The organism is Roseburia sp. 499, assembly GCF_001940225.2.
Taxonomy (GTDB): domain Bacteria; phylum Bacillota; class Clostridia; order Lachnospirales; family Lachnospiraceae; genus Petralouisia.
In genome coordinates, this window is sequence record NZ_CP135164.1 from 1 (window position 1) to 461,373 (window position 461,373).

Annotated in this window: 477 protein-coding genes, 2 tRNA genes, 12 pseudogenes, 2 riboswitches and 2 other annotated features (1 of these 495 only partly in view); of the genes and pseudogenes, 415 read left to right on the forward strand and 76 right to left on the reverse strand. The window is 38.3% G+C overall.

Annotated elements, in window-relative coordinates:
- Positions 1–54 precede the first annotated feature (54 nt).
- Genes prfH through BIV20_RS00020 form a run of 4 tightly spaced genes read right to left on the reverse strand, consistent with a single transcriptional unit; the run spans position 55 to position 2,556 of the window.
- Positions 55–645, reverse strand: coding sequence for a peptide chain release factor H (prfH, locus tag BIV20_RS00005; protein WP_075721719.1), 591 nt, complete (start codon positions 643–645; stop codon positions 55–57).
- A complete protein-coding gene (locus tag BIV20_RS00010) occupies positions 629–1,213 on the reverse strand; it encodes an SF0329 family protein (protein WP_075721718.1) in 585 nt (194 codons plus the stop codon). The genes prfH and BIV20_RS00010 overlap by 17 nt, the downstream gene beginning before the upstream one ends.
- Entirely contained in the window at positions 1,213–1,401 is a 189-nt protein-coding gene (locus BIV20_RS00015) for a hypothetical protein (protein ID WP_075721717.1), read from the reverse strand. The genes BIV20_RS00010 and BIV20_RS00015 overlap by 1 nt, the downstream gene beginning before the upstream one ends.
- Before the next feature lie 24 nt (positions 1,402–1,425).
- The gene (locus tag BIV20_RS00020) at positions 1,426–2,556 is read right to left on the reverse strand and encodes an RtcB family protein (RefSeq protein ID WP_075721716.1); all 1,131 of its coding nucleotides are present in this window, start codon (positions 2,554–2,556) and stop codon (positions 1,426–1,428) included.
- 449 nt (positions 2,557–3,005) lie between these two features.
- Here BIV20_RS00020 and BIV20_RS00025 point away from each other — a divergent pair, with 449 nt between their 5' ends.
- The 19 genes and pseudogenes from BIV20_RS00025 to BIV20_RS00115 all read left to right on the forward strand — a co-directional run.
- Positions 3,006–3,272 (forward strand): DUF6462 family protein, encoded by a 267-nt coding sequence (locus tag BIV20_RS00025; protein WP_075721715.1) that lies wholly within the window; start codon positions 3,006–3,008, stop codon positions 3,270–3,272.
- Positions 3,273–3,361: 89 nt separating this feature from the next.
- The gene (locus BIV20_RS00030; RefSeq protein WP_075721714.1) at positions 3,362–3,544 is read left to right on the forward strand and encodes a hypothetical protein; all 183 of its coding nucleotides are present in this window, start codon (positions 3,362–3,364) and stop codon (positions 3,542–3,544) included.
- Positions 3,545–3,586: 42 nt separating this feature from the next.
- Positions 3,587–4,828 carry a site-specific integrase gene (locus BIV20_RS00035; protein ID WP_075721713.1) on the forward strand — a complete coding sequence of 414 codons (1,242 nt, stop codon included), beginning with the start codon at positions 3,587–3,589 and terminating at the stop codon, positions 4,826–4,828.
- Between the two features lie 476 nt (positions 4,829–5,304).
- Positions 5,305–5,694 carry a hypothetical protein gene (locus tag BIV20_RS00040; protein WP_242939869.1) on the forward strand — a complete coding sequence of 130 codons (390 nt, stop codon included), beginning with the start codon at positions 5,305–5,307 and terminating at the stop codon, positions 5,692–5,694.
- A 1-nt stretch (position 5,695) separates the two neighbouring features.
- The gene (locus BIV20_RS00045; RefSeq protein ID WP_083655274.1) at positions 5,696–6,334 is read left to right on the forward strand and encodes a hypothetical protein; all 639 of its coding nucleotides are present in this window, start codon (positions 5,696–5,698) and stop codon (positions 6,332–6,334) included.
- Positions 6,335–6,349: 15 nt separating this feature from the next.
- Positions 6,350–7,081 (forward strand): AlkZ-related protein, encoded by a 732-nt coding sequence (locus BIV20_RS00050; RefSeq protein ID WP_075721712.1) that lies wholly within the window; start codon positions 6,350–6,352, stop codon positions 7,079–7,081.
- Between the two features lie 572 nt (positions 7,082–7,653).
- Positions 7,654–7,971, forward strand: a pseudogene (locus tag BIV20_RS16655) (pyridoxamine 5'-phosphate oxidase family protein); the annotation flags it as partial.
- Positions 7,971–8,351, forward strand: coding sequence for a DUF4186 domain-containing protein (locus BIV20_RS00060; protein WP_075721711.1), 381 nt, complete (start codon positions 7,971–7,973; stop codon positions 8,349–8,351). The pseudogene BIV20_RS16655 and the gene BIV20_RS00060, both read left to right, overlap by 1 nt.
- The gene (locus tag BIV20_RS00065) at positions 8,348–8,719 is read left to right on the forward strand and encodes a VOC family protein (RefSeq protein WP_075721710.1); all 372 of its coding nucleotides are present in this window, start codon (positions 8,348–8,350) and stop codon (positions 8,717–8,719) included. The genes BIV20_RS00060 and BIV20_RS00065 overlap by 4 nt, the downstream gene beginning before the upstream one ends.
- 21 nt (positions 8,720–8,740) lie before the next feature.
- Positions 8,741–9,199, forward strand: coding sequence for a YaiI/YqxD family protein (locus BIV20_RS00070; RefSeq protein ID WP_075721709.1), 459 nt, complete (start codon positions 8,741–8,743; stop codon positions 9,197–9,199).
- Between the two features lies 1 nt (position 9,200).
- Entirely contained in the window at positions 9,201–9,419 is a 219-nt protein-coding gene (locus BIV20_RS00075) for an aspartate dehydrogenase (protein WP_075721708.1), read from the forward strand.
- Positions 9,420–9,422: 3 nt separating this feature from the next.
- A pseudogene (locus tag BIV20_RS00080) lies at positions 9,423–9,665 on the forward strand (macro domain-containing protein); the annotation flags it as partial.
- A gap of 54 nt (positions 9,666–9,719) precedes the next feature.
- Positions 9,720–10,094 (forward strand): TnpV protein, encoded by a 375-nt coding sequence (locus tag BIV20_RS00085; RefSeq protein ID WP_001129922.1) that lies wholly within the window; start codon positions 9,720–9,722, stop codon positions 10,092–10,094.
- A 366-nt stretch (positions 10,095–10,460) separates the two neighbouring features.
- Complete coding sequence (tet(O), locus tag BIV20_RS00090; protein ID WP_075721707.1) at positions 10,461–12,380, forward strand: tetracycline resistance ribosomal protection protein Tet(O); 1,920 nt, start codon at positions 10,461–10,463, stop codon at positions 12,378–12,380.
- 54 nt (positions 12,381–12,434) lie between these two features.
- A complete protein-coding gene (locus BIV20_RS00095; RefSeq protein WP_004614788.1) occupies positions 12,435–12,605 on the forward strand; it encodes a cysteine-rich KTR domain-containing protein in 171 nt (56 codons plus the stop codon).
- Between the two features lie 490 nt (positions 12,606–13,095).
- Positions 13,096–13,605, forward strand: coding sequence for a sigma-70 family RNA polymerase sigma factor (locus BIV20_RS00100; protein WP_105116765.1), 510 nt, complete (start codon positions 13,096–13,098; stop codon positions 13,603–13,605).
- Between the two features lie 94 nt (positions 13,606–13,699).
- Positions 13,700–14,125: a sigma-70 family RNA polymerase sigma factor gene (locus BIV20_RS00105; RefSeq protein ID WP_000323895.1), complete on the forward strand. Its 426-nt coding sequence runs from the start codon at positions 13,700–13,702 to the stop codon at positions 14,123–14,125.
- A gap of 83 nt (positions 14,126–14,208) precedes the next feature.
- Positions 14,209–14,364 (forward strand): annotated as a pseudogene (locus BIV20_RS00110) (sigma-70 family RNA polymerase sigma factor); the annotation flags it as partial.
- 2 nt (positions 14,365–14,366) lie between these two features.
- A pseudogene (locus tag BIV20_RS00115) lies at positions 14,367–14,492 on the forward strand (helix-turn-helix domain-containing protein); the annotation flags it as partial.
- A gap of 80 nt (positions 14,493–14,572) precedes the next feature.
- On the opposite strand, the gene BIV20_RS00120 reads toward BIV20_RS00115, so the two are convergent.
- Positions 14,573–15,793 (reverse strand): MFS transporter, encoded by a 1,221-nt coding sequence (locus BIV20_RS00120; protein ID WP_002584949.1) that lies wholly within the window; start codon positions 15,791–15,793, stop codon positions 14,573–14,575.
- Between the two features lie 1,188 nt (positions 15,794–16,981).
- Between BIV20_RS00120 and BIV20_RS00125 the strand changes: the two genes are divergently transcribed.
- From BIV20_RS00125 to BIV20_RS00375, 52 genes and pseudogenes are all read left to right on the forward strand, one after another.
- On the forward strand, positions 16,982–17,878 hold the full coding sequence (locus tag BIV20_RS00125; RefSeq protein WP_330554365.1) for a site-specific integrase: 897 nt from the start codon (positions 16,982–16,984) through the stop codon (positions 17,876–17,878).
- A 918-nt stretch (positions 17,879–18,796) separates the two neighbouring features.
- On the forward strand, positions 18,797–19,132 hold the full coding sequence (locus tag BIV20_RS00130; RefSeq protein ID WP_075721704.1) for a hypothetical protein: 336 nt from the start codon (positions 18,797–18,799) through the stop codon (positions 19,130–19,132).
- 13 nt (positions 19,133–19,145) lie between these two features.
- On the forward strand, positions 19,146–19,316 hold the full coding sequence (locus tag BIV20_RS00135) for a hypothetical protein (RefSeq protein ID WP_192848891.1): 171 nt from the start codon (positions 19,146–19,148) through the stop codon (positions 19,314–19,316).
- A gap of 186 nt (positions 19,317–19,502) precedes the next feature.
- Positions 19,503–19,805: a replication initiator protein A gene (locus BIV20_RS00140; protein WP_075721703.1), complete on the forward strand. Its 303-nt coding sequence runs from the start codon at positions 19,503–19,505 to the stop codon at positions 19,803–19,805.
- 14 nt (positions 19,806–19,819) lie between these two features.
- A complete protein-coding gene (locus BIV20_RS00145) occupies positions 19,820–20,833 on the forward strand; it encodes a DUF6017 domain-containing protein (RefSeq protein ID WP_075721734.1) in 1,014 nt (337 codons plus the stop codon).
- Positions 20,834–21,038: 205 nt separating this feature from the next.
- The gene (locus BIV20_RS00150; protein ID WP_242939872.1) at positions 21,039–21,815 is read left to right on the forward strand and encodes a type IV toxin-antitoxin system AbiEi family antitoxin domain-containing protein; all 777 of its coding nucleotides are present in this window, start codon (positions 21,039–21,041) and stop codon (positions 21,813–21,815) included.
- Positions 21,802–22,743, forward strand: coding sequence for a nucleotidyl transferase AbiEii/AbiGii toxin family protein (locus BIV20_RS00155; RefSeq protein ID WP_075721701.1), 942 nt, complete (start codon positions 21,802–21,804; stop codon positions 22,741–22,743). The genes BIV20_RS00150 and BIV20_RS00155 overlap by 14 nt, the downstream gene beginning before the upstream one ends.
- Before the next feature lie 7 nt (positions 22,744–22,750).
- A complete protein-coding gene (locus BIV20_RS00160; RefSeq protein WP_075721700.1) occupies positions 22,751–23,263 on the forward strand; it encodes a DUF6933 domain-containing protein in 513 nt (170 codons plus the stop codon).
- A gap of 139 nt (positions 23,264–23,402) precedes the next feature.
- A complete protein-coding gene (locus BIV20_RS00165; RefSeq protein ID WP_242939868.1) occupies positions 23,403–23,978 on the forward strand; it encodes a GNAT family N-acetyltransferase in 576 nt (191 codons plus the stop codon).
- A 294-nt stretch (positions 23,979–24,272) separates the two neighbouring features.
- Positions 24,273–24,605 carry a helix-turn-helix domain-containing protein gene (locus tag BIV20_RS00170; RefSeq protein WP_158024947.1) on the forward strand — a complete coding sequence of 111 codons (333 nt, stop codon included), beginning with the start codon at positions 24,273–24,275 and terminating at the stop codon, positions 24,603–24,605.
- The gene (locus tag BIV20_RS00175) at positions 24,606–25,904 is read left to right on the forward strand and encodes a type II toxin-antitoxin system HipA family toxin (RefSeq protein WP_075721698.1); all 1,299 of its coding nucleotides are present in this window, start codon (positions 24,606–24,608) and stop codon (positions 25,902–25,904) included. It abuts the gene before it with no gap.
- Positions 25,905–26,120: 216 nt separating this feature from the next.
- Positions 26,121–26,417, forward strand: a complete 297-nt coding sequence (locus BIV20_RS00180; RefSeq protein ID WP_075721697.1) for a hypothetical protein — start codon at positions 26,121–26,123, stop codon at positions 26,415–26,417.
- A gap of 27 nt (positions 26,418–26,444) precedes the next feature.
- Positions 26,445–27,257, forward strand: coding sequence for a type II toxin-antitoxin system PemK/MazF family toxin (locus BIV20_RS00185; RefSeq protein ID WP_075721696.1), 813 nt, complete (start codon positions 26,445–26,447; stop codon positions 27,255–27,257).
- Positions 27,258–27,393: 136 nt separating this feature from the next.
- The gene (locus tag BIV20_RS00190; protein WP_202817017.1) at positions 27,394–27,993 is read left to right on the forward strand and encodes a type IV toxin-antitoxin system AbiEi family antitoxin domain-containing protein; all 600 of its coding nucleotides are present in this window, start codon (positions 27,394–27,396) and stop codon (positions 27,991–27,993) included.
- Complete coding sequence (locus BIV20_RS00195; RefSeq protein ID WP_083655270.1) at positions 27,984–28,895, forward strand: nucleotidyl transferase AbiEii/AbiGii toxin family protein; 912 nt, start codon at positions 27,984–27,986, stop codon at positions 28,893–28,895. The genes BIV20_RS00190 and BIV20_RS00195 overlap by 10 nt, the downstream gene beginning before the upstream one ends.
- Positions 28,896–29,069: 174 nt before the next feature.
- Positions 29,070–30,062, forward strand: coding sequence for a helix-turn-helix transcriptional regulator (locus BIV20_RS00200; protein ID WP_075721694.1), 993 nt, complete (start codon positions 29,070–29,072; stop codon positions 30,060–30,062).
- Positions 30,063–30,127: 65 nt separating this feature from the next.
- Positions 30,128–30,355 (forward strand): hypothetical protein, encoded by a 228-nt coding sequence (locus BIV20_RS00205; RefSeq protein ID WP_075721693.1) that lies wholly within the window; start codon positions 30,128–30,130, stop codon positions 30,353–30,355.
- A 237-nt stretch (positions 30,356–30,592) separates the two neighbouring features.
- A pseudogene (locus tag BIV20_RS00210) lies at positions 30,593–31,003 on the forward strand (peptide deformylase).
- 52 nt (positions 31,004–31,055) lie between these two features.
- The gene (locus tag BIV20_RS00215) at positions 31,056–31,397 is read left to right on the forward strand and encodes an arsenate reductase family protein (RefSeq protein ID WP_075721692.1); all 342 of its coding nucleotides are present in this window, start codon (positions 31,056–31,058) and stop codon (positions 31,395–31,397) included.
- A gap of 130 nt (positions 31,398–31,527) precedes the next feature.
- Positions 31,528–31,854, forward strand: coding sequence for an HIRAN domain-containing protein (locus BIV20_RS00220; protein ID WP_075721691.1), 327 nt, complete (start codon positions 31,528–31,530; stop codon positions 31,852–31,854).
- Positions 31,855–31,863: 9 nt separating this feature from the next.
- On the forward strand, positions 31,864–32,433 hold the full coding sequence (locus BIV20_RS00225; RefSeq protein WP_075721690.1) for a hypothetical protein: 570 nt from the start codon (positions 31,864–31,866) through the stop codon (positions 32,431–32,433).
- Positions 32,434–32,445: 12 nt separating this feature from the next.
- Entirely contained in the window at positions 32,446–32,802 is a 357-nt protein-coding gene (locus tag BIV20_RS00230; RefSeq protein ID WP_075721689.1) for a hypothetical protein, read from the forward strand.
- A gap of 106 nt (positions 32,803–32,908) precedes the next feature.
- Complete coding sequence (locus BIV20_RS00235) at positions 32,909–33,442, forward strand: cysteine hydrolase family protein (protein WP_075721688.1); 534 nt, start codon at positions 32,909–32,911, stop codon at positions 33,440–33,442.
- 50 nt (positions 33,443–33,492) lie between these two features.
- A complete protein-coding gene (locus BIV20_RS00240) occupies positions 33,493–33,867 on the forward strand; it encodes a hypothetical protein (RefSeq protein WP_330554366.1) in 375 nt (124 codons plus the stop codon).
- A 124-nt stretch (positions 33,868–33,991) separates the two neighbouring features.
- Positions 33,992–34,216, forward strand: a complete 225-nt coding sequence (locus BIV20_RS00245) for a DUF3791 domain-containing protein (protein WP_075721687.1) — start codon at positions 33,992–33,994, stop codon at positions 34,214–34,216.
- Entirely contained in the window at positions 34,209–34,352 is a 144-nt protein-coding gene (locus BIV20_RS16660) for a DUF3990 domain-containing protein (RefSeq protein ID WP_278335696.1), read from the forward strand. The genes BIV20_RS00245 and BIV20_RS16660 overlap by 8 nt, the downstream gene beginning before the upstream one ends.
- Before the next feature lie 7 nt (positions 34,353–34,359).
- Positions 34,360–34,698 (forward strand): DUF3990 domain-containing protein, encoded by a 339-nt coding sequence (locus BIV20_RS00250; protein ID WP_278335695.1) that lies wholly within the window; start codon positions 34,360–34,362, stop codon positions 34,696–34,698.
- Positions 34,683–34,931, forward strand: coding sequence for a hypothetical protein (locus BIV20_RS00255; protein WP_075721686.1), 249 nt, complete (start codon positions 34,683–34,685; stop codon positions 34,929–34,931). Before BIV20_RS00250 ends, BIV20_RS00255 begins: the two co-directional genes overlap by 16 nt.
- A gap of 107 nt (positions 34,932–35,038) precedes the next feature.
- A complete protein-coding gene (locus BIV20_RS00260) occupies positions 35,039–35,194 on the forward strand; it encodes a hypothetical protein (protein ID WP_158024946.1) in 156 nt (51 codons plus the stop codon).
- The gene (locus BIV20_RS00265) at positions 35,187–35,315 is read left to right on the forward strand and encodes a hypothetical protein (RefSeq protein ID WP_278335694.1); all 129 of its coding nucleotides are present in this window, start codon (positions 35,187–35,189) and stop codon (positions 35,313–35,315) included. The genes BIV20_RS00260 and BIV20_RS00265 overlap by 8 nt, the downstream gene beginning before the upstream one ends.
- Before the next feature lie 162 nt (positions 35,316–35,477).
- Positions 35,478–36,608, forward strand: coding sequence for a GGDEF domain-containing protein (locus tag BIV20_RS00270; protein ID WP_075721685.1), 1,131 nt, complete (start codon positions 35,478–35,480; stop codon positions 36,606–36,608).
- A gap of 249 nt (positions 36,609–36,857) precedes the next feature.
- A complete protein-coding gene (locus BIV20_RS00275; RefSeq protein WP_075721684.1) occupies positions 36,858–38,420 on the forward strand; it encodes a FapA family protein in 1,563 nt (520 codons plus the stop codon).
- A gap of 28 nt (positions 38,421–38,448) precedes the next feature.
- Entirely contained in the window at positions 38,449–41,481 is a 3,033-nt protein-coding gene (locus BIV20_RS00280) for a response regulator (protein WP_075721683.1), read from the forward strand.
- 42 nt (positions 41,482–41,523) lie between these two features.
- Positions 41,524–43,179 carry a two-component system response regulator gene (locus BIV20_RS00285; RefSeq protein ID WP_075721682.1) on the forward strand — a complete coding sequence of 552 codons (1,656 nt, stop codon included), beginning with the start codon at positions 41,524–41,526 and terminating at the stop codon, positions 43,177–43,179.
- Between the two features lie 149 nt (positions 43,180–43,328).
- On the forward strand, positions 43,329–43,880 hold the full coding sequence (locus BIV20_RS00290) for a YARHG domain-containing protein (RefSeq protein ID WP_075721681.1): 552 nt from the start codon (positions 43,329–43,331) through the stop codon (positions 43,878–43,880).
- A gap of 14 nt (positions 43,881–43,894) precedes the next feature.
- Positions 43,895–45,154 (forward strand): zinc-ribbon domain-containing protein, encoded by a 1,260-nt coding sequence (locus tag BIV20_RS00295; protein ID WP_075721680.1) that lies wholly within the window; start codon positions 43,895–43,897, stop codon positions 45,152–45,154.
- A gap of 14 nt (positions 45,155–45,168) precedes the next feature.
- On the forward strand, positions 45,169–46,005 hold the full coding sequence (locus BIV20_RS00300; RefSeq protein ID WP_075721679.1) for a hypothetical protein: 837 nt from the start codon (positions 45,169–45,171) through the stop codon (positions 46,003–46,005).
- A gap of 147 nt (positions 46,006–46,152) precedes the next feature.
- The gene (gene flgM / locus BIV20_RS00305; RefSeq protein ID WP_075721678.1) at positions 46,153–46,437 is read left to right on the forward strand and encodes a flagellar biosynthesis anti-sigma factor FlgM; all 285 of its coding nucleotides are present in this window, start codon (positions 46,153–46,155) and stop codon (positions 46,435–46,437) included.
- A 15-nt stretch (positions 46,438–46,452) separates the two neighbouring features.
- Entirely contained in the window at positions 46,453–46,965 is a 513-nt protein-coding gene (locus tag BIV20_RS00310; protein WP_242939867.1) for a flagellar protein FlgN, read from the forward strand.
- A 14-nt stretch (positions 46,966–46,979) separates the two neighbouring features.
- Positions 46,980–48,680, forward strand: coding sequence for a flagellar hook-associated protein FlgK (gene flgK / locus BIV20_RS00315; protein ID WP_075721676.1), 1,701 nt, complete (start codon positions 46,980–46,982; stop codon positions 48,678–48,680).
- A gap of 17 nt (positions 48,681–48,697) precedes the next feature.
- Entirely contained in the window at positions 48,698–50,530 is a 1,833-nt protein-coding gene (gene flgK / locus BIV20_RS00320) for a flagellar hook-associated protein FlgK (RefSeq protein WP_075721675.1), read from the forward strand.
- A 12-nt stretch (positions 50,531–50,542) separates the two neighbouring features.
- Positions 50,543–52,078 (forward strand): flagellin N-terminal helical domain-containing protein, encoded by a 1,536-nt coding sequence (locus tag BIV20_RS00325; RefSeq protein WP_075721674.1) that lies wholly within the window; start codon positions 50,543–50,545, stop codon positions 52,076–52,078.
- An 18-nt stretch (positions 52,079–52,096) separates the two neighbouring features.
- Complete coding sequence (gene fliW / locus BIV20_RS00330; RefSeq protein WP_075721673.1) at positions 52,097–52,561, forward strand: flagellar assembly protein FliW; 465 nt, start codon at positions 52,097–52,099, stop codon at positions 52,559–52,561.
- Between the two features lies 1 nt (position 52,562).
- Positions 52,563–52,778 carry a carbon storage regulator CsrA gene (gene csrA / locus BIV20_RS00335; protein WP_075721672.1) on the forward strand — a complete coding sequence of 72 codons (216 nt, stop codon included), beginning with the start codon at positions 52,563–52,565 and terminating at the stop codon, positions 52,776–52,778.
- A 108-nt stretch (positions 52,779–52,886) separates the two neighbouring features.
- Positions 52,887–53,303: a flagellar protein FlaG gene (locus tag BIV20_RS00340; protein WP_075721671.1), complete on the forward strand. Its 417-nt coding sequence runs from the start codon at positions 52,887–52,889 to the stop codon at positions 53,301–53,303.
- 11 nt (positions 53,304–53,314) lie between these two features.
- The gene (fliD, locus tag BIV20_RS00345; RefSeq protein ID WP_075721670.1) at positions 53,315–55,606 is read left to right on the forward strand and encodes a flagellar filament capping protein FliD; all 2,292 of its coding nucleotides are present in this window, start codon (positions 53,315–53,317) and stop codon (positions 55,604–55,606) included.
- A 24-nt stretch (positions 55,607–55,630) separates the two neighbouring features.
- On the forward strand, positions 55,631–56,005 hold the full coding sequence (fliS, locus tag BIV20_RS00350; protein ID WP_075721669.1) for a flagellar export chaperone FliS: 375 nt from the start codon (positions 55,631–55,633) through the stop codon (positions 56,003–56,005).
- 106 nt (positions 56,006–56,111) lie between these two features.
- Entirely contained in the window at positions 56,112–56,591 is a 480-nt protein-coding gene (gene flgN, locus BIV20_RS00355; RefSeq protein ID WP_075721668.1) for a flagellar export chaperone FlgN, read from the forward strand.
- A gap of 23 nt (positions 56,592–56,614) precedes the next feature.
- Positions 56,615–57,523: a flagellin gene (locus tag BIV20_RS00360; RefSeq protein ID WP_075721667.1), complete on the forward strand. Its 909-nt coding sequence runs from the start codon at positions 56,615–56,617 to the stop codon at positions 57,521–57,523.
- Positions 57,483–58,289: a flagellin gene (locus tag BIV20_RS16730; RefSeq protein ID WP_242939866.1), complete on the forward strand. Its 807-nt coding sequence runs from the start codon at positions 57,483–57,485 to the stop codon at positions 58,287–58,289. The genes BIV20_RS00360 and BIV20_RS16730 overlap by 41 nt, the downstream gene beginning before the upstream one ends.
- Before the next feature lie 189 nt (positions 58,290–58,478).
- Entirely contained in the window at positions 58,479–59,291 is an 813-nt protein-coding gene (locus tag BIV20_RS00370) for a flagellin N-terminal helical domain-containing protein (protein WP_075721665.1), read from the forward strand.
- 92 nt (positions 59,292–59,383) lie between these two features.
- Positions 59,384–60,583 (forward strand): glycosyltransferase family protein, encoded by a 1,200-nt coding sequence (locus tag BIV20_RS00375; protein ID WP_075721664.1) that lies wholly within the window; start codon positions 59,384–59,386, stop codon positions 60,581–60,583.
- On the opposite strand, the gene BIV20_RS00380 is transcribed toward BIV20_RS00375, so the two are convergent.
- From BIV20_RS00380 to BIV20_RS00390, 3 genes are read right to left on the reverse strand one after another with little or no spacing between them, the layout of a single operon-like run.
- Complete coding sequence (locus BIV20_RS00380; protein ID WP_075721663.1) at positions 60,562–61,728, reverse strand: glycosyltransferase family protein; 1,167 nt, start codon at positions 61,726–61,728, stop codon at positions 60,562–60,564. The two genes, BIV20_RS00375 and BIV20_RS00380, sit on opposite strands and share 22 nt — an antisense overlap.
- A gap of 18 nt (positions 61,729–61,746) precedes the next feature.
- Positions 61,747–62,925: a CgeB family protein gene (locus BIV20_RS00385; RefSeq protein ID WP_075721662.1), complete on the reverse strand. Its 1,179-nt coding sequence runs from the start codon at positions 62,923–62,925 to the stop codon at positions 61,747–61,749.
- Position 62,926: 1 nt separating this feature from the next.
- Complete coding sequence (locus tag BIV20_RS00390; protein WP_075721661.1) at positions 62,927–64,099, reverse strand: CgeB family protein; 1,173 nt, start codon at positions 64,097–64,099, stop codon at positions 62,927–62,929.
- Between the two features lie 104 nt (positions 64,100–64,203).
- On the opposite strand from BIV20_RS00390, the gene BIV20_RS00395 reads away from it, so the two are divergent.
- From BIV20_RS00395 to BIV20_RS00540, 30 genes are all read left to right on the forward strand, one after another.
- Positions 64,204–64,911, forward strand: a complete 708-nt coding sequence (locus tag BIV20_RS00395; RefSeq protein WP_075721660.1) for a hypothetical protein — start codon at positions 64,204–64,206, stop codon at positions 64,909–64,911.
- Positions 64,901–66,373: a glycosyltransferase gene (locus tag BIV20_RS00400; RefSeq protein WP_083655266.1), complete on the forward strand. Its 1,473-nt coding sequence runs from the start codon at positions 64,901–64,903 to the stop codon at positions 66,371–66,373. The genes BIV20_RS00395 and BIV20_RS00400 overlap by 11 nt, the downstream gene beginning before the upstream one ends.
- Before the next feature lie 16 nt (positions 66,374–66,389).
- A complete protein-coding gene (locus BIV20_RS00405) occupies positions 66,390–67,421 on the forward strand; it encodes a glycosyltransferase family 2 protein (RefSeq protein WP_075721659.1) in 1,032 nt (343 codons plus the stop codon).
- 19 nt (positions 67,422–67,440) lie between these two features.
- Positions 67,441–69,030, forward strand: coding sequence for a glycosyltransferase (locus BIV20_RS00410; protein ID WP_083655264.1), 1,590 nt, complete (start codon positions 67,441–67,443; stop codon positions 69,028–69,030).
- The gene (locus BIV20_RS00415) at positions 69,031–70,626 is read left to right on the forward strand and encodes a methyltransferase (RefSeq protein ID WP_075721658.1); all 1,596 of its coding nucleotides are present in this window, start codon (positions 69,031–69,033) and stop codon (positions 70,624–70,626) included. It abuts the gene before it with no gap.
- A gap of 16 nt (positions 70,627–70,642) precedes the next feature.
- The gene (locus tag BIV20_RS00420; RefSeq protein WP_075721657.1) at positions 70,643–71,530 is read left to right on the forward strand and encodes a glycosyltransferase family 2 protein; all 888 of its coding nucleotides are present in this window, start codon (positions 70,643–70,645) and stop codon (positions 71,528–71,530) included.
- Between the two features lies 1 nt (position 71,531).
- Positions 71,532–72,638, forward strand: coding sequence for an FkbM family methyltransferase (locus tag BIV20_RS00425; RefSeq protein WP_075721656.1), 1,107 nt, complete (start codon positions 71,532–71,534; stop codon positions 72,636–72,638).
- Between the two features lie 12 nt (positions 72,639–72,650).
- A complete protein-coding gene (locus BIV20_RS00430; protein WP_075721655.1) occupies positions 72,651–73,694 on the forward strand; it encodes a polysaccharide biosynthesis protein in 1,044 nt (347 codons plus the stop codon).
- A gap of 1 nt (position 73,695) precedes the next feature.
- Positions 73,696–74,559 (forward strand): SDR family oxidoreductase, encoded by an 864-nt coding sequence (locus BIV20_RS00435; protein ID WP_075721654.1) that lies wholly within the window; start codon positions 73,696–73,698, stop codon positions 74,557–74,559.
- A gap of 17 nt (positions 74,560–74,576) precedes the next feature.
- Positions 74,577–75,701: a non-hydrolyzing UDP-N-acetylglucosamine 2-epimerase gene (gene wecB, locus BIV20_RS00440; RefSeq protein ID WP_075721653.1), complete on the forward strand. Its 1,125-nt coding sequence runs from the start codon at positions 74,577–74,579 to the stop codon at positions 75,699–75,701.
- 92 nt (positions 75,702–75,793) lie between these two features.
- Positions 75,794–76,141 (forward strand): hypothetical protein, encoded by a 348-nt coding sequence (locus BIV20_RS00445; RefSeq protein WP_075721652.1) that lies wholly within the window; start codon positions 75,794–75,796, stop codon positions 76,139–76,141.
- Between the two features lie 78 nt (positions 76,142–76,219).
- Positions 76,220–77,572, forward strand: coding sequence for a bifunctional glycosyltransferase/class I SAM-dependent methyltransferase (locus tag BIV20_RS00450; protein WP_075721651.1), 1,353 nt, complete (start codon positions 76,220–76,222; stop codon positions 77,570–77,572).
- Positions 77,573–77,608: 36 nt separating this feature from the next.
- On the forward strand, positions 77,609–78,640 hold the full coding sequence (locus BIV20_RS00455) for a GT-D fold domain-containing glycosyltransferase (RefSeq protein WP_083655262.1): 1,032 nt from the start codon (positions 77,609–77,611) through the stop codon (positions 78,638–78,640).
- A 26-nt stretch (positions 78,641–78,666) separates the two neighbouring features.
- The gene (gene rfbF, locus BIV20_RS00460; RefSeq protein WP_075721650.1) at positions 78,667–79,449 is read left to right on the forward strand and encodes a glucose-1-phosphate cytidylyltransferase; all 783 of its coding nucleotides are present in this window, start codon (positions 78,667–78,669) and stop codon (positions 79,447–79,449) included.
- A 25-nt stretch (positions 79,450–79,474) separates the two neighbouring features.
- Positions 79,475–80,497 carry a radical SAM/SPASM domain-containing protein gene (locus BIV20_RS00465; protein WP_075721649.1) on the forward strand — a complete coding sequence of 341 codons (1,023 nt, stop codon included), beginning with the start codon at positions 79,475–79,477 and terminating at the stop codon, positions 80,495–80,497.
- Positions 80,485–81,675 carry a hypothetical protein gene (locus BIV20_RS00470; protein ID WP_075721648.1) on the forward strand — a complete coding sequence of 397 codons (1,191 nt, stop codon included), beginning with the start codon at positions 80,485–80,487 and terminating at the stop codon, positions 81,673–81,675. The genes BIV20_RS00465 and BIV20_RS00470 overlap by 13 nt, the downstream gene beginning before the upstream one ends.
- A 12-nt stretch (positions 81,676–81,687) precedes the next feature.
- Complete coding sequence (locus BIV20_RS00475; RefSeq protein WP_075721647.1) at positions 81,688–82,902, forward strand: hypothetical protein; 1,215 nt, start codon at positions 81,688–81,690, stop codon at positions 82,900–82,902.
- Positions 82,903–82,931: 29 nt separating this feature from the next.
- Complete coding sequence (locus tag BIV20_RS00480) at positions 82,932–83,888, forward strand: glycosyltransferase family 2 protein (RefSeq protein ID WP_075721646.1); 957 nt, start codon at positions 82,932–82,934, stop codon at positions 83,886–83,888.
- Complete coding sequence (locus BIV20_RS00485) at positions 83,885–85,423, forward strand: glycosyltransferase family 2 protein (RefSeq protein WP_075721645.1); 1,539 nt, start codon at positions 83,885–83,887, stop codon at positions 85,421–85,423. Before BIV20_RS00480 ends, BIV20_RS00485 begins: the two co-directional genes overlap by 4 nt.
- A 47-nt stretch (positions 85,424–85,470) precedes the next feature.
- The gene (locus tag BIV20_RS00490) at positions 85,471–86,679 is read left to right on the forward strand and encodes a hypothetical protein (protein WP_143524566.1); all 1,209 of its coding nucleotides are present in this window, start codon (positions 85,471–85,473) and stop codon (positions 86,677–86,679) included.
- 151 nt (positions 86,680–86,830) lie between these two features.
- Positions 86,831–87,055, forward strand: coding sequence for a phosphopantetheine-binding protein (locus tag BIV20_RS00495; protein ID WP_075721643.1), 225 nt, complete (start codon positions 86,831–86,833; stop codon positions 87,053–87,055).
- Positions 87,056–87,065: 10 nt separating this feature from the next.
- The gene (locus BIV20_RS00500) at positions 87,066–88,589 is read left to right on the forward strand and encodes an amino acid adenylation domain-containing protein (protein ID WP_075721642.1); all 1,524 of its coding nucleotides are present in this window, start codon (positions 87,066–87,068) and stop codon (positions 88,587–88,589) included.
- A 25-nt stretch (positions 88,590–88,614) separates the two neighbouring features.
- Positions 88,615–90,180: a glycosyltransferase family protein gene (locus tag BIV20_RS00505; RefSeq protein WP_075721641.1), complete on the forward strand. Its 1,566-nt coding sequence runs from the start codon at positions 88,615–88,617 to the stop codon at positions 90,178–90,180.
- On the forward strand, positions 90,152–91,303 hold the full coding sequence (locus tag BIV20_RS00510; RefSeq protein ID WP_075721640.1) for a glycosyltransferase family protein: 1,152 nt from the start codon (positions 90,152–90,154) through the stop codon (positions 91,301–91,303). Before BIV20_RS00505 ends, BIV20_RS00510 begins: the two co-directional genes overlap by 29 nt.
- A 23-nt stretch (positions 91,304–91,326) precedes the next feature.
- The gene (locus BIV20_RS00515; protein WP_158024945.1) at positions 91,327–93,054 is read left to right on the forward strand and encodes a bifunctional glycosyltransferase family 2 protein/class I SAM-dependent methyltransferase; all 1,728 of its coding nucleotides are present in this window, start codon (positions 91,327–91,329) and stop codon (positions 93,052–93,054) included.
- 6 nt (positions 93,055–93,060) lie between these two features.
- Complete coding sequence (locus tag BIV20_RS00520) at positions 93,061–93,528, forward strand: hypothetical protein (RefSeq protein WP_075721639.1); 468 nt, start codon at positions 93,061–93,063, stop codon at positions 93,526–93,528.
- Positions 93,529–93,539: 11 nt separating this feature from the next.
- Entirely contained in the window at positions 93,540–95,114 is a 1,575-nt protein-coding gene (locus tag BIV20_RS00525; protein ID WP_075721638.1) for a DUF4422 domain-containing protein, read from the forward strand.
- The gene (locus BIV20_RS00530; protein WP_075721637.1) at positions 95,111–96,496 is read left to right on the forward strand and encodes a glycosyltransferase; all 1,386 of its coding nucleotides are present in this window, start codon (positions 95,111–95,113) and stop codon (positions 96,494–96,496) included. The genes BIV20_RS00525 and BIV20_RS00530 overlap by 4 nt, the downstream gene beginning before the upstream one ends.
- Position 96,497: 1 nt before the next feature.
- Positions 96,498–97,550, forward strand: a complete 1,053-nt coding sequence (locus BIV20_RS00535; protein WP_075721636.1) for a glycosyltransferase family 4 protein — start codon at positions 96,498–96,500, stop codon at positions 97,548–97,550.
- A gap of 27 nt (positions 97,551–97,577) precedes the next feature.
- Positions 97,578–98,687, forward strand: coding sequence for a glycosyltransferase (locus BIV20_RS00540; protein WP_075721635.1), 1,110 nt, complete (start codon positions 97,578–97,580; stop codon positions 98,685–98,687).
- 39 nt (positions 98,688–98,726) lie between these two features.
- On the opposite strand, the gene fliD (BIV20_RS00545) is transcribed toward BIV20_RS00540, so the two are convergent.
- Positions 98,727–100,022 carry a flagellar filament capping protein FliD gene (gene fliD, locus BIV20_RS00545; RefSeq protein ID WP_075721634.1) on the reverse strand — a complete coding sequence of 432 codons (1,296 nt, stop codon included), beginning with the start codon at positions 100,020–100,022 and terminating at the stop codon, positions 98,727–98,729.
- A 352-nt stretch (positions 100,023–100,374) separates the two neighbouring features.
- Here fliD (BIV20_RS00545) and rpmG point away from each other — a divergent pair, with 352 nt between their 5' ends.
- From rpmG to nrdG, 23 genes are all read left to right on the forward strand, one after another.
- Positions 100,375–100,524 (forward strand): 50S ribosomal protein L33, encoded by a 150-nt coding sequence (rpmG, locus tag BIV20_RS00550; protein WP_075721633.1) that lies wholly within the window; start codon positions 100,375–100,377, stop codon positions 100,522–100,524.
- A 26-nt stretch (positions 100,525–100,550) separates the two neighbouring features.
- Positions 100,551–100,760: a preprotein translocase subunit SecE gene (gene secE, locus BIV20_RS00555; protein ID WP_075721632.1), complete on the forward strand. Its 210-nt coding sequence runs from the start codon at positions 100,551–100,553 to the stop codon at positions 100,758–100,760.
- Positions 100,761–100,776: 16 nt separating this feature from the next.
- On the forward strand, positions 100,777–101,292 hold the full coding sequence (nusG, locus tag BIV20_RS00560) for a transcription termination/antitermination protein NusG (RefSeq protein ID WP_075721631.1): 516 nt from the start codon (positions 100,777–100,779) through the stop codon (positions 101,290–101,292).
- Positions 101,293–101,322: 30 nt separating this feature from the next.
- Positions 101,323–101,748, forward strand: coding sequence for a 50S ribosomal protein L11 (rplK, locus tag BIV20_RS00565; protein WP_075721630.1), 426 nt, complete (start codon positions 101,323–101,325; stop codon positions 101,746–101,748).
- Between the two features lie 194 nt (positions 101,749–101,942).
- The gene (gene rplA / locus BIV20_RS00570; protein ID WP_075721629.1) at positions 101,943–102,635 is read left to right on the forward strand and encodes a 50S ribosomal protein L1; all 693 of its coding nucleotides are present in this window, start codon (positions 101,943–101,945) and stop codon (positions 102,633–102,635) included.
- 33 nt (positions 102,636–102,668) lie between these two features.
- Positions 102,669–102,811: a sequence feature (ribosomal protein L10 leader region), on the forward strand.
- A gap of 57 nt (positions 102,812–102,868) precedes the next feature.
- The gene (gene rplJ, locus BIV20_RS00575; RefSeq protein WP_075721628.1) at positions 102,869–103,456 is read left to right on the forward strand and encodes a 50S ribosomal protein L10; all 588 of its coding nucleotides are present in this window, start codon (positions 102,869–102,871) and stop codon (positions 103,454–103,456) included.
- Positions 103,457–103,489: 33 nt separating this feature from the next.
- A complete protein-coding gene (rplL, locus tag BIV20_RS00580; RefSeq protein ID WP_075721627.1) occupies positions 103,490–103,867 on the forward strand; it encodes a 50S ribosomal protein L7/L12 in 378 nt (125 codons plus the stop codon).
- A gap of 247 nt (positions 103,868–104,114) precedes the next feature.
- The gene (locus tag BIV20_RS00585) at positions 104,115–104,666 is read left to right on the forward strand and encodes a sigma-70 family RNA polymerase sigma factor (protein ID WP_075721626.1); all 552 of its coding nucleotides are present in this window, start codon (positions 104,115–104,117) and stop codon (positions 104,664–104,666) included.
- A 2-nt stretch (positions 104,667–104,668) separates the two neighbouring features.
- Complete coding sequence (locus BIV20_RS00590; protein ID WP_075721625.1) at positions 104,669–105,832, forward strand: DUF4179 domain-containing protein; 1,164 nt, start codon at positions 104,669–104,671, stop codon at positions 105,830–105,832.
- Positions 105,833–105,864: 32 nt separating this feature from the next.
- Positions 105,865–106,116, forward strand: coding sequence for a S26 family signal peptidase (locus BIV20_RS00595; protein ID WP_242939865.1), 252 nt, complete (start codon positions 105,865–105,867; stop codon positions 106,114–106,116).
- A 274-nt stretch (positions 106,117–106,390) separates the two neighbouring features.
- Entirely contained in the window at positions 106,391–110,245 is a 3,855-nt protein-coding gene (gene rpoB, locus BIV20_RS00600) for a DNA-directed RNA polymerase subunit beta (protein ID WP_075721624.1), read from the forward strand.
- 21 nt (positions 110,246–110,266) lie between these two features.
- Positions 110,267–113,914, forward strand: a complete 3,648-nt coding sequence (gene rpoC / locus BIV20_RS00605) for a DNA-directed RNA polymerase subunit beta' (protein WP_075721623.1) — start codon at positions 110,267–110,269, stop codon at positions 113,912–113,914.
- Positions 113,915–114,210: 296 nt separating this feature from the next.
- Entirely contained in the window at positions 114,211–114,633 is a 423-nt protein-coding gene (gene rpsL, locus BIV20_RS00610; RefSeq protein WP_075721622.1) for a 30S ribosomal protein S12, read from the forward strand.
- A gap of 193 nt (positions 114,634–114,826) precedes the next feature.
- Positions 114,827–115,297, forward strand: coding sequence for a 30S ribosomal protein S7 (gene rpsG / locus BIV20_RS00615; protein WP_207649256.1), 471 nt, complete (start codon positions 114,827–114,829; stop codon positions 115,295–115,297).
- Positions 115,298–115,343: 46 nt separating this feature from the next.
- Positions 115,344–117,461 (forward strand): elongation factor G, encoded by a 2,118-nt coding sequence (gene fusA / locus BIV20_RS00620; protein WP_075721620.1) that lies wholly within the window; start codon positions 115,344–115,346, stop codon positions 117,459–117,461.
- A 157-nt stretch (positions 117,462–117,618) separates the two neighbouring features.
- Positions 117,619–118,806 carry an elongation factor Tu gene (gene tuf / locus BIV20_RS00625; RefSeq protein WP_075721619.1) on the forward strand — a complete coding sequence of 396 codons (1,188 nt, stop codon included), beginning with the start codon at positions 117,619–117,621 and terminating at the stop codon, positions 118,804–118,806.
- Between the two features lie 157 nt (positions 118,807–118,963).
- A complete protein-coding gene (locus tag BIV20_RS00630; protein ID WP_075721618.1) occupies positions 118,964–119,218 on the forward strand; it encodes a DUF6465 family protein in 255 nt (84 codons plus the stop codon).
- 41 nt (positions 119,219–119,259) lie between these two features.
- The gene (locus BIV20_RS00635) at positions 119,260–120,036 is read left to right on the forward strand and encodes a ParA family protein (protein WP_075721617.1); all 777 of its coding nucleotides are present in this window, start codon (positions 119,260–119,262) and stop codon (positions 120,034–120,036) included.
- 145 nt (positions 120,037–120,181) lie between these two features.
- Complete coding sequence (gene fabF, locus BIV20_RS00640) at positions 120,182–121,408, forward strand: beta-ketoacyl-ACP synthase II (protein ID WP_330554371.1); 1,227 nt, start codon at positions 120,182–120,184, stop codon at positions 121,406–121,408.
- 226 nt (positions 121,409–121,634) lie between these two features.
- Positions 121,635–122,897 carry an extracellular solute-binding protein gene (locus tag BIV20_RS00645; RefSeq protein ID WP_075721615.1) on the forward strand — a complete coding sequence of 421 codons (1,263 nt, stop codon included), beginning with the start codon at positions 121,635–121,637 and terminating at the stop codon, positions 122,895–122,897.
- Positions 122,898–122,917: 20 nt separating this feature from the next.
- On the forward strand, positions 122,918–124,651 hold the full coding sequence (locus tag BIV20_RS00650) for a methyl-accepting chemotaxis protein (protein ID WP_075721614.1): 1,734 nt from the start codon (positions 122,918–122,920) through the stop codon (positions 124,649–124,651).
- A gap of 218 nt (positions 124,652–124,869) precedes the next feature.
- On the forward strand, positions 124,870–127,032 hold the full coding sequence (gene nrdD / locus BIV20_RS00655) for an anaerobic ribonucleoside-triphosphate reductase (RefSeq protein ID WP_075721613.1): 2,163 nt from the start codon (positions 124,870–124,872) through the stop codon (positions 127,030–127,032).
- Between the two features lie 11 nt (positions 127,033–127,043).
- Positions 127,044–127,577 carry an anaerobic ribonucleoside-triphosphate reductase activating protein gene (gene nrdG, locus BIV20_RS00660; protein ID WP_075721612.1) on the forward strand — a complete coding sequence of 178 codons (534 nt, stop codon included), beginning with the start codon at positions 127,044–127,046 and terminating at the stop codon, positions 127,575–127,577.
- Here nrdG and BIV20_RS00665 read toward each other — a convergent pair.
- Entirely contained in the window at positions 127,546–128,271 is a 726-nt protein-coding gene (locus BIV20_RS00665) for a helix-turn-helix domain-containing protein (RefSeq protein WP_075721611.1), read from the reverse strand. The two genes, nrdG and BIV20_RS00665, sit on opposite strands and share 32 nt — an antisense overlap.
- A gap of 153 nt (positions 128,272–128,424) precedes the next feature.
- Here BIV20_RS00665 and BIV20_RS00670 point away from each other — a divergent pair.
- Both BIV20_RS00670 and BIV20_RS00675 read left to right on the forward strand, forming a co-directional pair.
- Positions 128,425–129,137 (forward strand): annotated as a pseudogene (locus BIV20_RS00670) (PLP-dependent cysteine synthase family protein); the annotation flags it as partial.
- Positions 129,138–129,198: 61 nt separating this feature from the next.
- On the forward strand, positions 129,199–130,680 hold the full coding sequence (locus BIV20_RS00675) for a L,D-transpeptidase family protein (RefSeq protein WP_075721609.1): 1,482 nt from the start codon (positions 129,199–129,201) through the stop codon (positions 130,678–130,680).
- Between the two features lie 66 nt (positions 130,681–130,746).
- On the opposite strand, the gene BIV20_RS00680 is transcribed toward BIV20_RS00675, so the two are convergent.
- Positions 130,747–131,607, reverse strand: a complete 861-nt coding sequence (locus tag BIV20_RS00680) for a class I SAM-dependent methyltransferase (RefSeq protein WP_075721608.1) — start codon at positions 131,605–131,607, stop codon at positions 130,747–130,749.
- A 139-nt stretch (positions 131,608–131,746) separates the two neighbouring features.
- Between BIV20_RS00680 and lgt the strand changes: the two genes are divergently transcribed.
- The 7 genes from lgt (at position 131,747) to BIV20_RS00715 (ending at position 136,516) form a co-directional block, all read left to right on the forward strand.
- Positions 131,747–132,496, forward strand: a complete 750-nt coding sequence (gene lgt, locus BIV20_RS00685; RefSeq protein ID WP_075721607.1) for a prolipoprotein diacylglyceryl transferase — start codon at positions 131,747–131,749, stop codon at positions 132,494–132,496.
- 74 nt (positions 132,497–132,570) lie between these two features.
- Complete coding sequence (locus BIV20_RS00690) at positions 132,571–133,617, forward strand: type II secretion system F family protein (protein WP_075721726.1); 1,047 nt, start codon at positions 132,571–132,573, stop codon at positions 133,615–133,617.
- Between the two features lie 17 nt (positions 133,618–133,634).
- Positions 133,635–133,976 (forward strand): hypothetical protein, encoded by a 342-nt coding sequence (locus BIV20_RS00695; RefSeq protein WP_075721606.1) that lies wholly within the window; start codon positions 133,635–133,637, stop codon positions 133,974–133,976.
- A gap of 23 nt (positions 133,977–133,999) precedes the next feature.
- Positions 134,000–134,482 (forward strand): DUF4860 domain-containing protein, encoded by a 483-nt coding sequence (locus BIV20_RS00700; protein WP_075721605.1) that lies wholly within the window; start codon positions 134,000–134,002, stop codon positions 134,480–134,482.
- 11 nt (positions 134,483–134,493) lie between these two features.
- The gene (locus tag BIV20_RS00705; protein ID WP_075721604.1) at positions 134,494–134,937 is read left to right on the forward strand and encodes a type IV pilus modification PilV family protein; all 444 of its coding nucleotides are present in this window, start codon (positions 134,494–134,496) and stop codon (positions 134,935–134,937) included.
- Positions 134,934–135,437, forward strand: a complete 504-nt coding sequence (locus BIV20_RS00710; protein WP_075721603.1) for a hypothetical protein — start codon at positions 134,934–134,936, stop codon at positions 135,435–135,437. Before BIV20_RS00705 ends, BIV20_RS00710 begins: the two co-directional genes overlap by 4 nt.
- Before the next feature lie 23 nt (positions 135,438–135,460).
- Positions 135,461–136,516 carry a type IV pilus twitching motility protein PilT gene (locus BIV20_RS00715; protein WP_075721602.1) on the forward strand — a complete coding sequence of 352 codons (1,056 nt, stop codon included), beginning with the start codon at positions 135,461–135,463 and terminating at the stop codon, positions 136,514–136,516.
- Between the two features lie 9 nt (positions 136,517–136,525).
- On the opposite strand, the gene BIV20_RS00720 is transcribed toward BIV20_RS00715, so the two are convergent.
- Genes BIV20_RS00720 through BIV20_RS00735 form a run of 4 tightly spaced genes read right to left on the reverse strand, consistent with a single transcriptional unit; the run spans position 136,526 to position 139,320 of the window.
- Positions 136,526–137,506 carry a transglutaminase-like domain-containing protein gene (locus BIV20_RS00720; protein WP_075721601.1) on the reverse strand — a complete coding sequence of 327 codons (981 nt, stop codon included), beginning with the start codon at positions 137,504–137,506 and terminating at the stop codon, positions 136,526–136,528.
- A 5-nt stretch (positions 137,507–137,511) separates the two neighbouring features.
- Positions 137,512–138,003, reverse strand: a complete 492-nt coding sequence (locus BIV20_RS00725) for a hypothetical protein (protein ID WP_075721600.1) — start codon at positions 138,001–138,003, stop codon at positions 137,512–137,514.
- Positions 138,004–138,016: 13 nt separating this feature from the next.
- Positions 138,017–138,577, reverse strand: coding sequence for an RNA polymerase sigma factor (locus BIV20_RS00730; protein WP_075721599.1), 561 nt, complete (start codon positions 138,575–138,577; stop codon positions 138,017–138,019).
- 35 nt (positions 138,578–138,612) lie between these two features.
- Complete coding sequence (locus BIV20_RS00735; RefSeq protein WP_075721598.1) at positions 138,613–139,320, reverse strand: GGDEF domain-containing protein; 708 nt, start codon at positions 139,318–139,320, stop codon at positions 138,613–138,615.
- 156 nt (positions 139,321–139,476) lie between these two features.
- On the opposite strand from BIV20_RS00735, the gene BIV20_RS00740 reads away from it, so the two are divergent.
- The 3 genes from BIV20_RS00740 (at position 139,477) to BIV20_RS00750 (ending at position 143,485) form a co-directional block, all read left to right on the forward strand.
- Complete coding sequence (locus BIV20_RS00740; protein WP_075721597.1) at positions 139,477–139,815, forward strand: hypothetical protein; 339 nt, start codon at positions 139,477–139,479, stop codon at positions 139,813–139,815.
- Between the two features lie 105 nt (positions 139,816–139,920).
- Positions 139,921–140,235, forward strand: a complete 315-nt coding sequence (locus BIV20_RS00745) for a hypothetical protein (RefSeq protein ID WP_075721725.1) — start codon at positions 139,921–139,923, stop codon at positions 140,233–140,235.
- Positions 140,236–140,317: 82 nt separating this feature from the next.
- The gene (locus BIV20_RS00750) at positions 140,318–143,485 is read left to right on the forward strand and encodes a hypothetical protein (protein ID WP_075721596.1); all 3,168 of its coding nucleotides are present in this window, start codon (positions 140,318–140,320) and stop codon (positions 143,483–143,485) included.
- Between the two features lie 91 nt (positions 143,486–143,576).
- On the opposite strand, the gene BIV20_RS00755 is transcribed toward BIV20_RS00750, so the two are convergent.
- Positions 143,577–144,056 carry a hypothetical protein gene (locus BIV20_RS00755; RefSeq protein WP_075721595.1) on the reverse strand — a complete coding sequence of 160 codons (480 nt, stop codon included), beginning with the start codon at positions 144,054–144,056 and terminating at the stop codon, positions 143,577–143,579.
- A 775-nt stretch (positions 144,057–144,831) separates the two neighbouring features.
- Between BIV20_RS00755 and rpsJ the strand changes: the two genes are divergently transcribed.
- The 35 genes from rpsJ (at position 144,832) to BIV20_RS00930 (ending at position 164,302) form a co-directional block, all read left to right on the forward strand.
- Complete coding sequence (gene rpsJ / locus BIV20_RS00760; RefSeq protein WP_075721594.1) at positions 144,832–145,149, forward strand: 30S ribosomal protein S10; 318 nt, start codon at positions 144,832–144,834, stop codon at positions 145,147–145,149.
- A gap of 144 nt (positions 145,150–145,293) precedes the next feature.
- The gene (gene rplC, locus BIV20_RS00765; RefSeq protein ID WP_075721593.1) at positions 145,294–145,977 is read left to right on the forward strand and encodes a 50S ribosomal protein L3; all 684 of its coding nucleotides are present in this window, start codon (positions 145,294–145,296) and stop codon (positions 145,975–145,977) included.
- A gap of 28 nt (positions 145,978–146,005) precedes the next feature.
- Positions 146,006–146,626 carry a 50S ribosomal protein L4 gene (rplD, locus tag BIV20_RS00770; RefSeq protein WP_075721592.1) on the forward strand — a complete coding sequence of 207 codons (621 nt, stop codon included), beginning with the start codon at positions 146,006–146,008 and terminating at the stop codon, positions 146,624–146,626.
- A complete protein-coding gene (gene rplW / locus BIV20_RS00775; RefSeq protein WP_075721591.1) occupies positions 146,626–146,925 on the forward strand; it encodes a 50S ribosomal protein L23 in 300 nt (99 codons plus the stop codon). The genes rplD and rplW overlap by 1 nt, the downstream gene beginning before the upstream one ends.
- A gap of 115 nt (positions 146,926–147,040) precedes the next feature.
- Positions 147,041–147,886, forward strand: coding sequence for a 50S ribosomal protein L2 (gene rplB, locus BIV20_RS00780; RefSeq protein ID WP_075721590.1), 846 nt, complete (start codon positions 147,041–147,043; stop codon positions 147,884–147,886).
- A gap of 13 nt (positions 147,887–147,899) precedes the next feature.
- Positions 147,900–148,181, forward strand: a complete 282-nt coding sequence (rpsS, locus tag BIV20_RS00785; protein ID WP_075721589.1) for a 30S ribosomal protein S19 — start codon at positions 147,900–147,902, stop codon at positions 148,179–148,181.
- Positions 148,182–148,210: 29 nt separating this feature from the next.
- Positions 148,211–148,597 (forward strand): 50S ribosomal protein L22, encoded by a 387-nt coding sequence (rplV, locus tag BIV20_RS00790; RefSeq protein WP_075721588.1) that lies wholly within the window; start codon positions 148,211–148,213, stop codon positions 148,595–148,597.
- 10 nt (positions 148,598–148,607) lie between these two features.
- Positions 148,608–149,264, forward strand: coding sequence for a 30S ribosomal protein S3 (gene rpsC / locus BIV20_RS00795; protein ID WP_075721587.1), 657 nt, complete (start codon positions 148,608–148,610; stop codon positions 149,262–149,264).
- Positions 149,264–149,701: a 50S ribosomal protein L16 gene (gene rplP, locus BIV20_RS00800; protein ID WP_075721586.1), complete on the forward strand. Its 438-nt coding sequence runs from the start codon at positions 149,264–149,266 to the stop codon at positions 149,699–149,701. The genes rpsC and rplP overlap by 1 nt, the downstream gene beginning before the upstream one ends.
- Entirely contained in the window at positions 149,691–149,897 is a 207-nt protein-coding gene (gene rpmC, locus BIV20_RS00805) for a 50S ribosomal protein L29 (protein ID WP_075721585.1), read from the forward strand. The genes rplP and rpmC overlap by 11 nt, the downstream gene beginning before the upstream one ends.
- Positions 149,898–149,926: 29 nt before the next feature.
- Positions 149,927–150,184, forward strand: coding sequence for a 30S ribosomal protein S17 (gene rpsQ / locus BIV20_RS00810; protein WP_075721584.1), 258 nt, complete (start codon positions 149,927–149,929; stop codon positions 150,182–150,184).
- A 14-nt stretch (positions 150,185–150,198) separates the two neighbouring features.
- Complete coding sequence (gene rplN, locus BIV20_RS00815; protein ID WP_075721583.1) at positions 150,199–150,567, forward strand: 50S ribosomal protein L14; 369 nt, start codon at positions 150,199–150,201, stop codon at positions 150,565–150,567.
- Between the two features lie 11 nt (positions 150,568–150,578).
- Positions 150,579–150,890, forward strand: coding sequence for a 50S ribosomal protein L24 (gene rplX, locus BIV20_RS00820; protein WP_075721582.1), 312 nt, complete (start codon positions 150,579–150,581; stop codon positions 150,888–150,890).
- Between the two features lie 23 nt (positions 150,891–150,913).
- Positions 150,914–151,456, forward strand: a complete 543-nt coding sequence (gene rplE / locus BIV20_RS00825; protein ID WP_075721581.1) for a 50S ribosomal protein L5 — start codon at positions 150,914–150,916, stop codon at positions 151,454–151,456.
- A gap of 18 nt (positions 151,457–151,474) precedes the next feature.
- On the forward strand, positions 151,475–151,660 hold the full coding sequence (locus tag BIV20_RS00830; RefSeq protein WP_075721580.1) for a type Z 30S ribosomal protein S14: 186 nt from the start codon (positions 151,475–151,477) through the stop codon (positions 151,658–151,660).
- Positions 151,661–151,686: 26 nt separating this feature from the next.
- The gene (gene rpsH, locus BIV20_RS00835) at positions 151,687–152,088 is read left to right on the forward strand and encodes a 30S ribosomal protein S8 (protein WP_075721579.1); all 402 of its coding nucleotides are present in this window, start codon (positions 151,687–151,689) and stop codon (positions 152,086–152,088) included.
- Positions 152,089–152,245: 157 nt separating this feature from the next.
- On the forward strand, positions 152,246–152,785 hold the full coding sequence (gene rplF, locus BIV20_RS00840) for a 50S ribosomal protein L6 (RefSeq protein WP_075721578.1): 540 nt from the start codon (positions 152,246–152,248) through the stop codon (positions 152,783–152,785).
- A gap of 17 nt (positions 152,786–152,802) precedes the next feature.
- Positions 152,803–153,171 (forward strand): 50S ribosomal protein L18, encoded by a 369-nt coding sequence (rplR, locus tag BIV20_RS00845; RefSeq protein WP_075721577.1) that lies wholly within the window; start codon positions 152,803–152,805, stop codon positions 153,169–153,171.
- Between the two features lie 17 nt (positions 153,172–153,188).
- The gene (gene rpsE, locus BIV20_RS00850; protein ID WP_075721576.1) at positions 153,189–153,698 is read left to right on the forward strand and encodes a 30S ribosomal protein S5; all 510 of its coding nucleotides are present in this window, start codon (positions 153,189–153,191) and stop codon (positions 153,696–153,698) included.
- A 14-nt stretch (positions 153,699–153,712) separates the two neighbouring features.
- A complete protein-coding gene (gene rpmD, locus BIV20_RS00855; protein ID WP_075721575.1) occupies positions 153,713–153,895 on the forward strand; it encodes a 50S ribosomal protein L30 in 183 nt (60 codons plus the stop codon).
- 23 nt (positions 153,896–153,918) lie between these two features.
- Positions 153,919–154,359 (forward strand): 50S ribosomal protein L15, encoded by a 441-nt coding sequence (gene rplO, locus BIV20_RS00860; protein ID WP_075721574.1) that lies wholly within the window; start codon positions 153,919–153,921, stop codon positions 154,357–154,359.
- Positions 154,359–155,678 carry a preprotein translocase subunit SecY gene (gene secY, locus BIV20_RS00865; protein ID WP_075721573.1) on the forward strand — a complete coding sequence of 440 codons (1,320 nt, stop codon included), beginning with the start codon at positions 154,359–154,361 and terminating at the stop codon, positions 155,676–155,678. The genes rplO and secY overlap by 1 nt, the downstream gene beginning before the upstream one ends.
- A 91-nt stretch (positions 155,679–155,769) precedes the next feature.
- Complete coding sequence (locus tag BIV20_RS00870) at positions 155,770–156,414, forward strand: adenylate kinase (protein ID WP_075721572.1); 645 nt, start codon at positions 155,770–155,772, stop codon at positions 156,412–156,414.
- A gap of 3 nt (positions 156,415–156,417) precedes the next feature.
- Positions 156,418–157,188: a type I methionyl aminopeptidase gene (map, locus tag BIV20_RS00875; RefSeq protein ID WP_075721571.1), complete on the forward strand. Its 771-nt coding sequence runs from the start codon at positions 156,418–156,420 to the stop codon at positions 157,186–157,188.
- Positions 157,189–157,208: 20 nt separating this feature from the next.
- Positions 157,209–157,493 carry a hypothetical protein gene (locus BIV20_RS00880; protein WP_075721570.1) on the forward strand — a complete coding sequence of 95 codons (285 nt, stop codon included), beginning with the start codon at positions 157,209–157,211 and terminating at the stop codon, positions 157,491–157,493.
- Positions 157,475–157,693, forward strand: a complete 219-nt coding sequence (gene infA, locus BIV20_RS00885; RefSeq protein WP_016213352.1) for a translation initiation factor IF-1 — start codon at positions 157,475–157,477, stop codon at positions 157,691–157,693. Before BIV20_RS00880 ends, infA begins: the two co-directional genes overlap by 19 nt.
- 157 nt (positions 157,694–157,850) lie before the next feature.
- Positions 157,851–157,964 (forward strand): 50S ribosomal protein L36, encoded by a 114-nt coding sequence (gene rpmJ, locus BIV20_RS00890; protein ID WP_005339020.1) that lies wholly within the window; start codon positions 157,851–157,853, stop codon positions 157,962–157,964.
- Positions 157,965–158,387: 423 nt separating this feature from the next.
- Positions 158,388–158,756 (forward strand): 30S ribosomal protein S13, encoded by a 369-nt coding sequence (gene rpsM, locus BIV20_RS00895; protein WP_075721569.1) that lies wholly within the window; start codon positions 158,388–158,390, stop codon positions 158,754–158,756.
- Positions 158,757–158,798: 42 nt separating this feature from the next.
- Positions 158,799–159,194, forward strand: a complete 396-nt coding sequence (rpsK, locus tag BIV20_RS00900; RefSeq protein ID WP_075721568.1) for a 30S ribosomal protein S11 — start codon at positions 158,799–158,801, stop codon at positions 159,192–159,194.
- A gap of 19 nt (positions 159,195–159,213) precedes the next feature.
- The gene (gene rpsD / locus BIV20_RS00905) at positions 159,214–159,807 is read left to right on the forward strand and encodes a 30S ribosomal protein S4 (RefSeq protein WP_075721567.1); all 594 of its coding nucleotides are present in this window, start codon (positions 159,214–159,216) and stop codon (positions 159,805–159,807) included.
- 41 nt (positions 159,808–159,848) lie between these two features.
- Entirely contained in the window at positions 159,849–160,808 is a 960-nt protein-coding gene (locus BIV20_RS00910) for a DNA-directed RNA polymerase subunit alpha (protein WP_075721566.1), read from the forward strand.
- A gap of 144 nt (positions 160,809–160,952) precedes the next feature.
- Complete coding sequence (locus BIV20_RS00915; RefSeq protein ID WP_075721565.1) at positions 160,953–161,489, forward strand: bL17 family ribosomal protein; 537 nt, start codon at positions 160,953–160,955, stop codon at positions 161,487–161,489.
- Positions 161,490–161,673: 184 nt separating this feature from the next.
- Complete coding sequence (locus tag BIV20_RS00920) at positions 161,674–162,060, forward strand: hypothetical protein (protein WP_075721564.1); 387 nt, start codon at positions 161,674–161,676, stop codon at positions 162,058–162,060.
- Positions 162,061–162,152: 92 nt separating this feature from the next.
- Complete coding sequence (locus BIV20_RS00925; protein WP_158024944.1) at positions 162,153–162,305, forward strand: hypothetical protein; 153 nt, start codon at positions 162,153–162,155, stop codon at positions 162,303–162,305.
- The gene (locus BIV20_RS00930) at positions 162,302–164,302 is read left to right on the forward strand and encodes an RNA polymerase sigma factor (protein ID WP_075721563.1); all 2,001 of its coding nucleotides are present in this window, start codon (positions 162,302–162,304) and stop codon (positions 164,300–164,302) included. Before BIV20_RS00925 ends, BIV20_RS00930 begins: the two co-directional genes overlap by 4 nt.
- An 81-nt stretch (positions 164,303–164,383) precedes the next feature.
- Here the strand turns inward: BIV20_RS00930 and BIV20_RS00935 are convergent, their stop codons facing one another.
- Positions 164,384–164,578: a hypothetical protein gene (locus BIV20_RS00935; protein WP_075721562.1), complete on the reverse strand. Its 195-nt coding sequence runs from the start codon at positions 164,576–164,578 to the stop codon at positions 164,384–164,386.
- Positions 164,579–164,762: 184 nt separating this feature from the next.
- Here BIV20_RS00935 and BIV20_RS00940 point away from each other — a divergent pair, with 184 nt between their 5' ends.
- The gene (locus tag BIV20_RS00940; protein ID WP_143524565.1) at positions 164,763–165,587 is read left to right on the forward strand and encodes a hypothetical protein; all 825 of its coding nucleotides are present in this window, start codon (positions 164,763–164,765) and stop codon (positions 165,585–165,587) included.
- Positions 165,588–165,672: 85 nt separating this feature from the next.
- Here BIV20_RS00940 and BIV20_RS00945 read toward each other — a convergent pair whose 3' ends face one another.
- The 3 genes from BIV20_RS00945 to BIV20_RS00955 are packed head-to-tail and all read right to left on the reverse strand — an operon-like array spanning position 165,673 to position 170,162.
- Positions 165,673–167,073 (reverse strand): sensor histidine kinase, encoded by a 1,401-nt coding sequence (locus tag BIV20_RS00945; RefSeq protein ID WP_075721560.1) that lies wholly within the window; start codon positions 167,071–167,073, stop codon positions 165,673–165,675.
- Positions 167,074–167,772 (reverse strand): response regulator transcription factor, encoded by a 699-nt coding sequence (locus tag BIV20_RS00950; RefSeq protein ID WP_075721559.1) that lies wholly within the window; start codon positions 167,770–167,772, stop codon positions 167,074–167,076.
- Positions 167,773–167,783: 11 nt separating this feature from the next.
- Positions 167,784–170,162: an endonuclease MutS2 gene (locus BIV20_RS00955; RefSeq protein ID WP_075721558.1), complete on the reverse strand. Its 2,379-nt coding sequence runs from the start codon at positions 170,160–170,162 to the stop codon at positions 167,784–167,786.
- 122 nt (positions 170,163–170,284) lie between these two features.
- On the opposite strand from BIV20_RS00955, the gene BIV20_RS00960 reads away from it, so the two are divergent.
- From BIV20_RS00960 to BIV20_RS00975, 4 genes are all read left to right on the forward strand, one after another.
- Entirely contained in the window at positions 170,285–171,616 is a 1,332-nt protein-coding gene (locus BIV20_RS00960; protein ID WP_242939864.1) for a S1C family serine protease, read from the forward strand.
- A 38-nt stretch (positions 171,617–171,654) separates the two neighbouring features.
- Positions 171,655–172,605: a 3'-5' exoribonuclease YhaM family protein gene (locus BIV20_RS00965; RefSeq protein WP_075721557.1), complete on the forward strand. Its 951-nt coding sequence runs from the start codon at positions 171,655–171,657 to the stop codon at positions 172,603–172,605.
- 101 nt (positions 172,606–172,706) lie between these two features.
- Positions 172,707–174,146, forward strand: coding sequence for a 23S rRNA (uracil(1939)-C(5))-methyltransferase RlmD (rlmD, locus tag BIV20_RS00970; RefSeq protein ID WP_075721556.1), 1,440 nt, complete (start codon positions 172,707–172,709; stop codon positions 174,144–174,146).
- Positions 174,147–174,416: 270 nt separating this feature from the next.
- Complete coding sequence (locus tag BIV20_RS00975; protein ID WP_075721555.1) at positions 174,417–175,982, forward strand: hypothetical protein; 1,566 nt, start codon at positions 174,417–174,419, stop codon at positions 175,980–175,982.
- Positions 175,983–176,036: 54 nt separating this feature from the next.
- Here the strand turns inward: BIV20_RS00975 and BIV20_RS00980 are convergent, their stop codons facing one another.
- From BIV20_RS00980 to BIV20_RS00990, 3 genes are read right to left on the reverse strand one after another with little or no spacing between them, the layout of a single operon-like run.
- Positions 176,037–177,602 (reverse strand): recombinase family protein, encoded by a 1,566-nt coding sequence (locus BIV20_RS00980; RefSeq protein ID WP_075721554.1) that lies wholly within the window; start codon positions 177,600–177,602, stop codon positions 176,037–176,039.
- The gene (locus tag BIV20_RS00985; RefSeq protein ID WP_075721553.1) at positions 177,602–178,018 is read right to left on the reverse strand and encodes an integrase; all 417 of its coding nucleotides are present in this window, start codon (positions 178,016–178,018) and stop codon (positions 177,602–177,604) included. The genes BIV20_RS00980 and BIV20_RS00985 overlap by 1 nt, the downstream gene beginning before the upstream one ends.
- Positions 178,018–178,671 (reverse strand): zinc ribbon domain-containing protein, encoded by a 654-nt coding sequence (locus tag BIV20_RS00990; protein WP_083655255.1) that lies wholly within the window; start codon positions 178,669–178,671, stop codon positions 178,018–178,020. The genes BIV20_RS00985 and BIV20_RS00990 overlap by 1 nt, the downstream gene beginning before the upstream one ends.
- A 73-nt stretch (positions 178,672–178,744) precedes the next feature.
- On the opposite strand from BIV20_RS00990, the gene BIV20_RS00995 reads away from it, so the two are divergent.
- The 13 genes from BIV20_RS00995 (at position 178,745) to BIV20_RS01055 (ending at position 192,101) form a co-directional block, all read left to right on the forward strand.
- Entirely contained in the window at positions 178,745–179,185 is a 441-nt protein-coding gene (locus tag BIV20_RS00995; protein ID WP_330554376.1) for a hypothetical protein, read from the forward strand.
- Positions 179,186–179,629: 444 nt separating this feature from the next.
- A complete protein-coding gene (locus tag BIV20_RS01000) occupies positions 179,630–179,866 on the forward strand; it encodes a winged helix-turn-helix domain-containing protein (RefSeq protein ID WP_242939863.1) in 237 nt (78 codons plus the stop codon).
- 212 nt (positions 179,867–180,078) lie between these two features.
- The gene (locus BIV20_RS01005) at positions 180,079–181,272 is read left to right on the forward strand and encodes a MerR family transcriptional regulator (RefSeq protein WP_075721550.1); all 1,194 of its coding nucleotides are present in this window, start codon (positions 180,079–180,081) and stop codon (positions 181,270–181,272) included.
- 98 nt (positions 181,273–181,370) lie between these two features.
- The gene (locus BIV20_RS01010) at positions 181,371–182,360 is read left to right on the forward strand and encodes a helix-turn-helix domain-containing protein (RefSeq protein ID WP_075721549.1); all 990 of its coding nucleotides are present in this window, start codon (positions 181,371–181,373) and stop codon (positions 182,358–182,360) included.
- A 5-nt stretch (positions 182,361–182,365) separates the two neighbouring features.
- Entirely contained in the window at positions 182,366–182,791 is a 426-nt protein-coding gene (locus tag BIV20_RS01015; RefSeq protein ID WP_075721548.1) for an NYN domain-containing protein, read from the forward strand.
- A gap of 359 nt (positions 182,792–183,150) precedes the next feature.
- A complete protein-coding gene (locus tag BIV20_RS01020; protein ID WP_075721547.1) occupies positions 183,151–183,360 on the forward strand; it encodes a helix-turn-helix domain-containing protein in 210 nt (69 codons plus the stop codon).
- Between the two features lie 25 nt (positions 183,361–183,385).
- The gene (locus BIV20_RS01025; RefSeq protein WP_075721546.1) at positions 183,386–183,940 is read left to right on the forward strand and encodes a hypothetical protein; all 555 of its coding nucleotides are present in this window, start codon (positions 183,386–183,388) and stop codon (positions 183,938–183,940) included.
- A 66-nt stretch (positions 183,941–184,006) separates the two neighbouring features.
- On the forward strand, positions 184,007–184,936 hold the full coding sequence (locus tag BIV20_RS01030; protein WP_075721545.1) for a lysozyme inhibitor LprI family protein: 930 nt from the start codon (positions 184,007–184,009) through the stop codon (positions 184,934–184,936).
- Between the two features lie 154 nt (positions 184,937–185,090).
- Entirely contained in the window at positions 185,091–187,016 is a 1,926-nt protein-coding gene (locus BIV20_RS01035; protein WP_075721544.1) for a methyl-accepting chemotaxis protein, read from the forward strand.
- Between the two features lie 129 nt (positions 187,017–187,145).
- On the forward strand, positions 187,146–188,315 hold the full coding sequence (locus BIV20_RS01040; protein ID WP_075721543.1) for an MFS transporter: 1,170 nt from the start codon (positions 187,146–187,148) through the stop codon (positions 188,313–188,315).
- A gap of 365 nt (positions 188,316–188,680) precedes the next feature.
- The gene (locus BIV20_RS01045; RefSeq protein ID WP_075721542.1) at positions 188,681–189,886 is read left to right on the forward strand and encodes a DUF6070 family protein; all 1,206 of its coding nucleotides are present in this window, start codon (positions 188,681–188,683) and stop codon (positions 189,884–189,886) included.
- On the forward strand, positions 189,867–190,589 hold the full coding sequence (locus tag BIV20_RS01050) for a DUF6070 family protein (protein WP_075721541.1): 723 nt from the start codon (positions 189,867–189,869) through the stop codon (positions 190,587–190,589). Before BIV20_RS01045 ends, BIV20_RS01050 begins: the two co-directional genes overlap by 20 nt.
- Positions 190,590–190,616: 27 nt before the next feature.
- Positions 190,617–192,101 carry a WD40/YVTN/BNR-like repeat-containing protein gene (locus BIV20_RS01055; RefSeq protein WP_075721540.1) on the forward strand — a complete coding sequence of 495 codons (1,485 nt, stop codon included), beginning with the start codon at positions 190,617–190,619 and terminating at the stop codon, positions 192,099–192,101.
- A 1-nt stretch (position 192,102) separates the two neighbouring features.
- Here BIV20_RS01055 and BIV20_RS01060 read toward each other — a convergent pair whose 3' ends face one another.
- Both BIV20_RS01060 and BIV20_RS01065 read right to left on the reverse strand, forming a co-directional pair.
- Positions 192,103–193,893, reverse strand: coding sequence for a BlaR1 family beta-lactam sensor/signal transducer (locus tag BIV20_RS01060; RefSeq protein WP_075721539.1), 1,791 nt, complete (start codon positions 193,891–193,893; stop codon positions 192,103–192,105).
- Position 193,894: 1 nt separating this feature from the next.
- Entirely contained in the window at positions 193,895–194,281 is a 387-nt protein-coding gene (locus BIV20_RS01065; RefSeq protein WP_075721538.1) for a BlaI/MecI/CopY family transcriptional regulator, read from the reverse strand.
- A gap of 197 nt (positions 194,282–194,478) precedes the next feature.
- Between BIV20_RS01065 and rbr the strand changes: the two genes are divergently transcribed.
- The 19 genes and pseudogenes from rbr (at position 194,479) to BIV20_RS01160 (ending at position 208,907) form a co-directional block, all read left to right on the forward strand.
- Positions 194,479–196,557 carry a rubrerythrin gene (rbr, locus tag BIV20_RS01070; protein WP_075721537.1) on the forward strand — a complete coding sequence of 693 codons (2,079 nt, stop codon included), beginning with the start codon at positions 194,479–194,481 and terminating at the stop codon, positions 196,555–196,557.
- Between the two features lie 160 nt (positions 196,558–196,717).
- Positions 196,718–196,803: riboswitch (NiCo riboswitch) on the forward strand.
- Between the two features lie 190 nt (positions 196,804–196,993).
- Positions 196,994–197,908: a cation diffusion facilitator family transporter gene (locus BIV20_RS01075; protein WP_075721536.1), complete on the forward strand. Its 915-nt coding sequence runs from the start codon at positions 196,994–196,996 to the stop codon at positions 197,906–197,908.
- Positions 197,909–197,922: 14 nt separating this feature from the next.
- On the forward strand, positions 197,923–198,132 hold the full coding sequence (locus tag BIV20_RS01080) for a hypothetical protein (RefSeq protein ID WP_075721535.1): 210 nt from the start codon (positions 197,923–197,925) through the stop codon (positions 198,130–198,132).
- A 248-nt stretch (positions 198,133–198,380) separates the two neighbouring features.
- Positions 198,381–198,896: a MarR family winged helix-turn-helix transcriptional regulator gene (locus BIV20_RS01085; RefSeq protein ID WP_075721534.1), complete on the forward strand. Its 516-nt coding sequence runs from the start codon at positions 198,381–198,383 to the stop codon at positions 198,894–198,896.
- Complete coding sequence (locus tag BIV20_RS01090) at positions 198,883–200,205, forward strand: citrate/2-methylcitrate synthase (RefSeq protein ID WP_075721722.1); 1,323 nt, start codon at positions 198,883–198,885, stop codon at positions 200,203–200,205. The genes BIV20_RS01085 and BIV20_RS01090 overlap by 14 nt, the downstream gene beginning before the upstream one ends.
- 140 nt (positions 200,206–200,345) lie before the next feature.
- Positions 200,346–200,699 carry a cupin domain-containing protein gene (locus tag BIV20_RS01095; protein ID WP_330554379.1) on the forward strand — a complete coding sequence of 118 codons (354 nt, stop codon included), beginning with the start codon at positions 200,346–200,348 and terminating at the stop codon, positions 200,697–200,699.
- Between the two features lie 160 nt (positions 200,700–200,859).
- A complete protein-coding gene (locus BIV20_RS01100; RefSeq protein WP_075721532.1) occupies positions 200,860–201,330 on the forward strand; it encodes a zinc ribbon domain-containing protein in 471 nt (156 codons plus the stop codon).
- Between the two features lie 47 nt (positions 201,331–201,377).
- The gene (locus tag BIV20_RS01105) at positions 201,378–201,794 is read left to right on the forward strand and encodes a hypothetical protein (RefSeq protein ID WP_075721531.1); all 417 of its coding nucleotides are present in this window, start codon (positions 201,378–201,380) and stop codon (positions 201,792–201,794) included.
- Between the two features lie 167 nt (positions 201,795–201,961).
- The gene (locus BIV20_RS01110; protein ID WP_075721530.1) at positions 201,962–203,083 is read left to right on the forward strand and encodes a helix-turn-helix domain-containing protein; all 1,122 of its coding nucleotides are present in this window, start codon (positions 201,962–201,964) and stop codon (positions 203,081–203,083) included.
- Positions 203,080–203,280, forward strand: coding sequence for a PLDc N-terminal domain-containing protein (locus tag BIV20_RS01115; RefSeq protein ID WP_075721529.1), 201 nt, complete (start codon positions 203,080–203,082; stop codon positions 203,278–203,280). The genes BIV20_RS01110 and BIV20_RS01115 overlap by 4 nt, the downstream gene beginning before the upstream one ends.
- Entirely contained in the window at positions 203,281–204,186 is a 906-nt protein-coding gene (locus tag BIV20_RS01120) for an ABC transporter ATP-binding protein (protein WP_075721528.1), read from the forward strand.
- Positions 204,183–204,953, forward strand: coding sequence for an ABC transporter permease subunit (locus BIV20_RS01125; protein WP_075721527.1), 771 nt, complete (start codon positions 204,183–204,185; stop codon positions 204,951–204,953). The genes BIV20_RS01120 and BIV20_RS01125 overlap by 4 nt, the downstream gene beginning before the upstream one ends.
- Before the next feature lie 72 nt (positions 204,954–205,025).
- Positions 205,026–205,226: a hypothetical protein gene (locus tag BIV20_RS01130; protein WP_143524564.1), complete on the forward strand. Its 201-nt coding sequence runs from the start codon at positions 205,026–205,028 to the stop codon at positions 205,224–205,226.
- A complete protein-coding gene (locus BIV20_RS01135) occupies positions 205,216–205,860 on the forward strand; it encodes an ABC transporter transmembrane domain-containing protein (protein ID WP_075721525.1) in 645 nt (214 codons plus the stop codon). Before BIV20_RS01130 ends, BIV20_RS01135 begins: the two co-directional genes overlap by 11 nt.
- Positions 205,838–206,152, forward strand: coding sequence for a hypothetical protein (locus tag BIV20_RS01140; RefSeq protein WP_278335697.1), 315 nt, complete (start codon positions 205,838–205,840; stop codon positions 206,150–206,152). The genes BIV20_RS01135 and BIV20_RS01140 overlap by 23 nt, the downstream gene beginning before the upstream one ends.
- A pseudogene (locus tag BIV20_RS01145) lies at positions 206,112–206,426 on the forward strand (ATP-binding cassette domain-containing protein); the annotation flags it as partial. The gene BIV20_RS01140 and the pseudogene BIV20_RS01145, both read left to right, overlap by 41 nt.
- A 90-nt stretch (positions 206,427–206,516) precedes the next feature.
- A complete protein-coding gene (locus BIV20_RS01150; protein ID WP_143524563.1) occupies positions 206,517–206,933 on the forward strand; it encodes a PD-(D/E)XK nuclease family transposase in 417 nt (138 codons plus the stop codon).
- 129 nt (positions 206,934–207,062) lie between these two features.
- Positions 207,063–207,449 (forward strand): hypothetical protein, encoded by a 387-nt coding sequence (locus tag BIV20_RS01155; protein ID WP_143524562.1) that lies wholly within the window; start codon positions 207,063–207,065, stop codon positions 207,447–207,449.
- A gap of 324 nt (positions 207,450–207,773) precedes the next feature.
- Positions 207,774–208,907: a SusF/SusE family outer membrane protein gene (locus BIV20_RS01160; protein ID WP_075721523.1), complete on the forward strand. Its 1,134-nt coding sequence runs from the start codon at positions 207,774–207,776 to the stop codon at positions 208,905–208,907.
- A 2-nt stretch (positions 208,908–208,909) separates the two neighbouring features.
- Here the strand turns inward: BIV20_RS01160 and BIV20_RS01165 are convergent, their stop codons facing one another.
- Positions 208,910–209,707: a LacI family DNA-binding transcriptional regulator gene (locus BIV20_RS01165; RefSeq protein ID WP_075721522.1), complete on the reverse strand. Its 798-nt coding sequence runs from the start codon at positions 209,705–209,707 to the stop codon at positions 208,910–208,912.
- Positions 209,708–209,801: 94 nt separating this feature from the next.
- Here BIV20_RS01165 and BIV20_RS01170 point away from each other — a divergent pair, with 94 nt between their 5' ends.
- The 10 genes from BIV20_RS01170 (at position 209,802) to BIV20_RS01215 (ending at position 220,877) form a co-directional block, all read left to right on the forward strand.
- Positions 209,802–211,484 (forward strand): glycoside hydrolase family 13 protein, encoded by a 1,683-nt coding sequence (locus BIV20_RS01170; protein ID WP_075721521.1) that lies wholly within the window; start codon positions 209,802–209,804, stop codon positions 211,482–211,484.
- A gap of 22 nt (positions 211,485–211,506) precedes the next feature.
- On the forward strand, positions 211,507–212,967 hold the full coding sequence (locus BIV20_RS01175) for a sugar ABC transporter substrate-binding protein (RefSeq protein ID WP_075721520.1): 1,461 nt from the start codon (positions 211,507–211,509) through the stop codon (positions 212,965–212,967).
- Between the two features lie 12 nt (positions 212,968–212,979).
- Entirely contained in the window at positions 212,980–214,278 is a 1,299-nt protein-coding gene (locus tag BIV20_RS01180; protein WP_075721519.1) for a carbohydrate ABC transporter permease, read from the forward strand.
- A complete protein-coding gene (locus tag BIV20_RS01185; RefSeq protein ID WP_075721518.1) occupies positions 214,275–215,114 on the forward strand; it encodes a sugar ABC transporter permease in 840 nt (279 codons plus the stop codon). The genes BIV20_RS01180 and BIV20_RS01185 overlap by 4 nt, the downstream gene beginning before the upstream one ends.
- Positions 215,115–215,444: 330 nt before the next feature.
- A complete protein-coding gene (locus BIV20_RS01190; RefSeq protein WP_075721517.1) occupies positions 215,445–215,870 on the forward strand; it encodes a hypothetical protein in 426 nt (141 codons plus the stop codon).
- On the forward strand, positions 215,867–216,172 hold the full coding sequence (locus BIV20_RS01195; protein ID WP_075721516.1) for a hypothetical protein: 306 nt from the start codon (positions 215,867–215,869) through the stop codon (positions 216,170–216,172). The genes BIV20_RS01190 and BIV20_RS01195 overlap by 4 nt, the downstream gene beginning before the upstream one ends.
- Before the next feature lie 13 nt (positions 216,173–216,185).
- Positions 216,186–216,461 (forward strand): hypothetical protein, encoded by a 276-nt coding sequence (locus BIV20_RS01200; RefSeq protein WP_075721515.1) that lies wholly within the window; start codon positions 216,186–216,188, stop codon positions 216,459–216,461.
- 11 nt (positions 216,462–216,472) lie between these two features.
- Positions 216,473–218,080 (forward strand): hypothetical protein, encoded by a 1,608-nt coding sequence (locus BIV20_RS01205; protein WP_075721514.1) that lies wholly within the window; start codon positions 216,473–216,475, stop codon positions 218,078–218,080.
- A gap of 12 nt (positions 218,081–218,092) precedes the next feature.
- Positions 218,093–218,611 carry a hypothetical protein gene (locus BIV20_RS01210; protein ID WP_075721513.1) on the forward strand — a complete coding sequence of 173 codons (519 nt, stop codon included), beginning with the start codon at positions 218,093–218,095 and terminating at the stop codon, positions 218,609–218,611.
- A 391-nt stretch (positions 218,612–219,002) separates the two neighbouring features.
- Complete coding sequence (locus tag BIV20_RS01215) at positions 219,003–220,877, forward strand: EAL domain-containing protein (protein ID WP_075721512.1); 1,875 nt, start codon at positions 219,003–219,005, stop codon at positions 220,875–220,877.
- Positions 220,878–220,897: 20 nt separating this feature from the next.
- Here BIV20_RS01215 and thiT read toward each other — a convergent pair whose 3' ends face one another.
- Positions 220,898–221,443 (reverse strand): energy-coupled thiamine transporter ThiT, encoded by a 546-nt coding sequence (gene thiT / locus BIV20_RS01220; RefSeq protein WP_075721511.1) that lies wholly within the window; start codon positions 221,441–221,443, stop codon positions 220,898–220,900.
- Between the two features lie 178 nt (positions 221,444–221,621).
- Between thiT and gdhA the strand changes: the two genes are divergently transcribed.
- From gdhA to BIV20_RS01250, 5 genes and pseudogenes are all read left to right on the forward strand, one after another.
- Positions 221,622–222,956, forward strand: coding sequence for an NADP-specific glutamate dehydrogenase (gdhA, locus tag BIV20_RS01225; protein ID WP_075721510.1), 1,335 nt, complete (start codon positions 221,622–221,624; stop codon positions 222,954–222,956).
- Between the two features lie 267 nt (positions 222,957–223,223).
- A complete protein-coding gene (locus BIV20_RS01230) occupies positions 223,224–223,916 on the forward strand; it encodes a helix-turn-helix domain-containing protein (RefSeq protein WP_075721509.1) in 693 nt (230 codons plus the stop codon).
- A 32-nt stretch (positions 223,917–223,948) separates the two neighbouring features.
- Positions 223,949–224,392: a GNAT family N-acetyltransferase gene (locus BIV20_RS01235; protein ID WP_075721508.1), complete on the forward strand. Its 444-nt coding sequence runs from the start codon at positions 223,949–223,951 to the stop codon at positions 224,390–224,392.
- Between the two features lie 340 nt (positions 224,393–224,732).
- A pseudogene (locus BIV20_RS01245) lies at positions 224,733–226,661 on the forward strand (endonuclease MutS2).
- On the forward strand, positions 226,645–227,628 hold the full coding sequence (locus BIV20_RS01250; RefSeq protein ID WP_075721507.1) for a helix-turn-helix transcriptional regulator: 984 nt from the start codon (positions 226,645–226,647) through the stop codon (positions 227,626–227,628). Before BIV20_RS01245 ends, BIV20_RS01250 begins: the two are co-directional and overlap by 17 nt.
- Positions 227,629–227,660: 32 nt before the next feature.
- Here BIV20_RS01250 and BIV20_RS01255 read toward each other — a convergent pair whose 3' ends face one another.
- Together BIV20_RS01255 and BIV20_RS01260 are read right to left on the reverse strand one after the other, a co-directional pair.
- Positions 227,661–228,101, reverse strand: coding sequence for a 4Fe-4S double cluster binding domain-containing protein (locus BIV20_RS01255; protein ID WP_075721506.1), 441 nt, complete (start codon positions 228,099–228,101; stop codon positions 227,661–227,663).
- Between the two features lie 18 nt (positions 228,102–228,119).
- Positions 228,120–228,635 (reverse strand): GNAT family N-acetyltransferase, encoded by a 516-nt coding sequence (locus BIV20_RS01260; protein WP_075721505.1) that lies wholly within the window; start codon positions 228,633–228,635, stop codon positions 228,120–228,122.
- A gap of 312 nt (positions 228,636–228,947) precedes the next feature.
- On the opposite strand from BIV20_RS01260, the pseudogene BIV20_RS01265 reads away from it, so the two are divergent.
- Positions 228,948–229,186, forward strand: a pseudogene (locus BIV20_RS01265) (DUF6061 family protein).
- 176 nt (positions 229,187–229,362) lie between these two features.
- On the opposite strand, the gene BIV20_RS01270 reads toward BIV20_RS01265, so the two are convergent.
- From BIV20_RS01270 to BIV20_RS01310, 9 genes and pseudogenes are all read right to left on the reverse strand, one after another.
- Positions 229,363–231,171 carry an ABC transporter permease gene (locus tag BIV20_RS01270; protein ID WP_075721504.1) on the reverse strand — a complete coding sequence of 603 codons (1,809 nt, stop codon included), beginning with the start codon at positions 231,169–231,171 and terminating at the stop codon, positions 229,363–229,365.
- A complete protein-coding gene (locus BIV20_RS01275; RefSeq protein ID WP_075721503.1) occupies positions 231,168–231,851 on the reverse strand; it encodes an ABC transporter ATP-binding protein in 684 nt (227 codons plus the stop codon). Before BIV20_RS01275 ends, BIV20_RS01270 begins: the two co-directional genes overlap by 4 nt.
- A 106-nt stretch (positions 231,852–231,957) precedes the next feature.
- A complete protein-coding gene (locus tag BIV20_RS01280) occupies positions 231,958–232,995 on the reverse strand; it encodes a sensor histidine kinase (protein WP_075721502.1) in 1,038 nt (345 codons plus the stop codon).
- A gap of 8 nt (positions 232,996–233,003) precedes the next feature.
- Complete coding sequence (locus BIV20_RS01285; protein ID WP_075721501.1) at positions 233,004–233,690, reverse strand: response regulator transcription factor; 687 nt, start codon at positions 233,688–233,690, stop codon at positions 233,004–233,006.
- Positions 233,691–233,692: 2 nt separating this feature from the next.
- A pseudogene (locus BIV20_RS01290) lies at positions 233,693–234,550 on the reverse strand (nucleotidyl transferase AbiEii/AbiGii toxin family protein).
- Entirely contained in the window at positions 234,551–235,144 is a 594-nt protein-coding gene (locus BIV20_RS01295; protein WP_075721500.1) for a type IV toxin-antitoxin system AbiEi family antitoxin domain-containing protein, read from the reverse strand. It lies immediately after the preceding pseudogene.
- An 82-nt stretch (positions 235,145–235,226) separates the two neighbouring features.
- The gene (locus BIV20_RS01300; RefSeq protein WP_242939862.1) at positions 235,227–236,063 is read right to left on the reverse strand and encodes a DUF6040 family protein; all 837 of its coding nucleotides are present in this window, start codon (positions 236,061–236,063) and stop codon (positions 235,227–235,229) included.
- A gap of 179 nt (positions 236,064–236,242) precedes the next feature.
- Positions 236,243–236,473, reverse strand: a complete 231-nt coding sequence (locus BIV20_RS01305) for a hypothetical protein (protein WP_330554382.1) — start codon at positions 236,471–236,473, stop codon at positions 236,243–236,245.
- 20 nt (positions 236,474–236,493) lie between these two features.
- Positions 236,494–237,462 carry a polysaccharide deacetylase family protein gene (locus BIV20_RS01310; RefSeq protein ID WP_075721499.1) on the reverse strand — a complete coding sequence of 323 codons (969 nt, stop codon included), beginning with the start codon at positions 237,460–237,462 and terminating at the stop codon, positions 236,494–236,496.
- Between the two features lie 140 nt (positions 237,463–237,602).
- Here BIV20_RS01310 and BIV20_RS01315 point away from each other — a divergent pair, with 140 nt between their 5' ends.
- From BIV20_RS01315 to BIV20_RS01325, 3 genes are read left to right on the forward strand one after another with little or no spacing between them, the layout of a single operon-like run.
- Entirely contained in the window at positions 237,603–238,649 is a 1,047-nt protein-coding gene (locus BIV20_RS01315) for a metallophosphoesterase family protein (RefSeq protein ID WP_075721498.1), read from the forward strand.
- A 19-nt stretch (positions 238,650–238,668) separates the two neighbouring features.
- Positions 238,669–240,303 carry an ATP-binding protein gene (locus BIV20_RS01320; protein ID WP_075721497.1) on the forward strand — a complete coding sequence of 545 codons (1,635 nt, stop codon included), beginning with the start codon at positions 238,669–238,671 and terminating at the stop codon, positions 240,301–240,303.
- 14 nt (positions 240,304–240,317) lie between these two features.
- On the forward strand, positions 240,318–242,378 hold the full coding sequence (locus BIV20_RS01325; RefSeq protein WP_075721496.1) for a transglycosylase domain-containing protein: 2,061 nt from the start codon (positions 240,318–240,320) through the stop codon (positions 242,376–242,378).
- Between the two features lie 62 nt (positions 242,379–242,440).
- Here the strand turns inward: BIV20_RS01325 and BIV20_RS01330 are convergent, their stop codons facing one another.
- From BIV20_RS01330 to BIV20_RS01345, 4 genes are all read right to left on the reverse strand, one after another.
- Positions 242,441–245,200 (reverse strand): ABC transporter permease, encoded by a 2,760-nt coding sequence (locus tag BIV20_RS01330; RefSeq protein WP_075721495.1) that lies wholly within the window; start codon positions 245,198–245,200, stop codon positions 242,441–242,443.
- Entirely contained in the window at positions 245,197–245,880 is a 684-nt protein-coding gene (locus tag BIV20_RS01335) for an ABC transporter ATP-binding protein (protein ID WP_075721494.1), read from the reverse strand. Before BIV20_RS01335 ends, BIV20_RS01330 begins: the two co-directional genes overlap by 4 nt.
- A gap of 102 nt (positions 245,881–245,982) precedes the next feature.
- A complete protein-coding gene (locus BIV20_RS01340; RefSeq protein ID WP_242939861.1) occupies positions 245,983–246,984 on the reverse strand; it encodes a sensor histidine kinase in 1,002 nt (333 codons plus the stop codon).
- A 5-nt stretch (positions 246,985–246,989) separates the two neighbouring features.
- Positions 246,990–247,667, reverse strand: coding sequence for a response regulator transcription factor (locus BIV20_RS01345; RefSeq protein WP_075721492.1), 678 nt, complete (start codon positions 247,665–247,667; stop codon positions 246,990–246,992).
- A 158-nt stretch (positions 247,668–247,825) separates the two neighbouring features.
- On the opposite strand from BIV20_RS01345, the gene BIV20_RS01350 reads away from it, so the two are divergent.
- Complete coding sequence (locus BIV20_RS01350) at positions 247,826–248,770, forward strand: ROK family glucokinase (protein WP_075721491.1); 945 nt, start codon at positions 247,826–247,828, stop codon at positions 248,768–248,770.
- 474 nt (positions 248,771–249,244) lie between these two features.
- On the opposite strand, the gene BIV20_RS01355 is transcribed toward BIV20_RS01350, so the two are convergent.
- From BIV20_RS01355 to BIV20_RS01365, 3 genes are all read right to left on the reverse strand, one after another.
- A complete protein-coding gene (locus tag BIV20_RS01355) occupies positions 249,245–250,279 on the reverse strand; it encodes a hypothetical protein (RefSeq protein WP_075721490.1) in 1,035 nt (344 codons plus the stop codon).
- Positions 250,280–250,453: 174 nt separating this feature from the next.
- The gene (locus BIV20_RS01360) at positions 250,454–250,744 is read right to left on the reverse strand and encodes a chorismate mutase (protein ID WP_075721489.1); all 291 of its coding nucleotides are present in this window, start codon (positions 250,742–250,744) and stop codon (positions 250,454–250,456) included.
- Positions 250,745–251,006: 262 nt separating this feature from the next.
- The gene (locus tag BIV20_RS01365) at positions 251,007–252,212 is read right to left on the reverse strand and encodes a PDDEXK nuclease domain-containing protein (RefSeq protein WP_075721488.1); all 1,206 of its coding nucleotides are present in this window, start codon (positions 252,210–252,212) and stop codon (positions 251,007–251,009) included.
- A 202-nt stretch (positions 252,213–252,414) separates the two neighbouring features.
- Here BIV20_RS01365 and BIV20_RS01370 point away from each other — a divergent pair.
- Positions 252,415–252,488: transfer RNA gene (locus BIV20_RS01370), tRNA-Pro, on the forward strand.
- 56 nt (positions 252,489–252,544) lie between these two features.
- On the opposite strand, the gene BIV20_RS01375 is transcribed toward BIV20_RS01370, so the two are convergent.
- Positions 252,545–253,111 (reverse strand): TetR/AcrR family transcriptional regulator, encoded by a 567-nt coding sequence (locus tag BIV20_RS01375; RefSeq protein WP_075721487.1) that lies wholly within the window; start codon positions 253,109–253,111, stop codon positions 252,545–252,547.
- A gap of 154 nt (positions 253,112–253,265) precedes the next feature.
- On the opposite strand from BIV20_RS01375, the gene BIV20_RS01380 reads away from it, so the two are divergent.
- Both BIV20_RS01380 and BIV20_RS01385 read left to right on the forward strand, forming a co-directional pair.
- Positions 253,266–253,778 carry an HXXEE domain-containing protein gene (locus BIV20_RS01380; protein ID WP_075721486.1) on the forward strand — a complete coding sequence of 171 codons (513 nt, stop codon included), beginning with the start codon at positions 253,266–253,268 and terminating at the stop codon, positions 253,776–253,778.
- 3 nt (positions 253,779–253,781) lie between these two features.
- Positions 253,782–254,216, forward strand: a complete 435-nt coding sequence (locus BIV20_RS01385) for a flavodoxin family protein (protein WP_075721485.1) — start codon at positions 253,782–253,784, stop codon at positions 254,214–254,216.
- 41 nt (positions 254,217–254,257) lie between these two features.
- On the opposite strand, the gene BIV20_RS01390 is transcribed toward BIV20_RS01385, so the two are convergent.
- Positions 254,258–254,737, reverse strand: a complete 480-nt coding sequence (locus tag BIV20_RS01390; protein WP_075721484.1) for a hypothetical protein — start codon at positions 254,735–254,737, stop codon at positions 254,258–254,260.
- A gap of 177 nt (positions 254,738–254,914) precedes the next feature.
- Here BIV20_RS01390 and BIV20_RS01395 point away from each other — a divergent pair, with 177 nt between their 5' ends.
- The 10 genes from BIV20_RS01395 (at position 254,915) to BIV20_RS01440 (ending at position 265,199) form a co-directional block, all read left to right on the forward strand.
- Positions 254,915–255,214 (forward strand): hypothetical protein, encoded by a 300-nt coding sequence (locus BIV20_RS01395; RefSeq protein ID WP_143524561.1) that lies wholly within the window; start codon positions 254,915–254,917, stop codon positions 255,212–255,214.
- Positions 255,215–255,267: 53 nt separating this feature from the next.
- On the forward strand, positions 255,268–255,870 hold the full coding sequence (locus tag BIV20_RS01400) for an HNH endonuclease domain-containing protein (protein ID WP_075721482.1): 603 nt from the start codon (positions 255,268–255,270) through the stop codon (positions 255,868–255,870).
- A gap of 192 nt (positions 255,871–256,062) precedes the next feature.
- Positions 256,063–256,194, forward strand: coding sequence for a hypothetical protein (locus BIV20_RS01405; RefSeq protein ID WP_278335688.1), 132 nt, complete (start codon positions 256,063–256,065; stop codon positions 256,192–256,194).
- Positions 256,195–256,258: 64 nt separating this feature from the next.
- Positions 256,259–257,197, forward strand: coding sequence for a hypothetical protein (locus tag BIV20_RS01410; RefSeq protein ID WP_075721481.1), 939 nt, complete (start codon positions 256,259–256,261; stop codon positions 257,195–257,197).
- On the forward strand, positions 257,194–259,224 hold the full coding sequence (locus BIV20_RS01415) for an McrB family protein (RefSeq protein ID WP_075721480.1): 2,031 nt from the start codon (positions 257,194–257,196) through the stop codon (positions 259,222–259,224). Before BIV20_RS01410 ends, BIV20_RS01415 begins: the two co-directional genes overlap by 4 nt.
- A complete protein-coding gene (locus BIV20_RS01420; RefSeq protein WP_075721479.1) occupies positions 259,208–261,010 on the forward strand; it encodes a nuclease domain-containing protein in 1,803 nt (600 codons plus the stop codon). The genes BIV20_RS01415 and BIV20_RS01420 overlap by 17 nt, the downstream gene beginning before the upstream one ends.
- 82 nt (positions 261,011–261,092) lie before the next feature.
- Positions 261,093–261,680, forward strand: coding sequence for a class I SAM-dependent methyltransferase (locus BIV20_RS01425; RefSeq protein WP_242939860.1), 588 nt, complete (start codon positions 261,093–261,095; stop codon positions 261,678–261,680).
- Positions 261,650–264,133 carry a DEAD/DEAH box helicase family protein gene (locus BIV20_RS01430; RefSeq protein ID WP_075721477.1) on the forward strand — a complete coding sequence of 828 codons (2,484 nt, stop codon included), beginning with the start codon at positions 261,650–261,652 and terminating at the stop codon, positions 264,131–264,133. The genes BIV20_RS01425 and BIV20_RS01430 overlap by 31 nt, the downstream gene beginning before the upstream one ends.
- Positions 264,134–264,255: 122 nt before the next feature.
- Positions 264,256–264,678, forward strand: coding sequence for a helix-turn-helix transcriptional regulator (locus tag BIV20_RS01435; RefSeq protein ID WP_075721476.1), 423 nt, complete (start codon positions 264,256–264,258; stop codon positions 264,676–264,678).
- A 17-nt stretch (positions 264,679–264,695) separates the two neighbouring features.
- Entirely contained in the window at positions 264,696–265,199 is a 504-nt protein-coding gene (locus tag BIV20_RS01440) for a leucine-rich repeat protein (protein WP_075721475.1), read from the forward strand.
- A gap of 5 nt (positions 265,200–265,204) precedes the next feature.
- On the opposite strand, the gene BIV20_RS01445 is transcribed toward BIV20_RS01440, so the two are convergent.
- Positions 265,205–265,486 carry an ArsR/SmtB family transcription factor gene (locus BIV20_RS01445; protein ID WP_075721474.1) on the reverse strand — a complete coding sequence of 94 codons (282 nt, stop codon included), beginning with the start codon at positions 265,484–265,486 and terminating at the stop codon, positions 265,205–265,207.
- 164 nt (positions 265,487–265,650) lie between these two features.
- On the opposite strand from BIV20_RS01445, the gene BIV20_RS01450 reads away from it, so the two are divergent.
- The 3 genes from BIV20_RS01450 to BIV20_RS01460 are packed head-to-tail and all read left to right on the forward strand — an operon-like array spanning position 265,651 to position 268,732.
- Positions 265,651–267,393, forward strand: coding sequence for a B12-binding domain-containing radical SAM protein (locus tag BIV20_RS01450; RefSeq protein WP_075721473.1), 1,743 nt, complete (start codon positions 265,651–265,653; stop codon positions 267,391–267,393).
- Positions 267,390–268,022 (forward strand): endonuclease III, encoded by a 633-nt coding sequence (nth, locus tag BIV20_RS01455; protein ID WP_075721472.1) that lies wholly within the window; start codon positions 267,390–267,392, stop codon positions 268,020–268,022. Before BIV20_RS01450 ends, nth begins: the two co-directional genes overlap by 4 nt.
- Positions 268,016–268,732, forward strand: coding sequence for a 3'-5' exonuclease (locus tag BIV20_RS01460; protein WP_075721471.1), 717 nt, complete (start codon positions 268,016–268,018; stop codon positions 268,730–268,732). The genes nth and BIV20_RS01460 overlap by 7 nt, the downstream gene beginning before the upstream one ends.
- On the opposite strand, the gene BIV20_RS01465 is transcribed toward BIV20_RS01460, so the two are convergent.
- Positions 268,729–269,328, reverse strand: a complete 600-nt coding sequence (locus BIV20_RS01465; RefSeq protein ID WP_075721470.1) for a hypothetical protein — start codon at positions 269,326–269,328, stop codon at positions 268,729–268,731. The two genes, BIV20_RS01460 and BIV20_RS01465, sit on opposite strands and share 4 nt — an antisense overlap.
- Positions 269,329–269,635: 307 nt before the next feature.
- Between BIV20_RS01465 and BIV20_RS01470 the strand changes: the two genes are divergently transcribed.
- The 12 genes from BIV20_RS01470 to rpsI all read left to right on the forward strand — a co-directional run bounded on the left by BIV20_RS01470 (position 269,636) and on the right by rpsI (position 280,217).
- Entirely contained in the window at positions 269,636–271,225 is a 1,590-nt protein-coding gene (locus BIV20_RS01470; RefSeq protein ID WP_075721469.1) for a VanW family protein, read from the forward strand.
- A 72-nt stretch (positions 271,226–271,297) separates the two neighbouring features.
- A complete protein-coding gene (locus BIV20_RS01475; RefSeq protein ID WP_330554388.1) occupies positions 271,298–272,281 on the forward strand; it encodes an AIR synthase family protein in 984 nt (327 codons plus the stop codon).
- 43 nt (positions 272,282–272,324) lie between these two features.
- Positions 272,325–272,807 carry an Lrp/AsnC family transcriptional regulator gene (locus BIV20_RS01480; RefSeq protein WP_075721467.1) on the forward strand — a complete coding sequence of 161 codons (483 nt, stop codon included), beginning with the start codon at positions 272,325–272,327 and terminating at the stop codon, positions 272,805–272,807.
- On the forward strand, positions 272,804–273,976 hold the full coding sequence (locus BIV20_RS01485; RefSeq protein ID WP_075721454.1) for an aminotransferase class I/II-fold pyridoxal phosphate-dependent enzyme: 1,173 nt from the start codon (positions 272,804–272,806) through the stop codon (positions 273,974–273,976). Before BIV20_RS01480 ends, BIV20_RS01485 begins: the two co-directional genes overlap by 4 nt.
- Positions 273,977–273,997: 21 nt before the next feature.
- Positions 273,998–274,501 carry a tRNA (uridine(34)/cytosine(34)/5-carboxymethylaminomethyluridine(34)-2'-O)-methyltransferase TrmL gene (gene trmL, locus BIV20_RS01490; RefSeq protein WP_075721453.1) on the forward strand — a complete coding sequence of 168 codons (504 nt, stop codon included), beginning with the start codon at positions 273,998–274,000 and terminating at the stop codon, positions 274,499–274,501.
- Positions 274,502–274,510: 9 nt separating this feature from the next.
- Positions 274,511–275,362, forward strand: coding sequence for an energy-coupling factor transporter ATPase (locus BIV20_RS01495; protein WP_075721452.1), 852 nt, complete (start codon positions 274,511–274,513; stop codon positions 275,360–275,362).
- Positions 275,347–276,198 carry an energy-coupling factor transporter ATPase gene (locus BIV20_RS01500; RefSeq protein WP_075721451.1) on the forward strand — a complete coding sequence of 284 codons (852 nt, stop codon included), beginning with the start codon at positions 275,347–275,349 and terminating at the stop codon, positions 276,196–276,198. The genes BIV20_RS01495 and BIV20_RS01500 overlap by 16 nt, the downstream gene beginning before the upstream one ends.
- A 9-nt stretch (positions 276,199–276,207) precedes the next feature.
- Positions 276,208–277,008: an energy-coupling factor transporter transmembrane component T family protein gene (locus BIV20_RS01505; RefSeq protein ID WP_075721450.1), complete on the forward strand. Its 801-nt coding sequence runs from the start codon at positions 276,208–276,210 to the stop codon at positions 277,006–277,008.
- 48 nt (positions 277,009–277,056) lie between these two features.
- Positions 277,057–277,815 (forward strand): tRNA pseudouridine(38-40) synthase TruA, encoded by a 759-nt coding sequence (gene truA, locus BIV20_RS01510; protein ID WP_075721449.1) that lies wholly within the window; start codon positions 277,057–277,059, stop codon positions 277,813–277,815.
- On the forward strand, positions 277,812–279,131 hold the full coding sequence (locus tag BIV20_RS01515) for a hypothetical protein (RefSeq protein ID WP_075721448.1): 1,320 nt from the start codon (positions 277,812–277,814) through the stop codon (positions 279,129–279,131). The genes truA and BIV20_RS01515 overlap by 4 nt, the downstream gene beginning before the upstream one ends.
- 247 nt (positions 279,132–279,378) lie before the next feature.
- Positions 279,379–279,807: a 50S ribosomal protein L13 gene (gene rplM, locus BIV20_RS01520; protein ID WP_075721447.1), complete on the forward strand. Its 429-nt coding sequence runs from the start codon at positions 279,379–279,381 to the stop codon at positions 279,805–279,807.
- A 17-nt stretch (positions 279,808–279,824) separates the two neighbouring features.
- The gene (gene rpsI / locus BIV20_RS01525) at positions 279,825–280,217 is read left to right on the forward strand and encodes a 30S ribosomal protein S9 (protein WP_075721446.1); all 393 of its coding nucleotides are present in this window, start codon (positions 279,825–279,827) and stop codon (positions 280,215–280,217) included.
- A gap of 230 nt (positions 280,218–280,447) precedes the next feature.
- On the opposite strand, the gene BIV20_RS01530 is transcribed toward rpsI, so the two are convergent.
- Together BIV20_RS01530 and BIV20_RS01535 are read right to left on the reverse strand one after the other, a co-directional pair.
- Entirely contained in the window at positions 280,448–281,503 is a 1,056-nt protein-coding gene (locus BIV20_RS01530; RefSeq protein WP_075721445.1) for a tyrosine-type recombinase/integrase, read from the reverse strand.
- Between the two features lie 57 nt (positions 281,504–281,560).
- A complete protein-coding gene (locus tag BIV20_RS01535) occupies positions 281,561–281,992 on the reverse strand; it encodes a helix-turn-helix domain-containing protein (protein WP_075721444.1) in 432 nt (143 codons plus the stop codon).
- A gap of 150 nt (positions 281,993–282,142) precedes the next feature.
- Here BIV20_RS01535 and BIV20_RS01540 point away from each other — a divergent pair, with 150 nt between their 5' ends.
- From BIV20_RS01540 to BIV20_RS01570, 7 genes are all read left to right on the forward strand, one after another.
- Entirely contained in the window at positions 282,143–282,379 is a 237-nt protein-coding gene (locus BIV20_RS01540) for a hypothetical protein (protein WP_014078576.1), read from the forward strand.
- A 14-nt stretch (positions 282,380–282,393) separates the two neighbouring features.
- Entirely contained in the window at positions 282,394–283,389 is a 996-nt protein-coding gene (locus BIV20_RS01545) for an AAA family ATPase (RefSeq protein WP_075721443.1), read from the forward strand.
- Between the two features lie 258 nt (positions 283,390–283,647).
- A complete protein-coding gene (locus tag BIV20_RS01550; protein ID WP_075721442.1) occupies positions 283,648–285,084 on the forward strand; it encodes a plasmid recombination protein in 1,437 nt (478 codons plus the stop codon).
- 284 nt (positions 285,085–285,368) lie between these two features.
- Positions 285,369–286,253: a HindIII family type II restriction endonuclease gene (locus tag BIV20_RS01555; RefSeq protein ID WP_075721441.1), complete on the forward strand. Its 885-nt coding sequence runs from the start codon at positions 285,369–285,371 to the stop codon at positions 286,251–286,253.
- A gap of 11 nt (positions 286,254–286,264) precedes the next feature.
- A complete protein-coding gene (locus tag BIV20_RS01560) occupies positions 286,265–287,167 on the forward strand; it encodes a DNA-methyltransferase (protein WP_075721440.1) in 903 nt (300 codons plus the stop codon).
- Entirely contained in the window at positions 287,160–287,381 is a 222-nt protein-coding gene (locus BIV20_RS01565; protein ID WP_075721439.1) for a hypothetical protein, read from the forward strand. Before BIV20_RS01560 ends, BIV20_RS01565 begins: the two co-directional genes overlap by 8 nt.
- 43 nt (positions 287,382–287,424) lie before the next feature.
- Complete coding sequence (locus tag BIV20_RS01570) at positions 287,425–288,312, forward strand: SIR2 family protein (protein WP_075721438.1); 888 nt, start codon at positions 287,425–287,427, stop codon at positions 288,310–288,312.
- Positions 288,313–288,359: 47 nt separating this feature from the next.
- Here BIV20_RS01570 and BIV20_RS01575 read toward each other — a convergent pair whose 3' ends face one another.
- Positions 288,360–289,232, reverse strand: a complete 873-nt coding sequence (locus BIV20_RS01575) for an IS3 family transposase (RefSeq protein WP_075721300.1) — start codon at positions 289,230–289,232, stop codon at positions 288,360–288,362.
- Positions 289,183–289,530 (reverse strand): transposase, encoded by a 348-nt coding sequence (locus BIV20_RS01580; protein ID WP_075721299.1) that lies wholly within the window; start codon positions 289,528–289,530, stop codon positions 289,183–289,185. The genes BIV20_RS01575 and BIV20_RS01580 overlap by 50 nt, the downstream gene beginning before the upstream one ends.
- Positions 289,531–289,705: 175 nt before the next feature.
- Between BIV20_RS01580 and BIV20_RS01585 the strand changes: the two genes are divergently transcribed.
- On the forward strand, positions 289,706–290,308 hold the full coding sequence (locus BIV20_RS01585; protein ID WP_075721437.1) for a hypothetical protein: 603 nt from the start codon (positions 289,706–289,708) through the stop codon (positions 290,306–290,308).
- Positions 290,309–290,344: 36 nt separating this feature from the next.
- Here BIV20_RS01585 and BIV20_RS01590 read toward each other — a convergent pair whose 3' ends face one another.
- Entirely contained in the window at positions 290,345–290,686 is a 342-nt protein-coding gene (locus tag BIV20_RS01590) for a DUF6061 family protein (protein WP_242939857.1), read from the reverse strand.
- A 196-nt stretch (positions 290,687–290,882) separates the two neighbouring features.
- On the opposite strand from BIV20_RS01590, the gene BIV20_RS01595 reads away from it, so the two are divergent.
- The 20 genes and pseudogenes from BIV20_RS01595 to BIV20_RS01690 all read left to right on the forward strand — a co-directional run bounded on the left by BIV20_RS01595 (position 290,883) and on the right by BIV20_RS01690 (position 305,522).
- Positions 290,883–291,143: a DUF4160 domain-containing protein gene (locus BIV20_RS01595; protein ID WP_075721432.1), complete on the forward strand. Its 261-nt coding sequence runs from the start codon at positions 290,883–290,885 to the stop codon at positions 291,141–291,143.
- A 13-nt stretch (positions 291,144–291,156) separates the two neighbouring features.
- Entirely contained in the window at positions 291,157–291,432 is a 276-nt protein-coding gene (locus tag BIV20_RS01600) for a DUF2442 domain-containing protein (RefSeq protein WP_075721436.1), read from the forward strand.
- Between the two features lie 191 nt (positions 291,433–291,623).
- A complete protein-coding gene (locus BIV20_RS01605) occupies positions 291,624–292,109 on the forward strand; it encodes an NUDIX domain-containing protein (RefSeq protein ID WP_075721435.1) in 486 nt (161 codons plus the stop codon).
- Positions 292,110–292,382: 273 nt separating this feature from the next.
- Positions 292,383–293,389 (forward strand): annotated as a pseudogene (locus tag BIV20_RS01610) (transposase).
- 134 nt (positions 293,390–293,523) lie between these two features.
- On the forward strand, positions 293,524–293,679 hold the full coding sequence (locus tag BIV20_RS01615) for a hypothetical protein (protein WP_192848889.1): 156 nt from the start codon (positions 293,524–293,526) through the stop codon (positions 293,677–293,679).
- A 310-nt stretch (positions 293,680–293,989) separates the two neighbouring features.
- Entirely contained in the window at positions 293,990–295,363 is a 1,374-nt protein-coding gene (locus BIV20_RS01620; protein ID WP_242939811.1) for an IS1380 family transposase, read from the forward strand.
- Between the two features lie 372 nt (positions 295,364–295,735).
- Positions 295,736–295,966 (forward strand): hypothetical protein, encoded by a 231-nt coding sequence (locus BIV20_RS01625; RefSeq protein WP_075721434.1) that lies wholly within the window; start codon positions 295,736–295,738, stop codon positions 295,964–295,966.
- Complete coding sequence (locus BIV20_RS01630) at positions 295,902–296,507, forward strand: zeta toxin family protein (RefSeq protein WP_242939856.1); 606 nt, start codon at positions 295,902–295,904, stop codon at positions 296,505–296,507. The genes BIV20_RS01625 and BIV20_RS01630 overlap by 65 nt, the downstream gene beginning before the upstream one ends.
- A 275-nt stretch (positions 296,508–296,782) precedes the next feature.
- Positions 296,783–297,043 (forward strand): DUF4160 domain-containing protein, encoded by a 261-nt coding sequence (locus BIV20_RS01635; protein WP_075721432.1) that lies wholly within the window; start codon positions 296,783–296,785, stop codon positions 297,041–297,043.
- A gap of 12 nt (positions 297,044–297,055) precedes the next feature.
- Positions 297,056–297,331: a DUF2442 domain-containing protein gene (locus tag BIV20_RS01640; RefSeq protein WP_075721431.1), complete on the forward strand. Its 276-nt coding sequence runs from the start codon at positions 297,056–297,058 to the stop codon at positions 297,329–297,331.
- Between the two features lie 136 nt (positions 297,332–297,467).
- The gene (locus tag BIV20_RS01645) at positions 297,468–297,971 is read left to right on the forward strand and encodes a YkgJ family cysteine cluster protein (protein ID WP_075721430.1); all 504 of its coding nucleotides are present in this window, start codon (positions 297,468–297,470) and stop codon (positions 297,969–297,971) included.
- Positions 297,972–298,151: 180 nt separating this feature from the next.
- The gene (locus BIV20_RS01650) at positions 298,152–298,853 is read left to right on the forward strand and encodes a helix-turn-helix domain-containing protein (protein ID WP_075721429.1); all 702 of its coding nucleotides are present in this window, start codon (positions 298,152–298,154) and stop codon (positions 298,851–298,853) included.
- A gap of 164 nt (positions 298,854–299,017) precedes the next feature.
- Positions 299,018–300,736, forward strand: a complete 1,719-nt coding sequence (locus tag BIV20_RS01655; protein WP_075721428.1) for a S41 family peptidase — start codon at positions 299,018–299,020, stop codon at positions 300,734–300,736.
- A gap of 110 nt (positions 300,737–300,846) precedes the next feature.
- Complete coding sequence (locus BIV20_RS01660) at positions 300,847–301,782, forward strand: L-lactate dehydrogenase (protein WP_075721427.1); 936 nt, start codon at positions 300,847–300,849, stop codon at positions 301,780–301,782.
- A gap of 25 nt (positions 301,783–301,807) precedes the next feature.
- A complete protein-coding gene (locus BIV20_RS01665) occupies positions 301,808–302,890 on the forward strand; it encodes a GNAT family N-acetyltransferase (protein WP_075721426.1) in 1,083 nt (360 codons plus the stop codon).
- 21 nt (positions 302,891–302,911) lie between these two features.
- Entirely contained in the window at positions 302,912–303,370 is a 459-nt protein-coding gene (locus tag BIV20_RS01670) for a subtilin biosynthesis sensor protein SpaK (RefSeq protein ID WP_075721425.1), read from the forward strand.
- Between the two features lie 44 nt (positions 303,371–303,414).
- Positions 303,415–303,732 (forward strand): cupin domain-containing protein, encoded by a 318-nt coding sequence (locus BIV20_RS01675; RefSeq protein WP_202817016.1) that lies wholly within the window; start codon positions 303,415–303,417, stop codon positions 303,730–303,732.
- Between the two features lie 86 nt (positions 303,733–303,818).
- Positions 303,819–304,277 carry a MarR family winged helix-turn-helix transcriptional regulator gene (locus BIV20_RS01680; RefSeq protein WP_075721423.1) on the forward strand — a complete coding sequence of 153 codons (459 nt, stop codon included), beginning with the start codon at positions 303,819–303,821 and terminating at the stop codon, positions 304,275–304,277.
- Entirely contained in the window at positions 304,274–304,867 is a 594-nt protein-coding gene (locus BIV20_RS01685) for a cytidylate kinase-like family protein (RefSeq protein WP_075721422.1), read from the forward strand. The genes BIV20_RS01680 and BIV20_RS01685 overlap by 4 nt, the downstream gene beginning before the upstream one ends.
- A 7-nt stretch (positions 304,868–304,874) precedes the next feature.
- The gene (locus BIV20_RS01690) at positions 304,875–305,522 is read left to right on the forward strand and encodes an HAD family hydrolase (RefSeq protein ID WP_075721421.1); all 648 of its coding nucleotides are present in this window, start codon (positions 304,875–304,877) and stop codon (positions 305,520–305,522) included.
- Positions 305,523–305,599: 77 nt separating this feature from the next.
- Here BIV20_RS01690 and BIV20_RS01695 read toward each other — a convergent pair whose 3' ends face one another.
- A complete protein-coding gene (locus BIV20_RS01695) occupies positions 305,600–306,772 on the reverse strand; it encodes a PucR family transcriptional regulator (RefSeq protein WP_075721420.1) in 1,173 nt (390 codons plus the stop codon).
- A gap of 183 nt (positions 306,773–306,955) precedes the next feature.
- On the opposite strand from BIV20_RS01695, the gene BIV20_RS01700 reads away from it, so the two are divergent.
- The 10 genes from BIV20_RS01700 to BIV20_RS01745 all read left to right on the forward strand — a co-directional run bounded on the left by BIV20_RS01700 (position 306,956) and on the right by BIV20_RS01745 (position 318,292).
- Positions 306,956–308,326: an aminotransferase class III-fold pyridoxal phosphate-dependent enzyme gene (locus BIV20_RS01700; protein WP_278335686.1), complete on the forward strand. Its 1,371-nt coding sequence runs from the start codon at positions 306,956–306,958 to the stop codon at positions 308,324–308,326.
- A 29-nt stretch (positions 308,327–308,355) separates the two neighbouring features.
- Positions 308,356–309,510 (forward strand): iron-containing alcohol dehydrogenase, encoded by a 1,155-nt coding sequence (locus tag BIV20_RS01705; protein ID WP_075721418.1) that lies wholly within the window; start codon positions 308,356–308,358, stop codon positions 309,508–309,510.
- 173 nt (positions 309,511–309,683) lie between these two features.
- Complete coding sequence (locus BIV20_RS01710; protein ID WP_075721417.1) at positions 309,684–310,475, forward strand: ABC transporter ATP-binding protein; 792 nt, start codon at positions 309,684–309,686, stop codon at positions 310,473–310,475.
- On the forward strand, positions 310,475–311,317 hold the full coding sequence (locus BIV20_RS01715) for an ABC transporter permease (RefSeq protein WP_075721416.1): 843 nt from the start codon (positions 310,475–310,477) through the stop codon (positions 311,315–311,317). The genes BIV20_RS01710 and BIV20_RS01715 overlap by 1 nt, the downstream gene beginning before the upstream one ends.
- A 2-nt stretch (positions 311,318–311,319) precedes the next feature.
- Positions 311,320–312,162, forward strand: a complete 843-nt coding sequence (locus BIV20_RS01720) for an ABC transporter permease (RefSeq protein WP_075721415.1) — start codon at positions 311,320–311,322, stop codon at positions 312,160–312,162.
- Positions 312,163–312,218: 56 nt separating this feature from the next.
- Positions 312,219–313,379: an ABC transporter substrate-binding protein gene (locus BIV20_RS01725; RefSeq protein ID WP_075721414.1), complete on the forward strand. Its 1,161-nt coding sequence runs from the start codon at positions 312,219–312,221 to the stop codon at positions 313,377–313,379.
- A gap of 84 nt (positions 313,380–313,463) precedes the next feature.
- On the forward strand, positions 313,464–314,831 hold the full coding sequence (gene hydA / locus BIV20_RS01730; RefSeq protein WP_075721413.1) for a dihydropyrimidinase: 1,368 nt from the start codon (positions 313,464–313,466) through the stop codon (positions 314,829–314,831).
- A gap of 19 nt (positions 314,832–314,850) precedes the next feature.
- The gene (gene preA, locus BIV20_RS01735; RefSeq protein WP_075721412.1) at positions 314,851–316,347 is read left to right on the forward strand and encodes an NAD-dependent dihydropyrimidine dehydrogenase subunit PreA; all 1,497 of its coding nucleotides are present in this window, start codon (positions 314,851–314,853) and stop codon (positions 316,345–316,347) included.
- A 20-nt stretch (positions 316,348–316,367) separates the two neighbouring features.
- The gene (locus tag BIV20_RS01740) at positions 316,368–317,630 is read left to right on the forward strand and encodes a Zn-dependent hydrolase (RefSeq protein ID WP_075721411.1); all 1,263 of its coding nucleotides are present in this window, start codon (positions 316,368–316,370) and stop codon (positions 317,628–317,630) included.
- 32 nt (positions 317,631–317,662) lie between these two features.
- The gene (locus BIV20_RS01745) at positions 317,663–318,292 is read left to right on the forward strand and encodes a cytidylate kinase-like family protein (protein ID WP_075721410.1); all 630 of its coding nucleotides are present in this window, start codon (positions 317,663–317,665) and stop codon (positions 318,290–318,292) included.
- Between the two features lie 98 nt (positions 318,293–318,390).
- Here BIV20_RS01745 and BIV20_RS01750 read toward each other — a convergent pair whose 3' ends face one another.
- Entirely contained in the window at positions 318,391–319,425 is a 1,035-nt protein-coding gene (locus tag BIV20_RS01750) for a PD-(D/E)XK nuclease family transposase (protein WP_083655245.1), read from the reverse strand.
- A 268-nt stretch (positions 319,426–319,693) separates the two neighbouring features.
- Here BIV20_RS01750 and BIV20_RS01755 point away from each other — a divergent pair, with 268 nt between their 5' ends.
- Complete coding sequence (locus tag BIV20_RS01755) at positions 319,694–320,083, forward strand: hypothetical protein (protein WP_158024943.1); 390 nt, start codon at positions 319,694–319,696, stop codon at positions 320,081–320,083.
- Here the strand turns inward: BIV20_RS01755 and BIV20_RS01760 are convergent.
- Positions 320,040–321,092: a LacI family DNA-binding transcriptional regulator gene (locus BIV20_RS01760; RefSeq protein ID WP_075721408.1), complete on the reverse strand. Its 1,053-nt coding sequence runs from the start codon at positions 321,090–321,092 to the stop codon at positions 320,040–320,042. The genes BIV20_RS01755 and BIV20_RS01760 overlap by 44 nt on opposite strands.
- Positions 321,093–321,271: 179 nt before the next feature.
- Here BIV20_RS01760 and BIV20_RS01765 point away from each other — a divergent pair, with 179 nt between their 5' ends.
- The 4 genes from BIV20_RS01765 to BIV20_RS01780 are packed head-to-tail and all read left to right on the forward strand — an operon-like array spanning position 321,272 to position 326,041.
- Entirely contained in the window at positions 321,272–322,531 is a 1,260-nt protein-coding gene (locus tag BIV20_RS01765; RefSeq protein WP_075721407.1) for an extracellular solute-binding protein, read from the forward strand.
- A 13-nt stretch (positions 322,532–322,544) separates the two neighbouring features.
- Positions 322,545–323,432 (forward strand): carbohydrate ABC transporter permease, encoded by an 888-nt coding sequence (locus BIV20_RS01770; RefSeq protein WP_075721406.1) that lies wholly within the window; start codon positions 322,545–322,547, stop codon positions 323,430–323,432.
- On the forward strand, positions 323,429–324,274 hold the full coding sequence (locus tag BIV20_RS01775) for a sugar ABC transporter permease (RefSeq protein ID WP_075721405.1): 846 nt from the start codon (positions 323,429–323,431) through the stop codon (positions 324,272–324,274). The genes BIV20_RS01770 and BIV20_RS01775 overlap by 4 nt, the downstream gene beginning before the upstream one ends.
- Before the next feature lie 12 nt (positions 324,275–324,286).
- Positions 324,287–326,041 carry a glycoside hydrolase family 13 protein gene (locus BIV20_RS01780; protein WP_075721404.1) on the forward strand — a complete coding sequence of 585 codons (1,755 nt, stop codon included), beginning with the start codon at positions 324,287–324,289 and terminating at the stop codon, positions 326,039–326,041.
- Here BIV20_RS01780 and BIV20_RS01785 read toward each other — a convergent pair.
- From BIV20_RS01785 to BIV20_RS01800, 4 genes are all read right to left on the reverse strand, one after another.
- The gene (locus tag BIV20_RS01785; protein ID WP_075721403.1) at positions 326,034–327,347 is read right to left on the reverse strand and encodes a GGDEF domain-containing protein; all 1,314 of its coding nucleotides are present in this window, start codon (positions 327,345–327,347) and stop codon (positions 326,034–326,036) included. The genes BIV20_RS01780 and BIV20_RS01785 overlap by 8 nt on opposite strands.
- 74 nt (positions 327,348–327,421) lie before the next feature.
- Positions 327,422–328,342, reverse strand: coding sequence for a glycosyltransferase family 2 protein (locus tag BIV20_RS01790; protein ID WP_075721402.1), 921 nt, complete (start codon positions 328,340–328,342; stop codon positions 327,422–327,424).
- Positions 328,335–328,733 (reverse strand): GtrA family protein, encoded by a 399-nt coding sequence (locus BIV20_RS01795; protein WP_075721401.1) that lies wholly within the window; start codon positions 328,731–328,733, stop codon positions 328,335–328,337. The genes BIV20_RS01790 and BIV20_RS01795 overlap by 8 nt, the downstream gene beginning before the upstream one ends.
- A complete protein-coding gene (locus BIV20_RS01800; RefSeq protein ID WP_075721400.1) occupies positions 328,730–331,207 on the reverse strand; it encodes a YfhO family protein in 2,478 nt (825 codons plus the stop codon). The genes BIV20_RS01795 and BIV20_RS01800 overlap by 4 nt, the downstream gene beginning before the upstream one ends.
- 186 nt (positions 331,208–331,393) lie before the next feature.
- On the opposite strand from BIV20_RS01800, the gene BIV20_RS01805 reads away from it, so the two are divergent.
- Positions 331,394–332,104, forward strand: coding sequence for a response regulator transcription factor (locus BIV20_RS01805; protein ID WP_075721399.1), 711 nt, complete (start codon positions 331,394–331,396; stop codon positions 332,102–332,104).
- Complete coding sequence (locus BIV20_RS01810; RefSeq protein WP_075721398.1) at positions 332,097–333,419, forward strand: HAMP domain-containing sensor histidine kinase; 1,323 nt, start codon at positions 332,097–332,099, stop codon at positions 333,417–333,419. The genes BIV20_RS01805 and BIV20_RS01810 overlap by 8 nt, the downstream gene beginning before the upstream one ends.
- 6 nt (positions 333,420–333,425) lie before the next feature.
- Here the strand turns inward: BIV20_RS01810 and greA are convergent, their stop codons facing one another.
- The 5 genes from greA to ymfI form a co-directional block, all read right to left on the reverse strand.
- On the reverse strand, positions 333,426–333,929 hold the full coding sequence (greA, locus tag BIV20_RS01815) for a transcription elongation factor GreA (RefSeq protein ID WP_075721397.1): 504 nt from the start codon (positions 333,927–333,929) through the stop codon (positions 333,426–333,428).
- Between the two features lie 19 nt (positions 333,930–333,948).
- Positions 333,949–334,278, reverse strand: a complete 330-nt coding sequence (locus BIV20_RS01820; RefSeq protein WP_075721396.1) for a metal-sensing transcriptional repressor — start codon at positions 334,276–334,278, stop codon at positions 333,949–333,951.
- An 82-nt stretch (positions 334,279–334,360) separates the two neighbouring features.
- Positions 334,361–334,726, reverse strand: coding sequence for a helix-turn-helix domain-containing protein (locus tag BIV20_RS01825; protein ID WP_075721395.1), 366 nt, complete (start codon positions 334,724–334,726; stop codon positions 334,361–334,363).
- Positions 334,727–334,835: 109 nt separating this feature from the next.
- Positions 334,836–335,192, reverse strand: coding sequence for a helix-turn-helix domain-containing protein (locus BIV20_RS01830; protein ID WP_075721394.1), 357 nt, complete (start codon positions 335,190–335,192; stop codon positions 334,836–334,838).
- A 137-nt stretch (positions 335,193–335,329) separates the two neighbouring features.
- Entirely contained in the window at positions 335,330–336,064 is a 735-nt protein-coding gene (gene ymfI / locus BIV20_RS01835; RefSeq protein ID WP_075721393.1) for an elongation factor P 5-aminopentanone reductase, read from the reverse strand.
- A gap of 155 nt (positions 336,065–336,219) precedes the next feature.
- Between ymfI and hpf the strand changes: the two genes are divergently transcribed.
- The 4 genes from hpf to BIV20_RS01855 all read left to right on the forward strand — a co-directional run bounded on the left by hpf (position 336,220) and on the right by BIV20_RS01855 (position 340,571).
- Positions 336,220–336,747 (forward strand): ribosome hibernation-promoting factor, HPF/YfiA family, encoded by a 528-nt coding sequence (hpf, locus tag BIV20_RS01840; protein ID WP_075721392.1) that lies wholly within the window; start codon positions 336,220–336,222, stop codon positions 336,745–336,747.
- Between the two features lie 214 nt (positions 336,748–336,961).
- Positions 336,962–338,014, forward strand: coding sequence for a D-alanine--D-alanine ligase family protein (locus tag BIV20_RS01845; protein WP_075721391.1), 1,053 nt, complete (start codon positions 336,962–336,964; stop codon positions 338,012–338,014).
- 20 nt (positions 338,015–338,034) lie between these two features.
- Positions 338,035–339,423, forward strand: coding sequence for a UDP-N-acetylmuramoyl-tripeptide--D-alanyl-D-alanine ligase (locus BIV20_RS01850; protein ID WP_075721390.1), 1,389 nt, complete (start codon positions 338,035–338,037; stop codon positions 339,421–339,423).
- Positions 339,424–339,527: 104 nt separating this feature from the next.
- Positions 339,528–340,571, forward strand: a complete 1,044-nt coding sequence (locus BIV20_RS01855) for a branched-chain amino acid aminotransferase (protein WP_278335684.1) — start codon at positions 339,528–339,530, stop codon at positions 340,569–340,571.
- 74 nt (positions 340,572–340,645) lie between these two features.
- On the opposite strand, the gene BIV20_RS01860 is transcribed toward BIV20_RS01855, so the two are convergent.
- Positions 340,646–341,383, reverse strand: a complete 738-nt coding sequence (locus BIV20_RS01860) for a lysophospholipid acyltransferase family protein (RefSeq protein WP_075721388.1) — start codon at positions 341,381–341,383, stop codon at positions 340,646–340,648.
- A 129-nt stretch (positions 341,384–341,512) separates the two neighbouring features.
- Between BIV20_RS01860 and BIV20_RS01865 the strand changes: the two genes are divergently transcribed.
- From BIV20_RS01865 to BIV20_RS02035, 35 genes are all read left to right on the forward strand, one after another.
- Positions 341,513–341,938: a protease complex subunit PrcB family protein gene (locus tag BIV20_RS01865; protein WP_242939854.1), complete on the forward strand. Its 426-nt coding sequence runs from the start codon at positions 341,513–341,515 to the stop codon at positions 341,936–341,938.
- Between the two features lie 65 nt (positions 341,939–342,003).
- Positions 342,004–342,294, forward strand: a binding site (T-box leader).
- Between the two features lie 185 nt (positions 342,295–342,479).
- Positions 342,480–343,892: an anthranilate synthase component I gene (trpE, locus tag BIV20_RS01870; RefSeq protein WP_075721386.1), complete on the forward strand. Its 1,413-nt coding sequence runs from the start codon at positions 342,480–342,482 to the stop codon at positions 343,890–343,892.
- A gap of 12 nt (positions 343,893–343,904) precedes the next feature.
- A complete protein-coding gene (locus BIV20_RS01875; RefSeq protein ID WP_075721385.1) occupies positions 343,905–344,474 on the forward strand; it encodes an anthranilate synthase component II in 570 nt (189 codons plus the stop codon).
- 2 nt (positions 344,475–344,476) lie between these two features.
- Positions 344,477–345,250, forward strand: a complete 774-nt coding sequence (gene trpC, locus BIV20_RS01880; protein WP_075721384.1) for an indole-3-glycerol phosphate synthase TrpC — start codon at positions 344,477–344,479, stop codon at positions 345,248–345,250.
- 9 nt (positions 345,251–345,259) lie between these two features.
- Positions 345,260–345,898, forward strand: a complete 639-nt coding sequence (locus BIV20_RS01885; RefSeq protein WP_075721383.1) for a phosphoribosylanthranilate isomerase — start codon at positions 345,260–345,262, stop codon at positions 345,896–345,898.
- The gene (gene trpB / locus BIV20_RS01890; RefSeq protein ID WP_075721464.1) at positions 345,891–347,075 is read left to right on the forward strand and encodes a tryptophan synthase subunit beta; all 1,185 of its coding nucleotides are present in this window, start codon (positions 345,891–345,893) and stop codon (positions 347,073–347,075) included. Before BIV20_RS01885 ends, trpB begins: the two co-directional genes overlap by 8 nt.
- Positions 347,076–347,097: 22 nt before the next feature.
- A complete protein-coding gene (gene trpA, locus BIV20_RS01895) occupies positions 347,098–347,895 on the forward strand; it encodes a tryptophan synthase subunit alpha (protein ID WP_075721382.1) in 798 nt (265 codons plus the stop codon).
- Between the two features lie 19 nt (positions 347,896–347,914).
- Entirely contained in the window at positions 347,915–348,928 is a 1,014-nt protein-coding gene (gene trpD / locus BIV20_RS01900; protein ID WP_075721463.1) for an anthranilate phosphoribosyltransferase, read from the forward strand.
- 151 nt (positions 348,929–349,079) lie between these two features.
- On the forward strand, positions 349,080–349,718 hold the full coding sequence (locus tag BIV20_RS01905) for a TetR/AcrR family transcriptional regulator (RefSeq protein WP_083655243.1): 639 nt from the start codon (positions 349,080–349,082) through the stop codon (positions 349,716–349,718).
- 263 nt (positions 349,719–349,981) lie between these two features.
- Positions 349,982–350,275 carry a TIGR04197 family type VII secretion effector gene (locus BIV20_RS01910; protein WP_075721380.1) on the forward strand — a complete coding sequence of 98 codons (294 nt, stop codon included), beginning with the start codon at positions 349,982–349,984 and terminating at the stop codon, positions 350,273–350,275.
- Positions 350,276–350,532: 257 nt separating this feature from the next.
- Positions 350,533–352,395 (forward strand): hypothetical protein, encoded by a 1,863-nt coding sequence (locus BIV20_RS01915; RefSeq protein WP_075721379.1) that lies wholly within the window; start codon positions 350,533–350,535, stop codon positions 352,393–352,395.
- Positions 352,392–353,213, forward strand: a complete 822-nt coding sequence (locus BIV20_RS01920) for a leucine-rich repeat domain-containing protein (RefSeq protein WP_075721378.1) — start codon at positions 352,392–352,394, stop codon at positions 353,211–353,213. The genes BIV20_RS01915 and BIV20_RS01920 overlap by 4 nt, the downstream gene beginning before the upstream one ends.
- A 16-nt stretch (positions 353,214–353,229) precedes the next feature.
- On the forward strand, positions 353,230–354,018 hold the full coding sequence (locus BIV20_RS01925) for a hypothetical protein (protein ID WP_075721377.1): 789 nt from the start codon (positions 353,230–353,232) through the stop codon (positions 354,016–354,018).
- On the forward strand, positions 354,009–354,482 hold the full coding sequence (locus BIV20_RS01930) for a hypothetical protein (RefSeq protein ID WP_075721376.1): 474 nt from the start codon (positions 354,009–354,011) through the stop codon (positions 354,480–354,482). Before BIV20_RS01925 ends, BIV20_RS01930 begins: the two co-directional genes overlap by 10 nt.
- 108 nt (positions 354,483–354,590) lie before the next feature.
- Positions 354,591–355,418, forward strand: a complete 828-nt coding sequence (locus BIV20_RS01935) for a leucine-rich repeat domain-containing protein (protein WP_075721375.1) — start codon at positions 354,591–354,593, stop codon at positions 355,416–355,418.
- Between the two features lie 42 nt (positions 355,419–355,460).
- Complete coding sequence (locus tag BIV20_RS01940) at positions 355,461–356,561, forward strand: leucine-rich repeat domain-containing protein (RefSeq protein ID WP_075721374.1); 1,101 nt, start codon at positions 355,461–355,463, stop codon at positions 356,559–356,561.
- An 11-nt stretch (positions 356,562–356,572) separates the two neighbouring features.
- Positions 356,573–357,952, forward strand: a complete 1,380-nt coding sequence (locus BIV20_RS01945; protein ID WP_075721373.1) for a hypothetical protein — start codon at positions 356,573–356,575, stop codon at positions 357,950–357,952.
- Between the two features lie 90 nt (positions 357,953–358,042).
- Entirely contained in the window at positions 358,043–359,248 is a 1,206-nt protein-coding gene (locus BIV20_RS01950; protein WP_075721372.1) for a class I SAM-dependent rRNA methyltransferase, read from the forward strand.
- A 4-nt stretch (positions 359,249–359,252) separates the two neighbouring features.
- Positions 359,253–361,091 (forward strand): ABC-F family ATP-binding cassette domain-containing protein, encoded by a 1,839-nt coding sequence (locus BIV20_RS01955; protein WP_075721371.1) that lies wholly within the window; start codon positions 359,253–359,255, stop codon positions 361,089–361,091.
- Positions 361,092–361,120: 29 nt separating this feature from the next.
- On the forward strand, positions 361,121–361,612 hold the full coding sequence (gene ybaK, locus BIV20_RS01960; protein WP_075721370.1) for a Cys-tRNA(Pro) deacylase: 492 nt from the start codon (positions 361,121–361,123) through the stop codon (positions 361,610–361,612).
- A 111-nt stretch (positions 361,613–361,723) separates the two neighbouring features.
- On the forward strand, positions 361,724–362,617 hold the full coding sequence (locus BIV20_RS01965) for a DegV family protein (protein ID WP_075721369.1): 894 nt from the start codon (positions 361,724–361,726) through the stop codon (positions 362,615–362,617).
- A 14-nt stretch (positions 362,618–362,631) separates the two neighbouring features.
- A complete protein-coding gene (trkA, locus tag BIV20_RS01970) occupies positions 362,632–363,987 on the forward strand; it encodes a Trk system potassium transporter TrkA (protein WP_075721368.1) in 1,356 nt (451 codons plus the stop codon).
- Positions 363,988–364,011: 24 nt separating this feature from the next.
- On the forward strand, positions 364,012–365,451 hold the full coding sequence (locus BIV20_RS01975; RefSeq protein ID WP_075721367.1) for a TrkH family potassium uptake protein: 1,440 nt from the start codon (positions 364,012–364,014) through the stop codon (positions 365,449–365,451).
- A gap of 19 nt (positions 365,452–365,470) precedes the next feature.
- Positions 365,471–365,701: a hypothetical protein gene (locus tag BIV20_RS01980; protein WP_075721366.1), complete on the forward strand. Its 231-nt coding sequence runs from the start codon at positions 365,471–365,473 to the stop codon at positions 365,699–365,701.
- A gap of 10 nt (positions 365,702–365,711) precedes the next feature.
- On the forward strand, positions 365,712–365,957 hold the full coding sequence (locus BIV20_RS01985; protein ID WP_075721365.1) for a TM1266 family iron-only hydrogenase system putative regulator: 246 nt from the start codon (positions 365,712–365,714) through the stop codon (positions 365,955–365,957).
- Positions 365,958–365,966: 9 nt separating this feature from the next.
- Positions 365,967–367,175, forward strand: coding sequence for a [FeFe] hydrogenase H-cluster maturation GTPase HydF (gene hydF / locus BIV20_RS01990; RefSeq protein ID WP_075721364.1), 1,209 nt, complete (start codon positions 365,967–365,969; stop codon positions 367,173–367,175).
- Between the two features lie 12 nt (positions 367,176–367,187).
- Positions 367,188–368,477: a lyase family protein gene (locus BIV20_RS01995; protein ID WP_075721363.1), complete on the forward strand. Its 1,290-nt coding sequence runs from the start codon at positions 367,188–367,190 to the stop codon at positions 368,475–368,477.
- On the forward strand, positions 368,465–370,132 hold the full coding sequence (locus tag BIV20_RS02000; protein WP_075721362.1) for a SulP family inorganic anion transporter: 1,668 nt from the start codon (positions 368,465–368,467) through the stop codon (positions 370,130–370,132). The genes BIV20_RS01995 and BIV20_RS02000 overlap by 13 nt, the downstream gene beginning before the upstream one ends.
- Positions 370,133–370,159: 27 nt before the next feature.
- On the forward strand, positions 370,160–370,849 hold the full coding sequence (vanR, locus tag BIV20_RS02005) for a VanR-ABDEGLN family response regulator transcription factor (RefSeq protein ID WP_075721361.1): 690 nt from the start codon (positions 370,160–370,162) through the stop codon (positions 370,847–370,849).
- Positions 370,839–371,927 carry a sensor histidine kinase gene (locus BIV20_RS02010; RefSeq protein ID WP_075721360.1) on the forward strand — a complete coding sequence of 363 codons (1,089 nt, stop codon included), beginning with the start codon at positions 370,839–370,841 and terminating at the stop codon, positions 371,925–371,927. Before vanR ends, BIV20_RS02010 begins: the two co-directional genes overlap by 11 nt.
- A gap of 102 nt (positions 371,928–372,029) precedes the next feature.
- Positions 372,030–372,866, forward strand: coding sequence for a C39 family peptidase (locus BIV20_RS02015; RefSeq protein ID WP_083655241.1), 837 nt, complete (start codon positions 372,030–372,032; stop codon positions 372,864–372,866).
- 44 nt (positions 372,867–372,910) lie between these two features.
- A complete protein-coding gene (locus tag BIV20_RS02020) occupies positions 372,911–373,549 on the forward strand; it encodes an HAD family hydrolase (RefSeq protein ID WP_075721359.1) in 639 nt (212 codons plus the stop codon).
- An 11-nt stretch (positions 373,550–373,560) separates the two neighbouring features.
- Complete coding sequence (locus BIV20_RS02025) at positions 373,561–374,166, forward strand: anthranilate synthase component II (RefSeq protein WP_075721358.1); 606 nt, start codon at positions 373,561–373,563, stop codon at positions 374,164–374,166.
- Positions 374,151–375,518 (forward strand): aminodeoxychorismate synthase component I, encoded by a 1,368-nt coding sequence (gene pabB, locus BIV20_RS02030; protein WP_075721357.1) that lies wholly within the window; start codon positions 374,151–374,153, stop codon positions 375,516–375,518. Before BIV20_RS02025 ends, pabB begins: the two co-directional genes overlap by 16 nt.
- A 14-nt stretch (positions 375,519–375,532) precedes the next feature.
- Entirely contained in the window at positions 375,533–376,276 is a 744-nt protein-coding gene (locus BIV20_RS02035; protein WP_075721356.1) for an aminotransferase class IV, read from the forward strand.
- A 48-nt stretch (positions 376,277–376,324) separates the two neighbouring features.
- Here BIV20_RS02035 and BIV20_RS02040 read toward each other — a convergent pair whose 3' ends face one another.
- A complete protein-coding gene (locus BIV20_RS02040; protein ID WP_075721355.1) occupies positions 376,325–377,929 on the reverse strand; it encodes a CTP synthase in 1,605 nt (534 codons plus the stop codon).
- A 245-nt stretch (positions 377,930–378,174) separates the two neighbouring features.
- Here BIV20_RS02040 and ftsH point away from each other — a divergent pair, with 245 nt between their 5' ends.
- The 12 genes from ftsH to BIV20_RS02100 all read left to right on the forward strand — a co-directional run bounded on the left by ftsH (position 378,175) and on the right by BIV20_RS02100 (position 395,176).
- Positions 378,175–380,391, forward strand: a complete 2,217-nt coding sequence (ftsH, locus tag BIV20_RS02045) for an ATP-dependent zinc metalloprotease FtsH (RefSeq protein WP_075721354.1) — start codon at positions 378,175–378,177, stop codon at positions 380,389–380,391.
- A complete protein-coding gene (uvrC, locus tag BIV20_RS02050; protein ID WP_075721353.1) occupies positions 380,391–382,259 on the forward strand; it encodes an excinuclease ABC subunit UvrC in 1,869 nt (622 codons plus the stop codon). The genes ftsH and uvrC overlap by 1 nt, the downstream gene beginning before the upstream one ends.
- Before the next feature lie 79 nt (positions 382,260–382,338).
- On the forward strand, positions 382,339–383,274 hold the full coding sequence (gene hprK / locus BIV20_RS02055) for an HPr(Ser) kinase/phosphatase (RefSeq protein ID WP_075721352.1): 936 nt from the start codon (positions 382,339–382,341) through the stop codon (positions 383,272–383,274).
- Positions 383,275–383,310: 36 nt separating this feature from the next.
- Positions 383,311–384,705, forward strand: a complete 1,395-nt coding sequence (locus BIV20_RS02060) for an aminopeptidase (protein ID WP_075721351.1) — start codon at positions 383,311–383,313, stop codon at positions 384,703–384,705.
- Position 384,706: 1 nt separating this feature from the next.
- A complete protein-coding gene (gene murB, locus BIV20_RS02065; protein ID WP_075721350.1) occupies positions 384,707–385,615 on the forward strand; it encodes a UDP-N-acetylmuramate dehydrogenase in 909 nt (302 codons plus the stop codon).
- 13 nt (positions 385,616–385,628) lie between these two features.
- Entirely contained in the window at positions 385,629–386,504 is an 876-nt protein-coding gene (gene rapZ / locus BIV20_RS02070) for an RNase adapter RapZ (RefSeq protein WP_075721349.1), read from the forward strand.
- A 2-nt stretch (positions 386,505–386,506) separates the two neighbouring features.
- Positions 386,507–387,451 carry a DNA-binding protein WhiA gene (gene whiA / locus BIV20_RS02075; RefSeq protein WP_075721348.1) on the forward strand — a complete coding sequence of 315 codons (945 nt, stop codon included), beginning with the start codon at positions 386,507–386,509 and terminating at the stop codon, positions 387,449–387,451.
- Between the two features lie 18 nt (positions 387,452–387,469).
- Positions 387,470–388,426, forward strand: a complete 957-nt coding sequence (locus BIV20_RS02080; protein WP_075721347.1) for a diacylglycerol/lipid kinase family protein — start codon at positions 387,470–387,472, stop codon at positions 388,424–388,426.
- Positions 388,427–388,556: 130 nt separating this feature from the next.
- Positions 388,557–389,423 (forward strand): class II fructose-1,6-bisphosphate aldolase, encoded by an 867-nt coding sequence (gene fba, locus BIV20_RS02085; protein ID WP_075721346.1) that lies wholly within the window; start codon positions 388,557–388,559, stop codon positions 389,421–389,423.
- A 357-nt stretch (positions 389,424–389,780) separates the two neighbouring features.
- Positions 389,781–391,895, forward strand: coding sequence for a glutamine synthetase III family protein (locus BIV20_RS02090; protein WP_075721461.1), 2,115 nt, complete (start codon positions 389,781–389,783; stop codon positions 391,893–391,895).
- A gap of 343 nt (positions 391,896–392,238) precedes the next feature.
- Entirely contained in the window at positions 392,239–393,990 is a 1,752-nt protein-coding gene (locus BIV20_RS02095; RefSeq protein WP_075721345.1) for an ammonium transporter, read from the forward strand.
- Positions 393,991–394,138: 148 nt separating this feature from the next.
- Positions 394,139–395,176, forward strand: coding sequence for a response regulator (locus BIV20_RS02100; protein WP_075721344.1), 1,038 nt, complete (start codon positions 394,139–394,141; stop codon positions 395,174–395,176).
- Positions 395,177–395,220: 44 nt separating this feature from the next.
- Here the strand turns inward: BIV20_RS02100 and BIV20_RS02105 are convergent, their stop codons facing one another.
- Entirely contained in the window at positions 395,221–397,881 is a 2,661-nt protein-coding gene (locus BIV20_RS02105; RefSeq protein ID WP_075721343.1) for a transglycosylase domain-containing protein, read from the reverse strand.
- Between the two features lie 153 nt (positions 397,882–398,034).
- Here BIV20_RS02105 and BIV20_RS02110 point away from each other — a divergent pair, with 153 nt between their 5' ends.
- The 24 genes from BIV20_RS02110 to BIV20_RS02225 all read left to right on the forward strand — a co-directional run bounded on the left by BIV20_RS02110 (position 398,035) and on the right by BIV20_RS02225 (position 423,256).
- Positions 398,035–398,688, forward strand: coding sequence for a YigZ family protein (locus tag BIV20_RS02110; protein WP_075721342.1), 654 nt, complete (start codon positions 398,035–398,037; stop codon positions 398,686–398,688).
- A 69-nt stretch (positions 398,689–398,757) separates the two neighbouring features.
- Positions 398,758–398,829, forward strand: a tRNA-Gln gene (locus BIV20_RS02115).
- Positions 398,830–398,885: 56 nt separating this feature from the next.
- Positions 398,886–399,596, forward strand: coding sequence for an acyl-[acyl-carrier-protein] thioesterase (locus BIV20_RS02120; protein WP_075721341.1), 711 nt, complete (start codon positions 398,886–398,888; stop codon positions 399,594–399,596).
- On the forward strand, positions 399,596–400,429 hold the full coding sequence (locus BIV20_RS02125; RefSeq protein ID WP_075721460.1) for a CvfB family protein: 834 nt from the start codon (positions 399,596–399,598) through the stop codon (positions 400,427–400,429). Before BIV20_RS02120 ends, BIV20_RS02125 begins: the two co-directional genes overlap by 1 nt.
- A gap of 9 nt (positions 400,430–400,438) precedes the next feature.
- Entirely contained in the window at positions 400,439–401,359 is a 921-nt protein-coding gene (locus BIV20_RS02130) for a CPBP family intramembrane glutamic endopeptidase (protein WP_075721340.1), read from the forward strand.
- Positions 401,360–401,382: 23 nt separating this feature from the next.
- Positions 401,383–402,303, forward strand: a complete 921-nt coding sequence (trxB, locus tag BIV20_RS02135) for a thioredoxin-disulfide reductase (RefSeq protein WP_075721339.1) — start codon at positions 401,383–401,385, stop codon at positions 402,301–402,303.
- Between the two features lie 156 nt (positions 402,304–402,459).
- Entirely contained in the window at positions 402,460–403,665 is a 1,206-nt protein-coding gene (locus BIV20_RS02140) for a C40 family peptidase (protein WP_075721338.1), read from the forward strand.
- Positions 403,666–404,311: 646 nt separating this feature from the next.
- Positions 404,312–404,986 (forward strand): WecB/TagA/CpsF family glycosyltransferase, encoded by a 675-nt coding sequence (locus tag BIV20_RS02145; RefSeq protein WP_075721337.1) that lies wholly within the window; start codon positions 404,312–404,314, stop codon positions 404,984–404,986.
- A 10-nt stretch (positions 404,987–404,996) separates the two neighbouring features.
- Positions 404,997–405,878, forward strand: a complete 882-nt coding sequence (locus tag BIV20_RS02150) for a YitT family protein (RefSeq protein WP_075721336.1) — start codon at positions 404,997–404,999, stop codon at positions 405,876–405,878.
- 242 nt (positions 405,879–406,120) lie between these two features.
- Entirely contained in the window at positions 406,121–407,209 is a 1,089-nt protein-coding gene (locus BIV20_RS02155; protein WP_075721459.1) for a PucR family transcriptional regulator, read from the forward strand.
- An 18-nt stretch (positions 407,210–407,227) separates the two neighbouring features.
- The gene (ftsE, locus tag BIV20_RS02160) at positions 407,228–407,911 is read left to right on the forward strand and encodes a cell division ATP-binding protein FtsE (RefSeq protein ID WP_075721335.1); all 684 of its coding nucleotides are present in this window, start codon (positions 407,228–407,230) and stop codon (positions 407,909–407,911) included.
- On the forward strand, positions 407,901–408,809 hold the full coding sequence (gene ftsX, locus BIV20_RS02165; protein ID WP_075721334.1) for a permease-like cell division protein FtsX: 909 nt from the start codon (positions 407,901–407,903) through the stop codon (positions 408,807–408,809). The genes ftsE and ftsX overlap by 11 nt, the downstream gene beginning before the upstream one ends.
- Before the next feature lie 65 nt (positions 408,810–408,874).
- Positions 408,875–410,185, forward strand: a complete 1,311-nt coding sequence (locus BIV20_RS02170) for a murein hydrolase activator EnvC family protein (RefSeq protein WP_075721333.1) — start codon at positions 408,875–408,877, stop codon at positions 410,183–410,185.
- 26 nt (positions 410,186–410,211) lie between these two features.
- The gene (locus BIV20_RS02175; protein ID WP_075721332.1) at positions 410,212–411,474 is read left to right on the forward strand and encodes a S41 family peptidase; all 1,263 of its coding nucleotides are present in this window, start codon (positions 410,212–410,214) and stop codon (positions 411,472–411,474) included.
- Positions 411,475–411,966: 492 nt separating this feature from the next.
- Positions 411,967–413,664: a carbon starvation CstA family protein gene (locus BIV20_RS02180; RefSeq protein ID WP_075721331.1), complete on the forward strand. Its 1,698-nt coding sequence runs from the start codon at positions 411,967–411,969 to the stop codon at positions 413,662–413,664.
- Between the two features lie 161 nt (positions 413,665–413,825).
- Entirely contained in the window at positions 413,826–415,346 is a 1,521-nt protein-coding gene (locus tag BIV20_RS02185; protein WP_075721330.1) for a methyl-accepting chemotaxis protein, read from the forward strand.
- A 123-nt stretch (positions 415,347–415,469) separates the two neighbouring features.
- Positions 415,470–416,792, forward strand: coding sequence for a transposase family protein (locus BIV20_RS02190; RefSeq protein WP_075719895.1), 1,323 nt, complete (start codon positions 415,470–415,472; stop codon positions 416,790–416,792).
- A 251-nt stretch (positions 416,793–417,043) separates the two neighbouring features.
- Positions 417,044–417,143, forward strand: a riboswitch (TPP riboswitch).
- A gap of 91 nt (positions 417,144–417,234) precedes the next feature.
- Complete coding sequence (thiC, locus tag BIV20_RS02195) at positions 417,235–418,539, forward strand: phosphomethylpyrimidine synthase ThiC (RefSeq protein ID WP_075721329.1); 1,305 nt, start codon at positions 417,235–417,237, stop codon at positions 418,537–418,539.
- 9 nt (positions 418,540–418,548) lie between these two features.
- Positions 418,549–419,055, forward strand: a complete 507-nt coding sequence (gene thiW, locus BIV20_RS02200; RefSeq protein ID WP_075721328.1) for an energy coupling factor transporter S component ThiW — start codon at positions 418,549–418,551, stop codon at positions 419,053–419,055.
- 13 nt (positions 419,056–419,068) lie between these two features.
- Complete coding sequence (locus BIV20_RS02205) at positions 419,069–419,848, forward strand: hydroxyethylthiazole kinase (protein WP_075721327.1); 780 nt, start codon at positions 419,069–419,071, stop codon at positions 419,846–419,848.
- On the forward strand, positions 419,845–420,447 hold the full coding sequence (gene thiE / locus BIV20_RS02210; protein WP_075721326.1) for a thiamine phosphate synthase: 603 nt from the start codon (positions 419,845–419,847) through the stop codon (positions 420,445–420,447). The genes BIV20_RS02205 and thiE overlap by 4 nt, the downstream gene beginning before the upstream one ends.
- Before the next feature lie 11 nt (positions 420,448–420,458).
- On the forward strand, positions 420,459–421,244 hold the full coding sequence (gene thiD / locus BIV20_RS02215; protein WP_075721325.1) for a bifunctional hydroxymethylpyrimidine kinase/phosphomethylpyrimidine kinase: 786 nt from the start codon (positions 420,459–420,461) through the stop codon (positions 421,242–421,244).
- Between the two features lie 101 nt (positions 421,245–421,345).
- Positions 421,346–422,167, forward strand: coding sequence for an RsiV family protein (locus BIV20_RS02220; protein WP_075721324.1), 822 nt, complete (start codon positions 421,346–421,348; stop codon positions 422,165–422,167).
- Positions 422,168–422,215: 48 nt separating this feature from the next.
- Positions 422,216–423,256: an NUDIX domain-containing protein gene (locus tag BIV20_RS02225; RefSeq protein ID WP_075721323.1), complete on the forward strand. Its 1,041-nt coding sequence runs from the start codon at positions 422,216–422,218 to the stop codon at positions 423,254–423,256.
- Here the strand turns inward: BIV20_RS02225 and BIV20_RS02230 are convergent.
- A complete protein-coding gene (locus BIV20_RS02230) occupies positions 423,240–423,740 on the reverse strand; it encodes a DNA-deoxyinosine glycosylase (protein WP_075721322.1) in 501 nt (166 codons plus the stop codon). The genes BIV20_RS02225 and BIV20_RS02230 overlap by 17 nt on opposite strands.
- Positions 423,741–423,936: 196 nt before the next feature.
- Here BIV20_RS02230 and BIV20_RS02235 point away from each other — a divergent pair, with 196 nt between their 5' ends.
- The 10 genes from BIV20_RS02235 (at position 423,937) to BIV20_RS02280 (ending at position 429,801) form a co-directional block, all read left to right on the forward strand.
- The gene (locus BIV20_RS02235) at positions 423,937–424,509 is read left to right on the forward strand and encodes a PIN domain-containing protein (RefSeq protein WP_242939853.1); all 573 of its coding nucleotides are present in this window, start codon (positions 423,937–423,939) and stop codon (positions 424,507–424,509) included.
- A gap of 36 nt (positions 424,510–424,545) precedes the next feature.
- Positions 424,546–424,785 (forward strand): purine biosynthesis protein PurH, encoded by a 240-nt coding sequence (locus BIV20_RS02240; RefSeq protein ID WP_075721320.1) that lies wholly within the window; start codon positions 424,546–424,548, stop codon positions 424,783–424,785.
- 73 nt (positions 424,786–424,858) lie between these two features.
- On the forward strand, positions 424,859–425,455 hold the full coding sequence (locus BIV20_RS02245) for a hypothetical protein (RefSeq protein WP_075721319.1): 597 nt from the start codon (positions 424,859–424,861) through the stop codon (positions 425,453–425,455).
- A gap of 208 nt (positions 425,456–425,663) precedes the next feature.
- Positions 425,664–426,575 carry a hypothetical protein gene (locus tag BIV20_RS02250; RefSeq protein WP_075721458.1) on the forward strand — a complete coding sequence of 304 codons (912 nt, stop codon included), beginning with the start codon at positions 425,664–425,666 and terminating at the stop codon, positions 426,573–426,575.
- 51 nt (positions 426,576–426,626) lie between these two features.
- Positions 426,627–427,019, forward strand: a complete 393-nt coding sequence (locus tag BIV20_RS02255; RefSeq protein WP_075721318.1) for a hypothetical protein — start codon at positions 426,627–426,629, stop codon at positions 427,017–427,019.
- A 51-nt stretch (positions 427,020–427,070) separates the two neighbouring features.
- On the forward strand, positions 427,071–427,832 hold the full coding sequence (locus tag BIV20_RS02260; protein WP_075721317.1) for a 3'-5' exonuclease: 762 nt from the start codon (positions 427,071–427,073) through the stop codon (positions 427,830–427,832).
- Between the two features lies 1 nt (position 427,833).
- Positions 427,834–428,253 carry a ribosomal maturation YjgA family protein gene (locus BIV20_RS02265; RefSeq protein WP_075721316.1) on the forward strand — a complete coding sequence of 140 codons (420 nt, stop codon included), beginning with the start codon at positions 427,834–427,836 and terminating at the stop codon, positions 428,251–428,253.
- Positions 428,254–428,256: 3 nt separating this feature from the next.
- Positions 428,257–428,616 (forward strand): YccF domain-containing protein, encoded by a 360-nt coding sequence (locus BIV20_RS02270; RefSeq protein ID WP_075721315.1) that lies wholly within the window; start codon positions 428,257–428,259, stop codon positions 428,614–428,616.
- A gap of 152 nt (positions 428,617–428,768) precedes the next feature.
- Positions 428,769–429,014 (forward strand): hypothetical protein, encoded by a 246-nt coding sequence (locus BIV20_RS02275; RefSeq protein ID WP_075721314.1) that lies wholly within the window; start codon positions 428,769–428,771, stop codon positions 429,012–429,014.
- A gap of 262 nt (positions 429,015–429,276) precedes the next feature.
- Positions 429,277–429,801, forward strand: coding sequence for a nitroreductase (locus BIV20_RS02280; protein WP_075721313.1), 525 nt, complete (start codon positions 429,277–429,279; stop codon positions 429,799–429,801).
- Between the two features lie 14 nt (positions 429,802–429,815).
- Here the strand turns inward: BIV20_RS02280 and BIV20_RS02285 are convergent, their stop codons facing one another.
- Positions 429,816–430,988, reverse strand: a complete 1,173-nt coding sequence (locus tag BIV20_RS02285; protein WP_075721312.1) for a CapA family protein — start codon at positions 430,986–430,988, stop codon at positions 429,816–429,818.
- Between the two features lie 166 nt (positions 430,989–431,154).
- On the opposite strand from BIV20_RS02285, the gene BIV20_RS02290 reads away from it, so the two are divergent.
- The 8 genes from BIV20_RS02290 to BIV20_RS02325 all read left to right on the forward strand — a co-directional run bounded on the left by BIV20_RS02290 (position 431,155) and on the right by BIV20_RS02325 (position 437,126).
- Positions 431,155–431,775: a TetR/AcrR family transcriptional regulator gene (locus BIV20_RS02290; RefSeq protein WP_075721311.1), complete on the forward strand. Its 621-nt coding sequence runs from the start codon at positions 431,155–431,157 to the stop codon at positions 431,773–431,775.
- A 13-nt stretch (positions 431,776–431,788) separates the two neighbouring features.
- The gene (locus BIV20_RS02295; protein WP_075721456.1) at positions 431,789–432,640 is read left to right on the forward strand and encodes an ABC transporter ATP-binding protein; all 852 of its coding nucleotides are present in this window, start codon (positions 431,789–431,791) and stop codon (positions 432,638–432,640) included.
- A complete protein-coding gene (locus BIV20_RS02300) occupies positions 432,634–433,326 on the forward strand; it encodes a fluoroquinolone export ABC transporter permease subunit (RefSeq protein WP_083655240.1) in 693 nt (230 codons plus the stop codon). Before BIV20_RS02295 ends, BIV20_RS02300 begins: the two co-directional genes overlap by 7 nt.
- Positions 433,323–434,042: a hypothetical protein gene (locus BIV20_RS02305; RefSeq protein WP_083655239.1), complete on the forward strand. Its 720-nt coding sequence runs from the start codon at positions 433,323–433,325 to the stop codon at positions 434,040–434,042. Before BIV20_RS02300 ends, BIV20_RS02305 begins: the two co-directional genes overlap by 4 nt.
- A 12-nt stretch (positions 434,043–434,054) precedes the next feature.
- Positions 434,055–434,879 (forward strand): amidohydrolase family protein, encoded by an 825-nt coding sequence (locus BIV20_RS02310; protein ID WP_075721310.1) that lies wholly within the window; start codon positions 434,055–434,057, stop codon positions 434,877–434,879.
- A gap of 65 nt (positions 434,880–434,944) precedes the next feature.
- Positions 434,945–435,376, forward strand: coding sequence for a MarR family winged helix-turn-helix transcriptional regulator (locus BIV20_RS02315; protein WP_075721309.1), 432 nt, complete (start codon positions 434,945–434,947; stop codon positions 435,374–435,376).
- Between the two features lies 1 nt (position 435,377).
- Positions 435,378–436,412: a saccharopine dehydrogenase family protein gene (locus BIV20_RS02320; RefSeq protein ID WP_075721308.1), complete on the forward strand. Its 1,035-nt coding sequence runs from the start codon at positions 435,378–435,380 to the stop codon at positions 436,410–436,412.
- Positions 436,413–436,424: 12 nt separating this feature from the next.
- Positions 436,425–437,126, forward strand: coding sequence for a flavodoxin family protein (locus tag BIV20_RS02325; RefSeq protein WP_075721307.1), 702 nt, complete (start codon positions 436,425–436,427; stop codon positions 437,124–437,126).
- A gap of 12 nt (positions 437,127–437,138) precedes the next feature.
- Here the strand turns inward: BIV20_RS02325 and BIV20_RS02330 are convergent, their stop codons facing one another.
- Complete coding sequence (locus BIV20_RS02330; RefSeq protein WP_075721306.1) at positions 437,139–438,224, reverse strand: M23 family metallopeptidase; 1,086 nt, start codon at positions 438,222–438,224, stop codon at positions 437,139–437,141.
- A 138-nt stretch (positions 438,225–438,362) separates the two neighbouring features.
- Between BIV20_RS02330 and BIV20_RS02335 the strand changes: the two genes are divergently transcribed.
- From BIV20_RS02335 to BIV20_RS02350, 4 genes and pseudogenes are all read left to right on the forward strand, one after another.
- Complete coding sequence (locus BIV20_RS02335) at positions 438,363–440,555, forward strand: DNA topoisomerase III (RefSeq protein ID WP_075721305.1); 2,193 nt, start codon at positions 438,363–438,365, stop codon at positions 440,553–440,555.
- A 68-nt stretch (positions 440,556–440,623) separates the two neighbouring features.
- A pseudogene (locus BIV20_RS02340) lies at positions 440,624–440,749 on the forward strand (sporulation transcriptional regulator SpoIIID); the annotation flags it as partial.
- A 158-nt stretch (positions 440,750–440,907) separates the two neighbouring features.
- Positions 440,908–442,524, forward strand: a complete 1,617-nt coding sequence (locus BIV20_RS02345; RefSeq protein ID WP_075721303.1) for an AbiH family protein — start codon at positions 440,908–440,910, stop codon at positions 442,522–442,524.
- Between the two features lie 253 nt (positions 442,525–442,777).
- Positions 442,778–442,993, forward strand: coding sequence for a GNAT family N-acetyltransferase (locus BIV20_RS02350; RefSeq protein ID WP_075721302.1), 216 nt, complete (start codon positions 442,778–442,780; stop codon positions 442,991–442,993).
- 115 nt (positions 442,994–443,108) lie between these two features.
- On the opposite strand, the gene BIV20_RS02355 is transcribed toward BIV20_RS02350, so the two are convergent.
- Both BIV20_RS02355 and BIV20_RS02360 read right to left on the reverse strand, forming a co-directional pair.
- A complete protein-coding gene (locus BIV20_RS02355) occupies positions 443,109–444,014 on the reverse strand; it encodes an IS3 family transposase (protein WP_075718286.1) in 906 nt (301 codons plus the stop codon).
- Positions 444,011–444,304, reverse strand: a complete 294-nt coding sequence (locus tag BIV20_RS02360; RefSeq protein WP_075720726.1) for a transposase — start codon at positions 444,302–444,304, stop codon at positions 444,011–444,013. Before BIV20_RS02360 ends, BIV20_RS02355 begins: the two co-directional genes overlap by 4 nt.
- A gap of 101 nt (positions 444,305–444,405) precedes the next feature.
- Between BIV20_RS02360 and BIV20_RS02365 the strand changes: the two genes are divergently transcribed.
- The gene (locus BIV20_RS02365; protein ID WP_075721301.1) at positions 444,406–444,732 is read left to right on the forward strand and encodes a hypothetical protein; all 327 of its coding nucleotides are present in this window, start codon (positions 444,406–444,408) and stop codon (positions 444,730–444,732) included.
- 66 nt (positions 444,733–444,798) lie between these two features.
- Here BIV20_RS02365 and BIV20_RS02370 read toward each other — a convergent pair whose 3' ends face one another.
- Both BIV20_RS02370 and BIV20_RS02375 read right to left on the reverse strand, forming a co-directional pair.
- Entirely contained in the window at positions 444,799–445,671 is an 873-nt protein-coding gene (locus BIV20_RS02370; RefSeq protein WP_075721300.1) for an IS3 family transposase, read from the reverse strand.
- Entirely contained in the window at positions 445,622–445,969 is a 348-nt protein-coding gene (locus tag BIV20_RS02375) for a transposase (RefSeq protein ID WP_075721299.1), read from the reverse strand. Before BIV20_RS02375 ends, BIV20_RS02370 begins: the two co-directional genes overlap by 50 nt.
- A gap of 105 nt (positions 445,970–446,074) precedes the next feature.
- On the opposite strand from BIV20_RS02375, the gene BIV20_RS02380 reads away from it, so the two are divergent.
- The 16 genes from BIV20_RS02380 to BIV20_RS02455 form a co-directional block, all read left to right on the forward strand.
- Positions 446,075–446,380, forward strand: coding sequence for a hypothetical protein (locus BIV20_RS02380; RefSeq protein ID WP_143524557.1), 306 nt, complete (start codon positions 446,075–446,077; stop codon positions 446,378–446,380).
- 12 nt (positions 446,381–446,392) lie between these two features.
- Positions 446,393–447,628 carry an AAA family ATPase gene (locus tag BIV20_RS02385; protein ID WP_075721297.1) on the forward strand — a complete coding sequence of 412 codons (1,236 nt, stop codon included), beginning with the start codon at positions 446,393–446,395 and terminating at the stop codon, positions 447,626–447,628.
- Positions 447,629–448,196: 568 nt separating this feature from the next.
- Entirely contained in the window at positions 448,197–448,421 is a 225-nt protein-coding gene (locus BIV20_RS02390) for a hypothetical protein (protein ID WP_075721296.1), read from the forward strand.
- Positions 448,422–448,562: 141 nt separating this feature from the next.
- Positions 448,563–449,786, forward strand: coding sequence for an AAA family ATPase (locus BIV20_RS02395; protein WP_075721295.1), 1,224 nt, complete (start codon positions 448,563–448,565; stop codon positions 449,784–449,786).
- Entirely contained in the window at positions 449,779–450,480 is a 702-nt protein-coding gene (locus BIV20_RS02400) for an RloB family protein (RefSeq protein WP_075721294.1), read from the forward strand. The genes BIV20_RS02395 and BIV20_RS02400 overlap by 8 nt, the downstream gene beginning before the upstream one ends.
- A 15-nt stretch (positions 450,481–450,495) precedes the next feature.
- Complete coding sequence (locus tag BIV20_RS02405; protein WP_075721293.1) at positions 450,496–451,527, forward strand: SIR2 family protein; 1,032 nt, start codon at positions 450,496–450,498, stop codon at positions 451,525–451,527.
- Complete coding sequence (locus BIV20_RS02410) at positions 451,527–453,269, forward strand: ATP-binding protein (RefSeq protein ID WP_075721292.1); 1,743 nt, start codon at positions 451,527–451,529, stop codon at positions 453,267–453,269. Before BIV20_RS02405 ends, BIV20_RS02410 begins: the two co-directional genes overlap by 1 nt.
- A 133-nt stretch (positions 453,270–453,402) precedes the next feature.
- Positions 453,403–454,689: an IS110 family transposase gene (locus tag BIV20_RS02415; RefSeq protein ID WP_075718156.1), complete on the forward strand. Its 1,287-nt coding sequence runs from the start codon at positions 453,403–453,405 to the stop codon at positions 454,687–454,689.
- Between the two features lie 531 nt (positions 454,690–455,220).
- On the forward strand, positions 455,221–455,523 hold the full coding sequence (locus BIV20_RS02420; RefSeq protein ID WP_075722041.1) for a hypothetical protein: 303 nt from the start codon (positions 455,221–455,223) through the stop codon (positions 455,521–455,523).
- A gap of 21 nt (positions 455,524–455,544) precedes the next feature.
- Positions 455,545–455,775: a colicin E3/pyocin S6 family cytotoxin gene (locus BIV20_RS02425; protein ID WP_075722040.1), complete on the forward strand. Its 231-nt coding sequence runs from the start codon at positions 455,545–455,547 to the stop codon at positions 455,773–455,775.
- The gene (locus tag BIV20_RS02430) at positions 455,768–456,070 is read left to right on the forward strand and encodes a hypothetical protein (RefSeq protein WP_075722039.1); all 303 of its coding nucleotides are present in this window, start codon (positions 455,768–455,770) and stop codon (positions 456,068–456,070) included. The genes BIV20_RS02425 and BIV20_RS02430 overlap by 8 nt, the downstream gene beginning before the upstream one ends.
- The gene (locus tag BIV20_RS02435; RefSeq protein WP_075722038.1) at positions 456,060–457,085 is read left to right on the forward strand and encodes an ImmA/IrrE family metallo-endopeptidase; all 1,026 of its coding nucleotides are present in this window, start codon (positions 456,060–456,062) and stop codon (positions 457,083–457,085) included. The genes BIV20_RS02430 and BIV20_RS02435 overlap by 11 nt, the downstream gene beginning before the upstream one ends.
- Positions 457,086–457,207: 122 nt before the next feature.
- Entirely contained in the window at positions 457,208–457,594 is a 387-nt protein-coding gene (locus BIV20_RS02440) for a hypothetical protein (RefSeq protein ID WP_075718093.1), read from the forward strand.
- A complete protein-coding gene (tnpB, locus tag BIV20_RS02445; protein WP_075720361.1) occupies positions 457,584–457,946 on the forward strand; it encodes an IS66 family insertion sequence element accessory protein TnpB in 363 nt (120 codons plus the stop codon). The genes BIV20_RS02440 and tnpB overlap by 11 nt, the downstream gene beginning before the upstream one ends.
- A 280-nt stretch (positions 457,947–458,226) precedes the next feature.
- Positions 458,227–459,831 carry an IS66 family transposase gene (gene tnpC / locus BIV20_RS02450; RefSeq protein WP_075720359.1) on the forward strand — a complete coding sequence of 535 codons (1,605 nt, stop codon included), beginning with the start codon at positions 458,227–458,229 and terminating at the stop codon, positions 459,829–459,831.
- Positions 459,832–460,289: 458 nt separating this feature from the next.
- Positions 460,290–461,373, forward strand: the 5' portion of a protein-coding gene (locus BIV20_RS02455; RefSeq protein ID WP_075722036.1) for a recombinase family protein. Its footprint extends 488 nt past the window's final position; the window shows 1,084 of its 1,572 coding nt (coding positions 1–1,084); the start codon lies at positions 460,290–460,292; its stop codon lies beyond the right edge, outside the window.

Here is a 461,373-nt window from a genome sequence, read left to right on the forward strand (position 1 = left end):
AGAGGACGGCGGCTAGTCACCGCCTCCTACTCTATTAGTGAGTTACGCTGTTGCTTAAGCTTTCAGTTTGAAAGCCTTGCCTTCGTAGGTTCTGATAGGATTGCCTCTGACAATTCTGGTATGTTCCCTCCAGGCTGAATTAATCTGCAGTTTAACCTGTTCAGTCTGTTTGTCTTTAAGAAGGGCAGCGAGCTTTTCAAGGGCATCTTTCTTATTCAGTAGCTGGCTTCTTTCAGCAGTAGAAGTGATTGTAATACCGGTAGGAATATGGATAATTCTTACACCAGTTTCAACTTTATTTACGTTCTGACCACCTTTACCTCCACAGTGGAATCGTTCAAAGCGGATGTTCTGATCGGTGCATACTACTTCCTGCTCTGGTATGATGCTGACATCTACAAACCAGTTTTTTCGTTTATGATGAGGTCTAAAGGGACTCTGGCAAATCCACTGTACAGTCCCTTCGAGATGGCTTAAATCTTCTTCCGTCTCAAACATGATGGAAGTGCAGCTGTCGCTGAATCTTGATTTGTGTGAACTGATTTCTTTAATATCTGGGTATTCTTTTTTTAGGCATTCGAATAATTTGCAGACTGCAAGTTCGCATTCTGCAGGTCCCTGGCCTGAACTAATTTGTACTATCATTCTTTTGTATCCTTTCGGTTTTAAGTAATGTTTGTGAGTCGATGGTAGGAATAAGTCCTTCAGCACCGGCTCTTAAGTAAATATATTTCTTAATCCATAATGGTTCATTCTCAATATTATCGAGAAGTTTCTTGATGCTGCGTTTGCCAATTCTTCTGTCCATAATTGCAAGCATACGATAGAAGTAATCATCGCCATTAATTGCATCGTGAATATTTATCTCGTTGATATATATATGGATTCTTGGCATGAGCTTATAGATGTCTACCATACCAGTTTCTCTTATAGCATATAATCCAGCGTCACGGTCTTTGGCATAGTATTCTTGCCAGTATTCATCACCAGATAGATCATAATTCATATGCTCATTCATATATTCTCCTGCAGCGCTGTAGAACATTGGATTTGAGGCAAACCAGGTCTTTTTATCAACATGGATATAGAATACCGGCATTTCAGTACACCATTTATATGGGGTGGATGTGTAGACCATGAAATTGTAATTGACTCTGTTTTTAAGGCAATCTGTAAGTCGGTCATTAAGAGCCTTTCTTGTTTTGCTCCACATTATGCGTAACGTTCCTTTCGATTGATTTGCTCGTTATACTGTTTCTTTTTATTTATGTATCTCACTTTAGCACGAGGGTAGTATTTATCGCAGTGCTGACGGTATCCTGACTGGCATGCTTCTCTGCCTTTCTGACCTTCTCCAAATGCTACATAGTAATTATAAGGTGTTTCTCTGTAATGCGCCATGATTAATACCTTCTTTCGTTCTGTTTAGTTGCCACTGGCCTTGAAGTTATAAATAGGCTTGATGACTTTTTCGATTGTTACCGTATCTGTAATGACTTCCGCAATAGCATCAATGTTTCTGTATGCAAAAGGGGCTTCATCTAAAGTGTCCCTGCTGATGCAGGAAGAGTAGATTCCTTTCATGGAACTTTTGAAGCTTGATACTGTAAAGCTTGTTTTGACATCTTCGCGTTTCATGATTCTTCCGGCTCCATGAGGAGCAGAGTAGTTCCAGTCGGGATTTCCTTTGCCTGTACCAAGAATTACACCATCACGCATATTAATCGGGATAATTACCGGTTCACCTTCTCTTGCAGAAATAGCTCCTTTTCTAATAATTGGATTCGCATAGGAAAAGTCTACATAATTGTGGATACAGCTATATGAATCGAGCATTTTCCACTTCATGCCTTTTACGATTTCATCGACCATTATTTCTCTGTTAAGAGTTGCAAAATCTTGTACAATAGCAAGATCACGAAGATAATCATCCATGAGTGTTTTTTCAAGATATGTAAGCTCATAGGGGATATCAATCCCTTGTTCTTTTAAAGACTTTTGACCTACTTGAAGATAATGCTCAGTAACTTCATAGCCTAAGTGTCTGCTTCCTGAGTGGATAATGAGATAAGTATTATTTTTATCATCCTGGTCAAGCTCGATGAAGTGATTACCGCCTCCAAGAGTTCCGAGGCTAAGCAGGGCCTTTTTTTCATTGATGTGCTTGTAGCAACGAAGAGTAGTGAAGTCGAAATCTAAAGCTTTATGATACGCTTTGTTTCTAGTTTCAAATCCGGAGGGGACATTTTCTCTGATAACGGTATCAAGTCTCTGAAATTCTTTGACTTTACCTTTTACCTTGGCAAGTGTCATCCCACATCCGATATCTACCCCAATTACATTAGGAAGAACTCTTTTACCGAGAGTGGATGTAAAGCCAATAGTACCGACTTTCCCAGGGTGAACATCCGGCATCACTCTGATTTGACAGCCTTCATAGGCTTTGTTGTCGCATAAATTCTGAAGCTGAGCGATGGCATAGTCATCGATACTATGTTCAGTTGTATTTGTGTTGAAAATTGTTGCAGAGGTATAGACCCCATTGATTGTTCTCATAATGAATTCCTTTCTGAAATGAGGTGCTGCCGAAAAATAGGCACAAAAAGAACACCTCAAAGATAAGAGGTGCCGGAATCCAAAACAATCAGGGATTAGAAATATAGATTAGTCCCTATATGTACAAGCGGACAACCGGACCTCTGTTATTAGCTGTTAAATTGTTTGATAATGAGTTAGTGTGTTTCATGATTGTCCTCCTTTCGTGATAGGTGTTAAAAAGTTACATTGTTGAGAGTATACCACAGATTTAATGAAAATGCACTAAACTTGTGGTTCACTTTATATGCATATTATATCGGCAGAGAATGACAGAATATGACACTCTGAAAAGAAATTAAAAAAAGTGCGAAAAATTTTGTTCTATTTCTGTAATCACGATTTTCAGGCTCCAAGTACATATTAGAAGGTTGAGTAGACCTTACTAATTATGGAAAGGAGCTTTTTGTATGACAGAGCAGAAGAAACAGAATCTCTCTGATCCGAAGGTGCGTAAAAGATTTGTTACTTACAAGGAAGCAACAGAACTTTACAGTATGGGTCTTACAAGAGTTCAGGAGCATGCGAAGGTAGCCGGAGCAACTTACAAGATGGGAAATAAAGTGCTTGTAAATACAGATATCTTTGAAGCATACCTTGAACAGTTTAGAATACCTGGAGATTATGAGGGGATGGCAAAGAAATATATTCCGGATTTGGCTGGTTTATACCGATAAAAATTTTCAATTAAATGTTAAACAAATGTTGAACATTTAATTGAAATGGTATATAATATGGTTATGATGATTCGGAGGTGAATGAGCTTATGGCTAATAAAGATGGCAGACCGCCAGTAGAGAATCCGAAGCAGAGTGTTCTTGGCGTTCGTGTTACTCTTGAAGACCATGAGCGAATCAAGAAGTATGCAGCGGAACATCATAAAACCATATCGCAGGTTGTACTTGATGGTTTAGACCTTCTTTACAATAAGGAAGAGACCGAAAAGTAAACCGGAAGAATTTCTTTCCTTTCCTAGAAAGGAGAGATTAGAATGGCAAAAGCAAAAGTCAAACAGAGGAAGGACAACAAAGGCAGAGTTCTTCAGAAGGGAGAGAGCCAAAGAAAATTAGATGGGATGTACATATACACATATGTTGATCCCTATGGAAAACGTTGTTACGCATATTCCAAAGATCTTTTTACACTTAGAGAGAAAGAACAAGACTTAATGCGTGCGCAGATGGATGGATTGGATTATTATGTTGGAGGTCATGCAACGATCAATATGGCATTCGACAGATATATGAGCACTAAGTATAATCTTAGAGCTACAACAAGATCTAATTACATTTATATGTACGACAGATTTGTTCGAGATGAATTCGGTAATAAGTTTTTGGCTGATGTAAAGTATACGGATGTTAAGCTTTTCTATTATCATTTGTTGAATGATAAGGATATTGCAGTCAATACGTTGGAGACTATCCATACAGTAATACATCCAATATTCGATATGGCAGTCAGGGATGATATTATCAGAAGGAATCCATCTGATGGTGTGATGGCGGAAATCAAGAAGAATAGTAAAAAGAATAAGGGTATCAGACATGCCCTTACAGTAGAACAGCAGAAGGCTTTTATGGAAGCTGTGAAGACATTTCCAGAGTATTATCACTGGTATCCGCTATTTGCAACATTACTTGGAACTGGAATGAGAATTGGAGAATGCACAGGTCTTACATGGAAAGACATTGATTTTAAAAAACGTAGTATTAGCGTGAATCATTCAGCAACCTATTATATGAGAAATGGCACTGCATGTTTTGGTATTTCAGCACCGAAGACAGAAGCTGGTGTGAGACATATTCCAATGATGGGCGCTGTATATGATGCTTTGCAGAATGAATATGAGAGACAGAAAAGAGACGGTTTCTGTACCTATGAGTTGGATGGATATACAGGGTTTGTTTTTTCAAACAAGTTGAATTCACTCCATAATCCTCATTGTGTGAATCTGGCAATCAGAAGAATTTACGAAGCATATAATGCGAAGGAAATTATTGATGCCAAGAGAGAGCATAGAGAACCAGTAATTATTCCTCATTTCTCATGCCATGTATTAAGACATACATTTTGTTCTCGTCTTTGCGAGAGTGATATGAATGTGAAGGTCATTCAGGAAATCATGGGACACAAAAACATTGAGACAACGTTAGACATTTACACAGAAGTTAATTTTAACAAGAAGCAGGAATCGTTAGAAGAGTTAGCCAATAAGATAGACTTCTTCTAACATGAATATCATACAAATGGGAAGGAAAGTTCTCCGTTTGTAGAGGTTCAAAGTTACTACAACAAATCACCCCTAAGTACAACGTGTACTACAACAAAACAGTATTTTTATATGAAGTATTATGGGGGCAGATGAAGAGGTGGGAAATTCCTGAAAACCTTGAAATAAAGCGAGATAAGGGGATATGAAGAAGTACTAGAGAGTATTTCCTACGATGAAGTCTATTGATAAGTAAGAATGCAGGAAAATCAAGGGTTTCAGCATTTGGATGTAATAAAATATATAGTTGGTCAATGGGTTTTGACCAAGATTTGACCAATTTTTGGCATAGTCAAAAAAAGCGTGTAAAATGCTAATAACTAGATTGCCTAGTTCCAAATTTAAAAAAGTATTACTTTCGAGGACATTTTCTAAAGAAATTTAGAAGGTGTCCTCTTTTTTGCGTCATAAGATCAATTTTAGAAAGGATGGTTAATATGGAACACACGAAAGCTTATAAGGAGTTTAAAAAGCAGAATAAATATGGTAAGGCAGATGGTATCACATTTAAGCGAGACATATGGACAGAAATGTTTGAAGCTGCTAAAGCGGAAAAGCAGAATGACCAGTCAGAGCTTGTACCATTCTGGTGTTTCGGAAAAAATCAGAGTGTTAAAATAGAAAGGCTTGTGCCAATGTATCCTATGAGTAAGGATGAGGTTAATTATGAAAGGCTGATAAAGATTCTGTCTCTTTACCGGCTTACATTAGGGCAGGCAAGGCAGGAAGAACTTCTGGAGTATTTATTCAAGGAGTTCAAGGACACAAGTGGATTGAAGAAATTGTTTATCGACTTGAGTCCATTTTCAAAGGGAAAAGAAGGTTGATATGATGAGAATACTTTTTTGTAACATAGCGTGGATGAAGGAGTATCGAGGAAATGAAGATGGAAAAGATACTCCGTTAAATGGTGGAAGCTATGTTGATGAGACAGGAGATGCACATGAAAAATATAATTTTACACCGGTGAATATGGAGGGCAAGGAGGGCTTATATTGTCTGGGGTTTTTCGAGACAAAATCACATAATGGTAAAGATGTAAATCAAATGCGGATTGAGAATATTGCAGGTTGTGAACTATTAAAAAAAGAAGAATCAGTAGATGATGTGCTTGTTGTTTATTGTGCAAAGCATCCGGCACATAAGTTTACGACGGTCGTGGGATGGTATAAACATGCTACAGTTTTCAGACATTATCAAGAGGCAGTGTTTGCTCCAGAAGATATACAATATTACAATGCAATTGCAAACTCATCTGATTGTGTCTTACTTCCTGCAGGGATTAGATCAAGAAAGGTACAATGGGAAGTCCCAAGAAAATCAAATGGTTGGGCTTATGGATTTGGACGGGCAAATGTGTGGTATGCAAGTGAAGAAGATAGCAGGTTACAAGATTATCTTACGAGATTAGTAAAACAGATTGATGAATATGATGGCGAAAATTGGATTGACAAGTACGCTGAGTAATGAGGTACACATATTATGGGAAACGAATCAGGTGAATGGATTATGCATGGCATGAATTGGGACAACCCGGATTGCATCCATTCTGTAGATGAAGCAATCAAGTATATAAATGAATTTGGCTTTTTACCATTATTTAAGAATGACATAGATGGGTTTTCACTTGAAGAAAGAACTGTTCCAGAGTACTGGTGGAGTGATAATCCGGAGATTGATCCATGGATGTGGCGGGCTATTATAGCAAGGCGGCATGATATCGTCTATGGAAAGTTCTTTGATAAGAAGGCAGGATTTATATCAAAAAATTGGTTTCCTGTATTTGCTAATTATCGCCGGGATGGATATGATTTTGATGCATTATATGATGATGGAAAAGCGCCTAATAAGCATAAAAAGATAATGGTCAATTTTATGGAAGATAATGCTGATTCAGAGATTTATTCAAATGAATTGAAAAAACAAGCTGGATTTGGTAAGGATGGAGAAAAGGGATTTGATGGTGCAATAACGAATCTTATGATGCAGACATATCTGTGCAACTGCGATTTTAAGAAGAGAGTGAATAAAAGAGGTATTGAATATGGATGGGATGTGGCAGTGTATTCATCTATTGAGCATATCTATGGATACGATTATGTGACTTCCTGCTACAAGGATAATCCACAGGATTCATGGAAGCAGATTGTAGATTATATGCATGAGATGTATCCGGAGGCAACGGATAAGCAGATAAGGAAAGTGTTAAAATAAAACAGTGAATTTTTGAGGTGAATATACATAAAATGAATGTAAAAAAATCCGCAGCTTATTGCAAGCTGATAGAAAATGTAAAAAACAAATATCGTAAAAATCCTATATACACAAAGAACCTGACACTTGGCTGGTGCGATTTACGTCAGGGAGAAGATTTGTGTCAGGAAATTAACCTATGGACATATTGGCAAGGGAGAGATTACGCCAAGAAGACACCACATATTAAGTATATGCTGATAGGTCAGGATTTTGGACCGCCTGAAAAGGAAGAGATAAAGGGTACGATTGCAAATGTCCGTAAGATGAATGATGGCGTAGATGTGATGTTCCATGAAAATGTAGATTTGGAAGCAAGGGATTCACAGACGGATAAAAATATTGTCAGATACTTTGAACTGCTTGGTAAAAATGAAATTGACAAGAAAAAATATCCAGATTTGTTTTTCTGCAATTGTAATTTGGGCTATCGCAGAGATAAGTATTCTGGAAATATGACCAGAAAGATATTGGCAAATGATGCAGCCGAAATAAAATCACTGATTGACATTATAGAGCCAGAAAACATAATCTGTAGACCTTTTGGAACAGCACACATTTTTGAAGGAAAGCTGTATATTCAGACTGGAAAGGTAAAAGATGTTTCAAAGCAGATTCACGCAAACCCGAAGGTAGAAATCTGTGCATTTAAAAATGGCGAGTGGCTTCGTGTAGCCGGAGAACTTGTAGAAGATGACAGAAGAGAAGCAAGACAGTCTATGCTCGATGCTTATCCATCTTTACAGAATATGTACTCAGCAGATGATGGAAATACAGAGGTGTTCTATTTTAAAAATGCGACAGCTACATTTTCATCATTTACACATGAGCCGGAAGTAGTGAAGTTTTAATGACTAAGGATGAATGGTACAGGCAGTTATTTGAGCGGTTGGATAATTCCAAGTTCCGAAGCAGTTTTCACTTGAAACAGAAAGATATTGATTACATAAATGAGAAGGGACTTGATACCATCAGACAACACGCTGCGGACTTTATTGCAAAGAGGGAAGCTCCGGCATATATAGCAAATGATGGCAAACAGACACCAATGCGTGGACATCCAGTATTTATTGCCCAGCACGCAACAGCAACATGCTGCAGGGAGTGCATCCGAAAGTGGCATAAAATGCAGCCGGGCAAGGAACTAAGTCAGGTGCAGCAGGATTATCTTGTAGATGTAATTATGACATGGATTCAAAAAGAAATGGAGAGGCAGGAATATATAATATGAGTTTAAAAAATGTATTGATCGTTGTTGATAACATTGACGAATCAATTGATTTTTATGAAGAACTGTTTGGACTGCGTGTGATTACAAGGCTGGAAGGTAATGTAATAATGTCTGAGGGGCTTGTGTTGCAGGATGTAGATGTATGGTATGACAGTACAAAAATACCTACAACTCCACATAACAATATGACGGAACTTTATTTTGAAGATAATGATATAGAAGGTATTATTAAAAAATTGGAGTCTGGCAAGTATGTTGTAAGTTATGTTACGGAGTTAACGGAACTTGAAGGTGGACAGAAGCTTGTGAGATTTTATGATCCATCAGGAAATCTTATAGAAGTACGAACACCAGTTAATTACAGCTGAAGAAAGCAGATTTGAGGTAAAATGCAGATATTTGTAGATGCAGATGCATGTCCGGTAGTAGATATTGTAGAAGAAATAGCAGAGAAATATAATATTCCAACCACCTTGCTGTGTGATACGAATCATATTTTGTATTCTGATTACAGCGAGGTGATTGTGGTAGGTGCAGGAGCAGATGCGGTAGATTATAAGCTGATCAGCATTTGCCATAAAGGGGATATTGTAGTATCGCAGGATTATGGTGTAGCTGCTATGGCACTTGGAAAAGGTGCATATGCTATTCACCAATCCGGCAAGTGGTACACGAATGAGAATATTGACCAGATGCTTATGGAGCGGCATCTTAACAAAAAGGCAAGACGCAGCTCTCACAAGAATCACATAAAGGGAGCAAGGAAGCGTACAGAAGATGATGATGTACGCTTTGCGCAGTCATTTGAAAAACTTATATTGATGGCAAAGTCAAAAGAAGGTGCTTAGAGTGGGACTTTTTAAGAAAAAGACAGTTACAAAGTTATATGATAAAGAAAATAAGAAACCGGTAATCAAGGCGAGCATATGTAATGGCGAGCAGGTTGCTGGATTTAAGGATATTCATACTGGTAAGATAGAAGAGGTTATGCTGATCAAGAATCAGGCAGACCTTGATGCATTCAAGAAAATGTATGGAATAGATGATGACATAGAGAAGGAATATTAAACAATGTATTTGATTAAGACGATAAAAGGTGATATTACAAAGGCAACAGATGTGCAGGCAATCGTAAATGCAGCAAACAATTCACTTCTTGGCGGAGGTGGTGTAGATGGTGCGATTCACAGAGCAGCAGGACCGGAACTTCTGGCGGAGTGCAGGACACTTCATGGATGTGAGACTGGAGAAGCAAAGATAACAAAAGCCTATAATCTGCCATGCGATTATGTTATTCATACTGTAGGACCGATGTAGGACGGATTTTGCGGACATTCAAAATAAAAAAGAATGTGGAGGTAACAGACAATGGCAAAATCATTATTTGAGGAACTGGGCGGCAAATACGAAAGGCAAGGGGATTATTTGATACCGTGCTTAACTGTACCCGCCGAAGAAGAACAGGCAATAGGCATCTGGGGGCAACGGCATTTAGATTATCTAAAACAGTACCGTAAAGTTACATACACCAATCTTCTTACAAGCGGCAGGCTAAACGCCTACCTTGCCGACATCAACAGACAGGCACAGGAACGCTTTGAAAGGCTCATAGAGGGTATGAAACAGGCACAGGGCATAACGGAACAGCTAAAGGCAGAAAACGCCTTAGAATGGACAGGATGCCTCAATAACATAAGGGCTTGTGCGAGGGAGATTGTGGAAAAGGAAATTATTTTTGCATAAACAGATGATTAGTGGCAGGGGGAAATCCTGCCGCTTTTTCTGCTTTAGTTTGTCAGCTTGACAAATAAAGGGTTAAGGAATATAATTAGATTCAGTATTATACAAGGAGTTAATAAATATGCGGCAAGGTATTCTTAAATAAACTGTCAATTTGATAGTGGGAACAAAAAGTAGCAGTCCCGTTTCACTTTTAATATGGGGCTTAGTTTTTTGTACCCAGTTTAAGAATACTTTTATCATGTAATTTTATATGCCCGAAAACATATAAGTGTTTTGGGGCTATTGGAGTTATTTACCCAGTGATAGGAGTATTTATCACTGGGTATTTTTATGCCCTTTTTTGGGTGTTGATAGGAGGAAAATCACATGAAAATAATTAACATAGGCATTCTGGCTCACGTTGACGCAGGAAAGACAACATTAACGGAAAGTTTATTGTATACCAGTGGTGCAATTGCAGAACTAGGGAGCGTAGATGAAGGCACAACAAGGACAGATACAATGAATTTGGAGCGTCAAAGGGGAATCACTATCCAGGCAGCAGTGACATCTTTTCAGTGGGAGGATGTAAAAGTCAACATTATAGATACGCCAGGCCATATGGATTTTTTGGCGGAAGTATACCGTTCTTTATCCGTATTAGACGGAGCAGTATTATTAGTTTCTGCAAAGGATGGCATACAGGCACAGACCCGTATACTGTTTCATGCACTACAGACAATGAAGATTCCGACAATCTTTTTCATCAATAAAATTGACCAAGAGGGGATTGATTTGCCAATGGTATATCGGGAAATGAAAGCAAAGCTTTCTTCGGAAATTATAGTGAAGCAAAAGGTTGGGCAGCATCCCCATATAAATGTAACGGACAATGACGATATGGAACAGTGGGATGCGGTAATTATGGGAAACGATGAACTATTAGAGAAATATATGTCAGGGAAACCGTTTAAAATGTCAGAACTGGAACAGGAAGAAAACAGGAGATTCCAAAACGGAACGTTATTTCCCGTTTATCACGGAAGCGCTAAAAACAATCTGGGGATTCGGCAGCTTATAGAAGTGATTGCCAGTAAATTTTATTCATCAACGCCTGAAGGTCAATCTGAATTATGCGGGCAGGTTTTTAAGATTGAATATTCAGAGAAAAGGCGGCGTTTTGTTTATGTGCGTATATATAGCGGAACATTGCATTTGAGGGATGTTATTAGAATATCTGAAAAAGAGAAAATAAAAATCACAGAGATGTGTGTTCCGACAAACGGTGAATTATATCCATCCGATACAGCCTGCTCTGGTGATATTGTAATTTTACCAAATGATGTTTTGCAGCTAAACAGTATTTTGGGGAACGAAATGCTGTTGCCGCAGAGAAAATTTATTGAAAATCCTCTCCCTATGCTCCAAACAACGATTGCAGTAAAGAAACCTGAACAGCGGGAAATATTGCTTGGGGCACTTACAGAAATTTCAGATGGCGACCCTCTTTTAAAATATTATGTGGATACTACAACGCATGAGATTATACTTTCTTTTTTGGGGAATGTGCAGATGGAAGTCATTTGTGCCATCCTTGAGGAAAAATATCATGTGGAGGCAGAAATAAAAGAGCCTACTGTTATATATATGGAAAGACCGCTTAGAAAAGCAGAATATACCATCCACATAGAAGTCCCGCCAAATCCTTTCTGGGCTTCTGTCGGGTTGTCCATAGAGCCGCTCCCTATTGGAAGCGGAGTGCAGTATGAAAGCAGAGTTTCACTTGGATATTTAAATCAATCGTTCCAAAATGCGGTTATGGAGGGGGTTCTTTATGGCTGCGAGCAGGGGCTGTATGGATGGAAAGTGACAGACTGTAAAATCTGTTTTGAATATGGATTGTATTATAGTCCTGTAAGTACCCCCGCAGACTTTCGGCTGCTTTCCCCTATCGTATTGGAGCAGGCTTTAAAAAAAGCAGGGACAGAACTATTAGAGCCATATCTCCACTTTGAAATTTATGCACCGCAGGAATATCTCTCACGGGCGTATCATGATGCTCCAAGGTATTGTGCAGATATTGTAAGTACTCAGATAAAGAATGACGAGGTCATTCTGAAAGGAGAAATCCCTGCTAGATGTATTCAAGAATACAGGAACGATTTAACTTATTTCACAAATGGGCAGGGAGTCTGCTTGACAGAGTTAAAAGGATACCAGCCAGCTATTGGTAAATTTATTTGCCAACCCCGCCGCCCGAATAGCCGTATAGATAAGGTTCGGCATATGTTCAACAAGTTAGCTTAACAGCTTGCAAAAGTCATATAAAATGAGATTTGAAAGGATTAGAGACTAATTATGATGAAATGCGAATGGATATTGTGTCCTGTTTGTGGGAGCAAAACCCGTAATAAAATTAGGAAGGACACTGTTTTGGAGAATTATCCCCTTTATTGTCCAAAATGCAGACAAGAAAGATTGATTAAAGTTGACAACTTGAAGATAACTGTCATCAAAGAGCCAGACGCTTAAGACGCAGAGCCGATGAAATTGTGGAACAATTCACGAATCATCGGCTCTTTTTGTTTCGTATTTGAAAGAACAAACTCACCAAATAAAAAAAACGATATTCGGGTGGGTTATTTTGTTATACCCTAAATTACCCTCTGAATTTGTTTTTAAATTTGGAGGGATTTTTTTATGTCCTTTTTTCGGGCAGTTATCTATCTGCTCATACGAAGCAAAATTTATCAATACATAGCATATCAGAGAACGGCAGGAAACCAGTTAAAAAAATTTCTGCCAGTGCAACGGTACTTCTCACCTTGAAAGTAGAAGTACAATCTCCATACAATAGAATTACTATTTCCTATAACCGTAAAGGTCACAGAGCCTTTGCGGTTTTTCTTTTGTCGATTTTTGTTGGAAAGTGCCGTAGGGCTGTTTCTGATATGCGGTGTCGTTCTCCGCCTCTCCATCTGGATTTTTTACATTTCAAAAATTCAGATGGGAGGTATTTATGGTGAAATATGCACCAAGAAAGGTATATATCAGAGAAAGTGGCGGCTATGTGGAATTATCCTACACGGAGTTCTGCCGTTGCAGGGAATCCGACCAGACCTATATGGACAAGCTGTTTATCCCCATTCAAGGCTGTCTGCTTGAAGTCGTGAGGGAGCAATACACAGACTTCTACCGTGACAAGGAACGGTGGCGTTATCTGCAAAAATTAGATACAAAGAATAGACTGCTATCTCTCGACGGATTTACGGACAGCGAGGGGAATCCTCTGGACTTTATCACTGATGAAGCGGTGGACATTGCAGAAACCGTTGTCAATGCGGTCATGGTGGACAGGCTGAAAGCCGCCCTGCCTTTGCTGTCGGATAGTGAACAGGAGCTGATACAGGCAATCTTTTTTGACGGACTTTCCGAGCGTGAAGTCGGGGCGAGGTTGGGCATAACCCAGAGCGTTGTAAACAAACGCAAAGCCAGAATCCTAATAAAACTAAGAAAGATAATAGAAAATTAAAATTTAAGGCGTTCAGCCCCCTTGTTTTTTCCTTTGGGAAGATGAGGGGGCTTTTCTCTGCCCTCTCAATCAATTCTGATTGGAGGAAGTAAGAATGGCATACAACCACGGACGGGAGGACAGGAAATGGCGTATCTGGAAAGAAGCGGAGGAAAAGCTGCTGCGTGAGTGCGGCGTTGATGAAGCGACCATTGAGCAGATACGCATGGCGGACAGGGCAGACTTCAATTCCAATAGGCGGTTTTACCGATGGACGAATGACGTTGCGGAATATCTTGAGGACATGGCAGGCAGGGAGCGGCAGGCGGAAGTGGGTACGGTTGCGGAGTTACTGGAAGAGATTGAGAGCGAAAATCTCTATCAAGTATTAGTCACGGTGGACGGGCGTACCTTGAAAATCGTCCTGCTGAAAATGCAGGGGTATTCCACAAAGGAGATTGCCCCGCTTGTGCATTTGACGACTGGTGCCATCTATGCGAGGTTAGACCATCTGCGGAAGAAGCTGCGGAAAATTTTATAGCTTCTAAAACAGCCTGCCATCCTGCGGGCTACTGGGTGAGGGATGGAAATCCCCTCACTCATTTTTTGCAGGAGGACAACAGGATGGCATACAGGGTTAAGGCATACACGCTTCGGGAGGAATCCACGGAAAGCGGCACAAGGTATTTTATCAGCTTTAAGGACGGGCAGGGCAAATCCCACGAGTTGGAAGTGTCGGAACAGTTCTTTATGGAGTTTCGGCAGATGGAGCGCAGGAACAGTTTATCTGCAAACGGCTCAAGCTGAATTTTAGGAAGCTGTCAGTAGAAGAACGGAAGTGGCTGAAAAAGATTGCGGAAAAATCCGACTTGCTGAAGAATCCAAAACCGCAGAGAGGACGAAGATAAAAAATGCCTGAACGGCGGTTCTGGTTTTTCAGAACCACCATCCAGGCATTTTGTTTAGTAATAGAAAAAGGTGCAGTTGATTATTGCGTATTGTCAATCTCTCTCAAACCGGGTAGTAAAAATACGGCAAGCGCAACGATGATAATGCCAATTCCGCAAATGACAAACCATTTCTCAACTCCCAGCCGCTCCGCCAGAGGCCCGGAAATGACAAGGCCAAACGGCATGGCGAGGGAAGCGGCGCTTGTCAGTAGAGAAAAAACTCTCCCCAGATATTCTGGTTTGACCGTTTCTTGAAAAATCGCATTTTGCACACCGTAAAATGGAGCGGAAATTCCCATAACAGTACAGCACACAACAAAGACAAGAAATGCGTCTGGCGGCAAAAGCCCGGAGAGCATATTGCTAACGCCCATCAGGAGAACGGAAAGACCGATGGTGTACCGCCGTTTCTTAAAACCGCCCCAAATGCTCAGAATGACTCCGCCAAGCAGCATACCAACCGCAAAAGCAATTTCAGCGGCAGAGGCATGGGCCGGTGTTCCTTTGAAGTATGACATACAGATGAGAGGAAAAAGCGTACTGATTGGCATATAAAAGAACATATAAATTACACCAATCCAGAGCAGAGCAAAGAGGCCCCTGTTTTGCTTTAATACCACATACCCCTCTTTCATATCCTGTAAAAACTGTTGTCTTTTCGTTTCTGGACATAGTTCAGGCGTTGGTATGGACGAAATCGCAACAGTCACACAGGCAAGGATTGCACCCACAATATCTAACAATATAATTGCATTAAGAGGCCAAACAGCATATAAAAACGCTGCGGCAGCTGGACTGATAATCGCACTTACTGCTTGCATGGTCTGCGTGTAACCAGCGCATTTTGTAAGTTCCTCTTTTGGCACAATCATAGGTGTTGCTGCGCTGAATGCTGGAGAATGAAAAGCAGTTCCCGCACTTCGGATTAACAGGACAACCATAATAGACCATACGGGCAATTCCATGTAAAACGCCACCAGCGCCAGAATACCGCCAGCGGCGGCAATTATCAAATCCGCACCAATCATTACGCTTTTACGGCTGTGCCGGTCAACAAAAGCACCTGCAAACGGGCCTAAACAGGCTTGCGGCAAAAATCCAATCAGTGTTGCCGCCGTCAATATGATTGCAGAATTAGTTTTCGCAACCAAATAAAAGATAATGGCCATTTGCAAAATACCGCTGCTAATAAAGGATATTGCTTGTCCGGCAAGAAGTGTAAAATAAGTTTTTCTCCATGAATTGTTGTTTTGGGTCATAATGCGAACCTCCTTTTTTATTGCATTGTTCCTTTGTTTCTGTAATAAAAAGCAGGCGTTGTCCCACAGAGAGGGCAGACGCCTGCATAACAACAAAGCACGAAAAAACACCACGATACAGTTCAAAGACTGCTCGTGTCAAACCTACGTGTTCCTTTGCATACGCACGCAAAAAAAGCCCACCATCATGTGGAAAGGTACTTCTACTTTTTATTGCTTATTAGCGTACACAAATTAACACACGTAAGCCTCCTTCCAATCTCAAACTGTCGCACAGTATAACACACATCCGATAGACTTGTCAACCATTTTTAACCTTGTTTTCCATCTTGTTTTTCCATCTCTTACGGGCAGTAGCAAAGCCAGGCGAGCCAGTCAACGGTCAAGATGAACGGCGCTTTCAGCGCCGCCGTTGACAGTCTCGCCCGTCTTTGCTAATGGGTAATCAAGGCGGGAAAGCCATTTTAGGGCTTTCCCGCCCATTTCAATTTTGGGAGAAGAAAGGCCCCAAAATGAACGAGTGCGGCCAAACACTTTTAGGGATTGGCCACCTTGTCCACCCATCCAGCGGGGCGGCGGGGAACGGTCAAGGCCGGGCGTCAGCCCATTCATTTCAGCCTTGACGGTTTCCTGCCGTCCTGCTACTTTTCCCGGAGTGTGGCCACACATCTGGTCACGGTGTCCAGAGCTTTGGGACTTTTTGTCCCATAGGCCGGGGGCGGAGGACGAGGGACGGGGGCTTTCATAATACGCCCTGTCTGCTGCTGAAATCAGCCCTTTGTTTCCGGCTTACCAGCCCCAAACAAAGCCCTGCTTTCCTGCCGCGTCAAATGCCCTTGCCCTCCCCGGCGGCAACGGTATTTTCAGGGCAACGCCGACAGAGCGTATAACACACTACACTTTGCTCCGCAAAGTCGTGTGCCAAATGGGGCGCTGCCCCCTTTGGAAACCCCCGCAACAAACAGGTGCTATGCACCCAGCCGGGAGCATAGCGCCGTTTGTTGTCAGCAGCCCGTTTCACGGTCTGCGTGTAGTTCCTTGTAAACTGACCTAAAGGCTGATGTAAACTTTTTGTTTGACAGGTACATATCAACTAAAACAGAATTGCGCAGCACTACTTACAGTAATTATTTGTACACATGGAATCATTTTATTCGTGATACATTTGGCAAGAAGAAGGTAAGAGATGTGAAATACTCAGACGTGTTGTTCTTTTATACAGATTTGATTAATAATCAGGGATTACAGATTAATACGCTTGAGACAATTAACACAGTACTAAGACCTACATTTCAGCTTGCTGTGAGAGATGATATCATAAGGAAGAATCCGGTAGATGGAGCATACTGTGAAGTAAAGAAGCGTAATGGTGGTGCCAGAAAAACAAGGCGAGCGTTGACTGTGGATCAGCAGAGAAAATTCATGGAGTATGTAGCAAAGAATCCGTTCTTTTATCACTGGTATCCATTCTTTGTATTTTTGTTAGGAACTGGATGCAGAATAGGAGAAGCAATTGGGATACGCTGGGATGATATTGATTTGGAAAATCGAATCATTGATATCAATCATAGCTTAACATATTACCAGAGAGCGGATGATTCATATAAATGTGAGTTTAGAGTATCTTTGCCAAAGACGGAGGCAGGTAATCGTAGAATACCTATGATGCAGCAGGTATATGATGTGCTTCAGGAAGAATATGAGAGACAGAAGCAGGAAGGCTTTTGTGTTGAGAATGTGGATGGAATGACCAATTTTGTATTTACAAACCGATTTGGGATGCCACATAACCCAGCAGCAGTAAACCGGGCAATCAAGAGAATTGTGGATACACATAATTCAGAAGAAGAGGTGGCTGCTAAAAAGGAGAAGAGAGAACCTGTTATGATTCCAAGATTCTCCTGCCATATCTTCAGACATACGTTTGCATCAAGATTTTGCGAGAATGAAACCAACATCAAAGTAATTCAAGAGGTAATGGGACATGCTGATGTATCGACTACCATGAACATATATGCAGAAGCAAACCCAGATGTTACCAAATCAGTAATTGAGAAATTATCAAAAAATATGGATATTTTTTAGAAAAGAGTCCTGCGATTGAACTCTTTGAAGATTGAAAAATATACCTATTCATACTGTGACAAATATGTTATACTTGCTAAGTATTGTTGTGTTTGACACAGCAGTACATGCATAAAATAAAAAGACGTATTTTAAGGCGAATGACATCTTTTGGACGCACAAAAGTCAAAAAAACGTCCAAGAGTATCCAAGTATATAGAATCCGGGAAAGCCCATTTTCCAAGGGTTTGCAAGAATATACAAGAGTTAGCTTAGCAATCAAAAAAATTCCCGACGATGAAGAGTTTGGATAAATAAAGCCAGTGTTTATCGGGCTTTGCAGACTTTTTAGTCTCGAGATTATGCAAATATTATGCAAAGTTTGCATAATGTATGGAGCATAATGTAAGGATTTGTAAAAGGACACAATGAGAAATAACTGAAAATTAAAGAGTATTGACCAGTGTGTATGGACCACTTTCAAGTGTAGACTTGGGAGTGGTCTTTTTGCTTTTATGGGTTCGGTTTCGATTAATTATTTGATTGTAATTTATGCAGCGTAGTAGTAGAATGATAATGTAAATAATACCATTATCTCCAGTGGTACATATTATGAAACTTTTAACAAGTGTATTTACTAGAGAGCAGGTGTTAGAACGGTCTTTTATGCTATTGGGTTAAAAAGATGTGGTATTATAGTGTTTTGTAAACCTCGGAAACTATCAGAGGACAGACATTCTAGTTGATTCTTTGAGAAAGTAATGAGAAGCCACAGGTGCGTAAATTATTGTTTCACAGCTTTACACCATATTTTATTAAAGGCAATTTATAAGAATTGCTTTAATAACTATGCGTGTAAAGACTATAATCTGACCTTTGTGTCTATACACGTATAGTGTATAGGCTTTTTTATTTTGGTCAGGTTAGGAGGTGAAATAAATGAAGATTAATAAAAAGAATGCACTAAAACTTTGGGAAATGTGTTTTGGAGAAAAAAGATTCGCCGAAGATTTTCATGGATACCTTATGTGCAAAGATGGTTATGGAGATAGTGACTATTATGTATATGATAATCATGAAAAAATTTACTGTGGTTGGAACCTGCATCATATATTGCCAAAGGCATGCGGAGGAAGAAGTGTAATAGAGAATCTTTGCTGTACGAATATTGCAACTAATGATGCTGCAGCTGATAAGATTACATTTTGGATTGAGGATACTCTGTATCAAGTAAAAAGAATCGGAAATGGTTATGATATTTTTAGTTTAAATTAGTGGAGGAAAGACAATGAAAAGCAGATTCGATTATTCTGATGGAGATTATTGTGTTGACATGGGAGGAGGAATGATGATGGATACCGAAGGAAATCTTATGCAAGATATGGGTGGAGGTATGGCAATGGACTTAGATTCAGGAGAACTACATATAATGGAGTTTGATGCTGATAATGATGAGTAGTATAATGTTTGGCATTAAAGATATGAAAATGTTTTAAAGGGTATCTTTTTGTCAGGTAAAGAATATAAAGCGGTTGAACATATATAGGGTTCAACCGCTTTATTATTGGATGATGCAATATGTGTTTCGTATTTTGCAATTACAGGTGTAAATGTGGGATTTGATATGTTGACAGGAGGGGCATCTGTGCTAGGCTATCTTTATATTCCAAAGGCTTTTATGAAAGAGGAGACGTTTAAGAATATGACTGCTTCCGCCAAGATTATGTATGCGCTGCTCATGGAGAAACAGCAGAAATCCGTGGAGATGGGATGGATTGATACCCAGGATTATGTATATGTCCTGGTAAATACAGCTGCAATTGGAGCAGAGCTTAACTGGGAAGAATCAGAGGCAGTTGTTGCTATTGAGGAGTTAGAGAAATTTGGATTGCTTGAGATTGCAGAAAAAGACGAAGTGATGAAGCTCTATCTCAAGAGATTTGTATGAAGGGAGGGAGCGGTTTGAGTGAGAAAATAACATATAGCTATTACACAAGTGCACAGGCAAGTCAGAATGCATTCTTCCGACTTCCTCGTGCTTTATATGAAAAAGAGTGCTTCAGAGGACTGAGCAATGATGCGAAGACTCTTTATGCCCTGATGCTTGATAGGATGAGTCTTTCACTAACAAATGAGTGGTTGGATGAGGATGGCAAAGTATATATCAATTATAGCTTAGAAGATATTATGAGCACGCTTAATTGTGGGAAGACTAAGGCTGTTGCGCTTCTTAAGGAACTTGATAGTGAAAGTGGAATTGGTCTTATCGAGAAGAAGAATATGGGAATTGCTAAGGCCAGCGTGTTCTATGTGATGAATTTCGTATGTGAGGATGCTACTGAGGACGAAGTGCGCGCAGTTACTGATAGGGAAAGAATTAGTGAGGTTTCTGTGGAAGAAGACTCTGTAACTGTGGATAACTCTGTTCCACGAGTTCAGAAAATGAACTCGGTAGATACTCCCGTGTTCGAAAATCGAACTCATGCGTGTCCGGAAAATGAACACAACCGTGTTCAGAATTTGAACCCTAATAAGAATAATATAAATAAGACTAATATGAGTAAAACTAATCCTATCTTATCAATCAATCTTACACAAGAGGATGCGATTGATGAGATGGAAGGCTATAGCGAAATCATCAAAGAGAATATTGATTATGACAGCCTTCTTCTTGCTTATCCTTATGATCGTGAGATGGTAGAGGGAATTTTTGAACTGATTCTGGAAACTGTTCTGTCCAAGAATGAGGAGATTACAATTGCAGGTGATGTGTATCCAAAGAATCTTGTGAAAAGCAAGTTCCTGAAACTTAATTATTCTCATGTGGAGTATGTAATCAATTGCCTGGGGAAGAATACTACTAAAGTGAGAAATATTAAGAGTTATTTGCTTGCAAGTTTGTTTAATGCTGGAAGTACCATAAGCAGTTATTATAGGGCCGAGGTGAATCATGATATGCCGCAGTTTGCTGGGTGATAGAGTAACGAGAATATCATGTGTCTGTTGGTGCAAATTCTGCATCAACCACTGAAAAAAGTTTAAAAATACGACAAATCAACAGCTGTATAAACCATTATGAAAGAAAATTAAACTTGACTCTAATGGAAACTGGTTGTATATTAGGTTTATAAAACAAACAAAATAGCTTATACATAACCCAAGTTGAATTAAAAACATGGAGGTGTTGATTTTGAATTTGTATTTTGAGCTATTGAAAACTCCAGTATTTACTGTTGAAGATGTAAATAAATATTATGACAATATGGACAGCGCTCGCTCTGCAATCAAGCGATTGATGAAGGAGGGAATGGTGGCGAAAATCCGTAACAATATGTATACCTGCATCAGTGGAGAGACAGGGGCGCCGGTTGCTAATCGATTTCAGATAGCAAGCAAGATTACGCCAACCTCTTATGTGTCTCACCATACCGCTATGGAATATTATGGGATAACCGATCAGGTATATTACGATGTCTATGTTGCATCAGAAACCAGCTTTCGAGAGTTTGATTTTGATGGATACACCTATCGATATGTGGCATCAAAGGATCTGGAAGGTGTGGAAACACCTGCTTTAAGCGGTGGAATCCGAATTACAAATCTTGAACGAACCGTAGTAGACTGCGTAAAGGATATGGATAAAATATCAGGAATTGAAGAGGTTCTTCAGGACATTGGAAGTGTGAAACGGATGCAAGAAAAAAGAGTGTTGAAATATTTAGACCTCTTGTCTAATCAGTTCCTATACCAGAAGATGGGATTTCTTCTTTCTGGACATAAAGAGCAGATGGGGTTGTCAGATGATTTTTTTGATATCTGCAAAAGTCAAATAGGAAAGAGCAAGCGTTATCTGACTAAGGATATGTCAGGTGGACGATATGTTGATGAGTGGAAGCTGGTGATTCCAGAGAATATTTATAATTTGAAGAATGGGGTGATGGAAGATGCCGCAATATAATAGAGCTGAACTTGGAAGAATGGCTACCGAAAGTGGATTTGTGAGAGATACTTTTGAAAAGGTGCTTCGATTAAAGGAAATACTCAGATTCTTGAATGAAGATGAGTTCTTAAGAGAGCATTTACTCTTAAAGGGTGGAACTGCAATTAATCTTACAGTATTTAATCTGCCTCGATTATCAGTGGATATTGATATGGATTATACTCCTAATGATACCAGAGAGGATATGCTTGAATGTAGAGAGAAAATCACGAATGTGATAAAAGAATACATGGAGTCTGAAGGATATCTGTTATCAGATGCATCGAGATTCAGCCATAGCTTGGATGCATTTCACTACAATTATCAGAATGCTGGTGGCAATAGGGACATGATTAAGATTGAACTCAATTATTCCTTAAGAGCTCATGTTTTTGAACCGGTGTACAGAAGCATTCTTCCATCGGCATTTGATGATGGATTGAAAATACGAATGGTGAATCCTATGGAAATATTCGCAGCTAAAGGCAATGCTCTTATTACAAGAGCTGCGGCCAGGGATTTGTATGATTGGTGCAATATGTTGTCTGAGAGACTCTTTGAAGAACAGCGAGATTTGTTCAGAAAATGCTTTGTGTTTTATATGACGATTTCAGCTGATATGCTCAATAAATCGTTTGATACATCTGCAATTGATACGCTTGACTTCAATAAAATCAGGCGAGATTTATTTCCAGTGCTTAATAAGAAGGACAACTTTCAATTGGATGAGAGAAAAAAGATTGCTAAGGAGTATATAGAAAACCTAATGATTCTAACTGCGAAGGAGCAGGAATATCTTGATAACTTCGAGAAGAAAAAGTATATTCCAGAGTTACTTTTTGACGATGTTGATATTGTTAAAAGAATAAAGAACCATCCAATGGCATTGTGGAAATGTAAGGAGTAGATAGGATATGTACATATTTTGTTCGAAGGCGTTAACAGATGCCTTAAATATTAAGAAAACTGAATTACAGAAGGTATCCGCCAAGATACAGATTGATGATTTATATGCATGGCATGGTCATATAACTAAGCTTGATGGAAAGAATACAATTATTCTGATGAATGACAAAACAATGTATTCACTGATTTTCAGAAATAAGTTGCCAAGAAGTGCTGATAAGTTTGCGACGATTATCAAAGAGGCCGTCCCATACATCATGGAAGTTGGAGGATTCAATAAAACTGAAATTAATAAGTATATGACTGGAGTAGGCGAGATAATATTTGCCGAGAAGCCAGATCGACAGATGACAGGTAACCTTACTAGAATGTTTCTTGATATGGAATATACCGGGCATAGATGGCTGGAAGATGAAAGTATTCAGGTGGAGCAGGCGGCATTTGAAAATAATGGAATTAGGCGTCAGGGAAAAGAATCCGTGAAGCCGTTTGGGAGAATGTTGGAAGAGTTAGATAATTGAACTGTCGCAAAATTTGCGATAGTTCAAACTGAAGAGAGTAAAAACAGTCGATATAAAATGTGTTGCAATTCATTTTAAAGCAGTTATCTGAATTGCCAACGCTAAAACTCAAAAGAAGAGTAGAAAAGAGGATATGATTATGATGAACAAGAAGATTAAAATTCGTCCAGAAGAACATAAAGATTATAAGAGTATTATTTCTCTTATTTTGCGTTCGTTTCAAGAAGGAACAGACTATTCTGATGGAAGCGATATTATTGCATTAGTAGAGGAAATCAGAGATTCAAAATATTATATTCCAGAGTTATCCTTTGTTGCAGAATTAGATAACGAGGTGGTAGGACACTTTTTGTTTTCACATTTTCCGTTATCACCAACAAAAGAAGGAGGACATGATGATAATCCAATCTCTGAAATTGTTATGTTAGCACCTGTATCAGTTCATGCTGATTATTTCCATCAGGGAATAGGAAGCGCTATGCTTAAAATGGGAATTGAGAAAGTAAAGGAAATGGGCTATAAAGGAATAACCGTGGAAGGGAATTTTAACTTTTATAATAAAGTTGGATTTAAAACATCATCAGAGTACAACATTTTTCCAACAAGTGGATGGCCAATGGAAGAACCACGATGCATGATGTGTCAGGAAACATATGAAGGATCGTTGGATGGCGTACATGGTTATATCGTTTATGACATGTATTTCAATGCATAAAATGGGAATTTGAAGGAGGAGACTAATGAAGATAAAAGACAATTATAAATCGTATATTCTGTTGCGGAATGCTGGCAGAAGAGATGGATGTGATGGCGGAATACCAGGGTTATTCTGAGATTATCAAAGAGAATATCTTGTATGTTATGGGCTGTATGGGATAGAATACTACTAAAGTTCGCAACATCAAGGGATATTTGCTGGATTAGATATTAAGCGAATAAAAGATAACTAGACAAAAATGGCAAAATAATATATAATATGGGCATAAAAAGACAAAGGTGGCGCGTTAAAGTGAGTAAAAAAAGTTATCAAGATTACCAAAAAATTATTGGGGAGAGGATTAAGCAATATCGTATTAATGCTGGAATTTCGCAGAGAGACTTGGAGGAGGAGTCTGGGGTATCTGTTCGTAGCATATCTAGGCTAGAACAAGGAGCATCTGTTCAGCTTGAAAGTTTGATAAAAATCTTGTCTGCGCTTAATCTTGAGAGTAATATTGAGTTATTAATACCGGATCAAACGAAGCGTCCATCTTTTTATTTAAAAGAAAGTGAGAAACCAAAGCAACGAGTTCGCAAAAAAAAGGATTCTGCCAGCAATTTCAAATGGGGGGATGAAGAATAAATGAATACAACTGCAGAAGTATATTTATGGGGGACCAGAGTTGGTATTATACATCAAGATTTAGATAAGCCATATGCATCGTATGAATATGATGCTGATTTTTTGAAGAGTGGAATAGAAATATCGCCAATAATGATGCCGCTTAGTAATATTGTTTACGAGTTTCCGCTTCTTTCAGGAGAGCCATTTTTTGGCATGCCTGGATTGGTTGTAGATTCCTTGCCTGATACTTTTGGAAATAAAGTTATAGAACAATGGCTTGCTTCACAAGGAAAATCAATAAAAGATTTTACTGCAATCGATAGACTATGTTACACAGGTAAAAGGGGAATGGGAGCACTTGAATATGTGCCAGCTAGTTCGGAAATAAGTGATATTAATGAGAATATTGATGTGTCCGAAATGGTTAAGTTTGCTTCTGATGTACTGAATCAGAGAAAGCGGGTTATGCTAAATGCACAGGAAGCATTGACATATTCGCAGTTAGTGCAAGTCGGAAGTTCTGCTGGTGGTGCACGAGCTAAGGCGTTAATAGCGTGGAATGAAAAGACAAATGAGATTCGTTCTGGACAGCTCAACCTTGATAAGGATTATGATTACTGGTTGATGAAGTTTGACAATGTTTCAAAAAATGGCGATCATGGATTGGAGGATGCGCCAGAATACACTTTAATTGAGTATGCATATTATAAAATGGCATTGGATGCAGGAATTCAGATGAATGAATGTAGAATATATTCAAATGCTGGAGAGAACCATTTTATGACAAAGCGATTTGATCGTGTTGGTGGGAAAAAAATACACATGCAATCGCTGGGGGCGATGGCACATATTAGTTATAAAGAGCCAAGATTGTGCAGTTACGAAATGGCAGCGGGGTATATGCGAGAAATAAATTTACCGATGAAAGATATAGAGCAATTTTATAGCAGAATGGTGTTTAATTGTGTGGCGGTTAATCAAGATGATCATGTGAAAAATATATCTTTCTTAATGGATCGAAGCGGAAAGTGGAGGTTATCACCGGCATACGATGTTACTTATTCGTATGATGTTACCAACAAGTGGTTAAGTGCTCATCAGATGACTATAAATGGGAAAAAGAGCAACATATGTCTCGCAGATTTATTAGAAGTTGGTGAGAAAATGGGACTCAAAAAGAAAAAGTGTATGGATATTATTTCCAAGATCAGTTTGGTTGTTGGTGATTTTCAAAAATATGCAGAAGAAACAAATATTAGAGAGAATACTTTTTCGGATATAAAGAAGATTCATGATCAAAATAAGGTGGAAATATAATGGAAACTGCTAATAATTTCAGATATAGTAAGTAGGAGACGATACACCTGTTAGAAAAAAGACATCATTACTTATAGGAATATAAGTGATGGTGTCTTTTTAAATGAAAAAGTAGTTGCAAGCAAAACCAAGCTGGCATTTTTAAGGGACAGCTTTTTAAATAAAGTAAAATTAACAAAAGGGAATTATCAAAACCAAGAAAGAGAGGTAATTATTATGGCACTTTACGATTGGAATCACGACGGTAAGAAAGATTGGCCGGACAATTATATTGAGTATCCGATATATAAAGATGCTAATGGGCAGAAGAAAAATTCTTCTTATACTCCGAGTAATGGAATATCTACATTTGGTGCCATTTTAAGTACAGTGGGTGGCTTGTTTTTAGGAGCCGGTATAGTTGCATTATTTGCGGGTGACAATGCAGAGAATGTACCGGTGGTAATCACAATTGTTTTGTGGATTATCTGTAGTTCGGTATTAGCTGTATTTTGTGATAATCATGGGATATAAAAGAAATGTAGGAAGGAGAGACGAAAGATGGTTAATGGTGTACAGAAAGCATTTCCGGCATGTGTAAGAAGTGTAAAACGAGGCGATGTTTATTATGCGGATTTTGGCAGCGTTGAGGATGCAGTTGGGCATGAATTGGCAAAGCGGCGACCGGTATTGATTATTCAAAATAATCTGGGGAACAAGAAATCAACCACAACTATTTGTTTGTGTTTATCTACAAAGTGTAAGTTCGGTTTGCCATATCACGTTCATTTTAGTGATTTGAATATAGTAAACAGAGAAAGTGATATTTGTGCAGAGCAAATTAAAACAATAGATCAGTGCAGGTTGGAACAGTATCTTGGAAATGTCGGTAGTGCGGTTATGGAGCAGGTGGACAAGGCATTGCTTATAAGTTTAGGGATTAAGGAAACGGAAATAGATACTACTGTGGAAGTGGAAGAACATGAGATGGACACAGAACCACAGGAAACACTTGATATATTTCAAAGTATGGGACAGCAACTTCGCTTTTGGCAGGAGATTGAAGTAAAAGTATCTCTTATAAAAGAAGAGATTAGTCGATTGGATGATGAAATAAACTCGGTTTTGAATTACATAGAGGGGACTAATTACAATGCTGCTCAAGGGTATAAAGTTTATAAAGTCTTACGAGATAAGCAGGTTGAGAGAAAAGCATTAGTGAAAGAAGTGGCTTGTTTGGAATCAATTATTACTCATGTGGATACAGAACAATTGGTAAAGGGTTTTCAGGAAAGCATAAAGATGTCTGATGAAAAAATAAGAGAAGCGAATAAGATTACTTTCGTGAAAGAATTAATGGAAGAGGCGGTGTGAGTCATATTATTTTTAGAACTTGATACAAAAATATAAAACTTTTTGTATCAAGTTGATTTTTCGCGTTGTTTGTGTATAATAGAACTTGATACAAAAACTGCTGGGAAATTGTATAAAGTTGTATGAGGTAATGTACATGAATAGGGATATGAATTATGAATCAATATTTGGACGATATGGCGGAATAATGCGTACTTGCGAACTTACCAAGGAAGGGATATCTTATCAGATGCTTCAAAATCTAATAAAAGAAGGAAGAGTAGAGAAGATTAAGTATGGTTATTATCAGTGGCAGGATGAAAAAGCTTTTACAGAAGTATCAGTAATAACATGTCTCTTTCCTGAGGCAATTATCTGTGATGTATCAGCTGCAATGTATTATGGCTATACAGATCGAGTACCGGGAGTTTGGCATATAGCTGTTGATAATAAGTCAGCAAGAAATAAGTTTAAACTGGATTTCCCTATCATAAAACCGCATTTTATTGAGGCATCCAGATTGGATATTGGTGTGAGTGAAGGAAATATAGATGGAATTGACGTAAAGATTTATGACAGAGAGCGTATTGTTTGTGATTGTCTGCGTCATGTTAATACGATGGATGGAGAAGTGTTTAACACAGTAATTAAAAGGTATATTAGTGATAAGGATAAGGATGCTGCAAAATTGATGAGGTATGCCTCGAAACTTGGTGTTGAAAAAAAGGCAAGAAGGGTGATTGGTGTATGGCTGTAAAAGAGATAAAGGATATGGGAGCATCTGTGCTGATTAGATTAAAGAAACAGGCGAAGGAAACAGGAATCAATTATCAGACCTGTCTACAGCTTTTTGCACAGGAAGAGTTTCTTCGTAAACTTGAAATATCGCAATATGCGGAGAATCTTGTTTTGAAAGGAGGAATGTTCTTATATACTATTTCAAATTATGAGGGGAGACCAACCATGGACATTGATTTTATGTTAAGGAGAATGTCAAATGATGTAGCTGGAATGGAAACAATCATGAAGGAAATTTGTCAAACAGATACTCACAATGATTTTATTGCTATGGAGGTCCTTGGAACGAAGGAAATTACACCGGAGAAGAAATATCCCGGTATAGGTATAAATCTGATGGCGCATATCAAAAATGTGAGAATTCCATTTTCAGTTGATATTGGTGTGGATGATGTGATAGTGCCCGGCGCAGTTAAGAGAGCTGTAACAACCAGACTGGATGGCTTTAAGGAGCCAAATGTTTATACATATTCTTTGGAGAGCACAATGGCAGAGAAATTTGATGCCATTTTAAAGAGAATGACTGCTTCCAGTAGGATGAAAGATTTTTATGATATCTACTACTGGTCGCAGGTATTTGATTTTGAAGGCAGAGTGTTGCAGGAAGCAATTTTTCAAACCTTGCAGCACAGAGGGACTCCATACGAGAGAAATAGCATGGAACAGATAAAAGCATTTAATCAGAATGAATTTCTTCAAAAACTGTGGAGTAATTATAATCCCGGACCAGGACTTGAGAAACCGGATTTTTCTTTAGCATTGGCGCAGATTGACCGATTTATAGGTCCTTTGTATGAATCGATATTGCGAGAAGATGAATTTTTTGGAATGTGGTCATCAAAAGAAAACGTATGGAAATAGTATGTTTTGTTAAGTAAGGTGAAATGTGTAATGCTATGGAGAAATTGGTATCAGTATAGCAAATAGTTTGCATGAGGTGTCCGATAAATTTCCACAATCTGTTAAAAAGTGGTGGACTTTGGGGCATGAGGAGTTCATAATTAAGATAATAAAATTTACACGGAGGTAAAAATTATGTCGAGAGGAACGAACCAGAAGTTTAAATTTACTTATCTTATGAAAATAATGCAGGCGAAGACGGATGATGAGCATAGCCTTACCATGCCACAAATTATGGATGAACTTGAAAAATACAATGTTACCGCTGAGAGAAAAAGTATTTATACAGATTTTCAGGATATGACAGAGAAGTTTGGAGTTGAGATTATAAAGGAACAGATTGGTAGAGAAACCTATTACCATGTTGGAGCAAGAGAATTTGAACTTGCAGAGGTGAAGCTTCTTATTGATGCGATTCAGTCTTCGAAGTTTATCACACTGAAAAAATCCCGTGAACTGATTGCCAAGATTAAGAGCTTTGTAAGCGAGCATCAGGCGAAGCAGTTGCAACGCCAGGTGTATATCAATGATCGCGTAAAGACCATGAATGAGTCCGTGTATTATAACGTTGATGATGTTCATACAGCAATCAATCAGAATAAGAAGATTCGATTCAAATATTATAAATGGGACATAAATAAAAAACTTGTTCCAAGACATAATGGAGACTGGTTCGTTGTCAGTCCATGGGCTCTTACCTGGGATGATGAGAATTATTACATGGTGGCCTTTGATGATTTGGATCATAAGATTAAGCATTATCGTGTAGATAAGATGATGCGAATTTCTATTGAAGATGAGATGCGTGAAGGTAAAGAAGAATTCAAAAACTTTGATATGGCTGAGTATTCCAAGTCGACATTCGGGATGTATCAGGGGCGGAAGACAAAGGTGAAAATTCAATTTGCCAATGATATGTGTGGGGTTTTCATTGACAGATTTGGTAAGGACATTTCCTTTCGGACGATTGATGATGAGCACAGTGAGCTTCTTGTGGACGTGAATGTCAGCCCACAGTTCTTTGGATGGATTTTTAGTCTGGGTAAGGATGTGAAGGTAACCGGACCAAGTGAAGTAGTAGAGCAGATGCGAGAAGCTGCAAAGGAGTTTCTTGGAAATTTGAATTAAACAGTAGTTATGAAAATCGGGCAATTGCTGCCCGATTTTTTTGAATTTATGAGGGAGAAAATGAGTTGGGGTTTTTAACGGACAGGTTTTTGAGTAAAGTAAAATTAACAAAAAAATTAACAAAAGTGACGGGAGATTTAAGATGGGGAGATTTTTATTTTGGATTCAAAGGAAAAGAAGAATTGAGAAGAAAAAATGCGGGCAGTGTTGTTTGGTGTGCCCGTATTATAAGGAATGCAGAGAAGATGGGGCACTGTAAATGTAGAAAGCAAAATATGGTCGCAATCGGTTGATTAGATTTGGAAGGAGAATGATTATGAAATTTAAATGATTAGGGCAGGGGATTAGGGGCTCCGGCCTTGAATTGTATACCTTTTCGAAGATATCATATACAAAAGTAATTTGAAAAGTGCTATAATCCGTGGTATGAAGTCTATTTTTTTATATAGTAAATGGTGAGATTAAGAACTTACAAAGATATGTAATTCTTAGGCATGATGACATATAGACAGGAAGAAAAGGAGTAACTTATGGTTAAAAAAATAATGCGGGATCCAATGTTTCTTGGTCAGAAATCTGAAGATGCAACGGAAGCAGACAAGTAGGTAGTAACAGATCTTTTGGATACTCTTAGGGCAAATTTGGACCATTGTGTCGGAATGGCAGCAAACATGATAGGCGTAAAGAAAAATATTATTGTTGTAGCGGCAGGTCCATTTCAGTTTGCAATGATTAACCCGGTTATTAAGAAAAAGACCGGTCCTTTCCAGACAGAGGAAGGGTGCCTTTCGTTGGATGGGGTAAGGCCTTGCACCAGATACAAGGAGATTGAGGTTGATTATCTTGATCAGAATTTTAAGCAACAACATGGGAAGTATTCCGGTTGGACCGCGCAAATCATCCAGCATGAAGTGGATCATTGTAATGGAATCGTCATATAGGCAGGATGCTATCTTATTGCACGAATAACGAGATTGGAAAGGTTATGAAGTAATGAACATACAGATTTTTGGCACGAAAAAATGCAACGATACCAAGAAAGCAGAACGCTTTTTCAAGGAACGTGGTATCAAGTATCAGTTTATCGATATGAAAGAGAAGGGCATGAGTAAGGGTGAATTCATATCGGTTGCTCAGGTAAATGGTGGTCTTGAGAATATGATTAATTGGGATGGAAAAGAACAAGATACGCTTGCGCTTATCAAGTACATTGCTGATGAAGACAAACTGGAAAAAATTTTGGAGAATCCTTCTGTAATTAAGACACCGGTTGTAAGGAATGGGAAACAGTCAACACTAGGTTATCAGCCTGATGTGTGGAAGGGATGGAATTAATGGCAGCTGAATTTGCCGTTTGGCAGCTTTAGGCTGTCATTTTTAATGGACACCTTACCTGATAATGTATAATTACGAAATACCCCAAAGGAACAAATTAAGTATTTATACAATTTCAGGAGGTGTCAATATGGCAGAGATTTATTTTACGATTGCAGGAACAAATCATTATCACGGACAGAAGTTTATTGAACCTAAGATGGAAGTGAAACTAGTCAAGGAACCGGATAATGAATATGACAAAGAAGCTATCAAGGTTGAAATGTCTGGATTAGAAACGATTGGTTATGTTGCAAATAGTCCTTACACAGTAGTTGGAGAGAGTTTCAGTGCCGGTAGACTGTACGACAAGGTTGGAGATACAGCAAGAGGAACTGTTCTTTATGTACTTCCAAAGGGAGTGCTTTGTGTGCTTGAGATTGAAGATGTTATTACAGGCGAAAGCCTGGATAGATAGGAGGTCAATATGACAGCACAGAGATCTGATTGCTATAGGCATAAGAGAAAAGAGTATAGTTTGGTTGCAATTACAGGGGACTTAAGGTTTAATCCACGAGAATATGGGTTGAAACCGGTTGCAATATGTACTGCATGTTGGCGAGGTTATTGGTGTGAATTTGAAGTAAAGGCGTCGGGTCTTGTTCTCAAGAACCTATACATCGATACAAAGGACGGAGAATGGATTGAGGAACCGACAAAAAGTGAAAAGCATATGGGACACAGAGAATATAAAAATATTAATATCCCGATAGATTTTACTGGTAAGATTCTTTTGGGCAACAATTTCCTTAGTAAGTATTATATTCATATGGGCTTTCAAAGGGCGTATGCATATAAAGAGTTGAAGGAGTTTGTGTTTGAGCAGGGGACATTGGTCGAAACTATTGACCATAGTAAGATGGCGAAAAAAATACGGCAAGAATTGGAAGCAACATGCGATGATTTGTCGCATCCGGATGGCGGTAATATTCTGAAATTTGTAGAGGACAGTTTTTCTACCGATTATGCTGTAAAAGCATGGTGGTTAGATGAATAAAGGAGGTGCTTTATGACTGTTGGAGAAGAGATAAGAATGCAAATTGATGAAGCTGGTGGAGAAATCATTTCCTATTTTAGAATTCAATCGACTGGAGAGTTTGGAATCGTAAGGTTAACCCCTGATGATGAGCATTACTATAATAGGGATTATTACATGTTGGATGAAAATAAGGTGCCGGTAGTAAATTATAAATTATTCGGAATCCTTATGGGCTTCGATGAATTTGAGCCACCTGAAAGTCCCTATAGAATAGGCAATACATCTGTCATGGAAGATGCATTAGAGATTTCTGAGAAAGATTTCTTTTCACAGAGCGGAGCTAACAGAGATAATGTACTGCAAATTATCAGAGCAAAGAAGGAGTAAGAAGTGCCTTTGAGAATGTAATTAGCATGGAGGGCTTTCGTTTGAGCTGATAAGCGAGTATAATAAAAAGCAAATTACATTTTAATGCTGAAAAGAGGATATGAATATGGTTTTGTTGGTAGTAGATACACAAAGAGGTTGCTTCAATGAGTCACTTTATGCATTTGAAACAGTGAAAGAAAATATAAAGAAACTCATAGCAGAGGCGAGAGCAAATAATATTGAGGTGGTTTATGTACAACATGATGATGGGCCAGGGACTGAACTTGATAGAGGAAAAGATAACTATGAGATATTTGATGAATTTGCACCCGCAGATGGAGAAAAACGTTTTGAAAAGAATGTAAATAGTGCGTTTCATGCAATGACAGGGTTAACAGAATATTTGAAGTCAAAGGATGAAAAAGACATAATTATAGTTGGTGTATCTACAGATTATTGTTTGGATGCAACAGTAAAAAGTGGATTCGAGCAGGGATTTCATATTATCATTCCGGCATATGCAAATTCAACTTATGATAATCCATACTTTGACGGAGAAACGGCATATAAATACTATAACGAGTTTATGTGGCCGGTTAGATATGCACAGGCAGTTACTGTTGAGGAAACGATTGAAATGATGAAGAGAAAAATATGAGATGAAACACTGAGACAGTATGATTTATTGCATTCGAAAGGATGGTACTGATGGCAATGAAAAGAAAGTATCCTGTAGTTACTTTATGTGGGAGTACAAGGTTTAAGAAAGAGTTCATGGAAACACAAAAGAAACTGACTTTGCAGGGATATATTGTGATTTCGGTTGGGCTGTTTGGGCATTCGGGTGATTCTGAGGTATGGGAGAATATGGATGAGGGAACTATTACCGCGACGAAAGAGATGCTTGATGATATGCATAAGAGAAAAATAGACATGGCTGATGAGATTTTTGTCATTAATGTTGGAGATTACATCGGAGACAGCACGAAAACGGAAATTGCATATGCAAGAGAAAAAGGAATTCCGGTACATTTTTTAGAGCCACATCAAAATGAGAAAAATTCTATAGAATTTGGGCTATAGATTGGTTAATGAAACAAATTATGGTTGCCTTAACGACGGATGCTAAATATAATATATGTAAAGGAAATGCAAAAAGTAATCTAAACGGAAAGATTATTGTCGGAGATAGGAAGGGGATTTCATAATGAGTGAAAAATCAGAGATTACATTTATGCAGACAAGACTGATTAGATTGGCATCGGAAGAGTGGCATTTACCAATTGAAAAGATTGTTGACTTGTTCAAAAAAGTTGATGTTCTCGGATATATTGAAACCGGTTATGGGATTTTCCACTGCGAGGGTGATGATGCTGTGTTAGAGGATATCTCAGAATTCCTTGAAAGGAAGGGGCTGAAAGTAAATGCTTGAATTGGTCAATGGATTAATCCTATATCATGGGAGTTATTGTGAAGTGAAAGACCCTCAGCTAGAGAAATGCGCAAGGAGAAAAGATTTTGGGCGGGGATTTTATCTGACATCATCAAAGGAACAAGCCTACATTTGAAGTGAATTTGAAAAGCGATTTGGCAATTCATGTTTTTGAGGATGCAGATACTGATTGGTTACATTGCATAGCAGCGCATAGAAAAAAACGTTCCATTAATGAAATTGAAAATAAGATGTCTAAGTATGATGTTATTGTCGGGAAAATTGCAGACGATGCCACAAATACTACTTTAACTGCATATATTGCAGGGGCTTTTGGAATAATGGGAAGTAAGGAAGCGGATGATTTCTGTATCAGACAGTTACTACCAAATAAACTAAAAGATCAGTATTGTTTCAAAACGAAGGAGGCACTTGCGTGTCTTCACTTTGTGGAGGGTGAGAAGATATGGCTGAAGAAGTAATTTCCAAGGAACGAATGAATTATACAATTGATCTGTTGATTGCCATGGCTGTAGAAGAAATTGCAGAAGATACCGGAAGAGATTCAAAAGAAGTCTTAACGGATTTTATTCTTTCAAAGACGGGTAAGGCACTTTATGATGAGAGCACAAAGCTCTGGTGTAATGGGCCATCATATATTGCAGAGGTGTATATGGAAGAAATCTCCAGAAGATTTAATACAACTGCAACGTAAAAGTGGAATTTATGTTTATGAAATCAGTCATTAGCAAAAAGAAAAATAATATTGTACAGTATTTTTGATAAATTTAGTGAAAACCGTATCGAAAGATGCGGTTTTTTATGCAGAAATTTAAGAAATTAAAAATTCATTTATATTACAAATTTACTATTGCAACAGGAGGTATTGATATGTGGGGTGAAAAGATGGAACCGATTTATTTTTCAAAAGTAGAATATGTAGATGCCTGCTATACAAGGAAGCGAAACCATGGGTGAAGGTGAATATAGGCATTCATATGATTATGGACTTCCGGCGAAAATGGTGCGAAGTGGAAAAACACATTTTAAAAGTCAACTTCTTCAAAGTGATGCGTGGGAACAAGAGGCTTACACATGAACAAAAGGAAAAGTTGTTACCATATTGCAATGCATTGGAATTGCCTATGGAAATGCTGTAATGAACCGAATAATATTGTATTTTGAATTTACTTGGGCTATAATATAGCAAGACGGAAAAGTAATTGGACATACTATAGGAAAAGCGAGGCGACGGAATAGGATGAAGGTTTTCCATGAATGGGTCTGCAATTTGATTTATGGAGGAATCAAGAGGCAGGAATATCAGGCAATGAAAAATGAGATTCTGGAGAAGAATCTTGATACGTTAAGTTCCACATCGAAATATCTTTCGATGATATTTATGATATTGTTTGTGTTGAGCTTTTTTTCGGAAGCGATGGGGCCTAATAAGGTGGCATATGGAGCGATAACGATTGGATTTATGGTGATTTGGCTACTCTGTCAGAGAATGCGAAAGAAAGGGAAAGGTTTTATTATACTGTTGTGGTATGCGGCATTGACAATGATATGCGCATATGCGATTGCTTTGAATACATTTATTCGAAAAGATACTTCAGCAACGACCTTCTGCATAGTTATGATAGTTGCACCATTGCTTTTTATAGATTATCCGGGAAGAATGTTTGGCTATTTTGTTCTGGTTATAGGAGGGTTTGTTATATTGGGGGTTCGGTGTAAAAAATACTATTTGGCATATGCCGATACCGTAAATTCCATTTGTTGTCTTTTTGTAGGTGGTTTCATACATTTGCGTATGGTAAAGGCAAAACTGCAGGAGATAAGACAGAGACATCATATTGAAAGAGAAAGGGATACGGATAAGTTGACTGGATGCATGACAAAAGCAGCATTCTCTAGACTGGTTACAGAGTTGGTGGATTGCAAAGAACAGAAAGGTACTCTTATCGTGATAGATGTCGACTGGTTTAAAGAAGTTAATGATAATTATGGTCATTTATATGGCGATATGGTTCTACATATGATGGGAGAATGGCTTAAAAAAACCTTTTCCGATACGGCAATATTTGGCAGATTTGGTGGAGATGAATTTCAAGTTTGGTTGCCGGAAAAAACTGAGAGAAAAGAGATCGGAGTCTATCTGGATGCTTTTCTGGAAGGCGTTAATTCCATTGAAACACCGGATAAACAGGTCAAAATAGGTGTTAGTGTTGGAATTGCTGTATGCCCAAGAAACGGAAAACGGTATAAAGAACTTTTTGAAAATGCTGATGCAGCTTTGTATTCGGCCAAGAATTTTGGAAAGAACCGCTATATTTTCTGTCGGGAGCTAAATATGGGTAGTAGTATAGTGGGAGGGGATGCAGTGTGATATCATATCGTATCGTATGGCAACATACGTTGAAGAAAAAAAGTGAAAAGTAAAAATACTTCTATTTTGAGAAAAATCCAAAATAGAAGTATTTTTTTGAAGTAAAATAAAGAAGATTATAAAAAATGTTACAATATATCGATTTGGAGCAAAAAAGTAGTGCAAAACCACGAATTTTACAATATAATATAAGGAGAAAATGTTGTATTTTGTAAAAAAATTAGACAATTGACAATATGGAGGTAGGGTATGACAGGAAAAATTGATATCAAGATTAGTAAGAATGCAATGGCGGTTACGGTTAGTATATTACCAAGCGGGGATGAAAATATAACGGCGGCATTGTTGAGAAATGAATTAGGACTTCGTGGAATTGTAGCAGGCATCGATGAAAGAATGCTAAGAGAGATTGAAGAACGTGGAATATACAAAAAAGTATATACGGTAGCCAGCGGCGAATATGCAACACGCGGAAAAGCCGGATACTATGAATTTTTGTTTGATAAGGACCTAAAAGAAAATGTGCCTAGAATTAGAGAAGACGGAACGGTAGATTATTCTCCGATGATTCAAATGGTAAATGAGGGGCAACTTCTGGCGGTATACCACCATGCAGAAGAAGGGGAGAATGGTTATACCGTTTTTGGTGCGGCGGTTGCTCCGGCTCCACCGAAAGAACTTCCACCATTAATTTGTGATAATGCAGAGCAAAGAGGAGATCAGTATTATGCAAGCATAAAGGGAAAGATTTCTTTGAGTGGAAATAGATTGGAGGTAAAGAATCATCTGGCAATAGATGGAGATATCGGATATTATATGAGGACAATTGCATTCAGTGGAGATCTTCATGTGCGCGGGGATATTTTAAAGGATGTCACAGTGGATGTTGAGGGAAGTCTGGAGGTAGATGGTGTTATAGAGGGAGCGGTCGTTAGTGCAGGTAAGGATATTGTGGTACATCAAGGGATTCATGGAATGGACAAGGCAGTAGTTCGGGCCGGAGGCTCTATTACTACCAATTTCATTGAGGAAGCGGATGTGGCTGCCGAAGGAGAGGTATTAGTAGATCACATGATTAATGCTAATGTGTCGGCAAAAAGAGGGGTTTATGCAAAAGGCAGAAATGGTCATATTTTAGGGGGAAAAGTGACTGCAGAAATATGTGATGCATACAGAATCGGAAATGAAAAGGGGATTCATACCGACATCTATGTAAAATGCGAAGAACCGGAACGAAGCGAAGCCGCAATGCTCGTTGTTAGAAAAGGAATGTATGAGGGCGTTAATGTTGAAATAAACGACATGAAAATGGAGGGAGTATCCGGCGCATTCGGTGAATTCCATTGCACGGATGAAGGAATCACAAAGTGCAGAGTTGGAGAATTCCGCTATGGAGAGAAGAAGGGAGAAAAGAAACAGCCGGAAATCAAAATGGAAAAACCGCTTGTGCTGGTTGTAGACGACGACCCAGTAGTATTAAAGATGGAATACAAGTACTTAGCAGAAGATTATCGTGTGGCAGCGGTGAGTACGCCGAAAGATGCACTTGCTTTTTTGGAAAAGGCGCGACCGGATTTGATTTTGTTGGATTATCTGATGCCCCTGATGAATGGTGGGGAACTTTTGGAGAGAATTCGCAAGTCACCGGATAAGTCGATTGCAAGTATACCTGTTTTCTTTTTGACTAGCGTGACAGATAAGAGGGTTATTATAGAATGTATGAGGTTATTTCCGCAAGGATACCTTCTTAAACCATTGGGGAAAGAAGAACTTTTAAAAATAGTAGGAGAATTTTTTGCAAAAAACCAGTAGTGCGTAATAAATGTGGAGGAGGTAGGGTATGAAAGATTTTCTGAAAAGAAAGTGGCAGGTAATACTATATTTTATATTGTTGGGATTTACATTTTTTTTCTTCCACCTTGCCGGACAAAGTGGGGAAGATTACCGGTTTAAACTTCGGGATGAAATAGAATTTGAGTCACTATGGAAATATGAATTTTCAAATGGAACGAGTGGTGTTACAGAGCTTCCTGCGCAATTAGAAGGTGGGGACTCGGAAAAATTGACCTTGACTAATACTTTGCCGGAGATGCCGGAAGATACAACATTTGTTTTCCGTTCAAGGCACAAGCATGTGAAAATTTATGTTGGTGGGCGCTGTGTTTATGATAATACATTGGAAGAGAAGGAAACCGTTTTTCCGATGCCGGGAAATGTATGGATTGAAGTGAGTCTTGGTAAGGAGGATTCCGGAAAAGAAATTAGATTGGAAGAAACCGGAGATAATAATCATTATCTGGAAGGTCCCGGAAGTGTATACCTGGGAGAACGTGCAAGTTTTTTAATGAAATTGCAAAGTGATAATATAGGAACGATTGTGGGGGCGTCGGTACTGCTTATCATTGCATTTATTCTGTTGATGGTGTGGATAATGTTATACATAATCACGCGGGAATCTTATAATGAGTGTTTGTGCCTTGCTCTGTTTACCTTGTCTATTTCGTTATGGGGATATACAGAGTCAAGGAATCTGCAGTTTGTATTTTCAAATATGAAGCAATTTAGTATTTTTGCATTTGAGATTCTTGCCCTTGCTCCGGTTCCGATTGCACGTTATTTCGCATATAGTGAAAGAGAAAAGACAAAGCGTCTTGCAAAAATCGCTGCAACGATTCCGATGGTTGTATGGATTATGAACAATACGCTGCATTTCTTGCATATTAAAGATCTTGCAGAAACATTAAAAGTTACACAGATTATGATTGTGGCGGATACAATTTTTATTGCGTATATTCAGGTTTCTGACATTATTTATAATCTAAAAAGAGATGACGTGAATGTGAGAAAAAGCTATTGGAGAATTCCATTGTATGGTTTGGGTGTATTAGTTCCGCTTTTGATGGTTGACTTGTCAAAATATATTCTGAGTAACAAATATTATGTAAGTCAGGCAAATTTAACATGTATAGGTATTGTGGTTTATATTCTTACATTAGCATGCCATTCGGGATTAAAACTTGTATCAGAGAATTTTAAAGCAATGTCAGCGAACGAGGCAAAATCGCAGTTTCTTGCAAATATGAGTCATGAAATTCGAACACCATTGAATGCAATGTTGGGGTTGAATGAAATGATTTTGCGAAGTACCAGCGATGAAAAGATTCTGGAATATGCTTCGGATATACAAAACTCGGGAGAGAATTTAAAGGAAATTATTAATAAGATTTTAGATTTGTCCAAAATAGAGTCCGGGAAAATGGAAATAATAAACATTTCATATAGTACGGTGCAGTTATTGGATAATGTAACCAGTATGATAACAGCATTGGCAGAGAAAAAGGGACTTTATTTAAAACTGGAAATAGATCCAAATCTCCCGGAACAGTTAATCGGTGATGATGCACATATTCGTCAAGTTCTGGTAAATCTTATGACTAATGCAGTGAAGTATACGAAAGAGGGGGGAGTTACTTTTAAGGTTCAAATGCTGGAAGAGGCAAAAAAAGACAAAACGTGTAAGGTTCTTTTTTCGGTAAAAGATACTGGAATTGGAATTAGAGAAGAGGATAAAGAGAGACTTTTTGTAAAATTTGAACGTCTTGACTATAATAAGAACAAAAATGTTGAGGGAACCGGATTAGGAATGAACATTGTACAAGAGTTACTAGGTGCAATGAGAAGTAAAATTGAAGTTGACAGTATCTATGGAAAGGGGTCGGAGTTCTATTTTATCTTACCACAACGGGTTGCTGTATCTGAATGTATAGGAGATTATGAAGCCGGAAGACGAAACAGAAGTAAAGAGAAAGAGCAACGGGAAAGGTATATTGCACCGGAAGCGCGTATTTTAATTGTGGATGATGTTCCGGTAAATTTGAAGGTTGCGCGTGGGCTTTTAAAACCGATAAAAATCCAGATAGATACGGCAGATTCGGGAATGGCTGCTGTTGGGATGGTGGAAAAACATCGGTATGATGTTGTTTTAATGGATCACATGATGCCGGGCATGAATGGTATTGAGGCAACAAAACGGATACGAGAATTAACGGATAAAACAGGAGATACCTATTATTGCAAGTTGCCAATTTTAGCGCTGACTGCAAATGTGATGACCGGTATGTATGAAAAATATATTGAAGAGGGAATGCAGGATTTTGTAAGTAAGCCCATAGATGGAAACGAGTTAGAAGAAGTTTTACGAAAGTGGTTGCCAAAAGAAAAGATTATCTATGAGGAGGATAGCACACAGGAGGCAGAAACAGCAACCAACGAGGTGGCGTCAACAGAATGGGAAGTAAATATAGCGGGGATAGATGCAGTAGAGGCAAAGAAATATTATTCAGATAAGGACTTATATGAAGAGTGTTTGAATGATTATTTGGTATCTGCTCCGAAAACTGCTGAGAAAATCCGAAAATTTAGAGAAGAGCACGACCAGGAAAATTACACCATTACAGTGCATGGCTTAAAGAGTGCATCAAAGGTTGTAGGTGCAATGGAAATATCAGAGAGAGCCAGACAGTTAGAGGAATATTGTCATCAGGGAGATTATGAGAGTGCATGGAATGGTACAGATGAACTTCTTGAAATGTTGGAACAATGTGCGGGAAACATCAGACAATATCTGGGAATTGGTAATGATGAATCGGTACGAATGCTTTCTAAGGAGGAAATGTTGGAGGAGTTGTCTGTATTAAAAAGTGTGGCGGAAAACTTTGATATGCAGGGGCTTCTGGAGTGGGAAAAGGCACTGGAAGGAGCAGGCGTACAGGAAGCGTATATGGACGATTGGTCTAAAATCAAAGAAGCAGTGGAAAATGTTGCTTTTTTAGATATTGTAGAGCAAATTTCCAAGATAGAACAGATATTATAAAATAAAGAAATGCCTATATATGGAGAAGGACAGGTGGTTCGTATGGCAACAAAGAACCAGATTTTGATTGTGGATGATAGTAAGTTCAACCGTACATCTTTTGGAGATATCTTAAGAGAAAATTATGAGATTTTAGAAGCGGAGAGTGGAAAAGATGCGCTTTGGATATTGGGAAAGAATCGGGATACAATAGCTCTAATTATTCTGGATTTGGTAATGCCGATTATGGATGGTTTTAGTTTTTTGGAAGTGGTACAAAAGATAGAGGGATATCGGTATATTCCTATTATCGTATCTACCACAGATGATAATGAAGAAAATGAAAAACGCTGTTTGGAACTTGGAGCATGGGATTTTATTTCAAAAACATTTCATCCGGATATTATTCGATTTCGGGTAAAAAATGCCATTGAGAAGAGTAAAGTGCGTGAATTGGAGTATGATGCACTGACGGGAATTTTTACACAGCAGAAGTTTCATCAGGCAACAAGAGAGATGTTAAATGAAGGGAAAAACAAGAAGTTTGCCTATATTCACTTTGATGTGGAGCGGTTTAAGATAATCAACTCTTTTTATGGTTCAAAAGAGGGAGATCGCCTGATTTGCAGAGTGGCAGATATTATCAAGGAGACGATGGATTGTTATGGAAAGTGTACCTATGGAAGACTTACCGGGGACATTTTTGGAATTTGTATGCCTTTTGAGACAGTAGATGTGATATCTCAAATGATAGAGGGAATACAGAGTCGGATAGCACGATTTTTTGTACCATACTTTTTAGAAACATCGGCAGGAATTTATATCATCGAAGATAATGACATGGAATTGTCTGCCGTTTTTGAAAAGGCGTATATTGCAGCCAAGAAGTGTAAGGGAAATTACATGATGCGCAATACCTTTTATACCACAGAAATGGGAGAAGAGGTTATGCGTGAACAGAGGATTGTGGATGCTATGGAAACGGCATTGCGTGAGCAGCAGTTTATGGTATATTTTCAGCCAAAGTACGAATTGAAAGGGAGTAAACCGTATGGTGCGGAGGCATTGGTGCGTTGGCAGAAGCCGGATGGAAGCTTGGTGCCACCTGGGGAGTTTATTTCTATTTTTGAAAAAAATGGATTTATCATCAAATTAGACTATTATGTGTGGGAAAATGTGTGTCAGTTCATTCGGAGAGAACTGAATGCAGGAAGAGAGCTGGCACCTATTTCTGTAAATGTGTCCAGGGTAAATTTGTATAATCCACGTTTTTTGGATTCGCTGATTGATTTGGTAGAGAAGTATAAGATTTCACCGAAGTATTTAAATCTGGAATTGACAGAAAGTGCGTTTGTGGATAATTTAATGTTGGTTCAGAAGGCGGTGAAGTATCTGCACAAGGCAGGGTTTACTATTTTTATGGACGATTTCGGAAGTGGTTATTCTTCCTTAAATACGTTGAAGGATATTGAATTAGATGTGCTGAAAATAGATATGAAGTTTCTATCAAAAGGTGAGGAAGGAAAGGGAGCGAAGATTCTTAAGGCAATTGTTTCTATGGCAAAGGATTTGGACATGCCGGTGATTGTAGAAGGGGTAGAAGAGAAGGAGCAGGTAGAGTTTTTAAAAGGATTGGGATGTGATTACATTCAGGGATATTATTTTGCAGAACCTATGACACAGGAACAGTATTGTGAATTGATAAAGGAGAAGGGATAGAGTTTTGGCGTGAAAATGGTTGACAAAATATCAAAAAAATGACAAAATTCTTGTATCGCGTGTGATTTTGGGCAAAAGAAGGAGGGAACAATGATAAGGGTTGTGGAAAGGCACGGGATAATATAGTAAATTTATGGAGATGTAAACGTATGAAGAAAAAAAGTAAGGCAGGTATTATCGTTGCAATTGTACTGGGCGTACTTTGTGCAGCAATGATTGCTCTTTGCGTTGTAATGTTTGTGAATGGTTCTGCAGGAAAGTTAAGTCAGAAATCAAGAACAGACAAAAAGAGTGACTTTAAAGAAACAGAAGAAGCGGATGGTGATGATGAGTATGAGGGCACCGGAGAAGACTTCGAGATAGTAATTAATCAGGTTGCGACGACAGAAGAAACAACAGTAACGGATTATCTTTGCGCAGAGAGTAACCAGAGAGAATTGACAGAAGAGGATGTAACAGCGCTGCAAAGCCAGATAGTAGAAGGGCTTCCGGCTGATAAGGACATCATTCAAATGGTAATTAATGAGATGTATGCAAGAAGAGGTTACCAGTTTACAGATCAGGCAATTCAGGATTACTTCAATTCCAAGACATGGTATCAGGAAGTAGCAGAAAAGACAGATGATATGAATGCTGTTTTTGAATCTATGACAGATGTAGAAAAGGCAAATGTTGAATTTCTGCAGACATATGTACAGTAGGGAGGAGAAGAGAAATGTTTTGTCAAAATTGTGGAACAAAGAATAATGATGCATCCGTATTTTGCGAGAATTGTGGAGCAAAATTGGAAAAACCGGTGCAGCCGGCACAACCAACACAACCAGTACAACCGGCACAACCGGTACAGCCAACACAGCCGGTACAGCCAGCGAAACCGGCAAAGCCAAGAAAGCCAATTTCAAAGGCGTGGATTGTTGTTGCAGTAGAAGCAGTTGCTTTGATTGCAGCGGTTGTAGTATTTTTTAAAATTGGAAATGATATATATAGCCCGGAAAAGGTAGCTGAGAAGTTTTTCGTGGAAGTGGCTAATCATAACTTCAAGGAAGCATATAAGACATTAGATGTGGAAGAAGATGATTTTATCAACGAAAAGAACTTTGAAAATGCTAGCTGTAATATGGAATTAAGCAAGGTTACAAACTATAAAATAAAGAGAAGTAGAGGAAGTGACAGTCTTGGAAAAGATATTGAAATTTCCTATCGAACCAAGGGTGGCTCTTCTACACATAGCTATAATATTTCTGTAAGCAAGAAGACAGGTAAAAATGCACTGTTCTTTGAGAAATGGGAAGTAAGTCCGGAATCTATGATTGTAGAGGACTTTTATGTTGATATTCCGGTTGGCGCAGAAGTTACAGTTGACGGAGTGAAGCTGGATAAGGAGTATGCAGACAAGAAGAATTCGACAGATACGATTCAGTCATATAAAATACCGGCAATGTTTGCAGGTGAACACCAGATAGTGGTGACAAAGGAAGGCATGAAGGAAGTAAGAAAACTCGTAGATACGGATGTGGATTATGGATATAGCCTTTATAATATGTCACCGGATGAAGAAGTGTTGGAAGAGGTACTCAAAACAGCATCAGAGGATTTGAAGAAAATTTATAGTGCTGCGGCAGAAGGAAAAGATTTTGACGCTGTAGCAGATTTATTCTCCAAAGATGAAGATTATCAGGAGGATGCAAAAGAAGAGTATGAGAATTTGGTTACAGACTTATTAGACAATGAATATACAACACTGAACAAATTGTCCTTTTCTAATTTAGAAGGAGAGGCATATCTGAATTACTGGGATGAAGAGAGTGTGGAAGTATATTTTCAGTTTGATTATGTTGCAGAGTATACAGAACATTGGTTTGGAGAAGACACCAATGAAAGCTACGATGATACCAGTAGCGTATATTTGAATTTTGTATATGAAGATGGAAAATGGGTGTTGATGGGATTTGATGCACCATACATATATTATTAGGAGGAGAATTAGAAATGGCAAGATTTTGTACAAGATGTGGAAAACCATTAGAAGAAGGAGAGGTTTGCAACTGCGGACAGGAAGTAACAGCACAGCAGGCAGCACCACAGCAACAGACAGCACCACAGCAGCAGGCAGCACCACAGGCTGGTTATATGCCGAATGAACAGCAGTTCCAGCAGACACAGCAGGCAGTAACAGGATTTTTATCCAAAATGTTCGGAGCATTTATTAATGTAATTAAGCATCCGGTTACAGCCGGAAGAAACATGATTCTGACTGCAGACTGGGGAGTAAGCATTGCGCTTATTGTATTACAGGGTATCTTCACTGCTATTTTTGGAGCAGTAGCCGGAAAAACAGCAGTAGGATTTTTAGGTGGTTTTAGTTCCTTATTCGGTGAGATTAAAATACCTTATGCAAAAATTATTTTTGGAACATTAGCAATTTCCGTTGCACTGTCTTTCGTGTTAGCGTTGTTGTTAATGATTGGAAATATGATTATTAAAAATACTTTGGGTTATAAAGAAATGCTGGGAGCAGTAGCCTCCAGAAGCTGTGTTATTGTAATTACTACAATTATTGCAATTATTGTATTTTTGATTCATACGCAGACTGGTGTCATTGTTTGGGGCGTAGGAAATATCTGGGGATTTTTCATTATTCTTCAGGCTATGCCATTGGCTGATGAAAAAATGCGCGATAAGTTACCAACTGTAATGATATTAGTATATCTTATCTTTATGTTACTGACATCTTTATGTGTGTATAAGGGAAGCAGTCTGTATACACCGTCAGTAGAAGATGATTACGAAGATTATATGGATGATCTTGACAGTTGGTTTAATTAAGAAATATCATAAGAACCAGAAAAAGGATTCCGTTCGCGGAATTCTTTTTTTATTGCGCCTAAAGTTTTTGAGAGAACGACCGATAAATAGATTAGAATCGAGATAAATACTATGAAATATAGTAGAAAATAGAAAGGAGATGCCGTTATGCGTGTAGAAGCATATAATCAGATTGCACAAGTTTATAATTCAGCAAAGGCTTCTAAGATAAAGGGAGCACAAGCATCAGGAAAACGTGATGAAGTGCAGATTTCCCAGGCTGGTCGCGATTATCAGGTGGCAAAGCAGGCAGTGGCAGAAACCTCCGATATCAGAGAAGATAAGGTTGCACAGTTAAAGGCAGAGATTGAATCTGGTAACTACAAAGTAGAAACAGGAGATTTTGCAGCAAAGTTAATAGAGAAGTACAATGCGTATAATATATATCTGTAGAAATGAGGTTTGAACGTGGCTAGTCTAATGGAAGATTTCATAGATGTCCTTGAAAAGGAAAACGAGGAATATGAACGACTGACAGAACTGTCGACAGAAAAACGACAGATTATTATAAATGGGGATGTACCTGCTCTTGAGGATATGACGGGAAAAGAACAGGAAATAACCAGTAATCTGAAGAATCTGGAAAATAGAAGACAACAGGTTGTGAAAGATATGGCTATCGTACTTAGTAAAAAGCCTGAGGAGCTGACAATTACTAATATGATAGCATTTTTAGATAAACAGCCGGAAGAACAACAGAAGCTTCAGGATATTCGGGAAAGACTGAAGGCGACACTTACCCAGATGGCAGATATTAATACACAGAATGAGATTTTGCTGACCCAGGCAATGGAAATGGTAGAATTTGACCTGACGCTTTTTAAAAGCATGCGTCAGGCACCTACAACAGCAAATTATGATAAAAGGGCAAATAATACCGGGGATGTGCTGGGCAGCCGGGGATTTGATGCGAAACAGTAGGAGGAAGAACAAACATGGCAAATGGAATGGGAAGTCTGTATATTGGGGCATCCGGATTACAGAATAGTCAGAATGCATTAAATACTACTGCAAACAACCTGGCAAACGTAGAAACAACCGGATATGTCAGACAGCAGGTATTATTTTCAGATAGAGATTACAATACCTTTGATAAAAAATCAGCAATTAGCATGCAGCAGGCGGGACTTGGTGTAAATATTGCAGATGTAGTACATACAAGGGATTATTTTTTGGATAAATATTATCGTACAGAGAATGGACGACAGGCATTTTATGATGCGACCAATGAGGCTGTTCAGGAGGTAATCACCTCTTTTCAGGAATTAGAAGGAACAACCTTCCAGAGTGGAATGTATGATTTCTGGACTGCTTTTCAGGAATTTGCAAAAATACCGGATTCTTCTGTGAACCAGAATCTGATTATTCAGAAGGGAACTTTGTTTATTGAACGGGCGCAGGGAATTTACGATAACATGAAGTCCTATCAGAGTAAGATTAACTTGAAGGTTTCCGAGTCTATTGACCGTATCAACGAATTGGGACATACCATTCAGGAATTGAATCTTCAGATTCAGAAGGTGGAAGCTGGTAAGATAGAAACAGCAATGACTCTGAGGGATGAAAGAGATAATGCGTTAGATGAACTTTCTAAGTATGCACAGATAGATTTTGAAGAGACATCAGATGGAATCGTAAAGGTAAAATTAGAAGGAGTACGATTTGTAGACGAAGTCCATGTATTTGAAATGGGACAGAAGGTTGACAGAATGACCGGATTTATCACACCGACCTGGCCGCATTTATCAGATGAAAGTCTTGGACAGTATACAGAAGTATTTGATTATAGCGTAGACATTAGCTCTGAAATGGATACAGATATAGGAATCCTAAAGGCACAGGTGTTGGCAAGAGGAGATCATATTGCCAATTATACAGATGTGGCGGGACTTACAGCAGATCAATATAATGATGGAGCCGGAATGTCTGTTATGCTTTCTGCTCAGGCGGAATTCGACCAATTGGTGCATGGAGTTATGACGGCAATCAATGACGTGTTAAGTCCGTTAACCACAGCAAGTTTTACTGGCGCAGACGGAACAGTTTACAATAATGTAAAGATTTGGGATGAAGAAAAAGGCTGTGTAGGAAACGATGGTCAGAAACCGGGACGTGAATTATTTGTGAGACGTGGTATGGAACGTTATACAGCAGTAGAAGGAAATGATGGAAAGACCTATTATGTATATAATGAAGAAGATACCACAGATACATCTAAAATGTATACGACCTATGGTGTATCTATCAATCAGGATTTACTGGAGGCAGAATCCAATCTCCCGTATTTAAGACAGAATGGTGAAGTTGCACAGTCAATGGCGGAAGAATTGGCAGCAATATGGGAAAATAAAGGATTGATACTGAATCCGAATGATACGGACCCTTGTACTTTTGAAGGTTATTATGAAAAGTTCATGAATGGACTGGCTACAAAGGGAAATGTATATGAAAGTGTTGCACAGAGCCTTTCCGGTTCGGTGACCAGTATTGAAAATCAGCGTCAGCAGGTAATCGGAGTTTCGGCAGATGAAGAGTTGACCAATATGATAAAGTACCAGAATGCGTATAATGCAGCAAGTCGGTACATTAACGTAATTTCTGAAATGTTAGAACACATTATAACTCAGCTTGGATAAGAATAAGAGGTGAAAATATGCCATCAACATTTTTTGGATTAACAATTTCAAGTTCAGCCCTGACATCCTTTCAGGCAGCAACGAATACCGTAGCAAATAATATTTCGAATGTAAATACAAAAGGTTATACCAGACAGCAGGCAATCCGTGTGGCAGCAGAAGCCCTTAGAGTCAACCAGAAGTATGGTATGGCGGGCAGTGGTGTAGATACCACTGAGATTAAGCAGATTCGTGATTTCTATTATGATGTGAAGTATTGGGAGAACAACGCGAAGGTTGGACTTTATGATACAAAGTTATATTACATGCAGCAGATAGAGGATTACCTGATAGATGATGACACTGCAAAGGGATTTTCTACTATATTGGATGAAATGTTTAATGCACTGAATACCTTAAATAGTAATCCGAATGATTTGGACAAGCGTCAACAGTTCATTAGTAAGTCTCAGAGCTTTGCAACTTTTTTTAATAGTTTAAGTACCGGACTTGGTAAGATTCAGGAAGATTGTAATAAGGAAATCGCGACTCAGGTAGAGAATATTAATTCCATTTCACAAAAGATAGCATTATTGAATAAACAGATTAATGTGATTGAACTTCAGGGAACCAATGCCAATGAACTGAGAGATCAGCGAGCTCTTTTGGTAGACGAGCTTTCCGAATTAGTTCCGGTAGAAGTAATCGAGACAAAAGTTACCAACAGTAATTACCCGGACATGTATACCGGTGCAACGGATTATGTATTAAAAATTGATGGAAAGACTTTAGTTAATAATTTTGAATATAATACATTAAAATGTGTTGCGAGAGATGAGAAGGTAAATCAGTCTGATGTAGAAGGACTTTATGATATTTGTTGGGAAGGCAGTAACATTCCGTTTAATCCTGCAAGTAAGGCATCTGACGGAAGATTAAGAGCATTATTTGAAATCCGTGATGGAAATAATGCAGAAGGGTTCAGTGGAAGTGTGCAGGAAGTTACTGCCGGTACAGGCGGAGATGTAGTTACTTTAAAGAATCCAAGTATTACTGACATCAATTACATGACCATGCCGTCTGAAGGTATTATTACCATGAATAATAAGGATTATAAGTATACGGGATTTTCTTATGATGAAGCAACCCAGACCTATAAGTTCCAATTAGACCAGACCCTTTCCGTAGAGGAAAAAAATCGGATTATGGGAAAAAAGGTAGCAATCGGACAGAACATTGATGCCATGGGAATTCCTTATTATCAGGCACAGGCAAATGCGTTTTTAAGAGAGTTTGCAAAACAGTTTAATGAGATTCAGAAAAAAGGTGTCACCTTGGATGGGACAGCTGGCGATTCCTTCTTTGTGGCAGAAAAGCCGGATGGAAGTGAATGGAACTTTGGAGATTATACAGCAACCACAGGAAATAGCATGAGTAGTTCAGGAAACTATTATTACATGTTGACAGGTGCAAATGTAGTGGTGACGGATAATGTAGTAAGGACGCCGCAGAATTTGGTAACTCTTACAGCAGACGAATTAGCAAATGGTACAGATAATCCATCACTGGTAAATGAAATGGCGTTGCTGTACAAGGATGTAAAGATGTTCCGAGGAGCCGGAGCAAATGAATTCTTACAGTGCTTGATTAGTGATAATTCGGTAGATACAGAAAAGGCAAGTCTTTTCTTAAAGAATTATAGTAATATATCAGAAACTATTGTACAGAAGAGAATGTCTATTTCAGGTGTGGATGAAGATGAAGAAGCACTTGATATGTTAAAATTCCAAAATGCTTATAATCTTGCTTCAAAAATGATACAGACTATGAGTGAGATGTATGATCGGTTGATTTTGGAAACCGGTGTATAAGGAGGGACTTAAATGAGAATTACTAACAGTATGATTAGCAGAAATAGCATGAATAATATGAATGCCAATAAGACCAATGTAAATACTCTGAATAATCAGATGTCTAGTCAGAAGAAAATATCCAGACCTTCCGAAGACCCGGTTGTTGCAATTCGTGCGCTGCGTTTGAGAAGTAATTTGAATGAATTGAATCAATATTTTGAAAAGAATATTCCGGATGCAGAATCCTGGATGGAGATTACGGAAAGTGCTTTAAAGAACATGAAGGATATCTTGACTTCAGTGCGTACCCAATGTGATCAGGGAGCCAATGATTCTCTTACAGCGGAAGATAGAAACGCTATCCTGAAAAATCTTCAGTCTTTGCGGAAACAGGTCTATGCAGAAAGTAATGCGGATTATGCCGGAAGAACTGTGTTTACCGGATATAAGACCAACTCCACCATGACTTTTTTGAAGGATGACTCTGACATAAAATATAGTATTAAAGAACCGGTATCCTATGAGAATATAGAGGAAAAGAATTATTATAGTAATTTAGTTACGATTCCTACAACGACCACAGGTGTTACCGGAGGAGTTGCGATAGCGGATATGCCACAGCAGGTGACGAATAAGCGAATTCGCTTGGCTTATGATAATTTGGGAGACATAAATGCGGCAGACTTGAAGTACATTGCAGCAGATGGAACAGAAACATCATTGGATGGTTATCGTTATACAGATGCAAGGGGAACAGCGCATACGGTAAGTGTAAACACAACCACAGATTATACCACATGGGCAAATGGCGGCTATCAGGTAGGTGATGATGAGATCATTTATCTGAAAGAAACCGGAGAGTTGATTCTTGGAAAGGATATTGCAAACCAGATAAGTAGCCAAAAAATGCAGTTATCTGCAAATTACACAAAACAGGGCTTTAAGACCGGAGAACTGAGACCGGAGCAGTATTTTGATTGTAAGAATATTACGGATTCGAATAATGTAATAACTTATACGAAGGAGAAGCAGGAAATCTCATATACAATCGCGTTTAATCAGACATTGGTAGTAAATACGCAAGGCTCTGATGTGTTCGATTCTTCTATCGGAAGAGATGTGGATGATTTAACAGATGCAGTAGAAGCTGCGATTGCAGCACATGATAAAGTGGATAAGATTAAGGCTATGATGGAGGAGACACAGTATTCTGATACAGTATCTCAAGAGGGGCTGAAACAGTGGTTGGAAGCAGCAGAAAAGGAAGCTGCCTATGCAGACGACAATATGCAGAAACTTTATTCTCAGGGAATTACTAAGTTTGATGGATATTTAAGTAATGTAGTATTAGCAACAACGGATTTGGGAAGCCGTGCAGACCGTCTGAATCTGACAAAAAACAGAATGTCTAATCAGCAGGCAACTTATGAAGAGTTAAAATCAAATAATGAAGACAAAGATTTGTCAGATATTATTATTGAATATACTTCTGCTTATACGGCATACCAGGCATCCTTGCAGGCTTCTGCGAAAGCAAACAGTCAGACATTATTAAATTACTTATAGTAAATTGGAGGAAAACAGATGAAGGTAAATACAAGGCTATTTGGGGAAATTGAGATTGAGAAAGACAAGATAATCTGCTTTGAAAATGGAATCATTGGATTTCCGGATTGCAAACAGTTTACGTTAATTTTTGATGAGACAGAAGATGGAGAGCGAAAAAATATCTCATGGTTACAGTCCTTAGATGAGCCTTCCTTTGCGCTTCCGGTCATGGATCCATTATTGGTGAAAGAAGATTATAATCCACAGGTAGAATATGAGCTACTAAAAAGTTTGGGAAATCTTACAGAAGAAAATACATATGTATTAGTAACTGTTACGGTACCAACAGATGTTAAGAAAATAAGTGTTAATCTGAGGGCTCCGATTGTTATTAATGTAGATGAATTGAAGGGAGAACAGTTAATTGTAGAAGACAGTTTTCCGGTAAAATATATGGTATACGATATTTTACAGAGCAAAAAGGCGAAGGCGGGTGAATAGGATGCTGGCATTAACCAGAAAAAAAGGTGAATCTATCATTATTAACAACAACATTGAAATCAGTATTCTGGAAATGCGTGGTGATCAGGTGAAGATAGGAATTAGCGCACCAAAGGAAGTTCCTGTTTACCGGAAGGAAGTATATTTGCAGATACAGGAAGAAAATAAGGCGGCAATTACTGCGGAAAGCTTACAGGCGTTAAAAAATATATTATAAATCATAAATTTTTAGAAAAAAGTACCGATATTTACATTAGGAAATATGCAGATGCAGCCGGATATTGCCAATTCGGCTGTTTCGTTCATCACACGGAGGTGAGTTGAAATGGCAATAGAAGCAGTCAATACTACTGGGGTGGCATATCAGGGAAGTAGCCAGAATCAAACAGTAGAAATAACAAATGTCGAGGCCAACAGTGAAACAGAAGCCAGTGCATTAAAAGATAACGGAAATGTACGGCGACAGGCGCAGGAACTAAATATAGATAATGGAAATGATGCAACAGAGAATAAGATGCAGTCACCAACTGAGGCACTGAAAAAGGCGGTAGAAGAAATTAATAAGCGAGTTACTAACTCAGAGGCAGTATTTGGCATTCATGAAGAAACCAATCGTGTAACAATTAAGATAGTTGATAAAGATTCACGAAAAGTATTAAAGGAGTATCCGCCGGAAAAGACACTTGATATGATTGCAAAAGTGTGGGAACTGGCAGGAATTTTGGTGGATGAGAAAGGATAGGAGGAATACATATGGCAATTAGAGTATCGGGTATGATATCTGGACTGGATACAGATTCTATTGTTCAGGAATTAGTATCTGCCTATAGTACCAAAAAGGATAAATATGTTAAGGCACAGACAAAGCTTGATTGGAAGATGGATGCCTGGAAGGACTTGAATAAGAAGGTAAACAGTCTTTATAAGAAAGCGGGCAATTTGAAAATGTCAGCAGCTTATACAAAAAAGACAACAACCTGTTCTGATACTACAAAGGCAACTGTAACTGCAAGTAATACGGCAATCAACGGAACGCAGAGCTTAAAAATTAACAAAGTGGCAAAAACAGGGTATATTACAGGTGCACTGCTTACGGATAATGTGACTGGTGCGACAACGTTAGGTGAGTTGGGAGTAACCGGAGATGCAGCGATAGCAGTTACTACTAAGTCCGGAACGAAACATATTACCCTCGGTAGAAGTAGTACCGTAAATGATGTGGTAGCACAGTTGAAGAATGCAGGAATTTCTGCTAACTATGATGAAAGGAACAAGAGATTTTTCGTAAGTGCCAAGGATAGCGGTGTGGAGAATGATTTTGCATTGACGGCTACAAATGCGAATGGAATTACAGCATTGCAGAAACTTGGCATCTATGTGAACAATTCATCTAATGATGCAGCATATCAGGCATGGGCAGCTTATGCGGGAAATACAGATGCTGAATTGGCAAATATTTTGGAAACCATTAAGACATATCAAGGGAATGCATCTACGCCGGGAAGTATTGCCCAACTGCAGCAGGATTCGGCAAATAGAAGAACGGAAAATACAAACCTTTTGAATAAGGTGAACTATGCAAGTAGTTACAAAGGGTTAAAAGAAACAATAGGTACGATGCCAACTATCGTAGAAAATGGTAGTGATGTAACGGTGCAGAAACAGGAAAGACTGTTTGAATTATTGACCAAGTCAGATGAATTGACAGATGATGAAAGGGCGGAATTAAATACGCTGAAAACACAACTTGGGCCAACAGATGAAAAGTGGAATGAGATGCAGCTGCAAGCTTCTATTATAAAAGGATTTGAGGCGAATTTGTTAAACGATACATTAACAAGTGCTGAGAGAACAGAATTAGAAGGCGTTAGGGATGACGTACATAATGCTTATGCGGTTGGCGGCGGTGGAGCAGCACGTATCGAAGAATTAGTTGGCGATGACAGTACACCGGATAGTTGGGTTGGAAAAATAAAGGCAAATAATGATGCAATTCAGGCAAATAATACTCAGATTGAAAATAAGAACAATTATATTAATCAACATGCAATATTAACAAGCGCAGCGCCGGCAAGCAATAATACTACTACAGCGGCGCGAGTAGCTATTCTTAGACAGAAGATTGATTTTGCAGTGGATCAGGTGAACAATCCGTCTGATTATAATAATGCTGACCCGAATGACCCGAACGGAGCAAAGCTTGTTACAGCGCAGGATGCAGTAATTGAATTAAATGGTGTAACCTATACCTCTGCAAGCAATAATATCACAGTGAATGGTCTTACTATTACGGCATTACAGGAGACAAATGGAGAAGAAATTAGTATTACGACTTCAGCAAACGCACAGGGTATGTATGATACTATCAAAGGTTTCCTGAAAGAGTACAATGAACTGATTAAAGAGATGGATACGTTGTACAATGCAAAATCAGCCAAGGGTTATGAGCCATTGACAGATGATGAAAAGGAGGCCATGACAGATAAGCAAATCGAGAAATGGGAGCAGAAGATTAAGGATTCCATTCTTAGAAGAGATGACCGTCTGTCTACGGTTATGAATACTATGACCATGGCAATGTCTCAGAGTTTTACACTTAGTAACGGAAAGACATATAGCCTCGCTTCCTTCGGAATTAAGACGCAGGGATATTTTGCAGCAGACGAGAACGAAGGTTATATGTATCACATCGATGGCGATGCAGATGATGAAATATCTTCGGGAAATGCAGATAAATTGCTGGCTGCAATTCAAGAGGATTCGGATTCCGTGCAGGAATTCTTCCAACAGTTGACGAGCAACTTATATGATGAATTACATGGAAAAATGGGAAAAAGTACTACAAGTCATAGTATTTACACCATTTATAATGATAAGACCATGCAGAAAGAATATGACGACTATACCAAGACCATTAAGAAATGGGAAGAAAAAGTAAAGGACATGGAAGATTATTATTATAAGAAGTTCTCTGCAATGGAGACGGCGTTATCAAAATTGCAGAGCCAGACAAGCGCATTAAGTGGCTTATTAGGAACATCCTAAAAGAATCAAGGAGGATAATTACGGATGATTGCAAACAAAGGATATGCAGCTTATAACAACAGTAAACTTATGACAGCTTCACCGGGAGAATTGACTCTTATGTTGTATGAAGGGGCAATCAAATTCTGCAATATTGCTATTGTAGCAATAGAGAATAAGGATATTCAAAAGGCTCATATCAATATTGTAAAGGTGGAAAATATCATAGAGGAATTTCGTGCGACTTTGGATCATAAGTATCCGGTAGCAGAAGATTTTGAGAAAGTCTATGTATATATTTATGACCGGTTGGTAGAAGCTAATATGAAAAAGGATAAAGAGATTTTAGAAGAGGTATTAAAGCATCTTCGTACTATGCGTGATACATGGAAAGAAGTTATGGTTCGTGCCAAACAGTAAGAACATAAGGGACTATTGCAAAAGAGGCAGTAGTCCTTTATTATATAACTATAGTGTACATGAGATAGTTATATGGGACCAAAAGTATTGGAGGATTACAAAGTTTATGCAGGATAAAGAATATATTGCAATTTTACAACAGAGTCTGGAAAAGAAAAATCGAATCCTAGATTTGATTGTTGAAAAAAATAAGGAACAGCGTATTCTTTTTACGGATGAGACCCTTCCGCCGGAAAGGCTAGAAGAAAATATAAAGGAAAAGGGAGACTTGGTCGATCAGTTGAACCAACTGGATGACGGGTTTGAACAGGTTTATAACCGGGTAAGAGAGATTTTGAATAAAGAAAAGGAAGCTTACCGGGATGAAATCAAGAAGATGCAGGAATTGATTCGGGAAATTACAGACAAGAGTGCTACAATACAGGCACAGGAGCAGAGAAATAAAGAACTTGCTGCTCAAAAGTTTGCATCGGTGAAGAAAGAAATTCGGAAAGCCCGTACCAGCACGAAGGCTGCCAGCCAGTATTATAAGAGTATGGCGAAAACGAATGTAGTAGACTCACAGTTTTTGGATAAGAAGAAATAAGAATGTAACTGGAGGGCGTTTTGATGGTAATACAGCACAACATGACATCAAGCAATGCCAACAGGCAACTAGGAATTAATACAAATAACAAGAAAAAGACGGTGGAGCGCCTTTCGAGTGGATACAGAATTAACAGGGCAGCAGATGATGCAGCCGGTCTTTCTATGTCTGAGAAAATGCGTTGGTCTGTCCGAGGATTACATCAGGCGAGTAGAAATATTGAAGATGGCTCCTCACTCGTGCAGGTGGCAGATGGTGGCATGAATGAGATACATGCTATTTTGCAACGCCAGAGAGAATTGGCAGTTCAGGCAGGAAATGATACCAACACCCCGGCAGACCGAAACGCTATCCAGCAGGAAATCAATGCACTTTCCGTAGAGATTACCAGAATTGCTAATGATACCACCTTTAATACGAAGCATATATTGAATAGCGAAGGAAATCTGACCCATGGACCGGTAACCGCAGATACTGCGGTGCTGACATTGGTGGATACCCCAGGCATCAATACCCGTAATGGAAGTATAACAGGATTTTTTGCTACCAACGCTGAAGGAAGCATAAGATCTCAGTTGTTGTATGGAAGTAGTGGTGCAGGTACCAGTTGGATGAATGTAGAGGTAGAAGTGGGCGGGCAGGGATATAGATTGTATACATATGATACAACCGACATGTCGGCGCATTGTAGTATTACGAATAATATACTTGCTGCTGGGGTAGAATCCACCTTTCGATATAGTGATGACAACGGAACACCGATTTTCGATGTTGTACGTACCATAACGAAAATGGCAAATCCAAGTGGAAATGGTGGGGAGGTCTATAAGATGGATTTTGCGGTAAAAAATCTTACTGGTGAAGCCATGACAGCTAGCATCGAGATGGAATTTGACGTTAAGTTTTCATCAATCGGAGGGGGGGGCTGGTAATGATAATCCTAAGTTTTTGATGGATGATGATGTAGTGGAAACGGTGATTCAGTCCTCTATCAAATATCCGGATGCGAATGGGCAGATGCCAAGTGTTATGAACCTCTATAACGAAGATAACCCCTACTTGAATGTCCAGTGTATTATTGCTGGGTATGGGAGTTCCACACCAGACTATGTAAAGATAGGGAATTATAGCAGTCTGATAGGAAATGGATTTCGAGAAGGGCAGGGCATTTATGATTCAGGATATTCCGTAGGCTGGGGTAATATCAGCCTTGCACCGGGAGCAGCATCAACAGCATATACCACTATGTATGGCGTATCAGATCCATTGCAGAATCCGATACTGGCAGGAAGTCATTCTACACCGGTAGAACTCTATATTCAAGCAAGTGACCGGGCACATACGGCAATTGTCATTCCACTGGTAGATTGCCGGGCAGAGAAACTGGGGGTAGATGCACTGAGTGTCATGTCCTTTGATGATGCAGGAGCATCACTGGATAAAATAGATAAGGCAATAGATAAGGTATCAGAATATCGTTCGACGATGGGAGCTATCTATAATCGCCTGGAAAAGGCAAAGAGCAATGTGGATAATGTAGAAGAGAACATGCAGTCAGCAGAATCCAGACTCCGAGATGCCGACATGGCAACGGAAATGGTAGAATATTCCAAACATAACATTCTGGAGCAGACGGGACAATCTATGCTGGCACAGGCAGGCAAGATGACAGAAGGAGTATTGCAGTTATTGCAATAATAAAAAATAAAAAAATTTTTAAATTAGGTGTTAAGTATCGAAGAAAGTCTCCGATATAAAATACAAGTAAGCAAGTTACTTAAGCTTCAGTGACTATAAACCGAATGGAGCGTACGGCCGGACGGGGGGTCACAAACTAAATTAAATTGCAGCATGGAAGCTGCAGCATATTCAAGGAGGAATAATATTATGGTAGTACAACACAACATGCAGGCAATGAATGCCAACAGACAGTTAGGAATCACAACAAGTGCACAGGCTAAGTCCACAGAAAAATTATCTTCTGGATACAGAATTAACCGTGCAGGCGATGACGCAGCTGGATTATCTATTTCTGAAAAAATGAGAAGTCAGATCAAAGGCTTAAACAAAGCTTCTGACAACGCTCAGGATGGTATCTCCGCTATTCAGGTAGCTGAAGGTGCATTAAATGAAACTCATTCTATCTTACAGAGAATGAACGAATTAGCAACTCAGGCAGCTAACGATACCAACACAACTATTGATAGAAATGCAATCCAGGCTGAAATTGATGCTTTAACATCTGAAATCGACAGAATCAGAAGCACAACTCAGTTCAATACTCAGAACTTACTGGATGGAAGCTTTTCTGGAAAGAACCTTCAGATCGGTTCTTTACAGGGACAGGGAATCACTATCAGCGTAAGCAACATGGAATCTTCTGCAATCGGAGTAAACGGATTGAAAGTATCTTCTTTCGATTCTGCAGGATCTGCAATGAGCAAGATTCAGTCCGCTATCGATATCGTATCTACACAGCGTTCTGCTCTTGGTGCATTACAGAACAGATTAGAGCATACAATTGCTAACTTGGACAACATTGCTGAAAATACTCAGTCTGCTGAATCTCGTATCCGTGACGTTGATATGGCAGAAGAAATGGTTGAATACAGCAAGAACAACATTCTTGCTCAGGCTGGACAGTCTATGCTGGCTCAGGCTAACCAGAGTACTCAGGGTGTATTATCCTTACTTCAGTAATTACCATAATTACGACAAGAAAAAGAGTTGCTTTTTAGCAACTCTTTTTTTGTAAAAAGAACATGACTTATGGAAGGGTGAAAAAGAGGCATATGAGGTCAAAAAAAAGAATTATTCTCATTCGGGGGACATGGGAGACTTTGGATGTATTTTCAAAAGGACTAGAATCGTATTTTGCCGAGACTGGAGCAGAGGTTTTTGTTTTAGATACAAAGGAGCTTTTGATAAGCCTTGGAAAGCTTTATGATTTTATACAAAAGCCGGTAGATGCGGTGATTACATTTAATAATGTGGGATTAAATATAGAGTTGACTCCGAGAGAAAAATTGTGGAATCAGCTGGATTTTTTGTGTATAAATATTCTGGTAGATCATCCTGTGTGCTATTTACAGGAATTACAAATGGCACCGAAAAAAACAGTTGCAATATGTGTGGATAAGAATCATGTGCACTTTATCAAAAGATATTTTCCGAATATTATGGCAACTCATTTTGTGCCTCATGGTGGTATGCTTTGGAAGAAAGAACAGATTTCGTGGCAGGAACGAGATATAGATGTATTATATGCGGGAGGGTTACCTAGAGATGTGGCAGCCGGTTATATACCGCAGAATTTGAATGAAATCTGTGGAATTAACAGTGAAGAGTTGTGCGATAAAGTGTTGACGGCCTTAATTACCAATACAAAGTGTACTTTGGAAACAGCGATAGAAAATTATTTTAGGAAGCAACAGATAGAAGTAGCGGATGAACAGTTATTACAGTATATTCGTTTGTTTCGTTTTTTGGATGTATATGCCATATCCTATTACCGTGAGCGGGCAATTAAGCTACTGATTGAAAATGGAATACATGTAACGTTATATGGTCCTGGATGGGAGAAATGTGAATGGATTTCTCATCCAAATTTGGAGTATCATCCCAATGTCCCACCGGAAGAAATATTGACGTTGATGGGGAGAGCAAAGATTGTTTTAAATAGTATGCCGAACTTTAAGAATGGTTCTCATGAGAGAATATTTAACGGAATGCTTGCAGGAGCTGTAGTAGTATCGGATACTTCGCGTTATTTGGAAGAGGAAGCAGAAGGAAAAAATTTCTTATATCTGTATGAGTTAAAGAAACAACATGAATTGCCGGAGATGATAACTCATATTTTGGAGCACCCGCAAGATGCTAAGCAGATGACAGAACGTGCATATAAAGTAGCAGTGGAACACCATACCTGGCAGAAGCGGGCGCAGAAAATTGAGGAATATATAGAACGGTATCAATCTGGGAACACAATTTGAAAAATGTTATGAAAGAATTGTTCAAAACTGTGATTTGTCTTGACTTTTTCGTGACCATTATGGGCGATTTCTATCCGTTCTTTCTCGTGAGAAAGGTAGTAATTTACTTTGTTAATTAAATCTTCTTCGCTTTCATAATATACAAAATCTTCATTTGGAATAAAGTAATCCAAAAAGTCTGCCTGAAAGTTTGTCAACAGGAATCCCCCGGCTCCCAGAATGTCCATGGCGCGTAATGGAATACCGGACTGGATACTTCGTAACGTAATATTTAAATTAATCTTGCTGTTGGCAAAAACATAAGGCATCTCGGAATAATAGTCTACAGCTCCCATATTAACGGCTCCGGGAATGATGGCATCTTTATTAATGGTATATAATTTAAGATTGCAATGTTTTGCAACAGCAGTTAATAACCTATGACGTTCAATAGAAGTCAATTTGCGGTCGATGAAATAGTTAGAATAAATATATTCTGGAGTTTCAATGCCGGAAGGGGTCGGTGCATAAGGAGAAACTCTTTGGAGTTCAGCAATAATGTCTGGTGTGAGCACTTCCTCAATAAAGTTATAACCTTGTACCTTTAGTTGTGCTTCCATAATGGCATCTAAGTAACCTTTTGTGTAATCATTAGCGCCTCCTAAACGCTCAAAGAAATTATGGTCTTCATTGTAAAGTGATCCAACAAAAGAAACATCAGCAGAAAGTTTGTTTCGATCAAAGGGCTTTTCTATTAAAAAATCAATAATGGTACTGTTTACAGGAAGTGGGCTGTAGTATACAGTATCAATTCCTCCATTTTTTAGTTTTAAATATTCCTGTTTATCAAACATAAAAACATAGTTAGTCGGATTAATCAGGGAGTAAGAGTACAACATGACACACGGGCTGTCATAAAGTGCTGCAATATATTTTATCCCCATTTCCTTACAGTTGTTTGAAACAATATGAAAATAATTAAAGGAAAAGCAACAGTCATAATGAGTATCGCCAACAAATTCCCGAAATGCCTGATCGAATTCCGGATTATCACGGTCTTGATAACCTTCGTGAAAAAAAGGTACAAATTCATGTCCATCTTGCTCTAAAGTAAATTGGACATCAACCTTGCCAAAGCAAGGCCAGTCAATATATAAGATTCTCATGCTATATCTCCTTTGTATTTAAATAGAAAATGCTAACCGCAGTAATTGTTCTAATCTCCCCGGGTAATTGTAATCGCGGGCAATCTTTTCGTAACCATTATGGGCAATTTCCAGACGTTCTGTTTCGTGTTCCAGATAATATCCAGCCATATCTTTCAACTCTTCCAGACTACCATAGGCGGCGACTTCGCAGCCTAGTTCAAAAATTTCAGGAAGCTCCGGTTGATAATTCGTAAGAACAAATCCACCACATCCCATAATATCAAATATGCGCTGAGGCAGACCGGAACGGATTGCCTTAGAAGTAGGATTCAGGTTAATCTTGCTTTCGTGAAAAATAACAGGCATTTCCGTTAATGATTTTGCAAATCCCCGATTATTTACTTTAGGAAGCGTGGAAGTATCGCTGCCGGTATATAAGTCAAGGTTGAAGTGTTTTGACAGGATTTCCATAGTCCGCAGCCGCTCTACGGCGGTGATTTTGTTTCCAATATAAAGTTGCGCAGTTGTAATCTTATCCGTTAAAAAAGTATCCAGAGGATAGGTATAAAAGCCCGGTAAGCATGCTTTAAAACTTTGAACAATTTCGTCTGTAAGTAAGTCTTCCACAAAGAAATAGCCATATACCTTAAGTTGACTTTCAATTATGCCATTCAGATAGCCTGAAAGATATTCAGGTGGATTGGTCAGCTTATCATAGGGGCATTTTTCTGTGTACAGGGAGCCTACAAAAGAAATATCAGAAGAAAAACGTTTTCTTTCTGCGGCAGAGGCATTTTTTACCACCTGTTGTTTGGCTTTTACATTGACTGCAAGTGGAAAATGAAATACGTGTCCCGGGTTTAGAGGGGCTATTTCATTATATTGTGCCCGGTCAAAGAGGAATATCCGATTGCAGGGATTTTGAATAGGCTTAGCAAAAAGCTCCATAACCGGAGAGTCCACAGTCCAGCAAATGTATGGAATTTTAAAAATATTACATACATCAGAAATAATTGGAAAAAAGTTAATGGTAAATACGCAGTCATGAGGATGTTCCATAAGGTAGTTACTTACAATGCGGGCAGAGTCACCAAATACTAAATTTTTATTCGTAATTTCTTCTGTAATCTGGGAAACAGTATGTCCAAGTTCTTCGAATCCCTCTATAATATCCGGTTCGCAGATACTGCCATAGCGATAGAATAATATTTTCATCTTACTTTAAATCCTCCTGTACAATGGAAATGATTTTTTTTAGCTGGTGTTGATAGGAGAAGGAATCGCGCACCTTTTTATAGCCCTTCATGGCAATGGTAAGACGTTCCTTTTCGTGAGACAAATAATAAGCACATTTTTCACGTAGTTCGTCTATATTGCGAAATACCTCGATTTCCTTTCCGATTACAAATAAATCTTCAATTTCTTCCTGATAGTTCGTTAGGACAAATCCACCGCATCCCATGATGTCCAAGATTCGTTGCGGGACACCTGTCTCGATAGAAGAGAGCGTAACATTTAAATTGATTTTGCTTAAATAAAAAATTTTATTCATTACAGTGTAGTAATCCACACTGGTATGCGTATTAACATTTTGTAGGAAATTTGTAGGGCTTTTTGTGTATAAATGTACGTCAAAATCTTGCGCCAATGTATTCAACACAGTAACACGTTCTAATTCTGCTAATTTTCTAGGAAAGAATAATAACCCTAAGTAGGTAGTGTCGTTCAAAAGAGATGTTTGATTCCAACTGGAAATATCGGTCTGACTGAAAAGGAAATCTAAACAGTCTTGAGGAAGTTCTGGCCAATTTCGAGAAGATTCCCAATGGCACATGTTCTGCACCAAATATAATTTTAATTTCAACTGAAGATTTTCAGGAAAAGCTTGGATCAATGCGTTGTAGGTGTTGTTTTCATACAGTCCACCCACAAAAGAAATATCATGGGAAAAAAGGTGCTCATCTTCTTCGGTAATATCAAGGCATCCGGTGCGTTCCAGATTCACGGCAAGCGGCATATGAAAAATATGTGGAACGCCTGCATCTGTTAGCCGTTTACATTGCATTTTGTCGAAAATAAAGGTATAATTTGTATTGTGAAAAACAGGCGGCGTAAAGAGCGCGGTCAAAGGAGAATCATAGGTCCATGAAATATAGGGAATATTGAATTTTGCACAAATATCTGAAACAGCAGGAATGAATAGATAAGAAATAACGAAATTGTAAAGGTTATTTTCTAAATGTGCTGTTAAATATTCATTTTGTTCGACAACGGAGTTGTTGGGGTCAAACGGAGCAGATTCAAGAACATCAACAGTGTACCCCATGCTCTGCAATGCCCATGGAATATCATAGATAGAATTATGTGTTGGAACAAATAAAAATTTCATGATGAGCCTCCAAATAAATAAACAGTAATATATAGTACATTTTAGCGAAAAACCGAGAAAGAGACAAGAAGTATTTTGCAGAATATATGATTAGGAGAAGGAATATGGAAAGTCAGAAAGAATGGGCATATATGCATACGGAAGAATATATACAAGAGAAAGAGAAAAAGGAACAGGAATGGAACAGACAGAATAAAGAACAAGAGAAGATATATTTGATGCAGATTGATAAGAAGATACAAGCAGGTTCAACAGAAGCAAGAGAGGAATTGTTAAGACTGTTCCGCAATAAAGATTTTATAGAAACATACAAATCAAAAACGCAGATGGCATATTTGATTGTAATTATGCAGATATATGAGCGGGAAATTCAGGCTGATGAGAAAGTTACTATTTTGGATATAGGAAAATCAACGGAAGAAATAAAAAGTAAACTAATACAGCTAAAGTTTATTTTGTGGAAAATAGAATTTGCCAAAGATGAGCATGGAAAGGAATTACTTTTAGATTTTATCCGTAGTAACTGGATAACCCCGGATATGCTACAATATATGGTACATACGGCAGTTGCAGATAAGGGTGGTATGCTGTTAGAATTGACAGATATATTTATGGAGCAGAATATGTTTCGGTATGCGTTTCGCATGTTGGAGTATTTGGATGAATTATCTCCTGGAAATGAAACGGTTTTATGTATGCTGGCAGATTTGTGCGGAAGCGTAGGAAATAATCAGCGGGCAAAAGAATACTTGGAAAAAATTGAAACCCCGGGAAGATTGGCAGAAGGGATTAGAAGGAAATATGGATGCTAAGAAAATATGTTTTATTATGTGCGTGAATAATGAACAGTATCTCCAGGAAGCGTTGTATTATATCAATCGGTTAAATATACCGAAAGAATACAGTATAGATGTTTTGACGGTGCAGGAAGCAGAAAGTTTGACTGCAGGATATAATGAAGCAATGGAAGCATCTGATGCAAAATATAAGGTATATCTTCATCAGGATGTAATGATTGTAGAAGCGGATTTTTTAAAGTATTTGCTTCAAATATTTGAGAATCCTGAAGTTGGAATGTTTGGGATGGTAGGAGCTCCGAAACTGTCGGAAAATGGGGTCATGTGGTATAGCGACCGCATTGGGAGGCTTTATACCAGTAATATTTATTTTATGGGAGATTCCGAACTGGGTGAAGTGCAGGGAGCGTATCAAGAGGTGGAAGTAATTGATGGTCTGTTGATGGCAACTCAGTATGATATTCCGTGGAGAGCAGATATTTTTCAGAAATGGGATTTTTATGATGTATCCCAGAGTTTTGAATTTCGTAAGCGGGGATATAAGGTCGTTGTTCCAAGGATGGAAAAGCCTTGGTGTATTCATGATGATGGATTCATGAATCTGGAGAATTATTATGAAGAAAGAAAAAAGTTTTTAAAGCAATATGGATGGGGAAAACAACTGAAAGAAAAAGTATCCGTCATAATACCGACATACAATCGGGCACATTTAATTGAAAGGTCGATTAGAAGTGTGTTGAATCAGACCTATGAGGACTTTGAGTTATTGATTGTAGATGATGGTTCTACAGACAATACAAAAGAGATAGTAGAGGGAATCAACGATGACAGAATCCGCTATATACAGTGTGAGGGAAATGGTGGTGCGGCGAAGGCAAGAAATCGTGGAATTCAAGAGGCAAAATACAACTATATAGCTTTTCAGGACAGCGATGATGAGTGGCATTCAGATAAATTAGAAAAACAGATGAAGGTAATGCTTGAGGCATCTGAAGATACAGGACTTGTTTATTGTGAGTATCATTATAATGGATTAAATGGAATAGAAGATATTTGTCCGGATAGAAACATTCCGAATGAGCAAAAAAGTGGATATATTTTTCCACAGCTTTTGGCTGGAAATATGATAGGAACACCGGTTATGTTAGTAAAACGTGAATGTTTTGAAAAAGTGGGGATTTTTAATGAGAACTTTCCTTGTATGGAGGATTATGAACTGGTGCTTCGGATAGCTCAGAAGTACCGCATTGAATTTATACCGGAAATTCTTATGGAGGTACATGCCAATTATCAGTCTGTCACGAATAATCTGGAAGGTTTCCTAACAACGAAATGCATTTTGGCAGGAGCCTATAAAAAGGAGCTTCTGGAATATGGTATGTTCGATATTATTGTAGGAAGTATTATTGATAAAGCGAAAGAATTTGATTTGCTGGACAGTGTTGTGAAATATTTAGAAGCAGTCATGACAAAGTAAGGAGTAGAGAGTAAAAATGAAGAAGGTTACGGTAATTACACCATGCCATAATTCAAAAAAATATTTGGGCGAGTGTTTGGAGTCTTTGGAAAATCAAACCATAGGAGTGGAGAATTTAGAGTTTATTCTTGTAAACGATGCATCCACAGATAACACATGGGATATGATTTTAGAATTTGAGAAAAAGTACCCGGAATCGGTCATTGCAATTAATCTGCCGGAAAATCGCAGACAAGGTGGGGCGCGAAATGAAGCATTGAAATATGCTACAGGAGAATATATTGCATTTTTAGATTCTGATGATAAAGCATTGCCTGAGACTTATGAAAAGGTTTATCAGCGAGCAATAGAAACAGATGCAGATATTGTTCAGTTTAATCATTGTAATTATACGACGGATTGGGAAGAATTATGTGATAATTGCAAGATAGAGGGGGTAACAGAATTAAAAGACAAGATATCACGAAAACTTTTTCTTATGGCAGAGGTTTTAACCATGAATCATTGCAGTAAATTGTATCGACGTAAATTGCTGGAGGAAAGTCAGGCACAGTTTGCAGAGCATCGTATTTATGAAGAACCCGCATTTGTATATCCGCAGATGTTTTATGTAAAGAAAGTCTGCTGCATGAAAGAGGCATTTTATCGAATCCGAATGAATGAGGAAAGTACGATGCACTCTGAAGCGAAAAAGTCAGAAAGACTTGTGGATCATCCGGAAGTTCAGATGCAGGTGCTGAGGTATATGATAGCGCATAGGCAATTAATGATGGATTACTATGATGAAATCGAGTTTTATTTCTTAAAAACATATTATGTGGAAACGCTGTTTTTCGCAGGGCAGGGAAATATGATTTTGGGTGTAGAGTATTTCAAGAAGATGCAAAATAATGTAAAGGAATTGTTTCCGGAGTGGAGGAGTAATGCTTACTTACAAGGAGAAGAGATTCAGAATGTGAAAAAGATTCTTGATACAGTTTATAATATCTATAGTCAGGAAGAATTGATAGCGTTGTGTAGAGACGTTTATAGAACAATGGCAGGATAGCGAAAAGCGGAGAGGAAAAATGGAGCAGCGAGAAGATAGATTTAATGTATTGGTAAGGTTGATGGAGCAGGACAGCTTGAATGGACAGAATTATGTGTGCCTAGGGGATTATTACTTGGAGGAAAATAAGGAAAAGGCATATCTGTGCTATGAGAATGCATTATTTTTAGGGGGAGTAGAGGAACAAATCGTTAAAGAGAGAATTAGAACCTTAGAACAGGAAGGAATTAATAAGCACAAGGTATCAATTGTAATTCTCTCTTATAATGCTAAGGATATGCTGAAAGAATGTATAGAAAGTATTCGTAGAAATAATCCATCCTGTTCTTATGAATTGGTAATAGTAGATAATGCTTCTACAGATGGAATTGTGGATTGGTTAAGGGAACAGAAGGACATTGTACTACAATGCAACGAAGAGAATGTAGGTTTTCCTAAAGGGTGTAATCAAGGAATCGAACTGGCAGAAAAAGAAAATGACATTATGCTTTTGAATAACGATACTATTGTAACAGAGAATGCACTGTTTTGGCTTAGAATGGCATTGTGTGAACCGGAGATTGGAGCAGCAGGAAGTATCTCTAACATGACAGAAAAGGTGTCTGCAACTGTGGGGGGAAAAGAAACCAGAACGATAGAGGAACAGTTGGAATGGGCAGTGCATAATAATGTGTTATTGAAACATCCTTATGAGAAAAGCATGTGTTTGTTGGGATATGCTTTAATGATAAAACGTGAGGCATTGGAAAAGACTGGTTATTTGGATGAGAGATTTTCGCCGGGGAATTTTGAGGATGCAGATATTTGTCTCAGATTGATTCAAAAGGGGTATCAATTGGCGTTGTGTTACAACAGTTTTATTTTTCATTATGGAAGTGTAAGTTTTAAGAAAAGAGACGATTGGTACGAAAATCTCATTACAAGAAATTTCTATAAGTATAATGAAAAGTATGGATTTGATGTGGATTATTACACGAAGCAAAGAGATGATTTGATTGAACATTTGCCTAAGGATAACAGTCAGGTATTTCGACTTCTGGATATAGGGTGTGGATGTGGAAACACATTGCTAAGAATTAAAGGACTTTATCCAAATGCAGAGGTTGTGGGTGTGGAAAAATTTTCAAAAGCAGTGGAAATCGGAGCTAAAATGTCGGAAATTTATTGTCTTGATATTGAAAGCCAGGAATTGCCTTTTGAAAAACAGAGTTTTGATTATATTATTATGGGGAACGTTTTGGAACAGATAGAATATCCTAAAAAAGTTCTGAATGACATTAAGAAATATTTGAAGCTTGGAGGAACGATTATAGCAGCGGTCTATAACTCGGGAAATATAAGGAATATTTATCAATTGTTTTGTGGAACGTATGATAATACAGAAAGATATGGTCTTTGGGATAAGAAAAATATACAGTGTTTTACCGGGGAAAGTGTATTGCAATTATTTCAAGAATGTGATTTTCAAATACAAGATATTACTTTTTTGGAGAATAAACTATCGGCAGATGAGGAGAAGTTTTTAAAACTCACAGAGCAGGTGCGGAATAGAGCGCCAGAAGAATTATTGCGGGCTTATAACTATATTGTAATTGCTGGGAGAAAATAAATGGGACAGAGAGAGAATGTATTTAAACAGTTGGAAGAATTAATAGGAAAAGATAGTTTAAATGGTGCAAATTATGAAAAATTAGGAGATTATTATTTACAGGAAAATCGGGAGAAGGCTTATTTATGTTATGAAAACGCAATGTTTTTGGGAAATGTGCAAAAAGAAGATATACAAGAAAAGATACGATGTTTAGAAGAAGGGGGGGTAAAACGGCATAAGGTGTCCATTGTAATACTTTCTTATAATGCATGTGATATGATGAAGAATTGTATAAAGAGTATTCGCCGAAATAATCCGGTATCGGCGTATGAATTGGTGGTAATAGATAACGCTTCTACTGATGGAGTTGTAGAGTGGTTAAAAGAGCAGGAGGATATTGTATTACAGTGTAATGAGGAAAATGTAGGTTTTCCAAAAGGATGTAATCAGGGAATTGCATTAGCGGAAAAAGCAAACGATATTATGCTCTTAAACAATGATACAATTGTTACAGAAAATGCATTGTTTTGGCTTAGAATGGCAGTATGTGAACCTAAAATAGGAGCAGCAGGAAGTATTTCAAATATGGCAGAAAAGCTATCATCAGAAGGAACTGGAAGGGAAAAACGGAGCTTAGAAGAACAACTAAAGCAGGCGAGAACAAATAATATACTCATGAAACATCCCTATGAGATTGGAATGTTTTTGCGGGGATATGCGGTATTGTTGGAAAGAGTAGCATTAGAAAAGACGGGATATTTAGATGAGGTATTTTCACCGGGAAACTATGAGGACGCAGATATTTGTCTACGAATGATTCAGGCAGGTTATCATTTGGCAATGTGTTATAATAGTTTTATTTTTCATTATGGAAGTGTTAGCTTTAATCAGAAAAGAGAGTGGTATTTAAATATATATAGTAGAAATCACTATATTTATACTCAAAAATACGGATTTGATGTAGACTATTATGCAAAGCAAAGGCTGGATTTGATAAAGTATCTTCCGGAAAATGAGAATGAATCATTTCGGGTGCTTGATATTGGATGTGGATGCGGAAATACACTTTTTAGAATAAAGGGGTTATATCCAAATGCAGAGATTATAGGAGTGGAAAAAGAAAGAAAAGCTGTATTAATTGGAGAAAAGATTGCTCCGATATATTGTATTGATGTGGAAGAACAGGAGATTCCGTTTGAAACGCAAAGTTTTGATTATATTATTATGGGGAATGTATTAGAACAACTTAGAGAACCGAAGAAAGTGCTAAACAGGGTGAAAGATTATTTAAAACCAGGTGGAAAGCTTATCACTTCTGTTTATAACTTTGCTAATGTTAAAAATTTATGTGGATTATTACGAGGAAGTTATAATTATACAGATCAATCTGGAATTTGGGATAGAAAAAATAAACAGTGTTTTGCAGGAGCGAAGTTACTTCAAATGTTCAGAGAATGTAATCTAAAAATACAAGATATAGAGAGTATGGGAAATCCGTTAACAACTGAGGAAGAAGGTTTTTTAGTATCGGTAGAAGGAATGGAATGGTGTGAGGAAGAAGAAGGAATGTTACGAACAGATAACTATATTATAATTGCAAATAAAGAAAAGTGAAAGGATTAGGAGAGAAATGAATGAATTGGTAACAGTTATAATGCCGGCGTATAATGCAGAAAAGTATATTGAACAATCTATTTCAAGTATTATAAATCAGATATATGAGAATTGGGAACTGGTAATTGTAAATGATGCTTCTACAGATCGTACAGAAGAAATCATTAAAAAGTATGTGGAAAAGTATCCTGAGAAAATACGTATGTACGCAAATGAAAAGAATAGCGGTGCAGCAGTTGCACTAAATAAAGCAATGCAGAATGCTCGGGGAGAATATATGTGCTGGTTAAGTGCAGATGATTTATATTTTGAAACGATGATATCTTCTCAAATAGAGTATTTGCATGAACATCCGAATTTTGATGCTGTATTTTCAAAGTTTGTTTCTATTAATGAAAATAGTGAATTGTTGGGGATGTGGGAACCAACAGCTTATTTAGAGGAAGTGGATAGTGAAAATCCGGTTGCACATTATATAACATTATTGATGACGGGAAATGCATTTCATGGGTGTTCATTATTAGGAAAGCGAGAAAGCTGGGTGAAGACAGGTGAATTTAATCCAGATGCATCATATGCAACAGATTACGACTATTGGTTTCGAATGGCTGCAGTAACTAAAATTGGTTTTTTAAATGAGTTTAATGTAATGGGAAGAGAACATCCGGAACAAGGGACTAAAAAAGGGGAAAATGATATATATGCTATTAGAGTATTTTGTGATTTGAGAAAAGATGAAGAGCTAATGAGAAATTTATTTGAGAAAACCGGAATACCATACTCGAAAGATACGGTAAAACAGTGCTTCATTAGTAGAATGAATATGTATAAAGATAAAGATAGAGAATTGATTGAGGTGTTAAAAGGATTTCAAGAATATTTGGAAGAATGTATGGAGGGGTAAAATGGAAATAAAAGAAGAAATCGGAAAAATAGATTTGAATCAAAATAATGATGCTAAGTTAGAGGGAAAAGAGATAGTTATTTTTGGAAGTGGAGTAAATGGCGCGTGGGTATATGAGCAATTAATGAAAAAGAAGAGTAAAATAATTTGTTTTTTGGATGATAAACATTTTGAGAAAAGAAATGAAGTTCCCGTAATGAATGAAAAGCAGTTGCAGGAGGCGGACTTAAATCTAGAAGAGATTATTGTTATTGTATCATTTTATGTAAAAAGTGAAGAAAAATATAATGAGATTAAAGAAAGGCTTCAGAAGATTGGATTCAGGGAAGAAAATATTGTACATTTTGTAGAAGCATTTATGGAGAGCTATTTTGATAAAGAGCTATTGGTTTCGCAAGAAAAAGAAATAGAATTGGCTTATAGCAGATTAGAGGAGGAAGAAAGCAGGAGGGTATTTGAAAATTATATTAAGGCAATTGTCGGAGGAAATGCGGAAGAATTTTCAAAGCCGGTAAATGAGGAACAGTATTTTGATAAAGATATTATAAAGGATGTGAGGGAAGGAACATATTTTGTAGATTGTGGAGCATATATAGGGGATACATTTGAGAGCTTTCAAAAACAGAAATTGAAATTAAATTATATTGGGTTCGAACCGGATATAAATAATTTTAACATATTATCAGATAGAGTAAAATGTTGTGAGACAGAGTATCATCCGGTACTATTTCCTTGTGCTACTTCCAAGGAAAATGCTCTTGTTAGTTTTTCCTATTCGGAAGAGAAATCTGACAGCCCGGGAAGCGCTATCTGCGAAAGCGGAAATGTTACAGTGCCGGGGGTTGCTTTAGATACTGTGATTTCGGGACTTCCGATATCGTATATAAAAATGGATATTGAAGGTGCTGAATATGACAGCTTGCAGGGGGCAGAACAGATTATACGAAAATATCATCCTGATTTAGCAATCTGTACATATCATAAAACGGATGATATATGGCGTCTTATCAATTTGGTATATTCTTTTAATCATAACTATCAATTTTATTTGAGAAGTTATTATTTATTTAGTAGAGAAACGGTATTGTATGCAATAGAGAAAAAGTAGAAGGAGGACAACATGGGGATTTTTAAAGATAAGGTATTGATGATTACAGGTGGAACAGGATCTTTTGGAAATGCAGTTTTGAAACGTTTTTTAGAGACGGATATAAAAGAAATACGAATATTTTCCAGAGACGAAAAAAAGCAAGATGATATGCGACATGAATATCAGGTAATGTTCCCGGAGGCAAGTAACAAAATTAAGTTTTATATTGGGGATGTACGAGATTTTAGAAGTGTACGAGATGCAATGTATGATGTTGATTACATATTTCATGCTGCCGCATTGAAACAGGTACCTTCCTGTGAATTTTTCCCAATCGAAGCTGTTCGGACAAATGTATTAGGAACGGATAATGTTTTAACTGCGGCTAATGAAATGGGTGTTAAGAAAATAGTGTGTCTTTCTACAGATAAAGCAGCATATCCAATTAATGCAATGGGAACGTCTAAAGCGTTGATGGAAAAGGTTGTTGTAGCAAAGTCCAGAACAGTAGCACCGGAAAAGACGATGATTTGTTGCACACGCTATGGAAATGTAATGTGCTCCAGAGGCTCCGTTATTCCGCTGTTTATTGATCAGATAAAAAAAGGAAAGTGCATGACAGTAACAGAACCTAAAATGACGAGATTCATTATGAGTCTGGAGGAGGCTGTTGATTTGGTGTTATTTGCTTTTGAGAATGCCAGTTCAGGGGATATTATGGTTCAGAAAGCCCCTGCTTGCACAATAGAGGTTCTTGCACAGGCAGTAAGAGAAATCTTTAATCCGAAAGCAGAAATAAAAGTGATAGGAATTCGACATGGAGAAAAGATGTATGAAACACTTTTGACCAATGAAGAGTGTGCTCACGCGATAGATCTTGGAAATTTTTATAGAGTTTCTGTTGATAAAAGAGACCTAAACTATGACAAATATTTCACACATGGAAATGTGGAACGAAATGTATTGAAAGAATTTAATTCAAATAACACAAAGATATTGGGAGTAGAGGAAGTAAAAGAAAAGTTATTACAGTTGAAGTATATCCAAGAGCAGTTGGAAGGATGGGAGTGCTAAAATGAAGTTTTTGGTGTTAGGGGCATCTGGAATGGCAGGTCATACAATTGCACTTTATTTGAAAGAGAGAGGACATGTTGTTGATGGATTTTCCAGAAGAAAAGTAAGTATTTGCAATAGTATAGTGGGAGATGCCCGGAATGAAAAGGATATAAGAGAAATCATTCGAGAGGGAAAATACGATATTGTAATCAATGCGATTGGAATTTTAAACCAGTATGCTGAACAATATAAGGACCAGGCAGTATATCTGAATAGTTTTTTGCCACATTTTTTAGCTGAAATTACGAAAGATATGCATACGAGAGTTATACATATGAGCACAGACTGTGTGTTTGCAGGAAATAGTGGTCCATATACAGAGGAGTCTTTCTGTGATGGAAGAAGCTTTTATGACAGGAGTAAGGCGTTAGGGGAATTAAGAGATGAGAAGAATCTCACCATACGCACTTCCATTATTGGACCGGATATGAGTGCACAAGGAATAGGCCTTTTAAATTGGTTTATGAAACAAGAAAAGGAAGTAAGTGGATATGTACATGCTATGTGGACAGGAGTTACAACATTAGAGCTTGCGAATATAATGGAAGAAGCAGCCCAAAATGGGATAACAGGATTGCACCATATGGTATATGAGAAAAATATTAGTAAATATGAATTGCTGAAGCTGTTTAACCGTTATTTGAGAAAAGATAAAATTACAATTCATAAGAATGAAGAGATTTATCTGGATAAAACTTTGGTTCGGACAAACTTCGATTTTTCATATCAAGTACCGGATTATGAAAAAATGATAGCTGAAATGACAGAGTGGATGAAGGTGCATAAGGCGTTATATCCGCATTATAATTTAGAAGAACTGTAGGAAGCAGGTAGAGTATAGTGAAAAAATTAAAGTTAATGACAGTGGTAGGAACAAGACCGGAGATTATAAAAATGTCTGCAATTATAAAAAAATGCGATGAATATTTTAATCATATATTAGTGCATACAGGGCAGAATTATGATTATGAGTTGAATCAAGTTTTTTTTGAAGAACTGGGGCTGCGCAAACCGGATTACTATCTGGGAGTGGTTGGAAAAGATTTAGGAGAAACCATGGGGAATGTCATTGCGAAGTCCTATGAGTTATTTGCAAAAGAAAAGCCGGATGCGGTAATTGTACTTGGAGATACCAATTCTTGTTTATGTGTTATTTCTGCGAAACGCTTGAAAATACCAATTTTTCACATGGAGGCGGGGAATAGGTGCTTTGATGAGAATTTGCCGGAGGAAATTAACCGAAGAATTGTGGATGTTACCAGTGATGTAAATCTTTGTTATACAGAACATGCCAGAAGGTATTTGAATGCAGCCGGAATTCCGAGGGAACGGACTTATGTAGTTGGGTCCCCTATGGCCGAGGTACTTTCCGGTGTGCTGGATAAAATTGAAGGTAGCAAAGTGTTAGAAAAACTGGGATTGGAAAAGGGAAAATATATTTTGTTGTCTGCACATAGAGAGGAAAATATAGACCAGGAAGAAAATTTTATGGAATTGATGAATGCAGTAAATACCATGGCAGAATATTATCAGATGCCAATTGTTTATAGTATGCATCCACGAAGCCGTAAAATCATTGAAAAGAGAGGGTTTAAATTCCATGAAGTGGTAAGACCGTTGCAGCCATTTGGATTTTATGACTATAATTGTTTGCAACGAAACGCCTTTTGCGTGGTATCAGACAGCGGAACTGTGCCGGAAGAGGCTGCATATTTTAAATTTCCGGCAGTATCTATCCGAACTAGTACAGAGCGCCCGGAGGCAATGGATAAAGGAGTATTTACAATTGGTAGTATTACAGGAGAAAGTGTATTGCAGGCAGTAGAACTTGCAACTGCTATGTATGCGCAGGGAGATTTACCGGTAGATGTACCTGATTACGTGGAAGAAAATGTCAGTGTAAAAGTGGTGAAAATCATTCAGAGTTATACGGAAATTGTGAATCGAATGGTATGGAGAAAGTAGGAAAATATAAAAGAATATAGTGGTAGATATTAAGATATATGGGGAAAAACCGATATATACTACATACAATAACCATGGAAGGAGAAAGACAGATGGAAAACGAATTCAAGGAAGAAATTGAGGCACTTGAGACTTTGAAAGGGTACAATGTCAAGGTGGTAAAGGCAGTGCAAGAAATTATCCCAGAACTAAAGGGTGAGAAGAAAGAGGATACCGACGAGTATTTGCAGCATATTTTTAAAGGAATTAACTGGGAGATTCAAGTAATAAATGGAACAATGAAATATTTGAATCGTGATAAGGAAGTTATATCCAAGGAATCGACGAATGATATTATTGTAAAATTAAATGATGCTGTTAATGCAAAGAATGATTTGTTGATAGGAGAAGTAATGGAAACGGAATTGCTTCCGTTTTTGCAAAAATTGAATGAGATTTAGGAATAAAAAATAGGGACGCTTTTAAAAGTGGTGTCCCTGTTTTGTATTATATATATGAAATGAAAAATGAGGAAAAAAATGGAGAAGAGAAATATTACACTTGCAATAACAATGTATAATCGAAAAGAACTCTTAGAAGTTTGTTTGAACTGGCTGAGAGAAATAAGTGAGGTCAATAGAATTATTCTTGTTGATAACGGCTCAGATGATGGAACAGCGGATATACTGCCAACAATGGGATATGACTACATTGTTTTTGATGAGGGAAAACAAGGGTATGGAACAGTATGGAATGCTATTGTAGATAATTTTCAGCTGGATGAAATCGTTGTTTTTATGGATATGCGATATATACCGGGGAAAAATTGTTTGGCAAAGTTGTCAGAGGCTGTAAGTGTGAATGGAAATGGTGTAGCAGGCCCAAAATCAAATGGTTTTCGAGGAGTACAATATCTGTCGCTTGATAAGGTAGAAGATATGCTTGCGTTGGAAGAACAGTTAATAAGAGAGAAAACAGAATGTGTCTATGAAAAAGTTGTAGGAATAGATGCAGGGATGTGGGCCATTTCACGAGAAATGTTGGAGAAAAATGGAAAGTTTAATGAAAAACTAATTGAGCCTCAGAATGTATTAGTAGATTATGAATTAAAGATGATAAAAGAAGGAAATCATGCGATTGTATGTGATGATGCAATTACGTTTGATCTTTACTTCGGTGCTGGAAATAGTGGTGCTGCAGAAACCAACAATCAAAATGACAGGGAAATATTAAAAGATAATTGGAATATGAATTATTTTAATAGAATTCCTAACAGTAATTTGACGGATTTAATTGTGGAGGACATAAAGGCAGAATTTCATGTTTTAGAAGTTGGTTGCGATTTGGGAGCAACATTACTGGAAATACAAGGCCGATATCCTAACAGTAAGGTCCATGGATTAGAAATCAATGGAGCAGCTGTTAATATTGCAAAATATTTGGTTGATGTAAAAGAAGGAAATATCGAAGAAGAGAATGTACCATTTGAAGAAAAATTTGATTATATTATTTTTGGCGACGTGTTGGAGCATCTAAGAGACCCACAGAAAATAATATGGTTTTGTAAACGGAACCTATTAAAAGAGCATGGACACATCATAGCCAGCATACCAAATGTAATGCATATTTCAGTAATGCAACAATTACTCAATGGAAGATTTGAATATCAAGATATGGGATTGTTAGATAGAACACATATTCATTTCTTTACGTATTATGAAATATTGTTAATGTTCCAAGAAGAAGGATATACAATGGAGGAAATTGGGAGCACAACAATGAATCTGACAGAAGAACAGGAGAAGTTGGAAATGAAGTTGTTGGAAATATCTCAAAATGTAGAAAAGTATATGTATGATACATATCAATATGTGGTAAAAGCCAGAAGTTAAGATAGAAGAAGAAAAGCAGTGGAGAGGAAAAAGTGCATGTGTGATGAAAGAAAATTAGAAGAAGAAATTTCTATTTTAAAGAATACTCTAAGGGAGATTTCGCAAAGCAGTCAAGAGATGTTTCAGGTAATATGCCAAATGAATGAATCTTTGGGAAATGCACATCTGTATATTATGCAGATGAATACAATTATTGATAATGTAAAATATGAGATATTAGATCCCAGAGTAGATGGGCAAACACTTTTTTTTCCACATATTGAAAGTTGTGAAAAAACGATAGATAAAATCGTAGAGGAAAGAAAGTCAATGGCGCGATTTGGTGATGGTGAATTTTCACTTATGTCAAAAGTTTGCCGTCAAAAATTTCAGAGACTGGATAACAAATTAGCAGAGCGATTAGAAGAGGTTATACGGACAGATGATGACAGAATTTTAATCGGGATAGCAGATAACTATGGAAATCTGGATAAGTATAATAAAACGTCAGCAGATAGTATTCGGATTTATATGACGAAAGAAGTAAGGGAAATGCATCAGCAGTATCTAAGTAGTGAAAAGATATACTATAATGCATATATGTCTCGGCCGTATGTAATAATGAAAGAAAATGGAAAAGAAGAGACTGCAAAAAGATTTGCGAATCTGAAAAGGATTTGGGAAGATAGAGATGTTATTATTGTAGAGGGTGCATTGACCAGAATGGGAATGGGGAACGATTTATTAGAGAATGCAAAATCTATTCGTCGTATTCTGGCTCCGGCCACAAGTTCTTTTGACAAGTATGATGATATTTTAAAAGCATCTTTGGAGATTGCAGAGGAAGGAGTGCTTTTCCTGATTGCAATGGGACCTTCTGCCGGAGTTCTTGCATATGATTTAACAAAACATGGTTATCAGGCAATTGATATAGGACATGTTGATTTAGAATATGAATGGTTTTTGGCAGGAAAGGGAGAAAGAGTATCGGTAAAAAACAAGTATAATAATGAAATGCCGAGGGGAGATGTTGTAGAAGGTGTAACTGATGAGAAATATAATAGTGAGATTGTTGTAAATTTGTCTTAAAGTACATGGATTGGGAGGAAAAAGATATGAAAGTAGTGATTTTGGCAGGAGGTTTGGGAACAAGAATTAGTGAAGAAAGCCGAATTAAACCCAAACCGATGGTTGCAATTGGAGAAGCACCTATTTTATGGCATATTATGAAGTATTATTCTTCTTACGGATTTGATGAATTCGTGATATGTTGCGGATATAAGGGATATGTAATAAAGGAGTATTTTGCAGATTATTATTTACATCGGTCTGATATCACTTTCGATTTTAAAAATGGAAATGAGATGATTGTTCATAATAATATTGCAGAACCCTGGAAAGTAACCCTGGTAGATACGGGGGAAAAGGCACAGACCGGTGCAAGAATATATCGAATACATAAATATGTAGGAAATGAACCATTTATGCTCACTTATGGCGATGGAGTAAGTGATGTGAATCTTGATGAGTTGTTAGAGTTCCATAAGAAAAATAAGCGAACGGTTACTATGACTGCAATCCAACCGGGAAGTCGATTTGGGGTTCTGGATTTTAATGAGGATGGTGCAGGTATTGACAAATTTGATGAAAAACCGCAAGAAGACGGTGCATGGATTAACGGTGGATTCATGGTGGTAGAACCTAAAGTGTTTCAGTATCTGCGAGATGAGGATGGACTGGTTTTTGAAAAAGAAGTTTTGAACAATCTGGCATTTGATGGAGAGTTAGCAGCATATAAGCATAATGGTTTCTGGCAGTGCATGGATACGATGAGAGATAAAGGGATGCTGGAAAAACTTTGGTATGCGGGAAATGCGCCATGGAAGAGATGGGAATAAATACTAATAGTGCGAGGAAAAGAAAATGCAAGAAGAGAAAATAAAGCCGTCATACAATACAGAGCGTGTGTGTCTAGGAAAAACGTTACCACTTGATACACCGTTCACCATAATGGCAGATATTAGTGATGTTTGTAATTTTAGATGCAATTACTGTTTTAGAGGAATGGGGAAAAAGGAATTTTATTATGGAAAAAATAAATTGATGGAAGAAGACGTCTTTCATCGAATTGTGGATCAGGCGTTAGAATTTAAAGGGCGTATTAAACGTTTTTCCTTGTCTCATAATGGAGAACCATTGGCACATCCTAAATTTGCGGAGTTTTTGGCATATGCAAAGGAAAGAAATGTAGCGGAATCCGTAGAAATACATACGAATGCTTCGTTGCTGAACGAAGAGTTAAGTACAAAGATTGCAGAAAGTAATATTGATAGAATTATTATTTCATTGCAAGGAATGAATACAAAGAAATATCAAGAGGTTTGTGGTGTTGCTATTGATTATGAGAAGTTTTATAACAATATTAAGTTTTTATATCAGATAAAAAAAGATACGAAAATTTGCATTAAGGTAGTAGATGCTGCATTAGAAGAAGGGGATACTGAAAAATTTTATGAAAAATTTACACCTATCGCAGACCGGGTATATGTAGAAACGATAGTACCATTGTGGGATATTGAAGAAGAAAATGCAGCAATCAGAGAAACTAAAACATATAACAAATATGGTCGGCAGAATGAACGACAAAAAATATGTCCATTAATGTTTTACACTATTAATGTCCTGCCAGATGGTACAGTCTTTCCATGTACTAATATTGAACCACCAATGGTTTTGGGAAATATAAAAGAAGTAACCCTAAAGGAGTGTTGGGAAAGTGAAAAGAGGAGACAATTTATCATTCATCAGTTAAAAGAAACCCGAAATAATAATGTGGTTTGTAGTAATTGCTATATTCCACAGAATACGGTATTAACGGAAAATGATATTTTAGATGGTTATGAAAATGAAATTTTAGAAAGAATTGAAAAGCGATGGAAGAAATAAACAGTAATAGATTAATAGAATGTGTGGCAAAAGAAAATTACGATAATTTCTGCCAGGCGGTTTTAAAAACTTCCCGGGCACGAAAGGACAAAAAAATTGTGATATTTGGTGCTGGGATTTTGGGATTACAATTTTGCTATACGTTAAAGAGTCTGGGAATACAAGAATTTGTTTTTTGCGATAATGATTCGAAAAAATGGGAAAAGAAAGTTGGAGATAAACTTGTTATTTCACCAAAGGAACTTGTGGATAACCAGGACGAATATTTCGTTTTTTTGGCAATAGAAAATTATTTCTCTTGCATGCAACAGTTGGAACAAATGGGATATACTGAGGGAAAGGAATGGTATAATTTAACCAACTGTTCAGAAAGGAAATTAATAAAGCATTTTTCAGAAGACTGTGATGCAGATACTCTTATTTTGGGAGATTGTACATCAGTTAATATTTCAGTTACAGATGAAATGAAGAAATCTATAGCAGATTTGTTGTATCAGAAAAACAAGGTAAAAGTTTTAGGCATGAATGGAATATACATGCGTTTGTATTATAATATTTTTTTGATGAATTTGTGCAAAATGTCGTCATTAAAGAAAACGTTAATTTTGTTAGATTTAAGTATTTTTTATGGGAAATACCATTTGTTTTCGAAAAATCAGCATGTTGAGGTGGTTAAAGCTTTGCAAAATATTTCAGAGATTGATACTGAAGAGGCAAAAGAGTTTGCAGAGATTGTGGAAAACAGAAGTGAAAACTCAATAATAGATATAGGAACTTCACCTAACAGAGAAGATAATCTTTCGGAGCAGAGGATTGAACAGGAACGCCGCATACATATGAAACTGAATTATTTGTATAGGTTACAGGAGGATTCAGAAAGCATACAATATTTGGATAAAATGATAGAAAAGTGTGTGCGAGAAGAAATAGAAAATATATATGTAATTATGCCGGTAAATTATGAAATGGGTGAACAATATTTTGGAGATGTATTTTATCAAAAATATGAAGCAATAAGAGATATAGTGATAAAGCATATCGCAGAGAGAAAAGGAAAAACTCTAGATTTGAGTTATGTTTTAAAAAAGGATGATTTTATTTGTTTACGTTCTACTAATGAGGGAATTCGAGAGCAGGGAAGAAAAAAAATAGTTACACTGATACAGGAGATACTATAGGAGGAGAATGAATTGAAGGAGTCTATTAATTTTGCGTGGCCTGTAACATCTACAAATCGAGAAGATTATGAGGCGTTTTGTGAATGGCTGGATAGGAAGAAAGAGATTGTTGAGAAGAAACAGATTGCAATATGGGGTGCTGGGATTAGAGGAACAGAATTTTCGCTTTTTTTTAGAAAAAGAAATTACCATGATATCATTTTTGTTGATAATAACGAACAAAAGTGGGGAGGGGTGATAGATGAATTTCCTATTATATCTCCTGAAGAGTTGTATCAAAAAATGATGAAAGAAAAGGCAAAAATTTTGATTTCAGCAGAAGCGAGCACAGACATAGAAAAACAATTACAGGAAAAAGGTTATATAAAAGACAAGGACTTTTTTACAATAAAGTCTTGTTTATATGAAAAATATGTAAATGAATTTGAAAGAGAATATAAAGGTGAAATTCTTATTATGGGAGATTGTGAATTCTCTAAAATTTCTATGAAAGATATAGATTTAACTAATTTGGGAGAGATGATAAAAGCAAAGTGCGGTGAAGATAGAACAAAAGTATTAGCGATGCACGGAATGGGATTACGGGCACATTACAATGTATTAAATGCTCAGATTAGTAACGGAATGAAACCTAAGGTATTGCTAGTTATGGTGAATTTGGATACATTGACCGGGAAACATCATTTATTGCCTAGATCTCAGCATGTAGAGTTACTACGGATGGTCTATAATAAAACAGAGAATAGAGATGAAGAATTTGAAGAATATATGAGGGTTGTGGAAGAAAGAAGCAAAAACATACAAGTGGAGTTTTTTACACATAAGTTTCAGACAGAAGGGGAAAAAGCAAAGGAAATAAAAGCCAAGAATTATTTTAGAATTAACTATATGTATAACTTAAATGTAGAGACGGAAGGACTTGTGTATCTTCGCAAAATTTTTGAAAAAGCGAGAGAGGAAAATATAGACGTGATTCCTTTTGTGCCACCGGTAAATTATACTGTAGGAACAAAGTTATTAGGGGAAAAATTTGAAGTAAAGTACAAACAGAATTTGGAAAAAATCAGACAGATTGTAGAAGAGAATAAGAAGGAATTGTTGGACTTGAGTTATTGTCTTGGAGTAGATATGTTTGCAGAGCCTGAAACACCGGATGAGACAGCAAATGAAGTTGGTAGAAGAAGAATGACTGAATTATTATATGAGGCTATTAGGAAGCTGGTTTAAAAGGAATGGGATGAAAGGGAGGGATGTATATGGAAATAAAGATTAGTGTAATCATGTTAACATATAATAGAGAGAAACTGGTACAGAGAGCAATAGAATCTGTTTTAAATCAGACATATAAAAATATTGAATTTATAATAGTAGATAATGGTTCAGAAGATAAGAGTGGGGAAGTTGTAGAGTATTATGCAAAAATGGACAAAAGAATTAAACCATATCATATTAGTAAGTGTTGTATTGGCGCTGGAAGAAATTTTGGATTGAGACAGGCAACTGGAGAGTATGTAGCTTTTATCGATGATGATGATTGGATGTATGAAGATATGCTGGAATACTTGGTAGATTTTGTTAAAGATTATAACGCTGATATTGTATTGTGTGGTTCTCAGAAAGAAATTGAAGGTAAGATTTTCGATAACTGTTGTTTTGATAAAGTGTTAGTTATGAATAGTGGGGAGAGTGTTATTGAATTATTGAAAAGGAAGAAGTACAATGCAGCATATCCAACCAAATTGCTAAAAAAGGAATTGTTTGATCAGATTCCGTTCCGTGAAGATGGAAAATATGATGATATTACTGTTGTGTATAAACATTTTGCATTGGCAAAATGTGTGGTAGCAGGTGGAGAACCAAAATATTGTTTTAGAAGACATGAAAGCAATAATTCCGCGTTTACTACAAACGACTTGTTATTGACAGAGGACCAGTTAGAAGAATATTTGGCGGCTTTTCGAGAAAGAACGGAATGGCTTAGTGCCAAATTGCCATCTATAGCAGATTATGCACAATATAGCGAATGGTCATATATGATTTCTATGTGTAACAAGATTGAGAAGAATCAGTTGAGGAGTTGTTACCAGGTATTAAAGAGAATAAAGAAAATTTTGATTGTAAATTATGATGTATTTTTTTATTCAGAATATATACAGGATTTTGAAAAAGAGTGGATGAAAAAATATATTGCACCAGAGAGGAATAGAAAATGAGTACATTGGAAAAACCACTAATATCAATAATCACCAGGGCGTATAATGTCGAAGATTATATAGGAGAGTGTGCAGAAAGCGTATTAAGCCAGACGTATGAAAATTTTGAATGGATTGTTTTGGAGAATGGTTCCACAGATAATACAGGGATTATATTGGAAATGTACGCAAAGAAAGATAAACGAATTCGTTTGTTTGTAAATAGAAAGAATTATAATAAAATAGAACCGAGTCGGGAAGGAGAATATAATTATTTAGATTTATTGAAGAAGAGCAAGGGAAAATATGTAACAGAGCTAGACAGTGATGATTTTTTGCATAGGGATTATTTGAAAGCTTTGTATGAAGCGACTGGTGGGGAAGAGATAGATATTGTTGCAGCTGGATCGGTGCAGTTTTTTAGTGATAATCCGCATCAAATAAGTAATATTGTTGTACCAAAAGCCTTTTCTGACAAAAATATTAACGAGTTGGGAAATAGTATTGATGATTTTTATAATGTATTCAGACCGGTATGGGGAAAGATAATTTTAAGGGACTTTTATGTACAAAATTTAGATTATATTTATGATAGACCTTCTTATATATCGATCGGAGGAGACACCTATGTATGTCTTCGGATATTACAGGTTGCAAAGAGTTGTGTTTGTATAGACAAGCCTTTATATTTTTATAGAGTCAGAAATAATTCGATAACAAGGACGAGTTATTATAAAGATAGATATTTAAGTTATGATGCAATTTTTTTTGAAGGTAACCGCCTTTTAAAAATTTGGGAGAAAAGCACCCAGGCCAATTTTGAGAAATTGAGCATTATACATTTGGGAGGCTTAGAAATAGATTTGAAAATGATTTCAAATGTAGAAGGATTATTATTAAAAGATAGACTAGAGTATATTGAAAATTTGTTACAAGATAAGGTATATAGGGAATATATAGGCGTATTTTCTAATGATATTAAAGTTATGTGGGAACACAAAATTCATGCGGGATTAGAAAAGATTTACAATATTTCCACAAAAGAAAGCATGCAGGAAAAGACACAACTTTTGTTTTATAAATATAATTTTAGTCAGTGTTTTATATCTAAAAAGCTTATTTTTGAAAAAAAGAATAATAAATACGATATGATGCTTTATATTATTGCAAGTATATCGGAAAAGAATACTGTTGCGCGTGATAACGAATTGGTAAATTTCTGTATTAAATATTTGCTGGGGGAAAATTGCACATCAATTTTGGATGCAAGGAGAATTATAGAACAGCATACAAAAACAGAAAAACGGGAATATGACTTGAAAATAAAGATGAACGAGTTATTGTCAAAGGGTGCATATGATGAAGTGGAAAAAATACTAGAAACTCTTGAGGAAACGATGAGGTTGGATTGTGATGTTTTGTTTTCAAGAGCATGTTGTTGTTACGCAAGGGGTGATGTAAAAAATACAGTGGTATTGTTGACAACTGCAAATGAATTATATCCAGAGGAAGAAGTAATACAGGAAAACTTAAATAATATATTGGAAGAACTATGATTTTTTTGTAAAATAAAGGAGAAATGAACTGGAAGGAGAGCATTTGTGTGTGGGCATTAAATACAATTGAAAAAAGTACATATTTATCTTTTGAAAGACAATTAAAGATTGTATTAAATAAAGCAAGTAATAAAAAAATTGCTATCTGGGGGGCGAGCGTTCGAGGAATCATTGCAGGAATGATTCTTGAGGATTTAGGGGAAAATGAATTTATATATATAGATAACGATAGGAAAAAGCAGGGACAAAGTTTGTCAGGACATGTGATAATGTCATTTGAAAAGATTGACATAGAATCGACGTATATCGTGATATCTATGGAATATCAGGATGAAGTCAGAAATTTGCTTTTTGATTTAAGTTTTAAAGAGAAAGAAGATTTTTTCAGTTTAGTATCTTCGGATTATAATGATTTGATGAATGAGTTGAAGCAAAAATATGATAATGAAGTTCTTGTTGTAGGAGCAAGTATATTGCATACACTGCCTATAGACGACAGAAATAGTGAAGATTTATCTGAGATGATAAAAAGAAAATATCAGAAAGCAATTAAAATTTTAGGTATGACATGTTTGGGAATGCGAAATATGTATTATTTGATAAGAACAGAGATGTATCAGAATCCAAATTTGAGAAATTTGATTATAATAGTGAGTTGGGAAACCCTTACATCGTTTCATCACATTTTACCCCGTACCCAAAAACCAGAACTGATAAAAAAATTAAAAGAATATGTATTGGAACTAGGAGACATACAGACAGAAAAAGAATTGTGCATAGGGTATGACATAGCGAAGGAGAGATCAATAGATTATAATTTAGAAAATAAGTATAGTCCTGCACGATTAGATAGCGGTCTGAGACATAATGAAGTATTAAAATCATACTTAGATATTAGTATAGCAGAAAAGTTGGACAAAAAGTGTGAGGAAATTCAGTATCTGGATAAGATAATTGAGTGGGCAGAGCAGAACAATATAAAAATATCTCTAGTTATAGAACCAATGAATATGATATTAGCTAAAGAAGTATATGGGAAAGGGTTTGAGAAGATTTATGCAGAAAAGTGTGATGACTTAAAAGAATTGTTAATGAAATATCATGTACCACTTTTTGATGCAAGCAGTTTACTAAGCAAAGAAGAATTCTCAGCAGTAAATGTAGTAAATGAGGCTATTTATACAACTGGAAGAAAAAGGTTTGCGGGTTATATAATAGAGAAAATAAAGGAATTAGGTAACCAAAGTGTAAAATAGTGTAATTGAGTATTTGTTAAATAGTGCGGAATTATATATAAACAAAGTTACTTTTAGGGATCAAACAAAAGAAGTAACCTATGGACGGATAGACAAGCAATGTGTAATGTAAAATATAGTATTATAAAAAGAGATAGAGGAGGATATAAAAATGAAGGAAGAAATATTAGCAATGTTAAAGGATATAAATCCTTACGTGGATATTAACGAACAAACAAATTTATTAGAAGAAGATATTTTGGATTCTATGGGACTTTTACTTTTGATAACAGAATTAGAAGAGAAATATAATGTAGAAGTCCCATTAGATGATTTAAAATTAGAAGATTTTGAAAATTTGAATAGTATAATAGAATTTGTAAAAAGCTTAATTTGAGGTAAATGATATGATAACAAATGTGGTGCAGTATCTGGATAGACAGCTAAGAGAGCAAAAAGATAAAGTGGCAGTAGCAGAGGAAAAAGTAGAGTTAACTTTTGAGGAGATACATTTTGGAGCAACAAATATAGCGCAGCACATTCATACAGAGCGCCTGAGGTATTTTAATAAGCCAATTATTGTGTTTTGCACAAAAAGTGTAATGGAATATGTGGCACTCATGGGAGTTTTGTATAGTGGAAATTATTACGTGCCACTAGATGTAAAAATGCCAAAAGAGAGATTGAAACTTATTATCGGATTATTAGAGGCGGAGATAGCTATTACTACGTCAAATTTAGTGTCGTTATTACAGGAAACAGGGTTTGTAGGAAAAATAATTTTGCTGGAAAAAGAAGTATGTGAAAGAATACCAAAGGGGAGTGTGGAAAAATGGAGCCAGAATACTATAGACACAGATCCGGCATATGTTCTATTTACTTCTGGATCTACAGGGATTCCCAAGGGAGTGGTTGTTAGCCATAGAGCGATTATCGATTATATTGAGTGGCAGTGTGAACGTTTTCAATTTGATAAAACATCTGTGCTGGGAAATCAGGCGCCTTTTTATTTTGATGCGTCGATGCCGGATATTTATACTCCGCTATGTTCAGGAGCAACATTACAGATTATTCCTGAAATGTTGTTTTTACTACCAAACAAATTAATTGATTATATAAACGAAAAGAAAATAAACACGTTAATATGGGTGCCATCCGCTTTGATGATGTTGACAAATAGAGATTATTTTGCACAAAAAAGCATAGAAGAATTACGTCTCGTCATGTTTTGTGGTGAGGTTATGCCTAATAAACATTTAAATATATGGAGGCGTTATTATCCAAATGCGAAATTTGTGAATTTATATGGACCAACAGAAGCCGCGTACGCATGTACTTATTATGAAGTGGATAGAAAGTTTACAGATGAAGAGCCACTTCCAATAGGAAAGCCGTGCGAAAATACAGATATTATTGTTTTGAATGAAAATAATCAGCGTGTGCAAAAAAACGAGGAAGGAGAGTTGTGTATAAGGGGAAGTTGTCTTGCAAATGGATATTATAATAACAGCGTTAAGACAGAGGAAGCATTTACAATAAATCCATTAAATAATCTTTATGAGGAAAGAATATATCGTACGGGAGATATTGTTAGATATAATGAATATATGGAATTAGAGTATGTTGGTAGAAGAGATTTTCAAATAAAACATATGGGATATCGAATAGAGTTAGGAGAAATCGAAACTGCAGCATATGGGATGGAAGAAATGAGACAGTGTTGTGCAATATATGATAATGTAGAAAACCAAATTGTATTATATTGTGTTGTCGAAAAAGAGAAAACAGAAAAAGATATATTTGCATTTTTGAAGGGGAAAATACCTAAATATATGTTGCCAGGGAAAATTTTATTGGAAAGTGAGCTTCCGTTAAATGCAAATGGAAAAATTGATAGGTTACTGTTGAAAACTAAAGCGCAGGAAAAATGAGTTATTTGAGAGAAAGTAGGAAAACATGAATCCGTATCAAATTGCATTTATCATCTGTAGCAATGATAAACAGGAAACAGATGAGTGCTTATTTTATTTAAGAAATTTAAAAATTCCAAGAGGTTATAGTACGGAAATTATTCCAATTTATAACGCGTCTTCCATGGCTTCGGGTTATAATATTGGAATGAACCGTAGTGATGCAAAGTATAAGGTTTATCTTCATCAGGACACATTCATTATCAATCCTAATTTTATCCATGAATTATTGCAAGTATTTCAATCTGATTCGGAAATCGGTATCCTGGGATGTGTTGGCCGACGAAAGATGCCTTTAGATGGTCTTGCAGTTGATGGATGGAATACAGGGAAAGTGTATGATAATTTAGATTCTGTTCAAGGTTACGAAAGTGGAATCTGTGAAGTGGATGCCTTAGATGGCTTATTACTTGCCACACAGTATGACATTCCATGGCGGGAAGATCTTTTCCAGGGATGGGATTATTATGATATCTCCCAGTGCTATGAATTTCTGCGCAAAGGTTTAAAAGTTGTGGTTCCTAAGCAGAAAGAATATTGGTGTTATCACGATAATCGATATAGCAGGCTGAAGGATTATGATAAATGGCGTCAAAAATTTGTGGAAGAATACCAAGACATATATCCATTTGAATATACAGAGCACATCAGTGAGAATAAGCGGGAAATGGAAGAGCTGGCGAAAGCGCTTACAGCGATGTTAGCAAGTCATTTGAATAGTGGACAAATGACGGAATTTGCTGCAATATGCAGCAATCCAGGCGTGAAAAATCAGCTTTGGGCAAAGGAATACTGTCAAGTTAGCAGCATTTTTGGTACAGAGCAGAATACCAATTCCATAAAACAGATTTATCGAGGAAATGCGAAGGATACTTTGGATTATCTTCGAAGGTTAAAACATTTATTGAAGCGGATAGAATACAATGCCCAAATAGATGATGAGGTATTAAGTGAGATTATAGAAAACTATTCCGTATATGCAATATGTATTGTGTGTATCAGTTACTGCCGGAAGCGCAAGAGAGTATATGAAACATTGCTTAGTTTTTGCCGTATACATGGGAAAGAACAGGAAGAAAGAGAACTTTTTTCTTTTCAGGAAGTAATGACTGAGCAGCAAAGTATAGAAGTAAAACATATGCAGCCGCTGATTGTACGGGATGAGAGTTGGGAGAAATCGGGACAAGAACAGGTTCTGCTGATAGTAAATAGCATAGCAAGACAAACTCCGAAAGCCTTTGAATTGTGTCAGAAATTGCGGAAACAGTATGATATTTTTCTGGTAGTGCAGCAGTATGATGCAGATATTTTAGAAGAACTAGACCAGATGCATATTGAGACTTTTTATTTGGAACAGCCGATGCATATGATGTGGGATATGAAAGATAAGTTGTATAAGCAGTTTAAAGAAGTTATTATTGTAGGAGACAATATGGAGCGGTTTGTAGAACAGTGGCACCGGACTCATGTGCCTGTGAAGTGGTATGTTTCTGGGGAAAAGGTTGAGGGAAGAAGGGAATATAGTGAAAATATTTTATTATACATGGCTTGAAAATTCAGAAAATGACATGATGGAAGCATTGACACGTCTGGGGCATACTGTCGTAAAGTGTCATATTCCATTGAAAAATTATGAAGAAGACGAAGAGTTTACCGTAAATCTGGAGCATATATTTCTGGAACATCAATGTGATATCTTTTTCTCATTTGATTTTTTTCCAATCATTGCAAAGTCGGCACAGCGATTGCGAAAAAGATATATAGCCTGGATATATGATATGCCGCATCTTACTTTATTCTCACCGGCAGTACAAAGTGAATATACCAGTATTTTTGTTTTTGATAAGGTGCAGTATGAAGAAGTGAAACGAATCAAGCCGAATCATCTCTATCATCTGCCATTACCGGTAAATACTGTTCGGCTTAATAAGTTACTGGGAGATTTTTCGGGAGAAGCAGAATATCAACAGGATATCAGTTTTGTGGGAAGTCTTTACGAGAAGAACATGTATCGTCAGATCAATTATCTACCGGAGTATTTGAAGGGATATATTGATGGAGTTGTAGAATCACAACAGAAGATTTATGGATATAATCTGGTACAGGAAACTTTAACAGATGAGATTATAAAAGAGTTAGAGAAATATATACACATGAATCTGGATGAATCTTATCTGGTTACTACAAGACAATTATATGCCGATATGATAAATGCCGAGGTTACGTGCAGAGAGAGAAGAGATTTGATGTCTGCCCTGGCTACAATAGGCAGATTTAAATTATATACCGGTTCGGATGTGGGGCTTGTACCGGGAGTAGAACCGGGAGGAATTGTTTCTTATGACAGGCAGATGCCACAGGTATTTCGCAGTTCTAAGATAAATCTTAATATAACGCTTCGGTCTATTGTGAGTGGAATACCGCTTCGTGCCTTGGACATTATGGGAGCTGGAGGATTTTTATTATCAAATTATCAACCGGAGCTTGCAGAATATTTTATAGATGGACAGGAAGTTGTAATGTTTGAAAGCAAAGAAGATATGCTAGCGAAGGCAGATTATTATTTACGACATGAAGAGCAGCGAAAAGAGATTGCTTATCGCGGTTGGAAAAAGGTTCAGGAAGAGTTTTCGTATGACTTTTTATTGACAAAAATATTTGAATGTGCGATGTAGAACAGGATGGAGGAAGATATATCGTGTACAGAAGACTAATTGAATTAATCAATGCAGGGGAATGGGAACAGGCAGAGCAGGAATTTCAATTACATCAGAATGATGTCTGGACAGATGAACTGGCAGTATTGGCAGCTACTATATTTTTTCAAAAAGGGCAGATGGAAGATGCATACGAGAGCATCCGGAAGGGATTGCTTTATAATTATAAAAACTATGAGTTATATCTTTTGCTGGGGAATTATTATGAACAGAAAAATGTAAATCAGGCGTGGCTTTGTTATGAAAATGCAGAGTTTTATTGTGATAAGAAAGAAGATTTGGATATTATTCTGCAATACAAAGCTGCTGTTGAGAAGAGTGAAAAATGGAATGTGAAAAGGACATCAATTGTGATGTTGTCCTATAATGTAAAGGAACTGACACAGCAATGCATTGAAAGTGTTCGACAGAACAACTTAGCTTCTTCTTATGAGATGATAGTAGTGGATAATCATTCCACCGATGGAGTAAGAGAGTGGCTGGAGGAGCAGGATGATATTAAACTCATATGCAATTCCGAGAATAAAGGATTCCCTTATGGATGTAATCAGGGAATAAAAATAGCAGAGCCGGAAAATAATATTTTTCTTCTCAATAATGATACGGTAGTTACTCCCAATGCAATCTTTTGGTTGAGAATGGGGTTATATGAAAATGATGCGGTCGGTGCGACCGGTAGTGTTTCCAATTATGTCATGAATGAGCAGATGATAGTGGAAAAATATGATACACTGGAAGAGTATATTGCTTTTGGAGCAAGGAATAATCTTCCGAAAAAAAATCCATATGAGAAAAAAATATTTTTAGTGGGATTTGCATTGATGTTAAAGCGGGAAGCACTGGATAATATCGGTTTGTTGGATGTACGTTTTTCTTCTGGGCAGTATGAGGATAACGATTTGGGAATCCGAATGAACAAGGCCGGCTGGAAAGTTCTGTTATGTAAGAATAGTTTCATTTATCATTATGGTTCGGGAAATGGAAAATTTCAGGAATCATGGAATCACATTTCATGGAGAAATGCGGAAAAATTAAAAGAAAAATGGAAGTTTGACATAAGATATTATACCCGGGCGCGTTTGGAGATTATAAATCTGATTACCCATAATATAGATCAGCCTATCAAAGTGTTAGAAGTGGGATGCGGTATGGGTGCAACACTGGCTAAAATACAGTATTTCTGGCCAAAGGCAGAGGTCTGTGGAATTGAAATTGTGGATCGTGTGGCAGAAATTGGTGCAAATTATCTGGATATTATTCAGGGAAATATTGAAACAATGGAGATTCCGTATACCGAGGAACAGTTTGATTATATCATTTTAGCTGATGTTATTGAGCATTTGCATGAACCAGAGAACGCGGTAAAACGCTTGATGCCATATTTGAAAAAAGGTGGAGCATTCTTATGCAGTGTGCCTAACTTTATGCATGTATCTGCATTATTGCCGTTATTGCAGGGAAAGTTAGATTACCAGGATGCAGGGATTCTGGATAGAACGCATATTAGATTTTTCACATTGAACAGTATTGCTAAAATGTTTGAGGGATGCGGACTGGGAATTGAAGCTTTATCCGGAACTGCAGGAGAGGAGATTACACCACAAGAAATGCAGATGTTGGATGCATTGGCGACAATACCGGGAATTGCTCCGAAAGAAGAATTTCAAATATACCAGTATATTTTTCGGGCAAGAAAGGCTGAGAGGTAGTACTTCATGGATAAAATGATACTTACATATGAAACGGACATATATGCATTTTTTGAAGTTATCGACCGGACAGAGGCAGATAGTATTCTGGATGTTGGAATGTTTTTAAAACGAATTGGAAGTGTATCCCGACAGGTCAAGGATAAAGAGATTCCAGCAGATAAGAAAATGGTAGGAGTAGATTTTTTTCCGGAAATTGTGTGTCCGGTCTGGAACACGATATACGATGCCATATACAAACCGGAGGAAATTTTTTCTTCAGAAAATCATCAGAAGTATGAACTGGCAGTTATGATACAAGTGGAAGAGCTGGCACATAAGGAGGAAATGCCCCTTATGTGGAACTGGTTATCTTCGCATGTTTCTTATCTTCTGACGGATTGGAATTTGGAAGAAGTTAAGGAAATGGTAGCTTTCAAAACGGAACAGGAAATAACGGTAGATGGCAGGTCATATCGCTTTATTACCCTATAGGAGGTCGGAATATGGATACAAGACTTTATGTTATGACACATAAAAAGATAGAGCCAATTCAAAATGATATCTATATTCCTCTTCATGTAGGAAGAAAAGGAAAGGAAGACCTTGGTTATGTGGGGGATGATACAGGGGATTCTATCTCAGAAAAAAACAGTAGTTACTGCGAACTGACAGGATTGTACTGGCTGTGGAAAAATGTAAACTGTGATATTATTGGCATTTGTCATTACAGAAGATTTTTCGTGAAAGATGAACAGATTTTAGAGAAAGAATACATTGAGGAACTTCTGCAAAGCTACGACATAATTATTCCTGATAGCAGATGTGCGCAAGAAGGGAGCATGGAAGCGCATTATGCGGCAAGACATGATGTGGAAGATTTGTTGCTATGTGGTGAGATTATAAAGGAAAAATATCCGGAATATTCAACTGCATTTCAGATGGCAATGAATTCGAATTTGATTTCCATGGGAAATATGTGGATTACCCGAAAAGAAATTTTTGACAAATATTGTGCATGGCTGTTTGATATTCTGTTCGAAGCAGAAAAGCAAATTGATTTTTTAAAATATGACGATTATCAGGGCAGGGTCATGGGGTTCTTATCGGAACGTTTATTTCGGGTCTGGCTTTTGAATCAGGAATATTCCATTCGAGAAGAATATGTTAAGATGATAGAAACGAAAGATTTTTTGAATGATATTAAGGGAATGCAGTTAAAGTATCAGTATATGAAAACTACTTTAAAGCCATTACTTCAGCTTTATGAATCCCATACCGGTTCTCTGGATTCTGTGAAAAGTCTGGCGGAAGAATTTGGTCAAAAGGATGATTTTGAAGGAAAAATACCGGTTTGGGTATGCTGGTGGCAGGGAGAAGAGTCGGCACCTGAACTTGTGAAGGCATGCATTAATAGTATTCGAAAACGTATCCCGAGCGAAAAGGCAGTTTTTCGGTTGATTACGCTAGAAAATTGCAGAGAATACGTGACATTTACAGATACAGTTATTAAGAAGTTTCAGGAAGGTAAGATAACACTGACACATTTGTCGGATATGTTACGGGCAGAGTTGTTATATCGTTATGGTGGGCTGTGGTTGGATGCAACTTACTATGTAGCGGATAACATGGAAGAAAGTATGTTTGAAAAAGATTTCTATACGTTAAAGTATTCGAAAAGTATATGGAAATCAGATATATCTCAGGGACGTTGGTCATGTAATTTGTTGCGTTTGAAACCGAAGAGTCTTTTTGCGCGATTTCTCATGGAAGGTTTATGGTTTTATTGGGAAATGAATGATTCGCTGATTAACTATTTTTGGATGGATGATGTAATTGCATTAGAATACGATACATTTCCTGAGATACATAAAATGATGGATGAATGTCCGGTAAGTGATACTGCTGTATTTGATTTGCAGAAAAATCTGAATCGAAAGTTTGATGAAAAGAAGTATCAGGAGTGGACACGGAAAACATCATTTTTTAAACTCAATTGGAGAACAGAAGTGGCAGAACGAACATTAACGCAGGCGCAGACATTTTGGGGATATTTAAAGGAAAAGGAATTTAACTTATGATGAAATATAGCAAAAAACAGACAGATTATCCCAAGACGGCGATTATTATAGTATCCTATAACAATAAAGAATTAACGCAGGCATGTATTGAGAGTATCCGCGTCAACAATCCGGCGGAAACATATCAACTAATTGTAGTGGATAATGCTTCGACAGATGGTGTTACAGAGTGGCTTGCAGAACAAAAGGATATTACCTTGATTGTGAATCAGGAGAATAAAGGATTTCCGTATGCTTGCAATCAGGGAATTGCAGCAGCCGAGAAAGAAGCAGATATTTTTCTCTTAAATAATGACACGGTGGTTCCGAAGGATGCGTTGTTCTGGTTACGGGAAGGACTATATTCCGATGAAAAGGTGGGAGCAACAGGCAGTGTTTCCAATAACGTAGTAAATTATCAGCAGGTGCCGGAGCAGTTTACTACATTAGAAGAATGGCTTGCCTTTGCAGAACAGAATAATGTAGAGATGGAATATCCTTATGAGAAAAAGGGGTGGCTGGTAGGATTCGCCATGCTCATCAAACGAACTGCTATGAATAAGATTTTAGTGGCAGAGGGAAAGGAAAAGGATGCAGTACCGGAGGTGCTGGATACTCGTTTTTCTCCGGGAAATTATGAAGATAATGATTTAAGCATCCGTTTATTGAAAAACGGTTATGAATTGTTATTGTGTAAAAACAGTTTTATTTTTCATCATGGAGGAAAGTCCTTTGGAAAGCAGAACGAGAAGTATACAAAATTACTGTTAGAGAATCAGAAGAAACTGGCAGATAAATATGGTATAGATTTTATACCATACAGCTATGTAGAGATGGCGTTGTTAGATATGATAAAGCCTGTAAAGCCTGATTTTTCTCTTTTAGAGATTGGCTGTAAGCTGGGAGCATCTCTTGCAAGAATTGAAAGCAGATATCCACAGAGCAAAGTGTGTGGTATTGAAGAAAATGAGAAACTGGCAGAACTTGCAAAACAAGTGGCTGAGGTGCGATGTGAAGATATTTTAGAAATAGACGTAGAAGGAAATTCCGATTATGACGAAAAATACGATTACATCCTATTAAATCATGTTTTGGAAAAGTATGAGAGTGCAGAAGAAGTGTTGAAAAGGGCAGCAAGATGTGCAAAACCGGGAGGCACATTGCTGGTTTCTGTGGATAACCGTCAATGTATTCGTTCCGTGGAAAAGGGATTTACGCTGGATGAAATCGTGGAACTTTTTAACCGGTATGGATTGCAGTTAAAAGAGTTTAATTATCGGCCGTTGCTATGTAGTGAAGAAGAGAAGAAAAAATTGGCGGAGATTATGAAATATACGGATGCGTCTATGCGTCCATTATATGAAGCGGAACGGTTCATATTTGCAGCAGGAAAGGCGTTATAAGATGAAAAAGATGATGGTGCTGCTTCCGTGTTTAGAAGGAGCAGGAGGAATCAGCGTATTAAAAAATCTTCTAGGTGTTTTAAAGAAAAAGGGCTATGAGATAACGGTTATTTCACAGCTAGAGGGCGCCATGCGAGACAGCTTTGAAGGAATGGGATTTGTTGTTCGGATAGAGCCGGATATGCAGGAAGAAAAGTTTCTTTCCGAAGTGACAGAGGCAGATGAAATTTTTGTAAATACATTACAACTAATTCCGGTTATTCAGAAATTAAATGGTTGTAAAACAAAAGTTTACTGGTGGATTCATGAGCCTCCGGCCTACTTTAAAGTATGCAAAGACAGGATACCGGATGGGTTCTTTACACAACTGGAAGAAAATATAAAAGTGTATACGGCAGGACAGTTGGTACATGACCATATATGGACAACTTATGGGTATGATGCCACGGTTTTGAATTTTGGGGTAGAGGATACTTCTTCTAAAGTGAAAAAAAGAAGCAGAGAACCAGAAGAACGGATACGTTTTTTACTACCGAGTTTTTATTTTGATTACATAAAAGGGCAGGATTTACTGTTGAAGGCAATTACAGGTCTTCCGCAGGAGTATTTGAACCGTAGTGAATTTTTCTTTTTGGGACATGTGGAAGAAGATATGCAAGGCTTATATGGTGTGATTCAAAAATTAGAGCAGGCATGGGGAAATGTACATTATCTGGCTCCGTTGGAACATGAAAAAATGTTGGAATTGATGAATGAAATGGATTGCTTAGTGGCACCATCAAGAGAAGATGCAACCAATGCCTGTATTGTGGAAGGAATGATGCTGTCTAAAATCTGTATTTGTTCAGATATGACAGGCGCATCAAGATATTTAGAAGACTGCGTCAGCGCATTGGTGTTCCCCACGGAAAATGTAGATGAGCTGATAAAGCGGATTATGTTAGTGATTGGCAGTTTTGATGAGTTGACAGTCATTGGAGAAAATGGGCGGCGAGTGTATGAAGAGGTATTTTCAGAGGAAGTATTTGAACGGAGAGTCGAAGAACTATTTTGAGGCATTTATAAAATAGAGGAATATGATATGTTATCAGTTTGCATTATAACCAAAAACGAAGAAAAGAATATTGGGCACTGTTTACAATGCCTGAAACCATATGGTTTTGAAATTATTGTAGTAGATACCGGTTCTGCGGATCGGACCAAAGAAATCGCACTACAATATACGGATAAAGTATATGATTTTATATGGTGCGATGATTTTGCGGCAGCCAAAAATTTTGCGGTGTCAAAAGCTGAGAATGCCTATGTAATGGTAATAGACAGTGACGAATTTCTAGAAGAGATAGATGCAGAAAAATTATATCAGTTAATAAATCAGCATCCGGATGAAGTTGGAAGAATTCGTCGAAGAAATGTTTTTGCTCGAAATGGACTGCAGCAGGAAAACAAAGAGTGGATTAATAGAATTTTTTCAAAAGAGAAGTTTTGTTATGAAGGCAGGATTCATGAGCAGGTAACAGCAATAGATGGAAGTGAGTATAAGACATATCAGGCTCCCGTTGTAATCAAGCATACAGGATATGACCTTACACCGGAAGAACGTAAGAAAAAGGCGAAACGTAATTTTGCACTGTTGATACAAGAATTGGAGCGCTTGGAACGAGAAGAAAAGGATGCGGGAAGACAAGAGGAACAAGAAATGGATAACGAACAAATTCCTTACATTCTTTATCAGCTGGGGAAAAGTTGTTACATGGCAGAGGAATATGAAAAAGCATGTGATTATTTTTCCAGAGGACTTTCCTTTGATCTCAATCCCAAACTGGAATATGTGATAGATATGGTAGAAAGTTATGGATATACGTTGTTGAACAGCGGACAGGCGGAGACAGCGTTGTTTTTTGAAAATATCTATGAAGAGTTTGGTAACAGCGCAGATTTTCAGTTTTTGATGGGGCTTATCTATATGAACAATGCCCGTTTTGAACAGGCTGTAAATGAATTCTTAAAAGCAACACGGCATAAGACGTGTAGGAATAAGGGGGTAAACTCTTATTCTGCTTATTATAATATTGGGGTTATTTATGAATGTCTTGGGAAAAAAGAAGAAGCTAATCGATATTATGAAAAGTGTGGAGATTACCAACCGGCTAAGAAAAGGCTTGAAAATTCTTGTAAATATGAGGAATAATAAAAACGGATATTGGCTCATTGAGCGAATATCCGTTTTTTAACAATATCGATCCATCATCATACCTGAATAAATAGAAGTAATATATGGAGATACCAAGGTTTTATCAGGATTTTTATAAACCACTACTACCTTATCTACATATTTCATCGGATCAAGAGAAGCATTCGTTGCTTTTTCGTTTAAAAGATTCTTAAAATCATTTAATACAGAAAAGCTTTCATCAGGAGTTTCTGTATCAATGGCATCTGCCAAAAGAGCCTTGTCCACAGAAATTTCTCCATGTGAATCTACCATAAGCCCTAAAGCTTCTAAATCATTTTGCAGTATAAAGGCAGCACTGCTCATGTCGTGGAACAATCGTGCACTCTGATGTTGCGATTCAGAGTACTTATCTGCTGTTTCAATAATTCCGTTATAAGAATCAACCAATATTTGAATATTGTCTGCAATAGCATCTACATTTGCTTTAAATCCAATCGTAGCAGGATTTCCTTCTTCGCTGATGCTGTGCAAAGTTAATTCAAAAGTATTATTAATACTAAAAGTATTTGTGAAGGAAGAACGTTCCTCTCCGTTCAGAAGAAATTCTGCATTTGCTGACGGCTGAGAAATGTGATCGATACCTAGCACATTGAGAGCTGTCATGGAGTTATGATTTCCCTGTGGAGTAATATTAAAAAGGTATTCTTCTCCTAAATTGCGTCCGGTATTGCCGGATTCAATTCGAATGGCACTTTTTCCTTGTTCATCTTCGATTACGGAACCTTGTAAATTAATGCCTGCATTGGTGATTAAATTTGCAATCTTTTGCTGTACATCATAATTGCTGTCAGCAGGCGCTACATTAAACTGAAATTCATAGGCCGCAGAATTGGTTTCCAAATCAAATGTATAGGTATCCGGTCTTAAATCCAGTCGACCTTTATCCAAAAAAGTACCAAGATTAATTTGCGGTTGAGCTAACTGCCGTACTTCGATGTCGAAACTATCTATATTTTCTGCCTGTTTAGATGTTCCTATATAGTTAGCAGTAACAATATCTTCCTGAGTGGAAAAAGCAATTTTCTTTTGGAAAGCTTTGCTGATGTCATCGTCATCTGAAAGTGAAGCCACTACATTCTGGATAGTGCGAGCGCCTTCTTTGATATCGATGGCAAATTTTTGAACATCCCCCATATTCTGGAACTTGTACAAAGGGGATTCTTTATTGATTTTTACGATTGTATTATAGATGTTACGCAATTCGCTTTTCTTATGCGTATCATAGCGGGATGCTGATTTAGTGGCATAAGTGCTTAGATAATAGCCGTAAGCAGTATCTATTGCAGCCATATCAATCCCCTCCTTTCATCCGTGAAATTCATGCTAAAGCATGGGGGCATTTGTTACTCCTTGTAATCCTTTATGGAATATATCGGCACGTTGCTAAAAAAAATTATACTTGTTTGCACGATTATTATTCATAGTTTCTTATTATATAGGAAGAAAAATCATTTGTCACTAAAAAAATGAAGGAAATGAAAAATTTTCTTGATTTCTACTATATCTAGTGCTACAATATTTAAATCAGTCAATTATGTAAAAAAGAGTTGACGGGGAAAATGGATTGTGCTATATTAGACTAGCGATGGAAGTAGGTCTTTTTTTTATGCCTAAAATTAGAAATTAAGTGGAGGTGGAAGTTGTGCGCACAAATATTACATTGGCATGTACAGAATGTAAACAACGTAATTACAACATGACAAAAGATAAGAAAGCTCATCCGGACAGAATGGAAACAAAGAAATATTGTAGATTCTGTAAGACACATACATTACACAAAGAAACAAAGTAATAGGATTGAGCAAAGGAAGTGACAAAATGGGAGAAACCAATACAGAAAAAGCTCCAAAGACGAGCTGGTTCACCGGTCTTAAGGCTGAATTTTCCAAAATTATTTGGCCGGACAAAAAATCACTTATCAAACAAACAACAGCTGTTACGGTTGTTTCAATTATCTTAGGTCTAATTATCGCTTTGATTGATGCAATTATCAAGTATGGCGTAACAGATATCCTGGTAAATTTATAGGAGGCATAGGTGATTTATGGCAGAGGCAAACTGGTATGTAGTTCATACCTATTCTGGTTATGAAAACAAAGTCAAAGAGAACATTGAAAAAACAATTGAAAATCGACACTTAGAGAATCAGATTCTGGAAGTAAGAGTTCCGATGCAGAGTGTTGTGGAAATGAAAAACGGTGTGAAAAAGACTGTTGAGAAAAAAATGTTTCCAGGATATGTTCTTATTAACATGGTTATGAATGATGATATATGGTATGTGGTTAGAAATACCAGAGGTGTAACCGGATTTGTTGGTCCGGGATCCAAGCCGGTACCACTCACTGAAGCTGAAATGAGACCGTTGGGTATCCAGGTTGACAATGTGGTTGTGGACTTTGAGGAAGGCGATTCCGTAAGAGTTACCGGCGGTGTTTGGAAAGATACCGTTGGAGTCATCCAGACCATTAACCATGGTAAACAGATGGTTACAATCAATGTTGACTTGTTTGGTCGTGAAACACCAGTAGAGATAAGTTTCACAGATATTAGAAAGTTATAAGATGCAAAAATTTAAAGGAGGAATTTCCAAATGGCAAAGAAAGTAGAAGGATATATCAAATTACAGATTCCTGCTGGAAAGGCTACACCTGCACCACCAGTTGGACCTGCACTTGGACAGCATGGTGTAAACATCGTTGAATTTACAAAACAGTTCAACGCAAAGACAGCTGATCAGGGAGACTTAATTATTCCGGTAGTTATTACCGTATACGCAGATAGAAGCTTTAGCTTCATTACAAAGACTCCACCTGCTCCAGTATTAATCAAAAAGGCATGTAACATCAAATCTGGTTCTGCTGTACCTAACAAGACAAAGGTAGCAACTATTTCTAAGGCAAAGGTTCAGGAAATCGCAGAATTAAAGATGAAAGATTTAAATGCAGCTTCTTTAGAAGCAGCAATGAGCATGATTGCAGGAACAGCTCGAAGCATGGGTGTTACCGTAGAGGAATAGGCATTGAGCACTTAGTGAGAACGAGCTGTTAGGCGAAGTTCAAAGATAGTGCGAAAGCCGTTCTGCGAGATTAGTGAAGTCAAGCTGAAAGTGAAGGCTGAACTTAGCGAGCAGAACTACCTTGTATTAGCATATTGATACGTAGAATCGTGGGAGGGACCTACTCCCGATATTACCACTAGGAGGTTATTTAAATGAAAAGAGGAAAGAAATACGTTGAAGCTGCAAAAGCTATCGACAGAACTGTGCAGTATGACACAGCAGAAGCAATCAGCTTAGTAAAAAAAGTTGCAGTTGCTAAATTTGACGAAACAATTGAAGCTCATATCAGAACCGGTTGTGACGGACGTCATGCAGAACAGCAGATTCGTGGTGCAGTAGTATTACCACACGGAACTGGTAAAACTGTAAAAGTTTTGGTATTCGCAAAAGGCGATAAAGTAGACGAAGCATTGGCAGCAGGAGCAGACCACGTTGGAGGAGAAGAACTGATTCCAAAGATTCAGAACGATGGATGGTTAGACTTTGACGTTGTTGTTGCTACTCCTGACATGATGGGTGTTGTAGGTCGTTTAGGACGTGTACTTGGACCTAAGGGCTTAATGCCAAACCCGAAAGCAGGAACTGTTACTATGGACGTTACCAAGGCTGTAAATGACATTAAAGCTGGTAAGATTGAGTACAGATTAGATAAAACAAATATTATCCATGTGCCAGTTGGAAAAGCATCTTTTACAGAAGAACAATTAGCGGACAACTTCCAGACTCTTATGGATGCCATCATTAAGGCTAAACCGGCTACCTTAAAAGGTCAGTATTTAAAGAGCATTTCATTAGCTCCTACAATGGGACCTGGTGTAAAGGTTAATACAGCTAAGTTTGTTTAAAATTGGTGTTGACATCTAATATAGACAATGCTATAATAGCAAAGCATATTGCCGAAGACAGCAGGTGCCGTAAGGCATAACCGTAGGACCTGCCGAGGGAATTTACCGAATGGTGAATACGAAATGATTATTTCAAGCCTCTTTGTCTCGGACAAAGGGGCTTTTAAATTGGGCTGCCTGGCAGTTTGATTTAAAAGCTCACATACAAAATAATATAAGGAGGTGCACGATTCGTGGCAAAAGTAGAACTGAAACAGCCTATCGTACAGGAAATTTCTGAACAGATCAAAGATGCACAGTCAGTCGTATTAGTAGACTACCGTGGACTTACTGTTGAAGAAGTTACAGCATTACGTAAAGAATTAAGAGAAGCTGGTGTTACTTATAAGGTATATAAGAACACATTAATGAATTTTGCATTCAAGGGAACAGATTTCGAAAGCATGTCTTCTTTATTAGAAGGACCAAACGCTATCGCAATTTCCAAAGACGATGCAACAGCACCGGCAAGAATTCTTGCTAAGTTTGCAAAGACAGCACCAGCATTAGAATTAAAAGCAGGTGTTGTAGAAGGAACTTTCTATGATGCGAACGGAATCAAAGCAATCGCTTCTGTTCCATCCAGAGAAGAATTACTTTCCAAATTCCTTGGAAGTATTCAGTCTCCTATCAGCAACTTTGCTCGTGTTCTTAATCAGATCGCAGAGCAGGGTGGCGCAGCAGATGCAGCAGTAGCTGCACCAGCAGAAGAAGCTCCAGCAGCTGAGGAAGCAACCGCAGAGGAAGCTCCGGCAACTGAAGAAGCTCCAGTAGAAGAATAATAATAAAACAATATTAAACGGAGGTAAACTATAATGGCAAAGTTAACAACAGCAGAATTTATCGAAGCTATTAAAGAATTAAGCGTATTAGAATTAAACGAATTAGTAAAAGCATGTGAAGAAGAATTTGGTGTATCCGCAGCAGCAGGTGTTGTAGTAGCAGCAGCTGGCGGAGACGGAGCAGCAGCAGGCGAAGAAAAATCTGACTTCGACGTAGAATTAACAGAAGTTGGACCAAACAAAGTTAAGGTTATCAAAGTTGTTCGTGAAGCAACTGGATTAGGATTAAAAGAAGCTAAAGAATTAGTTGACGGAGCTCCTAAGATCCTTAAAGAAGGTGCTGAAAAGGCAGAAGCTGAAGACATCAAAGCTAAATTAGAAGCAGAAGGTGCTAAGGTTACTTTAAAATAATCGCGATTCAGCGGATTGAGAATAGGAAAAGAGGAAGACTCTGCATGTTTGACATGCAAGAGGCTTCCTCTTTTTCTATTTGAAAGCGCAACGCGTGAGCCAGAAACAAAATGTTTCTGGCCCAATCCGCTGAAGAATTGTTTGGCTTATAGGGCGAAAGCCAATTTCTAAAATTCTTACATTTTCTTGATAGATTTCCCCTTTCTTTTTCGTAATAATAAGTGTAGCTACAAAGGAGTGATAACTTATGAAAATCGGAGAAATAAATTATATTCAGCAGTTACAACTGCACAATGAAAAAGCCCTTTTATATGTAATTGATAAATACGGCGGCCTTTTGATGGCGGTAATTCGAAAACATCTTTTTAGTATACCTCAGCGGCAAGAGGAATGTTTCAATGATGTATTGTTAAATATTTGGCAACATATTTCCTGCTTTGATGAAAGTAAGAATACTTTTAAGAACTGGGCGGCAGCAATTGCAAAATACCGAGCAATTGATTATTTGAGACAGTACCAGAAAGAACTGGTAACAGTAGATATTGATAATGCCATAATTGCTCAGGAAGATAGTATGTTGGCGGAAATGATAGAAAGAGAAATTTCAGAAGAAGTAGATAAAATGTTGAAGTACTTAAAGCACGAAGATAGACAATTATTTCTTAAACTATATGTGGAAGAAAAAACAGTGGAACAGGTAAGCCAAGAAACCGGTATGAAACGAGAGACTATTTATAACCGTTTATCTAGAGGGAAAAAGAAACTTCGCAAAGAGATTTCATTAGAAAGAGGTGTTTGAGAATGGAAAAAAGTATTTATGATTTACTCAATGAGGTAAAAATGGATGAAAGAGAGTATGAAGAAAATGAGTTATCCTATCAAGAGAAAGACAGGAAAAAACAGGAAATCTTGAAGGAGGTAAGAAAAATGGAAAAAGAAAGAAATAAGACTACAAGAAAAAAGGTAAAAATAATGGGAGCGGTAGCTGCATTTGCAGTGGTAATTGGAACAGCGGGGGTTGCCAACCCTTCTTTGGCTAAAGAACTTTTTAGCAACACATTTGGAAAATTAATAGAAAATAGCAAAGGAACAAAGAATGAAGAAGAGGACACGGCACTGTACACAACGATTGGAAAAGGTGCAGTGGATGTGAAAGAAGAAGTGGAAAAAAGTGATAATGGTGAGGCATACATTACCACAGCAGAAAATAATGGTGTTAGTATTTCTGTATCAGATGTTTATTGTGATGGATATGTTTTGTATTATACCGCAACTTTGAAAACAGATGATGCCGGATTAAATCAGGCAGACTGGGTTCATACAACAAAGAAATCAGAAGCAGAATATATGGTTGTCAATGGTGTAAATGTAGGACCGGGAACGGGGACTTCTTTTGAAAAAATGTCAGATGGTACATTTGTAAAAACAGGTCAGATTGATTTGATGAATCTGACGTCAGAAGATGGACAGTTGGTGATTTTTGATAGTATAGATTCCTTTGATGTAGATTATGTTCTGAAAGACCTTGCTGGTTCTGATGCAGATGCGTGGGATGAACAGGGAGAATATTTAGAGACAGGAGAAGTAGAAGGTGAATGGAAACTAAAGTTTCCTGTAACAGTCGATCGGTCTCAAAATGAAATAGTCAGCATTGATAAAGAAGAAAATGGAATCAAGCTGACCAATGCAGTAAAAACAAAAGCGGGGCTTGTTTTGGAAGTGGAAACACCGGATTTTAGGAAGGAACCGTACAATGATTCTTATAATGATCCTGATATTGCAATAAAGGACAGTCAGGGAAAAAGTTTGCAGTGGCTGAGTGGAAGCGCTAAGGAAAATCAGGATGGTACAGCAATCTATAGAATTATGGTTCTCTATGACGGGCAGACAGATTTAACTTTGGAAGTGACAAATAAAAATGTTGATGGAAATGAAATTGCATCTATAGATTTTCAGATACAGTAACATATATCGAAAAAATATAAAAGACTATTGCATTGAGATTTGGTAATATACCGCTTAATGTAGTAGTCTTTATTGCTACGAATACTTTAATTGCTAACGCGGTGGTGCCAACTGGGTATATGGAAAATACAATTATGACGGGGAGCCGCATTATTATTAATCGTTTGGCATATCTTACAGAAAATCCTGAACGTGGAGATGTGATTTCTTTTTGGTTCCCTGACAATGAGGAGGAGAATTATTTAAATAAGGAGGAGCGGAATTTGAATACTATCCGGAATTGAAATGGCTGTCGCGTTAAATGTGGCAGTCATTTTTTTAACATTTTTAAAAATTTTCAAAAAATTCTTGACGTTTTATATAGGCTTGTGCTATCATATAGGGTGCACTATTGTGGTGACGTAGGCTCATTTCCTTTAAGAATATAGGAAAATCAAGCCTTCCGCGCATTTTGAAAGATGTGCGAGGATGAGTACAACATCTAGTTGTTTCTCATTCCATCTTAACTGCATATTGCTATTAGTTAGATATAAATATAAAACGAGAGGTGAAACGTCAATGGAGAAAAACAGAATACGTCCGATTAAAGCAGGAAAAAGCGTTCGTATGAGTTACTCGCGACAAAAAGAAGTATTGGAAATGCCAAACTTAATCGAGGTCCAGAAGGATTCTTACCAATGGTTCCTTGACGAAGGATTAAAAGAAGTGTTTGCCGATATTTCTCCAATCGCAGATTACAGCGGACAGTTGAGTCTGGAGTTCGTTGATTTTACATTGTGTGAGGACGATGTAAAGTATTCAATTGCGGAGTGTAAGGAAAGAGATGCAACTTATGCCGCTCCTTTGAAAGTAAAGGTAAGATTTTACAACAAAGAAGCTGTTGAAGAAGTGAAAGATTACGAAATCTTCATGGGCGATTTACCACTTATGACAGAGACAGGAACATTCGTAATCAACGGTGCAGAACGTGTTATCGTTAGCCAGTTGGTTCGTTCTCCTGGTATCTATTATGGGATTGCACACGATAAAGTGGGTAAGACCCTTTATTCTTGTACCGTAATTCCAAACCGTGGTGCATGGTTGGAATATGAGACTGATTCCAATGACGTATTTTATGTGCGTGTTGACCGAACTAGAAAGGTGCCGGTTACTGTTTTGATTCGTGCATTAGGTATTGGAACCAATCAGGAAATTATAGATTTATTTGGTGAAGAACCAAAGATTATTGCAAGCTTTGGAAAAGATACAGCAACTAACTACCAGGAAGGTCTGCTGGAGTTATATAAGAAAATCCGTCCGGGTGAACCTCTCACTGTGGAAAGTGCGGAAAGTCTTATTAATGCGATGTTCTTCGACCCAAGACGTTATGATTTGGCGAAGGTAGGTCGTTATAAATTCAATAAGAAGCTGGCGCTGAAGAATCGTATCAGCGGACAGGTTCTTGCAGAGGATGTAGTAGATGCGTCTACAGGAGAAATTCTTGCAGAAAAAGGAACTACAGTTACAAGAGAAATGGCAGAAGCTATTCAGAATGCAGCTGTTCCGTTTGTATGGATTCAGGGTGAAGAGCGTAATATCAAAGTATTGTCTAATATGATGGTAGATATTACAAACTATGTTGATATTGACCAGGAAGAGGCAAGAAAACTTGGTATTACAGAATTAGTATATTACCCTGTTTTGGAAAAAATATTAGAAGAAAATGAAAGTTTGGATGAAATTAAAGAAGCTCTGCAGAGAAATGCTTCTGATTTGATTCCAAAGCATATTACAAAGGAAGACATTCTGGCATCTATCAACTACAACATGCATCTGGAATATGGTCTGGGACATGATGATGATATCGACCACTTAGGAAACAGACGTATTCGTGCAGTTGGTGAATTGTTACAGAACCAGTATCGTATCGGTTTGTCAAGAATGGAAAGAGTAGTTCGTGAGAGAATGACTACACAGGATTTACAGGGAATTTCTCCACAGAGCTTAATTAATATCAAACCGGTAACGGCAGCAGTAAAAGAGTTCTTCGGATCTTCCCAGCTGTCTCAGTTTATGGATCAGAACAACCCATTGGGTGAATTGACACATAAGAGACGTCTTTCTGCATTGGGACCAGGTGGTTTGTCCAGAGACCGTGCCGGATTTGAGGTTCGTGACGTTCACTATTCTCATTACGGAAGAATGTGCCCGATTGAGACTCCTGAAGGTCCTAACATCGGTTTGATTAACTCTCTTGCAACTTATGCAAGAATTAATGAGTATGGTTTTATTGAAGCGCCATACCGTAAGATAGATAAGACTGACCCTAAGAATCCAAGGGTTACAGATGAAGTTGTTTACATGACTGCAGATGAAGAAGATAACTATCATGTAGCACAGGCAAATGAGGCACTGGATGCAGAAGGACATTTTGTTCGTAATTCCGTATCCGGTCGTTATAGAGAAGAAACACAGGAATACGAAAAAGGAATGTTCGATTACATGGACGTATCTCCTAAGATGGTGTTCTCTGTAGCTACAGCATTGATTCCTTTCTTGGAAAATGACGATGCAAACCGTGCGCTGATGGGATCTAACATGCAGCGTCAGGCAGTACCGCTTTTGACAACAGAAGCACCTGTAGTAGGAACCGGTATGGAAACTAAGACTGCAGTTGACTCAGGAGTATGTGTTGTAGCAAAACATGCAGGTATTGTAGAACGATCCATATCTAATGAGATTACAATTAAGACAGATGATGGTAATCGTGATGTATACAAATTAACCAAGTTCTCCAGAAGTAACCAGTCTAACTGTTACAACCAAAGACCAATTGTGTTCAAAGGTGAGCGCGTAGAAGCAGGTCAGGTTATCGCAGACGGTCCTTCTACAGCAAACGGAGAATTGGCATTAGGAAAGAACCCATTAATCGGATTTATGACTTGGGAAGGTTATAACTACGAGGATGCTGTTCTTTTAAGTGAAAGATTGGTACAGGAAGATGTTTACACTTCCGTACACATTGAAGAATATGAAGCAGAAGCACGTGATACCAAGTTGGGACCGGAAGAAATTACAAGAGATGTTCCGGGTGTCGGTGATGATGCATTAAAAGACTTAGATGAAAGAGGTATCATCCGTATCGGTGCAGAGGTGCGTGCAGGTGATATTCTGGTTGGTAAAGTTACTCCAAAGGGAGAGACAGAACTGACAGCAGAAGAGAGATTGTTACGTGCTATTTTCGGTGAAAAGGCAAGAGAAGTAAGAGATACTTCCTTAAAGGTACCTCATGGTGAATACGGTATTGTTGTAGATGCTAAAGTATTTACCAGAGAAAATGGTGACGAATTATCTCCTGGAGTAAATCAGGCAGTTCGTATTTACATTGCTCAGAAGAGAAAGATTTCTGTTGGTGACAAGATGGCTGGTCGTCATGGTAACAAGGGTGTTGTTTCCCGCGTATTACCGGTTGAAGATATGCCGTTCCTGCCAAACGGACGTCCATTGGATATTGTATTGAACCCATTGGGTGTGCCTTCTCGTATGAACATCGGACAGGTGTTGGAAATCCACCTAAGTCTTGCAGCTAAGGCATTAGGATTCAATATTGCAACTCCGGTATTCGATGGAGCAAACGAAGTTGATATTATGGATACCCTGGATTTGGCAAATGATTATGTTAACATGTCCTGGGAAGATTTTGAAGCAAAGCATGGGGAAGAACTTCTTCCAGAGGTTCTGGAATACTTATCTGAAAATAGAGACCACAGAGAATTGTGGAAGGGCGTTCCGATTTCCCGTGATGGTAAGGTAAGATTACGTGATGGTAGAACCGGAGAGTACTTCGATAGCCCGGTAACCATCGGACACATGCATTATCTGAAGTTACATCACTTGGTAGATGATAAGATTCATGCACGTTCTACTGGTCCTTACTCCTTAGTAACACAGCAGCCGTTAGGTGGTAAGGCACAGTTCGGTGGACAGCGTTTCGGAGAAATGGAAGTTTGGGCACTGGAAGCATACGGTGCATCTTATACCTTACAGGAAATCTTAACTGTGAAGTCCGATGATGTTATCGGTCGTGTTAAGACTTACGAAGCAATTATTAAAGGTGATAATATTCCTGAACCGGGAATTCCTGAATCCTTTAAGGTACTTTTAAAAGAACTTCAGTCTTTAGGTCTGGATGTAAAAGTCCTTGACGAGAACAGAGAAGAAGTAGAACTTATGGAAACCAGTGAATACGGTAATACCGATTTGAATTCCGTTATTGCGGGAGACCGCAACTTTGCATTTGAGGAAGACGAATCCTTTGGTGAGATGGGCTTCCAGAAGCAGGAATTTAATGAAGACGAAGAACTGGTAGACGTAGAAGAAGATGTAGAAGAGGACGATTTCGGCGATTTTGATGATGTTCTTGACGAAGAATAAAAAGGGAAAGGAGTGTCATACATGCCAGAGACAATGAACAAAGAAAAATACCAGCCAATTACATTTGATGCAATCAAGATTGGTCTGGCATCACCTGAAAAAATTAGAGAGTGGTCCAGAGGCGAGGTAAAGAAGCCAGAGACCATTAACTATAGAACTTTAAAACCAGAAAAAGACGGATTATTCTGTGAAAAGATTTTCGGACCAAGCAAGGACTGGGAATGCCACTGTGGTAAGTATAAGAAGATTCGTTATAAAGGTGTTGTCTGCGACCGCTGTGGTGTAGAAATTACCAAAGCAAGTGTGCGTAGAGAACGTATGGGACACATCGAGCTTGCAGCTCCTGTTTCCCATATCTGGTACTTCAAGGGAATTCCAAGTAGAATGGGATTAATCCTTGATCTTTCTCCAAGAACATTGGAGAAAGTGCTGTATTTTGCATCCTATATTGTATTGGATAAAGGAACTTCCGGATTACAGTACAAACAGGTATTGTCTGAAGCGGAGTATCAGGAGGCAAGAGAAAAGTTTGGTAGCGATTTCCGTGTTGGAATGGGTGCTGAAGCAATCAAAGAGTTGTTACAGGCAATTGACTTGGAAAAAGATGCAGCTGAATTAAAGGCTGGATTAAAGGATGCTACCGGACAGAAACGTGCCAGAATTATTAAGCGTTTGGAAGTAGTAGAAGCATTCCGTGGCTCAGGAAATAAGCCGGAATGGATGATTATGGATGTTATTCCGGTCATTCCTCCAGACTTACGTCCTATGGTACAGTTAGATGGTGGACGTTTTGCAACTTCCGACTTAAATGACCTGTATCGTAGAATTATCAATAGAAATAACCGTCTGAGAAGACTTTTGGAATTAGGTGCACCTGACATTATCGTTCGTAATGAAAAGAGAATGTTACAGGAAGCAGTAGATGCATTGATTGACAACGGTAGAAGAGGACGTCCTGTAACCGGACCTGGTAACAGAGCACTGAAGTCTTTATCTGATATGTTAAAAGGTAAGTCCGGACGTTTCCGTCAGAACTTACTTGGAAAACGTGTTGACTACTCCGGACGTTCCGTTATTGTCGTTGGACCGGAACTTAAGATTTATCAGTGTGGTCTTCCAAAAGAAATGGCAATCGAATTATTCAAGCCATTCGTTATGAAAGAGCTGGTTGCAAATGGAACTGCTCACAATATTAAGAGTGCAAAGAAAATGGTAGAAAGACTTCAGCCGGAAGTATGGGATGTTCTGGAAGAAGTAATTAAAGAGCATCCGGTTATGTTAAACCGTGCCCCCACACTTCACAGACTTGGTATTCAGGCATTTGAACCAATTCTGGTAGAAGGTAAGGCAATTAAGCTTCATCCATTGGTTTGTACCGCGTTCAACGCTGACTTCGATGGTGACCAGATGGCTGTCCATCTTCCATTATCTGTAGAAGCACAGGCAGAATGCCGCTTCTTACTGTTATCACCAAACAACCTGTTAAAGCCATCTGATGGTGGTCCTGTTGCCGTTCCTTCACAGGATATGGTACTTGGTATTTACTATCTGACTCAGGAAAGACCAGGTGCGTTAGGTGAAGGTAAGTTCTTCAAGAGTGTAAACGAAGCAATTTTGGCATATGAAAATGAATCTTTGACTTTACATTCCAGAATTACAGTTCGTATGACAAAGACAATGCCGGACGGTGAAGTAGTAACCGGAATGGTAGAATCCACTTTGGGAAGATTTATCTTTAACGAGATTTTGCCACAGGATTTAGGATTCGTAGATAGAAGTAAGGAAGAAAACAAGCTGAAACTGGAAGTAGACTTCCATGTTGGAAAGAAAGGCTTGAAGCAGATTCTTGAAAAAGTTATTAATATTCATGGTGCAACTAAGACTGCTGAGGTTTTGGATGATATTAAGTCCATGGGATACAAATATTCTACCAGAGCAGCTATGACAGTTTCTATTTCTGATATGACTGTACCGGAAAAGAAACCAGAACTGATTCAGAAGGCACAGGATACGGTAGACAGAATCACAAAGAACTACAAACGTGGTCTGATTACAGAAGAAGAAAGATATAAAGAAGTAGTCGAAACATGGAAAGAGACTGACGATATTCTGACAAAAGAACTGTTGGATGGTCTGGATAAGTACAACAACATCTTCATGATGGCTGATTCCGGAGCCCGTGGTTCCGATAAACAGATTAAGCAGCTTGCCGGAATGCGCGGTTTGATGGCTGATACAACAGGTCGTACCATTGAGTTGCCAATTAAGTCTAACTTCCGTGAAGGTCTGGACGTATTGGAATACTTCATGTCTGCGCATGGTGCTCGTAAGGGACTTTCCGATACCGCTCTTCGTACCGCTGACTCTGGTTACTTGACCAGACGTCTGGTAGACGTTTCACAGGAATTGATTATTCGTGATATTGATTGTTGTGAAGGAAAAGAAGCTCCAGGAATGTATGTAAAGGCATTCATGGATGGAAAAGAAGAAATCGAAAGTCTGGAAGAACGTATTACAGGTCGTTTCGCATGTGAAAATATCTGTGATGCAGAAGGAAATGTGTTAGTAAAGGCAAACCACATGATTACACCAAAGCGTGCAGCACTTGTAATGAGCAAAGGTGTAGACGAAAAGGGAGAGCCATTAACAAAAGTAAAGATTCGTACCGTTCTTACCTGCCGTTCACACAACGGAATTTGTGCGAAGTGCTACGGTGCTAACATGGCAACGGGCCAGGCAGTACAGGTTGGTGAATCTGTAGGTATTATTGCAGCACAGTCTATCGGTGAACCTGGTACACAGTTGACCATGCGTACTTTCCATACCGGTGGTGTTGCCGGAAACGATATTACACAGGGTCTTCCTCGTGTCGAAGAATTGTTTGAGGCGCGTAAGCCAAAGGGTCTTGCAATTATTACAGAATTTGCAGGTATTGCAACCATTAAGGACACCAAGAAGAAACGTGAAGTTATTGTAACCAATAGCGAAACAGGAGAGACAAAGGCTTACCTGATTCCATATGGTTCCAGAATTAAAGTAATGGATGGAGCAGAATTGGAGGCTGGTGATGAACTGACCGAAGGTAGTGTAAATCCACATGACATCTTAAAGATTAAAGGTGTTCGCGCCGTTCAGGATTACATGATTCAGGAAGTACAGCGTGTATATCGTCTGCAAGGTGTAGAAATCAACGATAAGCATATCGAAGTAATTGTACGTCAGATGTTGAAGAAGATTCGCATCGAGAACAACGGAGATTCTGATTTCTTACCAGGAACTTTAGTGGATATTCTAGATTACGAAGATATGAATGAAAAGTTGATTGAAGAAGGCAAAGAGCCTGCAGAAGGAAAACAGGTAATGCTTGGTATTACCAAAGCTTCTCTGGCAACAAACTCCTTCCTGTCAGCAGCATCCTTCCAGGAAACAACCAAGGTATTAACCGAGGCTGCGATCAAAGGAAAAGTTGACCCATTGATTGGTCTGAAAGAAAATGTAATTATCGGTAAACTGATTCCTGCCGGAACCGGTATGAAGCGTTACCGTGACATTAAGCTTTCTACAGATATGAATAATCTGGATGAAATTTACTTCGATGAAGATATGATGGATTTCAGCTATCAGCCGGAAGAGGAAGAAACTCAGGAAGCTGATGTTGTAGAAGAGTAAGAATAAATAAAACGACCTGCACATCTATTGTGGTGTGTAGGTCGTTTTGCATATCCTAGGAAATACCTTGTTTCATTAAAGCGAAAGTATATGAATTTCCTAGGATATAAAAAACGCCCCGCTAATTTCTTCGGATAAAAAGAAAAATACAGGAAAAATTTGTAAGTAAAACATGTATATATCCAGTAAATACGGGAAAATTACGAAAAAACGCTTGACATGGGACTTTTCTCCTTATATAATTATTTAGCGTGCATACGAATGCATGTTGATAATTTTTACAGGAGGTGAAAAGAATGCCAACATTTAACCAGTTAGTAAGAAAAGGAAGACAGACATCTGTTAAGAAGTCTACAGCACCGGCTTTACAGAAAGGATATAACTCCTTAAAGAAACGCCCAACTGATACTTCTGCACCACAGAAGAGAGGTGTTTGTACTGCAGTTAAAACTGCAACTCCTAAAAAGCCTAACTCTGCTCTTCGTAAAATCGCCAGAGTACGTCTTTCTAACGGAATCGAAGTAACAAGCTATATCCCAGGTGAAGGACATAACTTACAGGAACATAGCGTTGTTCTGATTCGAGGCGGAAGAGTAAAGGACTTACCAGGTACCAGATACCACATCATCCGTGGTACATTGGATACAGCAGGTGTTGCAAATAGACGCCAGGCTCGTTCCAAATATGGTGCTAAGAAACCAAAAGATGCTAAGAAATAAATTTTAGCGAACCAATAGTATCACAAACAGAAGCTACTATAGGTTAGTGTTGGAAAGCGCGAAAGCGAACATTCTTTTTGAATAGATAAATTTCCGCACGAACACACGTAGAGAGACACATGTGAGTACCGTTGAATTAATCGAAAAGAAACAAGCTGAATAACAGCGTAACATGATTAAGGAGGGAAGCGACGTGCCACGTAAAGGACATACTCAGAAAAGAGACGTTTTAGCAGATCCAATGTACAATAACAAAGTGGTTACCAAACTTATCAATAACATTATGTTAGATGGTAAGAAAGGCGTAGCTCAGAAGATTGTATATGGAGCATTTGACAGAGTTGCAGAAAAGACCGAAAAACCAGCTCTCGAAGTATTCGAAGAGGCTATGAATAACGTAATGCCAGTATTAGAGGTAAAGGCAAGACGTATCGGTGGAGCAACATATCAGGTACCAATCGAGGTAAGAGCTGACAGACGTCAGGCTTTAGCTCTTCGTTGGTTAACAATGTTCTCCCGTAAGAGAGGCGAGAAGACCATGGAAGAAAGATTGGCAAATGAGATTATGGATGCAGCTAACAATACAGGCGCATCTGTAAAGAAAAAAGAAGATATGCACAAAATGGCAGAAGCAAACAAGGCATTTGCACATTATCGTTTCTAATAGAAACAGTGTTATCTTTGTTTGAGAAAATTAGGAGGAAAAAACCTTGGCTGGAAGAGAATATCCATTAGAGAGAACCAGAAACATTGGTATTATGGCTCATATTGATGCTGGTAAGACAACAACAACAGAGCGTATTCTTTATTATACCGGTGTTAATTATAAGATTGGTGATACTCACGAAGGTACTGCTACCATGGACTGGATGGAGCAGGAGCAGGAAAGAGGTATTACCATTACTTCAGCCGCTACAACATGTCACTGGACATTGCAGGAAAACTGCAAGGCTAAGCCAGGTGCATTAGAGCATCGTATCAATATCATTGATACTCCGGGACACGTTGACTTTACAGTTGAAGTTGAGCGTTCACTTCGTGTACTTGACGGCGCCGTTGGTGTCTTCTGTGCAAAGGGTGGAGTAGAACCTCAGTCTGAAAATGTATGGCGTCAGGCGGATACCTACAACGTACCTAGAATGGCTTTTATCAATAAGATGGACATTTTAGGAGCTGATTTCTACGGTGCAGTAGAACAGATTAAAACACGTTTAGGTAAAAATGCAATCGTTCTTCAGTTACCAATAGGTAAGGAAGATGATTTCAAGGGAATTATCGATTTATTTGAAATGAAGGCTTACATCTACAATGATGATAAGGGAGACGACATTTCTATCGTAGATATTCCTGATGATATGAAGGATGATGCAGAACTGTATCATACCGAATTAGTAGAAAAAGTATGCGAATTAGACGATGATCTGATGATGGAATACTTAGAAGGTGAAGAACCATCTGTAGAAGCTATGAAAGCAGCTTTGAGAAAAGGAACTTGCGAATGTGCAGCTGTTCCGGTTTGTTGTGGTTCTGCTTACCGTAACAAGGGTGTTCAGAAGTTATTGGATGCTATCGTAGAGTATATGCCATCTCCATTAGACATTCCTGCTATTAAGGGTGTTGATTTGGACGGAAATGAAATCGAAAAGCATTCTTCTGATGAAGAACCTTTCGCAGCATTGGCATTTAAGATTATGACAGACCCATTCGTTGGTAAACTGGCATTTATCCGTGTATACTCCGGTACAATGAACTCTGGTTCCTATGTACTGAACGCAACTAAGAATAAGAAAGAACGTGTAGGACGTATTCTTCAGATGCATGCAAATAAGAGAGAAGAACTTGAAAAAGTTTACTCTGGAGATATTGCAGCAGCTGTTGGATTTAAGTTTACAACAACAGGTGATACCATCTGTGATGAACAGCATCCTGTAATCTTAGAGTCCATGGAATTCCCAGAACCGGTTATCGAGTTGGCTATTGAGCCTAAAACTAAGGCTGGACAGGGTAAGATGGGTGAAGCTCTTGCAAAACTTGCAGAAGAAGATCCTACTTTCCGTGCACATACTAATGCAGAAACAGGTCAGACTATTATCGCAGGTATGGGTGAGTTACATCTGGAAATCATCGTTGACCGTCTGCTTCGTGAATTCAAGGTAGAAGCTAACGTTGGTGCTCCACAGGTTGCTTACAAAGAAACATTTACAAAACCTGTAGACCAAGAATACAAATATGCAAAACAGTCTGGTGGACGTGGACAGTACGGACACTGTAAAGTTAAATTTGAGCCAATGGATGCCAACGGAGAAGAATTATTCAAGTTCGAATCTACTGTTGTTGGTGGTGCTATTCCAAAGGAATACATTCCAGCAGTTGGTGAAGGTATCGAAGAGGCTACAAAGGCTGGTATTCTTGCAGGATTCCCTGTAGTTGGTGTACACGCTACTGTATATGATGGTTCTTACCATGAAGTCGACTCTTCTGAAATGGCATTCCATATTGCCGGATCTATGGCATTCAAGGAAGCTATGAAGAAAGCAAGCCCGGTATTGTTAGAGCCTATCATGAAGGTAGAAGTAACTATGCCGGAAGAATACATGGGTGATGTTATCGGTGATATCAACTCCCGTCGTGGACGTATTGAAGGAATGGATGACCTCGGTGGAGGTAAGATTGTACGTGCATTCGTACCACTTGCTGAAATGTTCGGATATTCTACAGATTTGCGTTCCAGAACACAGGGACGTGGTAACTACTCTATGTTCTTTGAAAAATATGAGCCAGTACCAAAGTCTGTTCAGGAAAAAGTTATTTCTGCAAAAGCAGAGTAATATTGCGAGAAAATACTTGAAAAACCTTTGATTATTTAATATAATCAGAGATAGCCGAGTAACTTTTAAGGCAATCACTTGTATGCAAAGGCTACGAGTGATTGCAATTATAAAAAGACAGCCCAAAGGGGCATAAAATTAAGGAGGACGTTATAAAATGGCTAAAGCTAAATTTGAAAGAAACAAACCACATTGTAATATCGGAACCATTGGTCACGTAGACCATGGTAAAACAACCTTAACAGCAGCTATCACAAAAGTACTTGCTGAAAGAGTTGCAGGAAACGAAGCTACAGATTTCGAGAACATCGATAAAGCTCCAGAAGAAAGAGAAAGAGGTATTACTATCTCTACAGCTCACGTTGAGTACGAAACAGAAAACAGACACTACGCACACGTTGACTGCCCAGGCCATGCTGACTATGTAAAGAACATGATCACTGGTGCTGCACAGATGGACGGAGCTATCTTAGTAGTAGCTGCTACTGACGGTGTTATGGCTCAGACAAAAGAGCATATCTTATTATCCCGTCAGGTAGGTGTACCTTACATCGTTGTATTCCTGAACAAATGTGATATGGTAGATGACGAAGAATTAATCGAATTAGTAGAAATGGAAGTAACTGAAATTCTTGAAGAGTATGAATTTACAGATTGCCCAATCATCAAAGGTTCTGCTTTAAAAGCTCTTGAAGATCCTAACGGAGAATGGGGCGACAAGATTATGGAATTAATGGCAGCTGTTGATGAGCACATTCCAGATCCACAGCGTGCAACAGATCAGCCATTCTTAATGCCTATCGAAGATATCTTCACAATTACAGGACGTGGAACTGTTGCTACTGGTAGAGTAGAACGTGGTGTTCTTCATGTAAACGAAGAAGTTGAAATCGTTGGTATCAAAGAAGAAGTTAAGAAGACTGTTGTAACTGGTATCGAAATGTTCCGTAAGCTGTTAGACGAAGCTCAGGCTGGTGATAACATTGGTGCATTACTTCGTGGTATTCAGAGAACTGAAATCGAAAGAGGACAGGTTCTTTCAAAACCAGGTACTGTAACATGCCATAAGAAATTTACAGCTCAGGTTTACGTTTTAACAAAAGATGAAGGTGGACGTCATACTCCTTTCTTCAACAACTACAGACCTCAGTTCTACTTCAGAACAACTGACGTAACTGGTGTTATCGAATTACCAGAAGGTACAGAAATGTGCATGCCTGGAGATAACGTAGAAATGAAAATCGAACTGATTCACCCAATCGCTATGGAGCAGGGTCTTACATTCGCTATTCGTGAAGGTGGACGTACTGTTGGATCAGGACGTGTTGCTACAATCATCGAGTAATTAAAGATTAGCATAAATTAGGGTTTCCAGTAATGGAGGCCCTTTTTAGTACTATTTTGGTACATTGGTAAAAAAAAGTATGTTGTGATATAATATTGCTCGGGTAACTTCATGGTTCTAAGCAGTTATGAGTAAGTTTTGTAAGGAGGATATAAATATGGCACGTAAATGTAGCGTGGAACGGGCGCAAAATAAAGCGGGAGGTTTTGCAAAAGCAAAGAAACGAATTACGATTCAGTATCAGGGAAGAGAACGTTTAGAAGAGAATCTATTACATCTAATCAAGAAAGCGATTCTAGAGCAAGGAGTAAAAGACGAGGATATCATGGAAGTAGATGTTTATGTGAAACCGGAAGAACAGGCCGTGTTTTATGTGGTTAATAAAGAAATCAGTGGACAGATTGGATTTTAATTAAGTAATTTTTGTGTGCGAAGGAGAAGGAGAGAAGAAACATGGCGATAACATTTGTTGTAGCAAATCAAAAAGGTGGTATTGGAAAGACAACAACAGCGACAACGTTAGCAGGAATATTAAGTAAGAAAAAGAAGACTTTGCTGATAGATGCAGATCCGCAGGGAAATTGTACAAGTACATATGAAGCACTTATTGAAGATCAGGCAACTTTGTATGATGTAATGGTGGATTCGGATAAGTTACCTTTAGAGGAGGCTATTCAGCATATGCCAAATGGAGATATTGTGGCATCAGACCCATTACTCAGTAAAGCAGAGAAGATGTTGGATGGCGATGTGGAAGGTCTATATCGATTAAAGGATGCAGTGGATGAACTAGAAGGATATGATTATATTGTGATTGATACGGCGCCGTCTTTGAATGTTATTTTATACAACTGTCTTATTGCAGCGGATCAGGTTATAATTCCCGTTACAGCGGATGCATATGCAATGCAGGGATTACAACAGTTAAGTGATACGATACGTGCTGTACAGAGAAGACAGAACCCAGGATTATCAATTGCAGGTTTATTGTTGGTGAGGTTTGCGGGCAGATCCAATCTGGAAAAAACGGTGCGGAATGAGTTGCAACAATTAGCAGATACTATGGATACAAAGCTATTTCAGAACGCAATTCGTGAATGTGTGAAGACGAAGGAAGCACAAAGTAAGAAACAGTTATTGATTGATTACGCGCCAAAATGTACGACCATGCAAGATTATCAGGCTTTTGTAAAGGAACTGCTAAAAGGAGTAAATGAATCAAACAAATGATAATTATAGAATATTAATTTTGCCGAGCTCTTCTAATTGTTGGAAGAGCTTCCTTTGCTTTAATGGAAAACTTGTTGGCAAAATAGTAATATGTTATCATTAAAAAGTGGAAAAAACAAGGAATGGAGAAGGTAAAATGAAGTGAGTGGTAGTAACAGGGATGGGATTAATTACTCCTATAGGAAATGATATAAAGACATTTTGGGAAAATGTTCATAAAGGAAAGGTAGGAATCGGACCAATCCGTAATTTTGATACCTCAAACTATAAGGCAAAACTTTCAGCAGAGGTATGTGACTTTGAACCTACAGAGTATATGTCTCCAAAGGATGCAAAACGAATGGATCGTTTCAGTCAGTTTGCAGTAGCAGCAGCCAAGCAGGCCGTGCAGGATTCAGGACTAGAGCTGGAACAGGAAGATTCCTATCGTATGGGAGTTTGTGTTGGTTCTGGTGTTGGGAGTCTTATGGGAATTGAACGTGAATATGATAAATTGTTGGCAAAGGGACCTGGAAGAATTCATCCCCTGTCAGCACCTATGGTTTTGGGAAATATGGCTGCGGCCAATATTGCCATGCAGTTTGGTTTCCATGGAAAATGTATCGACGTGGTGACCGCCTGTGCGACAGGAACAAATTCCGTTGGCGAGGCATTTCGTTCTATACAGCATGGAGAAGCGGATGTCATTCTGGCGGGTGGCGTAGATAGTTCAGTTAGTCGATTTGGCGTTGCAACATTTCAGGCTTTAACAGCGCTTTCTACTTCCGAAGATCCGTTGCAGGCATCTATTCCATTTGATAAAAAGAGAGATGGATTTGTAACAGGCGAAGGTGCGGGAGTTTTGGTGTTGGAGGAACTAGAGCATGCAAAAGCACGGCACGCCAGAATTTATGGAGAAATTGGCGGATATGGAGCTACCTGTGATGCCAGTCATCTGACAGCACCTTTAGAAAATGGAGAAGGAGCAGCAAGAGCGATGACAATGGCAATAGAAGATGCCGGTCTGACACCAAAAGATGTTGATTATATTAATGCGCATGGAACCAGCACGCCAATGAATGATAAATATGAAACAATAGCAATTAAGCGGGTATTTGGAGAGGAAGCCTATCGTGTGAAGATTAATTCTACCAAATCCATGATTGGTCATTTATTTGGAGCGGGTGGAGCAGTGGAATTGATTACATGTATTCTTTCGATTGACGAAGGGTATGTTCATCAAACGGTAGGACTGGTAGATGACGACCCGGATTGTGATTTAGATTATACCAAAGACCAAGGTGTTTATATGCCAGTTAATGTAGCAATTAGTAATTCTTTAGGTTTTGGTGGACATAATGCCACAGTTCTGGTAAAAAAATATAGTGAATAGCATAGAAAGTCATTTGGTGAAAAAAGGACGTAAGCAACGTTTGTGTTTTTCACTGAGTGGCTTTTTTTGTTGGATGAATTCTTGAAATGGTAAAAAATACCAAAAAAAATAAAAAAAAGTAAAAAAAATACAATAAAATGATGAAAAATATGCCGAATAATGGTATAATTAGACCATATCAAATAAACAGGGAAGAAAAATAAGAACAAGGAAAGGAAGTTGCGGTATGAGAAGGAAGATAACAACACTTATTGTAGGGGTTTTGGCTGTCAGCATGGTACTTGGTGGTTGCGGTAAAACTCAGAAAGAAGAAAAAGACAATAGTAGTGACAAGAAGACAGAAGAAAAAAGCGGTACAGTAACTTTGAAAGTTTGGGGGGCAACGGATGATCAGGAAATATTAGCTGAGATGGTAGAGAGTTTTAAACAAAAATATGCAGGAGAAGCAGAATTTGATATTACCATCGAAGCGATAGAAGAAGGTGATTGTCAAGGAACATTGTTGGCAGATGTTCAGAATGGAGCAGATGTATTTGCTTTTGCGGACAATCAATTGATGGCACTAGTGGCAGGAGGTGCATTGGTACCGGTGGATAATGTGGATGATGTGAAGAGCGCCAATATGGAAGAGGCCGTTGAGGCAGCAACAGTAAATGATGTTTTATATGCTTATCCTATGACGGCAGATAACGGATATTTTATGTATTATGATAAAAGTGTGTTTTCGGAAGCAGATGTAACTACATTGGACCAAATGCTCAGTGTTGCGGCAGCTGCAAATAAGAAGGTAACAGTTGACCTAGGAGATGGATACTATTTATATACCTTCTTTGGAAACACGGGTTTGAACTTTGGAATGAATGATGATGGTGTGACCATGTTCTGCGACTGGAATACAACAGAAGGTCCGATTAAAGGAGTGGATATTGCTCAGGCAATTCAAGCAGTTGTAGCAAATCCGGGCTTTCAGAATGGTGGAGACACAGCTTTGGTAGAAGGCGCTCAGAATGGAACGGTTGCAGCAGGAATTAGCGGTGTGTGGAATGCTGAAAAGTTAAAGGCAGTCTGGGGAGATAATTATGCAGCGGTGAAGTTACCAACATATACCTGTGCGGGTCAACAGATACAGATGGCATCTTTTTGTGGATATAAGATGGTAGGTGTTAATGCTTATTCCAAGAACAAGGAGTGGGGATTGAAACTTGCAGATTGGTTAACAAATGAAGAAAATCAGAAACTTCGATTTGAAAAAAGAGGGTTAGGACCATCGAACACCGCGGTAGCTGGTTCTTCTGAGGTACAAAGTAATCCTGCAATTATGGCAGTTCAGGCTCAACTAGAGTATGCAACCCTTCAACGTGTAGGTGGTAAGTATTGGGCACCGATGCAAGAATTTGGAAATACACTTGCGGCAGGAAAAAATGATGTGGTTGTGCAGGAACTTATGGATAATCTGGTTAAAGCGATTACCGCTTCTGCAGCAAACTAATAGGTAGGAGGATGAAGAGAATGAAAGGGAAAAAGCGAGCCACGATTAAACGGTATATTATGTTGCCGGTGATTTTATTGGGAGTAGTATCCATTATTTCAAATGCCTTGGCATTAGTAAATGTCCGAAAAGTAAATGGGAATGCATCTGAGATAGTAGATAATTATATGGCAGCCATTTCAGAGTTGGAATCAATTCAAAGACAGGCAAAGGTACTTCATATTGAGGCATTGTCTCATATTATCGCGATAGATGCGAATACGATGATTGGGATTGTAGATGGTATACGTGAAGGAGAGACAAAACTGGATGAATGTCTGGATGCGTACGAGAAGTATGTTGGTGATGCAGATAAAAAGGCCTATGAAGAACTTGTATCAAATTTTGGTAATATGAAATACGCGATGGCAAACTTAATGGCGTATAGTGCAAATGGAGATAATGATGCAGCATATGCTTGCGCAAATAAGGACTTGGCATCCAGTGTGATGAATATGCAGAGTAATATTGAGGTGTTAGAAAAAAGTGCAAATAAGGGAGTTGAAGATGCCCGTAAGCAGCTTTCTGCGGTATATGCTACAGCGCTCATTAGTAGTGGAATCACCATTAGTATTAGTGTTTTATCTATTTTAGGTGCGTTATATAGTGTGAATAAACGAGTAATTCGTCCAATTTCTTCAACGGAAAAAGAAATCACTCATATTATTTCAGACATTGATAGAAGAGAAGGAGACTTGACCAAGCGAGTTACGATTTATTCAAATGATGAGATAGCAGCTTTGGGTAACGGAATTAATGTATTTATGGAGAAACTTCAGAACATTTTCCGCATGATTACAAACAATTCACAGAAGATGGATGCTGTAGTAAATGAAGTTATGGATAGCGTAAAGACTTCTAATAACAGTGTATCTGACTTGTCGGCGTTGACAGAGGAATTAGCGGCAACAATGGAAGAGGTTGCAGAGAATGCATCTGTAATCAATGCAAATGCCAGTGAAGTGCGTGACGAAGTAAATGAAATGGCAGACAAGACAAGTGAGATTAATAGGTATTCTATAGAAATGAAAGAGCATGCAGAAAACATGGAAAATACAGCACGCACCAATATGGAGACTACAAGTATTAAGGTAAATGAGATTTTGAGTGTTTTGAGTCAGGCGATTGAGGATAGTAATAGTGTTAATCAGGTCAACAGTTTGACAGATGACATTCTTAATATTGCAAGCCAGACGAATCTGTTGGCGTTGAATGCATCTATTGAGGCTGCTAGAGCCGGAGAAGCAGGAAAAGGCTTTGCGGTAGTTGCAGGAGAGATTAGCCAGTTGGCAGATGCAAGTAGGGAAGCTGCGAATAATATTCAAAAAATCAATGGTGTTGTAACGGCTGCGGTACATAATCTGGCCAACAATGCAAATGATTTAGTATCCTATATGAATGATTCTATTCTGCCAGAGTTTGAGTCATTTGTTGCTGCCGGAAGCGCTTATAAAAATAATGCCACATATATTGAAAGTGTAATGGGAGATTTTGCAGTTAAGACAGATGCTTTGAAATCAGCAGTTGCAGAAATTGCAGGTTCTATCGATAGCATTACAACTGCAATCGATGAAGGTGTAAGTGGTGTTAATGGTGCAGCAGAAAATACGCAGGTATTAGTTGGAGATATGGACAACATTACCGGACATATGGATGAAAATCAGCAAATAGCGGGAGCTCTGAAACAGGAAACAGAAGTATTTGTAAAATTGTAAAAGTAAGATGTGAATAAAAATGCAGTGGTGGAGAAAGAACACCACTGTATTTTTTTAGAAAAAAGGTAGTTGGAGTATAAGAAAATAATATAGAAAATCCTTTCAAATTCGTAAATTTGTATATTGATTTTTGATACGTTTAAGAATATAATATAAAAGCAATATATAGTGTGAAGAAAAAAGATGAACACTATATTTAGTAATTTGGAGGGAATGAAATGAGAATTATCAAGAGAAGCGGAAAAGAAGTGGGCTTTGATGTTACCAAGATTATTGAAGCTATCCGCAAAGCAAATAAAGAAGTATCTGAAAATGAACAGCTGACAGAAAAGCAGATTCTGAATATTACAGAACGTATCACAGATTTCTGTGAAGCGATGGACAGAACATATAATGTAGAAGAGATTCAAGATTTAGTAGAAAACCAATTAATGGAATACAAGGCATTTGAAGTTGCCAGAAAGTATATTACATATCGCTATAAGCGTGCACTGGTGCGTAAGTCGAATTCTACCGATCAGCAGATTTTGAGTTTGATTGAATGTAATAATGAGGAGATTAAGCAAGAGAATTCCAACAAGAATCCAATTGTAAATAGCGTACAGCGAGACTATATGGCAGGAGAGGTCAGCAAAGATATTACAAGACGTTTTCTTTTGCCGGACAATATTGTACGCGCCCATGAGGAAGGAATTATCCATTTCCATGATGCAGATTATTTTGCACAGCATATGCATAACTGTTGTCTGGTGAATCTGGAAGATATGTTGCAGAATGGCACTGTAATCAGTGAGACTATGATAGAGAAGCCAAAGAGCTTTTCTACTGCGTGTAATGTAGCAACACAGGCAATCGCTCAAATTGCCAGCTCACAGTATGGTGGACAGAGCATTACACTTTCTCATTTGGCACCATTTGTAGATGTAAGCCGCCAAAAATTGAGAAGAATTGTAAAGGAAGAGTTTGAGGCAGCAGGTCTTGGATTAAATGAAGAGAAAATAAATGAAATAGCTGAGATGCGCGTAAGGGAAGAGATAAAACGTGGCGTGCAGATGATACAGTATCAGGTCATTACGCTGATGACAACTAATGGCCAAGCACCGTTTGTTACCGTATTTATGTATCTGAACGAGGTGCCGGAGGGACGTACCAGAGATGACCTTGCTATGGTGATTGAGGAAATGCTGATTCAACGCATGCAAGGGGTTAAGAATGAGAAGGGTGTTTATATTACACCTGCATTTCCAAAACTTATTTATGTTCTGGAAGAGGATAATATCAAAGAAGGAAGTAAATACTGGAGATTGACGGAATTAGCAGCAAAATGTACTGCAAAGCGTATGGTACCGGATTATATTTCTGAGAAAATTATGAAAGAAAACAAAGAAGGAAATTGTTATCCGTGTATGGGATGTCGTTCTTTCTTGACCGTATATGAAGATGAAAACGGAAAACCGAAGTTTTATGGAAGATTTAATCAAGGGGTTGTGACTCTGAATCTGGTAGATATTGCATGTTCTTCTGGTGGAAATATGGAAAAGTTCTGGCAGATTTTCAACGAACGTTTGGTACTTTGCCGTGAAGCATTGATGTATCGTCATAATCGTTTAAAAGGAACTCCATCTGACGTAGCACCGATTTTATGGCAGTATGGAGCACTGGGAAGATTGAAAAAGGGCGAGACGATTGATAAGTTGTTGTATGGTGGATATTCAACAATATCTTTGGGATATGCAGGTTTGTGTGAATGTACCAGATATATGACCGGAAAGTCACACACAGATCCGGAAGCAACTCCGTTTGCATTGAAGGTAATGCAAGGCATGAATGATGCTTGTAAAAAGTGGAGAGAAGAGACCAATATAGATTTCAGTTTATATGGAACACCATTGGAATCCACTACTTACAAATTTGCAAAATGTCTGCAACGCAGATTCGGAATCATTGAAGGTGTAACAGATAAGAATTATATTACCAATAGCTATCATGTACATGTAACAGAGGAGATTGATGCATTTAGCAAGTTGACTTTCGAATCACAGTTCCAGAAACTGTCACCGGGTGGAGCAGTAAGTTATGTAGAAGTTCCGAATATGCAAGGAAATATTGATGCGGTACTTTCTGTTATGCAACATATTTATGAAAATATTATGTATGCTGAACTCAACACTAAGAGTGATTACTGTCAGGTGTGTGGGTATGAAGGAGAAATAAAAATTGTTTCAGATGATGACTCGAAGTTGGTATGGGAGTGCCCAAATTGTGGAAATAAGGACCAGGATAAGATGAATGTAGCGCGTAGAACTTGTGGATACATTGGAACGCAGTTCTGGAATCAGGGAAGAACTCAGGAAATTCAGGAACGAGTATTACATCTGTAAAAGAGGACGTTATGAATTATGCAGAAATAAAGAAAACAGACATAGCAAATGGAACAGGGGTACGTGTATCCCTGTTCGTTTCTGGCTGTACCCATCATTGCAAAGGATGTTTTAACGCAGAAACATGGGATTTTAATTATGGAAAAGAATTTACAGAGCAGACAGAAGAGGAATTGATGCAGGCACTAAAACCGAATTTTATTACAGGTTTAACTGTCTTAGGAGGAGAACCCTTTGAACCCGAAAATCAGAGACGACTGGTTCCTTTTTTGAAAAAAGTACGAGAGACCTATCCGCAGAAAACGATATGGTGTTATACGGGATATTTGCTAGATGAGGAATTATGGAAGGAAAGCCGGGCTCGATGCGAAGTTACGGATGAGATGTTGTCTCTTTTGGATGTACTGGTAGATGGAGAATTTGTTTTGGAGAAAAAGGACATATCTCTTCAATTTCGCGGTTCATCCAATCAGCGAATTATAGATGTGCCTAAGACGTTGCAGGAGGGAAAAATTACTGTTTTAACATTTTCCGGTATTGCATAGGGGACATGCCAACTTGCTTTTTAAACTGTTTGGAGAAGTAACTAACATCGTCAATGCCAACTTGAGAGGCAATATCCTGAATGGGCATGTTAGTAGTGTTTAAAAAATTAATAGCAGAACGAATACGTTGGGTACGGATATAGTCTGTCAGAGTTTCACCTACTTCACGTTTGAATTGAGCAGAAAGGTAGGAAGCATTTATATTTAAATTTTTTGCCACATCCTTCAGGGTAATAGGGGTGGAAATATTCATGTTCACAAAGGTAAAAGCATTGCGAATAAGTTCCGAATAAGTAGCACGGGAATAATTTTTTACAAGGGAACAATATTTTTTTATCATTTCAATAGGAAGTTCGTCACATTCTTTTTGGGAGGTGAGACTTTCTATTTTTTTACCAAAACGTGTAGAAATATGGTCAATATAGATAGGGTGAACCTGACTGCGTTCTACCGTTTTGCGACAAAGAGTATTTAAGACAATTAACATATTTTTGCTATTGCGTAGAGTATCGTCTGTTCTTGGTGAAATTTTCTGTGAGGAGGATGCCACAAATGCAGAAAACTCCTGATAAGCAGTCAAGGCGATTTCCTGATTTCCACAGGTAATTGCATCTAAAAATTTATTTTCTAATTCGTAGCGTTTAGAAAGTTCTTTCCTGGCGGAAGATAAATCATGTTTAAGATACTGTTCCATAATAAAAACTCCTAAGATTTTTGAGTATATCAATATTATATCCCAAAATTATACAAAAAGCAAGAGAATATGAAGGCTGGGCTTGAATAAACATAGGAAGAGTAGTAAAATGACAATACAGTTATGTAAACCGTAAAAACAGAGGAGAACAAAATGTCAGGGATAAATAGAAGTGCATTGGAGATTATAGGAAACACACCGTTGGTAGAACTTTGTAATATAGAGAAAAAATATCATTTGCAGGCTCGGATACTGGCGAAACTGGAATTTTTTAATCTGGCAGGAAGTGCGAAAGACAGAATTGCCAAAGAGATGGTAGAGGATGCAGAGCGTAGGGGGATTTTGAAGCAGGGGGCGACTTTGATAGAACCCACATCAGGAAATACAGGAATTGGTTTGGCGGCGGTTGCTGCTGTTAAGGGGTATCGGGCAATATTTGTTATGCCGGAGACTATGAGTGCAGAACGGATTAATATTTTACGTGCATATGGGGCTGAGATTGTACTAACGGAAGGGATAAAAGGAATGGCAGGTTCTATCGAGAAAGCAGAAAGTCTGGCAAGAGAGATTCCAAACAGTTTTATTCCGGCGCAGTTTGATAATCCGGCAAATGCAATAGCACATGAAAAAACAACCGGACCGGAAATTTGGAAAGATACCGAGGGAAAGGTAGACGCTTTTGTTGCGGTTGAACCAGCATCTTCCCATTGTTGTCAAAAGGAGAGAGTGGCCCGCATAAAATACAAGGAATCGGTGCCAATTTTATACCAAAAGTTTTGGATAAAAATGTATATGATAAAGTACTTGCAATTTCGGATGAAGATGCATTAAAATGGGCGAAGGAAGTTGGAAGGACAGAGTGGATCGCTATTACTCCACTGAATTGTTTCAATAGGAAATGAGACAAAAATAGGAATGAGGTTAAAAATGGGTGAGAGAGAACGTAGGAAAAAGAAAAAAATTATTATAGGAAGTATAAGTGCAGTAGTATTTCTATTATTAATTCTGTATTTCGGAATGGCGATGTATTTTAGAAATCATTTTATTTTTCGAACAGAAATTAATGGATGGAAAGTCGGAGGGATGACTGCGGCACAGGTGGAAGAGAAAATTGGAGACCATGTAGAAGATTATCTTCTAACGGTATTTGACCGCGATGGTGGAAAACATCATGTGTATGGAAGAGACATTGGTTGTAAGTATGTGCCTGATGGTACAGTAGAAAAGTTATTGAAAGAACAGAATCCATTTGGGTGGGTGGTGTCAATTTTTAAGCAGAAGGAAGAGACGACAACACTTACCATGGAGTACAAGGAAGATTTGATTGAAGCTACAGTAAAAGATATGAGCTGTTTTATTGATGAGAATATCACAGAGCCTCAGAATGCACAGATTCTTTTAGGGGAAGATGGATATTATGTTGAACCGGAAGTTATGGGAAACCGCATGGTTTATGACAGAGTCCTGGAAAAGATAAAAGAAGCAGTTGCAGAGGGGAAAGAGTCGGTTACCCTGACGGACGAGGATTATGAGAATCCGGAATATACAAAAGAGAGTTTGCAGATAACGGAGGCTATGGCAAACATTGAGAAGTATGCAGATATGAATATTACATATCAGGTGCCGGGCGGCGAAGAAGTCATTGATGCGGAACAGATACAGAAATTTGTTCAGATAGGAGAAGACTTCCAAGTAGAATTGAATGAAAAAGAGATAGAAAAGTATGTACAGAGTCTTGCAAGCAAGTATAATACTTATGCAGATGTACGCGCTTTTCACACATCTTCCGGAGACACGGTAAACATCGGTGGTGGTGATTACGGATGGATTATCAATAAAACGAAAGAAGCGGAACAGTTAAAGGCGGATTTGGAAGCAGGTGTACCAGTAAATCGGGAGCCGATATATTCTCAACGTGCATTTGTAGAAGGTGCAGACGATATTGGAAATACTTATATTGAGATTGACTATACCAAGCAGCATCTTTGGTTTTATAAGGAGGGTGCACTGGTGGTAGAAAGTGATATTGTATCGGGAAATATCAGTCTGAATAATGGTTCGCCGGATGGTGTGTTCAAGATTGTATACAAGGATAGTCCAGCGGTATTAAAGGGCGAAGATTATCAATCAAATGTAACCTATTTTATGCCTTTTGCGTATAATGTAGGAATACATGATGCATCTTGGAGAAAAGGAGAGTTTGGCGGGGAAATCTATAAGACGAGTGGTTCCCATGGCTGTATCAATGTGCCATTAGAAGTGGCGCAGACAATCTATGAAAATGCTAAGGTAGGAACGCCGGTGATTGCATTTTACAGAGAACCAGTAGAGTTGACCGCAGAGAATTGTAAGATTTCCAATGCATATTCTTATAAAGAGCCGGAAGAACAACCGGAAACAACACCATAGAAAAACAAAAAACCCTTATGGAACACGAAGTGGTGCTCCATAAGGGTTTTTGTGAATATATTTTATTTAGTTTGTTTCCCAACGACCGCTGGCGCCACAAGGAAGAACCAATCCATTAGAAGAAACGGGAAGACCGATTTCTTGTGCATCTACAGTACCATGGAAGTGCTTTAATTCTGTACCCAGCATGTAGGCAAGTACAGCGGGCTGCAATCCGGTAGTGTAAGAATTAATCAGGAAAAACAGAGGTTCCTTGGATAACAGTTGAACGCACAATTTTACCAATGGATGAATTGCCTCTTCAATTTTCCAGATTTCTCCCTTTGGTCCTCTTCCGTAAGAAGGAGGGTCCATAATAATGGCATCATAATGATTGCCTCTGCGAATTTCACGTTCTACGAACTTCACACAGTCATCTACTAGCCAACGAATGGGTGCATCGCCTAATCCGGATGCAACAGCGTTTTCCTTCGCCCAGGTGACCATGCCCTTAGAAGCATCCACATGTGTAACGCTTGCCCCGGCAGCTGCGGCTGCTAAAGTAGCACCACCGGTGTAAGCGAAGAGGTTCAGTACTTTAATGGGACGTCCGGCATTTTTTATTTTTTTCCCAAACCAGTCCCAGTTGACGGCTTGTTCGGGGAAAAGTCCGGTGTGTTTAAAACTAAATGGTTTTAAATGAAAGGTCAGGGAGCCATAATGCAGGTCCCATTGCTCCGGTAAATCAAAAAACTCCCATTCGCCGCCGCCTTTTTTACTACGGTGATAGTGACCGTTAGGAGAACTCCATCCTTTGTGTGTTTTGGGGGTGTCCCAGATGACCTGCGGGTCCGGGCGTACTAATATATAATTACTCCAGCGTTCTAATTTTTCACCGCCGGAGCAGTCAATGACTTCATATTCTTTCCAATTATCTGCAATCCACATAATAGTTCCTTTCTGCTTGTAATTAGTTACATTATATAGCGGGAAAAAAGTACAGTCAACCGTTATTCTGGAAAGAGGTTGCAATAGAATTGAGATTCTCGTATAATAAATATTATTATGAAAAAAGGATGGACTAGTTATGATTAACGATATACAAATAGGACCAATTACGCTACATATGTATGGTATTATGATTGCTATAGGATATATAAGTGCGTTTTTGATTAGTGAAAAAAGAGCGAAAAAGCAAGGATTGAATCCGGATGTTTTATATGGAATTTTTTGGTGTGCAGTATTCGGTGGTGCTCTTGGAAGCAAGATACTTTATTATACGGTAAATATTCGGCAAGTTATTGCAAATCCTTCCATTATATTTAACTTCCGGAATGGCTGGGTGGTATATGGAGGAATTATCGGTGGAGTGTTTGCAAGCTTTTTATATTGCAGGATAAAAAAAGTGGATTTTGTAGCGTATCTGGATTTGGTGCTTCCGGCAGTCGCATTTGCGCAGGGGTGTGGAAGAATCGGATGTTTCTTTGCTGGATGTTGCTATGGAAGAGAAACAGAGTCTGTGTTAGGCATTACCTATTCGCACTCTAATTTTGCACCGAATGGAGTGAAACTGATTCCTACACAGATTTATTCCAGTATTGGTGACTTTGCCATAGCGTTTTTGCTGATGGCATATGCCAAAAAGAAGCCTGCAAAAGGAAAGGTTGCAGCAGGATACTGTGTTTTATATAGTGTAGGAAGATTTATTATAGAAATGTTTCGAAATGATTATCGAGGAGAGTACGGACCATTATCTACCTCACAGTTGATTTCTGTATTTATATTGGCAATTGGAATTGGAATGTATGTATGGGCCGCAAAGCGTCAAAGTAAATAATCGCAGAATAGGTTCTGGAAGAGAAGGTAGTAGATTTTATAGGTATGATATACTTTGAAGAAAGGGAGTTTACTATGAAAAAACAGCAGTCTGTTTTATCTAATCTTGAAATTGCAGCTTTTTGCAGCCAGATGGCTATGGTGTTAAAGTCTGGATTTTCTGCAATGGAAGGGATATCTCTTCTTTTGGCGGATGCTGCGAATCCGGAAGAGAAAGCCATATTGGAAAGCATGTATGAAGAAGTAGTAGCTTCTGGGCAACTTTACCCGGCGCTGAAAGCTTCTGGAGTATTTCCACATTATATGCTTCAGATGTCGGAAATCGGTGAAGAAACAGGAAACTTAGATGAGGTTATGGAGGCTTTGTCAAAGTATTATGAGAGGGAGGAATCCATTTCACAGGAAGTGAAAGGGGCATTGACTTATCCACTTATTATGGTTGGAATGATGCTTTTAGTCATTATCGTGTTGTTGACCAAGGTAATGCCAATCTTCAATCAGGTATTCAAACAGCTTGGACGGGAAATGACAGGTGTTTCTAAGGGAATGTTGCTATTGGGAAATACGATTTCCAATTATGCAGTAGTGTTGGTTGGAATTGCAGTGCTTCTGGTTTTTCTGGTGCTTTATTTTACAAAGACCAAAAAAGGAAGAAAACAGCTGATGAAGTTGGGGTATCATATCCGCTTTTCCCGTGAGTTGTATGATAAAATGGCAGCTTGTCGTTTTGCAGGCGGCATGTATTTGACCTTAAAAAGTGGATTAAATACCGAGCATAGCTTGGAATTTTCTGAGAAGCTGATTGATAATCCGTATTTTGCAAAAAAGGTTAGTGAGTGCAAGAAACAGCTGGAAGATGGTGGAGATTTGGGTGAGGCTTTTCAACAGACAGAAGTATTTAGTGGTCTTTATGCAAGAATGGCGTCGATTGCTAATAAATCCGGAATGATGGATGAAATTATGGACAAGATTGCCCGTCAGTATGAGACGGAAATTGATGCCAAACTATCTGCTTTGATTGCTGTTTTGGAGCCTACTCTAGTAATTGTGCTTTCTATAATTGTTGGAGTTATTTTACTGTCTGTAATGCTTCCACTTATGGGAATTATGGCAGGACTGTAGAATATGGAGGTTTGCATATGAAGGGTTTGAAGGGTAGAGGGAGATTCTACCATGGCAGGAATCCGCATCCCTTTCGGAAACTTTTAACAGGACTAGTTGCTTTTTTGGTGGCAATAGTTCTGTTCTGTCAGGGAATGAACAGTCTTTCGGACAGAGCGGACAAAGAGCAGAAAAAGAGTTTGGAGGAAGCTATCTGGCGTGGAATTACACAGTGCTATGCTATTGAGGGAAGGTATCCCGAGAGTTTGGAATATTTGAAGGAAGCGTACGGAGTGCAATATGATTCAGAACGCTTTTTTGTAGATTATCAAGTGCTTGGCTCAAATATTGTACCCGATGTAACAATAATAGAGAAGTAGCAATTGAAACCGGAGGAATAACCATGAACTTTCATTCAAATAGAAAACATGTAATAGATATGATTTTCCCCTTTTCCCTTTTTTTTGTGTTTGCAGTTTCAGCTCTTTTGGTGACTCTGCTGGCTGCTAATATTTATCAGGGTACCACAACCAGAGGAGAGGATAATTACGAAAGCCGGACAGTGCTGTCTTATGTGACGGAGAAGATTCATCAGGGAGATGAGAGGGGCGGAGTATCGTTGGGAACTTTTGATGGGCATGACAGCATTATCATTTGGCAGGCCTATGGAGAACAGAACTATCAGACCTATATCTATGAGGATGAAGGTGTTCTAAGAGAACTGTTTATTCAGGAAGGAGTACCTGCTAATGCGGCCGACGGCACAGAGATTATGGAGGTTCATGATTTTCAAATGGAGCAGTTGCAGTCGGGATTGTTGCGGTTTTCTTGCACCTCTGAGGATGGGGAAGAGATGAGTACCATTGTATCGGTGTTGAGCGAATAAAGGAGTAGTGTATGAATCGGAAACAAGCGAAACGCTCCAGTATTTTCCTTTTGGAGCTTATGATAGCAATTTTGTTTTTTGGTCTGGCTTCTGCGGTATGTATACGTCTTTTTGTGAAATCTCATACAATCAGTCTGGAGACACAGAATCTTAATATGGCGCTGAATCAAGTGTCTTCAGTGGCAGAGGTATTTCGGTCAGGAACAGATATGAAGGAGTTTTTGGAAAGAGAGTTTCCTGATTATGAAGAAAAATCCGAGAATCTCCTTTTTTTGGTATATTATAATGAAGATTGGGAGCCTTGTCGGGAAAAAGAAGCCGGCTTCTGTTTGTACATTGAGTTTCATGAGAGTGGTTCAGAGACTACTGGTCACTTTTCTATGAAAAACATGGATACGGATGCAGAGATTTATGCAGTAAGTTTGGAAAAATTTACGGGGGAGGCGATGCAATGAAAAATTCAGAACGAAAATTGTCCTTTTCCAGTCCCATAGGCTATTCGTTTATGCTGACTATTATGATTATTTTGGCGTTGGTTATTTTTGCGGTATTATCTTTGGCTACTTCACTTAGAGATTATGGATACAGCAGGCGTGCCGCTGAAAAGACTACCGCCTATTACGAGGCAAATTCAAAGGCAAACCATATCTTGAAACAGATTGATGAAATTTTTACAGAATCCCAAACGATGGAAGAGGGACTTGTTGGAGTTTCTCAATTAGCGGAGGTTAAAGTGCTGACATCAGAGGAAACATCTGAAGATTTGAGTCTTGAGGGCTATTTAAGTGGTGTGTCATATGAGGTGGAAATTAACTCAAACCAGAATTTGGAGGTTTTGTTGGGGATAACAGAAGGGGAATCGGGAAAAGCCTGTTATAAGGTGCTTAAGTGGAAAGAGGTTTCTTCTGATACATGGATGAGTGAAACAACACTTCCGGTATATGGAAGTGAGTAGATTTTTATTTGTGAGGTGCTAACATGAATGTGATTGATTTATTGAAAAAAGCTGTTGCGGAGCATGCGTCTGACATTTTCATTGTTGCAGGATTACCGGCGTCTTATCGCGCCAATAACGTAATCATAAATGAAGAGGGGGAACGGTTGAAACCGCTGGAAACAGAAGAGTATCTACGTCAGATTTATGAGCTTGCTTCCCATAGGGATATGTCTAAGCTGCTTAGTCATGGTGATGATGACTTTTCGTTTGCGGTAACGGGGCTTTCACGTTTTCGTGTCAGTGCCTATAAACAGCGTGGTACGTTGTCGGCAGTAGTGCGTGTTATCACCTTTGATTTGCCGAATCCGGCAGATATTGGAATTCCACAACGTATTATTGATTTTGGCGCATTGCCAAAGGGAATGGTTTTGGTGACCGGACCTGCGGGAAGCGGAAAATCAACAACGCTTGCCTGCATCGTGGATGCAATTAATCAGAATTACAGCAGACATGTAATTACTTTAGAGGATCCTATTGAGTATCTTCACAGTCATGGAAGAAGTATTATAAGTCAGCGTGAAATTAATGTCGATACAGAGAACTATGTGACAGCCTTACGCGCATCCCTACGCCAAAGTCCTGATGTTATTTTGCTGGGAGAAATGCGCGATTATGAGACAATAGATGTTGCCATGACGGCAGCAGAAACCGGACATCTGATTCTTTCCACACTTCATACGATTGGAGCAGCAAATACGATTGACCGAATTATTGATGTATTTCCTGCTAACCAGCAGAGACAGATTGCAGTACAGCTCTCCATGGTACTACAGGCAATCATTTCCCAACAACTTGTGCCGGGGATAGACGGAAAGGTTATTCCTGTATTTGAGATTATGACTGTAACACCAGCCATCCGGAATATGATTCGTGACAACAAGGTGCCGCAGATTGATGGAATAGTCTATTCTTCCAACAAGGAAGATATGGTTTCGATGGATGCGAATCTGCTAAAATTGTATCAGCAGGGGCGTATTACTGCGGAGACAGCACTTGCCTACGCATCCAATCAGGAAATGTTAAAGAAACGTATGTAAATAGTGTTTTTAGTAAATATATTTTACAAGATAGTTACTGCCGTCTCCGATGAAATTTTTTAGCTCCTTCTCACTTGTGTTGGAAGCAAAGGTAGGATCCATCAGTACCCAGCTTGTTCCGTCGAACTCGACGATGCCGTTCACCCAGCCAACATCAGTGATGTAGGTACTAATCCATGCATGGTAAACATCTCCCGCATAGCCGACTTCCAAGCGAGTGGGGATGCGTTGGCTTCGAAGCATGCTTGTCATAACGGCAGCATAGTCTAAGCAGATTCCGGTGCCGGAGGAAAGAATGTTATCTACGTCAGAAGTGTAGCCACTTGGCACGGTTTCTGCCTTTTTGTAATCGTAAGTAATGTTTGTAATAACATAATTGTATATATTGGTTACCACATCCAAATCCGTATTGGCAGATTCAGCAAGTTCTGCTGCCTTGCTTACCACGTTACTAGAGGAATTGAAGTTGCAATATTGATTTGGATAGAGATAAGGACCGAATTCATTGGTCAACGCTACCTCGATGTCGGCAACCAGGCAAACAGCATAACTTGTGCCGGAGACATTTTCTAAAATCGTAATTTCGTAAGCTCCATTTCCGGCAGAAAGAGGAAATGATTCGTAGCCGTCACTGACTAAATCATAAGTATAGGTCACGGAATCCGAGCCGGTAATCTGCATTTTGACCTTTGGGCAGGAGCCGGTATAGCATGCCATGATATATCCTTCTTCCGAATGTGAATAGTCAATGGAGGCATAGTCATTGTGTGTTTCTGCTGTTCCATCTGCCAGCGGTATCAGGCATTGCGGAGTGTTGTCTCTGGTGCCGGTTACACTGTTCGCAGAGGTTCCTTCTTTGTTTGTAGGGGAAGAAGAGGTGCCTTCTGTTGCAGTACCTTTGGAAGCCTGGTTACCACCACATCCGGTAAAAAGACACAGACAAAGAGAATATGCAATTAGTCGTAGGGTTAAAGTTCGTTTTTCTTTCATAGTTATTATTTGGGAGAAAGCAACAGGTGGAACGTTGGTGCATTCTCTATAGGAATATAAATATTAGTTTCGGTTTTATGGTAAGTAAAACATATAGTGCCTGCTTTTGAGTCATAGGACAGAGCGGGTTCTTTGATACCGGTGTCTGTTTCTTGGTAGGCGCGGCCGAAGAGAATTCCGTCACCCGATAGAGTGAGGCACAACACATCATCTGTCAGGTTATCCGATACAAGAACAATCTTTTCATGGGTAGTATCCCTTTGCAGTAAATATTCCGTGGGCGCAACTGCCAGTGGAGATAAAAAAGTAACCAAAAGCAGAAGAGCGGTCAGAAAAAGCAGGACATCATATGTTCTGGTATTTTTTTTTTGGCGGAGAAGAATTTTGTCAAAAGGAACCGTGTTAGGTGTATGATGGCATGCGGCAAATACATTTTGCAACGTGTCATTGGCTTGTTTCGAATTTAAATGATATTTCTTATTTTTGGAAAACAGCATACATATATCTCCCTTATTCTTCGTTCAAAAGTTGTTTTAAATGCTTATGTCCGGAAGCAATATAGCGTTTCACGCTACTACGGCTGATATCCATGGCAGCAGCAATTTCTTCTAATTTAAGATTATTGTAATAACGCATTGTTAGCACTTGCTTTTCGGAGAAAGGAAGTGATTCCAAAGCTTCGCGCAGACGTTCGTGTTCTTCCTTTTTCAGAACGTGGGATTCCAAGTTCGTATCTGAGTGTTCATCTCGCAGAAAATTCAAAATTTCCGAATCAAAAACAAGATTTCCCTGTCCTGCTTTTTGGCTCATGTCATAGCAAACATGGAAGGTAATACGATTAAGCCACGCTAAAAAGAGCGTGGGGTCATTTAGTTTGTTCAGACCTTTTAGCACGGATATGTATACCTCTTGCATGGCGTCCTGAGCAAGATATTCATCCTGCAAATAATGCTTCGTATAATTATATACTTTGTTATAGGTTTTGGCATATAATTCGGCGAAGGCATCGCTGTCGTTTTGCCTGGCACGGATAACAAGATGGGCTAAATATTGTATTTCGGATTCTCTCATGGGCTTCATCCACCTTTTTTTGTAGCTGTTCCAGCTTATTTAGCAGGATAGAGCTTATTGTAGGTAATCGCAAGAAGCTGGGGGAAGGCTTGTACTTGAGTCTCCGCATAAAGAGTATAGGCGGAACGCAGTACAATAGGAGTTTCCAAATGTTCGAGATTATAAAGCCGAATAGAATTATCCAAACGGGTCAGGAAACGTTCCATGCTTTCGTGGCTACTGTTTTCAATAACAGCAACAAATTCATTACCACCATTGCGGGCAATAAAACCGAAATGGTCGCCCACTTCTTCGAAAATATTACAGAAATCCTGAATGAGCTTGTCTCCAGCTTCATGTCCGGATTTTTGATTGACGGTCTTTAAGTTGTCGATGGAAAACATGGCGCAAGCAGTATCCTGTAGTGATTCCGGTGTAGTATAGGTTTGAAAGACAATATCCAGACTATGGCGGTTGGGAATACCGGTTAATCCGTCCAGATAGGCTGCCTGATTAAAAAGATGACTTTCAGCTGTGAGGTTTCGAAGTTTGTAAAAGTCATAAAGTAGATAAAACAGACTGAAAAGCATCAATACCCAGGTAACGGCACAGAGAAAGAAAAGTTGCCTGTTACTGTATACTTGTCTGGAAAGACTTTTGTTAAAAATCAGCGTCAGAATAAAAGTAAGTTCAATACTAGCTAATAGGAAAAGCTGAATTATTTTGGCACTACGATATTTTTTTATGAATTTCTGCTCTTGCATAATGATTCCCCTTTGTAAAAAATTCCTTTGCAGGCTGTCTAATCTTATTTTAAGGTATAAAGTAAAAAAAGAAAAGAAAATTTTTGGGATTTTGTGAACCTTTTTTGGAATATGGGGAGTCTTTATAAGTAAGAACATGAGAGGAGAGAAAATCAGATGAAGGGATTATCTGGATATATGGCTGGAATATTGCTTCATATGTCGAGGTCTATGTGTTGGAGTGAAGAATATAGGCTGATTATTATTGAGGAAGAAGAGGTACCGTTAGCCTCTGGAGTGATGTCGGCTGAAAATCCATTTTTTCTTCCTACCCTTGTAGTAATGGTGGCGGTATTGCTCGGAACTTTTGTTGGAATGTATTATCTCCAATGCAAAAGCTACAGGCAACGGATTGTAGCCTTAGGGGGAGCGGAAAATCATGAAAAAATGGGATGGAATTTAAGGAGGTTAAAGGAAGAAGTGGCAGAGACAGAATGGAATATGGTTAAAAAATAGATCAAAAAACGCCAAACTATTCTTTTGGTCAGTTCCATTTCTGAAATTGGTTTGATAAAATTCAATTAAAGTATTTGTGAAGAGGGCGAAGAAAGGATGATGATTGTGGAAGAAAAAAGAAAGGTCGGTCGTGTATCTTTCGATACTAGAAGCGTTATTGTAGTTTGCGATACGCAAGAAAAAATATCCTCCAAAGTGGTAAACGTAAGCCCGGTTGGAATGGCGGTTCTGATGCCGGAAGATGCACCGGATATAGTAGGGAAGGATATAATCATTGTAGCAGAGACAATGATTATGTATGCGGACGTGGTTCGTCAAGAGAAACAAGAAGATGGAAGTATACTTATCGGTATCAGTGCAAAAAAATTTACGGATGACGTATTGGAATATCTGTTTCAGAGGATCGCACTAAATGAATAAGTAAAAAGATTTTAATGAAATGGGTAACAATGAAAGGGTTTAAAAATATATATACATATGAGTGAAAGAGGAGAAGAAGAGAATGAAAAAAAATACTTTGAAGAACAAACAGATTATCAGAGCAATGGCAATCGGTATTTCAGCAGTAATGGCAACTTCATCTATGACTGCAATGGCAGCAGAGCCGGATGCACTTCCTGTTCCGGATGGAGACGATAATACTACTGCGAACCAGCCTACAGCAGTGGATGAAGCACAGCAGGCAGTTACAGATGCAACAAATGCATCTGAGGAAACCGATGCAGCTGTGGAAGAAGTAAAAGAAGCAGCGGCAGAAGTTAAGACAGAAGAGGAAAATGACTTAAACGAAGCGATTGAAACGATAGAGAACATCGAGACTGGAGATGCAACAAATGCTGTTAAGTCAGCTGGTGATGAACTTGATAAGGCAGAGCAGGCAGATGCAGATGCAACAAATGCATTGGAGAATGCAAATGTTGCTGCCGGAGAGACTGCGTCCATCGCTGCCGGAGTTGTAAGTACTGAAAATGAAGCAAACGAAAAGATTGATTCCCAGCTTGATCAGATGAAAAACGCTGACACGGTGGAAGAAGCTGAATCAGCTTATGAGGATGCGAAGAAGACAGCAGAAGACGCACAGACGGCTTACGACGAAGCTAAGGCAGCATATGATGAAAAGAAGGCAGCTTACGATCAGGCAGTGATTGACCTTGCAACAGCTAAGAGTGAGTATGAAGCGGCAGTGAAAAATGCTTCCGAGGATGCAGTGGTAGCAAAAGAGAAATTGGAGGTAGCAGAGGCAGCAGCAGCTACGTTGAAAGAGGAAGCAAATAAAGCAGCAGAAGCTATGGCAAATGAAGCAGCAATTCAAATTGCACAGCTGGAAGAAGCAAGAGCAGAGGACACTACAACACAATGGCGTCGTTTGGATGAACTTTTTGAAGCAATCATCAGAAATTATTATGTTCCAACAAAGTTAAATGGTACTGTTACTTCTTATAAAGGATATTGGGATAAAAATGATGCATACAATTATTTTACAGTAAAGTACAAAACAGAGTCCGGAGAGGAAAAAACGGTTATTCTGAATTACATGCTGTCCAATAGCCATGATGGATTAGTAATTTTTGAAAAAGTATGGAATGAAAATGAAGTGCTTTTAAAGGATGCGGAAGCAGAAAAGTATGTGGGCAAGGATGCGGAAGGAAATGAAATCTCTTATTCTACAGAAGAGCTTGCACAGGCAGTAGAAGCAGGTACCGTTGTTGAGTTAACAGATAAAGAAGGTAATAAAACATATGTGGTAAAGAATGGGGAAGGAACTACCGAATCTGCCGGAGCAGCACTTGGAACAACAACATCCGGAAATACTACAACGGTGAAAGAAGCTGTAGAAGGAACACAAAAAGAAAACTATGCATTGGATGAGAATGGCGACTTGGTTAAGACCGTAACCCAGGATGTAACAACTGTTACTTATACCGGCAAGTCTCTTACAGGGGAAGGCTACGAAAGTAAAGAAGCAGCAGAGGCTGCTGCTGAAAAGGCGTTAACAGATGCAGAAAAAGCTTTAGCAGATGGTACAGAAATAGTAGACACAGATGTAAATGTTACTGAAAACACCGAGTACACCGGAACAGCTACTTATGTGAGTGCATTTACAAGAACCATTGATGTAAATGAAAATGTAGGTACTATGAGTGGTAAAAACGGAGCCACTAGTGAAGTGAAAAAAGACGTTGTTAATGACGAGGCGGATAAATTGTGGGATAAGGGATATTACCTACTGGAAACGTCAGCATCGTTGACTGCGGATAAAACTTTGGATTTGGGAAAATATGAGAGATATGATGTAACCGGACAAATCACCCTGACCTATGCAAAGTATACAACAAGTAAAGTACAATATAGTATGTGGGATGACATTAAAGATCTATTCACGGGCAATAAGACAAAGAAAGCACTTGAGGCGGCCTTTAAAGCAAAGGTTGAAGCGGAAGGTGGAATCTTTATTATGTTGGATGAAATTGACTGGAGTGCCAAAACAGCAACATGCTATTATATACCTGGACAAAAGGTGGAGGCAGCCGGAACCTATGCAACAGCGAAAGAAGCAAAGGAAGCAGCAGAAAAAGCAGCTGGTTCTAATGCATACAAGGTAAAGACTTCTGTTTCCAGTGAAACGACCTATGAGTATACTGCTGATTATCAGGAAAAGACCACTACAACAGAAGAAGATGTAGTGATGAGTACAACCACATGGAAAGATGCAGATGACTTGGATTATGTGGCAGCTACCGAAGCTGAGTATGAAGGCAGATGGGTAAATGATAATTACTATAACGGCAACATTGAACTGGATGAGTACGGGGATGAAGATTTCCGCAACTACATTGAGGATGCACAAACGAAGATAGGAAACTATGAAGATTTAGTTAAAAAAGCAGAAGCAGCAGAAAAAGCAGCTCAGGATGCCAATGAGGAAGTGGCTAAATTACAGGAAAAGATAAAAGACTTGAAGGAAAATATGGATTCTGCTGAAGATGCTGCTCTCCTAAGTGCATTACAGACACAGTTGGAGAATGCGGAAATAAACAAAAAAGATGCAGAGGATACTTTAGAAGAGATTATACAGAAGATTTCTGACGCAGAGGATGACTACGAAGAAGTTGTAGAGAAACTGACTCCGTCTGAAACACCTTCTGATGAACCGGGAGCAGGAACCGGAACTGAACCGGGAACTGGAACTGAACCGGGAACTGGAACTGAACCGGGAACTGGAACTGGAACTGGAACTGAACCGGGAGCAGGAACCGGAGCTGGAGCAGGAACCGGAACTGGAGCAGGAACCGGAGCTGGAGTTACAACAACTGGTGGAACTGTTGCAGTTGCAGATGCTGGTGTACCTCTTGCAGCAACACCACGTCAAACGGCTAACGGTGGCGTGATTGCAGCACAGGCAGATAATGCTGGTGCAGAAGAGGAAGGAAATCAGGAAGATACTGAAGAAATTCGTACGATTGAAGAGGAAGATACTGCTCTTGCTGATAAACCGGAAATAAAAACAATCGAAGATGAAGAAACTGCTCTTGCAGCAACTCCGATTGGAGAAGAAAAGATATCCTGGTGGTGGTTACTTGTTATTGCTTTGTTAGGAGCAACCGGATATGAAGCATACAGAAAATATCGCAAAAATAAAATGGCGAAAGAAGGAAATGCTAAATCATAAGATTTAGAGTTAAACAAATGAAAAGAATATAAAATAAGCTGCTACATTTCTGTGGCAGCTTATTTTATATCATGGTTTCAGTTTTTTGAAGTTATTCTACAGTGACTTCTATATTTTCTACATTGCCGCTTCCGGTAAGAACTAGTGTAGCGCGACTTGTCACGCCTACGATATTTGAGTTGCCTTCGAGACATAGTTCGCCGTTTTTGTTGTACAGTGCCCATTGAAAAGTTTCTGTATCGACTGGCCAGTTGGTATCGATAGAAAGCATTTCTTGGTCAGCAATGCTTTCCATATTAATTTGTTCTCCAGTGGCTGGGTCGATTACAGAAAAAGTACCGATTTCCACGCCACACATGTTTACGACTTGTATGGTAATAGGTATGGTTTCGGTCATAGTTTCGTCGGTAGGGGACTGCAAGTCTGCTGTTTTGCTTTTGTCTGTTTCTTCTTGCAATGTGGTGTTCTTTACAGAAGAAGTATTGTTTGTTGCGTTGTTGCAGCTTGTTAGCAGACAAAGGGATAAAAGTGTTCCGGTAAATAAGGAATAAACAAGGGATTTCTTTTTCATAATATGCTCCGTTTCGTTTTTTTATTATTATAACATATTAGAGAGGTTTCTTCATTAATAAATAGGAAAGAACAGATTTAATATAGAATTCAAATTAAAATCTGGCCTCGTAGCCTTAGAAAAAAATATCACAGCTACAATACGCCGAGGTGCGAGACTCAGAACCTGTTGGTTCTTTGTTCGCGGGCTGTCGCCCAACTCAGAAGAGAGCTAATATCCATCGGCTCAAAGTCCAGCGCGAGATTCGAAATGCTACGCATTCCTCATTCGCGGGCTGTCGCCCAATTAAAATCTGGTCTCATAGCCTTAGAAAAATAAATTTTTCACGGCTACAGTACGCCGAGGTGCGAGACTCAGAACCTGCGGTTCTTCGTTCGCGGGCTGTCGCCCAACCCAAAAACAAGGACATATTCTTCAGAAAGCAAGCTTTCTTCTTTATATGTCCTCGCTTTTGGCCTCGGCTTGTAGCTTGTACGTAAAAAAGTACAATTTTTTTTTGGAAGTTGAAAAAAAGTGCTTGCAATGCGGGTGTTTTTACTATATACTAATACGTGCTGTGGCATTGATAGCGTTGAAGCGTGAGGTTGCTGCCGACAGGCAGGTTTTCCGTGGAGCGAATGTCAAGTTAGGAAACTGGCGACAAGTCACTGTATCACAATCAAGATGTCTACAATAAGTAGAAACAACGTGTGTAAAGCTTATGACACACACGGAGAAGTGTACAGTCACCGCTTGTCGTACTGAAGTAAAGTGCGAAAAGGAGGCGACTTTTTTTATGGCAAGTCAAGTAATGAGAATCACACTGAAGGCTTATGACCATCAGTTAGTGGACGCATCTGCTAAGAAAATCATCGAAACTGTAAAGAAGAACGGATCACAGGTGAGCGGACCGGTACCTCTTCCGACTAAAAAGGAAGTAGTTACAATCTTAAGAGCGGTTCACAAATACAAAGATTCCAGAGAACAGTTCGAGCAGAGAACTCATAAGAGACTTATCGATATCATGACACCAACTCAGAAAACAGTTGATGCATTATCAAGATTAGAAATGCCAGCTGGTGTTTACATTGATATCAAAATGAAAAACAAATAATTAAGGTAACAATCCTGAAGGGTTTAATATAGAAGTTTTGCGTACCTCGCAGCCACTTATATTGACTGTTCTAGGATGAACGGTTCCGCTACCCCAGAGATGGGCATGAAGCGTTCCGCTGTAGAGAAAACAGGAGGTAAAGAAATGAAGAAAGCGATTTTAGCAACAAAGGTCGGAATGACCCAGATCTTCAATGCAGACGGTGTTTTAGTACCGGTTACTGTATTACAGGCTGGTCCATGTGTTGTAACACAGATTAAGACTGTTGAAAACGATGGATACAGTGCAGTTCAGGTTGGTTTTGCTGACAAGAAAGACAAAGTTGTCAACAAAGATGCTAACGGAAAGAAAGAAATCAGAAACAGACATGGTGTTACAAAGGCTGAAAAAGGACATTTTGAAAAAGCCGGCGTATCCAGCAAGAGATTTGTAAGAGAGTTTAGATTTGAAAACGCTGCTGATTACAATTTAGCAGACGAAATCAAAGCAGACATCTTTGCAGAAGGCGATAAGATTGACGCAACTGCAATTTCCAAAGGTAAAGGATTCCAGGGTGCTATTAAGAGACACGGTCAGCACAGAGGACCTATGGCTCATGGTTCTAAATTCCATCGTCATCAGGGTTCAAATGGTGCATGTTCCAGCCCAAGTAAAGTGTTCAAGGGAAAAGGAATGCCAGGTCACATGGGTTCTGTAAAAGTTACAGTTCAGAATCTGGAAGTTGTCAGAGTAGACGCTGAGAACAATCTGCTTTTAGTAAAAGGTGCCGTACCAGGACCTAAGAAATCTTTAGTAACTATTAAAGAGACAGTAAAAGCAGCAAAATAGTGCTTGATAGGAAAGGAGGAACTAAACGATGGCTAACGTAGCTATTTATAATATGGAAGGCAAAGAAGTAGGCAGCCTTGAGCTCAACGATGCAGTATTCGGTGTTGAAATCAACGAACACTTAGTACACATGGCAGTAGTTCAGCAGCTCGCAAATAACCGTCAGGGAACACAGAAAGCAAAGACACGTTCTGAAGTTCGTGGTGGCGGAAGAAAACCATGGAGACAAAAAGGAACCGGTCATGCAAGACAGGGATCTATCAGAGCTCCGCAGTGGACTGGCGGTGGTGTTGTATTCGCTCCAGTACCAAGAGATTACTCCTTCAAGTTAAACAAGAAGGAAAAGAGAGCAGCTCTTAAATCTGTATTAACATCCAAAGTAAACGACAGCAAGTTCATCGTTGTTGACGAATTAAAGCTGGATGAAGTAAAGACAAAGAAATTCCAGGAAGTTTTAAACAACCTGAAAGTAAACAAAGCTCTTGTAGTTTTGAATGAAAATGATCAGAATGTAGTATTATCTGCAAGAAATATTCCGGCAGTAAAGACTGCACTGACAAATACAATCAACGTATATGATATCTTAAAATACGACACCGTAGTAGTAACCAAGGATGCCGTAGCAACTATCGAGGAGGTGTATGCATAATGGCAAACGTACAATATTATGACGTAATCCTCAAACCGGTTATCACAGAAAAGAGTATGAACGCTATGGGCGAAAAGAAATACACATTTCTGGTACATCCGGAAGCAAACAAGACTATGATTAAAGAAGCTGTTGAAAAAATGTTCGAAGGAACAAAGGTTGCAAGTGTAAACACTATGAACATCGACGGCAAAAAGAAAAGAAGAGGTATGGTAGTTGGTAAGACTGCTAAGACCAAGAAAGCAATCGTTCAGTTAACAGAGGATAGCAAGGATATTGAAATCTTCGCAGGACTGTAAGAGATTGGAACTTAGGCACAGTAAAGTGCGATAATAAACTTAACCAGAATCGAAGCGCCCTTCGGGCATACCTAAATGCCAAAAAGCAGGCGCGAGCAATGAAAGGAGAAACATCATGGGAATTAAGACATATAACCCATATACACCTTCCAGAAGAAATATGACCGGTTCTGATTTTTCTGAAATTACAAAGACTACTCCAGAGAAGTCCTTAGTGGTTTCTTTACAGAAAAATGCTGGTCGTAACAATCAGGGTAAAATTACTGTTAGACATCGCGGTGGCGGTTCTAGAAGAAAATATAGAATTATCGATTTCAAGAGAAATAAGAAAGATGGTATTCCGGCAACTGTAATCGGAATCGAGTACGATCCGAACAGAACAGCTAACATCGCTTTAATCTGCTATGCAGACGGTGAAAAGGCATACATCTTGGCTCCAGAAGGATTAACAGACGGAATGACCGTTATGAGTGGAGCAGAAGCAGAAGTAAGAGTAGGAAACTGTTTGCCATTAGAAAATATTCCAGTTGGTACTCAGGTACACAACATTGAATTATATCCTGGAAAAGGCGGACAGTTAGTTCGTTCAGCAGGAAACAGCGCACAGTTAATGGCTAAGGAAGGTAAATATGCAACATTAAGATTACCATCCGGTGAAATGAGAATGGTGCCAATTATCTGTAGAGCAACCGTTGGTGTTGTTGGTAACACAGATCATAACCTTGTTAAGATTGGTAAAGCAGGACGTAAGCGTCATATGGGTATCCGTCCAACAGTACGTGGTTCTGTTATGAACCCGAATGACCATCCACACGGTGGTGGAGAAGGTAAGACTGGAATCGGACGTCCAGGCCCATGTACACCTTGGGGTAAACCTGCTCTTGGATTAAAGACAAGAAAGAAGAATAAATCATCTAACAAGCTTATCGTAAGAAGAAGAGACGGTAGAGCTCTGAAATAATAGGAGGTAAATTATGGCTCGTTCACTGAAAAAAGGACCATTTGCTGATGCAAGTTTATTGAAAAAAGTAGACGCTATGAACGCAGCAGGCGACAAGAGTGTTATCAAGACATGGTCTCGCCGTTCTACTATTTTTCCACAGTTCGTTGGACATACAATCGCTGTTCATGACGGAAGAAAACATGTACCAGTATATGTAACCGAAGATATGGTTGGACATAAACTTGGTGAGTTCGTTACAACAAGAACTTACAGAGGACATGGAAAAGACGAAAAGAAATCAAAAGTTCGTTAATCAAAAGAATTTGAAAGGAGGTTTCATCCATGGCGAAAGGACATAGAAGTCAAATTAAGAGAGAAAGAAACGCACAGAAAGACACCAGACCTTCAGCAAAAGTATCTTATGCTAGAGTGTCAGTTCAGAAAGCTTGCTTCGTATTAGATGCAATCCGTGGAAAAGACGTGCAGACAGCACTGGCTATCCTGGCTTACAATCCAAGATACGCATCAAGCGTAATAGAAAAATTATTAAAGTCTGCAATCGCAAATGCAGAAAATAACAACGGAATGAATCCGGAAAACCTTTATGTAGCAGAGTGTTATGCAAACAAAGGACCTACAATGAAGAGAGTTAGACCAAGAGCACAGGGTAGAGCTTATAGAATCGAAAAGAGAATGAGCCACATTACAATCGTGCTTGATGAAAGATAGGAGGGCAATCATGGGACAGAAAGTGAATCCTCATGGCTTAAGAGTCGGTGTAATCAAAGATTGGGACTCTAAGTGGTATGCGGAAGCAGATTTTGCAGACTTCTTAGTAGAAGACTACAATATTAGAACATATCTGAAAAAGAAATTATACGCAGCAGGCGTTTCTAAGATTGAAATTGAAAGAGCATCTGATCGCGTAAAAGTTATTCTTTACACAGCAAAGCCAGGTGTAGTAATTGGAAAAGGCGGAGCTGAAATTGAAAAAGTAAAAGCTGAACTTCAGAAGTTTACAGATAAGAAATTAGTTGTAGATATTAAGGAAGTAAAGAGACCAGACAAAGACGCTCAGTTAGTAGCTGAAAACATCGCTTTACAGTTAGAAAACCGTGTTTCCTTCCGTAGAGCAATGAAGTCTTGCATGGGAAGATGTATGAAGGCAGGAGCTCAGGGTATCAAAACATCCTGTTCCGGTCGTTTAGGTGGAGCTGATATGGCTCGTACCGAATTTTACTCTGAAGGAACTATTCCACTTCAGACATTAAGAGCAGATATCGATTATGGATTCGCTGAAGCAGATACAACCTACGGAAAAGTTGGTGTTAAGGTATGGATCTACAAAGGCGAGGTACTTCCAACAAAGGCAGCAAAGGAAGGGAGCGATAAATAATGTTAATGCCAAAAAGAGTAAAACGTCGTAAACAGTTCCGTGGTTCCATGGCAGGTAAGGCGTTAAGAGGTAATAAAATTACAAATGGTGAATACGGTATCGTGGCTACAGAGCCATGCTGGATCAGATCTAATCAGATCGAAGCAGCCCGTATCGCAATGACACGTTATATCAAACGTGGTGGTAAAGTTTGGATTAAAATTTTCCCTGACAAACCAGTAACTGCAAAACCAGCTGAAACTCGTATGGGTTCCGGAAAAGGAACATTAGAATACTGGGTAGCTGTTGTTAAGCCAGGACGTGTTTTATTTGAAATCTCCGGAGTTCCGGAAGAAACAGCTCGTGAAGCATTACGTCTTGCTACACACAAATTACCTTGTAAATGTAAAGTAGTTTCACGTGCAGACTTAGAAGGCGGTGAATCAAATGAAAACTAGTAATTATGTAAAAGAATTAAGAGAAGAATCCGTAGCAGCATTAAATGAACAGTTAGTAGCTGCAAAAAAAGAACTTTTCAACTTAAGATTCCAGAATGCTACCAATCAGTTAGATAATACCGGAAGAATTAAAGAGGTTCGTAAGAATATCGCTAGAATTCAGACGATTATCACTGAAAAGGCAAAAGAAGCTTAATTATCCTGAACGAAAGGAGCAAATAAATCGTGGAAGAAAGAAATCTTAGAAAAACACGTACAGGCAAAGTTGTAAGTGATAAGATGGATAAGACCATTGTTGTTGCAGTTGCAGACAATGTAAGACATCCATTATACAATAAAATCGTAAAAAGAACTTATAAATTAAAAGCTCATGACGAAAACAACGAATGCAAAATCGGTGATACTGTCAGAGTAATGGAAACAAGACCTTTATCTAAAGACAAGAGATGGAGACTTGTAGAAATCATTGAAAGAGCGAAATAAAGGAGGCTACCAGCATGATTCAACAGGAAAGTAGACTGAAAGTAGCTGATAATACTGGAGCAAAAGAATTACTTTGCATCCGTGTTATGGGCGGTTCTACAAGAAGATATGCGAATATCGGAGATATCATCACTGCTACGGTTAAAGATGCAACACCAGGCGGCGTTGTTAAAAAAGGCGATGTAGTAAAAGCTGTAGTAGTTCGTACAAAAAAAGGTGCTCGTCGTAAAGACGGTTCTTATATCAAATTTGATGAGAATGCGGCTGTTATCATTAAAGATGACAAAACCCCAAAAGGAACCCGTATCTTTGGACCAGTTGCTAGAGAGCTTCGTGAGAAACAGTTTATGAAGATTGTTTCCTTAGCTCCGGAAGTATTATAGGAGGTGGGTCGATGTCAACTTTAAAAATTAAAAAAGGTGATACTGTAAAGGTTATCGCTGGAAAAGACAAAGACAAAGAAGGCAAAGTTATTGCTGTAAATAAAAAAGACAACACCGTTCTGGTAGAAGGTATCAACATGGTTACCAAGCACACAAAACCAAGCATGGCTAATCAGCAGGGTGGTATCGTTCATCAGGAAGGACCAGTTGATATTTCTAACGTAATGTATGTTCATAAGGGAAAAGCTACTCGTGTAGGCTTCAAGATGGACGGAGATAAAAAAGTACGTTTTGCCAAATCTACTGGCGATGTGATTGACTAAGAAAAGGAAGGAGGTCCATTCAGTTGAGTACTAGATTAAAAGAAACTTATCAGAACGAAATCGTAGACGCTCTGATGAAAAAATTCGAATATAAAAATAAAATGGAAGTACCAAAGCTTGATAAGATTGTTATCAACATGGGCGTTGGTGAAGCAAAAGAAAATGCAAAACTGTTAGATGCAGCAATCAGCGATATGGAAACCATTACTGGTCAGAAAGCTGTTGTAACAAGAGCTAAGAATTCTGTGGCTAACTTCAAAATCAGAGAAGGAATGCCAATCGGATGTAAAGTAACCTTAAGAGGCGACAAAATGTATGAGTTCTTGGATCGTTTAATCAACTTGGCATTACCTCGTGTACGTGACTTTAGAGGTATTAATCCAAACGCATTTGACGGAAGAGGAAACTACGCTCTTGGTATTAAAGAACAGTTAATTTTCCCAGAAATCGAGTATGATAAGGTTGATAAAGTACGTGGTATGGATGTTATCTTTGTTACTACTGCAAAGACCGATGAAGAAGCTCGTGAATTATTGACACAGTTCAATATGCCATTTGCAAAATAATAAGGAGGGAATTTCAATATGGCAAAAACATCTATGAAAATTAAACAGCAGCGCAAACAGAAATTCTCTACCAGAGAATACAATCGTTGCAGAATTTGTGGACGTCCACATGCATATTTAAGAAAATACGGAATTTGCAGAATTTGTTTCCGTGAATTAGCTTACAAGGGACAGATTCCAGGTGTGAAAAAGGCTTCTTGGTAGGCCGGAAAAGGAGGAAATGAAACATCATGACTATGAGTGATCCAATCGCAGATATGCTTACAAGAATCCGTAATGCAAATACTGCTAAACATGATACAGTAGACGTTCCAGCTTCCAAGATGAAGATTGCAATTGCAGATATTCTGGTAAAAGAGGGATATATTGCAAAATATGATATCGTAGAAGATGGTAACTTCAAAACTATCCGCATTGAATTAAAATACGGAAAAGATAAGAACGAAAAGATTATTACAGGACTGAAGAGAATTTCCAAACCAGGTCTTCGTGTATACGCTGGTAAGAATGAGATTCCAAAGGTTCTGGGTGGACTCGGAATTGCAATCCTTTCTACAAACCAGGGTGTTGTAACCGATAAAGAAGCAAGAAAATTAGCAGTAGGTGGAGAAGTATTAGCTTACGTTTGGTAGGCATTGAACACTTGGCGAGATATTTTCGAGCATAGTGAGAAAGCCGTTCCCGAGACTTAACGGTGCCGAGCCAGATTTTGGCGAAGGCAGCGTGCTAGTCGAGCGGAACTCTTACTGCTAATGTAACTGATAATAGTAAATTATAGGAGGTACGGGCATGTCACGTATAGGAAGAATGCCAATCGCGGTACCAGCAGGCGTAACTGTTGATATTGCAGAAAATAATCATGTGACTGTAAAAGGTCCTAAGGGAACTCTTGAGAGAACCCTTCCAGCAGAAATGGAAATCAAATTAGAAGGTTCTGAAGTAGTTGTAACAAGACCTAACGATTTAAAGAGAATGAAATCTTTACATGGTCTGACCAGAACACTGATTCACAACATGGTTGTTGGTGTAACAGATGGTTATACCAAAGAACTGGAAGTAAACGGTGTTGGTTACAGAGCATCTAAATCTGGAAAAGTTTTAACACTGAACCTGGGATATTCTCATCCGGTAGAGATGGAAGATCCAGAAGGATTAGAGTCTAAAGTTGACGGTAACAAAATTATTGTTTCCGGTATCGATAAAGAAAAAGTTGGCCAGTACGCAGCTGAAATCAGAGATAAGAGAAGACCTGAACCTTACAAAGGAAAAGGTATCAAATATGCTGATGAAGTTATTAGACGTAAAGTTGGTAAGACTGGTAAGAAATAATATAGGAGGAACAAAAAATGGTTAGTAAAAAATCAAGAGCAGAAGTTCGTATTAAAAAACATAGCAGAATGCGTAATCGTTTCTCCGGTACAGCCGAAAGACCACGTTTAGCTGTGTTTAGAAGCAATAATCATATGTATGCACAGATTATTGACGATACAGTTGGAAATACATTGGTTTCCGCGTCTACACTTCAGAAAGATGTAAAGGCTGAATTAGAAAAGACAAACAATGTTGACGCAGCAGCACATCTTGGAACTGTAATTGCAAAGAAAGCATTAGAAAAAGGTATTACCACTGTTGTCTTCGATAGAGGCGGCTTCATATATCAGGGAAAAATTAAAGCTTTAGCTGATGCAGCAAGAGAAGCTGGATTAGACTTTTAATAGGAGGAGACAATTACATGAAACGTACAATTATTGATGCTAGTCAATTAGAATTAACAGAAAAAGTGGTATCAATTAAGCGTGTAACAAAGGTTGTTAAGGGTGGACGTAACTTCCGCTTTACAGCTTTGGTTGTTGTTGGTGACGGCAATGGTCATGTAGGTGCAGGCTTAGGAAAAGCAGCTGAAATTCCAGAAGCAATCCGCAAAGGAAAAGAAGATGCTATGAAGAAACTGATTTCTGTAAAATTAGATGATAACAACAGTATTACTCATGATATTACCGGAAAGCATACCGGTGCATCCGTATTACTGAAAAGAGCTCCTGAAGGTACCGGTGTTATCGCAGGTGGTCCTGCGCGTAGCGTATGTGAATTAGCAGGAATTAAGAACATCCGTACAAAATCTTTAGGTTCCAACAATAAGCAGAACGTAGTTCTTGCTACTATTGATGCTTTGAGTCAGTTGAAATCTCCAGAAGAAGTAGCTAAGCTTCGCGGTAAATCTGTTGAAGAGATACTTGGTTAAGGAGGGAATTGAAGATGGCAGAAAAATTAAAAATCACACTTGTTAAATCTACAATCGGTGCTGTTCCAAAGAACAGAAAGACAGTAGAAGCATTAGGTTTAAGAAAAGTAAACCATACTGTAGAAATGCCAGATAACGCAGCAGTTAGAGGTATGATTCAGCAGGTAAGACATTTAGTGAAAGTAGAAGAAATCTAAGATTAAAGTAAGGAGGTGTCAGAATGGACTTATCAAATTTACAGCCAGCAGAAGGTTCAAAACACAGTGATAATTTCAGAAGAGGACGTGGACACGGTTCAGGAAATGGTAAGACCGCAGGTAAGGGACATAAAGGACAGAAGGCTCGTTCCGGAGCTCCAAGACCTGGTTTCGAAGGTGGTCAGATGCCATTATACAGAAGATTACCTAAGAGAGGATTCAAGAACAGAAATTCCAAGACAATCGTTGGAATCAATGTATCCGCTTTAGAGGTATTTGATAACGATGCTGTTGTAACAGTAGAAACCTTACTGGAGCAGGGAATCGTTAAAAATCCAAGAGATGGCGTTAAGATTCTTGGAAACGGTGAACTTACAAAGAAACTCACTGTACAGGTAAATGCCTTCAGCGCAGGTGCAAAAGAAAAGATTGAGGCTCTGGGCGGAAAAGCAGAGGTGATCTAATGCTGGAGACATTCCGTAACGCATTCAAAATAAAAGACATTAGGAATCGTATTTTTTATACATTAGTAATGTTAGTTGTCATCAGATTGGGGTCACAGTTGCCCCTGCCTGGTGTCAACGGTGAAGTACTTGCCAACTGGTTTGCAAGTCAGGGAACAGACGCACTGAATTTCTTCTCTGCAATTACGGGTGGTTCTCTTGAGAACATGTCAGTATTTGCATTGAATATTACACCATACATTACATCTTCCATTATTATTCAGCTTCTTACTATTGCTATTCCAAAATTGGAAGAAATGCAAAAAGATGGTGAAGATGGAAGAAAGAAAATGACCAAGATTACACGTTATGTAACAATCGCACTTGCAGTTATTCAGTCTGTGGCTATGGCAATTGGTTTTGGACGCAGCGGATACCTGGAAAAGTTTGATGCATTAAATGTAATCATGATGGTTGCCACATTAACGGCAGGTTCTGCAGTTCTTATGTGGATTGGTGAAAGAATCACTGAAAAAGGTGTTGGAAATGGTATTTCCATTGTGTTGACCATTAACATCTTGTCACGTATCCCAGAGGATTTAATGACATTATATACAAAGTTTATTGCCAATGCTGCAAATGTAGGTAATGCAATTATTGCAGCGGTTGTCATTATTGCAGTTATTCTGGTAACAATTGTTTTAGTTGTATTTCTTCAGGATGGACAGCGTAGAATTCCGGTTCAGTACAGCAAAAAGATTCAGGGAAGAAAACAGGTTGGTGGTCAGTCCAGCTATATTCCATTGAAGGTAAACACCGCAGGTGTTATTCCAATTATTTTTGCACAGTCCATCATGCAGATGCCGGTGTTGGTTGCGACAATGTTAGGTAAGGGTAATGGAAATGGTATAGGAAGTAAAATACTTCATGGATTATCCCAATCCTATTGGTGTAATCCAAAACAGCCTATTTATAGCTTAGGCCTGTTATTATATATTTTATTAGTAATTGCTTTTGCATATTTCTATACATCAATTACCTTTAATCCACTTGAAATTGCGAACAATATGAAACGCCAGGGTGGTTTTATTCCGGGTATCAGACCAGGAAAACCAACTAGCGATTACTTAACAAAAATCTTGAATTATATTATATTCATAGGGGCAGTCGGTCTTATGATTGTGGCAGTTATTCCGATTTTCTTTAACGGAGTATTCAGCGCAAGCGTATCTTTCGGTGGGACATCTATTATCATTATTGTGGGTGTTATCATTGAAACCTTAAAACAGATTGAATCCCAGATGTTGGTTCGTTATTACAAAGGATTTTTAAACGACTAGCTTATATTCAATATGTGTACCATGGAAGATGCCAAGTGCATCTTTCACGGTGCACTAAAGTTGTTTTTAAGAGAATTATGGAGGAATCGTTATGAAAGTTATTATGTTGGGAGCACCGGGAGCAGGAAAAGGAACTCAGGCAAAACAGATTGCAGATAAATATAGTATCCCACATATTTCCACTGGAGATATTTTCAGGGCAAATATAAAAAATGGTACTGAGTTGGGAAAGAAAGCAAAGACATACATGGATCAGGGATTATTGGTTCCTGATGAATTGGTAGTTGAACTGGTAGCAGACAGAATACAACAGGATGACTGTAAAAATGGCTTTGTGCTGGATGGATTTCCAAGAACCATTCCACAGGCAGAGGCATTGGATGCAGCACTTGAGAACATAAATGAAAAAATGGATTACGCTATTGATGTGGATGTTCCGGATGAAAATATTATCAATAGAATGTCTGGAAGACGTGCTTGCTTAAATTGTGGAGCAACTTATCACATTGTCTCCATTCCAACTAAGGTAGAGGGAATATGTGATCGTTGTGGAAGCCCGGTAGTATTAAGAGATGATGATAAACCGGAAACAGTAAAGAGACGTCTGGAAGTATATCATGAGCAAACACAGCCATTGATAAATTATTACAAGAAACAGGATATTTTAAGAACCGTAAATGGTGTTCAGCCGATGGAAGATGTTTTTAAGTCCATCGTGGAAATTTTAGGAGCGTAAGATATGTCAGTATCAATAAAATCTGCCAGAGAAATTGAATTAATGCGTGCTGCAGGAAAAATTCTGGCAAAAGTTCATGAGAATTTGGGAAAAGAATTAAAGCCGGGAATGTCTACATGGGAGATTGATAAGCTGGGAGAGGAGATTATCCGAAGCTTTGGATGCATTCCTTCCTTTAAGAATTATAATGGATATCCGGCGTCAGTATGTGTGTCTGTGAATGATGAGGTGGTACATGGAATACCCACCAAAAAGCGTCTTATTCGCGAAGGAGATATTGTAAGTCTGGATATTGGTGTAATATATAAAGGGTATCACTCCGATGCAGCAAGAACACATGGAATAGGCGAGATTTCTGAAGAAGCCGCATTATTAATAGAAAGAACACGGCAGAGTTTTTTTGAAGGCATTAAGTACGCGAAGGATGGAAACCATCTGCATGAGATTTCAAATGCAATTGGAGCTTACGCAGAAAGCTTTGGTTATGGGGTGGTTAGGGATTTAGTGGGACATGGAATTGGAACGAATCTTCATGAAGACCCACAAATACCAAACTTTACCCAAAAGAGCAGAGGTGTTCGTTTGAAATCAGGCATGACTCTTGCCATAGAACCCATGATTAATGCAGGGCGCTACGATGTAGAGTGGCTGGATGATGACTGGACTGTTGTAACGGAAGATGGTTCTTTATCCGCTCATTACGAAAATACCGTTTTAATCACAGATGGGGAACCGGAAATTTTAACCCTCACAGATGAGGAATTAGGTTTATAGATGCCGGAGGAGGACAATGGATGAATATTAATTTAGCAATATCCAGATCCGGTCACGATAAAGGCAGCATTTATGTAATTGTAAAAGAAGAAGCCGATGCATATTATCTGGCGGACGGGAAAGGTAAAACCCTAGAAAAGCCGAAGAAAAAAAATAAAAAACATATTCAGATTATCAAAAAGCTTCCGAAAGAAGTTACAGAGGTGTTTACCCAGAAAGAAAATTTTCGGAATGAAGAAATAAAAAGAGCCATCAAGCTATATCGCAGATCAGGAGGAAAAGAAGAATGTCAAAAGCAGATGTAATTGAAGTAGAAGGAACAGTAGTTGAAAAATTGCCAAACGCAATGTTTCAGGTAGAATTGGAAAATGGTCATCAGATTCTGGCACATATCAGTGGAAAATTAAGAATGAACTTCATTCGTATTTTACCTGGTGACAAAGTAACAATTGAAATGTCCCCATATGATTTGACCAAGGGAAGAATCATTTGGAGAGATAAATAAAAATAAAATAAAATAAAATTGAAAAAAGCCCCGAAATTGCTTGCTTTTTCTGTTGCCCGATGATATAATGTTAGTCGGACACTTTTGGAGTAGACCCTTGGAAAAGCGGGAAATCCGCAAAACAGGGGCTTTTACAATTGGGAAAGGAGGAATTGCTGTGAAGGTAAGATCATCAGTAAAGCCTATTTGCGAAAAATGCAAAGTCATCAAAAGAAAAGGAAGCGTCAGAATTATCTGCGAAAATCCAAAACACAAACAGAGACAGGGCTAGGTCGGAAACACTTAATGAACGCAAGCTTATAAGCATAGCGTGAATTTAGTGTGAGACCGTTCTGTGAGATTAGCGAAAGCAAGCCCGCTTTAAGCGCCGCTTGAGGTTAGCGAACAGAACTTCCTTATTTAATTTATGTGCGGCTGTAGTGAAACACCCGGAAGGGTTGCTCACTATTCATAATAACCGGTAGATACCGCCGGATTCTGTTTTTTTGATACCGAGGAAGGCAGAGTGAAGGTATAGTTGAATAGTTTTAACACATGGCAAAGATATACACACATTTCAGGACGAGCAACCGTAGCTGTATATGTTTGTTTTTCGTGTGTATGACGAACTGTGTTGCAGGTTTGTCGCAATGATACCGGTATGGAATGCATACCAATTAACATTTATAGAAATTAATGGAGGTGTACAACACACATGGCTCGTATCGCAGGTGTAGATTTACCAAGAGAAAAACGTGTTGAGATTGGATTAACTTATATTTACGGTATTGGTAGAGTTAGTGCTACCCGTATTTTAGAAGAAGCAAAAGTTAACCCAGATACTCGTGTCAGAGATTTAACTGACGAAGAAGTAAAAAGAATCAGTGCAGTAATCGATGAATCCCAGACTGTAGAAGGTGATTTAAGAAGAGAAATCGCTATGAACATCAAGAGATTACAGGAAATCGGATGTTATCGTGGAATTCGTCACAGAAAAGGACTTCCAGTTCGTGGTCAGAAGACTAAGACAAACGCAAGAACCAGAAAAGGTCCTAAGAGAACTGTAGCAAATAAGAAAAAGTAACAAGATAATCGTTAAATATGAAGAAAGTAGGTTAGTTTAGATATGGCTAAAAACACTGCAAAAAAAGTGACAAAACGTCGTGTAAAGAAAAACGTTGAACGCGGACAGGCGCACATTCAGTCATCTTTTAACAATACAATCGTAACTATTACAGATGCTGAAGGAAATGCTTTATCATGGGCAAGTGCAGGCGGTCTTGGTTTTAGAGGTTCAAAGAAATCTACTCCATATGCTGCACAGATGGCAGCAGAAACTGCTACAAAGGCAGCTCTTGTACATGGTTTGAAAACAGTAGACGTAATGGTAAAAGGACCTGGTTCAGGAAGAGAAGCAGCAATTCGTGCACTTCAGGCATGTGGTCTTGAAGTAACAAGTATCAAAGATGTTACTCCAGTACCTCATAACGGATGTCGTCCACCAAAACGTAGAAGAGTCTAATTAGGAGGTATAGATTAAGATGGCAGTAAACAGAGTTCCAGTTCTTAAGAGATGTAGATCTCTTGGTTTAGATCCAGTTTATCTGGGAATAGATAAAAAGTCCAACAGACAGTTAAAGAGAGCAAACAAGAAAGTATCTGAATATGGACTTCAGTTAAGAGAAAAACAGAAAGCAAAATTCATTTATGGTGTGTTGGAAAAACCTTTCCACAACTATTATGAAAAAGCAGACAGAATGAAGGGAATGACAGGTGAAAACCTGATGATCATTCTGGAAAGCAGATTAGATAACGTAATCTTCAGATTAGGTTTTGCAAGAACCAGAAAAGAAGCAAGACAGATTGTTGACCACAAGCATGTTTTAGTAAACGGAAAACAGGTTAACATTCCTTCTTACCTGGTAAAAGCAGGAGATACAATCGAAATTAAAGAAAAATGCAAAGGATTCCAGAGATACAAAGATATCTTAGAGGTAACTGCTGGAAGATTAGTACCAGACTGGTTAGATGTTGATCAGGAAAACTTAAAAGGTGCTGTAAAAGAATTACCAAGCAGAGAAGCTATCGACGTTCCAGTTGATGAGATGCTTATCGTCGAGTTGTATTCTAAATAATAAATAATGAGCAACGATACCCGAAAAGGAGGGACTTTGTAGTGTTCGATTTTGAAAAACCAAAAATTGAAATTGCTGAGATTTCAGAAGACAAAAAATATGGCCGATTTGTTGTAGAACCCCTGGAAAGAGGTTATGGTACTACTTTGGGTAATTCTTTAAGAAGAATTATGCTTTCTTCTTTACCGGGAGCAGCAGTCAGTCAGGTAAAAATCGATGGTGTATTGCATGAATTTAGTTCTATTCCAGGTGTGAAGGAAGATGTAACAGAAATCATCATGAACATCAAGAATCTGGCATTAAAAAACACCAGCTCAACAAACGAGTCTAAAGTTGCTTACATTGAATTTGAAGGTGAAGGCGTAGTAACTGCAGCTGATATTCAGGTTGATCCGGATATCCAGGTATTAAATCCTGACTTGGTAATCGCTCACTTAAATGGTGGTGCTGATTCCAGATTATATATGGAATTAACTATTACCAAGGGAAGAGGATACGTCAGCGCTGACAAGAACAAGAGTGATGATGTACCAATCGGAGTAATCGCAGTTGATTCTATTTATACACCGGTAGAGCGTGTAAATTTATCAATTGAGAATACCCGTGTAGGACAGATTACAGACTATGATAAACTTACTTTAGATGTTTATACAAACGGAACTTTAGAGCCGGATGAAGCAGTAAGTTTAGCAGCAAAAGTTTTAAGTGAGCATTTGAACCTGTTCATTGATTTGTCTGAGAACGCAAGAACTGCAGAAGTCATGATTGAAAAAGAAGACAATGCAAAAGAAAAAGTTCTTGAGATGAATATTGATGAACTTGAGTTATCCGTTCGTTCTTACAACTGCTTAAAGAGAGCGGGAATCAACACTGTAGAAGAGTTGACAAACAGAACACCGGAAGACATGATGAAGGTTCGTAACCTTGGACGTAAGTCTTTAGAAGAAGTATTAGCAAAATTAAAGGAATTAGGACTCCAGCTCAACCCGGGCGAAGAATAATTCCAACTCATATATGGCGAGGTTTGTAAGACCAAAAGGCGAAGCCTCGTTAGATTCATGAGTGGCACACAAACAAGTATATAATATTTGGTGAGTAAGACCAAAAGGCATCGTCAGATATTCCACAAATGGAGGATTATTAAAATGGCAAAGTATAGAAAATTAGGCAGAACTTCTGATCAGAGAAAAGCTTTAATCAGAAATCAGGTAACAGCATTATTAAACAATGGTAGAATTGTTACTACAGAAGCAAAGGCAAAAGAAATCCGTAAAGTAGCAGAAGGATTAATCGCTTTAGCTGTAAAGGAAAAAGATAACTTTGAAGAAGTTACTGTAACTGCTAAAGTTGCCCGTAAGGACAAAGATGGCAAGAGAGTAAAAGAAGTTGTAGATGGTAAGAAAGTTACTGTTTACGATGAAGTAGAAAAGAAGATCAAAAAAGACCTTCCTTCCCGTTTACATGCAAGACGTCAGATGAACAAAGTGCTTTACACTGTAAAATCTGTACCAACTGAAAACGCAGGAAAGAAGAAGAACACCAAGACAATAGATGTTGCAACCAAGTTATTTGACGAAATCGCTCCAAAATATGCAGATCGTAACGGTGGATACACCAGAATCGTTAAAATTGGTCAGCGTAAAGGTGACGGTGCTTTAGAAGTTCTTCTTGAGTTAGTATAAGAGAATCGGAAAAGTAATATAATAAGAGCCACTGTAAAAGGTATTTGAAATGTATCTTTTGCAGTGGCTCTTTTGATATTTTGAAAAAAATATACATATAATATAAAACTTTTTTGCAACTTGTCTTGTCATAGTAGTGAAACCAAAAGAAACTTATATTAAGAAAGAAAAGAGGTAAAATGTTATGTATTGTAGAAAAATTTTAAAGTGGTTGGTTTTAGGTGGTGCACTTGTTTCAATTATTGCAACTTTTATGCCTGCGGTAACTTTTATGGGAGAATCCGTTTCATTTATGAGTGATGGGTTGCGAGATATGCAGACAGAAGGAATCGGAATTATTATAGTGTCATTGATAGCTGGAATACTTGGTTATTTTCAAAAAGGTCGCATGTGTAGTTTTATTCCTGCAATTTTAAATATATGGGTAGTATATTATGACCTTTCTTCTGTGATTGACTATGGTGCAAGTTGGGGAATCGGAGCAATTCTTATTATACTGAGCAACATCGTAATTATCGTTGGTTCAATTATGCAAATTGTAAATGTTGTAAAAGAAAAGAAGATGCGTTGACGATATAAAAGGAATTAAATATAATAAAATCAATGAGGAATAAAACTTTTTGCCATATCCATTTGTCTTAGTAGTAGAATGGAGGCGGTAAAGTGCAAAAATTTAGTTGGATACAATGGTTTGTTCGAATCATAAGGAAAGATATGAAGCAATACGAAGAGAATCAAGGCACAAAACGAGAAGTATACAAGGCAGTGAAACGTAAGAGCAAATACAATAAAAGTAAGGGAGGAAAAGAGTTATGAATTATGCAGAAGCAGTAGAACTAGCAAAGCAGGGCGATGAAGCAGGGTTCAATTTTTTGTATGAAGAGACTTACAAAAGTAAGTATTACCTTGCTTTGAAGTATATGCAGAATGAAGAGGCAGCAAAGGATGTGGTGCAGGATGCCTATATCCGGGCATTTGAAAAGCTAGATACATTGGAAAATCCGGAAAGTTTTGCAGCATGGCTCGGAATTATTGTTGCCAATACGGCAAAAAATGCGTTGCAGAAGCAAAATCCAATGCTTTTTGCAGACATTGCGAAGGATTCAGAAGAGGAAGAATTTGAGTACCAGATAGAGGATGAAAGTGTACAGAATCAGCCGGAAATTGCCTATTCACAAAAGGAAACACAGGAGCTGGTACATGAATTAATTGATTCTCTGTCAGAAGAACAAAGAATGTGCATTTTGATGTTTCATATAGAAGGTCAGAGTATCAGTGAAATAGCAAAGACACTAGGATGTTCTGAGAATACTGTAAAGTCAAGACTGAATTATGGAAGGAAAAATATTAAGGGAAAGGCAGAAGAATTGCAGAAAAAAGGCTACAAGTTGTACAGCTTTGCACCTGTTCCATTTCTTTTATATCTGCTTAAGTCCGAAGAAAAAGCTATGGCAGCACAGGGGGCATTTGATGTAGCGGGAAAAGTTATGGTAGATAACATTGCAAGTACGATTGTACATACATCTTCATTGCAAGCAGCAGGAGCAAAGGCAGCAGGAAATGCAGTGAAGCGAGGATTTATACATACTCTTGCAGGAAAAATTACAGTGGCAGGCGTAATTTGTATTGTAGCTGTGGGTACAGTTGCCGTGGTGATAAACAGCCAGAAGGATGACAGTACACCTGTTGAAAGTGCAGAAATAGAGGAAGAAACTGATATAGAAGAGGAGAGCAGGGGAGCTGATTCTGAACCGGAGGCAGAACCGGAAGACATAGAAGTAGAGGTTACAGATGGAGCATATCCGGAACTTCTGGAAGGCGGTCTTTCCAAAGAGCAGTTTGAATTTACACTGGCATATGGTCCGGAAAGCATGACAAATGGTGAAGTAGGTATAGATGTTTTAGACAAGTTGGTGTTCCGTGTATCTATGACGGGAGAGTATCAGAACCTTGGTATTAATAGCATCAGAGCAAATGAAGGGGCGTGGAAACCTTATAGTCTGGCAGAGATAAATAATTTTGTATCTGTACTTACCGATTATCAGTTTAAAGAAGAGGATAATAACAGCTATAGTAGCGTGAAAGTGTCTGGGGAGACGATATCTGTTATTATGGCAGAACCGAGTGCCAGTAATTATGCTACTATCCAGAAAGCAATCATTAAGGGTGATATGATGAAAGTTGAATACCAGTTTGAGAATGTACGTTTTTCAGATGATACAGGGGAAGAAGTGCGTAATACCACCCAGAGAATCGCAACATTGCATAAGACAGAGAGTGGCAGATATAGAGTGACAGATATTGTAGATGCGAGAATGATGGCAGGAAAAAGAGAGGCTTACATTCTTGTCTTAGAAAATCTTTATGCAGAACGTATTTGGCCGGATGGAACTGTATTGGACTATGATGGAAGTGATATGTCAGAGAATACATTTGCAGTGTATGATATTGATGGGGATGGCGAAGACGAACTGATTATCAGATATGAGACCGGTGCTATGGCTACAATGGTAGAGGCTATATATGGTTATGACAGTGAGACTGGTGCACTCAAGCAGGAGCTTCTGGAATTTCCTCAGTTGACAGTTTATGACAATGGATTTATCAGAGCAGACGCGTCACATAATCAAAGCGACAATATAAATGCATGGCCATATACGATGTATCAGTATAATAAAGATACAGATACTTATGAAGAAGTAGGTAGTGGAGTGTCTGGTGATGGAAGCATAGAGTCTTATGTAGGAAATGGAAGGGAAGTGGAAGTTCCATACATGAGTCTGACAGAAGAGAATATTCAAAGTATACCGTAATTATGTAACAAGAGCCACTGTAAAAGGTATTTAAAATGTATCTTTTGCGGTGGTTCTTTTTGGATTTAAAGTAGTATTAATCTAAATAATTTGTTCAGAAGATAGCTGACCTATAATTTTTTGCATTTCATCTTTGGATGTTGCATCTTTTGCGCGGTTTAGGATTTCTTCTTTCTCAGCTTCTGTTAAATTGGAAAAATGATTCATAGCATCTAAATCCATGGCAAGTCCCATGGCAAATCCTACCGGAAGAGTATCATTATTAAATGCGTTCATGGTTTAAACCTCGTTTCTTTTTCTATTTATTGTTTCAAAAGGAAAGTAAAACATACACACAATATCTGGAAATGTAGTGTGGTTAAGTTTTCCTTAAAAGTACCGATGTATATACTATAGATTGGTTAAGGGATGAAAAGGTGCATGGAAGCGCCGGCAATGAAAGTTTCAAGGAGGAACGAAAGTGATGAAAGTATCGTCTTACACAGCCAGTGGATTGGCAACCGGAACTTTGCCATCCATGTCTTTGTCAACAGGTAGTATCAATAGTACATCGAGAGTTACAAGAAAGACAACTGGTGGGAATAAAAATCGAAAAAAACAGCTCAATTATAATCCAAGGGAAATGTCTACTGCCGTTTTACGGGCAAAAAAGTCTCAGAGTGCCGGAAGAGTAGCTGTCCAGGCAAAAAACAAACTTAGTAATCTAATGAAATGTAAGGGAACCGGGCAGTATGATGAGGGAGAACTTAATATAGCGATTGCCCATGCAAAACGTATGGTTCAGTGTGCCCAAATGAAAACTCGAAATTTGCGCCAGGAGGAGCGTGCAAAAAAGCAGTATGAGAATGAAGCCAAGACAGAATTGCGTCAAGAAAAAAATAAAGTAAAGTCACGGGCAGTAAGAAAAGAACGAGAGCAGGAACAAAAAAATAATATTGATCATATGCAGAGAATTCAAAAGCAGAAAAGGGAACGCCGAGAGTTGATTCGGAAGAAGAAATTCCATAGAAGTCAGGAAAGAAGTAAAGTAAATGAAGCAGATATTGAGTATTTAAAGCAACAGATGCGTGATTTGCGTGAACCATATAGTACCGGTGCAGGGGCTTTCACAGGTGCTACACTTGACCTAAGTATAGAAGCCATGCAGTTGTCAGAAATTCAACTGGAACAGCAGATAGCACAGCAAATGGCGGCAGTTGAAAGCGGGATGGAAGGAACCGGAGTAGCGGCAAATGCAGGTTGTACATCCGTTGCGGCTGCAACAGGAGTAGACATTACAATTTAAAAAAGGAATAGGAGAGGCAAGCAAAAAGAAGAGTAATTATAAAAAATAAAACAGGAGAAGCCAGAGGTTGATGGCTTCTCCTATCTTATGCCAATGGTAAGGTGAAAATAAATTCCGTACCTACACCTTCGGTACTGATAACATTGATATTTTCATCGTGAGCTGAAATAATTTCTTTTACAATAGCAAGTCCAAGACCGGTTCCCCTTTTATCTTTTCCGCGGGAAAGATCCGTTTTGTAAAAACGTTCCCAGATTTTTTTCAGGCTGTCTTTTGGAATTCCAATACCGGTATCTTTTACTGAAACAAATACTTTCTCATTCTTTTCAGTGGTCTCAATCGTAATAGTAGAGTCTGCATGACTGAATTTGATGGCGTTATCAATGAGGTTATAAAGCACCTGTTGAATCCTGCTCATATCAGCAGAAACAAACAGGGTTTGTCCCGTAAGAATCAGTTCGAAGGAAATCTTCTTTTGTTTGCAGGTCCCTTCAAAAGATTGGACTACCATTTTTATGGTATTGTTAATATCAAATCTGGAAATATCCAGCATAGTTCCTTTTTTTCCATATTTATTCAATTCCAACATACTCTGCGTCAGTTTGTTCAGGCGTTCTGTTTCAAAGAGTATAATATTCAGGTATTTGTCCTGCATTTCATAGGGAATGGTACCATCCATAATGGCTTCAATATAACCTTTGATAGAGGTTAGCGGAGAACGGAAATCGTGGGAGACATTCGCAATAAATTTACGCTGATCCTCTTCTAAGGTGGAAAGCTCCGTTGCCATAAAATTTAGAGAAGCTGCAAGATAGCCAATTTCGTCATTTGTATGAATATTTATCTGTTGAGTAAAGTCTCCGGTAGCATATTCCTTGGCGGCTTTTGTAATTTTGCGAATGGGAATATATACCGTATAGGTAAAGAGTCCAAGTACCACAAAAGCACAAAGAAAAATAATCGCAAGGGTCATATAGGAAATATTTAAAAATCCATTATTGAAGGATGTAAGTTGTGTCAATGGTTGATGAATCATGACATATCCCTTTACCTTATAATTTATGGTAATAGGGGAAAATACTGTTAACACATCGTCTAAATAAATATCATAAAAAGTTCCTACCAGGGAGTACTTTGCACCGAAGGAAGTGATGTCAAAGTTCTTGATGAGAGTACCGGGAGGAGTTGTATTTGCAGAATCTATTAGAATAGTTCCTTTGGTATCAACAATCCAGATATCTGCATCTAAATAGGCTGCAATGGCAGAGATTTGGGATTTCAAATCATCCAATGTCATAGTCTGGCGGTAGTAATCTGCCGCATAATTAGAGGCAATTAAGTTAGATTCACGGTATAAGTTTTCTGCGGCTTCATTTTCTATGTAATCCATAGTTTGGTGGGACGTAAACGTGGCTATGGTAATAAAGCCAAGAATTCCAAAAGCCACATATCCCAGCAAAAGCTTTAAGTATAATGTACGTTTCAACTACTTCACCTCAAATTTGTAACCAATGCCCCAGACGGTAGCAAGGCTCCATGATTTGTGATCCTTGATTTTTTCACGAAGACGTTTTACATGGACGTCTACGGTACGGGTGTCGCCAATGTATTCATAACCCCAGATATGGTCTAACAACTGTTCTCTGGTAAATACCTGGTTTGGAGAGGACGCAAGGAAATATAAAAGTTCCAGCTCCTTTGGTGGCATATCTACCGGCTGTCCATAATAAAGTACGGAATAATTGGTCTGGTTAATGACAAGATCAGGATATTCCACACATTTAATGTCAGAAGCGGGTGCTTCCTGTTTTACCGGCTGGTAGCGGCGCAACACAGCTTTTACACGGGCTACTAACTCTTTAGAATCGAAGGGTTTCATAATATAGTCATCTGCCCCCAATTCCAAGCCAAGAACCTTATCAAAAATCTCTCCTTTTGCGGAAAGCATGATAATTGGAACGTTGGACTTGGTACGGATTTCCCGGCAGACTTGATAGCCGTCAATGCCCGGAAGCATCAAATCTAATAAAATCAGGTTGGGCTGATATTGTTCATATACAGAAAGCGCTTCTTCCCCATCGTTTACCATACGGGTATCGTAGCACTCTTTTGTCAGATATAGGGAAATCAGTTCTGCAATATTTGCATCATCATCTACAATAAGAATTTTCTGTTTTGCTACCATGTGTTTTCTCCTTATTTGAACTCGGCAATGGTTACGCCGGCGTCTCCTTCACCAAATTCACCCAGACGGTAGGATTTGATGTATTTCAAGCGTTTCAAGTGGTTGTGTACGGCGTTTCGTAATGCGCCAGTGCCCTTTCCGTGTACAATACGAACAGAAGGCATATGAGCAATATAGGCATCATCCAGATATTTGTCTAATAGCGCAATAGCTTCATCTGTAGTTTTACCAATCAGATTAATTTCGGTAGAAACAGATGCGGATTTTGCCATTTTAATTTTTCCTGCTCCGGTAGATTTTTTCTTATTTCCTAATACCGGTGTTTCTTCCACTAATACAAGGTCTTTAATATTTACCAGAGAACGTAAAATTCCCATCTGTACATATAAATCGCCTTTTTCATTTGGCAGAGTATGCACAGTACCTTTTAGGTTCATGCTTAAGACCTTTACGGTGTCTCCAATACGCAGTTTTTTTGGAACCTTGTTGTTCTGTTGGGCGTTTTTCTGTTTTAGGGACATATCTTTTTCCAGATTGCTCATTTTATCCCTAAGTTTGGAACGTTCCTGTTCCATTTCCTTCATAGAAGGAGCAGCACTGCCATATTTGTGGAAGTTTTTGATGGTTTGGTCGGCAACTTCTTTCGCCTCTCGTAAAATAGCATGAGCTTCTTCGTTTGCCTGGCGGATAATTTTTTCACGCTGGCTGTCGATACGTTCCTGTTTTTCTTCTAATTTGTGTTTTAAATCTTCGATTTCCTGTTTGTATTGTTCTACTTCCAAACGTTCTTTTTCAATGGTAACACGACTGGATTCCAAATCGGAAATCAAATCCTCAAAGCTTTCATCCTGTTCACTCAAATGCTTTTTCGCTTCTTCAATAATGTCCTCACTTAATCCAAGTTTTCCGGAAATCGCAAAAGCATTACTTTTTCCCGGAATACCGATTAAAAGCCGATAAGTAGGACTCAAGGTCTCTACCGAAAATTCACAGCAGGCATTTTCCACGCCGGGAGTGGAAAGGGCAAATACTTTCAACTCGCTATAGTGGGTAGTTGCCATAGTGCGGATGCCGAAGTTGTGAAGTCTTGTTAAAATGGAAATGGCAAGCGCAGCACCTTCTGTCGGATCAGTTCCGGCACATAATTCGTCGAAAAGTACCAGTGAATTCTCATTTACACGGTCTAAAATAGAGATAATATTGGTCATGTGAGAAGAGAAGGTACTGAGGCTTTGCTCAATACTTTGTTCATCTCCAATATCTGCAAATACTTCTTCAAAAACAGAAAGCTCGGAACGGTCATTTGCCGGAATGTGAAGTCCTGCCTGCCCCATTAGTGTAAAGAGTCCTACTGTTTTTATCGAAACGGTTTTACCACCGGTGTTTGGTCCTGTTACGATTAATAGGTCAAAGTCATCTCCAAGATGAATATCAATAGGAACTACCTTGTGAGAATCCAACAGAGGATGGCGTCCCTTGCGGATGCGGATACGGTGTTCCGTGTTGAAAAGAGGAGCTGTACCGTTGTAGCTTTTGGCAAGAGCGCCTTTGGCAAAAATAAAGTCCAGTTCTGTCAATATTTTATAGTTATCGTTCAGGAAAGGAATGTATTCTGCCACCTGGGCGCTTAAGTTGGCCAAGATTACTTCGATTTCATCCTGTTCCTTTAAAAACAGTTCCTTTAAGTCGTTATTCAGTTTTACTACTGCCATAGGTTCGATAAAAAGAGTGGAACCGGTAGAAGACTGGTCGTGAATCATACCAGGTACCTGCCCCTTGGCTTCTGCTTTTACCGGAAGACAGTAGCGGCCGTTACGCATGGTAATAACAGCATCCTGCAGCAGATTTCGCGTGTCAGTGTTATTTAACATGGTATTCATCTGGCTACGGATTTTGTCGTTGATATTTTTCATGGAACGACGGATATTTTTTAGATTTGCAGAAGCATCATCAGCGATTTCGTCTTCAGAAATAATACATCTGCGAATTTCATCCAATAAAGGAGTCAGAGGTTCTACCTTGTCAAAAAGCTCATCCAAAGAATCTGCCTTGGTGTCCTCTCTGTCACTGCGGGAATAAGCTTTGGCACGCTTTGCAACCTCTAGGAGAGAAGCAATGCGTAGGAGTTCTTCTATTCCCAGTGTGCCGCCAATTTCCAGTCGCTTCAGAGAAGCGCCAATGTTATGAAGACCGGAAAAAGAAAGGCTTCCCTTTTTGAAAATACGGGAAAGGGCGTCTCGGGTCTGTGCCTGAGCAGCCTCTATGGCTTCCAAATCAGTCATAGGCTTTAATTTCCGACAAAGTTCACGTCCCGATTCGGAAGTGGAATACTCTGTCAGAAGTTCTATAATTTTATTATATTCTAAGGTTTTTAATACTTTTTCATTCATAATCTTTTAGTCCTTTTTATAAGTGCGATTTCCCCTCTAAAATGCCGCATATTTACGTCTATTTTAACCTAAAAATAAAAATCTTGCAACAATGAGAGGAAGAACGTATAATAAGAGTTGATATGTTAACGAAAAATGCAAAGCATTTGTTTCGCAAGGCGAAAGATACAGGAGAATTCGTTATGAAGCAGGATGATGAGGAATTTTCTTTTATTAAGGAAAAGATAAAGGATAAACCGATTAATAAAAAGCGGATGCTGATACATTTGGGATATGATATTTTGTGTGCCATTATTTTCGGTGCGGTAGCATGTCTTGTATTTGTGTGCCTGAAACCTCGTATAGAAGAATGGACACAGCCGAAGAAGAATCAGGAGATTACGATTCCAAAGGATGAAGAACCGGAGGAAGAGGCGGAGAAACCAGAAGAAAATACGCAACAACCTCAGGAACCGGATACGGTATATGTGCAGGAAGAATTAGGAGTGGAAGGCTATCAGAACCTGCAGAAAGAATTGTATGCGATTGGAAAGCAGGCAAACAAATCGGTGGTAACAGTAACAGGGGTTACCAGTGGAACAGATTGGTTTAACACTCCTTATGAGAGCCAGAATCAGGCTGCAGGTATTATCGTTGCCAATAATGGACAGGAGTTGTTGATTTTAACAGAGAAGAAGGTTATTGCAGATGCTCAGTCCATAACGATTACTTTTAATGGTGGTGAGACGGTTCCTGCAACTTTGAAAAAGTACGATGGAAATACAGGAATTGCAATTATCGGTGTGCCGTTAAACGACATATCTGAGGATATTATGAATAGAATATCAGTAGCAACTCTTGGAAATTCCCTAGTGTTGTCTCAGGGAACGGTAGTAATTGCTATTGGAAATCCTTTGGGCGCAAATTATTCTATTTTGTGCGGAACCATTACGTCTACACAGAACAAAGTAACTACGATTGATAATAATTATACGATTTTTACCACAGATATGGTAGGAAGCGAAAATGGAAGTGGTGTGCTGGTAAACCTTTCCGGAGAAATTGTAGGCCTGGTGTTGAAGGATTACAGTAATCAGGGAGACCGCAATACCATTACTGCATTATCTGTTTCAGAGTTAAAACAGATAATAGAGGATTTGTCGAATAACAAGGATATTCCGTATTTGGGACTGCGTATCAGTACGGTAACACAAGATATTTCTGATAAATACAGTATTCCGGAAGGCGTATATGTGAAAGGAATCGAAATGGATTCACCTGCTATGGCAGCCGGAATACAGGAAGCAGATGTTATTGTAAAAATGAATGGTGAGGAAATTACTTCTGTAGAGCAGTATAGTCAGTTATTGATAGGACTAAATCCGGGAGACGAAGTGAAAATTACGGTAAAACGTCAAGGGGCAGAAGATTATGTAGACTTAGAATGCAGTGCAGCAGTAGGTGTATTGCAGTAAAGAAAGACAATATAGAAAGTGTTTAGAAGGAGTAAATTATGAAGTATATAGAGACCCTGCGAGAGGGCGAACGTGTTGGAGAGATTTATTTGTGCAAGGCGAAACAGACTGCACTTACCAAAGCAGGGAAGGCATATGAATCCTTGATTTTACAGGATAAAACAGGAACTTTGGATGCGAAGATATGGGACCCGAATTCTCAAGGAATTGAGGAATTTGATGCTCTTGATTATGTAGATGTCATGGGAGATGTTACTAGTTTTCAGGGAGCTTTGCAGTTAAACGTAAAGCGTGTCCGTAAAGTGCAGGAGGGAGAATATGATCCGAAAGATTATCTTCCGGTAAGCGACAAGGACGTTGACCAGATGTATACAGAGCTGGTTGGATTTATTCAGGGAATGAAGAATCCATATTTAAAGCAGTTGTTGTCCAGCTTTTTTATAGAAGATAAGGATTTTGAAAAAAGATTTAAGTTCCATAGTGCCGCAAAAAGCGTACATCATGGGTTTGTAGGAGGACTATTGGAGCATACTTTAAGTGTGACAAAACTTTGCAATTACTATACAGAAGCTTATCCTATGTTACATAAGGATTTGTTGCTTGCAGCAGCCATGTTCCATGATATTGGAAAACTGGAAGAACTGTCTGTTTTCCCGGCAAATGATTATACGGATGAAGGTCAGTTGTTGGGGCATATTATGATTGGCGCAGAGATGGTAGGAGAACGCATTCGGACCATTCCGGGATTTCCGCCACGACTTGCCAATGAGTTAAAGCATTGTATTTTGGCACATCACGGAGAGTTGGAATATGGTTCCCCGAAAAAGCCGGCACTTGCAGAAGCAGTTGCTCTTAGCTTTGCAGATAATACAGATGCCAAGATGGAGACCATGAAAGAAATATTTGCAGCAGTACCGGAAGGAAATACAGACTGGTTGGGCTACAATCGGATGTTTGAATCGAATTTGCGAAGAACCAGTGAAGAATAATAGAAAGGGGCAGTTCCCATGGAACGGCTCCTTTTATATCATAGAGAAGAACTTGTTACATGAATGTGTGAAAGTGTTGAAGAATATAGAAGGAAGATTATATGTCGGGAAAAAGGAAAGATATTAGATTACAAAAGGATATGGAACTGGAGCTTACCATTGAAGATATGGGGGTAGACGGTGAAGGAATTGGCAAGGCAGAGGGCGTTACTTTGTTTGTAAAGGATGCGGTGCTGGGTGATGTAGTTCGGGTAAAAATCATGAAAATGAAAAAGAACTATGGCTATGCCAGAATCATGGAGATATTGGATCCATCGCCTTATCGAGTAGAGCCGAAATGTACCTATCATCGTCAGTGTGGCGGATGCCAGATTCAGGCAGTGGACTATGCACAGCAGTTGAGGTTTAAGGAGAATAAAGTCCGCAACAATCTGAAACGAATCGGCGGATTTGCAGTAAAGGAAGCAGATGGAAGCGGAGAAGGAATTACGGTGAATCCTGTCATTGGCATGGACGAGCCTTATTTTTACCGGAATAAGGCGCAGTTTCCAATTGGAACAGATAAGAATGGGAATATTGTGACAGGATTCTATGCAAGCCGCAGCCACAATATTATTCCGAACCGGAAGTGTTATCTGGGAGCAGAGATTAATGAAAAGATTCTGGACATTGTAATCTCGTTTATGAAGGAATACCACATTCCGGCGTATGATGAGACTACCGGAAAAGGTCTGGTGCGCCATGTGCTAATACGGTTTGGATTTACCACAAAGGAAATCATGGTTTGTCTGGTGGTGAACGGAAGAAAACTGCCTCATGCAGAGAAGCTGGTAGAACGGTTGACAGAGCTGGAGGGCATGACCAGTATCACCCTGAATGTAAATGAGAAAAATACCAATGTAATTCTGGGAGAGGAAATCATTTCCCTTTGGGGACAGGACTACATTACGGATTATATTGGCGGCATCAAATATCAGATTTCTCCGCTATCTTTTTATCAGGTAAATCCGGTGCAGACGGAAAAGCTTTATGGCACGGCGTTGGAGTATGCAGGACTTACCGGGAAAGAAACGGTTTGGGACTTATATTGCGGAATTGGAACCATTTCTTTGTTTTTGGCACAGAAGGCAAAGCAGGTGTATGGTGTGGAAATCGTACCGCCAGCCATTGAGGATGCGAAAAATAATGCAAAAATAAATGGAATCGAGAATGTAGAGTTTTTCGTAGGAAAGGCAGAGGAAGTGCTGCCGGAGTTCTATGAAAAAGGAATGACTGAGAAGAATCGGGAAGATATGTTGCATCCGGATGTGATTGTGGTAGACCCGCCGCGGAAGGGTTGCGATGAGAAATGTTTGGAGACCATTGTGAAGATGAAGCCGGAGCGAGTGGTGTATGTAAGCTGTGATTCGGCAACACTGGCAAGGGATTTGAAGTATCTGTGTGAGCAGGGGTATGAGGTGAAGAAGGTGCAGCCGGTGGATATGTTTCCACATACGGGGCATGTTGAGACGGTAGTATTGATGTCAAGAAAAGATAAATAATAGACAGAAAGTGGCGTATTTCCGGGCTTTTTTGGAAATTAGGATAAGAAGCCTATCTCTTGAAAAAGCTCGGCTATTTTATATGGAAACATATCTACTGCGAAAATGTGTGTCAGGTTGTGACCTCGGATTAGATAACGCAAATTGAGTGAATAGATTAGATGTTTGACATTATATGACAAATGCTGAAAACTGACAACAAATCAGGTAACTCGACGCTAAGGGTGTTTTCGGACAGCGGAATAGATGTTGAGGAAGGAGTGAATAAATGTGAGTGACTCATTGACAAATGAATTGGTTAATTTCTTGGGTCAATATTCCCTAGAGAGTGTTTTGTCTGGCATAATCGAAATGCAAATGTTACTTTATGGACATGATGATACATTCATACCTGCTGCTGAATATCTGGCAGCAAATGCGTTGTATGCATGCAAAGAAAAAGGAACTAAAAATTTCATGTGGCATGATTATGAATTATTAGAACAATATGCGAAAAAGGCTTGTGCTCCTAATGTGGAACAACTTTTTTCTGAAACACTGAAAATGACAAATGCCAGTGATGAAGAAAAACAAAAGTTTCTCCAATCGAAAATGATGCAGATGAAAGGAAACTTTTATAGAGGAGATGGATATATTCATCAACTGATTGATGTTGCAAGACGATTATATTCTCCTCTTGATTCATCGATGAAAGATGTCTTGGGCTTTTCGTATACATCTTATGAAAAAGTTATAAAATTCATTTTTTCTCAATACGGTGTGAGAATCGCAGAAGCCTATAAAGATAAGTACAAAATAAAAACAATGATTAATGCAATGCTAAGTAAGTCCGAACCTTGGCTTCCGAGTATTAAGGCAGGTTATATTTTCAGAATCAGCAAATCTGACTTGAAGACCATTATAGGTGATGAAGTAGATAAGATGTGCGACTATTTGTGCGTCAAAGCTTATGACAGTAATTTTAAGAAAACGGAATTCGATGAATTTAAGATTCTGATATCAAAACCATTTGTGGATTTTGGAGATTACATTTATATGCCACTAATATTTTCTACAATAATGAATCTTCCAAAACAATTTCATTATTCGTTTATTGCAGAGAAACTTTTTGATAAAAAAATTCTTGGAGTTTACACTAAAAATCGTGGTGATGTTGTAGAGAACTTAACATCAAAGTATATTTCTAGGTTGATGTCAGAAGATAAGATTTTACATGGCTTATCTTATGTGGGAGAAGATGGAGAGGCTGATGTTACAGTAGTAAGTGAAGAAGGAATGATTTTTGGAGAATGTAAAAGCAAAATAATTACATTAAACTCCATTCGAGGATTACATGAAAGTATCACTACAGATGTATATCAAGCAATTGGCGCAGCTTATTCACAAGGGGTAAGGACAATTGAAAGAGTACAGGAAGGAAAAAAGTTTATAAACGAATCTGGAGATGAGATTGTAATACCGGATGTAGGGAAAAAATATGTTGTTTGCGTAACTATAGAGAATTTTGGTATTATTCCATCGGAGATAGATGAATACATTTCCATTGATGAAAATGTTGGTGTTCCTTATGTGGTGAATGTATATGATTTTGACGTTATAACACAAGAATGTAATTCGTATGCGGAGTTGATAGATTATATTGAATTCAGGAGAAACAATTACAAAATAATTTCTACAATGGATGAGTTGGATGCGTTTGGCTATTACAAGAAAAATGGTAATAAAAAGATAACATTATCTGCAGATGAATTACTTATTACTGATTATACTTCAAAGTTTGATATGAAATATAGATTAAAAGATAAAGAGATTTTCTCCAAGTTTACAAGAGGCTAATATGAAGCCCTCCCAGCCAACTAAGGTCGAGAGGGTTTCGTGCATTTATAGGTATTAGCCTTCAATATCAATTTTCAGCCCGGATTTAAGCTCCACCGTGAAGTGGTCTTCCCAGACGGTGATTTGTTTAAGCCAGCGTTTTACCAAGGCTTCGTCAAACTCAGCAAGGTCGGTACGCTGCTGTTTAATGAAGTCCTGCAGGTCGTTGATTCTTGCAATTTGCGCGTCTCTGGCAGCGGTGTCTACTGTGCATTTTTCACGCTGTTCGCGGAGCTTGAAAATCTGGTCGGCAATCTCATCGTAGGCTTCCTTGTTGTTAGCTTTTTTGAGAAGCTCTTTCTGTAGTTCCATCAGCTTTTCATCAATGCCATCAGTGGTGTTTTTTTGGGCCTCTCTGATGACTTTAGCGATGTTCTGTTGTAGCTGCGCCTGATAGGTTGATTTATCACCAAGTAGCGTGTTGATGGCTTGAACTACCACATTCTCTAATACAGCTTCATTTACGGTTCTTGCGTGGCATTCCTGACCGGTAGGTTCCAGTCTGCTAAGGCAACGCCAGACGATGGATTTGCAGCCGCGATTGTTCCAGTGGATTCTGCGGAACATTTCACCGCATTCGCCACAAATAACAATCTGTGCGAAGCAGTGATTACAGCTGTAACTTCGCTTTTTACCGTTGGCACTGGTCTTTACAACACGCCTGCGTACCAATTCTTCTTGCACTCGTAAGAAGATATCCTTTGGAATAATCGCTTCATGGTTTCCTTCAACATAATACTGAGGAACGATACCGTTGTTCTTTACTCTGGTCTTGTTCAGAAAGTCGGTGGTGTAAGTCTTTTGAAGAAGCGCATCACCGATGTATTTTTCATTACGAAGGATTTTGTTAATGGTGCTCGTCCACCATTTTGTTTTGCCGGCGCCGGTAAGAATACCATCAGCTTCAAGTCCTTTTGCAATTTTATCCATTGAGTAGCCTTCAAGGTACTCCCTGTAAATGCGCTTTACAACTTCAGCTTGTTCCGGGTCGATGATAAGGTTTCCTTCATCGTCCTTGGTGTAGCCAAGAAAATGGTTGTGATTGACCTGTACCTGTCCATTCTGGTAGCGGAACTGAAGTCCCAGCTTTACGTTCTGACTGAGGGATTGTGATTCCTGCTGGGCCAGTGAAGCCATGATTGTAATAAGAACTTCACCCTTGGCGTCCATTGTGTTGATGGCTTCTTTTTCAAAGAATACCGGGATGTTCTTATCTTTGAGCTGTCTGATGTATTTCAAGCAGTCCAGCGTATTTCTGGCAAATCGGCTGATGGACTTGGTAATAATCATGTCGATGGTTCCGGCTTTGCAATCTTCAATCATGCGATTAAACTCGTCACGGTTTTTAGTGTTGGTACCGGAAATACCATCATCAGCATATATGCCTGCAAATTCCCATTCAGGGTTCTTTTGAATAAATTCTGTGTAGTGTTCAACCTGAGCTTCATAACTTGTAGCCTGCTCATCGCTGTCGGTACTAACGCTACAGTACGCCGCGACTCGGAGCTTAGGCTTTGCATCCTGCTGTCTGGCTGTATTTCCAACTTGCCTTCTTGCAGGGATGACCATAACATTTCCCATCAAATAACCTCGCTTTCTATCAGACTGTATAAGTATTCGGCCTGTCTGATTGGATTGTCGTAATTCTCAGTAATGTCACCAAGGCGAAAGGCTGTAGGTGGCCTTTTTGCTTTTGATGCATTGTAGAGGTCATTGCGTCCAAGTTTTGTGGAACGCTTGCTAAGTTCAGCTTCAACTGCATCAAAGGATTCCTTGTCTATGATTGCCGGATAGAAGTCATCACCAAGGTAGTGACTGTTTCGCATCATTCTTTTTGCACCGGAATGAAGTAAGTCAAGACCGGCTTCCTTTGCAGCATTGGTGAGTGATAGACCGCTTAAATAATTCTTGTAAAGCTCACGAACCTGTGTGGCAGCTGCTTCATCAATAATTGCTTTGCCGTTTTCGATTAGGTAGCCATAAGGTGTGTGTCCCATCAAATTCTCTCCTTAAAAGTAAGACCGCAGTGAAGTACAAATCCGACTGACTGTCGGCTGTAAACTTCGATGTGGTCAACGAATAGTTCAAATAAATCTTCGCTGTATTCCAGCAGCATTTCGCCGCGTTCGCAGAAGTGTATCAGGCGCTCTGTTTCATAAACCTTTGATGTATCGCCCGTTACGGAGCGGTTCAGGGCCTCGATATCGCTTCTGAAGTCATTTGCCTGAGTAAGTAATGCGTTGTTTTCCTGCGTAAAAATAATCTGGTCAATGTAGCCTTGAGCCATTAGCTTATGCAAGGTTTCACGCTGCTCGGCATTCTGTTCCAGTAAAGTTTCTAACTGCTGGATGCGAAGCAATGCTTTATCACTTGTATTCGCCTGCAGCGATTCAAGATAAGGTTTCAAGACCAGCTTGTGACAGTAGATTAGTTTGTTAATCATTGTTGCAAAAGCCAGCTTGATATCATCATCCTTTAAGTAAAGCATTGAGCATTTGCTGGTGTCAGTTAAGTGCGTGTTGCAGACCCAAGCAGGATATTTTACGTAAGTGCTGGTATGAATTCGTCTGCGAAAGGTGTCGCCACATTTGCTACAGATGATTTTGCCGGAAAAGGCATAACGCTGTTGGTATTTATTGCTTCCGCGTATTAGCTATAACCTGTACGGAAATGTATTCTTTGTTTCGGAAGATAAGAGTATTACAAAAGATGACTATATCGAGATGCTTAAGGAGCAAATTCCAGAGCAGTCGCTGTCTATTCCAACTGACCCGAAGGTGCTGAAGAATGTAGAGAAGAAATACATTGTCGATATTTTGAAATCAGGCAGTTCGGAAATTCCGCAAAGAGTTAATGCAAACGGCGAAGCTCTTCAGACAGAAGAATCATATATTATGATGAGGAAATTTGGTCTTGTCCTTCTAAAAGATATTATGGAGGAGCGAGACAGCCTTGTTCACAGAGAGTTTTCGGATTTGCTCACACCGGATGATGAAGTAGCCATCAGAGAAAAGTTCAAAAATTCTGTGACACTTCCAGACGATGATATTAATACTTCTGTTGACCAGACGAAGAAGCTTATCATAGAGCAAGGAAAAACGCAGGTGCAGATTGCCGAGTCAGTGCAAAGTTGTCCGCTACAATTTAGGATTTCTTCGTCTTAACTTTCTATGTTCTTTTGCCGGTTTTAAACGGGAGAAAATAACCCTTAATGTTTCCCTTTCCTGAACAGAAAGCTGAATGTAGAAGTGAATAAGGTTTACGAAGTGATAAAGAAAAGAAAGTCCGAAAATATGTAAGCGGATTTTTTTGAATCGAAAATATTGCCTTTTCCGTGGTGAGGCTGTATCATCAAGAAAAGAATTATCGGAATTATTTTGAAAAGATGCAGAAGCAACTATGGAAGGAGGAATAGTTTGAACAAGGAATTTGAACGCTGCTGCACATTTCTGACTGAGATGATGGAGAAATATGGGCTATTGGTTGGCAAAATGGTATTCATGCAACTACAAAGTTTTTAGAAATGTTTTTTGAAAATCTTTTGATGAGTTCAGGTCATGAGTTAAAAAACAGATAGATATATGCATATTGACTATGAAAAGCAAAGTATGATTCAAAGTGCAAATACATGTAATTCAAAGTGCAATAATTGCACTTTGGAGGAGCTAGCAATTATTAATGAACTGATAAAGAAACCGGAGATTACACAAAAAGAATTGGCAAACATCATTGGAAAGTCTGAAAGGACAATTAAGACTAGAACTGTTGAAATGCAGGAGAAGGGTCTTATTTGTCGTGAAAATGGTAAGCGAAATGGTAAGTGGAAGGTACTTGTAGAAATCTAGTACTGTGAAGAAGTTAGTTATAACAGACTATTGAGACGGTTGTTCTATTGTCCCAACGAAAAACAGATGGTGTAATTAGTTGGTTGTAGTAAAATTCAAATATTATCTATGTTAAATATAATATATGCTTGACCTTGACCTAAGGGCAAGGTCTATTATATATTTACGGAAAGTTGCAACTTCAAAATAATATCTTTAGGAGAACATTAAAAATGGATAAAGAAAAATTTTATACAACTGGTGAATTAGCTGATATGGCAGGGATTACTTATAAGAGTATAAGGCTTTATGTGGAAAAAGGACTTCTCACACCAGACAAAATCACAGAAGCCGGTTACAAATTATTTTCAAGACAAAGTGTAGAAAAATTGCAGAGAATACTTATGTTTAAGTATCTGGATTTTTCCCTTGAAGAAATTGGACAGATGCTAGAGGAAGAAAATATTCAGGAATCTCTCGATAAACAGAGGGAGTTAATAGAACTAAAAATAACGCATCTGAACCAAATAAAAAAAGCAGTTACAGATATGCAGTCATTATCAGATGAGAAAAACTGGGATAAGATGCTTGATATAATGAAATTAACTTCTCAAAAGGAAGAAGTAATTAAACAATATATAAAGAGTGACAATCTGGAGAAAAGAATCAATATTCACGAATATAGTACATCTGATGTGAATTGGTATGACTATCTGATAGATAAATGTGACATTAAAGAGGGCATGAATATTCTTGATATTGGCTGTGGTAATGGTATGCTTTGGTATAGAGAAAGAAATGTTTTGCCGGATAATATTAATATATATTTAGTTGATAATTCTAAAGCAATGTTAGATGCAGCAAAGAAGCTACATTCTGGAGAAAAAGATTTTTACAATAATAAAAAAATCAAATTTCATTATTTTATCTGTGATGCTCCAAACATTATTGAATTACCACAAATTAATTCAAAAAAGTTTCATCGGATAATGGCAAATCACATGCTGTATCATATTGAAGATTCTGAGAGAAAAACATTACTTAGTGTTGCAAATGATATGTTAACTGATGATGGAAAATTCATTGCATCAACAATCGGTAAAAACCATATGAAAGAAATATTTGAACTGGCATACGAGTATGACAAAAATGTGAAAGCACCAGAGTGGTTTTCAAGGGGATTTAACCTGGAAAATGGAAAAGAACAACTAGATGAATTTTTCTCTAGTGTTACAATGTTTTATCATGATAATAATCTTATGGTTCCTGACTGGAAAGCAATCTATGATTATCTGTGTTCTCTTCCAGAAATTGAAAAAGTTATGAGAAAAAATAAAGAAGCCAGTGTTAAGTTCCTAAGAAATAGAGTGACAGAAAGTGAACCGTTTTTTATTAGTAAAAGCACGGGCGTGTTTGTTGCATCTTAAAGAACAATAGACCAAGTGAAATTGTACTGTATAAACAATATCACTTGGTTTATAATTTATTATATGTATGATATTCTCTATATGGAGGTGGAAATAAATTGAGCTCATTTGGAAATCTCTTAAAGAAACTCAGAAAAGAGGCGGGGTTATCGCAAGAGCAGCTCGCTGGCAAGATGAACGTTTCAAAGAATACAATTCAAAACTGGGAGAAGGGAACTACCAAGGTCAATTGTGATAGGTTTAGGCTCCTGGCGGATATATTTAATACTCCGGTAGAGGTGTTGATTGAGGAATTTTGCAGAGAAGAAGGGGAGAAAAGACCTAACAACTGGCCATCTTTCTTGTTTGATGATGATATCAATGAGATTATTGAAACTCTGCATTTGAATATGAATCAGCAGGATTTGTTTGGACTATTATATATCTATAATGCAGAATATCTGCAGAAGGATAGAATTGATTTCAATACTATTTATGATGATCTTAAACTTATTCCATATGATTTTATTGGAAAAGTAGGTAGTATTCAGTTTATGAATATGGTTGATGGATTACAACAGGTTATTAAGTATGTTAAAAGCGATTTTCTGTTAAAGATTCTTAAATTGAATCCTGAAATTGAATTTGATGTGCGTCGTATGACCAAAGATCAAATATGTGAATTTATCGATTCGGGACACAAAGAGGGAGATGGTCTTGTAGACTTTTTTGATGATCTGGATAGATATGAAGTGGATAATTATTTCAAGTTTGGAATCTCGATGAAAAGAGCAAAAGTAATTCTACCTATCCTTGAAAAAGAGTCAATTCATATTACTGATGGACGATGGGCAAATAAGGTCAGAAAAGATATACCCAGGGAGTTGATTGAAACATTGGGAATATCGCTCCCATACCAATTATGGTTGGAGAAATATGATGAACTTAAAGCAAATGATTATGGTAATTGGGGTGGCTGTATGAACAAGGGGCTTGAAACAGTAACCATATATCATAACATAGCTCCAGAAGGTCAGCCCGAAGAATGGTATTTGGAAATCAATGAGAAAGGACGTTCACTCTTGAAATGGTTTATTGAAAAGGAGTGACAAGAGTGTATAAGAAAAGAAATACAGCGGTTTTTATTGATGGCGAAAATATGCCAGCAAAAAAGGCTGATGCTATTATGAAAGCGGTGAAAGAAAGAGGAGTAATTGATACTGTAAAAGTATATGGTTTGCAGAAGGATCAGACAACAAAAAAATGGTCAGAAGTTGCTTTGATTACTGAAGGTATGAAAGATATAAGACTTAGTGGTAGTCCAGCCAGAAACAAAGTGGATAAGAAAATTAAGAAAGATACTATTCATGATGTAAAAGCAGCACCTAATGTGGATATAGTTATTATCGTATCTTCAGATCATGGATATTCCGAAAACATTCGGGAGCTTAGGTTAATGGGAAAACATGTTGTTGTAATTGGTGAGGCAAAAGCGCCGAAGAGTCTTCGACACGCATGCAACGAATTTGTACAAGTTTAGTAAGGGGCAGAGGGCAAAAAAATGTATGACAATAAAACTGTTCCCGAATGTTAATGCGAAGTTAAGTTTCTCCTCGTGTGGAGACGATTTGCTTGCTGTCTTTTTCAAGTGCTGTTATGGCGGAAGCCTCATCAGTAATGACCAAATGCTTTTGTTCTAAATATTTAATTTGTGCATGGTAATTAAAAAAGGCTTCTCAAGTTTCCGTAACTCATAACAAAGATACTCACAGTTATCACTTTGCAAAAAATTCATCTGCACGTTATGTGCAGTTAATTGAAACTACGAAAAATGTATAGTATAATAAATTGTCTTATTTGTGTTAGAACTAATTAAAGCTACGAATTGGAGTGGCGAATATGATTAAAAACAATATAGAAGTAGATGTAAAAGTAAAGTGCATAGAGAATGGCGTGACACAAGCACAGCTGGCGGAGAAAATTGAAACTACAGGTCAGTATGTGAATCGCATTATAGAAAAAGGACGGGGTGTGAATAAGATCTTCGTGCAGATGCTTGAGGCTTTGGGATATGATATTGAACTTACTTATGTAAAAAGAGAGAGTTAAGCATAAATTTAGCGAGGTGAGAGCAATGGATATGAATTTTGATGTTAGTAAAGTATTTCAAGAACGCTTGGCATCAAGTATGGGGCTTGATAAATACCGATACATTATGGAACAAGTAAGTATCACCAATGTTGCTGTTGATACTGATTTTCAACGAACATTCAATGGGTTTTATATAGTAAGGCGAAATGAGAGTTGGAGAAAATCATATTATGAGTATTTTGAAAGTGTTAAGAATGGTAAGCCAACCTTTGAAAACATTATTACATATCTTTATGAATGCACTGGAAATATCGAGCCGTCTTTTTCAAGTAAAATGCTTGCAACAATACTTCCGGAAAAGCCGATATGGGACCGCTACGTTGTTCAGAATTTGAATATGCAGCTGACGGGAGCAACGAAAGAAGAAAAATTGAAGAATGCAATTGTTCTTTATGCGGATATGGAAAAAAGGTATGCCAATTTCTTGCAAACAGAAAAAGGTAAGGAATGTATTAGAGAATTTGACCACGTTCTACCTGATTATAAATGGGTATCGAATATAAAGAAGATAGATAGTATTCTTTGGAGTATAAGATAAGTTTGTGATCAAAAGAGGTGTGATTATGAATATATATCAAAAATTTATTTATATGAGGAGGAAATCATGAAAAGAAAATTATGTATTATGATAGTAGGAGCGCTTAGTGCCGCTACATTACTTATTGGCTGCGGAGAGCAGAAAGACGAAGGAGTGAAGTCAACACCTTCATCAGAGAATGTTGACGTGACAGATGAAGCAGAGCCGGAAGGGAAAGAAGCACCGGAAGACCTAGAAGAGCCGGAAGAACCGGAAGAGGCGATAACTGTTTCTATCCAAGATGAGATAGCAGAGGTAGAAGAAAAATCAGTTGCAAAGGATGAGGAAATAAATGACAGTATGACTCAGACGGAAATGAATATAAATGCTGCTGATAAGTACAAGATATGGGATGATGAACTCAATAGCCTTTGGGACCGACTCACTGAGGAATTAGATGAAAAACGTAAGGAGCAAGTACTCGAAGAGCAGCGTCAGTGGATTACCAAAAAAGAACATGCAGTAGCTGTTGCCGGAGTAGAAGCTTTTGGAGGAAGTATGCAGCCGTTATTGGAGTCTTGTACTGCGGCTGACATAACTAGAGCAAGAGTTTATGTATTAGCCGGATATTTGGCAGAAGTTAGAGGTGAAAGCTTCGTAATATCAGATGAAATAGCTGCGGAACTTGCGATAGCAGATCCAGATCTTGATACAGTATTTGCCAGCTTTGAGGGGCAATGGTTCTTTGATGAAAACAGGGGTGCAGTTGTTTGTGTTGAAAAATTTGAGGATTCAGCATTTTTAGCAGAAGATTTTGAAGGAAATCCAACATGGGTAGTATGGGTAACCGGTGGTGATGTACTTACGGACACCGATGTATATAGCTATTCATCAGATGCAATTACCTTCCAAAAGGGAGATGCGTTTTATGAGTTAAAATACAATATGGAAGGAAAGGTACAGTTGGCTTTTGGCTATGCACTTGAGGCTATGGATGATGTAATTGTATGTGATTGAGAATTGCTACAGTAGTTTCCCGCTCTTATGATGGAGAAAAAAAGTGGCAATTTGCACAAAAATGCGAATAATTTAAACAACTACTTGTACAAAAGTTGAAAAAACAGTACCATAAGAATAGACAGATGAAATGATTACGAAGGAGGAAACACTAATGAATCTTAGAACGAAACTTTCGATTATGTTTGGTACTGTTGTCTTTGGTACTGTTTCGATTATTGGAATAGTAACATACAATAAAAATGTGGATATGGGAACCGTAGAAGCCCAGAAAACTATGCAGGTTTCGGCTGAGTTGGCGTCAAAAGAGATAGAGGAGAAACTGGCTGATTTTATGAAGATGGCTCAGGTGTCCGGATACGATATCGTATTAGCAGATTCAGACCAGGATGCTGTTGTATCAGCACAGGTAGACAACCTGGCAGCTAACTATGGATTTACCAGTGGAAATATCCTTGATGTTAACGGAATTAGTCGTAAAGATGGTACGGATTTCAGCGACCGTGATTATGTTAAAAAGGCATTGGCTGGTGAGGTTAATATCTCTGATTTAACGTTGAGTAAATATACCGGTAATTATGGATTTAGTGTGGCTTCTCCTGTTTACAGAGGAAATCTGAACATAAATGGTGTGGTTTATTATCGCATGGATGTTGATTTCATGAGTGAGATTCTCAATCAAATTGAGATTAGTGAGGGAAGTTATACCTATTTAGTAGATGGAAGCGGAATGGTAATCGTTCATCCGGATGCATCCCTGATAGGAACCTACAATATTACGGATAAGAAAGACGGCATTGGAAACATTTCTGATAAAATATTAGCGCAGGAGAGCGGTGCCGGAGAGTACAGTGAAAAAGATGAGGACTATTTGTGCGGATATAGTCCGGTTGCCGGCACGAATGGCTGGACGATTGTGGTGGCAGCTCCAAAAGCAGATTTTATGGGGGCAGCAAACGATACCATGCGGACTCTTTTGGTAGTAGATGTTCTGGCTTTGGTTATTTCCCTTATCTTAGCAACATTATTTGCAAGTAGAATTGGAAAAGCTGTGCATAAGGTTAGCCAGACATTGACTTCTCTTTCTGAGGGTGATTTAGAACACCAGATTGAGGAAAGCAAACGTAAGGATGAGGTAGGGCAACTGCAGAACTCTGCCAGAGAGTTACAGCAGACCTTTAAGGAGATAATCCATGAAACCAATACGATTTTGGGTGGAATGGCAAATTACGATTTGACAAAGGACGCTATGAATTCCTATCCGGGAGATTTTAATCAGTTATCAGATGCGGTAAATCGTATCAGAGATATTTTGCAGAAGCTTATTAGGGTGGTACAGGAATCGGCGAACTCTGTCGGAACGGGTTCCAGTGAATTAGCAGATGCAGCAGAAGCAGTAGCAACAGGTACTACCACACAAGCATCCTCTATCAATCAGTTAGTATTAAACGTTGAGGAAATGACAGAGTGTATTGTGCGTAATTCAGATAGTGAAGAACGGGTGCAGAAGCGTTTACAGGAATTAGAAACCCTGATTATAAACGGAAATAGTGAAATGGAGCAGTTATGTGATGTAGTCAGTCAGGTAGAAAATATGTCCTCTGATATTAAAGATATTAGTGGTACAATAGAATCCATCGCATTCCAAATTAATATATTAGCATTAAATGCATCTGTGGAGGCAGCCCGTGTTGGAGAGAGTGGACAGGGATTTGCGGTAGTTGCAGGCGAAGTTGGTAATCTGGCAGCTAAGACCACAGACTCCTCTAAGCAGATAGCAGAGCTGATTACGAATTGTCTGGAGAAAATCGAAAGCGCGATGACTTGCGCGGATTCTACGGCAAAATGTCTGAAGGATATTGTTGAAAATTCCGAGCAGATTTCAAAAGCGTTTACCGATATCACAGCAGATACCAAGGAACAGGCGGATAAATCATCACGCATCAAGATGGAGATTTCCAATATTTCAGATGTTGTTCAGGTAAATTCGGCTACCGCCGAGGAGACTGCGGCTGCAACAATGAATTTGTCAGAGCAGGCTCAAAATTTAAGCAAATTGATTTCAAAATTCCGTGTATAGAGTTAAAATATACCCTGCTAACTGTAATGTACCGCCCCAAAAGTTATACTACAGAGAGGAGATATTGTAAATGAATCCAATTTAAAGTGAACATAAGACTAAAGAATTAAATAAAGGAGAAATAATCTTATGTTTAAGAAACTTAAATTAGATGGATTAGATATGATGAGCCTAATGAATGGGCTGGTATTTTTTGCACCCGTAGCGCTCTTAGTAAGAACTTCGGCAGGATTATCAACAGCGACTTTTTTTACCTTGCAGGCATTGCTTTCAATCGTGATATTTTTCTTTGAAATTCCTGCAGGGAAAATTACTGATTGTATAGGTTATCGAAAGACCATTATTATTTCGCAAATTTTGTTATGTTTTGCAAGAATTCTACTGTTTGTTAGTTTTGAGACAGGAAGCTTGGCAGTGTTTGTTGTGGAGGCTTTTGCAGAAGGTATTGCAATCTGCTTCTCTTCAGGTACAAGGAGTGCGTACTTGTATACTATAATGGATGAGGAACAATTTGTTGTAAAAACTGCGCATATATCTAATTGCGGAACTGTTGGATTTATTGTTAGCACTGTTGCATACGCAGGGATGTATTCCTTGGTAGGAATACAAGGGCTATTGATAGCCACTGTAGTCTCAAGCGGCATAGGTGTAGTTGCAGCATTAACTATTGAAGCAGAGGGGAATAGACAGGTAGAAGATGAAACTGTGTCGTCAAGACATCTGAGAGGAAAACTATGCAACAAAGAAGTTGCCCTATTTGTATTAATACTTTCATGTATAAGCATAGGTTTTATTTTGATTAACTTTTTCTATGTTGAAAAGATTATGGAATTAAATCTAAGAGAAGAACTTTTGACGCCAATTATTTTAGGATATTCAGCGATTCAATTATTATCAGAGAAAATTTTGGATAAGATTGCAAAAAGAAGATATGTTGTAGCCTTTTCAATATCTTTTATAATTGCAGGTATCTTGATGTTACTATTTGGAATTGTTACAAATATGGTACTAATCATTGCGATTATGTTAGTTCTTCCGCTTTGCCTTGACATCCCGGTAATACTTTTGGATGAACTGCAAAATAAATATGTCGATGAAATAGAAATGGGAGAAAAAAGGGCTGAACTATTGTCTTTTTTCAATATGGGTGTCAATTTGTTTGAAATTATCTTTTTGTTTGCTTCTGCAATCTTATCAGACTTGGGTATTTCGGTTTGTTTTTTGATTATAGGTGTCATCATTATTCTGATGAGCATTTTATTCTATTTGACTTTTGGAGTGAAAAAGAAGATTGTATAATTTATATTTTTATAGTATTTATGGATTTATTTATCTTATCTTTTCAAATATGATAGCATGCAGGTGGATACTTACATGTGGAGTTGAGGGATATGTATTATGAAATCTAATTAAAAATTATGAATCAAGTTTGAGATTTTTAAATTCCGTGTATCGAGATGAAAAATACCCCACAATTAGTAGGGTATTTTTCTGTTTTAAATAGAGAAAAAATACACTTGACTTACAAATCTTACGGATGTAATATATAAAAATACGAAAGCTTTTTTGTACATAAAAATTTTTTATGTTTAAATCCTACAAACGTAATAATTAAAACTCTAATTATGTGCAGGGAGAGAATGTAAAATGAGGAGGTTACATTATTGAAAAAACGTATATTAGTCCTTTCAATAATCTTATTGTTTTCTATTTCAGGCTGCAGCACTGAACCACATACATCAGAACAAGCCGAAGAAAGCAATAATAGTAAAACACAGACTTTAGAACAGAGTAGTTCTGTAGATGTAGAAAAAATAGAAGAAATTTATCAGAATATCTATGAAGATGCAGCAGAAAAGAATGCAGTAGGTGACCTTGAAACAGTGCGGGAGACTGTAAAGCGTCTTGGTGAGAATGATTACATTGCAATTGATAGAGAAAATCAAGTTAATATGACATGTGCGGAGCAGGTGGTGGAGTTTTGTAAGAAGGTAGAAAAACAGAAAGACGCACAAATCACCATAATATCTGTTAACTATGAGGGAGGTTTTACAAAATATGATTTGAATACGAATCAGGGAAGTGTAGATATTACAGAGGAATATTACACATATAAAAATGGTCATTTGGAAAAGACAGGTACGACAAATTATCCAACACATTCCTGGCGTTATACAGAGGAAGGGTATTTGTTCTTTGAAGAATATCACATGAAGGGATATGATGGTCCATCCGGTCACACTGCAATGAGAGTACTACCTTTGGATGAAACCTATCGAGAACTAAATCGAAAGTATATGCTTCCGGTTGGGTATGAACGGAATAACGTTTTCCTTTTGAATTGGGATGAGAATGGTTTTGGCGAAGTAGATTTTTATGATGTGTTTGACAAATTCTATAAAGAAGTGTATGGGAAATCGCGACCTTATGTGGAAGCCGAAAGCACTGAAGATGGTGCAGTCTATCGGGTACCCAAGGATGAGTTTGAGCAGGTGGTAAAAGCTCATTTTAATATTGACAGTGAAACCTTGCAGTCTAAAACCACTTATTTTTCGGAAGATGAAACATACGAATATAAACCAAGAGGATGGTATGCCAGCGAGTCACCCAGCAATCCATATCCTGAGGTAGTGGTTTATAATGAGAATGATGATGGAACCATAACACTTACCGTCAATGTGGTATATCCGGATAATAATACGTCTAAAGTATATGCGCATGAGGTTGTTATTCGTCCATTGCCAGATGGCGGATATCAGTATGTATCGAATCACATTATTCCGTCTGAGGACAATTGTGAACCATCATGGCATACAGATCGCCTCACGGAAGAAGAGTGGGAGGAAATTTATGGCGAAAAGAAAAAGTAAGAAAAAGTTTTTTATGATATTACTTTTTGTATTACTATTAGTTACAGTAGGGGTGGTGGGATATTGTAACCAAAGAAGAATAAAAGAAAAAAATGTTTCAAAAGAAGTAGAGAATTCATCCATGGAAAAAGATAACGAAGAAGAAAAAGTATTGGAAAAGGGATACAATCTGCCGGTGGATAATAGCGAAAAGGAAGAAGCAGAAAATGATTGCAAAAAGGTGATGGAAGTTATCGCGGATCTATACAAAGGGGCCGAAAAAGGAGAAAGTTCTAACGTTGTGCTGTCAGATCAGACCATCATGGAAATGCTGGAAAAAATAAAGGAAATGGGATATCCGGTTATGGATGAACAAGTCTATTCCGATATAGAAAATTATGAGGTGGTAGATGATTTTTTACAAAAATGCATAGATGGAAAAAGTGGTGCGATTCCCATATATCAGATTCGTTCTGATGGTGGTATCGGAAGAAGTAAATTTATTTTCAATGGAAAAGATATGTATGTATTAGCTGCCAGTGCAGTCTGGAACCAGGAAAATAAGCCCGGGATTGTATACATTTCTTATACCAGAATCAAAGAGTGGGATTACACGGAAGAAGGCTGCTTTTGCTTTGAATTGTGCGTTCCCGAGCCACCGGAGGTTACTGAAATTGTAGATGGGAGCTGTATGATAAAAGTTAAACCAATGAATGATGAATAGAGTGTTATCTTATGAAAGGAAATTTGTATGAAAAGAAAGAGAAAAATAGTTTGGCTCATAGTAGGAATTTTGGTAAGTTTAATTCTTATTTTAGCAGGAAGCTTTTGGTATATGACGAAATGCAGATATGCGGAGGTTGATACACAGACATCACCGGATGAACGGTGTCAGCTCACACTACAGATGAAGGGAGAGCCGGAATGGCCTTTTGGCAGTACTTACGGGAGAATTGTTGTCAGATATGATGACAAAATCATAAAAAAGATAGAATTTGAAATTCGGGATGATGGTGCAACGCTTCGCAAAGAAAACTGGCACGTTGTTTGGGGCGTGGCAGGGGTTCAGATTACCTTAACAGGAAGCGAACTGGATGAACAGGTTTTGCAGATTTTGTATGATGGATCGGAAGAATTTGACGGTTACAGCGAGGAGCAGATAACAGCGGAAATGGAAAAACGTTATGGAAATATTCGTGCTTGTGGCAAGGAGGGGAATCTCTATTGCTATGATACCGGTAAGTTTTCCTTTTTGGTACAGAATGATTTGGTAATGAGCGATAATTATAAAATGGAGTATTACCGTTATTTGACTGATTCCTATTTCGCAGGACGGAATAGAGCTCATGAGTATGAAGAAAGCGGAGATGGAATCGATAAAACGTATACGTTGATGATCTCTTTGAACTCATCTCAAAGTGAGGAGAAGGAGTGGTTTTGCTCTGATGTTGTGAATTGGTTACTTTACGTTATGAAAGAGCTTCCTTGTGAGGAAAATGAAGAACTCTATAGGGTGATAAAAATTGAATATGGAGAAGAGATATTTACCTATCGATTTTCAGACTTGCAGCACTTTACAGAAGAGAATGTTTCGGATGTATATAATGATTTATATGATTTTGTAGAAAAAAAATTAGCAGAGGATTATAAGTCAAAAGTGTCTTCAAAAGAAGATACCGAAGAAGCAGAAAACATAGAATTAACAGGAGAAGAGATACAACATTATTTATCGTTGAAACCGGATTGCAGCTATGAAACTTCTGATGGTGTAGAATATCGAATGATTCCGGTTGACCGGGCATGTGGTAGTAGTTACTATGCGCTGGTTGCTACCGCAGATGGGGGAGAGAGTGCCGTTATGGTTAATCCGGATCCTTATTTGGGCAGTGGTGGAGGTGCCAAATGGATTACATTTTTGCAGGATGGACAAACCGGATTTTCTTGTCTGACATATAGCGGTGGAACATACGGAAGGCTTTATCGAACAGAAGATGGAGGCAAAAACTTTGAAGTGGTAGAATATCCATCTGCTAAAATAAAACTTTCGGATGGAACGTATTATAATCCTTTTGTTATGCCGGAAAAAGTCTATGAAAATGATGGAAAACTTTACATGGAAGTCGGACAGGGAGCAGATGGAGACTATTATGGAGAGAAAGGTTTCTGTAATGGTCTGTACGAATCGGAGGACAATGGAAAGACATGGGAATATGTAAAGGAAATAGTCGTACAGTAAATTAATATATATCAAGGTCCTTTAAAATCTTCAAGGTGATTTCACTTGCAACGGCACCACTTGCAGCTGACTCATTTTGAAGATTGGTGGCAAAGAAATAGGTATTGTCAGGAGTTTCCACATAACCGATAAACCATCCATTTACATTCTCACCGTTCATGTTTCCGGTTCCTGTTTTTCCGTATAAATGACAGTTGCCATTCGAAGAGAGCCAAAGAGCATTTTTTACGGCTTGAATATTTGTTTCTTCAAAATTGAATTCATTTTTGTAAAGTTTTTGGAGCATCTCAACTTGTTCCATTGGAGAAATTTTCAGGGAAGATTCTGCCCAAAAACGATATATTTCACCGGATAGGTCATGGTTTCCATAATTAATATCGTTATAAAATTTTTTCAGAGCGTCTATGCCGGCCTGCTGGTCTAAAGTTTGAAAGTACCAGTTTACAGAGTATCGAAAAGCAGAGGTAAGGTTCTGGTCGGCATTCCATTCGGCAAAGGGATATGCCTCTCCATTCCATTTCATGTGATTGGAGGCAGGGGTGATATATCCTTCTTCTAAAGCAAGCAGGGCGCTGTATATTTTGTAGGTTGAATCCGGTGAAATGCGTGTCTGTGCCATGTCTTTGTTATAAATCTGCCAGTTTTCCGTAGAAGAATCCAATAGAACAAAACAACCATCATAAGCATCAAAATAAGAGGACAAGTCAACATAAGAAATAGAGTTGCTGTTCTCTTTTAATTGATAGGTATCTTTGTTGGCAGCATTTGTAGAAAGCAAAGGCGCAGACCCAAGTAAGAGGAAGGAAATCAAAAAACAGGAGAAAGCGCCTCTTACTTTTTGAAAGTGATTTTTCTGCTGATAAGAAGCGATATTAATAATCCTTTTTCTAATTTGCTTTATATTTCCACCCATAGTAGAAGCAAAAGGAAAGTTAGAAAGCGAGATTTTTTCTGCAAAATTAATAAGTGTGTTTCCGTATGCTTCGTAATCCTGTTCGCTCAATATGCTTAATACGGAGGAATCGCAGGCAATTTCCCGGTCGTTTCGCATCTCTTTTAGGGAATACCAAATGAGAGGGTTAAACCAATATACAATGTTCACAAGATTCATAATCCCATTTACAAGAGCATCGCCGTGTTTGCAGTGCTGCAGTTCGTGCAGTAGCATGAAACGGCAATCGGATTCATCATAATCAGAGATGAAATGAATAGGAAGATAAATGCGAGGATGTACGAAGCCAACAGTAAAGGGGGACTTTATGTAAGCGGTACTGTAAATAGAAATTTCTTTATGGATATGTAACTCTTTTTTGCAGTCGGCAAATAACCTACAAACTTCTTTATTTTGAAGCGGCAGGGCAGAGTGTTCGATACGATTTAAGCGAAAATATGATTTTAGCATAAAAAGAAGCATTGCCAAAATACCAAGTAGCCAGATACAGAAAAGAGCAATGTTTAAGCTAGAGGCTCCCTCTTGAGTTACAGAGACACTAAAGTCATTTATCCAGTTTTCGGTACCGGATGGGGTGCGTGTAGCTGCATCTATAACGTTTGCTGTTTTTGTTGCCGATGTATGTTTGAATTGCCCAAGCCATGAGAAAATCTGAGGGAATCCAATTGCCTGAATAGGGAGAAAAGGAACGGTAAGGAGTCCGAGAAGCAGAAACCATAGGTTGTACTGCATCCGGCTCGTTAAACTATTTTTGAATAATCTTTTTACCGCCCTAAGCACGCCAATGATAATACCAATGAAAATATTGCAGATGAAAAAATGAATCATAAAGTTTCCCATATTATTTCCTTCCTTTTTTGGAACTCTTGGAGAGAATGGAACGAAGGTTATCAATTTCTGATTCAGAAAGCTTGTCGTTTTCTATATATGCAGACAGCATGGCAGTAATATCGCCATTATAAAAACGTTTCAAAAAAGAGCTGCTTTCCTGACTGATGTATTCGCTTTCTCTGACTAGGGGAGTATAAATAAATACGCGGCTTTGTTTTTCATAGGACAGAGCACCTTTGTTCACCAGACGTTTAATCAGGGTTTGTATTGTCTTAGGGCTCCAGCTCGTGGTCTGTGTCAATTTCTCTGTTATTTCATTGGTGCTGATTGGAGCATATTTCCATACAATTTTCATAACTTCAAATTCAGCTTCCGATATTTGTGGCAAATTGCTCATGTTGAATGTCTCCTTAAATCTTACGAATGTAATAATTATATTATAGAGGGAGAAGGAGAAAATGTCAATGAGCCAGGTAACTGTGAAATTATTACAAAAATAAAGTAAAAATGCGTGACAAAATGGGAATTCTGCACTATAATTAGTATATATTTATGGGCAGAAAAATGAAAATACAGAAGAGGGAGGTTTTTACAATGAGTCATTTACCACTTACTGTTCGAGTTCCTATCGAAGAAGACAATCCGAGTATATGTCGAGACGAGGAAAAATGTATTAAGTGTGGCATGTGCAAGGAAGTGTGTACTACACAGATAGGAGTGCATGGAACCTATACATTTGAAGACACAGAGGGAAAGGCAGTTTGTATCAACTGCGGTCAGTGTGCAAATGTATGTCCGGCAAATAGCATTACAGAAAAATATGAATATCCGAATGTAAGAGAAGCAATTAATAATCCGGATAAAATTGTAATTGTTAGTACATCACCATCTGTCAGGGCGGCGCTTGGTGAGGAATTTGGAATGCCGGATGGAAGTTTTGTTCAGGGAAAGATGGTTGCGTTGCTCAGAAAGCTTGGTGTTGATTATGTTCTTGACACGAACTTTTCTGCCGATCTTACTATCGTAGAAGAAGCAAGTGAGCTCATAGAGCGTGTCACAAAGCAGACAGCACCACTTCCGCAATTTACCAGTTGCTGTCCGGCATGGGTGAAATATGCAGAAATGTATCATCCGGAGATATTACCGAATATATCTACTGCGAAGAGCCCAATCGGTATGCAGGGACCAACAATTAAGACATATTTTGCCAAGAAAGTTGGCATAGATCCAAAAAAAATAGTAAATGTAGCACTTACTCCTTGTGCGGCGAAGAAGTTTGAGATTCGCAGAGATGAAATGAGTGATGCGGGCAAATATTATGGAGATGCGACCATGAGAGACATGGATATGGTTATTACCACGCGAGAGCTTGCAAAATGGGCCAAGGAAGAGGGCATTGATTTTGTATCTCTTGAGGACAGTGACTACGATAACCTTATGGGCGAGGCATCAGGAGCCGGTGTTATTTTTGGAAATACCGGCGGTGTAATGGAGGCTGCTCTTAGAACCGCGTATGAGTATATTACAGGAGAAGATGCACCGGATGTGCTTTTCCAGCTTGAGCCGGTAAGAGGCTATGATGGAATCAAAGAAGCAACCATTAAAATAGGAGATTTAGATGTAAACATTGCAGTTGTTTATGGCACGGCAAATGCTGAGAAAGTTATTGGTCAGATACAGAATGGGGTGAAGCAGTATCATTTTGTTGAAGTTATGACTTGTCCGGGTGGATGTATTGGAGGCGGGGGCCAGCCGAAGGACATCACGAAGGATAAGGATGAAGTAAGAAAAGCCAGAATCGCAAGTTTGTATACGAAGGATGAGGCTATGACAGTAAGAAAGAGCCATGAAAATCCGGATGTTAAGAAGGTTTATGAAGAGTTTTACGGAAAGCCCTTAAGTGAGATGGCAGAAAAAATGTTACATACCTCATATGAGGATAAAAGCTCCATTTTTAAGAACGGGAAAATGAGTCAAAAAATAAAAGAAGAAAGAAAAGGAGAAGGGAAAATGAAAACTTGGAAATGTAAGATTTGTGGATATATTTATGAAGGAAATGAGTTGCCGGCAGATTATACCTGTCCGGTATGTAAGCAGCCTGCATCATCATTTGAGTTAGTTGGTGAGACAAAACCTACAAACAAATATGCTGGAACACAGACCGAGAAAAACTTAGAGACCGCGTTTGCCGGAGAATCACAGGCTAGAAATAAATATACATATTTTGCATCCGTAGCAAAGAAGGAAGGCTATGAGCAGATATCAGCCCTTTTCTTAAAGACGGCAGATAATGAGAAAGAACATGCAAAGATGTGGTTTAAAGAGTTGAACGGAATCGGTGATACACCGGCAAACCTCGCAGCTGCAGCAGACGGTGAGAACTATGAGTGGACAGATATGTATGATGGTTTTGCTAAGACTGCAGAGGAAGAAGGGTTCCCAGAGCTGGCAGCTAAGTTCAGAGCAGTAGGTGAGATTGAGAAGCATCATGAAGAGAGATATCGCGCACTTCTTAAAAATATCGAGACAGCTCAGGTATTTGAGAAGAGTGAAGTAAAGGTATGGGAGTGCCGTAACTGTGGTCATATTGTAGTAGGAACCAAGGCTCCGGAGGTATGTCCGGTATGCAATCATCCACAGAGCTATTTTGAAGTTCATGAGGAGAACTATTAATAGTAATGTATTTACAGGATTAGCAGAAGCAGGGAAAATATATGGAACAGTAATTTTCTATGCTTCTGCTACGCCTTTATGTCAAGAACAAAAATTTAATATTGACATACCATAATATAAATGATATCCTAAATTAACTCTTTGCACTGCATATAAATCTACAGTACAAACTGAACAGACCATTGGCGTTTGTCAAGGAGTCGGGCCATAGGATGGCAGTGGAATCTTTTCATCCACGGGACAGTAGTTGCTAATACTGATTCGTGGGTGATTTTTTTATCTTTATAGCATTCGCTAAACATTCCCACACATATTTAGTGCCATAGAGCTATCTGATTTATTATGACTTGAAAAATCCGTAAACAAAAGATTTTTTAAGCGCCAATTTGTGCTTTGCACAGGTTCAAAACATATTAAGAAAGGGTGGCTGACAATTATGGAAAAAAACAAATTAACAGCAAGCAACAAAGTAACAGAAAGTGAATTTAGGAGAATAGCAAACAGGGTATCTTGTATTACCATTTTACAAAATGCATTGCTATCTATTTTCAAACTTTTAGCAGGAATTTTTGCAAATTCCAATGCTATGATAAGTGATGCAATTCATTCTGCATCTGATGTGTTTAGTACGATTGTGGTTGTTATAGGCGTGAAACTTGCATCTAAGGATTCTGATAAAGATCATCCTTACGGGCACGAACGTTTAGAGTGTGTGGCGGCTATTGTTTTAGCGATGGTATTGTTTTTTACGGGGCTGGAAATCGGTGTACAGGCTGTGAAGGATATCATTTCCGGAAATTATGGTGGTTTAGAAGTTCCGGGAGTACTGGCCTTGGTTGCAGCAGTGGTATCGATTATCACAAAGGAGATCATGTACTGGTATACAAGACATTATGCAAAGAAAATTGACTCCAGTGCATTGATGGCGGATGCGTGGCACCATCGTTCCGACGCCTTATCGTCTGTGGGAGCATTAATCGGAATTGGTGGTGCAATGCTTGGATTTCCTGTTATGGATTCTGTTGCCAGCCTTGTCATTTTTATATTTATTGCTAAGGCAGCTTATGACATTTTTAAAGATGCAATGGATAAGATGGTAGACCATTCCTGCGATGAAGATACGGAAAAGGAAATCTATGATTCTGTTATGAGTCATTCGGAGGTTTTAGGTATAGACTTGCTACAGACACGTATTTTTGGGAATAAAATATATGTAGATGTGGAAATTCAGGTAAATGCATCATATACTTTACAAGAAGCCCATCAGATTGCGGAAGAGGTACATGAAAATATTGAGCAGAATTTTTCGAAGGTAAAACATGTTATGGTACATGTAAATCCGGCGAAGTGAGGGAGGATTTAGATATGCAAAATGATAATACTACACCTAATATGCATGAGGAGGAGCGCAAAAAGGCAACAGAGAATGTATATAAGTCTCTGAAAAAAGGTGGTGTCAATTACTTCCCTTTAACAGTTCCTAAGCATATTCAATTACTGAAACAAACAGGATTTCAGCATGTTTATGTATTCTGGTATAGTTATATGCAGATGGGGATTTATGGAGTGAAGTAGAATTTGGAGCTAAATGAGAGAGTCTATGGTTTGTGATGGAGTTATGAAGAATAGCGGAAACCATAGAATCTTTTTGAGTTAGGAGCGACGGGGACAGGACTTGACATTGAAAAAATAATTGCTATAATTATAGGTAAATAGTTCGGTAGTGAACAAATAATAACAGATGCTCTAAAGGAGCATTTGTTTTTAAAAACAAACTAGCACTCGATGAATGAGAGTGCTAACAAAGAAGAAAGGAGAAGCATATGGAAGAAAAGAAACAGTTAATGGAAAGTCCGGACATCGCTACATTATCGCATGAACTTACCTATCGAAGATATTTGATGAACAAGGGTAAGATATGGGACTTTTTCAAGAAGATGAGTATACCGGAGTATATCGCATTGCACAATATTTCAGTAAATGAAGAAATGTCATCGATTTATGAAGGGCGAACCTATCTGAAGGAGTTGTCCGAGAAAATGGAACTTACCATTCGCCAGACCTCGAAGATGGTAGGCGAGTTAAGGGATAAAGGTCTGGTGAAGTGGTCCCATGATGGAAATGGAAGCGAAGGAACTTATGTGACCATCACAGAACTGGGGCAGAAACTGTTAAAAGAGCAAGAGGATATTTTAAAAGAATATTATGGAAATGTAATAGAAAAATTCGGAAAAGACAATTTGATTCAGTTACTGCATTTGATGAAACAGTTAGAAACTGTTATGAGTAGCGAGATAGAGGAAATGGAGGTGCTTGAGGAACATGATGAATGCAATTGAGGATTATGTGAAAAAGCAAGAGGAAATTTGCAGAAAGAATGATACCATTGCACCGCGTCTTTATGATGAATATGGCGTAAACTGTGGTCTGCGAGACGAGAATGGAAAGGGTGTTTTGACCGGACTTACGAATATTTCTAAAATAGTATCGTCTAAAATTATTGATGGGGAAAAGATTCCTTGTGATGGGGAACTTTGGTATCGAGGTTATAGAGTTGAGAAGCTGATTGGAGAACTTGGTCCGGAAGAGATGGGATTTGAAAAAATTGCATATTTACTTCTTATGGGAGAACTTCCGGGAAAAGAGCAGGAGGAAGAATTCCGTCAATACATTGGAAATGCCAGAGCACTTCCTACTAATTTTACAAGAGATGTCATTATGAAGGCTCCTACCGAAGACATCATGAGTTCTATGACAAAAAGTATTCTGACCCTTGCATCCTATGACCCGAATGCGAAAGATACAAGCATCAGCAATTCTTTGAGACAGTGTATACAGCTGATTAGTCAGTTTCCGTTGTTAGCAGTATATGGCTATAATGCGTTCAATCATTATGAAAAAAATGCAAGCATGTTTATACATCATCCGGACCCGGAGCTTTCCACTGCTGAAAATATTTTAATGATGATGAGACCGGAAAAAACGTTCTCGAAAGTAGAAGCGAAGGTATTGGATACTGCATTAATTCTGCACATGGAACACGGCGGAGGAAATAACTCCACCTTTACCACCAGAGTAGTAACTTCTTCCGGTTCTGATACCTATTCCACCATGGCAGCAGCAATGTGCTCTCTGAAAGGACCAAAACATGGTGGAGCCAATATCAAGGTCATGGAAATGATGCAGGATATCCGGGAACATGTATCGGATTATTCGGACAAAGAGGAAGTTAGTGCATATCTCGAGAAAATCGTAGATAAAGAAGCATTTGACCATAAAGGCTTGATATATGGAATGGGACATGCAGTGTATTCCTTGTCAGACCCACGAGAAAAAGTATTTAAGAAGTATGTAGATGAACTGGCAAAAGAAAAAGGAAGAGAAAAGGATTTGCTTCTTTATGAAAATATAGAAGAAGCTGCCCCAAAAATCATAGGAGAAAAGCGACGTATTTTTAAGGGAGTAAGTCCGAATGTTGATTTTTATAGCGGATTTGTATATGACATGTTAGGAATTCCTCAGGAGTTGTATACGGCAATGTTTGGGATTGCAAGAATTGTTGGATGGAGTGCACATCGCATTGAGGAATTAATTTGTACCGATAAAATCATTCGTCCGGCTTATATGAGTGTGATGGAGGAAAAATAGGAAGACAAAGTGCAAAACATTTTATAGAACATACCATATTAGGAACAACTAAAATGGAGTATTTTATGAATTGTGATTGTAATAGGAGTCGAATAGACTGGGGACCCAATCCCTGTGTTATGGATGTGGAGCGAAGTTCCATGCAAAATAAAAATTTTCGCACAGCTATTTGGACCGGAAGTCATATGCAAATGACAGTAATGTGTATCCCTATGTATGGTGAGATTGGACTTGAAATGCATGAAGATACAGATCAGTTTATCCGAGTAGAGCAGGGAAATGCTGTTGTGAAAATGGGAACTTGTAGGAGGCAACAGGAGTTTCAAAGGGAGATAGGTAGAGGTGATGTTGTTTTTGTTCCGGCGGGAACTTGGCATAATATCACTAATGTGGGACGATGCCCACTAAAGGTATCTTCTATTTATGCACCGCCGAATCATCCAAGGGGAACGGTTCATCGGACAAAGGAAGAGGCAGAAAGAGAAGAATATTAAGAAATCGAATAAAACAGGAATTGGCAGGATTCTGCTGATTCCTGTTTTACTCGAATTTTACTTGACAATAATTTTGGGGTAGGGATATAATACTCTACGGCAAAGTGAGATGAAATGTGTCACAGCAATAAAAGTGGTATACGAAAAGGAGGAGAAAATAGTGGCATTTTTAGACGATTTTGGAAAGAAAATATCTCAGGCAGGTCAGAATACACTGCAAAAGACAAAGGATATGGCGGACGTAGCCAAAATTAATTCTCAGATATCAGATGAAGAGAAGAGAATTAATGATACATATTTTCAGATTGGGAAGCAGTATGTAGAATTACATGCATCAGATTGTGAGGAAGCCTTCAAGGGAATGGTACAGGCAATCGCAGATGCGGAAAATAAAATTAAAGAATATAAAGAACAGATACAGGATATAAAGGGTATCGCACGTTGTCCAAAATGTGGCGCAGAGGTTGCAAAGGGAGCACTTTTCTGTTCCGCTTGCGGAGAAAAGATGCCGGAGCAGCCGGTTCAGGAAGAAACCATTGCACAGGTGGAAGAAAAGAAGTGTTCTAACTGCGGAGCAGTTATCATGGAGGGAGCATTATTCTGTGCAGAGTGCGGAACAAAGGTGGAGTAGTTTACATTATATGTAAAAATATTTAATAATAAATGAGGAGGCAGTTTATGCAAAAAACAAAGTTAGGAATTTCAGTAGGATTATTAGGAGCAGCAGTATATTTTAGTTGTCTGTTTGGAGGATATACACCAGTATTTTTACTTGCTGGATATGTTCTGTTATTTGAAGAAAATGAATGGTTGAAAAAAGCAGCTGTGAAAGCAGTTGCGTTAATGGTTACGATTGGAGTATTAATAACTGTAATTGGATTGATTCCGGATGTACTTGGATGGCTTTCTGATTTCCTGTTAATCTTTGATGTTTATTTTAGCGCAACTACTGTGAATAATATCTTTAATTCTGTTATAGGAGTAATTGATATTGCTAGAACAGTGTTCTTCCTGATCTTAGGTCTTAAGGCACTGAATCAGGGAACAATAACTGTTCCGGTTGTGGATAATTTAATCAATAAGTATATGGCTTAATTGAAATTAAGAAAATGGGCGAAGAGATATTCTTCGTCTATTTTTTTGCTTAAATATCAAAGAGTTTCCCAACAGTTGATTTTGTATCGAAAAGTATCGCGCTAATCCATTGCGAAAAATAATCGTGTCACGTATACTTAAAGCATCAGATATCTGGGAGGGAAGAGATGAGTACATTAAGAATTTCAGAAAATATTGTTCGTATGCGACGTGAAAAAAAGATTACCCAGGATGAACTTGCGGCGTTTGTGGGAGTAACAAAAGCATCTGTTTCTAAATGGGAAACGGGACAGAGTATGCCGGATATTCTGTTGTTGCCACAGTTAGCATCTTTTTTTGATGTTACAGTAGATGAATTATTAGGCTATGAACCGCAACTTAGCAAAGAACAGATTAAGTGTTGCTATCACAGGCTGGCAGAGAAATTTGCAGAACATCCATTTGAAGAGGTGATGCAGGAAAGCGAGAAACTAGTAAGAAAATATTATTCCTGTTATCCTTTTTTATTACAAGTCTGTGTACTTTGGTTAAATCATTACAATTTGTCAAAGGATCAGAACCGCCAGATAGAAATTTTAGAATCCATATCCGGTCTTTGTGAACACATTTTGGAAAATTGTAAAGATATTGGAATCTGCAATGACGCAGTGGGCATCAAAGCAATGGTCGAGATTCAGTGTGGTAAGGCGGCAGAAGTAATTGAGTCATTAGAGGAAATTTTAGATCCAAATCATATGCAAGGGGAAAAAGAAGATATTCTGATACAAGCATATCTGATGACAGGAGATATGGAAAAGGCGGATTATTTTACACAGATTGCTATGTTCAAAAATGTATTGGCATTAGTGGTAAACGGAACACAGCTTATGATGATTCATGGTCAGCAGTTGGAACTGTGTGAAAAAGTTATGAAGCGGATAGATGCCATCATAGAGGTATTTCAATTAGAAGCGTTGCACCCGAATTCTATTGCAAATTACCAATATCAGGCAGCAATTACCTATTGTATTCAGGGGAAGGAAGAGGAGACATATCAGCGGTTAGAAAGTTTTGTAGAACTTGTTATTAGATTACTGCAAGAAGGTATTGTCCTTCATGGGGATGATTTTTTCAACCGCTTAGATACTTGGTTTGAAGAACTGGATTTAGGTGCCAAAGGTGTGCGTACAGGAAAATTCGTGATAGAAAGTGCAGTTGCAGCATTGGAGAATCCGGTGTTAGCAACATTGAAGCAAGAGAAGATACATGAACTTAAGGGTAGATTGATGAAAGAGGAGGAAAAACTATGAATATTCAGGAGATGTTACCATTTTTAATTCCACTTATTATTGCAGAAGCAGTGTTATTGATTGTTACATTACGACATATTTTAACTCATGATACCTATAAGAGAGGTAGTAGAACATTGTGGGTTGTTGTTACCATAGTAGGAATGGAGTTTATAGGACCAATTTTATATTTTCTACTTGGCAAGGAGGAAGCGTAGATGGATATACTGAAGGTTTCTAATATATCAAAGAAATTTGGCAGTAATCAGATTATTGAAGATTTAAGTTTTTCTGTAAAGGAACATTCCATTTATGGATTTATCGGACAGAATGGAGCCGGAAAGACTACTACCATGAAAATGATTTTAGGGCTGCTTCCAGTAGACAGCGGAGAAATTATGGTAAATGGGGAGAAGGTAAAATACGGTCAGAACAGTACCAATCGCTACATTGGTTACTTGCCGGATGTGCCGGAATTTTACACCTTTCTTACGCCGATGGAATATCTGACCTTGTGCGGAAATATTACGGAAATGGAAAAAAGTCAGATAAAGAAAAAAACAGAAAGTTTGTTGGAATTAGTAGGATTAAGTGAAAAGGCAAATAAGCGAATTCATGGATTTTCCAGAGGAATGAAGCAACGTCTGGGAATTGCCCAAGCATTATTGAATGACCCGAAACTTTTAATCTGTGATGAGCCAACTTCTGCACTGGACCCTTTGGGGAGAAAGGAAATATTGGACATTTTGTCTCAAGTGAAGGAGCATACCACAGTAATTTTCTCTACCCATATTTTGTCAGATGTAGAACGAATTTGTGATGAAGTGGGATTGCTCCACAAAGGAAAATTAGCAGTGGGCGGTACCATAGAAGAGATTCGACGAATGCATCAGGGAGACGGATTTGAGATAGAATTTCGAACACCTGCTGAGATGGGACAGTTTTTAACGAGAATGCCCGGTGGAACACCTATAGGAAATACGGTATTGTGTTATTCCGGAAATGCAGAACAAAAGATGAAAGAAGTATTTGGTGTGCTGGCTGAAGTGGGAAGTACACCTGTCCGCATAGAGATGCAGGAGCCAACCTTGGAAAGCCTGTTCATGGAGGTGATTGGAGAATGAGAGTTTTAACTGCATTTATTCAGAAAGAAGTAGTGGAGTTATATCGTACCGGAAAACTGGCACTTCTCTTAATCTTGTTTATATTGTTTGGAATCATGAATCCGGCAATGGCGAAATTAACACCATGGCTTATGGAAATGTCTGCAGAAAGTCTGGCAGAGAGCGGAATGGTACTGGGCGAGGTGACAGTAGACGCCATGACGTCTTGGGCACAGTTTTATAAAAACATGCTTATTGTATTTATTGTTTTTGTTATTTTATCCAGTAATATCCTGACCAATGAGTATCAAAAGGGAACACTGATAAATATGCTGACCAAAGGATTATCACGATGGAAGGTCATTGCGGCCAAGACATTTGTAATGATTGCATTTTGGAGTATTTGTTATTGGATACATTTCGGAATTACTTATGGCTATACGGTATACTTTTGGGATAACAGCATTGTTTCGCATACGGTAATGGGGGCATTGTGCCCTTACTTGTTTGGAATCTGGTTGATTACCCTTATTTTTTTCTGGTCGTCATTTGTGAAAGAAAATATCGGGGTTTTGACAGGAACCGGAGCAATCGTTCTTGTGTCCTATCTGACAGGGATGATTTCTAAGGTGGGAAAATATTTGCCGACGCAGTTACTGTCTTCCGGAGAACTGTTGACAGGGGCAACACAGCCATCGGATTATTTGGGGGCAATAGTTGTAACGATTGGAATATCTGTAGTATGTATAATCTTGTCCATATTGTTTTTTAATCGTAAAAATGTGTAAGATAGATGCTATTAGCGCAAGGTAAAAATTGGGAAGAAAATGGATATCAATCAAAAGAGAGGAAACAGAAAGATGAATAAAAATAAAGTTACCAATTGGATATTATTAATTACATTAATTATCGTATTTGTCAGTGGAGTATTGATACGCCCTATGGGAGATTCTATGATGATGTTGGCGGTACACAAGCTTTCAGCAGTTATTTTTGTGGTATTTAATATTGTGCATATATTGCAACACAGAAAGAGAAAGGGGAACAGTTATGTTTCATAAGAGGTTGTTGCGGGAGTTTCGTGAGAATAAGAAGTATGTAACTGGTATGGTCATTACCCAATGGATCATGCTTTTGGCAAATGTACTGCTTATGCTTCAGACCGCAAAGTTTGTCTCTGCTATGGTGCAGGGAGAAGCTTTGCGGGGACAGGCTGTCACATTGTTAATTGTGCTACTTGTAGTTGTACTGGTGCGTAGCGTCATGTCTCATTTAAACTGCAAATATTCCTTTGAAGCATCAAAATTGGTAAAGAGTCGGTTGCGTACCATGATTTATGAAAAACTGATGCGTTTAGGCAGCAGATATCGAGAGGAATTTCAGACTTCTGAAGTGGTACAGATTAGCACAGAGGGAGTGGAACAACTGGAAATCTATTTTGGAAAATATGTACCTCAATTTTTCTATAGTATGCTAGCACCTATTACATTGTTTGTAATTGTAGGAACCATGAGCCTGAAAGTGGCAGTGGTATTGTTGGTATGTGTACCGTTGATTCCGGTTTCTATCGTGGCAGTTCAGAAATTTGCCAAGAAGATGTTGACAAAATATTGGGGAACTTATACAGAACTGGGAGATTCTTTTTTTGGAATGTCTGCAGGGACTTACTACCTTGAAAATTTATCAGGCAGATGAGCGTTATGCCAAAAAAATGGATGAAGAAGCTGAGAAATTCCGCAAGGTTACGATACGTGTATTGATTATGCAGTTAAATTCCATCAGTATCATGGATTTGGTAGCTTACGGTGGAGCAGCAGTAGGTATTATTTTGAGTATTTTGGAATACCAGAGAGGAAATATCAATCTGGTACAATGCTTTTTTATCATTATGATTTCATCAGAATTTTTCCTACCGCTTCGACTTTTGGGTTCCTTTTTCCACATTAGAAGAAGTAATCGAGGCAGCGAAAAAAGCATCTATACATGAGTTTATTAATTCTTTACCTCAAGGGTATGATACGAAGCTTAGTGAGCTTGGAAATTCAGTTTCCGGTGGAGAACGTCAGCGAATCGGAATCGCACGAGCTTTTCTTCATAATGCGGGAATCATATTGCTAGATGAGCCAACCAGTAATATTGATAGTCTGAATGAAGGAATTATCTTAAAGAGCTTATTGGAGGAGAAAAAGGACAAGACCATCGTGCTAGTGTCTCATCGGAAGTCTACTATGGGGATAGTGGATGAAGTGACACAGATGTAAGAAAATTTCTTGTCATGTGATAAAATATTTATTATAATCAACACATAGATAGGTTTCTTTCCTGTACTGTTTCAGCGGTAGGAGGAACATATGGGAAAAACTTTTCAAGAATTAGATTTAAGCAATGCGTTTTTATTTTCAGCAGCATTGGAAGATCCAGAAACATGTCAGATTGTACTAGAGATTATTATGGGGTGTAAGTTACCTAAAGTTAATGTACATGCAGAACATAGTATTTTAATTAACTCTGATTTTCGTAGTGTGCGTATGGATATTTATGCAAATGATGAAATGCAGGTAAATTACAATTTAGAGTCTCAGAATGAGAATGAAGGAAATCTAGCAAAAAGAAGCCGTTACTATCAGGCAGAGATGGATGTGTCATCGCTAAAACCGGGTGAAGACTTTAATGAGTTGAAGCCCGGATATGTGATTTTTATTTACGCGAGTAGCGATGAGAATGCCATGCTTGCATGGGCATTCGAGGAGCACCGCGATAACGAGTGAAACTCGCAAAGCGTGTTTCATCTCGTTTGTACTTTCGATCCTTTTGGCGAAGGTCTGTATCGTTATACTTTTGAAGAGCGATGTCTGGAACGGGATATTGCGTTAGGAGATGGCACGAGAAAAATATTCTTGAGTACAAAAGGAAAGAATAAGCAAGAGGTTCCGTTGGAATTAGTGCATTTTCTGGAATATATGGAAAATACTACAGATGAGTATATTGCGACGGTAACAGAAGATTCTATTATTCGGCTACATAACAAGATAACGGAATTTAAGAAGTGGAGAAATTTGGAGGCGAGATATATGACGTTTGAAGAATTGTTAAATTCCAGAGAGAAAAAAGGGAAAGCATTGGGAAAGGCGGAAGCTATCCTTGAGTTATTAGAAGACTATGGAATTATTCCAGACGAAATCAAGGAAAAAGTTTTAGTGGAGCGGGATATTGAGATTTTAAAGAAATGGCATAAGCTTGCAGCCCGAGTTACATCTATTGAAGAATTCACAGAAAAAATGTAGTTTTATTATTCAAATGAGAAAGAGAAAATAAATGTCTATTAGAGCAGAGTATTTCTGCGCTATCGAAAAACAATTCGTTATGATTCACAATTAAAGTAGAAAGAGCAGTACAGGAAACCTATCTAAACAGAGATAAGCAATCTGAAAAAAATCACCCAAAATCCTCTTGACATATTGCTGTAGCGGTGGTACATTTATAATAAGTTAAACGGTTAAGCAAACTTGCGAATTGTGCAGTTTGCTTAAAATTTACCATGATGCTTAACCGATTAACTAGAAGAATTAGAAAACAGTCAAAATGAAAAAGAAAGGTAGAGGAGAAGGATGAAAAGAAAAAGTTTAATGATTGTTTTAGCAGCATTGGTACTTTCCATAGGGACTGTGGGATGTGGTAACAATGAAACAAACACAGGAAGCAACACGCAGGAAGAGGGAAAGGAAGATACCTGTAAGGTAACGTTTTATGATTCTGACGGAAAAACAGAGTTAAAGACCCTGGAAGTAAAGAGCGGAGAATGTGCAGAAGAGTATGTACCGGAAAAGGAAGGATTTGTGGGATGGTTTGCAACACCTCAGATGTCACATCGATTTGACTTTTCTACACCAATTACAGAGGATACACAAGTATTTGGTGGATTTGTGACTTATGTGGAAGACACCAGAGAATATTCTGTGGTAGGAAGTGGAACAAGTCCGGTATTGATGGAATCTAACTGGGGAAAAGTATTCGGTGATGCTCAGAAGATGACCAAGGAAGACAATGACGAGGCAAATGTTTATACCATTACGTTAGATTTGAATGAAGGTGATGAATTCCAGTTTGCGACCAATTCCAGTTGGCACAACCAGAGAGGATATGGCTATTTAGAGAGTATTTCTAAGGATGGAAAAGAATATTTTGCGAATTCCGGTGGATTAGGCGATGTAAGTACCAAGCGTTCCAATATCAAATGTGCGGTAGCAGGAAATTATACCTTTACCCTGACTACATATCCGGGTGAAGATACCTATGAAACTGATAATTCCAGTTATACAGAAGAAAATAAAGAGGCATTTAACATTAACGCTTATGATGTGATTACATGGACTTATAATGGTGAAAGTACAGCTGACAACGGAGACACAAAGACCGATTATTATATCAAGGGCGCTAAGATTACCGGATGGGAAGATGTTTATACCGACGAAACAAAGTTTACAGAGGAAAATGGAATCTATACACTGACCGTAGACTTAGAAGAAGGGGATGAATTCATGTTCACTTCCATGGTAACTGTTGGAGAGACCAGTGGAGTAGGAACAGAATATATTCGTTATAGCAACATTGCAGTAGATGATTTGGAAAGTCAGTCCTTTGTAACTGGTACAGATAGTGCTAATCTGGTAGCAGGTCAGGCAGGAACATATACATTTACTTATGATGCATCTACAAAGGTATTGACTGTAAATTGTCAGTAAGACTATACCAGAACATTGTGTTCCTCAATAGGAATACGTTTGATGGCATTTTCCATACAGGAAAATAGAACCTCAGCTTTCTCGGTGGTAAGCGTTGGAAGATAGCAGACCTTCGTATGGTCTTTGAAACAATCATACAGGGTCTGTTCTACCACCAGAAAGTTCTGATTTGGAAGAGCGGAAATATCTGCAAAATCCTTTATATAAACGATGTTTTGAAAAAGAGGTTTCAGATATTCCTTCCGTTCCAGATTAGGTGTTTCTAACAGTAAAAGAGCGTAATCCTCTGAATGAAAATATGCACGAGCCTGTTGAGCCATTTTTTCATAATCCGAATTAACCTGGAAAAACAACGGGTCATTGATCATACAGTCCAGAGCAATCAGGGGAGCAAAGTTATTGTCACCAATTTGGCGGAAGTATTCTAAAGAAACATCATAACACAGAATCGCATCTGCATGGTCGAATTTTTCCGTGTAGGTGTCACTTAAATAAATTAAGTCATAGTTCTTTTCATGAAGAAAAGAGGATAAAAAATTGATAAAATGCAGTTGTTCTGCATTTTTCAAGGTTGAAAAATCAGGAGTTACATAAAGCGCAACCATACCACTTCTGCTGGTGGCAAGAGCTTTCGCAGATTGGTTTGGGGTGTAGCCTAACAGGTTGATAACCTGTAGTACTTTTTTGCGGGTTTTGTCGCTAATTCGTTTGTCATTTCTTTCGTTGATGACATAGGAAACAGTGGCAACAGAAACCCCCGCTTCTCTGGCTACGTCTTTGATAGTGATGTTATTTTTCATTTCAATACGCTCCTTTTGCTCCTGAGTTAGTAATTTTGTTATATAGAATTTTGGAAAATTTGTCAACTAGAAAGTACAGGAAAGGAAAAAAGACATGAATGAATGTGCAATGTTGCATATCCCGGATTCCCGTTATTGTTTTGCAACCGGAGAAAAGGAGTTAGTGCTTCGACTTCGGATGGCGCGAGAAGATGAAAAAGCAAAGGTTTTTCTGGTATATGCGCAGAAATATGATTTTACCTTCTGTCGGAAAAAATTGCCGATGGAAATTAAATACAGTGATAGACTTTATAATTATTACGAAATCAAAATGAGGCTTGAAGATGTAAGATTTGCCTACATTTTTCAAATAGAAGAGGATGGAAATACATGGTACTTCAGTGAGGATGGCGTCACAAAAGAGTATAAATTTGAAGAAGGGTTTTACAATTTCTTCCAAATGCCCTATATTAATAAAAACGATGTCATGGACACAGTAGACTGGATGAGAAGTGCTGTGTTCTATCAGATATTCGTAGAACGTTTCCGTCAGGGAAATGAAAAAAAGGACACCAGCTATATCAACATGAAGTGGGATGAAAAGCCAACCCCTAAGAGTTTTGCCGGAGGAGATTTGGCAGGAATCATCGAAAAAATGGACTATTTGAAGGAGCTTGGAATCAATGCTTTGTATCTGACACCGGTATTTCGTTCCATTTCCAACCACAAATACGATATCATTGATTATTTTACGGTGGACCCACAGTTTGGAACAAAGGAAGAATTAAGACAGCTGGTAAAACTGGCACATGAAAATGGAATTCGCGTAGTACTGGATGCGGTATTCAACCATTGCAGTATGGAAATGCAGCAGTTTCAGGATGTGTTGGAAAAGGGAAGAGAATCCAGATTTTATGATTGGTTTATCATTGACGGAGATTTCCCGGAACCGGAAAAAATGAATTATGAGTGCTTTGCAGCATGTAACTATATGCCGAAGTTGAATACAGCAAATGAAGAAGTACAGGATTTCCTTTTGGAGATTGCAATATACTGGATTCGGGAAGTTGATATTGATGGATGGCGTTTGGATGTATCAGATGAGGTTTCTCATGATTTCTGGAGAAGATTCCGTAAGGCAGTAAAAAAAGAAAAACCGGACAGTGTCATTATCGGGGAAAATTGGCATGATGCCTATGCTTATCTTATGGGCGACCAGTACGACAGTATTATGAATTATGCATTTACCAAAGCATGTCTGGATTATTTTGCAAAAGGAGTATTTTCTGCAAAGGATATGGCAGATAAGTTAAATTCAAATCTGATGCGAAATACAGAGCAGGTAAACCGTATGATGTTGAATCTACTGGATTCTCACGATACCCATCGTTTTTTTACGGAAGTAAACAAAGATAAAGACAAGATGCTGGCAGCCATTGCATTGGAAATGGTGTTTGAAGGAGCGCCATGTCTTTACTATGGAACAGAACTCTGCATGGAGGGTGGCTATGATCCGGATTCCAGACGAGGATTCCCATGGGATACTAATTCCTGGGATATGGATTTCCTAGAGAAAGTAAAGGAATTAATCCGCATTCGAAAACAGCCGGCAGTTCAGTATGGCGAAATCAAAATTGAGGAAGAGCAGGAAATGCTTCATGTAGAACGCATGTGGGAGAACAGCAAAATTATTTTAAGAATTAACATGACAGAGGAAGAAAAGAAAATTCCAAAGCAACCGGAGGAAACGGTACTTTGTGAAGATAATAGGTTTTTAATAACCATAACAGAGGCTTGAGAGGGAAAGGATTGGTGTAAAGATGAAAAGAAAGAGTGCGTTGTTTATGGCAGTCATTATGGGAATCTCCGTACTGACAGGTTGCGGAGGTGATTCCGGTGAAAAAAAGGACACGGCAAATACCGGACAGTCAGCAAACAGTGTGTTTACCGGGGAGTTGGAGGAGAATGTAACCATAAGAGTGTTGGAAAATGATACGGCAATTTCCAAAGGATACTTTGACGAGCTTATCAATGCCTTTAATGAAGAGTATAAAGACAAGGGAATTACTGCGGTAGATGCAAATATGGATCAGTATTTGGATCTTGCAAATGACGGACCTTATGGCTATGGACCCGACGTATTATATCAGGCAAATGATATCATTATGCAGTATGCGGACGGAAAACATATTTATCCTCTTCCGGTAGAATCTATGGAATGTTATGAACAGATACCTGAAACTGCGTGGGATGCCTATAAGACAGAGGTAGACGGCAATACATATTACTGCGGTGTTCCGGTAAATGTACAGGCACCAATGCTTTATTATCGTACAGACCTTTTGCCGGCAGATTGGGAAACAACTTGGGATGATGATGGTAACAAAGTGCCGGATATGATTGAAAACTGGAATGATATGTATGCATTTTCTGTTGCAAGACATGGGGAAGATTCCTCTAAGTATGGTTATATGAAGTCACTGTATGATGTATATTTTTCCGGTGGATTCCTGTTTTCTTATGGTGGATATGTGTTTGGAGATAACAATACCAATCCGGAAGATATCGGATTTTCCAAGGGAGAGGCAGAGAAGGGCGCATGGGTGTTATCTCAGCTTGCGTCTACCATGAATGAAGAGTGTATTGATGATACGATTACCACCAATGCATATAGCAAATTAGCAGATGGAACTTACTTTGCAACTATTTCTACACCGGATGTTTATTCCACATTTTTAGATGAGTTGACGATGGAATATGAAAAGGAAGGATTAACCACAGAAGAGGCAAAAGCAAAGGCACAGGAAAATCTGGTAATGACTACGTTGCCACAACTTCCGGAAAGTGGTGATTTAACAGAAGAAAATCCGACACTGATTGATACTAAGACCATGGGTGGAATAAATGGTTATGCGGTCAGTGCGTATACGAAAGCACCAAATGCCAGTCTTGCCTTTGTAGAATTTGCAGCTGACTATGAGATGCAGGTAAAACGAAGTGAGATGCTTGGAGTTGCACCGGCAAGAGAAGATGCGGCAGAAGAAGTAGGAGGAGTATCAGAATTACTGTATCAGAATCTGGAAAAAGGAACCATCGTGTTGATGCCATCGATTCAGGAAGTGTCACAGATTTGGACTCCGGCACAGACTTTTTTCACTGATTTAGCAAAAGACGCTTTCCGCAGTGAGAGCGAGAAAAAGTATCCGGATATGGCATCCATGAAAGCTGGATTGGAAGCTGTGGACGATCAGATTTACGATGCAATCTTTACCTTGAAGTAAGGAGAGGAAGAAATGAAAGAAATAATAAAAAACAGCAACGGAAAGACAAAGCTGTCTATGATTATTATGGGAGCAGGACAGCTTGCCTATGGCAGAATCGGAAAAGGTCTGCTGTTCCTGCTGTCGGAAGTCAGTATATTATATTATTTTATCAGTCGGGGAATTGAGGACCTAAAAGGGTTCTTTACCTTAGGAGAGCAAAAGGGGGATGCCTGGCTGGGAATTCAGGGAGATAATTCTGTTATCATGCTTTTGATGGGAATTTTCGCATGGATTGTGATAGCTGCTTTGGTGTGTCTATATCGTTGTAATGTCAAAGATGCTTATCATATGCAGAAACTTGAACAGCAGGGAAGACCTTTGCCAACATTTCGGCAGGAACTTTCCAGTTTGTTAGATAAAAAGTTTTATGCGACAGTATTGGTACTTCCTGTGGTTGGGGTATGTATTTTTAATATACTTCCCATCATCTTTATGATTTTAATTGCTTTTACCAACTACGGCGGAGATATCGTTCCCCCTGAACTGGTGGACTGGGTGGGAGTTCAGAACTTTTCAAAACTGCTGACATTGTCACAATTTGCTCCTACCTTTTTCAAGATTCTGGGTTGGAATTTACTGTGGGCAGTATTGTCTACAACGCTAAACTATTTTGCAGGATTAGGATTGGCGTTGTTATTGGATAAAAAATGTGTGAAAGGAAAAGCATTCTGGCGGGCATTTCCGGTGCTTGCTTATGCGATTCCGGGATTTATTACCTTGCTTGCATTTAAGTTTATGTTCTCTTATGGAGGTCCAATCAATCAGTTGATTACGGCAAGCGGAGGAACAGCGATTGGTTTCTTGGATTTGGATGCAAAATGGTCCGCAAGAATTATCGGACTTCTGGTGAACTGCTGGATTAGCGTTCCGTCCATTATGCTTCTTGCAACAGGAATTTTGTCGAATCGTGATGAATCGTTATATGAGGCGGCAAGAATTGACGGAGCAAGCAAATGGAAACAATTTCAGAAGCTGACACTTCCTTTTGTATTGTTTTCCACTATGCCGGTATTAATCGGTCAGTTTACCGGAAATTTCAATAACTTTGGAATTTTCTACTTCTTAAGAGGTGGATTGTATCTGGATGGATATTTCCTTGCCAGTGACACGGATTTGTTGATTAACTGGTTGTATAACTTGTCCATTGATAATAATTATTATTGTATCGGTGCGGCAATTAGTTTAGTGATTTTCATTATTACATCCATAATTTCATTAATTGTTTATGTGAAATCACCATCCTATCGAGAGGAGGATACTTTCCAATGAGAAAAAAAAGAAGTACCGGAAAAGTGGTGGACACTACCATTACCTATATACTGTTAATCGTAGTGGCATTTATATTCTTTTTTCCTTGCCTGTGGCTGATATTGGCATCCTTTTCAAAGTCAGGAACCATTTATTCCTTTGAAGGATTTTTTCCAAAGGAATACAGCTTGGCAAGCTTTCAAAAATTATTTACAGATACATCAATGTATAATTATCCGCAGTGGTTTTTCAATACATTGTTTGTTGCAGCCGGAAGCTGTATTTTAGGAACATTTTTAACTATCTTGACAGCTTATACCATGTCAAGATTTGAGTTTAGAGCAAGAAAGCCTATCATGAAAACAACCATGGTGCTTGGCATGTTTCCATCCTTTATGGGAATGATTGCAGTTTATCTTCTGATGACACAGTTTAATCTGATCAATCATCTTTGGGGATTGATTCTAATCTATAGTGCTGGAGCACCGATGGGATATCTGACACAGAAAGGATTTTTTGATACGATTCCCAAAGCCGTAGATGAGGCGGCAAGGATTGATGGAGCTACGAATTTTCAAGTATTTACCAAAATCAATTTGCCGTTGTCAAAGCCGATTATTGTATATACAGCATTGACTTCCTTTACATGGCCATGGAGTGACTTTATCTTGCCAAAACTGTTATTAAAAGAAAAGAATCTCTATACGGTAGCGGTAGGCCTGATGAGTCTGGATGAGACAGAATTTGCAAGATTTGCAGCAGGAAGTGTCTTTATTGCAGTTCCTATTGTATTGTTGTATTTCTGCCTGGTGAAAAACATGGTGAACGGAATGGCTGCCGGAGCTGTGAAAGGATAATATTAATGTAGAAAAAGATTCTAAAAACCTTGCTTTACTGAACATAAAATAATGCAGTAAGGCAGGGTTTTTTTATATCATAGAAAGCTCCTTGACTTCAGTACGGGAAAACGTTAAAATGAAAAAGAGTTGTGGGTGAGTATCAGTAAATGAGGGGATACTCTATCTCTGTCAGTCGCCAGAGTACTAATTCAGTAAAATATTCAAAGAAACAAATGGAAATGTAGAAAATCAGAAACTGCAAGGGATAGAAATATCTTGAGACAGTTATATTCTGATATAAAATTATATATTAACTTACAGATAAATAGTAGCGAGAGGAGGAGTGGGATGACGATTTATCAGTTGAGAAGTAAAATTAGGAACCTAAAGGAGCAAATTGCAGACTGTGAAGGTGAGGCGGTATCGTGTAGAAATAAAATAGAATTGCACGAAATTGTGCTATCAAGGGTGCAAAACAGTCGGAATCAGTTTGAAGAGTTATTATATGTAAGAAGAAACAAAATAAGGAGTATGCAAGATAAGTATCCACATATGTCCTTTGTAAAAGGTTACCAGGAGGATTTGAGCAGTTTTTTGGAAGGTTCCGAATACCAACGGACAATGCAGGGGTATGACCAGACAGAGTGGAACCTAAAAAGCAACAGAGAAGCATTGGCATGCCGCGAGAGTGATTTGAGATATGAGATACGGGCAAAGGAAGAAGAATTAGAGCGTTTACAAAGAAAATTGAGACAAATGGAGCAGGAAGAATGAAGAAGAGTGAGACATTAGGATATGATTTGATTGTGGATGACGAGGAATTAAATGTAGAACTGGAGAGGATTTACCAGAGGGCGGTCAAGTATGAAGAAACATTGAAACAATATGTAGAGATATTAAAGAACGTGGTAACAAATTCTGTAATAGAAGGAAACGTCGCAAAAAATTTAAAATTTTTTTATATCCAAGTTTTGACGTTGCAGGGAGAAATTGAAGAAATTGTAGCCATGATACAGAGATTAACATTAGGCTATGAAAGTGCCATAGATGAGGCGGACAGTTATTTATATTATTAGACAGGAGAATGGAATGAAAGAGATACGCATCAACACATATAAGCTGAAGCAGGATGTGGCAAAAATGGAGGGGCTACAGGGGGCACTTAAAACAGAGCAGTCCGAACTGCAACTGGTAGGAAAAGGAAAGACCCCGGAGCAGGTGCAAGCAGCAGAGGAAAAACTCAATGCAATATGTAACAGTTTAGAAGGTTTAATAAATCAAACCATGTTAGCATTAAAGGGAGTAGAAGAGAGAGTGGAAAGTGCAGACTATGAGGTGGCACGGGCATTTGAATCTACGCAATAAAGGGAGAGAGTATGAATAGGGACTTTTCACAGGAAAAAATAGACCAACTTTGGGATGAGGTTAATGATTGTACAAGTAAGTATTTGAAAGACTTAGGACAGATTGTTGATTTGGAAGAACCGGATATTGTGACATCTGTGGTGTGTGCAAAGGCAATCCGGGATTTTCAGGAAAAGTTGGAAGAAAAAGAGATTTTATCAGCAAACAAACTGGTAGAAATCATCAAGAATGTAAAAGAAGTAGATAAGACTTTTGAGGGATATTTGAAAACACTCAATGAACAACTGGATGCTTATGATAAAAAAATGCAATTAGTGACGGAAATGTTGAAACCGGAAAAATTGTCTATGAACAATACCGCATATATAAATGAGATATTGGCAATTGGGAAGGAATACCAGAATACCAAAGAAAACAGTCAACTTATCAATGTAGAGATATGGCTGAATCCGAATTACAGGATGAGTGAAGATGATCTGGTCATAGCGCAAGAACTGCTGGATGAATATTTTGCAGAAGGGACGGAAGCAGAAAAGCGGTTTTTTGCAGAAAGTGAATATGACTGGATAGAAGAAATGGCAAATGACGATTGGACAGATGAGGAATGGCATAGATACCAACTCATGTGCGCACTGTATACCAAGATGGATACAATTAGAAGCATTAGTGCCGGTGCAGTAGAAGGAGTTCCATTTTGTGGGGAACTTTTTGACTGGTCGTCAAGAATGCAGGCAGATATCTATGGATATGAGTTTGAGGAATTATGCTCAATGGATAATGTTTTTGCTAATAGCCATACCCAGCATCCCTTTGCTACATTAGGAGGAAATATAATAGGAAATCTATTAACCTATAATGTAGCAGCAGGAGCAGCACGAAACATTCCAGGATTATCCCAGAGAATTAGTAATCTGTCTGGAAAACTTTCAACATATCCGGTTTTAAATCGTATAGGGCAAGATCATCTTACCAATATCATAGGTGGAACTTTAATAGAAACAAGCATTTCTACGGTTCCGGGAATGGTGAAAGACGTCTGGAACGGAGAAAGTGCGGATAATGTATTTCGAAATGCTGGACTGGACATCGGTCGAAATCTGTTGTTTAATATAGGAGGAGAAGCAGTCAGTGCGGCAATAGGAAAAGTGCTGACGAAAGTACCAGAGGCAGTACAAAGGATATTTCCTAAATCAGTTGAAGAAAACGCAGATGATGTGGCAGAGGCGGCGTTAAAGAGTGGTAGTAAGGCTGGTACTGTATGGGATAATATTACGAGTACAGCTGATAATATGCCTGCTACTGAAATACCTGCCACATTTAAAATTGATTTGGATGGAAACATTAATTATGTGAATCCTGAAACAGGAACGAACACATTATGGACAAATTCAAATGCAACTAAACATATGGGTGAGTATGTAAGTAGATTTGGAGAAGAAAGTTGGAGCATTGGTACTCGAAGTCAAGCGATGTTAGAAAGTTATTCTGCATCACTTAATAAGGCAATGGAAACAATAGGCACAGAGACACCTGGAAGATATTTTGGAACATATGGTAATTGGGAACTTGGCATTAATACTGAGACTGGTGTAGTATATCATGCAAGGATGATTAATTAGGAAGGTGAAAAAATGAAGATTGAAAAAGTATTTAAGAACAAAAAATATGTTCGAAAAATAGAAAGTATGGGGGAGGGGCTTGTTTTGTTTGAAATATCAGTTGTTGATAAAAGAGTAGGACAAAATTACCATTTATTTTTTGAGGATAAGCGCAAGCCTCCATTGGATATAGCAATTAATCCAGATGATGGAATGATAGAGTATATTAGCTATTTTGCTCAAGATGAAATGATTAATAATATTAGTGATATTCCCACAATTATAAATGGGGATATGGGAATTAGTATATGTAATAAGGATTTCAATGAGGATAATATGAATGTTACCGTAGATGGGAGATTCAAATTTTGGAAATTAGAAAATGCAATTTTGATATTGAAAGATGATATTGAAGAACTTGTGCTAAATGCATATAGGATTAATGATTTAAATAATTTATTGTTTCTAGGAGATGATTTCGTTGGAATAGAATTTAAAAATTTGAATCAAGAGGAAGTACTAGAAATTCATAATTCGAAATGTTTACTATAAAAATATTGTTTTTTAATTATGGTTATACTTTCGGACTCCCAACAACCTACAACTCCTGTCTGTCTATTAATTAACCATCATGGCTGTTGCGAAGCAATTAAGAATCCATGGTGTTAATTAATAGACACTAGCGAAAATATGCTGAGTTGGGTATACGTACATTACGGATTTTATATGCAGATTTATTGTAGCTATTGGTATAACAGGAAAGCCAAATGCTAGAATTATAATGATAAACAATGAAAGGAAATTTAATTGGGGATATGGGAAGATTTCGAAAGAAGTGACAAAGAATAAAATAGCATCATAATTAAATTGCCCTTGCTTGAAAATCAGCATTGGTTGTTTTATAATATTTCTTGACTAAGTAAGGAGAAGTAGGGGTAATCTTATGAATATACAGTTTCAAATATGTGGATTAAGCATTTTATTTTTACTGATTCTATTTTATAAAAGTCACAGTACCCTCCATTTATATAAAGAGAAAGTATTTTATACGGTATTATGTATTATTACAGCAAGTTTGATGGGAGATGTTTGGTCTCTGGTGGCAATTTATTTCAGACAAAGCCTGCCATCTATTTTGGTAGAATCTGTCTGCAAACTTTATGTTATTTCCCTAATCTGGGGATCATGGTCTGCACTCATATATGTTGTTACCGATTTGCTTTCTGAGAAAGAGCACAGGAAATTGATGTTTCGATTGGCGTTGTTTGCTCTTGCGCAGAGTGTGATGATATACTTGCTTCCGATTCATATTTTTAATGAAGGAGAACAGATGTATACATATGGAGTGGCTGTTTGGTGGGTGTATATCTTTGTTGGATTGTATATCATTGCAACATTAACAGTGACTTGTGTGTTTCGAAAACGGTTAAATCCAAGGAGAAGATTTGCAATTATTCTCTGGATGATTATCTGGATGGCAAGTGCTGCTTTTCAGCTTTTTAACAAGGCACTTTTGGTGGTTGGATTTGCTAGTGCAATTGGTGTACTGATTCTGTTTGTGATTATGGAAAATCCGGAAGCAAATCTTGAGAGAAGATTAGGATGCTTTAATTCTTATGCATTAACGGAATATTTAAAGCAGTTGTATGAACAAAAAAAGAGCTTCAGCGTTCTGGAAATCTCATTTGAAAATGCAGAAATTTTGGAAGAACATAGCATGGATGCAGACGAAATGTTTAGAAAGGTGCTAAAGATTTCGAGGCATTATGATGATGTTCTTGCTTTTAAAAATATAAATTTGGGACTTGTCTTAATCAGCACAAAAGCAGAAAAACTGGAAACTGTGGGGAAAGCAATTCTTAACGGTTGTTCTGATAGTATGGTGTTTTTCAAATCAGCACTTACTGTTTTGATTCCGCAGGCAGATGTGTTTTCAGACATGGAGGAATTGTTTCGTTTTCTGACATTTGTTCGGACGGAGTGTAGGGATATAAAGGGAAGAATGATTTCTGCACAGGAAGAAATGATTGCAAAATATCAGTCACAAAGTTTGATTGAGCATGAAATTACAGATGCACTTTTAGAAGACCGAGTGGAGGTCTTTTTACAGCCGATTTATTCCAATGAGGAACAGCGGGTTACATCTGCGGAGGCATTGGTAAGGATTCGGAAGAGAGATGGAGAACTGATGTCTCCCGGAGTATTTATTCCCGTTGCGGAGGATAACGGGCAGATATTGGAATTGGGAGAGCGGGTTTTTGAAAAGGTCTGCTACTTTTTGAAAAATACAGATATGATAAAAAAGGGAATCCATTATGTCGAAGTAAATCTTTCCGTTGTCCAGTGTGAAAAGGTAGATTTAGCAGAGCGGTTGATTTCCATTATTGAAAAATATCAGATTGATCCCGGATTGATTAATCTAGAAATTACGGAAACGGCATCTATTCGGGCAAGGCAGATTCTTCTGGAGAATATGAAGAAACTGATTGATTATGGTTTTTCTTTCTCGTTGGATGATTTTGGAAAAGGAGAATCGAACCTGATGTATATGGTGGAAATGCCTGTTTCCATCGTTAAACTGGACTATGATATGTCAAAAGCATTTTTCCAATCTGAAAAGGCAAGACATGTGGTTAGAGCGGTGGTAAATATGGTACACGGAATGAAATTGAAGTTGGTGGCAGAGGGTATTGAAACAAAAGAAGAAGCGCAAAGTATGTATGAAGAAGGAATTGATTACATACAAGGCTACTATTATTCCAAACCATTGCCAATACAGGAATTTTTAATTAAAGGGACAGGCTCGTTGACGCCATAGGAGTCAACGAGAAAAATAGTTTATTCCTGTGCCAAAACCTTCATTTTACTCAGTGCATTGGTAACAGGTGGCAGTGCAATGATAATGATGGTAATAACAGCTTCTGTAAGAAGATAGGAGCCGTTGTAAACCAGAGAGTAGATTGGTGCACTCATACCACTTCCTTCTGCATAAGAAGCAAAAAAGAGAAGACCTGATAAAAAGGCGAAAAAGTAACGTCCCAGCACTCCTGCGATGTAGCCTTTTATCAGGCCGTTTTTCTTCTTAGAGAAGAAACCGGATAATCCAAGAGCTCCAAATGCCAGAGGATAATCTGTAAAAAATTGCGGAATTGAGTAGAAATAGGGCTCAATAACAAACTGGAGAAGACCGTAGGCAATACCTGCAGTAATTCCTATATAAGGTCCATACCAGTATCCAATTAATACAATAAAAAGCATACTGAATAAGGTAACGGAACCACCCATAGGTAAATCAAAGGGTTTGATAAGTGAAGTGACAGTGGCAAGCGCCAGGGCGACAGCAGAAAATACCAGCTGTTTTGCAGAAAATTTTTTATGATTCATTTTTAGTACCTCCTTTTAGTCAATATAGTATAGCATTAATTTAGGAAAAGATAAAATAAATACTACTTTTATGTGATAAAACTGTAAAGTAATGAAAGAAAAATATTGCAAAATAGGTAAAATCATAATAAAATAAGAATGTTGATGATAAATATACTAATTATAAAGGAGAACTACTATGAGCTATGTTGATGAAGTGCTGGAGCGCGTAATTGCAAAGAACCCAGCAGAACCTGAATTTCATCAGGCAGTAAAAGAGGTTTTAAATTCTTTAAGACCAGTAATTGAAGCAAACGAAGAAGTATATCGTAAAGAAGCGCTGTTAGAGCGTCTGACTGAGCCGGACAGACAGTTCAAGTTCCGTGTACCTTGGGTAGACGATAAGGGACAGGTACAGGTAAACACAGGTTACCGTGTACAGTTCAATAACAGCATTGGACCATACAAGGGAGGATTAAGATTACATCCTTCTGTAAACCTTGGAATTATTAAATTCTTAGGTTTCGAGCAGATTTTCAAGAACTCCTTAACCGGACTTCCAATCGGTGGTGGTAAAGGTGGTTCTGACTTCGATCCTAAGGGAAAATCAGACCGTGAAATCATGGCATTCTGCCAGAGCTTTATGACAGAGCTTTGCAAATACATCGGTGCTGATACTGACGTACCTGCAGGAGATATCGGAACAGGAGCAAGAGAAATCGGTTACATGTTCGGACAGTTCAAGAGAATCCGTGGTACATACGAAGGTGTGTTAACCGGAAAAGGACTTTCCTACGGCGGATCTTTAGCTCGTACAGAAGCAACAGGATACGGTTTATTATACTTAACACAGGAAATGTTAAAGTGCAACGGACATGACATCAAAGGAAAGACTGTATGTGTATCCGGTTCCGGAAACGTTGCAATCTACGCAACACAGAAAGCACAGCAGTTAGGTGCAAAGGTTGTAACTGTCAGCGATTCTACAGGTTGGGTATATGATCCGGAAGGAATCGATGTTGATTTATTAAAAGAAGTAAAAGAAGTAAAACGTGCACGTTTAACAGAGTATGCAGCAGCTAGACCAAGCGCAGAGTACCATGAAGGACGTGGCGTATGGACAATCAAGTGTGATATCGCACTTCCATGTGCAACTCAGAACGAGTTGTTATTAGATGATGCTAAAGCATTAGTAGCAAACGGATGTATCGCAGTAGCAGAAGGTGCAAACATGCCTACTACTTTGGAAGCAACCGAATACTTACAGCAGAATAAAGTATTATTTGCTCCTGGAAAGGCTGCAAACGCAGGCGGTGTTGCTACATCTGCACTGGAAATGAGCCAGAACTCTGAAAGATTGAGCTGGACATTTGAAGAAGTTGACAGCAAGTTACAGAACATCATGGTTAATATCTTCCACAATCTGGATGATGCTGCAAAACGTTACGGCAAAGAAGGCGATTATGTAGCAGGTGCTAATATCGCAGGATTTGAAAAAGTTGCAAACGCTATGATGGCTCAGGGTGTTTGCTAATCTATAGTTTTTTGTTAAGTGGGTTTTCCCGAAAGGGTTAAGGAGAGGGTTAAAAATACATAGGTAAAGGGAATAGAAAGTCCCGCAGACAGATTGGGGAATCTGTTTGCGGGACTTTTTTTGCAAAGTGAAAAGATATATAATAAGAAAAATGTATTTAGCAACTTTAAGTTGCATAATTAAGAAAAAAAGAACTTTGAAATTGGTAGATGTACATAAGATGATTTGATAGAATGATTTCGTCATAAGGGAAGGAGATGATATGATATGAGTTTCGGACAGAATTTGCAATTTTTACGAAAAATGAGAAACAAGATGACGCAAGAAGAATTAGCTGAAAAAATGGATGTCAGTAGGCAGACGATATCGAAATGGGAACTGGATGCTGCATTACCTGAAATGGAAAAAGCAATTTCGCTCTCTAAGTTGTTTTCCTGTTCCCTCGATGAGTTAATGCTGAGTGAGATGGCTTGCGATAGTGAATCTTATACCGATATTAGAGTAGAAGAGGTTTCGGCATTAAGATATGTAAAATATGCGGTAATTAGTAAAGAACCAGAGGATGATGCGATTAACCATATGAAAGCGTGGGCAGAGTCTTTTGGAATAAAGAACCCGGAAATTATCGGTTGGGATTTTCCGTATTTGTCACAAGAGCAAATTAATGTATATCATATGCATGGGTACGAGGCAGCCTGCATTTTACCCAAAGATATTAATCCATTAGATATACCGGTAATGGAGCAGGAAAAACAGTTATACGCAGTTATTACCATTAAGGAGCCGTTTGATGCACCGTTTGTATTAATTCCCAATGCATATAAGACACTTGGATATTATATTGAGATAAACGGAATGAAGTGGATAGGCCAAAAAGGGATTCTACCATGTTTTGAGAAAACATATGAAAAAAATGGTATTGTGTACATGGATATATATATTGCAATAGAGGATAGATGACATAATTTTGTGAAATATTAGGAGGAGCAAAAATGGAATTAGTATTAGCAAATAAAGAACAGATAAAAGAACTTGTAGCAATATCCAAAGCTGCATTTGATACGGATATAGAGGTAAGAGCGGACGAAATTGGCGGACCGCCGGATTATGACTCCATCCAGTGGCACAGCAGAATGCAGAAAAGCGGAAATCTTTATGCATTATTGAACAATGGAGAGGTAATCGGTGGCGCACTTTTATTTCGAGACCGGAAGGAAAAGAGTGTGTTGTATGTAGGAAGAATTTTTGTTGCACCACAATATCATAGAAGAGGCTATGGAGTGGAACTGATGAAATTAGTAGAGAATATATTCCCCGATGTTTGTTGTATACGGTTGGACACACCCGTTTGGAATATACGAACCAATTCCTTTTACATAAAATGTGGTTTTGAGGAAAAATATAGAGACTCCGAGTCGGTGTATTATGAAAAATGAGTGAATGCTAAAGCAGAACCCATTGACATCGCACCACAATCTATAGTATAGTGTAACCAGACGTGGAATACATCCACACAAATGAGAGAATAGCGAGGAAAGTGTATGTTAGGAGTGTTAGAATAGGAGATTGCAACAAAACGATTACAGTTGCGTTATGATACCGATATGTTTTATCGGTGTTATTAGTCTACCCTAACACAGCATACACTTCTTATATTTTATATAAATAGAAGCAGTGTGCCGTTTCATAGGACATAGCTTCTTTTTTGTTTTTTGCAATCTTCACAGGACTGAAAGGAAATAGAAAAAATACCACCAACAGGAAGGAAGAAGCAAAATGACAAATATGGAACAAACTTTAGAAATAGATAAGTTAAAGGAAAAATTAGTAGAACTGGCATATACAGACAGTGCCAAACAGAAAATCAGAGAGTTAAAACCATTATTGGCAGAAAACGAAGTGACAGCAGCTTTACGGCAAACCACCGAGGCAAGAAAAATCATAGAATATGCCGGAAATCCACCTCTTACGAATCTTAATTCGGTAAAGGAATATCTGATATTGGCAGAGCAGGGTGGTTGTCTTACCGCAGAGCAGTTAGAACAGATTGGGGCCATGCTTACAACCGTAAGAAGATTAAAAGATTATTTGGACCGGGCAAAGCGGTTAGAGATCAGTCTTCCATACTACGAAGAAAACTTGGATTCCATGGATGAGGTGCGGGAAGAAATTGCCCGCATGATTCGCGGAGGCAAGGTGGATGACTATGCCAGCAAGGAGTTAAAATCTGCCCGAACAGAAATTGAGCGGTTAGAACAGAAAATGCGGGAAAAGGCAGATGCTATATTAAAGGCAAATAAAAACTGTATGTCCGACAGTTTTTCTACCATGAGAAATGGACACGTATGTTTGCCGGTAAAATAGGAATACAAGTTCAAAATACCAGGTAGCGTTATTGATCAGTCTTCCACAGGAAGTACGCTTTTTATAGAGCCCTCCGGTGTGGCGAAGTATGCAGCGGAATTGGATTTAAAAAGACTGGAAGAAGAAAATGAAGAAAGAAGAATACTGTATACACTAACAGGTATGTTAGCAGATGGAGCAGAGATATTAGAGGCGAATCAGAGGACCATTGAGAAGCTGGACTTTGCTTTTGCCAAGGGAAAAATTAGTATGGAGTATCAGGGGGGAGAACCGAAGATTACAACCGACAGGAGAATTTCTATTAAGAATGGAAGACATCCGTTGATGGAAAAAGATAGTTGTGTGCCGCTGAACTTTGAACTTGGAGATGGAGTGCAAGGAGTTATCATTACCGGACCAAATACCGGTGGAAAAACAGTGGCAATTAAGACTGTGGGAATGAACTGTTTCATGGCACAATGTGGTCTGCATGTTTCCTGTGAGGAAGCAGAAATCTGTATGAACAATCAAATACTGTGTGATATTGGAGATGGACAAAATATATCGGAGAATCTGTCTACTTTTTCTGCACACATTACAAATGTGTTGGATATTTTGAAAAAGGCAAACCGAGAAAGTCTTGTAATTATGGATGAACTTGGTTCTGGTACAGATCCAACAGAGGGAATGGGAATTGCCATTGCAATTTTAGAAGAATTACGAAAGGCAGGGGCATTGTATCTTGTTACGACACATTATCCGGAAGTAAAAAATTATGCTGAGCGGACAGAAGGAATTATCAATGCCAGAATGGCATTTGATAGAGAAAGTCTTCGCCCACTGTATCGTTTGGAAATCGGAAAAGCAGGAGAAAGCTGCGCACTTTATATTGCCAAAAAGCTTGGCATGCCGGGAAATATGTTACAGTGTGCAAGCGAGGCTGCTTATGGAACGGCAGAAAAAACAATATTGGATATTGATGCGTCAGAAGGATTAGAACATGAAAAAGTGAGCGGCATCAAAAAGAAAAAGGAGCCAAAGACAGAAAAGAATCTGGTAGAGAAGTTTCAACGGGGCGACAGTGTCATGGTATATCCGGATAAAAAAATTGGAATTGTTTGTGAACCTGTAAATGAAAAGGGAGTATTAAGAGTACAACTGCCGGATAAGAAAATCTGGATTAATCATAAACGAGTAAAATTGCATGTGGCTGCCACAGAATTATACCCGGAGGACTATGATTTTTCCATTATATTTGATACAGTAGAACAGAGAAAGGCAAGGCACCAGATGGAACGCAAGTACGCGCCTGAAATAGAACTTCATATAGAAAAGGAAGATATGCATGGCAAAATCCTATAATCAGAAAATGAAAATTTTATATCTCATGCAAGCGTTCTTAGAAAGAACGGATGAATCCCATGTGCTTTCCATGCAGGAAATTCTCAAGATGCTGGAAGGACATGGAATTCAGGCAGAGCGAAAGAGCATCTATGATGATATAGAAACGCTACGGGTATATGGTTTAGATATTGTATTTCGAAAAGAGTCTCCCTCCGGTTATTATTTGGCAAGTCATAGCTTTGAATTGCCGGAGCTGAAGCTTTTGGTAGATGCAGTACAGGCTTCAAAATTTATTACAGAGCGAAAGTCTGCCGAGTTAATTAAGAAGCTGGAGGGACTTACCAGTCGGTATGAGGCACAGCAACTGCAACGACAGGTATTTGTGGCAAATCGGATTAAGACCATGAACGAAAGTATTTATTATAATGTAGACAAGATTCATGGGGGGATTTTAAACGATGTAAAGATAACATTCCAATATTTTGAATGGACAGTAGAAAAGCAAATGCATCTGAAAAAAAGTGGAGAGGAGTATTGTATCAGTCCATGGGCGCTTACATGGGCAGATGAAAACTATTATCTCATAGGATACGATGAAGATGCGGATATGGTAAAGCATTATCGTGTAGATAAGATGCTTTCCATTGAATTGACAGAGGAAAAGCGAGTAGGTCAGGAGCATTTTGAACATTTCGACACGGCAAACTTTGCCAAAAAGACCTTTGGAATGTTTGGCGGTGAAGAACAGGACCTTCGATTAGAATTTGAAAATCGTTTTATTGGTGTAGTCATAGACCGATTCGGAAAGGATGTAGCTTTACGAAAGAAGGATGAATCACATTTCTTGGTTCGCGTAAAGGTTGTAGTAAGTCCTCAGTTTTTTGGATGGCTGTCGGGGCTTGGGATGGGAGCAAAGATTGTGGCACCGGAAAAAGTACAGCAGGAATACAGACGTTTCTTGCAGGAACTGTTAGGGCAATATTAAAAAATCGTCTTTCATTTTTAATATTGGTGTCCTTAATTGCTTTCAGTACCAAAAGGACATACTACTATACATAAACCACATGCACTCTTTCTTCCGTATTTTTCAATATAGGCACTTCTTTTCTGATTGCACAAATGGTAATCTATCAGATTGCTTCGAAGTTCCTTAATATTCCACTTCACATCTGTCAGAACTTTATGTGGGCAAACATCGACACATTTTTTGCAATTTTCCGGGCATTTATGAAATCCTTCTTCCGTATAATTATCCAAAGTAAGCTGTTTTTCATATGGAACAGCAAATACCAAGGCAGATTTATATTCTCTTGAAAGAACGCTATAATGAATATCTGTATATCCATATATTACTTCAGGTGTTCCCTTAAATATTTGTTGTATTTTTTCAACAATTTTTTCATTTACTCTGTCCTCACTAAATAAAATTTTTCTCCATATTCTCAACCAAAACTTCAAATTTAACTCTACTATAAACTATAATTTCTTTTCAAAAATTCCACCTTCAAAATAAATGTCATTTCCATCGTTATCTTTATGAAAAGATATTTCTTCCGTTCCTGTCAGTTCAAAGCCTAGACTACTAAGCAAACCAACAGATGGCAAATTTTTCAACGCTGTTCCTGCAAATATTTTCTTAGCACCAATTCCCTTCATATAATCTAAAATAGCTACTAAGCTTTCTTTTGCATATCCGTTTCCCTGATATTTGTCAAGAAATCCATAGCCGATTTCATATCCTTCTGGTCTAATATTAAGCGATGTAAATCCTATAACCTCACTTCCAAGGCAGGTTGCAAAGAAAATATGTTCCTTTCCACTCCGCGTTGCATTTGCCCATTTTTCGATTCTTTTTTTGACATCATCTGAATCTGTATTCTTAAAATTGTCATAAATAACATATTCTGATTTATTAAAATCTTCCCAAATTGCTTGGATACTACTCCAATCATTTTCCTCTATAGGTCTAATGTTTAATCGTTTCGTTTTCATTTGTTCCTCCAAATCCCGATTGAGATTTCACCTGTTTTAAGAGATTTAATAACTGTTATATTTTGCTATCAAATTCTCCGTAAACCCTTGAAAACAATGGATTTGTCGCAGATGAGCTTTCCCTTATTGTTTCCCTTGTGTTATATCATCCCACCAGCGTTTACGAACTCTGATAAGGGAAAATACAAGGGCAAGAAAAATCTATAAAACAGTATAACACAAAATAAAAGTGACATGGTGAACTGATTGAAATGCTTCTGATTCTGATTTTTGTAACAAATGATTGATTGAATGATAAGGAGATATGATACGATGAGAACAATATTTGCAGAGTACAATCCCAAACAAAACAGCATTGATGTTTATACCAGTGCAAGCTATATGCTCCGTATTGATTGTTGGGAAGCAGAAAAGAATTTAAAAACCACACCCGGATCAGACTGTGCATTGAACGCACTTGCCATTGATGAACCACTTGAATATGCAAGACTGTATCTTAATGGCATATGCAAATATGGGTAGATGCTGAAGATTCTTTGGAAATCTTTTAATATCTAAATAGATATACCATATTAACTGCATATCGCTACCGTATCCAAAAAGACATCTTAGATTTGTATAAGTTTAAAAAAACAGCGGCTCTGATTTTTTTCAAAGCCGCCGTTTCAAATTACCCGTTTTGCAACGTTTTTTCTTTTACCGTCGTCCAGTAGACCAAAATATGAAACTATAATTCATTGATCGTTGCTGTGATTGGCATACTGCGGATGCGCTTCGCCGGAGCATGAATTGCTGCGACTACCGCAAGTGAAACAAACAAAAGAATGATTATCAAAGAGCCTATTGGAAAATTCCAAACGGCATAGGGAAAATGCCTAGCAATGAGGGAATCGTACAGCAACTTGCTCAACGGCAGCCCAATGATGCAGCCAACAGCGCACCCCAGCACAGCGTAAGTTGCCGCTTCAGCAGCGATCATTTTCGTCACTTGTCGTTCATTCATTCCCACAGCCCGCATCGCGCCATACTGCTTCATCCTTGCCGATACGCTCATGGAGATGCTATTGACGATGTTCAGTACCGTCACCAACGCAATGATTGACAGGAACGCATAGACGCAGAACACAAAGGCTGTATAGGTTCCTGATGTATGACCGTCGCGCATATCCTGAAAATTGAAAGTCTCTCCAGCAACGGTTTGAATTGCCTGAACATCTTCGTCCGTCGCACCACTTGTTGTCTGTACCATAATAAGTGCGTAATTTTCTTCTCCGGTCAGACGGACAAAGGTATCACTAGAAGAAATCAGCGTTATTTTACCATGTGTCAGGCCATCACTGCTGAACGGGTCATTTTTCAGCAGTCCGGCTATCGTAAGAGTTTCTCCTTGAATCTGGATCGTATCACCGATTTTCCATGTGCTGTCCGCATCGGATGTAGCCAATACGAAGCCGCTGTTTCCGTAGACCTTTGCCAAATCGCTGCCTTTTTTCAGATTGCCGTCCTTTCTCAGGCTTTGCAAATTGAAATCATCATAAGAAATCAAATCGACAGTATCGGAAGAACTTGCATCATTGTCAAGAGAACCAGGAAGGTCAAGCGCGCTCCGACGCCCATAGACCTCTTTTACCCCATCCATCCCCTGAATCGTAATAAGCAGATCATTTGGAATTGTGTTGCCATCATTACTCGCAATGTCAATATCTGATGTGGCAACAGACTGTGGCATTAAATAGTTCACTAAATCGATGAACACGGAAAAACTCAAAAATAGAATGATGCTGAGTGCAAAAGAGACTGTCATCAGAATCAGATTTTTCTTCTTAGACACAGCATGATTGATACCAAGAATCGTTTCAATCCTTCCGAAGCAGGTGTTAGCTGCATAGCGAACCGTTTTTTCACTGCCGATATTTCCGGAAACCGCCGCAACGGGGGATACTTTGGAAGCCCGCCTCGCAGGAGCATTTGCGGCAATCAGAACCGTAATAACGCCTACAAGGATACCGCAGACAATGCCAATGTTACTGATACCAAAGAGCGGAATGTAGGAAAATTCTTCGCCCACCAGAAAGCGCAGTGCTGCACACAGGCCCCATGTTGTAGCAATGCCCATCACAAGGCCAATGGGAACTGCTGTCTTGCACCAATTCAATGCCTCCAGCCGAACGAAACGAACGATCTGCTGCTTGCTCATACCGATACAGCGCATCATTCCGAAGAACTCGATTCGCTGTGCAACAGTGCTGTTCATGCTACTGGAAATCATCAAAACGCCTGCGATCAAGATCAGTAGGAACAGGGCACAAGCGACCAGCAGAAGCGATTGTCCCATATAGCTTCCAAGTAAATCTGCCATGGACAACTTACCATGCTTTCCAAGCAACCGCGAATACTCCATCCGGGCACCCATTTCCGCCATACTGAATACCGCCGTTACCATAAATACGGCGAAAACGATACAAAGAAGTGTCAAGCGATTTTGACGGCGGTGAACTTTTGCTGAAATAGAGATGAGACTAAGATAGCTTTTCATTCACGGCACCTCCCCAAATCAGTAAGCTGACCGTCCGATACCTGCAACACTCTGTCCGCCGTCTGCGCGACGCTTCTGCTGTGCGTAATCATCACAATGGTCTGCTCATATTTTCTGGATGTTTCTTTCAGCAAGGTAATGACCTCGCTTGTGTTCTGTGTATCCAGATTTCCCGTGGGTTCATCTGCTAAAATCAGAGCAGGACGCGTAAACAGGGCGCGTCCAATCGCCACTCTTTGCTGTTGACCTCCTGAAAGCTGACTGGGCAAATGATTGCGACGGTCTTTCAAATTCAGCACCGTCAACAGTTCCTCCAAATACCGCTTGTCAGGCTTTTGGTAATCCAGCAGCACCGGGAAGATGATATTCTGCTCCACTGTCAACTCCGGGATTAAGTTGAATGCCTGAAAGATAAAGCCAATGTTTCTGCGCCGGAACACGGTCAGTTTTCGATCATTCATGGAAAAAATGTCCTTGCCATCAATCAGTACCTTGCCCGATGTCGGCATGTCCAAAGCACCGATCATATTCAGTAGCGTACTTTTACCGGAACCGGATTCCCCGACGATTGCTACATATTCGCCCTTGGGGACAGAAAAGCTAACATCTTTCAACGCCTTGACAGCAGTTTCTCCGCTGCCATAGGTCTTACTTATATTTTTGACCTCTAATAAGTTCATAGTGCAAACACCTCTTTCTGAATAATTTTACCGCATAGGCAGGCTGTCTGTCCTGTCTATGTTTGAAAGAATAGCACCTGAATATTACTGTAAGCCTACAACCAGCCTACAATTTTGTAGGAATCAGAAAATTCATTGCGAAAGTTGTCCCTATGCCTAATTCGCTGTCAACCTCAATGGTGCCGTTATGTGCTTCAACGATTGCCTTTGCCAGAGGTAGCCCCAGTCCAATCCCTTGCATGTCCTTGGAAAAACGGCTGCGATAAAACCGCTTAAAAATATGATGTATATCTTCTGGGTGGATGCCACATCCATTGTCCTTTATCACAATTTGAACACCTGATGGCAATGCCTTCCACGCAATACGAATTACAGCACCACTTTCCGTATGGTCAAACGCATTTTTTACAATATTGTCTATAGCTTCAATCAGCCAGTCACGGTCACAGAGGAGTGAAATATCCTCTGTTCCAGACAGAACGATTTCCTTCTGTTCCTGTTTGGCCCTATATGCAAAATGCAGTTCAACATCCTGCATCATATCAGCTACGCTCTCCATACTTTTCTCAATCACAATGGAGCCTGCATCCAACTTTGTAATCTTTAGAAGACTTTGAACCAGTGTTTCGATACGGTCAAGCTCCTGCTCAGACAAATCGGCAAATTCTTTCACGGAGGATGCTTCTATATCCTCGTCTTGGAGCAGTCCGTTATAAATGTTCAGCGCTGCCAGCGGCGTTTTCAGTTGATGGGAAATATCAGAGATTGTATTTTTCAAAAATTCCTTTTCCCGGAGTTCGTTATCTGCATGAGCGTTTAAAACAGCCGTCAGAGAATTGACAGAATGAAATAGTCGATACAGTTCACCCTCGTAATCACATTCAATACGGGCATTGCGGTTTCCGTCAAGATACGCATTGATCTGCGATACTGCCTGCTCCATGATCTGATATTGTTTTTTGAAATAGGAACAGCACACTGCCAATATGGAAACTCCTGCCAATACACCAACAAGCAATAGAAATAACGAAAACCGCTGATAGCATAGCCATAAAAAACCTTGTGTCAGCAGAAGAGATGCCATCAAAATGAGTGATAATACAAGAAATAATTTTTTTACTTCCTCGTTTGCAAATATTTTCATACACCACCTCACCCAATCACATTCCATTTATAGCCCATGCCACGAACTGTCAGGAGCATTTGCGGTTCACTGGGATTATCCTCAATCTTCATACGCAGCCGACGCATATAGACCGTAAGGGTACTACTGTCAATATAATTTCCATCACAGTCCCATAGCTTATCTAAAATTTGCGCTTTCGTCAGTATCATGTTCGGGTTTCGCATAAACAGACACAACAGTTTATATTCTGCGGCGGTCAGATCAATCAATGCCCCATTTTTGAAAACCTGTCCCTGTAGCAAAAGAACTTTCATACCATTCGATTGTAATTCTGTATCTATTACTTGAAAAGAATTTGCCCGGCGAAGCAGAGCGTTGATTCTTGAAATGAGAACGCCCAATTTGAAAGGTTTCGTGATATAGTCATCTCCGCCAATATCCAACCCCATAATGATACTTGTTTCTTCATCTGATGCAGTAAGAAAGATGATAGGCACCTTTGATGCAAGTCGTACCTTCTTGCAAAATTCAAATCCTGAACCATCCGGCAATGATACATCCAACACCAGCAAGTCATATTTTCCATCTGCCCATAGTTCATAGGCTTCTACCAGTGTTCTGGCAATGCAAGTGTCAAAGCCCTGCTTTTTGAAAGCAAATGAAAGACCATTTATAAGACTCAGGTCATCTTCTAAAAGAAATATTTTACTCATTTTCAAATCCTTTCTCTGTGTATCTCTTCATAAAGTGTTAGAATTGTTTTCATAATGTTATGCCATGGAATGTCAGCAGCGTAAGAATAATTTCTTTGATAAGCTTTCCATAGATTTTCCATAACAGAGCTTGATTTAATCTCATCAAAAACCTCATCTATGTCTTCAGTTTCTATCTGTTCTAACGTTTCTCGTTTCTTAGTGGTAGCAATAAGTGCGTCCCATAATACATCTTTTGAAAGTTGCTCCCCATACAGTTTTTGTAAAATATAGATATCATAAAAATCTCTCATGCGTGTATTGGTAACATTTCGGCTAATAACAGTTTCCAGTTTTTCAGCCAATACCGTTTCCAGATTATATGCCCATACCTCAATTGTGCGATCTTCAAGCATAAGATTAAAGTTGTACTTGATTTCTCTTGGTGTAATGATATCTCCTGTAGAAATATCAATCTTTAATGGTGTGATTACTCCATCAAATTTCGTTTCCATGTTTACACGAACACCCGGATAATCTGCTTCTTCCATGATTTCCGATATCCGTTTGATCCGAAACGAAACACCATCGTCCAGGGGGATTGAAATAATTTGGGATATAATCATCTCCACATCCTCCACACTAACATTAGTGCCTTTTATGGTAGCATCCAGATCCATAGTAGCTCTGGCATCCAGACCAACCATTGCCGCCACCAGCATTCCACCTTTTAATGTAAACTGATTTTTATACTCTGATAAAGAAATTCGTTCTTAAAAACGTTCCATCATATAATTCCGCATCAAAATCTGTGCATCTGCGGATTTTTTCTTTGACAGATTACGAATCAAATCCTTTAATTGTCTTGCCGTTGTTATCATCTAAAGTAACACCTCCAAATATGGTCTTAGTATCTTTTCAACATGAAATATAGCAGCGTATTTCATAAGCATCCGTAAGTTTTTATCCTTACGTTTTGCATATTGCTTCAATGCATCTTGAAAGACCTGCATTTCAATATTTTTCCTGCTACGAAGCAGATCACAAATCGTTCTCTCCATATCATAAACCGGAACTGAATGTCCGAATGATGTCTGCATAGTTGTGATCCCTATTTCATGTAAATCCTTTTTTACTGTATACACTTGAAAACCGTCTTCCTGCAAACGACTTGGATTATATCCAGTTCTTACTGTTATGGTGTATTTCAAAGGCTCTCTATCCGTTAAGTCATGAAAAAACAATGCAGTTTCGTGAGAAAATACAGCTTGACCACAACGTAAATGCAAAAGGTACATCGCATCTGTCCACGTATCAGGTGATACATACACACCATGAGAAGCTTGCTCTAATCCTCGTTCCTTCACATATGCATAAAACACAGACTTACTAATTCCATTATTTAGAACTTGAAATGTCTGAATTGTCCCCCCACATTCACGCAACAACAAATCTAATTTTTCAAATTGAGTCATATACCATCTCCTTTCATGCTAATATGATAATACATATTAGCATGAAAGTAAATATAAATAGCACCAATGAACAAATTAAATTTTAAAAATATCCTCGTTCTTCCAGCCATTCTTTCACATAGCATCGAATTCCAATATAAACCACATGCACCAGTAGCAACAGCGTGATGAGATTTATAGGAATAATAGATTTTATCCAACCACCAAAATAAATTGTAATAACTGTACTCGTTATCGCCACCATAATGCTGATGATATCCCAGCAATATTTCCGGTAGATTTTTCCTACCTGATAACCAATTCCGATTATCAGTAATCCGGTTATTACGAATAAAATTGCAATAACAGCACCAGCAATCAGCCAGTACATAATCCCGGAAAGGATACGGTTAGGTATTCCACTGCTTAACTGTCCGAAAGAATCTGCCCCTATGACAAACTCCCGAAACAAACTTCCCATTCCTTTTCCTAACGCACCGAAAAAGGTGCTACAGTCGTTAAGGAAAACCGGCGAAAGAATAGCAGTAAACAATGTTGTTGTTATGCTGTACCATGCCAGCAGGAACAGGATACTTTCATAACCAACCGTCATATTTTTATATTTCTTTTCCAACTGACTTTTACGGTTATCGCATTTTTCTTTTGCTTTCTGGTAAGCAGTACGGTCACATTTTTCGCATTTCTCATAAGGCACTTTTTTCTCAACAGCTACTTTACCAAATCCATAAGGTCCCCACTTGTACCACAATCCGTCATATTCAAACTTTGCTTCTTTACATACCTTTTCAACAGCATTGCTTAAATATACAAGTACATTTTCTCTTTTATCCGAAAAATAGACTAATGGAATATTATGATTTGAAACTCTCGGTTCTAATTCCTTTATATCTTTCACCTGTGAAGCATGATAAAACGCCATTTATTCCCCATCTCCTCTTTCATAAAATTTGAATTTACATACCGACAAATTCATAAAATATAAATTTTTCTTTTACCATCAATGATAACATAAAAATAAGCTGATGTATATTTTTTCATTAATATACATCAACTCATTTAATAAACATACTTTGTCTACATTATGATGCAGTAGAAATTTTACTGCATATTTTTTAATTGCTGAAATAATTCCAAATCGGATTGTGTAACTTTTAAATTAGAGCAATAATTTTTTCCTTCCGGAGTTGTTACATTGATTTCGATAATGGTATCTTCCTTGATTCCCTCACTGGAAACTGCCTGAAGGAATTTAGGAAATTTGGGGTGGTTGGAAGTAAATTTCTTCCATGCATTCATTACCTGAAATAGTTGCATTGGATTCATTCCCATAACCGTTCGTCCTTTCAAAATTATTTTCGTTTGTATTGTATAGGGGTTAAGTTTTCATCTAGTGAGCAGAATTCATAGCCCTCTTCTGCAAGGGTCTCCAAAAGAGTTGGAAGTGCCTTTAAGGTTGCATTTTTTCCGACACCATCGTGCATTAGGACAACCGGCTGGTCGAAGCTACCAACGTTAGTGCAGACATTTTCCAGAATATTTTCTGTGGTAGTGAGGTTGCTACCGTCTCCGGAGCTGACATTCCAATCATAGTAGATAAAGCCACGACGCTCCATTTCGGCAATAATATCATTTACTACAGATTTTTTGCCGTTAGTGCTACCACCGGGGAAACGGAATAGAGTAGGGCGTACACCGGTTTCTTCATAAACCCAGTTATAAACCGTTTCAAAGTCTGATAAAAAGGCATCTACAGATTTGTAGATTTTATCATAGTCATGGCTATAAGAGTGGAGCGCAAGGGTATGTCCTCGTTCTACAATTTCCTTCAAATAAGAGGTATATTCTTCGTTGTCAGTATATACCACAAAGAAGGTTGCCTTTGCATCATATTTGTCTAAGAGGTCCAAAACTTCTGGGGTCAGGTCGGAAGGCCCGTCATCAAAGGTCAAATAGACCTTTAAATCAGAAGAGTCTCCATCCTCAGAGTATGTGGCTCCGGCATAAAGATCCGGATATTTTTTTTCATAACCGGAAGAGGTGTTATCCTCATCGTCCTCATCCTCTTCTTCTTCGGAGTCAGTAGTAGTCTGGCAGTCGGCAAGTTGTGTGGTTAGTTCGTTAATATATTCTTCTTGCCCCGAAATGAAATCTTCCTTTTGCTGTAATTGTTCCTGTAAGGAAGCAATGTTGGATTGCAAAGTTTTGTTTTCTGCTTTTGCGTCAGATTCTTTCCGGCTATATGTAAAAAAGAAAAGACCACCCAGAATAAGCAGGCTTACAAGTAATAGTGATAATAAAATTACTGGTATTTTTTTCATGAAAAATCTCCTTTATATGCTGATTATAACCAGATTTTAGTATATCGAATGACAATGAGATTTGCAAGGTATTCTTGTATAATTACCCTGGACAGTGTAAAATAGAAAAAGCAGATAAAATACAAAAATAGGAGAAGGATATGAAATTTATTCATATAGCAGATGTACATTTAGGGGCGGCACCGGATAAGGACAAGCCCTGGGCAGAAGAAAGGAAAAATCATAGTTGGCAGGCGTTGGCACAGGTGATTGCTACAGCAGAGGAAGAACAGGTGGATTTACTGTTAATTGCCGGGGATTTGTTCCATCGGCAACCATTACAGCGGGAATTGAAAGAAGTAAATTATCAGTTTTCCACACTTTCTCATACGCAGGTAGTATTGATTGCGGGAAATCATGACTTTATCAGTCCGGATTCTTATTATCGGACGTTTCATTGGGCAGAAAACGTACATTTTTTGAAAAAAGAAACGATGCAGTATGTGGAGCTTCCTATGCTGCGAACCAGAGTGTATGGATTAAGTTACTGGCAGAGAGAATTGCCGGAAGCGTTGTATGAAGAGATTAACGTAGAGGAAGGTAGCTTTTTGAATATTTTGCTGGCACATGGTGGAGACGAGAAGCATATACCATTTCGGGCAGAGAACTTTCTGAAAATGGGGTTTGATTATGTGGCATGTGGACATATTCATAAGCCGATGCAGTATGTGGAAAACAGAGTGGTAATGGCAGGTGCATTACAGCCGGTAGACTGTAATGATACCGGTTCACATGGATTTTTCATGGGCGACTTAAGTGAGGAAAGATGTCAGGTGGAATTTCGTCCACTGAATTACTGTGAATATGCCGTCATGAATTTGAAGGTAATCAGCGATATTACCAATGGGGCATTGGAAGAATTCATCAAACAGAGATTGGCACAGGCACCGGAATATATGATTTTTAAAGTAATGCTTACCGGATTTTATGATGGAAGTGCACCGTTAGAAACGGAACGGTTAGAGAACTTGGAACGTGTCATTCAGGTGGTGAACCAGTGCCGTCCGGATTATGATTTTGAACAGTTGAAACAACAGTATAGTCAACAGTTGATTGGAAAATATATTCACGCCATGGAGCAGCTGCCGCAGGATGAAGTGGCAAAGCTGGCACTGTATTATGGCGTGGAAGCATTAATGGAAAGGTAGTTAATAAGAGGAATATATTATGAAGATTACAGAACTTCAGATTGATAATTTTGGACAGTTTCATCAGAAGAAAATAATGCCACAGCCAGGATTAAACATTGTATATGGCTATAATGAAAGTGGAAAGTCTACCCTTCATCAGTTTATTACCGGGATGCTTTTTGGAATGGAAAAACAACGTGGAAAGTCCGGGAAAAATGACAGCTATCAGCAGTATGAACCATGGAACAGTAGCTCTTATTATACCGGTTCTATGCGCTTTGAAGTGGATGGAAAGAGTTTTCGGATAGAACGTAATTTCTATCATAAGGAAAAAACGGCAACACTGCGTAATGAGCAGGATGGGGAAGAACTTTCAGTTAACCATGGAGATATGGAAATGCTGTTAGGCGGCATGAAGAAAAGTACTTATGAAAATACATATTGCATTCGTCAGGCGGCGGTGGAAACCGGAAAAGAATTTGCTGGTATTCTTCAGAATTATTTTGTGAATGCATCACATACTGGAGATGGAGATGTGAATCTTACCGGTGCGCAGAAAAAGTTAAAATCCAAGCAGAAGGAGTTGGAACAAAGTTATCGCAAAGCGTGGGAAGAACGCAAAAGCGCTTGTGAAAAGTTACAGCTTGCCCAGGATATTGCACAGAAGGATTTACAACAGTTAGAGCAACAGTTAGAACAGTTAAAAGCTGAAGGATATCAGACGGAAGAATTGTGGCAGGATATAGAAGAGATACCTGTGGAAAATGAAGCAAATCAGATGGCAGAACTTTTGCAGCAGGAACAGGAAGAACGACAGGAAATCCGGTATCGCAGAAGAAAGGGAGTTGCCAGTGTGGTAACACTGTTAGCTGCAATAGGAGCAGGAAGCAGAATTGCAGGAAGAGGATTAGCGGCAGCAATAAGCCCTCTTTTTGTGGTAGAAATATTGCTGGTAATTGCCGGGATAGTGGGAATTTTCTATTTTCGAAAGAAAGAGAATTCCCTGCGCAAGGAAATGCGTGAAAAAGAAGAAGAAAGCAGAGGATTTCGGGAAAAGAAAGAAGAAAATGCAGAGAAAGAATGGGCAAAGAAGCAGGCAGTGGTGCATATGCTCAAACAGCAAAAGCTGGAAAAGTGTTCCTTGCTTGCAAATCTGGAAGAGGAAATAGAAGAAACCGGAAAGAAGAGCGAAAAGGAGCAGGAGCTGGAGCGTCAGATTGCAGCCTGTGAATTGGCACTTAATATGTTGCAAAAAATATCCGAAAATGTGTATGAGGATACCAGGGAACAGCTGGAAGGTGAAATATCCGGAATTCTCTATTTTCTTACAGGTGGGAAATATGACCGAATTACATTAGATGATGACATGAATCTGGTAGTATATCAGGAGGGAAGAAGTCTCTATCCATGGCAACTAAGTCGTGGAACCATGGACCAGATGTACCTGGCATTGCGGTTGGGAACAGGAAGATTTCTTACCCAAGAGGAGTCTTTGCCGGTGTTATTGGATGAGGCATTTGTCTCCTTTGATGAAAAACGTTTGGAAAGTACATTGAAGTGGTTAGCTACACAGAAGGAGCAGATATTCCTCTTCACTTGTCAGAAGCGTGAGATGGAATTGCTTGAGCGAAATGGCATACCATACGGAAGGATTCTGTTACAAAACATATAGGAATGAGGCTAGATATGAGTAAGCGGAAAAAGAAACAGAAAAAGAAATACCGTGTATTCTGGTTTTTTGCAAAAATACAGTTGTTGCTGTTACTGATAGTAGCAGGTGCACTTGGGGTATATTATTTTGGCGGATATGCCCAGAAAGTAAGTGAATTACAGGCAGATGCGAAGCGTCTGGTGAGTCAGTCGGATGAGAGTACGTTTCGTTCGGTACAGACCAGTGTGGTATATGATGCAAATGGGCAGCAGATATCTACCCTGAAAGGGGAAAAGGATGTGTATTATCTGGAATTTGATGAGATTCCGGCTTATGCCACTGCTGCCATGGTCAGTATCGAGGATAAGAAGTTTTATCGTCATAATGGAATAGACATAAAGGCAATTTTGCGTGCGGCAAAAGCTATGATTGAAAATGGCGAGGTAACCCAGGGTGGAAGTACCATTACCCAGCAGTTGGCACGAAATGTTTTTCTAAATCAGGACGTAAAGTGGGAACGTAAGGTAGAGGAAATGTTCATTGCTGTAGAGTTAGAAAAGATATACAGCAAGGATAAGATTCTGGAATTTTATATGAATAATATTTATTTTGGAAATGGGTATTATGGAATTCAGGCCGCAAGTATCGGATATTTTAATACAGATGTTAAGAATCTATCCCTTTCCCAGATTGCATTTTTATGTGCGATTCCAAATAATCCTACGTTGTACGGCCCGGTGGAACATTCGGAAAATACCATAAAACGTCGCGACCGGATTCTCTCTAATATGTTAGAGGATGGGAAAATAAGTCAGCAAACATATGATGAGGCGATGGCGGAGACCATTACCCTAAATCGTGCGCAAAAAACGAAAAATGACTATGTAGAAACGTATGTTTATAACTGTGCAATAAAGGCAATCATGGCGCAGGAAGGATTTGAATTTAAAACAGAATTTGCTAGTGAGGAAGAAAAACAGACCTATGATGCGAATTATAAAATAGCTTATGAAGAGTGCCAAAAGAGTCTGTATACCAAAGGGTATCGGATTTATACTTCCATAGACTTAAACATGCAACAGCAACTTCAGGATGCGGTGGATTCTAATTTGGCAGAGTTCACAGAGCAGAGTGCAGAAGGAATCTATACCTTGCAGGGGGCAGCGGTGTGTATTGACAATCATACCGGTTATGTAAAAGCAATTGTAGGTGGAAGAAATCAGAATCTGCCGGGATATACGCTGAATCGTGCATATCAGAGTTTTCGTCAACCGGGTAGTGCTATTAAGCCTTTAATTGTGTATACACCGGCATTGGAGCGCCAATATACACCGGATTCCATTGTATCGGATGAGAAGATAGAGGACGGCCCTTCCAATGCGGGAGATTACTATGAAGGCGATATTACACTGCGGTATGCCGTAGAAAAATCGAAAAACACCGTAGCATGGAAGCTGTTAGAGGAATTGACGCCGGAAGTTGGTTTGTCCTACTTAAAAGAGATGAAATTTTCCAGATTGGACGCGCAGGATGCAAGACTTACCAGTGCGTTAGGTGGCTTTACCAACGGAGTATCGCCAATAGAAATGACAGCGGCTTATGCAGCCTTAGAAAACGAAGGAAAGTATAGAGAGCCGACTTGTATTACAAAAATTACAGATGCAGATGGCGTAATACTGTATGAGAATCAGATGGAAGAGAAGCAGGTCTACAAGGTAAATGCGACTCGTATGATGACGGATATGATGGTAAGTGTTATGCAGGAAGGAACCGGAAAAGGCTTGGCATTGGAAAATATGCCATGTGCCGGAAAGACGGGAACTACAAACGATAACAAAGACGGCTGGTTTGCCGGTTATACCAGTTATTACACTACCTGCGTATGGGTTGGATATGATATGCCAAAGGAATTGCCTGGGCTATCAGGATCAAGTTATCCGGGAAGTATCTGGAAGACCTTTATGGAGCAGATACATCAGGGATTGACACCGGTGAACTTTAATCCATACATTGATGAAAATAAGCAGGACTTGAACGACCAGGAGTATTTGGATAGTATACAGCAGGAGCTGGAAGGAACAGAGCAGACACCTTAAAAGAAGACGTGTACCCGTGAGGTTATTTCACAGGTACACGTCTTTTTGCGTTATAGAATATTCTATATATTTTCGTTCTTCAAAGTATCCATAATATTTTCTTTTTTAATCTTTCTCGTGGAATACAGCATAGTAGCAAATACTACAACAAACACGCTTCCCACAGCAATTACAATACTGTACCATGGAATGAAGAAACTCATATCCAAACCATTGGATACAGAATGGTAGATACACCAGGTAACCAAGATGGATACGGGAAGTCCATAGAGAAGTCCCTTGAATCCATAGAGGAGGCACTCAAAGTTCAACATTTTCTGAAAATCGTCAGGAGTCATGCCAATGGATTTTAACATAGCAAATTCTCGTTTCCTAAGGTTCATATTGGTGGAAATGGTATTAAATACATTTGCAGCCGCAATTAAGGAAATCAAGGTAATAAATCCATAAGAAAAAATATTAACTACCGTGATGATGGCGCGTTCCTGTTCCTGGTCGGCGGCATAGTCTGTCAGTGCGTCCGTAGGCAGACCATGGTTAGAAAGAATTTTTGATATATTAGCCATTGCCTGCATGTGATCTTCACAGCAAAATGTGAGAGAAGTCCATAGATGAGCGCTTAAAGGGCGTTCTTCCGGAAGTCCACGGTAGACAACACCGTCTTCTAAGTCGGAAAATACATAATCGACCATACTGTAAGGGTAGACTAAATTAATGTAGTCATAGCTAAAGTCAGTCATTTCCGGTAAATCTGCCACAGCAGTACCAACATGCAACGGAAGCATCAAACTGCATTCTTCCGGGGGAAGATCTAGCCACCCATCCTCGGAGTCTTCTGTGTTATATCTATAGGAAGCCACGATTTCTCCGTTTTCGTTCATACTATATCCATAATCTTCATATCCATCTTTTTCACGCTGGAGATAGACAATGATGTCAGAGTTCTCCACAGTGGAAAAAATAGGAAAAGTATAGTATCTTGAGTCCTGCGAATTATAAGAGTGTATAGTGTTTAATGCAATGGCAGTAGGTTGGTCCGAATTGAAATAGTCATCTTCAGAAAGATTATGGGAATTCAAATAGTCCCGAAAAGCATCATCCTCTATAAAGTGAAGTTCGATTTTGAAAAGGGTGCGCTCTCTTTCTGAATAGGAAATATCACTTGTAATGCAATTTAGCTGGGCATAGTCCTTATAGTCCTGCGTTAAGGAAGACGAGTTTACAGTGCCGTCAAACCCAATATTGCACTTGTAGGAAGCGGAGGTAATACCGGATACATCAGAAAGTTCTTCCATCAAGGTGTTTAGCTTACTGCACTCATCTTTCGAAAGAGAATAGGAAATATCATATCCATAATCGTTAAAAACGCTGTCCGTAGATTTTGCCAGGTAGGCACAAAAGCTGCTGGCGGAAATAAAAAGTACAATGCTTAAGAAAAGAGAAATTACAGTAGCGCGGTACTTTTTCCGGTTACGTTTATAGTTTTTGGTTGCCAGTACTCCTTCAAATCCAAAGAGTTTCTGAGTGAGCTTTGAAGTCTTAACTTTTCCGGGAAGAATTGCAATATCCTTATTCTGACGGATGGCCTGGATGGCAGAACATTTCGTGGCACGTCTAGCCGGAAGCCAGGCAGAAATCAAAATAGTGACCAATGAGACTAAAACCGCAATCAAAAGTGCCGGAACGGAAGCGTGTAGAGAAAGTGTTACTCCACTGTCGGCGTAGAGATATTTTGCAATAATATCTCCGGTAAAATGAAAGGTAATTCCGATTCCAATAATACCGCAAAGAATACCTAGCGGGATGCCAATCATACTTAAACAAAACGCTTCATACAGAATGCTGGAGGTAAGCTGTTGCTTGGTGGCTCCGATGGAAGAAAGCAGGCCAAACTGTTTGGTGCGTTCACTGACGGAAATAGAAAAAGCGTTGTAAATCAGTGAAATAGAGCCAAAGGCAATAATACAGATTAAAATGGTTCCAAGACTGTATACCACAGCGTTATAGGTGCGCTCTCCGGAACTTGTATAAAGTCGCAACAAACTATTATTTAGGGTTCCACTGGTTTCATCAAAATGTGTAATAGTAGTATCCAAATAGGAAAAAGCATCTGTTATCTCATTGGTACAGAAATAAATATCGTAAAAGCCATTGGCGGTGGTATCGGAAATTGTCAGAGCGGTATAGCCGGGAGCAGAATACTTTTCAAAGGTAGGGCGTTCATAGAAGCCAACTACCGTATAGGTATAAGGAGTGGTATCTGTAATTTCCTCTGTTCCTGTACCGTCTTCGTCTGTGTAATATTCCATGTGGTTATCTAATTCATGTCCGGTGGAATCCATTCTTTTTCCAAGTGCAAGGGAAATGGTAACATTTAAGTCATATACAATACCGCCATTGGTATTCAGGTGTTCCGGAAGAAGGATTTCACTGTTGTTTTTTGGCAGGCGTCCGGAAGTCAGATGAATCGGCATCAAATCAGTAAAGTTTTCTGTGACACTATAAACACACAGATATGGTTTATAGGAATTCTGGGAATTTTCCAGTTCCGCAAATCCAATACGTTTCATAAGAACAGCATCAGATACCTGATTGTCTTCGGTGATTTCTTTTGTTTCATCTTCCGTTAGATTGTACAGTGCGCCATGCCAGCTACCATCCGTATAAATGGCATGAGAAATCAAATACTGTCGTAAAGAGGAAATACTGACAGTAACGGCTGTAAACATTGCTGCAGATAAAAGAATTCCGATAATAGTAACTAATGTACGGGTACGGTTTTCTTTTAGATTTTTTCGTGTAACTTTTTGGAAAATATTCATGAGCGAATCACCTCATCTCTGGTGATTTTTCCGTCTTCAATGGCAATAATACGATTTGCCTGAAGAGCGATATTTTCGTCATGAGTAATCATAATCAGGGTTTGTTTGTATTTCTCGTTAGAATATTTCAGAAGTTCCACGATTTCCTGACTATTTTTGGAATCCAGATTTCCTGTAGGTTCATCGGCAAGAACCACAGAAGGAGCATTCATTAAGGCTCTACCAATGGAGACACGTTGTTGTTGTCCACCGGAAAGCTGGTTTGGAAGGTGATTTTCACGGCCTTCCAGAGAAAGGATGTGTAAAAGTTCCTTGAGGCGTTCCTCGTTTACTTTTCTTCCATCCATGAGAACCGGAAGGGTCATGTTCTCTGTCACATTTAAAACCGGAATCAAATTGTAGAACTGGTAAATCAGACCCACCTGGCGACGGCGAAAAATAGCAAGCTGTTTTTCGTTTTGGGCATAGACATCGGTGCCTTCCAGAAATACCTTGCCTGAGGTAGGAGTGTCTACGCCGCCTAACATATGCAGCAGAGTAGATTTTCCTGAACCCGAGGGACCAATAATTGCAACAAATTCTCCCTTTTCTACAGAAAAAGAAACGTGATTCAATGCGGTAACCTGATTTTCACCGGTACCATAGACTTTAGTAAGGTCTTCGACTCTTAAAATTTCCATAAAAATTCTCCTCTTTCTTTTTGATAGAAACAGTATATCGAGCTGGAGTGACATACCGGTGACTGTAAAGTGACATTTTTGTCACTTAGTGTTACGGTAACGCTATTTATAAAACTTCAAAATGAATCGTGCCCCGCCATCCATGCGGTTTTCTGCCTTAAGTGTACCGTTTTGTTGAGAAATAATCATGCGGGCAAGCGCAAGGCCAATGCCTACGCTTTGGTCGCTGGAATTTTCCCCTTTGTAAAAACGTTCAAATAAATGGGGAAGATCCTGTTGGGAAAAGCCGGGACCGTTGTCCTCAATGATAATTTCTGTGAAAATGGTATTTTCCTTACAGGAAGCGGTTATGGTTCCGCCTGACGGAGTATGTTCCATGCAGTTTTTTAAAATATTTAATACAGCTTCTACAGACCAGGCCAGGTCGCCGGTAAACTGTTCCTGTCCGGTTTCATAATGAACAGAGAAGGTTTGCTCCCGAAGCTCGAAAGGAATGAGAAGTGGTTCGCTGGCTTCCTTTAAAAGCTGCGTTACCGGAACGGATACATGTGTTAGATAGGCAGTGCCCGCATCCATTTTAGACATCTTAAGTAATGATTCTACCAGCCAGTCCATATGTGAAAGAAGCTGGGTCAGTTCGTACAGCAGTTCACGCTGACGTTCTGAAGAAAGGTTTGGTTCCTTTAGCAAGGACAGAATTAAATGAATAGAAGTAAGTGGGGAACGGAGCTGATGAGAGATATCTGCCATGGCGTCTGAAAGATATTTTTTATCCCGGTTCAGCGCATCCGCCTGCTCGGTTAGGCGTAATGTCATTTTGGAAAGTTCGCTTTGCAGGATAGAAAGCTCACCCTCTTGATAATTTTCAAAATGAATGGGAGTCTGGTGATGTAGCATGTCATCTAATTCCAGACTGAGTTGCGACAGCTTGCGGTAACGCCTATTTGTAACAAAAAGATGAAACAATATGAAAAAAGCACCACATCCGAGAACCAGAAAAAAGCTGTTTTTTTCAAAGAAAAAGCCCAGAGCAGAAAATATTGCAAGGGCAGGAATGTCAATCAATAGTGTTTGTTTGATTTCAGGATTGCGAAAAAAGTTCATAATAATTATGCCCCCATTTTATAGCCCATTCCGCGAATGGTTTTAATGTAAATTGGATTTTGCGGGTCATCCTCGATTTTTTCACGGAGACGTTTGATATACACCGTCAAAGTGTTGTCGTTTACAAATTCCCCTGCGATGTCCCAGAGTTCATCTAACAGGCGACTGCGAGAGAGCATAATACCTTGATTATTTAAAAATAACAGTAATAGGCGGTATTCCAGAGCGGATAGAATGATTTCAGAACCGTTTTTGGAAATGGTTCCCTTGGCTGTGTCCGCACAAAGTCCCTGATATTCCAAGAGTGAAGAAGTATTACCATAACGGCGTAGCACACTGTTGATACGGGAAATCAGTTCTCGTGGACGGAATGGTTTGGCAATATAGTCATCTGCACCTAGGTCAAGTCCGGTAACTACACTGTATTCATCTCCGGAAGCAGTCAGGAAGATGACAGGGAGGTCAGTCATAGATTTCGCTGCACCACAGACAGCAAAGCCGTTGCCATCTGCCAGAGAAATATCCAGAAGCAGAAGGTCAAAGTTCTGCGCATTTGTCTCCAAAAGTTCCAGAGCCTTCGTTTGTCCGGTGACCGCAGTAACGCCGAAACCTTCCTGCTTTAAAAACGAGGTCAAATTAGTGATAATACTTTTATCATCTTCAACCAGTAAAACTTGAATCATAAAAAACCTCCCATAAAATTTGCTATCGCTATTTTAGCATTTACCTTAAAAATTTTCAATAAAACACGCATTTTTATAGTTGAGAATACAGTCGGAATATGATACCATTTAGTCTATGAAGAACTTTGAAAGTCAAAGATAAAGGAGCGTTTAACGAAATGAAAAAATATGGATTTGGAGTAGACATCGGAGGAACTACCTGTAAGATAGGTTTATTTGAGACAACAGGTCAGATTATTGATAAATGGGAGATTCCTACAGATAAAGCAGAGGAAGGAAAAAATATTCTTCCTAATATAGCAACATCTTTGAAAGAAAAAATGGCAGCAGAAGGCATTACAAAAGAAGAGGTAGAAGGAATCGGTGTTGGAATTCCGGGACCGGTGCGCTGTGATGGAAGTGTGTCCGTGTGTGTGAATTTAGGATGGAAAAATGTACATGTTCCGAAGGAATTAGAGGACATGATGGGTGGAATTAAAGTAATGGCTGGAAACGACGCGAATGTGGCAGCTCTTGGAGAGATGTGGCAGGGTGGCGGAAAAGGTCACGAGAATGTAGTAATGGTTACACTTGGAACCGGAGTTGGCGGTGGAATTATCGTTGGCGGTAAAATGGTTGCAGGAAGTAACGGAGCAGGTGGCGAGATTGGTCACATTACAGTAAATCCATATGAAACAGTTGCATGTAATTGTGGAAGAAAAGGATGTTTAGAGCAGTATGGTTCAGCAACCGGAATTACCCGTCTGGCAAAAGAACGTCTGGCTAACGAACATGAAAGTTCTGTATTAGATACAGCAGCAGAAATTAGTGCAAAAACAGTGTTTGATGCATATAAAGAAGGCGATAAGACAGCAGCAGAAATCGTAGAGAAGTTTGGACGTATTCTGGGAAGTGCATTAAGCAATATTGCCTGCGTGGTAGATCCTGAGGTATTTGTAATTGGCGGTGGTGTATCCAAGGCCGGTGAAGTATTGGTTGATGTAGTGAAGAAGTATTACAGAGAAGCAGCATTTGCTCCTTGTGAAGATACCAGATTCGCATTGGCATCTCTTGGAAACGATGCAGGTATGTATGGCTGTGTGAAGTTGATTTTAGGTGAATAGAAAATAGAAATACATAAAAAAGGAAGAGGCAGTGCTGTGTCTCTTCCTTTTTTGGTTGTGTGCCTAGCGGCGCACGTTTCTAACGGGTTAAAGTCCCGAATCCGCCCGGTAGTGGGAAGGATATAGCCGAAAGCAAGGGTGTCGAGGGTGACCTCGAATCTGAAGGAAGCTGGATGTGAGGAACAGACTAACTCACGGGCAAATCTCTGGTCTGTGCGGTACGCATTGAAAGAGGTAACCACTACCTAAGGTAGTGCTGAACGCACAGAAGTCAGCAGAGGTCATGGTAGCCGAGAAGTGAAGGACCGAATCAGTAGGAGTCTTGAGTATGACTGAGAAAGGAGGAATGACCATCTATGGCAGAAAACATTGAAAACAATGGCTGTTCGCAAAGAGATAGTGCGGAACACGAAGGGTATGCCATTGCGTACTATCTTAAAAGGCATCTGGCACCTCCTTTCAACTACCAACTATTCACATGAATTCTTCCCAAGTTTTTCCGTCTAACTCCTTAGCAATTTGACTTGTTTCCGGAAGTACTTTACAATTTAACATTTCTGATAGATTAAAAAATTTGCTTTTCTGAATTGGATTTTTGCTAGATTTTTTGAAGTCAGTCTTATAAAAACGTTCTACAATAAAATATCTGTGTTTTATTGTTTTTAGATTATACCCATGATTGGATTCAGCATGAATAATAGCATCTTTTATTTTCGCTATCTCTTCTTTTGTAGCAGGTTCTCCACTTTCATTGACATACGAAACTTCTCCGTCAACCATCTCCGCTACAACAGTTTTTTTCAGTTTACCGATTGCTCTAATACTTTTTTCTTTATATAACCCAATATATCCATGATCAGCATATCCTCTTGACGCTTGGTCATAATAAAAATTGTATTTAAGATTATCATCAAGCGTGGCACCTGCAACTATTGCTCTCATCCAATTTTCATCATCTGGAATCAATTTTTCCTCAAAACAATACTTTTTGTAATCATCCAACACTGCTACAATCGCTGAATCACGTTCATCAACAATATCTTCCATCGCAAGAACCAATTGTTCAAAAGTCAGATTAACATGCTTTATAGGTGTTTTAATTTCATCAATCTTATCTTTATTATACTTCTTCAAAGCGGTTCCAAAGCTATCAATCAATGATTGTTTCATTGGCTTAGGATCTAAAGTCAAAAGCACCTTGATTTCTTCTGTACCAAACTGTGTAAGATGCCTTTCGAGCTGATCTTGATAGAATTGATTGTACAATTTTGTCTCCACAACAATCTTAAAACTTTTTTGGCTGATAATAGCATCTGGAACACTTTCATCACCCACTACTTGAAGATCAAATGTAATTTCTGGTGACTCATCTTGTCCTAAAATCAGCGAATTAAGCATTGAAAAAAACTTATCTGCATTATAATTATACAAACGTGAAAGCATCAGCATTGTATTTGATGTATCGACATTCTCTTTTGAATGGTATCTTTGAAAATAATGTATCTGCATGTCCTAAATCCTCCCAAACAAATTATTACAGTATCGCATCTAATATAAGCAAAATTACTTCTTCTTGCTTTAATTTTCTTATTACGTAGTTCATAAAAACTTCCGATTTATTAATATTTATAAATCAGTTGTCATTCCACACATAACATATCTCCATTAGTGCTAAAACAAGAATTACAAATTATTTCTAGCTTTAAATTCCTTCATTTCCATATTTACAAACCTTGAAATCATTTCTCTATAAAGAGCTTCAACCATATCTCGGGTTGCTCCATATTCTCCCGCTTTAGCTCTTGCCTTGGCGATGACCTTTTCTACACGATTGGTATCTTTTACACCATCTTCATTCTTTTTGAACGCAGATGCTTGTACCACATATGTTCCTCTTTCAGCTATAAGCTTAATTATTTCGTTATCAATTCTGTCTATATTCTCTCTTACCTGTTCTAAGTTTTCACATTTCATTATTCTGTCCTTCTGCATGATTATAATAATAGGAATTTAGTATGCAAGGTACTTTCGGACCCTACTTTCTAAACTATACCACAGAAACACTATTCCATCTACCAGAATGTTACTCTACGATAACATTCTCTTTTACTTTCTGCTCCACCATCTTGAATCAGTCTGTATTCATCTTCTTTCTACATCCATTACCCAAAAAAGGGTAAAAAAATAGCCATCTGGATGGTTAGTCCAAATGGCTTATGTGATAATTCTTACTGGATTATTTATTCTTTTCTTTTAGTTTTAAGATATATTCTTCTTCTGCCTGTTCTAATCGTTTCTGAATAGCTTCCTCCGATGGCAACTGCGATTTTATTTCTTGTAAGCGTATATTATCGTAAGTTGCAACTCCCATAGGTGTCTCTATTCCCTGAAAAGCCCACTGAACCTCTGTCTGGTCCTTATCTTTACATATCAGAAGACCAATTGTTGGATTATCGGATTCTGATTTCATTAACTCATTGACCGCATTTACATAGAAGTTAAGTTTTCCTGCAAACTCTGGTTCGAATGATACTGCTTTAAGTTCAACAACTACATAACAGCGAAGCTTAATATGATAAAAGAGCATATCTATTTTTCTTGTTTTACCAGCGACGATAATCTCTTTCTGTCTTCCTATAAAGGCAAATCCTGATCCAAGCTCTAACAAGAAGCGTGTAATATTCTGCTCTAATGCATCTTCCAACTCTTCCTCATCATATCCTACAGGAAGTGATACAAAACCGAAATCATAAGTATCTTTTACTATTTCCTGTGCAAGTTTTCCTTGTATGGCAGGAAGTTTTTCCGCAAAATTAGTAAGTGCATTACCTGATGATTGGTATAAATTTGCTTTAATACAATCAACAAGTGTACTTCTGCTCCAGCTTTCTTCTATTGTTTTTCTCACATAAAATAAAGCTTCTTCTATTGTTTTACATTTTGTTACTATTTCCACATGATGTCTCCATGGTACAAATCCGAAGATTGCAGGAAATTCTATTTCTGCACCAGCTTGGTGCAGTTTTTGATTTTCACTAATTTCTGCACCAACCTGTTGCAGTTTTAAGCTGTTTAAATCGATACTGTCTTCAATCGTATGAGCCATTTCTGAAAAGATATCGCTTGATGAATAAAACAAGTACCATTTTTTCATATTCCAAAGATTTCTTGCTGAAAAGCCTTTTTCATCTGGAAATTCATTTTGTAAATCGAGACTTAACTGCTCTACAATTCCTTTTCCCCATTTTTCTTCCGCTTTTCTTTCTACTAAATCCCGCCCCAGTTGCCAATTAAAGTAAAGCCGTTCTGTATTAACTTTAACAGCAGTTTTTATCTGTGTAGATATATAACGTTGCTTCACATCATGAATCCATTTTACATAGTCAGAATCTAAACTAATATCATGCGACTTCACAATATGAGGTTTTATTTCTTCAGGCATATTATTCCCCATTTCTTCATGATTTTTTCATTCAAAATTTTAATCAATTAGTGTGCGGAACAATTATCGCACACCAATTAATATATCACAAAAAGCGTTATTATACTACCGAGACATGATTTTATTCAGCCAAAGAATAAAATTGTGTTAATTGTTGACAAAAATCAAAAAACATGATATTATATCTAGGCTAATTTGATAACGATGCGTGGCTCAGCTTGGTAGAGCGCTGCGTTCGGGACGCAGAGGTCGCAGGTTCAAATCCTGTCGCATCGATTCTTGGCAGGGGCACCGCTAATCCTTGAAGTTTGATGGTTAGCGGTCTTTTTTTTCTAGAAAAATTCAATCATATTTTTTAAGTAGGCTAGAATGGTTATCTTAATCTCTTTCGGAGATTCTTTCATATCATTTTCAATCCATTTGACAATAATATTCCAAACGGCGCCAATATTGAACGCAAGAATATAATCCATACGAAGATTTTGACTTGTCTTATAAAAGGCGCTGTTCTTATCTACAACTTGGTCGTGAACAGCAGGAATAAAAGTATTCCACTTTTCCAAAAGCAGATGCAGAAGATGGTTTTTGTGGAGAAGTAAAAGAAAGTCTTTGTGTATTGTGCAAAATTCAAAAATTTCGTCAAGCACATTTGGAAGTCTGCAATCTTCTAACTGCTGGAGAGCTGAGACATATTCAAGCATAATATTATTTAGATAAGCATCTAATACATCGTCTTTGTCAGAGAAATTGCGATAGAAAGTTTTTCTGACAACCTGAGCTTCTATTACAATTTGTTTTACTGATATTTCAGCATAAGGATATTGTTCCATTAAGCGTAAAAGTGAGTTCGTTATTTCGTTTTTAGAACGAAGTGCACTTGGATTTTGTGATGGATTCATTGGGACTCCTTTCAGAAGTGACACATTTTTGAAAGATGGTGTCAGTTATGGTGAAATGGTTGATTTTGCGTCAGACGTATCTTATCATAGAAATGTAAATGACACAAGTGTGTATTTTACGCGGATAAGAGAGTGCAAAAGGGAGAGAAGGAAAATGGATGCATATATATGGTTATTTCCACTTTTATTTATTGTTCATGATATGGAAGAAATTATAGGTTTTGGCTTGTGGTTTCAAAAGAACGGAAATATGGTAGCAGAAAAATATCCAAGAATTTATAAAACGTATTGTCATTACAGTACCGAGGGAATGGCGGTAGCAGTATTGGAAATATTGTTGTTGAGCATCGGCATCACAACAATATCGAGGGTAACAGGTTTTTACGGTTTATGGATGGGAATGATTATTACATATGCTCTGCATCTTGTAGTGCATATGATTCAAAGTATTGTAGTACATAAATATATTCCGGCAGTGGGAACCAGTATTCTATGTTTGCCCATTACTATCTGGGTGATTTGCCAAAGCATAGCGATTTGTGATTTTTCTATAGGAAGTATTTTTTTATACAGTGTAATCGGAATTGTTTTGGCATTGTGTAATTTGAAACTAGCGCACGCGCTGATGAATTGTTTTACAAAATGGATGAAAACACAGGAGGAATAAGAAATGAAAGTTGCAGTAAGATATCAGTCCAGAGGTGGAAATACCAAAGCAGTAGCAGAGGTAATTGCAGAAATATTGGGAGTAACAGCGGAATCCATTGATAAGCCAGTGGAAGAAAAAGTAGATATTCTGTTTGTGGGTGGCGGAGTTTATATGTGGGATATGGATAAAAGCCTGAAACAATATATGGAAGATTTAGAGACTGAGCAGGTTGGGGAAATCGCAGGGTTTTCCACCACAGGAATGATGGATAACACATTAAAAAGAATAAGGGAGTATGGAGAGAAAAAAGGAATTCCGGTAAGCGATGAACAGTTGCTGTTAGTAATGTTGTTGAAAGGACACTCTGCATTAGGACTGACCGGTGGAAAACTAAGTGATAAGCAAAAAGAGCAGATAAAAGAATTTGTGGAAAAAGTGGTGGCGAATCATCAGTAGTAAAGAAGTATGAATGGGTAGATGTGGTATAAAAACCACATCTATTCGCATAATACGATAATTTTTCTCGGTGTCGTTTGCGGCGGAATGCTTCTGGTAGTAGCAGAATAGTAAACCAATAGAAAATTTTCACCAGGAGAGCAGTTAAAGCGCTGTCCGTTCATGGTAGAAATATCTGTGGTACGGCTAAGGTTCAACTGAAGAGAATTGTCTGTGGCAGTGAGATTACGGTCAAAGAAGCTCAATGCAACTTCTTCGTTGTTCCGAAGCGTAGTGATAAGTTCTGCCTGATATTGGGGCGGAAAAATAAGAGGTATCGGGCGTGTGGAATCGTAAAAGGCAGCAACCATCATACCGGGGCGCAGACGTCTGCTGTCGATAATAAAAGTGTTGGAAGAAATCATAAAATTTACCGGGCCATTTGGGGTGACAAGAGAAATCCTTTGGTTGCAGCAGTCTCCGGGAGTCTGTGAGACGTTTTGAATTATTCCGGTAATTGGTGTTAAAGAATTGTAATTCATGAAAATACTCCTTGTATCTCTCGGAATAAAACCGGGAGATTTATTTTTGCTGTTTCTGTAAGATATGCGGGAAGGGGAGAGGTGGGAACTATTTCTTGCAAATTTGCGAAAAATATGAAACAAAATATAGGAAGTATGATAAAATATGGTAAATACATTAGAAATAAGGTGGTAAAGATGAATATACGATTGCCAGAAGATGAAATGGTAGATGTGGGAATATTGGCTGGTTTGTTTCAAAATATGAATCAAAGCTATAAATTGTTTTGGTTTAAAGCTATCGTAGAAAAGGTCAGAGAGGGAATTTATATCATATCCCATGATGAACTAGCAAATTGTATGATAGCAGATGCCTGGTATATGGTTTTGGAATATAAATTAAGTCTTGGTGCTAGGAATACAAAATTGGTAGAAGTGGTAAAAAGAGCGGGAGAAGTTAGTAGGTTTAAATCTTCTGAAAAAAAGAAAAAATTTTAAAGTTTTTAACAGAGATTCAGGATAAGGAAATTATTGCGGGAAAGAGAAATATTGTGGAAAATGTACCTTATCGAATTTTGAGTCCATTTATAAAAAGGGTAGATAAAAAGATTTGGAATTTTGGAGAAAAGAAACTAGCAGAGGCGATAAATAAACAGCCACATTTAATGTATTATTTTGTTGATATCAATAGTTTATATAGTAGTATAGAAATACAACCGGCGTGGATTGAGTATATTAAGAAGAGTAGTGCAATTATTCTAGGATGGATTTATTATGAGATGGTAGATTATCTTCAAAAGCGAAATCCGAACGTGCCGGGAATTCCTAATAAATTGTATCCGGCACAGGAAAGGCAGGATATTTCTAAGGCCAAGAAATACTGGAAAGCAGTAGTAAGGAAAGCTAGTGCAGAAGGAAATCCGGTTATTGATATATATGGAAATATTCCATTAGAGCCAGAAAAGATAGTAATTGATCATTTTATACCATGGTCTTATCTTGCACATGACGAATTGTGGAACTTGAATCCAACGATACAGACAATAAATAGTAGTAAAGGAAATAATTTGCCGGATTGGAACAGATATGTAGATGCTTTGTGTAAGCAGAAATATGGGGCGTATCAAATTAGAAATAATAATCAGGTAATTTAGAATATATTTAGAGAATGTGAAAAAATCCATATTAATGATGAAAGAATCAGAGAAGGATTATATCGTGAAGGAAAAAGCGAGGCGGAATTTTCTAATGGATTAAAGTAATTAAAGAAAGATCAAGATGCTATCCAAAGTTTGGAGGTCGTGTTATAATAAACTTAAAATATGTATATTGGCAGGAAAAGAGTTATGGATGAGAATACAAAAAGTGGAGAGCACATTTTTGACGAATATATTGTCAAAGAGTTAATTAACGATTTATATGAATCGCTTGATGGTTTTATGTTTATTGATACGAATCATAGAAAAAAACTTGTTTAAGTACAAGATATTTTTATACTTAAGAATAACATAATTCTTATAGCATATTTTTATGGGGGCACAAATGAACGATTTAGAATTTACAAAAAAAGTAATTGGAGTATTGAATGAAGCAGAAGTGCAGAAAGTTTTGAAAAAAGCTATTACTCATGGAATGGTAATCCCTGGGTTTTCAAAGAATCCAGCAAAAGCACCTAAGCAGACTATAATGATGAGTTTATCTCAAAGAAGTAAGGGAGAATATTATTATGCAATTATTTTAAAGGTAATGTACGAATTCGCAAATAATGAGTTTGCAGATAATCAAAGATTTTTATTTGTAAAACGTTGGAGAGATAACAAAAGTGAACATGAGAAGATTGAGGAAGAATTAGGACAACAAATTGAATATATGAAGAGTGAAAATTCAGAGACGGCAGACACAACAATAGTAGCGGAAGAAGATAGAAATGTAAAATTAAAAGATGTAGAACGGGAATTGGTGAAAAAAATTACAGTTTTGCAAGAAAGGAATAAAAAGTTGCAAGCATCAATTCAACGGAAAAAAATTGAAGCCGATAATCTAAACAAAAATTTTCAAAAAGCACAAAAAGAAAATGAAAAACAAAAAACAGAAATAAATAAATTAGAGCAGCAAATTGTAGAATTAGAAATGAGTCGTGAAGTATTAAGAAAAGAAATTTTTGAAAAAAATAGTTGCATAAAGAACTTGCTAGAACAAATAGAAGAACTTAGTAAGTATCGAGAACATGCGCCTAAGATATTGTGTTTCTTGAAAACGAAAGAAGAAATAAATTTTGAGGGATGCGACGTTACAATTGCCGATAGATGGGATTTAGAAGTGAAAGAAAGTTTGGCACAAGTTGTATTTGATGAAATTTGGTATGTACATAAAGGGTTTCAATATGGTGATTTCATTGAAATGAAAGAAAATTTTACTTGTAGAATACAAGAATTTACAAATGCACAGCAATTAGTGGAATATATAGGAGGACAGAGATGAATTCAAATGATAGACAACTTTTAGGAGTTTTAACGGAAAATCTAGAAGCGAATGGAAAGCAAAATGTTTTTATAAATCGTGGGTCTTCTATTCAGTATATGGTCAAACCAATTATGTTACCGGTAGAATCAACGAATTATTATACAGGATATATAAGTTCATTTGAAGCGGATTGCGATATTGAAGATGATGAGTATTTGCCGGAGGATAGTAGGATTGATAATTTTTTGGAAAGTGTTAGGGATAAACTATTTGTTTTTTCGTATCGAGCAACAAGCGAGGGGGAATTTAATAAATTATCTAAAGTAAGTCTAGTGCCTAAACCTAACGCATTTGACAATAATACGTTGTTTTATGCGATACCTGTTTTTGCTGCGGCAAATGATGCATTGATAAATGCGTGGGAAGATGAACATAGGTGGAAACTTTACAGAGATTACAATAATTTGGGTGAATTTACAGAGATTATTAAAAGTAAAAAATCTGTAGGAAGTTTATATGGATATAGTGCCGATGAATTCAATCCCTCTTTTGTTGTTTGGAGAAGTTCAGATGGAAAATTGTATGCAATAGGAAATATTGTATCGAGTCATACTAATACGTTAGGGGGATTAATTCTTGAAGGAAATGATATATTTAAAATAGATATTAGTGATTATATAAAATTTATTGTTTATAATATCGACGTTAATCCAACGCTCTCATTTATACCAGATTCTATCTATAAAAAAATAGAAGATGAGATTCTGAAGGCTGCGATGTCAATAGAAAAAAAAGAAAATGATAACCTAGATATAGAAGAGAATGTTATTGAACAAGATAATATTCATGACAGTAATACTGATAGGAAAGAAATAAATCAATCAATTGTGGAAATTAACAAGCCAAGTAGTGAAGAATTGTTGGAAATTGACAGTTCGATAAAAAATGATGAACTTATTATTCAATCTATGGATTATCATAGTCAAAAAAGAAATCTTTTTTATAGTATAAGAGATTTTGTAAATGTTCATACGGCAATAAAGTGCAGTAACTTAGTTATTCTATCTGGATTAAGTGGAACAGGAAAATCAGCATTGGTTGATATCTATGCGCGTGCGATAGGGATTAACTATAGTGCAGCGAATCCGGATGAAAATAGATTGTTGTTTATTCCTGTTCGACCATCTTGGAATGATGATGCAGATTTGCTGGGATATGTAGATCTTGTTCATATGGTCTATAGAGCATCAGATACTGGGTTTGTAGATTTTTTAGTTAAGGCGCAAAAAGAAGAAAACAAGAATAAAATGTTTATTGTGTGCTTTGATGAGATGAACTTAGCACGTGTGGAACACTATTTTAGTCAGTTTTTATCAATTTTAGAGAGACCAGTAAACCAGAGAGAATTACAGTTATATGATGATCAGTATACAGGTAGATTATATAATTCAGCAGATTATCCAAGCCGAATAAAAATTGGGGATAACATCAGATTCATTGGAACTGTGAATATTGACGAGTCAACTTATCATTTTTCAGATAAAGTATTGGATAGGGCAAATGTTATTCAATTGGACGTGCTTAATTATGCAAATCAGTGGGTAAGGAAGCAGTATGGAACTTTGGCTAATATTAATTGGTCATATGAAGACTATAATAATTTGATAGTGAAAGTAGCAGATTCAAATATGAGCGATATCCATGAATTGATATGGGATATTCATCAGCTGATGCAGTCTGCTAGTACTAAATATGGAGTTGGTCCTAGAATTGTAAAAGCAATTGAGACATATATTATAAATTTGCCTAAGTCATCTATTGGAGAATTTAACTCTCGAATTGGTTTAGATTATCAGATTATGCAACGGGTATTAACAAAGGTTCGTGGACCAGAAAGCCAACTTGGAAATATATTAAAGGAATCTGGTGAGAATAATTTTTATAAGATATTTGATAAATACAAAAAATTATCAGATTTTTCAAAATGTAGATCTGTTGTTGAGCAGAAACAGAAGGAGTTGGAAACATATGGATATTGTGTCTAAACTTCCGTTTGAATTACAAGTAATAAAGTGTTTTCCTATAAAAACGATTCAAACAGCTACATTTTTTTGTGCTGATGAGCATCAACTTTGGAAGGAAAATAAAGTGACTCTTTCTATAGAAGAAAATGATGAAATTGAAATTTATTTTAATTCATCTGACACGAATGCTAAATTATATTTAGATGCTTTGGATATTATGCCATTAGACAATGATAATGTAAAAGAAGATGAACAAGGACATATTTATAGAGTGCCGTCGGATAAGAGTTTTGTGTTATATAAGAGTAATTCAGAATATGATGCATTGAGAGTCGATGTTTTCAAAATCACAGTTTTTTGTCAAAATCAATGGTATTATGGAACATTCCAAGTTTTGCCAAAACCAATGTCGCCGAATGAATGGCATATGATGCGAGATGATTTAGAGGCAGAAATACGTGGATTGGCACAGGATATTGTAAGAAGAAATATAGGAATCGGGAAAAATTATAACGGTAAGATTCCTCCAAAAGCATTGTATGATTTTCTTGTAATTAAAAAATATTCAAAAAATGTATTGATGTCATTGATGGATATTTCTGAAAATCCAAGGAATGAAATAAGGACACGATATGAAAATGTTTCGAGTAATAATAGTAGTAAGTATACATTTGATGCGGAAACAGTTAAACGTTATGCAATAAAATCTGGGTCTGAGCCGACTTTTAAAGTGCCAATTAAAACTACATTCTATGACATTCAAGATAACAGATTATTGAAAATGATTATTACTGAATATGAGAGTAAACTAAATCAGTTTATTGAGTTATTAGGAGACATGGAAAAGTATGCTATATTAACTAATTCAGAAGAAAACACTCAGTATAAACGTATATGGACAGATAGTCTTGCAGATTTTAAAGAAATGGCTTTGAAATTAAGAAAAATGACAGCTATTTTAAAAAATCAAGATTGGTATGCGAAGGTTTCAAATGTGTCTGAACCTTATATACCGCATTCATTTATTTTGGATGCAAGATACAATGTATTGTATCAAATGTATTTAGATTTAAGAAAGGAAAAAATGAATATTGAACTTGACCCAGAGTTTTCATATACGTGGAAAAGAAGTAGTTATCTTTATGAGATGTGGTGCTATTTTAAGATATGTAGAATTCTGTTGTCTAAGTATGAAGAAGCTGCGGGAGACTGGAAATTTGTATTTGAAGATAAGGTCTTATTTCCCTTTCTGGAAGCAGGAACAGTATTGAGATTTGAAGATACAAATATACGAGTAGAATTAGTATATGATAAAATTCTACCATTAGATAAATCTCAAACTTCGGAAGAAAATCCATTGTTTATAGCAAAGCATCATAGTAATTTTAGAACACATAATCGACCGGATATAGTGATTAATGTATATGATAAATCAACGGATTGGTATCTCGGATCTATTATAATCGAATGTAAGTATCGAAAATTGAATTCTTTTTGGTTGGAAACTTCGTCGCGATCTAGTAGAGGACAGTTGGAGTCGTATTATAATAATGCGAGATCGGTATTTTTGTTGGGGAAATTAGGCGATACATTGCAAATTCATCCAGTGACTAAGGTATTTGTATTAACACCTGATGATTTTGGAGAAGGAAGAGAGCAGAGAGATTTTAATATATTAGTAAAAGGATTTAAGCCAACAACTGATAGTGAAAAAGAAAATTCACTTAAAGAAGAACTTTTTAATGAAATTCATGCTCTTGAAAAAAGAGGTATAAGCTTGAGAGAGACCGTTGCTAAGATGAAATGATTGCAAATATAGCTTCTAGAATTTCATTTGGCATTCCCCACATCATATGATAATATATAACTATTATCGGAGGGAAGAAAACGTGAACAATACAATCCAATACTACCAGCAAAATGCAGAAAGATTTTCCTTAGAAACCCGTTCTGTTGATTTTTCTGAAACACAAAATAGATTCATGAATAAACTGAAATCTAGAGCTAAAATTCTGGATTTTGGATGTGGTTCAGGAAGAGATACTAAGTGTTTTTTAGCACACGGATTTCAAGTGGAGGCAATAGATGGTTCAGAAGAACTTTGCAAGATTGCCAGTGAATTTACTGGAATTGAAGTGAAACACTTGCTTTTTCAAGAATTAGCAGAAGAGAATAAATACGATGGAATATGGGCATGTTCATCGATTTTGCATTTGCCGAAACAAGAACTTATAGAAGTAATGAAAAAAATGTCCATAGCCCTTAGAAATCAAGGAATTATCTATACTTCTTTTAAATATGGAATCTTTGAAGGTGAAAGAAATGGAAGATACTTTACAGATATGACCGAGAATTCTTTTGCCGAGATTTTGCAAAATATTAGTGGATTAGAGATAGAGAAACAGTGGATTACATCTGATGTACGACCGGGAAGAGGGAATGAAAAATGGCTCAATTTGATTCTACGAAAAGTGTAACAATTGATAATATTCAAATTGAATCTACAGATGTCATGACTGGAGACAGAAACAGAAATCGTTTCTTGTATTACCAGTTAAAAATGAGTATGCTGAAGGCAAAACAGATAGATATTATTGTATCGTTTCTTATGGAATCAGGAGTAAGAATGTTACTAAAGGACTTGAAAGCAGCTTTGGACCGTGGGGTTCAGGTACGGATTCTTACAGGAAATTATTTGGGCATCACACAGCCATCAGCACTATGCCTGATAAAAAAGGAACTCGGAAATCGTGTGGATTTGCGCTTTTATAATGAAAAGGCTCGTTCCTTTCATCCTAAATCATATATATTTCATTTTGAGAATGCAAGTGAAATATATATAGGTTCGTCTAATATTTCCAGAAGTGCTTTAACGTCTGGAATAGAATGGAATTATCGTTTTAGTAGCCTGACAGATGAGAAGAATTATCGATTGTTTTATGAAACATTTGTTGATTTATTTGAGCATCATTCCATTATTATAGATGACGCGGAATTGAATCGGTATTCTAAGAATTGGCATAAGCCGGCAGTGGCGAAAGACCTTGCAAAATACGATAGCCTAGAGGATACGGAAGATACAAAGGTAGAAGTGCTATTTCAACCAAGAGGTGCACAGATAGAAGCTTTGTATGCACTTGAGGATAGTAGGGCAGAAGGAGCAACCCGTGGACTAGTACAAGCTGCTACTGGTATAGGAAAAACTTATCTTGCGGCATTTGATTCGGCAAAATACGAGAGAATATTATTTGTAGCGCATAGAGAGGAAATATTAAAACAGGCAGCAGTATCTTTTCGAAATGTTAGACATTCCGAAGATTATGGATTTTTTTATGGAAAGCAAAAGACGGTAGATAAGTCTGTGATTTTTGCTTCTGTGTCAACACTTGGAAGAGAAGAATATTTGTCGGAAGACTATTTTGCACCGGAGTATTTTGATTATATTGTAATTGACGAATTTCATCATGCGGTAAACGAACAGTACCAGAGAATTGTACAATATTTTAAACCACAGTTTTTGTTAGGTCTTACTGCAACACCGGAGCGAATGGATGGTAAAAATATTTACGAAATTTGTGATTATAATGTACCGTATGAAATTTCATTAAAAGAAGCAATTAATAAGGGAATGTTAGTACCATTTCATTATTATGGAATTTATGATGAGACAGATTATTCCGGCTTACATCTTGTAAAAGGACGTTATGATGAAAAAGAGTTAAATGAAACGTATATCGGTAATGTCAGAAGATATGATTTGATTTACAAATATTATATGAAATATCGTTCTAAGAGAGCGTTGGGCTTTTGCTGTTCCAGACAACATGCGGAGGAGATGGCGCGGGAATTTTGCAGTCGTGGAATTCCCTCTGTTGCAGTATATAGTGATGCCAATGGAGAATTTTCAGAAGAGAGAGAGAGGGCAATTGAACGGTTAAAGAATCAGGAGATAAGGGTAATATTTTCAGTGGATATGTTTAATGAAGGGGTGGATATAGCATCGTTGGATATGGTTATGTTTCTTAGACCTACCGAATCTCCTATTGTTTTTATGCAACAATTAGGGCGTGGACTTCGTACTTATAGGGGAAAAGAATATCTAAACGTATTAGATTTTATCGGAAATTATCAGAAGGCAGGACTAGCCCCAATGCTTTTGAGTGGTGGAAAATCTTCTGATGAAAAAAGAGCTTATGAATATAATGAGATGGAATATCCGGATGATTGTATTGTGGATTTTGATATGCGTCTCGTAGATATTTTTAAGGAACTGGATAAGAAGTCGGTATCGATTAAGGAAAGAATTGTCAAAGAATATTATCGTGTGAAAGATTTATTGGGGAATCGCGTGCCAACGCGTATGGAACTTTTTACTTATATGGAGGATGAGGTATATCAGTACTGTATGAAGCATGCAAAGGAAAATCCATTTCGCAGATACATGGACTTTTTGAACAATTTGCATGAGCTGTCGGAGGAAGAAGAGAGATTATATTCCGGAATTGGCAGAGAGTTTATCTCAATGATAGAAACAACAGATATGCAAAAAGTTTATAAAATGCCAATATTATATAGTTTTTATAATGATGGAAATATAAAAATGGCAGTTACAGAAGAGGACGTGTTGAAGAGTTGGAAGAGCTTCTTTGATACAGGAACAAATTGGAAAGATTTTGCTGACAATATTTCTTACGAAGATTATAAAAAAATGACAGATAAGCAGCATTTAAGTAAGGCGAAAAGCATGCCAATTAAGTACCTGAAAGCTTCCGGCAAAGGATTTTTTATTGAAAAAGAAGGATATGCACTGGCCCTGAGAGAAGACTTAAAGGATATTGTGCAGATGGATGCATTACGAAATCAGATGAAGGATATATTGGAATATAGAACAATGGAGTATTATCGACGAAGATACTTAGAAAGAAGCTAATCATCAATAAATATGGGCATGTCAAAGCATTTTGACACCATATTTTCTGATATGTCAAGCGCATTTGATAGATAAATAACAGAAAAAAAGGTATATTCCTTTCAGATGGAGGTCATGAACATATGGAGATAAACAAGAAACTGAAAGATGCCAGATTAAATTCAGGATTAACACAGGAGCAGGTTGCCGAGAAAATTATGGTTTCCAGGCAGACAATTTCAAACTGGGAAACAGGGAAATCGCTTCCGGATATTGTTAGTATCATAAATATGAGTGATCTTTATCAAATAAGTCTTGATGAGTTATTGAAAGGAGATCAAAAAATGAAAGAAAAAATGGAAAAGGATATTAAAATTTCAACGGAAAATAAGAGGTTGATATTAACTACCGGGATAATTGTTCTCGTATTTGGTATTGTGTACCTTAGTAGTATTTTTGTAGGTGGCGCATACCGTGAGTTTTGTAATGCCGCTGCTCCATTGGTGTTGATGGGAATTGGCCTTGCATGTGGTGGGACCTATATGGGAAACAAAGAAAAAGAATGAGAAAGGGGCACTTTTACATGCAATTAAAACACTTTCCCATCCTACTTGCATTCCTTTTATTGCTTACCGGATGTGGTCAAAGCAAAGAAGCACAGGAAGGATTTGAAATTGAAAATAACATTCTTGTGGCATACACAGGAGATGCCAAGGAAATTATGATTCCGGATAATGTGACGGAAATTGCCTGTGATGCATTGTCCTGGGACTACGAGCATGGAACGAATTTGCAAAAAGTGACAGTGCCGGGAACGGTAAAAGTAATTGATGAGAGAGCATTTGCCTTTACTGCAGCAGACACCATAATCATCGAAGAGGGAGTAGAGGAAATCGGAGACGATGCCTTTATGGATTCTTACATAGAGGAAATACATTTTCCTTCTTCTGTAATTAAAATTGGTTCTGGGATTATGGAGACAGAGGAAGGACTTTCAGCAAAGATATATTGCGTGAAAGGCTCTCCCATAGCGGAGTATTTTGAAAAAGAGATGCCATATGGGGAATGTGAACTTATTTATGAATAAGTTCTTCACTCCCTAATATGATCCAACCCCTGTGCGATAATCGTCAGCACATGAGAATCCAGCAACGAATAATAAATCGTTTTCCCTTCCCTGCGATTTTTCACCAGCCGATTCTGTTTCAGGATGCTGAGCTGGTGAGAAATGGCGCTCTGGGACATGCCAAGTTCCTCGGCAATTTCCAACACACATTTTTCCTTATCTACTAAAGCATGAAGAATCTGCAATCTGGTAGGAGTTCCAAATATCTTAAATAATTCTGCTAAACGTTCAAATTCATCTTGGTTCATGAAAATTCCTTCTTTTCTACAAAATAATTCTTAATAAAAAATACCATAGAAGCCGAAAACTGTCAAAATAAATTGCTTTTGAAATAATTTCATTTCCAACTTAAATGTGCTATACTATATATCCGAGAAATTTCCAAAGACAGAATCTTAAGAAGGAATTCATTATGAATATTTTATTGACAGCAATCAACGCAAAATATATCCATTCCAACTTGGCGGTATACAGTCTGAAAGCATATGCCAAAGAATATGCAGACCATATTCAATTGGCGGAATATACCATCAATCACCGGGTAGAATATATTTTGCAGGAAATATATAAAAAGAAACCGGATGTTTTATGCTTTTCCTGTTACATTTGGAACTTTCGATATGTGCAGGATTTGATAACGGAGATACACAAGTTGCTGCCGGAACTTCCTATTTGGGTAGGTGGGCCGGAGGTGTCTTATGAACCGGAAGCGTTCTTGAATCAGTTTCCAATGGTAACAGGCGTTATGATAGGGGAAGGAGAAGAAACCTTTCGGGAATTGTGTGGATATTATGTAAACCAAGAGCATTCCGAGAGGAATCAAGAAGGGAATCTATCCGATATATCAGGAATTTTGTTCCGTAACGAGAAAAAAGAACTGATACGGACACCTCATCGGGAGCCAATGTCCATGGACGACCTTCCTTTTTGCTATGAGCATTTAGAGGATTTTGAAAACCGTATTATTTACTACGAAACCAGCAGAGGCTGCCCTTTTTCCTGTAGCTACTGTTTGTCCTCTATTGAAAAGGGATTGCGTTTTCGTTCATTGGAGTTAGTAAAAAAAGAACTTCAGTTTTTCTTAGAACATAAAGTACCCCAGGTGAAGTTTGTGGACCGTACCTTCAACTGCAATCACAATCATGCTATGGGAATTTGGAAATATGTGAAAGCGCATGACAATGGGATTACGAATTTCCATTTCGAGATTTCAGCAGATTTACTGACGGAAGAGGAAATAGAATTCATAGCAGATATGCGGCCGGGACTCATACAGTTAGAGATTGGCGTACAGTCCACCTTTACACCAACCATTCAGGAGATTCACCGGACAATGAATTTGTCACGATTAGAAACGGTGGTAAAAAAGGTGCAGCAGGCAGGAAATATCCATCAGCATCTGGATTTGATTGCGGGGCTCCCCAGGGAAGATTTTGCCACCTTTGCAAAATCCTTTCAGGAAATTTACCGTTTAAAGCCGGAACAGCTGCAGCTTGGATTTCTCAAGGTGTTAAAAGGATCCTTTATGTATGAACATCAGAAGGAATATGGTTTGGTGTACCAGTCGAACCCGCCTTATGAAGTGATGTCTACCAATTGGCTGACCTACGAAGAAGTTTTGAAAATCAAGTTGGTAGAAGAAATGCTGGAGGTCTACTATAATAGCGGACAGTTTGAAATGACCATGAAGGTATTGGAACAGGCATATGACAATCCGTTTGATATGTTTTTAGAATTGGGAGAATATTATGAAGCGCATGGACTATTTGCCATGAATCATTCCCGTATCCGGCGCTGTGAAATATTGCTGGATTTTGCACGGGAAAAAGATGCTGCCCATGAAGAAATTTATAAGGAAACATTGACGTTTGACTTATATTATCGGGAAAATATGAAGACGCGACCGAAATGGGTTCCGGAGTTAGCAGAATTTAAGGAAGAGACCAGAAAGTATTGTAAAAATGGAAAAATGTCCCATATAGAGCCGTTTTTTTATGACATGAACTTGTTATTACAGAAGAAGAGCGTTGAGGGTTATCCGACAAAAAGAGAAAAGCAATTTTATTTATTTTCTTATGAAAACAAAAATCCATTAACCGGGCAAGCGAATGTGCAGCCTATAAATGTAAATATGCTAGAAGGAGGTACAGCATGACAAAAAGAACCGGAGAGATTTTAAAGCGCATGGACGAAGCATACGGAACAGAATACCGCTGTTATCTGAATCATGACAATGCGTGGCAGCTTTTGATTGCGGTGATTTTAAGTGCCCAATGTACCGATGCCAGAGTAAATATTGTAACGGCCGATTTATTCAGGAAATACGATACTCTGGAGAAGTTTGCAAATGCCGATGTGAAAGAGATGGAACAGGACATTCATTCGATTGGTTTTTATCATAACAAGGCAAGAAATATTATTTTATGTGCGAGAAAGCTGATTCAGGAATTTGGTGGAGAGGTTCCAAGAACGCTGGAAGAACTGACTTCGCTACCGGGAGTAGGACGAAAAACGGCCAATGTCATTCGCGGAAATATTTATAATGAACCAAGTATTGTGGTGGATACTCATGTGAAGAGAATTTCCAGAAGACTGGGATTTACCAAGGAAGAAGACCCGGTGAAAATTGAATATGATTTGATGAAGGTTTTGCCAAAGGACCATTGGATTCTTTATAATATCCAGATTATTACACTAGGAAGAACCATTTGTACTGCGAGAGGACCGAAATGTAGTGAATGTTTTCTCAGTGATTTATGTAAGGCAGGCGACAAGACATGCTAGAATCTTATGTAGTGGTAGATTTAGAGATGACCGGACTTCGGGCAAAAACAGACAAGATTCTGGAAATCGGTGCGGTAAAAGTAGAGAATCATCAGGTGACAGATAGTTATCAGAAGATGATTAATCCGGGGATAAAGATTCCGGAGGATGTGCAAAAACTTACGGGAATCACCGACGAAATGGTCGCAGCGGGAGTGTCCGAGCAGGAAGCAGTAGAAGGATTTTTTGACTTTTGCGGGGAACTGCCTTTGGTGGGACACAATATCTTATTTGACTATAGCTTTTTGAAGCAGTATGCGGTAAATCATAAAATGACTTTTGAAAAAAACGGAGTAGATACCCTGAAACTGTCACGAAAATTTTTTCCGGACTTAGAGAAAAAGACCTTGGATTATCTTTGTGAGTATTTGAATATAGAGCGGAGCCACAATCATCGGGCGCTGGAGGATGCCAAGGCGACAGGTGTGTTGTTGGAGTATTTGTGGGAAAACTATGGACAGCAAGAGCCGGAGACTTTTCGTCCGGTTCAGTTGGTTTACCGTGCGAAAAAGCAGAGTCCGGCAACGGAAAGGCAAAAAAGATACTTGAAGGAACTGGCAGAATATCATAAAATAAGTCTTGATATTGATGTGGAGGGGCTTACCAAAAGCGAAGCCTCAAGAAGAACAGACCAGATTCTGGCACAATATGGAAAAATGCCTAGAAATTAGGCATTTTCCAACATGGTAAGAATAGAATCTTTGCGGATGGTAATTAATTTTCCGGCAGAGTGTTTTAACTCTTCAATGCCGCTGTATTCGCCGGATTCCTGATAAATTCGTAGAAGCAGTTCATAAGTTGCTTTGATGTCACTTCCGATAGAAACTGCAAATTGTAGAACTGTTTTGGCTTCTTCCGGATGGGAAAGTTCATAGAGACGATGTCCCCATTGGTTTAGGGTGCGGACCAGAAGAATAAAGTTCTGATCATACCGGGTTAAAGCACCAAGGTTAGAAACGCCGTACTGAAGTTTTAAGTCTGTATTACTGATACCGTTCAGATTTAAAATTTTCTGGTCACGAAGTTCCAATACCTGTTGTTCATACTGTTTCAGCGCATCATCGTGGAACTTTGCAAAGGGGAGAGTGACACCGGATAAATCTACATAATCAAGTTGACTAATATCCTGTGGCAGTGTGAGATTGGACTTGTCCTCTTTTTTCCAGAAGGATTGCAACTGGCTCTTCTCATGACGTTCGGTACGTCGAAGGCACATTGATACAAAACCGAGAACTATTAAAAAAAACCCAAATGTTCGAAATAACATAATAAAGAACTCCTTTTTGATATAGTATACAGCAAATAGAATGGAAAGAGGTGAAAAAAATGAACTTTAACAACTCCAAAAAGAGAAAAACATTTGCAGCAGTTATCGCAGTGGTATTAGTAGCTTCCATGGTATTGTCTGTTTTTGTTTCAATATTTGCTTAAATAAAAAGATTTTCATGTTCATAATATACAGAAAGCTGAGATTTCTGTCAATGATATTCGTTGTTCTGCACCTTGAAAATTCGCCAATTTATGGTAGAATAGTGGATAAAGTGTAAAAATGAGATACTAGTAGGAGAATAGATATGAAAAAGAATTGGAAAAGATACTTGCCGATAGCTGGTTTGTTTCTTGTACTTGCACTCGGAGTAGTAGTAATGGTTCCTGTAAACGCTAAAATAAAAGAAACAGATACCATACCGGAACGAGTTTATGTAGGTGACATTTCGGTAGGGGGAATGACACAGAAAGAAGCTGTACAGGCGGTAGAAGATTACGTTACAAGCTTGGAAGATAAGAAGATTACTCTTCAGGCAGGTGAAAACACCGTAGAAGTAACTGCAGGCGATATTGGGATTTCCTGGGGGAATCCGGAAGTCATAGAAGAAGCAGTAGCACTTGGAAAAAGTGGGAACCTGATTAGCCGTTATAAGGCAATGAAGGATTTGGAAAAGGAAGATAAGGTATACCAGATTGCCTACAACGTAGATAAGGAAAAGGCAGTAAAGGTATTGGAAGATAATGATGCTGTACTGAATACAGAAGCAGTAGATGCCGGATTGGAAAGAGTAGATGGTTCTTTTAATATCATTCCGGGAAGTCAGGGCGTAACTGTTAATGTAGAAGAATCAGTAGACACCATAGAAGAATATTTTGTTCAGAACTGGGATGGAAATGATGCTTCTGTAGAATTAGTGGCAGATGTAGTAGAACCGAAGGGAACAGAAGAAGAACTTTCCAAGGTAAAAGATTTGTTGGGAAGTTATCATACAGATTATAGCAAATCAGCATCGGGGCGTGCGAAGAATGTAGCAAACGGTACGTCTAAGATTAATGGTTCTGTTATTTATCCGGGAGAGGAATTTTCAGTGTATGAGGCAGTAAGTCCTTTTAGTGCTGAGAATGGATATGCACTGGCGGGATCTTATGAAAATGGAACCACGGTAGAGACTTATGGTGGTGGAATCTGTCAGGTATCTACTACTTTATATAATGCAGTTATACGTGCGGAATTGGAAGTGACACAACGTTCCAATCATTCTATGATTGTAAATTATGTAGATCCGTCTGCAGATGCGGCAATCGCCGGAACCTATAAGGATATGAAGTTTAAAAATAATACAGATGCACCTATTTATATCGAAGGATACACTGCAGGAATGAACGTATACTTCAATATATTTGGACAAGAGACCAGAGAAAGTGGAAGAGAAGTAAGCTTTGTCAGTGAGACACTTTCTACCACAGACCCGGGAGTGCAGTATAAGGCAGCACCGGATCAGCCAATCGGATATACACATACAGAACAATCTGCACATACAGGTTATACCGCTCAGTTGTGGAAGATTGTGAAGATAAATGGAGTAGAGCAGAGTCGAGAGGTATTTAATAAGAGTACTTATAATCCATCTCCAAAGATTATTTCCATAGGAACTGCATCTGGAAATGGAGAGGCTGTAGCAGCAATAAATGCAGCAATCGGAACGCAGGATGAAGGAACGATAAATGCAGCGATAGCGCAGTGGAATGATGGGGCAATTGCAGCACGTCAGGCAGCAGAGGCAGCAGCTGCGGCAGCACAGCAACAACAGCAGCAACAGCAACAACAGCAACAACAGCAACAACAGACTACAGATACGACAACTCCAGAAGATCCAAGTAAGGTAACACCATAATAATAAAAAAATAGAGAAGAAGGCTGTTTCACCAATGAAACAGCCTTGTTGAGCATATTAAGAGGAATAAAAATGAAAGTAGGAAAGATACCGGAGAGTGTATTAAAACGCTCTGTATTCAAACAAATACATACAAAACGTAGCGAGGTTCTGCTAGGAGCCGGAGTAGGAGAAGACTGCGCAGCAGTAAAGCTTGCAGATGACGAAATGTTTGTTATGTCCACAGACCCGATTACCGGTACAGCTACGGATATTGGAAATCTTGCAATACATATTACCATGAATGATTTGGCATCAGCAGGGGCAGAACCGGTGGGAGTAATGCTTACCATACTGCTTCCGGAGAATAGTGAAGAAGCAGTGTTAAAGGAGACCATGTCTCAGATTGAGACTGCGTGTGCAGAAGCGAATGTTCAGATTATGGGTGGTCATACGGAGGTAACCAGAGCCGTGAATCAGCCATTGATTAATGTCTGTGGTGTAGGCAAAGCAAAGGTAGGAAAACTGGTATCTACCGGTGGAGCGAAGGCCGGTGATGATATCATTGTTACCAAATGGATTGGTCTGGAGGGAACTTCCATTATTGCGAAGGAAAAAGAGCAGGAACTTTTAACACGGTATCCGGCACATCTGGTAGATGTCGCGAAGAGTTTTGACAAGTATTTGTCGGTACTTCCGGAGGCCGCCTCCGCCGTTAAGTCTGGCGTTAGTGCAATGCATGACGTAACAGAGGGCGGGATTTTTGGTGCTCTTTGGGAAATGGCAGAGGCATCTGGCGTCGGACTTGAGATTGACTTGAAAAAGATTCCTGTGAAACAGGAGACCATAGAGGTGTGTGAATTTTTTGGCATTAATCCATATGAATTGATTTCTAGCGGTTCTATGCTTATGGCAGCACCGGATGGAAATTCATTGGTACGAGAGTTGGAGAAACAGGGAATTCATGCAGCTGTTGTAGGGAAAGCAGTCGCGGGAAATGATCGTGTGCTAGTAAATGAAGAGGAAAGAAGATTTTTAGAGCCTCCAAAGACAGATGAATTATATAAAGTAGTGTAGAATACTATTATAATTAGGAAAAGGAAGGGCAATGACTATGGAAATGAGAGAAAAGATTTTAACTTTTATAGAAAAAAACAGTAGGGTAGATTTAAAAGAACTGGCAATTGTATTAGGCGTAGATGAAGCAACCGTAGCTAACGAGATGGCAGCTATGGAGGAGGAGCATATTATCTGTGGATATCATACATTGATTGACTGGGAGAAGACCAGTATTGAAAAGGTAAATGCGTTGATTGAAGTACGGGTAACGCCACAGCGAGGACGCGGATTTGATAGTGTGGCAGAGCGTATCTACAATTATCCGGAAGTGAATGCAGTGTATTTGATTTCCGGAGGGTATGATTTGCTGGTAACATTGGAAGGAAAGACTCTGCGTGAGGTGGCTCAGTTTGTATCCGATAAGCTTTCTACGCTTGATCCTGTTTTAAGTACAAAGACAAACTTTATTTTGAAAAAATACAAGGATCACGGTACCATCATAGCAGAACCGGAAGAAGATGAAAGGATGTTGGTGACACTATGAGAAATCCGTTATCAGAACGCATCGTAGATATTCCTTTTTCCGGAATTCGAAAGTTTTTTGATATTGCAGCAGAGATGACAGACGTTATTTCTTTGGGTGTGGGAGAGCCGGATTTTGATACACCGTGGCATATCAGAGACGAGGGAATTTATTCGCTGGAAAGAGGAAAGACTGCATATACTTCAAACGCAGGATTAAAAGAATTAAAGATAGAGATTGCAAAATACTTGGAACGAAGATTTCAGGTATCTTACGATTATAATACAGAAATGATGGTAACGGTAGGAGGCAGCGAGGCGATTGATATGGCAATGCGTGCTATGCTAGATCCGGGGGACGAGGTGCTAATCCCACAGCCTAGTTATGTTTCCTATGTACCTTGTGCAACGCTTGCTAATGGTACACCGGTAATCATTAATCTGAAAGAAGAGAATGAATTCCGTCTTACCGCAGAGGAATTAGAAGCAGCCATTACACCAAAGACGAAGCTTTTGGTACTTCCGTTTCCAAATAATCCTACCGGAGCGATTATGGAGCGAAAGGATTTAGAGGCGATTGCAGAAGTAGTAAAGAAACATGATTTGTATGTACTCAGTGATGAAATTTATGCGGAACTGTCTTATTTGGAAGACCATGTGACCATTGCATCACTACCGGGAATGAAGGAACGTACCGTATTGATCAATGGATTTTCCAAATCATACTCCATGACCGGATGGCGTTTGGGATATGCCTGTGCGCCGAAGATTATCTTAGAGCAGATGTTAAAGATTCATCAGTATGCTATTATGTGTGCACCATCCACCAGTCAGTATGCAGCGGTAGAGGCGGTACGAAATGGTGACCATGATGTGGCAGCTATGCGAGAGGAATATGATGGAAGACGTCGTTATCTGATGCATCGTTTTCAGGAAATGGGATTGCAATGTTTTGAACCGTATGGTGCATTTTATGCATTTCCGAGTATTCAGGAATTTGGCATCACTTCCGATGAATTCGCTACCAGATTTTTGAAGGAAAAAAAGGTGGTAGTTGTACCGGGAACGGCTTTTGGAGAATGTGGGGAAGGATTCCTTCGAATTTCTTATGCATATTCTTTGGATAAGCTGAAGGTTGCATTAGATCGCATGGAGGAATTTGTGACGGAACTGAGAGCACAGAAAAAGTAGTAAATAGAAAAGAGAAGATATATGGCAAAGTTAAACATTGTATTATATGAGCCGGAGATTCCGGCAAATACAGGAAATATTGGGCGTACCTGTGTAGCAACCGGGACAAGTTTGCATTTGATTGAGCCACTTGGATTTTCCTTAAGTGAGAAGGCTCTCAAACGAGCAGGTATGGATTACTGGCAGGACTTGGACGTAAAGCGTTATGTGAACTGGGAAGATTTCTTGGAGAAGAATCCGGGAGCTAAAATATATATGGCAACCACCAAGGGGCGTCATGTTTATACAGAAGTAAATTATGAACCGGATTGTTTTATTATGTTTGGAAAAGAAAGTGCAGGAATTCCGGAAGAAATTTTAAAAGAGAACCCGGATGCTTGTGTGCGGATACCGATGATAGGAGAAACACGTTCCCTGAACCTTTCCAATTCGGTCGCTGTTGTACTCTATGAGGCATTGCGGCAGAATCAGTTTGACCACATGAAACTGGAAGGGGAATTGCACCGATTGAGCTGGGACGATTAGGAGAGAAACATGAACTTTATTGAAGCCAGAAAATTAGTACATGAATACATCAGACGAGATGAAGAGGGCAATGTAGAAGGAATCGATGTTGCATTGGATGGAGTTGACCTTGATATTAAAGAGGGCGAATTCATTGCAGTGTTAGGACACAATGGTTCCGGAAAGTCTACCCTTGCCAAACATTTGAATGTTCTGTTGGAAGCCAGTGGCGGTACTCTGTGGGTAGATGGAAAAGATACAACGAAGGAAGAAAACCTCTGGGATATTCGAAAAAATGCAGGAATGGTCTTTCAGAATCCGGACAACCAGATTATTGCAAGTGTCGTAGAAGAAGACGTTGCTTTTGGTCCGGAAAATATCGGAGTTCCTACGGATGAAATATGGAAAAGAGTAGAAAATAGTTTGAAGTCGGTAGGCATGATTCAGTATCGGGAACATTCGCCAAATAAGCTTTCTGGTGGTCAGAAACAGCGGGTTGCTATTGCCGGAGTTATGGCAATGGAGCCAAAGTGTATTGTGTTGGACGAGCCTACTGCTATGCTTGACCCGAACGGGCGAAAAGAAGTGCTGGATGCCGTAGAACGTCTAAATAAAGAAAAGGGCGTTACCGTTATACTAATTACTCATTATATGGAAGAAGTCATTCGGGCGAATCGTGTCTATGTGATGGATAAAGGAAAAGTGGTAATGCAGGGAACACCTAGAAATATTTTTTCACAGGTGGATACGCTGAAGTCCTATCGTCTGGATGTGCCGCAGATTACACTTTTGGCATATGAACTTCGTAAGGCTGGAATGGATATTCCGGAAGGAATTTTAACAAGACAGGAATTGGTGGATGCATTATGTCGATTATATTAGATAAAGTAAATTATGTTTACAGTGAGAAAACTGCATATGAGATTCATGCTTTGAAGAATGTAAGTCTGAAAATTGATGATGGAGAATTCATTGGGATTATCGGGCATACCGGTTCCGGAAAGTCTACTTTGATACAGCATTTAAACGGTCTGGTAAAGGCTACTTCCGGAGGAATCTATTATAACGGACAGGATATTTATGATGAAGATTTTAGTCTGAAAGAGCTGCGCGGTAAGGTGGGATTGGTATTTCAGTATCCGGAGCATCAACTTTTTGAAACAACAATTTTTGCAGATGTTTGCTTTGGACCGCTAAACCAGGGATTATCCAAAAAGGATGCGGAATTGCGTGCTTTTACAGCATTGCGAAGTGTAGGACTTCCGGAGGAATATTGGTATCAGTCGCCCTTTGAACTTTCCGGAGGTCAAAAACGAAGAGTTGCCATTGCAGGCGTTCTTGCTATGAAGCCGGAAGTATTGGTGTTGGACGAACCAACCGCAGGACTAGACCCGCAGGGCAGGGATGAAATACTAGACCAGGTGGCAAAAATGCATCAGGAGTTGGGAATGACCATTATTCTGGTGTCCCATAGCATGGAAGATGTGGCAAAGTATGTAGACAGGCTGATTGTAATGAATCATGGAAGCGTCATGTTGGACGGAACACCACGAGAAGTATTTCACCATTATCAGGAGTTGGAGGCAGTAGGACTTGCCGCTCCACAGGTGACGTATTTGATGCATGAATTGAGAAAAAAAGGAATTCCGGTAGATGGTGAAGCGACTACATTAGAAGAAGCCAAGGCATCTATTTTAAAATGTTTTCAGGAAAGATAAGGAAATCATATGATAAGAGATATAACAATCGGACAATATTATCCGGCAGATTCGATTATTCATAAATTAGACCCAAGAGTAAAGCTTTTAGCAGTTGTTTTCTATGTAATATCCCTATTTACATTTCAGGGGGTATGGGGATTTGTGTTGGTTACCCTTGCACTGATCGCAATGATAAAGCTTTCTAAGGTACCATTTCGTTTTATGGTAAAGGGACTAAAAGCAATCGTTATTATTTTGTTGATTACAGCCATGTTCAACCTGTTTTTAACACCGGGAGAAATACTGGTGAAGGTTTGGAAATTGACTATCACCAAGGAAGGATTAAAAAGTGCCATATTTATGGCAATTCGGTTGATTTATCTGATACTTGGAACTTCAACGTTAACCCTTACAACCACACCAAATCAGTTGACGGATGGTATGGAAAAGGCATTGCGGCCTTTGAACAAAATACATGTACCGGTGCATGAAGTGGCAATGATGATGTCTATTGCGCTTAGATTTATCCCAATTTTGGTAGAAGAAACAGATAAGATTATGAAGGCCCAGATTGCCAGAGGCGCAGACTTTGAAAGTGGAAACCTCATCAAAAAGGCAAAAGCAATGGTACCGTTGTTAGTACCGCTTTTTATCTCGGCATTTCGTCGGGCAAACGACCTTGCAATGGCGATGGAAGCGCGCTGTTACAATGGCGGAGACGGAAGAACCAAGATGAAACCGTTAAAATATAAAAAAGCAGATTTAGTATCATATGGAGTGATTTTTGCATATATGGTACTTGTGATTCTGATAAAAGTATTGATATAAAAGCAGGCAGGAATTGAGCCTGCTTTTGTGAATTAGAGAGGAAACAGCATGAAAAGAATAAAACTGGTAGTAGCCTATGAAGGCACCAATTATTGTGGATGGCAAATACAACCCAGTGGGATTACTATAGAAGCAGTATTGAATAAGGCTTTATCGGAGCTTTTGGGAGAAACGATTAAAGTAACGGGAGCGAGCCGTACGGATTCCGGGGTTCATTCTCTTGGAAATGTGGCAGTATTTGATACAGATACCCGGATTCCGCCGGAAAAAATCTGTTATGCGCTAAATCAGCGTTTGCCGGAGGATATTGTAGTGCAAAGCTCCTGCGAAGTGGCACCGGATTTTCATCCCAGACATTGCTATAGTGAAAAAACATATGAGTATCGTATTTTGAATCGGAAGATTCCGATTCCGACACTGCGAAAAGACACGTATTTTTATTATCGCAATCTGGATGTGGAAAAAATGAAGAAAGCGGCAGCCTATCTGGTGGGAACTCATGATTTTAAAAGTTTTTGCTCCATTCATACGACTGTCGAAGACACCGTGCGGACAATTCTTTCCTGTGAGGTGGAAAAATCCTTAGAGGATATCATTACCATACGAGTGACGGGAACGGGATTTCTTTATAATATGGTAAGAATTATTGCCGGAACGCTCGTGCAGGTAGGTGTGGGAGAAAAGGAGCCGGAAGATATCTTAGAGATTCTTGAAAAAAAGGACCGCAGTGCGGCGGGACCTACGGCACCGGCACATGGATTGACAATGATAGGAATTGAATATAAGAACAAAGGAGAAGAGGTATGAAAGTGAAATTATTAGCAAAAAAAATGGGAGCTGTCTTGATGGCAGGTATGGTTTTGATGAGCGGATGTTCTACAAAAGAAAAAGTAGAAGATATTATTCAGGAAGATGTAGAAGTTGAAACAAGTGAAGAGCAGACAGAAGATGATGGGGAGGAAGAAGCGGAAACAGAAGAATCAGAGAAAGAGGATGCTGTTACGAAAGAGCAGAAGAAATTAGAGGAAGAAATCAATACAGCGAAAATAAGACATTATTATGCAGGCATTTTGTCAGGACTGGTTTGTGCCTACCAGTGGCCGGATGGCAGTCAGGTAGATTCGATCGACGGAGATATGGGAGAAAATCAGTATTCCATTGTGGATATTGACGGGGATGGAAAGGAAGAATTACTGATTTGCTTTATCAATACTTATATGGCTGCCATGGTAGAACGTGTATACGCATATGATCCGGAGAGCGATACACTGCAGGAGGAACTGGCAGAATTTCCAGATGTAACATACTATGATAATGGAACGGTGATGGCAGGCTGGTCTCACAATCAGGGATTGGGAGAAACCTTATGGCCATTTACTTTATATCAGTATGATAGCAGCAGTGATACCTATTTGGAAGTGGCTAGTGTGGACAGTTGGGAAAAAGGTTACAGGGAACAGGATTATGACGGCAATATGTTTCCGGATGAACTTGATACAGATGGGGATGGCATTTTATATTTTATTAATGAGCCGGGAAATTATAGTACAGAGCGTCCGGTAGATAAGGAAGAGTATGATGCATGGTATCAGTCTTATATAGGAGATGCGAAACCTCTTAATGTTTCATATAGAGCATTAGATGTTGAAAATTTTATGCATTATACGTCTGCGTATTTGGAGTTGATGAGAAAGCAGGCATTGGGCAGTGGCAATTCGGCTAAAGGGGATATGGGAGTTTTCTGTATGGAAAAAGATTTTGATATAAAAGAAGTGGAAAGAAAAATCACTTCCACATCTTCTGTTACAATAACAGAAGATGAATATGGCATAGAGCATATCGGTATTTGTGATGGAAAAGAAGTATTTTCCTTCTATTATGAAGATGATGGTTCATTTACCTATCAAAATGAGAAGGTTGGCGATTTAACTATATTTGGTCTGTATCCGGGAATTTCAGAGCAGGATGCAATGGAATGTCTGGAAAAATATGGATTCTATCAGAGCGCAGAGGATTTTTATATTACAGGTGAGGGACTTGGCAACTATGGTATTTATTTGAATACGCAAAATGGAGTTGTTACCCGGATTAGTTTTAGCGGTTATTGCCGTTTTGTGGGTTAGTTCAAAAATTTAAAAAAATTTAAAAATAAAAGAAAAGGATTGACACACGCGAGTCCGTGTAATATAATTGAGCAGTATGGCGAGTTAGAAATGCAAGCCTTACCCCGGCGAAGCGTTTTTGCTTTGATGTACAAAGAAAAATGTAAATGGTGTGAAAATGATAGAACGAATGAATTTCATATTTAAAGCACTTGGACGGCATTCGGATATCAGAGTAACATTGGAAAATTCAAGGAGGTAACATTCAATGAAAACTTTTATGGCCAGCCCGGCAACAATTGAAAGAAAATGGTATGTAGTTGATGCTGAAGGAAAGACTTTAGGACGTTTGGCATCTGAAGTAGCAAAAGTATTAAGAGGAAAGAACAAAGCAATCTACACTCCTCACATTGATACTGGAGATTACGTTATCGTAGTTAATGCAGAGAAGATTAAAGTAACTGGTAAGAAATTAGACCAGAAGATTTACTATCATCACTCCGATTATGTAGGTGGAATGAAAGAAACCACTTTAAAGGAAATGTTAGCTAATAAACCAGAAAGAGTTATCGAACTTGCTGTTAAGGGAATGCTTCCAAAGGGACCTTTAGGAAGACAGATGTATAAGAAGTTATTCGTATACGCTGGACCAGAACACAAACACGAAGCTCAGAAACCAGAAGCTTTAACATTTTAATCAGGAGGTAAAATAAGATGGCTAATACAAAGTATTACGGAACAGGAAGAAGAAAAAAATCTATCGCCAGAGTATATTTAGTACCTGGAACCGGTAAGATTACAATCAATAAAAGAGATATTGATGAATATTTAGGATTAGAGACATTAAAGGTTATCGTTCGTCAGCCATTAGTTGCAACAGAAACAGCTGATAAATTTGACGTTTTAGTAAACGTTAGAGGTGGCGGATACACAGGACAGGCAGGAGCAATCAGACATGGTATCTCCAGAGCTTTGTTACAGGTAGATAACGAGTACAGACCAGTTCTTAAGGCTAACGGATTCTTAACCCGTGACCCAAGAATGAAAGAAAGAAAGAAATACGGTCTCAAAGCAGCACGTCGTGCTCCACAGTTCTCAAAGAGATAATCTTTCAAGAACGAAGATATCAAGAAAAGCCCATTTTACAAGGGTTACAGAAGTTGTGGAATGCTGTCAGATGTGCTGGAATTTACATCGAATGCAACACATATGCAGCAGGTATGCAACAAAGATATTGATATGTATAGGACATTTTTCAGTAGAAATACTGGGGAATGTCCTTTTTGCATGTCATGAGCAAGATTGCTTTGCAATCTGCGAATGGCACCGATTGTTTTCTAAATTCTGTTAATTGCATCTACAAGCTCCTTTATATCAAAGTGGGTATATACTTTCTCAGTCAGTGTCATAGCACCTGAGTGCCCTACAATCTTTTTGATTATAGTCTGGTTAATACCGGCTTCTGCTAACATTGAGATACATGTGTGTCTGCAGCAATGCGGTGTACGATTAATACCTATCTGTTCCATCAATGGCTTGAAATAGCTATCGTAGTAGTTTCGGTATTCAAAATGTTTTCCATCTTCTGTATGAAGTAAATATTCACATTCAGGGCAGGATTCATACCAAGCCTTGTAATATGGCAGAACCTTGTCTGCTATTGGAACTTTTCTGATACCATTTTCTGTTTTACTACAGATAACATCAAAATACTGTTCATCAAGATGAACATTCTCTTTCTTCAAATCAAGCATTTCAGAGATACGGACTCCGCTATATAGGAGCATCAATACTATCTGATAATATTTATCTTCCTTTTGTTCCCAGATAATATCAATTTCATTTTTCTCAAACTTGTTTCTATCGTATTTGTTAGGGTTACGATCCTTGTATTGAACAATATCAACGAAGCTTGAATAATCTTTGTTGCAAATATCATTTTTCAAAGCATAATCAAATAGCTGGTTAAACAGGACTTTGATTTTCTTGAGAGTAGGAAAATTCTTACCGCAGGTATCAATAACAGTCTGTAAATCAACTAATTTAATATCCTTGAAAACTTTGTTGTAAAGGGGTTCACAGGATTTATAGGATGCTGTGTATCCTTTTACATTAGATTCTGATATAGTAGGAAACTTACGCTTTGACCATTCTTCATAGACATCTGAAAAAGTCATCTTAGCAGCCTTGGTATCAAATGGATTATTATTGTAATCAGCAAGCATTTGCAAGCCTTCAGCTCTGGTAGCTGCATATCCAATTGTAATCATATCCTGAACCTGTTTGTCTTTTTCCGCATCATAGTGCCAGCCTACAGTCTTTCTCACTTGATAAGGTTTTCTTCTTTTGCCGGAAAGTTTTACAACGCTTCCGTATCCGTTGGGTAACTTCATAAGCACCATCCTTTCGCTATTTACTAGAAAGCTGATAGCAAACGGATAAAATGATTGTTATTCGTGGGTTACCTTTGTCACACTTGGGCGGATAGTCTTCCATATTTCGTAATTATCCTGTGTCTGGCTGCCATTATCAAGTAATTCTTTCATAGCCTGCCAGTCTTTAAGAAACTGAACAAGATTCTTATTGGAAAAGAATATGCCGGGCTCTCTGTCTAAATCCTTGATAGAAATGTCAAATGCTTCATCAATAGCAAATAGTAATGGTAGTACATCACCATCAGCCTCGATATCAAATTCCATCAATGAATTAACATTGACACCAAGTGCATCTGCAATCTTTCTAAGCTGTTCAGGCTTAGGAAGATTCTTTCCAAGCTCATACTTACGGATAGCGACTTCATGTATTCCGCAAGCTTCGCCTAGTTCTTTCTGGGTTAAACCACGAAAGGTTCGTATTAATTTAATCTTTTTACCTGTATTCATTGCTTCAACCTCCTGTGATTGTAAATGTAACACACCAATATTTAATAGTCAACATTAAATTTTAAACTATTGACAGAGCAAACAAAGGTCTGTATAATGCAAAACATAACAGAGCAAGAAATGCTCTATATAAAAGAGGAGGTGGTAGAGATGCCAGAAGTTATCTATCAGGGTGATTTACCAGCTTTTACAGGGAGAAATGTACCAATAAAAGAGATTGCAAGTGCAATAGGGAAGGACGCACAGTATGTAAGGCTGGGAATACAACAAGGATTACTCAAATTTGGAACGGCAATAAAGGTAGGGAGCTCAAATGAGTTCAGCTATTATTGTCCGGATAAAAAAGTTTGGGAAGAAACAGGATATTTTAACAAAGAAGCAGTATAGCAAGGAGGATGAATATGGTTGAAAAACAGAATGTTGAACTGAAACTTATCCATATGGAGGATGTGGTTTCAAAAGAGGTGGAATGGCTATGGTATCCATATATACCATACGGAAAGATAACAATAATTGAAGGAGATCCGGGAGAAGGAAAGACAACTTTGGTTCTCAAGTTAGCGGCAGCTCTTAGCAGGGGCTTGCCGCTCCCATGTGATGATGATAAAGAATATGAACCTATTCATATCATTTACCAGACCGCAGAAGATGGAATTGAAGATACGATTAAGCCCAGATTAGAAAAGGCAGGAGCAGATTGTTCCATGATTCGGGTTATTGATGAGACAGATAAGGAATTATCAATGACAGATGATAGGCTGGAGCAGGCAATAATCGATACTGGGGCAAGGTTAATCATTCTTGATCCGATTCAGGCATATATCGGAGCTACAGTTGATATGCACAGAGCAAATGAAATAAGACCGGTGCTAAAGCATCTTGGAATAATAGCAGAAAAGCATAATTGTGCAATTATTCTTATTGGTCATATGAATAAGGCATCCGGCAGCAAATCAACATACAGAGGACTTGGTTCTATTGATATACAGGCAACTGCCAGAAGTGTTCTGTTGGTGGCAAGGCTCCGTGATAAACCGAATATCAGGATAATGGCACATGATAAATCTTCATTAGCTCCAGCAGGGGATGCAATAGGATTTGAAATGACAGAGGATAATGGAATGGTATGTATAGGACCATACGATATCACTATAGATGAGTTGTTATCCGGTAATGAAGGAAGAGGAAAAAAGAAGCTCGACATTGCGGAGAATTTTATCAAAGAATACTTTGGTGCCAATAAAGTGATTCCTTCAAATGAAATAATGATGGAAGCTGCAAAAAGGAGCATTAAGAGAAACACGCTTCTATCGGCAAAGAAAAAGCTGGGAATAACATCAGATAAAGAAAAGGCAGAAGATGGAACAATTTACTGGACTTGGGTAATGCCGGAGTAAAGAGTTTAATAATCTGGATGTTTGGAAAAGCAGATTCTAAATTCTAGGAAAGAGTTTAGAGTCTGCAATCATAAAAAATACAGATTATTAAACTCTTGGTAATAGTAAGGATAATATATAAAACCCTCGGAGAGCCCACTGCAATTTTGGCTTGCCAAAACTGCTAGGGGGTTATCATCTGTGGCAGAGCCAAGATGATAACTGCACTGCTCCGATAGATTTAACAGATAAAAAGGTAGTACAGATAAGGAGATGCAAATGGGAAATATTTCATATACAGCTCATGTGAGCAATAAGAAAAGTGCCATTACATCGAAATCTAAGCTTGCAGCTGTTGCAAAGCATAACCTGAGAAAATATAAATCATCAGATTATAGCAAAGACAACATTTGCATCATATATGGTACATCAAAACTGATTGATGATGTGAAAACAGTATATCATAAAGAATTCGATGAGGCATTAGAAGAATATAATAAAAAGCAGACACGACAAGATAGGAAAATTGAAGATTATTTTGAACATGTGGCAGGTAAGGAACAGGATATGGCAGTTGAAATAATCATTCAGATAGGCGACAGAGAGTTCTGGAAGCAATTTGATGATATGAAGTCATATATGAAATTATCATATCAGATAATACTGGACGAGCTTAGAAAGAGGCTACCACAGTTTGTAGTTGCAAATGCTGTGGTTCATCTTGATGAGGATAGTCCGCATATGCACATTGTGGGAGTTCCTGTGGCAGATGGATATAAGAAAGGTCTTTGCAAGCAGGTGTCAAAAAGAAAGGTATTCACTAAAGATGTGTTATCGGGAGTGCTGCAGGATGAACTTCGAGAGGTGGCAAATAAAGAAGTCGAGGACTGGTTTGGGGAACAGATAAAAGAAAAGTCGAAAGGTCGAAATCACGATTTATCAGTTGCGGAGTATAAGGTGGCTCAGGAGACAAAGCATTTGACACAATTACAAAAGCAGGTGGAAGAGTCGGATATGGCAGTTAAGGCAAATAAAGCCGTTGAAAAAGAATATACGGATAAAAAAGAAAAACTGGAGACTGATATTTCATATCTGGAAAGTATGTGGCGGATTACTAAGTCGCTATCAGAAATGGATAGTAGAGAATCAAAACAGATATCAATGGAACTTGACGAAAAGAGGGAAAAACTTCAATCGATAAATGAAGAGCTGGCAAATGCTATTGAAAAAGCAGAAGATGCAGCGAAATTGCTTGATAGAATCAAGAATTTTGTATCGTCATTCAGATTATTTGCACCTACGATAGAAGAATATGCTAATCAGGTAGAAGCAGATAAGACAATAGAGGCAGGAAACTCATTCCGTGGAATATTGGATGAGCTGGGCAAACTGCTTGAGACATTCAAAGAACTGATAAAAGAAGGCTTATGCTGGTTTCCAAGGCTGATGAGATGGAAAACTTCTAAAGGAGAAGTGGCTCCGGTGTTTTTAGAGAAAAGTGATGGTTATTCATATTTGGTGTATGGATATATGAATGTGGAGACTAAGGAATATTATTCTAAAGAGAGTATTCAATGGGAGATTACAGCAGGTAATCGTACTGGTACTGTTGAACAGATGGACGCTAATGTTGAAGCAATGGTGAGAGATTTGCAGGAGATATTGAGGATTGGGGAGGAACAGAAGAGATTGTGGGAGGTGTATGAGGGGAGATAAATTAAACAATAGTAGAACTTGTGTTCGATTTATAATGATGCTATAATATAAAAAAGTCAAACACAAGTTCCGTTGCTATTAGTTGTTATATCGAATATAATATAATGTAAAAAAGGTAGAATATATGATAGCAAGTAAAAATATAATGAAATATTTCAAATGGAATGAAACAAAGCTCGTATTTGTGAAATAGACTAGACATAGTACTTATAGTTGGTAAAATTTTGGCAACACTGAATCGCACAGAAAAATCAAGAAATAATAGAAATATAAGGAGATATGACATGTTTGAAAAACTTATAAAAAAGATAAAAGAATTTTCTACGAAAGATTTTAAGGAAGCGACCGAAGAAATAAGGAAATATATTGATAAAATATCAGAGAAAGATTTCAAAGAAATCGTAAAGCAGATAGGAACTATACCTGAAAATATAGAACATGATTCGACAGAAGAAAAATTATATTCAAAGGCTTCAGATATAGTTTTAGCAAGATGTTTTAGAATGTTAGGATTGGCATCAAGAGCATTGGATGAAAGAGCAGATAGTGCTGATATATTAGCAGAAAGCATTTCAGGATATAAATATAGTTTGGTTGCAGATGCAAAATGTTTTAGACTGAGTAGAACGGCAAAAAATCAGAAAGATTTTAAAGTTAGTAATTTGAGTGATTGGCGGGGATCTGAGAATGAGTACGCTGTTTTAGTAGCACCGTACTTTCAATATCCACAATCTACTAGTCAAATATATTCAAAAGCTCTTGAAAATAATGTGTGTTTGTTGGCGTGGGAACACATATCAATTTTACTAGAAGAAAATGTCAAAGAGACAGAATCATTATCTTTAGAATCTTTATGGAATGCTTCTCAAATGATAGCAAGGGATAAATCATTAAGTTTTGCGAATGCTAAATGTTGTTTTTTGCCTAAAATGGATGTTTATGTCGCAAAGAAAATTGGATTGTCGGAATCAAAATATAGAAGTATGTTAAATGATTATAAAAGATTAATTATGTATAGAGGAAAAACAGAAATAGCTTACTGGACAGGTTGTATAGAAGAAATAAAGAAATATACCAAAGAAAAAGCAATAGAAGAATTGATTAAAGCAAAGAAATTACAGGAAAAAATAAATGTCATTACACAGTATATTGATAAATTAAATAGGTAGGTGAAATATTAATGAGTAGAATTGAATTAGGTGATTCAATACAATTAATAAAGAGTGTAGACACAGAATCAGTACATTTGATTTTATCTGATATTCCATATGGGATAAATTATGATAAGTGGGATGTTTTACATAACAACACAAATAGTGCGCTGTTAGGAAAAAGTCCAGCACAAGAAAAATGTGGAAGTATTTTTAAGACTAGAGGTAAACCATTGAATGGCTGGGCTCAATCAGATAAAAATATTCCAGTTGAATATTATCAATGGTGTTCATCGTGGGCAGAAGATTGGTTAAGAGTATTGAAGCCAGGTGCAAGTTGTTTTATATTTGCAGGACGAAGGATGGCACATAGGTGTATTTGTGCAATGGAAGATGCTGGTTTTATTTTTAAAGATATGATTGCATGGGAAAAGGATTCAGCAGCATATAGAGCACAGAGAGTTAGCTGTGTTTTTGATAGAAGAAATGATGAACAGAATAGTTTGGCGTGGGAGGGATGGAAGATAGGAAATCTGAGACCACTATTTGAACCAATACTTTGGTTTATGAAACCTTATCCACAAGGAACTACTTTGACAGATAATATAACAAAATATGAAGTTGGTGCATTTAATGAAAATAAATTAAAAGAGTTAACTACCTTGAATGAGGGACTTGAAATATGCTCGAATATTCTAAAGGTAAAGACTCAAAAAACTGATAGAGGATTACATCCAACGCAAAAAGCAGTGGAATTAATGGAAATACTAATTTCGTTAGTAACTAAAGAAGGACAGACTGTGTTAGATCCTTTTTGTGGGTGTGGAACGACATTAGTTGCTGCAAAAAAATTAAATAGAGAATATATCGGATTTGAGATAAATGAAGAATATTATAACAATATATTGCTAAGGATGGATGATAATGAATAAAGTACAATTTGGTTTTTCTGAGCCATTAAATGAAGGCGATACTGAAAATACTACATTAGGATGTAGACACACAAATCCAGACATTTGTGGAAGTAATAGTATACCAGGATTATGTGCCTTCGAATCTGAAGACGGTATATGTAGAAAACCATCGCGTGCTTGGAAAAAAAGGTATAATCAATTAATGAATAGCAATGGGAAAGCAGAGGCGTAATGTTACCCAAAAGTAAAATTATTTTTGGAAAAGGAGATAAATTATGCAGTTATCTGATTTCATAAGACAATTTCGCAATCATCCAGTATTATTTGTAGGAACTGGGATGAGTTTAAGATATTTGGAAAATTCATATTCTTGGGATGATTTGCTGAAAAAGATTTGTTTTGAATTAAAAGGTAATAATGAGTATTATTATGATATAAAATCAAATCATTGTTATGATGGAAAATATAAATATGATGAAATTGCTTCTGATATCGAAAAAGAATTTAATTCCACTTTAGTTTCAGATAGAAATGGAAAGTTTAAAGAGATAAATGATTTATTTTACAGTAATATGGAAAAAGGAATTAATATAAGTAGGTTTAAATTATATATTGCACAAATATTTGAATCATTAAAATATAAAAGTAGTCCAGAACTTACTGAATTAAAGAAGGCAAAAAAGAATCTAAGTTCTATTATCACGACTAATTATGATTGTATGTTGGAAGATATTTTTGGATTTAAACCTTTGGTTGGAAATGATATTTTGCTTAGTAATCCATATGGGGCGTTATATAAAATACATGGAAGTGTAGATGAACCAGACAAAATTATAATTACACATGAAGATTATGAAAAATTTAATCAGAAATATGAATTAATAAGAGCACAGTTATTATCATTATTTATTCATAACCCCATTATATTTATTGGTTACAACATTGGTGATGACAATATAAAACAAATATTGAAGACTATCTTTACATATGTTGATCCATCATCAGATGCTGCTGAAAAAGTTAGGTCACAGTTTTTATTGGTAGAGTATGCAAAAGACTCTGATAATGTTGAAGTTACAGAACATAATATAGATGTTGAAGGTTTTTCAACTATAGTGGTTCAGTTGTCAAGACAAAAATCTAAGACTTTTATAATGAACTGATATCCATGGTTAGAGGAAGATGGCTTCTCCTCAGTGACAGTCTCCAATTAAGCAGCATTCTTAGCAGCGTCATATAGCATAGCCGGATAGTATACAGATGCTGGAGGAACATTACCGATTGCAGAATGGCAACGCTCAAAGTTGTACTTATGAATATAAGCAGCGATAGCCTGACGTGCTTCTTTGATATTTTTCCATTCGGTAAGATATGCTTCTTCGTACTTGAATGTACGGAACCAGCGTTCAATCATGATGTTATCAGCCCAACGGCTTTTTCCATCCATGCTTTGCTTGATTTTGTTTGTTTTAAGAAAATCCTTGTATTTTTGACTGGTAAATTGGCATCCTTGATCTGAGTTAAGGATTTCTGGTTTTGCAACTTTAAATGCTTTTTCACATGCTTCTATGCAGGCACGTGTATCCAAAGTGTCATCCAGTTCCCAGCCTACGATACAACGGCTATGCCAATCTATAATGGCTGTTAAATACAAGAAACCATGCTTCATTGGAATATATGTAATGTCAATTGACCATGCCTGGTTAGGGCGGTCTATGATGGCATTTCTAAGTAAATATGGAACAACCTGTGCCTGTTTCAAGCGTTTTGAAAGATTTGGCTTTGGATATACTGGGTTAATACCCATTTCATCCATGTATCTACGTGCTTTGCGTCTGCCAACTTTATATCCATGTTGTTTAAGCTGGGAAGATATCTGTCTGGCACCCCATGTTGGATTATCCGTGTGAAGCCGATCTATGATTCGTTTACATTCAAATTCTTCATCAGAAATAGGCGTTCCTTTGTAATAAATACTTGTCCTGTTAATGCTGGCAAGCATCGCAACAACAGAAACCGGAAGATTGCTTTCCTTATTCTTCGAATGGTTTTTTACTAAATTTACTCTCGTAGTCAGGTCCAAGCAATTCTTCAGATTTTTTTTTGAGCCAATCCACCTGCATGGTGAGTTGACCGACCTTTTTTGCATATTCAGCTTTTTCCTTACGCTCTGATGCAAGCTTTTCCTTGATATTTTCTTCTCTTTTGTCATCAAAAACAACAGAAGCATTGTCCAGAAATTCTTTCTTCCAGTTACGGAGTAAGTTTGGCTGAATATCATTTTCGGTAGCTATTGTATTTATATCTTTTTCACCTTTAAGCACTTCCAATACGAGTTTTGCTTTGAACTGAGCTGTAAAATTTCTTCTTGTACGAGACATAATTTTTCCTTCTTTCTGATTGATAATAAGAGTATATCAAATTCATTAAGATTTGTCTCAGGAAGTGTCTTAAATTATGATACCATTATAAACAATAAGAATTAATCGAATAAAAACAGATAATTATGCTGCAATATATAGAGAATTATCGGGCTTACAGCTACCAGTATCAGCAATGGATATAAGGAAGGTTCAAAATGTAGTAAAAGAAATATATGCAGGAGGAACAATTAAAGTAAGAATTACTAATGATTTAGATGAACTAGATAATAGTGATAAGGTTCTTGTAATAGGTTCACAAAAATCAATAACCTATTCATATCAAACTGCTCCAGAAATGATGAAGAATTACTTCGATATAATAGAAGAGGAAAATAATCAGGTTTTGGAGTTGGTTGATAAAATTATGATTCAATCTTCGCAGTATTTTCCTATATATGGTTTTTCATTAATTGATCCGAAAATTAAAAGAAGTGAAAAGTTAAAAAAACAGCAGAAGGAGAAGCTGAAAGTAATTTATGATTCGGTTAAGGATAGATATAAAGTGACAGAAAATTCACTTGTAGATATTTTGCAAAATGATAATTATGCAATGACTTATAAAAACGAAGTCATTGCATATGCGTTAATGGAGAAAAAAATAATGCCAGAGGAAGTTGAACCTTATTTGAAAGAAATGAGCAATTTAAGCGGAAATACTACCGATTATAGAAGATTATTATGTGCATATGATTATGTAAAATATTCTGATTACGATAGAAAAGATGCTAGTGATTAATTCCCGATTGTATAATATATATATATATTTAGGCTTTTACTGACACCAATCCTCATCCATAGCATCAGCCCAAGCTTGCAACTCGCAATCAAGAGCAAGTGCAGCATACATAAGCGGATTATCAATTGCAAGGTTATCAATAAGCCTTTGAGAGTTAGGTGTAGTATGCAGATTCTTTTCAGCTTCAGCACAGGATAAGAATAGAAGTGTATTATCAGCAAAAGCAATATCAATTCCGTTCTTGTATTGGTTGTAGTAAGCAAAATATATTTTCATAGTAGTAGTCCTTTCTTTGTTAAAGTAATGAGTAGTTTTGGGAATGTGTGGGTAGTCAACCGCATACAACACATATGCAACAATTCCAACCACAAATCCCATATTGATGGGCTTTTCAAAATATCAAAACGTTACCAAAGAGATAATCAATTTCACAATTCAGAACGTCTCAGGACGTTTCAGAAATGCTTATTACATCCCAGGATTCTGTTCTGGGATGTTTTTGTATAAAAAAATAAAGAAGTATGATATACTTTATATAAGTAAGTCAAAAATGATTATTTGGAGGTGAAACAATATGCCGGAAATATCATTATTTTATGGAATACGAGTTACTATGTATTATGATGATTATAATCCACCGCATTTTCATGCAGAGTATAATGGGAATAAAGCAATTATTGAAATTGATACAGCCAGATGCATTAAAGGTGCTTTGCCATCAAGACAATTAAAGTTGATTTTAGCGTGGTGTGTTCTACATCAAGATGAGTTGATGCAGAATTGGGAATTATCAAAAGATGGAAAACCGTTAAATAGAATTAATCCACTTGTATAGGGAGGCGATGTTTATGTTTCCAAAGGTAGTTCAAGTAATACCAATGAAAGACTATTCAGTATTTGTGTACTTTGAGGATGGGAAAATAGTATGTTATGATATGAAAAAAATGTTAGATAAAGAAGTTTTCAAACCGTTGAAAGACATTTCAGTATTTGTTGATGCATGTACGGTTATGAATGATACGTTAGCTTGGGATATAAGTGGAAATAGAGATGCTGGTCGATGCATTGATATTGATCCTGATACGTTGTATGAATTGCCTTACTGCAAGGAACAAATAGCTTAGATGTAAACTTATACACTTTGGATATGTTTTCGAGACAAGTTTTTGTTATGTAATAAGTAGTTGGAACGTAAGAACAGAGATAAGGCTTATGAGGTCATAAAGCAGCAGGAACGCAACCGATAAAGTGATTGCATAATCTGTGAAATTTGATATAATTAACAGCAATGTTTTAAATATTGGAGGACGAAGAAATGTACGATTGTGGATTTACAAAAGGGAATAATTGGTTTAGATATCGAACAGGTGCTTTTATTATTAAGGATAATAAAATTCTTTTTGTAAAAAGTAAAATTGGTGGATACTATTATGTGCTTGGTGGTGGTGTGCATTTAGGTGAAACATCTGAGAAATGTATTGAACGAGAAGTTTTTGAAGAAACGGGAATAAAGGCACAAGTAGAGCGTCTTGCGGTTGTATGTGAAAATTTCTTTAAAGGAATTGGAGGTACGATAGACGGTTTAGATTGTCATACAATGGAATTCTATTACATTATGAAAATGCAAGAAGATAATGTAAATACGGGAGATGGTATGACTGATGACGGCGAGGTATTAGTATGGTTGCCTATTGAAGAAATTCCGAACAATGAAATAAAACCATCATTTATAAAGGATTATATAGATGAAATTATTACTGGAGAAAATGTATTACATATCATATGGGAAAAAGATAGATAGAGCCGTTTATTGCAAAAAGATACTGGACATTGTGCCAGTGTCTTTTTTTAAATCCCGAAAATACCGAAATATTTAGATGAAATATTATATAAATCCCACTTTGCAAAGTGTGGCTACGGAGTTATAATATTTATATAAACCTTAATCCGTGAAACTTGTTAACCCAGTTTATGGCTTGTTCTTGATAAATACAAGGCGTAACACGGTTCTATTTCCAGTTTCTGTTTTCCACCAATTGGTGAAGAAAAAATATAATAAATATGTACATTTCCTATGATTTCAGCGCCTCATATAGTAAAATATAAGTATCAATATACGAGGTGGATGCTTATGAAAAAACTTGTAATCGAATTCTCCAATGAAAGATTAATTACTCCCAGTGGATTATCTCTTGTGGGACAGATGCTTGGCAAAAGCAATTTCATTAAAAAAGTGTAATAACATGAAAGTTGATGGCAAACGATCCCAGAGTCAAATCAAAAATGGAGATATTCTTCTTTCTTACATCGGACTTCTTTGTCAGGGCAAGACTTCACATGACGCCATTAATGAGATGTCTGATGATCCTGAGTATTACAAGCTCGCTCTTGGCATCACAAGAGCGATTCCGTCTGCTGAGACATTACGTCAGCGCATGGATGAAATAGGGTCTTCGTTGAGAGAAGAAATTCTAAATGCAAATGTTGCCATGTTTAATACCTTCCATGTTCAGCCTTCGGCATTAGAGTCCGGGTTAGTTCCTTTGGATCTTCATGGAAAGATGTAACGTATACAGATTCCGAAGGAGAATCCAAAACCATTACCATGCGTATTGTATATGAGGTGATTGAACGCACAACTGATAAAAACGGGCAGTTCCTTCTGATTCCCGATATCGAGTGCAATACCATATGGACCAATCTTGGATGGAGCGATGATGATATCATAAAAGGTTATCATGCTCACGGAGAATGTGAACAATTCCACAGTGAAATCAAGACGGATATGGATGTTGAAAGACTTCCATCAGGAAAATTTGATACAAATGAGCTGGTCCTTGAATTAACTGTGCTTGCATATAATATTTTGCGACTAATAGGTCAGGAGTCGCTGAAAAGCAAGCGGGCGCCTAAAAAAAACATCCTGTCAAAAGAAGACGTATCAGAACCGTTATCGGGAATCTGATTCAAATCGCCGGACATGTAACAACTCATGGGCGACGGATTGCCTTGGCAATTGGTTGCAGTAATGTATGGCGTCATGCATTTATGGATGTATATAATCGTTTTGCTTTGGCCTAAAAACATAAATCAGAAATAGGCTTGTTAGGGTGTGCAATTTTTGCGTTTATAATCTGAAAACGAAAATAAAATACGCAACAAACTGGAATTAAGTATTTAGATTCGTTGTAAAGTAATGCACAAATGCTAAAGCAATGGGAAAAGATGCTCAATATGTTCGTATTGGAATACAACAAGGAATTCTGAAGTTTGGAACAGCGATGAAAATCGGTGCTTCGAGAGAATTCAGCTATTATTGCCCAGATAAGAAAGTATGGGAAGAAACCGGATATTTTAATAACGATGTATGAAAATTCTTTTGACATGTTTTGTTAATGATAACAGTAAAATGGTTAGTATGCAATAAAATAATTTGAAGGAAACAAATAAATGAAATTGGCAGATAGGTTTTGAAATAAGGCTATCAAAACGTTAACAAAGACCTTAATCCGTGAAACTTGATAACCTTATTTCGGGCGTATACCCGATAAATACTGGGTGTAACACGGTTTCATTTCTAGTTTTTGTTTTCACCCAATGGGTGAAGATAAAAACATATGACTTTCTCATATTTCCTCTGTGTTTTTAGCACCTCATATAGTAAAATATAAGTATCAATATATGAGGTGGATATTTATGAAAAAACTCGTAATCGAATTTTCCAATGAAAGACTAATTACTCCCAGCGGATTATCTCTTGTGGGACAGATGCTTGGCAAAAGCAGCTTCATTAAAAAGTGCAATAACATGAAGGTTGATGGCAAACGTTCCCAGAGCCAAATCAAAAACGGAGATATTCTTCTTTCTTATATCGGACTTCTTTGTCAGGGCAAGACTTCTTATGATGCTATCAATGAGATGTCTGATGATCCTGAGTATTACAAGCTTGCTCTTGGTATCACAAGGGCGATTCCATCTGCTGAGACCTTACGTCAGCGTATGGATGATATAGGGTCTTCATTGAGGGAAGAAATCCTAAATGCAAATGTTGCCATGTTTCATACCTTCCATGTTCAGCCTTCCGCATTAGAATCCGGGTTAGTTCCTTTGGATCTTGACGTCACTCCTATGGATAATTCAAAAACACATAAGGAAGGAGTTGCACACACATACAAAGGATTTGATGGTTATGCACCAATGATGGCATACATTGGCACAGAAGGCTTTCTTGCAAATACGGAGCTACGGGAAGGAAGTCAGCATTGCCAGTGCAATACACCCGCATTTTTAAAGCAGACACTTCGGCTTGGACATCAACTGACAGACAAGCAACTGTTGGTTCGTATGGACGCAGGGAATGATGCTGCTGAAAACTTAGGCATTCTAATCGAAGACGGTTCCTGGTTTATTGTAAAAAGAAATCTTCGAAGAGGTGAATCCAAAGAAGATTGGATTGCCAAAGTAAAGGAATGCTGTAAGGACATCCGTAATCCTCGTGATGGAAAAACTGTTTACATAGGTTCTTCGTGGAAAGATGTAGCGTATACAGATTCCGAAGGAGAATCAAAAACCATTACCATGCGCATTGTATATGAGGTGATTGAACGAACAACCGATAAAAACGGACAGTTCCTTCTGGTTCCGGATATCGAGTGCAATACGATATGGACCAATCTCGGCTGGAGCGATGATGATATCATAAATGGCTATCATGCTCACGGCGAATGCGAACAGTTTCACAGTGAAATCAAGACGGATATGGATGTTGAAAGACTTCCATCCGGCAAATTTGATACAAATGAGCTGGTCCTTGAATTAACTGTGCTTGCGTATAATATTTTGCGATTAATAGGTCAGGAGTCGTTAAAAAGCAGGCGAGCTCCTAAAACAAAACACCCTGTTAAAAGAAGACGTATCAGAACCGTGATAGGGAATCTGATTCAAATCGCCGGACATGTAACAACTCATGGACGACGGATTGTCTTGGCAATTGGTTGCAGTAATGTATGGCGTCATGCATTTATGGATGTTTATAAGCGTTTTGCTCTGGCCTAAGAATACAAAACAGAAAAAGGCTTGTTAAGGTGCGTCATTTTTGCACCTTATAAGCTGCAAATAGATATAAATCTCGCAACAAACAGGAATTGTGTACTAAAATTCGGTGTAAAGCAATGAATAACATTGATTCTGGGCAGTTCCTGTAAAAAAACAACTAAGTTTCACGGATTCAGGAAAGAGATAATCAATTTCACAATCCAAAGCGTCTCAGGACGTTTCAGAACAGTATATTACACTCCAGGACATTTGTCTTGGGGTGTTTTTTGTGAGAACTGTGGTAAAATGTATTTGTATGAAATAATTGAATATTTGTATATTTGGATAGTAATCATAATATAGATAGTACATCTACATGAAAGGAGCATAGTTATGACAACCATAAGTACAAAGAGTGGAAAAGTGATAAAATTTGTATCTAGTGAAGAAGAGAAAACTACGCTTACAGTATCTGATAGTGAAATGGATGCTCGTGCTACAGAGGCTGTTAAAGCAGCTATAAACAAATCAAAAATATGTAAAAAGCCAGTAGCGGGATATGACAAAGAAAAAAGAGTGGCATATATCGAATATGCAAATGGTGAAAGAAAATATGCAAAGTAAAAAGCCAATGATTCCTGTGTTAGCTGGTCCGAATGGTTCGGGTAAAAGAACAATTACAACGTTTTTTGACAAAGTTGGTAAATACACGAATGCGGATGATATTGTTGCAGCAACTGGAATGGATAACATGGAAGCAGCCATATTAGTAGATAAAATGAGATATGAGTCTATTGATAAAAAAGAAGATTTTACTTTTGAAACGGTATTATCATCTCAGTACAAATTAAACATATTAAGAAAGGCAAAGGAAGAAGGCTATTTTATTAAGTGTGTATTTGTATTAACTATTGACCCTAAAATCAATATCACTAGAATAGAATCACGAGTGGCATCGGGCGGTCATAGTGTTGAAAGTTCAAAAGTGATTGAAAGATTTTACAAATCAATCAATAATATTAAAGAACTGCTCGAAATATGTGATATTATGCATGTTTATGATAATACAGAAACGCCTAAAAGAATTATTCGTAAGCATAAAGATGATATATCGATTTATCCAAATGAGTATTGGGGAGAAAAGGATATATTAGAACTATTTTAATAGTTAGTGGTAGCGATAGGAAGTTGTGGGCGGTCCTCAACATAAAACACATATGCAACACCACCAACCCCAAATCCCTTATTTCAGGGCTTTTCTAGCTCTCAAAACATTAACAAAGAGATAATCAATTTTACAATCCAGAACGTCTCAGGACGTTTCAGAAATGCTTATTACATCCCAGGACTTCGTTCTGGGATGTTTTTGTATAAAAAAATAAAAAAGTATGATATACTTTATATAAGCAAGTCAAAATGATTATTTGGAGGTGAAACAGCTTGCCAGAAATATCATTATTTTATGGAATTCGAGTTACTATGTATTATGATGATTATAATCCACCTCATTTCCATGCAGAGTACAATGGAAATAAAGCAATTATTGAAATTGATACGGCTCGATGCATTAAGGGTGCTTTGCCATCAAGACAACTAAAGTTGATTTTAGCGTGGTGTGTTCTGCATCAAGATGAGTTGATGCAGAATTGGGAATTATCTAAAGATGGAAAACCGTTAAATAGAATTAATCCACTTGTATAGGAGGTGACGTTTATGTTTCCGAAAGTGGTTCAAGTAATACCAATGAAAGACTATTCAGTATTTGTGTACTTTGAAGATGGAAAAATAGTATGTTATGATATGAAAAACATGTTAGATAAAGAAGTTTTCAAACCATTGAAAGACATTTCTGTATTTGTTGATGCATGTACGGTTATGAATGATACGTTAGCATGGGATATAAGTGGAAATAGAGATGCTAGTCGATGCATTGATATTGATCCTGATACGTTGTATGAATTGCCTTATTGCAAGGAACGAATAGCTTAGATGTAAACTTATACACTATGCTTTTTAAACAAGTGTATTACGCTCCAGGACAATTTGTTCTGGAGTGTTTTTTCGATTGATAACTGTGGTAAAATCAATTTTAATAAAAATATTTATATGGAGAGAAGGATTAATTATGATAGCACCAAGAAAGATAAAACATATAGCAGAGAAAATGGAAAGAGAAAATTTGGAGTTTCGTACATTTTTGAAATGCAATGCAGATGAAAAAATATTAGATGAGCAATTTGCGAGATTACACAAGGAATTATTTGCAGACTATGATTGCAGTAGATGCAGAAATTGTTGTAAGAGCTATTACGGAAGTATTCCTTTAGCTGATATAAAGAAAGATGCATCGCATTTGAATATGTCTTCAGATGAATTTATTGAATTATATCTTTCTGAAAAAGATAGCGAAGGCAATTTTAAAACAAAAAATAAACCATGTGATTTTTTGCAAGAGGACGGAAGCTGCGGATTAGGTGACTGCAAACCAGATAATTGTAAAAAATATCCATATACAAACCAGCCAGAACGTTTACATAGTTTATATAGTATGTTGGAGGCTGTTGAGGTTTGTCCGGTTGCATTTGAAATATTTGAAAGATTAAAGATAGAATATGGATTCAAAAAATAAGGATAATATGAACTGGTATACATTATTTAGATATTGCGGATTCATGGAAAATAATGGATGAAAACAGCATTAATCAGTAGTGGAAAGATGTTATGAGGCGTGGTGGGCATCCCTACGCATATAACACGTATGCAACACCACCAACCACAAAAATATGAAAACCAGAGATAGGAGAAAAAGATGGAACATATCGTAATACTGGCACATTTTATTTGTGTAACAATTGGTGCAGTTCTATTATGGGAATTGTTAAGAGGTATAGAGAAAATAAATAAGAATTTATTTGTTATTGGTATTGCGTGTTCAGACGTGTTCTTTGCATTAGATACCTTTTGTATATATGTCAGATATTGGTGGAAAGATTTTCCATATGCTGAAATCACAAATTTAACGTGTGTTATATTGTTTGTTATATCAGTGGCATTTATTATGTTGCATGTTAGTGTGGGAATCAAGGAAAAGACGCTGAATCTTGATTGTAAATATATTACACTTTCAATATTTATAATAATATGCTTTGTGCTTCAATGGATATCTATATATGTAAGTACTTTGAGAAAAATACCATGGGCTTGCATTGGATACATATTTTTCTGTATTGTTGAAATAGTGTATATAAGAAAAAGAAGTAGTACAAGTTTAGATGGATGTATAAATAATGATGAAAACAAAAGTGGAAGTGATGACAATATACTTATGTATGATGGATTGACTAAGCGGGAACAGGAGATAGCAGAGTGCATTTGTCAGGGGCTTAGTAATAAAGAAATCGCAGAGAAACTTGTAATATCTCAAAATACAGTGAGAAATCATATATATAATCTGTACAGAAAAACGGAAGTGAAGAACAAGGTTGAATTCGTAAATAAGATGAGAAAATAGCGTATTTAAAGGGTACTAGTACATGTGTACTAGTATCTTTTTGTATAAAAAAATTGCATGAATTGTGGAAAATGAGACATGTATACTATTTTATTTTCGATTGATTCTCTATATAATCCGACTAGAAGTTTGAATAAAGTCACAAGGTAAAAGGAGAAATAGTTATGATTTATTTGAGATTGTTTTCACAGGATAGAATCAGTCTGGTTATGACGAGTTGTATGCTGGTTTGTTTTTTGGGAATTTTGATTGCATTACATTTTTGTAAAAAGAAAAAAGAATTTATATCAAAAAAGTGGAAATGGATTTGTTGTATTCCATTTGCAATGAGTTTACTGCATTTGTTTTTCTTGGGATTTAAGGGGAAGATAGTGATGTCGCTGGTATATTACGGGGGAATCTATATTGTATCAGCATTGATTATGCTATTACCTTATATTGTAAATATGAAATACAAAGTAGTTGTAGAAATCATATCAGTAGTTGTAGTAATTATATTGAGTTTATACACTGTAGCATATCCGGCTATTACAAACAGTGATACAAGAAATTTTTCACATTTAAGCTATGAAGAATCATTTGAAGCGATGATTGGTAATATAAAGAAATATGATTCTGTAAGTAAGTGGAAAGAGACAGATTTTGATAAATTAAGAGAAGAAATACTGCCAAAAATCAGAAAAGCCGAAGAACATGAAAGCCCTGCAGCGTTTTATGCTGCACTTTGTGAATTTACATATTATCTATATGATGGACATTCATGGGTAAAAACTGGAAGTGAACAGATTGCTAAAGAAGCTGAAGAAATTATGGCAGGAAATGACTATGGCTTTTCTATGGTGAGATTGGATACGGGTGAAACTATTGCAGTGTGTGTAGAAAAAAATAGTGTAGCTGAAAAAGCGGGAATACATTTTGGGACTGTAATAAAATCATGGAATGGTAAGGAAATAGATAAGGCAATTGAGGAAACGAAGTGCATTTACACAAAAGAGTATGGTCGCTGGCCGGTGGAAGAGAATGAGGAGATGTATAAACCTGTTTTTCTGGCAGGAAAAGGGGAAGAAACTGTGGAGGTAGAGTTTATTGACGAGACAGGAGGTAGACAGAGTTTGACACTTTCTAAAATAGGAAATTATCGTGAAAGACTTGAAAAAGTTGCGGGAATAATACAGGGAAAGAGTGTACTTGAAGAAAAAGAAAATTTTTATACAGAAATGCTTAATGATACCGTTGGATATATAAGAATTTTAGAAGAAGAAACAACATTGTTCGAAGATATTCCAGCATATATATCAGGACATAATGAATATGCGAAAGAACTATTGGCAAATAAGATTGATGAACTAAAGGCAAAGGGTATGGAGAGTCTTATTATTGATGTAAGAAATAATACTGGTGGATATACTTCGATGGTCAGAGATTGGGCCGGAATGTTTACAAAAGAAGCATTTTTTGTTGATAATATGGCATATTGTGAAGGGGATGAAACGGAAATTGTTAAGGAGGAATGGGTAGACGCAGATGGCAGATATGCAGATATACCTACAGTTGTACTGACAAATAGCAGATGTGTCAGTGCAGGTGATTATCTGGTTTATTGCTTTGGAAAATGTGAAAATGTAAGGGTGGCTGGAATGACGACAAGTTGTGGCTCCTCACAGCCGGTAGGTGGTAATTGTGTAATGACGGATTGTATTGGAGAGGTAAGATTTCCTGTTAACTGGATGCTGGAAGAAAATGGGGATTATTTTATTGATTCAAAAGCAGATAGAATATCAAGACTTCCAAATGATGTAGATATAAGTTTTGATTACGAGGCGGCAAAGAAGATGTTTGAAGATGGTGTGGATTATGAATTGATGAAATTGATGGACTTCTAAATATAGACTTGTTGGATTTTCTGCTTAATGATACAATAATATAAATTTTTATTTTGGGAGGAGAACAATGTTTCAGGAACTAAAGAAGAAATCAGATTTAAGGAGTTACTATGTCAGCAAATAGGAAAATCGTAATTATTGGAGCGGGGCATGTTGGTTCTCACTGTGCATATGCCTTGGCGATTCAGGGAATTTGTGAAGAAATTGTATTATTAGATATTGATGAAGTCAAAGCAGAAAGTCATGCTATGGACATTGCAGACAGTGTATGTTTTCTTGGAAGTTCTGTAATAGTACGAACAGGGGATTATCAGGATTGCAAAGATGCAGATATTATCGTGATTAGTGCCGGAGTACCGCGGTTGCCGGGACAGACCAGATTAGATACATTAGGTGCGTCCCTAGAGTGCATGAAGGAGATAGTTACTCATTTGGAAAAAATAGAAATTCCGGGAATTATTATCACTATCTCTAATCCGGCAGATATTATTGCAGATTATATTCGCAAAGAAACCGGCCTTCCAAGAAACAGAGTATTCAGCACAGGAACATCTCTCGATACAGCGAGAATGAGAAGAACAGTTGGTGACTTGTGCAAGGTTGACCCGCATAGTGTCGTTGGATTTGTAATGGGAGAGCACGGAGATTCTTCCATGATACCATTCTCACATCTTACTATATTTGGTAAGGGTTACAAAGAACTAAAACAAGAAGATTCGATACGGTATGGAAATCTTTCAGAGGAAAAGATTTTAGAGAGAACTCATTTGCGCGGAATGGACATTATCAACGGAAAAGGTTCCACAGAATTTGGAATTGGATATGTGCTGGCAGACATGGCAAAGGCAGTATTGATGAATGAGCACAGAGTACTTCCGGCATCCGTACTTCTGGAAGGAGAATATGGGCAAACGGCAGTCCATGCAGGAGTGCCGTGTGTGATAGGCAGAAATGGAATTGAACAGATTATTGAACTGAAGCTGACAGAAGAAGAGCAGAGACAGTTTGATGCTTCTTGTGATATTATTCGAAAATACATGCCATGATTTTTTGTGAAAGGAAAAAAGTGTAATGAGAAAATATTTTTGGCAGAAAGATAATGTGTCACTGGTAACATATACGGAAAAATATAAAGATTTTATAGATAACGAGCCGGATGAGGAAGATATTTGCCTGATGATTCTTAACGAAAATGAGGAATGTGTTGGACATATTGTGCTTAATTGGTTGGATGAGCGCGGCGGATCCACAGGGATTTATGTTGAGGTTGACGAAAAATATCGACGTCATGGATATGGAACTTCAGCAATGGAGATTATGTTGGAGTATGCATTTAACGAAAGAAGATTACATAAGGTGCAGGGGGCATCAAAATCTAACGAGGAGGGAATCGGGCAGTTTTTATATCAGCTTGGATTTTCTTATGAAGCAACCCGTTCTAATATGTTCGTAGTTGATGGTAAGAAGGTAGATGAGTATTATTATGGAATGACGGAAGCGGAATATCGTGATTCAGAAAGGGAAAAGAAACATCATACTATTGCACCGGCAGATTTTATGATTCCGGTTAGTAGTTGTTTTGGAATGCCGGAGGATGGTAGAAAATATGAGTTTACCTATGTAGATTATGAGCGAGATAATGACTGCTATTATTGTAATGGACTGAAATTTCGTGGAACAACAATGGAAGATTGTCTTACTAATAATGAGATTATTTATGATAGCAGAATTTGCAGATTGTTTGATGATGATGTGAAAATGCCCGGACTTACAGACGTAGTTGATGAATTTGCAGTAAATCATTTAAACTATAAAATGGAAGATGATAGATTGGAATTTGCCATTGAAGAGGATGGACAGTATATGGGATGCGTGAGTTTGTGCGGAATTAATAAGGAACATGAAAGAGTATCCGCAAGCATTTATTTGCGACCGGAATGCAGAGGTAAGGGAATTGGTCCAAGAGCATTACAATTTGCTATGTCATATGCTGCTAAGGAACTTGGATGTACCACCTTTTTTACCTGTGTATCAGCGGGAAATGAAGCTTCGGCAAGAATGATGTATAAAGTAGGTCTTCATTTGACAGGGATACAAAGAGAAGCAGCGTTTGTTGGTGGAAAATATGTAGACACTTATTTTTTTGAAAAATAGAAATTATCAGGAGGAAAGAGAATGAAATACAAAACAACAGATGAATGGAGAAATTTTTCTTTTGCAGAGGCATATATTGGAGATATTCAGGCAACAAATGGATTCTTTCACATGGAGCTTGATAATGTGACAATATTACCGGAAAATTCTTGCAACCGGGATATACGAAAAATGCGTACCAATGGATTAGTATTAAAATTAGAAGATTTTGCGATTACATCTCTAATAGAGGAAGGATATAAAGTATTTGATGCAAATGGAAATCCCATGAAAGAGGTAGAGGATGTTGTTATTGCAGAGAAAGACTACTTTTCTGTAATCAAGGAGTTGGTGGAAGGCGTGATTTATTCTTTGGAAAAAGAAGAAAATACCTATGTTTTTTCCATTGATGCGGTGAATGAGAGGACGTATACACTTGAAGTGAAAGCAAGCCATGATATTGAGGAGTGGGAGCGGTTTCTTAATTTGACAGCGGAATAAGTAGAGTATGATTAATGAGTTGAAAAAATTTAGGAGGAAAGATGATGAGTGAATTTACAACAATTCCAAACCATGTGAAGTTTAAAGCAAAGAAATTATTTGGTGAGGTAGGAAGAATTATTGATGGTTCCATTGCCTATATTGATTTAGAAGGCGGTGGTCCGGTAGAGCAGCATACCCATGAACATGATCATTTATTTATTGTAACCCAGGGAGCTGCGAAAATTTTGTTAGGTGATGAAGAAATTGTATTGAAAAAAGATGAGGCTTTTTTGGTAAAAGGTTCTATTCCACACGCCACTTGGAACATTTCGGATGGTGAGACTGTTATGATAGGAATTTCAGTAAAGCAGGAAAAATAAGTGCAAGAAAATAATTGACATGGACTCCTTTCAGGTATAAAATAGTTCACAAGTGAACAAAATGAAAATGAACTATGGAGAGAGTTATGACCAATGAATTAGAACTGTTGATTACAGGAAGACAATTTCAAAAAATGTGTGAAAGAGAATATGAGACAATCAGGAAGAAGTACGACTTGCGAAAAGTAGAGCTGGATATGTTATATTTTCTGGATTATTTTCAAGAGGCAAGAACGGCGAAAGATATTGCCAAAATGCGGCAGGTATCCAAAGCTCATATTTCTTCGGCGGTGGAGAATCTTGTGGGAAGACAGTTGCTTGAAACAAGAGAGGATCCGGAAGACCGCAGGCGTATGCTTTTGGAATTAACAGAAGCAGGAGGAGAAATTGTAAAGGAAGTAGCCTTGGTTCGAAAGCGTATGACAGAAATTGTTTATGATGGTATTACAGACCAAGAGAAACAAGTAATGCAGCAGGCAGCAAAGAAAATGATGCAGAATATGCAAAAAGAGATTAAGGTCACCGGAAAGGAGAATGCGCAATGAAGATGATTGCTATTGACAGAGAATATGGAAGCGGTGGAAGAGAAGTAGGAAAGATTATTTCAGAGAAAACAGGAATACCATGTTATGATAATCGTCTGATTATGGAAGCAGCAGAGAATTTTGGACTAAGTGTGGGCATGATGAAAGATTATGATGAAAAGAATATTGGAAGTACCCTGTATAATATTGCCATGATAGCCAGCAATATGAAAATGGATGGAGAAAGCAATAAGACATATGAGATTTATTATGCTATTTCTGAAACGATAAAGAGAATTGCTGCTGAGGGACCGGCCATTTTTATTGGAAGATGTGCAGGTGAAACGTTAAGGGAGAATGAAAATGTTGTAAATGCGTTCATTTATGCATCAGATGTAGAAAAGCGTAAACAGCGTATCATGGAAGTGGATCATGTATCGGAAAGTAATGCAAATTATGCATTAAAGAGACGGGATAAGCAGCGAAAAGCATTTTATGAGTTTTATACCAATAAGAAGTGGGGAGAACGGCAGAATTACGATATTATGCTAAATACAGCGAACTTAGGATATGAAGCGTGTGCAGATATTTTAATTGATATAGCCAAGTAGAAAGATGATGAAGAAAACGGTAATTTTTGATTTAGACGGAACATTGCTAGATACAGAAAAATATTTTAAAGTATTCTGGCGTAAGGCGGCAGCAGAATATGGATATGATATGAGTGAAGAACAGGCATTACAGTTGAGAAGCCTGGGAAGACCATATGCTCCGGCATTATTGCGTGAGTGGTTTGGAGAAGATTTTGATTACATAAAAGTGCGGGATTGCAGAAGGAAACTGATGCAGCAGCATTTAGAAAAAGTGGGACTTGAGACAAAGCCGGGAGCAGAGCAGGCGTTGAAACAGTTAAGAGAAGAAGGATGCCGCATAGCGCTTGCAACTGCAACTCCAACGGAACGAGCAAAGGAACAATTGGAGCAGGTCGGCCTTTTGAACTATTTTGATGAAATTGTCAGCGCGGTACAGGTAGAACATGGAAAGCCGGCGCCGGATGTTTATCTATATGCTTGTCAAAAGCTGGGAGTAGAACCGGAAGAAGCATTTGCAGTGGAGGATTCTCCAAATGGTGCTATGTCAGCAATTAAGGCAGGGCTGAAAGTTATTTTTATACCGGACCAGACTCAGCCGGAACCGGAACTGTCGGAGCAGATATATGCATGCATTCCTGATTTATTACAGCTTCCAGGTACTTTAAAGAGATAGAAAATAATACACCCCTCAAAATAAGGGTAAAAATATGTTGACAAACCCTTATTTTGAGGGGTATATGCTGGATGAAATCACAGCATATCCTGCAACATGAAACCAAGTGTAAGTTGCAATCGTGTGTCCAGACTGGAAAGATTCATATCAAGAATCTCGGCAACTCGATTCAATTTATAATTTATCGTATTTCGGTGAACGAATAATTCGTCGGCAGTTTCTTTTACACTTCCATCATTTCGCAGATAAGTCCAAAGTACATTTGCAAGGTCGGAATTATTTTTCTGATCGTATTCTATAAGCGGTTGGATTGTTTTTTCATAGTATTCTTCTAAAATTTCATTATCTTCTACTCCCATTAATAATTTATAAATTCCCATATTGGAATAAGCCAGCATATTGGAACTATCTTTCTTATTTTCCATGAAGTTCTGAATGGAAAGTGCCTGATGATAACTTTTGTATAAGCAGCGGATACTTTTGGTGCATTTCCCGATGCTTATAAAGAACTGCTCGTTTTTTTGAAGATAACGGGATAAATACTCATGCATATCATTGGTAAAGGAATTCATCATTTCTTCCGAATAATTTCCGGTAATTGCAATCAACTGATTTTCATTATAAAAAATAGCGAATTTCTTGTATTTACGATGCTGCAAATGATTATCTACATCAAGGCAGATGTTTTCAAGTCGTTTTTGTGAAATTGTATTTTGGGCGGAATCTATGATGCGGATAACACAAGTGTAATAATTCCAGTTGATGTGAAATCCGTGCTGTGAAAGCGGAACGACAAAAAGTTCCTCCTGTTTTGGAAAAAAGATGGCATTTTTAAAGGCTGCAGCTATTTCCAGATTTGCCTGTTCCGATTTTGTAATCATAGAAGAAAAAATTCGCATAATTTCAGCAATATGTATTTTCCAAGGAACTGAAAAAATAGGGAAATCATGAGAATTTCCAAAATCAATTATTTCTTGCGGGATGCGCTCTAAAAATGGGCCAATGTTCAATACGATACCGGAAGCATTATTTTCCCAGATGTTTTCTACTAAATCTAAAATAGAAAGACCATTATTCAATCCAATGCCGGTAGTAAAGGCAATTTCACCTCCCTCTAAGAAGGAAGAGGCTTCTTTTGTTTCAATCATATGTACCCAGCTTACCATGTTAGAAAGTCCTTGCTCGCCTGCAAGCAAAGTAATATCCATATGTGAGACTTTTTTCATTAATCGACTTAATTCAACTGCCAAAAAAATCAACTCCTTTTAAATGTATATATAAAAAAAGACAAAGAAATCTAAAAGACTTCTTTGTCTTAGAAAAGATATTACCTCTTTTTGGGAAAAAGGTCAAGAAATAATTTGTGCTTTGGCACAATTTGTTTTGGGCTGTGATTTATTGTTTTGCAATTTGAGATGTATATAATGTGAATCATCAAAGGGAAAACAAACAAGAAAAATAGAAAAGAGGTAATAACGATGAATGGAGCAGAAGTAGTAGAAAGACAGAAAAAATATGTATTACAGTCATGGAGCAAACAGGGAAATCTAAATCCTATTCCTGTGGAAAAAGCAGAGGGAATTTATTTTTATGATTATGATGGAAAACGATATACTGATATGTCATCTCAGTTAGTAAATTTAAATCTTGGATTTGGCAATACAGATATTGCAGAAGCAATCAAAGCACAGGTAGATAAGTTTTGTTTTGTGGGACCTTCTTATGCAGCAGAACCAAGATCAGAGCTGGCAGAGATGATTATCAATTTGTTACCGGATACTTTCGGAAAAGTTTTTTTCACCAATGCAGGTGCAGATGCCAATGAGAATGCAATTAAAATTGCAAGAATGTATACGGGAAGAAAAAAGATATTTAGCCGTTACAGAAGTTACCATGGTTCTTCCTTTGGAGCAGGTAATCTGACCGGTGAACCGAGAAGATATCCTCTGGAACCGGGAATTCCGGGATTTGTAAAGTTCTTTGATCCATATATTTATAGAGAACCAATTGAATTTGCATCGGAAGAAGAAGCAACAAAGTATTATTTGACGAAGTTAAGAGAACAGATTTTATATGAAGGGCCAGATAGCGTTGCGGCTATTGTAATGGAGACAATTACAGGTTCTAACGGTGTTATCATCCCGCCGAAAGGATATCTGCCAGGCGTTCGCAAAATCTGTGATGAGTTTGGAATTGTAATGATTTGTGATGAAGTTATGGCAGGCTGGGGTAGAACAGGTAAGATGTTTGCGTTTGAGAACTTTGATGTGGTTCCGGATATTGTTACTTTTGCAAAGGGCGTTACCTGTGGCTATGTTCAGCTGGGTGGTGTTGCAGTAAGCAGCAAGATAGCAGAATACTTTGATGATCATTTGTTATCCTGTGGTCTGACGTATAGTGGACATCCGCTTGCTTGTGCAGCAGGAGTTGCTTGTGTAAATTATTATACCAAGGCAAATATTCTGGATAATGTAGAAAAATCAGGAAAAGCACTTGCCGCAAGACTGGATGCTATGAAAGAAGCACATCCATGTGTAGGCGATACACGTCACATCGGACTTTTTGCCTGTGTAGAATTGGTAAAGGATAAAAAGACCAAGGAAGCACTTGTTCCTTATGGACAGGACCCAGAGGGAACCATGGGTAAGATTATAGGTAAGTTGAAAGAACGCGGCTTTATGACGTATTCTCATGAAAATATGATTTTTGTATGCCCACCACTTATTATTACGGTAGAGCAGTTAGAAGAAGAATTGGATAAGTTGGAAGAAGTATTAAGTATTGTAGATAAAGAGTTCATATAGAAAAAAGTTCAGGAAGGGAGGGAGAGCTTATGGCGCATTTCACAGTACCAAACCATATTTTTACGGGAAAAAGTGCTTTGGAAGAAGCAATGTCTTATATGGGCAATTGCGGAAAAATGGCATTGATTGTAACCGGAAAGCATGTAGGGAAGTCCCCAATGTATGAAAAACTGGTTAAAATGTTGGAAAAGGAAAAAATCGGTCATGCGACCTTTGATGGGATTACGGGTGAGCCGACAGACCAGATGATAGAGGAAGGTCTAAAACAATATAAAGCGGAAGGCTGCGATTTTGTAATTGGAATTGGTGGTGGAAGCCCTCTCGATTCTGCAAAGGCGATTTCAGCCATGGCAGTAAATGAAGGAAAAATAGCAGATTATATGGGAAAAGAAATTACCGGAGAAATTCCTCCTGTTGTTGCTATTCCGACCACAGCAGGAACTGGCTCAGAAGCGACGAAGTTTACGATTATTACAGATCAGGAAAAAGATATTAAGATGCTTTTAAAGGGAGATTGTCTGGTGCCTCAGATAGCTATTATAGATCCGGATTTTTCCATGGATATGCCCAAATCAGTGACTGCAGCGACCGGATTAGACGCTTTTACCCATGCGGTAGAAGCCTATACTTCAAAAAAGGCGTTTGGAATGACAGATACATTAGCCATTTCAGCAGTAAAACGGATATTAGAATATCTTCCAAAGGTTTATAAGAATGGATATGATGCAAAGGCGCGGGAAGAGATGGCAATTGCTGCCTTGGAAGCAGGAATCTGCATCAATAACTCAAGTGTTACGATTGTACATGGTATGAGCCGACCCATTGGTGCATTATTTCATGTCCCACATGGATTGTCCAATGCCATGTTGCTAAAAGAGTGTATTGCGTTTGCTTTGGACGGCGCATATGACCGATTTGCAGATTTAGCAAGGGCAGCGGGTGTTGCAGGGGCAGAAGAAGAGGATGAAATAGCAGCCAATAAGTTTCTTGTGGCAATAGAGCATCTATGTAAGGTCTGCGAAGTCCCGACATTGGCAGAGTATGGCGTAAAGAAAGAAGAATTTGAGGCTGTAATAGAAAAAATGGCAGAGGATGCAATTGCTTCCGGAAGCCCCGGAAATACAAGGAAAACGGTGATGAAAGAACATTGCGTGGAGATATATAAAAGGGTGTATGGAGAATGAAATGTGCTGGAGCACAAAACACTTTGTGCTGCAACGCATTGAAAAGAGTTACTGAAAAAATTATACTCTTTTTATAGAATATAAGAAGGAAACGATAAAACATAGCAAAGGTGCTAGGAAAAAGCCTTTGCTATGTTTTTTTATAATCTTTTCCATATAACGGAGGTAATGCCATGAGTGAAACAGTAAAAAAAGAAGTTGAAATAGAAATCAAAGACCTAGGAGTTACTTTTCAGGATAATTCCGGTAACGATGTACAAGCATTGACGGGGGTAAACCTGGATATTTATAAGGGTGAATTTGTATCTCTGTTGGGACCGTCCGGGTGCGGAAAGACTACACTGCTTCGCTCTGTAGCAGATTTGCAGGAACCGACAGAAGGAACTGTCAGGATTGCAGGGATGACACCAAAGGAAGTCAGAATGCAGCAGAAATTTGGATTTGTGTTCCAGCAGCCGGTATTGTTCGATTGGCGAACGGTAAAGAAGAATATCGAACTTCCGCTGGAAATTATGTATTATTCCAAGGAAGATCGTTCCGCAAGAGCAGATGAAATGTTGGAAATGGTAGGACTTAAGAATTTTGCAAATCATTTTCCAAAACAGTTAAGTGGTGGTATGCAACAGAGAGTTAACATAGCAAGAGCATTCGGGCTTCGGCCGGAAATCCTTCTGATGGATGAACCGTTTTCTGCATTGGATGAATTTACGAAGGAAAAGTTACATGAAGATTTGCTTCGAATCTGGAGACAGACCAATAAAACAGTATTATTTGTAACCCATAATATTCAGGAAGCAGTTTTCCTATCAGACAGAGTATGTGTCCTGTCACCTCATCCGGGAAGATTATCGGCAGTAGTAGATATTGATTTGCCAAGACCAAGAACATTAGAGATGAAGGAGACACAGCACTTCAATGAATTAGTTACTAAAGTACGTAACAGCTTTGAAGGGGGAAGTGTTTAATGAAGAATAGAGTAAAAAGTCTTACGAATAAAAAATGGGTATCCACAGTTTTCTGGTTGGTAATCATAGTGATTGCTTGGGGAATAGGAGCTTCTATCATAGAGGTAACTAAGAGAACGCCGGAAAATATTATGCCACATTTATATCAGATACTGGAGGCGGCATTTTCTACAAAACCGGTTGCTAATGGAATGTCGGCGACCATGGTGGTTCTTACCAGCGCCAGAGCAACATTAGTAAGAGCTTTGGGAGGTTTATTGATTGGTACAATACTTGGATTCCTACTGGCGTTATTGATGAAACTTTCTGGACTTGTGGAAAAATTGATTTTTCCATATTTGATGTTGATTCAGTTGATTCCGGTATTGGGTCTTGCGCCAATTGTTTTGGCAATTACAGGAGATATCAACAAGAGCAGAATTGTAATAGCAGCAATCTTAAGCTTTTATCCAGTGGCAACGAATACATTGGCAGGATTTAAATCTGTAGATAAAGATAAGTACGATTTGATGTACACTTATGCAGCCAAAAAAAGAACTATTTATGCAAAGGTATTAATCCCTTCTGCAATTCCTTATTTTTTTACAGGACTGAAAATAGCAGCCCCATTAGCAATCACAGCGTCCATTTTGGTGGATACCTTGCAGGGAGATGGTGGACTTGGATGTATGTTATCACAATCTTTAAAACATGCGATGTCTATTTATGTATTCTGGTTGATTGTTTTCTTTAGTGCATTTATTGGAATTTTTAGTGGATATCTGATGAGTTGGATTGAGTCATTGGTTTCACCGGAAAAAAGAGGGCTTAGAAAAGCCAAGAGTAAGAAGGGAGGGAACTGATTATGGCACAACAAAAATTAAAAAGAAAGAAAAGCCTTTATCAGAGAGGCAAAGAAAATAAAAAGCTGCAAGCGGCGTTAACAGTTATTTTACCGGTTGGCTTTGGAATTTTGATATTTGCACTCTGGCAGGGACAAATCTTACATAAAATGTTCCATACAGATACCTATACCTTGCCTCTACCAACTAAGATTGGAAGCATATTTATGGATAACCTGGATAAGATTTGGGAAAATACTCAGTCTACAATATCTGTTGCTTTTATAGGCTTGGTGCTGGGAAGTCTTCTGGGATATGCAGTGGCAATTTTGGCATCCTTTTTTCCAAAAATGGGAAAAGGGGGGCTAAGCATTATAGGTGCATTTGCATCTATTCCGGTAGTTGCAATGGCGCCGGTGCTTAATAACTGGACAAAGGATATATCCAATGAAGCAAGTGTCCGAAGTATGGTTGCAAAAATAATTGTAGTTATGCTTGTTTCGGCAGCAAATATGAGTTTAAATGCGTATCGTGGTCTGACAGAACTTAAGCCATATGCGTTGGATTTGATGGCAACCTATGCTGCCAAAAAAAGAGTAGTTTTAGTAAAACTCAGATTACCAAACTCCGTGCCATATATTTTTATAGCTTTAAAGGTAGCAGTTCCGGCAAGTATTATGACAACAATTGTTAGTGAATATTTTGCAGAATATATTACAGGTGTGGGACGTCAGATTCGTGAAAATATTGTGTTGGCACAGTATTCTACCGCTTGGGCTTATATTGTAACAGCGTGTCTGTTAGGAATCATTTCTTATGTGATTTTAATGATAGTACAGAGTATTTTGCTAAGGAAACATCAATAATCTTTGGCTGAATATATAGAACAAAAGTAGAACCGATGAAAAAGGAGGACATTATTATGAAAAAAAGAACAATGAAACTGGTAAGCCTGCTTTGTGTAGCAGCAATGACAATGTCAATTTTTGTAGGATGTGGAAAAGCTTCAGACGAAAATACATCAGGAAGCAATAGTTCAGAAAGCAGTAAAGAAGAATCCGGAAGTGATACAGAAGATGGTGGAACAGAAACAGCACTGAGTGATGAGGAAGTTATCAAGGCAGCGGCTGCTGACGGAAAAGTAGGTAACTGGGGACTTGGTAATGAATATGAGATTTTGGCTCTGTTAGCAAAATATGAACTTCCGACAGAGTATTTAAGTCAGGACTTTACTATGGATGGATTTGACGATGATTCCGTTACCCTTGCTTCTGCAATGACTTACAATGAATTGGGATTAGTACAAAATGATTATGACGGTGGCTATGGCTACGGCGATTCTGTTGGAATTATTGATATGAATAATGAAGGAGTTGCTATGCTGGAGGATAATATTTTCTGTACCAAGAAGTTCGCAGAAGAAAATCCAAACACAGTTGCAGCATTTTTATATGCATCCTTAAAGGGATGGGAATATGCAGTAGAAAATCCGGAAGAAGCAGCAGAAATCTGCTATGAATATGGTTCTTCTGTATCAGCAGACCATCAGGCATATATGGCAAAAGAGGTTGCAAAGCTGGTTACCACAGATATGAATGGAAATTCCGTAAGTGATATCGGTAATATGGATGAAACAGCAATGGAACAGACTCTGGAAATTGCAAAGAAGTACGTTACTTTAGATGATGCGGATGCAAATACAGCACTTCAGGCAATTACACTGGATGATATCCGAGATACTTCTTTCCTGGAAACAGCAAAGGCTTCTGACGGTGCTTTTGACGTAGAGAAATCTGAGGTTTCTATCCAGTTGAAATGGCTGCCACAGGCGCAGTTCATGGGCTATTATGTAGCATTGGATAAAGGTTATTATGATGAAGTTGGTCTTAAGGTAAATATTGTTTCCGGTGGTGGAGATATTGCAGAAACAACAGCAGTAAATAATGGAACAGTAGACTTTGGAGTAACATGGGTAACTAACCTTGCTTCTGCAAATGCAGGCGGTATGGATTTGGTAGAAATAGCACAGATTTATCAGAGATCAGGTCTGGTATTGGTATACAAACCAGAGAACTTTAAATAAGAAAAAGTAACTTACAGTACAGCATGGTGGAAAGTCCGGCAAAGGGCCGGACTGGAATCCACCGGATAAAAAGAGGTGTATACTATGGATTTGTTAATTAAAGGTGGAACAGTTGTAACAGCAACAGAGAGTTTTATTGCAGATGTAGCAGTAAAAGATGGAAAAATTGCTGCAATCGGAAAAGATTTAGAAATGCCGGCGGAAAAAATAGTAGATGCTACAGGAAAATTGGTTTTACCGGGGGCGCTGGATGCTCATACTCATATGGCAATGCCGTTTGGTGGAACGGTATCTGCGGATGGGTATTTAGCTGGAACAAGAGCTGCTGTATGCGGTGGAGTTACAACTATTTTTGATTATCCGGTACAGCATAAGGGAGAGACCATTCTTGGACTGGTAAACTCCAAGAAAGAGATTTTGGAAAAGGAAGCATGTTGTGACTATGCATTCCACTGTTGTATTACTGATTTGAATGAGGGAGAGATTTTAAATGAAATGGAGCAGGCGGTAAAGGAAGGAATCACCAGTTTTAAGTGTTTTCTGGTTTATAAAAAAGAAGGCATGATGGTGGATGATGGTATGCTGGCAACTTTGTTGCTTCGAGCAAAAGAACTGGGAGCTATGATTAATGTACATGCAGAAAATCCGGATTTGATTGATCTTCGTACGGCACAGTATTTGAAAGAAGGAAAGACCTCTGCATGGTATCATTACATGAGCCGACCGGAATTCGTAGAAGCAGAGGCAGACAAACGAGTTGTTCATTGGGCTACTCATCTGGATGCACCGGTTTATATTGTGCATATGGCAGATAAAGAAGGACTGGAGGCATGCATCAAGGCAAAAGAAGAAGGACATGAACTTTATGTGGAAACTTGTCCTCAGTATTTGGAATTTACTTGTGATGTTTATAAGAGAGAAGACGGAAGAAACTTTGTATGTTCACCGCCAATGAAAGGGCAGGAAAGCCTTGATGCGTTATGGAAAGCATTAAAGGCGGGATTTATAGATACGGTTGCTACCGATCATTGTCCATTCCAAAGTTATGAAAAGGATTGGGGCAAGGATGATTATACAAAGATTCCGAATGGATGTGCCGGAGTAGAAAATCTCTATCCTTATATGTTGGATGCGGCAAACGCAGGAAAAATATCCTTTGAGAAAGTAGTAGAAGTGTGTGCTACAAATGTAGCAAAGATTTTTGGATGTGAAAACAAGGGAGCAATTGCCATCGGAAAAGATGCTGATATTGTTCTTTATGATAAAGAAAAAGATTTTACCATTAGTGTAAACAACATGCATTCGGATTATGATCATACCATCTGGGAAGGGAAAAAACTTCACGGATATCCGATACAAACCTATTTGCGTGGTAAATTGGTGTATGACAATGGGGAATTCGTAGGAACCCCGGGAACAGGTGAATATGTAAAACGTATACCGAAAAAATAAAAAGAAGGAGGCAGGTGCAATGGCATATGAAGAAATCAGAATAAAAAGTGAGGTAGGGAGATGTCTGCTATGTCATGATGCGCCTTGTGCAAAAGCGTGTCCGGAAGCAGCAGGAATAGATAAGATTATACGTTCCCTGAGATTTGAAAATTATACAGGAGCGAGTCGGAGGTTACAAAATAGTAATATCGATTCAGAATGTGCTACCAAATGTATGGAAGCTTGCAACAGAGGAAAAATTGATAAGTCCATTGATATACCGGGGATTTTGGAGGATATGAAGGTATATTCTACTGAAATACAGGAAAAGAAAGTAGATTTGTCCATTGATTTTTGTGGTGTACATTGTGAGAATCCATTTTTTCTTTCCTCATCCGTAGTGGGAAGTAATTACGAAATGGTAGCAAAAGCATTCGATATGGGCTGGGCAGGAGTAGCGTTTAAAACAATTGGGCTTTTTGTGCCGGATGAAGTTTCGCCAAGATTTTCGGCAATGGAAAAAGAAAGTACTCCTTTCGTAGGATTCAAGAACATTGAGCAAATTTCTGACCATACACTGGAAGAAAATCTGGGATTTCTAAAGCAGTTAAAAAAGGATTATCCTACAAAGGTCATCATTGCTTCTATTATGGGGCAAAATGAAGAAGAGTGGACAATATTGGCACAGAAAATGGAAGAAGTTGGTGTGGATATTATTGAATGTAATTTTTCCTGTCCACAGATGGTAGGAGAAGGTTTAGGAAGTGATGTAGGAACGAATCTGGAACTGGTGAGCAGATATACCAAAGCGACAAGAAAGGGTACAAAGCTTCCGATTCTTGCTAAAATGACGCCGAATATTACCAAGATGGAGGAACCGGCAATAGCTGCGGTGCGTGCTGGTGCAGATGGTATTGCGGCAATCAATACGATTAAGAGTATCATGAATGTGAATCTTAATGCGTTTGAATCAGAACCTACTGTGGTAGGAAAATCTGCAGTCGGTGGTTATTCCGGAAAAGCAGTAAAGCCAATTGCACTTCGCTTTATTCATGATATGAAAAAATGCGAGGAACTAAAAAATATTCCTATCAGTGGTATGGGAGGAATTGAGACTTGGCGTGATGCAGCTGAATTTATCACAATGGGATGTGGAACTATTCAGGTGACTACCTCTGTTATGCAGTACGGGTATCGTGTGATAGAAGATATGATAGAAGGCTTTTCTAATTATATGATTTCAGAGGGAATTACATCAGTGGCAGATATGGTAGGAAAGGCATTGCCACATTTGGTTTCTGCAGACGAGTTGGAACGAAGTACCATTGAATATCCTAAGTTTGACCGAAAAAAATGTATCTCTTGTGGCAGATGTTATTTATCCTGTTACGATGGTGGACATCAGGCATTGCGTATAGATGAGAAAACGGGCCAGCCTATGATGGATGCAAAGAAGTGTGTTGGTTGTCAATTGTGTAAATTAGTTTGTCCGGTAGGAGCAATTACAGCAGGAACAAGAGTAGAAAAGAAAAAATAGTAAAAAGGATGGTGTTTTTTATGTATACATGTAGTTTAGAAAGAATGACAGATAAGATTAAGACATTTTCGACATTTGGAGATGCAGGCCATGGTGGAATTACAAGATATTCCTTGTCTGAGGCAGCTATTCAGGCAAGAAACGAGTTTCGAAAGAGAATGGAAGCCATTGGAGCGATTATAGAAATTGATGATGTGGCCAATATGTACGCAACTCTTCCGGGAACAGATCCGGATGCGAAAAGAATTGTTATGGCATCTCATTGTGACTCTGTAAAAAATGGTGGAAATTATGATGGTATCTTAGGTGTTATGTCTGCCATGGAAGTATTAGAAACAGTAGCAGCAAATAATATACCTCATAAGCATCCGCTGACAGCTATGATTTGGACAAATGAAGAAGGTTCTTTGTATCCACCTGCTATGATGTGTTCCGGTATCGTATGTTATGATTATCTGCCGGAGGATATCAGAAGCAAGTTTAAATATGAGGACATGATGAAGTCCACGAGTATTCTGGATAATAAAAGTACTTTTGGGGAAGCATTGGAAAAGTCGGGATTCAAAGGCGATAAGAAATATAGACTCAGCCCGGAAAAGTATTTGTATATGTTTGAAACACATATTGAGCAGGGGCCAATTCTAGAGGATGCAGGAAATGATATTGGAGTGGTTGACTGTGTGCTTGGAATGTTTAATTACAGATTAAAATTTTATGGTCAGACAACCCACGCAGGAACATTCCCAATGCCAAAGAGAAAGGATGCATTTTTGGCAGCGTCTCAGGCATTATGCTACTTGCATGAGGAAATTGATAAGTTGGGATACCCGGAGCTTGTATATACTACCGGCGAAGTAGTTTGTCATCCATGTGTACATACCTGTGTACCTGATTTCTTTGATTTTTCCTTTGATGCAAGACATGAAAAACCGGAAGTACTGGAGAAGGTTTTGGAGATTGTAAAGAGTTGTGCGGACAAGACATGGGCAGGATGTACCTGTGAAGTGGAGAGAGCATGGAATCGAGATACCGTATATTGGGATAAAAAACTGGTAGGGTATGTAAAAGAAGCAGCAGAAGAATTAGGTGTTTCCCATCAGTACATTCATTCCGGGGCAGGTCATGATGCACAGTTTGCAGCCTATATGTTACCAACTACTATGATTTTTGTACAGTCAAAAGATGGTTTATCCCATTGTGAACCGGAATATTCTTCACCGGAACATTGTACCGAAGGTGCGACTGTGATGCTGAATGCAGTGCTGAAGGCAGATGCAGAATAAGGGGAGAAAAATAGAGAATAGAGGTGACAAGTATGCAGAATTATGTTATTACGATTGCCAGAGGATTTGGAAGTGGTGGAAAAGATATTGGTACGCGATTGGCAAAAGAACTGGGAATTCCGTGTTATGATAGGCAGATTCTTACTATGGCATCTGATAAAAGTGGAATAGATGAAAGCGTTTTTGTGGAGACGAATGAAAAATTGCGAGGAAAATATATTGCAAATTTTCTTCGAAAAATGCCGGTAACGGGAGTATTAGATCCGCATGAGAAAGATTTTGTATCGGATATCAATGTATTTAATATACAAGCAGAATTAATTCGGAGCCTTGCGGTAACAGAAAGCTGTATTATTATTGGAAAATGTGCAGATGATATTTTAAGAGATTACAAAAATGTAATTAGTGTATACATAGAGGCACCTCGGTCTGCCTGTGTAAAGTCTATTCAGGAAAAAATGCATGTTTCAGCAGAACGGGCAAATCAATTGATTCGTAGTACAGATAAATATCGGGCGAAGTATTATAGCTATTATTCCGGTGGAAAAGATTGGACAAATCCAACAAACTATGATTTGGTTTTAAATAGTGACAGAATTGGTAGAGAAAATTGTGTGAAGCTTATTAAAGATTATATTAATATTAAATTTGGTGAAAACTAAGTATATGAACCAAAAGCCGGAATTATTAAAATGAGATAGAAGGGACAGTCGTAGAAAAAGCCGAAAATTCATTTTGAAAATGAGTTTTCGGCTTTAGTTTAGATTTCCTTGTTTTTCTCGGCAAGCAATTTGCGCAAATGGGCGTTTTCCTGTTCTAGAGATTTAATCTGTTTTTTGTCTTCCTGTTCCATAGTAGCCTTTTCTTGCTTCAATTTTTCAATCTCTTTTTTCTGTTCTTCAATCATAAATTGAACAGTGTTACGGTCTAAAATGCTTAAGGCTTCTGAGTACATATTTACCAACTCCTCTGGTTTATAGCGAAATTGACAGATATCCTGATAAAGTTGTCGAAACATAGGGTATTTCCGGGTAATCATACAAATATGCTCAGGAGCATCTGAGCCCAGAAAATACAACCATGCCTCTAATTCTGTAATTTTATTATGCGGTATTGATAGAAAAATATCAAGTGGAATATAAATGAATTTTTGTAAATGCTCCAACTGAAGACCCGTATCAAAAGACTGTTCAGAACGATGAATATAGTGTTGTGGATGTTGGTGAAATTCCCATGAACTATTTTCTAAAAGTACGATACAATAAACAGGTTTTAAATCGCGATATGTAAAATCGGTGCCCCGTTGTTCTTTTACTTTGTCATATTGTCGCAGTAATAAATCGGAAGAATAACAAGCACCACGCTGGCCGGGAAAGGCATAGCCGTTTTTCTGAATTTCTACATTGGTCATTGTACCATCGGACAATTCCACCAGAATATCCATAATCAGCAAAGAGCCTGCTTCGGATAATCGGTCATGTTCTCTGGGTAATGCTCTTTTTACCGTGATTTTTTCACCAATAATACAAGTGAGTAAATTGGATAAACGACTAGGATAGGTTTCAGGATCAAAAATTTTCTTGAAAAATGGGTCATAGGAAATTTTAACGCCACGGTTTCCCATGCAGAAAGCTAACATTTCCTCCTGGAATTGTTCAGAGAGTGTCAGAAATTTGCTATAGACAGTTGGATTCTTTTTGATTTCCATGATGACTTCGTTGCGCAATCTTGGTTCGCCAAGGATTTTAGGTAGATGTTTGGTAATAGATTTTAACGATGATAAATTTTGTGTCATAAATGAGAGATGCCTCCTTTGATAAGTAAGATAAAATAGAGTTGATTAAAAAAATAGTTGTTATGCTTGGGGAATCCCAAAGGATGTAAAAAAATAGAGTCTTTAGAATTCTTATACATGATGAATATCATGTAAGATAAAAGATGGAAATACTGTAACATGATTTTTATTGAATGGCAAGAAAAAAAGTATAATAAAAACTTTATTGTAACAACCCCTAAGTTATGATAAGGTAGAGAAAACGAAAGAGAAAGATGGGGATATGAAAATGAAAAAGAAAAAGAAGTTGGTTTTGGCAAGTAAGATATTATTGGGAATATTCTTCTTACTGTTACTAGCAGTGTTAATGAGTATTTCATATGAGGCAGATAATATTTCGGGTGTTCTTTTACTCCTGTTTTTGGCAGTGAGCGCATTGACAGTAGTTACTCTTCTGATAGAGTTTGTCCTGGAAATGATAGAAAAATGGAAGGAAATGGGAATCCGTTCTATTTTGCTTATTCCAGGACAGGTGGTAATATATTTAGCAATATTTTTTATCTGTGATTATTTCATACAGCATGAGGTGAGAAGCCCGTTACGTTATTTGGTGACATCGGTAATTATGGTAATCACTATAACTGGTGTGAACTACTGGAAACGGGTGAGGAACGAATGATTTGTGTAGTCTCCCCTTGAATTAGCAAAGGTAACGTAGTAAAACTTTGAATTTGCAAATCAGGATGGGCAAGTTTATGCAGAATCATCATTCCTGCCTGTCTACCCATATCATACATGTTGATGTCAATGACGGTTGGTTTTGGGTCAATAATGGCAGAATAAGGGTATACGTCAAATGTTAAAAAAGCAATATCTTCCGGCACGCGAAGACCGGACTTTTCGATAGCCTTGGAAACACCCAGGGCTATCATGTTATTTTCACAGATAATGGCTCTGGGACGGTGGCTGGATTCCAGCAGAGAAAGAGCAGCCTGAAAACTTTCTGCAATACTGGAGTCAGTATAGAGAATATGGTCTTCTGATACTTGATAGCCGTACTTATGCATGAGTCCAAGAAAGCCCTTTTGACGTTGTACCGAAATGGTATCGGTGCGTTTTCCACCAATAAAGGAAGTATCGGTGTAACCGCAGGAAATCATATGCTCTGCTGCAAATTCTCCTGCCAGTGTATGGTTGGTGTCAATCCAGCAAAGTTGATTGGAAAAACTAGGATGACCTATGACGATATGCGGATATTTTTCTTTTATTAACAATTCGGCAGTTTCCTCACTGATGGCAGAACCATGCACAACGATAGCATCTGCACATTTCTGTGAAATCACTCGTGTAACAGTTTCTCCCGGATGATTTTCTTGAGAAGTGTCTACCAGCGTCATGGAATAACTGGTTTCTGCCAGTGCATTCTGGACACCACACATAATATCAAACATGTGGGGATTCTTATATGCTTCATTTTGCGTCAAAGCAGTGAGAAAAACAATATTCATTGTATTTTGTCGTGCGAAGTTTACGGCACGGGCATTCGGGGTATAGTTCAGTTTTTGAATTGCAGCCTGTACCCTTTCTTTTGTAGCAGGAGAAATGGTGGTCCAACCATTTAATACCTTGGAAACAGTAGAGATAGAGACACCGGCTTCCTGTGCTACATCACTAATGGTAATCGCCATAGAAATACCTCCTAGAATAATTACTAATTTTAAGGTTATAGTATAGCGCTTTCCTAACAAAGTCAATATTTTCTTTTGGAAAAAATTGACTTTATAGGGATTCAACGCAATAATAATAACAGAAGCAGGCTTCAAATAATCAAAAATAAGGAAAACGATTTCCTAAAGGAGGAAGAAACATGAAACGATTTTTATGTTGTTTATTATGTGGGTGCATGACCATGGGATTATTAGCTGGTTGTGGAAACAAAGAGAATGAAGGAGCGAAAGAAACAGGTGTAACAGAAGGAACCGATGCACAGGGAGAAAAAGAGAATATTGTCATCTGGCATGATGGAGACGAGGGAATTATGGATACCGTTGCTCATTGTGTGAATGAAGAATTGAAGGATGAAAATATTCAGGTGACTTTTGAGAAAAAGAGTGGTCTGACAGACCAGTTACAGTTATATGGAAATGATGAAGCAAACGGACCGGATATGTACTTTTATGCACATGATTCTCTGGGAATGTTGGTAGAAATGGGAATTCTGGCACCAATTACAGATTTGATTACGGAAAGTGATGAGGCAGATATGCTTCCTATGACAATAGAAGCCGGAACTTATAAGGATACCCAGTATATGTTGCCGGTATATTTTGAAACATTATTGTTTATGTACAATAAGGATTTGTGGGAAGGAGAAGTGCCAAATACCACAGATGACCTTTTGGCTTATATGGAGCAGCATACAGATGTGGATGCCGGAACTTATGCAGTGGTAAATCAGCATTCTACCGCGTATAATGTGGCACCATTTATCAATGGATTTGGTGGTTACATTATCAATGAATCAGCAGAACCCGGATTAAATCTTCAGGAAACAAAAGATGCTATTACCTATAATCAGAAGTTTGCAGCATTACAGGCAGATGGAGATTATAATACAGTAACTACATTATTTAATGATGGAAAGGCAGCAGCCATTATCGGTGGCCCATGGCTGGTAACAGGAATCAATGCAGCAGGCATTAATCTTGGAATTAAGTCTTTGTCTGAATTTGCTTTACCAAATGGAGAAAAATTAGCACCTTATTCCGGTGTACAGGGTGTAGGTGTTATGAAATATGCTGCTGAGAATAAAAAGGATGCTGTTACAAGTGTATTGAAAGCCTTAGCAAGTGAGCAAGTAGGAATTGATCTTGCAGTAAATGCGAATTGTGCTCCGGCAAATCAGAAGTCATATGAGGATGCACAGGTATCTTCTAATGAGATGATAACTGCCATGAAGACCACAGCAGAAACAGCACAGCCAATGCCAAATATTCCACAGATGAGTGTCATGTGGGGACCGGCAGAATCATTGCTTGCAGCAGTTAATAAATCAGGAGAAGATGTAAATGATGCAGCAGATCAGTATCAGAAGGAAGCAGAATCTGCTATTACAGATATGCAGTAAAGGGATGTAACAGATGAAAAGAAAGAAGAGAGCAGCGTGGCTGTATTTGACACCGGCATTAATTTTAATAGCACTGATTATAGTGTTCCCTATTTTGTATACCGGATATATTTCACTGACAAATATGAATCTGTTCCATTGGAATAATTATAGCTTTGTTGGACTGGAAAATTATAAAAGAGCTTTTGCAAAGGCAGATTCCGGCTTTCTGGCGGCCATAGGAGTAACCCTCCTGTGGACGCTGGTCAATATGGTACTGCAGGTAGTCATTGCGTATTTTATTGCATTAGGACTGAATGTAAAAGGATTGAAAGCAAATCGTATCTATAAGACACTTTTGATGTTTCCATGGGCAATGCCGGCATATGTATCCATTTTGTTGTGGAGAGTGTGCATGTACAATACAGAATTCGGCTTGTTAAATCAGATATTAGAAAAACTGGGACTGGAAAAATTAAATTATCTCTCTCAAAATGTTCCGGCATTTATTTCATGTACCATCTTGAATTTGTGGATGGCATTGCCCTTTATGATTATGATGATAGACGGAGCGTTGCAAAGCGTGGATAAAAGTTTTTATGAAAGTGCACGATTGGATGGGGCGGGATTCTGGAAGCGTAACATCTACATTACAATTCCATGTATCAAGCCGATTTTGGCTCCGGCAGTGGTAATGACGACGTTTACTACTTTTAAGCAGTTTGATATTGTCTACTTGCTTACCATGCAAAAAGGTGCGTTATCCGGTGCATCACTACAAACTATTATTACATATGCACATCAAAATGCCTTTGTATCGAACAATTATGGATTGTCCTCCGCAGTATCGATGTTGATATTTGTTCTTATCATTATCTTTTCACTTTATACGAATCGGGGACTGAAGGAGGAGAACAAATGAAGCGCAAAAAAATAAAAAATACCATAAAATTAACGGCGTTGCATATTACGTTTATTATGATTTGTCTGGTGTGCCTGGTACCGATTCTGTACGCGCTTTCTCTGTCCTTCAGCGGAAGCAGCAGCGCATTATCTTCGGATTTTCATTTGATACCTCAGGATTTTACCTGGAAAAACTATCAGGCAGTTTTTACGGAAAAACCATTTTTAATGTGGTTAAAAAATTCCGTGATTTTAAGTATAGGAACGATGATTCTTGCTATGGGATTTGCGGTTAGCGCAGCTTACGCTGTTTCCAGATATCGTTTTAAAGGACGTCGTGGATTGATGATGACGTTGCTGATGCTGAACGCATTCCCACAGATATTGAGTATGTTCGCTATATTCCGCTTGTTTAAGACCATGAATCTGCTGAATTCCAGAATTGGGTTGATTCTGGTGTATGCAGGTTCCATGTGTATCTTTGCTATCTGGAATATGAAAGGCTATTTTGATACGATTCCGGAGGAGATTGAAGAAGCAGCTAAGATTGATGGTGCCGGAGATTTTCGGATTATGGCGAAAATTGTACTTCCGCTGGCGAGACCGGCAATTATTGTAACCGCAGTCATGGTACTTATTTTTGTATGGAATGAATATTTATTTGCCACTACCTTTATGTTGAATGAGTCCAGTTACACATTGGCGGGTGGATTATATCAGTTACAGGCAAGCGATTATAGCAGAAGCTGGCCGTTATTTACTGCGGCAGCGGTAATGGTCTCAGTACCTATTCTGGTTATTTTTTTCTGCATACAAAAATATATGGTCTCAGGGCTTACTGCAGGCGGTGTAAAAGGCTAATAAGGAGGAAATATGCAGTTACAGGCAGTTTTACATGTCCCATTGTCAAACTATGCTTTTGCAGTAGATGAAAAATCTCTGGTGATACGTCTTCGGACTGCGAAGAATGATATGCAGCAGTGTAGTTTGTACTATGGGGACCGGGTCTGCGAAAAAGACCCCATTGACGTGACAGAAATAAAAATGAAAAAAATCGCTTCAGATCAATTATTTGATTATTATGAAGCTATGATAGAAGATGACTACACAAGAGTGTGTTATTATTTTGAACTGGTAGAAGGAAAGAGCCACATTTTTTACAGTGGTTATGGATTCAGTCAGAAAATGGAATGTTCCAGAACTCAGTATTTTCAGTTCCCGTATATCCGTAGGGAGGATATACCGCAGATTCCTGATTGGGCAAAGGGAATGGTAATGTATCATATTTTTCCGGATAGCTTTGCTACGGAGAAGAATCACATATCAGAAAAGGAAGTTTGTCTGGAAAAGGACGGAAAAATTTATAAAAGCTATCAAGGGGGAACGTTGAAAGGTATTCTGGAATCTGTGGATTATATTGCAGAATTGGGTGTAAATTGTGTATATCTCAATCCGATATTTGCAGCGGAGTCCTATCACAAATACGATACCATTGATTATTTTCGGATAGACCCTTGTTTTGGAACGTTGGAGGAATTCAAAGAACTGGTGGCTGAGCTTCATAAAAGAAATATCCGTATTATTTTGGATGGTGTATTTAATCATTGTGGAGCTGGGTTCTTTGCATTTCAGGATGTTTTAGAATATGGCGAAAATTCTCCTTATAAAGACTGGTTTTATCAAATGGAATTCCCTGTTCATTATGGGAAACCGTTGAATTATGAGGCATTTGCTTATGTAAAAGAGATGCCGAAACTTAATACGGGAAATTCGGAAGTAATGAAGTATTTTCAAAAAGTTGGTACTTGGTGGATAAAAGAGACAGATATTGACGGCTGGCGATTAGATGTAGCCAATGAAATTAATCATGACTTTTGGAGGGAATTTCGAAAGGCAGTACGAGCAGTGAAACCGGATGCTATTTTAATCGGAGAAATCTGGGAAGATTCGGAAAACTGGCTGTTAGGAGATCAGTTTGATTCTACTATGAATTATACGTTTTCTTATATTTGTCGGGAATTCTTTGCAGAGCATACCATTTCTTTGAAAGAGTTTGATGAAAAAATTAATCGAATGATTTTGCGATACCCGATGCCGGTAAGTCTGGCACAGATGAATTTTCTTGATACCCATGATGTTCCAAGATTTTTGTCTTATTGCAAAAATGGGGCAGTGGACTTGAAACAAGCAGTGTTTTTTATGATGATGTGTGTGGGAATCCCTTCCGTATTCTATGGCGATGAGCAGTTGATAGAAGGTGTGACAGAACCGGAATATCGCAAGCCTATGCCTTGGAATCACCGGGATAGAGAGATGGAAATCTTTTTTGCAAAATGGATTGGGATTCGAAGACAGCTCCCGGCATTGCGAGAGGGCAGATATGAAACGGCATTAGTAGAGGAAGAAACAGGAATCTATGGATTTTGGCGATATACAAAGGAGCAGAGGCTGTTAGTTCTGATGAATACCTCAGAACAAGAGCAGCAGGTGAATCTGTTGGGGATTATGAGTGAGATAAACGGTGTATGGAGTGAAGATAGAGTATATACAGATGCAGAATCCGGAGTGCAAGGGGAAGAAAATATAATAATCATACCGGAAAAAACAGGGAAAGTGCTGATTATTTAGCACTTTCCCCGTCTTTTCTTGTTTTATCCAAAGAGGACATAACTACTTTATAGGTATGTTTACCAAGTCCTTTTGCTTCATATAAAGCCTTATCTGCTGTCTTATACAAATCGGAAAATTGTAAATCTTTACTATTTACAGTGACAATTCCTGCGCTACAATGAACTTCAAGGGAGATACCATCTTCAACATGTTCAAAGCATATTTCCTTGAAAATTTCAGAAAATCTTTCTGTACTATCCTTAGAATCACCGGATAAGTATAATATGAATTCATCGCCACCAAGTCGTCCAAATACATCATCATCTGTTATTTTTTGGGAAACGGTATGGCTGATGTTTCGAAGTAATTCATCTCCGACCATGTGTCCAAAGGTATCATTGACTGTTTTGAAATTGTCCATATCAAAAATTACAAAGAGGCCATTTCCGTTGGATTCTATATGCTTACAGATTAATTCTTCAGCATATCGTCTGTTCCATATCTGTGTCAGAGAATCGATTCGGGCGTACATAATGTTTTTCATCTTTTCTGCCATCTCGGTGGAACAATCTTTCAAGAGAATAAAAATTCTTTCAAGAGAGGAAAGGTCTGAGGTTGGAAGAAAAACAAAGATTAATCTCAGCCATATGATTTCATCTTTCTTACGTTTGATTCGTACTTCCGTTTTAAGGATATAATCCCTGTTTTTAAGGCGCCTTCGAATATCCAAACTACGGAACATATCCATTTTCTCCCAATCTTCTTCCACAACGTGGTTAGAACAGATATCCCAGAACCATTGGTCCATGTTGAGAAATTCAGTTTTTCTGTGAAATAGCTGTTCATATTTGTCTTTGTCGTATAAAAAGACATTATCATTGAATCTATATTCCATGGTCAAATCGTACATAGTGTCAATTAGCCTTTGGTAGGTAGAAGCTGTTACTATATTGGAACCGGATAAAAGGGTCTTCCGTTTGGGGTTCGTTATATGGACACTTGCAAAGGATATGTTATCATCTTGTAAGGTACAAAGGACGGTGACATCAACAACAATACGGTCTGAAGACGCAAAACGAGAATCTTTAAGCACGATTCTTGCAAGAACCATGCATTGATAGGGAGTCTGTATATATCCATTATAATACTCCGTTTCAATCTGGAATTCTTCTTCCCAATCGGGGGTACAAAGTCCGATTAATGGAATATCTTCCATAGAGGAACGGTTTAAAAATAACGTAGAATCTTTTTCTAACAAGTATTTTTCACAAGCTTCTTTTACGGAAGCAATGGATAAATCGTATAAGTTGTTTTTTGTACCCATTGTGCTCTCCTTGCTACAAAATATATTATAAATATTATAGCATTTTTAACTGGATTCGCAAAGAGCAAATTTAACTATTCATTTGTGGAATTACTTTCTTCTCTTACAATATAAAGAGGTCTCTTCTTATTTTCCAAATAATCCTTTGAAAGATATTCCCCCAGAATAAATACCATAAGCATCTGTAAGCTACTCAAAAACATTACAATGGAAATTACAATCAGCCATGTTTTGGGATGAAAAGCAGCGGTAAGTCCAAGTCCGGCAGAAAGCAACAGGAAAGCAAGTCCTAAAACACCGGAAAGTTTCAAAGGAGCGGTGGAAAAGGAAAGAATACCGTCAAAAGCATAGGAAAACAGACTTTTGATGTTCCACTTAGTTTTTCCTGCAGCTCGTTCCACATTTTGAAATTCAATCCATTTGGTTTCAAATCCCACGAAGGAAAAGATGCCCTTTGTATAGCGGTTGTATTCCTTCATTTCCAGAATCGCATTTACCATGCGTCGATTCATCATACGGAAGTCTCCGGCGCCATCACTCATATTCATATGAGTCAGTTTTTGAATCACATGGTAAAAGCTTTTAGAGAGAAAACTGCGAAGGAATCCATCACCTTCTCTACCTACGCGTTTTCCGGCGCAACAATCATAACCTTCCTTGGAAACAGTTTTGTACATAGCGGGAAGCAGCTTGGGAGGATGCTGTAAGTCTGCATCCATCAGTACGCAGTAGTCCCCGGTGGCTTCTGTCAGACCTGCATACATGGCGGCTTCTTTTCCAAAATTGCGGGAAAAAGATATGTATTTGCAACAATTATCCTGATAAGAAAGAAGGCGGAGAATATCTAATGTATGGTCTTTGCTTCCATCATCAATAAAAACAAATTCGTAAAGGGTATCTGGAATTGCACTTACAATCTTTTGGGTTTCCTGATAAAAGGCAGGAAGTACCTCTTCTTCATTAAAACATGGAACAATGATGCTAATTTTATTCATGGTGTATCGCTCCTTTCACAAAAATATGACACTTACAAATAACATAATTTCCAATAATAGTTACGATGCTGACTGCTAATTTAGAAAGCAGTGGTGGAAAATGCAACTGTTGAATAAAACAAAACAGCAGAAGGTTTTCTAATAATAAAGTAATAAAACGCATGGAAACAAAAGAAAATGCCTCCTGTAATACTCGATTTTGGGAATGAAAAACCATTTTCCGATTGACGATATAGGCAAAAGTAACGGCAAACATCCAGGCAATGGTGTTGGATACGAGGTAATTCCAATTCAGGTACAGTAGAAAAATGTAGACCACATAGTTTACTGCAGTGGTAGCAGCTCCGGTAATTCCGTATCGAAGAAGTTCTAATAGAGATTCTTTTTTCATAATCGTTTCCTCTTTTCTCTTTCTAATGTAATAAAAAATAGCAAAATGCTGACAAGGCTTAAGAAAATTCCGGCATTTTTTCCGGGCGGAGAATAAAAAATCGTAATTTCATGGGTTCCTGTGGCGAGAGGAAACCCTACGAAGCCTTCATTTATATTTTCAATGGTGACGGCCGCTCCATCCACATACGCCTGATAACCGGGACGGTAGGGAAGGGAAGTGACGAAGTAGCCCGTTTCCTTCAATGTAGCAGTTCCTTTTAAAATGGCATTTCCTTTTTTGGTGTCTGAGGAAAATGGCAGAATGCTGTTGTTACCAATACAATTTGGGTCAGCCGTATAGGCATGGATATTGGAAATAGAATAAGTCCCTTTTGATAAGGTAATATTTAATTCTGTCAATTCATCAGCATCAGAAAGGATGTAGGTAAAGCAGTCATTATGGTTTGGGTAAGGTGCGTCTTTTCCCGATAATTTGTTTCTGGTGCCGTTAATCTCTATGGTGACTTCATCTTCGTTAGGTGAGATTACATCAAAATATAAAATCAATATTTGATTTTTATATTTTTCATCTAGCGGAATCGTAACAAGAGATTCTTCCTTGGAGGAAAAGGAGTAATTATCCTTCCATGTCTGCTCCAAAGGAGTGATGCCATTTGTAGTAGTTTTTTCGTTGTCCTTACAAGCGGAGGTTGAATCGGAAATTAGGGTATAATTTGTCAATGCCATCAGATTGTAAGGAAAATCCAATTGCCGGTAATCCTCTTGACACAGCGTTTGGGTACTGGTATAGGCAATAGGAAGTACCTGCGGATTTTCAGCAATCACCGTTTTTTGGCCGGATGAGTCGCAATCCGAAGCAATTATCTGATACCCCAGAGGTAGATAATTTGGCTTTGTCTGGATGTAACGAATTCCCATTAAATAGGAAAAAAATGGATTGGCATCTGTCATCAATGCTACTCTGTTTCGGATACGGATGGGATTGCGTATCATATTGTAAAAATAATCAGCGTAGTTGCTGCTGGTTACCGAGGAATACAGATTTGTACTTCCGATACCTTGTACTGCAGTCAGGTTTACTGTGGTAGCAGGTGTTGTCAAATAGTTAAAACGATAATTGCGGTCAAAGTTCAAGTCTGACAGTGTTTCTTGGGAAACACGATTCTGCCGATTATCATCTGCGGTAATATAAGTTTCCGTTTTGTTTATGGTAAGAAATACAAAAAATGGAAAAACAGCCAATAATAAGTAACTCAGGGCAAAATTTCGGGGGGATTTTTGGTCCACCATATGGCAGATGAAAAGTGCACCAGCCATCAGTAGAAAATCCACAATAACTGTTCCAGGGGAATCATGAAAAACAATAGGAACTAAACAGCCAATAAAAATCAGCGGATTATGGTGGATTTTTGCCTGGTGTAGTTCTTCTAATGTTTTTGCGCAAAGCAAAAGGAAGAGTGGAACCAGCGGAATCAGTACTTTATATCGTATATATAGTAGGCCGCTTAATATATAAGGTACGAAGTTAAGTGTCAGACACAGGAGTAGTACAATGCCAAGAATCCGGGTGGATTTGCGGCGAATGCTTAACAGCAGAGTATACAGGCAAATTAAGGTAAGACCGCAGCTGTATCCGCTATATAATAAGGAATTCATGGATAGGTTAGTGCCTAAAATTTTTGTCAGAGCAATCGAAGCACCGGAGGCTTGCCGATTGGAAAAAATAAGGTCTAATCCGGTAGGAATGAGCAAAACCGCAGCCATACCAATGGATAGCAGGACGGAAACGGAAAACTTTGCAAATAGCGTTCCAAATTCCCGATTTTTCCAACCCTTTTTGGAAGGGGAATGGCGGTATAGGAAATACATCAGGCATACAAACAGTGCCGAAACGGAAAAGTAGTAGCTATGTAGGTATAGCAGGAATAAAGAGAGAACCAGCAAGGTATGTTTTCCTTTTTCTAACAGGCGGTCAATTCCAAGTAGTGCAAGGAACAAAAACGGAAGGTAGTTCACAAACATAATCTGGTGGTGTGCCTGATAGGTAAATCCGCCACAGCTAAAAAGTAATGTACCAAGAAAAGCGAAGAAAGATGCAGATACATGACGCTTTAGCCAAAAGTAGCAGAGGTTTATGGCAGCAATCATTTCTAAAATAGCGTAAGTAGAAATAATGTATTTCATGGAAATTCCGGGTAAAAGAAAGGAAATCAAAACATCCGGTCGTAAAAGTCCGTAATAAGAAATATCATAAATATTACTTCCACTACCCAACAACGTGTAGTCTGGAAGAATTCGTCCGGTTTCGTAAAAAATCTGACGGAACTGCTCTGCAAGAGCCACATGCTGGCTAAACCAATCTCCTTCGGAACCGTAGATACAGCCGGTTGGAATTGTAAGCATTAGTAAAAGAATAAAAATAAAAGTCAACAGGCATGGATAAAATAATTTCGCCTGAAATAGTTTTTTCATAAGTAACTCCTCCATAAATTATTCCATATCGTTTATAAAAGGAAGTATAACAGTTATTTTTTAAAATCTTACATAAGGAAATCTAAAGAATTCTTAAGAAAGTCCGATTTTTTTCTAAAGTAGTGTATAATATCGAAAGAAAGAAGAGAAAGATGGAAGTGTTACCTTCCTTAAATGGAGAAAGTTATGAATGAAAAATCAAGAATTTTGGTTGTAGATGATAATAGTGAAATACGAGAGGTTATCAATATTCTTTTGTCAGGAGAAGGATATGAGGTAGAGGAAGCCGGTGATGGTGCCGAGGCACTTCAAAAAGTTCAACAAGAGGAGTATGATCTTATTATATTAGATGTAATGATGCCGGGGTTAAATGGCTATCAGACCTGTATGGAGATTCGTAAAAATAGCAATGCCCCAGTTCTATTTTTGAGCGCAAGGTCTCAGGTTGAGGATAAAACCATGGGATTTTCCAGTGGTGGAGATGACTATCTGCCGAAGCCATTTTCCTACAATGAACTTGTGGGAAGAGTAAAGGCATTGATGCGTCGCTATCAGGTATATAAGGGAAAGGAAGAAACTGTCGGAACAGAGATGGACAGAACGATTGAAATATCGGGAGTTCGCATTGAAAAAGGGCAGGAGAGAGTTTTTTACGAGGGGGAAGAAATAGAACTTACCGATATAGAATTTTCTATTTTATGTCTGTTGGCAGAAAACAGAGGACAGATTTTTTCCGTACAGAGGATTTATGAAAGTGTATGGCAGGAAAACTATTACTACGGAGCATCTAATACCGTAATGGTACATATTCGAAATCTCCGGAATAAGATAGAAAAAGATCCACATAATCCGGAAGTTATTAAGAATATCTGGGGAAAGGGGTATCGTTGTGAGTAAGAAAAGTTTACCGGAATTTACTACCAGATTATCTTTCCGTTTATTTTTATTGGTATCTATATGTGCTATTTTGTGTTGCAGTTGTTTTCGTGTATTAATGTTACGAGAAACAGACGTCTTCAACTGGATGACAGAAAGAGGATTTTATACTATAGACACAAAAAAAATTATAGAAGATGTAAGTGGAAGAACAAACAACATAACATTTAAAGGAAAAAGTGAAAAGGAAATATTAGAAACATTGAATCTATATTCCTACGATGATGGATATACAGGATTGTATATTTATGAAGATGGTACATATAGATGTGGGATTTCTCCCGGTGTATGTGATGATTATCAGATAAAACATTTTTGGTATGGTGAGTTAGATGTTTATCCGGATCAAGAGGATATTGCAGAGATTGAATTTTCTGATACCACTGTATTATTGGTAATTTATTCTTATCAAAGTGTAAGAATGGGAGTACCATATCTCGTAGTTTCCCTAATGATTAGTCTTTTGTTCTTTATACCGGTGATTTTATATATGCGAAACCGCATGAAATATATCGGAAAGTTAAAGCAGGAGATTCTTGTTATGGCAGATGGTGATTTGGATAGCAAAGTTACTGTGAAGGGGAAAGATGAAATCGGGATTCTGGCGAGAGAATTGAACAAGATGCGAAGCGCCTTGAATGAAAATATTCGAAAGGAAGAAGAAGCCAGAAAATCGAATCATGAACTGATTCGGTCTATATCTCATGATTTAAGGACGCCAATGACCACGATGTACGGCTATTTGGAAATATTAGAGCATAAAAAATGTACGGAAAGTCAACAACAAGAATACATCAGACGTTGCGTTCAAAAAATGGAAGAGATACGATTGCTGTCGGATAAGATGTTTGAATATGCTTTTGTGTATGGAACGCAGGAAGAAGAAGCACAAACGGAACTGTATGTGGAAGAACTGTTAGAGGAGTTGGAAAAAAACGGACAGTTTTTGGAAATGAAGGGGTATGAAGTTATTTACGAAATGGAAGGACAGGGCAAGCTTCTGGGAAGTAGGAGCTGTTTTCAAAGAATCTGGAATAATCTGTTTTCTAATATATTGAAATATGGTGATGCACCCATCTGGATGAAAACATATGTGGAAAAAGGCAACATTGGAATTAAAATTGTGAATAAAAAAAGAAAAAATAGGGTGCAGGTGGAAAGTAATAAAATTGGACTAAAAAGTGTAGAAAAAATGGTAGAATTGCAAAATGGAAGTTTTTTTGTAACAGAGGATGAGGAGAACTTTGCTGTTACGCTGCAGTTCCCTCTCCTTTAGCAAATGCTAATATCCACGAATGGCATCGTGACTATCGTCTGTGGTGTTTTCGATTTTACGAATCACAATATAGTAACTATAGTTATCGTTTACCGTTACTTCTACACGGTCACCAACTTTTTTTCCTAAAATCGCTTTTCCGATGGGGGATTCCGTACTAATCAAATTTTTCATGGAATTTCCCCGGATGGAAGTGACGAGACGAAAAACTTGTTCTTCGTCATCTTCTTCAAAGTAGACAGTTACAGTGTTGTTGATGCCTACTTCATCATCTTTGGAAGCATCAGATACAATTTCGGCAGTTTTCAGCATACGTTCCAGGTATCGGATGCGGCTTTCATTCTTGTTTTTGTCCTTTTTGGCAGCATGATATTCAAAATTTTCACTCAAGTCTCCGTGAGCACGGGCTTCTTTTACGGCTTCAATCGCTTCTTTTCGAACCACTAGTTTGCGGTGTTCGATTTCTTCCTGAATTTTTTTGACATCACTTTCAGTTAATTGTTCCCTCATAATAAACTCCTTGCTATAGTTATTTTACAAATTTTTCGATAGCATCCTTTAAGTCATCCAGCGCCTGATTATCTCCGTGTTCTACTGCATCTACAATACAATGGGAGATATGATCTTCCAAAACAATTTTTCCGATGTTATTGATAGCAGAACGTACAGCTGCAATCTGAATCAAGACTTCGCTGCAATCTCGACCGTCTTCTATCATACGTTTTACTGCTTCCATATGTCCAATCGCACGAGACATGCGGTTCAGTACCATTTGAGTATTTTCGTGTTGATGTGGATGTTGATGTGGATGAGGGTGACTGTGTTCCGCAACCACTTCTGTCGTAGTTTTTTCTGACATAAGAAACCTCCATAAAAAGCGCTTTCATAAGGATTAAAATATGGTTTTCATTATACACAAAAAAAGAAAAAAAGGCAAACAATTATAGCTCGCCCTTGTGGTTAGAAGATTTTTGGGATTTATTATCTAACTTCTGATAAAACATAGCTTGTTCAATTAAAAGTTCCTGACGCTCTGGGAGAAGAGTGCGATAAAGACGAATTAAGGTTCCTTCTGCGCTATTCAGAGAAGAAGGGATGGGCTTCTTTTCGTCAGTAAGACCTAAAAGATAATCAGTGGAGACATCAAAATACCGGGCGAGACGAATCAGTGTATGAAAATCCGGTTCCCTGTGGTTATTTACATACCCATTTAAAGTGGTAGCGGCAATATGAAGTTCTGTAGAAAGTTGTTTTTGTGTAATATTGTTTTCTTCTATCAGATTTTCAAGCCGGACACTGAAATTCATAAAATGACCTCTCTTTTCGCAACATTTAGATAGAGATATCTTACTAAAAGTGTTACCTGAAAAAAGAAAAAATACTCATAACGAGTACGAAGATACGCGATATGAGAAGTTATTTCTTTTTAGTCGTGGAATCCATGTCCTGATCATAATAAATGTGTGCCTGCTTTAAAAGATAATTTTGTTCTCTGGGCTTGAGGGCACGATAAATACTGATTAAATCTCCCTCTTCATTATTGTAATCATCAGTAGGAGTAGAGGGGAGACGTAGATTAGTAATGCCTAAAAGATAGTCTGTAGAAACATCGAAGTATGTTGCTAGATCAATCAAGGTAGTAAAATCGGGCTCTCGATTTCTGCGTAAGTAGCCATTCAAAGTAGAAGGTGCAATATGCAGTTCCTTGGATAATTGCTTTTGACTAATATTTCGTTCTTCAAGTAAATTTTCCAGGCGGGTGCCAAATTTCATATAATACCCCTTTCCGCATCCTTTGTACTAAATAAAGATAAACTTAGCAATATTGTACGCGGAAAATATTGGTAAATAATAAAAATGCGCAAAATGCAGATGTGATTCACAAACGTGAATTTAGAGGCTGGCACAAACTATTGCCAACCTCCATCTAAGGTGATAATCTGACCTGTAAGATAAGAAGTGGAAGTTAATAAGGAAAAAGCCAGTTCTGCCACTTCCTCAGAACTTCCAAAGCGTCCGGCTGGAATTTCTTCGCAGAGAGCGGCACGTTCTTCTTCGGAAAAGCACTGATTCATTCTGGTGTCGATAACACCACAGGCGATGGCGTTCACAGAGATACCACTGGGAGCCAGTTCCTTTGCCAGTGCTTTTGTAAAAGTATTCATTCCACCTTTAGAAGCAGAATAGGCAACTTCACAGGAAGCGCCAATTGCTCCCCAGACAGAGGAAATGTTTAGAATTTTACCTGATTTGTTGTGGACCATGTCAGGAATGGCATATTTACAACAACAAAATACAGAAGTAAGATTTGTTTGAAGAACACGGTTCCATTCCTCGAGTGTCATATCAGAAAGAAGACCAATATGAGAAATACCGGCATTATTTATAAGGACATTAACGGAACCAAGTTCCCGACGAATTTGTTCAAAAGCTGACTGAACAAAAGTTTCATCTCCTACATCCCCTACAAGGGGCAGACAGGAAATATGAAAGGTTTCCTTTAATTCACAAGCAAGAGAAAATAATTCTTCTTTGGAAGAATGACAATTTATGGCTAGAGACCAGCCTTCTGAGGCTAGTTTTTTTGCAATGGCGCGTCCGATTCCATGAGAAGCACCAGTGATAAAAGCAATATTTTGTTTCATAGAACACCTCGACAAAAGTTAATGTGTTGTGAGTAGTAACTAAAAGAAGAATATCATAAAAAGAAAAAAAAGGAAATGTTGTATTCATTTTGGAAATATGTTATAATAATTTCAGACAATATTTTGTCGAATAAACGGTAAAGGGGTTGGGCATCATGCGTATAACCATCAGCGGAAGAAACATTGAAATTACACCTGGATTAAGAGAAGCGGTAGAGGAGAAGCTATCGAAATTGGAGCGTTATTTTACTCCGGAGACAGACGTCATTGTAACCCTGAGTGTAGAAAAAGAACGTCAGAAGATTGAAGTTACAATTCCGGTAAAGGGGAATATCATTCGTTCCGAACAGGTAAGTAATGATATGTATGTTTCCATTGACCTGGTTGAAGAGGTTATTGAGAGACAGCTCAAGAAATATAAGAATAAGATTGTAGACCAGAAACAGGCAGCGGCAAACTTCCAGAAAGAATATATTGAGAAGGAAGTAGAGGATGATGACGAGATTAAGATTATCCGAACCAAACGTTTTGGTATGAAGCCAATGTATCCGGAAGATGCATGTGTACAGATGGAATTGCTTGGACATAATTTCTTCGTATTCCAGAATGCTGAGACAGAAGAAGTAAATGTTGTTTATAAAAGAAAAGGCAATACATATGGTTTGATTGAACCGGAATTCTAAAAGTAAATATGGAATGTATAAAGGATATCGCTTCGGCGGTATCCTTTTTTATCATATAGGAAAGAAATTGGTGTTGGGTGTAAAAAGTGTCACCTTGTTGTAAAAAATGCTGAAATCCTTCCTAAGTTCTTGTCACACCGCATAAAATGGTTTAATATGAACACTTGGAAAAGTATCATATTTAATGGATTATGTAAACCTAGGAGGTTCTAAAATGAATATAGTAGTATTAGCCGGAGGATTAAGTACAGAGCGAGATGTATCTTTTGTTACAGGAAACATGGTAAGCAAGGCATTGCGCAAAAACGGACATAATGTAATTTTGTTAGATGTTTTCATGGGTTATAGTGACAAACCGGAGGACTTAACAGGAATTTTTGAACGTTCTCAAGAAGTCAGTGTAGAAGTAACAAGTATTCCATCTACTGCACCGGATTTAGAGGCGGTAAAAAAGAGCAGAAAAGACCAGTCTGACTGTTTCTTCGGACCGAATGTTATTGAGCTTTGCCGCATGGCAGACATTGTATTTATGGCACTTCATGGAGAAAACGGAGAAAATGGTAAGATTCAGGCAACATTTGATTTGTTTGGCATCAAATATACCGGAACAGGCTACTTGAGCAGTGCTCTTGCTATGGATAAAGGACTTTCCAAGCGTCTGTTTCAGGCAAACGGTATTCCAACTCCGGCAGGAATTTCCATGAAAAAGGCAGAGTGCGAACGTGATTTTAAGAAAACGGGACTGACTCTTCCATGTGTGGTAAAGCCATGTTGTGGAGGTTCTAGCATCGGTGTTTCCATTGTACGGACAGAAGAAGAATACAATCAGGCATTAGAAGAAGCATTCCACTGGGAAGAAGAAGTGGTAATTGAAGACTATGTAGAAGGAAGGGAATTTTCCGTAGGTGTGATTGATTTTAAGGCATTACCGGTTATTGAGATTGCGCCAATTGAAGGATTTTATGATTATAAAAATAAATATGCGGCAGGCAGTGCAGTAGAGACATGTCCGGCAGAATTGCCAGAGAACGTAACAAAAGAAATGCAGCATTACGCAGAAGAAGTTGCAAGAGTATTAGGATTGAATACCTACTCTCGTATGGACTTCCTATTAAATAAGGATAATAAGATGTTCTGTTTGGAAGCAAACACATTACCGGGAATGACACCGACCAGCTTACTTCCACAGGAAGCACAGGCAGTAGGGGTGAATTTTGAACAGCTTTGCGAACAGTTGATTGAAATTTCTTTAAAGAAGTATCAGTAAAAAAGATAAGAGGTAGCTTTATGAAAAATATGACATTGGAAAACATCGCAAAGGCTTGTGATGGAACTTATGTGGGAAGTGACACAGAACGTAGTGTAGAGATAAAAGGAGCTGTAACAGACAGCCGTCAGGTAGAAGAGGGATATTTATTTATTCCAATAAAGGGAGCAAGAGTGGATGGACATGACTTTATCCCGCAAGTGATAGAGCAGGGGGCAGCTGCTGTTTTATCGGAAAAGGAACTGACGGATTGTAAGAAACCGTATATTTTAGTAAAGTCCAGTGAACAGGCATTAAAGGATATAGCGGAATTTTATCGGGAACAGCTTACAATACCAATCGTGGGAATTACCGGAAGCGTGGGAAAAACCAGCACCAAGGAAATGATAGCATCTGTATTGGCACAGAAGTTTAAGGTACTAAAGACCGCTGGAAATTTCAATAACGAGATTGGGTTACCGCTGACACTTCTTCGAATTCGGGAAGAGCATGAAGTAGCAGTAGTGGAAATGGGAATCTCTGATTTCGGTGAGATGCATCGTCTGGCAAAAATGGCAAAGCCGGACATTTGCGTTATGACCAATATTGGTATCTGCCATCTGGAAAATCTGAAGACCAGAGATGGAATCTTAAAAGCGAAAAGTGAGATTTTTGATTTCTTAAAACCGAATGCTCATATTGTACTAAATGGAGCAGATGATAAGTTGTCTACCATTGGAATTGTGAAAGGTGTCACTCCTGTTTTTTATGCCGTAGAGGGAGAAAAGCAAAAAGAAAAGGTAGATATTTTTGCATCAGATATTCAAAATCTGGGATTAAAGGGAGTGGAAACAAAGATTCATACTGCGCAGGGTGAAATTAATGCCCATATTCCAATTCCGGGACAGCACAATATCTATAATGCCATGGCAGCAACTGGTGTGGGGCTTGCATTGGGACTTACGCTGGATGAAATCAAAGCAGGAATTGAATGTGTAGAAACCATTGGTGGAAGAACGAATCTTTTGGACATTAATGGTATGGTAGTGATTGATGACTGTTATAATGCTAATCCAGTTTCTATGCGAGCATCTATTGATGTATTAAAAAACGGATTGGCAAGAAAAATTGCAGTTCTGGGTGATATGGGAGAACTGGGAGAAAATGAAAAGCAGTTACATTATGAAGTGGGACAGTATGTGGCAGAGAGTCAGATAGATATGCTGTTTTGCAGCGGAACACTTTCTGAGGAGATGGCAAAGGGTGCTAAAGAAAACGGAAATTGTCAGGTATACCATTTTGGTACGAAAGAAGAAATGTTGTCTAAGTTATTAGAAACATTAAGAAAAGAAGATACCGTTCTGGTAAAGGCATCTCACTTCATGAATTACCCTGAAATTGTAGAGGCAATTAAAAATTACAAAAAATAGAAAATTAATACTAGACAAATGGCGGTCAGAGGACTAAAATAGGATAAACGAATAGTACGATAGAATACTATAACTACAGGTTATAGCACCTATTATATGAGGAAATGAAGGAGGATGCTATTATGGAAAAAAAGGATTTCGATTGGTCTAATCTTGGATTTGGTTATATACAGGCCGACAAGAGATATGTATCGAACTATAAGAACGGTGCATGGGACGAAGGAACATTAACAGAGGATGCAAACATTGTATTGAATGAATGTGCAGGTGTATTCCAGTATGCGCAAACTGTATTTGAAGGTCTGAAGGCATACACAACAGAGGATGGACATATTGTTACTTTCCGCCCTGACTTAAATGCAAGCCGTCTTGCTGATTCTGCAAGAAGATTGGAAATGCCGGTATTCCCGGAAGAACGTTTTATTGATGCAGTTCAGAAGGTCGTAGAAGCAAACGCAGCATATGTTCCACCATATGGCTCCGGAGCAACCTTATATATCCGTCCTTACATGATGGGAACAAATCCGGTTATCGGAGTAAAACCGGCAGATGAATATCAGTTCAGAATTTTTGTTACTCCTGTTGGACCGTACTTCAAGGGCGGTGCAAAGCCAATTACCATCCGTGTTAGTGATTTTGACCGTGCAGCACCACACGGAACAGGTGATATTAAGGCGGGATTGAACTATGCAATGAGTCTTCATGCCATTGTTTCTGCACATGAAGAGGGATATGACGAAAATATGTATCTGGATGCAGCAACCAGAACTAAGGTAGAAGAGACCGGAGGAGCAAACTTTATCTTTATTACAAAGGATGGAAAATTGGTTACTCCAAAGTCAAATTCTATTTTACCGTCTATTACACGTCGTTCCATTATGTATGTAGCAGAGCATTATCTTGGAATGGAAGTAGAACACAGAGAAGTATACTTAGATGAAGTAAAGGATTTTGCAGAAGCAGGACTTTGCGGAACAGCAGCAGTTATTTCTCCAATTGGTAAGATTGTTGATCATGGTAAGGAAATTCTTATCCCAAGTGGAATGGATGAGATGGGACCTGTAACCAAGAAGTTATATGATACCTTAACTGGAATCCAGATGGGACACATTGAAGCTCCGGAAGGATGGATTAAGAGAATCTTGTAAGAATACGATATAGTGTAAAAATATACAAAAGACTCCCGGGTATATCCCGAGGAGTCTTTTGTGTATTGATAGAATTACAACAACTCGCTGTGTGTTTCTAACATTTCTTCAATTTTCTTCTGGGTATAAGCACCCAGGAATTTTTTCTGGTCTTTATCCAAATCTTTTAGATAAATAGGTTCACCATACTGAACGATAACATGACATTTTTTTACTCGTGGCAAGTGATTTTCCAGAATTTCACCGGTATTAGAAATTGCAATCGGAACAATGGGGCATCCTGATTTTTCTGCCATTTTCATGCTTCCCTCTTTAAAAGGAGCCATGCCTTGTTCCGGGTGTTTATTTCTAGTACCTTCCGGAAAGATGCACATGGAAATACCATTTTTAATCTGTTCAATTCCGGTTAACACCATCTTAAGACCAGCCTTGATGTCCTTACGGTCTAAGAACAAACAGTACAGGCGCTTCATCCAAATGTTAAGTCCGGGAACTTTTTGAAGCATATCCTTGGAAACATAACCGGTCAATCCGGGACACATGGAGTATGTAATGATGATGTCAAAATAACTTTGGTGATTTGGGATATAAAGCACTGCCGTATCCTTTGGAATATTTTCCTTTCCAATGACGGTGATTTTGGTTCCGGCAATAAAAAGAATTACTTTAAATGCCCATTGAACAATCCGTAGGCTGCTAATATCTGCCGCATAGGGATTGAATTTTTTTATAATCCACTCCACGAACTGAATAGGGAGTGAAATAATTAGAAACAAAATAACAAAAATTAAAATTAAGATTAAACGTATCATAACAAATCCTTTTCCTTCTATTATAATCTTGGAATTCTTTCTTATTATACAAAGATATGTTGGGAAATACAATCATAAATATGTGAACTTTTCATATAATAGAAGAAAAGTGGTGGGATGTTGGATAGAGTGAGAAGAAAAAGAACAGTAGCAAGAGTTTTGACATTTCTGGGAATGGGAATGTTTTTTATAAATCTTTTGGGGTGTGGTATGGAAGAAACTGCAACCAAGAAGTTAAAGGATATTGAATTTACTGTGATAGACCAGTCAGAAATTCCTCAGGAGCTTTTCAGTACCATGGAAGAAAAAAAGAAAGAAGGGTTTAAACTGACTTACGCAGATGAAAAAAATCTTTATATCGCTGTGGGCTATGGTGAGCAGAAGACAGGTGGTTATAGCATATCGGTAGATGAATGCTATCTTGCCGAGAATGCTATCTATTTTGGAACGACGCTTACAGGGCCGGAAAAGGGAGAGAAGGTAAATGAAGTGGCTTCTTATCCTTATATTGTGGTAAAAGCGGAGTATATTGATGAATCGGTCGTATTTGAATAAAAAATAGTAAAAAGGTAGTTGACATGAATACGTTACTGTGTTAAACTGATAAACAGTTGAAAAGAGAAAAATCAATGAGCAAGAAGAGTACCATAGAAATGGTCTTTACAGAGAGTCGGCATTTGGTGGAAGTCGATAAGAAAGTTTTATGGGAATGGGTTTGTGAGATGCAAAGCGAACTAATAGTAGCGGATGCCGTGTCCTCACGTTACAGAGGTAAGATATCATGTGTATCGGATTGAGATTATAGAATTGGTGGCGAGATATTTCTGATTTGGAATATCTCTTTTTTATTTTTAGAAGCTACGATTCTATAATGAAGCAGGGTGGCACCACGACCAAATATCGTCCCTGGTAAGAGCAGAAATGTTTTTACCAGGGATTTTTTTATCATATAGGAAAGTTCATTGAACTCCCCTATATGATAAAAACGCTCCGCTAAGGATGCACAGCTCGCGGAGAGGAATTTTGTCGTAAACGACACCGCTCGCGCGCGGCGAATTCTGCAAGCGGAACTCTTTTTTATAGAAAGGAGCACAACATGAAACGTATTTTAAGAGTATACAAACGAACCGTAAGTATTGTAAATGAAACAGCAATTGGCATGTATGAAAAACTGGCAGGAGGAAAGAAGGGATTCCTGTTGGAAAGCTACGATAAGAACTATGACCGTTATACCATCTTTGGAGCAGAACCGGAGGAAATCATTACATCAAGAGGAAATGCACTTGTAATTAAGCATGGAGAGCAAGAGGAAGTCAGAGAGGGAAATCCCTTAGAGTTGTTGAAAGAGTACTACAACGAATTTGAAATTCGAAAAGATGTAGATGGACTTTCCTTTAACGGCGGATTAGTCGGCAATCTGGGATATGATTTTGTGCGGTATTCCGAACAGTTGCCGGATGAAAATCCGGATGAAATCGGAATCGAAACCGTTCAGATGATACTGATGACAAAGTTCATTGTAGTGGATCATGTGGCAGAGACATTGACTGCAGTGGTGTTAGAGGAAGACAGCGAAGAAGGAAAGAAACGGGCAAAAATGTTAGCAGATGAAATGATTCAGGAAGTCAGAACGGTTGGAAGTCAGAAGAACACAGAACGGAAATTTGTTCATGACGGAAAAATTGTAAAGAAATCCGATACCTTAGAGCAGTATAGCAAAAAGGTAGAGAAGATAAAAGAATATATCAGAGAAGGTCATATTTTCCAGACGGTACTTTCCCAACGTTGGACTATTGAGACCGGACAGGAAGGATTTGAACTTTATAAGGAGTTAAGAGAACTTAACCCGTCACCTTACCTTTACTACTTTAATTATGGAGGCTTTGAAGTAATCGGAAGTTCACCGGAAATGATTGTGAAACAGCAGGGGGGAAGAGTTTTCACCTGTCCTATTGCCGGAACCAGAAAGCGCGGAAAAGATGTGGAAGAAGATGCAGTGTTAAAGGCAGACTTGTTGGGAGATGAAAAAGAACGTGCCGAGCATGTGATGCTGGTGGATTTAGCAAGAAACGACATGGGAAGGATTGCAGAGTTTGGAACCGTAAAAGTGACACAGTTTATGGAAGTGCAGAATTACTCTCATGTAATGCATATCGTGTCCATGGTAGAAGGTCGGAAAAAGGGAGAGTATCATCCGTTTGATTTAGCAGCCTCCTTCCTTCCGGCGGGAACTTTGAGTGGAGCACCAAAGATTCGTGCCATGGAGATTATCGATGAATTGGAAGAAAGCCGCAGAGGACTTTATGGTGGCGCTACCGGATATATTGATTTCGATGGTGATATGGACTTCTGTATTACCATTCGAACCATGGTAAAGAAAGGAAACAAAGTTTATTTGCAGGCGGGTGCCGGAATTGTAGCGGATTCCAAGCCGGAAATGGAATATCAAGAGTGCTGTAACAAAGTTATGGCTTTGGCAAAAACGTTGGTGGAAGAAGAAAATCTGTAAGGAGGAGAGAGCATGATACTTTTAATTGATAACTATGATTCCTTTACTTATAACCTATATCAGTATATGGGAATTTTCACAGAGGATATTAAGGTAGTGCGTAACGATAAAATTACAATAGAAGAGATAGAGCAGTTACAGCCGGAACGGATTGTATTATCTCCGGGACCGAAGAATCCCAAAGAGGCAGGTATCTGTATGGATGTGGTAAAAAAATTTTACGACAAGATTCCAATCCTTGGTATTTGCCTTGGACATCAGTGTATTGGAGAAGCTTTAGGCGGAACGGTTTCCTATGCTAAGAATTTGTATCACGGAAAACAGTCTGTTATCCATCATACAGGAGAAAGTATTTTTACCGGAATCAATACGCCGGTTAAAATTGCAAGATATCATTCACTGGCAGTACAAAAGGAAGACTTGCCGGAATGTTTGAAAATCTTAGCAGAAACCGAAGATGGGGAAATCATGGCGATGCGCCATAAGGATTATCCGGTGGTAGGACTTCAATTCCATCCTGAATCTATTTATACAGAGCATGGAAAACGAATGATAGATAATTTTGTAAACGGAGTGATGTAGAAATGATATTAGATAAAATTGTAGAGGATAAAAAATTACGTCTTCCCCAGCATAAAGCAAAAATCTCATTTGAAACAATGAGAAAACTTGCAGAGGAATATAATGAGTCGGCAATTAGTTTTAAGGATGCACTTGCAAAACCGGGGATTTCCGTTATCGGAGAGTTCAAAAAGGCATCTCCCAGTCTGGGAAATATCCAGAGCAAGATAAACCTTACAGACCGTATAGAAGAATATAATGTATCCGTAGATGCCATTTCCTGTCTTACAGAGGAAGACCATTTTCTTGGAAGTGTGGATTACTTAAAGGAAATCCGAAAGATGTCACCACTGCCAATTATTCGTAAGGATTTCATGATAGATGAGTATCAGTTTTATGAAGCAAAGGCAATCGGGGCAAATGCGATTCTTCTGATTGCAGCCATTTTAGATGATGTACAGATGAAGGATTTTTATGATTTGGCAACGGAATTAGGGCTGGATGCTTTGGTAGAAACTCACGATGAAAGGGAAATGGAGCGGGCACTGAAGCTGGATGCAGAAATTATCGGCGTCAACAATCGGGATTTAAGGGATTTTACAATCAAGCTGGATACTACGAAACGGTTATCCGCCATGGTGCCAAAAGATAAAATTTTTGTGGCAGAAAGCGGCATTGTCAGCGATGAGGATGTGAAGTTTCTAAAGGACTCCAGAGTAGATGCTTTTTTAATTGGAAGAGCCTTTATGGAAGCGGAGAATCCCAGAGAGTTAGCACGACATTGGAAAAGTTTGTAGGAGGCAGAAATGAAGACACCTTGTATTAAGATTTGTGGTCTTACAAGAACCGAAGAAGCAGACTTTTTGAACAAATCCAGAGTAAATTATGCCGGATTTGTATTTTTTGAAAAGAGCAAACGGAATGTTTCTTTTTTGCAGGCAAAGGAAATTATGAATCGGTTATCGCCGGATGTAGAAAGAGTGGCAGTGACTGTAAGCCCTTCCGAGAAATTGTTAGAAGAGATAGAAAATACCGGATTTGATATTTTACAGGTGCATGGAGAATTAAAACCAGAAATTTTAGAAAAAAGTACACTTCCGATTTGGCGGGCTTGCAATCTGAAAGAGCCGGAGGATATAAAAAAATTAGAGCAGCATAAAAAAATTACTGGTTATGTAATTGATGCAGGTAATTATGGGAGTGGAAAAACCTTCGATTGGAACAGTAGCAAAGCAGTTTTGGAAGAAGCAAAGCAGAAAGTTTTTGCTGGAAAACAATTCATTCTGGCAGGAGGATTAAATTCCAAAAATGTGGCAGAAGGAATCAACACTTTTTCACCGGATATTGTGGATGTAAGTTCTGGTGTGGAAGGAAAATGTGGAAAAGATAAAATTTTGATAGAAGAATTTATAGGAAAGGTGAGAGAACATGGAAAAAATGAGTGAAAGATATTATGGAGAATTTGGAGGACAGTATGTATCAGAATCTCTGATGAATACCTTGGAGGAACTGGATAAGGCATATGAGGAAGCAATTCATGATGAAGAATTTTTAAAACAGTATGACTACTATATGAAACAATATGTGGGAAGAGAAAATCCTTTGTATTATGCAGAAAATTTAAGCCGTGAGTATGGGACTAAGATTTATTTAAAGAGAGAAGATTTGAATCATACAGGAGCCCATAAAATCAACAACGTAATTGGTCAGATTCTTTTGGCAAAACGCATGGGAAAGACAAAAGTAATCGCAGAAACCGGAGCCGGTCAGCATGGTGTAGCAACGGCCACTGGAGCTGCATTGTTTGGGATGGAATGTACGGTTTATATGGGCGAAGAGGATATGCAGCGTCAGGCATTGAATGTATTTCGTATGGAAATGCTGGGAGCTAAGGTAGAATGTGTTACTTCCGGAAGTAAAACCCTTAAAGATGCCACCAACGAAGCAATTCGTACCTGGGCAAAAACAGCAGAAGATACTTTTTATGTAATTGGCTCTGCCGTAGGTCCATATCCATACCCAAAGATGGTAAAGGAATTTCAGAGCGTCATCAGTCGGGAAAGTAAGAAACAGATATTAGAAGCGGAAGGCAGATTGCCGGATGTGGTTATGGCATGTGTAGGTGGCGGTTCTAATTCTATCGGAATGTTTGCAGATTTTATTGAAGAACCGTCTGTGAAGCTGATTGGTGTGGAAGCTGCCGGACTTGGAATTGAAACAGGAAAACATGCCAGTGCCATGGCAGAGGGAAGACCGGGAACACTTCACGGAATGCGTTCCTACCTGTTGCAGAATGAGGATGGAAATATCCAAATTGCTCATTCAATCTCTGCAGGACTGGATTATCCGGGAGTTGGACCGGAACATGCATATTTAAAAGATAGCGGTAGAGCAGAATATGTGTCCATTACAGATAAAGAAGCTATGGATGCTTTGATGGAATTGTGTAAATTAGAAGGAATCATTCCGGCAATTGAAAGTGCTCATGCTGTTGCTTATGCTAAGAAACAGGCAAAGAAGATGAAACCGGATGACATTATGATTGTGTGTCTCTCCGGACGTGGGGATAAGGATGTACACACCGTAGCAGATTATTTAGCTGGAAAAGGTTATTTGAATTAGAGAATTTTGAGGAGGAAAAGTGATGGAAAACAGAATTGAACAGAGAATGCAAAAACTTCAGGAAAAGGGAGAAAAAGCATTTATTACTTATATGACAGCAGGTCTACCGGATATGGCAGGTTGTAAGGAACTGATAAAAGCGCAGGAAAAGGCAGGAACAGATGTGTTAGAACTTGGAATTCCATTTTCTGATCCGGTAGCAGACGGACCCGTAATTCAGGATGCATCCTATAAGTCCATTCAGCTTGGCACAAACTTGAAAAAAGTATTGGAATTAATGAAAGAAGTGAGAGCTGAGGGGGTACAACTTCCAATTATTTTTATGATGTACTACAATACAGCACTTTACTTTGGTTTAGAAAAATTCGTAGAAGAGTGTATTGCAAGCGGTGTGGACGGACTGATTATCCCAGATTTGCCATTAGAGGAGCAGGGAGAATTACAGCAGTATTTGAACAAAGAAAATGCACCAATTTTGATTGAACTGGTATCACCGGTATCTGCTGAACGTGTACCAAAGATTTTGGAAAATGCAAGAGGTTTTGTTTACTGTGTATCCGGTATGGGTGTGACCGGACAGAGTGGAAATTTCCATAGAGAGATTTTGAACTATCTTGCTAGTGTGAAAAAGGTTTCCAAGATTCCGGTTATGATGGGATTTGGAATCGAAGAAGCAAAGGATGTTGCGCCAATGAAAGATGTGATTGACGGTGCCATCGTAGGTTCTCATTTTATTAAATTGTTAGAAGCAAATGACTATAAGCCGGAGGCGGCAGTAGAGTATTGTAGTAAGTTCAAAAGAGAAATCAACGCATTGTAGAAGGGAAAGGATGAAAAAGATGAAAGAGGCAATTCAAAAAGTAGTAGATAGACAGAATCTTACGGAAGACGAAGCAAAAAAAGTCATGAATATTATGTTAAGTGGAGATGCAACCCAGGCGCAGCTTGGGGCGTTTTTGACGGCTATGCGTATGAAGGGAGAAACCATTGATGAGTTGACTGGATTTGCAGCAGTGTTAAAGGAAAAGGCAGAACATATTGCGCCGAAAGTACCGAACTATGTAGACCTGGTAGGAACTGGAGGAGACCGTTCCTTTACTTTCAATATCTCAACTACTTCTGCATTTGTGACCGCCGGCGCAGGACTTCCGGTTGCAAAGCATGGAAACCGTTCTATTTCCAGTAAGAGTGGTGCAGGGGATGTGTTAGAAGCTCTTGGAGTTAATATTGCAGCAGAGCCTGAAGTGGTAACAAAATGTGTAGAAGAAGCAGGAGTTGGTTTCATGTTTGCCCAGAGCTTCAATAAGTCTATGAAGTATGTAGGGCAGGCAAGAAAGGATATGGGAATCCGTTCCGTATTTAATATCTTAGGACCTCTGGCAAATCCTTCCGATGCAAAATGCATGGTAGTAGGAGTTTACAGCCCGACACTTACTGACATGGTGGCAAATGCCATGAGCCGTTTGGGAGTGGAAAGCGGATTTGTAGTAAGTGGCGAGGACAACATGGATGAGTTCACACTGACTGGAAAAACAACGGTTTCTGAAATCAAAAATGGAAAAGTAAATACTTATGAGATAACACCGGAACAGTTCGGGTTAAAGAGAGCTTCTTTGGAAGAACTTCAAGGTGGAGATGGAGCAGAAAATGCGAAAATTACTACAGCTATTTTAAAGGGAGAAGAGAAAGGTGCAAAACGTGACATTGTTCTCTTAAATGCAGGGGCAACCCTATATGCCGGCGGTGTTGCAGACAGCATTGAAGATGGTATTGAGAAGGCAGCAGAATCTATCGATTCCGGTAAGGCATATGAAGTGCTGGAAAAGTTGGTGGAGATGTCAAATAGAAATTAGGATAAAGGTGAGGGAAGGTCTTGACAATCTAAAGGTTGTTGTGTAGTATTAAACTAACGATTGTTAGCCATGGATGAAGGTATACAGTCAATCCTTGGCTGTATTGGTGGGGGAGTGGTCCGACTGAGAAAAAATATTGGGAGTCGAAGGGATGGCTAGGAAAGGAACGTCCATGGAAAACAAAATTACAACGAGGGAAAAAATAGTCATAGAATCTTTAAGACTTTTTGCAGGAAAAGGCTATGATGGCGTATCTATGCGTGAAATTGCTGCGGCAGTGGGAATAAAGGGAGCGTCTATCTATAATCATTTTAAGGGAAAAGAAGATATTTTTCTTGCTATATTTGAAGAAATGACCAAACGATATGGTCATATTGCCACAATGCTTCAAATGCCAGAAGAGCAGGGAGAAGAAGCAGCAGAGTATTATATGGAAGCTGATGAAGATAAACTTTTGCATATGGCAGAGGAACTGTTTTCCTTTTTTGCAAGGGACGAATTCGCCATGTTATTTCGCAAGCTTCTTGCATCAGAACAACATAAATCTTCTTTGGCAGCAAAATATTTCAGAAGTTATTATCTGGAGGCTCCTGTCATTTTCCAAACACAGGTATTTGCAGGAATGCAGAAGAAAGGGGCTTTTCAGAATTTTGATGCTGAAACCATGGCATTACACTTCTACAGTCCAATATATTATCTTTTAAGCCGGTTTGATGCTGGGTATTCTTATGAAGAGTGCATAGAACAGCTTCATAAGCATGTTCATTGGTTTTGTGTATTGTATCACTGAAAAAAGAGTTCTGGAAAAATAAAAACATAAATGAAGCGAAACAATCGAAAAGGTTGGTGGTTGTAAATGGGTGAAGTAATTCGCCCATTTATTTTGCTTCGGTAAGTTTGTTCTGGTGGTTGTTTTGACGCTTCCGTTTGATACCTCTGCAATTTGTTTTCGGTCATTTCGGTCAAAGTTGATAGGAAAACTTGACACAAATTCAGATATCAGCTAGACTAAATAACTGTAGGTAGGGAGAAAATAAAAAAGGGGGGATAAGAATGTCTAAAGAAATCAAAGTAAGTCAGGCTGCAGTAGAAGCCAATGTCACAGCCATTTCGGGCACAAATCAGTATTTTACGGGAGTTGCACTAACTCCAACAGATAATCGAACTACAATTGTAGCTAACACTAAGGGACAGGCGGCATATGCGAAGTCTCAAGCCATTTTGGAATCATTTGGAGATGCTATGGAGCAGGAAATAGCAAATATCAGAAGTCTTGGAATCGCATTTCAGGAAAAAGATAAGCTGGTATGGGAAATACAGGAAGGTATTACTAATATATTCAAATAGGGAGAAGAGCATTGGAAAATACAAAGAAACAAAATGTTCATCAGAAGATAGTGCAATTCAAAGGTTAATAGATGAAAAACAAGATGCGTTAAGCGCATTTCGAAGAAAGAAAATAGAATTTGATGAAGAATTTCATCAGGAAATGACAAGACAAAGGCAGACAATGGAAAGAGACATGGAAGAACTGCATATGCAGATAAAGGATGTAAAATATACAGAAAATGAGGATGTAAGTAATTAGTGGGAGGAAAGGGTATATGAATGAAAGTTCTTATTTGAATCCGGCAGATATAAAAAATCAGTGTGATGCAGCTATTAGAAATTTGGAGCAAAATAATCAGGCGACGCAGTTGACAGGATGGAATTTAGACTTGTTTATAGGAGATTCACAGCTGGAAAGCGAGGCATTTGCTGCATTAAAACAGCAAATGGAAGATTATAAAACAGTATTGCAGACGATACGAATGGCGAATCAGTGTGATATAGAAGATTTTCAATTTCTGAAGATGGTAGTAGGGAATCAGGAACTGGATGGTAATGTTATCTTAGAACAGAAGGACATTGCGATGTCAGCGAAAAAATCAGATGAAGAAAAGGTAGAAAGGTATAAGAAGAAAGCGAATTCTACCAATTCTGCTACACTTCGTTTAAATTATAGTATGAAGGTGGCTCATTATCGGGTAATGGCAGAAATAGACCAGAGGTTGTATGATGCGTGGCAGGAAAAGCAGAATATGTATGATGGGATTGAAGGGCTGACAGCTGGACTGTTTGAACGAAGTGCAGCAATGCGGGCAACGGTAGAGAATGCGTTGCACTCGATACGGGGAGCATTTCAAAATGGTGTTTATGTGCCGGATATGAATGCAAGCTGGCGCTCAGAAGTCTATGACATTTATTTTAATAGCGTGTTTACTATATCAGATAATGGAGAATTTAAGATTGATATGGAGGAAGTGGAGAAAATCCTTAGTAAAGATGCGAGAGATATTACAGCAGCAGAGTACGATGTACTTGCATTGGCTTATTTGATGGCAGATGATGAGGATTTGGCGGTGTTTATTCAATGCATGCTGAAGGATAGAAAAGACTATGATTATACTTGGTTTGAGCAGAGGGGATGCGTTGCAGAAAATCATATAAGAGAAGATTATTCTGAATGGAAAATAGATAAAGAAAAAATGAAAGAGCTGGAAAAGCGGGTTGTTGGCTATGCAGAAGGAACACTGCAATTGATTCAAAAGTATCGAACCGAGGGTGATGATGATGGAGTAGTGGCTTGCACATTACAGCGAAATAGTATGTTGCAACGTATGACTCTGCTAAATGTTATTAAACAGATTGGGGGATTTCGGGGAGCATATCAAGCAGAATATCCAACATTTACAATTAAAGAAGGGAAGAATAAAGAATTGGTGATTCAGTTTCTGGAAGAAAGGGAGGCAGAACAAGATATGGGCATACTTCCGGGGACGTATAAATATTACATTCCGTTTGGAAAATCAAAGGTTACAATTAGTCGAACAATAAATGGAGAATTTATTGATGATGAAGAAATTGATTATTCAGAATATGTGTTTACGAATCATTTTGTAAACTATTCGTTTGGAAATGAGATGGCAGATTTTGCTGCCGATGAGGTAAAAGGCGAGATAATGGGAAGTGTATGTGAAGGTTTATCTGAAAAGGTTGTTGAAAAAACGGGAAATTCGGTTTTGGGAAAGTTTATTGAACGTATTCCAATTGCAGGTGATATAGCGGAATTTATGATAGATACTAATTTAGAGAAAGAGAAGGCAGAGCAAGATGTAAAGTTTATTAAGAGACAATATGAGTCTTCTCATGCAGCGGATATTTACGATGAATTTGATTGTTGTGTAAATTTTGTGGATTTTGACTTACAAGAAAATAAAAGCCATGTGTTTTATCCATGTGTAGGAGAAACAACAGATTATAAAATAGGCAAAATCAATGAATGTTTTGGTGAAGATTTATCAACAGAATTGACGCGAGAGATATTATTAATGAATCCTTTGAGTGTGTGGGAGTTTAAAAGTGACATTCCGGCAGACTCAGAATTGGAACAAGTATACCGAGATATAATAGGAGGAAAGCGATGAAAAAGAGAATTGGTATTGGGTGTATTATTCTCATTGTAATAACAGGAGTAGTTATTACAAGTATGGTATTAAATGATGATTCTAAAAAGAATACAATTGAAGATATTACTTCTGGGGTTGCTTTTGAAGATGAAGCAATGAAAGCATTAATTGCGGAAACTGCTGAAGTGGAACCGGTAGATGAATTACATGCAGATGATTTAGAAAAGGTTGAATCACTTAATATAGGATATACAGGTTACTATGATACCTTATTGGATGTAGTAAAGTGTCAAAAACTTGAAAGATTAGTTATAGGGGATCCAGAATATGCATTTTGCCATTATCATAGAAAGGGAAAGGAAATTCCGGGACCAGAGAGCAAGGAAAGAATGGAACAGATAGAGTCAGAACTGGAAGTGATTTTAGAAAAATGTCCTAACATAAAAACATTGTGTATTTCTAATGAAGAGGGAAATTGTGAGTTAAATAGTTTGGATTTTTTAAAGAATGGAGATGGGGTGACATTACTTTACATTGAGTATCAGCCAGAAATGGATTATTCTATTTTATTAGAGTGTAAGAATTTGAAGAGTTTGTCGTTATATGAAAGTGATATTTCAGAATGGAGTGTGATAGGTGAGCTTAGCGAACTGAGTTCTCTAAATATAGCAGGAACGAATGTTTCGGAAGCAGAGGAGATATTAAAACTTAAGAACTTGAAATATTTAAATATCAATAATACCCCACTGGCAGAGAATGAAGAACAATTGGCACTGATTTATCAGCAGTTTTCGGATATTGACATTTATACAGGAGAGGATGATTTAGGTAATTGAAAAATAGGGAAAAGAAATGAAAAAGAAATTAATTGTGATTATTTGCATAGCGATTATATTATTGGCAGGCGTGGCAATTGCTGTACCAATCATACAAGACAATACTGAAAAGATTGCATTTGAAGATAATACAATGAAAGCATTAATTGCGGAAACTGCGGGAGTGGAATCCGTGGATAAAATTCGGGAAGACGATTTAGAAAAGATAGAAGAATTGAATATAGGATATACAGGATATTATGAAACGTTGGCCGATATTGAAAAATGTCCGAATTTGAGAAGATTAATTATTGGTTATCCGAGTTGTCCGATGTCATATTATCCCTTTGCAGGAAGAGAAATGCCAGAGCCGGAAAGTAAGGAAAGAGTGAAACAAATAGAAAAAGAATTGGGAAGCATTTTAGAAAAATGTCCAAATCTAACAACCATATATATATCCAACGAAAAAGGGAACTGTGAGTTGGATAATATAGAATTTTTGAAAAAGGGAAAAAAACTTATCAATATCAGTTTGTATTATCAAATGGATATCGATTATTCTGTTCTTTCAGAGTGTAATGAATTAGGTTTTTTGGCATTGGATTATTGTAATATTTCAGATTTAGATATGTTAAGTCAGTTAGAACGCTTAGAATATTTAGGTTTAGAAGGAACCGATGTCTCGGAAGCGGAAGAAATATTAAAAATAAAAAACCTTAATCATTCTTATGTTGATATTGATATTAGAGATACACCACTAGCAGAAAATGAAGAGCAAGTAGAGCTTATTTATCAGCAGTTACCAGAGGCTAATATTTGCAAGTAAAAAGTGAGAAAAATAAGATGCGAGACATAGGACATATAAAAAAAAGAAACCTGATTATTTCCGCAAGTGTGATAGTGTTTATACTAGTTATAGCACTTATAATAGCAGTTTTAAGTAATTTAGATTTTTTGAAAAAGGCAGGTAAACTTGAAGAACTTACTCTTATAGGGCAGCCGGCAATGGATTATTCCGCAATTTCGGAATGTTATCAATTAAAGAGCTTAGGATTGTTGGAATGTAATATTTCTGACTTTAGTATACTAAATGGGTTGGAAAATTTGGAGAGTTTAAATTTGACAGCAACCAATATTCCAGAGGCCAAGGATTTATTAAATCTGAAGAATCTGAAAGAACTAGATATTATTAGCACCCCACTCGCAGAGAATGAAGAACAGTTAGCACTGCTTTATCAGCAGTTTCCAGATATTGACATTTATACAGGAATGGATGATTTTGGAAATTGAAAAAATAAATTGTTGGTGCATGAGGCGAATAGGAAAAAACAAATTATTGTAACGGAATTTGTTTTTTCGGAGGATAATATTTGCAAGTAAAGAAGTGAGAAAAATAAGATGCGAGACATAAGACATATTAAAAAAACCAATCTGATTATTTCCGCAAGCATAATAGTGTTAATCATAGTTATACTATTGGCAGGCGTGACAATTGTTGTACCAATCATTAAGGACAATGCGCAAAAGATTGCATTTGAAGATGAGAGAATGGCAAGGGAAATAGCCATAGGTGCTGGGGTAGAATCTGTAGATGAATTTCGAGTGGATGATCTGGATAAAGTAAAAAGTTTGGATATAAGATACACTGGTTTTTATGATACCATATCAGACATAGAAAAATGTCAGCAGTTAAGCTATTTGGTTATTGGTCAGGTTGATTATGGTGATGAATTTGAATCAGCCAATCAGGATGATTGGCCGGGACCGGAAAGCAAAGAGAAAATTCAGCAGACAAAAAGAGAACTGGGGAATATTTTGGAAAAATGTACCAAATTAAGGTATTTGTATATAATAGGAGAAGAGAAATACTTTGAATTAGGAGACTTAGAATTCTTGGAAAATGGACAAAATTTAAAGAGTCTTTCTCTTAGAAATCAACCATCAATGGATTATTCTGCGATTGCGAAATGTTCTCAATTAGAGCATTTATCATTGTATGGATGTGATGTTTCTGATTTAAGTATGTTGAGTAAGTTAGAAAATTTGGAAAATTTAGACATAGTAGGAACAAATGTTTCGGAAGCTAAGGATATACTAAATGTAAAGAAACTTAAAGTGTTATATATTGCAGATACTCCACTTGAAGAAAATGAGGAACAGTTAGCACTTATCTATCAGCAGTTTCCGGATATAGAGATTAGTAATTTTAACTGGAAAGAATATTGAGTTAAGTAGTTTAAATTTTGTAAGAAAAAGTAGAGAAGTAAAATGAAAAAGAAACTAATTGTAGGGGCTTGGATAATAGTTATTTTCTTATTTGGAGTTACCGTTATTCGACCGATTGTGTTGGATAATATGCGGAAAGTAAAATTTGAAGATGAAAAAATGGGATTTGTAATAAGAAGTTCCTCAGAAGTGAAATCAGAAGAGGAATTTCGAAAGAATAACTTAGAAGAAGTAACATATCTGGACATCAGATATCCTGGCCGCTATGACACGTTGGTGGATATAGAAAAATGTAAACAGTTAGAAAATTTAACAATCGGTCAGGTGGAATATGTAAAAGGAAAAGATATGAAGGATGAAGGATGGATTCAACAGATAGAAAAAGAATTGGATGGTATCATAAAAAGTTGTTCCCAAATAAATTCTTTGATGATTATAGGAGTTGAAGACCGTTTTGAGTTAGAAAACTTAGAGTTTTTAAAGAATGCCAAAAACTTAGAGGATTTAACGCTATTTTGTCAACCGGCAAAAGATTATTCAGCAATCTCAGAAATACCTCATTTGAGGGGGCTGTTTTTTAGAGGATGTAATATAGAAGAGCTAGATATGTTAGATGGTCTTACTGAACTAGAAAGTTTGTGGATAAAAGAATGTGATGTTTCGGAAGCGGGACAGATTGTAAACTTAAAATCTCTTAAATATTTAGACCTTGAGAATACACCGCTTGCTGGAAATTCAGAACAGTTAGAAATTATATTTGAAAATTGTCCTAATATAGAAATACTAAATTTATCTGTAAAAGAGGGGAAACTGAGTGATTTGAATTTCTTAAGAAATGCAGAGAATTTAAAGGAACTTGTATTGGTCAATCAATCGCTTACAGATTATTCGGCAATAGCAGAATGTTCAAAATTAAAGTATTTAACATTAGGCAGATGTAATATTTCTGATTTAAGCATGCTGAGTGGACTGGAAAATTTGGAAACTTTGGTCTTAACAGGGACTAATATTTCAGAAGCTAAGGATATATTGAGCATGAAAAATCTCAAAGAGTTGTATATTGCAGATACTCCATTGGCAGAGAATGAAGAACAACTAGCGCTGATTTATCAACAGTTCCCAGATATTGAGATTCAAAAATAGGGAGAAAAATAATGGAAGAGAAACAAGGAAAAAACACTTGGATAGTAATTATATTATTAATAGCGTTAGTGTTTGCTACCCCAACACTATTGGAATATGCCAGAAGAATGAAAGTTGAAAATGAGTGGGGTGGCAGAAAAATACTTATGTATGATGGTGTAGGAGTGGAAAAAATTCGCATCAATGAGTTGGATAAAGATGAGTGTTTAGGAAATGTATATACAGAAGAGCAGATGATAGAACTTTCAAGGGCATTCATGGGCGGTGCGTCGAAACAAGACATGGAGGTAGCCTGGGGTTCTGAAAATTATGATGTTTATTATGAACAGATATTTACAGTTTCAGAGCAAAGAGAACGTACTGTTAATATAGAAGAAGTAGAGAGAATTCTTAGTAAGGATTCTGAGAAAATTACCAATGAAGAATATGATGTACTTGCCTTAGCATATTTGTTGGCAGAAAAGGATGATTTAGATACTTTTTTTCTGTCGATGTTGAAAGAAAGGACAGACCATAATGAGTCATGGTATGCTTCATCAATGTATTACAAGGTCTATTCTGAGTGGGAGATAGATCACGAAAAAGTAGAACAGATAGGGGGAAGAGTTGCAGGTTATGAAAAAGGGTTGTTACGACTAATTTGGGAATATAGGGCAGAAGGAGATGAAGATACCATAGAAGATACTATAATAGAGTGCGATATACAGCGAGAACATGTTTTACAGCGTATGACTCTATTAGATGTTGTAAATCAAATGGGAACATTTGATGGCGAATATAAAGCAGAGAATCCGATATTAGCCATTGAGGAGACAGAGAACAGAGCATTGTTACTGAGACTTTGTGAGGGGGAGGCTGTTAGTGGCATAAAACCAACAGGTTCTACATTAAGGCAATCAACAGTTACAATTAGTCAAACTGAGTTTGGAATATTCGTTGATAGTTGGCAGATGAATTATTCAGAGTATGTGCTTAATGGTTATCTTGGCAGTAATACATCAAAAAAATATAAAAAATCAAAGAATTTGGAGCTGATTGAAAAACAATATCATGATATGGAGATGGCAATGTTGTACAGTGATTATGATTGTTGCGTGAACTATGTGGATTATAATCTGGCAGTAAATAGTACACATATGTTTTATCCCTATGAGGGCGAGCAAACGGAGTCAAAGATAAGGAGGATGAATAATAGTAATAAAAATGATCAAGCAGAAGATTATGGACGAGAAGAATTAGCAGAACTGTTAAGGAAGGAATTTCCAACAAATGGTTTGAGCGTAGAGATTGTTTTGACAAGACCAGATGATGTCATTAAGTTTATGAGGGGGTTATCTGGAAGGTCAGAAGATATTTATTTTGATATAATTGGCAATAAAATTAAAGAATAGACGGAAATACATAACGAAAAACTATAAAAATTCAACTGCCTGTGTTATACTTATACCCAAATAGCAGTAATGCAAAGAAAGAGGTACAGTATGGCACAGGCAGTTGTTACGTTAAAAAAAGGCGAAGGACGCACCTTAAAATCCGGTGGTGCGTGGATATATGACAATGAAATAGATTCTATTATGGGAAGTTTTGAGAATGGTGATATTGTAATTGTTCACGATTTTGACGGTTACCCCATGGGAAAAGGCTTTATCAATACCAATTCCAAAATCCGTATTCGCATGATGACTCGGAAAAAAGACCAAGAAATTGATGCAGAATTTATTAAAATGAGAGTAAGAAATGCATGGGAATATCGAAAGAAAACCGTAGATACCAGTTCCTGTCGTGTGATTTTCGGAGAGGCAGACTGGCTTCCGGGATTAGTAGTGGACAAGTTTGAGGATGTCTTGGTTATGCAGTCTCTTGCCCTTGGCATTGACCGTTTCAAGGAAGAAATTGCAAAGGATTTAAAGGAATGCATGGCAGAGGACGGAATCATTATTCGTGGTGTGTACGAGAGAAGTGATGCCAAAGTGCGTAAGCAAGAAGGCATGGAGCTGGTAAAAGGCTTTATCGGACCGGAATTTGATACCAAGGTTCAGATTGTAGAAAATGGTGTGAAATATTTCGTAGATGTAAAGGATGGACAAAAGACAGGATTTTTCCTAGACCAGAAGTATAATCGTCAGGCAATTCATCGTTTATGTAAAGGCGCAAAGGTATTAGATTGCTTTACCCATACCGGTTCCTTTGCACTGAATGCAGGAATTGCGGGGGCAGCAAGCGTATTAGGCGTAGATGCATCTCAACTTGCCGTAAATCAGGCAACGGAGAATGCAACTTTGAACGGTTTGGAGAAAACAGTACGCTTCGAGTGTCATGATGTATTTGAATTGCTTCCGGAATTGGAGCAAAAGGGAGAGAAGTTTGATGTGGTGATATTGGACCCACCTGCTTTTACAAAGTCCAGAAACTCCATTAAAAATGCAGTAAAAGGATATCGTGAAATCAATTTGCGCGGTATGAAGCTGGTACGTGACGGTGGCTATCTTGCTACTTGTTCCTGTTCGCATTTTATGGATTATGAATTATTTACAAAGACTTTGCATCAGGCAGCAGCTAACGTACATAAACGTCTGCGTCAGGTGGAATTTCGTACCCAGGCACCGGATCATCCGATTCTCTGGGCAGGAGAAGAAGAATCCTATTACTTGAAATTTTATATTTTCCAGGTATGTGAGGAGAAGTAAAAGAATGAATATTTTAACAGCAGAACATCTGACAAAAGCATATACAGCGGAACGAACCTTGCTATCCGATGCAGCCTTTAGTCTCCAAGAAGGGGAAAAGGTAGGTGTTATCGGTGTCAATGGAATGGGAAAGTCCACGTTGCTAAAAATTCTGGCAGGAGTGGAAGAACCGGATGCAGGAACTGTCATTATGGGAAACCATGTGAAGATGGCATACTTAGAGCAGACGCCGGTATTTGAGGATACTCTTACTATAATAAAGGCAGCATTGCGAGGATTAGACGAGCAGGATATGGTACTGGCAAGTGAGGCGAAGTCCATGCTGTACCAGCTTGGATTTACTGATACAGACCAGACGGTAAAACACTTGTCGGGAGGACAGAAAAAGCGGATTGCATTGGTGAATACTGTATTGCAGCCGGTAGAGATTCTTATTTTGGATGAGCCGACCAACCATTTGGATAACGAAATGTCTCAGTGGTTAGAGGATTTTTTGGTAAAGTTCAAAGGAGCTGTAGTAATGGTAACCCATGACCGATACTTTTTGGACAGAGTAGTAGACCGAATCGTAGAGGTAGAGCATGGCAGTATTTACAGTTATCCCGGAAGTTATGCAGACTATGTAGGACTGAAAATGCAACGACAGAACATGGAGTTGGCAAGTGAGCGCAAGCGAAAGAGTATTCTGAAAAAAGAATTGGCTTGGCTGGCAAGAGGAGCAAGAGCACGTTCCACCAAACAGAAGGCGCATATCCAGCGAATAGAAGATATGCTGGCGGCGGAAGGACCAATCGAAGAGTCTAATATAGAAATGACTTCCTTAGCTTCCCGTATGGGCAAAAAGACCATTGAATTAAATGGATTATGTAAGTCTTATGGAGAACGCAAGCTCATAGAGGATTTCACTTATATTTTCTTGAAACAGGACAGAATCGGAATTGTGGGGCCAAATGGCTGTGGAAAGTCTACGCTATTGAAGATAATAATGGGACAGATTATTCCGGATGCGGGAACAGTAGAAATAGGGGAAACCATAAAAATAGGATATTTTTCCCAGGACAATTCTCATATGGATGAGTCCATGAAAGCGATTGAATATGTAAAAGAAGTGGCAGAGTTCATTCAGACTCCGGATGGGAAAATCAGTGCTTCTGCATTGATGGAGCGTTTTTTATTTGACGGAACTATGCAGTGGACACCTATTGGCAAGTTGTCCGGAGGGGAACGCAGAAGATTGTATCTGATGCGTATCTTAATGGGAGCGCCTAATGTACTGATATTAGATGAGCCTACCAATGATTTGGATATCAAGACATTGACCATTTTGGAGGATTATCTGGATTCCTTCGATGGAATCGTTATTACCGTATCCCATGACCGTTATTTTCTGGAACGATTGGTAAAACGTATTTTTGCCTTTGAAGAAAATGGACATTTGCAGCAGTATGAGGGCGGTTATCTGGATTATATTCGGGCAAGACAGGAACGACAGGAAAAAAGCGGCTTAACAGGTGGAAATGGCACGGCAATCAAGAAAGCTGAAGATAAAGAGACACAGGTTGAAAACGGAACCAACGGAAAAGGAAAACCAAATTATTCTCCAAAGAAGTTAAAGTTCTCCTATAAAGAACAGCGGGAATATGAAACAATAGATGACGATATTGCAAATCTGGAATCCAAAATAGAGCAGTTGGATCAGGAGATTATAAAAAATGCCACCAACAGTGTGAAATTAAGAGAGCTAATGGCAGAAAAGGAAACAGCAGAGGTACAATTGGAAGAAAAAATGGACCGCTGGGTATATTTGAACGATTTGGCGGAACAGATAGAAGCGCAGAAATAAGAAACTAGTAGAAATAGGAAGTGAGAATTATGGCGAAGAAAAAAGAAATTAAGACCAATGCCATGCGTATTTTAGATAAAAATAAGATAAAATACGAAGTGCTTCAGTATGAGTGTGATGAATTTATTGATGGGCTTCATACTGCAGAAAAGACAGGAGCGCCGGTAGAACAGTCCTTCAAAACATTGGTGCTTCAGGGAAAGAGCAAACAGTATTATGTATTTGTACTGCCTATTGCAGAGGAGATTGATTTAAAACATGCAGCACGACTGGTGGAAGAAAAGTCAGTAGAAATGATACATGTAAAAGATATTACAGATATTACCGGGTATGTGCGGGGCGGTTGTAGTCCTCTCGGAATGAAGAAAAATTATCCTGTCATACTTCAGGAGGATGCCTGTAATTATGATAAAATCTATATCAGTGGAGGAAGAATCGGAACTACGTTGTGCCTGAATCCGCAGGATTTGATTCAGGTGACGGGAGCAAGAACCGGGGACTTTTTGGAAAACAAAGCATAAAAGCCTTTTCTTTTTCAAAAAATGGTATTATAATAGCGAGCGGGGAGCGGAGGCTCCCTTACTTGCGTTAGATGTAAAATGGTTTGAATAAGCATAGAAATGAGGAAATTTATGGCATATCAGATTATTACGGATGGTTCCTGTGATTTAGGAGTAGATATTCCAAGAGAAAATGGTATTCGAGTAGTACCTTTTTATGTAACCTTTGATGGACAGAACTATAAAAAGGAAATAGAAGAGGTGGGAGTAAGAACTTTTTATCAGGAGATGGTGGATCATCAAAATGTATTTCCAAAGTCTTCTTTACCGTCTGTACAGGATTATGCAGAGGTTTTTGAAGAATATGCAAAAGAGGGACTTGATATTATTTGCCTTTGTATTACCACTAAGTTCAGTGGTTCCTATAATTCTGCAAAAACTGCGGCAGAGATAACGAATGAGAATTATCCCGATATTCGGATTGAAGTAATAGATACAACTGTGAATACAGTGTTGCAGGGAATTTTAGTTCTAGAAGCAGTGCGTATGAAGAAAAATGGTTTGACTTTTGAAGAAAGCATAGAGCAGATTAATCGTATTAAGTCTACCGGACGTATTATTTTTACAGTAGGAAATTATGAGTACCTGATGCATGGCGGCAGAATAGGAAAGTTAATGGGTACCGCAGCTTCCACATTGGGAATTAAGCCTTTGATTATGCTAAGAGAGGGAGAAATCTTTCCTACCGGAATTACAAGAAATCGCACAAAGGCGAAGAAACGTCTGATTGAGCAGACAAAGGAATATTTTGAAAAGATTCAGGAATCGCCGGATGATTATCAGATTGTAGTAGGATATGGATATGATAGAGAGGAAGCAGTGGAATTTCGGGATGCATTGCTGGCTTCTTTAAAAACGTATTCTAATATTAATGATATTGATATTTACCAGATTGGAGCTACCATTGGAGTGCACACCGGTCCTTATCCAATTGGACTTGGATTAATAAGAAAATACGATAGATAAATAGTGGAGGAGTTATGCAGATTATTATTGTGGGTTGTGGAAATGTAGGAACAACCCTGACAGAGCAGTTAAGTAAGGAAGGTCATAATATTACCGTAGTGGATACCAATGCTGCAAAGGTAGAGGATATAGCAAATCGCTATGATGTAATGGGAATCGTGGGAAATGGTGCAAGTTTTTTGATTCAGAATGAAGCGGGAATTAATGAAGCAGATTTAATGATTGCAGTAACTACATCAGATGAACTGAATCTGTTGTGTTGTCTCATTGCAAAAAAAGCAGGAGATTGTCACACCATTGCCAGAGTGCGTAATCCAATTTATAACAAAGAAATTGCTTTTATTAAGGAAGAACTTGGATTATCGATGGTCATTAATCCGGAACAGGCAGCGGCCAATGAAATTGCGAGATTGTTAAAATTTCCTTCCGCCATTAAGGTGGATACCTTTGCAAAGGGAAAGGTGGAATTGCTGAAGTGTAAGTTAGGGGAAGATTCTCCTTTGGTAGGACGCCCACTAACTGACATATCTGCAAAACTTCATTGTGATGTATTGATTTGTACTGTAGAGCGTGGCGACGAAGCATTTATTCCTTCCGGAAACTTTGAATTGCAGGCGAAGGATGTTATTTCTGTGGTAGCTTCGCCTAAGAAAGCTAATGAATTTTTTAAGAAAATAGGAATGACCACCAATCGTATCAAGAATTGTATGATTGTCGGAGGTGGTGAAACTACTTATTATCTTGCACAGCAGCTTTTACCCATGGGTATTGAAGTGAAAATTATTGAGCAGAACAAGGAAAGATGTAATGAATTAAGTGAACTTTTACCACAGGCAATGATTATCTGCGGAGACGGGACAGAGCGAAATTTGCTTCATGAGGAGGGAATTGAAAAGACACAGGCATTTGTGGCTTGGACCAACTTGGATGAAGAGAATATTATGCTTACACTTTTCGCAAAGAGTATTTCTAAAGCTAAGAATGTAACAAAGGTACATCGTATTGAGTATGATGAGATTATTGAAGGGCTTGATTTGGGAAGTGTGCTGTATCCGAAAAATATTACTGCAGAGTATATTATTCAATATGTGCGTGCGATGCAGAACTCTATCGGAAGTAACATAGAGACGCTTTATCAGTTAATTGAAAATAAGGTAGAGGCATTGGAATTTAGAGTACATAATGAATCAGAATTAATAGGCATTCCACTAAAAGAACTGCAACTTAAGGATAATCTGTTGTTGGCATGCATTAATCGGCGGGGAAGAATTATTACTCCGGGCGGACAAGATACCATTGAGGTTGGAGATACGGTAATTGTAGTAACAACAAACCGTGGTTTCCATGACTTAAAGGATATTTTAAAATAGTCCGGGAAGGAATGGAGTAGAGGAATGAATTATTCAATTATCAGATATATTCTTTGCCGGGTGTTAGAATTTCAGGCATTGTTCTTATTGCTACCCTGTATTGTAGCAGTGTGCTACGGGGAAAAACAGGGATGGATATATCTTATGGTGGCAGCCGGATGTTTTTTGATTGGTGGATTGGGAAAACTGAAAAAGCCAAAAAGTACGGTCTTCTATGCACGAGAAGGTTTTGTAACAGTTTCATTAAGCTGGATTGTAATGAGTATTGTCGGTGCGTTACCTTTTTATTTCACAGGTGAATTTGCTACATATACAGATGCGCTATTTGAAACCATTTCAGGTTTTACTACAACGGGAGCAAGTATATTGAATGATGTAGAGGCGTTATCCCGGTGTACCCTGTTTTGGAGAAGTTTCACCCATTGGATTGGCGGCATGGGAGTGTTGGTTCTGATACTAGCGGTACTGCCTCTTGCCGGTGGCTACAATATGTACCTGATGCGTGCGGAAAGTCCGGGCCCAACAGTAGGAAAGCTGGTTCCGCGGGTTCGTCATACAGCAAGAATTTTGTATGAGATGTATGTTTTAATAACAATCGTTGAGATTATCACATTATTGATAGCAGGTATGCCCGTATTTGATTCTCTGACACTTTCCTTTGGTACGGCAGGTACTGGAGGATTTGGTCTGCTGAATACAGGAGCTGCAGAATATACCGCAACAGTACAGATTATTCTTACAGTATTTATGATACTCTTCGGTATTAATTTTAACGTATATTTTCTGATAAGAGCACGCAAGGGAAAGGCAGCATTCAAATGTGAAGAGATGCGATATTATCTCGGCATAATTGCAGTAGCTATTATTTTTATTACAATAAATGTAAAGGATCTTTTTGGAAATGTTTTGGAAGCGTTACGTCATGTGGCGTTCCAGGTAGCATCTATTATTACAACTACAGGATTTTCTACTACGGACTTTGATAAGTGGCCGGAATTTTCGAAGTTTATTCTGGTAGCCTTGATGTTTGTAGGAGCTTGCGCCGGAAGTACCGGTGGTGGAATCAAGGTATCCCGTGTGCTGATTATGGCAAAGCTTGCAAAAAATGAATTTTCTTATTTGATTCATCCGAAACGGGTGCGTCAGGTTTGCCTGGAAAAGCGTGTGATAACGAAGGAAACATTACGTTCCGTTTCCGTATTTTTTATTACATATGCAATGATTTATGCAGTTTCCGTATTGTTGATTTCGCTGGATAATCTGGATTTTACTACAAATTTTACAGCGGTAGCAGCTACTTTAAATAATATTGGACCGGGACTTGGAATGGTAGGACCAACTTCTAACTTTTCCGTATATTCAGACCCTGCAAAATATGTATTGATGTTTGATATGCTGGCAGGTCGTCTGGAATTATTCCCGATGCTGTTGTTATTTGCACCATCAACCTGGAAACGCAATTAAAAGAAGGAAGTGTTGTGATATGCGTCAGATGGAATTTAAAATGGAACGGACAGGCCTTTTAAAAGAGGGAGATATTTTACCTGTAACAGAGGGAAAACTGCCTACCTCTTATTATTATACTTTGGGAAAAGCATATGCCATGTCTGCGAATTATACTTTTAGTGAGAGACTTAAATCCAGAGAAGGAAAAGTAGTAAGTGTACATGAGACTCCAAAGGGCTTTTTTGTGACAGTAGAGTTTGACGAATAGGAAGGAACATATGGAAACAAGAGTTGCAATTATCGGAATTATTGTGGAAGAGGAATCCTCGGTAGATGAATTGAACCGGATTTTGCACGAATATGGAAAGTATATTATCGGCAGAATGGGAATCCCCTATCATAAAAAAGAAATTAATATTATCAGTATTGCAGTAGATGCGCCGCAGGATGTGATTAGTGCGCTTTCGGGAAAACTTGGAAAGTTACCGGGAGTCAGCAGTAAAACGGCGTATGCTAAGGTATAGGAGGAAACAATGGGATTAAACAGTACACCATCTGCAGACCGGGTACATATTGGTTTTTTTGGAAGAAGAAATGCAGGAAAGTCTAGTGTGGTCAATGCAGTGACGGGACAGGAACTGGCAGTGGTCTCTGAGGTAAAGGGAACCACGACCGATCCGGTGCAAAAGGCAATGGAGTTATTGCCAATTGGACCGGTAGTGATTATTGATACACCGGGAATTGACGATGAAGGCAGTCTGGGAGAACTTCGTGTCAGAAAAACGAAGCAGATTTTGAATAAAACAGATGTAGCTGTTTTGGTGGTAGATAAAACAGTAGGAATTACATCGGTAGAAGAGGAACTTATCGCAATTTTTCGGGAAAAAAAGATTCCCTATGTGATTGTTTTCAATAAACAGGATTTACGGGAAGGTAGTGTTCCCGATGAGGAATACTACATAGCGGTTAGCGCAAAAACAGGATTTCAGATAGAAGAGTTAAAAGAAAAGATAGGGAAACTTGCAGTGACGGAGGAGCCTAAACTTAAGATTGTGGGAGACATTATAAGTCCTTCCGATTTTGTTGTGTTAGTAGTACCTATCGATAAGGCAGCGCCGAAGGGCAGATTGATTCTTCCCCAACAGCAGACCATTCGTGATATCTTAGAGTCCGACGCAACTGCTATTGTGGTAAAGGAATACGAGCTTCGTGAGACCTTAGCACAATTAGGGAAAAAACCATCGTTGGTAATTACAGATAGTCAGGTGTTTGCGAAAGTCAGTGCAGATACGCCAAAAGATATTCCGCTTACTTCGTTTTCTATTTTATTTGCTAGATATAAGGGAAATCTTCAAACTGTGGTGCAAGGGGCGGCAGCCATTGAAACATTACAGGATGGCGATAAAGTGTTAATATCTGAGGGCTGTACCCATCACCGTCAATGTGATGATATTGGTTCCGTAAAGATTCCGAGATGGTTGAAGAATTATACAGGAAAAGAACTTCAGATAGAGTTGAGTTCCGGAACAGAGTTCCCGGAGGATTTATCGGAATATAAACTGATTATTCATTGTGGAGGATGTATGCTCAATGAACGGGAAATGAAGTATCGGTTGAAATGTGCCCAAGACCAGGATATACCGATTACCAATTATGGCATTGCCATTGCGTATATGCAAGGAATCTTAAAACGAAGCGTTGAGATATTTCCGCATATTCTGGCAGAATTGCCGGAAGAATAGAGGGCAGTGGAAATGGAGAAATTGTACGGAGAACAGACAAAACTGGCAGAAGAGAATTTTCGATTAGGAGCAAGAAAAGTCAATAAAGAATTGATTTATGCTATGGTAGAGGTGAAAAAAGCTGCTTCTATGACCTATCAGAAGTTATTGCCGGAGAAAAAAGAGTTGTATCAGGCCATGGAAACGGCATGTGACCTGGTGCTACAAGGAATAAAAAATGGACAGATAGAAGGAGTTCCTTATGCAGACGTTTTTGTTACAGATGCGTTACAGGGCGGAGCAGGAACTTCTACTCATATGAATGTGAATGAGGTGCTGGCAACTTTGACACAGAAAGAATTGTGTAAGTTGCATGGTGTAAGCGAACCGGGAGCGTCAGAGCAGGTGCATCCACTGGATGATGTGAACAGAGGCCAGTCCACCAATGACGTATATCCTACAGCACTTCGCATTGCGGCGATTCAGAAACTGCGGGAACTGAGTGAGGAATGCGCTAAACTTCAGACAGCATTACAGGAAAAAGAAAACCAGTATGATGGTGTGAAGAAGTTAGGGCGGACAGAATTGATGGATGCAGTGCCCATTACCTTGGGAATGGAGTTTGGTTCTTATGCCCAGTCAGTGGCAAGAGACCGTTGGAGACTCTATAAGGTGGAAGAACGTCTGCGGCAGACCAATCTGGGAGGAACAGCGGTAGGAACCGGTATCGGAAGCGACCATAAGTATCAGGCGCTGGTAATTGAATATTTGCGGGATATTACCGGAATCGGATTGGCGCGGTCGGAATATCCTATGGATATGACTCAGAATCAGGATGTATTTGTGGAAGTGTCCGGTTTGCTAAAGGCATTGGCAGTAAACTTGATGAAGATAGCAAACGACTTGCGCTTGATGAACAGTGGTCCGGATGGAGGATTTGGAGAAATACGCCTGGCAAAAATGCAGGCAGGAAGTACCATTATGCCGGGGAAGGTAAATCCGGTGATGACAGAGATGACCATGCAGGTTTCTATGAAAGTAATGGCAAATGACAGTGCCATTACCATGGCAGCAGCCCATGGGGAATTTGAACTGAATGCCTTTTTGCCGCTAATAGCAGATTGTTTGCTAGAAAGCTTGGAATTATTGACGAGTACAGTTCGGCTGTTTCGCGAGAAGTGTGTAAAAACGCTGGAGGCGCGGGAGGAACGCTGTAAGCGACTATTAGAAGGCTCCAATGCCTTTTTTACAGAATATACAAAAGAATTAGGTTACGATAAAGTAGCTAAGATGATTGAGGAGAAAATGTTATGGAAAAATTAGTACCAAAGCTGTTTACGACAATGAAAAATTACAGCAAAGAACAATTTGTAAAAGACGTAATTGCAGGAATTATTGTGGCAATCATTGCATTGCCATTATCGATTGCGTTGGCACTGGCATCCGGTGTGACACCGGAAAAGGGAATCTACACTGCGATTACAGCAGGTTTTGTAATTTCCTTTTTAGGAGGTTCCAGAGTTCAGATTGCAGGACCGACAGCGGCATTTGCAACGATTGTAGCAGGAATTGTGGCGAAAAACGGAATGGAAGGACTGATTGTAGCTACCGTTATGGCGGGTATTATCTTGATTCTCATGGGGCTATTACGTCTTGGAAATCTTATTAAATTCATTCCGTATACCATTACAACAGGTTTTACCAGCGGAATTGCAGTGACGATTCTAGTTGGGCAGATTAAGGATTTTTTAGGACTTACAGTAGTAACAAAAGAACCATTAATTGCCACAACTGATAAATTAAAAGCAGTATTTCAGTTTATTGATACCTTTAATTGGCAGGCTTTTTTGGTGGGAATGGTCTGTCTTGCAATTTTGATTTTCTGGCCGTATCTGCCGGGATTCTTCAAGAAGATTCCACCATCTTTAATTGCCGTTTTAGTAGGAATTGGTATGGTAAGCGGATTAGATATGAAGGTAAATACCATTGGTGATTTGTATGAAATATCCAGTAAACTTCCGGCATTTTCTGTACCATCATTCTCCTTTGGAATGGTACAAGAGGTACTTCCGGATGCATTTACTATTGCAATTTTAGCAGCAATTGAGTCTTTGTTGTCTTGCGTGGTAGCAGACAGTATGGTAAATGGACGTCATCGTTCCAACATGGAATTGATTGCACAGGGAGCAGGAAACATTACATCTGCACTGTTTGGTGGAATCCCGGCAACCGGAGCAATTGCCAGAACAGCAGCCAATGTAAAAAATGGTGGACGTACTCCGGTAGCAGGAATGGTGCATGCAGTAACATTATTATTGATTTTGGTAGTGTTAATGCCATATGCAGCGTTGATTCCAATGCCTGCAATAGCAGCAATTTTATTTATGGTAGCTTATAACATGAGTGAATGGAGAAAGTTCCTTCATTTGTTAAAAACTTCTCCAAAGAGCGATATTATCGTATTGGTTTCTACTTTTATATTGACTGTAGTATTCGATTTAGTAGTAGCGATTGAAGTTGGTATCGTATTGGCAGCTATGCTTTTCATGAAACGTATGAGCGACGAAACGGAAGTAGAAGGATGGAAATATGTGGATGAGGAAGATGATACCGATCCGGATAGTATTTCCTTAAGAGTTGTTCCGAAAGGAACTCTGGTATATGAAATCAGCGGACCACTTTTCTTCGGTGCTGCAGATAAGATTTTGAAGATTTCTTTAGAAGAAGCAGATCAGTGTCTGGTGCTTCGTATGCGAAGTGTAAATGCAATTGATGCAACAGCGATGCATTCTCTGGAGGAATTGTATGAACAGTGTAAGAAAAAGAATATTACATTAGTATTTTCTCATGTAAATGAGCAGCCAATGAAGGTAATGGAAAAGAGCAATTTTGTAGAACTGCTAGGAAGAGAAAACTTCTGTGTACATATTGATGATGCGTTAGAGCGTGCAAAGAAAGTGTGTGAAGGACAGGATTAAGTTTGATATAGGTGGAGGGGAAAAAGCATGGCAGAGCACATTCTGGTAGTAGATGATGAAAAAGAAGTAGCAGACTTATTGGAATTGTATTTATCCAATGAAGGATTTAAGGTTCATAAATTTTATAATGGAACAGACGCCTTGAAATGCGTAGAACAGCAAGAAATAGAACTGGCACTTTTAGACATTATGTTACCGGATATGGATGGATTTAAGCTTTGTCGTGAGATACGAAAAAATTATTTTTTCCCCATTATTATGTTGACTGCCAAAGTGGAGGATGTAGATAAAATCAATGGTCTGATGCAAGGGGCAGATGATTACATTACAAAACCGTTTAATCCATTAGAGGTAGTTGCGCGAGTGAAGACACAGTTACGGCGTTATCATAGCTATAATCAAGCAGGGGTAATGAAGGAAGAACTGGATATTCGCGGACTTATTATCAATAAAAGAACACATCAGTGTAGCCTGTATGGAAGGGAATTGGAACTGACACCCAGGGAGTTTTCTATTCTCTGGTATCTGTGTGAACATCAGGGACAGGTGGTTGCTTCCGAGGAACTTTTTGAAGCAGTATGGAAGGAAAAGTATCTAGATAGTAATAATACGGTAATGGCGCATGTGGGACGCATAAGAGAGAAAATGCAAGAGTCCTATCAGAACCATAAGTTTATAAAAACGGTTTGGGGGGTAGGTTATACCATTGAAAAATAAAGTGGATATCAAAAGAACAATCCTGAGCCGTTTTTTTGGAAAAATGTTTCGGGCAGGAGTTATCTATATTCTTGTGTTAATTGTAGGTCTATTTTGGGCAAAGTCCATGCTGGAAAGGCGCACCTGGCAGACGTGGGATACCTTTTATTGGCAGCTTCACTGGATACAGGACAATCAGGTGGTCTGTGTGGTGCTGCTGTTTCTGGCTGGGATTTTGCTTCTTGGAATTTTTTACTGGATTCGTCTGTTGAATTACTTTCAAAAGGTTATGGATGCAATGGAACAGATTCCTGCAGGAGAAAGTCAGATACATCTGCCGAAGGATTTAATAGAGGTAGAGTATTATATGAACCGGATTATAGGTGATATCCGGCGGAATGAGCAATTGGCACGGGAGGCAGAGCAACGAAAAAATGATCTTGTGGTATATCTCGCTCATGATTTGAAAACACCACTTACGTCTGTTATCGGTTACTTGACGTTACTGACGGAGGAACGACAGATTTCACCGGAACTACAAGAAAAATATTTGTCTATTTCATTGGAAAAAGCAGAACGCTTAGAAGAACTGATAAATGAATTTTTTGAAATTACCAGATTCAACCTGACACATTTGGAATTGGAGAAAACCAGTGTTTCCCTAAAAATGATGTTGGAGCAAATCGTATATGAGTTTCAGCCTATGTTGGCAGAAAAACAATTGACCTGTGAATTGGTAGTGGAGCCGGCTGATATGAAGTTTTTGTGTGATTCAGATAAGATGCAGCGGGTATTTGACAACCTTCTTCGTAATGCTGTATTTTACAGTGAAGAAAAAAGCGTTATTCATATTAAGGCAACACGACAGGATGAAAAAATCAAGATTCAGGTGAAGAATACCGGAACGGAGATTCCAAAAGAAAAACTGGAACGTATTTTTGAACAGTTTTTTCGGGTGGATAAAGCAAGAAGCAGTAGAGGTGGCGGAGCCGGTCTGGGACTTGCTATTGCAAAAGAAATTGTGGAGTTGCACCAGGGAAAAATATGGGCGGAGAGCCAACAGGGAAAGACATGCTTTTTTATAGAATTATATTCATAAAAACTTAAGAATTCTGCGAGAAAAAGCAGAAAAACAAAAATACTTCTTTTCTTATAATTAGTTCATAAAAGGTGAACAGTAAATAGGAAAGGAAGTATTTTTATGTCAACAACAAATCGTGTCTATCATACAGGAAGAAATAGTACAGCAGTTCGGAAAAGAAGGAGACGTAGACAGAGAATTCGCCGACTAAAACAAACGGTAGTGTGTATTGGAACAGTTTTTCTGATATGTGGTGGGATTATTTTGTTTGGGACAGACCGAATACAGGGGGTATGGAGAGGAGAAGAGGCACAGGCAAAGGAATTTTTGGAAAACCAGCAGAAAGAGGATTATCCACAAGAACTGTTAGAATTGTTGGAAAAGAATTCGGAAACCTATGATTTTGTAACCAGTTATCCGGAAAGAGATAAGTATATGGGAAAAGAGATTGATTTGACAGGTGAGATAAAGTCTGGAGAAGTGCCGTTGTTCTTGCAGTGGGACAGAAGATGGGGATATGATGACTATGGAAGTGAAATGATTGCACTGGCAGGATGTGGGCCTACCTGTATGTCAATGGCTTATACCTATCTTACGGGCGAAACTGATATGAACCCAAGAGAGATGGCAGAATTTGCAGAGGAAAATGGTTACAACACAGAGGCAGGGACAAGTTGGAGTTTTTTTACGGATGGTGCAGAGCAATTGGGGTTAAAAGGTGCAGAAATCGGGCTTGATGAAGCAAAGATGAAGGAAGTGTTGGATGAAGGAAAAGTGATTATTTGCAGTATGCGTCCGGGAGATTTTACTACCACAGGACATTTCATCTTGATTCGAGAATATGATAGAAAAGGTTTTCTGGTAAACGACCCCAATAGTAAAGAAAGAAGTAAACAGCACTGGGAATACGACGTTTTGTACTCGCAAATTAAATGTTTGTGGTCAATTGGGGGATAGGTGTGCTATACTGCATAGAGGATATCTTTGTTTGGAGGAAAAGTATGCAGTACAAAGCAGTAATTTTTGATTTTGATTATACATTGGGAGATTCTACGAACGGAATCATATTAAGCGCCAATTATGCACTGGAAAAAATGGGATATAAGCAGGCCGAAAGAGAAAGAATCCGTAAGACCATAGGGCTTTCACTGCCGGAAACTTATGTTGCATTGACCGGAGATAAGAAGCCGGAGAAGGGAGAAGAATTTCGTTCCTATTTCGTAGAAAAAGCAGACGAGATAATGACGGATAATTCCGAATTGTATCCGGATGCGAAAAAAGTTCTGGATTTTTTAAAACAAAATGGTATCAAGGTTGCGGTTGTAACCACCAAGTTTGATTACCGAATTGAAGGAATATTAGAAAAATGTCATGCAAAAGAATATGTAGAAATGATTGTAGGAGGCAATAATGTAGCAAATCCAAAGCCGGACCCGGAAGGCGTTCTTAAGGTGTTAAAGGAATGGAATTTGGACAAGTCGGAAGTGCTCTATGTGGGAGATAGTTTGGTGGATGCCAAGACGGCGGAGTGTGCGGGAGTTCCTTTTGCTGGTGTTACCACAGGAACTACAACAGTAGAAGATTTTAGGGATTATAATAGTATAGGGATATTTCAGAATCTTTCAGAATTAAAGTTTTAAGAGGCAAAGAAATGTATTTGATGATTGATAACTACGACTCGTATGTCTACAATCAGGTTTCCTATATGGAAGAATTAAATATGCAGACGCAAGTGGTTCGAAATGACAAAATTGATTGGGAAAAAATCAAGAGCGGAATAGACAAAAAAAGGTTAAAAGGTATTGTCATATCTCCGGGACCGAAACATCCCAGGGATTTTTCTTATTTGAAAGAAATGATTGAAAAAACTGCTGGTGAGATTCCGATTCTTGGAGTATGTTTGGGACATCAGATGATAGCAGATGTTTTCGGCGCTAAGGTGGATAGAGGAGAACGCCCAATGCATGGGAAAATTAGTAAGATAAAGCATTGCGGTAAGCATATCTTTAAAAATCTTCCGGAAACTTTTGGGGTTACCAGATATCATTCCTTGGTGGTGAGTGAACAAGATTTTCCCAAGGATTTGATGATTGATGCGAGAAGTGAGGATGGTGCCATTATGGGAATTAGTCATAAAAAATACCCCATTTATGGAATTCAATTTCATCCGGAGGCAGTGCTTACAGAATATGGGCATGAACTTTTAGAAAATTTTAAAGGAATATGTGAGGAACGAAGTAGATGTCAGCATATGTAAAAAAGTCCGATATTTTTGTATCTAGCCAGAAGTTGTTTGATGTGTTGTTCAGAGAAGAAGGAGCAGCGTTTTTAGATTCCTCTCTGGTGAATGAATTGGGACAATATTCTATGATTGCCATTCATCCATATTTAGAACTTAAGGAGATAGACGGACAGTTTTATAAAAACGGTGTATTGCAACAAGGTTCGATGGAACTTTGTTTGAAAGCATATTTGCAGAAAGAAAAAGAAGTCAATCGAACAGTTCTCCCCCTTGTGTCAGGAGGAATCGGATATTTTTCTTATGATTATGGGCGGAAGTTTGAAAAAATAAAGACCAGACACAGTAAAAAACTAGAACTTCCGGATGCATTGATTACATTCTATGATAATTTTATTATTGAAGATATAGAAAATAAGATATTGTATCTGATTGCCAATGGAAAGTTGGCAGCGCAAAAAGAGAGTGTGCAACGTTTAGAGGAATTGGTGAGACAATGCAATGAGGATAGAGCGTGTTTTACAAATAACGTTCTTGCGAAAGAGGAATTCGGAGGAGTAGATAAAAATTTTGAAAAACAGGAATACATTCAGGCAATTCAGGATGTGATAGAATATATCAAACAGGGACATATTTATGTAATGAATATGACGCAACAGCTTGAGATAGAAAGCAAAAAGCCACCCTATGAAGTATTTAAAGAATTGCAGAAAAAGAATCCGGCGCCATTTTCTGCATATCTAAGCGGAGAATATGGCGCTATCATCAGTGCTTCGCCGGAACGTTTTATCAAAATTAGAGACGGAAAAATTGAAACAAGGCCAATCAAAGGAACAAGAAAACGCGGAAGTACCACTCAAGAGGATCTTTTGCTTAAGGAAGAATTGCAGGATTCTGAAAAAGATAAGAGTGAGCTTCTTATGATTGTTGATTTGGAGAGAAATGACCTGAATCGTATTTGCTTGCCTGGCACAGTAAAGGTTTCTGAATTATTTAAAGTGGAGACTTACGCAACGGTATTTCATCTTGTTTCCAATGTAGAAGGAACACTGCGGCAAGACGTGGACTTTGTAGATGTACTTCGTGCAATGTTTCCGGGAGGCTCTATTACAGGGGCACCGAAAGTCAGAGCAATGGAAATTATTGACGAACTTGAACATGACCAAAGGGGGCTCTATACGGGAATTATTGGATATATTTCATTAAGCGGCGATTGCGAGTTTAATATTGCAATCCGAACCGCGGTCTATGACGATGAAAAATATCACATTGGCGTTGGCGGTGGTATTACTTACGAGTCAGATACAGAGTTTGAATATGAAGAAACGTTACAAAAAGGAAAGGCATTGATAGAAGCAATCCAGGGATGAAAAGGAAGGTTTATATGAATAAAAATAATACGTTAATTTTTGATGATGGCTATTGCTTTGGGATGGGGGGTTTTGAAACAATATCTGTTGAGAAAGGAACTCCTTTGTTTCTAAATTGGCATTTAGAACGGTTGGAGAAGGGATTGGGTATATTAGGGATTTCTAATGAGAATTTTAAGTGTCAGGTAAACGAAGCAGAGATTAGAAGATTTTTGGAAGAAAATCAGATGGAACACGGAGTATTGAAAATCATGGTGTCCGAGCGGAATATTCTTTTTACAAAAAGAGAAAATCCATATGATGAAACATCATTTGAAAAAGGATTTCGATTGGATGTAAGCCGTGTAATCAGAAACGAAACCTCGCCATTTACTTATATCAAATCCTTTCATCATGGAGACAATCTCTTGGAAAAAAGAAGATGTAAGAAAGCAGGGTATGACGAAACCTTATTTTTAAATAGTCAAAAGCAGATTACTGAGACGAGTGCAAGTAATATTTTTTTCGTAAAAGAAGGAAGGCTTTTTACACCGAAGATTTCTTGTGGATTGTTAGATGGAATTATGAGAAGGTACATACTTGAACACTACGAAGTGGAAGAAACAGAATTGTATTTGGAAGATTTGCAACAGTATGAAGAGGCTTTTTTGACAAATTCGCTGATGTGGACGATGCCGGTTGTATCCATCGGAGAACTGAAGTTTCCATCTCGTACATTTGCAAATAAAATACGGGAAAATATCTTGAATATAAAGTAAACAGTAAAAAACTCCGACAGGTAATACCTGCCGGAGTTTTGTTTTTCATTATCTTGTTGTCTTTACGGCAGCTTCCACAAATCCTTTAAACAATGGATGTGGTCTGTTTGGTCTGGACTTCAATTCCGGGTGAGCCTGAGTTGCAATGAACCATGGATGATCTGGAAGTTCAATCATCTCTACGATTCTTCCATCAGGAGAAAGTCCGCATAATTTTAAACCGTTTTCTGTCAGAGCTGCACGATAGTCATTGTTTACTTCGTAACGGTGACGATGTCTTTCCTCAATATTCTCTGTTCCGTATACGTCGCGAGCCTTTGAGGTTGTATCCAGAACACATGGGTAAGAACCAAGACGTAAGGTTCCGCCAATATCCTCTACACCATTCTGGTCTGGCATAAGAGCGATAACCGGATGAGTAGTTTGTGGATCTAATTCAATACTGTGTGCATCATGGAACTGGCAGACATGTCTTGCATATTCAATGATAGCAACCTGCATACCTAAGCATAAACCAAGGTATGGAACTTCATGTTCACGAGCATATTGTGCAGCAGTAATCATGCCTTCTACTCCACGGTCGCCAAAACCACCCGGAACAATGATACCCTGTGCAGTTCCTAATACTTCATCTACATTATCTTCATTTAATAATTCAGAATCCACCCATTTGATATTTACAGTAGCACGCTCTGCAATACCTCCATGTTTTAATGCCTCTACAACAGAAATGTAAGCGTCATGGAGCTGTGTGTATTTTCCTACCAAAGCAATTTCTACTTCTTTATTTGGATGACGTAATGCATCTACCATATCTGTCCAATCACTCAAATCCGGTTCCGGACAGTCAAGGTGGAGACATTCACAAGCGACCTGTGCTAAATGCTCTTTTTCCATAGCAAGTGGTGCTTCGTATAAATATTCCACATCGAGGTTCTGGAGAACATGTCCATTCGGTACATTACAGAATAAAGCAATTTTATCCTTCAATCCCTGATCCAGTTCGTGTTCGGAACGGCATACGATGATATCCGGCTGAATACCCATTCCCTGTAATTCCTTTACACTTGCCTGAGTGGGTTTGGTTTTCATTTCTCCTGAAGCATGAAGATACGGAATCAAAGTAACATGAATCAGAATTGCGTTCTCGCGTCCTACTTCGTGCTGGAACTGACGAATGGATTCTAAGAAAGGCTGGCTTTCGATATCTCCTACAGTTCCACCTACTTCAATAATAGCAATCTGTGTTTCTTCTGTGGTAAAGTCACGGTAAAAACGGCTCTTAATTTCATTCGTAATATGTGGAATTACCTGAACAGTTCCTCCGCCGTAGTCGCCACGACGTTCCTTCTGAAGTACAGACCAGTATACTTTACCGGTAGTTACATTAGAATTTTTATTCAGGCTTTCATCAATAAAACGTTCATAATGTCCTAAGTCCAAGTCAGTTTCTGCGCCGTCATCGGTAACAAAAACCTCACCATGTTGAATCGGGTTCATAGTTCCCGGATCAATGTTGATGTATGGATCGAATTTCTGCATGGTGACTTTGAATCCGCGGGCTTTTAACAAACGGCCCAGAGAAGCGGCTGTAATTCCCTTACCAAGTCCGGATACAACACCACCGGTGACAAAGACGTATTTTACGGGCATAGGTAGTTCCTCCTTTTATATGTGAAAGTTTTTTTGTTTACTCAATAACCAATATATTATACTACCATGTTTTCAAGAAATCTAGAACTTTTTGAAAAAACTTTTGGGAGTTAGGAAAAAAGTTTAGAAAAACTTAATAAATATGAAGAAAAGTTTAGGAAGAATATATTGATTTTCCATGAGAATAAACATATAATAATAAACGTATCGCGGATAGAAGATGCGGTATATTTAGGAGGAAATAAATGGAGAACAAAGGAAATAATAACAATAATGGCGGTGGTAATAACAACGGCGGAGGCAATAACAAGAATAATAAGAATGGAATGACAATTCTGATATTCTGTTTGACTGCAGTGTTGGTGCTATTTTTCGTAAGTATGCTGAATAGCTGTGTGAATAAGGCTTTGAATAAGGAGATTTCTTATTCCGATTTTATTGAAATGGTGGAAGCGGATGAGGTTGAAAGTGTAACCTTTGATAATGGGAAAATACAAATTACACCGAAAAGTAAATCGGAGACAGCAGCCGTTGCAAGAGTTACTTACTATACGGCACAGTTAAATGATGAGGATTTATTACCACTTTTGAAGAAACATAATGTAGATATGTCAGGAACCATAGAAGATGTATCTTCTGCAATTCTTTGGAATATGTTGAGTTATATTATCCCGTTGGCATTGGTTTGGATATTGCTTTACTTCTTAATTTTCCGCAAGATGGGAAGCGGAGGAATGATGGGAGTGGGAAAGACCACTGCCAAAGTATATGTAGAGAAGTCCACAGGAGTTACCTTTAAGGATGTAGCAGGACAGGACGAAGCTAAGGAGTCTTTGCAGGAAGTAGTAGACTTTTTGCATAATCCGAAGAAGTATACGGATATCGGAGCAAAGTTGCCGAAGGGAGCATTGCTTGTGGGACCGCCTGGAACAGGTAAGACACTTTTAGCAAAAGCAGTAGCCGGAGAGGCAAAAGTACCGTTCTTTTCTCTGGCAGGTTCTGACTTTGTGGAAATGTTCGTAGGTGTTGGTGCTTCTCGTGTGAGGGATTTGTTTAAAGAAGCACAGAAGCAGGCACCATGTATTATCTTTATAGATGAAATTGATGCTATCGGTAAGAGCCGTGACAGCCGTTATGGCGGAAATGATGAACGTGAACAGACATTAAATCAGCTCCTTGCAGAGATGGATGGATTTGATACCTCTAAGGGACTTTTGATTTTGGCAGCAACCAACCGTCCGGAAGTTTTGGACAAGGCATTGTTGCGTCCGGGACGTTTTGACCGTAGAATTATTGTGGACAAACCGGACTTAAAAGGAAGAGTAGAAACCCTTAAGGTACATGCCAAAAATGTGTTGATGGATGACAGTGTAGATTTGGAAGCGATTGCATTGGCAACTTCGGGTGCTGTTGGTTCTGACCTTGCTAATATGATTAACGAGGCGGCCATTAACGCAGTTAAGAGTGGAAGAAAATATGTAAATCAGGCAGATTTGTTTGAGTCTGTAGAGGTAGTTATCGCCGGTAAAGAAAAGAAAGACCGTATCATGGGACCTAAGGAAAAGAAAATGGTTGCATACCATGAAGTGGGTCATGCTTTGGTAACAGCATTGCAAAAGGACGCAGAGCCGGTTCAGAAGATTACAATTGTACCAAGAACTATGGGTGCATTAGGATATACCATGCAAGTACCGGAGGAAGAGAAGTTCCTTATGACGAAGAATGAGTTGATTGCTCATTTGGTTACTTACATGGGTGGACGTGCCGCAGAGGAAATTGTATTTGATTCTGTGACGACGGGAGCTTCTAATGATATTGAACAGGCAACTAAAATTGCAAGAGCTATGGTAACACAGTATGGTATGTCTGATAAGTTTGGTCTGATGGGATTGGTAACTATTGAAAATCAATATCTGGATGGACGTGCAAGTTTAAATTGTGGAGAAGAGACAGCAGCTCAGATTGACCAAGAGGTCATGAAGATTTTAAAAGAAAGCTATGACGAAGCAAAACGCCTTTTGACAGAGAATCGTGAGATTTTGGACGAGATTTCAGATTATCTGTATCAGCACGAGACTATTACGGGTAAGGAATTTATGAAGATATTCCGTAAGTTGAAAGGAATTCCGGAACCGGAGGAGAAGACTGACGCAGAAAAGGCGGCAGAAGAATTCCAGGCGGAGGAAAAGAAGGCAGAAGAAAGTGTGATTTATATGCCGCCTGTAGAAGTGCCGGCAGAGATAGAATTACCGAAAGACATAGAGTTGCCAAAAGAAGTAGAATTGCCAAAAGAAGTAGACATATTGGCAGAAGAAGTACAGACAGAGGCTGAAGTGCCAGTGGAACCAGTGAAAAAAGAATCTGAGAAAAAGCCTGTAGAGGAAGTTCAGAAAAAAGAGGTTTCGCCTAAGCCACAGGAAGATGAGGATTATCTGGATAAATTATTAAAAGGATTAAAATAATGTTTGATATTCAGGAAGAATTGAAAAAACTCCCACAGAAACCGGGAGTATATATCATGCATGATGCTGAGGACACGATTATTTATATTGGCAAGGCAATCAGCCTTCGAAATCGTGTCCGTCAGTATTTCCGTCCGAGCCATAATGAGGGAATTCGCAAGGATCAGATGGTAAAACAGATTGCAAGATTTGAATATATCATTACAGATTCCGAACTGGAGGCCTTGATTTTAGAATGTAATTTAATCAAAGAGCACCGGCCAAAATATAATACGATGTTACGGGATGACAAGTCATATCCCTATATTAGAGTGACCCTGGGAGAAGCTTTTCCCAGAGTCCTTTTTTCACATCAGATGAAAAAAGATAAGTCGCGTTACTTTGGACCTTATACCAGTGCGGGAGCGGTAAAGGATACCATAGAGCTTTTAAGGAAGATTTATCAATTGCGTACTTGCAACCGTTCTCTTCCAAGAGATACAGGTAAGGACAGACCCTGTCTTAACTATCATATTCATCAATGTATGGCACCTTGCCAGGGATATATCAGTCAGGAAGAGTATCGGAAACGGATTGACAAGGCAATTGAATTTTTGAATGGAAATTACCAGCCGGTACTGAAAGAGTTGGAAGAAAAGATGCAGCAGGCATCTGAAAATCTGGAATTTGAGAAAGCGATAGAATATCGTGAATTGCTAAACAGCGTAAAACAGGTAGCGCAGAAGCAGAAGATTACCAATTCCGATGGAGAGGATAAGGATATTATTGCTATGGCATCCGATGGAGAGGATGCGGTGGTACAAGTATTTTTTGTTCGTGACGGAAAGTTGATTGGTAGAGACCATTTTCATGTGCGGATTGGAAGCGAAGATACCGGAAGTCAGGTATTAGCAGAATTTTTGAAACAGTTTTATGCAGGTACACCATTTATTCCGAAGGAAATCATGTTGCAGGAAGAGATTGAAGAAACTGAGGTTATCAGTCAGTGGCTGACAGAAAAGCGTGGGCAGAAGGTGTACATTCGTGTGCCGAAAAAGGGAACAAAAGAAAAATTGGTAGAGTTAGCGGGAAAGAACGCTGCAATGGTACTGAGTCAGGATAAGGAAAAAATCAAACGAGAAGAGGGAAGAACGATTGGTGCCTTAAAGGAGATTGCAGGAATTTTGGGGATGGAACAGTTGAATCGGATTGAAGCATTCGATATTTCAAATATCAACGGTTTTGAAACGGTAGGTTCCATGATTGTTTATGAGAAAGGAAAGCCAAAGCGAAGCGATTATCGTAAGTTTAAGTTACGCACGGTGACAGGACCGGATGATTATGGCTCTATGTATGAAGTACTTACCAGAAGATTTACCCATGGCATGCGAGAGCAGGAAGAACGTAAGGAACGAAAGTTGGAACAGGAATACGGTAGCTTTACACGTTTCCCGGATTTGATCATGATGGACGGTGGTAAGGGACAGGTCAATGTGGCGTTAAAGGTATTAGATGAACTACGGTTGAATATTCCGGTATGTGGTATGGTAAAGGATGATAATCACAGAACCCGTGGGTTATACTATAATAATCAGGAGATTCCCATTGAAAAAAGCAGTGAAGGATTTAAACTGATTACCAGAGTACAGGATGAAGCACACAGATTTGCTATTGAGTATCATAGATCCTTGCGAAGTAAGGAACAGGTACATTCCGTATTGGATGATATTCCGGGCATTGGGCCGGCCAGACGAAAGGCTTTGATGCGGCGTTTTCTGTCCCTGGATGCTATACGGGAAGCAGATGTGGAGACATTGTCACAGGTGGATTCCATGAATGAACAGTCAGCGCGGGCAGTTTATGAATTTTTCCATTCTACAGATAGTTGAAGAAGCGTGTTTTCTATGATAAAATAGGAAATAAGAGCATAAATGTAATTCGGTAAAAAATACCAAGAAGGAGAAGCATATGGATGGTGTAAGTATAAAGAAAATTATTGATAAGATGAGTTTAAAATCCTATAATCCGGAAGTGGATGTAAAGGAGAGATATGTAACGATAGCCGATGTAAATCGTCCGGCGTTACAGCTGACAGGATATTTTGAGTACTTTGAGAAGAACAGAATTCAGATTATTGGTATGGTGGAATATACCTATTTGCAGAAGTTGAGTTCAGATGAAAAATTGAATGTATATAAAGAGTTCTTTTCTTATGAGATTCCATGTGTAATTTTCTGTCGTAATCTGGAACCGGACGAAGAGTTGATAAGAATTGCAAGCGAAGCAAAGATACCGGTATTATCCACTGATTACGGAACTTCTACTTTTATGGCAGAGTTGATTTATTATCTGAGTGAAGAACTTGCACCATGTATTTCTATTCATGGTGTTTTGGTAGATGTATATGGTGAAGGACTTTTAATCACCGGTGAAAGCGGAATCGGAAAGAGCGAGGCTGCTCTGGAATTGATACGAAGAGGACATCGTCTGGTTAGTGATGATGTGGTAGAGATTCGTAAAATCAACGAACATACCTTGGTGGGAACAGCACCGGATATTACCCGTTACTTTATCGAACTGCGTGGTATCGGTATTATCGATGTGAAGACCCTGTTTGGTGTAGAATGTGTAAAAGAAAAACAGAATATTGACTTGGTTATTAAACTGGAAGACTGGAAGAAAGAAAATGAGTATGACCGTCTGGGATTGGAAGAAGAGTATACAGAATTCCTTGGCAATAAAGTAGTGTGCCATTCATTGCCAATCCGTCCGGGACGTAATCTGGCAGTTATATGTGAAACTGCAGCAGTAAATCACAGACAGAAAAAAATGGGATATAATGCTGCACAGGAATTATATCGCCGTGTGCAGGCAAATCTTCAGAAAGACGATGATGAAGAGTAAAAGTTAGTAATAGAATTGGAAAAGAGGAAATAAAAAATGGAAAGAAAGAATGCATGGGAAAAATATCCGGAAGGAAAAAGAGAAGAAGTATTTGCTTTTGCAGAAGGATATAAGAAGTTTATCTCCGATTGCAAGACAGAAAGAGAATGTGTTACTGAATTGGTAGCTCAGGCAAAGTCAGCTGGATTTGAGAATCTTGATGAGATCATTGCATCCGGGAAGACCTTGAAGACCGGAGATAAAGTATATGCAGAAAATATGGGAAAGATGTTGGCACTTTTTGTGATTGGTAAGCAGCCATTAGAAAAGGGAATGAATATTCTTGGAGCACATATCGATTCCCCGAGATTAGATTTAAAACAGAATCCATTATATGAAGACACCGATATGGCGTTATTAGATACTCACTATTATGGTGGTGTAAAGAAATACCAGTGGGTAACACTCCCGTTGGCACTTCATGGTGTTGTAGTAAAAAAAGACGGAACAGTAATCAATGTAAGCATTGGTGAAAAGGAAGAAGATCCGGTATTTGGTATTAGTGATTTGCTTGTTCATCTTGCAGGCGAGCAGATGGAGAAAAAGGCTGCCAAGGTTATCGAGGGAGAGCAGCTTGATGTATTGGTCGGAAGTATTCCGTTTTTAAGTGAAAAGGAAGAGGAAAAGACAAAAGATGCTGTAAAAGCAAATGTGTTAAACATTTTAAAAGAGCAATATAATATAGAAGAAGACGATTTCCTGTCAGCAGAAATTGAGGTAGTACCGGCTGGAAAAGCAAGAGATTATGGATTTGACCGTAGCATGATTATGGGATATGGTCATGATGATAGAGTATGTGCTTACCCATCTTTTGTGGCGACACTGGAAGTAGGAACCTGTGAAAAGACAAGCGTGTGTCTCTTAGTAGACAAGGAAGAGATTGGAAGCGTAGGAGCGACCGGTATGCAGTCTAAGTTCTTCTCTTATGCAGTAGCAGAAATCTTAGAGGCAATGGGTGGTTACAGTCAGATTGCATTTAATCGTGCAATGAGCAATTCCAAAGTACTTTCTTCAGATGTAAGTGCCGCATACGATCCTTTGTATGCTTCTGTTATGGAGAAAAAGAATGCAGCTTACTTTGGAAAAGGACTGGTATTTAATAAATATACCGGCTCCAGAGGAAAAGGTGGTTCCAATGACGCTAATCCGGAATATATAGCAGAATTACGGAGAATCATGGATGAAAACAATGTAGCATTCCAGACCTCTGAACTGGGAAAAGTAGATCAGGGTGGCGGTGGAACAATCGCTTATATTTTGGCAAACTATAATATGTCAGTTATTGACAGTGGTGTAGCAGTATTGAACATGCATGCTCCATGGGAAATCATTAGTAAAGTAGATATATATGAAGCAAAACGCGGTTACGCGGCATTTTTGAAAGAGGCATAAAGTGAATCCGACATTTTTAGAAACGTTACAGAAAATATTGGAAAAAGAACAATACAAAATCAATGAACCAATGAGCAGTCACATTACCTTCCGGGTGGGAGGTAATGCTGACTGCTATATAAAGCCGTCTATAAAGCAACTTCCACAGGTGCTGAAATTATGTCGACAGTTTGAAGTGCCATGCATGATTATTGGAAATGGCAGCAATCTGTTGGTAGGCGATAAGGGGGTTCGTGGTGTTGTAATTGAAATGGGAAAGTATGCAGATGAAGTTGCAATAGAAGGAAACAAAGTGACTGCAGAGGCAGGAGCTATGTTGGCAGCAGTAGCTAAGCAGGCAGCAAGAGCAGGACTTTCCGGAATGGAATTCGCATCTGGGATTCCGGGAACCATAGGCGGAGCAGTTGTAATGAATGCGGGTGCTTATGGTGGAGAAATGAAGGATATCATAACTTCAGTTACGGTGCTTACCAAAGATGGAGAACAGAAACAGCTTTCCTTAGAAGAATTAGAGCTGTCTTATCGGCATAGTTGTATTCCGGAAAATGATTACATCGTTCTAAAAGCAGAGTTACAGCTTTTTTCAGAAGCGAAAGAGAAAATAGAATCCAGAATGGAAGAATTGAAGACTCAGCGTGTTGCCAAACAACCTCTGGAATACCCTAGTGCAGGAAGCACTTTTAAACGACCGGAAGGATATTTTGCAGGAAAACTGATTGAAGATGCCGGATTGCGGGGATTTCAGGTGGGCGGAGCCCAGGTGTCAGAAAAGCATTGCGGATTTGTCATTAATAAGGACCACGCAACAGCAGCAGAGATTGATAATCTAATTAAAGAAGTGCAGGATAGAGTGGAACGAGAATTTGGTGTAAGACTGGAAACGGAAGTAAAGTACATCGGTGAGTTTTAGAGGAGGAAACGCAGTGAAGTTTGTGATTTTGACGGGAATGTCCGGGGCTGGGAAAAGTACCGCGTTGAAGATGCTGGAGGATATGGGATATTTTTGCGTAGACAATCTTCCTATTGCATTAATTGAGAAGTTTGCAGAACTTGCTAGTATGCCGAGTTCAGAAACACAGAAAGTAGCAGTTGGAATTGATATTAGAAGTGGTCAGCGTCTAGAAGGCTTGCAGGATGTTTTGGAACATCTGCGCGAAAAGGGAAAGCAATTTCAGATTCTTTATATGGATTCTACGGATGAAGTGTTGGTAAAACGTTATAAGGAGACAAGAAGAACACACCCATTGTCTGGCGGTGAACGGGTAGATAAGGGAATTGCCGAAGAACGTGTCCGCATGGAGTTTTTGAAAAAACAGGCGGATTACATTCTGGATACCAGTAATATGCTCACCAGAGAATTAAAAGCGGAGCTGGAGAAAATCTTCGTACAGGAGCAGAGTTATAAGAATCTTTTTATTACAATTGTTTCTTTTGGGTTCAAGTATGGAATTCCTACGGACTCTGATTTAGTATTTGACGTACGTTTTTTACCAAATCCTTATTATGTAGAAGGACTTCGGCCCAAAACCGGAAATGACAGAGAAATACAAGAATTTGTAATGAAGTATAAAGAAGCCAATGAATTTCTGGATAAGCTGGAGGATATGCTGAGATTTTTGATTCCGAACTATATTTCAGAAGGAAAGACGCAGTTAGTTATCAGCATTGGATGTACCGGAGGAAAACATCGTTCTGTAACGTTAGCGAATGAACTGTATCACAGACTGGAAAATGAAAAAGAATTTGGAATTAAGATTGAACACAGAGATATACAAAAGGATGCAATGAGGAGGAATTGACCATGTCTTTTTCCGGGGAAGTAAAAGAGGAATTGTCACGTCAATTTCAAAAGAGCAGACATTGCCAGATTGCAGAAATAGCAGCTATTCTTGGGTTTGAAGGAAGGTTGGAAGAAGAATCCGTATTGCGGGTTTATACAGAAAATCTGTCATTGGCAAGAAAATATTTTATGTTGATGAAGAAGACTTTTCATGCAGAGGTAAAGATTGCAGTAAGACAAAGTGGCTATCTTCCAAAAAGTCGTATTTTTGTGATTTCACTGACAAATCCTAAGGAAGTGAAAAAGGTACTTCAGGCTGTAAAGTGGCAGGATGAGAATGGAAAAGATAGTCGGGGGGAAGAATTGGTGCATCGTCTACTGGTGCAGAATAGCTGTTGTCGTAGAGCATTTATTCGAGGAGCATTTTTAAGTGCAGGTTCTATGAGTGACCCGGAGAAGTCGTATCATTTTGAAATTGTATGTACTACAGAAGCGAAGGCAACACAGTTGATGGAAATTATCAACAGTTTTGATATAGATGCTAAAACCGTACAGAGAAAAAAGAATTATGTTGTGTATGTAAAAGAAGGTGCCCAGATTGTAGATATGCTAAATATTATGGAAGCACATGTGGCACTGATGAATTTGGAGAATGTGCGTATTTTAAAGGAAATGCGTAATTCGGTTAACCGTCAGGTGAATTGTGAGACAGCCAATATAAATAAGACGGTAAATGCGGCTGTAAAGCAGATAGAGGATATCAATTATATTCGAGACACCGTAGGATTGGAAAGTTTGCCGGAAAATCTTCAGGCGATTGCAGAAGTGAGATTAAAATATCCGGAAGCGGCATTAAAAGAACTTGGAACTTTTTTGGAACCGGCAGTGGGGAAGTCGGGTGTGAATCACCGACTGCGTAAGCTATGTGAGATTGCAGAAGAGATGAGAGAAAAAGCAAAGGGATAAAGGAGTTTGAGGGTAGGAATGAAAAAGAAGAAGCTTTTATTTGTATTAAATCCTTTTTCGGGAAAAGGACAGATTAAGAACAAATTGTTGGATATTGTGGATATTTTTGTAAAAGGTGGCTATCAGGTTACGGTTCACACAACACAATGTCCACAGGATGCTATGAAACTGGTAGAAGAGAAAGCTGGAAAATATGACATGGTTGTGTGCAGCGGTGGCGATGGAACCTTAGATGAAACTGTAACCGGAATGATGCGCAGAGAGAAAAGAATTCCGATTGGTTATATCCCGGCTGGAAGCACCAATGATTTCGCAGGTTCTTTGAAAATACCAAAAAGGATGGAGAAAGCAGCCGAGGTAGCTGTCAAAGGAGTTCCGTTTTCTTGTGATATTGGAAGTTTTAATGGAGATTATTTTGTATACATAGCAGCTTTTGGCGCATTTACAGATGTATCTTATGCAACGAGCCAGGAACTTAAAAATCGTATTGGTCATGCAGCGTATATTCTGGAAGGATTGAAACGCTTACCTTCCCTACAGTCTTATCACATGAGGGTTGAATATGAAGACCGGGTCATTGAGGATGATTTTATTTATGGAATGGTAAGTAATTCTACTTCTGCCGGAGGATTTAAGAATATTACAGGGAAAGATGTAAAACTAGATGATGGAATGTTTGAGGTAACGCTGATTCGTATGCCGAAGAATCCGCTGGAATTGAATGCGATTATCGGAAGTCTTACCAGTAAGAAAGAAAATAAAGAGAATACAGATCTTATTTATAGTTTTAAGTCAGATAAACTGAAATTTATTTCTGAGATAGAAATACCATGGACATTGGATGGCGAATACGGTGGAAGTCATAGAGAAGTGGAAGTTCAGAACGAACAAGGAGCAGTCCAAATTATGGTAAAGGCCGATGCGAAATTTCTTCCGCAAAGCGCAAAAGAAGAAAGTATTGGACAAATTGTCTAAAATTTAACAAACTTAAGGATTAGATTTTGTAGTGTCAACTCTTTCTTTTTTTTCAAAAATAGAGTACACTATAAGATAGAGCGGGTTTCCGCAGAGTGGTTTCAATAATAAAGTAAATGGAGGAACAAATATGTTAGTATCAGCAGCAGAAATGTTAAAGAAAGCAAAAGCTGGCCATTATGCAGTAGGTCAGTTCAACATCAACAATTTAGAGTGGACAAAGTCTATCTTACTTACCGCACAGGAATTAAAGTCCCCAGTTATTTTAGGTGTATCTGAAGGTGCTGGAAAATATATGACAGGATATAAGACTGTTGTAGGTATGGTAAAAGGAATGATGGAAGAATTAAACATCACTGTACCAGTAGCACTTCACTTAGATCATGGTAGCTACGAAGGATGTTTGAAATGTGTAGAAGCAGGATTCTCTTCTATCATGTTTGATGGTTCTCATTATGCAATTGATGAAAATGTTGCAAAGACAACTGAATTGGTTAAGATTGCACATGAAAAAGGAATGTCTATCGAAGCAGAAGTAGGTTCTATCGGTGGAGAAGAAGATGGTGTTGTAGGAGCAGGAGAATGTGCTGATCCAAACGAATGTAAAGCAATCGCTGATCTTGGTGTAGATATGCTTGCAGCAGGTATTGGTAACATTCATGGTAAATATCCTGAAAACTGGGCTGGATTAAGCTTTGAAACATTAGATGCAGTTCAGCAGAAGACTGGAGATATGCCATTAGTACTTCATGGTGGTACAGGTATTCCAGAAGACATGATTAAGAAAGCAATTTCTTTAGGTGTAGCTAAAATCAACGTTAACACAGAATGCCAGTTAGCTTTCGCAGATGCTACCAGAAAATACATCGAAGCTGGAAAAGACTTAGAAGGAAAAGGATTTGACCCACGTAAGTTATTAGCTCCAGGTGCAGAAGCAATCAAAGCAACTGTAAAGGAAAAAATGGAACTGTTCGGTTCTGTAGGAAAAGCAGAATAAGAAGTAATAATTAACCAGCCTTTTCTTACCTAAGGTGAGAAAAGGCTGAAGTTGTTTTTGGCACTTTTTAAGTACGACCTACTTATTGTTGTTACTTTCAACAAAAGAAAGAAGAAAAAATGAGTAAATTTGTTTAAAGTGAAAAAAATAAATTTTTTCTAAAAATACTATTGATTTTTTCTAAAAAGTAGGGTATCTTAATACCAGACATAAAACAAACGTGTAGAACAAGGGTGTTCCAATAGGATTGGAATGCCCTTTTTTAATAAGTTTACATAACACGAAAGAAGTACATATTATAACTTAGGGGATTGCGTTTGTATGTTGAAGAATGAGAAAGAGAAAGGATGTAGAGAAATGAGTGAATTTTTGGATGTAGCAGAAATTTTTGGCGAAAATGTATTTAACGATACTGTTATGCAGGAACGTTTGCCAAAGAAAACCTACAAGAAGTTAAAAGAAGTAATCGAAGAAGGAAAGGAATTAGATCTTGAAACCGCAGATGTAGTTGCACATGAGATGAAAGAATGGGCAATTGAGAAAGGCGCTACTCACTATACTCACTGGTTTCAGCCACTGACCGGTGTGACTGCTGAAAAGCATGACTCCTTTATCACAGCTCCAATGCCAAACGGAAAAGTATTGATGAGCTTCTCCGGAAAAGAGTTAATTAAAGGAGAACCGGATGCATCTTCTTTCCCATCCGGAGGTTTAAGAGCAACTTTTGAAGCTAGAGGATATACAGCGTGGGATTGTACTTCACCAGCATTCGTAAGACAGGATGCAGCAGGAGCAACACTTTGTATTCCAACTGCTTTCTGTTCTTATACAGGAGAAGCACTTGACCAGAAGACACCATTGCTTCGTTCTATGGAAGCAATCAATGAGCAGTCCTTACGTCTGTTGAGATTATTTGGAAACACAACTTCTAAGAGAGTTACCCCATCTGTTGGACCGGAACAGGAATATTTCCTGGTAGACAGAGAGAAGTATTTAAAGAGAAAAGACTTGATTTTCACTGGACGTACTCTTTTCGGAGCAATGCCTCCAAAAGGACAGGAAATGGAAGATCATTACTTTGGAGCAATCCGTGAGCGTATTGCTGCATACATGAAGGATGTTAACAAAGAGTTATGGAAACTGGGTGTAAGTGCTAAGACACAGCATAATGAAGTTGCTCCGGCACAGCATGAGTTAGCTCCAATTTATGCAGAAGCAAATATTGCAGTAGACCACAACCAGTTAGTAATGGAAACATTAAAGAAAGTAGCAGGACGTCATGGATTAACTTGTCTGCTTCATGAGAAACCATTCGCAGGTGTAAATGGTTCCGGTAAGCACAATAACTGGTCTATTACAACAGATGATGGAATCAATCTGTTAGACCCAGGTAAGACACCACATGACAATATCCAGTTCTTATTAGTACTGACATGTATCTTAAAGGCTGTTGATAAGCATGCAGACTTACTTCGTGAATCCGCAGCAGATGTTGGAAATGATCACAGATTAGGAGCAAATGAAGCACCGCCAGCAATTATTTCTATATTCCTTGGAGAACAGTTGCAGGATGTATTATCTCAGTTAATCAGCACTGGTGAAGCAACCAGAAGCTTGAAGGGTGAAGTTCTTCAGACAGGTGTTAAGACATTACCAGACTTCATGAAAGATGCAACAGATCGTAACCGTACATCACCATTTGCTTTCACTGGAAATAAGTTTGAATTCCGTATGGTTGGTTCTAACGATTCTATCGCAGCACCAAATGTTGTATTAAATACTATTGTTGCAGAAGCATTTTCAGATGCATGCGATATTCTGGAAAAAGCAGATGACTTCGATATGGCAGTACATGATTTGATTAAAGAGCAGGCTACAGAGCATCAGAGAATCGTATTTAACGGAAACGGTTATTCTGATGAGTGGGTTGCAGAAGCAGAAAAACGTGGACTTCCAAACATCAAGTCTATGGTAGATGCAATTCCTGCATTAACTACAGATAAGGCAGTTGCAGTATTTGAAAAATTTGGCGTATTTACAAAAGCAGAATTAGAGTCTAGAGTAGAGATTCAGTACGAGAACTATGCAAAAGCAATTAACATTGAAGCACGTACTATGATCGATATGGCAGGAAAGCAGATTATTCCATCTGTTATCAAATATACAACTAGCCTTGCAAATTCTATCAACGCAGTTAAAGCAGCAAGCGATGCAGACGTAAGTGTTCAGACTGAATTGTTGACAGAGACATCTGATTTATTATCTGAAACTAAGGTTGCACTTGCAAAATTGATGGAAGCTACTGATAAGGCAGTTGCAATGGAAGAAGGCAGAGAACAGGCTGTATGCTACAGAGATGAAGTTAAGACAGCAATGGATGCATTGAGAGCCCCTGTTGACAAACTGGAAATGATTGTTGATAAAGAAATGTGGCCAATGCCATCTTATGGAGATTTAATCTTCGAAGTATAATAATCAGAAATACACTGGTAACCTCCTGTAAAAGGGAGGATGCCAGGTAACCGAAGTCACCTGGCATTATTATGAAAAAGTTTATTCGAAAAGTAATTTTTATTACTAGAGGTTATCATTTGTTATGAGTTTATTATATGGATAAGAAATGAAGTTTTCATGTTCACAAGATGAAAGATTTTTGAATGTATCATGAATAAATTGTGAACATAAAATAGGATAAAAATACGATACTTTTTTCGGACCACAAAGCGGTGGATAACGGGGAAAGTGTCGTTTTTTTTATGAATTTAATCGCTGGAAAAATTGCTAGTGATTATGAAGAAACGAGGAGGGATTCGTTATGACAGAAGAAGCAATTGTAAGTTTAATTAGTGAACATACCTTTGGTATTTGGTTTTTAATTGGTGCCGCACTGGTATTCTGGATGCAGGCAGGTTTTGCAATGGTAGAGGCAGGTTTCACCAGAGCAAAGAACTCAGGTAATATTTTAATGAAGAACCTAATGGACTTTTGTATTGGTACCGTAGTATTCATTTTAATTGGTTTTTCCCTTTTATTAGGTGAAGATTTAGCAGGATTCATCGGAAAACCGGGATTTGATATTTTTTCAGCTTATGCAGATTTTGATTTTTCAAATTTTGTATTTAACTTGGTATTCTGTGCAACCACAGCAACAATTGTATCAGGAGCTATGGCTGAAAGAACAAAGTTCTTATCTTATTGTATTTATTCCGGAGTGATTTCCGCGTTGATTTATCCGATTGAAGCACATTGGATTTGGGGCGGTGGCTGGTTAGCAGAATTAGGCTTCCACGATTTTGCGGGTTCCTGTGCAATTCATATGGTAGGTGGTGTTTCTGCACTTATCGGTGCTAAGATTCTTGGACCTCGTATTGGCAAATTTACAAAAGACAAGAATGGAAAAGTTACAAAAGTAAATGCATTCCCAGGACATAATCTTCCACTTGGAGCTTTAGGATGCTTTATTCTGTGGTTTGGATGGTATGGATTCAATGGTGCTGCTTGTACTAGCATTCCACAGTTAGGATCTGTATTCCTAACAACAACCATTGCGCCAGCAATTGCAACTGTAGTATGTATGGTTTTCACATGGGTAAGATATGGTAAGCCGGATGTTTCTATGTGTTTGAATGCGTCATTAGCTGGTCTGGTAGCAATTACAGCTCCTTGTGATGTGACAGATGCATTAGGCGCAGTAATTATTGGTGCTGTAGCAGGTGTGTTAGTAGTGTTTGGCGTATGGTTATTAGATTATAAATTACATATTGATGACCCAGTAGGTGCCGTAGCAGTTCATATGATGAATGGTATCTGGGGAACAATTGCAGTTGGATTATTTGCAACTACATCTGCTCCGGGAAATGATAGTGTAAAAGGATTATTCTATGGCGGTGGATTCGAACAGTTGGGAATTCAGTTGTTAGGTGTTGTATCAGTGGTAGCTTGGACTGCAGTTACAATTACCATTGTGTTCTTAGTGATTAAAGCAACAGTAGGATTACGTGTTACCGAAGAAGAGGAAATCGTTGGTCTGGATGCTATGGAACATGGATTGGCATCTGCATACTCCGGATTCAGTATCATGGATGTTTCTAATACTATGACAATGGATGTAAATGAAAACACCAATCTTGGTACTGCTGCATATGAAGAAGCTTCGGATGTTCAGAAGAATGCTGCTGTCAAAGTGGTTTCTGCTGTACCAAAGGATGCAACTGGTATGTACAAGGTTGTTATTATTGCTAAGTTATCACGTTACGATAAGCTGAGAAAGGCAATGAACGAATTAGGTGTAACAGGTATGACAGTAACTCAGGTTATGGGTTGTGGTATCCAGAGAGGTGCAGGCGAGAAATATCGTGGCGTTGAAATGGATGCAACCTTATTGCCAAAGGTTAAGGTTGAAGTTATTGTAGGTAATATTCCGGTAGATAAGGTAATTGAGACTGCTAAGAAGACTCTTTATACTGGACATATCGGTGATGGTAAGATTTTTGTATACGATGTTGCAAAAGTTGTTAAGGTTCGTACCGGTGAAGAAGATATGCAGGCTTTACTGGATGTGGAATAGGTATTATCTAATCCCCTTAGTTAGTATATACATCAACAGAGGGAGGGCTCGGAATTTTTCCGGGCTCTCTTTCTATATTCAATTACTTGCAATTTAGTAGGAAACATTATATGATAAAAGCAAGAAGAAGTACAGTGGGGGCAGTTTTATGAAAGATAGTGTTTTGTTTGTAAATCGCGACCAGGCTGAAATAAAAGAATTTTTGAATGCGATGCAGGATTATACTTTTGAAATTGATACAGCGGACAGTGGCTTGGAAGCGGCAGTTTTATTACGAAAGAAGAGCTATAAAGTAGTGATTACAGGGATGAATTTGTCCACATATGATGGAATGAAATTGCTTGCATATCTGAATGGACATTGTCCTTATACGGCGTGCATTGTTTATACAACAAGGATAGATTTGGCACAGTTACGGGTATTGGTAAACCAGAGAGAAGTATTTCGAATTTTTCTAAAACCTGTGAATTATCGTGGGGATTTTTATAATGCGATCAAAGATGGATTTGCTTATTATGACATCAGGGAAGCTGAGATGGAAGAACAGAAAATCCTAGAACAGAAACAGAGAAACAGAGAAGACACAGAAGTACAAGAGGTAGAATCACCGGATAAGATAGAATGGAATCAAATGAAAAGTTTCATACGCTCATTGGTGCCTTTGAGTGTGGAGAACTTTGATATTTCTTTATCAGAGGAAGAAAGGCAGATACTTACTACATATGAGCAAACGATATTAGACTATTATCTGCAAGAAGAGTATGAAGCGTGTGATAGTCTTGAGATGTTAAAAGCAAGGATAAAGCAAGAGTTTGTTTTAAATGAACAGCAACAGGTTGTAATAGAAACGAATCAAAAGCTAGTAAATTCCAAACCGGGATTCTATGAACAATTACATTTTATGATATGGTTGTTGCTAACGCAGATAGCGGAGATATCTGATACCTATAGTGTGAAAATAGAAATGGATTTTCAGATACCATTTCGACCGATGATTCGAATACAAGCGAGTACATCTCGAGAGGAATGGAAACGATATAAAGAAAAGAAAATTTGCCGGGAGCGTACAAAAGTAGTTACTTCTATTATGGAGTCGTTTGCAGAACGGTATAAAATGGAAATAACGGAGGATTCCATTATTTATCAGGTACAGATGAGAACAGAAGAACGAAAAAAAGTAAAATAAAAATTCCGTTGGAAAGAAGGAAAACATCTTTCCAACGGAATTTTTTAATTTTCACCAGTATGAGTAGGTGTGTTATTCGATGAATTATTGCCATCATCACTTGGAAGTTTGCTTTGGTCTGCGTTTGGTGTTGAACCATCCGTTTCTGAGTCATCCGTCTTAGAACCAGGTGATGGGTCTATTGAAGGAATCTGTGGAATAACGGAAGCTGCATTGTGTATAGTACACTGATTTTGCGTATCTGTTAATAGATATGGTCCGTCTTCTGTATCAGGGGAACCTCCAATAATGTAAACACTAGTCTGACGATTTTCGGCAGGACAGAATTCATTTGCCAACATACCGGAAATAGTACAGATTGTTGCACTAATATGATGATCACACACTTCTGTAGGTTCTGTGCCGGCAGCAAAGTATTCTGTTTCTACCATACTTCCTCTTGGATCACAGTCACAAAGTCCTTCTACGGCAAGTTTACCGGATTTTTTACATACGGTTGCAGTTACAATGCCATCCGGTTGTGTGAAGTCTTTATATTCCAATCCTTCGTGAATACGACTCATAACATTTTTCCAAAGAATTTTTGGAGTGTTGGTTTGTCCGGATTTGTTCTGTGGACTGTTATCGTCGTATCCGCACCATACGACACAAGTGTAATATGGCGTATAGCCGGCGAACAGAGCATCTCTGTTTTTAGTGGTAGTACCTGTTTTTCCGGCAATTGCCATACCGCTAAAGTTAGCGCGGCCACCAGTACCTGCAGTTACTACGTCCTTCATGGCATCTGTCAGTAGGAAAGCAGTGGTTTCTTTTAATACAGTATGGGTTTCCGGTGTGTTATCAATTAATACGTTTCCGTCATGGTCTAGGATACGTGTATAGAATCTTGGGCGCGTGTAAGTACCACCATCTGCAATAGTGGCATAAGCGGCAGTTAGTTCCAAATTGGTTACACCGTTCGTAATACCACCAAGTGCCAGAGATTGTACAATATCCTTCTGATCAAGAGTGGTAAAACCAAAGTTCTTCAGATAATCATATCCTACCTGCGGAGAAATATCAGTAAGTGTTTTTACTGTTACTACGTTAATAGACTTTGTAATGGCATATCTTATAGTGGTAAAGCCACGGTAGGTGCCATCGTAATTTCGAAGAGAGGTACCGTTAGAATAGGTAAACGGTGCATCATCCTGTACAGTGGCAAGGGTCATACCGGCAGTATCTAATGCAGGAGCATAGGCAGCTAGTACTTTGAAGGTAGAACCGGGCTGTCTTGTAGTGTCGGTAGCACGATTCAGTGTACGGCTTCCGGTTTTGTCGCCACGTCCTCCGACAATAGCTTTTACTTCACCAGTAGATTGGTCGATTACAGTCATAGCAGCCTGTGGCTGAAGTGTAAAGATGACAGATTCACCACCTTCAGGAATGGTGTCACCTTCACCCATAAGTTCAGCTTTGTAGGCATCAATAGCAGCCTGGGCTTCTTCCTGAGAAGAGAAGTTTATATCGTAGTCAGAATTAGAATTCTGATAATAAGAGAGCATAGTTTGTTCGCTATAGTTCTCTGTGGTTCCATCTGCTTTGTTTATTGTTAGACGATAGGAAAATGAATATTCCACATCCCCAGCGTAATTCTCAGGGTTATTTGCCTCTTCGTCGCAAATTTGCTGCATTGCCATATTTTGCGTAGATTCAATTGTAAGACCACCGTTGTAAATGGCTTTGTAAGCTTGTGTATCTGTATATCCTTTCTTTTCTACCAGATCCTGAACGACTTGATCAATCAATGCGTCTACGAAATAAGAATTAGGATCAGTTTCAGCATATTCTACATTTACCTGTTGAATACGGGAATAGACATCATCCGCAAGAGCTTCTTCGTACTCTTTATCTGTGATATAGCCCTGTTCCTTCATGTTTTTCAGAACCAGTTTCCGACGGTCTGCATTTTTATCAGGATGGCTGACCGGATTGTATGCAGAAGGATTCTTGGTGATTCCTGCAATTACGGCTGATTCAGAAAGCGTAAGCTCAGAAACATCTTTTCCAAAGTAACGGCGGGCAGCAGCTTGTACCCCCAAAGTATTTTGTCCGAGGTTAATGGAATTTAAATAGTTTTCCAATACCCAATCCTTGGACTTGACTTTTGTTAATTGTATGGCAAGATATTGTTCCTGGATTTTACGTTCTACTTTTTCGGACCAAGATTCATCTGTCCATCCATCAAATACATTATTTTTTAGAAGCTGCTGAGTAATGGTACTAGCACCCTGGGAAAAATGTCCGGTGGTGATTCCGGTAAAACCGGCACGGATAATTCCTTTGATGTCAATACCATTGTGTTCGTAGAAACGTTCATCTTCGATAGCAACGAAAGCATGCTGCATGTCTACGGGGATTTCATCCAGAGTGACATAAACACGGTTTGAACCGGATGCCACAAGGGTTGCAATTTCATTTCCCTGGTCATCCAATACCACAGAAAGATATCCGGTTGGTGTTGGATCAATATCGTCAATGTCAGGTGCGGCATCTATAATCCCCTTAAGGATTCCTATACCGGCACAGCCGCCAATAACCAACGCTGCTAAAAAACAAACAAGTAATGATTTACAGAATATTACCGTAAATTTCTTACGTATCAAGGTTCCGGTAGACGTAATCTGCTTGTCCTTCCGGGAAGCACCTTTTTTTCCATAATTCATAGTAAGCCTCCTTTATATATCCTCACTATTATAGCAAAAAAGCTATATGAAATAAAGCAAAAAATCCTTAAGATTCCCAGAAGAGAATTGCGTCATAATAGATAATATGGTACACTAAAAAGCAAATAAAGGAAGAAATACGGAGAAAATCAGATGGAAAACAAGCCATACAAGACCTTGTATGAGGGCGGCGTGGGAGAAATTGTCGAAAAGAAATCACGGTTTATTGCAACTGTGGAGAAAATAGATAATGAAGAAGAGGCATTGGCATTTATTGCAAAGATGAAGAAGCAGTATTGGGATGCAAGGCATAACTGTTATGCTTTTGTAGCAGGAAAAAATCATGAATTGCAACGTTGTAGTGATGATGGAGAACCCAACGGAACAGCAGGAAGACCGATGCTTGAAGTATTGTTGCGAGAGGATATTCATAATATTGTGGTAGTAGTTACCAGATATTTTGGCGGAACTCTGCTTGGAACGGGAGGATTGGTACGAGCTTATCAGAAATCTGTACAGGAAGGATTACGCAACAGCATTATTATAGAAAGAATGCAGGGACAACTTCTGGATATTCATACGGATTATAATGGAATAGGAAAAATACAATATATTGTTGCACAAGAAGGGATTTCTGTTTTGGATACAGAATATACCGATAAGGTAGTGGTAAAGTTAATTGTACCAATAGAAAAAATGCAAAAGTTGCAAGAAGCGGTGACGGAAGGAACCAATGGAAATGCAGTCTATCAGCTTGGAGAAATGGTGGAATTTGCATCAATTGAAGGAAAAATAAAAATTTTTTAAAAAAATTTGAAAAAAGGACTTGCATTTCTATAATATCTCATGTATAATACAACATGTTGAAAAAAACAGTGGCCCATCGCCAAACGGTAAGGCAACGGACTCTGACTCCGTCATCTCAAGGTTCGAATCCTTGTGGGCCAGCTTGAAACCATCACAGCATGTGATGGTTTTTTTATATCATAAGAAAGAGGATGTCTATGTATAGCTTTGAAAGCAAAGTACGTTACAGTGAAGTAGATAAAGAAGGAAAAATTACATTAAATGCTATATTGGATTATTTCCAGGATAGTAGTTTTTTTCATTCAGAAGAACTTGGTGTAGGGATAAAATTTTTAGCGGAACAGAAACTGGCCTGGGTATTATCTTCTTGGCAAGTTGAGATAAAACGATATCCTTTTTATGGAGAACATGTTAAAATAAGCACATGGCCTTACGATTTTAAGGGATTCTTCGGATTTCGTAATTTTACCATGGAAACGGATGAGGGAGAAATGTTGGCGTATGCTAATTCCATTTGGACGTTATTGGATTTAAGCAAGGGACGTCCTACGCGGTTAACAACAGAACTTATGGAAGCATATCAGTTGTCTCCAAAGTTTCCGATGAGTTGTGAATCACGAAAGATTGAACTACCGAAGGAAACACAGGCAAAAGAGCCGTTTCCGGTGCATAAGTATCATATCGATACGAATCAGCATGTGAATAATGGACGTTATGTAGGTATGGCACAGGAATATTTGCCGGAAGGAAAGAGAGTGTGGAAGATGCGTGCAGAATACCGGAAAGCAGCCGTATACGGAGATGTTATTCATCCCTATATTGCAGAAGATGGAGAGAAAACAATTGTGAATCTGGCAGATGGAGAGGAAAAACCCTATGCTATTATAGAATTGGAGGGAAGTAGATGATTCGCTTAGGAGAAAAACAGGAATTAACTGTAGTAAAAAAAGTAGAATTTGGTGTGTATCTTGCAGAAGCAGCGGGAGCCGAGGAAAGAGTATTGCTTCCGGGAAAGCGGGTGCCGGTAGGAATCAAAGAGGGAGATAAGATAGAGGTATTCGTTTATAAAGATTCCAGAGACCGAATTATTGCAACGACAGCAGAACCCAAGATAAAGATGGGAGAATATGCCGTTCTTAGAGTGGTGTCTGTACAGAAAATAGGAGCTTTTCTGGATTGGGGATTAGAAAAAGATTTATTTCTTCCATATAAAGAGCAGAGTGTGAAGGTGCGCGAAGGAGACGAGATTCTGGTTCGACTTTATATAGATAAGAGCAGTCGACTTTGTGCAAGTATGCGTGGATTGTATGAAATGCTTTCTACAGATTCACCTTATGAAGGTGGAGAAACAGTTCAGGGACGGGTGTATGAGTTCAGTAATAATTTTGGTGCATTTATTGCAGTGGATGACAAATATTCTGCACTGTTGCCAAAACATGAGGACCATAGTTATCTTAGAATTGGAGAAGTAGTGGAAGCTAAAATTGTGGAAGTGAAGCCGGATGGAAAGTTGACACTGACCATGCGGGATAAGGCATATTTACAGATGGAAGAGGATGCAAAACATGTACTGGAGATATTAGATCAGTATGCGGGCGTATTACCTTTTACGGATAAGGCTTCTCCGGAAATTATCATGCGTGAAACTCAGATGAGTAAAAATGCTTTTAAGAGAGCAGTGGGACGGTTATATCGCGAACATAAAATAGAAATTGTAAATCATTGTATCAGAAAGAAATAGGAGAGGATTATGACAGAGAGTAAGGGAGTAAACAGACTTTATTTTATCATTGTTGTGTTGTTTGTGGCAGCAAGTTTGATTATGGGACGGGTGATTCCGATAAAATTGCCTGTCTATGCATCCGTTTTAATAAGCCAAGCGGTAGTATTGGTGCCGGCACTTTTGTATTGTCGGATAAGAAAAATATCCATCAAGGAACTAATACCTTGTCGGAAAATTAGTTTTTCTACAGGAGTATTAGTAGTGGTTACTACTTATCTAATGTATCCGTTGATGATAGTATTAAATGCTGTAACACTTTTATTTACAAATTCAGGAACAGCATCTATGCAGAACGAAATGGCTAATTTTAGTCTGATTATTTCTACGTTATTGATTGCTGTGATACCGGCATGTGTAGAAGAGTTTGTATTTCGTGGGGTTTTGTTTCAGACTTATCGGAAGAAAAGAGTGTTTTCAGCAATTATGTTAAGTGCCTTTTTATTTGGATGTACACATATGAATCTGAATCAGTTTGCATATGCCACTGTTTTGGGAATATATCTGGCATTTTTAGTAGAAGGTACAGGAAGTATTCTAAGTTCCATTTTGGCTCATTTTACACTTAACTTTACAGGAGTATTGTTAACGCGAGTATTAAAACTAGTAAGTGGAAATCAGATGGTTTCCGAGATGCAGCAGACTGGAAAATTCGTACAGTATGGGGACGAATTTACCATAATGATGATATTTGGTATTTTAATCTGGTTTGTAATTGCGATTGGAACTACAACTGGAGCGATAGCAATTTATGTGTATATTTGTAAGAAAAATGGACGATTAGAACAAGTAAAGGCAGTTTTCCGAAAGAAAACCGATGAGAGGATGATTACGATTCCATTGATTTTGGCAGTGGCAGTAACGGTTGTGATTATGGTAAAATGTTTTTAACGAAGAAAGGACTGAGGAATCTTATGATATATGATGTTATTATTTTAGGAAGTGGTCCGGCGGGCTTAAGTGCTGCAATTTATGCACAAAGAGCGCGTTTAAATACATTAGTTGTGGAGGCAAAGCCTTTAAGCGGAGGACAGATTCTGGATACTTATGAAGTGGATAATTATCCTGGAATGCAAGGAACGAGTGGATTTGATTTAGGAATGAAGTTTCGCGAGCATGCAGATGCATTAGGGGTGGAGTTCTATACAGCTCAGGTTCAGCAAGTACGGATTGCAGGAAAGATAAAAGAAGTTGTGACTGATCAGGATACGCTTCAAGCGAAAAGTGTGATACTTGCCATGGGAGCAAATCATAGAAAGATTGGGGTACCGGGAGAAGAAGAACTGAGCGGTATGGGAGTCTCTTATTGTGCTACTTGCGATGGAGCGTTTTTTAAAGGGAAAACCGTTGCTGTTGTAGGGGGCGGAGATGTAGCTTTAGAGGATGCGTTGTTTTTAGCGAGAGCTTGTGAAAAAGTGTATCTTATTCATAGAAGGGATGAATTTAGGGGAGCAAAGATTCTGCAAGAGCAGGTGAAACAGAAAGAGAATATTGAGATTATCTGGAATGGGCAAGTAAAAGAGATTCAGGGAGAGAATAAGGTAGAAAAAATCATAGTGCATAATAATATAGAAGAAACAGATGCCGAATTGGAAGTGCAGGGGGTATTCATTGCAGTAGGAATTCAGCCAAATAGTGATGTGGTAAAGGAAATTGTTGCACTAGATGAACAGGGGTACGTGAAAGCGATGGAGGATACAGTAACCAGCCAACCGGGAATTTTTGCGGCAGGTGATATTCGAACAAAACAGCTTCGCCAGGTAATTACTGCGGCAGCAGATGGAGCGAATGCGGTTACTTCTGTGGAACGGTATCTGATAGAAGCATCTTTGTAGTTAATTTTTATATCAAATGTGTTTCTATGTTGTAACAAATTTGTAAAAAATAGGTTGACATAAGCATGCCCCTTTGTTATAATGGATTTCGTAATAAATTTGTAATAAATGTGTTGGAAGGCACATATAACAAAATGTATTATAATGGAGGGTAACATGAATAGAAATAGAATCAGAGTAGCAGCTTGTTGTTTGACAGCCACAGTTGTATTATCGAGCAGTTCTTTTGTATCTAATGCTGCACCAACAGCAGGTGCAGGAAACTTCGTTTCTACCGCATTAGCTACAGAAACTACAAATGATAACAGTACTGAAACAAGTGCTTCTGCAAACGCAGGTGTTTCTCAGACTTTTTCTCAATATTTAACACAGAAACCGACAGCAACAACCGTTGAGTCTGCAATTCAGGTAGTTCAGAATGAGACTCCTGTAGTAAAATCTGAATATGATGATATTGCGATTGCACAGGTTGATAATTATGTTAATGTTCGTTCTACTGCAAGCGAAGATGGCGAGGTAGTAGGTAAGTTATATAATAATTCAGCAGCAACTGTTCTTGCAACAGAGGGTGACTGGTATCAGATTCATTCCGGTAATGTAGAAGGTTACATTAAGGCAGAATTTCTTGTAGTTGGAGATGCAGAATTATCTAAGTCAGTTGGAACAAGAGTTGCTAAAGTAAATACTCAGACATTGAATGTTCGTAAGGAAGCAACAACAGAGGCAGGTATTTTAGGACAGGTACCAAATGGGGAAGAGCTTACTGTTGTGGAAGAGATTGATGGATGGACAAAGGTTTCTATTGAAGAAGGAGATGGATGGGTATCTAATGAATTTGTAGAGACAAGTACTCATTATACCACAGCAGAGTCTAAGGAAGAAGAAGAAGCTAGACTGAAGAAGGAAGAGGAAGAAAGACAGGCAGCAGCAGAAGCTGCAAGAAGAGCTTCAGAAAAATCTGGAAGTTCATCAGGAAATAGTTCTTCCGGAAGTAGTCGTACTTATAATCCACCAAGTGGAGGAAGTGGACAGGCAGTAGCAGATTATGCATGCCAGTTTATTGGTAATCCATATGTATATGGTGGTACAAGTTTGACAAATGGAGCAGATTGTTCCGGATTTGTAATGAGTGTATATGCAGCATTTGGTATTGGTTTACCACATTCTTCTAGTGGAATGAGAAGTGTTGGATATGAAGTAAGTCAGGATGCTATGCAGCCAGGCGATATTGTATGCTACAGTGGACATGTAGGAATTTATGTTGGTAATGGTACTATCGTTAATGCAAGTACAGAGGCAACAGGTATTAAGTACACAAATGCATATTATAGAAATATTATTACTGTTAGAAGAATTTTCTAAGAAATAATATAGAGAAGCGAAAGGGTGTCTTTTCTTATAAGTGTAACTTGTAGGAAGAGACCCCCTTTTTGATATCATAGGAAAGAGTATGAAGTTCTTATGATAGCCAAAAACGCTCCGACGCTCCGACGAATAGTAAATCAGCTGTGGATAAAATAATCAATTATCAGAATTGTTATACAGTTCATACATTTGAATTAAAAAGTCTTTTACTCCAAAGGAATAAAAAAAGACGGAGGAAAAACTCAGAAGCAAAATGCACAAAATTTCATAAAGGGTGAAAAAAATAACACAAAAGTATTAAAAAGTTATCCACATAAAAAAGTGCGGAAATATCGAAAAAAGTGAGTTATACACCAAGTTATACACATTATCCACATAAAAAAACGGGAAAAATGAGGTTTACATAGTGAAAAAACGGAACATTTGTTTTGTGAAGTTATTATAAAGTTGATAAAAATGAAAAAAAAAAGAAAAAACAGTTGACATTTCAAAAGACAAAAAAAAGAATTATCTGTCCGAAAATGTCAGTCTATTATGTAGAGTTATCTGTAAAAGCCATGGTTGAAAAATCTTCTGCTATTTGGTATACTTCTAAAGTGAATTTTAGTGCGGATAATAAAATCTAGGAAAAGACAGGTGTTATATGATAAAGAAGATTGAGATTCTTGGCATGAATCTGGATAACTATACAGTGCGGGAAGCGATGCTTCAGGTAGAAGTATATCTGACGAATGACACAATGAATACAATTGAAAATATTTCGATGGAGATGTTGGTAAAGGCTCAGAATGATGAAGAACTCAAAGAATGCATTGAACAGTTAGATCTTGCCATTATCAGTGAAAAAGAAATATTAAAAGCAGCGGGAGTGATGTCAGCACAGCGTATGCGTGAAACGGTGGAGAATGAATTTGCAAGAGAATTCATGAAACGTATTGTGCGGAATAATAAGACGGTATATTTGTTGGGAGATACCAGTGCGCAAATTGAAAAATTACAGGAATTTTTAACAGAAAAATATCCAAAACTAAAAATAAGCGGTTGGTATGCGTTGGAGAATTGTACCGGAGACTTTGATAATATTATTAATGAAATTAATATTGCAGAACCGGATGTGATTTTTTCTGTTCTACCTACGCCACAACAAGAATATTTCCTGAGGGATAATGTTGGAAAGTTTAATGCGAAGATATGGTATGGGCTAGGGCAAAATTATGCTCGGAAGCGCGGAGTGTCAGAGGTGGCAGAATTTGCAAAGAAACTAGTTCACAAGGGAATGCTTCATAGCATGCTGTCGCACTATAATAAAGATGAATGAGGAAAGCGTAATGGACAGTATTAGAAGTAACAAGAGAAGTATTGTAGAAGCATATATTAAGATTATTTTAGGAACCGGAATCATGGGACTTGCCATCAAGTGTATTTTTGATCCGATTAGTCTTGTGACGGGTGGATTTACCGGTGTAGCGATTTTGATTAAGAAATTAACAGGGACAGTTATCGATGGAGGAATTCCATTGTGGCTTACCAACCTTGCACTCAATATTCCGGTTTTTTTGGTTGCGTGGGGTGTGAAGGGGAAAAAATTCATTGGAAGGACAGCAGTTGCTACGGTGTTGCTTTCGGCATGGTTGTATGTAATTCCGCAGATTAATCTGGTAAATGGAGATTATATATTAGCGGCTATTTTTGGTGGTGTACTTACTGGTATTGGACTTGGTATGATTTTTTGGGCCAATGCTACTACCGGAGGAACTGATATGGTATCGGCGCTTATACAGATAAAACTAAAGCATTATTCTATTGCGCAGATATTGCAGGTGATGGACGGAATTATTGTGGTAATTGGGCTTTATGTATTTGGATTACAGCCTACCTTGTATGCGATTGTCACTATTTTTATTGTGTCTAAGGTAACGGATACTATGCTGGAAGGTATGAAGTTTTCAAAAGCAGCTTACATTATTACAGAGCAGTATGAAGAAGTGGCTCAAACAATTATGAAAGAATTGGATCGTGGAGTAACTGGGTTGGAAGCGCGTGGAATGTATTCCGGCGATAAGAAATGTATGTTATACTGTGTGGTTTCAAAAAAGGAAATTGTTTCTTTGAAGGAATTAGTTACTAGAATTGATCGAAATGCCTTTGTGATTGTAGGAGATGTTAGAGAGGTTTTGGGGGAAGGATTTATTGAATATAAGGGGAATTAATGCTGTTTTGTGAACTATGCATAGGACAAAAAAGCCTATTTTTTGAAAAAAAGGTTGAGGAAATGCATAAAAAATGCGTATTTCCTCTTTCTTTTTTTGTGGTTTTGCATTAAAATACAAGTTAGAGTATTTTGTTTTCCTCAGGAATTGCAGGAAAATTTGTGAAAGTTGCATATGAAAATATGCACAATGATAGAGGAAGAAACAGAAGAAGTGTAAGGAAAAGAAAAGGAGTGAAGCAAATGATTTCAAGTCAGATACTTCAGAATACCATTGAAGGATTAAAAGGAATCACTCGAATGGATTTATGTATTATCGATACGGAAGGAAAGGTACTAGCAACCACATTCCCGGATGGGGAGAATTATGTGACTGCTGCGATGGCATTTGTAGAATCGCCGGCAGACAGCCAGGTGGTTCAGGGATGCCAGTTTTTTAAGGTATTTGATGAGCATCAGTTGGAGTATGTATTGCTTGCTAATGGTGATAGCGAAGACGTGTACATGGTAGGAAAAATTGCAAGTTTCCAGATTCAGAATCTTTTGGTAGCATATAAAGAGCGTTTTGATAAAGATAACTTTGTAAAGAATCTGTTACTGGACAACCTGCTACTGGTAGATATTTACAATCGTGCCAAAAAGCTTCATATTGACACTGAGGCAAGAAGAGTGGTATTTATAGTAGAGACAAACCGTGAAAAGGATGGTAATGAACTGGAAAAGGTCAGAAGTCTTTTTGGCGGAAAGTCCAAAGATTTTATTACTGCTGTTGATGAGAAAAATATTATTGTAGTAAAGGAAGTTTTGGAGAATGAGGGATATCCTGAATTGAACAAGACAGCCGAAGTGATTTTGAATCTCTTCCGAACCAATGAAGAGTCTGATGTTCATATTGCTTATGGTACCATTGTAAATGAGATTAAAGAAGTATCCCGTTCTTATAAAGAAGCAAAAATGGCATTGGATGTAGGAAAGATTTTCTTTGAAGAACGTCATGTAATTGCATATTCGACTTTGGGAATCGGACGTTTAATTTATCAGTTGCCAATTCCGTTATGTAAGATGTTTATCAAAGAGATTTTTGACGGAAAATCTCCGGATGAATTTGATGAAGAAACATTGACTACGATTAATAAATTCTTCGAAAATAGCCTGAATGTTTCAGAGACATCCAGACAGTTGTATATCCATCGTAATACATTGGTATATCGATTGGATAAGTTACAGAAAAGTACTGGATTAGATCTTCGTGTATTTGAAGATGCTATTACCTTTAAAATTGCATTGATGGTAGTAAAATATATGAAGTATATGGAGTCTTTGGATTATTAAGTATTTTAGGAGGCTTTTATGATAACACTGGAAAATGTCAGTAAAGCATATTCAGCAGGAATTCCTGCATTGAATGATGTTAGTCTGCATATAGACCAGGGTGAGTTTGTCTTCGTGGTAGGAGATAGCGGCTCTGGAAAATCAACCTTAATTAAATTGTTATTAAAGGAACTAGAGCCTACAGATGGCAAGATTGTGATAAATAATCAAGAACTGGGAAGAATTCGTCATAGAGATGTTCCAAAGTTTCGTAGAAATGTTGGAGTTGTATTTCAGGATTTCCGTTTGCTGAAGGATAGAAATGTCTATGAAAATGTAGCATTTGCCCAGAGAGTAATCGGTACACCAACTAAAGTGATGAAGCGTAAAGTGCCGGCAGTATTGTCTATGGTAGGACTGGCGGCAAAGTACAAATCATTTCCAAAACAGATTTCAGGTGGAGAACAGCAGCGTGTTGCAATTGCCAGAGCTTTGGTAAATGAACCAAAGATTTTATTGGCAGATGAGCCTACCGGTAATCTGGATAACCGAAATGCATGGGAGATTATGAAACTTTTGGAAGAGATTAATCAGCGGGGAACTACGGTCCTGGTGGTTACGCATAATCTGGAGATTGTGAAAGCCATGAAAAAGCGGGTTATTACAATGAAGAAAGGCGTCGTCGTCAGCGATGAACGAATGGGTGACGAGGATGAGATTTAGTACATTTGTATATACTTTAAAGCAGGGTATTAAGAATATTTGGAGAAATAAAATGTTTTCTCTGGCATCGATAGCAACGATGTCAGCATGCATTTTCCTGTTTGGATTATTTTTTTCCATTGTGGTGAATTTTCAGAGTATTGTAAAGGAAGCCGAGTCAGGAGTGGCAGTCACAGTATTTTTTGAACAGGGACTGGGACAGGAACAGATTGACAATATTGGAACAGAAATAGATAAGCGTGTAGAAGTATCTAAGAAAAACTTTGTATCAGCAGAAGAAGCCTGGGAAGAATTCCAGAAGGATTATTTTGAAGGAAATGAGGATATGGCAGCTGGATTTGTAAATGATAATCCATTGGCAAATTCTGCACATTATGAGATTTATATGAATGACATTTCTATGCAGCAGTCATTGGTTACTTATCTGGAATCTTTGGATGGAGTAAGAGAGGTAAAGAGTTCAGATGTAGCAGCGAATACGTTATCTGATTTTAATCGTCTGATAGGATATATTTCAGCAGGGATTATTTTAATTCTTCTTTGCGTAGCAGTGTTTCTTATTAGTAATACGGTTACAGTAGGTATTGCAGTACGCCGAGAAGAAATTGCGATTATGAAGTTGATTGGTGCGACAGATTATTTTGTGCGTGCGCCATTTATTGTAGAAGGAATTCTAATTGGGCTCATTGGTTCAGCACTTCCGTTGGGAGTTCTGTATTTAATGTATCGGAACATTATTGTGTATATTGGGGACAAGTTCCATTGGCTCAGTAAAATAATGAACTTCCTTCCTGTAGATACGGTATTTTCTACCTTAGTACCGGTAGGATTGCTGTTGGGCGTAGGTATTGGATTTTTAGGAAGCCGTTTTACAATAAGAAAACATCTGAAGGTATAAGTAGGGAAAACTCGGTGGTGGATAGCTACCGAGTTGTTTTAAATGTGATGAAAGAGGAGTGCGGTATGAAAAGAAAAGAGAAAAGATGGACACATGCCACCTTACTTGCAATCGGAATGTCAGGTTTAGTTGCATTTTCCGGAGTTGGAAATGTTGCAGCAACAGGACTGTCTGAGGCGCAAAAGGAAAAGGAAAATCTGGAACAGGAATTAAAAGAAGCGCAGGAGATGATTGACAGTTTGAATGATTCGAAAGAAGACATGGAAGAGGCTGTCAAAGAGCTGGATGAAAAACTTCGCAATATTTCCAAACAGATTTCAGATTTGGAAAATCAGTTGAAGGAAAAGCAGGAGTCGATTGATGCAACGGAAGAGGAACTTGCAATAGCAGAGGAAGACCGACAACAGCAGTATGAGGATATGAAGTTGCGCATACAGTTTATGTATGAGAATCAAAATACTTCTGCATTGGAGAAATTGTTAACAGCTGGAAGTATCTCAGAATTTTTGAATAGTGCTGAATATATTGCTGAGATTTCACAATATGATCGCAATATGCTGTTAAAATATGAAGAGACTGTGGAAAATATTGCTAAGATGGAAGAAACGTTGAAAACAGAAATCAGTGAGCTGGAAGCTATGAAGCAGAAGGTAGAGGAAGAGCAGAAGGCAGTAGCGGCATTGGTACAGGAAAAGGAAGTAAAGCTTGCGGAAACCGAGGGAGAAATCGTAGATGCACAGAAGCTTGCAGAGGCCTATGAAGCTGAAATTGATGCTCAAAATGAAATTATAGCCCAAATTCAGGCGGCAGAGGAAGAGCGTATCCGACAGGAGCAAGAACAACAGGAACAGCAGCAACAGCAACAGAACCAGAATCAGCAAGATACAGATACGAATAATTCAGAGAATGATGATAATTCTGGTGGAAACTCAGAAAGTAACGAGGATAATGATGGAGAAGATAATGGACAGACAGAGGAACCTACGGTATCTGCTTTTACATGGCCATGTCCTTCGTCTAGAAGAGTAACTAGTGATTATGGTCCAAGAGAATCTCCTACAGCAGGGGCGTCCACTTATCACAAAGGAATCGATATTGGAGCAGCTTATGGAGCGGATATAGTAGCTGCAGCAGATGGAACGGTTATATTTGCAGGTTACTCTAATTCCGCTGGAAATTATGTCACCATCAGTCATGGTGGCGGATTGTATACCACATATATGCATTGTTCTTCGTTGTGCGTGTCTAAGGGACAGTCTGTATCTCGAGGGCAGGTAATTGCAAAGGTAGGAAGTACCGGAATTTCGACAGGAAACCATCTTCATTTTGGTGTAAGCTTAAATGGAAGCTATGTAAATCCATGGAATTATTTATAAAGAAGTAAAAGGAAAAGAGGAGAAGTATGGACACACAGAATTTTCAACCGGAACCGGATAAGTCACAATTTAGAAAAGGAATTTTGATAGGAATAGCTGGAACACTTTTGATTGTGATGCTCGTAGCAATAATGTTGGGAGCGTTCGAAAAGAAGGATGTACTTCCGGAAGAAATTAATCAGAGTAGCGTAGAGGATAGTAAAGAAGAGAGTACGCAGGATGTAATTTCCAATGAGGACGTACAAGAGAAGGCTGGAGAACTGGCAGATATACTAGATCAATATTATTACGAAGATATTGATGAAGATGCACTGGTGGAAGGAATGTATGCTGGTATGGTAGAGGGGGTAGGCGATCCCTATACCTGTTATTATACCGAGGATGAATATCAGTCACTGACAGAAACTACCAGTGGTACTTATTATGGAATTGGTGCTGTGTTAACACAGAATATGAATACAAATGTGGTGACAATTCTTCATGTATATCCGGGAACTCCGGCAGAAGAAGCAGGAGTAAGAGATGGCGATGTCATTGTGAAGGTAGATGATGTGGAAGGAGACAGTATGGAATTGTCTGAATTGGTAAAACACATCAAGGGAGAAGAAGGAACTACTGTGCATCTGCAGTTGTTGAGAGAAAAGGATTATCTGGAATTTGATGTAGAACGTCGGCAAATAGATATTCCAACAGTAGAATATCAGATGCTGGATGGAAACATAGGATTGATTCAGATTTCGGAATTTTCTGATAACACGCCAGATCAATTTGATGAAGCCATTAAGGAATTACAGAGTCAGGGAATGGAATCTATGATTGTAGATTTACGTGATAATCCGGGTGGAGTATTACAGTCAGTGTGTGCTATGCTAGATGAAATCCTACCGGAAGGAACCGTAGTATATACAGAAGATAAATATGGAAATCGTACTGATTATGATTCTGATGACTCTTGTCTGGAGATACCGATGGCTGTTTTGATTAATGAAAATAGTGCTAGTGCATCAGAGATTTTTGCAGGAGCAATTAAGGATTATGATTATGGAACCTTGATTGGAACCACTTCTTTTGGAAAAGGAATTGTCCAGAGTATTATTCCATTGGGGGATGGAAGTGCTATAAAGGTCACTATGGCAAAATACTTTACACCAAAAGGAAACTATATCCATGAAAAAGGAATTGAACCGGACATTGAACTGGAATATGAATATTTGGGTGATACTTCAGTAACATATGACCCAATGCAGGATAATCAGATTTTAAAGGCAATCGAAGTATTGAAGAATTAAAAAACATCAATAAGGAATTAAAAAATATCAATTGACTTTTTCGTGATACAGTGTTATATTTTTTCTCAAACAGAGAGTCAAATGCAATGAACAGGCATACGAACCTTAAGAAATTTCTTGCAGAGAGCTGTCGGATGGTGTGAGACAGTAGAAAACTTTTGGCGACATCCCCTGCAAGCAGTAAACTGAAACAGTAGTTAGAAGATAAAAAACATCAATCGAGGTACTGGATTAAGTTTCACCGGAGTCCCACCGTTACAGGGGAGCTTATTGATACAACAGTTGTTGTTGAGAGATAAGGCAGAGTGGTCAGTAAGAATGGCAAGCAAAGTGGTAACGCGGAAGAGTTTATAGAGCTTTCGTCTTTGGTAATAATACCGGAGGCGGGAGCTTTTTTATATCAGTAAGAAAGAACTTGAAAACGCTCCGCTAAGGATGCGTATAGCTGAGAGATGCAAAAGATTTTCTGTAAAAATAGAAGGAGTGAATATTATGAATGGTTTAGTAATTGTATTAATCGGAATCGTTGCATTAGGCGCAGGTTATGTGCTTTATGGGCGTTGGCTCGCAAAAAAATGGGGTCTTGATCCAAAGGCAGAGACTCCGGCAGTGAAATATGAAGATGGAGAAGATTTTGTACCATCCTCTAAGTTTACGGTATTTTCTCATCAGTTTTCTTCAATTGCAGGTGCAGGCCCTGTAACCGGACCAATCCTTGCATCTGTATTTGGATGGGTGCCGGTTCTTTTATGGCTCCTGATTGGAGGTTTATTTTTCGGAGCAGTACAGGACTTTGGAGCATTGTATGCATCTGTAAAGAATGAAGGAAAGTCCATGGGAATGATTATCGAGAAATATATCGGAAAAATGGGAAGAAAGTTATTTATGTTGTTTTGCTGGTTGTTTACTTTGTTAGTAATTGCAGCATTTACCGATATGGTGGCAGGAACTTTCAATGCTTATCCGGTAGATAATACACCTGTATTTGCCAATGGTGCAGCAGCTTCTGTATCTATGTTGTTCATTTTGGTAGCAGTAATCATGGGAGTAATCCTGAAAAAAGTTACAAATATGAATGAAATTGTAAAAGGTGTTATTGCAGTTGCACTTATTGTAGTTATGTTTGCAATTGGTATGAATCTTCCAATGTATGCAGGTAAAGATGTATGGGTTTACATAATTATGGCATATTTGTTCCTTGCATCTGTACTTCCAATGTGGTTACTGATGCAGCCAAGAGACTATATGACAACTTATATGCTTCTTGGTATGATTGGAGGAGCAGTTATTGGTGTATTAGTCGCACATCCTGCTATGAACTTGAATGCATTTAATGGATTTACACTTGTTGACGCTGCAACAGGAGCAAAATCTTATTTATTCCCAACATTGTTTGTAACCATTGCCTGTGGTGCGGTTTCCGGTTTCCATAGTTTGGTATCTTCCGGAACATCATCCAAGACAATCCGAAACGAAAAGGATATGCCGATGGTTGGATATGGAGCAATGGTAGTTGAATCTCTGCTTGGTATTGTTGCATTGGTAGTAGTTGGAGCAGTTGCTGTAAATGGAACAAAGCCAGAGGGAACACCATTCGCTATTTTCTCAGCTGGTGTTGCAGGATTCTTAGAAAAACTTGGTGTACCTGTAGAAGTGGCAACTGTATTTATGACCATGTGCGTATCTGCACTGGCATTGACCTCATTGGATTCTGTTGCAAGAATCGGAAGAATGTCCTTCCAGGAATTATTCTATGAAGATACTACCGATCCAGCAAAAATGGGAATTGTTCGTAAAGTACTGACAAATAAGTATTTTGCAACTATAATTACATTATTCTTTGGATGGTTGTTATGTAAGGGTGGATACAACAATGTATGGCCATTATTTGGTTCTGCAAACCAGTTACTTGCAGCATTAGTATTGATTGCACTTGCTGTATTCTTGAAGACAACCGGACGTACCGGATGGACCTTGTATATTCCAATGTTTGCAATGTTGGCAGTTACATTCACTGCATTAGTTCAGAAAACAATCGCGTTAGTAGGAAGCGTATCAAATGGAACAGCAACTTTCTTAGTAGAGGGGTTGCAGTTAATCATAGCGGTCCTGTTGATGGTGCTTGGTGTATTGGTAGCGGCAAGCTGTTTCCAGAAATTATTTAAGAAAAAAGAACAACAGGCAGCATAATTATATTGTATATTTAAAGAAGCATTTCCACAAAATAGTGCAGAAATGCTTCTTTTTCAATTAATTTTAGAGAAATTTTAACAATAGGAAAATGGAAAAATTTATGCTATAATCCCCAATGGTAATTTAACAATGTTTGCATGGAAGCATAGGAGAAAAAAATGGAAGAACAAACAAAAACAGTTCGAAAAGTAAGAAAATTTGACAGCAAGGATGCACAGAATAGAAAAGTAAATAATTTCTTGACCATTGGAATGACAGTATTTTATTTGATTGTGGCAGCAAATGTTTTGGTAGCATTTGAATCAGGAGTGCGTTCAGCAGGATATACAGGAATGATAGCTGTTCTCGTAACGGTTTTCAGTGCTATAAATTGGACGGTATATCTAAAAAGACCTTCTAGTAGTATGCTTAAGAACGTAGCATTGACGGGACTTTGTATTGTAGACCTATTTATTACATTCGCATTTGATAGTCAGTATCTCAAATATATGGTATTAATTCCATTTATTGGAGTAATCTTGTATTATCAGGAGAAGACAATTATTACGTTTTCTATTGCAATGTGTGTGATTAATATCATTAGCACAATAAATCATATGCAACATGAACAGATGACTGGTATGGAAAAAATAGAGAGTATTATGTCTCTGTTGACGATTGTGATTCTTTTGGGAATTACGTCTTATACAACGTATGTGGGACACAGATTTAATCATGATACCTTATATAATCTACGAGACGAAAGAGCCGCACAGAATGAAATGATGAAAAATGTTTTGGATACTGCCAGCAGGGTAAGGACTGAAGCTTTAAAGGCAAGTGAAGTAGTAGATAATCTTGATAATTCTACAGATGTAGTAAATACGGCTGTTTCAGAGATTTCTCAGAGTACATTAAGTACAGCAGAAAATATTCAGGAACAGACGATTATGACTCAGGCGATTCAAAATGCCATTGATAAGACAATTGAGTGTTCGGATCATATGGTTGAGGTAGCAGCAGCCTCCAGCAAGGCAGTTGCAGAGAATCTTGAGGTAATGAATAACATAAAACAGCAGTCTAAGAATATTGCAGATACCAATAAGAATGTGGCAGAAACAATGGGAAGACTGCAGGAAAAGACAGAAGAGGTAAGAAATATTGCAGATGTTATTTTTAACATTTCAAGTCAGACAAATCTGTTGGCGCTAAATGCTTCTATTGAAAGTGCGAGAGCAGGAGAAGCTGGAAGAGGATTTGCAGTAGTTGCAGATCAGATTCGAAATCTTGCAGAGGAAACAAGAAAAGAAACAGAAAGTATTGCAAAGATTTTAGAAGAATTAAATGTAAATGCATCTGAGGCAAAGCAGGCAGTAGATAATTCTGCTACAGCTACTGATTATCAGGATCAGTTGATAGAGAGTGCATCAGCTGGATTTGAAAATATTAATGATAATGCAAATAAGCTGATGGAAGATATCAGGGAAGTAGAAGGAATGTTAGCAGACCTGTCCACTTCTAATGGTAATATTGTAAATAGTGTTACTCAGCTTTCTGCTGCAACAGAGGAAGTAACAGCAAGTTCACAACAAGCACAGGAAATTAGTGAACAAAATAAAGAAGAAGCGGATAGAGCTAAGAGTGCATTGGATAATGTAATTCAGATTTCCCATGAATTAGACCAGTATATGGAAAAATAGAAGGAACGGGAATCGTAGCAGCATTGAAAGGTAAAAATAATTCGCACTAAATCATATGAAATTACTGTGGTTTTCTCTGTAATAAGGTAAAATAGAAGAAAAACTTTATCGCAGAGGTGCAAAATGAGCCGAGAGCAGGAAAGAATCAGAAAGAAACTTGAAAACAATCCCATTGCTGAATGTAATAAGATTCAGAACAGATTTTGTCCGGAACTATTTTCGATGTTCGGCAGAGTAAAAGATCCCCGTAATCAGAGTTACATTGATTATTCTTCAAGAGTCATGCTTGGAACTATGTACTATAAAAGTATTGCAGGGATTTCGAGCATGCAGGAAATGACAAGAACCTTTAATGATGAGAAAATCTGCAGAAATTTATACAGATTCATGGGAGAAGAAGTAAAAGATTATATGCCCCATGGTGTGACAGAAAATGAATTTCTGGAAAGATTAGATCCAAGGGAGTTAGAGAATGTTCAGCAGAATATCGTATATTCCATGATTCGTCGAAAGACCTTTGATAATGCCAAGGTGTTAAAGAAATGGCAGATTATTGTAGATGCAACCGAATTGGACGAAGGATACCAAAAGAAGAATGAGCATTATCTGAGCCGGTGTTACAACAGAGGCTCAGATAAAGAGTACATTAAGTATCACAGAAGCATACTTGAGGCAAAAATATACTTTGGAGAAAATCTTGTATGCAGTATTGCATCAGAAACAATAGAAAATTCGGAGAAATATATAAATCAAAGTGATGAAGCAGTAAAACAGGATTGCGAAAGTAAAGCTTTTGTAAGACTTGCTGCCAAAATCAAACAGAAATTCCCGAGGCTGCCAATTATCATTACGGCAGATGGACTGTATGTTACAAAAACAGTTTTACAGATATGTAAAGATTATCATTGGGATTACATTATCCGATATAAAGAAGGCTGCGCTTCATCAATAGCTAAAGAATACCGTGCACTTCCGGAAAAAGAAACAATTGGAACTGATATAGAGTATCAGAATAAAATCATGTTCAATGACTTTGACGTGAATCTAATCTATTATCGGGAAAGGTGGATTGTAAAAGGTGAAGAGAAAGAAAGAGAGTTTGCCTGGATTACAAGCATCGAGATTACGAAAAGTAATGCAAAAAAAATCGTACGTGCCGGACGTAACAGATGGAAAATAGAAAATCAGGGATTTAACCGCCAGAAGCATTGGCAGGGAGATATAGAGCACGCATGTAGTTGGAATGAGCGGGCACAGAAGAATCACTATCTGATGGAACAGATAGCGGATTTTGTGAAGCAGCTATATGAGTATTTCTATCTTGAAAAAAATGGAATAAAAAAGCTGCAAAAAAATATATCTCCTGAATTGTTAGCCAGCTTTGGACGGCAACTAACAGAAACAGAAGATATACCAGTTCAACTGAATAACTCAGTTCAAAACTGAATTAATTGTAGCAAAGAAGGTGATGCCTGCCAAGAGGAAAATGCAAAATTTATTCACAATTTTTTTTGACAGGAATTTGTGTAAGTATGCAATGTGGATAACTTAAGACATTTTCACACGAAATGTCGAAGATAAGCATTTTACGGAAATGGTAGGCTATAAAACAAATTTACCTTTCAATGCTGGAATCGTAGTCATAATCATTGACAAACACTGTAAAATGAGATACCATGAACAAAGAAATAAAATTACATAAAACGCAGAGGGACCGAATATTGGTTGAGAAGGTTAAAACCTGACTCTTGGAACCTGTCAGTTAATACTGTCGTAGGGAGCGGAATAGAGAGAAACGAAAAGTAAGAGACTTTACCGTGTACTACTGCGGTAAGGTCTTTTTTATATCAATAGGAAAGACTATTCGGTAAAAGAAAAGGAGAATAAAATGAGTACATACGCAACACAAATGGAAGCAGCCCGCAAAGGCATTGTGACAGAGGAATTAAAGAAAGTAGCAGAAAAGGAACTGATGACTGTAGAAGAATTGATGCCTTTAGTAGCAGAAGGAAAGGTAGCTATCTGTGCTAATAAGAATCATAAGTGCATCGACCCGGAAGGCGTTGGTTCTATGTTGAAAACTAAAATTAACGTAAACCTTGGAATTTCCAGAGACTGCAAGGACTATGATGTGGAAATGGAAAAGGTAATGGCAGCAGTAAATATGGGAGCTCATGCCATCATGGATTTATCTTCTCATGGAGATACTATTCCTTTCCGTAGAAAACTGACTTCTGAATGTCCGGCGATGATTGGAACTGTTCCGGTATATGATTCTGTGATTCATTATCAGAGAGACCTTGCAACCTTAACAGCAAAGGATTTCATTGATGTAGTACGTCTTCATGCAGAAGATGGTGTAGACTTCGTAACATTGCATTGTGGAATCACCAGAAAGACCATTGAACAGATCAAAAAGCATAAACGTAAAATGAACATTGTATCTCGTGGAGGTTCTTTGGTATTTGCATGGATGTGCATGACTGGAGAAGAGAATCCATTCTATGAATATTATGACGAAATTCTGGAAATCTGTCGTGAACACGACGTTACCATTTCTCTGGGAGATGCTTGTCGTCCGGGATGTTTAGCAGATGCATCTGATGTATGTCAGATTGAAGAATTAGTTCGATTAGGTGAATTGACCAAACGTGCATGGGCAAGAGATGTACAGGTTATGGTAGAAGGACCGGGACATATGCCAATGGATCAGATTGCTGCAAATATGAAGATTCAGCAGACTATTTGTATGGGAGCACCATTCTATGTATTAGGACCTCTTGTTACTGATATTGCACCGGGATATGACCACATCACCTCTGCTATCGGTGGAGCCATTGCAGCACAGAACGGAGCGGCATTCCTTTGTTATGTAACTCCGGCAGAGCATTTGGCACTTCCAAATGTAGAAGATGTAAAACAGGGAATTATTGCATCCAAAATTGCAGCTCATGCAGCGGACATTGCAAAAGGAGTACGCGGAGCAAGAGAAATTGATGATAAGATGGCAGATGCCCGTCGTGCCCTGGATTGGGAAGCACAGTGGGAATGTGCGATTGACCCGGAAACTGCAAAACAGATTCGTGATGACAGAAAGCCGGAACATGATGATACCTGTTCTATGTGTGGTAAGTTCTGCGCAGTCCGTAGTATGAACAAGGCATTATCAGGAGAATACATTGATATTTTGTAGGAGAAAACCATGAAGTTAAATATAAAAAAGCTAGCGTTGGCAGGAATGATGACAGCCCTTGGAGTAGCTCTTTCAGCATTTTCCATTCCGGTAGGAGCTTCTAAGTGTTTTCCGGTACAACATCTTTTGAATGTACTGGCAGGTGTATTTCTGGGACCGAGCTATGCATTAGGATTTTCCTTTTCTACGGCCCTGATTCGTAATCTGATTGGAACCGGAAGTCTGTTGGCATTTCCGGGAAGTATGGTAGGAGCTTTCTGCTGTGCTTTGGTTTACAAATATACCAAAAAGATTCCGTTGGCATTACTTGGAGAAGTGGTTGGTACGGGAATTTTAGGAGGTATGCTCTGCTATCCGGTGGCAAAATTACTGTTAGGAAATGCAGAGGCAGCTTTGTTTACTTATGTATTGCCATTTTTAATCAGTACCTTGGGAGGAAGTCTCATTGCAGCAGTGCTGTTGGGAATTTTATATAAGTCAAAAGCAATTCACTATTTAAATCAGATGATGGAATAGAAAAGAGGAGCTTATGGAGCCGGAAGAAATACAGGAGATTTTCCGAAAAATCAGAGAAAAACAACCATTGATACATATGATACCCAATACGGTGTCCGCGGCCCTTTGTGCAGATGGTCTGTCTGCGCTTGGGGCAAGACCGCTTATGGCGGTGGCACCGGAAGAAATGCAGGAGATTGTAGCTCAGGCAGACGGAGTTGTTATCAATTTGGGACAGCTTAACATGGAAAAAATAGAAGCAGTATCAGTGGCACTTAAGGCTGTGGTGGAAGAAAAGAAACCGGTAGTATTAGATCCGGTAGGATGTGGAGCTTCTAAATTCCGTTTACATACAATAAAGGAATTTTTGGAGATTCCTTGGACAGGTATTGTAAAGGGAAATCAGTCTGAAATATACAGTATACAACAGGGCGTTTTGACCCGGGAAGGCATTGATGCCAGACAGGAGAGAAACTTGTCAGAGACGGTGTCAAAAAATAGACTATTTTTAGTGAGCGGTGAAACAGACCGGATTCTGTGGAAAGGGAAAAGTGAGCCACTTTGGAAAAAGGAATCCCGAAAATATAATATTGTAGGAACCGGATGCCTCTTAGGGGCTGTGGTAGGAGCATGTTACAGTGTGGAGGCTAACCCACAGCGAGCGGCGCAAGCAGCAGCTATAGGAGTGATGTATGCATTGGAACAGGCAGATACGGCAGAGGGTTATGGTCAGGCAAAAGTAGCACTGTTAAATGTATTAGAACGGTTAGAAACGCAGGAATTTCTGGACTGGATGAAAGGAAAAGAAAAATGAAACGTTGGTTATATCTGATTGCAGATTTTTCCTATGGAGAAGAAAAGATAGAAGCAGCTTTAAAAGCAGGAGTAGATTATATCCAGCTTCGTGAGAAGAATATTTCTTCGGCAGAATATTTAAAACGTGCAAAAATATTGCGTAAAATGACAGACAAGTATCAGACAAAGTTTATTGTAAATGACCGTCTGGATATTGCAATGTTAAGCGAGGCAGATGGAGTGCATCTGGGACAGTCTGATGTTCCGGTAGCGGATGCCAGAAGGATTTTAGGTAAGGATAAAATTATTGGAGCAACTGCTAAGACAGTAGAGCAGGCAGTGCGGGCAGAGCAAGAAGGTGCAGACTATCTGGGAAGCGGCGCATGGTTTTTTACCTCTACGAAGAAGGATGCAGTTCCTATTGCAGAAGAAACTTATCGGGATATTTTGAGTGCTGTTGCTATTCCGAATGTGGCAGTAGGAGGAATTACTGCAGAAAACTGTGAAAAACCTTTAAGTTGCGGAGCGAATGGACTTGCCATATCAGCAGGAATCTTAGGAGCAGAAGATGTGGCGTCAGAGGTAAGGAAGCTGCGAGATATACTTGAGGAAGCATAGGAGGAAAAGCCATGAAAACAGTGCTTACCATAGCAGGAAGTGATTGCAGCGGAGGAGCCGGAATTCAGGCAGATTTGAAAACAATTACCGTACACGGACTATATGGAGAAAGTGTCATTACGGCACTGACTGCTCAAAATACTATGGGGGTAGCGGATGTAATGCCGGTGCCCCCGGAATTTTTAGAAGAACAGTTAGAGTGTATATTTTCAGATATTGTGCCGGATGCAGTAAAAATTGGAATGATACCGGGAGTGGAACAGATACAGGTGATTTGCCGTTGCTTTCAAAAATACCATCCGAGAAATATCGTGATAGATACGGTAATGGTTTCTACCAGTGGAAGGAACTTGATGGCGCCGGAAGCGATACAGTTTTATCAGAAAGAGTTACTACCTTTGGCGGATATTTATACCCCAAATATTCCAGAGGCAGAATTATTGACAGGGAAAAATATAAGTACCAGAGAAGAACGATGTGAGGCAGCCCAAGAACTTGCGAAACGTTATCAGGGAGCAGTTTTGTTAAAAGGGGGACATGATGAAAACCAGGCAGATGATTTGCTATTTGATAAGGGGAACGTGGTTTGGTTTCCACAGAAGCATATTGAAAATAAAAATACCCATGGAACGGGCTGTACTTTGTCTTCTGCTATTGCCTGTGGGTTGGCACAAGGTCTTACGATGGAAAAAAGTGTGAGAAGTGCCAAAGAGTACATTACCGGGGCCATTGCAGATGGCATGAATCTTGGAATGGGAAATGGTCCTTTGAATCATATGTATCGGATAAAAAAATAAAAAGTTTTAAATAATTTAGGGGTTGCGAATATCGTGGAAAGTGCGTTACAATAGGCAGAAAGGAAAGAAAGCAGATTAGTAACGAAAAAGGGGATTTCAAGATGAAACAGAAAATGATGGCTCTTTTTTTGGGGATTTGTCTGCTGTGTACTGCCTGTGCAGGAACGAATAAGCAGAAGACAGAGATAGAGACACCAGAGAATCAACAAGATGAATTGCAGGAAGGACAAGTTCAGCAAGGGGTGGTACCGGAAATTGTGTATACGGATTATTCGCAGGAACTTGCAGAGGAAGATACGGGTACTGTAGTACTGAAAGTAGAAGAGAATTGTCCGGTAGTTACTCTAAAAGGAAACGAAGAAGCACAAAATTTAATAAACCGAGTTTTTGAACAGCAGCATGCGAAAAATGAGACGAAAATAGAAAGTGAGTATAGTACAGCAGAGGATGATTTTTCGGGCTTGGAAGAAGAGGAGTTAGAGCTGTGGAACGTTCATTCTTATAGTTATCTATATGAAAATATGTATATGTCTTCTAAAATACTTAGTATGAAGGCGTCTCAAAGAGTGGAAAATGGAGAGGAACAGCCTTATCAGGATGTTGTGGCATATACGTTTTATGTGCCGGAAGGAAAGTTGCTGACGCTGTCTGATGTTTTTTCAGATGTAAGTATGGCAAGAATGATTGTAGAGCCGTATATACAAGAAACTGTAACTAGTGAGAAATATGCAAAGTATCTTCTGGAGGATTATGAGAGTTATGTGTCCGACATATTGACGGAGGATGATTTTTATTTGAGTGCTCAGGGATTGGTAATTATATGCAATACCAACCTGCTGACAGAATATGAGGCAGGGGTCATAGAAATTACAGTTCCCTATGAAGTGTTAAAAGATGTAATGAATGAACAATATCTGCCTTAGAATGGTGAAATGCACTGTTCTAAGGCAAGTTTAGTTGGAGGAAGAAAAATGGGCAAGTCACCGTTGACAACCTTGTGCTATGTGGAGAAAGATGGAAAATATCTAATGCTTCACAGAGTAAAAAAAGAGGTAGATGTCAATAAGGATAAATGGATTGGAATAGGTGGACATTTCGAGCAGGGAGAAAGTCCGGAGGAATGTCTGATTCGGGAAGCAAAGGAAGAAACAGGACTTACACTGACTAATTGGAGATTCCGCGGAATTGTAACCTTTCAGGCAGAAGGCTGGAATACAGAATATATGTGTTTGTACACAGCAGATGAATTTGAAGGAGAATTACAGGAATGTGACGAAGGAACGCTGGAATGGGTGGAAAAGGAAAAACTGACTTCTTTGAATCTCTGGGAGGGAGATAAGATTTTTCTGAAACTGTTGGCAGAGGAACATCCATTTTTCTCTTTAAAATTAAGCTATTCCGGGGATAGATTGATAGAAGCAGTATTAGATGGAAAAGCGATGGAACTCTTGGATATTCGAAGAGAAGATGGAAGCCTTACCGGAGAAGTGAGAGAGAGAAGTATTGCTCACGAAAACGGTGACCTCCATGGAACTTCCCATGTTTGGATTGTTCGTCGAGGAAAGACAGAGAACTGGGAAGTGCTGATGCAGAAGCGCAGTAAAAATAAAGATTCATTTCCCGGATGTTATGATATTTCTTCTGCGGGACATATTTCTTCCGGGTATGATTATCGAGAATCTGCATTGCGTGAGTTAGAAGAGGAACTGGGGATTTGTGCAGAGCCGGAGGATTTACAGTATGGATTTATGCATCTGGGATATGCGGAAGCTAATTTCTATGGAAAACCATTTAAAAATGCAGAAGTCAGCGCGGTTTACATATATGACAAGGAAGTTGATATAACGAAACTCAAATTGCAGGAAGAGGAAGTGGAATCTGTCTGTTGGATGGACTACGAAGTTGCTTTAAAAGAAATTCAAGAAGAAAACAGGCAAGGTAGTTATGAGAAATACTGTGTATTTCTGGATGAGTTCGAGCAGTTGGGACAATGGCTTAGAGAAAAGGAGTAAGTTCTTGGGCCCAATAGTTAGTCAGCTTTTCCAAGGACCAGGCAGCATTGGCGGGACTGGTAGAAGGAAGTTTTCGGATAGGACATCCGGTGGTTGCTAAGGTATATTTGTTATATAGTTCACAGGCTTTCGCACCATTTCCGAAGATGACAGAAATATTTGACTGATTTAGTAAAAGACGAATGTCAGTAGGAATCACATTTCGGATACTGCTATCGGAAGAACCAATAATTTCACAACTTTTAATCACATCCCAAATGGCGATGTGATGGGTAAGGAGCAGTTCTTTTTTCTCTGAAATAGAGGAAGGGACTGCTTCATTTGTAATATTGGCAAGCACTTTCCAAAATCGGTTTTGAGGATGACCGTAATAAAAATGTTGCTCTCTGGATTTAACAGAGGGCAGGGTTCCAAGAATAAGGATTTTAGAGTCATTGTTGAAAATTGGGTCAAATTCGTGTGTGATTTGTTGATAATCTGCCATGGTGTGATTCCTTTCTATAGTATTTAGAGTTATTGGGTAAGTTTATTGTACCACGTTTGTTACATAATTTATCTTACAAGAGGAAAAAAGTTGCGTATTTTTTTCTGGAAGTGTAGAATAAATTAGTATATGTTTGAGAGGAAAGATATTTATTTTATACGGCATTTTGAGACAGTGAAAGAGGTGTATAAAGAGAGTGAGATATTTTTGCGTGGATTATGAAAATGTAAAAGAAGAGGGGATGAATGGGATTGAAAAATTACTGGCCACTGATTGTGTGAAAATATATTATAGTAAAGATGCGGAGAAATTAACCTTTGGATTACATAGAAGAATTACGGAATCTAAGGCTCATATCGAATATATAAAAGTTATAAATTGCATAAAGAATGCTTTGGATTGCAAGATTGTCTTTGACTTGCAGGATAACGTCAAAAGTGAGAAGAATTCGGAATATTTTATTATTTCCAAGGATAAGGATTATGATAAATTTATAGAAGAACTGAAGGAAAAAGGCATTAAGGTAAAAAGGGTTTCAAAGATTTGTGATTATCAAGAGAAGGAGAAACATGAGCAGGTAATACGTTCTTTTTTTGGAAAAAATTTGCGAAAATATGAAGAAAAAAGGGAAGAAATCATTCAGGTGGTTTTGAAGTCAGAGACAAAGCAACAGTTAAATAATCAATTGCAACAATATTGCAGTAACAGCGAAGTAAAAGAAATACTAAATATTATGAAACCGCTTATAAAGGAGTTACCAGGTAGATAAAAAAATATTATTATTTTGGAGTAGGAAGGAAGAGTCATGGAAGAGTTTTTAATAAAGAATACGACAAGAGAACAAAGGGAGCAGATTGTAAAAGATTCCTTAGGATATTGTGATTTGGGATGTGACGAAGGTGGCGCAGCCTACGGATATGATATGTATCAGCCTTATATTGATGGGGAGAAAGAATTGGAAGAGATTACTCGGGAATTTCAGGCTTCATATATAAAAGATATGGAGAGAGAAGAAAGAGGCGGTTGTGGATTTGGAAGATTTTAGGAAATTATCTTAATGAATAACCTCCAATAGACGATATAGTATGTAACGAAGTATCAGAAATGGGGGAAAGTTAATGAATATTCAGGCATCACAAATATTAAAAAATGTTTTGGGAAAACAAGCACCGGGAAAAACGAAGACTTTTTTAGAGAAATTATCTAGTGCAATCAATAAGACAATAGATAAGGAGTCGAAAACAGATAGATTTGATATAGAATCTGTGCTAATGGAATATTTGGATCCAACAGCCGGAATGAGTGAAGATGAAAAAAAGGCATACGAAGAGCGGATTATGCAAAAGCTTCGCGCAGGTAAGAAGCTTACTGCAGAAGAGATGAATTATTTGCGAGCAAAGAATCCACAGTTGTATGCGCAGGCAGCCAGAGTACAGGCAATGCGTGAGAATTTGGAGAATCAATTAAAAAACTGTAGGTCCAAAGAAGAAGTAGAAAAAGTGTATGGAAATGCTATTTCTATGGTAGCCAAAGATGACCCTATGAAGGAAGCTATTGTGGCAGCTTATGATGATGTGATGAAGGAATTCAAGAAGACAGAACAGTACCAGGCATTGCCGGAAAAGGAAGAGGATGCAGAGACAACGGGTACAACGTATGGAGGTTCTGATATAAAGGAGAAGAGTGGGAATAATGTCTGTGTTGAAAATACTTGAAATGAGGAAAAGACATGGACAAAAAAGAACAGGAAAAGCAGAATCAAAAGCGATAGAAAGATAGGGCATGGCGGTTGTCATGCCCTAAAAATATGTAGTAAAGGGGAGGGGGGAGTGATATAATATGATTTGTATAAATTGAAAATGTAGTGGCGCTGTATCTTGTATTTTTGATGAAGAATGCCCTTATGGAGGTGACGATGTGGACATGAAAAAATTTCAAAAAGACACAGCATATTACCACCTTCCTGGTTTGTTTGAGTTTTATGAACTGTATCGTGCGTTTTTGCCATTATTCCGTGAGCATAGGGAATACTTTTATGATTGGTGCGATATAGGATCTATATATGGTGCTCCGGCAGATTGTATTTGGGGGGGAGGGCGTGTTGGGGGCGGAGAACAAGACCCACGAGAGGTCCTGACATTGATGCAGGAATGTGGGATTTCGGCTCGTCTGACATTTAGCAACTCGTTGCTTAGGAAGGAACACCTTTTGGACAAGAAGTGTAATGTCGTCTGCAACCTATTCGAAGAAAGCGAAGAAGTTCGAAATGGTGTTATTGTCCACTCGGATTTACTGTTAGACTATTTAAAGATGAATTATCCGGGGCTCTATTTTGTTTCTTCAACAACCAAGGTTCTGACGGATTTTCGCCAATTCTTGAATGAAGTGGAGCGGGATGATTTTCGTTATGTGGTGCCGGATTTTCGTTTAAACAAGGTTTTTGATAAATGGAATACGTTGTCCGGACTCCAGAAAGATAAAGTGGAATTCCTATGTAACGAATGCTGTTTTATTGGTTGTAAGGACAGGAAACTCTGTTACGAAGTTGTCAGTCGAAAAAACCTTGGAGAAAACTGTACTGACCACCACTGTGCCGCTCCTGATGCGAATGATGGATATTGTTTCTCTAAAGCAATGACAAATCCGGGTTTTATCGGCATAGATGATATTAAAAACATCTACTTACCAATGGGCTTTTCCAATTTCAAAATCGAAGGTCGAGGACTTGGTAGCGCCTTGATTCTGGAATTTTTGCTCTATTATATGACAAAGCCCGAGTATCATTTGCATGTTAGAGAAAAAATATATTTAGATAATATGTTAGATTTGTTTTGAGTAGCATAGGAATGGAAATTTAATATATGATGATTTAAAAGGAGTTACTATATGTCGATTTTTTCAAAAGCAATTTATAAAGATATAAAGTTGCCATTTTTTACCGATGTGTATTCAAATTGGAAACAGGACAGTGAAAGTGGTGTAATTAATATAGAGGCGTACGGGTGTGTGGATGGTGAAAAAAAGTATTTATATACAAGTTATATTTTGAAAGATGTAACCATGTATGACCGTGGCGACTATGAACAGATGATACAGTTATTGAAGGATTCAGTGGGAAAAGAAGTGGGCGTACGCTTGAAATATAAAAAAGAAAAACTGATTGATTTTACTTTGAATCTTGAGAGTCTGGTTCAGATTTATGGGGATGAGAGGTTTTTGGAGTTAGAACGTATTGGATGGGGAATTAATGATAAAAGTTGTAAGGATGTAGAACAATAGCAGGACTTGATAGAAATAAATGATAAAAATCGAAAGGAAACATCAAAAGTTATGGCAGTTGTAAGAAATAAGGGGAGAAGACTGAACGAGTACATAAAGGATTACATTGTTTTTGATATAGAGACCACAGGTTTCCGTCCGGGTCTGGATGAAATCATAGAAATATCAGCGGTAAAGGTGGAAAATAGCGAGATTATAGATACCTATTCTACTTTGGTAAGGCCATCGATTCGAATTCCTGCATCTGCCACGAGGGTGAATGGGATTACCAATGATATGGTGAGTGATGCACCGGAGATTAGAGAAGCGTTAGAAGGATTTATAGATTTTGTTGAAACCGGAATTTTAGTAGGACATAATATTCATAGTTTTGACACGAATTTTATCTATGATGCCGCCATGGAGGTATTTGGAGAGGGCATCTATAATGATTACATAGATACGCTGTATATGGCGAAAAGTTGCTTGCCACAGTTAAAGCATCATAAGTTGGGAGATATTTCAGAGTATTTTGGAATCAGTACGGAAGGTGCCCACCGAGCGCTGAATGACTGCGTGATGAACCAGAAGTGTTATGAAAAAATGGGACCTTTGCTGGAAGTGCAGATGCAGCAGGCGGTACCGAAAAAGAAAAAGCCGGTTCAGAAGATAGAAAAAGAACAGGCAGGAGAAATGTCAGCAGAACAGCTTTGGGCAGTGCTGGAAAATTCTTGCCCGGAGTGTGGTGGAATGCTGAAAAAAAGAAAAGGAAGATATGGAGAGTTTTGGGGATGTCAGAACTATCCAGGGTGTCGGTATACGAGAAAGGGATAGTATGAACAGGAAAAAGCGAATAGCATACGGTATAGTGACATTGTGTCTCCTAATAATAGAGGTGTTGATTGCGTTATTTGTACACGATAATTTCATACGTCCATATATAGGAGATGTACTAGTTGTAATTGTACTATATACATTTATAAGAATTTGGGTAGTAGAAAAATGCCGTTTGCTTCCAATATATATTTGTGTGTTTGCAGTTATAGTAGAAGTGTTGCAATATTTTGAAATTGTAAAGATACTTCATCTGGAGAATAATGCATTTTTTCGAATATTATTAGGTTCCGTTTTCGACGTAAAAGATATTGTGTGCTATGCTGTTGGTGGAATTATATTGTGTGGCTATGAAATTTTACTTGAACGAAGAAAAAAGAAAACAATGAAGAATAACTACGAAAGTATAGAGAGGAAATAGCATATGGGATGTTTAGGAAATTTGTTATGGTTTATATTCGGTGGTGCGCTTGGCGGATTAAGTTGGTGTCTTGCTGGATGCCTTTGGTGTATTACAATTGTGGGTATACCGGTGGGTGTGCAGTGTTTTAAAATTGCAGGTTTAACTTTCTTTCCTTTTGGAAAAGAAGTAGAGTATGGCGGTGGTGCCGGTTCATTTATATTGAATATCATTTGGTTGATTGTATCTGGATTAGTATTGGCATTAGAGCATTTGGTTTGGGGGATAATACTTTGTGTGACTATTGTGGGAATACCATTTGGCTTGCAGCATTTTAAATTGGCGAAGCTGGCATTGATGCCTTTTGGTACAGAAGTGAGGTAAAAAACAGTTAAAATTATGCTGTGGTAGTTTTGGGTTGTGATTCTACAAAGTTCTTGTTACAATGTGTTCGTAAGCATAATGATGCAACTTTAAACCGGTTACATGAGAAAGTCAGCAAGTTGAAGAATGACCGTAGATTGGAGGGATGCTACATGACAGTAGAGGAACTTTTAAAGGACAGAGAGCAGCAAGGTATGGAACGTGGTCTGGAACAAGGTATGGAACGTGGTCTGGAACAAGGTATGGAACGTGGTCTGGAACAAGGTATGGAACGTGGTCTGGACAGAATGGGACGGCTGTGCCATCTTATGAAGGACGACAACCGTCTGGAGGAATTTTTGGAGGCTGCTGAGAAACCAGAACTGAGAGAACGGTTATTTGCCGAATATGGGTTATAATTAATCTGATTATAGCTTCAAAACTGGCAGGGAAGGCCCTGCCAAATCTACACTTACAACATGAGAGAAGTTGTGTATTTCGTGTTGTATTCTAGAAAATGAAATAGTTATATTCTAACAAAACAAATCAATTTATTTATAACGAACAATAATATATGGCGGACTCTGTTTATTTAAATGTAGAATGATGCTTTATTGACGCTGAGGGATTCCAATGCTATTATCATAATAAATGAAAGTTATCCCTAAGGAGGTACATAAAGTGACTGAAACACAACAAAACATCATAACCAGAAGAAGCATCAGAAAGTACAAGCCGGACATGGTTCCAAAAGAAACCATAGACAGAATCATTCAAGCAGGTACTTACGCAGCGAACGGAAGAGGAAAACAGTCCCCAATCATTATCGCGGTTACCAATAAGGAGTTGAGAGACAAGTTATCCAAAATGAATGCTGAGATTATGGGAACTCCGGATACAGACCCATTCTATGGTGCGCCGGTAGTGTTAATTGTACTTGCAAATAAAGAAAGACCGACCTATCTCTATGATGGCAGTCTGGTAATGGGAAATCTAATGCTGGCAGCTCATGATGAGGGAATTGGAAGCTGTTGGATTCATCGGGCAAAAGAGGAGTTTGAAAGCCCGGAGGGCAAGGAAATTCTTAGAACACTAGGAATCGAAGGAGATTATGAAGGAATCGGACATTGTATTCTGGGATATGCAGATGGTGAAGAACCAGAGGCGGCACCAAGAAAAGAAGATTATGTGTATTATGTTGAATAAAGGTAAGGGAAACTCTAATTCTGTGTTTCCCTTACCATTCCATCCTCTTCAATTTCTATATTGACAGAAATATCCTCAAGGAACTGAAAAATCTGTTCCTGCTCTTGTGGATCTAAAACCCCGGTAGTACGACATTCAGATTGAATGGCAGGGATTACCTTCAATTCTAACTGCTGGCTGTCATCATCACCGGAAAAATGGAGTTGTAGGAGCATGGTATCCAGAGTTTTTTCATTAAACCAGAAATTTCCTAGGCTGTAAATAATGGGTTTCCCATTATAATATTCCATGCCCTGTAGGCAATGTGGATGAGCTCCGATGACAGCATCTGCTCCAGCGTCTAAATATTCTTTTCCGGTAGTAAGCTGCACATCTTCCAGGTCATAGCTATATTCTGTTCCCCAGTGGACATAGGCAATGACGAAGTCGGCATTTTCTTTGGCTTTCTGAATTTCCTGTAAAAATAATTCGGTATCATAGCAACGTAGAATTCCCGGTTCTGTTTCCGTGGCCTGTGGTGTCATTTTATTCTTTTCCGCACGGGAGGCAGCCACGAAAGCGATTGTTTTTCCGTCTACTGTCATATATACAGGTTGCATTGCCTCAGTTAGGGTATGCCCGGCTCCAACATATGGAATACCTGCATTATCAAGCGTATCGAAAGTATCAAGAAGTGCCTGTTTTCCATAATCATAAACATGGTTGTTAGCAAGTCCTACAAGGTCAACTCCCAGTTCTTTTAAAATTTCCACACGGGAAGGGTCAGCACGAAAGGTGTATGCCTTATTTTCCAGAGGGGCACCGCCGGTACTATAAGTAAATTCATTGTTCAGACACATAATATCAGCATCCTGCATGGTCTGAATCAAATCGGCAGAAATGCAGTCTTTGATACCATTTTCACAATCTTTATAATATTGAATCGGAAAATAATTTTCATCGAAGTTCACATCCCCGGCAAAACAGAGGGTGAAGTCGTAGGAATGCTTGTCTACAACGGGTTCTTCGGATTCTATCGTATCATCAATTACAATTTCATCCGTTACTGTAGTATTTTTCGACGTGGAAACATCTGACAATGTTTTTGTGGAAGAAGGTAATCTTTGGGAAAAAAGTAAACCCCCTACAATACCCAAAAGTGCAATAATAGCTATAATACAAAAAATAATGACTTTCTTTTTCTTCATAATAGTTTAGCTCCTTTATCTATTATTTTCATTCTAGCAAATTTCTATCTGACTGACCAGTGCAATGTAAGTTTAGATTAAGATTCAAAATAATCTTCTTGACAAATATCTTTTATCGCCTTATAATGACTAAAAATATAAAAATAGTCAAAAAGAAGGTGAAAGAATGCCAAAGACATACAGTGACGAAGAAAAGCAGGAAATAAGGCGAAAACTCCACAGGGAAGCCAACGATTGTCTACAGCACTATGGTGTGAAAAAGACCACAGTCGATGAGCTGGTGGCCCGGGTGGGAATTCCCAAGGGAACATTTTATTTGTTTTACAAGTCCAAGGAGTTGCTGCTGTTTGAAGTGATTCAGGAATATCATGAGAAAATCGAGCAGAATATGATAAAACAGTGTGAACAGCTTGGGCAGGCGTTAACCGTTGATTTACTTACGCAGATTATTGCGGAAGGAATTTTATCTGTGCAGAATTCTTGTCTAAAGACGTTGATGGTTCCGGAAGAGATGGAAACGTTGATACGAAAACTTCCCGATGAGGTAAAGGCAGAGCATTTGGAAGATGATGAGGATTTGATGTTAGAAATGCTGGGAAAATTACCGCTAAGAAATGCCCAGATAGATTACAAAGCATTTAGCGGTGCGTTCAGAGCCATATTTTTTTCCTGCATGTATCAGGATGAAATTGGAAAAGAAAATTTTTATGCCAGCATTAGTTTAATGATAAAAGGATTGCTTTTACAGCTTATCCAGTCAGGAGAAGAAAATGAATCAAACAAATAGTAAAGAAAAAAATATGATTGAAATGCACCAGGTGAATTTCAGTTACACAGAAAAACCATTTATAAAAAATATTGATTTTGTAGTGAAAAAGGGCGAGATATTTGGATTTCTCGGACCGTCCGGAGCCGGAAAAAGTACCTTGCAAAAAATTTTAACAGGATTACTACCAACCTATGAAGGCAGTGCAGTGGTAGCAGGTGTGGAATGTAAAAAACACGATAATACCTATTATGAAAAAATTGGCGTGGACTTTGAATTCCCAAGTGTATATGAAAAATTAACAGCCAGAGAAAATCTGAATTATTTTTCTTCCCTTTATAGCGGAGAGAAACGTGATATCAACGAATTACTGCGTCAGGTTGGATTAGAACATCATGGAGATAAGAGGATTTCTGAGTATTCCAAAGGAATGAAGTCGCGATTGAATTTTATCAAGGCGTTGGTACATGACCCGGAACTTTTATTTTTAGATGAACCTACCAGCGGACTGGATCCCAACAACGCAAGAATTATGAAGGACATGATATTAGAAGAAAAGGCAAAGGGAAAAACAATTATTCTGACTACCCACAATATGGCAGACGCCACAGAACTATGTGACAGAGTAGCATTTATCGTAAATGGAGAGATAAAGGCTTTGGACACACCTCATAACTTAATTATGGCACACGGAGCAGCAAAGGTATGCTATACCTATGCCGATGAAGATGGCAGGGAAAAACAGGGTGAAAGCCATTTGTCAGAGATTTCTAAGGATGAAGTTTTAAAGGAAAAGATGGAAAAGAATCAGATTACATCCATTCATAGCAGTGAACCTACTTTAGATGATATTTTTATGGAATTGACGGGGTACAAATTATGTTGAGATTATTATCTGTAGTCAAAGGCGACATCCGTTTTCAATGGAAATACGGATTCTATTATATTTATATTTTGCTAGTAATTCTATATCTGGGAATATTATCCCTACTATCCGGAGATGTAAAAGAGATTGTAGGGCATATCATGGTGTATTCAGATCCGGCAGCCATGGGAATGTTTTTTATGGGAGCAATTGTATTGTTGGAAAAAAGCCAGAGAGTATTAAACTCAATTGCAGTGTCTCCGGTATCTCCTATGGAATATATTTTAGGAAAGATGTGTTCCATTGGATTCATCTCATTACTGGTAGCGTTGATATTGTTAAGTTCCGTAGGAATTGAAAATTTTGCAATGGCAGTGTGGGGAATCGTGTCAGCCTCCTTTGTGTTTACATTATGCGGAATTATTGTGGGAACGAAAATCAACAGTCTGACAGGATATATTGTAGGAACGGTGCCCTTTGAAATCATAGGATTCTTACCACCCATTGCCAAGCGTATGGGATTGGTAAAAGACAATGTATGGCTTTTATTGCATCCGGGATGTGCACAAATGCAGTTATTAGAGGGAAATGCAGCGTACCTTGCAGTTTCCGTAACAAGCAGCATTCTGTGGGTGATAATTTTATTGATTATTGCAAAAAAAAGCGTGGAAAAAATGTTTCGGAGTGTGGGAGGTGTGAAGCTATGATGAAAAAAATATGGATTATGTTTCGGCAGATGTTAAAACAAATCAGCAGAGATTTGATGCTGATTATGGTCTGTATTGTTCCTGTAATCGCTGGTGTTCTTATGAAGTTTGCAATTCCTTTCTTGGAACATTTTGTATGTGATTATTTTCATCAGAGTGAGATCATTGCACCATACTATTATGTTTGTGACTGGCTGATTGCTATATTGCCGGGAATGATGTTTGCATTTGTTGGAGGTCTGGTGGCGCTTGGAGAAATAGATGATAAGATAGCAGGTTACATGGCAGTGACACCGGTAGGAAACATTGGATATCTGGTTTCATGTTTGGGAATTCCGTCCGTGATTTCCATGTTTGTAAGTGTAGTGTTGGTTCTTGTTTTTGGAATATCAGATATGAACATAGTAGATATTCTTGTTTTGTGCGCAGGTTCTTCCTTACTTGGAATCGTTACCGCGTTGCTGGTCATTGCGCTATCTACCAACAAAGTAGAGGGAATGGCAATCGGAAAACTGGCAGGTATCATTTCAGTTGGGATGTTCGTCCCCATTGTAATTTCTGTACCGGGACAGTATCTGGCAGGAGTTCTTCCGTCATTCTGGATAGGGAAATATTTGCTGGAGGGACATCTGATAAATTTACTTGGGTTTGTGGTGGCATATTTTATTTGGTTATATTTTTTAGTAAGAAAATATAAGAAAAAAGTGTGTTTATAGTGGAGGTAGAATATGATTGTAGATGGACATGCACATGCATGCGGAACTTTTTTGACTGTGGAAGAAATTGAAAAGAATTTGAATAAAAGTCAGGTAGATAAGGTTGTTTTAACACCGGGTGAGTTGGATAGTAAAACAGTTTATCATATTAAAAACAAGGCGGTCAAGAAACCATATGGTGACGTAGTAAGTGGGAATAATCGAATAACAAAGCTTATGATTCGAATGATAGGGGCTGTGCGTAAAATACCGGTGGGAAATGAGCGAGTTTACGAATTAAAACAACAACTTCCGGAACGGATACTACAAATGTACTGGGTTACCAAAGCGAATTATGGACAGATTGAACAGGACTATCAAAAGATGAAATTCGATGGAGTGAAGCTACACCAGTGCTGGGAATATTTTGATATAGAAAGTGATTGGTTTGAACGAGTAGTTCATTTTGCAAATGAAAAAGGTTTGCCGGTCTTTATTCATGTTTATTCTTTAAAAGAAATAAGGAAGTTAATCACTTATATAAAAAAGCATCCGGAAACTAAAATTATAGTTGCACATCTTTATGGAATGGAGTTGTTTGTAGAAGAAAATATGGAAAATTATGAAAACTTATATTTCGATATTTCCAATTGTTATTTTGTATCAAAGGAACGAATTGAAATGGCATATCAGAAATTTGGTAGAAATAAGCTTATGCTTGGTTCTGATACTCCATATGGTATAGAGTCGCTTGTGAATACTAAGGCATTAGTAGAATCACTTGCTATACCGCAAGAGGATAAAGTACGCATATTAGGAACAAATGCCATAGAGCTTTTTGGCATTCATGGAATATAAGTTAGAAAAGTATGTGTTGATATTGTCTTGACAATAGTACGAAAATGTACTGTGGAGGCATGAGGATGACAAACAGGGAACTGATGAATCAAATCAATTATTCATTAGGAATTATAGATTCAGCATATGCTGGTTGGGCGAAACAAATAGGTCTTAATTACAATTCGTTAATGATTATCTATGTGATGGCGGACTGTGAAGTGCGTACACAAAAGCAGATATGTGAAAGGTTGCATTTACCGAAGACTACTGTGCATAGTATTTTGCAGGATTTTATGGAAAAGGAGTATCTTATACTCGAAGTCAATAGGGAAAATAGAAAAGAGAAGATTATCCATTTTACAGATAAAGGAAAAGAATATTTTGATTCTGTTTTACAGCAGCTATATGAAGTTGAGGACAGGGTCATGGAGAAATTGGGTCATGATAATTGTAAATTGATAAGAGATGCAGTAGCGAAGTTTGGCGAGATAATGAGTGAGGAAATCCAAGGTTAGCATGATGAAGAAAATAATGATTATAGGTGGATACGGACAGGTAGGAAGTTATGTGTGTGATAACTTGCAGAAGCAAAACGTAGATTTTATTGTATCCGGACGAAGCTTAGAAAAATGTAAGCACTATGTAGAAAAAACAGGGTCTAATGCAGAATGCCGTTTGGTGGATGTGACAAAATGGATGGATTCTTATTTAGAAAACGTAGAGACAGTGGTCATGTGTTTGGAAATGAACAACATGGAGGTCTTAGAAGCTTGCATAAGGTGTGGGGTCAATTATGTAGATATCACACCAACCGGCTCAATGATTGAGCAATTTAAACGGAAAAAGGAAGAGATTGCAAAGGCCGGTATCGTAGTTTGCGTTGGAGTAGGAATAGCTCCGGGAGTAAGTAATGTTCTATGTGAAGCAATGGCAAGGAAATTTGATAATATAGAAACGATAAATAGCTATATTATGCTGGGAATTGGAGAATCTCATGGAAAAAATGCAGTTTCCTGGCTTGTTAATAATTTGAACGTGACTTATTACGAGAATTTGGATAGAAACCGTAAAGTGCAAAGTTTCTCAGAGGGCAGAAGTATTGTTTTAAGTGGTGAAAAAAAGAAACGTCGATTTGTTCGAATTGATATGGCAGATTGGCACATTATGAAAGAAAAGCATATGGATGCAAGTGTAAATTCCTGGTATGCCTATGATAAAAATAGTATTACCTTTTTGTTTGAGGGAATGCAGAAAATAGGATTATTAAAAATATTGAAGTATCCCAAGGTAAAGGCTTTCTTTATGAAAATGATGGGAATTAGTATGAAATTAATGAAAAAAATACACTTTGGGACAAACCAGTATGCAGTTATGGTAGAAATGAAAGGCACCATAAAGGGAAAAAGCGTTATAAAACGAGATATTGTTACCGGAAGAGAGAACAGTATCATTACGGCAAAGGTGTGCGCTCAGACAGCTCAAAAGGTAGGAGATATGTCAGCCGGATTTTATTATATGGATGAGTTGTTGGAACGAGAGCAGATTGGATAGAAGGAGTTTTTTATGACGAGAGTTCTAATTCTATATTACTCAGGAATAGGAAATACAAGGCTTATTGCAGAATATATGAGAAAGTATATGAGTAAGCAGGATGAGGTCGAGGTTGAACTATATTCTGTGGAACAGATACCGGAAGAGCAAGATTATAAAAAATTTGATGGATTAATAATAGGTTTTCCAACAATACATTGTAGTCCGGCAGAGAGGATTGTGAAGTATTTAGATTCGATAGATAAAATAAGTAAGAGCTTGCCGACATTTATCTATACGACCTGCGGAATGTATCAGGCAAACACGACAAGAATTTTTGCAAAAATGTGTAAGAAAAAGAATATGATACCTATTATGGATGTAGCATATCGGATGCCGGCAGTAGACGGAATGTTATTAACCGATAAATGGATTATTTTAGAGAAAAGTGAAAAGCGATTAAAAGAACGAATTGAACGAGGATGTACGGCCTTTTTGGAAAAAGTGAAAACAGAAAGTTGGAATATTCACATTCCAACTTTTAAGTGGTACAGTATACTTAATTATCTGAATAAACTAGTTGGAAAAAACTATGTATTTCCAATTTATCTTAATGCAGAAAAATGTATAGGTTGTAATAAATGTGTACAAAACTGTCCTAGTGTAGCATGGGAAAAATTATCATTAAAAAAGCAGAAGGGGCCAGCCAGAATATGGAAACCGTTTGAAATATAAGCATATTAGGTGTTAACGTGTGTTATTTTTTTCCCACTCCTCCACAGCAGGATCTTTCATATCTATCACACGGGACCATTCTTTGGTCTCCTCATTCTTCGCGGTTTCACATCGGTTTTGGTATAGGAAACGGGTAAGTTCATAGCAGCTTACCCATATTTCATTATTTCCCTCTTTCTGGGATTCATCAAAAATAAGCTGTAGTCCGAAGTGCAGATGAGGAGTATCGATGTTATTGACATTTTCTGTGGTGCTGTAACCGGTATGCCCCAAATAGCCGATGACATCTCCGGCGGTGACAACACTACCTTCCTTTAAGGACTTGCAGTAAGGAAAGTTCTGGCGCAGGTGTGCATAATAGTAGTAACGCTTTCCGTCAAAACTGCGAATCCCAAGTCTCCAGCCTCCGTACTGATTCCAGCCGATTGCCTCTACATAACCGGATTCCGTTGCAATCACGGGAGTGCCAATTTGGCCCATCATGTCATGTCCAAGGTGTTGCCTCTTATAGCCGTAAGAGCGGGAAACACCAAAGTCATCATAATCGGAATAAGGAAAATTTTTTGCAAGAGGAAGGAAGCCTTTTAAACCATATTTTTTTTCAAAAGTTTCGGAACCGGATGCGGTTTCAATCTCATACTCGCCCACTAGTCCACCTAAAACAGCATCATAAGCCTCATAATAGTAATCATAATATTTCATATCCTTTGTGAGGTCTTTTAATGTGGTTTCTTTGTTTGTCAACTTCTCTGCAATTTCAGACATATCTCCGGTTTTGTAATGACTGAAATCCCCGCCGTTTTGACAGGCTTTGTAGGAAAGAAGAGAAATCCAATCCAAATGGATTTCCTGACCGTAGGTATTCACATCATAATCGTAGGCATCCTGCATGGCTTCTTTGGTCACGTTAAAATCCACCCATTTGATAAAATCCTTTTTGGTATCATCTTCTTCAGAAACCAGACGATAGACCTCATTGGAAGAAGTGGATAAAATATCAGAAGAATCGTCGGATTTTTGTTCCACATATATTCCAATAAGAAGGACGAGTACGAATATTTCTATGAAAACAAGTTGTTGCATTTTTGATAATTTCATTGAATGGCTCCAAGGGTTACATCACCATATTCTATGAAGGAAAGAAAAAATATATGAAAAAATATAGTCAGCATCAAGCGGGAATGATATGATAAGAAAGAATGTGAAAAGAGAAAAGCAAGAAAGAGGTTTTCATATATGAAGTCATTAGTAATTGCCGAAAAACCAAGCGTAGGACGTGATATCGCAAGAGTTTTAGGATGTAAACAGGGAGGAAATGGATTTTTAGAAGGAAAGGACTATGTAGTCACCTGGGCACTGGGACACCTAATCGAGCTTGCAGATCCGGAAAGCTACGGCGATCAGTGGAAGGAATGGAAGTTGGAAACTTTGCCGATGCTACCGGAAAAACTTGAAATCCAAGTTATTAAAAAAACAGGACGCCAGTATCAGACAGTAAAGACACAGATGTATCGAAAAGACATTGGTGAAATTATCATAGCTACCGATGCAGGACGTGAGGGAGAATTAGTTGCCCGCTGGATTATCCAGAAGGCAGGCGTGAAGAAGCCGATGAAACGACTGTGGATTTCCTCTGTGACAGATAAGGCAATCCGGGAAGGTTTTGCACATCTGAAGGACGCAAGGGATTATCAGAAGTTGTATGAAGCGGCAGTAGCGAGAGCAGAAGCCGATTGGCTGGTAGGCTTGAATGCCACCAGAGCATTGACCGTAAAGCACAATGCCCAGCTTTCCTGCGGAAGGGTTCAGACGCCGACACTTGCTATGATTGCAAAAAGAGAAGCACAGATAAAATCTTTCAAGCCCAAGGAGTATTATGGACTCAAAATAAAGGGTGGCGGAGTTACCTGGAATTGGCGTTCCAAGAAAAATAACAGTACCAGCACTTTTTCAAAAGAGGAAATTGAAAAGGTGTTGGAACAGACCCGTAATGAAAAAGCAGTAGTAGAAGAGGTAAAGAAAAAACAGCAGAAGTCCTATGCGCCACAGCTTTATGATTTGACAGCATTGCAGCAGGATGCCAACCGAATGTATGGATTTTCTGCAAAGCAGACCTTGGATTATATGCAGAGACTTTACGAGCATTACAAGGTAGTGACTTATCCAAGGACCGACTCCAGATATCTGACAGCGGATATTGTAGATACCTTAAAAGAGCGAGTAAAAGCATGTCAGAGCGGGGCTTATGCCCAGATATGCCGTCAACTGTTGAAAACACCGTTGACCGGAAACAAGTCCTTTGTCAATGACAGTAAAGTGTCTGACCATCATGCGATTATTCCTACAGAGCAAGGCATCAACATGAGTGAACTGGAATACGGCGAGCGAAAGATTTATGAATTGGTAGTGTCACGTTTCTTGGCAGTACTGCTTCCGCCATGTATTTATCAGCAGACCGAGGTAACAGCAGTCTGTGCAGGCGAGCGTTTTACGGTAAAAGGAAAAATCATGGAGCAGCCGGGCTGGCAGGAAATCAATATGCTGGGAGCTGCTACGGAAGAATCAGAAGAAGATAGTGAAGAAAAATTCACGGAGAACATGCCGGAATTTAATGAAGGTCAGCAGATTGTTTTTACAGATGGAAAAATAACTGCCGGAAAGACAAAGCCACCGGTGCCATTTACAGAAGCAACTCTTTTGGCTGCCATGGAAAATCCTGTTGCCTATATGGAAAGCAACGATAAAGAACTGAAAAAGACATTAGGAGAAACGGGCGGTCTTGGAACCGTTGCTACCAGAGCGGATATTATTGAAAAATTGTTTAACAGTTTCATGATAGAAAAACGGGAGCAGTATATCCATCTGACCTCCAAGGGAAGACAGGTGTTGGAACTGGCACCGGAAGGACTGACTTCTCCGGAATTGACAGCCAGATGGGAGCAGGAACTTTCGGATATAGCAAAAGGAAAAGCAAAGAAAAAAGACTTTGAAGCAGAAATTCGAAATTACACCGTGGACATTGTAAAGGACATCACAGTATCTGCTAAGACCTATCGTCATGACAACCTTACCAACAAGAAGTGTCCGGAATGTGGCAAACTTATGTTGGAGGTAAATCACAAAAACGGTCGTATGCTGGTATGTCAGGACAGAGAGTGTGGCTATCGGAAAACCTTGTCCAGAGTGACCAATGCTCGTTGTCCGCAGTGTCATAAGAAGATGGAGATGGTGGGAGAAGGAGAAAATAAGCGCTTCACCTGTGTGTGTGGTTATCGGGAAAAACTGTCCGCCTTTGAAAAGAGAAAAAAAGAAAGTGGTGGCGGAGTATCCAAAAAAGACGTCAACAAGTATATGAATAAGATGAAGAAAGAAGCAAAAGAGCCAGTGAATAATGCATTTGCAGAGGCGTTTGCGAAGATAAAACTGTAATAACATAAAAGGCATAATCAATCCATCCCCCTCATACATTATAAAAAAACAATGTATGAGGGATTCTTTTGAAAGGATACATAGAAGAGCGAGCTATCAATATCGCCAATTATATAATCGAGGAAAATGCCACCGTGCGCCAGACTGCAAAGAAGTTCGGTATCAGTAAAAGTACTGTACATGTGGAGGTAACAATAGGGAACGGTTAAAAGGGAAGGTTGTTTGGGTAGTTGAATAGGGATAGATTAGGGCACCCTCAAGTGGAAACTTGAGGGTGTTTTTGGTATAATTGGATAAAATGATTGATTTATAGAATGAAATTGTGAGAGAAAAAGGAAAAGGAGTACTGATTATGACAGATAAGAAGCAAGAACGCAATATCTTAGTAATTGGAAACGGCTTTGATTTATACCACTGTTTGCCAACTAGATATATTGATTTTATTAATGTTGTAAATAGGTTGATGGAATTGGACAATGAGCAACGACTTCAAAGGTGTTCCTATATAAATTATATGTTTGGCAAGGGAAGTCCGCTATATAGCGATGAGCATATTAAAAAGTGTTATCAAATTCATAGCAATGGAATGAAAAGTGTCGAATTACAGATGCAAAGAATTGAACGTTTGGTTGAAATATCAAGGGATAATGTTTGGATAAAATATTTTTTGAAGATGTGTAATCAAAATATAGGATGGATTGATTTTGAAAAAGAGATGGCACAAGTAATAAATGCTATAACAAATTTCTTTGAGTGTGTATCAGGTAATGAAAATTGTTTCTTACAAAAAGGAATACATATTGATGAGAATGTATTATCAAGAAGTGATATAGATATTTTGATGAGGGTTCCTTTTTACGAAGAAGTAGAAGAACGGTTAAAAGTAAAAGATGAGTTTTATGTAAAAGGTATTGAAAGAGAAAAAATTGTAAGAATAGATGAAGCAAAGATTATACATATGCTGGAAGACAATTTAGAGGAATTGGCAGAGGCATTATGTATATATTTAGAGCAGTTTGTACAAAGTATTGCGATAGATAGAAGCTCGGATAATCCGCTTTTTTACAAGATTGATGAAGTTATTAATTTTAATTATACAGATACATATTCTAGGTTGTATTCGAATGATACAAAAGTTTTTTACGTTCATGGCAGTATGAACGAGATTGAAAATGGAATTGTATTAGGTGTTAATGCAGATAAAAGAGACCAAAATAGCAACATGGATTTACGGTTTGTAAAGTTTAAAAAGTACTATCAACGTATTCAAAAAGAGACTTCATTTCGAATTGGAAAGATGTTAAATGAAAACTATATAAATCACCTTCATATTGTAGGACATTCTCTGGATGTCACAGATAAGGATATATTGACGGGATTAATGTTATTTGAGAATACAACAACTACTATATACTTTCATTCAAATGCTGCTAAGAAAGAGCAAATTGAAAAACTAATACTTTTGTTTGGGAAAGACAAGCTTGAGGAATTGCTTAATGATGAAAAGATAGAATTTCAGAAATTGCAAGAATTTAATGTGCGTGATTCACAAGATACTGGTGTTGAAGAGTATGAGTTGTATGAGGATGATTATTTTGAATATAGTATGCAACGTGACTGCAGAATCATTGAAGAAGAAAAATTTGCTGGGACTATTTTGTGTGGGAACGAAATAGTAACGGTAGGAGTACGAGAAGAAGGTGGCTTAGGATATGCAGAAATGGAAATAGTAGATTATTTCTTGTGGCGTGTTGAGTGTTTCAATCATAGTGGAAAATACAATGGTGTGGGAGTGGCAGATAAGTTTTTTAATGATAATCGATATGGTCCAGTTAGTGTGAGTATCAAATATTTGCTGCCAGAAGGTGTTGAACGAGATATTTCGGAGGAAGAACTAATAGAATTGTTGAATGCGGAGTTTAAATGTAATCCGATCTTTGTTGATGAGGTGCAGTTCGAAGTTATCTAACTGATGCCTTTAGCATAGAATCGCTGTTTTGTTATCAATCCACATGTGATTCAAGCAAGTCAAAGGTTGGGAGTTATTTCTGCAGAAGAAGCATAGTTATCGAATGTTCAAATAAATCTTGCTGAAAGATGGAAAGAGTTACTTGAGGGTACAGATTTAGCACCTATTGATGTTAATACACCAATATGGTTATGGAGTAGAGGAAAATTTGAGGTTGATATTAGTGTATGAAACGATAGGAGAATAAAATTGTGTGCGTCCATCTGAACGTGGCAAAGGTTATGCAAAAGAAATGCTTCGATTAAATATACAAAATGCAAAAGCAATGGGAATTGAGAAGCTTCTTGTCACTTGCGATGTTAATAATACAGCAAGTGAAAAAAACATTCTTGCTAATGGCGGAGTTTATGAGAATACCATAGATGTAGACGGAAGTAAGATGAAAAGATATTGGATTTTTAATGATTAGATGGTAGAGGTCAGTAAAACTAATCACTACTATAAAAGGAGAAGATATGCCATTAATGATGAAAGGTGGTCCTATGTCAAGATTTAGCACAAATTAAAATGAGAAGTTCTGCCAGCTAAGCTGCCGGCAGTAATTTCGCCCTCTCATACAGTTTTTCAAATTCATCAGGAGACACATAGTCACAGTGACTATGTATTCTGACGGTGTTATAAAAGGTTTCAATGTATTCAAAGACAAGCGAATAAGCATGCTTGTAGTTTCGAATATGAAATCTGTTAAGCCATTCTCTTTTAATCAGGGAATGGAAGGATTCAATGCAGGCATTGTCATAAGGGTAGCCCTTGTGAGAATAACTACGCTGCATATTTTCTGTGGCTTCACGCCATGCGTTAGAAACATACTGGCTGCCACGGTCTGAATGTATAATCAAAGGCAAATCGGTATTTCGAACAGCCTTTGCTTTATTGATTGTTTCAATTACGGAAGATACTTCCATAGTGTCAGAGAGCGTCCATGCAATAATCTTTCTGGCAAATAAGTCCATAACGCAATTAAGATAGACAAATCCATCCTGTGTCCAGATATAAGTGATATCGGTGCACCAGACAGCGTTAGGACGTTCAGGGTTGAACTGCTCATTCAGGATGTTATGGAGTTCACTGCTAAAATCAGAGTCTCTGGTAGTAGTGGTCCAAGGCTTGACCCATTGAGCTTTTATACCCATTTCGCGCATATATTTACCTACAGTACGCTCTGCAATGGTTTCGCCAGATTTGCGAAGTTCCTGTGTTATTTTAGGAGCGCCGTAATTCTGTTTAGAATCATCATAGATTTTCTGGATTTCCTTTTTGACAGATTCTTTTCGCTGTCGAGTAGGAGAGAGCTTACGGTTTAGAAAGGCTCTGTATCCAGAACGAGACACGCCTAAAAATTTCAGCATTCCAGAAGTAGAGACGCGGCGTTTAGTAACTTTAGATGCCTCTACCTTTGCAGAAACTTCTGTATAGATAGCTTCTGTCAGTCTTTGCCCAGAATGCTGATGGCTTTTTTTAACACATCGAGCGCATCCTGAGCATCACGAAGCTCCCGTTTCAGACGAGCGATTTCCTTTTCTTCGTCAGAGGCATAGTTTCCGGATCCTCTAACTGGGATGTCGCCATCAGAGTCTCTATATTGAGCTTCCCACCTGGCTAAGGTGCTAACACCTATTCCGAGATTCTTGGCACATTCAGCCTGAGTGAGATCAGGGTGTTCCTTACGATAGTTGACAGCATCCAACTTGAACTGCTTAGTGTGTTGTTTTCTTGGCATAATGAGTACCTCCTCTTGGTATTATATAATATTTTCAAGGGAATATCTCATTTTATTTTGTACTAATTAGATGCTAACACTAAGGTGTATATTTGGACAATATGGAAGAACGGTCATATGAAGTGGAAACGACATATCAGTTGAAATATTATATTTCATCAGCACTTATATCCATAAACCAAATATTGCAGCCATGCAATGAGAATATTAAGGTGTTTGATAGCGAAATTCAATATTATCGTTACTATGTAGATGGTCTGTTTTATTTTTTGGGACTGATTAACGATAGATTTATATGTAAATATAATAAATCGGATGATTTAAGTCGGAAAAAGATAGAGAGGATAGAGTCGAACAGAAACAACTATCATTTTTCGGAAGAAGAGTATACTGTTTATAGTGGTTCAGTTGTCAAGACAAAAATCTAAGACTTTTATAATGAACTGATATCCATGGTTAGAGGAAGATGGCTTCTCCTCAGTGACAGTCTCCAATTAAGCAGCATTCTTAGCAGCGTCATATAGCATAGCCGGATAGTATACAGATGCTGGAGGAACATTACCGATTGCAGAATGGCAACGCTCAAAGTTGTACTTATGAATATAAGCAGCGATAGCCTGACGTGCTTCTTTGATATTTTTCCATTCGGTAAGATATGCTTCTTCGTACTTGAATGTACGGAACCAGCGTTCAATCATGATGTTATCAGCCCAACGGCTTTTTCCATCCATGCTTTGCTTGATTTTGTTTGTTTTAAGAAAATCCTTGTATTTTTGACTGGTAAATTGGCATCCTTGATCTGAGTTAAGGATTTCTGGTTTTGCAACTTTAAATGCTTTTTCACATGCTTCTATGCAGGCACGTGTATCCAAAGTGTCATCCAGTTCCCAGCCTACGATACAACGGCTATGCCAATCTATAATGGCTGTTAAATACAAGAAACCATGCTTCATTGGAATATATGTAATGTCAATTGACCATGCCTGGTTAGGGCGGTCTATGATGGCATTTCTAAGTAAATATGGAACAACCTGTGCCTGTTTCAAGCGTTTTGAAAGATTTGGCTTTGGATATACTGGGTTAATACCCATTTCATCCATGTATCTACGTGCTTTGCGTCTGCCAACTTTATATCCATGTTGTTTAAGCTGGGAAGATATCTGTCTGGCACCCCATGTTGGATTATCCGTGTGAAGCCGATCTATGATTCGTTTACATTCAAATTCTTCATCAGAAATAGGCGTTCCTTTGTAATAAATACTTGTCCTGTTAATGCTGGCAAGCATCGCAACAACAGAAACCGGAAGATTGCTTTCCTTATTCTTCGAATGGTTTTTTACTAAATTTACTCTCGTAGTCAGGTCCAAGCAATTCTTCAGATTTTTTTTTGAGCCAATCCACCTGCATGGTGAGTTGACCGACCTTTTTTGCATATTCAGCTTTTTCCTTACGCTCTGATGCAAGCTTTTCCTTGATATTTTCTTCTCTTTTGTCATCAAAAACAACAGAAGCATTGTCCAGAAATTCTTTCTTCCAGTTACGGAGTAAGTTTGGCTGAATATCATTTTCGGTAGCTATTGTATTTATATCTTTTTCACCTTTAAGCACTTCCAATACGAGTTTTGCTTTGAACTGAGCTGTAAAATTTCTTCTTGTACGAGACATAATTTTTCCTTCTTTCTGATTGATAATAAGAGTATATCAAATTCATTAAGATTTGTCTCAGGAAGTGTCTTAAATTATGATACCATTATAGTTTTGAGTAACAAAATGCCAAGAAATATTATAGAACATCTTGATGAGAGAAATGTAAAAACAGTAATGCAAAGTAGGGGGGTTGGCGGATTTAATGTCTTTTTTGAAGATAGCGACCCTGCAATGATAAATGAGATAACTTCCAATAGGAATTTTTACCCGTATAATCTTGATTTGGTTAACAAAAAAGTTCTATTTTATAATATTCAGTCAAAAGAAGGAGAGGTAAACGAATTCGAAATTGATATAATAGAAATGCAAAGTGAGTTGAAGAAGCTTGAACAAAGCGTGAATGAATTTTCAACATTTATGAAATGTTAGAAAGAGGTTGCTATGAAAGGAAAACTATTAGATGAAATCATAAATCATTATTTGAATTCTAGTAGATTCAATGGATTGCCAATTTACAATATCGATGATTATGATATTGATTCAATTGTAGAACTAATTAATGAGGGAATGATAGAGGCTATTTCTGAATGTGATGTATTAAATCCGCATATTAAAGGCTTTGATTTAAAATTATCTAAAGAACATCAGATTGAGAGTGCTAAAAATTTGAATTCTCATACTTGTTTTTACCCAACAGATAAAGCATTACAGACAATAGAATTAGATTATAAGCGTCCATATACGGCTCTTATGCAAACTGGAAAAGCGCAGTTTGATATTATTTTTTTCGACGTTGAGATTTTAGAAAGATATAATAACAATCCTAAGTATTTAATTATGGATAATGGATATAGAGGCTGTATAACAGTTAAAGATGAGTATTACAATGAAACGGAAGAAAGTGAATACATTAAAGATTATGGGATGGCGTATATTGATGGAGATAAACTAAATAGGGCAATAGGTGTATTTGTAATTGATTTGGCAAGGTTGTCGCCACGTATTCAAATGCTGTGGAAAGGATTTGAATTAGAAAATCAGGAAGAGTGCAAAATTAATTCGGGATTTATTGAAAACTTGATAGAAGGAAGATGGGTAAATCAGCATTGGATTTTTCACGCATTGTTGGATGAAATGAAGATTATTAACAAACAGTGTGAATCGTTGGAACTTCCTAAAATGTTTTCACACATATATGGTACAGATTATACTGAAATGCCAGAAGGTTACAGAAGTATTATGTTACCTACATTAAAAAATTATTATGATTTTGTTTTAGTAATGGAAAAATTGGTGGTACATAACATCTCTTATAAAATCTTTCAAAAAGATTCTTTGTACATTTCTAAAATCGAACGAAAGGACGAACAAGGAAAAGATAAAGGAAGTATAGCAATGCTTCAAGAATGGTTGAAAAAGAATGTGAGGGCAAATTTTGACATGGACGAGGTTATTATTAATCCTCTGAAAAACATTAGAAAAATCAGACAGGTGCCAGCACATGAATTGACAAATAATAAGTATGATTTAGAGGTGTATGAGAAACAAAGGGTGTTAATGGAAGATACCTATGAAGCAATAAGAGCAATAAGAATGTTGTTTATGGGACATCCAATGGCTAAAAGTGTAAAAATACCAAAGCATTTATTGGAAGGAAGAAATATAGTTTTCTATTAGCAATGATTTTTGGATTAGGCATTAAATGAAATAGTACACCGGTGAAATTCGAATATGATGTAATTTCAATGTTTTTCAATGGCATTAGTACATTATTGTCCTAAGGATTTTTTAATGTACATTACTACAGAGCATGTCCTAAAGTCGCTTTTGGTCCCCGGGACCAAAGGTGTACAAACATGGGGCATAGGGATGCCATAAAGCAAACGACATAGAAGTTTGGAAGTGTCAGCCGAGTTGACAATGCAACTTTAGGCGTATCCTGCTCTCCTTTATTTAGTAATAATGTCAATGGTCATGACACTTGACCAAAACGTTAAAAACCGCATAAAATCAAGGAATGTTAGAGGTCAATGTGATTGACCTCTATTTTTGCGTGGTCAACTGCCTTGACACATTTTGTCAATGCGATTGACCATATTTTTTTCAAAATATATTGCATAAAATTTGTAATCAACTTTTTCGAACCCTAAGTACTTAATGAGAAACGAAAATAGGTCTAACCTGAGAACCAATCTCATAGTATTGAAAAAGAAAGACAAGCAAGAGAAGGAGGTGGAGATTCCGCTTGAAACAAAGAAAATTGAATTATCGCTTTCATAATCCGAATTCGGCGGAAGATACCGCTGACTTCTTGTGTAAACTTTTGATTGAAGCAAATGCAGGCAAGGTAGAACGTGCTATAGAAGAAGCTGCATCAAAATGTGCAGAGGAGAGTGAATACATAGCAGAACCGGGGGATATAGAAACGGTGGAGGAACCGGTGAGCATAAGACGTAGAAGAGCAAGGTAGGGATGCCTTGCTTTTTCTATAAAAAGAAAATGAAATACTTAAAACATATTTTCAGAACAAAATATGAGATAAAATCTCAAATATATGTTGCAAAAAGAGAAAAACGGGATATAATAAAAATAGAATGGAGGGTAAAAAGATATGTTATGTCAATTTACTGTGAAGAATTACAAGAGTATAAGAGATGAAGTGACCTTTGATATGCAGGCAGCAGCAATCTCAGAGCATGAAGATAGAATAATCAAAGACCAGGATGGTGAGATGTATTTACCGGTGTCTGCCATTTACGGTCCTAATGGTGGAGGAAAATCCAATGTTCTAGCAGCGTTGCACACATTGGTTGCAAAAATTCTGCGCCCGTTATATGCGACAGAAGACAACGAAGATAAGGTTCTCTTACAAAAAAGAATTATCGTTGAGCCATTTGCTTTTTCAGATAGCAAAAATGAACCAACAGAGTTTGAACTGTTTTTCCGTACAGAGTCTGCAGAGTACAGATATATCTTGCATGTGAAGCGTGATGTGGTTGTATATGAGAGCTTGGACAGAGTGAAGCTTGAGACTGGAAGACGATCAGCATTGTATACAAGAGATGATAAAGGGATTGTTTTAAAAGGGGCATTTGCGAAACTGAAAGTCAGTGATGATTTATCTAAGACACTTACCTTGCTTTCCTACTTGGGTATCGCCTATAAGGGAAATACAGTAGTTAAGGATGTATTGAATTGGTTCGAGTATGGCGTGGATTTCTTGAATTATGGTAATCCTATTCAGGAGCTTAGAATGGCAATATCCACATCAGAAGATGTGAAACAGTTGATGCTTGAAATGATTCAGGAAATGGATTTGGACATCGTTGATTTCAGAGTGGAAGAAAAGGAAAACGATAGGATAGAAGTATTCACAAAGCATTGCGTAGATGATGTGGAAACAGAAATTAGTTTAACTGATGAATCCAGTGGAACAAGGAAGTTATTTGGTCTGCTTCCGTTTATAGCGGCAAGTTTGCTTGATGGAACTGTGCTTGTAATTGATGAATTGGATGCGAAGATTCATCCGGTGTTGTTGCGCCATATTATCATGATGTTTAATGATATGAACATCAACAGACATAAAGCACAACTGATATTCACATCCCACGATTTGTCTACCATGAATAGTGAAGTGTTCCGCAGAGATGAGATTTGGTTTGTGGCAAAGGGAAATGCACAAAATTCCAAACTATACTCGCTGGTAGAGTTCAAGAATGAAAAAGGTGAGTCTGTCAGAAAGGATGCAAAGTTCGATAAGCAGTATCTTGAAGGTAAGTACGGTGCTGACCCGTACCTCAGAAGAATTATAGATTGGGGGAAAGTCAATGCCTAAAAAAGCAGGAATGGAGAAGTGGAAAAAGAAACGTCGTCAAGAATACTTGGAGATGAAACAATATAGATATTATATTTTCTGTGAGGGCCAGCAGACAGAACCATTATATTTTGCCGCTTTCAAGAAATTGATTGAGGAAAATCCAATCTATAAGGATATGGTCTTGATAGAGATTGAACCTTGTCAGGCAGAAACTATGCGAGTAATCGGCATGGCAGAGGAATATGTAAAGAAAAATAAAATCAAAAAGGGGCAAATTTGGTGTGTTTACGATAAAGACAGTTTTCCACCAGAACGATTCAATGGTGTTGTAGAACGCGCAGAGAGTTTGAACAAAGAGAATCCAGAATTGCAATATCATACTGCATGGAGTAACGAGTGTATTGAGTTTTGGTTTCTGCTTCACTTTGCATATTATACGGCAAACAATCACAGAGATGATTATAAGGTGTTTTTGAATGAGAAGTTCAAGGAACTTGGAATTGGAAAGTACCAGAAGAATATGAAGGATATCTTTGAGATTCTGATGGAGTATGGTAATCCCAAACTGGCAATTCGATATGCAAAGCGAATTATGAAAGACGGAGCAGGTAAAACACCGACAGAGATTGCACCGGGAACCAAGGTGTATGAGTTGGTAGAGGAACTGGCGAAGTATTTGCCGGAGGAAGTACGAGAGCGGTTCACTAGTTAGTATGGAAGGATTAAGATGGATATTGATACAATTAAGAAGCTCATACAAGAGTTTTTTCAAGAAGGAACAGTTACAATAGTTGGCTCGGGACTTTCTTTAGCAGAAGGAATTCCAGGGATGGGGGAATTGGCAAAAGAGCTTCAAGCTAAAGTGCCTGGAATGTTATCTACATTAGAAGACGAGAAAAATTGGGATGCTATTTCTAATGACTTAATGAGTGGAGTTGGGTTAGAACAAGCTTTGCATAATACTAAGCCTAATTCCACAGTTGAGGAATGCATTAGAAAAAATACAGCGCTATATATTGGAGAAGCAGAGAAAAGTCTTTTTGAGGATATCGTAAGAAAAGGGAAGCAACTTCGATTTTCGGAATATTTACAGCGATTCAATATAAGAAATCAAGGTTTAGTAGTCATTACGACGAATTATGACCGCTTGATTGAGTACGCATGTGAAGTTAATGATATAATGACAGATACTCTTTTTGTGGGAAAATATATATCACGTTTTAAGCCAGATAAAAGTAAGTATGCTTCGTGTATAGGCGTGCAACGAAAAAACGGGAAAGGACAGAAATTATTGTATTCTCCTATGGTAACAGTTTTGAAACCACATGGTTGTTTAAGCTGGCACCTAATTAATGGAATTCCGCATTCAATACCTAATTGTTCTGTCGAGGATAGTTTAATAATTACTCCGGGATTAAATAAATATCGCGAAGGTTATAGTGTTCCCTTTGATACACATCGAGCAAAAGCAAATGAAGAAATTGATAGGGCACAAAGGTATGTTATTATCGGGTATGGTTTTGGAGATGACCATTTAGAAACACATTTAATACAGCAATTGCGTACGGGAAAACCAACGCTTATTTTTACGCACTCCCTTTCTGCAAATGCTGAAAAAATAGTAAAAGAATGTAGCGGAATTACAGCGTTTTGTCACGTGAACAGTAATGATACGAGAGTTCTAAATGCAAAAGGTGAGAGCATTTTGTCTGGTGTAAATCTGTGGGATTTACATGAAATGATAAAGGAGGTATTTTAATGACAAGTTTGTTAGATTTTAAAGAAAACGATATGTTGGGAAGAGTAACACATGTTGATACAGAGCAAATTATAATCGAGATTGAAAATGCAACAGTCATGAATAAAATATGTGTTGGAAATCTTGTAGCGATAGAAACAGCAAAACAACATGAGAAATTAATTGCGCTAATTGATAAGGTGACTCGAAAGTATATTGACAATTATGTAGAGGAAGATGATGAGGTTGATGAGATGATGGTATCATCGGCTGATTACATAAAGGTAAGTATAATTGGAACATATCATGCGGTATATGGATCTGCGCACGATTTATTTAAAAGAGGCGTTGAAACCTTTCCTCAAATCGAAAGTAAGTGCTATGGTATCTCGGGTCAAAATCTTCAGAATTTTATGAACATTCTGGGAAAGGATATTGATGCAGATAAACGTTTAAAGATAGGTTCATTTATGATGGATACGGCAGCTGATGCGGTGTTAGACGGTAACAAATTTTTTCAGAGACATGCGGCTGTGTTGGGTAGCACAGGTTCGGGAAAAAGTTGGTGTATTGCAAATATATTGGAAAAGGCAAGTGTGCTGAAATATACCAACATTATTGTATTTGACATGCATGGTGAATACAAAAGTTTAGCAGAAGGAAGTGATCCCATTGCACAACGTTTTAGAATTGCAGGCCCCGGGGATTTAGAAGTGACGAAACCAGATGTGTTGTTTCTGCCATATTGGTTGTTGAATCGAGAGGAACTATTGTCAATGATATTGGATAGAAGTGACTCAAATGCACCAAATCAGGCATCACGCTTTACACTTCATATCAGAAATTTAAAAGAAGAAACTTTAAAGAAGGAAGGAAAAACAGATACTCTTAAAACGTTTACAGTAGATTCACCTATTCCATTTTTAATAAGTGAATTGATACAAAAACTTATAGTTGACGATACGACTAAAGGAGTTGGAAAGAATGGAGCTGCTGTAAAAGGTGAATGGGAAGGAAAACTTACGCGTTTTATTTCCAGATTGGAAACCAAGATAGAAGATAAAACATATGGATTTATGTTCCAACCTACAGATGAAGCGCAGAAATATGATTGGCTGGAAATGATTTTTTGTAAATTACTAGGTTATACGGATGGTGAAAAAGGAATTAAGATAATAGATTTTTCAGAAGTCCCATCGGATGTATTGCCAGTTGTAACAGGAACATTGGCAAGATTGTTGTATGATGTACAATTTTGGATGAACCCAGAAAAACGTACTCCGTTTACGATTATTTGTGATGAAGCACATTTATATTTACCAGTAAAAGAAGATGCGGACTCTGTACAAAAGCAAGCATTATATAATTTTGAAAGAATCGCTAAAGAAGGTAGAAAATACGGAGTTTCAATTCTTCCGGTTAGTCAAAGACCAGCAGATGTAAGCAAAACTATTCTGAGTCAGTGTAACAACTTTATTGTATTAAGACTGACAAACGAAAGAGACAAAGGGGTTATCAAGAACCTTTTGCCAGATGCTTTAAAGAGTACAATAGAGTTTTTACCATTGTTGGATGTTGGCGAAGCTTTGGTGGTGGGTGATGCAATATTGCTTCCGAGTAAAATAGTGTTAGACAAACCATCTGACGCACACAAACCTATCAGTGCAACCAGAAATTTCTGGGATGAATGGGATAGTAAAGAACCAGATAATGATGCGATTGGAGAAGCGATAGAAGCGTTGAGAAAGCAATGTAGAGTATAAGGAGCTTCCTGTATAATTAAAAATGTAGAGGATTCCAAGAAAGAAGGTTGAGAAAAAAATACCTCAGTGTAAAATAAGATTACTGACTTTGCACGGTTAGTAAAAAATCTTATTAAACAGAGAGGTATCTAAAATGAAGTATAACACACAAAACAGTAAAATTGCATCAATAACAGAAAAAACTTTGATTGTTGGTATTGATGTTGGTAGTCAAGTGCATTATGCAAGAGCATTTGATTGGCGTAATTATGAGTATTCAAGAAAACCATTTGCATTCAGCAATGATGAAGAAGGTTTTATGGCGTTTAAGAACTGGATGGATGAAATTGCTGAAAATCACGACAAAGAGGTAGTGCTCCCAGGCATGGAGCCTACAGGACACTACTGGTTTGGTTTAGGAATGTTTCTACAAAACTTAGGAATGCGCCCGGTGCATGTGAATCCACATCATGTAAAAAAATCAAAGGAATTGGATGACAATAATCCGAACAAGAATGATCGAAAAGATCCGAAGACAATTGCTGCGTTGGTAAACGAAGGAAGATTTTCCTATCCATATATTCCATCAGGAATTTATGCGGAAATAAGAAATCTTTCAAATTTAAGATTCCAGACACAGGAAGAAATAACTCGAATCAAAAATCGAATTGCACGTTGGTTTAGCATTTACTTTCCAGAATACAAGGATGTTTATGGGAATCTTGATGCCGTAAGTGGAATGATGATTTTAAAGCAGGCACCATTGCCGGGGGATATCGTAAGACTTGGAGTTGATGGAGTGAATAAAATATGGCGAGATGCGAAGCTGAGAGCAGTAGGAATTAAGAGGGCAAAGACCCTGGTAAATAAAGCAGAGCATAGTATCGGAAGTCAAGAAGCACCAGAAGCAGCAAGAGTAGAACTTCAGATTTTGCTTGGTGATTATGAAATGTATACTTGTCGAATGAATGATTTGATGCAGACAATAGAAGAAAAACTGTATGAGATTCCATATATAGATAAACTCTTGGAGATAAAAGGGATTGGTATGATAACAATCTGTGGATTTATTGCAGAGGTTGGAGATATAAGACGTTTTGACAATCCAAAGCAGTTACAGAAGTTGGCCGGATATGCAATCGTTAGCAATGATTCAGGAAAGCATAACGGAGAAAGTCATATCAGTTATCGTGGAAGAAAAAGGCTGCGCTATGTTTTATATGAAGCGGCAATATCGTTAATAGGAAAGAATGCAGAGTTTAAGGAAATCCATAATTATTATAGAACAAGAGAACGGAATCCATTGAAGAAAATGCAGTCGGTAATAGCGGTTGCGTGTAAGGTAATACGTATATTTTATACGATATTAACCAAGGGTGTTGCATATGACGGAACGAAAATGCTTGAAGATATACAGCGTCCGGCATTGGCACTGAATTAAAAGAAACACAGAAACCCAAGCTTGTTATCGCGGTTGAACAAAGCAATTAGGAAAGGATTGTTTTGCTCAGCCACGATAAGGGCTGACAAGAATAAAAGCTGAGTAATCGGCAAAAGTGGAAATGAGAGGTAAACGTCCGCCGCAAGGTGCTTTCATAGAAACAGTCAGTAACAAAATTTACAAAGTATGAGCCAGTAGTCGGCAGGAATATTTTCCAGAGGGCATGACCCTGCAAAGGAGCTAAGCTGACACCCTGGTTATGGATAGGTGGAACGAAGGAAGTGAGGACTCTCCAAAATGTGAGATGATCCTGGTAGACATGGGAGGTACATCACCATAGAGGGACGGGTATACACAAGGCCATTTAAAACGAAACAATCGAGACGTTTTAATTCGTGTACCCAGAAACCACTATTTTTGCACCAGATGCAGAGAAATATCCATGATGATGGCTCGTTTTACTGAGAAACAATTTAAACAAATCCCTTATTTTAAGGGAAAAAAGACTTGACTATATAGGGAGGAAGAAAGATGATAGATTTACATGATAGTCATGGAAAACATATAGCAAATTTTGTGAATGGTCAGCTGCACGATACACATGGTAGGAATATAGGGCATTTTTTAGAGCGAGAAGGTATTTTCATTGATATGCATGGAAGGTATTTGGGAGAGATAGTTGACAAAAATAGATTACTTTATAGAAATAACTCTCCTTATAAGTCGGTGTCGTTTGGCGTATATGGAAACTATGGGAATGTAGGGAATTATGGAAATTACGGAAATATAGGAAGTTGTTCTTATGGTGGATACTCGGATGTGACTATAAAGTAAGCCAATGGAAAGGAGATTAATATGCCGTATGTAGCAAAGCCTAAACCCTGCTATATGGATCAATTTGAGTTTTATAAAGTGATTGATGGAAGAAAAGTGTATAGAGGTAATGGTAGATTATATTCGTGGGATGAGAAGCATGGAGAAATAGAGGTGTTTAATAAGCGGGGTTGGCATTTGGGTGCACTAGACGCAGAAACAGGAGAATTGATTAAGCCTGCACGCAAGGATAGGAGGTTAAGTGATGTATAAGAATTTTGTTTTAGATTGTCTTGAAGAGGGGCTGTTTGTTGATGAAGTAGATGATTATGTAGAATACTGGCATACTCACGAGACGAATGTATCGTTATGTGAATTTTTAGGATTTACAGATGAAGAATATCGCGATTGGTTGATATATGGAAATGATGTAGTGAGAGATATCCTTTATTGTAGAAGACATACTATAAACTATAATGATTATATCAATATGACTAAAGGAGATAAAATTGCTGCCAGATCATATAATTTGGAGGAAGTAAAGAAGTATAAAAAAGATGGAGAATAAAGAGAAACAAGTTAGAAAAATTGCACAAAGAGTTATGGCGAAGTATAAGCTACATCCGCCTATTGATATGGCGGGGATTATTCAAGACAAGGGAATAACTTGTGTTGAAGAAAATCTTGGAACGAACGCAGATGGCTATTCTGATTTAAAGGATTCTGATTTAAAGATAGTGTTAAACTCTGCTATTCAGTATGAGCCAAGAAAGCGCTTTACTTTGGCTCATGAATTAGGTCACATATTTATTAGCTGGCATAGTGATGTTACACTGTGTGTAACGGATAATGAGTATTCAGAACATAACAAATTAGATATTCAAGAACATGAAGCAAATGTATTTGCATCCGAGATATTGATGCCGACAGAATGGGTAAAAGAGATGTTGACTAGGAATGGAAATAGAAGCTTGGAATATAATGTTAAACAACTTTGTAACATCGCGAATACATCTATTATGGCATGCTTTTATGCGTTGGAAAATGCAATGAAGTCGGGCAATGTAATCGTTGTTAGTAGAGAAATGTTTTTTCCTAAGAAATTTATATCCGATAGAAGAATGGCTTTGTACTTTCAAGGATATGATGAATATGATGTTTGGGATAATCTGTGTCTTTACAAAGAAGAGTTCGAAATTGGAAATTATCAAGTATGCCATTATGTTTTTCCTGAATGTCCATCATTGGAACAGATTGAAATTGCATTTAGAACAAAGGAAAATGTAGTGAATGCGCTTGAATTTATATTTGGTAATAATTTTAGTGCATGGTGTTGTTGGATGGGGGCTGTATTAAATCAAATTTCTCAGATATATAATGCCTATTTGTTTGCTGAAAATAAGTGTGTGAAACATTATAAAAATGAAAAGTCTCTTATGCAATTATATCACAGTGATAAACAAGATTTAACGGATGAATGTGAATTGTTTGAGTATGATTTCTATGATGTGGATTTTGGAAATGGCTGGACAATGATATTGATTAAAGAACCGTATTATGCGATTAAAGAGAAAATTTCTTAGTAAGCGCCTCATAGTCAGTACATAGAACTTGACCAACAAATTTGAGAAAATAGACATAACAAATTTACTTTTGTATAAAAAGTTGAGGCTCAACTTTTTATACTTGATTGGAGGTATTGTCTATGAATTCTCAAACTTCGCTCATCGCACGCAACGTCCGATTAAAGGAATGGGCATCAATGGTACAAGAGTGCAATGCCAGACCGGCAGGAATGACAGTTGGCGAGTGGTGTGATAATCATTCGATTACTAAATGTGATTATTATTATCGTATGCGGGCTGTACGAAAGGCCTGTCTTGAAGTTATTCCTGAAAGCATTGCCCAACAGGCTATCGTACCTGTTCCTATGGAAGTAATGGCTCCGGATGGTAATCCATCTATCCCCGATAATTCCAAAGAAACATCAGCATTAGAACTTGAAATCAATGGAGTTACAATTAGAATAACCGAAGAAACATCTACAGCTCTTCTGGCGAAAGTCCTTGGGGTGGTTGCTCATGTTAAATGACGCTACCTGTTTCAAACAAGTGTATATCGTTTGTGGCTACACCGACCTGAGATCCGGTATAGATACACTGGCTTCCATAATTGATCAGAAAACGGGAAACAATCCATATGTCCCTGATACCCTGTATCTTTTCTGCGGACGCAAATCTGATCGCATCAAAGGACTTGTATGGGAAAAGGATGGATTCCTTCTCCTGTACAAACGCCTGGAACAAGGCAGGTTTATCTGGCCTCGGAACGAAGCTGAAGTAAAAGCTTTGACTCCCCAGCAGTTCCGCTGGCTTATGGAAGGCCTGACAACGGAACCCAAGAAGTCTGTCCGTCCGGTTGAACCACCGGAATTCATGGCATGATATTTGTGCAAAAGGCTGAAATTTTTGAGCCGGTTTTACTCCATAAAATCTCTGAATCTGCACTATCTGTAAGTCCAATAAACTGCATTATAAGCACGCATAATTGTCTCTATGCAGTTGTTATTTATATCAATCATTTCAAAAGGCCAGAATTATAAGTCCTTATATCCGTCTTACAAAGTCTTGTAACTATAGGCATTATGACGGAAGTTGAAATGAGAGATATTCGCATGTTTTGTCCATATCTGCTATAATAGAGCCATCAGAAAAGAGGTTCAATATGGCGATGGAATATACAGAAGAACAACTGAATAACTTTGATAAGGCTACGCTTGTTCAGCTATTCCTTGTACAGCAGTCGCAGCTGAAAGACATTGATCAGAAGCTACAGTTGCTATTGGAGCAGGTCGCTGTATTAAACAGCAACCGCTTCGGCAGATCTTCCGAAAAGCTGGATACAGAAAATCAGATCCGGTTTATGGAAGTCGATGGAAATATCATCTACTTCAACGAAGCAGAAGCGGTTGCTTCACTTGGTGAAGAGGCTCTGGATGATGAAGATGTTCCGGAAAAGTTGCGTTCAAAAAAGACCAAAGGAAAACGTACTGCTGATATAAGGAACCTTCCTGTCATTCCTATTGAACATAAGATGACCGTGGAAGAACTGGTTGCCGAGTTTGGCGAGGACGGATGGTATCAGCTGGATGATGAAATCTACAACCGCTATCGTTTCACACCTATGAAGGTGGAGCTTGAACAACATCATGTCGGTGTATATAAATCAAAAAAGGATAATCATTTCAAAAAGGCGGATCATCCTGCTTATCTGTTAAGAAATAGTCTGGTGTCTCCATCCTTACTTGCCGGCATCTGGAATGCAAAGTATGTAAATGCGGCACCTCTGTACCGTCAGGAACAGGAATTTCAAAGGATGGGACTTGCCATTGACCGGACAGATATGGCCCGGTGGACCATCCAATGTGCTGAGAGATATCTCTCTATCCTGTATGATTATCTGCATGAGAAACTTTATGATTATCATGTGCTTCAGGCAGATGAAACACCGGTACGGGTCACAAAAGAAAACCGAACCGAAGGCTCCAGACATTATATGTGGGTGTACCGTACAGGAGCTACATATCCTGGGAAACAAATCGTCCTATACGAGTATCAGCCCACCCGTAATGCAAGCCATCCCAGGGAGTTCTTAAAGAACTTTAAAGGAGTGTGTGTAACGGATGGCTATCAGGTCTATCACACGATTGAAAAGGAACGAGAAGACCTACGGATTGCCGGGTGTTGGGCACATGCAAGGCGACGATTCGATGAGGCTGTAAAAGCTTTACCGAAAGCGAACCAGAAATCATCACTTGCATATCTGGCACTCAAGCAGATTCAAGCGATTTATCGCGAGGACAACACGTTAAAGGACAGAAGTCCTGAGGAACGTCAACAACATCGCCAGCTGACAGTTAAGCCACTGGTTGATGCCTATTTTGCGTGGATTAGCCAAAACCTGTTAAAGGTTCCGGCCAAGAGCAAGACTGCAAATGGGTTTGCTTATTCCCTCAATCAGGAAAAGTACCTTAGATATTTCCTGGAGGATGGTGAAGTTCCACTAGATAACAATGCTGCAGAACAGACAATCCGTCCGTTCTGCGTTGGCAAGAAAAACTGGGTAATGATTGATACAATCGCCGGAGCGGAATCCAGCGCAATTATCTATAGTATCGCTGAAACGGCCAAGGCCAATAACCTGAAGCCTTATAATTATTTTGAATATCTTTTGACAGAAATCCCAAAACACATGGATGACCGTGATGTAAGTTTCTGTGAAAATCTGCTTCCATGGTCAGAAAAACTGCCAGAGGAATGCAGAAAATAATTTTTAAATAACGCCGCTCTTCGGAGCGGCTACCTATGTGGGAGTACCCACTATGAGGCGTTTACATTTCTTATGCTGATAGTAGAATACTGATTAAGGAAATTCTGAGTGAACTGTATACGGAAGAGAGGAATATAAAGAAAGCTAGCTATAGAATTAATGGGATTATTGGTTCGGCATTAAGCCATAGAGAAGCAATGACTAAAGAAGAAATCTATAATTTGTTGAGTATAAAATTAAGACGACGTGATATAACAGAATTTGTATTGCATAGAGAGTTTGAAAAATTTGTATATTCCAAATCAGTAGAAAAAAGTTCGTAAAAATTAGATATATTGATTATGCGATGTTTTGCAAGATATTATCGGATTCTATACGATAGTGTCTTGCTTTTTACGTTTTAAAGGGTATAATAGTTGTAACAGAACGCAACAACTCTAACAGAAAGGTTGATAAAAATGAACATCGCAGCATATTGCCGAGTTTCCACAGATAAAGAAGACCAACTCAACAGCTTAGAGACCCAGAAAGAGTTCTTCTTAGAATATACAAAACGTACAGGGGACAACCTTATTAAATTATATGCAGATGAAGGTATTTCCGGAACCAAAATCAAAAATCGTAAGGAATTCCAGCGTATGCTTGCAGACGCTGAAAAAGGCTTATTTGATATGGTTGTGGTAAAGGATATCTCTCGATTTGCCAGAAATACCGTTGATTTACTTCAGAGTGTCCGTAAACTAAAAGCACTTGGTATCGAGACACAGTTTCTTACCGCAAATATGACAAGTATGGGTAACAGCGAGTTTGTACTAACAATTTTTGGTGCATTAGCCCAAGAGGAAAGTGCGAACACATCTAAGCGTATCAAATTTGGTAAGAAGATGAATGCGGAAAAAGGTCGAGTGCCAAACATTGTTTATGGATACGATAAGACCATCGGTGACTATTTCAATCTATCCATCAATGAAGAGGAAGCAAAGGTTATCCGTCAGATGTATAAGTGGTATACAGAAGAAGGCTTTGGCGGAGCGAAAATTGCCAACATGCTTAACGAGCGTGGCGTCAAAACAAAACGAGGAAATAACTGGAGCCAGAATTCAATCTGTCGTATTCTGACCAACGAGATATATACCGGTAAGATTATTAACGGCAAAGAAGAAATTGCGGATTTTCTGACCGGCCAGAGAAAAGAAAAAGATGAGTCTGAATGGTTGGTGACTGTCCGTCCGGAACTTCGTATTATTGATGATGAAACCTTTGATAGGGCTCAGGAGATTTTGAGAGGTCGTCATGACTCTTTTAAACTAACTCATGAACGTCAGAGCAACAAGTATTTGTTCTCTACCCTGATTAAGTGCAAGGACTGCGGTTGGTCTTTCCGTAGAACTGTCCGTCAGTATAAGAATACCTATGTACGATGGGTATGCTCCGGTCACAATGGTCGTGGTGCGGATAGCTGCCCGAATGCAGTGACGGTGGATGAGGAAGAACTGATTCAGGTATTACAGGAGTACTTCCAGGATGTACTCAGCAAAAAGA

Coding starts and splice junctions, on each gene's coding strand:
- BIV20_RS00395 (WP_075721660.1), top strand. CDS start 64,204: ATGGAAAGTCAGAAAGAATGGGCATATATGCATACGGAAGAATATATA.
- BIV20_RS00870 (WP_075721572.1), top strand. CDS start 155,770: ATGAAAGTTATTATGTTGGGAGCACCGGGAGCAGGAAAAGGAACTCAG.
- BIV20_RS02040 (WP_075721355.1), bottom strand. CDS start 377,929: ATGCCCGTAAAATACGTCTTTGTCACCGGTGGTGTTGTATCCGGACTT.
- hpf (WP_075721392.1), top strand. CDS start 336,220: ATGCGTATAACCATCAGCGGAAGAAACATTGAAATTACACCTGGATTA.
- BIV20_RS01460 (WP_075721471.1), top strand. CDS start 268,016: ATGCTAGAATCTTATGTAGTGGTAGATTTAGAGATGACCGGACTTCGG.
- BIV20_RS01625 (WP_075721434.1), top strand. CDS start 295,736: ATGACAACCATAAGTACAAAGAGTGGAAAAGTGATAAAATTTGTATCT.
- BIV20_RS02190 (WP_075719895.1), top strand. CDS start 415,470: ATGAGCCGAGAGCAGGAAAGAATCAGAAAGAAACTTGAAAACAATCCC.
- BIV20_RS01380 (WP_075721486.1), top strand. CDS start 253,266: ATGGATGCATATATATGGTTATTTCCACTTTTATTTATTGTTCATGAT.
- BIV20_RS01060 (WP_075721539.1), bottom strand. CDS start 193,893: ATGGGAAACTTTATGATTCATTTTTTCATCTGCAATATTTTCATTGGT.
- thiW (WP_075721328.1), top strand. CDS start 418,549: ATGAAGTTAAATATAAAAAAGCTAGCGTTGGCAGGAATGATGACAGCC.
- rpoB (WP_075721624.1), top strand. CDS start 106,391: ATGGAGAAAAACAGAATACGTCCGATTAAAGCAGGAAAAAGCGTTCGT.
- BIV20_RS00505 (WP_075721641.1), top strand. CDS start 88,615: ATGAATCCGTATCAAATTGCATTTATCATCTGTAGCAATGATAAACAG.
- BIV20_RS00265 (WP_278335694.1), top strand. CDS start 35,187: ATGGGTGAAGGTGAATATAGGCATTCATATGATTATGGACTTCCGGCG.
- BIV20_RS02020 (WP_075721359.1), top strand. CDS start 372,911: ATGCAGTACAAAGCAGTAATTTTTGATTTTGATTATACATTGGGAGAT.
- trxB (WP_075721339.1), top strand. CDS start 401,383: ATGATATATGATGTTATTATTTTAGGAAGTGGTCCGGCGGGCTTAAGT.
- flgN (WP_075721668.1), top strand. CDS start 56,112: ATGCAGGATAAAGAATATATTGCAATTTTACAACAGAGTCTGGAAAAG.
- BIV20_RS00040 (WP_242939869.1), top strand. CDS start 5,305: ATGGAACACACGAAAGCTTATAAGGAGTTTAAAAAGCAGAATAAATAT.
- BIV20_RS02275 (WP_075721314.1), top strand. CDS start 428,769: ATGACAGTAGAGGAACTTTTAAAGGACAGAGAGCAGCAAGGTATGGAA.
- BIV20_RS00730 (WP_075721599.1), bottom strand. CDS start 138,577: ATGAGAGAATCCGAAATACAATATTTAGCCCATCTTGTTATCCGTGCC.
- BIV20_RS00285 (WP_075721682.1), top strand. CDS start 41,524: ATGGCAACAAAGAACCAGATTTTGATTGTGGATGATAGTAAGTTCAAC.
- BIV20_RS02375 (WP_075721299.1), bottom strand. CDS start 445,969: ATGTCTCGTACAAGAAGAAATTTTACAGCTCAGTTCAAAGCAAAACTC.
- BIV20_RS02425 (WP_075722040.1), top strand. CDS start 455,545: ATGCCGTATGTAGCAAAGCCTAAACCCTGCTATATGGATCAATTTGAG.
- BIV20_RS01495 (WP_075721452.1), top strand. CDS start 274,511: ATGAACTTTATTGAAGCCAGAAAATTAGTACATGAATACATCAGACGA.
- BIV20_RS01540 (WP_014078576.1), top strand. CDS start 282,143: ATGCCAGAAGTTATCTATCAGGGTGATTTACCAGCTTTTACAGGGAGA.
- BIV20_RS01090 (WP_075721722.1), top strand. CDS start 198,883: ATGAATGCAATTGAGGATTATGTGAAAAAGCAAGAGGAAATTTGCAGA.
- BIV20_RS01040 (WP_075721543.1), top strand. CDS start 187,146: ATGTTTAAGAAACTTAAATTAGATGGATTAGATATGATGAGCCTAATG.
- BIV20_RS00450 (WP_075721651.1), top strand. CDS start 76,220: ATGGAGAAGAGAAATATTACACTTGCAATAACAATGTATAATCGAAAA.
- BIV20_RS02025 (WP_075721358.1), top strand. CDS start 373,561: ATGTATTTGATGATTGATAACTACGACTCGTATGTCTACAATCAGGTT.
- BIV20_RS01590 (WP_242939857.1), bottom strand. CDS start 290,686: ATGGGATTTGTGGTTGGAATTGTTGCATATGTGTTGTATGCGGTTGAC.
- BIV20_RS01470 (WP_075721469.1), top strand. CDS start 269,636: ATGAAAAAGAATTGGAAAAGATACTTGCCGATAGCTGGTTTGTTTCTT.
- BIV20_RS01270 (WP_075721504.1), bottom strand. CDS start 231,171: ATGAAAAGCTATCTTAGTCTCATCTCTATTTCAGCAAAAGTTCACCGC.
- BIV20_RS00755 (WP_075721595.1), bottom strand. CDS start 144,056: ATGAAAAAGAAATCCCTTGTTTATTCCTTATTTACCGGAACACTTTTA.
- rpmC (WP_075721585.1), top strand. CDS start 149,691: ATGAAAACTAGTAATTATGTAAAAGAATTAAGAGAAGAATCCGTAGCA.
- nth (WP_075721472.1), top strand. CDS start 267,390: ATGACAAAAAGAACCGGAGAGATTTTAAAGCGCATGGACGAAGCATAC.
- BIV20_RS01785 (WP_075721403.1), bottom strand. CDS start 327,347: ATGGGTACAAAAAACAACTTATACGATTTATCCATTGCTTCCGTAAAA.
- lgt (WP_075721607.1), top strand. CDS start 131,747: ATGATTAACGATATACAAATAGGACCAATTACGCTACATATGTATGGT.
- BIV20_RS00735 (WP_075721598.1), bottom strand. CDS start 139,320: ATGCAAGAGCAGAAATTCATAAAAAAATATCGTAGTGCCAAAATAATT.
- BIV20_RS01850 (WP_075721390.1), top strand. CDS start 338,035: ATGAAAAATATGACATTGGAAAACATCGCAAAGGCTTGTGATGGAACT.
- BIV20_RS01000 (WP_242939863.1), top strand. CDS start 179,630: ATGATTCAAAGTGCAAATACATGTAATTCAAAGTGCAATAATTGCACT.
- BIV20_RS01115 (WP_075721529.1), top strand. CDS start 203,080: ATGAATATTCAGGAGATGTTACCATTTTTAATTCCACTTATTATTGCA.
- BIV20_RS01190 (WP_075721517.1), top strand. CDS start 215,445: ATGACGATTTATCAGTTGAGAAGTAAAATTAGGAACCTAAAGGAGCAA.
- gdhA (WP_075721510.1), top strand. CDS start 221,622: ATGAGCTATGTTGATGAAGTGCTGGAGCGCGTAATTGCAAAGAACCCA.
- hydA (WP_075721413.1), top strand. CDS start 313,464: ATGGATTTGTTAATTAAAGGTGGAACAGTTGTAACAGCAACAGAGAGT.
- BIV20_RS01975 (WP_075721367.1), top strand. CDS start 364,012: ATGAATTATTCAATTATCAGATATATTCTTTGCCGGGTGTTAGAATTT.
- BIV20_RS02175 (WP_075721332.1), top strand. CDS start 410,212: ATGGACACACAGAATTTTCAACCGGAACCGGATAAGTCACAATTTAGA.
- BIV20_RS01855 (WP_278335684.1), top strand. CDS start 339,528: ATGAAGGAGGATGCTATTATGGAAAAAAAGGATTTCGATTGGTCTAAT.
- BIV20_RS00915 (WP_075721565.1), top strand. CDS start 160,953: ATGGCAAAGTATAGAAAATTAGGCAGAACTTCTGATCAGAGAAAAGCT.
- BIV20_RS01955 (WP_075721371.1), top strand. CDS start 359,253: ATGAATATTTTAACAGCAGAACATCTGACAAAAGCATATACAGCGGAA.
- BIV20_RS02320 (WP_075721308.1), top strand. CDS start 435,378: ATGATGAAGAAAATAATGATTATAGGTGGATACGGACAGGTAGGAAGT.
- BIV20_RS02230 (WP_075721322.1), bottom strand. CDS start 423,740: ATGGCAGATTATCAACAAATCACACACGAATTTGACCCAATTTTCAAC.
- thiE (WP_075721326.1), top strand. CDS start 419,845: ATGAAACGTTGGTTATATCTGATTGCAGATTTTTCCTATGGAGAAGAA.
- BIV20_RS00270 (WP_075721685.1), top strand. CDS start 35,478: ATGAAGGTTTTCCATGAATGGGTCTGCAATTTGATTTATGGAGGAATC.
- rplC (WP_075721593.1), top strand. CDS start 145,294: ATGAAGAAAGCGATTTTAGCAACAAAGGTCGGAATGACCCAGATCTTC.
- BIV20_RS02315 (WP_075721309.1), top strand. CDS start 434,945: ATGACAAACAGGGAACTGATGAATCAAATCAATTATTCATTAGGAATT.
- BIV20_RS01340 (WP_242939861.1), bottom strand. CDS start 246,984: ATGAACTTTTTTCGCAATCCTGAAATCAAACAAACACTATTGATTGAC.
- BIV20_RS00290 (WP_075721681.1), top strand. CDS start 43,329: ATGAAGAAAAAAAGTAAGGCAGGTATTATCGTTGCAATTGTACTGGGC.
- trpE (WP_075721386.1), top strand. CDS start 342,480: ATGAAACGTATTTTAAGAGTATACAAACGAACCGTAAGTATTGTAAAT.
- BIV20_RS00375 (WP_075721664.1), top strand. CDS start 59,384: ATGAGGTCAAAAAAAAGAATTATTCTCATTCGGGGGACATGGGAGACT.
- BIV20_RS01500 (WP_075721451.1), top strand. CDS start 275,347: ATGTCGATTATATTAGATAAAGTAAATTATGTTTACAGTGAGAAAACT.
- BIV20_RS02090 (WP_075721461.1), top strand. CDS start 389,781: ATGAGTGAATTTTTGGATGTAGCAGAAATTTTTGGCGAAAATGTATTT.
- BIV20_RS00085 (WP_001129922.1), top strand. CDS start 9,720: ATGGCAAAATCATTATTTGAGGAACTGGGCGGCAAATACGAAAGGCAA.
- rplB (WP_075721590.1), top strand. CDS start 147,041: ATGGGAATTAAGACATATAACCCATATACACCTTCCAGAAGAAATATG.
- BIV20_RS01345 (WP_075721492.1), bottom strand. CDS start 247,667: ATGATTCAAGTTTTACTGGTTGAAGATGATAAAAGTATTATCACTAAT.
- BIV20_RS01170 (WP_075721521.1), top strand. CDS start 209,802: ATGAATGAATGTGCAATGTTGCATATCCCGGATTCCCGTTATTGTTTT.
- BIV20_RS00750 (WP_075721596.1), top strand. CDS start 140,318: ATGAAAAAAAATACTTTGAAGAACAAACAGATTATCAGAGCAATGGCA.
- BIV20_RS01320 (WP_075721497.1), top strand. CDS start 238,669: ATGAAGATTACAGAACTTCAGATTGATAATTTTGGACAGTTTCATCAG.
- rpsS (WP_075721589.1), top strand. CDS start 147,900: ATGGCTCGTTCACTGAAAAAAGGACCATTTGCTGATGCAAGTTTATTG.
- BIV20_RS01085 (WP_075721534.1), top strand. CDS start 198,381: ATGGAAGAAAAGAAACAGTTAATGGAAAGTCCGGACATCGCTACATTA.
- BIV20_RS01570 (WP_075721438.1), top strand. CDS start 287,425: ATGCAGTTATCTGATTTCATAAGACAATTTCGCAATCATCCAGTATTA.
- BIV20_RS00935 (WP_075721562.1), bottom strand. CDS start 164,578: ATGAACGCATTTAATAATGATACTCTTCCGGTAGGATTTGCCATGGGA.
- rplF (WP_075721578.1), top strand. CDS start 152,246: ATGTCACGTATAGGAAGAATGCCAATCGCGGTACCAGCAGGCGTAACT.
- rplL (WP_075721627.1), top strand. CDS start 103,490: ATGGCAAAGTTAACAACAGCAGAATTTATCGAAGCTATTAAAGAATTA.
- BIV20_RS01450 (WP_075721473.1), top strand. CDS start 265,651: ATGAATATTTTATTGACAGCAATCAACGCAAAATATATCCATTCCAAC.
- rpsI (WP_075721446.1), top strand. CDS start 279,825: ATGGCTAATACAAAGTATTACGGAACAGGAAGAAGAAAAAAATCTATC.
- BIV20_RS01550 (WP_075721442.1), top strand. CDS start 283,648: ATGGGAAATATTTCATATACAGCTCATGTGAGCAATAAGAAAAGTGCC.
- BIV20_RS00665 (WP_075721611.1), bottom strand. CDS start 128,271: ATGGAACAGTATCTTAAACATGATTTATCTTCCGCCAGGAAAGAACTT.
- BIV20_RS01985 (WP_075721365.1), top strand. CDS start 365,712: ATGGAAACAAGAGTTGCAATTATCGGAATTATTGTGGAAGAGGAATCC.
- BIV20_RS01555 (WP_075721441.1), top strand. CDS start 285,369: ATGTTTGAAAAACTTATAAAAAAGATAAAAGAATTTTCTACGAAAGAT.
- ymfI (WP_075721393.1), bottom strand. CDS start 336,064: ATGAAACAAAATATTGCTTTTATCACTGGTGCTTCTCATGGAATCGGA.
- BIV20_RS02150 (WP_075721336.1), top strand. CDS start 404,997: ATGGACAGTATTAGAAGTAACAAGAGAAGTATTGTAGAAGCATATATT.
- BIV20_RS00585 (WP_075721626.1), top strand. CDS start 104,115: ATGAAAATCGGAGAAATAAATTATATTCAGCAGTTACAACTGCACAAT.
- BIV20_RS00705 (WP_075721604.1), top strand. CDS start 134,494: ATGAATCGGAAACAAGCGAAACGCTCCAGTATTTTCCTTTTGGAGCTT.
- BIV20_RS00070 (WP_075721709.1), top strand. CDS start 8,741: ATGCAGATATTTGTAGATGCAGATGCATGTCCGGTAGTAGATATTGTA.
- csrA (WP_075721672.1), top strand. CDS start 52,563: ATGCTGGCATTAACCAGAAAAAAAGGTGAATCTATCATTATTAACAAC.
- BIV20_RS00300 (WP_075721679.1), top strand. CDS start 45,169: ATGGCAAGATTTTGTACAAGATGTGGAAAACCATTAGAAGAAGGAGAG.
- BIV20_RS00015 (WP_075721717.1), bottom strand. CDS start 1,401: ATGGCGCATTACAGAGAAACACCTTATAATTACTATGTAGCATTTGGA.
- BIV20_RS00530 (WP_075721637.1), top strand. CDS start 95,111: ATGATGAAATATAGCAAAAAACAGACAGATTATCCCAAGACGGCGATT.
- BIV20_RS01800 (WP_075721400.1), bottom strand. CDS start 331,207: ATGAAAAAACTATTTCAGGCGAAATTATTTTATCCATGCCTGTTGACT.
- BIV20_RS00025 (WP_075721715.1), top strand. CDS start 3,006: ATGACAGAGCAGAAGAAACAGAATCTCTCTGATCCGAAGGTGCGTAAA.
- BIV20_RS00135 (WP_192848891.1), top strand. CDS start 19,146: ATGAAAAGCAGATTCGATTATTCTGATGGAGATTATTGTGTTGACATG.
- BIV20_RS01670 (WP_075721425.1), top strand. CDS start 302,912: ATGAAATACAAAACAACAGATGAATGGAGAAATTTTTCTTTTGCAGAG.
- BIV20_RS00385 (WP_075721662.1), bottom strand. CDS start 62,925: ATGAAAATATTATTCTATCGCTATGGCAGTATCTGCGAACCGGATATT.
- rpsK (WP_075721568.1), top strand. CDS start 158,799: ATGGCTAAAAACACTGCAAAAAAAGTGACAAAACGTCGTGTAAAGAAA.
- BIV20_RS01820 (WP_075721396.1), bottom strand. CDS start 334,278: ATGTCAGAAAAAACTACGACAGAAGTGGTTGCGGAACACAGTCACCCT.
- trpC (WP_075721384.1), top strand. CDS start 344,477: ATGATATTAGATAAAATTGTAGAGGATAAAAAATTACGTCTTCCCCAG.
- BIV20_RS00635 (WP_075721617.1), top strand. CDS start 119,260: ATGGCGATAACATTTGTTGTAGCAAATCAAAAAGGTGGTATTGGAAAG.
- BIV20_RS02415 (WP_075718156.1), top strand. CDS start 453,403: ATGAAGTATAACACACAAAACAGTAAAATTGCATCAATAACAGAAAAA.
- BIV20_RS00680 (WP_075721608.1), bottom strand. CDS start 131,607: ATGTGGATTGCAGATAATTGGAAAGAATATGAAGTCATTGACTGCTCC.
- BIV20_RS00520 (WP_075721639.1), top strand. CDS start 93,061: ATGGATAAAATGATACTTACATATGAAACGGACATATATGCATTTTTT.
- ftsE (WP_075721335.1), top strand. CDS start 407,228: ATGATAACACTGGAAAATGTCAGTAAAGCATATTCAGCAGGAATTCCT.
- fliD (WP_075721670.1), top strand. CDS start 53,315: ATGGCAATTAGAGTATCGGGTATGATATCTGGACTGGATACAGATTCT.
- BIV20_RS01055 (WP_075721540.1), top strand. CDS start 190,617: ATGAAAAGAAAGAGAAAAATAGTTTGGCTCATAGTAGGAATTTTGGTA.
- BIV20_RS00245 (WP_075721687.1), top strand. CDS start 33,992: ATGAGTGAAAAATCAGAGATTACATTTATGCAGACAAGACTGATTAGA.
- BIV20_RS01110 (WP_075721530.1), top strand. CDS start 201,962: ATGAGTACATTAAGAATTTCAGAAAATATTGTTCGTATGCGACGTGAA.
- BIV20_RS00020 (WP_075721716.1), bottom strand. CDS start 2,556: ATGAGAACAATCAATGGGGTCTATACCTCTGCAACAATTTTCAACACA.
- rplV (WP_075721588.1), top strand. CDS start 148,211: ATGGCGAAAGGACATAGAAGTCAAATTAAGAGAGAAAGAAACGCACAG.
- BIV20_RS01965 (WP_075721369.1), top strand. CDS start 361,724: ATGGCATATCAGATTATTACGGATGGTTCCTGTGATTTAGGAGTAGAT.
- BIV20_RS01050 (WP_075721541.1), top strand. CDS start 189,867: ATGGCGAAAAGAAAAAGTAAGAAAAAGTTTTTTATGATATTACTTTTT.
- BIV20_RS00255 (WP_075721686.1), top strand. CDS start 34,683: ATGGCTGAAGAAGTAATTTCCAAGGAACGAATGAATTATACAATTGAT.
- BIV20_RS01860 (WP_075721388.1), bottom strand. CDS start 341,383: ATGATACGTTTAATCTTAATTTTAATTTTTGTTATTTTGTTTCTAATT.
- BIV20_RS00175 (WP_075721698.1), top strand. CDS start 24,606: ATGAATACAACTGCAGAAGTATATTTATGGGGGACCAGAGTTGGTATT.
- BIV20_RS01105 (WP_075721531.1), top strand. CDS start 201,378: ATGCAAAAAACAAAGTTAGGAATTTCAGTAGGATTATTAGGAGCAGCA.
- BIV20_RS02420 (WP_075722041.1), top strand. CDS start 455,221: ATGATAGATTTACATGATAGTCATGGAAAACATATAGCAAATTTTGTG.
- BIV20_RS01415 (WP_075721480.1), top strand. CDS start 257,194: ATGAATTCAAATGATAGACAACTTTTAGGAGTTTTAACGGAAAATCTA.
- BIV20_RS02380 (WP_143524557.1), top strand. CDS start 446,075: ATGCCAAGAAATATTATAGAACATCTTGATGAGAGAAATGTAAAAACA.
- nrdD (WP_075721613.1), top strand. CDS start 124,870: ATGAGAATTATCAAGAGAAGCGGAAAAGAAGTGGGCTTTGATGTTACC.
- secY (WP_075721573.1), top strand. CDS start 154,359: ATGCTGGAGACATTCCGTAACGCATTCAAAATAAAAGACATTAGGAAT.
- tuf (WP_075721619.1), top strand. CDS start 117,619: ATGGCTAAAGCTAAATTTGAAAGAAACAAACCACATTGTAATATCGGA.
- BIV20_RS02110 (WP_075721342.1), top strand. CDS start 398,035: ATGGAAAACAAGCCATACAAGACCTTGTATGAGGGCGGCGTGGGAGAA.
- rpsD (WP_075721567.1), top strand. CDS start 159,214: ATGGCAGTAAACAGAGTTCCAGTTCTTAAGAGATGTAGATCTCTTGGT.
- trpB (WP_075721464.1), top strand. CDS start 345,891: ATGAGTGAAAGATATTATGGAGAATTTGGAGGACAGTATGTATCAGAA.
- BIV20_RS00425 (WP_075721656.1), top strand. CDS start 71,532: ATGGAAATAAAAGAAGAAATCGGAAAAATAGATTTGAATCAAAATAAT.
- flgK (WP_075721675.1), top strand. CDS start 48,698: ATGCCATCAACATTTTTTGGATTAACAATTTCAAGTTCAGCCCTGACA.
- BIV20_RS01405 (WP_278335688.1), top strand. CDS start 256,063: ATGGATGAGAATACAAAAAGTGGAGAGCACATTTTTGACGAATATATT.
- BIV20_RS02260 (WP_075721317.1), top strand. CDS start 427,071: ATGGCAGTTGTAAGAAATAAGGGGAGAAGACTGAACGAGTACATAAAG.
- BIV20_RS01725 (WP_075721414.1), top strand. CDS start 312,219: ATGAAAAAAAGAACAATGAAACTGGTAAGCCTGCTTTGTGTAGCAGCA.
- BIV20_RS00695 (WP_075721606.1), top strand. CDS start 133,635: ATGAAGGGTTTGAAGGGTAGAGGGAGATTCTACCATGGCAGGAATCCG.
- ybaK (WP_075721370.1), top strand. CDS start 361,121: ATGGCGAAGAAAAAAGAAATTAAGACCAATGCCATGCGTATTTTAGAT.
- BIV20_RS01885 (WP_075721383.1), top strand. CDS start 345,260: ATGAAGACACCTTGTATTAAGATTTGTGGTCTTACAAGAACCGAAGAA.
- BIV20_RS00180 (WP_075721697.1), top strand. CDS start 26,121: ATGGCACTTTACGATTGGAATCACGACGGTAAGAAAGATTGGCCGGAC.
- tnpB (WP_075720361.1), top strand. CDS start 457,584: ATGTTAAATGACGCTACCTGTTTCAAACAAGTGTATATCGTTTGTGGC.
- rplM (WP_075721447.1), top strand. CDS start 279,379: ATGAAAACTTTTATGGCCAGCCCGGCAACAATTGAAAGAAAATGGTAT.
- BIV20_RS00470 (WP_075721648.1), top strand. CDS start 80,485: ATGGAAGAAATAAACAGTAATAGATTAATAGAATGTGTGGCAAAAGAA.
- BIV20_RS00485 (WP_075721645.1), top strand. CDS start 83,885: ATGAGTACATTGGAAAAACCACTAATATCAATAATCACCAGGGCGTAT.
- BIV20_RS02430 (WP_075722039.1), top strand. CDS start 455,768: ATGTATAAGAATTTTGTTTTAGATTGTCTTGAAGAGGGGCTGTTTGTT.
- BIV20_RS00710 (WP_075721603.1), top strand. CDS start 134,934: ATGAAAAATTCAGAACGAAAATTGTCCTTTTCCAGTCCCATAGGCTAT.
- BIV20_RS02155 (WP_075721459.1), top strand. CDS start 406,121: ATGATTTCAAGTCAGATACTTCAGAATACCATTGAAGGATTAAAAGGA.
- BIV20_RS01080 (WP_075721535.1), top strand. CDS start 197,923: ATGCAAAATGATAATACTACACCTAATATGCATGAGGAGGAGCGCAAA.
- BIV20_RS01805 (WP_075721399.1), top strand. CDS start 331,394: ATGAATGAAAAATCAAGAATTTTGGTTGTAGATGATAATAGTGAAATA.
- BIV20_RS01680 (WP_075721423.1), top strand. CDS start 303,819: ATGACCAATGAATTAGAACTGTTGATTACAGGAAGACAATTTCAAAAA.
- rbr (WP_075721537.1), top strand. CDS start 194,479: ATGAGTCATTTACCACTTACTGTTCGAGTTCCTATCGAAGAAGACAAT.
- uvrC (WP_075721353.1), top strand. CDS start 380,391: ATGTTTGATATTCAGGAAGAATTGAAAAAACTCCCACAGAAACCGGGA.
- BIV20_RS01650 (WP_075721429.1), top strand. CDS start 298,152: ATGGAACATATCGTAATACTGGCACATTTTATTTGTGTAACAATTGGT.
- BIV20_RS02325 (WP_075721307.1), top strand. CDS start 436,425: ATGACGAGAGTTCTAATTCTATATTACTCAGGAATAGGAAATACAAGG.
- BIV20_RS01365 (WP_075721488.1), bottom strand. CDS start 252,212: ATGCCTGAAGAAATAAAACCTCATATTGTGAAGTCGCATGATATTAGT.
- rplP (WP_075721586.1), top strand. CDS start 149,264: ATGTTAATGCCAAAAAGAGTAAAACGTCGTAAACAGTTCCGTGGTTCC.
- nusG (WP_075721631.1), top strand. CDS start 100,777: ATGGCAGAGGCAAACTGGTATGTAGTTCATACCTATTCTGGTTATGAA.
- trkA (WP_075721368.1), top strand. CDS start 362,632: ATGCAGATTATTATTGTGGGTTGTGGAAATGTAGGAACAACCCTGACA.
- BIV20_RS01020 (WP_075721547.1), top strand. CDS start 183,151: ATGATTAAAAACAATATAGAAGTAGATGTAAAAGTAAAGTGCATAGAG.
- BIV20_RS00380 (WP_075721663.1), bottom strand. CDS start 61,728: ATGAGAATCTTATATATTGACTGGCCTTGCTTTGGCAAGGTTGATGTC.
- BIV20_RS01260 (WP_075721505.1), bottom strand. CDS start 228,635: ATGAAAACGAAACGATTAAACATTAGACCTATAGAGGAAAATGATTGG.
- BIV20_RS00995 (WP_330554376.1), top strand. CDS start 178,745: ATGCTTAAGGAGCAAATTCCAGAGCAGTCGCTGTCTATTCCAACTGAC.
- BIV20_RS00235 (WP_075721688.1), top strand. CDS start 32,909: ATGGTTTTGTTGGTAGTAGATACACAAAGAGGTTGCTTCAATGAGTCA.
- BIV20_RS01435 (WP_075721476.1), top strand. CDS start 264,256: ATGGAGATAAACAAGAAACTGAAAGATGCCAGATTAAATTCAGGATTA.
- rpsJ (WP_075721594.1), top strand. CDS start 144,832: ATGGCAAGTCAAGTAATGAGAATCACACTGAAGGCTTATGACCATCAG.
- BIV20_RS00045 (WP_083655274.1), top strand. CDS start 5,696: ATGATGAGAATACTTTTTTGTAACATAGCGTGGATGAAGGAGTATCGA.
- BIV20_RS01030 (WP_075721545.1), top strand. CDS start 184,007: ATGAAAAGAAAATTATGTATTATGATAGTAGGAGCGCTTAGTGCCGCT.
- BIV20_RS01075 (WP_075721536.1), top strand. CDS start 196,994: ATGGAAAAAAACAAATTAACAGCAAGCAACAAAGTAACAGAAAGTGAA.
- rpmD (WP_075721575.1), top strand. CDS start 153,713: ATGGCAGAAAAATTAAAAATCACACTTGTTAAATCTACAATCGGTGCT.
- BIV20_RS00955 (WP_075721558.1), bottom strand. CDS start 170,162: ATGAATGAAAAAGTATTAAAAACCTTAGAATATAATAAAATTATAGAA.
- BIV20_RS02100 (WP_075721344.1), top strand. CDS start 394,139: ATGAAAGATAGTGTTTTGTTTGTAAATCGCGACCAGGCTGAAATAAAA.
- fliW (WP_075721673.1), top strand. CDS start 52,097: ATGAAGGTAAATACAAGGCTATTTGGGGAAATTGAGATTGAGAAAGAC.
- BIV20_RS01580 (WP_075721299.1), bottom strand. CDS start 289,530: ATGTCTCGTACAAGAAGAAATTTTACAGCTCAGTTCAAAGCAAAACTC.
- BIV20_RS00030 (WP_075721714.1), top strand. CDS start 3,362: ATGGCTAATAAAGATGGCAGACCGCCAGTAGAGAATCCGAAGCAGAGT.
- BIV20_RS01095 (WP_330554379.1), top strand. CDS start 200,346: ATGCAAAATAAAAATTTTCGCACAGCTATTTGGACCGGAAGTCATATG.
- BIV20_RS01980 (WP_075721366.1), top strand. CDS start 365,471: ATGCGTCAGATGGAATTTAAAATGGAACGGACAGGCCTTTTAAAAGAG.
- BIV20_RS00295 (WP_075721680.1), top strand. CDS start 43,895: ATGTTTTGTCAAAATTGTGGAACAAAGAATAATGATGCATCCGTATTT.
- BIV20_RS01920 (WP_075721378.1), top strand. CDS start 352,392: ATGAAAAAGAGAATTGGTATTGGGTGTATTATTCTCATTGTAATAACA.
- BIV20_RS00105 (WP_000323895.1), top strand. CDS start 13,700: ATGGCATACAACCACGGACGGGAGGACAGGAAATGGCGTATCTGGAAA.
- fba (WP_075721346.1), top strand. CDS start 388,557: ATGTTAGTATCAGCAGCAGAAATGTTAAAGAAAGCAAAAGCTGGCCAT.
- BIV20_RS02290 (WP_075721311.1), top strand. CDS start 431,155: ATGCCAAAGACATACAGTGACGAAGAAAAGCAGGAAATAAGGCGAAAA.
- BIV20_RS02330 (WP_075721306.1), bottom strand. CDS start 438,224: ATGAAATTATCAAAAATGCAACAACTTGTTTTCATAGAAATATTCGTA.
- BIV20_RS01720 (WP_075721415.1), top strand. CDS start 311,320: ATGGCACAACAAAAATTAAAAAGAAAGAAAAGCCTTTATCAGAGAGGC.
- BIV20_RS00535 (WP_075721636.1), top strand. CDS start 96,498: ATGAAAAAGATGATGGTGCTGCTTCCGTGTTTAGAAGGAGCAGGAGGA.
- BIV20_RS00920 (WP_075721564.1), top strand. CDS start 161,674: ATGTATTGTAGAAAAATTTTAAAGTGGTTGGTTTTAGGTGGTGCACTT.
- BIV20_RS01180 (WP_075721519.1), top strand. CDS start 212,980: ATGAAAGAAATAATAAAAAACAGCAACGGAAAGACAAAGCTGTCTATG.
- BIV20_RS01130 (WP_143524564.1), top strand. CDS start 205,026: ATGAATAAAAATAAAGTTACCAATTGGATATTATTAATTACATTAATT.
- BIV20_RS00445 (WP_075721652.1), top strand. CDS start 75,794: ATGGAAAACGAATTCAAGGAAGAAATTGAGGCACTTGAGACTTTGAAA.
- BIV20_RS01300 (WP_242939862.1), bottom strand. CDS start 236,063: ATGGCGTTTTATCATGCTTCACAGGTGAAAGATATAAAGGAATTAGAA.
- BIV20_RS01595 (WP_075721432.1), top strand. CDS start 290,883: ATGCCGGAAATATCATTATTTTATGGAATACGAGTTACTATGTATTAT.
- BIV20_RS01790 (WP_075721402.1), bottom strand. CDS start 328,342: ATGAATAAAATTAGCATCATTGTTCCATGTTTTAATGAAGAAGAGGTA.
- BIV20_RS00325 (WP_075721674.1), top strand. CDS start 50,543: ATGAGAATTACTAACAGTATGATTAGCAGAAATAGCATGAATAATATG.
- BIV20_RS02180 (WP_075721331.1), top strand. CDS start 411,967: ATGAATGGTTTAGTAATTGTATTAATCGGAATCGTTGCATTAGGCGCA.
- rpsH (WP_075721579.1), top strand. CDS start 151,687: ATGACTATGAGTGATCCAATCGCAGATATGCTTACAAGAATCCGTAAT.
- BIV20_RS01845 (WP_075721391.1), top strand. CDS start 336,962: ATGAATATAGTAGTATTAGCCGGAGGATTAAGTACAGAGCGAGATGTA.
- BIV20_RS02015 (WP_083655241.1), top strand. CDS start 372,030: ATGTCAACAACAAATCGTGTCTATCATACAGGAAGAAATAGTACAGCA.
- BIV20_RS01745 (WP_075721410.1), top strand. CDS start 317,663: ATGCAGAATTATGTTATTACGATTGCCAGAGGATTTGGAAGTGGTGGA.
- BIV20_RS02345 (WP_075721303.1), top strand. CDS start 440,908: ATGACAGATAAGAAGCAAGAACGCAATATCTTAGTAATTGGAAACGGC.
- BIV20_RS02285 (WP_075721312.1), bottom strand. CDS start 430,988: ATGAAGAAAAAGAAAGTCATTATTTTTTGTATTATAGCTATTATTGCA.
- BIV20_RS02395 (WP_075721295.1), top strand. CDS start 448,563: ATGTTATGTCAATTTACTGTGAAGAATTACAAGAGTATAAGAGATGAA.
- BIV20_RS00120 (WP_002584949.1), bottom strand. CDS start 15,793: ATGACCCAAAACAACAATTCATGGAGAAAAACTTATTTTACACTTCTT.
- BIV20_RS02310 (WP_075721310.1), top strand. CDS start 434,055: ATGATTGTAGATGGACATGCACATGCATGCGGAACTTTTTTGACTGTG.
- BIV20_RS00060 (WP_075721711.1), top strand. CDS start 7,971: ATGACTAAGGATGAATGGTACAGGCAGTTATTTGAGCGGTTGGATAAT.
- BIV20_RS00050 (WP_075721712.1), top strand. CDS start 6,350: ATGGGAAACGAATCAGGTGAATGGATTATGCATGGCATGAATTGGGAC.
- BIV20_RS01705 (WP_075721418.1), top strand. CDS start 308,356: ATGGCGCATTTCACAGTACCAAACCATATTTTTACGGGAAAAAGTGCT.
- BIV20_RS00950 (WP_075721559.1), bottom strand. CDS start 167,772: ATGGTAGCAAAACAGAAAATTCTTATTGTAGATGATGATGCAAATATT.
- BIV20_RS01630 (WP_242939856.1), top strand. CDS start 295,902: ATGACAAAGAAAAAAGAGTGGCATATATCGAATATGCAAATGGTGAAA.
- tnpC (WP_075720359.1), top strand. CDS start 458,227: ATGGCGATGGAATATACAGAAGAACAACTGAATAACTTTGATAAGGCT.
- BIV20_RS01765 (WP_075721407.1), top strand. CDS start 321,272: ATGAAACGATTTTTATGTTGTTTATTATGTGGGTGCATGACCATGGGA.
- BIV20_RS01615 (WP_192848889.1), top strand. CDS start 293,524: ATGGGAAAAGATGCTCAATATGTTCGTATTGGAATACAACAAGGAATT.
- BIV20_RS01360 (WP_075721489.1), bottom strand. CDS start 250,744: ATGAAATGTGAAAACTTAGAACAGGTAAGAGAGAATATAGACAGAATT.
- BIV20_RS02300 (WP_083655240.1), top strand. CDS start 432,634: ATGTTGAGATTATTATCTGTAGTCAAAGGCGACATCCGTTTTCAATGG.
- nrdG (WP_075721612.1), top strand. CDS start 127,044: ATGAATTATGCAGAAATAAAGAAAACAGACATAGCAAATGGAACAGGG.
- BIV20_RS01690 (WP_075721421.1), top strand. CDS start 304,875: ATGAAGAAAACGGTAATTTTTGATTTAGACGGAACATTGCTAGATACA.
- BIV20_RS01325 (WP_075721496.1), top strand. CDS start 240,318: ATGAGTAAGCGGAAAAAGAAACAGAAAAAGAAATACCGTGTATTCTGG.
- BIV20_RS00035 (WP_075721713.1), top strand. CDS start 3,587: ATGGCAAAAGCAAAAGTCAAACAGAGGAAGGACAACAAAGGCAGAGTT.
- BIV20_RS00370 (WP_075721665.1), top strand. CDS start 58,479: ATGGTAGTACAACACAACATGCAGGCAATGAATGCCAACAGACAGTTA.
- BIV20_RS00525 (WP_075721638.1), top strand. CDS start 93,540: ATGGATACAAGACTTTATGTTATGACACATAAAAAGATAGAGCCAATT.
- whiA (WP_075721348.1), top strand. CDS start 386,507: ATGTCTTTTTCCGGGGAAGTAAAAGAGGAATTGTCACGTCAATTTCAA.
- hprK (WP_075721352.1), top strand. CDS start 382,339: ATGGATGGTGTAAGTATAAAGAAAATTATTGATAAGATGAGTTTAAAA.
- BIV20_RS00230 (WP_075721689.1), top strand. CDS start 32,446: ATGACTGTTGGAGAAGAGATAAGAATGCAAATTGATGAAGCTGGTGGA.
- BIV20_RS01135 (WP_075721525.1), top strand. CDS start 205,216: ATGTTTCATAAGAGGTTGTTGCGGGAGTTTCGTGAGAATAAGAAGTAT.
- BIV20_RS01755 (WP_158024943.1), top strand. CDS start 319,694: ATGAAAAAGAAAAAGAAGTTGGTTTTGGCAAGTAAGATATTATTGGGA.
- BIV20_RS01195 (WP_075721516.1), top strand. CDS start 215,867: ATGAAGAAGAGTGAGACATTAGGATATGATTTGATTGTGGATGACGAG.
- BIV20_RS00065 (WP_075721710.1), top strand. CDS start 8,348: ATGAGTTTAAAAAATGTATTGATCGTTGTTGATAACATTGACGAATCA.
- BIV20_RS00095 (WP_004614788.1), top strand. CDS start 12,435: ATGAAATGCGAATGGATATTGTGTCCTGTTTGTGGGAGCAAAACCCGT.
- BIV20_RS01675 (WP_202817016.1), top strand. CDS start 303,415: ATGAGTGAATTTACAACAATTCCAAACCATGTGAAGTTTAAAGCAAAG.
- map (WP_075721571.1), top strand. CDS start 156,418: ATGTCAGTATCAATAAAATCTGCCAGAGAAATTGAATTAATGCGTGCT.
- BIV20_RS02435 (WP_075722038.1), top strand. CDS start 456,060: ATGGAGAATAAAGAGAAACAAGTTAGAAAAATTGCACAAAGAGTTATG.
- BIV20_RS00260 (WP_158024946.1), top strand. CDS start 35,039: ATGCAGAAATTTAAGAAATTAAAAATTCATTTATATTACAAATTTACT.
- BIV20_RS01950 (WP_075721372.1), top strand. CDS start 358,043: ATGGCACAGGCAGTTGTTACGTTAAAAAAAGGCGAAGGACGCACCTTA.
- BIV20_RS02365 (WP_075721301.1), top strand. CDS start 444,406: ATGGAAGAACGGTCATATGAAGTGGAAACGACATATCAGTTGAAATAT.
- rplR (WP_075721577.1), top strand. CDS start 152,803: ATGGTTAGTAAAAAATCAAGAGCAGAAGTTCGTATTAAAAAACATAGC.
- BIV20_RS02255 (WP_075721318.1), top strand. CDS start 426,627: ATGTCGATTTTTTCAAAAGCAATTTATAAAGATATAAAGTTGCCATTT.
- BIV20_RS01185 (WP_075721518.1), top strand. CDS start 214,275: ATGAGAAAAAAAAGAAGTACCGGAAAAGTGGTGGACACTACCATTACC.
- BIV20_RS00200 (WP_075721694.1), top strand. CDS start 29,070: ATGTCGAGAGGAACGAACCAGAAGTTTAAATTTACTTATCTTATGAAA.
- BIV20_RS00280 (WP_075721683.1), top strand. CDS start 38,449: ATGAAAGATTTTCTGAAAAGAAAGTGGCAGGTAATACTATATTTTATA.
- BIV20_RS02170 (WP_075721333.1), top strand. CDS start 408,875: ATGAAAAGAAAAGAGAAAAGATGGACACATGCCACCTTACTTGCAATC.
- preA (WP_075721412.1), top strand. CDS start 314,851: ATGGCATATGAAGAAATCAGAATAAAAAGTGAGGTAGGGAGATGTCTG.
- flgM (WP_075721678.1), top strand. CDS start 46,153: ATGCGTGTAGAAGCATATAATCAGATTGCACAAGTTTATAATTCAGCA.
- BIV20_RS02130 (WP_075721340.1), top strand. CDS start 400,439: ATGACAGAGAGTAAGGGAGTAAACAGACTTTATTTTATCATTGTTGTG.
- hydF (WP_075721364.1), top strand. CDS start 365,967: ATGGGATTAAACAGTACACCATCTGCAGACCGGGTACATATTGGTTTT.
- BIV20_RS01420 (WP_075721479.1), top strand. CDS start 259,208: ATGGATATTGTGTCTAAACTTCCGTTTGAATTACAAGTAATAAAGTGT.
- BIV20_RS00410 (WP_083655264.1), top strand. CDS start 67,441: ATGGAGCAGCGAGAAGATAGATTTAATGTATTGGTAAGGTTGATGGAG.
- BIV20_RS02220 (WP_075721324.1), top strand. CDS start 421,346: ATGAAACAGAAAATGATGGCTCTTTTTTTGGGGATTTGTCTGCTGTGT.
- BIV20_RS00215 (WP_075721692.1), top strand. CDS start 31,056: ATGAACATACAGATTTTTGGCACGAAAAAATGCAACGATACCAAGAAA.
- rplO (WP_075721574.1), top strand. CDS start 153,919: ATGGACTTATCAAATTTACAGCCAGCAGAAGGTTCAAAACACAGTGAT.
- rplD (WP_075721592.1), top strand. CDS start 146,006: ATGGCTAACGTAGCTATTTATAATATGGAAGGCAAAGAAGTAGGCAGC.
- BIV20_RS01385 (WP_075721485.1), top strand. CDS start 253,782: ATGAAAGTTGCAGTAAGATATCAGTCCAGAGGTGGAAATACCAAAGCA.
- BIV20_RS01335 (WP_075721494.1), bottom strand. CDS start 245,880: ATGGAAATTTTAAGAGTCGAAGACCTTACTAAAGTCTATGGTACCGGT.
- thiC (WP_075721329.1), top strand. CDS start 417,235: ATGAGTACATACGCAACACAAATGGAAGCAGCCCGCAAAGGCATTGTG.
- fliD (WP_075721634.1), bottom strand. CDS start 100,022: ATGGCTGCAATAGATACTGCTTACGGCTATTATCTAAGCACTTATGCC.
- BIV20_RS01375 (WP_075721487.1), bottom strand. CDS start 253,111: ATGAATCCATCACAAAATCCAAGTGCACTTCGTTCTAAAAACGAAATA.
- BIV20_RS01310 (WP_075721499.1), bottom strand. CDS start 237,462: ATGAAAAAAATACCAGTAATTTTATTATCACTATTACTTGTAAGCCTG.
- rpsM (WP_075721569.1), top strand. CDS start 158,388: ATGGCTCGTATCGCAGGTGTAGATTTACCAAGAGAAAAACGTGTTGAG.
- BIV20_RS00725 (WP_075721600.1), bottom strand. CDS start 138,003: ATGCTGTTTTCCAAAAATAAGAAATATCATTTAAATTCGAAACAAGCC.
- BIV20_RS01515 (WP_075721448.1), top strand. CDS start 277,812: ATGAAAGTGAAATTATTAGCAAAAAAAATGGGAGCTGTCTTGATGGCA.
- rplA (WP_075721629.1), top strand. CDS start 101,943: ATGAAAAGAGGAAAGAAATACGTTGAAGCTGCAAAAGCTATCGACAGA.
- trpD (WP_075721463.1), top strand. CDS start 347,915: ATGAAAGAGGCAATTCAAAAAGTAGTAGATAGACAGAATCTTACGGAA.
- BIV20_RS01640 (WP_075721431.1), top strand. CDS start 297,056: ATGTTTCCGAAAGTGGTTCAAGTAATACCAATGAAAGACTATTCAGTA.
- BIV20_RS01035 (WP_075721544.1), top strand. CDS start 185,091: ATGAATCTTAGAACGAAACTTTCGATTATGTTTGGTACTGTTGTCTTT.
- BIV20_RS01545 (WP_075721443.1), top strand. CDS start 282,394: ATGGTTGAAAAACAGAATGTTGAACTGAAACTTATCCATATGGAGGAT.
- BIV20_RS01795 (WP_075721401.1), bottom strand. CDS start 328,733: ATGAAAAAAGAATCTCTATTAGAACTTCTTCGATACGGAATTACCGGA.
- BIV20_RS00165 (WP_242939868.1), top strand. CDS start 23,403: ATGATGAACAAGAAGATTAAAATTCGTCCAGAAGAACATAAAGATTAT.
- BIV20_RS01905 (WP_083655243.1), top strand. CDS start 349,080: ATGGCTAGGAAAGGAACGTCCATGGAAAACAAAATTACAACGAGGGAA.
- BIV20_RS01770 (WP_075721406.1), top strand. CDS start 322,545: ATGAAAAGAAAGAAGAGAGCAGCGTGGCTGTATTTGACACCGGCATTA.
- BIV20_RS01430 (WP_075721477.1), top strand. CDS start 261,650: ATGGCTCAATTTGATTCTACGAAAAGTGTAACAATTGATAATATTCAA.
- BIV20_RS01825 (WP_075721395.1), bottom strand. CDS start 334,726: ATGAATTTCAGTGTCCGGCTTGAAAATCTGATAGAAGAAAACAATATT.
- BIV20_RS01480 (WP_075721467.1), top strand. CDS start 272,325: ATGAGAGAAAAGATTTTAACTTTTATAGAAAAAAACAGTAGGGTAGAT.
- BIV20_RS01605 (WP_075721435.1), top strand. CDS start 291,624: ATGTACGATTGTGGATTTACAAAAGGGAATAATTGGTTTAGATATCGA.
- BIV20_RS01065 (WP_075721538.1), bottom strand. CDS start 194,281: ATGAGCAATTTGCCACAAATATCGGAAGCTGAATTTGAAGTTATGAAA.
- BIV20_RS01655 (WP_075721428.1), top strand. CDS start 299,018: ATGATTTATTTGAGATTGTTTTCACAGGATAGAATCAGTCTGGTTATG.
- BIV20_RS00960 (WP_242939864.1), top strand. CDS start 170,285: ATGTTAACGAAAAATGCAAAGCATTTGTTTCGCAAGGCGAAAGATACA.
- BIV20_RS16660 (WP_278335696.1), top strand. CDS start 34,209: ATGCTTGAATTGGTCAATGGATTAATCCTATATCATGGGAGTTATTGT.
- BIV20_RS02225 (WP_075721323.1), top strand. CDS start 422,216: ATGGGCAAGTCACCGTTGACAACCTTGTGCTATGTGGAGAAAGATGGA.
- BIV20_RS00390 (WP_075721661.1), bottom strand. CDS start 64,099: ATGAAATTTTTATTTGTTCCAACACATAATTCTATCTATGATATTCCA.
- BIV20_RS01645 (WP_075721430.1), top strand. CDS start 297,468: ATGATAGCACCAAGAAAGATAAAACATATAGCAGAGAAAATGGAAAGA.
- BIV20_RS02385 (WP_075721297.1), top strand. CDS start 446,393: ATGAAAGGAAAACTATTAGATGAAATCATAAATCATTATTTGAATTCT.
- BIV20_RS00465 (WP_075721649.1), top strand. CDS start 79,475: ATGCAAGAAGAGAAAATAAAGCCGTCATACAATACAGAGCGTGTGTGT.
- BIV20_RS00010 (WP_075721718.1), bottom strand. CDS start 1,213: ATGTGGAGCAAAACAAGAAAGGCTCTTAATGACCGACTTACAGATTGC.
- trpA (WP_075721382.1), top strand. CDS start 347,098: ATGGAAAACAGAATTGAACAGAGAATGCAAAAACTTCAGGAAAAGGGA.
- BIV20_RS01620 (WP_242939811.1), top strand. CDS start 293,990: ATGAGGTGGATATTTATGAAAAAACTCGTAATCGAATTTTCCAATGAA.
- rplW (WP_075721591.1), top strand. CDS start 146,626: ATGGCAAACGTACAATATTATGACGTAATCCTCAAACCGGTTATCACA.
- BIV20_RS01530 (WP_075721445.1), bottom strand. CDS start 281,503: ATGAAGTTACCCAACGGATACGGAAGCGTTGTAAAACTTTCCGGCAAA.
- BIV20_RS02140 (WP_075721338.1), top strand. CDS start 402,460: ATGAATAGAAATAGAATCAGAGTAGCAGCTTGTTGTTTGACAGCCACA.
- BIV20_RS01350 (WP_075721491.1), top strand. CDS start 247,826: ATGAAAAAATATGGATTTGGAGTAGACATCGGAGGAACTACCTGTAAG.
- BIV20_RS01995 (WP_075721363.1), top strand. CDS start 367,188: ATGGAGAAATTGTACGGAGAACAGACAAAACTGGCAGAAGAGAATTTT.
- BIV20_RS01775 (WP_075721405.1), top strand. CDS start 323,429: ATGAAGCGCAAAAAAATAAAAAATACCATAAAATTAACGGCGTTGCAT.
- truA (WP_075721449.1), top strand. CDS start 277,057: ATGAAAAGAATAAAACTGGTAGTAGCCTATGAAGGCACCAATTATTGT.
- BIV20_RS00420 (WP_075721657.1), top strand. CDS start 70,643: ATGAATGAATTGGTAACAGTTATAATGCCGGCGTATAATGCAGAAAAG.
- secE (WP_075721632.1), top strand. CDS start 100,551: ATGGGAGAAACCAATACAGAAAAAGCTCCAAAGACGAGCTGGTTCACC.
- BIV20_RS01830 (WP_075721394.1), bottom strand. CDS start 335,192: ATGAAATTTGGCACCCGCCTGGAAAATTTACTTGAAGAACGAAATATT.
- BIV20_RS01150 (WP_143524563.1), top strand. CDS start 206,517: ATGGGAAAAACTTTTCAAGAATTAGATTTAAGCAATGCGTTTTTATTT.
- rplK (WP_075721630.1), top strand. CDS start 101,323: ATGGCAAAGAAAGTAGAAGGATATATCAAATTACAGATTCCTGCTGGA.
- BIV20_RS01750 (WP_083655245.1), bottom strand. CDS start 319,425: ATGACACAAAATTTATCATCGTTAAAATCTATTACCAAACATCTACCT.
- greA (WP_075721397.1), bottom strand. CDS start 333,929: ATGAGGGAACAATTAACTGAAAGTGATGTCAAAAAAATTCAGGAAGAA.
- BIV20_RS00650 (WP_075721614.1), top strand. CDS start 122,918: ATGAAAGGGAAAAAGCGAGCCACGATTAAACGGTATATTATGTTGCCG.
- trmL (WP_075721453.1), top strand. CDS start 273,998: ATGGCAAAGTTAAACATTGTATTATATGAGCCGGAGATTCCGGCAAAT.
- BIV20_RS01685 (WP_075721422.1), top strand. CDS start 304,274: ATGAAGATGATTGCTATTGACAGAGAATATGGAAGCGGTGGAAGAGAA.
- BIV20_RS01660 (WP_075721427.1), top strand. CDS start 300,847: ATGTCAGCAAATAGGAAAATCGTAATTATTGGAGCGGGGCATGTTGGT.
- BIV20_RS01175 (WP_075721520.1), top strand. CDS start 211,507: ATGAAAAGAAAGAGTGCGTTGTTTATGGCAGTCATTATGGGAATCTCC.
- vanR (WP_075721361.1), top strand. CDS start 370,160: ATGGCAGAGCACATTCTGGTAGTAGATGATGAAAAAGAAGTAGCAGAC.
- BIV20_RS01780 (WP_075721404.1), top strand. CDS start 324,287: ATGCAGTTACAGGCAGTTTTACATGTCCCATTGTCAAACTATGCTTTT.
- BIV20_RS02205 (WP_075721327.1), top strand. CDS start 419,069: ATGGAGCCGGAAGAAATACAGGAGATTTTCCGAAAAATCAGAGAAAAA.
- BIV20_RS00830 (WP_075721580.1), top strand. CDS start 151,475: ATGGCAAAAACATCTATGAAAATTAAACAGCAGCGCAAACAGAAATTC.
- BIV20_RS00590 (WP_075721625.1), top strand. CDS start 104,669: ATGGAAAAAAGTATTTATGATTTACTCAATGAGGTAAAAATGGATGAA.
- BIV20_RS01475 (WP_330554388.1), top strand. CDS start 271,298: ATGAAAGTAGGAAAGATACCGGAGAGTGTATTAAAACGCTCTGTATTC.
- BIV20_RS01215 (WP_075721512.1), top strand. CDS start 219,003: ATGAATATACAGTTTCAAATATGTGGATTAAGCATTTTATTTTTACTG.
- BIV20_RS01560 (WP_075721440.1), top strand. CDS start 286,265: ATGAGTAGAATTGAATTAGGTGATTCAATACAATTAATAAAGAGTGTA.
- BIV20_RS01125 (WP_075721527.1), top strand. CDS start 204,183: ATGAGAGTTTTAACTGCATTTATTCAGAAAGAAGTAGTGGAGTTATAT.
- BIV20_RS01940 (WP_075721374.1), top strand. CDS start 355,461: ATGAAAAAGAAACTAATTGTAGGGGCTTGGATAATAGTTATTTTCTTA.
- BIV20_RS00700 (WP_075721605.1), top strand. CDS start 134,000: ATGAACTTTCATTCAAATAGAAAACATGTAATAGATATGATTTTCCCC.
- BIV20_RS01200 (WP_075721515.1), top strand. CDS start 216,186: ATGAAAGAGATACGCATCAACACATATAAGCTGAAGCAGGATGTGGCA.
- BIV20_RS02400 (WP_075721294.1), top strand. CDS start 449,779: ATGCCTAAAAAAGCAGGAATGGAGAAGTGGAAAAAGAAACGTCGTCAA.
- BIV20_RS00240 (WP_330554366.1), top strand. CDS start 33,493: ATGGCAATGAAAAGAAAGTATCCTGTAGTTACTTTATGTGGGAGTACA.
- BIV20_RS00645 (WP_075721615.1), top strand. CDS start 121,635: ATGAGAAGGAAGATAACAACACTTATTGTAGGGGTTTTGGCTGTCAGC.
- BIV20_RS00405 (WP_075721659.1), top strand. CDS start 66,390: ATGAAGAAGGTTACGGTAATTACACCATGCCATAATTCAAAAAAATAT.
- BIV20_RS01565 (WP_075721439.1), top strand. CDS start 287,160: ATGAATAAAGTACAATTTGGTTTTTCTGAGCCATTAAATGAAGGCGAT.
- BIV20_RS00980 (WP_075721554.1), bottom strand. CDS start 177,602: ATGGGAAATGTTATGGTCATCCCTGCAAGAAGGCAAGTTGGAAATACA.
- BIV20_RS02185 (WP_075721330.1), top strand. CDS start 413,826: ATGGAAGAACAAACAAAAACAGTTCGAAAAGTAAGAAAATTTGACAGC.
- BIV20_RS01600 (WP_075721436.1), top strand. CDS start 291,157: ATGTTTCCAAAGGTAGTTCAAGTAATACCAATGAAAGACTATTCAGTA.
- BIV20_RS00495 (WP_075721643.1), top strand. CDS start 86,831: ATGAAGGAAGAAATATTAGCAATGTTAAAGGATATAAATCCTTACGTG.
- BIV20_RS01205 (WP_075721514.1), top strand. CDS start 216,473: ATGAATAGGGACTTTTCACAGGAAAAAATAGACCAACTTTGGGATGAG.
- thiT (WP_075721511.1), bottom strand. CDS start 221,443: ATGAATCATAAAAAATTTTCTGCAAAACAGCTGGTATTTTCTGCTGTC.
- rplX (WP_075721582.1), top strand. CDS start 150,579: ATGTCAACTTTAAAAATTAAAAAAGGTGATACTGTAAAGGTTATCGCT.
- BIV20_RS01295 (WP_075721500.1), bottom strand. CDS start 235,144: ATGACTCAATTTGAAAAATTAGATTTGTTGTTGCGTGAATGTGGGGGG.
- BIV20_RS02265 (WP_075721316.1), top strand. CDS start 427,834: ATGAACAGGAAAAAGCGAATAGCATACGGTATAGTGACATTGTGTCTC.
- BIV20_RS01715 (WP_075721416.1), top strand. CDS start 310,475: ATGAAGAATAGAGTAAAAAGTCTTACGAATAAAAAATGGGTATCCACA.
- BIV20_RS00430 (WP_075721655.1), top strand. CDS start 72,651: ATGGGGATTTTTAAAGATAAGGTATTGATGATTACAGGTGGAACAGGA.
- ftsX (WP_075721334.1), top strand. CDS start 407,901: ATGAGATTTAGTACATTTGTATATACTTTAAAGCAGGGTATTAAGAAT.
- fliS (WP_075721669.1), top strand. CDS start 55,631: ATGATTGCAAACAAAGGATATGCAGCTTATAACAACAGTAAACTTATG.
- BIV20_RS02305 (WP_083655239.1), top strand. CDS start 433,323: ATGATGAAAAAAATATGGATTATGTTTCGGCAGATGTTAAAACAAATC.
- BIV20_RS00190 (WP_202817017.1), top strand. CDS start 27,394: ATGAATAGGGATATGAATTATGAATCAATATTTGGACGATATGGCGGA.
- BIV20_RS01285 (WP_075721501.1), bottom strand. CDS start 233,690: ATGAGTAAAATATTTCTTTTAGAAGATGACCTGAGTCTTATAAATGGT.
- BIV20_RS00455 (WP_083655262.1), top strand. CDS start 77,609: ATGTGTGATGAAAGAAAATTAGAAGAAGAAATTTCTATTTTAAAGAAT.
- BIV20_RS00155 (WP_075721701.1), top strand. CDS start 21,802: ATGCCGCAATATAATAGAGCTGAACTTGGAAGAATGGCTACCGAAAGT.
- BIV20_RS01005 (WP_075721550.1), top strand. CDS start 180,079: ATGGATAAAGAAAAATTTTATACAACTGGTGAATTAGCTGATATGGCA.
- rpsL (WP_075721622.1), top strand. CDS start 114,211: ATGCCAACATTTAACCAGTTAGTAAGAAAAGGAAGACAGACATCTGTT.
- BIV20_RS01390 (WP_075721484.1), bottom strand. CDS start 254,737: ATGAATTACAATTCTTTAACACCAATTACCGGAATAATTCAAAACGTC.
- BIV20_RS00720 (WP_075721601.1), bottom strand. CDS start 137,506: ATGAAAGAAAAACGAACTTTAACCCTACGACTAATTGCATATTCTCTT.
- BIV20_RS02405 (WP_075721293.1), top strand. CDS start 450,496: ATGGATATTGATACAATTAAGAAGCTCATACAAGAGTTTTTTCAAGAA.
- BIV20_RS00220 (WP_075721691.1), top strand. CDS start 31,528: ATGGCAGAGATTTATTTTACGATTGCAGGAACAAATCATTATCACGGA.
- BIV20_RS01210 (WP_075721513.1), top strand. CDS start 218,093: ATGAAGATTGAAAAAGTATTTAAGAACAAAAAATATGTTCGAAAAATA.
- BIV20_RS01760 (WP_075721408.1), bottom strand. CDS start 321,092: ATGGCGATTACCATTAGTGATGTAGCACAGGAAGCCGGTGTCTCTATC.
- BIV20_RS01915 (WP_075721379.1), top strand. CDS start 350,533: ATGAATGAAAGTTCTTATTTGAATCCGGCAGATATAAAAAATCAGTGT.
- BIV20_RS00130 (WP_075721704.1), top strand. CDS start 18,797: ATGAAGATTAATAAAAAGAATGCACTAAAACTTTGGGAAATGTGTTTT.
- BIV20_RS01235 (WP_075721508.1), top strand. CDS start 223,949: ATGGAATTAGTATTAGCAAATAAAGAACAGATAAAAGAACTTGTAGCA.
- BIV20_RS01315 (WP_075721498.1), top strand. CDS start 237,603: ATGAAATTTATTCATATAGCAGATGTACATTTAGGGGCGGCACCGGAT.
- BIV20_RS01505 (WP_075721450.1), top strand. CDS start 276,208: ATGATAAGAGATATAACAATCGGACAATATTATCCGGCAGATTCGATT.
- BIV20_RS00225 (WP_075721690.1), top strand. CDS start 31,864: ATGACAGCACAGAGATCTGATTGCTATAGGCATAAGAGAAAAGAGTAT.
- BIV20_RS01665 (WP_075721426.1), top strand. CDS start 301,808: ATGAGAAAATATTTTTGGCAGAAAGATAATGTGTCACTGGTAACATAT.
- rpoC (WP_075721623.1), top strand. CDS start 110,267: ATGCCAGAGACAATGAACAAAGAAAAATACCAGCCAATTACATTTGAT.
- BIV20_RS01330 (WP_075721495.1), bottom strand. CDS start 245,200: ATGAATATTTTCCAAAAAGTTACACGAAAAAATCTAAAAGAAAACCGT.
- BIV20_RS01910 (WP_075721380.1), top strand. CDS start 349,982: ATGTCTAAAGAAATCAAAGTAAGTCAGGCTGCAGTAGAAGCCAATGTC.
- BIV20_RS01230 (WP_075721509.1), top strand. CDS start 223,224: ATGAGTTTCGGACAGAATTTGCAATTTTTACGAAAAATGAGAAACAAG.
- BIV20_RS02120 (WP_075721341.1), top strand. CDS start 398,886: ATGTATAGCTTTGAAAGCAAAGTACGTTACAGTGAAGTAGATAAAGAA.
- BIV20_RS01280 (WP_075721502.1), bottom strand. CDS start 232,995: ATGAAAATATTTGCAAACGAGGAAGTAAAAAAATTATTTCTTGTATTA.
- BIV20_RS00185 (WP_075721696.1), top strand. CDS start 26,445: ATGGTTAATGGTGTACAGAAAGCATTTCCGGCATGTGTAAGAAGTGTA.
- BIV20_RS00275 (WP_075721684.1), top strand. CDS start 36,858: ATGACAGGAAAAATTGATATCAAGATTAGTAAGAATGCAATGGCGGTT.
- BIV20_RS02335 (WP_075721305.1), top strand. CDS start 438,363: ATGAAGTCATTAGTAATTGCCGAAAAACCAAGCGTAGGACGTGATATC.
- BIV20_RS02000 (WP_075721362.1), top strand. CDS start 368,465: ATGGAAAAATTAGTACCAAAGCTGTTTACGACAATGAAAAATTACAGC.
- BIV20_RS00415 (WP_075721658.1), top strand. CDS start 69,031: ATGGGACAGAGAGAGAATGTATTTAAACAGTTGGAAGAATTAATAGGA.
- BIV20_RS01935 (WP_075721375.1), top strand. CDS start 354,591: ATGCGAGACATAAGACATATTAAAAAAACCAATCTGATTATTTCCGCA.
- BIV20_RS01440 (WP_075721475.1), top strand. CDS start 264,696: ATGCAATTAAAACACTTTCCCATCCTACTTGCATTCCTTTTATTGCTT.
- rfbF (WP_075721650.1), top strand. CDS start 78,667: ATGAAAGTAGTGATTTTGGCAGGAGGTTTGGGAACAAGAATTAGTGAA.
- BIV20_RS00630 (WP_075721618.1), top strand. CDS start 118,964: ATGGCACGTAAATGTAGCGTGGAACGGGCGCAAAATAAAGCGGGAGGT.
- BIV20_RS01165 (WP_075721522.1), bottom strand. CDS start 209,707: ATGAAAAATAACATCACTATCAAAGACGTAGCCAGAGAAGCGGGGGTT.
- BIV20_RS01875 (WP_075721385.1), top strand. CDS start 343,905: ATGATACTTTTAATTGATAACTATGATTCCTTTACTTATAACCTATAT.
- BIV20_RS00675 (WP_075721609.1), top strand. CDS start 129,199: ATGGGTGAGAGAGAACGTAGGAAAAAGAAAAAAATTATTATAGGAAGT.
- BIV20_RS01740 (WP_075721411.1), top strand. CDS start 316,368: ATGTATACATGTAGTTTAGAAAGAATGACAGATAAGATTAAGACATTT.
- BIV20_RS02060 (WP_075721351.1), top strand. CDS start 383,311: ATGGAAAGAAAGAATGCATGGGAAAAATATCCGGAAGGAAAAAGAGAA.
- BIV20_RS01485 (WP_075721454.1), top strand. CDS start 272,804: ATGAGAAATCCGTTATCAGAACGCATCGTAGATATTCCTTTTTCCGGA.
- rpsE (WP_075721576.1), top strand. CDS start 153,189: ATGAAACGTACAATTATTGATGCTAGTCAATTAGAATTAACAGAAAAA.
- BIV20_RS01025 (WP_075721546.1), top strand. CDS start 183,386: ATGGATATGAATTTTGATGTTAGTAAAGTATTTCAAGAACGCTTGGCA.
- rlmD (WP_075721556.1), top strand. CDS start 172,707: ATGTCGGGAAAAAGGAAAGATATTAGATTACAAAAGGATATGGAACTG.
- BIV20_RS00880 (WP_075721570.1), top strand. CDS start 157,209: ATGAATATTAATTTAGCAATATCCAGATCCGGTCACGATAAAGGCAGC.
- BIV20_RS02440 (WP_075718093.1), top strand. CDS start 457,208: ATGAATTCTCAAACTTCGCTCATCGCACGCAACGTCCGATTAAAGGAA.
- BIV20_RS01445 (WP_075721474.1), bottom strand. CDS start 265,486: ATGAACCAAGATGAATTTGAACGTTTAGCAGAATTATTTAAGATATTT.
- ftsH (WP_075721354.1), top strand. CDS start 378,175: ATGGAGAACAAAGGAAATAATAACAATAATGGCGGTGGTAATAACAAC.
- BIV20_RS01355 (WP_075721490.1), bottom strand. CDS start 250,279: ATGCAGATACATTATTTTCAAAGATACCATTCAAAAGAGAATGTCGAT.
- BIV20_RS01305 (WP_330554382.1), bottom strand. CDS start 236,473: ATGGGAATGAATCCAATGCAACTATTTCAGGTAATGAATGCATGGAAG.
- BIV20_RS02410 (WP_075721292.1), top strand. CDS start 451,527: ATGACAAGTTTGTTAGATTTTAAAGAAAACGATATGTTGGGAAGAGTA.
- BIV20_RS02035 (WP_075721356.1), top strand. CDS start 375,533: ATGAATAAAAATAATACGTTAATTTTTGATGATGGCTATTGCTTTGGG.
- BIV20_RS02250 (WP_075721458.1), top strand. CDS start 425,664: ATGAAAAAATTTCAAAAAGACACAGCATATTACCACCTTCCTGGTTTG.
- BIV20_RS02240 (WP_075721320.1), top strand. CDS start 424,546: ATGGAAGAGTTTTTAATAAAGAATACGACAAGAGAACAAAGGGAGCAG.
- BIV20_RS00930 (WP_075721563.1), top strand. CDS start 162,302: ATGAATTATGCAGAAGCAGTAGAACTAGCAAAGCAGGGCGATGAAGCA.
- BIV20_RS01925 (WP_075721377.1), top strand. CDS start 353,230: ATGAAAAAGAAATTAATTGTGATTATTTGCATAGCGATTATATTATTG.
- BIV20_RS02245 (WP_075721319.1), top strand. CDS start 424,859: ATGAATATTCAGGCATCACAAATATTAAAAAATGTTTTGGGAAAACAA.
- BIV20_RS01120 (WP_075721528.1), top strand. CDS start 203,281: ATGGATATACTGAAGGTTTCTAATATATCAAAGAAATTTGGCAGTAAT.
- BIV20_RS02295 (WP_075721456.1), top strand. CDS start 431,789: ATGATTGAAATGCACCAGGTGAATTTCAGTTACACAGAAAAACCATTT.
- BIV20_RS00500 (WP_075721642.1), top strand. CDS start 87,066: ATGATAACAAATGTGGTGCAGTATCTGGATAGACAGCTAAGAGAGCAA.
- BIV20_RS00480 (WP_075721646.1), top strand. CDS start 82,932: ATGGAAATAAAGATTAGTGTAATCATGTTAACATATAATAGAGAGAAA.
- BIV20_RS00740 (WP_075721597.1), top strand. CDS start 139,477: ATGAAGGGATTATCTGGATATATGGCTGGAATATTGCTTCATATGTCG.
- BIV20_RS01395 (WP_143524561.1), top strand. CDS start 254,915: ATGAATATACGATTGCCAGAAGATGAAATGGTAGATGTGGGAATATTG.
- BIV20_RS00965 (WP_075721557.1), top strand. CDS start 171,655: ATGAAGTATATAGAGACCCTGCGAGAGGGCGAACGTGTTGGAGAGATT.
- BIV20_RS01160 (WP_075721523.1), top strand. CDS start 207,774: ATGAAAAGAAAAAGTTTAATGATTGTTTTAGCAGCATTGGTACTTTCC.
- BIV20_RS00195 (WP_083655270.1), top strand. CDS start 27,984: ATGGCTGTAAAAGAGATAAAGGATATGGGAGCATCTGTGCTGATTAGA.
- BIV20_RS00690 (WP_075721726.1), top strand. CDS start 132,571: ATGAAAAAACAGCAGTCTGTTTTATCTAATCTTGAAATTGCAGCTTTT.
- BIV20_RS01275 (WP_075721503.1), bottom strand. CDS start 231,851: ATGAACTTATTAGAGGTCAAAAATATAAGTAAGACCTATGGCAGCGGA.
- flgK (WP_075721676.1), top strand. CDS start 46,980: ATGGCAAATGGAATGGGAAGTCTGTATATTGGGGCATCCGGATTACAG.
- BIV20_RS02360 (WP_075720726.1), bottom strand. CDS start 444,304: ATGCCAAGAAAACAACACACTAAGCAGTTCAAGTTGGATGCTGTCAAC.
- BIV20_RS01410 (WP_075721481.1), top strand. CDS start 256,259: ATGAACGATTTAGAATTTACAAAAAAAGTAATTGGAGTATTGAATGAA.
- BIV20_RS02095 (WP_075721345.1), top strand. CDS start 392,239: ATGACAGAAGAAGCAATTGTAAGTTTAATTAGTGAACATACCTTTGGT.
- BIV20_RS00400 (WP_083655266.1), top strand. CDS start 64,901: ATGGATGCTAAGAAAATATGTTTTATTATGTGCGTGAATAATGAACAG.
- BIV20_RS01710 (WP_075721417.1), top strand. CDS start 309,684: ATGAGTGAAACAGTAAAAAAAGAAGTTGAAATAGAAATCAAAGACCTA.
- BIV20_RS00985 (WP_075721553.1), bottom strand. CDS start 178,018: ATGGGACACACACCTTATGGCTACCTAATCGAAAACGGCAAAGCAATT.
- BIV20_RS02270 (WP_075721315.1), top strand. CDS start 428,257: ATGGGATGTTTAGGAAATTTGTTATGGTTTATATTCGGTGGTGCGCTT.
- prfH (WP_075721719.1), bottom strand. CDS start 645: ATGATAGTACAAATTAGTTCAGGCCAGGGACCTGCAGAATGCGAACTT.
- BIV20_RS01585 (WP_075721437.1), top strand. CDS start 289,706: ATGGATATAAGGAAGGTTCAAAATGTAGTAAAAGAAATATATGCAGGA.
- BIV20_RS01535 (WP_075721444.1), bottom strand. CDS start 281,992: ATGAATACAGGTAAAAAGATTAAATTAATACGAACCTTTCGTGGTTTA.
- BIV20_RS02105 (WP_075721343.1), bottom strand. CDS start 397,881: ATGAATTATGGAAAAAAAGGTGCTTCCCGGAAGGACAAGCAGATTACG.
- BIV20_RS01465 (WP_075721470.1), bottom strand. CDS start 269,328: ATGTTATTTCGAACATTTGGGTTTTTTTTAATAGTTCTCGGTTTTGTA.
- rpsC (WP_075721587.1), top strand. CDS start 148,608: ATGGGACAGAAAGTGAATCCTCATGGCTTAAGAGTCGGTGTAATCAAA.
- BIV20_RS00340 (WP_075721671.1), top strand. CDS start 52,887: ATGGCAATAGAAGCAGTCAATACTACTGGGGTGGCATATCAGGGAAGT.
- BIV20_RS01945 (WP_075721373.1), top strand. CDS start 356,573: ATGGAAGAGAAACAAGGAAAAAACACTTGGATAGTAATTATATTATTA.
- BIV20_RS01250 (WP_075721507.1), top strand. CDS start 226,645: ATGGCAAAATCCTATAATCAGAAAATGAAAATTTTATATCTCATGCAA.
- BIV20_RS00160 (WP_075721700.1), top strand. CDS start 22,751: ATGTACATATTTTGTTCGAAGGCGTTAACAGATGCCTTAAATATTAAG.
- pabB (WP_075721357.1), top strand. CDS start 374,151: ATGTCAGCATATGTAAAAAAGTCCGATATTTTTGTATCTAGCCAGAAG.
- BIV20_RS00540 (WP_075721635.1), top strand. CDS start 97,578: ATGTTATCAGTTTGCATTATAACCAAAAACGAAGAAAAGAATATTGGG.
- BIV20_RS02080 (WP_075721347.1), top strand. CDS start 387,470: ATGAAAAAGAAGAAGCTTTTATTTGTATTAAATCCTTTTTCGGGAAAA.
- thiD (WP_075721325.1), top strand. CDS start 420,459: ATGAAAACAGTGCTTACCATAGCAGGAAGTGATTGCAGCGGAGGAGCC.
- BIV20_RS02145 (WP_075721337.1), top strand. CDS start 404,312: ATGATAAAGAAGATTGAGATTCTTGGCATGAATCTGGATAACTATACA.
- BIV20_RS00435 (WP_075721654.1), top strand. CDS start 73,696: ATGAAGTTTTTGGTGTTAGGGGCATCTGGAATGGCAGGTCATACAATT.
- rplN (WP_075721583.1), top strand. CDS start 150,199: ATGATTCAACAGGAAAGTAGACTGAAAGTAGCTGATAATACTGGAGCA.
- BIV20_RS00360 (WP_075721667.1), top strand. CDS start 56,615: ATGGTAATACAGCACAACATGACATCAAGCAATGCCAACAGGCAACTA.
- BIV20_RS00715 (WP_075721602.1), top strand. CDS start 135,461: ATGAATGTGATTGATTTATTGAAAAAAGCTGTTGCGGAGCATGCGTCT.
- infA (WP_016213352.1), top strand. CDS start 157,475: ATGTCAAAAGCAGATGTAATTGAAGTAGAAGGAACAGTAGTTGAAAAA.